Source organism: Thalassolituus hydrocarboniclasticus (assembly GCF_025345565.1).
Lineage (GTDB): Bacteria > Pseudomonadota > Gammaproteobacteria > Pseudomonadales > Oceanobacteraceae > Venatoribacter > Venatoribacter hydrocarboniclasticus.
The window spans coordinates 1,211,117-1,672,489 of record NZ_CP054475.1 but is presented as its reverse complement, the minus strand read 5'-3'; the positions used below and the strand labels follow the sequence as shown (position 1 = coordinate 1,672,489).

391 protein-coding genes, 11 tRNA genes, 1 pseudogene and 2 riboswitches (2 of these 405 only partly in view) are annotated in these 461,373 nt (G+C 53.4%); of the genes and pseudogenes, 175 read left to right on the top strand and 228 right to left on the bottom strand.

The features are described 5' to 3' along the window. A protein-coding gene (gene metE, locus HUF19_RS07370) for a 5-methyltetrahydropteroyltriglutamate--homocysteine S-methyltransferase (RefSeq protein WP_260999178.1) crosses the window boundary here: on the bottom strand, positions 1 to 1,139 show its 5' portion. The gene continues 1,186 nt to the left of window position 1, outside the view; the window shows 1,139 of its 2,325 coding nt (coding positions 1-1,139); its start codon is at positions 1,137 to 1,139; the stop codon falls past the left edge of the window. 115 nt (positions 1,140 to 1,254) lie between these two features. Continuing rightward, positions 1,255 to 1,884 carry a DUF3833 domain-containing protein gene (locus HUF19_RS07365; RefSeq protein ID WP_260999177.1) on the bottom strand — a complete coding sequence of 210 codons (630 nt, stop codon included), beginning with the start codon at positions 1,882 to 1,884 and terminating at the stop codon, positions 1,255 to 1,257. 139 nt (positions 1,885 to 2,023) lie between these two features. On the opposite strand from HUF19_RS07365, the gene HUF19_RS07360 reads away from it, so the two are divergent. Further along, a complete protein-coding gene (locus HUF19_RS07360) occupies positions 2,024 to 2,671 on the top strand; it encodes a class I SAM-dependent methyltransferase (protein WP_260999176.1) in 648 nt (215 codons plus the stop codon). Positions 2,672 to 2,737: 66 nt separating this feature from the next. Here HUF19_RS07360 and HUF19_RS07355 read toward each other — a convergent pair whose 3' ends face one another. Both HUF19_RS07355 and HUF19_RS07350 read right to left on the bottom strand, forming a co-directional pair. Next, positions 2,738 to 3,814 (bottom strand): permease, encoded by a 1,077-nt coding sequence (locus HUF19_RS07355; protein WP_260999175.1) that lies wholly within the window; start codon positions 3,812 to 3,814, stop codon positions 2,738 to 2,740. 250 nt (positions 3,815 to 4,064) lie between these two features. Then, the gene (locus HUF19_RS07350) at positions 4,065 to 4,511 is read right to left on the bottom strand and encodes a MerR family transcriptional regulator (protein WP_260999174.1); all 447 of its coding nucleotides are present in this window, start codon (positions 4,509 to 4,511) and stop codon (positions 4,065 to 4,067) included. Positions 4,512 to 4,807: 296 nt separating this feature from the next. Here HUF19_RS07350 and HUF19_RS07345 point away from each other — a divergent pair, with 296 nt between their 5' ends. Then, a complete protein-coding gene (locus HUF19_RS07345; protein WP_260999173.1) occupies positions 4,808 to 6,385 on the top strand; it encodes a sensor domain-containing diguanylate cyclase in 1,578 nt (525 codons plus the stop codon). Here HUF19_RS07345 and purT read toward each other — a convergent pair. Genes purT through HUF19_RS07325 form a run of 4 tightly spaced genes read right to left on the bottom strand, consistent with a single transcriptional unit; the run spans position 6,348 to position 8,880 of the window. After that, positions 6,348 to 7,544, bottom strand: a complete 1,197-nt coding sequence (purT, locus tag HUF19_RS07340; protein WP_260999172.1) for a formate-dependent phosphoribosylglycinamide formyltransferase — start codon at positions 7,542 to 7,544, stop codon at positions 6,348 to 6,350. The genes HUF19_RS07345 and purT overlap by 38 nt on opposite strands. A gap of 34 nt (positions 7,545 to 7,578) precedes the next feature. Then, positions 7,579 to 7,776, bottom strand: a complete 198-nt coding sequence (locus tag HUF19_RS07335; protein ID WP_145469012.1) for a DUF1289 domain-containing protein — start codon at positions 7,774 to 7,776, stop codon at positions 7,579 to 7,581. Beyond that, positions 7,773 to 8,297, bottom strand: coding sequence for a gamma carbonic anhydrase family protein (locus HUF19_RS07330; RefSeq protein ID WP_260999171.1), 525 nt, complete (start codon positions 8,295 to 8,297; stop codon positions 7,773 to 7,775). The genes HUF19_RS07335 and HUF19_RS07330 overlap by 4 nt, the downstream gene beginning before the upstream one ends. Before the next feature lie 10 nt (positions 8,298 to 8,307). Beyond that, on the bottom strand, positions 8,308 to 8,880 hold the full coding sequence (locus tag HUF19_RS07325; RefSeq protein ID WP_260999170.1) for a CoA pyrophosphatase: 573 nt from the start codon (positions 8,878 to 8,880) through the stop codon (positions 8,308 to 8,310). Positions 8,881 to 9,216: 336 nt separating this feature from the next. Between HUF19_RS07325 and HUF19_RS07320 the strand changes: the two genes are divergently transcribed. Further along, positions 9,217 to 9,552 carry a DUF3135 domain-containing protein gene (locus HUF19_RS07320; RefSeq protein WP_260999169.1) on the top strand — a complete coding sequence of 112 codons (336 nt, stop codon included), beginning with the start codon at positions 9,217 to 9,219 and terminating at the stop codon, positions 9,550 to 9,552. A gap of 39 nt (positions 9,553 to 9,591) precedes the next feature. Continuing rightward, complete coding sequence (locus HUF19_RS07315) at positions 9,592 to 10,155, top strand: NUDIX hydrolase (protein ID WP_260999168.1); 564 nt, start codon at positions 9,592 to 9,594, stop codon at positions 10,153 to 10,155. A gap of 10 nt (positions 10,156 to 10,165) precedes the next feature. On the opposite strand, the gene HUF19_RS07310 is transcribed toward HUF19_RS07315, so the two are convergent. Then, entirely contained in the window at positions 10,166 to 10,477 is a 312-nt protein-coding gene (locus tag HUF19_RS07310; protein WP_260999167.1) for a YqfO family protein, read from the bottom strand. A 94-nt stretch (positions 10,478 to 10,571) separates the two neighbouring features. Here HUF19_RS07310 and HUF19_RS07305 point away from each other — a divergent pair, with 94 nt between their 5' ends. Continuing rightward, the gene (locus HUF19_RS07305; RefSeq protein WP_260999166.1) at positions 10,572 to 12,182 is read left to right on the top strand and encodes a methyl-accepting chemotaxis protein; all 1,611 of its coding nucleotides are present in this window, start codon (positions 10,572 to 10,574) and stop codon (positions 12,180 to 12,182) included. 92 nt (positions 12,183 to 12,274) lie between these two features. On the opposite strand, the gene HUF19_RS07300 is transcribed toward HUF19_RS07305, so the two are convergent. Both HUF19_RS07300 and HUF19_RS07295 read right to left on the bottom strand, forming a co-directional pair. Then, a complete protein-coding gene (locus HUF19_RS07300) occupies positions 12,275 to 12,544 on the bottom strand; it encodes a YkgJ family cysteine cluster protein (RefSeq protein WP_260999165.1) in 270 nt (89 codons plus the stop codon). A gap of 32 nt (positions 12,545 to 12,576) precedes the next feature. Continuing rightward, positions 12,577 to 12,966, bottom strand: a complete 390-nt coding sequence (locus HUF19_RS07295) for a hypothetical protein (RefSeq protein WP_260999164.1) — start codon at positions 12,964 to 12,966, stop codon at positions 12,577 to 12,579. Between the two features lie 190 nt (positions 12,967 to 13,156). On the opposite strand from HUF19_RS07295, the gene HUF19_RS07290 reads away from it, so the two are divergent. The 7 genes from HUF19_RS07290 to HUF19_RS07260 all read left to right on the top strand — a co-directional run bounded on the left by HUF19_RS07290 (position 13,157) and on the right by HUF19_RS07260 (position 21,358). Continuing rightward, entirely contained in the window at positions 13,157 to 13,717 is a 561-nt protein-coding gene (locus HUF19_RS07290; RefSeq protein ID WP_260999163.1) for a hypothetical protein, read from the top strand. 11 nt (positions 13,718 to 13,728) lie between these two features. Then, complete coding sequence (locus HUF19_RS07285; protein ID WP_260999162.1) at positions 13,729 to 13,881, top strand: cell developmental protein SirA; 153 nt, start codon at positions 13,729 to 13,731, stop codon at positions 13,879 to 13,881. Further along, a complete protein-coding gene (locus HUF19_RS07280) occupies positions 13,881 to 14,585 on the top strand; it encodes a TIGR01621 family pseudouridine synthase (protein ID WP_260999161.1) in 705 nt (234 codons plus the stop codon). Before HUF19_RS07285 ends, HUF19_RS07280 begins: the two co-directional genes overlap by 1 nt. A gap of 212 nt (positions 14,586 to 14,797) precedes the next feature. Continuing rightward, complete coding sequence (locus tag HUF19_RS07275; RefSeq protein ID WP_260999160.1) at positions 14,798 to 15,874, top strand: efflux RND transporter periplasmic adaptor subunit; 1,077 nt, start codon at positions 14,798 to 14,800, stop codon at positions 15,872 to 15,874. Between the two features lie 2 nt (positions 15,875 to 15,876). Then, positions 15,877 to 19,068: an efflux RND transporter permease subunit gene (locus HUF19_RS07270; RefSeq protein WP_260999159.1), complete on the top strand. Its 3,192-nt coding sequence runs from the start codon at positions 15,877 to 15,879 to the stop codon at positions 19,066 to 19,068. Positions 19,069 to 19,231: 163 nt separating this feature from the next. Continuing rightward, complete coding sequence (locus tag HUF19_RS07265; protein WP_260999158.1) at positions 19,232 to 20,824, top strand: sensor histidine kinase; 1,593 nt, start codon at positions 19,232 to 19,234, stop codon at positions 20,822 to 20,824. 189 nt (positions 20,825 to 21,013) lie between these two features. Then, positions 21,014 to 21,358: a hypothetical protein gene (locus HUF19_RS07260; protein ID WP_260999157.1), complete on the top strand. Its 345-nt coding sequence runs from the start codon at positions 21,014 to 21,016 to the stop codon at positions 21,356 to 21,358. Between the two features lie 405 nt (positions 21,359 to 21,763). On the opposite strand, the gene HUF19_RS07255 is transcribed toward HUF19_RS07260, so the two are convergent. From HUF19_RS07255 to HUF19_RS07210, 10 genes are all read right to left on the bottom strand, one after another. Continuing rightward, positions 21,764 to 23,341, bottom strand: coding sequence for a SulP family inorganic anion transporter (locus HUF19_RS07255; RefSeq protein ID WP_260999156.1), 1,578 nt, complete (start codon positions 23,339 to 23,341; stop codon positions 21,764 to 21,766). A 149-nt stretch (positions 23,342 to 23,490) separates the two neighbouring features. Then, positions 23,491 to 26,610, bottom strand: a complete 3,120-nt coding sequence (locus HUF19_RS07250) for an efflux RND transporter permease subunit (protein WP_260999155.1) — start codon at positions 26,608 to 26,610, stop codon at positions 23,491 to 23,493. Beyond that, positions 26,607 to 27,809 (bottom strand): efflux RND transporter periplasmic adaptor subunit, encoded by a 1,203-nt coding sequence (locus HUF19_RS07245; RefSeq protein WP_260999154.1) that lies wholly within the window; start codon positions 27,807 to 27,809, stop codon positions 26,607 to 26,609. Before HUF19_RS07245 ends, HUF19_RS07250 begins: the two co-directional genes overlap by 4 nt. Continuing rightward, a complete protein-coding gene (locus HUF19_RS07240) occupies positions 27,806 to 29,209 on the bottom strand; it encodes an efflux transporter outer membrane subunit (RefSeq protein WP_260999153.1) in 1,404 nt (467 codons plus the stop codon). Before HUF19_RS07240 ends, HUF19_RS07245 begins: the two co-directional genes overlap by 4 nt. A 211-nt stretch (positions 29,210 to 29,420) precedes the next feature. Further along, the gene (locus tag HUF19_RS07235) at positions 29,421 to 30,713 is read right to left on the bottom strand and encodes a hypothetical protein (protein WP_260999152.1); all 1,293 of its coding nucleotides are present in this window, start codon (positions 30,711 to 30,713) and stop codon (positions 29,421 to 29,423) included. Positions 30,714 to 30,732: 19 nt separating this feature from the next. Then, positions 30,733 to 31,536 carry an outer membrane lipoprotein-sorting protein gene (locus HUF19_RS07230; protein WP_260999151.1) on the bottom strand — a complete coding sequence of 268 codons (804 nt, stop codon included), beginning with the start codon at positions 31,534 to 31,536 and terminating at the stop codon, positions 30,733 to 30,735. Next, entirely contained in the window at positions 31,533 to 33,899 is a 2,367-nt protein-coding gene (locus tag HUF19_RS07225; protein WP_260999150.1) for an efflux RND transporter permease subunit, read from the bottom strand. Before HUF19_RS07225 ends, HUF19_RS07230 begins: the two co-directional genes overlap by 4 nt. Positions 33,900 to 33,926: 27 nt before the next feature. Then, a complete protein-coding gene (locus HUF19_RS07220; RefSeq protein ID WP_260999149.1) occupies positions 33,927 to 34,898 on the bottom strand; it encodes a TetR/AcrR family transcriptional regulator in 972 nt (323 codons plus the stop codon). Between the two features lie 637 nt (positions 34,899 to 35,535). Beyond that, positions 35,536 to 36,024: a chemotaxis protein CheX gene (locus HUF19_RS07215; protein WP_260999148.1), complete on the bottom strand. Its 489-nt coding sequence runs from the start codon at positions 36,022 to 36,024 to the stop codon at positions 35,536 to 35,538. 121 nt (positions 36,025 to 36,145) lie between these two features. Continuing rightward, positions 36,146 to 36,709, bottom strand: a complete 564-nt coding sequence (locus HUF19_RS07210) for a hypoxanthine-guanine phosphoribosyltransferase (RefSeq protein ID WP_260999147.1) — start codon at positions 36,707 to 36,709, stop codon at positions 36,146 to 36,148. A 218-nt stretch (positions 36,710 to 36,927) separates the two neighbouring features. Here HUF19_RS07210 and dapE point away from each other — a divergent pair, with 218 nt between their 5' ends. The 7 genes from dapE (at position 36,928) to HUF19_RS07175 (ending at position 44,648) form a co-directional block, all read left to right on the top strand. Next, positions 36,928 to 38,055, top strand: a complete 1,128-nt coding sequence (gene dapE, locus HUF19_RS07205; RefSeq protein WP_260999146.1) for a succinyl-diaminopimelate desuccinylase — start codon at positions 36,928 to 36,930, stop codon at positions 38,053 to 38,055. A 10-nt stretch (positions 38,056 to 38,065) separates the two neighbouring features. Beyond that, entirely contained in the window at positions 38,066 to 38,911 is an 846-nt protein-coding gene (locus HUF19_RS07200) for a putative RNA methyltransferase (RefSeq protein WP_260999145.1), read from the top strand. 76 nt (positions 38,912 to 38,987) lie between these two features. Continuing rightward, positions 38,988 to 39,746 carry a TetR/AcrR family transcriptional regulator gene (locus HUF19_RS07195; protein ID WP_260999144.1) on the top strand — a complete coding sequence of 253 codons (759 nt, stop codon included), beginning with the start codon at positions 38,988 to 38,990 and terminating at the stop codon, positions 39,744 to 39,746. Continuing rightward, positions 39,743 to 40,180 (top strand): DNA polymerase III subunit chi, encoded by a 438-nt coding sequence (locus HUF19_RS07190; protein ID WP_260999143.1) that lies wholly within the window; start codon positions 39,743 to 39,745, stop codon positions 40,178 to 40,180. Before HUF19_RS07195 ends, HUF19_RS07190 begins: the two co-directional genes overlap by 4 nt. Continuing rightward, positions 40,180 to 40,962 carry a hypothetical protein gene (locus HUF19_RS07185; RefSeq protein WP_260999142.1) on the top strand — a complete coding sequence of 261 codons (783 nt, stop codon included), beginning with the start codon at positions 40,180 to 40,182 and terminating at the stop codon, positions 40,960 to 40,962. The genes HUF19_RS07190 and HUF19_RS07185 overlap by 1 nt, the downstream gene beginning before the upstream one ends. 184 nt (positions 40,963 to 41,146) lie before the next feature. After that, positions 41,147 to 44,089, top strand: a complete 2,943-nt coding sequence (locus tag HUF19_RS07180; protein WP_260999141.1) for a valine--tRNA ligase — start codon at positions 41,147 to 41,149, stop codon at positions 44,087 to 44,089. A 139-nt stretch (positions 44,090 to 44,228) separates the two neighbouring features. Further along, positions 44,229 to 44,648 (top strand): hypothetical protein, encoded by a 420-nt coding sequence (locus tag HUF19_RS07175; protein WP_260999140.1) that lies wholly within the window; start codon positions 44,229 to 44,231, stop codon positions 44,646 to 44,648. Positions 44,649 to 45,300: 652 nt separating this feature from the next. Here the strand turns inward: HUF19_RS07175 and HUF19_RS07170 are convergent. The 11 genes from HUF19_RS07170 to HUF19_RS07120 all read right to left on the bottom strand — a co-directional run bounded on the left by HUF19_RS07170 (position 45,301) and on the right by HUF19_RS07120 (position 51,329). Beyond that, positions 45,301 to 45,639 carry a DUF6678 family protein gene (locus tag HUF19_RS07170; protein ID WP_260999139.1) on the bottom strand — a complete coding sequence of 113 codons (339 nt, stop codon included), beginning with the start codon at positions 45,637 to 45,639 and terminating at the stop codon, positions 45,301 to 45,303. A 108-nt stretch (positions 45,640 to 45,747) separates the two neighbouring features. Beyond that, a complete protein-coding gene (locus HUF19_RS07165) occupies positions 45,748 to 46,446 on the bottom strand; it encodes a type II secretion system protein GspG (protein WP_260999138.1) in 699 nt (232 codons plus the stop codon). Between the two features lie 350 nt (positions 46,447 to 46,796). Then, complete coding sequence (locus HUF19_RS07160) at positions 46,797 to 47,117, bottom strand: hypothetical protein (RefSeq protein WP_260999137.1); 321 nt, start codon at positions 47,115 to 47,117, stop codon at positions 46,797 to 46,799. Positions 47,118 to 47,134: 17 nt separating this feature from the next. Further along, positions 47,135 to 47,827, bottom strand: coding sequence for an AbiV family abortive infection protein (locus HUF19_RS07155; protein WP_260999136.1), 693 nt, complete (start codon positions 47,825 to 47,827; stop codon positions 47,135 to 47,137). Between the two features lie 99 nt (positions 47,828 to 47,926). Continuing rightward, positions 47,927 to 48,154 (bottom strand): hypothetical protein, encoded by a 228-nt coding sequence (locus HUF19_RS07150; protein ID WP_260999135.1) that lies wholly within the window; start codon positions 48,152 to 48,154, stop codon positions 47,927 to 47,929. After that, on the bottom strand, positions 48,147 to 48,566 hold the full coding sequence (locus HUF19_RS07145; RefSeq protein ID WP_260999134.1) for a hypothetical protein: 420 nt from the start codon (positions 48,564 to 48,566) through the stop codon (positions 48,147 to 48,149). Before HUF19_RS07145 ends, HUF19_RS07150 begins: the two co-directional genes overlap by 8 nt. A gap of 88 nt (positions 48,567 to 48,654) precedes the next feature. After that, positions 48,655 to 48,969: a hypothetical protein gene (locus HUF19_RS07140; protein WP_260999133.1), complete on the bottom strand. Its 315-nt coding sequence runs from the start codon at positions 48,967 to 48,969 to the stop codon at positions 48,655 to 48,657. An 85-nt stretch (positions 48,970 to 49,054) separates the two neighbouring features. Further along, positions 49,055 to 49,693 carry a hypothetical protein gene (locus tag HUF19_RS07135; RefSeq protein WP_260999132.1) on the bottom strand — a complete coding sequence of 213 codons (639 nt, stop codon included), beginning with the start codon at positions 49,691 to 49,693 and terminating at the stop codon, positions 49,055 to 49,057. A gap of 132 nt (positions 49,694 to 49,825) precedes the next feature. Beyond that, the gene (locus HUF19_RS07130) at positions 49,826 to 50,188 is read right to left on the bottom strand and encodes a hypothetical protein (RefSeq protein ID WP_260999131.1); all 363 of its coding nucleotides are present in this window, start codon (positions 50,186 to 50,188) and stop codon (positions 49,826 to 49,828) included. 95 nt (positions 50,189 to 50,283) lie between these two features. Then, positions 50,284 to 50,898, bottom strand: a complete 615-nt coding sequence (locus tag HUF19_RS07125) for a hypothetical protein (RefSeq protein WP_260999130.1) — start codon at positions 50,896 to 50,898, stop codon at positions 50,284 to 50,286. Between the two features lie 92 nt (positions 50,899 to 50,990). After that, entirely contained in the window at positions 50,991 to 51,329 is a 339-nt protein-coding gene (locus HUF19_RS07120) for a hypothetical protein (protein ID WP_260999129.1), read from the bottom strand. A gap of 77 nt (positions 51,330 to 51,406) precedes the next feature. On the opposite strand from HUF19_RS07120, the gene HUF19_RS07115 reads away from it, so the two are divergent. Continuing rightward, positions 51,407 to 51,619, top strand: a complete 213-nt coding sequence (locus tag HUF19_RS07115; RefSeq protein ID WP_260999128.1) for a hypothetical protein — start codon at positions 51,407 to 51,409, stop codon at positions 51,617 to 51,619. 8 nt (positions 51,620 to 51,627) lie between these two features. After that, a complete protein-coding gene (locus HUF19_RS07110; RefSeq protein ID WP_260999127.1) occupies positions 51,628 to 51,762 on the top strand; it encodes a hypothetical protein in 135 nt (44 codons plus the stop codon). A gap of 27 nt (positions 51,763 to 51,789) precedes the next feature. Here the strand turns inward: HUF19_RS07110 and HUF19_RS07105 are convergent, their stop codons facing one another. Both HUF19_RS07105 and HUF19_RS07100 read right to left on the bottom strand, forming a co-directional pair. Further along, positions 51,790 to 52,284: a hypothetical protein gene (locus HUF19_RS07105; RefSeq protein WP_260999126.1), complete on the bottom strand. Its 495-nt coding sequence runs from the start codon at positions 52,282 to 52,284 to the stop codon at positions 51,790 to 51,792. 18 nt (positions 52,285 to 52,302) lie between these two features. Next, positions 52,303 to 52,722 (bottom strand): hypothetical protein, encoded by a 420-nt coding sequence (locus tag HUF19_RS07100; RefSeq protein WP_260999125.1) that lies wholly within the window; start codon positions 52,720 to 52,722, stop codon positions 52,303 to 52,305. Between the two features lie 341 nt (positions 52,723 to 53,063). On the opposite strand from HUF19_RS07100, the gene HUF19_RS07095 reads away from it, so the two are divergent. Both HUF19_RS07095 and HUF19_RS07090 read left to right on the top strand, forming a co-directional pair. Further along, the gene (locus HUF19_RS07095) at positions 53,064 to 54,032 is read left to right on the top strand and encodes an integron integrase (protein WP_260999124.1); all 969 of its coding nucleotides are present in this window, start codon (positions 53,064 to 53,066) and stop codon (positions 54,030 to 54,032) included. A gap of 499 nt (positions 54,033 to 54,531) precedes the next feature. Next, complete coding sequence (locus tag HUF19_RS07090) at positions 54,532 to 54,927, top strand: VOC family protein (RefSeq protein ID WP_260999123.1); 396 nt, start codon at positions 54,532 to 54,534, stop codon at positions 54,925 to 54,927. A 30-nt stretch (positions 54,928 to 54,957) separates the two neighbouring features. Here HUF19_RS07090 and HUF19_RS07085 read toward each other — a convergent pair whose 3' ends face one another. Next, entirely contained in the window at positions 54,958 to 55,737 is a 780-nt protein-coding gene (locus tag HUF19_RS07085) for a helix-turn-helix domain-containing protein (protein ID WP_260999122.1), read from the bottom strand. Between the two features lie 191 nt (positions 55,738 to 55,928). Between HUF19_RS07085 and HUF19_RS07080 the strand changes: the two genes are divergently transcribed. Further along, complete coding sequence (locus HUF19_RS07080; RefSeq protein ID WP_260999121.1) at positions 55,929 to 56,147, top strand: hypothetical protein; 219 nt, start codon at positions 55,929 to 55,931, stop codon at positions 56,145 to 56,147. Between the two features lie 118 nt (positions 56,148 to 56,265). On the opposite strand, the gene HUF19_RS07075 is transcribed toward HUF19_RS07080, so the two are convergent. From HUF19_RS07075 to HUF19_RS07065, 3 genes are all read right to left on the bottom strand, one after another. After that, the gene (locus HUF19_RS07075) at positions 56,266 to 56,829 is read right to left on the bottom strand and encodes a rod shape-determining protein (RefSeq protein WP_260999120.1); all 564 of its coding nucleotides are present in this window, start codon (positions 56,827 to 56,829) and stop codon (positions 56,266 to 56,268) included. 44 nt (positions 56,830 to 56,873) lie between these two features. Further along, positions 56,874 to 57,536, bottom strand: a complete 663-nt coding sequence (locus HUF19_RS07070; protein WP_260999119.1) for an LON peptidase substrate-binding domain-containing protein — start codon at positions 57,534 to 57,536, stop codon at positions 56,874 to 56,876. Between the two features lie 104 nt (positions 57,537 to 57,640). Further along, entirely contained in the window at positions 57,641 to 58,564 is a 924-nt protein-coding gene (locus HUF19_RS07065; protein WP_260999118.1) for a D-2-hydroxyacid dehydrogenase, read from the bottom strand. Between the two features lie 172 nt (positions 58,565 to 58,736). Between HUF19_RS07065 and HUF19_RS07060 the strand changes: the two genes are divergently transcribed. Continuing rightward, positions 58,737 to 59,813, top strand: a complete 1,077-nt coding sequence (locus HUF19_RS07060) for an alkene reductase (RefSeq protein ID WP_260999117.1) — start codon at positions 58,737 to 58,739, stop codon at positions 59,811 to 59,813. Between the two features lie 64 nt (positions 59,814 to 59,877). On the opposite strand, the gene HUF19_RS07055 is transcribed toward HUF19_RS07060, so the two are convergent. The 4 genes from HUF19_RS07055 to HUF19_RS07040 form a co-directional block, all read right to left on the bottom strand. Beyond that, positions 59,878 to 60,273, bottom strand: a complete 396-nt coding sequence (locus tag HUF19_RS07055) for a GFA family protein (RefSeq protein WP_260999116.1) — start codon at positions 60,271 to 60,273, stop codon at positions 59,878 to 59,880. A gap of 13 nt (positions 60,274 to 60,286) precedes the next feature. Continuing rightward, entirely contained in the window at positions 60,287 to 60,826 is a 540-nt protein-coding gene (locus HUF19_RS07050) for a glutathione peroxidase (protein ID WP_260999115.1), read from the bottom strand. 98 nt (positions 60,827 to 60,924) lie between these two features. Then, positions 60,925 to 61,239: a hypothetical protein gene (locus HUF19_RS07045; protein ID WP_260999114.1), complete on the bottom strand. Its 315-nt coding sequence runs from the start codon at positions 61,237 to 61,239 to the stop codon at positions 60,925 to 60,927. A 119-nt stretch (positions 61,240 to 61,358) separates the two neighbouring features. Next, entirely contained in the window at positions 61,359 to 62,075 is a 717-nt protein-coding gene (locus tag HUF19_RS07040) for a Bax inhibitor-1/YccA family protein (RefSeq protein WP_260999113.1), read from the bottom strand. Between the two features lie 103 nt (positions 62,076 to 62,178). Here HUF19_RS07040 and nhaR point away from each other — a divergent pair, with 103 nt between their 5' ends. Next, complete coding sequence (gene nhaR / locus HUF19_RS07035) at positions 62,179 to 63,084, top strand: transcriptional activator NhaR (RefSeq protein ID WP_260999112.1); 906 nt, start codon at positions 62,179 to 62,181, stop codon at positions 63,082 to 63,084. A 29-nt stretch (positions 63,085 to 63,113) separates the two neighbouring features. On the opposite strand, the gene HUF19_RS07030 is transcribed toward nhaR, so the two are convergent. Next, positions 63,114 to 64,229 carry a putative solute-binding protein gene (locus HUF19_RS07030; protein WP_260999111.1) on the bottom strand — a complete coding sequence of 372 codons (1,116 nt, stop codon included), beginning with the start codon at positions 64,227 to 64,229 and terminating at the stop codon, positions 63,114 to 63,116. Between the two features lie 394 nt (positions 64,230 to 64,623). On the opposite strand from HUF19_RS07030, the gene HUF19_RS07025 reads away from it, so the two are divergent. Then, positions 64,624 to 66,267, top strand: a complete 1,644-nt coding sequence (locus HUF19_RS07025; protein WP_260999110.1) for an AMP-binding protein — start codon at positions 64,624 to 64,626, stop codon at positions 66,265 to 66,267. A 27-nt stretch (positions 66,268 to 66,294) separates the two neighbouring features. On the opposite strand, the gene HUF19_RS07020 is transcribed toward HUF19_RS07025, so the two are convergent. From HUF19_RS07020 to queA, 6 genes are all read right to left on the bottom strand, one after another. Then, the gene (locus HUF19_RS07020) at positions 66,295 to 67,146 is read right to left on the bottom strand and encodes a 23S rRNA (adenine(2030)-N(6))-methyltransferase RlmJ (RefSeq protein ID WP_260999109.1); all 852 of its coding nucleotides are present in this window, start codon (positions 67,144 to 67,146) and stop codon (positions 66,295 to 66,297) included. Positions 67,147 to 67,234: 88 nt separating this feature from the next. Continuing rightward, complete coding sequence (gene secF / locus HUF19_RS07015; RefSeq protein ID WP_260999108.1) at positions 67,235 to 68,152, bottom strand: protein translocase subunit SecF; 918 nt, start codon at positions 68,150 to 68,152, stop codon at positions 67,235 to 67,237. Continuing rightward, positions 68,149 to 70,008 (bottom strand): protein translocase subunit SecD, encoded by a 1,860-nt coding sequence (gene secD, locus HUF19_RS07010; protein ID WP_260999107.1) that lies wholly within the window; start codon positions 70,006 to 70,008, stop codon positions 68,149 to 68,151. Before secD ends, secF begins: the two co-directional genes overlap by 4 nt. A gap of 74 nt (positions 70,009 to 70,082) precedes the next feature. Further along, on the bottom strand, positions 70,083 to 70,448 hold the full coding sequence (gene yajC / locus HUF19_RS07005) for a preprotein translocase subunit YajC (RefSeq protein ID WP_260999106.1): 366 nt from the start codon (positions 70,446 to 70,448) through the stop codon (positions 70,083 to 70,085). 91 nt (positions 70,449 to 70,539) lie between these two features. Continuing rightward, complete coding sequence (gene tgt, locus HUF19_RS07000) at positions 70,540 to 71,688, bottom strand: tRNA guanosine(34) transglycosylase Tgt (RefSeq protein ID WP_436317765.1); 1,149 nt, start codon at positions 71,686 to 71,688, stop codon at positions 70,540 to 70,542. A 23-nt stretch (positions 71,689 to 71,711) separates the two neighbouring features. Beyond that, a complete protein-coding gene (gene queA / locus HUF19_RS06995) occupies positions 71,712 to 72,764 on the bottom strand; it encodes a tRNA preQ1(34) S-adenosylmethionine ribosyltransferase-isomerase QueA (RefSeq protein ID WP_260999104.1) in 1,053 nt (350 codons plus the stop codon). A gap of 180 nt (positions 72,765 to 72,944) precedes the next feature. Here queA and HUF19_RS06990 point away from each other — a divergent pair. The 6 genes from HUF19_RS06990 to HUF19_RS06965 all read left to right on the top strand — a co-directional run bounded on the left by HUF19_RS06990 (position 72,945) and on the right by HUF19_RS06965 (position 79,340). Then, positions 72,945 to 73,031 (top strand) — tRNA-Leu (locus HUF19_RS06990). Positions 73,032 to 73,086: 55 nt separating this feature from the next. Then, positions 73,087 to 73,172 (top strand) — tRNA-Leu (locus HUF19_RS06985). A gap of 40 nt (positions 73,173 to 73,212) precedes the next feature. Next, positions 73,213 to 73,298: transfer RNA gene (locus HUF19_RS06980), tRNA-Leu, on the top strand. A 46-nt stretch (positions 73,299 to 73,344) separates the two neighbouring features. Then, a tRNA-Leu gene (locus tag HUF19_RS06975) sits at positions 73,345 to 73,430 on the top strand. 698 nt (positions 73,431 to 74,128) lie between these two features. Next, complete coding sequence (locus HUF19_RS18355; RefSeq protein WP_270049443.1) at positions 74,129 to 77,509, top strand: DUF7467 domain-containing protein; 3,381 nt, start codon at positions 74,129 to 74,131, stop codon at positions 77,507 to 77,509. 166 nt (positions 77,510 to 77,675) lie between these two features. Further along, positions 77,676 to 79,340: a methyl-accepting chemotaxis protein gene (locus tag HUF19_RS06965; protein ID WP_260999103.1), complete on the top strand. Its 1,665-nt coding sequence runs from the start codon at positions 77,676 to 77,678 to the stop codon at positions 79,338 to 79,340. Between the two features lie 83 nt (positions 79,341 to 79,423). Here the strand turns inward: HUF19_RS06965 and HUF19_RS06960 are convergent, their stop codons facing one another. After that, on the bottom strand, positions 79,424 to 81,415 hold the full coding sequence (locus HUF19_RS06960) for a sensor domain-containing diguanylate cyclase (protein ID WP_260999102.1): 1,992 nt from the start codon (positions 81,413 to 81,415) through the stop codon (positions 79,424 to 79,426). Between the two features lie 263 nt (positions 81,416 to 81,678). Between HUF19_RS06960 and HUF19_RS06955 the strand changes: the two genes are divergently transcribed. The 8 genes from HUF19_RS06955 (at position 81,679) to HUF19_RS06920 (ending at position 90,869) form a co-directional block, all read left to right on the top strand. Beyond that, complete coding sequence (locus HUF19_RS06955) at positions 81,679 to 84,039, top strand: c-type cytochrome (protein WP_260999101.1); 2,361 nt, start codon at positions 81,679 to 81,681, stop codon at positions 84,037 to 84,039. Between the two features lie 10 nt (positions 84,040 to 84,049). Then, positions 84,050 to 85,402, top strand: a complete 1,353-nt coding sequence (locus tag HUF19_RS06950; RefSeq protein WP_260999100.1) for a DUF1501 domain-containing protein — start codon at positions 84,050 to 84,052, stop codon at positions 85,400 to 85,402. Positions 85,403 to 85,417: 15 nt separating this feature from the next. Next, positions 85,418 to 85,918 (top strand): TlpA disulfide reductase family protein, encoded by a 501-nt coding sequence (locus HUF19_RS06945; protein WP_260999099.1) that lies wholly within the window; start codon positions 85,418 to 85,420, stop codon positions 85,916 to 85,918. Between the two features lie 15 nt (positions 85,919 to 85,933). Continuing rightward, entirely contained in the window at positions 85,934 to 86,146 is a 213-nt protein-coding gene (locus HUF19_RS06940) for a DUF4266 domain-containing protein (RefSeq protein ID WP_260999098.1), read from the top strand. 2 nt (positions 86,147 to 86,148) lie between these two features. Continuing rightward, a complete protein-coding gene (locus HUF19_RS06935) occupies positions 86,149 to 87,336 on the top strand; it encodes a DUF3570 domain-containing protein (protein ID WP_260999097.1) in 1,188 nt (395 codons plus the stop codon). Continuing rightward, positions 87,320 to 88,243 (top strand): FAD:protein FMN transferase, encoded by a 924-nt coding sequence (locus HUF19_RS06930; protein ID WP_260999096.1) that lies wholly within the window; start codon positions 87,320 to 87,322, stop codon positions 88,241 to 88,243. The genes HUF19_RS06935 and HUF19_RS06930 overlap by 17 nt, the downstream gene beginning before the upstream one ends. An 83-nt stretch (positions 88,244 to 88,326) precedes the next feature. Continuing rightward, positions 88,327 to 89,865, top strand: coding sequence for an amidase (locus HUF19_RS06925; RefSeq protein WP_260999095.1), 1,539 nt, complete (start codon positions 88,327 to 88,329; stop codon positions 89,863 to 89,865). Positions 89,866 to 90,017: 152 nt separating this feature from the next. Beyond that, on the top strand, positions 90,018 to 90,869 hold the full coding sequence (locus tag HUF19_RS06920; protein WP_260999094.1) for an SDR family oxidoreductase: 852 nt from the start codon (positions 90,018 to 90,020) through the stop codon (positions 90,867 to 90,869). 101 nt (positions 90,870 to 90,970) lie between these two features. Here HUF19_RS06920 and HUF19_RS06915 read toward each other — a convergent pair whose 3' ends face one another. From HUF19_RS06915 to HUF19_RS06875, 9 genes are all read right to left on the bottom strand, one after another. Beyond that, a complete protein-coding gene (locus HUF19_RS06915; RefSeq protein WP_260999093.1) occupies positions 90,971 to 92,035 on the bottom strand; it encodes a porin family protein in 1,065 nt (354 codons plus the stop codon). Between the two features lie 130 nt (positions 92,036 to 92,165). After that, entirely contained in the window at positions 92,166 to 93,332 is a 1,167-nt protein-coding gene (choV, locus tag HUF19_RS06910) for a choline ABC transporter ATP-binding protein (protein WP_260999092.1), read from the bottom strand. Position 93,333: 1 nt separating this feature from the next. Further along, positions 93,334 to 94,173: a choline ABC transporter permease subunit gene (gene choW, locus HUF19_RS06905; protein ID WP_436317758.1), complete on the bottom strand. Its 840-nt coding sequence runs from the start codon at positions 94,171 to 94,173 to the stop codon at positions 93,334 to 93,336. Between the two features lie 78 nt (positions 94,174 to 94,251). After that, positions 94,252 to 95,178, bottom strand: coding sequence for a choline ABC transporter substrate-binding protein (locus HUF19_RS06900; RefSeq protein ID WP_260999090.1), 927 nt, complete (start codon positions 95,176 to 95,178; stop codon positions 94,252 to 94,254). 25 nt (positions 95,179 to 95,203) lie between these two features. Next, positions 95,204 to 96,904, bottom strand: a complete 1,701-nt coding sequence (gene betA, locus HUF19_RS06895; RefSeq protein WP_260999089.1) for a choline dehydrogenase — start codon at positions 96,902 to 96,904, stop codon at positions 95,204 to 95,206. Between the two features lie 4 nt (positions 96,905 to 96,908). Next, positions 96,909 to 98,363 (bottom strand): betaine-aldehyde dehydrogenase, encoded by a 1,455-nt coding sequence (gene betB, locus HUF19_RS06890; RefSeq protein WP_260999088.1) that lies wholly within the window; start codon positions 98,361 to 98,363, stop codon positions 96,909 to 96,911. An 11-nt stretch (positions 98,364 to 98,374) separates the two neighbouring features. Beyond that, positions 98,375 to 99,010: a transcriptional regulator BetI gene (gene betI, locus HUF19_RS06885; protein ID WP_260999087.1), complete on the bottom strand. Its 636-nt coding sequence runs from the start codon at positions 99,008 to 99,010 to the stop codon at positions 98,375 to 98,377. 306 nt (positions 99,011 to 99,316) lie between these two features. Next, positions 99,317 to 100,432 (bottom strand): cell division protein ZapE, encoded by a 1,116-nt coding sequence (gene zapE, locus HUF19_RS06880; RefSeq protein ID WP_260999086.1) that lies wholly within the window; start codon positions 100,430 to 100,432, stop codon positions 99,317 to 99,319. Between the two features lie 179 nt (positions 100,433 to 100,611). Further along, entirely contained in the window at positions 100,612 to 101,259 is a 648-nt protein-coding gene (locus HUF19_RS06875) for an alpha/beta hydrolase (RefSeq protein WP_260999085.1), read from the bottom strand. Between the two features lie 210 nt (positions 101,260 to 101,469). Here HUF19_RS06875 and cysD point away from each other — a divergent pair, with 210 nt between their 5' ends. The 4 genes from cysD (at position 101,470) to HUF19_RS06855 (ending at position 105,123) form a co-directional block, all read left to right on the top strand. Beyond that, entirely contained in the window at positions 101,470 to 102,378 is a 909-nt protein-coding gene (cysD, locus tag HUF19_RS06870) for a sulfate adenylyltransferase subunit CysD (protein WP_260999084.1), read from the top strand. Between the two features lies 1 nt (position 102,379). After that, positions 102,380 to 103,993, top strand: a complete 1,614-nt coding sequence (gene cysN / locus HUF19_RS06865; RefSeq protein WP_260999083.1) for a sulfate adenylyltransferase subunit CysN — start codon at positions 102,380 to 102,382, stop codon at positions 103,991 to 103,993. Positions 103,994 to 104,394: 401 nt separating this feature from the next. After that, positions 104,395 to 104,471 (top strand) — tRNA-Met (locus HUF19_RS06860). 64 nt (positions 104,472 to 104,535) lie between these two features. Beyond that, positions 104,536 to 105,123, top strand: a complete 588-nt coding sequence (locus tag HUF19_RS06855) for a hypothetical protein (RefSeq protein WP_260999082.1) — start codon at positions 104,536 to 104,538, stop codon at positions 105,121 to 105,123. Positions 105,124 to 105,716: 593 nt separating this feature from the next. Here HUF19_RS06855 and HUF19_RS06850 read toward each other — a convergent pair. Further along, a complete protein-coding gene (locus tag HUF19_RS06850) occupies positions 105,717 to 106,943 on the bottom strand; it encodes an MBL fold metallo-hydrolase (protein ID WP_260999081.1) in 1,227 nt (408 codons plus the stop codon). Positions 106,944 to 107,639: 696 nt separating this feature from the next. Between HUF19_RS06850 and HUF19_RS06845 the strand changes: the two genes are divergently transcribed. Next, positions 107,640 to 108,587 carry a fructosamine kinase family protein gene (locus HUF19_RS06845; RefSeq protein WP_260999080.1) on the top strand — a complete coding sequence of 316 codons (948 nt, stop codon included), beginning with the start codon at positions 107,640 to 107,642 and terminating at the stop codon, positions 108,585 to 108,587. A gap of 75 nt (positions 108,588 to 108,662) precedes the next feature. Here HUF19_RS06845 and pdxH read toward each other — a convergent pair whose 3' ends face one another. Both pdxH and menA read right to left on the bottom strand, forming a co-directional pair. Further along, positions 108,663 to 109,301 (bottom strand): pyridoxamine 5'-phosphate oxidase, encoded by a 639-nt coding sequence (pdxH, locus tag HUF19_RS06840; protein WP_260999079.1) that lies wholly within the window; start codon positions 109,299 to 109,301, stop codon positions 108,663 to 108,665. A gap of 88 nt (positions 109,302 to 109,389) precedes the next feature. Continuing rightward, positions 109,390 to 110,244: a 1,4-dihydroxy-2-naphthoate octaprenyltransferase gene (gene menA / locus HUF19_RS06835; RefSeq protein ID WP_260999078.1), complete on the bottom strand. Its 855-nt coding sequence runs from the start codon at positions 110,242 to 110,244 to the stop codon at positions 109,390 to 109,392. Between the two features lie 145 nt (positions 110,245 to 110,389). Between menA and HUF19_RS06830 the strand changes: the two genes are divergently transcribed. Then, positions 110,390 to 110,845, top strand: coding sequence for an RDD family protein (locus HUF19_RS06830; RefSeq protein WP_260999077.1), 456 nt, complete (start codon positions 110,390 to 110,392; stop codon positions 110,843 to 110,845). A gap of 53 nt (positions 110,846 to 110,898) precedes the next feature. On the opposite strand, the gene lptG is transcribed toward HUF19_RS06830, so the two are convergent. Together lptG and lptF are read right to left on the bottom strand one after the other, a co-directional pair. Continuing rightward, positions 110,899 to 111,963 carry an LPS export ABC transporter permease LptG gene (gene lptG, locus HUF19_RS06825; RefSeq protein WP_260999076.1) on the bottom strand — a complete coding sequence of 355 codons (1,065 nt, stop codon included), beginning with the start codon at positions 111,961 to 111,963 and terminating at the stop codon, positions 110,899 to 110,901. Then, the gene (gene lptF, locus HUF19_RS06820) at positions 111,963 to 113,033 is read right to left on the bottom strand and encodes an LPS export ABC transporter permease LptF (RefSeq protein ID WP_260999075.1); all 1,071 of its coding nucleotides are present in this window, start codon (positions 113,031 to 113,033) and stop codon (positions 111,963 to 111,965) included. Before lptF ends, lptG begins: the two co-directional genes overlap by 1 nt. 120 nt (positions 113,034 to 113,153) lie before the next feature. Between lptF and HUF19_RS06815 the strand changes: the two genes are divergently transcribed. Together HUF19_RS06815 and HUF19_RS06810 are read left to right on the top strand one after the other, a co-directional pair. Then, the gene (locus tag HUF19_RS06815) at positions 113,154 to 114,620 is read left to right on the top strand and encodes a leucyl aminopeptidase (RefSeq protein WP_260999074.1); all 1,467 of its coding nucleotides are present in this window, start codon (positions 113,154 to 113,156) and stop codon (positions 114,618 to 114,620) included. Positions 114,621 to 115,060: 440 nt separating this feature from the next. After that, entirely contained in the window at positions 115,061 to 115,819 is a 759-nt protein-coding gene (locus HUF19_RS06810; RefSeq protein WP_260999073.1) for a penicillin-binding transpeptidase domain-containing protein, read from the top strand. 214 nt (positions 115,820 to 116,033) lie between these two features. Here HUF19_RS06810 and HUF19_RS06805 read toward each other — a convergent pair whose 3' ends face one another. The 5 genes from HUF19_RS06805 to HUF19_RS06785 form a co-directional block, all read right to left on the bottom strand. Beyond that, complete coding sequence (locus HUF19_RS06805; protein WP_260999072.1) at positions 116,034 to 116,237, bottom strand: hypothetical protein; 204 nt, start codon at positions 116,235 to 116,237, stop codon at positions 116,034 to 116,036. Continuing rightward, on the bottom strand, positions 116,230 to 116,478 hold the full coding sequence (gene tusA, locus HUF19_RS06800) for a sulfurtransferase TusA (protein WP_230331709.1): 249 nt from the start codon (positions 116,476 to 116,478) through the stop codon (positions 116,230 to 116,232). The genes HUF19_RS06805 and tusA overlap by 8 nt, the downstream gene beginning before the upstream one ends. Before the next feature lie 46 nt (positions 116,479 to 116,524). Beyond that, the gene (locus HUF19_RS06795) at positions 116,525 to 117,742 is read right to left on the bottom strand and encodes an MFS transporter (RefSeq protein ID WP_260999071.1); all 1,218 of its coding nucleotides are present in this window, start codon (positions 117,740 to 117,742) and stop codon (positions 116,525 to 116,527) included. A 397-nt stretch (positions 117,743 to 118,139) separates the two neighbouring features. Further along, a complete protein-coding gene (locus HUF19_RS06790) occupies positions 118,140 to 118,637 on the bottom strand; it encodes a hypothetical protein (protein WP_260999070.1) in 498 nt (165 codons plus the stop codon). Positions 118,638 to 118,874: 237 nt separating this feature from the next. Then, positions 118,875 to 120,185 carry an acetyl-CoA C-acetyltransferase gene (locus HUF19_RS06785; RefSeq protein ID WP_260999069.1) on the bottom strand — a complete coding sequence of 437 codons (1,311 nt, stop codon included), beginning with the start codon at positions 120,183 to 120,185 and terminating at the stop codon, positions 118,875 to 118,877. A 310-nt stretch (positions 120,186 to 120,495) separates the two neighbouring features. Between HUF19_RS06785 and HUF19_RS06780 the strand changes: the two genes are divergently transcribed. Continuing rightward, entirely contained in the window at positions 120,496 to 121,911 is a 1,416-nt protein-coding gene (locus tag HUF19_RS06780; protein WP_260999068.1) for a 3-oxoacyl-ACP reductase, read from the top strand. Between the two features lie 170 nt (positions 121,912 to 122,081). After that, positions 122,082 to 124,310 (top strand): putative bifunctional diguanylate cyclase/phosphodiesterase, encoded by a 2,229-nt coding sequence (locus HUF19_RS06775; RefSeq protein ID WP_260999067.1) that lies wholly within the window; start codon positions 122,082 to 122,084, stop codon positions 124,308 to 124,310. 2 nt (positions 124,311 to 124,312) lie between these two features. Here HUF19_RS06775 and HUF19_RS06770 read toward each other — a convergent pair whose 3' ends face one another. Continuing rightward, positions 124,313 to 124,510 (bottom strand): tRNA (uracil-5-)-methyltransferase, encoded by a 198-nt coding sequence (locus HUF19_RS06770; RefSeq protein ID WP_260999066.1) that lies wholly within the window; start codon positions 124,508 to 124,510, stop codon positions 124,313 to 124,315. Between the two features lie 85 nt (positions 124,511 to 124,595). Here HUF19_RS06770 and hrpB point away from each other — a divergent pair, with 85 nt between their 5' ends. The 4 genes from hrpB to HUF19_RS06750 all read left to right on the top strand — a co-directional run bounded on the left by hrpB (position 124,596) and on the right by HUF19_RS06750 (position 134,022). Further along, entirely contained in the window at positions 124,596 to 127,175 is a 2,580-nt protein-coding gene (gene hrpB, locus HUF19_RS06765; RefSeq protein WP_260999065.1) for an ATP-dependent helicase HrpB, read from the top strand. A gap of 153 nt (positions 127,176 to 127,328) precedes the next feature. Further along, positions 127,329 to 127,925 carry a hypothetical protein gene (locus HUF19_RS06760; RefSeq protein WP_260999064.1) on the top strand — a complete coding sequence of 199 codons (597 nt, stop codon included), beginning with the start codon at positions 127,329 to 127,331 and terminating at the stop codon, positions 127,923 to 127,925. An 8-nt stretch (positions 127,926 to 127,933) separates the two neighbouring features. Continuing rightward, positions 127,934 to 131,476, top strand: a complete 3,543-nt coding sequence (locus HUF19_RS06755) for a cadherin-like domain-containing protein (RefSeq protein WP_260999063.1) — start codon at positions 127,934 to 127,936, stop codon at positions 131,474 to 131,476. Between the two features lie 110 nt (positions 131,477 to 131,586). Next, the gene (locus HUF19_RS06750) at positions 131,587 to 134,022 is read left to right on the top strand and encodes a hybrid sensor histidine kinase/response regulator (protein WP_260999062.1); all 2,436 of its coding nucleotides are present in this window, start codon (positions 131,587 to 131,589) and stop codon (positions 134,020 to 134,022) included. Positions 134,023 to 134,082: 60 nt separating this feature from the next. Here HUF19_RS06750 and HUF19_RS06745 read toward each other — a convergent pair whose 3' ends face one another. Beyond that, positions 134,083 to 134,844: a sulfite exporter TauE/SafE family protein gene (locus tag HUF19_RS06745; RefSeq protein WP_260999061.1), complete on the bottom strand. Its 762-nt coding sequence runs from the start codon at positions 134,842 to 134,844 to the stop codon at positions 134,083 to 134,085. A 23-nt stretch (positions 134,845 to 134,867) separates the two neighbouring features. Here HUF19_RS06745 and HUF19_RS06740 point away from each other — a divergent pair, with 23 nt between their 5' ends. After that, the gene (locus tag HUF19_RS06740) at positions 134,868 to 135,107 is read left to right on the top strand and encodes a glutaredoxin family protein (protein WP_260999060.1); all 240 of its coding nucleotides are present in this window, start codon (positions 134,868 to 134,870) and stop codon (positions 135,105 to 135,107) included. A gap of 81 nt (positions 135,108 to 135,188) precedes the next feature. Here HUF19_RS06740 and HUF19_RS06735 read toward each other — a convergent pair whose 3' ends face one another. Next, positions 135,189 to 135,818 (bottom strand): riboflavin synthase subunit alpha, encoded by a 630-nt coding sequence (locus HUF19_RS06735; protein WP_260999059.1) that lies wholly within the window; start codon positions 135,816 to 135,818, stop codon positions 135,189 to 135,191. A gap of 146 nt (positions 135,819 to 135,964) precedes the next feature. Between HUF19_RS06735 and HUF19_RS06730 the strand changes: the two genes are divergently transcribed. The 4 genes from HUF19_RS06730 to HUF19_RS06715 all read left to right on the top strand — a co-directional run bounded on the left by HUF19_RS06730 (position 135,965) and on the right by HUF19_RS06715 (position 142,218). Further along, complete coding sequence (locus HUF19_RS06730; RefSeq protein WP_260999058.1) at positions 135,965 to 137,113, top strand: patatin-like phospholipase family protein; 1,149 nt, start codon at positions 135,965 to 135,967, stop codon at positions 137,111 to 137,113. Between the two features lies 1 nt (position 137,114). Then, on the top strand, positions 137,115 to 137,816 hold the full coding sequence (gene cobB, locus HUF19_RS06725) for a Sir2 family NAD+-dependent deacetylase (protein ID WP_260999057.1): 702 nt from the start codon (positions 137,115 to 137,117) through the stop codon (positions 137,814 to 137,816). 227 nt (positions 137,817 to 138,043) lie between these two features. Continuing rightward, a complete protein-coding gene (locus HUF19_RS06720; RefSeq protein ID WP_260999056.1) occupies positions 138,044 to 139,147 on the top strand; it encodes an efflux RND transporter periplasmic adaptor subunit in 1,104 nt (367 codons plus the stop codon). Positions 139,148 to 139,149: 2 nt separating this feature from the next. Next, the gene (locus tag HUF19_RS06715) at positions 139,150 to 142,218 is read left to right on the top strand and encodes an efflux RND transporter permease subunit (RefSeq protein ID WP_260999055.1); all 3,069 of its coding nucleotides are present in this window, start codon (positions 139,150 to 139,152) and stop codon (positions 142,216 to 142,218) included. 73 nt (positions 142,219 to 142,291) lie between these two features. Here HUF19_RS06715 and HUF19_RS06710 read toward each other — a convergent pair whose 3' ends face one another. From HUF19_RS06710 to rlmKL, 3 genes are all read right to left on the bottom strand, one after another. Next, positions 142,292 to 142,597, bottom strand: a complete 306-nt coding sequence (locus HUF19_RS06710) for a TfoX/Sxy family protein (protein WP_260999054.1) — start codon at positions 142,595 to 142,597, stop codon at positions 142,292 to 142,294. 135 nt (positions 142,598 to 142,732) lie between these two features. Beyond that, positions 142,733 to 143,911 carry an ammonium transporter gene (locus HUF19_RS06705; RefSeq protein WP_260999479.1) on the bottom strand — a complete coding sequence of 393 codons (1,179 nt, stop codon included), beginning with the start codon at positions 143,909 to 143,911 and terminating at the stop codon, positions 142,733 to 142,735. 311 nt (positions 143,912 to 144,222) lie between these two features. Further along, positions 144,223 to 146,370 carry a bifunctional 23S rRNA (guanine(2069)-N(7))-methyltransferase RlmK/23S rRNA (guanine(2445)-N(2))-methyltransferase RlmL gene (gene rlmKL, locus HUF19_RS06700; protein WP_260999053.1) on the bottom strand — a complete coding sequence of 716 codons (2,148 nt, stop codon included), beginning with the start codon at positions 146,368 to 146,370 and terminating at the stop codon, positions 144,223 to 144,225. A 169-nt stretch (positions 146,371 to 146,539) separates the two neighbouring features. Here rlmKL and rmf point away from each other — a divergent pair, with 169 nt between their 5' ends. After that, entirely contained in the window at positions 146,540 to 146,734 is a 195-nt protein-coding gene (gene rmf, locus HUF19_RS06695) for a ribosome modulation factor (protein ID WP_145469485.1), read from the top strand. Between the two features lie 108 nt (positions 146,735 to 146,842). Here rmf and HUF19_RS06690 read toward each other — a convergent pair whose 3' ends face one another. The 4 genes from HUF19_RS06690 to HUF19_RS06675 all read right to left on the bottom strand — a co-directional run bounded on the left by HUF19_RS06690 (position 146,843) and on the right by HUF19_RS06675 (position 154,245). Beyond that, the gene (locus tag HUF19_RS06690; protein WP_260999052.1) at positions 146,843 to 147,874 is read right to left on the bottom strand and encodes a quinone-dependent dihydroorotate dehydrogenase; all 1,032 of its coding nucleotides are present in this window, start codon (positions 147,872 to 147,874) and stop codon (positions 146,843 to 146,845) included. Positions 147,875 to 147,980: 106 nt separating this feature from the next. After that, positions 147,981 to 148,205, bottom strand: coding sequence for a DUF2835 domain-containing protein (locus HUF19_RS06685; RefSeq protein ID WP_260999051.1), 225 nt, complete (start codon positions 148,203 to 148,205; stop codon positions 147,981 to 147,983). After that, positions 148,205 to 149,320 (bottom strand): hypothetical protein, encoded by a 1,116-nt coding sequence (locus tag HUF19_RS06680; protein ID WP_260999050.1) that lies wholly within the window; start codon positions 149,318 to 149,320, stop codon positions 148,205 to 148,207. The genes HUF19_RS06685 and HUF19_RS06680 overlap by 1 nt, the downstream gene beginning before the upstream one ends. A 62-nt stretch (positions 149,321 to 149,382) precedes the next feature. Further along, positions 149,383 to 154,245: an NAD-glutamate dehydrogenase gene (locus HUF19_RS06675; protein WP_260999049.1), complete on the bottom strand. Its 4,863-nt coding sequence runs from the start codon at positions 154,243 to 154,245 to the stop codon at positions 149,383 to 149,385. A gap of 175 nt (positions 154,246 to 154,420) precedes the next feature. Here HUF19_RS06675 and HUF19_RS06670 point away from each other — a divergent pair, with 175 nt between their 5' ends. Genes HUF19_RS06670 through HUF19_RS06645 form a run of 6 tightly spaced genes read left to right on the top strand, consistent with a single transcriptional unit; the run spans position 154,421 to position 161,507 of the window. Then, entirely contained in the window at positions 154,421 to 155,380 is a 960-nt protein-coding gene (locus HUF19_RS06670; RefSeq protein WP_260999048.1) for an AAA family ATPase, read from the top strand. Then, complete coding sequence (locus HUF19_RS06665) at positions 155,380 to 156,330, top strand: DUF58 domain-containing protein (protein ID WP_260999047.1); 951 nt, start codon at positions 155,380 to 155,382, stop codon at positions 156,328 to 156,330. The genes HUF19_RS06670 and HUF19_RS06665 overlap by 1 nt, the downstream gene beginning before the upstream one ends. Positions 156,331 to 156,332: 2 nt before the next feature. Continuing rightward, positions 156,333 to 156,875: a DUF4381 domain-containing protein gene (locus tag HUF19_RS06660; protein WP_260999046.1), complete on the top strand. Its 543-nt coding sequence runs from the start codon at positions 156,333 to 156,335 to the stop codon at positions 156,873 to 156,875. After that, positions 156,875 to 157,879 (top strand): vWA domain-containing protein, encoded by a 1,005-nt coding sequence (locus tag HUF19_RS06655; protein WP_260999045.1) that lies wholly within the window; start codon positions 156,875 to 156,877, stop codon positions 157,877 to 157,879. Before HUF19_RS06660 ends, HUF19_RS06655 begins: the two co-directional genes overlap by 1 nt. Further along, positions 157,879 to 159,765, top strand: coding sequence for a VWA domain-containing protein (locus tag HUF19_RS06650; protein ID WP_260999044.1), 1,887 nt, complete (start codon positions 157,879 to 157,881; stop codon positions 159,763 to 159,765). Before HUF19_RS06655 ends, HUF19_RS06650 begins: the two co-directional genes overlap by 1 nt. Next, complete coding sequence (locus HUF19_RS06645) at positions 159,759 to 161,507, top strand: BatD family protein (RefSeq protein ID WP_260999043.1); 1,749 nt, start codon at positions 159,759 to 159,761, stop codon at positions 161,505 to 161,507. The genes HUF19_RS06650 and HUF19_RS06645 overlap by 7 nt, the downstream gene beginning before the upstream one ends. 48 nt (positions 161,508 to 161,555) lie before the next feature. Here HUF19_RS06645 and HUF19_RS06640 read toward each other — a convergent pair whose 3' ends face one another. From HUF19_RS06640 to HUF19_RS06615, 6 genes are all read right to left on the bottom strand, one after another. Further along, positions 161,556 to 163,337, bottom strand: coding sequence for a PAS domain S-box protein (locus HUF19_RS06640; RefSeq protein ID WP_260999042.1), 1,782 nt, complete (start codon positions 163,335 to 163,337; stop codon positions 161,556 to 161,558). A gap of 137 nt (positions 163,338 to 163,474) precedes the next feature. Then, entirely contained in the window at positions 163,475 to 164,164 is a 690-nt protein-coding gene (locus HUF19_RS06635; RefSeq protein WP_260999041.1) for a transglycosylase SLT domain-containing protein, read from the bottom strand. Between the two features lie 34 nt (positions 164,165 to 164,198). After that, the gene (gene ligA, locus HUF19_RS06630; protein WP_260999040.1) at positions 164,199 to 166,304 is read right to left on the bottom strand and encodes an NAD-dependent DNA ligase LigA; all 2,106 of its coding nucleotides are present in this window, start codon (positions 166,302 to 166,304) and stop codon (positions 164,199 to 164,201) included. A 1-nt stretch (position 166,305) separates the two neighbouring features. Then, positions 166,306 to 167,769, bottom strand: a complete 1,464-nt coding sequence (locus HUF19_RS06625; RefSeq protein WP_260999039.1) for a cell division protein ZipA C-terminal FtsZ-binding domain-containing protein — start codon at positions 167,767 to 167,769, stop codon at positions 166,306 to 166,308. A gap of 230 nt (positions 167,770 to 167,999) precedes the next feature. Further along, positions 168,000 to 171,512, bottom strand: coding sequence for a chromosome segregation protein SMC (gene smc, locus HUF19_RS06620; RefSeq protein WP_260999038.1), 3,513 nt, complete (start codon positions 171,510 to 171,512; stop codon positions 168,000 to 168,002). 2 nt (positions 171,513 to 171,514) lie between these two features. Further along, positions 171,515 to 172,174, bottom strand: coding sequence for a GntR family transcriptional regulator (locus HUF19_RS06615; protein WP_260999037.1), 660 nt, complete (start codon positions 172,172 to 172,174; stop codon positions 171,515 to 171,517). Between the two features lie 279 nt (positions 172,175 to 172,453). Here HUF19_RS06615 and HUF19_RS06610 point away from each other — a divergent pair, with 279 nt between their 5' ends. Then, positions 172,454 to 173,575 carry an alkane 1-monooxygenase gene (locus HUF19_RS06610; protein WP_260999036.1) on the top strand — a complete coding sequence of 374 codons (1,122 nt, stop codon included), beginning with the start codon at positions 172,454 to 172,456 and terminating at the stop codon, positions 173,573 to 173,575. A 27-nt stretch (positions 173,576 to 173,602) separates the two neighbouring features. Here HUF19_RS06610 and HUF19_RS06605 read toward each other — a convergent pair whose 3' ends face one another. Continuing rightward, the gene (locus tag HUF19_RS06605) at positions 173,603 to 174,460 is read right to left on the bottom strand and encodes a DMT family transporter (RefSeq protein WP_260999035.1); all 858 of its coding nucleotides are present in this window, start codon (positions 174,458 to 174,460) and stop codon (positions 173,603 to 173,605) included. 365 nt (positions 174,461 to 174,825) lie between these two features. Here HUF19_RS06605 and HUF19_RS06600 point away from each other — a divergent pair, with 365 nt between their 5' ends. Together HUF19_RS06600 and HUF19_RS06595 are read left to right on the top strand one after the other, a co-directional pair. After that, on the top strand, positions 174,826 to 175,668 hold the full coding sequence (locus HUF19_RS06600; RefSeq protein ID WP_225691748.1) for a formate/nitrite transporter family protein: 843 nt from the start codon (positions 174,826 to 174,828) through the stop codon (positions 175,666 to 175,668). A 68-nt stretch (positions 175,669 to 175,736) separates the two neighbouring features. After that, a complete protein-coding gene (locus tag HUF19_RS06595) occupies positions 175,737 to 177,485 on the top strand; it encodes a bifunctional protein-serine/threonine kinase/phosphatase (RefSeq protein WP_260999034.1) in 1,749 nt (582 codons plus the stop codon). Between the two features lie 80 nt (positions 177,486 to 177,565). Here the strand turns inward: HUF19_RS06595 and HUF19_RS06590 are convergent, their stop codons facing one another. The 3 genes from HUF19_RS06590 to fadB form a co-directional block, all read right to left on the bottom strand. Next, entirely contained in the window at positions 177,566 to 178,186 is a 621-nt protein-coding gene (locus HUF19_RS06590; RefSeq protein WP_260977877.1) for a trimeric intracellular cation channel family protein, read from the bottom strand. Positions 178,187 to 178,208: 22 nt separating this feature from the next. Next, positions 178,209 to 178,317: riboswitch (glycine riboswitch) on the bottom strand. Further along, positions 178,318 to 178,431: riboswitch (glycine riboswitch) on the bottom strand. Positions 178,432 to 179,065: 634 nt separating this feature from the next. Next, positions 179,066 to 180,241, bottom strand: coding sequence for an acetyl-CoA C-acyltransferase FadA (fadA, locus tag HUF19_RS06585; protein ID WP_145469464.1), 1,176 nt, complete (start codon positions 180,239 to 180,241; stop codon positions 179,066 to 179,068). A gap of 24 nt (positions 180,242 to 180,265) precedes the next feature. Next, positions 180,266 to 182,413 carry a fatty acid oxidation complex subunit alpha FadB gene (fadB, locus tag HUF19_RS06580; RefSeq protein ID WP_260999478.1) on the bottom strand — a complete coding sequence of 716 codons (2,148 nt, stop codon included), beginning with the start codon at positions 182,411 to 182,413 and terminating at the stop codon, positions 180,266 to 180,268. A gap of 489 nt (positions 182,414 to 182,902) precedes the next feature. Between fadB and HUF19_RS06575 the strand changes: the two genes are divergently transcribed. Continuing rightward, the gene (locus HUF19_RS06575; RefSeq protein ID WP_260999033.1) at positions 182,903 to 183,694 is read left to right on the top strand and encodes a hypothetical protein; all 792 of its coding nucleotides are present in this window, start codon (positions 182,903 to 182,905) and stop codon (positions 183,692 to 183,694) included. A 147-nt stretch (positions 183,695 to 183,841) separates the two neighbouring features. Here HUF19_RS06575 and HUF19_RS06570 read toward each other — a convergent pair whose 3' ends face one another. Further along, a complete protein-coding gene (locus HUF19_RS06570; protein ID WP_260999032.1) occupies positions 183,842 to 184,312 on the bottom strand; it encodes a hypothetical protein in 471 nt (156 codons plus the stop codon). After that, positions 184,309 to 186,213, bottom strand: a complete 1,905-nt coding sequence (locus tag HUF19_RS06565; protein ID WP_260999031.1) for an ATP-binding cassette domain-containing protein — start codon at positions 186,211 to 186,213, stop codon at positions 184,309 to 184,311. Before HUF19_RS06565 ends, HUF19_RS06570 begins: the two co-directional genes overlap by 4 nt. Before the next feature lie 222 nt (positions 186,214 to 186,435). Here HUF19_RS06565 and HUF19_RS06560 point away from each other — a divergent pair, with 222 nt between their 5' ends. The 8 genes from HUF19_RS06560 (at position 186,436) to HUF19_RS06525 (ending at position 191,517) form a co-directional block, all read left to right on the top strand. Then, entirely contained in the window at positions 186,436 to 187,575 is a 1,140-nt protein-coding gene (locus HUF19_RS06560) for an efflux RND transporter periplasmic adaptor subunit (protein WP_260999030.1), read from the top strand. A gap of 3 nt (positions 187,576 to 187,578) precedes the next feature. Beyond that, positions 187,579 to 190,728, top strand: coding sequence for an efflux RND transporter permease subunit (locus tag HUF19_RS06555; protein ID WP_260999029.1), 3,150 nt, complete (start codon positions 187,579 to 187,581; stop codon positions 190,726 to 190,728). 149 nt (positions 190,729 to 190,877) lie between these two features. Then, positions 190,878 to 190,953 (top strand) — tRNA-Val (locus HUF19_RS06550). A gap of 43 nt (positions 190,954 to 190,996) precedes the next feature. Then, a tRNA-Asp gene (locus HUF19_RS06545) sits at positions 190,997 to 191,073 on the top strand. A gap of 17 nt (positions 191,074 to 191,090) precedes the next feature. Then, positions 191,091 to 191,166 (top strand) — tRNA-Val (locus HUF19_RS06540). 25 nt (positions 191,167 to 191,191) lie between these two features. Next, positions 191,192 to 191,268 (top strand) — tRNA-Asp (locus tag HUF19_RS06535). A 59-nt stretch (positions 191,269 to 191,327) separates the two neighbouring features. Beyond that, positions 191,328 to 191,403: transfer RNA gene (locus tag HUF19_RS06530), tRNA-Val, on the top strand. Positions 191,404 to 191,440: 37 nt separating this feature from the next. After that, positions 191,441 to 191,517, top strand: a tRNA-Asp gene (locus HUF19_RS06525). 359 nt (positions 191,518 to 191,876) lie between these two features. On the opposite strand, the gene HUF19_RS06520 is transcribed toward HUF19_RS06525, so the two are convergent. The 11 genes from HUF19_RS06520 to HUF19_RS06470 form a co-directional block, all read right to left on the bottom strand. Continuing rightward, complete coding sequence (locus HUF19_RS06520) at positions 191,877 to 192,890, bottom strand: AraC family transcriptional regulator (protein ID WP_260999477.1); 1,014 nt, start codon at positions 192,888 to 192,890, stop codon at positions 191,877 to 191,879. Positions 192,891 to 193,061: 171 nt separating this feature from the next. Beyond that, complete coding sequence (locus HUF19_RS06515) at positions 193,062 to 193,847, bottom strand: hypothetical protein (protein ID WP_260999028.1); 786 nt, start codon at positions 193,845 to 193,847, stop codon at positions 193,062 to 193,064. 87 nt (positions 193,848 to 193,934) lie between these two features. After that, the gene (locus HUF19_RS06510; RefSeq protein ID WP_260999027.1) at positions 193,935 to 196,418 is read right to left on the bottom strand and encodes an efflux RND transporter permease subunit; all 2,484 of its coding nucleotides are present in this window, start codon (positions 196,416 to 196,418) and stop codon (positions 193,935 to 193,937) included. Between the two features lie 2 nt (positions 196,419 to 196,420). Further along, positions 196,421 to 197,638: a WD40/YVTN/BNR-like repeat-containing protein gene (locus HUF19_RS06505; protein WP_260999026.1), complete on the bottom strand. Its 1,218-nt coding sequence runs from the start codon at positions 197,636 to 197,638 to the stop codon at positions 196,421 to 196,423. Positions 197,639 to 197,800: 162 nt separating this feature from the next. Next, positions 197,801 to 199,168 carry a DUF1329 domain-containing protein gene (locus HUF19_RS06500; RefSeq protein WP_260999025.1) on the bottom strand — a complete coding sequence of 456 codons (1,368 nt, stop codon included), beginning with the start codon at positions 199,166 to 199,168 and terminating at the stop codon, positions 197,801 to 197,803. Positions 199,169 to 199,241: 73 nt separating this feature from the next. Further along, complete coding sequence (pepN, locus tag HUF19_RS06495; protein WP_260999024.1) at positions 199,242 to 201,866, bottom strand: aminopeptidase N; 2,625 nt, start codon at positions 201,864 to 201,866, stop codon at positions 199,242 to 199,244. 4 nt (positions 201,867 to 201,870) lie between these two features. Then, on the bottom strand, positions 201,871 to 202,716 hold the full coding sequence (locus HUF19_RS06490; protein WP_260999023.1) for a DUF2797 domain-containing protein: 846 nt from the start codon (positions 202,714 to 202,716) through the stop codon (positions 201,871 to 201,873). A gap of 3 nt (positions 202,717 to 202,719) precedes the next feature. Then, positions 202,720 to 202,974 (bottom strand): YeaC family protein, encoded by a 255-nt coding sequence (locus tag HUF19_RS06485; protein WP_145469451.1) that lies wholly within the window; start codon positions 202,972 to 202,974, stop codon positions 202,720 to 202,722. A gap of 43 nt (positions 202,975 to 203,017) precedes the next feature. Then, positions 203,018 to 203,869 (bottom strand): rhomboid family intramembrane serine protease, encoded by an 852-nt coding sequence (locus tag HUF19_RS06480; protein WP_260999022.1) that lies wholly within the window; start codon positions 203,867 to 203,869, stop codon positions 203,018 to 203,020. Further along, positions 203,869 to 204,825, bottom strand: coding sequence for a metallophosphoesterase (locus HUF19_RS06475; RefSeq protein WP_260999021.1), 957 nt, complete (start codon positions 204,823 to 204,825; stop codon positions 203,869 to 203,871). Before HUF19_RS06475 ends, HUF19_RS06480 begins: the two co-directional genes overlap by 1 nt. A gap of 2 nt (positions 204,826 to 204,827) precedes the next feature. Beyond that, entirely contained in the window at positions 204,828 to 205,712 is an 885-nt protein-coding gene (locus HUF19_RS06470) for an NAD(+) kinase (RefSeq protein WP_145469448.1), read from the bottom strand. A 97-nt stretch (positions 205,713 to 205,809) separates the two neighbouring features. On the opposite strand from HUF19_RS06470, the gene HUF19_RS06465 reads away from it, so the two are divergent. Continuing rightward, positions 205,810 to 206,706: a DUF1853 family protein gene (locus HUF19_RS06465; protein WP_260999020.1), complete on the top strand. Its 897-nt coding sequence runs from the start codon at positions 205,810 to 205,812 to the stop codon at positions 206,704 to 206,706. Between the two features lie 21 nt (positions 206,707 to 206,727). On the opposite strand, the gene HUF19_RS06460 is transcribed toward HUF19_RS06465, so the two are convergent. The 3 genes from HUF19_RS06460 to HUF19_RS06450 all read right to left on the bottom strand — a co-directional run bounded on the left by HUF19_RS06460 (position 206,728) and on the right by HUF19_RS06450 (position 209,813). Further along, entirely contained in the window at positions 206,728 to 207,666 is a 939-nt protein-coding gene (locus tag HUF19_RS06460; RefSeq protein ID WP_260999019.1) for a 1-aminocyclopropane-1-carboxylate deaminase/D-cysteine desulfhydrase, read from the bottom strand. After that, positions 207,620 to 208,819, bottom strand: coding sequence for a hypothetical protein (locus tag HUF19_RS06455; protein WP_260999018.1), 1,200 nt, complete (start codon positions 208,817 to 208,819; stop codon positions 207,620 to 207,622). Before HUF19_RS06455 ends, HUF19_RS06460 begins: the two co-directional genes overlap by 47 nt. A 280-nt stretch (positions 208,820 to 209,099) precedes the next feature. Then, positions 209,100 to 209,813 (bottom strand): hypothetical protein, encoded by a 714-nt coding sequence (locus HUF19_RS06450; protein WP_260999017.1) that lies wholly within the window; start codon positions 209,811 to 209,813, stop codon positions 209,100 to 209,102. Between the two features lie 304 nt (positions 209,814 to 210,117). Here HUF19_RS06450 and topA point away from each other — a divergent pair, with 304 nt between their 5' ends. Next, a complete protein-coding gene (gene topA, locus HUF19_RS06445; RefSeq protein WP_260999016.1) occupies positions 210,118 to 212,772 on the top strand; it encodes a type I DNA topoisomerase in 2,655 nt (884 codons plus the stop codon). Between the two features lie 107 nt (positions 212,773 to 212,879). After that, positions 212,880 to 213,173: a ComEA family DNA-binding protein gene (locus tag HUF19_RS06440; RefSeq protein ID WP_260999015.1), complete on the top strand. Its 294-nt coding sequence runs from the start codon at positions 212,880 to 212,882 to the stop codon at positions 213,171 to 213,173. A gap of 82 nt (positions 213,174 to 213,255) precedes the next feature. Here the strand turns inward: HUF19_RS06440 and HUF19_RS06435 are convergent, their stop codons facing one another. The 5 genes from HUF19_RS06435 to HUF19_RS06415 all read right to left on the bottom strand — a co-directional run bounded on the left by HUF19_RS06435 (position 213,256) and on the right by HUF19_RS06415 (position 217,012). Beyond that, positions 213,256 to 213,969, bottom strand: a complete 714-nt coding sequence (locus tag HUF19_RS06435) for a hypothetical protein (RefSeq protein WP_260999014.1) — start codon at positions 213,967 to 213,969, stop codon at positions 213,256 to 213,258. Positions 213,970 to 213,982: 13 nt separating this feature from the next. Beyond that, positions 213,983 to 214,246: a glutaredoxin family protein gene (locus tag HUF19_RS06430; protein WP_260999013.1), complete on the bottom strand. Its 264-nt coding sequence runs from the start codon at positions 214,244 to 214,246 to the stop codon at positions 213,983 to 213,985. Positions 214,247 to 214,345: 99 nt separating this feature from the next. After that, a complete protein-coding gene (locus HUF19_RS06425) occupies positions 214,346 to 215,395 on the bottom strand; it encodes a DUF5610 domain-containing protein (RefSeq protein ID WP_260999012.1) in 1,050 nt (349 codons plus the stop codon). A gap of 158 nt (positions 215,396 to 215,553) precedes the next feature. Further along, positions 215,554 to 215,841: a hypothetical protein gene (locus HUF19_RS06420; protein WP_260999011.1), complete on the bottom strand. Its 288-nt coding sequence runs from the start codon at positions 215,839 to 215,841 to the stop codon at positions 215,554 to 215,556. Between the two features lie 148 nt (positions 215,842 to 215,989). Next, positions 215,990 to 217,012: an AraC family transcriptional regulator gene (locus HUF19_RS06415; protein WP_260999010.1), complete on the bottom strand. Its 1,023-nt coding sequence runs from the start codon at positions 217,010 to 217,012 to the stop codon at positions 215,990 to 215,992. 183 nt (positions 217,013 to 217,195) lie between these two features. On the opposite strand from HUF19_RS06415, the gene HUF19_RS06410 reads away from it, so the two are divergent. Then, complete coding sequence (locus HUF19_RS06410; RefSeq protein WP_260999009.1) at positions 217,196 to 218,092, top strand: MaoC family dehydratase; 897 nt, start codon at positions 217,196 to 217,198, stop codon at positions 218,090 to 218,092. 21 nt (positions 218,093 to 218,113) lie between these two features. Here the strand turns inward: HUF19_RS06410 and HUF19_RS06405 are convergent, their stop codons facing one another. Next, the gene (locus HUF19_RS06405; RefSeq protein ID WP_260999008.1) at positions 218,114 to 218,518 is read right to left on the bottom strand and encodes a SpoIIAA family protein; all 405 of its coding nucleotides are present in this window, start codon (positions 218,516 to 218,518) and stop codon (positions 218,114 to 218,116) included. 358 nt (positions 218,519 to 218,876) lie between these two features. On the opposite strand from HUF19_RS06405, the gene HUF19_RS06400 reads away from it, so the two are divergent. Together HUF19_RS06400 and HUF19_RS06395 are read left to right on the top strand one after the other, a co-directional pair. Further along, positions 218,877 to 219,617 carry a porin family protein gene (locus tag HUF19_RS06400; RefSeq protein WP_260999007.1) on the top strand — a complete coding sequence of 247 codons (741 nt, stop codon included), beginning with the start codon at positions 218,877 to 218,879 and terminating at the stop codon, positions 219,615 to 219,617. A 299-nt stretch (positions 219,618 to 219,916) separates the two neighbouring features. Next, on the top strand, positions 219,917 to 220,966 hold the full coding sequence (locus tag HUF19_RS06395; protein WP_260999006.1) for an AraC family transcriptional regulator: 1,050 nt from the start codon (positions 219,917 to 219,919) through the stop codon (positions 220,964 to 220,966). Positions 220,967 to 221,050: 84 nt separating this feature from the next. On the opposite strand, the gene rrtA is transcribed toward HUF19_RS06395, so the two are convergent. The 6 genes from rrtA to lepB all read right to left on the bottom strand — a co-directional run bounded on the left by rrtA (position 221,051) and on the right by lepB (position 226,755). Next, on the bottom strand, positions 221,051 to 221,662 hold the full coding sequence (rrtA, locus tag HUF19_RS06390; RefSeq protein WP_260999005.1) for a rhombosortase: 612 nt from the start codon (positions 221,660 to 221,662) through the stop codon (positions 221,051 to 221,053). Positions 221,663 to 221,769: 107 nt separating this feature from the next. Beyond that, positions 221,770 to 223,914 (bottom strand): M6 family metalloprotease domain-containing protein, encoded by a 2,145-nt coding sequence (locus HUF19_RS06385; protein WP_260999004.1) that lies wholly within the window; start codon positions 223,912 to 223,914, stop codon positions 221,770 to 221,772. Between the two features lie 215 nt (positions 223,915 to 224,129). Then, on the bottom strand, positions 224,130 to 225,143 hold the full coding sequence (locus tag HUF19_RS06380) for a YheT family hydrolase (RefSeq protein WP_260999003.1): 1,014 nt from the start codon (positions 225,141 to 225,143) through the stop codon (positions 224,130 to 224,132). Between the two features lie 118 nt (positions 225,144 to 225,261). Then, a complete protein-coding gene (locus HUF19_RS06375; protein ID WP_260999002.1) occupies positions 225,262 to 225,621 on the bottom strand; it encodes a glutaredoxin family protein in 360 nt (119 codons plus the stop codon). A gap of 138 nt (positions 225,622 to 225,759) precedes the next feature. Continuing rightward, positions 225,760 to 225,885 carry a hypothetical protein gene (locus tag HUF19_RS06370; protein WP_260999001.1) on the bottom strand — a complete coding sequence of 42 codons (126 nt, stop codon included), beginning with the start codon at positions 225,883 to 225,885 and terminating at the stop codon, positions 225,760 to 225,762. Between the two features lie 39 nt (positions 225,886 to 225,924). Beyond that, positions 225,925 to 226,755: a signal peptidase I gene (lepB, locus tag HUF19_RS06365; RefSeq protein WP_260999000.1), complete on the bottom strand. Its 831-nt coding sequence runs from the start codon at positions 226,753 to 226,755 to the stop codon at positions 225,925 to 225,927. Between the two features lie 103 nt (positions 226,756 to 226,858). On the opposite strand from lepB, the gene HUF19_RS06360 reads away from it, so the two are divergent. Further along, the gene (locus HUF19_RS06360) at positions 226,859 to 227,923 is read left to right on the top strand and encodes an alpha/beta fold hydrolase (RefSeq protein ID WP_260998999.1); all 1,065 of its coding nucleotides are present in this window, start codon (positions 226,859 to 226,861) and stop codon (positions 227,921 to 227,923) included. A 3-nt stretch (positions 227,924 to 227,926) separates the two neighbouring features. On the opposite strand, the gene HUF19_RS06355 is transcribed toward HUF19_RS06360, so the two are convergent. Further along, positions 227,927 to 228,811, bottom strand: coding sequence for a LysR family transcriptional regulator (locus HUF19_RS06355; protein WP_260998998.1), 885 nt, complete (start codon positions 228,809 to 228,811; stop codon positions 227,927 to 227,929). 122 nt (positions 228,812 to 228,933) lie between these two features. On the opposite strand from HUF19_RS06355, the gene HUF19_RS06350 reads away from it, so the two are divergent. Genes HUF19_RS06350 through HUF19_RS06340 form a run of 3 tightly spaced genes read left to right on the top strand, consistent with a single transcriptional unit; the run spans position 228,934 to position 230,492 of the window. Further along, positions 228,934 to 229,659, top strand: a complete 726-nt coding sequence (locus HUF19_RS06350) for an NAD(P)H-dependent oxidoreductase (RefSeq protein WP_260998997.1) — start codon at positions 228,934 to 228,936, stop codon at positions 229,657 to 229,659. 16 nt (positions 229,660 to 229,675) lie between these two features. After that, positions 229,676 to 229,855 (top strand): hypothetical protein, encoded by a 180-nt coding sequence (locus tag HUF19_RS06345; protein ID WP_260998996.1) that lies wholly within the window; start codon positions 229,676 to 229,678, stop codon positions 229,853 to 229,855. A 52-nt stretch (positions 229,856 to 229,907) separates the two neighbouring features. Beyond that, the gene (locus tag HUF19_RS06340; protein WP_260998995.1) at positions 229,908 to 230,492 is read left to right on the top strand and encodes an NAD(P)H-dependent oxidoreductase; all 585 of its coding nucleotides are present in this window, start codon (positions 229,908 to 229,910) and stop codon (positions 230,490 to 230,492) included. Here HUF19_RS06340 and paeA read toward each other — a convergent pair whose 3' ends face one another. After that, positions 230,493 to 231,821, bottom strand: a complete 1,329-nt coding sequence (gene paeA / locus HUF19_RS06335; protein WP_260998994.1) for a polyamine export protein PaeA — start codon at positions 231,819 to 231,821, stop codon at positions 230,493 to 230,495. It lies immediately after the preceding gene. Positions 231,822 to 231,939: 118 nt separating this feature from the next. Further along, the gene (locus HUF19_RS06330; protein WP_260998993.1) at positions 231,940 to 233,316 is read right to left on the bottom strand and encodes a deoxyguanosinetriphosphate triphosphohydrolase; all 1,377 of its coding nucleotides are present in this window, start codon (positions 233,314 to 233,316) and stop codon (positions 231,940 to 231,942) included. A 175-nt stretch (positions 233,317 to 233,491) separates the two neighbouring features. Here HUF19_RS06330 and HUF19_RS06325 point away from each other — a divergent pair. Continuing rightward, positions 233,492 to 235,702: pseudogene (locus HUF19_RS06325) on the top strand (efflux RND transporter permease subunit); the annotation flags it as partial. Between the two features lie 45 nt (positions 235,703 to 235,747). Here HUF19_RS06325 and HUF19_RS06320 read toward each other — a convergent pair. Then, positions 235,748 to 236,437 carry a MarC family protein gene (locus HUF19_RS06320; RefSeq protein ID WP_260998992.1) on the bottom strand — a complete coding sequence of 230 codons (690 nt, stop codon included), beginning with the start codon at positions 236,435 to 236,437 and terminating at the stop codon, positions 235,748 to 235,750. 234 nt (positions 236,438 to 236,671) lie between these two features. Between HUF19_RS06320 and HUF19_RS06315 the strand changes: the two genes are divergently transcribed. Together HUF19_RS06315 and HUF19_RS06310 are read left to right on the top strand one after the other, a co-directional pair. Further along, on the top strand, positions 236,672 to 238,984 hold the full coding sequence (locus HUF19_RS06315; protein ID WP_260998991.1) for a hypothetical protein: 2,313 nt from the start codon (positions 236,672 to 236,674) through the stop codon (positions 238,982 to 238,984). Between the two features lie 1,229 nt (positions 238,985 to 240,213). Next, positions 240,214 to 240,612, top strand: a complete 399-nt coding sequence (locus tag HUF19_RS06310; RefSeq protein WP_260998990.1) for a hypothetical protein — start codon at positions 240,214 to 240,216, stop codon at positions 240,610 to 240,612. 347 nt (positions 240,613 to 240,959) lie between these two features. Here HUF19_RS06310 and phnX read toward each other — a convergent pair whose 3' ends face one another. Genes phnX through phnW form a run of 3 tightly spaced genes read right to left on the bottom strand, consistent with a single transcriptional unit; the run spans position 240,960 to position 243,512 of the window. Next, positions 240,960 to 241,787, bottom strand: a complete 828-nt coding sequence (gene phnX, locus HUF19_RS06305) for a phosphonoacetaldehyde hydrolase (RefSeq protein ID WP_260998989.1) — start codon at positions 241,785 to 241,787, stop codon at positions 240,960 to 240,962. Beyond that, positions 241,780 to 242,373 carry an HD domain-containing protein gene (locus HUF19_RS06300; RefSeq protein ID WP_260998988.1) on the bottom strand — a complete coding sequence of 198 codons (594 nt, stop codon included), beginning with the start codon at positions 242,371 to 242,373 and terminating at the stop codon, positions 241,780 to 241,782. Before HUF19_RS06300 ends, phnX begins: the two co-directional genes overlap by 8 nt. A 23-nt stretch (positions 242,374 to 242,396) precedes the next feature. After that, complete coding sequence (gene phnW / locus HUF19_RS06295; protein WP_260998987.1) at positions 242,397 to 243,512, bottom strand: 2-aminoethylphosphonate--pyruvate transaminase; 1,116 nt, start codon at positions 243,510 to 243,512, stop codon at positions 242,397 to 242,399. A gap of 459 nt (positions 243,513 to 243,971) precedes the next feature. Here phnW and HUF19_RS06290 point away from each other — a divergent pair, with 459 nt between their 5' ends. Next, positions 243,972 to 244,205 carry a hypothetical protein gene (locus HUF19_RS06290; RefSeq protein WP_260998986.1) on the top strand — a complete coding sequence of 78 codons (234 nt, stop codon included), beginning with the start codon at positions 243,972 to 243,974 and terminating at the stop codon, positions 244,203 to 244,205. A 338-nt stretch (positions 244,206 to 244,543) separates the two neighbouring features. Here HUF19_RS06290 and HUF19_RS06285 read toward each other — a convergent pair whose 3' ends face one another. From HUF19_RS06285 to HUF19_RS06260, 6 genes are all read right to left on the bottom strand, one after another. Beyond that, positions 244,544 to 245,245: a UTRA domain-containing protein gene (locus HUF19_RS06285; protein WP_260998985.1), complete on the bottom strand. Its 702-nt coding sequence runs from the start codon at positions 245,243 to 245,245 to the stop codon at positions 244,544 to 244,546. A 29-nt stretch (positions 245,246 to 245,274) separates the two neighbouring features. After that, entirely contained in the window at positions 245,275 to 246,636 is a 1,362-nt protein-coding gene (locus tag HUF19_RS06280) for a DUF5690 family protein (protein WP_260998984.1), read from the bottom strand. A 98-nt stretch (positions 246,637 to 246,734) separates the two neighbouring features. Further along, positions 246,735 to 247,970: an NAD(P)/FAD-dependent oxidoreductase gene (locus tag HUF19_RS06275; RefSeq protein ID WP_260998983.1), complete on the bottom strand. Its 1,236-nt coding sequence runs from the start codon at positions 247,968 to 247,970 to the stop codon at positions 246,735 to 246,737. A gap of 217 nt (positions 247,971 to 248,187) precedes the next feature. Then, positions 248,188 to 252,912 carry a fibronectin type III domain-containing protein gene (locus HUF19_RS06270; RefSeq protein ID WP_260998982.1) on the bottom strand — a complete coding sequence of 1,575 codons (4,725 nt, stop codon included), beginning with the start codon at positions 252,910 to 252,912 and terminating at the stop codon, positions 248,188 to 248,190. A 256-nt stretch (positions 252,913 to 253,168) separates the two neighbouring features. Beyond that, positions 253,169 to 255,964 (bottom strand): TonB-dependent receptor, encoded by a 2,796-nt coding sequence (locus HUF19_RS06265; protein WP_260998981.1) that lies wholly within the window; start codon positions 255,962 to 255,964, stop codon positions 253,169 to 253,171. 225 nt (positions 255,965 to 256,189) lie between these two features. After that, the gene (locus tag HUF19_RS06260; protein ID WP_260998980.1) at positions 256,190 to 256,744 is read right to left on the bottom strand and encodes a DUF2147 domain-containing protein; all 555 of its coding nucleotides are present in this window, start codon (positions 256,742 to 256,744) and stop codon (positions 256,190 to 256,192) included. A 467-nt stretch (positions 256,745 to 257,211) separates the two neighbouring features. Here HUF19_RS06260 and HUF19_RS06255 point away from each other — a divergent pair, with 467 nt between their 5' ends. Beyond that, positions 257,212 to 257,481 (top strand): DUF4212 domain-containing protein, encoded by a 270-nt coding sequence (locus tag HUF19_RS06255; RefSeq protein WP_260998979.1) that lies wholly within the window; start codon positions 257,212 to 257,214, stop codon positions 257,479 to 257,481. 14 nt (positions 257,482 to 257,495) lie between these two features. Continuing rightward, positions 257,496 to 259,271, top strand: coding sequence for a sodium:solute symporter family protein (locus HUF19_RS06250; protein WP_260998978.1), 1,776 nt, complete (start codon positions 257,496 to 257,498; stop codon positions 259,269 to 259,271). Positions 259,272 to 259,549: 278 nt separating this feature from the next. Here HUF19_RS06250 and HUF19_RS06245 read toward each other — a convergent pair whose 3' ends face one another. The 4 genes from HUF19_RS06245 to HUF19_RS06230 all read right to left on the bottom strand — a co-directional run bounded on the left by HUF19_RS06245 (position 259,550) and on the right by HUF19_RS06230 (position 264,109). Further along, entirely contained in the window at positions 259,550 to 260,164 is a 615-nt protein-coding gene (locus HUF19_RS06245; RefSeq protein WP_260998977.1) for a 3'-5' exonuclease, read from the bottom strand. Continuing rightward, positions 260,164 to 261,963 (bottom strand): DUF294 nucleotidyltransferase-like domain-containing protein, encoded by a 1,800-nt coding sequence (locus HUF19_RS06240; RefSeq protein WP_260998976.1) that lies wholly within the window; start codon positions 261,961 to 261,963, stop codon positions 260,164 to 260,166. Before HUF19_RS06240 ends, HUF19_RS06245 begins: the two co-directional genes overlap by 1 nt. Before the next feature lie 159 nt (positions 261,964 to 262,122). Next, the gene (locus HUF19_RS06235) at positions 262,123 to 263,784 is read right to left on the bottom strand and encodes a cation acetate symporter (protein WP_260998975.1); all 1,662 of its coding nucleotides are present in this window, start codon (positions 263,782 to 263,784) and stop codon (positions 262,123 to 262,125) included. Between the two features lie 10 nt (positions 263,785 to 263,794). Next, positions 263,795 to 264,109 (bottom strand): DUF485 domain-containing protein, encoded by a 315-nt coding sequence (locus HUF19_RS06230; protein WP_260998974.1) that lies wholly within the window; start codon positions 264,107 to 264,109, stop codon positions 263,795 to 263,797. A gap of 201 nt (positions 264,110 to 264,310) precedes the next feature. Here HUF19_RS06230 and HUF19_RS06225 point away from each other — a divergent pair, with 201 nt between their 5' ends. Continuing rightward, on the top strand, positions 264,311 to 267,748 hold the full coding sequence (locus HUF19_RS06225) for a PAS domain-containing hybrid sensor histidine kinase/response regulator (RefSeq protein ID WP_260998973.1): 3,438 nt from the start codon (positions 264,311 to 264,313) through the stop codon (positions 267,746 to 267,748). A 103-nt stretch (positions 267,749 to 267,851) separates the two neighbouring features. Here the strand turns inward: HUF19_RS06225 and HUF19_RS06220 are convergent, their stop codons facing one another. Beyond that, positions 267,852 to 268,526 (bottom strand): response regulator transcription factor, encoded by a 675-nt coding sequence (locus HUF19_RS06220; protein ID WP_260998972.1) that lies wholly within the window; start codon positions 268,524 to 268,526, stop codon positions 267,852 to 267,854. 168 nt (positions 268,527 to 268,694) lie between these two features. Next, positions 268,695 to 270,647 (bottom strand): acetate--CoA ligase, encoded by a 1,953-nt coding sequence (acs, locus tag HUF19_RS06215; protein WP_260998971.1) that lies wholly within the window; start codon positions 270,645 to 270,647, stop codon positions 268,695 to 268,697. Between the two features lie 642 nt (positions 270,648 to 271,289). Between acs and HUF19_RS06210 the strand changes: the two genes are divergently transcribed. The 7 genes from HUF19_RS06210 to HUF19_RS06180 all read left to right on the top strand — a co-directional run bounded on the left by HUF19_RS06210 (position 271,290) and on the right by HUF19_RS06180 (position 283,296). After that, positions 271,290 to 272,450: a DcaP family trimeric outer membrane transporter gene (locus tag HUF19_RS06210; RefSeq protein ID WP_260998970.1), complete on the top strand. Its 1,161-nt coding sequence runs from the start codon at positions 271,290 to 271,292 to the stop codon at positions 272,448 to 272,450. Positions 272,451 to 273,256: 806 nt separating this feature from the next. Then, positions 273,257 to 273,532, top strand: coding sequence for a hypothetical protein (locus HUF19_RS06205; RefSeq protein WP_260998969.1), 276 nt, complete (start codon positions 273,257 to 273,259; stop codon positions 273,530 to 273,532). A gap of 10 nt (positions 273,533 to 273,542) precedes the next feature. After that, complete coding sequence (locus HUF19_RS06200; RefSeq protein WP_260998968.1) at positions 273,543 to 274,562, top strand: hypothetical protein; 1,020 nt, start codon at positions 273,543 to 273,545, stop codon at positions 274,560 to 274,562. Between the two features lie 13 nt (positions 274,563 to 274,575). Next, positions 274,576 to 275,037: a hypothetical protein gene (locus tag HUF19_RS06195; protein WP_260998967.1), complete on the top strand. Its 462-nt coding sequence runs from the start codon at positions 274,576 to 274,578 to the stop codon at positions 275,035 to 275,037. A gap of 14 nt (positions 275,038 to 275,051) precedes the next feature. Next, positions 275,052 to 276,233, top strand: coding sequence for a hypothetical protein (locus HUF19_RS06190; RefSeq protein ID WP_260998966.1), 1,182 nt, complete (start codon positions 275,052 to 275,054; stop codon positions 276,231 to 276,233). A 2-nt stretch (positions 276,234 to 276,235) separates the two neighbouring features. Then, positions 276,236 to 282,115, top strand: a complete 5,880-nt coding sequence (locus tag HUF19_RS06185; protein WP_260998965.1) for an OmpA family protein — start codon at positions 276,236 to 276,238, stop codon at positions 282,113 to 282,115. Between the two features lie 158 nt (positions 282,116 to 282,273). Next, entirely contained in the window at positions 282,274 to 283,296 is a 1,023-nt protein-coding gene (locus HUF19_RS06180) for a DUF2804 domain-containing protein (protein ID WP_260998964.1), read from the top strand. A gap of 86 nt (positions 283,297 to 283,382) precedes the next feature. On the opposite strand, the gene ccmI is transcribed toward HUF19_RS06180, so the two are convergent. Genes ccmI through ccmA form a run of 9 tightly spaced genes read right to left on the bottom strand, consistent with a single transcriptional unit; the run spans position 283,383 to position 290,260 of the window. Then, positions 283,383 to 284,600 (bottom strand): c-type cytochrome biogenesis protein CcmI, encoded by a 1,218-nt coding sequence (gene ccmI / locus HUF19_RS06175; RefSeq protein WP_260998963.1) that lies wholly within the window; start codon positions 284,598 to 284,600, stop codon positions 283,383 to 283,385. After that, positions 284,597 to 285,058 (bottom strand): cytochrome c-type biogenesis protein, encoded by a 462-nt coding sequence (locus HUF19_RS06170; protein WP_270049442.1) that lies wholly within the window; start codon positions 285,056 to 285,058, stop codon positions 284,597 to 284,599. Before HUF19_RS06170 ends, ccmI begins: the two co-directional genes overlap by 4 nt. After that, positions 285,055 to 285,570, bottom strand: a complete 516-nt coding sequence (locus HUF19_RS06165) for a DsbE family thiol:disulfide interchange protein (RefSeq protein WP_260998962.1) — start codon at positions 285,568 to 285,570, stop codon at positions 285,055 to 285,057. Before HUF19_RS06165 ends, HUF19_RS06170 begins: the two co-directional genes overlap by 4 nt. Beyond that, positions 285,567 to 287,543, bottom strand: coding sequence for a heme lyase CcmF/NrfE family subunit (locus HUF19_RS06160; protein ID WP_260999475.1), 1,977 nt, complete (start codon positions 287,541 to 287,543; stop codon positions 285,567 to 285,569). The genes HUF19_RS06165 and HUF19_RS06160 overlap by 4 nt, the downstream gene beginning before the upstream one ends. Positions 287,544 to 287,562: 19 nt before the next feature. Further along, positions 287,563 to 288,024, bottom strand: a complete 462-nt coding sequence (gene ccmE / locus HUF19_RS06155) for a cytochrome c maturation protein CcmE (RefSeq protein ID WP_260998961.1) — start codon at positions 288,022 to 288,024, stop codon at positions 287,563 to 287,565. After that, positions 288,008 to 288,196, bottom strand: a complete 189-nt coding sequence (ccmD, locus tag HUF19_RS06150; protein ID WP_145469383.1) for a heme exporter protein CcmD — start codon at positions 288,194 to 288,196, stop codon at positions 288,008 to 288,010. The genes ccmE and ccmD overlap by 17 nt, the downstream gene beginning before the upstream one ends. Then, complete coding sequence (locus HUF19_RS06145; protein WP_260998960.1) at positions 288,196 to 288,942, bottom strand: heme ABC transporter permease; 747 nt, start codon at positions 288,940 to 288,942, stop codon at positions 288,196 to 288,198. The genes ccmD and HUF19_RS06145 overlap by 1 nt, the downstream gene beginning before the upstream one ends. Positions 288,943 to 288,947: 5 nt before the next feature. Beyond that, complete coding sequence (gene ccmB, locus HUF19_RS06140) at positions 288,948 to 289,616, bottom strand: heme exporter protein CcmB (RefSeq protein WP_145469381.1); 669 nt, start codon at positions 289,614 to 289,616, stop codon at positions 288,948 to 288,950. Beyond that, the gene (ccmA, locus tag HUF19_RS06135; protein WP_260998959.1) at positions 289,613 to 290,260 is read right to left on the bottom strand and encodes a cytochrome c biogenesis heme-transporting ATPase CcmA; all 648 of its coding nucleotides are present in this window, start codon (positions 290,258 to 290,260) and stop codon (positions 289,613 to 289,615) included. Before ccmA ends, ccmB begins: the two co-directional genes overlap by 4 nt. A gap of 201 nt (positions 290,261 to 290,461) precedes the next feature. Between ccmA and fliK the strand changes: the two genes are divergently transcribed. Both fliK and HUF19_RS06125 read left to right on the top strand, forming a co-directional pair. After that, entirely contained in the window at positions 290,462 to 292,342 is a 1,881-nt protein-coding gene (gene fliK / locus HUF19_RS06130) for a flagellar hook-length control protein FliK (RefSeq protein WP_260998958.1), read from the top strand. Positions 292,343 to 292,348: 6 nt separating this feature from the next. Further along, the gene (locus tag HUF19_RS06125; protein WP_260998957.1) at positions 292,349 to 292,639 is read left to right on the top strand and encodes an EscU/YscU/HrcU family type III secretion system export apparatus switch protein; all 291 of its coding nucleotides are present in this window, start codon (positions 292,349 to 292,351) and stop codon (positions 292,637 to 292,639) included. A 69-nt stretch (positions 292,640 to 292,708) separates the two neighbouring features. Here the strand turns inward: HUF19_RS06125 and HUF19_RS06120 are convergent, their stop codons facing one another. Then, entirely contained in the window at positions 292,709 to 293,371 is a 663-nt protein-coding gene (locus tag HUF19_RS06120; RefSeq protein ID WP_260998956.1) for a TetR/AcrR family transcriptional regulator, read from the bottom strand. Between the two features lie 231 nt (positions 293,372 to 293,602). Between HUF19_RS06120 and hemN the strand changes: the two genes are divergently transcribed. Both hemN and HUF19_RS06110 read left to right on the top strand, forming a co-directional pair. Continuing rightward, positions 293,603 to 294,982 carry an oxygen-independent coproporphyrinogen III oxidase gene (gene hemN / locus HUF19_RS06115; protein ID WP_260998955.1) on the top strand — a complete coding sequence of 460 codons (1,380 nt, stop codon included), beginning with the start codon at positions 293,603 to 293,605 and terminating at the stop codon, positions 294,980 to 294,982. Next, a complete protein-coding gene (locus HUF19_RS06110; protein WP_260998954.1) occupies positions 294,951 to 295,535 on the top strand; it encodes a TlpA family protein disulfide reductase in 585 nt (194 codons plus the stop codon). The genes hemN and HUF19_RS06110 overlap by 32 nt, the downstream gene beginning before the upstream one ends. 10 nt (positions 295,536 to 295,545) lie before the next feature. Here the strand turns inward: HUF19_RS06110 and HUF19_RS06105 are convergent, their stop codons facing one another. After that, positions 295,546 to 296,145 carry a hypothetical protein gene (locus HUF19_RS06105; RefSeq protein ID WP_260998953.1) on the bottom strand — a complete coding sequence of 200 codons (600 nt, stop codon included), beginning with the start codon at positions 296,143 to 296,145 and terminating at the stop codon, positions 295,546 to 295,548. Between the two features lie 113 nt (positions 296,146 to 296,258). On the opposite strand from HUF19_RS06105, the gene HUF19_RS06100 reads away from it, so the two are divergent. The 3 genes from HUF19_RS06100 to HUF19_RS06090 all read left to right on the top strand — a co-directional run bounded on the left by HUF19_RS06100 (position 296,259) and on the right by HUF19_RS06090 (position 298,050). Beyond that, complete coding sequence (locus HUF19_RS06100; protein ID WP_260998952.1) at positions 296,259 to 297,032, top strand: GNAT family N-acetyltransferase; 774 nt, start codon at positions 296,259 to 296,261, stop codon at positions 297,030 to 297,032. 124 nt (positions 297,033 to 297,156) lie between these two features. Continuing rightward, positions 297,157 to 297,639: a DUF4442 domain-containing protein gene (locus HUF19_RS06095; protein ID WP_260998951.1), complete on the top strand. Its 483-nt coding sequence runs from the start codon at positions 297,157 to 297,159 to the stop codon at positions 297,637 to 297,639. A gap of 78 nt (positions 297,640 to 297,717) precedes the next feature. Continuing rightward, complete coding sequence (locus HUF19_RS06090) at positions 297,718 to 298,050, top strand: hypothetical protein (protein ID WP_260998950.1); 333 nt, start codon at positions 297,718 to 297,720, stop codon at positions 298,048 to 298,050. Positions 298,051 to 298,053: 3 nt separating this feature from the next. Here the strand turns inward: HUF19_RS06090 and HUF19_RS06085 are convergent, their stop codons facing one another. Next, positions 298,054 to 298,992, bottom strand: coding sequence for a diguanylate cyclase domain-containing protein (locus tag HUF19_RS06085; protein ID WP_260998949.1), 939 nt, complete (start codon positions 298,990 to 298,992; stop codon positions 298,054 to 298,056). 274 nt (positions 298,993 to 299,266) lie between these two features. Between HUF19_RS06085 and HUF19_RS06080 the strand changes: the two genes are divergently transcribed. Genes HUF19_RS06080 through yihG form a run of 5 tightly spaced genes read left to right on the top strand, consistent with a single transcriptional unit; the run spans position 299,267 to position 304,679 of the window. Then, positions 299,267 to 300,073: a glucosaminidase domain-containing protein gene (locus HUF19_RS06080; protein WP_260998948.1), complete on the top strand. Its 807-nt coding sequence runs from the start codon at positions 299,267 to 299,269 to the stop codon at positions 300,071 to 300,073. 1 nt (position 300,074) lies between these two features. Next, on the top strand, positions 300,075 to 300,449 hold the full coding sequence (locus tag HUF19_RS06075; RefSeq protein WP_260998947.1) for a PilZ domain-containing protein: 375 nt from the start codon (positions 300,075 to 300,077) through the stop codon (positions 300,447 to 300,449). A gap of 34 nt (positions 300,450 to 300,483) precedes the next feature. Beyond that, positions 300,484 to 301,668 carry an acetate/propionate family kinase gene (locus HUF19_RS06070; RefSeq protein WP_260998946.1) on the top strand — a complete coding sequence of 395 codons (1,185 nt, stop codon included), beginning with the start codon at positions 300,484 to 300,486 and terminating at the stop codon, positions 301,666 to 301,668. A 5-nt stretch (positions 301,669 to 301,673) separates the two neighbouring features. After that, on the top strand, positions 301,674 to 303,794 hold the full coding sequence (pta, locus tag HUF19_RS06065) for a phosphate acetyltransferase (RefSeq protein ID WP_260998945.1): 2,121 nt from the start codon (positions 301,674 to 301,676) through the stop codon (positions 303,792 to 303,794). Continuing rightward, complete coding sequence (gene yihG / locus HUF19_RS06060; RefSeq protein WP_260998944.1) at positions 303,795 to 304,679, top strand: 1-acylglycerol-3-phosphate O-acyltransferase, YihG family; 885 nt, start codon at positions 303,795 to 303,797, stop codon at positions 304,677 to 304,679. 17 nt (positions 304,680 to 304,696) lie between these two features. Here yihG and HUF19_RS06055 read toward each other — a convergent pair whose 3' ends face one another. Beyond that, positions 304,697 to 305,947 (bottom strand): GGDEF domain-containing protein, encoded by a 1,251-nt coding sequence (locus HUF19_RS06055; protein ID WP_260998943.1) that lies wholly within the window; start codon positions 305,945 to 305,947, stop codon positions 304,697 to 304,699. 138 nt (positions 305,948 to 306,085) lie between these two features. On the opposite strand from HUF19_RS06055, the gene cysK reads away from it, so the two are divergent. Both cysK and HUF19_RS06045 read left to right on the top strand, forming a co-directional pair. Beyond that, complete coding sequence (cysK, locus tag HUF19_RS06050; RefSeq protein WP_260998942.1) at positions 306,086 to 307,033, top strand: cysteine synthase A; 948 nt, start codon at positions 306,086 to 306,088, stop codon at positions 307,031 to 307,033. Next, entirely contained in the window at positions 307,023 to 307,652 is a 630-nt protein-coding gene (locus tag HUF19_RS06045) for an alpha-ketoglutarate-dependent dioxygenase AlkB family protein (protein WP_260998941.1), read from the top strand. Before cysK ends, HUF19_RS06045 begins: the two co-directional genes overlap by 11 nt. Before the next feature lie 8 nt (positions 307,653 to 307,660). Here HUF19_RS06045 and HUF19_RS06040 read toward each other — a convergent pair whose 3' ends face one another. Together HUF19_RS06040 and HUF19_RS06035 are read right to left on the bottom strand one after the other, a co-directional pair. Next, complete coding sequence (locus tag HUF19_RS06040; protein ID WP_260998940.1) at positions 307,661 to 308,641, bottom strand: hypothetical protein; 981 nt, start codon at positions 308,639 to 308,641, stop codon at positions 307,661 to 307,663. A gap of 42 nt (positions 308,642 to 308,683) precedes the next feature. Beyond that, positions 308,684 to 309,550, bottom strand: a complete 867-nt coding sequence (locus HUF19_RS06035; RefSeq protein WP_260998939.1) for a cation diffusion facilitator family transporter — start codon at positions 309,548 to 309,550, stop codon at positions 308,684 to 308,686. Positions 309,551 to 309,728: 178 nt separating this feature from the next. Between HUF19_RS06035 and HUF19_RS06030 the strand changes: the two genes are divergently transcribed. Then, the gene (locus HUF19_RS06030) at positions 309,729 to 310,586 is read left to right on the top strand and encodes a response regulator (RefSeq protein ID WP_260998938.1); all 858 of its coding nucleotides are present in this window, start codon (positions 309,729 to 309,731) and stop codon (positions 310,584 to 310,586) included. A 150-nt stretch (positions 310,587 to 310,736) separates the two neighbouring features. Next, a complete protein-coding gene (locus tag HUF19_RS06025; protein WP_260998937.1) occupies positions 310,737 to 311,534 on the top strand; it encodes a tetratricopeptide repeat protein in 798 nt (265 codons plus the stop codon). Between the two features lie 74 nt (positions 311,535 to 311,608). Here the strand turns inward: HUF19_RS06025 and HUF19_RS06020 are convergent, their stop codons facing one another. Further along, complete coding sequence (locus HUF19_RS06020) at positions 311,609 to 312,712, bottom strand: DUF4377 domain-containing protein (protein WP_260998936.1); 1,104 nt, start codon at positions 312,710 to 312,712, stop codon at positions 311,609 to 311,611. Continuing rightward, positions 312,709 to 313,878: a 1-acyl-sn-glycerol-3-phosphate acyltransferase gene (locus tag HUF19_RS06015; protein ID WP_260998935.1), complete on the bottom strand. Its 1,170-nt coding sequence runs from the start codon at positions 313,876 to 313,878 to the stop codon at positions 312,709 to 312,711. Before HUF19_RS06015 ends, HUF19_RS06020 begins: the two co-directional genes overlap by 4 nt. 142 nt (positions 313,879 to 314,020) lie before the next feature. On the opposite strand from HUF19_RS06015, the gene HUF19_RS06010 reads away from it, so the two are divergent. Further along, on the top strand, positions 314,021 to 314,425 hold the full coding sequence (locus tag HUF19_RS06010) for a hypothetical protein (RefSeq protein ID WP_260998934.1): 405 nt from the start codon (positions 314,021 to 314,023) through the stop codon (positions 314,423 to 314,425). Here the strand turns inward: HUF19_RS06010 and HUF19_RS06005 are convergent. Beyond that, positions 314,407 to 316,455 carry a response regulator gene (locus tag HUF19_RS06005; protein ID WP_260998933.1) on the bottom strand — a complete coding sequence of 683 codons (2,049 nt, stop codon included), beginning with the start codon at positions 316,453 to 316,455 and terminating at the stop codon, positions 314,407 to 314,409. The genes HUF19_RS06010 and HUF19_RS06005 overlap by 19 nt on opposite strands. 45 nt (positions 316,456 to 316,500) lie before the next feature. Then, positions 316,501 to 317,043 carry a helix-turn-helix domain-containing protein gene (locus HUF19_RS06000; RefSeq protein WP_260998932.1) on the bottom strand — a complete coding sequence of 181 codons (543 nt, stop codon included), beginning with the start codon at positions 317,041 to 317,043 and terminating at the stop codon, positions 316,501 to 316,503. A 194-nt stretch (positions 317,044 to 317,237) separates the two neighbouring features. Between HUF19_RS06000 and HUF19_RS05995 the strand changes: the two genes are divergently transcribed. The 4 genes from HUF19_RS05995 to HUF19_RS05980 all read left to right on the top strand — a co-directional run bounded on the left by HUF19_RS05995 (position 317,238) and on the right by HUF19_RS05980 (position 323,196). Further along, the gene (locus tag HUF19_RS05995; protein WP_260998931.1) at positions 317,238 to 319,082 is read left to right on the top strand and encodes an EAL domain-containing response regulator; all 1,845 of its coding nucleotides are present in this window, start codon (positions 317,238 to 317,240) and stop codon (positions 319,080 to 319,082) included. A gap of 92 nt (positions 319,083 to 319,174) precedes the next feature. After that, complete coding sequence (locus HUF19_RS05990) at positions 319,175 to 319,435, top strand: hypothetical protein (RefSeq protein WP_260998930.1); 261 nt, start codon at positions 319,175 to 319,177, stop codon at positions 319,433 to 319,435. A 9-nt stretch (positions 319,436 to 319,444) separates the two neighbouring features. After that, complete coding sequence (locus HUF19_RS05985; protein WP_260998929.1) at positions 319,445 to 322,291, top strand: insulinase family protein; 2,847 nt, start codon at positions 319,445 to 319,447, stop codon at positions 322,289 to 322,291. A 134-nt stretch (positions 322,292 to 322,425) separates the two neighbouring features. Next, on the top strand, positions 322,426 to 323,196 hold the full coding sequence (locus tag HUF19_RS05980; RefSeq protein ID WP_260998928.1) for an SDR family oxidoreductase: 771 nt from the start codon (positions 322,426 to 322,428) through the stop codon (positions 323,194 to 323,196). 60 nt (positions 323,197 to 323,256) lie between these two features. On the opposite strand, the gene HUF19_RS05975 is transcribed toward HUF19_RS05980, so the two are convergent. Beyond that, on the bottom strand, positions 323,257 to 323,871 hold the full coding sequence (locus HUF19_RS05975) for a flavin reductase family protein (protein ID WP_260998927.1): 615 nt from the start codon (positions 323,869 to 323,871) through the stop codon (positions 323,257 to 323,259). A gap of 158 nt (positions 323,872 to 324,029) precedes the next feature. Here HUF19_RS05975 and HUF19_RS05970 point away from each other — a divergent pair, with 158 nt between their 5' ends. Further along, complete coding sequence (locus HUF19_RS05970) at positions 324,030 to 324,983, top strand: bile acid:sodium symporter family protein (protein ID WP_260998926.1); 954 nt, start codon at positions 324,030 to 324,032, stop codon at positions 324,981 to 324,983. After that, entirely contained in the window at positions 324,980 to 325,507 is a 528-nt protein-coding gene (locus HUF19_RS05965) for a DUF1439 domain-containing protein (RefSeq protein WP_260998925.1), read from the top strand. The genes HUF19_RS05970 and HUF19_RS05965 overlap by 4 nt, the downstream gene beginning before the upstream one ends. Before the next feature lie 164 nt (positions 325,508 to 325,671). Here HUF19_RS05965 and HUF19_RS05960 read toward each other — a convergent pair whose 3' ends face one another. Beyond that, on the bottom strand, positions 325,672 to 325,902 hold the full coding sequence (locus HUF19_RS05960) for a hypothetical protein (protein ID WP_260974842.1): 231 nt from the start codon (positions 325,900 to 325,902) through the stop codon (positions 325,672 to 325,674). A gap of 357 nt (positions 325,903 to 326,259) precedes the next feature. Then, a complete protein-coding gene (locus tag HUF19_RS05955; RefSeq protein ID WP_260998924.1) occupies positions 326,260 to 328,953 on the bottom strand; it encodes a ricin-type beta-trefoil lectin domain protein in 2,694 nt (897 codons plus the stop codon). 313 nt (positions 328,954 to 329,266) lie between these two features. On the opposite strand from HUF19_RS05955, the gene HUF19_RS05950 reads away from it, so the two are divergent. After that, complete coding sequence (locus HUF19_RS05950) at positions 329,267 to 331,144, top strand: methyl-accepting chemotaxis protein (protein WP_260998923.1); 1,878 nt, start codon at positions 329,267 to 329,269, stop codon at positions 331,142 to 331,144. A 109-nt stretch (positions 331,145 to 331,253) separates the two neighbouring features. Here the strand turns inward: HUF19_RS05950 and HUF19_RS05945 are convergent, their stop codons facing one another. From HUF19_RS05945 to HUF19_RS05930, 4 genes are all read right to left on the bottom strand, one after another. Next, positions 331,254 to 332,375 (bottom strand): ATP-NAD kinase family protein, encoded by a 1,122-nt coding sequence (locus HUF19_RS05945; RefSeq protein WP_366516543.1) that lies wholly within the window; start codon positions 332,373 to 332,375, stop codon positions 331,254 to 331,256. A 56-nt stretch (positions 332,376 to 332,431) separates the two neighbouring features. Next, positions 332,432 to 333,505: a phospholipase A gene (locus tag HUF19_RS05940; protein ID WP_260998922.1), complete on the bottom strand. Its 1,074-nt coding sequence runs from the start codon at positions 333,503 to 333,505 to the stop codon at positions 332,432 to 332,434. A 144-nt stretch (positions 333,506 to 333,649) separates the two neighbouring features. Continuing rightward, complete coding sequence (locus HUF19_RS05935; RefSeq protein ID WP_260998921.1) at positions 333,650 to 334,099, bottom strand: hypothetical protein; 450 nt, start codon at positions 334,097 to 334,099, stop codon at positions 333,650 to 333,652. A 92-nt stretch (positions 334,100 to 334,191) separates the two neighbouring features. Then, entirely contained in the window at positions 334,192 to 335,082 is an 891-nt protein-coding gene (locus HUF19_RS05930) for a DMT family transporter (RefSeq protein ID WP_260998920.1), read from the bottom strand. A 161-nt stretch (positions 335,083 to 335,243) separates the two neighbouring features. On the opposite strand from HUF19_RS05930, the gene HUF19_RS05925 reads away from it, so the two are divergent. Then, positions 335,244 to 335,744 (top strand): MarR family winged helix-turn-helix transcriptional regulator, encoded by a 501-nt coding sequence (locus tag HUF19_RS05925; protein WP_260998919.1) that lies wholly within the window; start codon positions 335,244 to 335,246, stop codon positions 335,742 to 335,744. A gap of 449 nt (positions 335,745 to 336,193) precedes the next feature. On the opposite strand, the gene HUF19_RS05920 is transcribed toward HUF19_RS05925, so the two are convergent. Next, complete coding sequence (locus tag HUF19_RS05920) at positions 336,194 to 336,967, bottom strand: ferredoxin--NADP reductase (RefSeq protein ID WP_145469338.1); 774 nt, start codon at positions 336,965 to 336,967, stop codon at positions 336,194 to 336,196. Between the two features lie 143 nt (positions 336,968 to 337,110). Here HUF19_RS05920 and HUF19_RS05915 point away from each other — a divergent pair, with 143 nt between their 5' ends. From HUF19_RS05915 to HUF19_RS05905, 3 genes are all read left to right on the top strand, one after another. Next, a complete protein-coding gene (locus HUF19_RS05915) occupies positions 337,111 to 338,013 on the top strand; it encodes a LysR family transcriptional regulator (RefSeq protein WP_260998918.1) in 903 nt (300 codons plus the stop codon). Between the two features lie 30 nt (positions 338,014 to 338,043). Next, complete coding sequence (locus tag HUF19_RS05910; RefSeq protein WP_145469336.1) at positions 338,044 to 338,553, top strand: YgjP-like metallopeptidase domain-containing protein; 510 nt, start codon at positions 338,044 to 338,046, stop codon at positions 338,551 to 338,553. Positions 338,554 to 338,690: 137 nt separating this feature from the next. Then, on the top strand, positions 338,691 to 339,299 hold the full coding sequence (locus HUF19_RS05905; protein WP_260998917.1) for a response regulator: 609 nt from the start codon (positions 338,691 to 338,693) through the stop codon (positions 339,297 to 339,299). Here HUF19_RS05905 and HUF19_RS05900 read toward each other — a convergent pair. The 5 genes from HUF19_RS05900 to HUF19_RS05880 all read right to left on the bottom strand — a co-directional run bounded on the left by HUF19_RS05900 (position 339,282) and on the right by HUF19_RS05880 (position 345,521). Next, complete coding sequence (locus HUF19_RS05900; protein ID WP_260998916.1) at positions 339,282 to 341,039, bottom strand: hybrid sensor histidine kinase/response regulator; 1,758 nt, start codon at positions 341,037 to 341,039, stop codon at positions 339,282 to 339,284. The genes HUF19_RS05905 and HUF19_RS05900 overlap by 18 nt on opposite strands. Before the next feature lie 266 nt (positions 341,040 to 341,305). Then, positions 341,306 to 342,553, bottom strand: coding sequence for a ribosomal protein L7/L12 (locus HUF19_RS05895; protein WP_260998915.1), 1,248 nt, complete (start codon positions 342,551 to 342,553; stop codon positions 341,306 to 341,308). Between the two features lie 78 nt (positions 342,554 to 342,631). Then, the gene (locus HUF19_RS05890; protein ID WP_260998914.1) at positions 342,632 to 343,426 is read right to left on the bottom strand and encodes a sulfite exporter TauE/SafE family protein; all 795 of its coding nucleotides are present in this window, start codon (positions 343,424 to 343,426) and stop codon (positions 342,632 to 342,634) included. Further along, on the bottom strand, positions 343,427 to 344,905 hold the full coding sequence (locus tag HUF19_RS05885; RefSeq protein ID WP_260998913.1) for an amidase: 1,479 nt from the start codon (positions 344,903 to 344,905) through the stop codon (positions 343,427 to 343,429). It abuts the gene before it with no gap. Positions 344,906 to 344,972: 67 nt separating this feature from the next. Beyond that, a complete protein-coding gene (locus HUF19_RS05880) occupies positions 344,973 to 345,521 on the bottom strand; it encodes an SLATT domain-containing protein (RefSeq protein WP_260998912.1) in 549 nt (182 codons plus the stop codon). A 208-nt stretch (positions 345,522 to 345,729) separates the two neighbouring features. Between HUF19_RS05880 and HUF19_RS05875 the strand changes: the two genes are divergently transcribed. Then, positions 345,730 to 346,605, top strand: a complete 876-nt coding sequence (locus tag HUF19_RS05875; protein ID WP_260998911.1) for a substrate-binding periplasmic protein — start codon at positions 345,730 to 345,732, stop codon at positions 346,603 to 346,605. On the opposite strand, the gene HUF19_RS18410 is transcribed toward HUF19_RS05875, so the two are convergent. After that, positions 346,530 to 346,808, bottom strand: a complete 279-nt coding sequence (locus tag HUF19_RS18410) for a cysteine-rich CWC family protein (RefSeq protein WP_366516542.1) — start codon at positions 346,806 to 346,808, stop codon at positions 346,530 to 346,532. The genes HUF19_RS05875 and HUF19_RS18410 overlap by 76 nt on opposite strands. Before the next feature lie 64 nt (positions 346,809 to 346,872). Here HUF19_RS18410 and HUF19_RS05870 point away from each other — a divergent pair, with 64 nt between their 5' ends. Further along, positions 346,873 to 347,928, top strand: a complete 1,056-nt coding sequence (locus HUF19_RS05870; protein ID WP_260998910.1) for an FUSC family protein — start codon at positions 346,873 to 346,875, stop codon at positions 347,926 to 347,928. 407 nt (positions 347,929 to 348,335) lie between these two features. On the opposite strand, the gene HUF19_RS05865 is transcribed toward HUF19_RS05870, so the two are convergent. Both HUF19_RS05865 and HUF19_RS05860 read right to left on the bottom strand, forming a co-directional pair. Further along, positions 348,336 to 349,556, bottom strand: a complete 1,221-nt coding sequence (locus tag HUF19_RS05865) for an argininosuccinate synthase (RefSeq protein WP_260998909.1) — start codon at positions 349,554 to 349,556, stop codon at positions 348,336 to 348,338. A 160-nt stretch (positions 349,557 to 349,716) separates the two neighbouring features. Continuing rightward, positions 349,717 to 350,649: a flagellar protein MotY gene (locus HUF19_RS05860; protein WP_260998908.1), complete on the bottom strand. Its 933-nt coding sequence runs from the start codon at positions 350,647 to 350,649 to the stop codon at positions 349,717 to 349,719. 127 nt (positions 350,650 to 350,776) lie between these two features. On the opposite strand from HUF19_RS05860, the gene pyrC reads away from it, so the two are divergent. From pyrC to katG, 4 genes are all read left to right on the top strand, one after another. Further along, a complete protein-coding gene (pyrC, locus tag HUF19_RS05855) occupies positions 350,777 to 351,814 on the top strand; it encodes a dihydroorotase (protein WP_260998907.1) in 1,038 nt (345 codons plus the stop codon). 32 nt (positions 351,815 to 351,846) lie between these two features. After that, complete coding sequence (gene rnt / locus HUF19_RS05850; RefSeq protein WP_222428575.1) at positions 351,847 to 352,479, top strand: ribonuclease T; 633 nt, start codon at positions 351,847 to 351,849, stop codon at positions 352,477 to 352,479. Positions 352,480 to 352,496: 17 nt separating this feature from the next. Then, a complete protein-coding gene (locus tag HUF19_RS05845; RefSeq protein WP_260998906.1) occupies positions 352,497 to 352,868 on the top strand; it encodes a YacL family protein in 372 nt (123 codons plus the stop codon). A 276-nt stretch (positions 352,869 to 353,144) separates the two neighbouring features. Further along, the gene (katG, locus tag HUF19_RS05840) at positions 353,145 to 355,337 is read left to right on the top strand and encodes a catalase/peroxidase HPI (protein WP_260998905.1); all 2,193 of its coding nucleotides are present in this window, start codon (positions 353,145 to 353,147) and stop codon (positions 355,335 to 355,337) included. A gap of 541 nt (positions 355,338 to 355,878) precedes the next feature. Here the strand turns inward: katG and HUF19_RS05835 are convergent. Further along, positions 355,879 to 356,181, bottom strand: a complete 303-nt coding sequence (locus tag HUF19_RS05835) for a hypothetical protein (RefSeq protein ID WP_260998904.1) — start codon at positions 356,179 to 356,181, stop codon at positions 355,879 to 355,881. A 555-nt stretch (positions 356,182 to 356,736) separates the two neighbouring features. Between HUF19_RS05835 and HUF19_RS05830 the strand changes: the two genes are divergently transcribed. From HUF19_RS05830 to HUF19_RS05810, 5 genes are all read left to right on the top strand, one after another. Further along, on the top strand, positions 356,737 to 358,350 hold the full coding sequence (locus HUF19_RS05830) for a tetratricopeptide repeat protein (RefSeq protein WP_260998903.1): 1,614 nt from the start codon (positions 356,737 to 356,739) through the stop codon (positions 358,348 to 358,350). A gap of 626 nt (positions 358,351 to 358,976) precedes the next feature. After that, positions 358,977 to 359,213: a helix-hairpin-helix domain-containing protein gene (locus HUF19_RS05825; RefSeq protein WP_260998902.1), complete on the top strand. Its 237-nt coding sequence runs from the start codon at positions 358,977 to 358,979 to the stop codon at positions 359,211 to 359,213. A gap of 15 nt (positions 359,214 to 359,228) precedes the next feature. Then, positions 359,229 to 359,636, top strand: a complete 408-nt coding sequence (locus HUF19_RS05820) for a hypothetical protein (RefSeq protein WP_260998901.1) — start codon at positions 359,229 to 359,231, stop codon at positions 359,634 to 359,636. Positions 359,637 to 359,708: 72 nt separating this feature from the next. Next, the gene (locus HUF19_RS05815) at positions 359,709 to 360,203 is read left to right on the top strand and encodes an N-acetyltransferase (protein WP_260998900.1); all 495 of its coding nucleotides are present in this window, start codon (positions 359,709 to 359,711) and stop codon (positions 360,201 to 360,203) included. 28 nt (positions 360,204 to 360,231) lie between these two features. Then, positions 360,232 to 360,846, top strand: a complete 615-nt coding sequence (locus HUF19_RS05810; protein WP_260998899.1) for a class I SAM-dependent methyltransferase — start codon at positions 360,232 to 360,234, stop codon at positions 360,844 to 360,846. A gap of 12 nt (positions 360,847 to 360,858) precedes the next feature. On the opposite strand, the gene HUF19_RS05805 is transcribed toward HUF19_RS05810, so the two are convergent. Then, a complete protein-coding gene (locus HUF19_RS05805; RefSeq protein WP_260998898.1) occupies positions 360,859 to 361,536 on the bottom strand; it encodes a phosphatase PAP2 family protein in 678 nt (225 codons plus the stop codon). 209 nt (positions 361,537 to 361,745) lie between these two features. Here HUF19_RS05805 and zigA point away from each other — a divergent pair, with 209 nt between their 5' ends. Next, complete coding sequence (zigA, locus tag HUF19_RS05800; RefSeq protein ID WP_270049440.1) at positions 361,746 to 362,984, top strand: zinc metallochaperone GTPase ZigA; 1,239 nt, start codon at positions 361,746 to 361,748, stop codon at positions 362,982 to 362,984. 22 nt (positions 362,985 to 363,006) lie between these two features. Here the strand turns inward: zigA and HUF19_RS05795 are convergent, their stop codons facing one another. Then, complete coding sequence (locus tag HUF19_RS05795) at positions 363,007 to 363,600, bottom strand: DUF3299 domain-containing protein (protein WP_260998897.1); 594 nt, start codon at positions 363,598 to 363,600, stop codon at positions 363,007 to 363,009. A gap of 121 nt (positions 363,601 to 363,721) precedes the next feature. Here HUF19_RS05795 and HUF19_RS05790 point away from each other — a divergent pair, with 121 nt between their 5' ends. The 5 genes from HUF19_RS05790 (at position 363,722) to HUF19_RS05770 (ending at position 371,596) form a co-directional block, all read left to right on the top strand. Then, positions 363,722 to 365,179 (top strand): hypothetical protein, encoded by a 1,458-nt coding sequence (locus HUF19_RS05790; protein WP_260998896.1) that lies wholly within the window; start codon positions 363,722 to 363,724, stop codon positions 365,177 to 365,179. A 72-nt stretch (positions 365,180 to 365,251) separates the two neighbouring features. After that, positions 365,252 to 367,378: a TonB-dependent receptor gene (locus tag HUF19_RS05785; RefSeq protein ID WP_260998895.1), complete on the top strand. Its 2,127-nt coding sequence runs from the start codon at positions 365,252 to 365,254 to the stop codon at positions 367,376 to 367,378. 5 nt (positions 367,379 to 367,383) lie between these two features. Next, positions 367,384 to 368,136 (top strand): ABC transporter ATP-binding protein, encoded by a 753-nt coding sequence (locus HUF19_RS05780; protein ID WP_260998894.1) that lies wholly within the window; start codon positions 367,384 to 367,386, stop codon positions 368,134 to 368,136. Next, entirely contained in the window at positions 368,130 to 369,377 is a 1,248-nt protein-coding gene (locus HUF19_RS05775) for an ABC transporter permease (RefSeq protein WP_260998893.1), read from the top strand. The genes HUF19_RS05780 and HUF19_RS05775 overlap by 7 nt, the downstream gene beginning before the upstream one ends. Before the next feature lie 155 nt (positions 369,378 to 369,532). After that, positions 369,533 to 371,596 carry an alkyl/aryl-sulfatase gene (locus HUF19_RS05770; protein WP_260998892.1) on the top strand — a complete coding sequence of 688 codons (2,064 nt, stop codon included), beginning with the start codon at positions 369,533 to 369,535 and terminating at the stop codon, positions 371,594 to 371,596. A gap of 395 nt (positions 371,597 to 371,991) precedes the next feature. Here the strand turns inward: HUF19_RS05770 and HUF19_RS05765 are convergent, their stop codons facing one another. The 3 genes from HUF19_RS05765 to HUF19_RS05755 all read right to left on the bottom strand — a co-directional run bounded on the left by HUF19_RS05765 (position 371,992) and on the right by HUF19_RS05755 (position 374,852). Then, positions 371,992 to 373,017, bottom strand: a complete 1,026-nt coding sequence (locus HUF19_RS05765) for an AraC family transcriptional regulator (RefSeq protein ID WP_260998891.1) — start codon at positions 373,015 to 373,017, stop codon at positions 371,992 to 371,994. A 21-nt stretch (positions 373,018 to 373,038) separates the two neighbouring features. Beyond that, a complete protein-coding gene (locus HUF19_RS05760; protein ID WP_260998890.1) occupies positions 373,039 to 373,947 on the bottom strand; it encodes an alpha/beta fold hydrolase in 909 nt (302 codons plus the stop codon). A 137-nt stretch (positions 373,948 to 374,084) separates the two neighbouring features. After that, the gene (locus HUF19_RS05755) at positions 374,085 to 374,852 is read right to left on the bottom strand and encodes a class II aldolase/adducin family protein (RefSeq protein ID WP_260998889.1); all 768 of its coding nucleotides are present in this window, start codon (positions 374,850 to 374,852) and stop codon (positions 374,085 to 374,087) included. An 80-nt stretch (positions 374,853 to 374,932) separates the two neighbouring features. Here HUF19_RS05755 and HUF19_RS05750 point away from each other — a divergent pair, with 80 nt between their 5' ends. Next, a complete protein-coding gene (locus HUF19_RS05750) occupies positions 374,933 to 375,646 on the top strand; it encodes a Crp/Fnr family transcriptional regulator (protein ID WP_260998888.1) in 714 nt (237 codons plus the stop codon). A gap of 39 nt (positions 375,647 to 375,685) precedes the next feature. On the opposite strand, the gene HUF19_RS05745 is transcribed toward HUF19_RS05750, so the two are convergent. From HUF19_RS05745 to HUF19_RS05735, 3 genes are all read right to left on the bottom strand, one after another. Further along, positions 375,686 to 376,150 carry a YbaN family protein gene (locus HUF19_RS05745; protein ID WP_260998887.1) on the bottom strand — a complete coding sequence of 155 codons (465 nt, stop codon included), beginning with the start codon at positions 376,148 to 376,150 and terminating at the stop codon, positions 375,686 to 375,688. Positions 376,151 to 376,176: 26 nt separating this feature from the next. Next, the gene (locus tag HUF19_RS05740; RefSeq protein WP_260998886.1) at positions 376,177 to 378,537 is read right to left on the bottom strand and encodes a CCXG family PEP-CTERM protein; all 2,361 of its coding nucleotides are present in this window, start codon (positions 378,535 to 378,537) and stop codon (positions 376,177 to 376,179) included. A gap of 147 nt (positions 378,538 to 378,684) precedes the next feature. After that, positions 378,685 to 379,665 carry a GlxA family transcriptional regulator gene (locus HUF19_RS05735; RefSeq protein WP_260998885.1) on the bottom strand — a complete coding sequence of 327 codons (981 nt, stop codon included), beginning with the start codon at positions 379,663 to 379,665 and terminating at the stop codon, positions 378,685 to 378,687. Between the two features lie 191 nt (positions 379,666 to 379,856). Between HUF19_RS05735 and HUF19_RS05730 the strand changes: the two genes are divergently transcribed. The 4 genes from HUF19_RS05730 (at position 379,857) to HUF19_RS05715 (ending at position 386,097) form a co-directional block, all read left to right on the top strand. Continuing rightward, positions 379,857 to 381,647 carry an acyl-CoA dehydrogenase gene (locus HUF19_RS05730; RefSeq protein WP_260998884.1) on the top strand — a complete coding sequence of 597 codons (1,791 nt, stop codon included), beginning with the start codon at positions 379,857 to 379,859 and terminating at the stop codon, positions 381,645 to 381,647. A 26-nt stretch (positions 381,648 to 381,673) separates the two neighbouring features. After that, complete coding sequence (locus HUF19_RS05725; RefSeq protein WP_260998883.1) at positions 381,674 to 382,456, top strand: crotonase/enoyl-CoA hydratase family protein; 783 nt, start codon at positions 381,674 to 381,676, stop codon at positions 382,454 to 382,456. Positions 382,457 to 382,641: 185 nt separating this feature from the next. Beyond that, positions 382,642 to 384,762 (top strand): methyl-accepting chemotaxis protein, encoded by a 2,121-nt coding sequence (locus HUF19_RS05720; RefSeq protein WP_260998882.1) that lies wholly within the window; start codon positions 382,642 to 382,644, stop codon positions 384,760 to 384,762. A gap of 204 nt (positions 384,763 to 384,966) precedes the next feature. Then, positions 384,967 to 386,097 carry a CvfB family protein gene (locus HUF19_RS05715; RefSeq protein WP_260998881.1) on the top strand — a complete coding sequence of 377 codons (1,131 nt, stop codon included), beginning with the start codon at positions 384,967 to 384,969 and terminating at the stop codon, positions 386,095 to 386,097. Between the two features lie 83 nt (positions 386,098 to 386,180). Here HUF19_RS05715 and HUF19_RS05710 read toward each other — a convergent pair whose 3' ends face one another. From HUF19_RS05710 to HUF19_RS05700, 3 genes are read right to left on the bottom strand one after another with little or no spacing between them, the layout of a single operon-like run. Then, complete coding sequence (locus HUF19_RS05710) at positions 386,181 to 386,612, bottom strand: hypothetical protein (protein ID WP_260998880.1); 432 nt, start codon at positions 386,610 to 386,612, stop codon at positions 386,181 to 386,183. 11 nt (positions 386,613 to 386,623) lie between these two features. Then, complete coding sequence (locus HUF19_RS05705) at positions 386,624 to 387,088, bottom strand: YbjN domain-containing protein (protein ID WP_260998879.1); 465 nt, start codon at positions 387,086 to 387,088, stop codon at positions 386,624 to 386,626. A gap of 11 nt (positions 387,089 to 387,099) precedes the next feature. Further along, the gene (locus tag HUF19_RS05700; protein WP_260998878.1) at positions 387,100 to 388,308 is read right to left on the bottom strand and encodes a M48 family metallopeptidase; all 1,209 of its coding nucleotides are present in this window, start codon (positions 388,306 to 388,308) and stop codon (positions 387,100 to 387,102) included. 514 nt (positions 388,309 to 388,822) lie between these two features. On the opposite strand from HUF19_RS05700, the gene HUF19_RS05695 reads away from it, so the two are divergent. From HUF19_RS05695 to HUF19_RS05680, 4 genes are all read left to right on the top strand, one after another. After that, the gene (locus HUF19_RS05695; protein WP_260998877.1) at positions 388,823 to 389,113 is read left to right on the top strand and encodes a hypothetical protein; all 291 of its coding nucleotides are present in this window, start codon (positions 388,823 to 388,825) and stop codon (positions 389,111 to 389,113) included. A gap of 73 nt (positions 389,114 to 389,186) precedes the next feature. Further along, positions 389,187 to 390,359, top strand: coding sequence for a putative porin (locus HUF19_RS05690; protein ID WP_260998876.1), 1,173 nt, complete (start codon positions 389,187 to 389,189; stop codon positions 390,357 to 390,359). Between the two features lie 10 nt (positions 390,360 to 390,369). Further along, positions 390,370 to 391,293, top strand: a complete 924-nt coding sequence (locus HUF19_RS05685; RefSeq protein ID WP_260998875.1) for a metal ABC transporter substrate-binding protein — start codon at positions 390,370 to 390,372, stop codon at positions 391,291 to 391,293. Then, on the top strand, positions 391,290 to 392,099 hold the full coding sequence (locus HUF19_RS05680; RefSeq protein WP_260998874.1) for a metal ABC transporter permease: 810 nt from the start codon (positions 391,290 to 391,292) through the stop codon (positions 392,097 to 392,099). The genes HUF19_RS05685 and HUF19_RS05680 overlap by 4 nt, the downstream gene beginning before the upstream one ends. Before the next feature lie 54 nt (positions 392,100 to 392,153). Here HUF19_RS05680 and def read toward each other — a convergent pair whose 3' ends face one another. Beyond that, a complete protein-coding gene (def, locus tag HUF19_RS05675) occupies positions 392,154 to 392,663 on the bottom strand; it encodes a peptide deformylase (RefSeq protein WP_260998873.1) in 510 nt (169 codons plus the stop codon). A 235-nt stretch (positions 392,664 to 392,898) separates the two neighbouring features. Continuing rightward, positions 392,899 to 393,453, bottom strand: a complete 555-nt coding sequence (locus HUF19_RS05670; RefSeq protein ID WP_260998872.1) for a DUF924 family protein — start codon at positions 393,451 to 393,453, stop codon at positions 392,899 to 392,901. A gap of 180 nt (positions 393,454 to 393,633) precedes the next feature. On the opposite strand from HUF19_RS05670, the gene HUF19_RS05665 reads away from it, so the two are divergent. After that, positions 393,634 to 395,229 (top strand): ABC-F family ATPase, encoded by a 1,596-nt coding sequence (locus HUF19_RS05665; RefSeq protein ID WP_230330814.1) that lies wholly within the window; start codon positions 393,634 to 393,636, stop codon positions 395,227 to 395,229. A 273-nt stretch (positions 395,230 to 395,502) separates the two neighbouring features. Further along, positions 395,503 to 396,665, top strand: a protein-coding gene (locus tag HUF19_RS05660) for an IS3 family transposase (RefSeq protein ID WP_260996778.1) whose coding sequence is annotated in 2 segments (ribosomal slippage) — positions 395,503 to 395,758 and positions 395,758 to 396,665 — 1,164 coding nt in all. Because the reading frame shifts where the segments join, the coding sequence is not laid out codon by codon here. A gap of 532 nt (positions 396,666 to 397,197) precedes the next feature. On the opposite strand, the gene HUF19_RS05655 is transcribed toward HUF19_RS05660, so the two are convergent. From HUF19_RS05655 to ffh, 5 genes are all read right to left on the bottom strand, one after another. Further along, positions 397,198 to 398,127 carry a bestrophin family protein gene (locus tag HUF19_RS05655; protein WP_260998871.1) on the bottom strand — a complete coding sequence of 310 codons (930 nt, stop codon included), beginning with the start codon at positions 398,125 to 398,127 and terminating at the stop codon, positions 397,198 to 397,200. Positions 398,128 to 398,151: 24 nt separating this feature from the next. Further along, positions 398,152 to 399,459, bottom strand: a complete 1,308-nt coding sequence (locus HUF19_RS05650) for a Na+/H+ antiporter NhaC family protein (protein ID WP_260999472.1) — start codon at positions 399,457 to 399,459, stop codon at positions 398,152 to 398,154. Between the two features lie 195 nt (positions 399,460 to 399,654). After that, complete coding sequence (locus HUF19_RS05645) at positions 399,655 to 400,074, bottom strand: secondary thiamine-phosphate synthase enzyme YjbQ (RefSeq protein WP_145469524.1); 420 nt, start codon at positions 400,072 to 400,074, stop codon at positions 399,655 to 399,657. A gap of 258 nt (positions 400,075 to 400,332) precedes the next feature. Beyond that, positions 400,333 to 401,685 (bottom strand): HEPN-associated N-terminal domain-containing protein, encoded by a 1,353-nt coding sequence (locus HUF19_RS05640; RefSeq protein WP_260998870.1) that lies wholly within the window; start codon positions 401,683 to 401,685, stop codon positions 400,333 to 400,335. 1,180 nt (positions 401,686 to 402,865) lie between these two features. Then, positions 402,866 to 404,284 (bottom strand): signal recognition particle protein, encoded by a 1,419-nt coding sequence (ffh, locus tag HUF19_RS05635; RefSeq protein WP_260998869.1) that lies wholly within the window; start codon positions 404,282 to 404,284, stop codon positions 402,866 to 402,868. 183 nt (positions 404,285 to 404,467) lie between these two features. On the opposite strand from ffh, the gene HUF19_RS05630 reads away from it, so the two are divergent. The 6 genes from HUF19_RS05630 to nhaD all read left to right on the top strand — a co-directional run bounded on the left by HUF19_RS05630 (position 404,468) and on the right by nhaD (position 410,121). Further along, a complete protein-coding gene (locus tag HUF19_RS05630; protein ID WP_260998868.1) occupies positions 404,468 to 405,265 on the top strand; it encodes a cytochrome C assembly family protein in 798 nt (265 codons plus the stop codon). Positions 405,266 to 405,362: 97 nt separating this feature from the next. Beyond that, on the top strand, positions 405,363 to 406,649 hold the full coding sequence (locus HUF19_RS05625) for an HlyC/CorC family transporter (protein ID WP_260998867.1): 1,287 nt from the start codon (positions 405,363 to 405,365) through the stop codon (positions 406,647 to 406,649). Between the two features lie 230 nt (positions 406,650 to 406,879). After that, the gene (locus HUF19_RS05620) at positions 406,880 to 407,092 is read left to right on the top strand and encodes a ParD-like family protein (RefSeq protein WP_260998866.1); all 213 of its coding nucleotides are present in this window, start codon (positions 406,880 to 406,882) and stop codon (positions 407,090 to 407,092) included. Then, positions 407,082 to 407,861 carry a type I methionyl aminopeptidase gene (gene map, locus HUF19_RS05615; RefSeq protein ID WP_260998865.1) on the top strand — a complete coding sequence of 260 codons (780 nt, stop codon included), beginning with the start codon at positions 407,082 to 407,084 and terminating at the stop codon, positions 407,859 to 407,861. Before HUF19_RS05620 ends, map begins: the two co-directional genes overlap by 11 nt. Positions 407,862 to 407,970: 109 nt before the next feature. After that, positions 407,971 to 408,618 carry a cyclic nucleotide-binding domain-containing protein gene (locus HUF19_RS05610; protein WP_260998864.1) on the top strand — a complete coding sequence of 216 codons (648 nt, stop codon included), beginning with the start codon at positions 407,971 to 407,973 and terminating at the stop codon, positions 408,616 to 408,618. A gap of 249 nt (positions 408,619 to 408,867) precedes the next feature. Next, positions 408,868 to 410,121, top strand: coding sequence for a sodium:proton antiporter NhaD (nhaD, locus tag HUF19_RS05605; RefSeq protein ID WP_260998863.1), 1,254 nt, complete (start codon positions 408,868 to 408,870; stop codon positions 410,119 to 410,121). Between the two features lie 76 nt (positions 410,122 to 410,197). Here nhaD and HUF19_RS05600 read toward each other — a convergent pair whose 3' ends face one another. The 3 genes from HUF19_RS05600 to tilS form a co-directional block, all read right to left on the bottom strand. After that, the gene (locus HUF19_RS05600) at positions 410,198 to 410,932 is read right to left on the bottom strand and encodes a glutathione S-transferase family protein (protein WP_260999471.1); all 735 of its coding nucleotides are present in this window, start codon (positions 410,930 to 410,932) and stop codon (positions 410,198 to 410,200) included. A gap of 131 nt (positions 410,933 to 411,063) precedes the next feature. Then, positions 411,064 to 411,495 carry a hypothetical protein gene (locus tag HUF19_RS05595; protein WP_260998862.1) on the bottom strand — a complete coding sequence of 144 codons (432 nt, stop codon included), beginning with the start codon at positions 411,493 to 411,495 and terminating at the stop codon, positions 411,064 to 411,066. A gap of 110 nt (positions 411,496 to 411,605) precedes the next feature. After that, positions 411,606 to 412,997: a tRNA lysidine(34) synthetase TilS gene (gene tilS, locus HUF19_RS05590; protein ID WP_260998861.1), complete on the bottom strand. Its 1,392-nt coding sequence runs from the start codon at positions 412,995 to 412,997 to the stop codon at positions 411,606 to 411,608. 129 nt (positions 412,998 to 413,126) lie between these two features. Between tilS and HUF19_RS05585 the strand changes: the two genes are divergently transcribed. Then, the gene (locus tag HUF19_RS05585) at positions 413,127 to 413,891 is read left to right on the top strand and encodes an EAL domain-containing protein (RefSeq protein WP_260998860.1); all 765 of its coding nucleotides are present in this window, start codon (positions 413,127 to 413,129) and stop codon (positions 413,889 to 413,891) included. 66 nt (positions 413,892 to 413,957) lie between these two features. Here HUF19_RS05585 and dnaE read toward each other — a convergent pair whose 3' ends face one another. Then, positions 413,958 to 417,452 (bottom strand): DNA polymerase III subunit alpha, encoded by a 3,495-nt coding sequence (dnaE, locus tag HUF19_RS05580; protein WP_260998859.1) that lies wholly within the window; start codon positions 417,450 to 417,452, stop codon positions 413,958 to 413,960. Positions 417,453 to 417,553: 101 nt separating this feature from the next. Further along, positions 417,554 to 418,405 carry an ATP-grasp domain-containing protein gene (locus HUF19_RS05575; RefSeq protein WP_260998858.1) on the bottom strand — a complete coding sequence of 284 codons (852 nt, stop codon included), beginning with the start codon at positions 418,403 to 418,405 and terminating at the stop codon, positions 417,554 to 417,556. A 196-nt stretch (positions 418,406 to 418,601) separates the two neighbouring features. On the opposite strand from HUF19_RS05575, the gene HUF19_RS05570 reads away from it, so the two are divergent. The 3 genes from HUF19_RS05570 to HUF19_RS05560 all read left to right on the top strand — a co-directional run bounded on the left by HUF19_RS05570 (position 418,602) and on the right by HUF19_RS05560 (position 419,937). Beyond that, positions 418,602 to 418,949, top strand: a complete 348-nt coding sequence (locus tag HUF19_RS05570; RefSeq protein WP_260998857.1) for a YceK/YidQ family lipoprotein — start codon at positions 418,602 to 418,604, stop codon at positions 418,947 to 418,949. A gap of 75 nt (positions 418,950 to 419,024) precedes the next feature. Then, positions 419,025 to 419,420: a GFA family protein gene (locus HUF19_RS05565; RefSeq protein WP_145469215.1), complete on the top strand. Its 396-nt coding sequence runs from the start codon at positions 419,025 to 419,027 to the stop codon at positions 419,418 to 419,420. Between the two features lie 70 nt (positions 419,421 to 419,490). Beyond that, positions 419,491 to 419,937 (top strand): GNAT family N-acetyltransferase, encoded by a 447-nt coding sequence (locus tag HUF19_RS05560; RefSeq protein ID WP_260998856.1) that lies wholly within the window; start codon positions 419,491 to 419,493, stop codon positions 419,935 to 419,937. Positions 419,938 to 420,019: 82 nt separating this feature from the next. Here the strand turns inward: HUF19_RS05560 and der are convergent, their stop codons facing one another. From der to HUF19_RS05500, 12 genes are all read right to left on the bottom strand, one after another. Further along, positions 420,020 to 421,504, bottom strand: a complete 1,485-nt coding sequence (der, locus tag HUF19_RS05555) for a ribosome biogenesis GTPase Der (protein ID WP_260998855.1) — start codon at positions 421,502 to 421,504, stop codon at positions 420,020 to 420,022. A gap of 81 nt (positions 421,505 to 421,585) precedes the next feature. After that, the gene (gene bamB / locus HUF19_RS05550) at positions 421,586 to 422,824 is read right to left on the bottom strand and encodes an outer membrane protein assembly factor BamB (RefSeq protein ID WP_260998854.1); all 1,239 of its coding nucleotides are present in this window, start codon (positions 422,822 to 422,824) and stop codon (positions 421,586 to 421,588) included. Next, positions 422,824 to 423,486: a YfgM family protein gene (locus HUF19_RS05545; protein WP_260998853.1), complete on the bottom strand. Its 663-nt coding sequence runs from the start codon at positions 423,484 to 423,486 to the stop codon at positions 422,824 to 422,826. The genes bamB and HUF19_RS05545 overlap by 1 nt, the downstream gene beginning before the upstream one ends. 44 nt (positions 423,487 to 423,530) lie before the next feature. Next, positions 423,531 to 424,811 (bottom strand): histidine--tRNA ligase, encoded by a 1,281-nt coding sequence (gene hisS, locus HUF19_RS05540; protein ID WP_260998852.1) that lies wholly within the window; start codon positions 424,809 to 424,811, stop codon positions 423,531 to 423,533. 27 nt (positions 424,812 to 424,838) lie between these two features. Further along, the gene (ispG, locus tag HUF19_RS05535) at positions 424,839 to 425,951 is read right to left on the bottom strand and encodes a flavodoxin-dependent (E)-4-hydroxy-3-methylbut-2-enyl-diphosphate synthase (RefSeq protein ID WP_145469523.1); all 1,113 of its coding nucleotides are present in this window, start codon (positions 425,949 to 425,951) and stop codon (positions 424,839 to 424,841) included. A gap of 6 nt (positions 425,952 to 425,957) precedes the next feature. Next, complete coding sequence (locus HUF19_RS05530) at positions 425,958 to 426,758, bottom strand: tetratricopeptide repeat protein (RefSeq protein ID WP_260998851.1); 801 nt, start codon at positions 426,756 to 426,758, stop codon at positions 425,958 to 425,960. Positions 426,759 to 426,773: 15 nt separating this feature from the next. Next, positions 426,774 to 427,904 carry a dual-specificity RNA methyltransferase RlmN gene (rlmN, locus tag HUF19_RS05525; RefSeq protein ID WP_145469208.1) on the bottom strand — a complete coding sequence of 377 codons (1,131 nt, stop codon included), beginning with the start codon at positions 427,902 to 427,904 and terminating at the stop codon, positions 426,774 to 426,776. An 83-nt stretch (positions 427,905 to 427,987) separates the two neighbouring features. Further along, positions 427,988 to 428,413, bottom strand: coding sequence for a nucleoside-diphosphate kinase (ndk, locus tag HUF19_RS05520; protein ID WP_145469207.1), 426 nt, complete (start codon positions 428,411 to 428,413; stop codon positions 427,988 to 427,990). Positions 428,414 to 428,557: 144 nt separating this feature from the next. Then, positions 428,558 to 429,718: an aminotransferase class V-fold PLP-dependent enzyme gene (locus tag HUF19_RS05515; RefSeq protein ID WP_260998850.1), complete on the bottom strand. Its 1,161-nt coding sequence runs from the start codon at positions 429,716 to 429,718 to the stop codon at positions 428,558 to 428,560. A gap of 123 nt (positions 429,719 to 429,841) precedes the next feature. Then, a complete protein-coding gene (gene iscR / locus HUF19_RS05510) occupies positions 429,842 to 430,327 on the bottom strand; it encodes a Fe-S cluster assembly transcriptional regulator IscR (protein ID WP_260998849.1) in 486 nt (161 codons plus the stop codon). 104 nt (positions 430,328 to 430,431) lie between these two features. After that, complete coding sequence (cysE, locus tag HUF19_RS05505; protein WP_260998848.1) at positions 430,432 to 431,247, bottom strand: serine O-acetyltransferase; 816 nt, start codon at positions 431,245 to 431,247, stop codon at positions 430,432 to 430,434. Then, on the bottom strand, positions 431,244 to 432,029 hold the full coding sequence (locus HUF19_RS05500; protein WP_260998847.1) for an RNA methyltransferase: 786 nt from the start codon (positions 432,027 to 432,029) through the stop codon (positions 431,244 to 431,246). Before HUF19_RS05500 ends, cysE begins: the two co-directional genes overlap by 4 nt. A 222-nt stretch (positions 432,030 to 432,251) precedes the next feature. Between HUF19_RS05500 and HUF19_RS05495 the strand changes: the two genes are divergently transcribed. Both HUF19_RS05495 and HUF19_RS05490 read left to right on the top strand, forming a co-directional pair. Further along, the gene (locus HUF19_RS05495) at positions 432,252 to 433,025 is read left to right on the top strand and encodes an inositol monophosphatase family protein (RefSeq protein ID WP_366516541.1); all 774 of its coding nucleotides are present in this window, start codon (positions 432,252 to 432,254) and stop codon (positions 433,023 to 433,025) included. Between the two features lie 69 nt (positions 433,026 to 433,094). Continuing rightward, the gene (locus HUF19_RS05490) at positions 433,095 to 433,223 is read left to right on the top strand and encodes a hypothetical protein (protein WP_255449035.1); all 129 of its coding nucleotides are present in this window, start codon (positions 433,095 to 433,097) and stop codon (positions 433,221 to 433,223) included. A gap of 66 nt (positions 433,224 to 433,289) precedes the next feature. Here the strand turns inward: HUF19_RS05490 and HUF19_RS18350 are convergent, their stop codons facing one another. Then, on the bottom strand, positions 433,290 to 433,781 hold the full coding sequence (locus tag HUF19_RS18350) for a cold-shock protein (RefSeq protein WP_270049439.1): 492 nt from the start codon (positions 433,779 to 433,781) through the stop codon (positions 433,290 to 433,292). 133 nt (positions 433,782 to 433,914) lie between these two features. Here HUF19_RS18350 and HUF19_RS05480 point away from each other — a divergent pair, with 133 nt between their 5' ends. After that, positions 433,915 to 434,142: a SlyX family protein gene (locus HUF19_RS05480; RefSeq protein WP_260998845.1), complete on the top strand. Its 228-nt coding sequence runs from the start codon at positions 433,915 to 433,917 to the stop codon at positions 434,140 to 434,142. Between the two features lie 83 nt (positions 434,143 to 434,225). Here HUF19_RS05480 and HUF19_RS05475 read toward each other — a convergent pair whose 3' ends face one another. Genes HUF19_RS05475 through HUF19_RS05465 form a run of 3 tightly spaced genes read right to left on the bottom strand, consistent with a single transcriptional unit; the run spans position 434,226 to position 437,837 of the window. Continuing rightward, positions 434,226 to 436,160, bottom strand: a complete 1,935-nt coding sequence (locus HUF19_RS05475; RefSeq protein WP_260998844.1) for a GldG family protein — start codon at positions 436,158 to 436,160, stop codon at positions 434,226 to 434,228. A gap of 18 nt (positions 436,161 to 436,178) precedes the next feature. Then, positions 436,179 to 436,913, bottom strand: a complete 735-nt coding sequence (locus tag HUF19_RS05470; protein ID WP_260998843.1) for an ABC transporter permease subunit — start codon at positions 436,911 to 436,913, stop codon at positions 436,179 to 436,181. A gap of 6 nt (positions 436,914 to 436,919) precedes the next feature. Then, a complete protein-coding gene (locus tag HUF19_RS05465; RefSeq protein ID WP_260998842.1) occupies positions 436,920 to 437,837 on the bottom strand; it encodes an ABC transporter ATP-binding protein in 918 nt (305 codons plus the stop codon). Between the two features lie 360 nt (positions 437,838 to 438,197). Between HUF19_RS05465 and plsB the strand changes: the two genes are divergently transcribed. Beyond that, complete coding sequence (plsB, locus tag HUF19_RS05460) at positions 438,198 to 440,651, top strand: glycerol-3-phosphate 1-O-acyltransferase PlsB (protein ID WP_260998841.1); 2,454 nt, start codon at positions 438,198 to 438,200, stop codon at positions 440,649 to 440,651. A gap of 69 nt (positions 440,652 to 440,720) precedes the next feature. Here plsB and HUF19_RS05455 read toward each other — a convergent pair whose 3' ends face one another. The 6 genes from HUF19_RS05455 to ppc all read right to left on the bottom strand — a co-directional run bounded on the left by HUF19_RS05455 (position 440,721) and on the right by ppc (position 448,366). After that, entirely contained in the window at positions 440,721 to 441,524 is an 804-nt protein-coding gene (locus tag HUF19_RS05455; protein WP_260998840.1) for a class I SAM-dependent methyltransferase, read from the bottom strand. Between the two features lie 13 nt (positions 441,525 to 441,537). Continuing rightward, positions 441,538 to 442,335, bottom strand: coding sequence for an undecaprenyl-diphosphate phosphatase (locus HUF19_RS05450; protein WP_260998839.1), 798 nt, complete (start codon positions 442,333 to 442,335; stop codon positions 441,538 to 441,540). A 92-nt stretch (positions 442,336 to 442,427) separates the two neighbouring features. Continuing rightward, a complete protein-coding gene (gene tsaB / locus HUF19_RS05445) occupies positions 442,428 to 443,123 on the bottom strand; it encodes a tRNA (adenosine(37)-N6)-threonylcarbamoyltransferase complex dimerization subunit type 1 TsaB (RefSeq protein WP_260998838.1) in 696 nt (231 codons plus the stop codon). Positions 443,124 to 443,273: 150 nt separating this feature from the next. Continuing rightward, positions 443,274 to 444,134, bottom strand: a complete 861-nt coding sequence (locus HUF19_RS05440) for a hypothetical protein (protein WP_260998837.1) — start codon at positions 444,132 to 444,134, stop codon at positions 443,274 to 443,276. Between the two features lie 725 nt (positions 444,135 to 444,859). After that, positions 444,860 to 445,516 carry an adenylate kinase gene (gene adk / locus HUF19_RS05435; protein ID WP_260998836.1) on the bottom strand — a complete coding sequence of 219 codons (657 nt, stop codon included), beginning with the start codon at positions 445,514 to 445,516 and terminating at the stop codon, positions 444,860 to 444,862. 195 nt (positions 445,517 to 445,711) lie between these two features. Next, the gene (gene ppc, locus HUF19_RS05430) at positions 445,712 to 448,366 is read right to left on the bottom strand and encodes a phosphoenolpyruvate carboxylase (protein WP_260998835.1); all 2,655 of its coding nucleotides are present in this window, start codon (positions 448,364 to 448,366) and stop codon (positions 445,712 to 445,714) included. A gap of 168 nt (positions 448,367 to 448,534) precedes the next feature. On the opposite strand from ppc, the gene HUF19_RS05425 reads away from it, so the two are divergent. Then, a complete protein-coding gene (locus tag HUF19_RS05425; RefSeq protein WP_225691535.1) occupies positions 448,535 to 448,867 on the top strand; it encodes a type 1 pili tip component in 333 nt (110 codons plus the stop codon). Between the two features lie 11 nt (positions 448,868 to 448,878). On the opposite strand, the gene mazG is transcribed toward HUF19_RS05425, so the two are convergent. From mazG to cysM, 4 genes are all read right to left on the bottom strand, one after another. Then, positions 448,879 to 449,703: a nucleoside triphosphate pyrophosphohydrolase gene (gene mazG / locus HUF19_RS05420; protein ID WP_260998834.1), complete on the bottom strand. Its 825-nt coding sequence runs from the start codon at positions 449,701 to 449,703 to the stop codon at positions 448,879 to 448,881. Beyond that, positions 449,700 to 451,949: a GTP diphosphokinase gene (relA, locus tag HUF19_RS05415; RefSeq protein ID WP_260998833.1), complete on the bottom strand. Its 2,250-nt coding sequence runs from the start codon at positions 451,947 to 451,949 to the stop codon at positions 449,700 to 449,702. The genes mazG and relA overlap by 4 nt, the downstream gene beginning before the upstream one ends. Further along, positions 451,942 to 453,273: a 23S rRNA (uracil(1939)-C(5))-methyltransferase RlmD gene (rlmD, locus tag HUF19_RS05410; RefSeq protein WP_260998832.1), complete on the bottom strand. Its 1,332-nt coding sequence runs from the start codon at positions 453,271 to 453,273 to the stop codon at positions 451,942 to 451,944. The genes relA and rlmD overlap by 8 nt, the downstream gene beginning before the upstream one ends. 211 nt (positions 453,274 to 453,484) lie before the next feature. Next, the gene (gene cysM / locus HUF19_RS05405) at positions 453,485 to 454,378 is read right to left on the bottom strand and encodes a cysteine synthase CysM (protein ID WP_260999469.1); all 894 of its coding nucleotides are present in this window, start codon (positions 454,376 to 454,378) and stop codon (positions 453,485 to 453,487) included. 189 nt (positions 454,379 to 454,567) lie between these two features. Here cysM and HUF19_RS05400 point away from each other — a divergent pair, with 189 nt between their 5' ends. After that, the gene (locus HUF19_RS05400) at positions 454,568 to 457,399 is read left to right on the top strand and encodes a response regulator (RefSeq protein ID WP_260998831.1); all 2,832 of its coding nucleotides are present in this window, start codon (positions 454,568 to 454,570) and stop codon (positions 457,397 to 457,399) included. A gap of 8 nt (positions 457,400 to 457,407) precedes the next feature. Here the strand turns inward: HUF19_RS05400 and acpS are convergent, their stop codons facing one another. The 7 genes in view from acpS to lepA are tightly spaced (at most 59 nt apart) and all read right to left on the bottom strand, a layout consistent with a single transcriptional unit that may run on beyond the window. Next, entirely contained in the window at positions 457,408 to 457,815 is a 408-nt protein-coding gene (gene acpS / locus HUF19_RS05395; RefSeq protein ID WP_260998830.1) for a holo-ACP synthase, read from the bottom strand. An 11-nt stretch (positions 457,816 to 457,826) separates the two neighbouring features. Next, complete coding sequence (gene pdxJ, locus HUF19_RS05390; protein ID WP_225691531.1) at positions 457,827 to 458,573, bottom strand: pyridoxine 5'-phosphate synthase; 747 nt, start codon at positions 458,571 to 458,573, stop codon at positions 457,827 to 457,829. Between the two features lie 59 nt (positions 458,574 to 458,632). Next, complete coding sequence (gene recO / locus HUF19_RS05385) at positions 458,633 to 459,304, bottom strand: DNA repair protein RecO (protein ID WP_260998829.1); 672 nt, start codon at positions 459,302 to 459,304, stop codon at positions 458,633 to 458,635. A gap of 3 nt (positions 459,305 to 459,307) precedes the next feature. Then, the gene (era, locus tag HUF19_RS05380) at positions 459,308 to 460,204 is read right to left on the bottom strand and encodes a GTPase Era (protein ID WP_260998828.1); all 897 of its coding nucleotides are present in this window, start codon (positions 460,202 to 460,204) and stop codon (positions 459,308 to 459,310) included. After that, on the bottom strand, positions 460,204 to 460,920 hold the full coding sequence (rnc, locus tag HUF19_RS05375) for a ribonuclease III (protein WP_260998827.1): 717 nt from the start codon (positions 460,918 to 460,920) through the stop codon (positions 460,204 to 460,206). Before rnc ends, era begins: the two co-directional genes overlap by 1 nt. Then, a complete protein-coding gene (locus HUF19_RS05370) occupies positions 460,917 to 461,279 on the bottom strand; it encodes a DUF4845 domain-containing protein (protein ID WP_260998826.1) in 363 nt (120 codons plus the stop codon). Before HUF19_RS05370 ends, rnc begins: the two co-directional genes overlap by 4 nt. A gap of 1 nt (position 461,280) precedes the next feature. Beyond that, a protein-coding gene (lepA, locus tag HUF19_RS05365) for a translation elongation factor 4 (protein ID WP_225691527.1) crosses the window boundary here: on the bottom strand, positions 461,281 to 461,373 show its 3' portion. It continues 1,707 nt past the right edge of the window; only the last 93 of its 1,800 coding nucleotides appear in the window; its start codon lies beyond the right edge, outside the window; the stop codon is at positions 461,281 to 461,283.

The following is a 461,373-nucleotide window of genomic DNA, read 5'->3' as shown; positions in this document are numbered from 1 at the left end:
ATGGCATCGGCCTGTGCCTGCCAGGCGGCAGAGCTGAGCACGTCACTGTTATTTAATGCATTGCGCAGCAATACACCCTCTTCCAGTTTTTGCTGAGCAAACGCCAGCCACTGGCCAACGCCATCCGGCAGCTGATGTTCACCGGCGGCGTCATAGGGTACATGCAGCAATGAACAGGAAGTGCCCAGCCATAAACGTTCGCCCAGTTGCTGCCTGGCTTCCAGCAAAGATTCACGGATCGCATTTAAATCGGAACGCCAGATATTGCGCCCATCAATAACGCCCAGCGACAGCACTTTATAAGGCCCGATACGATCAAGCGCCGGTGTCAGCTGTTCCGGTGCACTGACCAGATCCAGATGCACACCCTGCACCGGCAGATTCAGTGCCAGGCTGAGGTTGTCTTCCAGACCATTAAAATAGGTGGTCAGCAGCAGATTCAGGCCATTATTACGCAGGGTGTGATACGCCGGTTCAAACGCCTGCGCCCAGTCCGACGGTAAATCGAGCGCTAAAATCGGCTCATCCAATTGCAGCCAGTCAATGCCTTCAGCTTTTAACAGGGCGAATAATTCGGAATACAGCGGCAGTAATTTAGGCAGCAGATTCAGGCGATTACTGTTATCCAGACTTTTGCCCAGATACAGATAACTCAGAGGCCCCAGTACCACGGCTTTTACTTTCGGATACACCGCCCGCGCGGCGCGGATTTCTTCCAGCAGTAATTCCGGCTGCAGGCGGAATTCATCCTCTGCCCGGCACTCCGGCACCAGATAGTGATAGTTGGTATCGAACCACTTGGTCATTTCGCTGGCATGGCTGGTACAGCCACAAGGGGTACGGCCACGGGCCGCCAGAAACAGCTGGTTCAGCGCATCGTCGCCATGGCGCGCACGCTCCGGCAGATGGCCAAACAGATAGCTGGTATTCAGCACATGGTCATAAAGGGCAAAGTCACCGGCGGTAATAAAATCGGCACCCGCCTGCAGCTGACGTTGCCAGTTGGCCAGACGCTGGGTATGTGCAACATCCAGCAGTTCCTGCTGTGTGCTGTTACCGGCCCAGAACGATTCCAGCGCCCATTTGAGTTCGCGTTGCTGACCGACGCGCGGAAAGCCAAGAGTATGAAAAAGTGTCATCGTAATATCTCAATGATTGAATGATTTTCACATTCTGGCCAAATTCAATCATGAGATAAAACGATGATTTCTAATACAAAGTTGAATTTATTTAATAGATAAACTCATCAGTGTCTCAGTCGCGCGCGCTCAAACACTGATAGCCGTCCGGCACTTTACGCATCACCAGCAGCACCTGACCGACATGAATCCCCCATTTGCTCATGCGGGTTTCGTTAATCACCACGCCGTCGGCAACCTGAAACATCCAGTCGTCCATATCCAGGTCGATGGTATCGCCGGGCTTGCCATAACGCAGGGTATAGGCCATCTGAATGCTGTTACCGGCATGCTTCATGGTGGTCGGCTGCGGCACATCCGTGGCGCTGGCGTGATACCCGCCGCTGCCATTGGGCGTCAGCGTCCAGACGCGGGTTTCCTCAACGGCGGAGGCACCGGGTTCATCATAAAAATAAAAAACTTCATCAAGGGTGCCGGTTTCAGAACCGTTACCCTGATCTTCCCAGCTGGCAAGAATACGGGCATTAAACTGGCGGATCTGCTTGCCGGAGCGGTCACGCACCACCCCGTCGGCACAGATGGTGCCATCAAAAAAGGTGCGCGGATCAAGCAGCGGAGCACGCCCGGCGTACTCATCGACCTGCACGCCGGCACAGCCTGTTAACAGCGCACTGGCGGCCAGCAGCAGAGCGGCGGGAAACAGTCCACGAACGGCCGCAACGGAGCGAAAAGTCGGTAAATTCATAAAGCCTCCTAAAAACCTATACAAATTACTGTACAGAATTATACAAAGAAGCATTGGTAGCAATAGCTCAATTCTGTTGCGGCCAATAAAAAACCCAGTAGACTGGCGCTCAACATAGTTTGTCAAAGCGCTTTCTATCATGCCCCGCCTCGAAATCTTCGCCGAAGATCATATGCAGTACGCCTATGGCATTTACCTTTTTACCGCGAAACACCCTCTGGTCCGCAAACTGAAAAAAGTGGCTAAGCCGAGCGTCCATGGCCATAAAACCTGGTCGTCCAGCTTTCTTTTAATGGACTGGCTGAGCAGCAATCCGCTGGCGAAAAACAGCCGTGTGCTGGAGCTTGGCTGTGGCTGGGGGCCGGCGGCGGTCTATTGTGCCAGCCAGCAACAGGCCAAAGTGACCGGTCTGGATGTCGATGACAGCGTATTTCCGTATCTGGATATGGTTGCCGCCGCAAACGATGCCAAAGTGCGCCCGCTGCACGCATCCTTTAACGATATGAAAGGTCAGAATCTGGCGAAATTCGATTGTATTATCGGTGCGGATATCTGCTTCTGGGATGAAATGGTCAGCGATTTACTGCGCCTGTTTAAACGCGCCAAAAAAGCCGGCGTTAAGCAGATTATTCTGGCCGACCCGGGACGTTCAACCTTCGATGAACTCTCCAACCGTTGTGAAAAACTCTGGCCTGCGGCCTTTACCTACGAGCATTGGTTTGCCCTTGAGCCGAACCGTTTTGAAGGACGGTTGATGATTCTGGATTTCACCAAGCTTCCGGTATAAAAATCTGCTTTAAAAAAACGCCGCACTAACGAAGTTAATGCGGCGTTTTTATTTACTGCAGAATAATTACACGCCAGCGGTATTCATCAGCCAGCCAATCAGCAGCACCTGCGGCACGGTAATCAGCGGTAAAAACAGCGCGATTTTCCAGCTTCTGGTCGTGTTCTGCAGCGCCATTATTTCAGTGTAATCTGTGGCGGCTCCGGCCATCAGGAAAGTAAACGCATTACCCGGTGCCGCCGCACGGTTAAATAAATCGGCGGCAATCGGACTGGAGCCTTCAGAGCAGACTTCAATAATGGTCGTGACCAGCAGTGTCATCAGCAGCCCGGTAAAGCTGGCACCAAACCAGATGCCGAAGCTGTCTTCCGGCACAAAAGCACGCACCAGTGCAATTAACACCACACCAAAGAATACCCAGCGCAACACCATTTTGGATTCTTTAAAGCCCTGCCAGAACATTCTTAATAGTGACGGTACTGACCAGTCATTGTCTTTCCAGGTACTTTTCAGCGTTGGCATAAAAGCCACCTGCTGAAATTCGCCCTGATTCGGATTGGCCGGCAAGGTACCGCGCTCAACCAGCCGATCAAAAATCCAGCCGCTGACCCAGGCAATCAATAACGATGCCACGATAAACAGCAGCGTCCATTTAAGGCCTATCAGGCCAACCAGAATCAGAGTCAGGGTCAGCGAATTCCACGGGCTGGCAATCAGGAAAGCCATCACCTGACCAATACTGGCACCACGCTCATACAGCTTCATCGCCACCATTAAGATGCCGTGGTTACACAGGTCGAGCATTAAACCGGCCAGCGTTGCGCGGAATAACCCGCGCTTGGTACCGCCTTTGCCCAGTACCGACATCACCAGCTCACGCGGAATACGCCCCAGCAAGCCAACAAAGAACGAGGCAGTCAGAATCCCCCACCACATGGCGTTAACCATTTCATACGAGGTATGCAGCATCACGCCCAGCCAGGGCAGACTACTGTCAGGCTGATGACCCAGCAATAAAAAGCCGATATAGCCGAGCACCACAAAACTGCCGCAGCCCCATAAGATCCAGTCGATGCGGCCCTTTTCTGCCGGCGGACAGCAACCGCCTGATTCACCGCTTTCGGTACCACAGGAAGCTGCCACTGCGGATGTTTTCGTAGTGCCGCAACAGGAACTCTCCGTTGCTTTCGCTGCAGCGTCCTTTATTTCAGGAGCACAACACGAGGCAGGCTTTGCCGGTGCTGATGCTTTCGCACTGCCGCAGCACGAACTCTCAACCGCTTTCGTGTCAGTTGCTTTCGTGTCAGTTTCTTTCGTTTCAGTAGCGCAGCATGAGCCCTGCTCAGCTTGCTTTGATTCCTTCTCACTGCCGCAGCAGCCTTTGTGTTCTGTATCAGTCATGCTGAGATTCTCCCCGACTTCCACAACCTTCGCTCAGGTGCACATCGGCACCTTCAATCAAATGACAGATATGTTCACCACAGGGGACACAGTCAGGTTGCTCTGCCCACAGCTCAACCGCCCGTTCCATCCTCTCCACCAGCGCCTGCATTGCCGCCAGCTTTTCCCGTGCTTCAAGCAGCCGCGGTTCAATCAGTTGGCGTACCGTCGGACAAGGCGACTCCCCCTGCTCTGCCGCCTGCAGCATGGTCTGGATATCTTCCAGAGTGAAGCCCAGATCCCGCGCCTGCAGAATAAAGCGCAGGCGCTTGTGCTCTGCCGCCGTAAAGTGATGATAACCACTGTCATCTTTGCCCGGTTTCAGCAACCCAATCCGCACATAATGGCGGATGGTGTTGGCATTTACCTGCTCGCGCCTGGCCAGTTCAAGTACCCGCATCGTCTTCTCCTGCCTGCACACACTTCAGTATTAGCGCAGCTTAAACCTTTGAGTAACTCACAGGTCAAGGGACGTTTTCAGCCGCTTTCCGTGAATTATCACCTGCTAACCGGATGCAGGTCAGAAAACGGGCTGAAAATAGCAAGCTCAGGGCTTTTTATGCCATTCCTTCGGCTATGCTTTGGTTACTGAGAAGACAATCTTGCTCATGCACGCGACACACGCGACAACGGACCCAACTGTCAGCAAGCTGCATGATACTGTCCATACCGGCCGGACAACCAGACAGAGACCTTATGTTATCGATCCGTCAGCTGTTTCTTTATCTTTCCGCTGCCTTTATTTTCCTGCTGTTTGCCGGGCTGATTCTGGTTCGCTGGCTTTGGTTTTATCCGGAAGAAATGAGTACCGCTCTGAGCGCTCAGCAGAATGAAGTCTTCAGCCTTAATGGTGTTCTGGAATTAAAGAAAGAAAATCTGGAAACCTTTGTTACCGATTATTCCAATTGGGATGACACCTGGAATTATGTTCAGCAGCCGTATGACGAATACGTCACCACGAATTTTACCACGACCACCTTTGAGTCTCTGAAATTATCCGGCGCCCTGCTGCTCAATAATCAGCGTCAACCGGTGTTTAATCTTGAATACAATGATCAGGCTGCGATCATCACCAGTAACAGCAACCGTCTGCTGCACTGGCTGCAACAGGGAGGCATAAACCACCTGCACAATCAGCCGGAAACGCTGTTCCAGCGAATTGAAGGACAGCCCTATGTGCTTGCTATAAGTCCTGTCGTCCGCTCTGACAATTCCGGTCCTCAGCAGGGCTGGCTTATTTTTTTTCAGCTGCTGGATAACAGTGTGCTGTCAGTTTGGGAACAGATCACACGCATCCCCCTTACCCGCACCGATATACCACAGAACCCTGTTGATCTGCTCAGCAACCTGAATACTGCCCGTCCTTATCGCGACCGCTGCCTGATGTCACCCGAACAGCAGCCGGTCTACTGCTTCCGTATCCATCACCTGCAGGCGATGCCGCAATTTCTCAATCTCAGTATCATCACCACCTTCCTGCTGATCGCCCTGATTCCCGGCAGTATTTTTATCCTGATGCTGTACCTGCTGATAACTCCGATCCGTAAAGCGACCGAACTGCTGCAGCTGAACAGCCAGGACGGTATTCTGCGTCCGGTATTATTCACCACGCCGATCCGTATCCGTGAATTGCGTCAGCTACGCGATACCTATAATCAGCTGGTGTATACCGCCCGTCAGCAACAGGCGCGCCTTGAACAGTTGTCCAACACCGACCGCTTAACCAATATCCCCAACCGCCGGGCTTTCGATGAAGCACTGGAAACGACCTGGAGACGGCTTAAGCGTCATCAGCAATCTGTGGCTCTTATTCTGGTGGATATCGATTATTTTAAGCGCTTTAACGATCACTATGGCCACCAGGCCGGTGATGATGCCCTGCACCGTGTTGCTCAGGCCTTACAGAGCTGCGCCAAGCGTACCGACGAAATGGCAGCGCGTTTTGGCGGCGAGGAGTTTGCGCTGATTTTGTATATTGAAGATGCTAACAGTCTGGATGCCACCAGACATCGCATCAGAGAATGCATCCGCGAACTGAACATTCTTCACGGCTATTCGTCGGTCAGCCACCTGCTGACCATCAGTTTTGGTATTGCCTGGATCCGGGAGTCCGGACAATGGCTCGACAGAATGTCTAAAGAAGAGTGGCTGAGAGCGGCAGACGCCGCTCTCTACGAAGCCAAAGCCTCCGGGCGCAACTGCAATATGCTGCAGATGATCACCCCGGATGTTCCTTTTACAGAGTCACCTGTATGGCAGCAATCACCCGATTAGCCTTGTCTTTCGCCGCCTGAATACTTTCATCACGGGCCAGCGCCACGCCTAAACGGCGCTTACCGGATACCTCAGGCTTACCGAATAAACGCAGCTGGGTATGAATTTCAGCCAGCGCCTTATCCAGACCGGAGTACTGCATGGTGGTGGATTCACCCGCCACCAGCAGTACCGAGGATGCCGATGGGCCATGCTGCTGAATATTCGGAATCGGCAGCCCCAGAATCGCCCGCGCATGCAGGGCAAATTCGGATAAATCCTGTGAAATAAGGGTAACCAGCCCGGTATCATGCGGGCGTGGTGAAACTTCACTGAAAATCACCTCATCGCCTTTGACGAACAGCTCAACGCCAAACAGCCCCAGACCGCCCAGATCATCAGTCACCACTTTGGCAATATGCTGCGCTTTCGCCAGTGCGGCGTCCGTCATTGCCTGCGGCTGCCAGGATTCCTGATAATCACCGTCTTCCTGACGATGGCCAATAGGCTCACAGAAACTGGTCACCGTATTACCGTTGCTGTCTTTATGACGAATGGTCAGCAAGGTGATTTCAAAATCAAAATCGACAAAACCTTCAACAATCACTTTGCCCTTACCGGCGCGACCGCCTTCCTGCGCATAGGCCCAGGCGCGGGCCAGCTCACTTTGCTCACGCACAAAGCTCTGTCCTTTGCCGGAGGAACTCATGATCGGCTTCACCAGACACGGCAGACCAATGGCTTCTGCCGCTTTAAAGAAATCTTCTTCGTTATCGGCAAACTGATAACTTGAGGTCGGGACTTTAAGGGTTTCCGCCGCCAGACGACGGATGCCTTCGCGATTCATGGTCAGCTGAGTAGCACGCGCGGTCGGGATAATCCGCACACCTTCCTGCTCCAGCTCGGCCAGGGTGGCAGTGGCAATGGCTTCGATTTCAGGCACCACCAGATGCGGTTTTTCCTGTTCGATGACCGCACGCAGCGCTGCGCCATCGAGCATATTCACCACATGGCTGCGGTCAGCCACCTGCATCGCCGGCGCGTTAGCGTAGCGGTCAGCGGCAATCACTTCACAGCCCAGACGCTGCAGTTCAATTACAACTTCTTTGCCCAGCTCGCCGGCACCGCACAGCAGCACCCGGGTGGCTGTCGGAGAAAAAGGGGTTCCCAGTGTTGTCATGGTGTTGTCCATCAGAAAGAAAAGAAGTGGCCGGTCAGTCGGCCTTTACGGGGGTAAAATTCATCGCATCCTGCTCGCGCGCTGCCACTTTTTGCAGTACAGCCCTGCGCTCGTCATCGCTGTAGCGCCCCCAGCGGCTGATTTCTTCGCCGCTGCGGTAACAGCCGACACAGACATCATTTTCATCCAGCGCGCAGATACTGACGCACGGGGAGCGGACCGGAGTCGTCACAGTTCAATCTCCTGCAGTTGTTCGCGGTAGCGTTTGGCATTGTGTACGTAGTGCGCGGCACTGCCTTCCAGCATTTTGCATTGCATCTCGTTCAGCTGGCGCTTAATCACCGCAGGCGACCCAACCACCAGCGAACCATCCGGAATTTCCATGTTTTCCGGAATCAGCGCATTCGCACCAATAATGCAGTGCTTGCCGATTTTCGCGCCGTTCAGCACCACCGCATTAATACCGATCAGCGAATAATCGCCAACCGTACAACCGTGCAGCATGGCGTTATGACCCACCGTCACGCCCTTACCCAGGGTCAGCGGGATACCGGAGTCGGTATGCAGCACCGCGTTATCCTGAATATTGGAATGCTCACCAATGGTGATCAGATCGTTATCACCGCGGATCACCACACCAAACCAGATGCTGCTGTTGTCGCCCAGAACAACACTGCCGATCACTCTGGCGCCATCGGCAACAAAGACATCCTGTCCACGGGTCGGGCGACGTTCGCCCAGCTGATAAAACATAACGTTCTTCCTATACCTTGTACGGAATATCACAATCCCAGAGATGGTTCATCATCTCCGCAATCATCATGGCGGTCAGTCCCCAGATGTGAAAACCGTCGAAATCATAACTGGGAATACGGATCTGGCCGCGCTCAAAATAACGGCTGGGCGGCAACTGAAAATGACTTAACGGAACTTTAAATACCGCATCCAGTTCACCCGGATTGGCAATCAGCGGCTCTTCTGGGGGAATCAGCCCTAACACCGGCGTTACCAGATAGCCGAAGCGCGACACCACCTGATCCAGCTCCCCCAGAACCCTGACGCGGTTACGTGCCAGCGCCACTTCTTCTTCGGCTTCACGCAACGCCGTAATAATAATGTTCTGATCTTCCGGATCCCGTTTGCCACCAGGAAAGGCAACCTCTCCCTGATGCGTCGATAAATGCACCGCCCGGCGGGTTAATACCACCTGCGGCTGCTCTTCGTCAGTGAGGGCAACCAGAACGCCGGCTTCAGCCAGATCGGGCTGCTGCACTTTTCGTGGCTGATGTTGCTGCAGACGCAACTGCAGATAGTCGAAGAGCGGAGATGAATTCATAGGACCATTGTAATGTCTGGATGAAAAGCGAGCCAGCACCGCTCCGGTTCGGGTAACAAATAAGGTGCTTTTTTATATTTTTTTGTCATTAAAAAAACTGCTATTCGCAGAAAAGAATGTAATTTCCGCATCAGACTACCCCTAAGATCGTTTACTTAACACTCTGTTTTTAAACGTTTTTACTTTTAAAGCCCAATCTGAAAAACGTCTTTTTATTAAGTAATTCAGCGATTTAGAGCACATTTACCGGGGGTTCGGCAGGATTCTGTCACAGAATGTAATCCGGTAGACTAAAAATCAGGAATTGCAAATCAAAACCTGTACGGAGTGCCCATCGTGCAACTGCCGCCCTTTGATGAACTGAAACAGCTGGCTGACAGCAACCCGGAGGCATTGGAAACACTGCGCCGGCAACTGATCGAGCAAACCATTAACAGCGCCGGTGACCACGTCCGCCGCCGTCTGCGCGGCCTGCAGTTTCAGATCGATATGGAGCGCCAGCGTGCCAGCAATCCATTATCGGCCTGCCTGCGTATGTCGCGCATGATGCACGAACGTCTGCATACCCTGACTGAAAGCCTGCATACCGGCGGCAGCCACCAGAAGCAGCCTGTTCCTGCTGAAGTCGCCACCGCCGACGTCATCCCTTTTCCATTCCGGGCACAGTTCTGAGTCGGTTATAATCACATCTTTCGATGCCCGGAATTTCCTATGAAATACTGCAGCCACTGCGCCAGTGAACTGACCTATATCATCCCTGATGGCGATAACCGCCCGCGCTTTGTCTGCCCCGCCTGCCAGGCCATTTTTTACCAGAATCCACGTATCGTCGCCGGTACACTCCCCGTACATAACGGGCAGATACTGCTCTGTCGCCGCGCCATCGAACCGCGCCGGGGATTCTGGACCCTGCCTGCGGGCTTTATGGAAAACGGCGAAAGTACCGAGCAGGCCGCTTTACGTGAAACCTGGGAGGAAGCACAGGCCGTGGTCCAGCTGCAGTCCCTGTTCAGTATGATCACCGTGCCGCATATCGATCAGGTGCATATATTCTTTCTTGCCGAACTGGAAAAAGCCGAATTTGCTGCCGGTGACGAAAGTCTGGAAGTCGCGTTGTTTAATGAAGAGGATATTCCCTGGAACGAGCTGGCCTTCCCCACCGTAAGTCAGACCCTGAAACGTTATTTCGCCGATTCGTCCGCCCAACAGGCCGCTCACGTATTTGATATCGGTATATCCCAGGCACTGGCGAAAGGGCTGAAGTCATCCGGCTGATCAGCCGGGTTTACAGCACGGCCAGCTGCCAGACATCGTAAGCCGGCTCTTCATAAGGATGTGCGGCCTTCAGCGCCTGCACAGCAGCACGGATGCAGGCATCCTCACACACCATCTCAACGCGGTATTCCTCAACACTCTCCAGCTTACCGGCCTGACCGATAAAAGGATTGGCCGCCGCCGAAGGCCGGAACTGACCAGCCCCCAGCACCTGCCAGCAACATTCCTGGTATTCACCGATGTTTCCGGCTCCGGCAGCAAATACCGCCGTCTTCACCGATTCCAGTTCAGCCACCGGTACATAGAACACCAATTTGTACATTATTCTTCTTCCTCTCAATAATTTAGTCAGTTTCCGGTAATGGTCTAGGCTTGAATGTAACGTCCGTCATGCCGCCATCTACTAAGGAAAATTCATGAAGGGTAATAACCTGTCCATCCAGCACAAAGTGTACTTTGCTTTGGGCAGTATCTTTTTGCTGGTCCTCGTGGTTGTCATCAGTGTTGCAGTATCCGCTGAACGGAAAATGAGCTCAGATATGGTTCATGATCAGCTGCGTGATAAGGCATCCGGTTATCTCGATACCATGAATATGCTGATGATATCCGGCGCGATATCAAACCGCGAACTGGTTCGTACCAAGCTGTTGTCTGACAGTAATATCGTTGAAGCCAGAATGCTGCGCAGCCCGAAAATTGATGCCCTGTATGGTAAGGGGTTTGATCACGAGTACCCCCTTGATGAACTCGACCGGCGGGCACTGGCCGGTGAGGAAATCCTGATTGAAGACGACGGTAAAAATGGTCATACCCTGACCTACCTGACCCCGGTTCTGGCCCATGAGGATTACCGCGGTACGAATTGCCTTGGCTGTCATCAGGCCAAGGAAGGCGATGTTCTTGGCGCTATCCGCATCAGCTATTCACTGGAAGAACTTGATGGGCATATTTTCAGTAACATGCTGACCATGGGGCTTATTCAGGCCGCCATGTTTATTGCCGCATTGATTATTCTTTCGCTGCTGCTGCGCAAAGTGATTATTTCACCGGTACGCCGGATGCACCGCACACTGGATAAGATGGAACGCGAATCCGACCTGACGCAACTGGTAAAAGTTGACAGTGACGATGAGGTTGGCCGTACCGCGATGGCACTGAATAAAATGATTGAGCGCTTTTCCGATTCTCTGCGCCAGGTGGTGAGTTCTTCAGGAGAACTTGAAAGCGCGGCGGAAAACATCAATGTATCTTCCAGTAAATCGTTACAGGCAGCCCAGTCACAAAAAGCGGAAACCACGCAGATTCAGCGTGCCATTGAAGAACTGCATGAAAGCATTCAGCTGGTAATGGCGAATGCGGAGCAAAGCAGCCAGGCCTCAGCCGAAGCCAAGGTCGTAGCCCGCAACGGTGTCAGCAAAACCGATCAGGCATCCGCCAGTATCAGCAATATGAACACCGCCATTCAGTCAACCGCGGCAGTCATCGCCTCTCTTGATCAGCGCAGTAATAATGTCGGCGGCGTGCTGGGTGTTATTAAAGGCATTGCCGAGCAGACCAACCTGCTGGCACTGAACGCCGCTATCGAAGCTGCCCGGGCCGGGGAGTCCGGTCGCGGCTTTGCCGTGGTTGCCGATGAGGTCCGTACCCTGTCGCAGCGCACACACGAGTCGACTCAGGAAATTGAAAGCATGATCGAACAACTGCAGTCAGAGGCACGTCATGCGGTCGATTCCATGCATAACGCACAGAGCATTGCCGAAGAAGGCATGGAACGGGTAAACGAGGCAGCCAAAGCCCTGCACAGCATGACTGAGCACGTTGACCGCATGAGTAGCCTGAACGACGAAACCCTGAAGCGTATGCATATGCAGGTCGAGGTCGGCCGTAATGTGAGTCAGGGTATTGAAAGCATCAGCAGCCATTCCCTCAACACCTCACAGAGCGCCGAGCAGACCACCGATATTGCCAAGCGCCTGGTGAATATGGCCAATCACCTCAGCACTCTGGTGAAGAAATTCCGCCTCTGACCGGGCGGACTTCGCCCGGCAAGCAACAACGCCGAAACAAAAAAGCAGCCAATGGCTGCTTTTTTGTTTCTTATTGTGGAGGGCAAATACGCTCAGTGCGAACGGACAATAATCGCCGTTGAATCTTCCAGCAGAGTCAGGTTATCCAGCGCTGTCTGATTGTCATTACCGCACACTTCCTCATCGGCTTTAAAGTCACCACATACCGCAGGCCGGCGCGGATCACCAAACAGCAGACACAGATTATGCTCATCCAGCTGCACGCAGCGCTCACCGGCGGCTTTACCGCCGGGCATACCGGGAATGGGAGAAGAGATAGAGGGGGCAATGCAACAGGCACCACAACCGAGTCGGCAATCCACAAACACCTCATACAAATTGAGGCGGTTCGGCCTCAGTAACGGTAACGGGTGGCGTCCTGCAATGCTTTTTTCTGCAACAGACGCCACATGGTCAGATTAAAACGCAGAGCATACTGACGCAGTCGTGCCAGTTTAGCCGGGTCATCTTCGACATTGGCAAAGGTTTCCCAGCGCTTATTCAGTGGCCGGATACGGTAGTCGCGTCGCACCTTATCCGCTTCGGCTTCTTTAAGGCCGGGCAATTCTACGCCATCTGCCAGCTGAATTCCGACAAATTCATATTGCCCGGTGCGAAAGGTATCACGGGCATCCTGCACCGGATAAGCCAGCAGGTTCTGATCATCAGCCGCCCAGAGCGCAGAAGCGCTCATCAACAACAGACAAACAGATACCCCGGATAACCAACGGCGTAAACACAACATCAACTGATCCATCCTCTAATTATAAAGAGTATCAGTATAGACCGTTGCGGAGTGCCCGCCCGGCTCCGGCTTGCCATCCCCCAAGGGCTGGGATAGCCTTGGCGCCATTGCGAATAGCCGTCTTGCCGGCCTGGTATTTCACGTATGCCAAAATCCGGCCAAAGCAACCCGAACAACCAAGGACAATCCGATGCACAGTGCTCTGCGAGCCCCACTGCTGTCTTCTTTACTGATGTTGTGCGCAGCCCCGGCTCTTGCCGACGACAGTCGCAAGCCGACCAACTTCCGCGTTGGTGCCGGCGTCTTTCAGGCTGACATCGGTAATGCTCCTTCTTATCTGCCCAACGCTGAACAGCAGGGCTTCAGCCTGTTTGCCGAATTCCCGCAAAGCAATCATACCGCTTCACGCTTTATTCTTTACCGCCTTAATGGTGAAGATGACATTCAGCTGCAGGGCGGTGAAACCCAGCTGATGTGGGGCTGGGGACTGGCTGAACCCGGCTTGCGTATCTATAGCGGGCCGGCCTGGCACTATGAAAAAATGCTGGTACAACGTGCCGCCGGCGATCATTACCGCGTGTTTAACGGCTGGGGCTGGCAGTTTGGTATCGGCGCCCAGTTTGATGCCATCACCCTTGATCTCGCAGCCACCCTGCGTGACCCCAAAGATTACAACAGCGAAAATCTTCAGGCCGGCGCCAGCAAAGGTGACGTCTGGACCCACAACCTGCTGCTCAGTTATCGCTTTTAAGGAATTCAGAAATGACCACCCCGGTTACCGTACGCTATATGTCACGCGCCGAAATCGAACGCCTGATGTACAGCCTCAGCGCCGACAGCAGCAACGAACAGGCACAACTGTTTGAAGCCCTGGTTCGTCGCCTGCTGGAAATCATGGAGCAGGAAAACCGCTAGTGCCGGATACCTTTCCTCCCGCCGTTACACCACCCTACTCACAGCCATTTTCTGTCATTGACCAGACTGAAGACTGGCTCGCCATCCACAAACCTGCCGGCATTGGCATGCACAGCGAAGACGGCGAAGCAGGTCTGGTGGTGCTGGCCGAACAGCAGTTTGCCTGTCCGTTATGGCCGGTTCACCGCCTCGACAAAGTCACCTCCGGTATTATTCTGCTGGCCAAAAATGCCACGGCGGCCGCCCGTCTGAGTGCCCTGTTCGCTGAGCATAAAATCCAGAAATACTATCTGGCGCAGAGCGCGCAAAAACCGAAAAAGAAACAGGGCTGGGTTAAAGGTGATATGAGCAAAGGCCGTAATGGCAGCTGGCTGTTACAGCGCAGCAGCCACAACCCTGCCATTACCCGTTTTATCAGCCACTACGATGAGCAACAGCAGAAGCGGCTGTTTCTGCTCAAGCCCCTGACCGGCCGAACCCACCAGCTGCGGGTTGCCCTGAAGAGTCTCGGTGCCGCCATTGACGGCGACGACCGCTATGGCGGCGAGCCCGCCGACCGCACCTATCTGCATGCCTTTATGCTCTGCTTCCGCGATGAAGTCAGCGGTGCTGACCCGCAGGATATAGTGCTGACCTGCCTGCCACAGCATGGCGACTGGGCAACCCTGCCCGACAACTGGCTGACCCCCTGGCAACTTCTGTAGCCTTTTCCCTTCTTTGTCATAACCCCGCTGCATTATCAGCGGACAATCCGCAGCATCTGCGAACACTCCCTATACTGTGCACAGTTAAAGCGTCATCCGGACGGTTGCAATTATTATATTAGTATATTCTAATGTAGTAATATTGATATTAACCCGAGCCAATCGCATTCCATACCGATTGGTCTGACGCTGAATTCAGAGAGGAATTTTTCATGCCGACCACACAGCCTTCGTCCCGTCGTCTGCTGCGCAGCCTGAGCCTGGCTCTGCTGGCCCTGCCTGTATTCGCGGCAGCCACACAGGCCGCCGATCAGACCAGCGCTACCAACAGCCAGATTCTGCAGGCCACCACCGTGCCGGTGTACTTTGATCTGGAAGCCACACTGGAAGCCGTGCACGAAAGCACGATCTCAGCACAGACCAGCGGTGCCATCAAGGCCGTACACTACGATGTCAACGACCGCGTGGAGCAAGGCGCCCTGCTGCTGGAAATCGTTGATACCCAACAACAGGCTCAGCTGGAACAGGCACGCGCCAACCTGGCTCAGGCCAAAGCCCAGAACGAAGACGCTCAGGTACTGCTGACCCGCAACAGCCGTCTGTTCAAACAGGGCACGCTGTCACAGGGTGAGTTTGACAGCAGTAATGCCCGCGCCAAAAGCGCTGCTGCCGCAGTCAAAGCCGCCGCAGCAGCGCTGAAACAAGCCGAAGAGCAGCTGGCCTACACCCAGGTAAAAGCGCCTTACGCCGGTCTGGTTAAAACCCGTTATGTGGAAGTAGGCGAGCTGGTCAGCCCGGGACAACCGCTGATGACCGGCGTGTCACTCGAACAACTGCGTGCCGTTGCCGACGCTCCGCAACGTATCGCCAGCCAGTACCAGGAAGCCAGCCAGATTCAGGTGCGCGTGGGCGAACACAGCATCAACCCGGACAGCGTTGTGCTGTTCCCTTACGCCGATGCCACCCATCACAGCGTGCGTCTGCGCGCCAATCTGCCAGCCAACAGTCTGGATGCCAGCGGTCGCGCACTCTATCCCGGCCAGTGGAGCATCATTCGTGTACAGACCGGCGAGCGTAACGCCCTGCTGATTCCGGCCAGCGCCCTGCTGCAGCGTTCAGAGCTGACCTCCGTTTATGTGCTGGATAACGGTCAGCCGGAGCTGCGTCAGGTTCGCGCCGGCAACCGTCATAACGGCATGGTAGAAATTCTGTCCGGTCTCAGCGCCGGTGATGAAATCGTCAGCGATGCACTGGCCCAGCTGGCCGCAATCGGTTCACAGGGAGAATAATCATGGCGCTCGGAATTTCCGGAAAAACCGCACAGGCTTTCCAGAACTCGGCCATCACCCCGCTGCTGGCCCTGCTCGGCCTGCTGCTGGGCTTCTTCGCCATCATGGTGACGCCGAAAGAAGAAGAACCGCAGATTGACGTTACTTTCGCCAACGTGTTTATCGGCTTTCCCGGTGCCAGTGCACGTGAAGTGGAGCAGCTGGTCGCCATTCCGGCCGAACAGGTGCTGTCTGAAATCAAAGGCGTGGACGATATTTTCTCCATCAGCCAGCCGGGTCAGGCCATTCTGACCGTGGCCTTTGAAGTCGGTATTCCACGCGAAGAAGCCATCCTCAACCTCTACAACCAGGTCTACAGCAATAACGACTGGTTCCCGCAAAATCTTGGTGTGATGCAACCGGTGATCAAACCCATGGGCATCGACGATGTGCCTATTATGGGCATTACCCTCTGGTCGGAATCCGCCGAAGTCACCGCATCGCAGCTCACCCAGGTGGCCCATGCGCTGGAAACCGAACTTAAGCGTATTCCCGGCACCCGTGATATTTACTCCATTGGTGGCCACAACAATGTGGTGAAAGTTGAGCTTGATCCGGCGCGTATGAACGGCCATGGCCTGGCCTTCGATGACGTGCGCAACGCCCTGCTCAGCGCCAATGCCGGTGGCTACCACCAGCCGCTGGTGCAGAATAATCAGGTGATCCAGATTCAGGCCGGCAGTTTCCTGAAAACCCGCGACGAGCTGGGCCAGCTGATCGTCGGCAAAGACCAGAGCGGTCTGGTGTATCTGGCCGACGTTGCCACCATTCAGCAGCAACCGGATACCCCGGAGCAGGCAGTCTTTACCCGTAAACTCGGGCAGGACAGCTCACGCCCTGCCGTTACCCTGGCCATTGCCAAGCAGCCGGGCATGAACGCCATTGATATCACTCAGGCGATTGAACAGCGCCTCGATGATCTGCATAACCGTCTGATTCCGGCCAACATCACCGCCGAAGTCACCCGCGATTACGGCATTACCGCCAAAGATAAATCCGACAAACTGATCACCAAACTGCTGTTTGCCACTGCGGCCGTGGTGGTGCTGGTACTGGCGACCATGAGCTGGCGCGAGGCTGTGATCGTCGGCGGTGCAATCTTTATTACCCTGGCAATCACCCTGTTTGCCAGCTGGGTGTGGGGCTTTACCCTCAACCGCGTATCGCTGTTCGCGCTGATCTTCTCCATTGGTATTCTGGTCGACGACGCCATCGTGGTGGTGGAAAACATCCACCGTCATCTGCATATGGGCGGCAAGAAATTGCTGGAAGTGATTCCGGTGGCCGTTGATGAAGTCGGTGGCCCGACCATTCTGGCGACCTTCACCGTCATCGCCGCGCTGATGCCAATGGCGTTTGTGTCCGGCCTGATGGGCCCTTATATGAGCCCGATTCCGATCAACGCTTCAACCGGTATGCTGATCTCTCTGGTGGTGGCTTTTGTCGTCACCCCATGGCTGTCTTACAAGCTGCTGCAGCGTCATATGCCGGACAGTGCTCACAGCAGTGATGAAGCCGATCCGAAACAGGGCAAGCTGTACGACGGCTTTAACCGTCTGATGCGTCCTTTCATCGAAGGGGCTGACGCCGGACGTAAACGCATCGTGCTGTTTGCCGGTGTGACCGCGCTGATTATGCTGGCGGTTGCCTTGCCGGTGTTCAAACTGGTGGTGCTGAAAATGCTGCCGTTTGATAACAAGTCTGAATTCCAGATCATCGTCGATATGCCCGAAGGCACACCGGTAGAACAAACCCTGCGCGTGCTGGAAGAGCTGTCCGACGAGCTGATGACCGTGCCGGAAATCAAAGACGTACAGCTTTACGCCGGCACCGCAGCCCCCATTAATTTCAACGGTCTGGTGCGCCAGTATTACCTGCGTGCTCTGCCGCATCAGGGCGATATTCAGGTCAATCTGGTCGATAAACACCAGCGTGAACGCCAGAGCCATGAGATTGCCCTGTCGGTGCGCGAGCCGCTGCAGGCGATCGGTAAAACACTGAACGCCAACGTTAAAATTGTTGAGGTTCCACCCGGTCCGCCGGTGATGGCACCGATTGTGGCGGAAGTGTACGGTCCGGATTATGAGCGCCAGATTGCGGCCGCCAAACAACTGCGCAGCCTGTTTGAAAACACACCGGACATCGTTGATACCGACGACTGGGTGGAAGCCGATCAGGAGCAATGGCTGCTGGAAATCGACCGTCAGCGCGCGGCCATGCTCGGCGTTGCCCAGAGCAGCATCGTGCAGGCGATCAATACCGCCTTAGGAGGCGAAGACGTCAGCTATCTGCATACCGGCAACAATAAATACCCGCTGCCGATCCGGCTGGAGCTGAATGAAGGCGATAAAGTCGATCTCAACCAGCTGCTGGTAATGAAAGTCCGCGCCGCCGATGGCCGCTTTATTGCCCTGTCTGATCTGGTACATGTGCGCAAAGGCGTCGCGGAGAAAACCATCTACCACAAAAACCTGCAGCCAGTGGTGTTTGTTACCGCCGATATGGCCGGTGAGCTCGACAGCCCGCTCTACGGTCTGTTCAGCATGGCCTTTGGCATGGCTGACGCCGGTATGAACTGGCAGCAGATGTACATTCAGCAACCGCCACTGACCGATGACATCAGTATGAAATGGGATGGCGAATGGCAGATTACCTATGAAACCTTCCGCGACATGGGTATCGCCTATGGTGTCGGCATGATCCTGATTTATCTGCTGGTTGTCGGTCAGTTCCGCTCATATCTGGTGCCGCTGATCATTATGGCGCCGATTCCGCTGACCATTATCGGCGTCATGCCCGGCCATGCACTGTTTGGCGCACAATTCACCGCCACCTCGATGATCGGCATGATCGCGCTGGCCGGTATCATCGTGCGCAACTCCATTCTGCTGGTCGATTTTATCAACCAGAAAACCGCCGAAGGTATGCGTTTTGAAGACGCGGTGATCGTCTCGGCGGCTGTGCGTTCACGGCCGATTGTACTGACCGCAGTGGCTGCCATGATCGGCGCGTTCTTTATTCTCGACGACCCGATCTTTAACGGTCTGGCGATCTCACTGATCTTCGGCATTCTGGTCTCTACCCTGCTGACGCTGGTGATTATCCCACTGCTGTACTTCGCGGCCTTCCGCAAAACCTTCAGCACCCGCACCTGAGTCGTCAGAGCGGTTGCTTATCTGAAACGGAAAAGCCTGCCTTGCGCAGGCTTTTTTATTGCCTGATAAGCCCAGTCGCCGGTATAACCTTCTGCTAAACTGACGTTATTCTTCCAGAAGCGCAGCGACACTCCAGATACTCAGGTCTTATTTCGGAATGATCATGGAAACCAGTACTCAAAGCCCGGAGAGAAAAACCATCGAAAACCGGCGGCACTCTATTTTATGGCGGGTCATCCTCTACTTCGCTGTCGCTTCCATTGCCTTATCCGTCTGCGTATCCGCCGCCATCGTGGTCTGGAATTACCAGCAACAGACTGAAGCATTCCAGCGCAAACTCGAAGACATCCGTGCCGGTTACTCTGAATCTCTGGGTTCCAGCCTGTGGTTTTATGACGAAATTCAGATCCGCAGCCAGGTAAAAGGCATCATGAACCTTGAGGCCATCAGCTATGTGCGGGTAACCGACAACCTGAATATGAACATTGAAGAAGGCCGGCGGCCACATCATAAAGATGTGGAAAAAATGCCGATTGCCTTCAATGGCAAAGACATCGGTTTTCTCGAAATCGCCTTTGACCGTGATGCAGTGTTTGCCCAGGCCTCCCGTGCGGCTATTTCTAATATGGTCGCTCAGCTGGTCAGCCTGCTGCTGCTCGCCAGTCTGCTTGGTTTCGTCGTTCACAGCCTGATTAACCGCCGTATCAGCCTGATGGCGGAAGAAGTTAATGAACGCCTGAACAGCAACAGCTTTGAGCCGCTGTCGACCCGCTCCGGCAATAACCTCGACGAAATTGACGTGCTGATCCGCGCCTTTAATGCTCTGTCAGAACAAATGAATGATGAGCTGCAGCAGAAAACCCTGGCACAGCAGCAACTGAAAACCATCAACCTCGAACTCGAAGACCGGGTCAAAGAACGCACCAACAACCTGCAGTGTACGGTTGATGAGCTGAACCAGACTCTGGCCGAACTGCACACCACACAAAGCAAGTTAATTGAATCTGAAAAACTGTCATCGCTGGGTGGAATGGTAGCGGGTATCGCCCATGAAATTAATACTCCGCTGGGCCTGTGCATTACCATTCACTCCTATATTTCAGATCATTATCTGAAAATGAAAAATGCCTTTGAACAGGGAGAAATGCGTAAGCAGGATTTTGTCGAATTTACCGGCATGATGGATGAAAGCCTGACCATTCTTGATAAAAACCTGCAGCGTGCCGCCCATCTGATTAAAAGCTTTAAGCAGGTATCCGAAGATCAGACCGGCGAGCATATCCGTAAATTTTCACTGCATGATTATCTGCACGAAATTCTCGAAACCCTGTCGCCGAAATTCAAACAGAATCAACATCAGGTGGAAATCGATTGTTCCGAACAGCTATGGATGCAGACCTATGCCGGCTCGATCAGCCAGGTGCTGACTAACTTAATTATGAACTCGCTGCTGCACGGTTTTGAGCATAAAAAAGACGGCCATATCCGCATTCAGGCAGCCGAAGAGCGTGGCAATATTGTTATCCGTTACTGCGATGATGGTATTGGCCTGAATGACGAAGCAAAAGCGAAAATCTTTGAGCCTTTCTACACCACCAAGCGTGGTCATGGTGGTACCGGTCTGGGTATGCATCTGGTCTACAACATCGTGCATCAGCGCTTAAAAGGCGATATTCAGATTGAAGACAGCGAACAAGGCGCTGCCTTCCGGCTGGTTATTCCGAAGGTAACGGAAGAGCACAGTACGCAGATATAAAGGTTCCTGTATAAACGTCCTTATAAAAGACATAAAAAGCCCGCATCAGCGGCACTACTATCCCGCCGTTTTTAATCAGCACCGTAGCTGACAAAAACAGCATTTTTTAACATAAAGGCCTGCTGCCTCCCAGGGGAACTTATCCCCTTGCCGGCGGGGCTTTATACCTGACCGCCATGGATGGCGGAAATGCATGTTTTGCAGGAGCAAAAACAGGCCCAGCTTCGCGCTTTCTGGGCCGTTACCCTTGAACCCTTGATATTTACTGGCCGCGCGCCTCATCGGGAGACTTCAGGCGTCCTGCCCTTCGCCCTACGGGCCAGCCTGCGGCTGTTCAATTTTGTTCCCGACAAATTGTCCATGGCCGGGCCGCTTTCGCATCTGACCGCCAGGGATGGCAGAAATGTCGGTTTGGCAGGAGCATTAACCGACCCTGCGGACAGACCAGAAATATCATCGGTTTCTGCGGCGGCCCCAGAGGCGCAGAAAACCATCACCGCGATTCCGCTTTTCAGATCAAACGTTTTCTTTTAAATATCATGTCTCAAACACGGCTTCCTTTGAAATGCGGCTGAGCGGATTAGTTAAACCGGCGATCGTGCGGCGCCAGACAACCAGATGATTCTGCGGCCTTCAGAGCAAAACCCTGCCCCGGAACGATACAAATTGCTGGTGTTTTAAAGTGTCGTTCCGGGGCGAATTGTTTTGCGTGCCGCACAATCATTGCCGTTGGCTGGATGAAGCCGGACGCGCCGAAAAGAGAGGATCGTAAGGAGATACCTCTCCTTACAGGGGGCCAGGGGCTTGCCCCGGAAAGGCGTTTCAGATTGAAAAACAGTGTCGATTAATACTGCAGTTTGGAGTGAAACTATGTCACTCCAAACTGTGAGACAGCAGTGCACATCAGCAGGCTTTTGATGGTTTTAAACCAGCCTGATATCAGGCCAGTTCATCCACCGCTACACGGTAATTCGGATCTTCGATCACGTTAACATCACACAGATTACCGGCTTTTTTCAGCATACTGCGACACTCTTCACTTAAATGACGCAGATGCAATTCTTTGCCCAGTGCCAGATAACGCTCGGCAATACTGTCGATGGCTTCCAGCGCCGAGTGGTCGGCAACACGGGAGCTACGGAATTCAATAATGACCACATCAGGGTCATTTTCCGGCTCAAATAATTCTTTGAAGTTTGCCACTGAGCCAAAGAATAACGGGCCAAATAATTCATATACTTTGGCACCATTTTCCTGAATACGGGTACGGGCGCTGATGTGTTTGGCATGTTCCCAGGCAAACACCAGAGCCGCGACAATCACACCCACCACGACGGCAATGGCAAGATCGGTCACCACGGTTACGGCAGACACCAGAATCAGTACAAAGGCATCGTGCTTCGGGACTTTGCGCAGTATGCGGAAGCTCGACCACTCGAAGGTGCCGATCACCACCATAAACATCACACCAATTAACGCCGCAATCGGAATCTGTTCAATCAGCGGGCTGGCAAACAGAATAAAGCTGAGCAGGAACAGCGCCGCAGCAATGCCGGATAAACGGCCACGGCCACCGGAGCTGACGTTAATCATGCTCTGGCCGATCATGGCGCAACCACCCATGCCACCAAAGAAACCGGTGACCACGTTGGCGGTTCCCTGCGCCACACATTCTTTATTGCCACGGCCACGGGTATTGGTCATTTCGTCGATAACGGTGACGGTCAGCAAGGATTCAATCAGACCAATAGCCGCAAAAATCACCGAATACGGCAGGATAAACCACAGGGTATCAAGGGTCATCGGCACCACAGGCACGGCGAATTCAGGTAATCCGCCGGCAATACTGGCCAGATCGCCCACGGTTTTGGTATCCAGCTGCAGACCCCAGGCGGCGAGGCTGACCACCAGAATACCGGCCAGGGCCGATGGAATCGCTTTGGTCATTTTCGGCAGATAATGGGTAATAAACATGGTTGCCAGAATCAGGCCCAGCATCAGATACAGTTCCGTTCCCTGCAGCCATACCCCTTCGGTCCAGCCCCACTTGCCTTCCGGTGTGAAGGATTGCAGCTGTGGTAACTGCGCCAGAAAGATCACCAGCGCCAGACCATTCACAAAGCCCAGCATCACCGGGTACGGCACGATACGGATAAATTTACCCAGTTTCAGCGCCCCGGCGGCGACCTGAATCACGCCCATCAGCACCACGGCAGCAAACAGATACTGCGGCCCCGAACCCGAGCCGAAATCACGCTCGGCCTCGGCCACCAGCGACACCATCACCACCGCCAGTGCACCGGTAGCACCGGAAATCATGCCCGGACGGCCACCGATTAATGCGGTAATCAGGCCCACCATAAAGGCTGCATACAGACCGGTCAGAGGATGAACACCCGCCACAAAAGCAAAAGCCACTGCTTCCGGTACCAGTGCCAGAGCAACGGTCAGGCCAGATAAGGTGTCATTTTTGATATTGGGGGAAAAGGTCTGCATAAACTCGCGCAGCAACAACATAATGCGGGTTTCTCCGGGCTGGGTTCAGAAAGCCGCGCACTATACCAGCCCATCAGGACATTTTCAGGTTTTCGCTTATTTTTTGTGCGTTTGCCGGGTTGGCTGTCTCCCTGACGGGGATTTCCGTCAGGGAGACCGCTGGCAAAGACTCAGGCTGCCGAAGCCGTGCTGTGTACCGGCTTGATCCCCAGTACCAGCAGGATTTTGTCCAGCAGCACATAGAGTGAAGGCAGTATCAGCAGACAGATAAAGGTGGTGAACAGAATACCGAAGCCCAGCGACACCGCCATCGGCGTAATAAACTGCGCCTGACGGGAGGTTTCAAACACCATCGGCGAAAGCCCGCCAAAGGTGGTGAGTGTGGTCAGCAGAATCGGCCGGAAACGGCGGACACCCGCTTCCCGGACGGCTTCCAGCGCACTCAGTCCGGCCTCCTGCCGACGGCGGTTAGCGTAGTCAATCAGAATCAGACTGTCGTTCACCACCACCCCGGCCAGCGCCACGATGCCCATCACCGACATAATCGACATGCTGTAACCGAGCAGCAAATGGCCAATAATCGCCCCTACAGCGCCGAAAGGAATCACCACCATAATCAGCAATGGCTGGCTGTAGCTGCGGAACGGAATCGCCAGCAGTACGTAAATCAGCAGCATGGCGAAAAAGCCGTATAACTGCAGCGAACTCATGCTCTCCTGGGTATCGGCCTGACGACCACGGAAATCAAAATCCAGCGTCGGGTATTTTGCCCGCAGATCAGCAAAGGCTTCTTCGCGCAACACTCCCATCACCGCCGGAATCTGCTCACGCGGCTCCACTTCGGCCGTCACCGTCACCACCTGACGGCCATCACGACGGGAGATGCTGGCCGGTGACAGCTCTTTATGCAGAATGGCGATATCTGCCAGCGGTACATACCCGCCCTGCGGAGTCAGAATCATCAGCCGCTCGATATCGGCACTGAACGCCCGCTCCTCCTGCGGCAGACGTACCAGCACGGTCACTTCATTACGTTCGCGCTGCTGGCGCAAAGCACGGGCACCATATAAGGCCGCGCGAATCTGCTGCGCCACCACATCGGCTTCCAGCCCCAGACTGCGCCCGCGCTCATTCAGCTCGATATCCCACTGCGGCTTACCGTTGGTAAAGCTGGATGCCACATCCTTAACGCCGCCAAGCTGCTGCATAAAGTCGCCCAGTTCAGCACTGGCGGTGGCCAGCAGTTCGGTATTACTGCCGCGCAGTTCAACGGTTAAACCGGCACCGCCGGACGGGCCGCCACCACGCTCGGCATCAAAGGTCAGACTGCGGATGCCCGGAATCTCACCAATGGCCGCACGCCAGCGTTTTACCACTTCGTTGGCCGATACCGGACGCACTTCGGTGTCCACCAGTTTGGCCTGAATCTCAATGGTGGCGTTTTCGATATCGCCTTCCACACTGACCAGCAGCGGTTTGCCCTGTGCTTCAATCGGATCAACCACTTCTTTCAGTCGCGCTTCGAGCAGGTCACGTACCTGCTGCATCTCGTGGAGTGGTGCATTCGGCGGCATTTCGACTTTGGCCACCGCAAACTCGCCTTCCAGGCGCGGGAACATACTGAAACCCATACGTCCGCTCATCGGCCAGGCCAGTACGATCAGGGCAATGGCCACCGCAATCGCCAGAGTCAGCCCCGGCGCGCGTAAACTGCCGTCCAGCACTGGCAGATAGCGTGTCTGAATAAAACGGTGCAGGCCTTTATCCACGCGTTGCTGCAAACGATCGAGCCAGTGCGGATCATGCTGTACATCACGCTTCTGCAGACGCCCAAGGTGCGCCGGTAAAATAAATAAGGCCTCAAGCCAGGAAATAATAAAACAGCTGATCACCACAATAGGGATGGCAATAAAGAGTTTGCCCATCATGCCCGGCAACGCCAGTAATGGCAGAAACGCCGCGACGTTGGTGAGAATGGCAAAGGCCAGCGGCATGGCGACTTCTCTGGCGCCGAAAATAGCGGCATCCATAAACGGCATGCCCTTCTGCATATGCTCGTAGATATTTTCGCCGGCAATAATGGCATCATCGACCACGATGCCCAGCGCGACGATAAAGGCGAACATGGAGATCATGTTGATCGACATATCCCAGCCCGGCAGCAGCAGCATGGCGCCCATAAAGGCGGTCGGGATACCCATGGTGACCCAGAAGGCCAGACGGTATTCGAGGAACAGACTGAGCAGCACCATCACCAGCACCAGCCCCACCACCGCGTTTTTCAGCAGCAGACCGACCCGTTGTTTATAGGTTTCGCCATCGTCGTCGGTGATGATCAGCGACATACCCGGTGGTAATTGCGGGCGGATGTCATCGAGTTTTTTGTACACCGCCTCCACCACGGTCAGCGGCGTCTGGCTTTCCGCACGATAAATTTTAAAACTCATCGACGTCTGGCCGTTGTAGGTAATTTCGCGGTTGCTGTCGCTGAAACCATCACGCACTTTGGCGACGTCACCAAGGCGTAACTGCACACCGGAAACATCACTGATCAGCGGAATCTGACGGAATTCTTCCGCCCAGTACAGGCGGTCATCGAGGGTAACCAGAATATCGCCGCCGTCGGTTTTTACACTGCCGGCACTCTGCTCAATGGCGTTATTACCGATAATGGCGGCTACATCGCTCAGCTTAAGGCCATAGCGCTGCAGATCGTTCTGGCTGATTTCAACGTGAATTTCTTCATCGTTGATACCGCGTAATTCCACCTTGGTAATGTCCGGCGATTCCAGCAGCTGGTCTTTAATCTGCTCGCCCAGACGCTTTAACCCAAACTGATCGAGCGGGCCGAATAACGCCAGCTCAATCACATCAATTGAACGGCTGGCGATTCTCACCAGCGGCCGCTCCATCTGCGCCGGGAACGTAGAAATACGGTTAACCGCCTGCTGAATATCCTGATAGGCCTGCTGGCGATCGACGCCGTTCTCCAGCTCGGCGCTGATCTGGGCCGAGCCCTGGGTCGCGGTAGAAACCACTTCTTTCAGACCATCAATACCCGCCAGCTCGTTTTCAATCGGCAGGATAACGCCCTGCTCCATTTCCGACGGTGTAGCTCCGGCATAACCAACCGAGACAATCACCATGTCGGCTTCGTAGCTGGGAATAAATTCTTTACGGATATTCAGCGACATTAAAAAGCCGCCAATAATCAGAAACGCCATCAGCAGGTTCGGCGCCACCCCATGGCGTGCCATCCACGCCACCGGTCCGGTATAACGCAGACTCATGGACGTGCTCCGTCAGCCTGTGGGCGTACTTCGTTCTGGATACGTACCGGCATGCCTTCGGTAGCACTGTCGATACGACTGAGCAGCAGCTGATCACCAGGCTGAAGACCGCTTTTCCCATCTTTGCTCTTATCACCCGCCGCGCTCAGCCAGGCCTGTTCCCGGCCACGGTACAGCACATTCACTTTGCGCTTATACAGTGCGTTGTTGTTGACGACCCACAGGGTGTCATCGTCATTCAGATGGCGAACATCAATGGTAACCGCACCATGCAATAAACGGCCGGGCAGCTGTACATCAATAAAATCATTCACCAGCACCAGCGGCTGCCCTTCCGCTAAGGGCTGATCCAGCTCCAGCACCACCTTCGCCTGACGGTCGCTGCTGTCGACATCCGGCAGCACATTAAGCACACGGGCGCTGCGGGTTTGCCCCTGCCAGCCACTCATGCTCAGCGTGGCGTCGGCGCTGCTGTCGAGCAGGCTCAGGAAGGCGCGTGGCACTTTGACCTCAATCCAGTAGCGTTCGGTACTGACCAGATCAAACAGCACCGTATTGCTGCTCACCTGACTGCCGGTGCTGACATGACGCGCCATAATCTGACCGGCAAACGGCATACGCACCTCGGTACGGGCCAGATTAAGCCGCGCCTGATTCAGGCTGGCCCGGGCCGTACTCAGTGCGGCTTTGGCTTTGGCCAGCTGTGGTTCACGCAGTACCAATGCGCGTTCTTCGGCGCTGAGTTTTTCGGCGGCCAGTGCATATTCTTCCCGTGCCAGAGCGGCCTGTCCCTGTTCAATATCGAGATCGGCCTGAGCCTGAGTCAGCGCCGCCAGACTCTGCTGCACCTGCAGTTCAAAATCGGTTTTTTCCAGCGTGGCCAGCAAACTGCCTTTGGCCAGATACGCACCCGGCAGCGCATCCTTACTGATGTCCGCCACCCGAGCACTGACCTGAGCGGTCAGGGTTACGCTGTCGGCCGCCATCACCTTGCCACCGGCGGGCCAGAATGGCCGGGCATCTTTGCTTTCCAGCGCGGTCACTTCCACCAGCCGTGGCTGAACTTCGGGTTTTACCCGCTGGGGTTTTGGCGCAGACATCAGGACGTACCAGGCCAAAGCCCCGCCTATCAATAAAACCAGCGCGACCAGCAGAGCATTGCCTGAAGCCGGACGACGATGACGGCGTGCACTCATCATGACGGTGTTTCCTCTTTACTGAAGTCGCCATGACTGACGGCTTTGTATAACTGAATACGGTTCTGCAGCTGGTTCCAGCGGGCATTTAACAACTGCTTCTCCAGACTGATCACATCCTGTTGGGCGTTTAACAGGGCCAGAAAATCCCCCACGCCTTTGCGATAGCGGTTGTTCTGGAAGGCTTCGGTTTTGCCGGCCAGTTCCAGCTGTCGCTCCAGGCTGACCACCAGCGCCTGACTCTGACGTTCGTCGGTCAGCGCCTGCTGTACTTCCTGCGCGGCGTCCAGCAATGTCTGCTGATACAACGCCAGATTCTCATCGACCGCGGCACGCTGCTGTGCAACTGCAGCACGGCGGTTGCCACCATCAATTAAGGGCAACACCAACCCACCGGCCAGATTCGTCAGCCAGTTATCAAATACTTTGCTCAGGTCTTCGTCACTGCCGCTGTAAGAGGCGCTGAGGGTAAAACGCGGGTAACGGTTAGCAACGGCCGCGGCAAGGCTGGCATTGGCACTTTGCAGCTTAAAGAAAGCCTGCTGCACATCGGGGCGTTGCTGTAAGGCACTGACCGGTACGGTTAACGGTGTGGTGTCGAGCTGCGGTAAGGATTGCGTCTGATAAGCGCGCAATTCGCTGTTTTCCAGCGCCGCCGCCGACAGCCATTCGCTGTGACCCATCCACACAGCCAGCTGCTGGCGGTAACTGTCACGCAGGCCCTCGGCACTGATCAGATCAGCATTGATGGATTCCAGTAATTGCTCCTGCTGCCAGACATCGGAAACCGCCGCCTGTCCGCGCTGAAAACGCCCGCGGATTACCTGCAACGCCGACTGCACCCGCGCCTGCTGCTGTTGCAGCAATGCCAGGTTCTGCCCTTCTTTAATCAGACCAAACCAGTTAAGGGCAATTTGCCCGGCAACGGTATTGGCCTGAGTAAGTGTTGCGGCATGGGTCGACAGCGCGGTTAAGCGGCCGGCCTCATCCAAAGCGGACACCCGTCCCCAAAAGTCGAGTTCATATTCAGTGGAAATGCCCGCCGACCATAAGTCACTGGTTGTGCTTTCACGCCAGCTGCGGGATTTACTCAGAGAGACGTTAACATCGGGATACTGGCCGCTGGCATTCTGCTGCCAGAGCGCACGGCTCTGAGCAAGACGGGCCCAGGCCGCCTGCAGGCTGTAATTCTGTTCCAGCCCCTGAGCAATAAACTGATCAAGCAGAGAGTCGTTGAAGGATTGCCACCAGCGATTGCTGCTGATGTTGTGCTGTTCATTACCGGCGTTATTATTCTGGCCGGTAAAGATATCCGGTAATGCTGTTTCGGGTGGTTCAACCGGTGTAACGCTGGCGCATCCGGCCAGTGCTAAAACCGCCAGCGCCGTAAAAACCGCTGACACAGCAGAACCACGCCACGGAACTCTGATGATAAAACGCAAAGAGACGTCTCCGCAGTAAAACGCGCTCCATAAAAGCGCACAGGATAAAAAGCGTAAGTGAAGAGTCGCATAATAGGCGCGCGGCGGAAAAGATGAAAATGGTGTTTACCCATCTTTACCCCTTCCGCCGCGCATTGGCAGTGCGTTAGCTGCCGTTCCCTGTACTGATTACTCAGTAAAAAATATTCAGACTGACTTCGATATAGTCATCCTGACGCAGGCTGTAAGCCAGCGTATCTTCCTGATCATCGGCCATAAACATCCAGCCATTCACTTTTAAGGTAGTGAAATCGGTCAGACGTGTGCTGGCTTCGAGCATCACCCCGCGGCTGCCACTGTAATCCAGATCCTGAGTAATACCGGCCAGAATTTCACTGGAGTCGGCATCGTTAAATGCCAGACGGGTAGCCGCAAACACATCGTTCTGTGCCATCGCCGCGTCGTTGCCGCGCTGGTCGTACTGGTATTCAAGCAGCAAGCCAACATCCAGCGCGCTGTCCCAGCGCTCAGCAAACGGCCCGACCAGGGTGTATTCAAAACCACCTACCGCGGCACTGTAATCCTTTATGCCGGCTACTCCCAGTGTCTTCAGGTCAGCGGCCACATGGTCATCAAAATCACGACGCAGAACTTCCAGCTTCCATAACCAGGCATCCACCGTTGCCTGGGCGGTGATACCCAACTGACGCTGCAGCGGATAATACGGTGTTAATCCGGTGATCTGCGGCCCACCACCAGTCAGGGTAATCTCCGGGGTCAGGAAAGGATCACGGGCGGTACCCTGAAACCAGGCCGCACTTAAATCCAGCGGTGCCTCCGCCACTTCAAACGAGCGGCTCCAGCGCAGCGCCCAGTCGACGTGTTCTTTTTCTTCCGCTGCCTGATAGGCGGCCTCGTCACTGACCAGCAAAGCAGAACGCAGGCGCCCTTTTTCGCCGGCAAAGGTACGTTCGCGAAAGCCCGGTAAAATAAAGGCTTCCAGCGTGCCGATTTCATGCAACCAGGTCGCATGCACCATTGGCTGGCCGAGTTTTTCTTCGCCGTCCGGCGCTTCCACCAGATCGGTCTGGTTAATAACATCGACCAGATGCTGCGACTCAGTTACGCCCCAAAACACTTTGCCGATACCGGCACGCACTTCCCAGCTGGAGCCGTAGGTCAGCCACATCAGCTCACGGATATCACCATGACTGCGCTCATCATCGGCACTGTCATAACGATAAAAAGGCTTAAAGGTCAGGCGCTGGGTATCGCCCCACTCCCACACCAGCTCAGGCTCTGCCCAGACTGACAGCACGCTGTCTTCCTGTTGCGGAAATTGCGCTTCCTGCAAAAACTGGCGCCCTTCAACGGCGCCCTGCAGGGCCAGGTCGGGCATAAGCCCGGCGCTGGCACTGGTACTGGCATTTACACTCAGCGCAATCAGGGCGCTGCTCTGTAACGTGATGGTTATCAGCCGTTTCATACGATGTGCGCCCTCCTGTTCAGCGTACGCGGGAAAGCGTGGCATCGTTAAAGTCGGCATCCGTCAGGCCGGTATCAAAACGCAGCTCGGCGGTATTCAGCACGGTGCTTTTACCGTTCTGATGATTCACCATGGTCAGTACATCGGCGCGCCAGAATTTATCTTTATACAGTTTATAACCAGAGAAATTCAGGGTTTTCAGCAGGCTCTTTTTACGGTCATAAAACTCAACCTGTTGTGCACGCAGGTGTTCGGTATCCAGCCAGACAATCTGCTTGGTATAACCGGAATATTCATCTGCCGGAATCTGCTCAATCACATGGCAGACCACACCGTTCAGCGTTTCTTCACGCAGGTAGGTAAAGCTGTATTTTTCCAGTTCAAACGAACTCATATCTTCGTACGCAAATTCACTGCCCATAAACGGACCGGATTTATTGCGTGAAGCAATACGTTTAACGCGCTTTAACGCCGGCAGGTACAGCCACTGTTCATCCGGTTTGCCGGTGTGCGAGAAATTCAGAAACGCAGTACCTTTCACATCACGCGGCTCATCAAAAATGGTCAGGCCTTTATCACCGTCATCCACCACTTCGAGCGATTTAAGGCGCATTTCACGCACACTTTCTTCACCCTGAGAATTACGCAGGGTCATTGTCATGCGCGCTTCACTGTCGCCCCAGCCCAGGTCACGTTGTTTGCGCTCTTTGGCAATGGCCAGACCTTTCGCGGCCGCATCGGCAGCAGGTTGTGCCGCATCAGCCTGCGCAACCAGCGGGCTGGCCAGTGTAAAGGCCGTAATAAGGCTCAGAAAAATCTTCATAATGTTTCTCCTGTAAGAGTCGGTGCAGAATGAGCTTCCGGTTTCAGTTCTTGTTGTTCTGTGTGGCAGTGTGCCTGATTATTTTTATCAAGGCGCAATAAAAAGGCCGGCAGGAAGAAGAAGTCGACCAACAAGGCAATAAAAATAATCAGCGCTGTGGCCAGCCCCATATCGGAATTCAGGCGGAACGCCGAAAACGCCAGCATAGAGAATCCGGCCACCAGCACCACGGTAGTAATCAGCAAGGCACGGCCAACACTGGAAAAGGCGTAGCGTACCGCGGCCTCTGCGTCTTTACCGTCATCACGGGCACGTTTGTATTTGGCGAGGAAATGCACGGTATCATCAACGATAATCCCCAGTGTCATCGAGGCCACAATCGACAGCCCCAGATTAATCTCACCGGAAATCAGTCCCCAGATACCAAAGCCCACCAGCGCCGGGCCAAGGTTCGGAATCAGACTGATCGCTCCCAGACGCAGCGAGCGTAATGCCACCACCAGCAGTGCCGAAATTAGGATCAATGCCGCAATCATGCTGATGATCATGCTGTCCATATTGGTTTCGCCAATATGCGAGAACATCAGTCCCGGACTGGCCGCCGCCAGACGGATACCGGCTGCGTTTTCCGCAAACCAGGCACGGGCACGGTCTTCCAGCGCGACAATTTCTTTACTGCCCAGATTTTTCAGGGTCGAGGTCAGGCGGGTCGAGGATTTATCCACGTTCAGCTGATTATTCAGATCCAGCCCGTAAGGCAACGACATTTCGTACAGCAGCAGATATTGCGCCGCCAGCTCACGATCCTGTGGGATACGGTAATAGCTTTCGTCATCACCGTGCATATTTTTATTCAGGCGTTTAAAAGTGTCCGACAGTGTTGTCACATGATCCACTTCCGGCTGCTGGCGTAACCATTCTGCAAAAGCCTCGGTCTTAGCGATAAAAGCCGGATCATTCACGCCCTGAGCTTCATCAGAGTACAAGCCCCAGTCGATGGTCTGGGTGCCCGAAAGATACGCTTCCTGAGTATCCACCGAGTCACGGAAGTCAGTGCCTTTGGCAAAATATTTGGTGGCCTCATCGTTCACCACATTCAGCGTGACCAGCGAGCCGAAAATCAGCATCAGCAGTGCCGTAACCGGCAGCAGCGTGCGCTGATGGCGCACTACCCAGCCACCGAATTTTTCCATCCCGCCATGATGCTCAGGCGATACTTTTACCTGCACAGGCAAAATCAGCAGCAATACCGGTAACAGGGTGACTGCCAGAGCAAACGCCACCATCACACCAATGGCGCTGAGAATACCGAAATCGGCCAGTACCGGAGACTCAGAAAGCACCAGCGTCAGGAAACCCACTGCAGTGGTTGCACTGGTAATAAAGACCGGCATTAAATTCAGATCGAGGGCAAAACGAATGGCTTCGCTGCGTGAACGTCCTTCACGCATCGCAAATTGTGCCGAGGCAATTAAATGTACGCAGTCAGCCACCGCCAGCGTCATCACCACAATCGGCACGTTAATGGTACCGGTCGACAGGAAAAAGCCGAGCCATCCCCCCAGCCCCATGGTTACACTGATGGTCAGCACCAGTACGACCACAGTAGCCAGCATCGCCAGCACACTGCGCAGCATAACGGCCAGCATTAAGACAATAAGACCCAGCATGGCCGGCACCAGAGTCGCCATATCTTTCTGGCCTTCGGTGGCAAAGCTGTAATTCATCGGAATAACACCGGTGTGATAGAACGCTGCTTGCGGATAACGGCTGCTCAGTTCGGTCGTCATCGCCTTAACAAAATCCACCACTTCAATCACTTCAGCGGTGTTATCGTTGGTTTCGGTAGCATCCGGAATCTGCACCGTGATATTAACGATCGCCGCACGGCCATCCGCCGCCACCAGGCCGCCATTCAGGTTCGGCTCATTAATGGCAATATTGCGGATACGCTGTAACTCAGCGGGGGTTAAACCCTGTGGATTCTGCACCAGATCCTCAACGATCATATCGTCGTATTCGGACCAGGTATGCTGAAAATTCACCACCGAATCGACACGGCTGGAAAATGGCGTCTGCCAGGCCTGTTCCGTCAGCTCTGCTAATAACGTGAGGTTTTCGTTGGTAAATACATCGCCGTTCTGCGGTACGACCAATACCGAAATATTGTCGTTTTTATTAAAGATGCGCTGCATCTCCTCAAAGTCCTGCAGCGGCCCATAATCCTGTGAAAAGAAGACTTTATAATCACCGCGGAAATACAGATTTTTACCTCCGTATGACGCTGCAAAAGCCAGTGCCAGCAGTAACAGCAGCAACAGCCACGGATACCGCAGAATTGTATTTACCCAAAGTGTTTTCATACTCGTTCCCTGTAGTGCTGTTATTAATTATTTCATGGCCGCCAGCTGCGCCATTTCCGGCGCAAATACATCGCGTTCGACCCGCTCCCAGCTGGCCTGATAATCCCATTCGGAAGACAGCGGCTTAAAGCCCATGCCATCCAGCAACAGATTGCAGCTGATTAATGCCACATTGGTACCCATCGCGCGGCTGACCGCGGTGATATCGCAGGCCGTTGTCATCAGCGCATTCAGACCAAACGCCTGCGCCCAGCTGATAAAGGCCATCAATTCCACGGTTAATTCCGGGCTGTCCTGCAGGTCGCCCTGTTCAATAGCGTTGCGGTAAATATCATCCACGATGCGGGTAATACGCAGATCACGCTCATCGATTAATTCGCTGCGTGCTGCGGATGTTTTTTCCGTAAACGAGGGGGTTTTGGCCGACAAAACCGCCAGCGACAACGTTGGCTGCAGGTTGGCATACAGATAATACGCAACGTTCATTGCCAGTATTTTCTCGCGCGGAGTACCATCAAAGGCTGCGGCACGGCTGAACATATCTTCCATCATGGCCATACCGCGCAAACAAAGACCGGACAGGCAATCTTCTTTACTGGAAAAATGGTTGTACAGTGTGCCTTTCGAATAGCCGCTGGCACGCACCAGTTTATCCATGGAAAAATCGGCAAAGCCATCGCGGTTCACCAACTCATGGGCTATATCCAGTAATAACTGCTCACGTTCGGCAATTTTTTCCGCCTTGCTTTTACGCAGCCCCAGAGGACAATCCGCTTTAACAGCCCCCAACTTGCCGGAAAACAACGGGAACAGCGGCTTACTACCGCCTTCAGGGTCTGACTCACTGGCCATCCACAATGGCTTATCGGCCATCAACGGCGCAGCAGAATTACCCGCCTGACACAGAGCCGGAGTACTGCCGGCACGCAGCATTTGCCGGATCTGATGCAACAGACACTGCTGACGTGCGGGAGAAATATACTTTAACAACCACTTCATTTTGACGATCCGTCGAAAACTGACGAACCGTCATATTATTCTCTTTTGCTTAAACAACAACCACCAAATGCTGGACATTTCAGGCCAGAATCAGCAACGTCCAGGCATAAAAAACCGGCATAACGCCGGTTTTTCTCGTTCCTACACTCTGCGTGGGAATGCAACTGTACCAGCAAAGACTACCACGCAGAGCGTGGGAGCCAGGTGAGAGCAAAACCCTGCCCTTTTTCTCGTTCCTACGCTCTGCGTAGGAATGCAACTGTGCCAGCAAGGGCTACCACGCAAAGCGTGAGAGCCAGGTAAGAGCAAAACCCTGCCCCTTTTCTCGTTCCTACGCTCTGCGTAGGAATGCAACTGTGCCAGCAAGGGCTACCACGCAGAGCGTGGGAGCCAGGTAAGAGCAAAACCCTGCCCTTTTTCTCGTTCCTACGCTCTGCGTAGGAATGCAACTGCGCCAGCAAGGGCTACCACGCAGAGCGTGGGAGCCAGGTGGCACCGTAGCTGACAAAACAGCATTTTTTCTCGTTCCTACGCTCTGCGTGGGAATGCAACTGTGCCAGCAAGGGCTACCACGCAGAGCGTGGGAGCCAGGTGATAAAAAAACCGGCATAACGCCGGTTTGTTAAGACAGCCCCACTCAGGCATTCAGCACGGCACGCTTCAGACTGGAGGACAGTGCCACCTCAATAAAAAATGGCCCGGCACTGGTTTCAAACGGAATCACCAGCACCGGGCCGGTGACGTCATGGGGAATATCGGCAGCGCCACTCAACACTCCCGGCTTGGCCATTTCAAAGTCATAACCTTTTTCCCACAGCAGTTTACGCGCCCCACCCGACAGCATATTGGTCAGCTCACCGGTCAGGTCATGGCAGGTTTCATCCACCTCAGCGATGGCTTCGCCCAGCATACTGCTGCTGATTCTGGTAATGGCGCCGGCAGAAAAACTGATGGCCAGTGAGCCACGCACGCTGTCTCCCGACATCGGAATAATGCCGGTGACCACACCTAAAGGCTGACGTCCTTCTTTCAGATAAGGCTTGCCGTATTCGCAGCTCATGGAGGCCATGGTGGCCAGAATGTTATTGATTGTTTCAACGAACGGATTAATAAACTCAACATTCATACGCAGGTTCACCTCTGCAACACAGTGTAGCGAAACCAGCCGGGAAGCCCATTTGCGGGATAGACAAAAAAGGCGCCAAAAGGCGCCTTTTATAACCAACCGTTCAGCAAACGCTGACGAATTACAATCCTTTCACCGCGTAGATGCCCGGCGCATTACGCCAGTAACCGCGGTAATCCATGCCACAGCCAAATACGTAACGGTCTTCAACATCCATGCCGATAAAGTCGATTTTCAGATCGGTATTTTTACGGTCATGTACTTTATTCACCAGCACCGCGGTCAGGACTTCTTTTGCGCCCTGCTGCTGACAGGATTTCACCACTTCGGCCAGGGTGTTTCCTTCATCGAAAATGTCATCCAGGATCAGTACGGTACGGCCTTCCATTGGTACAGAAGGCGGTGCCTGCCATTGCAGATCGGTTTGGCCTGAAGTTTCACCACGGTAACGGGTAGCATGCATATAGCCCTGCTCCAGTGGGAATTGCAGTTTGGTCAGCAGACGACCGGCCATCACCAGACCACCGTTCATGATGCTGTATACCACCGGCAGGCTGCTGTTCAGGCGTGCTGAAATATCCGTAGCCAGCTGATTCAGCGCGGCTTCTACATCAGCTTCGGATTTCAGCAGATCAGCTTCTGCCATCACTTGGTTCAGTTCTTCAAGAGTCAGGGGCTGGCTCATGTTATCTACCTTAAATAGTGCTGGTCAGCCGGAAAATCCGGCGGGTAAAAAGCCGGCTATGGTATCACCGCCACCGGACGGCGCAACGGCTTATTGGGTCAGCCGCTTTAGCTACCCCGGCCAGCGCGCAAAACAGCCGCAGTTTTGCTATGATGCGCGCCATTTTAAATTCTGCGGTCCGGCGCACTCCGGCCCGCCTTTGCCGATCAGGAAACAGCATGACCCCCACTCTGCAACTGGCCTTTGATTTAATCGCCCGCCGCTCAGTCACCCCGGATGATGATGGCTGTCAGGCCCTGATGATGGAGCGCCTGGCCGCCGCCGGTTTCAATAACGAAGAACTGCGTTTTGAAGAAGTAGAAAACTTCTGGTCACGCCGTGGCACAGAGGGCCCGCTGGTGTGCTTCGCCGGCCATACCGATGTGGTACCTACCGGCCCGGAAGGCCGCTGGAGCCACCCGCCGTTTACCCCAACCATCGTTGATGGACTGCTGTACGGCCGTGGTGCCGCCGACATGAAAGGCTCGCTGGCCGCTATGGTGGTTGCCTGTGAGAACTTCGTGCGCAAACACCCAGATCACAAAGGCTCCATCGCCTTTCTGATCACCTCCGATGAAGAAGGCCCGGCGAAAAACGGCACGGTAAAAGTGGTCGAAACCCTCGAAGCGCGTAACGAAAAGATCGATATGTGCATCGTCGGCGAGCCATCCTCCACCAACGCCGTCGGTGATGTGGTGAAAAACGGTCGCCGTGGTTCACTGGGCGCCGTACTGCGCGTGCATGGCATTCAGGGCCATGTGGCTTACCCGCATCTGGCGAAAAACCCGGTACACATTGCCGCCCCGGCACTGGCTGAACTGGCCGCCGAGCACTGGGACGAAGGCAATGAATTCTTCCCGGCTACCAGCTTCCAGATTTCCAACATTAATGCCGGTACCGGTGCCACCAACGTGATTCCTGGTGAACTGGAAGTGGTGTTCAACTTCCGCTTCTCCACCGAACTGACCGCCGACATCCTGAAAGAGCGCACCCACGCCATTCTCGATAAACACGGCCTCAGCTACGACATCGACTGGAACCTGAGCGGCGAGCCTTTCCTGACCGCGCGCGGCCCACTGGTCGAAGCCAGCGTACAGGCGATTAAAGAAGTCACCGGCCGCGACACCGAACTGTCAACCGCCGGCGGCACCTCCGATGGCCGCTTTATTGCACCAACCGGTGCTCAGGTGCTGGAACTCGGCCCCTGCAATGCCACCATCCATAAGCTGGATGAGCACATTGTCGCCGAAGATCTCGACACCCTGACCGTGATCTACGAACGCATCCTCGAATTACTGCTGGCCTGAGAGACAACGCGTGAACAAAGTGATTGCCTGCCCGGTATGCGGGCTGCAACTGCAGGCCGCCGATAAACGCTGGTGCTGCAGTGCCGGCCATACCTATGATGAAGCCCGTCAGGGCTACCTCAACCTGCTGCTGGCCCAGCATAAAAAATCGAAAGCGCCGGGCGACACGCTGGAAATGGTCGACGCCCGCCAGCGCCTGCTCGACAGCCAGGCCTACCGGCCGATTTCCGATATGCTCAATCAGTGGGTACTGGAACTGGCCCTGAACCACAACGGCGGCATGCAGATTGCCGATGTTGGTTGTGGCGAAGGTTATTACACCCAGCGCCTGCAGGAAGTGCTCGACGATCATCAGCTGCCGCATTGCTTATACGGCGTCGATATTTCCAAAGACGCCGTCCGCCGTGCCGCCCGCCGCAGTAAACAGATTGACTGGCTGGTTGCCTCCGGCGGCCAGCTGCCTTTTACGGCGCACAGCCTGGATCTGATCACCTGCCTGTTTACCAACCTGATGCCGCAGGGGTTTGCCCGCGCACTGCGCCCAGAGGGGCAGATTGTGCTGCTCAATACCGGCCTGCATCATCTGGTCGAACTGCGCGAAATCATCTACGACGAAGTCAACCTCGCTGCCCTCGATCCGCGTCCGGCCATGGCCGAACACGGCTTTGACTGCAAAGGCGAGCAGACCCTGAAATACCGCGTCAGCCTGACCAGCAACCAGCAGATCATGGACCTGCTGATGATGACCCCACACCGCTGGAAAGTGCGCAACGAAGCGCTGCAACGCCTGGAAGCACTGAACGAACTGGAGGTCACCATCGACGTGGTTCTGCATCAGTTCGGACAATCGGTGTGACGCAGCGCAAAGAGCCTGACAGCAGCATTTGCCTTGCCCTGAGGCCAGAGGTAGCATTCTGGCCTCAGTTACCAACATGGCAGCCCTTGTCCGACCGGCCCTGGCCGGCACAGACCAGTCCGACCTCATGACCTGTATCCGCCAGCGGGCAAAAAGCCCGGAACAAAAAGCCCTGCGCCGCCAGCAGATTCTGGATGCCGCCGCCGGCTATTTTGCTGAAGCCCCCTTCGAACAGGTGAGCCTGCACGATATTGCCCAGCGGGTCGGCATTACCAAAGCTGCCCTGTACCGCTACTTCCGCAACAAAGAGGCCCTTTTTCTGGCGCTCTACCATCAGCAGCTGGAACGTCTGGTCGGGCACGGCGAGCAGCTGAATATAGATGGCGATGCCGCTATCGTCTGTGCTCAGGCACTGGCAGAAGAACCGCTGTTCTGTCGCCTGAACGCCATTCTGCATACCGTGCTGGAACGCAATCTGACTGAAGAAGAAGCGCGCAACTTTAAGCTTGGCCTGCTGCCACTGTTGCAGCGTTTTGCCATGCTGATCAGCCGCTGGCTCAGTATCTCGGCCGCCGAAGCGGTAGAGCTGCTGCTGCATATTCAGCAGGCGATGATCGGCTGCTGGCACATCTGTTACCCGAGTAAAACCGTGGCTGCTGCCATTGCCGAACCGCCGCTGACCCTGTTCCGGCTTGAATTCAGCACGACCCTGCAACAGCATCTGAGCTGGCTGTTTGCCGGCTATAAAGCCAGCCATATACACCATACAACCGGTAACGCTCCCGATAGCGGAACGGCTCATAACAGCCCCGACAGCACGGCAGACACTCTATGACTCAGGTTGATTTTTACATCCTCGCAGCCCAGACCCGCGCCGAACAGCTGCTGTTTGCCTGCCGCGTGGTGGAAAAAGCCTTCAGCAGAGGCAACCGCGTACTGATTCAGGTCGATGATGAAAGCACCGCACGCCAGCTTGACGAGCAACTCTGGCAATTCCGCGACGATGCCTTTGTGCCGCACACCCTGCTGACCGCCAGCGACGCTCCGGCCGACTGCCCGGTCAGCATCAGCTGGCACAACGACCCCGGCCATCACCATGATGTAATGGTCAATCTCAGCAGCCAGCTACCGGCGTTTTTCAGTCGCTTTCAGCGATTTATTGCCGTCGTAGTACAGGAAGATCAGGTGCTGGACTACACTCGTAGTCACTACAAATTCCTCAAAGACCGGGGCTACCCGATCAACAATATCGACATGAGATTGCGTTAATGAACCAACGTAACGATCAGGATGAACCCAGCAATCTGCTGCGTGAACTGGAAAACCTGCAACGTGTACTCGATGACGCCGCGAGTGATCAGGTCGATCACAGCCGCGACATCCCCACACTGGATCCGGTCGATGACATTCCGCTGCTGGACGAGCTGTTCAGCGACAATGACATACCGGTATTAAAAGCGGTAACCAACAAACCGGCCGCCGTTCCTCTGCGCCCGGTTGCTCCCCTGAGCCCGGCCACGCCAATGAGCACAGACCAGCAAAGCGCCAATAAGGCCGATGCCGGCAAACCAGACACCGCCGCCAAAGCTCCGCGTCCGGTTCTGCGTGCCCAGCCCCTGCCCGATGTGGTGATTCAGCGCCCACAGGGAGACATGCCAGCCCGGCCTGCTCAGGTATCGGCTGCGCCGCGGGCCGAGACAGAAGCAACCACAGAAGCAACACCGGCCGCCTCCTCGACAGCAACACCGGCCGCAGACAACGCCGCTGCTCCGGCACGGGTATCGGTAAACCCTTTCCTGCCTCAGGCTATTCTTGACCGCCTGACCCAGGAGCGTGAAGCCGCCCAGCACAGCGCTCAGGAAGCACACCGCACCATGCAACGGGTGATGGAGCAAAAGCAGGCACGTGCCAGCGAACAGGCCGTGCAGCAACATCTGCAACAACTGACGCCGCTGCAGAAAGAACACTTGATCGACCAGCTGGTTGCCGAAATGCTGCCGCAACTGACCGAACGCCTGCGTGAAAAACTGCGTGAAAAGCTGAATCACTGACCTCCCCGCCACGGCGCTTCCGGCAGCTACCGGAATCGCCGCGCAAACAGCGAAACGCTGCAAAACCCTGCCCCTGAACCGCAGTTTCCGTTATAATCGGCGCCATTTTTCTGAACCCGAAACCAGCCAGCCTCTGCCCCGCCGGGACTGGCTGCGATAACGACGAGACGAGCAGCAGCGAACCATGGATAAAACGTACAAGCCCAGCGCCCTTGAACAAACCTGGTACCAAGAGTGGGAAGAAAAAGGCTACTTCAAGCCTTATCAGGACGGACTGACCGGCGAAGGTTACTCCATCATGATCCCGCCGCCGAACGTCACCGGCTCGCTGCACATGGGTCACGCCTTCCAGCACACCATTCAGGATGCCCTCACCCGCTACAAGCGCATGCAGGGTAAAAAAGCCCTGTGGCAGGTAGGTACCGACCACGCCGGTATCGCCACGCAGATGGTGGTTGAGCGTAAACTGGCGGCCGAAGGCCAGCCGGATCGTCACGAATTGGGCCGCGAAAAATTCCTCGAAAAAGTCTGGGAATGGAAAGAACAATCCGGCGGTACGATTACGGGCCAGATGCGTCGTCTGGGTAACTCGGTCGACTGGGACACCGAACGCTTCACCATGGATGACGGTTTCTACAAAGCCGTACAGGAAGTGTTTATCCGCCTGCATAAAGACGGCCTGATTTACCGTGGCAAGCGCCTGGTCAACTGGGACCCGAAACTGCACACCGCCATTTCTGATCTGGAAGTGGAAAATAAAGAATCCAAAGGCTTTATGTGGCACCTGCGCTATCCGCTGGCGGATGGCCTGAAAACCGCAGAAGGCAAAGACTACATCGTGGTGGCCACCACCCGTCCGGAAACCATGCTCGGTGATACCGGTGTAGCGGTTAACCCGGAAGATCCGCGTTATAAAGATTTAATCGGCAAAGACATTATTCTGCCATTAGTGGGCCGCCGCATTCCGATCGTGGGCGATGAGCACGCCGATATGGAAAAAGGCACCGGCGCGGTAAAAGTAACCCCGGCGCACGATTTTAACGACTACGAAGTGGGCAAGCGTTGCGGCCTGCCGATGATCAATATTTTCACCTTTAATGCTGACGTGCGCGAAACCGCGCAGGTATTTAATACCGACGGCAGCGTGAATAACGACATCGACGCCAGCATCCCGGAAAAATACCGTGGCATGGAGCGCTTTGCTGCGCGTAAAGCCATTGTTGCCGATTTTGAAGCCGCAGGCCTGCTGCAGGAAATTAAAGACCACGATTTAACCGTACCTTACGGCGACCGTGGCGGCGTGGTGATTGAGCCAATGCTCACCGATCAGTGGTATGTGGATGCCAAGACCCTGGCCAAACCGGCGATTGAAGCCGTCGAAAACGGCGATATTCAGTTTGTGCCGAAATCTTACGAAAATATGTACTTCAGCTGGATGCGCGATATTCAGGACTGGTGTATTTCCCGTCAGCTGTGGTGGGGTCACCGCATTCCGGCCTGGTACGACGAAGAAGGTAACGTCTACGTTGCCCACGACGAAGCCGAAGTACGCGCGCAGAATCATCTGGCCGACGACGTTGAACTGCGTCAGGACAACGACGTACTCGACACCTGGTTCTCCTCTGCCCTGTGGACGTTCGGTACGCTCGGCTGGCCAAATCTGGACGACCCGGAAGTGGCTAAGCGCATGGCCGATTTCCATCCAACCGACGTACTGGTTACCGGTTTCGATATTATTTTCTTCTGGGTAGCGCGCATGATCATGATGACCATGCACTTCTGCAAAGATGAAGATGGCAAACCGCAGGTGCCGTTTAAAACCGTATACGTTACCGGTTTGATCCGCGACGAAGTCGGACAGAAAATGTCGAAATCCAAGGGCAACGTTCTTGACCCGCTGGATATGATCGACGGTATTTCGCTGGAAGAACTGCTGGAAAAACGCACCGGCAATATGATGCAGCCGCAGCTGGCGGAAAAAATCGGCAAGCGCACCAAAAAAGAATTCCCGGAAGGTATTGCCCCACACGGCACCGATGCTTTGCGCTTTACCCTTGCCGCCATGGCCTCAACCGGCCGTGATATTAACTGGGATATGAAGCGCCTCGAGGGCTACCGTAATTTCTGTAATAAATTATGGAACGCGTCACGCTACGTGATGCTCAGCGTGGCGGGCGAAGAAGCCGTGGAAAACGCTGCCGCAGCCGGTACCAATATCGCCATTACCGACGATATGAAAGTTGCCTGTGGTGCCAATGGTGAACCAGCCGTACTGTCACTGGCCGACCGCTGGATTATTTCGCGCCTGCAGAATGCCGAAAAAGAAGTAACCCGCCATATGGACCAGTATCGTTTCGATATGGCCGCACAGGCGCTGTACGAATTTATCTGGAACGAATACTGCGACTGGTATCTGGAACTGTCCAAGCCGGTGCTGTGGGATGCCAACGCGCCAGAAGAAGCCAAGCGCGGCACCCGTGGCACCCTGGTACGCGTACTGGAAGCCACCTTGCGTCTGGCGCACCCGATTATTCCATTTATTACGGAATCGATCTGGCATCAGGTAAAAGATCTTGCCGGAAAAACCGGTGACACGATTATGCTGGCGCAATATCCGCAGGCACAGGACGCCTTTATTGATGCCCAGGCCGAAGCCGATATCGAATGGCTGCAGGGTGTGATCACCGCCGTGCGTAATATCCGTGCAGAAATGAATATTGCACCGGGTAAAGAACTGGAGCTGCTGTTTAAAAACGGCGACGACGAAGACTTCCGCCGCGCAGAAGAAAACCAGACCTTCCTGATGAAACTGGCCAAGCTGGAAAAACTCACCTGGCTGAACGACGGCGACGAAGAGCCGATGTCGGTCACCCAGCTGGTTGGCGATATGGAAGTGCTGATTCCGATGGCCGGCTTTATCGATAAAGACGCCGAAGTCGCCCGCTTAGGCAAATCCATCGAGAAGCTGGAAAAAGAACTGGAGCGCGTAACCAACAAACTCGCCAACCCGGGCTTTACCGAAAAAGCACCGGCTGCGGTTCTGGAAAAAGAGAAAGAAAAAGCCGCAGGCTTTGAGCGCGACATTGTTAAGCTCAAAGAGCAGATCGAGAAAATTAAGGCGCTGTAAGCGCTGACTTACCTGCTCTGCAATAAAAACCGCCCACTTGATAAGAGTCGGCGGTTTTTTTATTTATGCCTGCCAGAAATACCGTAACATCCGCAAGTCGTCAGCCAGTGAAAAATCTAAGCACACGCCGGATAGAATAATGACACCCTTCCGTCTCCTGACAGCAACAGGCACCCTCGGGCTGATTATCTGGGTACTGATAACACCTCAGATTCCTCTTGCTGCCCTCTTACTGCTGATTCCGCTTATTCCGCTGCAGATAGTAATTTCGCAATCCGCCAGCCAGTGCACAGAATGCGGTATCAGCGTATCCGACCCGGCATTCAATAACCCGGAACGTGAACTGCCGTTTAAATTTGACTACAGCAAAATAGGAAATGACTGGGCATCCGGAAACTATCGCCGCAAGCTGGGAGGCTGCCGCTGTGTGCGGCTTGTAAGAAGCAGATCAGGGAAAGTGGCGGGTGATACTCATGATACTTACTCTGCTGTTCGAAAATCAGTATTTCTTCAAATATTGATATACCATCAAAGAAACGTATACTCGAAATTCGAATAAAATAATACACCCATAGTCTGAGAAGAAGCATATGCGGGCAGCAATAGCTCTTGTTATTTTTCTATGTGCATATGCACATTCCAATGAACATGCAAACAAGGCTATCAGCACATCGTCTAAACACTACCCCTTTAGCGTGTACTGTGAGGATGGCGATCAGAAAACTCTTGTTGAGAATGAAATAAGAAAAATTGACAAGATATCAACATACATCCGGACAGCGCTTCGAAAACGTCTAAACCAGTATTACTTCCTGGAAATTGGTATATCAAAGAATCAGCAGGAATATGACCTAATCGTTAAAAGTTCGACCGGTGATGAACAAACAAATAAGAAAATAATCCTGAAAATTGAAAAATCAGATATTTTCGACAAGACCCCATCCACATTCAAGACAACATGCACTATCACCTACAGTTAAGACCACATTTAATGATAAGGCACCCTTCAATAATCAACGAATGATCAGTGAGCGTATTGCCAACTACCTGCGCCCTTCAATCAGTCTCTGCTGAACCGTTTTAACCTTGAACTCGCTTGAATACTACCAGGTCTTTCTTGGCTGAGTATATTTTGGCATTGGACACCTCGTCAGTTTGACTTTGGTGTCCGTTAAAGCGGGGGAAGATCATTTGTTCGGTGCAGCCGCTTGTTATACGAAATCTATATGCTGTCCAGGAGCTATGTATCCCCAAACACGAATATTACCTTCTTCAAATGAATATGGTATAGACTTATCTTTTAGTTTTTTTATGAGTTCGGCGCGAATATCAGTTTTTCTATCCTTAACCAAAGCTCCAATGCGCCCACTTTTATACGGTTGTATGTCTAGCCACAGTACACTTTCAGATATCGCTGCAAACTGATCCCAGTGAATTGTTGAGAATCCATAAGTGGTCTCTTCGTCAAACACCTCATAATTAACTGATGGCTCAAAATCACCAAAAGACTGTACAACCTCACCTAGCTTCAACCATTTAGTACGGTTCATAACTGATGTTAGCTGCCGCTTCACAATAATCTCACGCGTATTCTTATGCATATATACTCGTATAACGCCGCCTTCTTGGGTTCATCCCAAGCAAGGCTTTGTTATAAATTATCTTGAGTAATCTACCACCAGCCCAATATTATCCATTGGAGTAGGTAATACATCGTCTTCAGTATTAAAAACACCATCTCTTCCAAGAGCTCTTATATGGTATTTACTGTCACCTAGAAGCTCATAGAAATAGTACACACCTTCAGTCGCATCAATTTGCGTTGGGTCAAACAAAAATACAAAGGAGTTTTCTGGTAGCGATTCTTGTAGTATTTTCAGTGATTCTGGGTAGCTGCCATTTTGAACCTTATAAAATTCAATAGCTTGAATCGCACTATTAAGTTGTGATTTTGCCATTTTTTGACGAAGCTCGTCGTAGACACCGTCCTCTTGAACAAATCCAAAATAGCCTAGCGAGCTATACAGAATAATTGTAAAGGCAATACCCAAACTACCCACTACTTTAAGTGTCGTATTTTTAACAGCGAACCCCCATACAATTGCAATTATTCCAAAAATAACCCCAATTAGTGGAATGAAAGACAAACCACCAATTACAAACCCAAGACAGCCAGGAGATTTATCTTCTTTAGCATATGTTTCACGCAAAGCTACAGCTTCAGCCGAATCTTTTCGCTCATCAATTAGTTTTGCAATTATTTCTTTTCGTTCTGGGTATTTTTCCCCATTAATAACTCGGTAGGCGGAAAGCAAGTTTTCGTATGAGTACTCTTCAAAATTTGGTTCTTTATTCATTACATCTACTTCTTAATTTATAACGCCTACCAGCAGGGGCGTTAACGTCCCTCTGGCTGGCTTTGTTAACCTAAAACATTGGTGGTGGAGGTGGAGGTGGTGTGTGATGCATAATTTGATGAGACGCTGCATTAGATGCGGCAGTCGCAGCGTTAGCAGCAGCACTTGCTGCCGCTGATGAGTTCGCGGCATCACTCGCCGATTGAGCGCTATTGTGAGCTGTACCACCTGATGCACAGCCTGCTAAAAGCAGGATCGATATTATTCCAATTATTTTCATTTCTACTCCTTTCTAATCGGATGAAGGTTAACGCTTAAAGCATGGGCGCGAGTTTTCGCGTCCAATGCCTTTATTTGTTAGAGTCTTTTGGCGCTAGGCTCATCATTACCTGAGACCACCTAACCAATAAGGCTCTATAAATTGTTTCAACACACTCACCATTCTCATGGTCATAAACAGTAGAAACACCCTGATCATCAAAACAGCCCATGCGTCCAAGGCCACAAGAACTACGAAAATGCTCATATACTTTATAAGCTAAATCTTCTCTGTCTTTTTCAAGCTCAGACAAACAATCAGCAATAATATCTACGCATTTTTCATTTGGATGTTTATGCTCCCGTAAAAATTTAACAAGAGTCCTAGTTAAGTGAAGCCTATCGTAATACATAGTTGACCTCTAACGCCTCAAGAAGAGGCGCGCTTTTGCGCGTCCTTCTTGCTTGATTTGTTAGTTGCTGCTTGGCTGAACCACGTTTTGCTCCAACGCCGTGATTTTAGGCCTGTTTTATATGGCCATTTCTCTAGCTTCGATTTCACATCTGGGGACATAATTTCATCCATTCCCTCTACATCAAAGAACCATTCCTGAATTTCAATGAGCTTGATAATTTCAAGATACTCATTATTAATAAGGGATATGAGTTGCTGAGCATCTTTCTCTTTGATTCTAGTTGGGAGAGAGACCCGGCTCGAAGCATCAACTTTTCCTTTTGAGCGGGACAGGCCAACATAAGTGGCATTCTGCTTTTTCTCTTCCAGACCTCTACCTTTAATAAATTCAGCGAATTTTGGCGAATAATCCCATATTTCTCGCGCCATGAATGCCCATTGTTTTTCAGGATGCTGGTAAAGAAGCTTTAACCACTTTTGTTCAAAGGCCGCATCTGGATAGCCATCATTTGTTAAGGATGACCATATATAGTGCTCAACCCACTTGGCCTTGGCAAATTCTTCGAGCGACAAAACTGAAAGCTGGAAGGCAGATGGATATGATTCATTCTCAAATAGCAGAACAGCATCAAAATGAAGCCTCAATGAATTCCTTAAGGACTCCACTGCGATTTTGACCAATTTATAATGCGAAACCCCTTCCTTCATCTCAACCCTTGGTATGCAACTAACGCCGCAAGCAAAGGCGCGCGGTAGCGCGTCCAGTGGAGCGAAGCGGAACGATTTTGCCTTGCCTTGTTAAAACTTTCACTTGAATAAGTTTTTTAACTTTGATTTAAGATCTTTCTCTAGTTCATTTTTGATCAACTCTATACCTTGTTCTTTAGCGACTTCTAGCACAGAGTCATAGTCATTAAGCTCACCACATTCCGAGCACTTAATCATATCGCCAGACTGATGCTCCAGACCTTCTCCTGTCTTTAGTGTGGCGTCACAAAATAAACATTTAACTTCAATTGAGTAGCTCTTATCCATTACCGGAACCCTTTGCTAGAAAGCTAATTATTAAGCCTGCTAAGGCAATACAAGAGCCTAGAAGCACAAACAAGCCTTTGTGGTCTTCGATGTAGTCAGAAACCTTTTTCGGTAATGGGCGGTTTTTTCGCAACTCTTCGGATTTCCGTTTTGAAGTGGCAACGCCCATGCCTTTTGAGGTTAGCTTGAGGCCATTATGGCGACCGCTTCCAAGATAGGCATGCTCTAACCATTCTCTCGCATAACAGCGATCAACAATCTGCTTTAGCTCGTCTATTGATGGTTGCACCCCATAGCGATCATAAAGCTCTTCTACAAGCTTATGGTCCACATCAAAGTGAACATTATTGTGCCTGCTCCCGTTTTCTTCGCAAAACTCAAGAACATGTATCAATAGTTTGTATTCGTCCATAAACCTCTACTTTGTATTAGTTTTAACGCCTCAATAACCGACGCGCTTTAGCGCGTCCGGCGCCGAAGGCGCGTAGTTGATTGACTTGTTAAGTGTTGACCGCATATACATGCAACTCAGGCTGATTTCCATATTGCCAAAATTCCCTGCTTTGTATTCTTTCAAGCGCATAGTCAATTGAAACATCGCTAAACTTTTTAGTTGCGCAATCAATCTCGTAAAAAGCAACCTCATGAAGCTTTACTTTTAATTCTAATCGCTCAATCAAAAACTGTTTTAGCACATCTTCGCTCTCGCTATCACCGAAACGCTGAACGAGCTCACAAAGAATTTCTTCTAAGTGTGATTCCTCGTGGATGTTGATATCGACGATACCCTCTTTAGTTTTCGGTGAAATATCCATAGACACTTAACGCCTCAATAATGGGCCGGAGCACGCAGTGCGGAGGTCCAGCCCTGAAAGGGCGTCATTGATTGACTTGTTATATTCATCTCGCCACATCAAAACTTGGCAGCTCTATATTCTTCTTAGAAGCTATCTTTTGCATATTATCAAATACCGAATAGAAGCTTTCTGCATTAGAGATAGCTCTATAATCAGCTCTTAGACGGATAATTTCGCTACTTGTTAATTCTGGCGACAGAATTTCTATCGAGCGCTCGATAAAAACTACGGCTTCATTGTTATATTCTTGGGTAATTATCCGAGAGATCATAATGGGAAATGCAATAACTGCATAAATGATTGTGAAAATAAAAATAAGGCGCGACTTTTTTTGTACTGAAAATATTGATTTATCAATATCTTCCTCTTCTTTCTTTTTCCTATCTTTGATGCTCGCTGCTCTTTTATAGGTTTTGTGCGCTAGAAAAGGAAGCACCAATACGGCAGATGCCAATACATAACTGAAAAGAAGCCTAAAGAAAATTCCACTTTCCTCATGAAGTCCCTTACCAATATTAATATGTAGCAAGTCGTAATAACCGGCATTCAATATCTGGGCTATTGATATAAAGGCATCTACGCACCATTTAAATGCAGGCTCCCCAGCAAGAGACCAGATTCCACTGCCAACTGCACCTAGCAATAAGGCTGTTGTAATATTTTTTATTGTTTCCGTTTTCACGATATCTCTCTATGAATATAACGCCGCCAGCAACGGCAGGCAAAGCTGGCGCTTGTTTTGCCGGGTTTATGGCAAAACGAGTGACAGGTTTGACTGTCCGATTGCCTGGCCTTGTTATGCATTTATACTTGCTTACCTAGCCAGGCGGCCATCAGATTTAGTACCGTCCCAATCTCGCGTATAGAACGCATTTTTTTGTTCGTTGAAGTGAAGCAGCATTTTATGGGCGCCACCTTCAAGGATTACGTCTTCCTTGCCTGCCACTACCCATTTCACATTACTCCAACCATCTAAAATTCCTATACTTCCATTTTCATTAAATCGAAACTCGTAGTCTCTATCTCTCCAGTGATAAATCCACTTAGAGCCCGCCAAACGATCCGCAAATGCGATAGTTTCGACTATTTCTTCTGGCTCAAATCTTTCTTTTGGGTCAGCCTGAAGTAGTGACGGAACAATTGCTAATGATAAAATTACATGCTTAATTGTTTTCACGATATTGAATCCTTTCGATGCATAACGCCCCAAGCAGGGGAAAATTTTGTGTTTTGAGCGCAGCGAAGCAAAGTTTTTCCCGCTGCCTTGGCTTGTTAAGTTTCCTTTCTAACTATCTCTTCGAGTATCGAATTCCGTCTTTTTTCGACCCGCTCATCAAGATCTTTACAGTACTCATTGTAATGCTTACTGGATTGATCGATTTTCGGTGCCGGAATTTCCTCCAGAAGGGCTTTGATATGAGCGAACTGTTTGACTCTACTTGCCCTAACTTGCCGAAAATGGGTGATTCTCGACGTTACTTCTATGTACGTTGTCAAAACAGCAAATGATAAAATCGAGCAGGAGCTAGAATCAACATCTTCTTTCTCCGTGACGGATGCTCGCTGCTCTTTAGACATTGCTGCAATCAGTTCGGAATCTCTAAATGGCTTTACTTTAAGGTCGAACTCATGGGCATAGGAATTTCTTATCTTTGATAGCTTTATAACGATTCCTTTGAAATCATGTGGAAACACACCAAGCCCGATTGCCAAATCAACTTTAAAACTGGGGGACAGCCTCTGAGTCTCTACTTTGTGCGCACTAGGAAGTGCCTCCTGAATTAGCTGCTCTAGCGCTTCTTCTATTGCAGAAAACCCCAATACAGAAATCTTGAATGGATCTTCTGTTTTAATTAGAAGCGCTATATCTTCATTTGAGGATTTCATCGTTTTCCCTTGGAAACTTAACGCCGCGCTCTGCGGAAAATTTGAAGCGCAGCGGAAAATTTGTCCGGCAGCAGCGCCTTGTTATAAGTCGCTTACTCAGAAGCCAGTTCGCTAATGAGCTTTGATATTTTTACCATACCACGCTCCATGCCTTCACTTAGTACATCACTTCTTCGGTATATAGGGACAATAATATCCAGTTTCTTAAATTCATTATGCTGCACAATGAGATCTAGATAGGATTGCAACACATCAGGCCTTGTGCTTTGTCGTGAAAGGTCTTTTTTCGCCTTTTCTTCATAGCGACTAATTTCAACAGAGTCATCGTCATCATGTTTAGCATAATAAAATTCACGGCCAAGCCTTTTTTGCGACCACTTTAACTTGCCTAGCAACCTTTTAATCTCTTCCTGAAGCTCCGCTGTCCCCATTTGTCTCTTATACCTCTGTTACCTTTAATTTGCTGTCCCAGCGGGGACAGTAATTTTAAATTCAATTGGAGTAAATTATGCCTAAAAACTCAATGTCAAAAGCCGCTGCTGCTCGAATTCAGTCAGCGACAGCAAAAGCAAATGGTGGAGCTGTCCCTAAAGGATCATTTGCCGCAAGAGCGCAATCCGCAGCAAGTCAATCGGGATCAACACCACCGTCTAATGGACCAAGTAAAACCGGCAATCCTTCTGGTGGTGGTCGAGGCAACAATCCACCAAAAAGTAAATAGGAGGATTTATGCCTGATACCTCTACAATGTCTGATGATGAGTTAGATCTTTGGTCAGACATCAACAATCCGAATAATGATGCGGATATGGATGACTGGGCCGATGCTCATAATCCAAACAACGACGATTATTTGGGGGATTAACCCAAAAGTAGCTTGGGCTTGCCCAAGCTACTTACATGACTTTGCATTCTGCTCAAAGGCTTTCAAAAAACTTTCTTCATTTATCTTATATCGTATATACGAAATTTCGTTCATCGTGTCTTCTAGGGCACAAAGACACAATTTCTTCTTAGAGCCATAACTGCTATACGATAATGGCTCCTCATATGAGCTAGAGCACGCTTCTAAAACTGCGTATTCGACGGCCAGCGGATAACGATTATCGGTGATTGCGTAGTCTATAAATTGACTTCCACCATAAGCTAGTATGGCGGCTATACCAGCTGCTTTAAGTGGTTTCTTAACAGTAAATTTATCTATAACATTTCCACAGGTCTTACATTGAAATTCGACTGTTGCACCGACTTCAGCTTTATCACCGCAACTACATGTTTCTGTCATTTTTGCTCCATGCTGATTAAGACTTATAACGCCCAGCACAGCGGCTTGCAAAATTGGCGCTGGTTTTGCCGGGTTTTGGCAAAACGAGTGACAATTTTGCAAGTCCGTTGCTGCTGCTTGTTATGTTTTTGATGCTGATAATCCATTTAGCTTAATTTGAATGACTAATGGAGATACAAAATATACTGATAGAATGGCCATTACTACTGAATTTGGTAGCTTAGCCCCAAGACCTTTTAATTTATCTGAAATTTTAAATACAGACCAAAAATATAGAGTTGTAAGAGATAGACCGAAGATAAAGCATGGGATAAAAAACAAGAAGCTACTATCTTTCCCTGAAATTGCCAGAATAACGCATATGACATAGGTGACGATTGCTCCTCCGTAATAATATGGGAGATTTTTACGAATCTTAGTACTATTAGGAAACACTGAATTATCCAGGTCGTTAATTTCAGTTGAAATTGAAACTAACCAGTAAGGAAGAAATAGACCACCAGTGAAAATAGTTAAGAGAAAGTAGATTGTATTTTTCATTGAATATTCACATTCTCGAGGAAAACATAACAGCTTATTAGTGTGCGTGCGCATTAATTCGGGGAGACTCTTTCGAGTATTCCCACGTAACACGTTGACCTGCCTGAAAAATCTTCCATAACTAAAAAATCCCCTCCAGAAAAACGCGCATGCCTGTTAATTCCAACTTCCAGCGCACATAAACTTGTCAACCAAGGTTGTAAGTTATTGATTCACTTGGCGTTTAAGTTACTACCCTCTGGAAAAACGAGCAAGCACGAATGTAAAGCGTGCCAAATTTCTTGAAAATCTTAAAATACACTGTATACATAAACAGTACATCTTTACATACGGAGGTCAGGATGGCGAAGAGTATATTCCTGACAGAGGTCCGTGAATTCATGCGGCTGCATGGCTACAGCATCCGCACAGAGCATACCTATATCTACTGGATCAGGTTCTATATCCGGTTTCACCGCTTACAGCACCCCGCCAGCCTCAGTCCAGATCACGTCGTGATGTTTCTGAGCTTTCTGGCCAACCGTAGGGATGTTGCCATTAACACCCAAAAGATTGCCTTAAATGCTCTGGCATTTTTATATAATAAGTACCTGAACCAGCCCCTTGGTGATATCGGTTTTACCTTTGCTACCCGACCGCGTCACTTACCTACGGTATTATCATCCGCCGAAGTAGGAAGGATTCTGAGTGTCTGCGATAACCGCGATCGGCTCATTTTCTCGCTGTTATTCGGTTCTGGCTTACGAATTTCAGAATGTTTACGTTTGCGAATAAAAGACTTCGACTTCAACAAGGGGTCGCTGACCGTCTTCGATGGCAAGGGCGCTAAAGATCGTGTCACTATCTTGCCGCACAGCCTGAAGCCCTTATGTAATGAGTTTTTTGATAAAGCGATTACATTACAACAAAGTGATAATCAACAAGGTTTGGGTCCATCCCTACCCGGTGTACTGGGTAAAAAGTACCCTTCCGCTCACCGGCAACCCGCCTGGATGTTTGTGTTTCCATCGACAAATGTTTGTATTCACCCCCATACGAAAATTCTCTGCCGCCATCACCTCCATGATTCTGTGCCTCGAAAGGCATTAAAGCAGGCAGTACAGGACGCAAACTTATCCTCTAAGCGAATTACCTGCCATACCTTTCGTCATAGTTTTGCCACTGAGCTTTTACGCTCCGGGCGAGATATCAGAACCGTGCAAGAATTATTAGGCCATAGCGATGTGGCAACCACTCAAATCTACACCCATGTGATTGGTCAGCATTTTGCTGGTACTACAAGCCCTCTGGATGCCATTGCATCGTTCTGAATTCAGGCACGCTGCCGCCCTTCCTTGTTCACGCCACAACAGGACCGGCAATATTTGATTTATGCATATCGTTCTCAGGGACTATCAGCATCCGTTCCGCTGCTCAGACGAGCGGGTAGGTTCAGCAATCCCTGCTTTTTCATTAGACTATCGGACTTTATCGGCCCCCTCAACTGATAATTTACTGATCAATTGATACTGGCTCTTGCCAACAACACTTCCAGCAACGTTCCCAGCAACGCTTCCGGCCACGTATCCCAAAACGTTGTGAAGCAGCACTTCCCATAGCACTTCCTGCAGAACATCCCAACGCGCTTGCGGTATCGCATTCCGCAGATTTCCTAACCTTGCTTAGCCTCCTCTTCTTCAGACCACTCTTCTTCAGGCCTTTATTTTTCAGCTCCTTCTTTTTCAGGATCTGTGACATTGGCCGAATTATTCAAAACAGCGGAGACTATTTGCGCTGTACTGGCCGGGCTTTGAATACAACGGAGGTTTTATGAAGATTGAATCGGCAAGCATGACGGTGGTGACGGCACAGCTGGCGGAGGCCCGTCGCTTTTATCAGCAGTATTTTGCTGCCCGGCCGCTGTTTGATTGTGGCTGGTATGTGGTGCTGCGCCTCAGTAACGGGCAGGAGCTGTGTCTGATGGAGCCACAGGAGGGGATGGTGCCTTTCAACGGCGGTATTTTTCTGAATATCCGCGTGGAAGATGCCGACGCCCTGCACAAAAGCTTAACGGCTGCAGGGCTGGCGGTGGCAATTCCGCTGGATGATCATCCCTGGGGGGACCGTGGTTTTGGTGTGGTCGATCCGGCCGGAGTGATGGTGTATTGCCATCATACCATTGCGCCTGCGGCGGAATTTGAGCCGTTCTTTCTGCCGCAGGATTAAGACGCAGAATCAGCCATCGCGGCCACCGGATTAAATCAGGGTAAAGGCATCCGGCGCACTCAGCCGGGCCAGATTGTTGGCCCGCCGATCGTTGCCGTTATTGTCTGCCCGTAACATAGCCGGGGTGCATCCCAGCCAGCGGCGGATATCGCGGCTCATATGGGCCTGATCGGCAAAGTGGTATTCTGCTGCCAGTGCAGCCAGTGGTTCATCGCTGCCGGCAATGGCCCGTGCTGTTGCACGGATTCGCGCCAGTTGTTGCCAATAACGCGGTGGCCTGCCGGTGTATTCCACCAGCAGGCGGCGCATGTTGCGCTCGCTGCGCGGCCGGTGCACAGAAGCGCCTGGCGGCCGGTAATCGCCGTCCTGTTCAGCCAATTCCAGCAGGTAAGCGTTGATCCATTCCGGTGGTGTTATGGCGTGGTTATCAATCTGTTGCTGCAGATAACGCAGCAGGTTGTCTGTACTGGTGCTGCTGTTTTGTGCCTCAGAGTGCTGGTCAGTCAGCTGCAGCAGCGGCGCTGACCAGCGCTGCAGATAACGGTCACTCAGCAGCATGGCTGGAGCTTTCCTCTCCCACGCGAACCTCACTCCCGGCGCCAGCCTGATGCCCATAAATCGCGTGGCAGTCTGGCATTGTATGTGACGCGCGCTTTCGTCCAGTGCGCTGCACAGCAAGGCTGCAGGCTGTCCGGCCGGCATAATGGCAATTACATCGCGGCAACCATCGGGCCATATAACCTCTGTTCCCGCAGGCAGTTCGGCTGACCAGGTACAAATAACCGGGTTCATCGGCTCATCCTCGTTCATGGGATGCACTCCGCCGGCGTGGAGGCTTACGCGCTTAGCTCATCCCTGCTGCTGATTTACGGCAAAACCCGCAAAAGCGGCTACACTTGAATGCAGAGTTTCAACTAAAAAACCTGCGCTATCAATGAGCTGAAGCAGGTTTGCTATGGCAGTCGCCATATGTGCAGCATACACACGGAGGTAATATCACCATGACCGACCTGATGGAAAACACCAACGAACTCACTCGCCTGGCCGCCGAAGTGGAACGTCTGGAAGACGAAATTCATCGCATCGATAACAAACTGAACAACGATGGTTTTATCTCCCGCGTACCGGCGGCGATGATTGAAAAAGAACAGAAAAAGAAAGCCTGCTTTGAGCGCGACCAGGCCAGACTGAAGGAAAAAATTGCGACAATTGGCAGCTGAGCAATGATTATTCTGCGCTCTGTTTGCGCAGGCCTTTTGCCAGTCCGGAACCGGCTTCACGCCGCTTATCTGCCTGATCAGGCCTGAGCCCCTGCCGCAGAGGTTTCAGGCCTGTTGTTTATTTATCAGCGATTATCCGCTTCAGATCAGTATCTTCAGCCCTCAGCGGATGAGCAAGAGGGGCTCCATCGTGCACATATACTTTACGCGCTCCGGCACCCAGCCCAAGCTCGGTGTACATGCGCCGCTCGATCTCATTAATGCCGCCTTCTGTTTTTTCCATCGGCTGAATAATCAGCACGGGCGAACGTGGCAGAACACTTTTTTCATACACGCGGTAAATAGCGTAACGCAGCAGTTTTTCCGCATAAGCAAAATCGGCAATTAACAACCGTGGATGATCGAAAGGATTAACCAGTGTTAAATCTGGCTCTGGCTTTTCATTGGGTTGTTCATTCCGCTGTTCGCTGCGCTGTTTTTGTAATTGCTCTTGCTGATACAACTGCGCAGCATGACGGCCAACGGCCATCACAATTTTCTTACTTTTTCCGCTACGAATAATCAATAACGGCTGGTCGTCAAATACCCTGGCCGATTGCGTGCAGCTGATCCGGATACGGTCGCTCCACAGTTGCGCATAGCAGGTGCCGGACGGCAGTGAGCGGATAAAAGCAGACAGCATGTTATTCCCTTAATCATCGGTCATTTGGTATGCAGAAAATTTCGCTACACGTCGTTCAGCAGTGCCAGCGTATAGTTCAGGCGCTCGTTGGCAGAATCCATTTCCAGAATTTCCTGCAGAATATCGGCATCGAAAGCGATCATTCCAAACAGTTCAAAGCTGAATGCCTGCGCACTTTTTGTTTGCCACTCTTGTGATTCCATTAAATATTCAATACTGCGTTTTACATCCTCGTCGCCCTGCCCCAAAGCGTAAAGACGGTGCAGGATTTTATCTTTTAATAAAGCATTATCGGCCTCATCCTGCCCGGCTTCTGCGGCGGATAATTCGCGGTCGGGAAAGGGCTCACATTCGTAGATCTGATAGGGCAAGAGCTGCACCGCTTCTCCCAAACGGTAACGCTGTTCGATGTGCACATTGAGGTACATGCGGCCGTCTTCGCTGGTATCGACCAGCTCGCAACGCCCGGCGCTGACAACCGGGTATGGCCGGTAGGTTGCCTGATTGCTGTTCAGCGCTTCTTTCAGGTTATCGGTGGGTTTGCCGGGACTGATCATTTTTTCGGTATGACAGATGGCCACCGGCATACCGGTGTCGAGACAATGCTGAATCATGGCGCGATAGCGCGGCTCAAATACGTGCAGCGGGAACACGGTACCGGGAAAGGTAACGCAGCCCGGAATCGGGAAAATACACAGCTTGCTCATACAGCCTCCGCACATGCATGCACTCAAACACTATAACGCGATTTACAGAGGCGGCAGAACCCGAATCGAAGGGAAACACATACGACAGTGCCCGACTGCCACTGTTATCCCAGTGCGCGGATATTATCGGCGGTCAGGTTAATAATATTCTGCCGCGCCTGCGGGCTGATCCAGGCGTTATGCGGAGTAACAATCAGATTAAGATTGCCCTGCTTAAGCGCAGACAGCAGCGGGTGCCCTTCGCTCGGTGGTTCGACCGGTAATACATCGACCGCCAGCCCACCCAGATGCCCAGACTGTAACGCCCAGAGTGCGGCCATTTCGTCGATGATGCCACCGCGTGCACAGTTCACCACCAGACAGCCGCGTTTCAGGCGGTCGATATTGTCGCGATTGAGCAGGTGCCGGGTGTGTTCATTGAGCGGGCAATGAAAACTGAGCACATCAGCCTGCTCGATCGCCTGCTCAAACGATAACCGCCTGTCATCTTCTGCTCCGGGGCGGGCACAGAATATGACCGTCATGCCAAAAGCTTCAGCCAGTTTAGCCACGGCACTGCCCAGCGTGCCCTGACCAACAATCACCAGGGTTTTGCCCGCCAGCTCAGTCGTATTGTGATTCAGCAAACAAAAGAACGGGCTTTGCTGCCAGCTTCCGCCACGGACATCGTGCTGATAACGCGGCAAACGCGCGGCTAAAGCCAGCATCAGCATTAAGGTATGCTGAGCCACCGAGTGCGTACCGTAGTTGCTGACATTACGCACGGGGACACCCTGCGCCCGGGCAGCATCCATATCAATATTATTGGTGCCGGTAGCCAGCACCAGAATGCCCTTACGGCCCTGCATAGCCCAGTCGGGGATCTGCACTTTATTGGTAATGATCAGTTCGGCATCGGCCAGATGCTCCTGCAGCTGCTCCGGGCTGGTGCGGGCAAATACCCGCAGCTCACTGACCACGGCGCGGATTGGCTCTAAATCGACACCCGAACCCAGTGTGTCGGCATCCAGTAATACGGCTTTCATCATGTTCGCTGTTCCTGTTCAGGATGTGTGGGTCAGACCCTGCTTATTCCGGCCATTGTTGGTAACTGTGCCAGACAATACAACAGTCTGTTGCACAGCAGGCGGATGAAATCCGACATTGCGGCCCTATATAGTTATCGCAATAAGTAAATTATTCATTCATCCCGGAGAATGTATGTCCACCAATACCCAGATTCTGTTCAACGCCATCAACGTTGGCGATATTTCCCTGCCTAACCGCTTTGTGATGGCGCCTCTTACCCGCTGCCGCGCCGTTGATCATCAGCCCAACGCCCTGATGGCCGAATATTATGCTCAGCGTGCCAGTGCCGGCCTGCTGATTACTGAATGCACCATGGTTACACCGAACACGTCGGCATTTGGTAATGACCCGGGTATTTACTCTGCTGAGCAGGTTGAAGGCTGGAAGCTGACCACCGATGCCGTACATAAGGCCGGTGGCCGTATTTTTATGCAGATCTGGCACGCCGGTCGTGCAGCCCACCCGCTGCTGAATAACGGCACCGAAGCGGTTGGCCCAAGCGCTATTGCCATTAATGACGAAGTGCACACCTCCGAAGGCAAAAAACCTTACAGCGTGCCACGCGCTCTGAGCAAAACTGAAATTGCCGCTATTGTTGATGACTTCCGCAAAGCCGCAGCCAATGCCATTGCCGCAGGTTTTGATGGTGTGGAAATTCACGGCGCTAATGGTTATTTAATTGACCAGTTCCTGCGCGACGGAGCAAACCAGCGCACCGATGAATACGGTGGTTCGCTGGAAAACCGCGCCCGTTTTCTGACCGAAATTCTCGACGCCGTTACTGCTGAAATCGGCAGTGGCCGCGTGGGTCTGCGCTTGTCGCCACTGAACAGCTTTAACGATATGCGTGACAGCGATCCATTAGCCTGGACCGAGCATCTGGCCAAACACCTGAACCGCTTTAATCTGGCTTATCTGCATTTAATGCGTGCCGATTTCTTTGGCGTACAGCAGGCGGATGTGGTGAGCATTGCGCGTGAACATTATCAGGGCCATCTGATGCTGAATATGGGTTACAGCGCTGATGAAGCGGCTCAGGTGATCAGCAACAAACAGGCTGACTCAGTTGCCTTTGGCACCGGTTTTCTCGCCAATCCGGACTTGCCTGCACGGGTTCAGGCCAGAGCGGAACTGAATACTCCGGATCAGAATACCTTCTACAGCGCGGGGGCAGAAGGTTATACCGATTATCCGTTTATGACGGCCTGAACATAAAAAAAATCCTGCACCGGGTTTCGTCCGGTGCAGGATTTTTTTATTTCCGCCAGTCTGATCAGGGACGCTCGTCGTACTGAGGAATATCGTCATGCGGCTGATCCCAGGAGGCTTTTGAGCCCATATAAATATGCGCTACGGGTTTTACCTCGGCATCAGTATCGAGGGTGCCGATACGCAGCCGGTAAATATCCGGCATCGATGGCCGCCGGCTGTACAGCGGCGAGCCGCAGTTTTTACAAAAGGTGCGGAATACCCCCGGCGTGGATTCAAACTCTCCCACCAGTTCCTGCCCTTTCAGCAGACGGAATTCATCGACCTTAATCGCCGCATTAACCGCAAAGGCGCTGCCGTTGGATTTACGGCATTTTCCGCAGTGACACACCATGGCCTGACCCAGTTCGCCATCAATCTGATACTGAATGCCACCACACAAGCAGCTGCCTGTCAGCATAGTGCGCTCCTTATCAGGCCTGCAGTGCACGCTGGATGGCATCAGCCACTACTTCATCACTGACCTGCAGATCAGGAGCAAAACGAGCCAGAACCGTACCGTCTTTACCGATCAGGAATTTTTCAAAATTCCACATGATGTCGCTGTCATTGGCTGGCAGCAGATCTTTGGCGGCCAGCTTTTCTTTCAGCGCACCACCGGCAACAGCTTTTGGCTGAGCTGCGATTAACTGCTGATACAGCGGATGACGGCCAGCGCCGTTTACCTCAATTTTGGCAAACATCGGAAAGGTAACGTCGTAGGTGAGACTACAGAACTGCTGAATCTCTTCTTCACTGCCCGGCTCCTGCCCAAGGAACTGATTGCAGGGAAAGCCTAAAACTTCCAACCCCTTGGCCTCTTCAGCCTTGTACAAAGCTTCAAGGCCTTCATATTGCGGCGTCAGGCCACACTTGGATGCCACATTCACAACCAGCAGCACCTTACCGCGGTAGGCCGCCAGTGTGGTTTGGTCACCCTGCAGGGTTTTTACTTCGATATCGTAAATGCTCATACCTGATCTCCGTAGTAGGTTTTTCAGACCACAGGCTGAAGGAATAAACGCAGCCGGTCAACGACCGGATAGAGAAACAATGCTTGCAGATTTGAGGCTTAATCGCCCTGGCGGGTGCGCTTGATAAAATGCGCCTTACAATCCTCGTTCACCAGCGTGAAAATACTGTAGTGTTTTTTACCGGTTTTGACGTAACTGGCCACCTCTTTCTGGCGGCTGGGATGGTGCACTTTCAGCACCCGGGCGGGGTGAAAAATTTCGGCCGTTTTGAAGTAACTTTTGGCTTTATCATCGCTGGCGGCTTTGGCGTCGCGATCACTGCAGGCGGCATGGGTCACTGACGCCAGAAACAATGATCCTGCCGTCAGAATTACCAATAACCGTCTGAAAAAAGTGACCCAATAAACGCGCATAAACCTCTCCGGATATCAGGGAAGTGTAGACGCATCAGCAAGAGGAGCGTTGGCTGACAGACAAAAAAAAGCCGCAGACCAAAGGTGCTGCGGCGAGCTTCTCGAGCACAGAGAAATCGTTAGTCGTCGGAGCCCATCACACCCAGAATCTGCAGCAGACTCAGGAACAGGTTGTAGATGGCAACGTACAGGGTAACGGTTGCAGAGATGTAGTTCGTCTCACCACCGTGAATAATGGCACTGGTCTGGTAAGCAATCAGGCCGCTCATCAGCATGATAAACATGGCGGATACCGCCAGAGAGATCATTGGCAGTCCCAGGAACAGGTTACCGATAGACAGAGCGAAGGCGACCAGAATACCCACCATCAGGGTTTTGCCCATACCGCTCAGGTCTTTACCGGTGCTCAGCACCCAGCCAGACATAGTCAGGAAAATCAGGCCAGTTGTACCCAGTGCCATAGCGATCATATCGGTGCCGCCCGGCAGTTTGGCGTACATAGAGACAATTGGTCCCAGCGTCAGGCCCATAAAACCGGTCAGTGCGAATACCGAGACAATACCCATCGCGCTGTTCTTGGTTTTCTCAACCAGAAACAACAGGCCAAAATAGCCCACCAGCGTCAGGATGATACCCGGATGCGGCCAGTTAAAGGCCATCGACAGACCTGCCACTGCGGCACTGAAAATCAGTGTCATGGACAGCAGCATATAAGTGTTACGCAGTACTTTACGGCCATCCACGGCCTGCGTTTCATACGCCTGATTCTGTTCAGCCGGTACAACCACCGGCTCAGCGGATGCAGACTTCATGTTCAGATAATCGGGACGATTCATTGCCAACTCCTGTTTGTAAGAGATTGCGCCATTGTAGGCAGCGCGAATACAAAATAATATTCGAATTATCTTGCACTAATACATCGGTTTTTACGAATAGTTTATGAAGCGTCTTAATTATAAGCACCTGCTCTACTTCCATACAGTGGCCGCCGAAGGCAGTGTTCTTGCTGCCGCTAAACGGCTGAATGTGACACCGCAAACCATCAGTGGTCAGCTGCGGCTGCTGGAAGAAGACCTCGGCAATGCCCTGTTTGCCAAAGCCGGGCGCGGACTGGAGCTGACCGATGCCGGCCGGGTGGCGCTGGATTACACCCGCGAGATGTTCCGTCTTGGTGATGAACTGCAGGAAGTGATGCACCAGGGAGCAACTGAGCGACCACTCGAATTCCGCGTGGGCATTGTCGACGCACTGCCCAAGTCGATTGCGCACCGCTTACTGACTCCGGCACTGAGAATGCCCGGACGTATGCGTATCGTCTGCCACGAAGAGCAGATGCCGATACTGCTGGGCGAGCTGGCCGTACACCGCCTCGATCTGGTGCTGGCCGACAGCCCCATTCCTTCCGGGATGAATATTCGCTGCTTTAACCATCTGCTCGGACGCAGCACGCTGGCCTGCTTTGCCGCTCCGGCGCTGCGCGCACGCCATCCCGGTGAATTCCCTGAATGTCTGCGTGATGCACCGTTGCTGCTGCCAACCGATACCGCCTCTGGCCTGCGTACCGAGTTACTGAGCTGGCTCGACCGCCTCGGGATGCCGGTACAGATTGCCGGTGAATTTGACGATTCCGCCCTGCTGGAAGCCTTCGGCAACGAAGGCCACGGGTTTTTCTTTGCTCCCGCAGTAATCCGCGATGAAATCTGCCGCAAGTATCAGGTGGAATGCGTCGGGGAAGTGGATGATCTGATGCAGGAGTTCTATGCCATCTCGGCCGAACGCCGTATAAGCCATAACGCGGTCAGACTCATTACTGACCGCGCCAAGGATGGTTTTCTGACCCGCTAAAGCTCAGAGCAGAACAGCCAAGGCAGAGCTTACTCAACCGGTTTCAGACACTCGTTGCGGGTTGAGTCTACTTTGCAGCGGATTTTACGCTGCAGTTTAAGCATCAGCGGGTCGTACACGCCTTTATCACGCAGGGCAATGCGCAGCTCGCGCAAACGGGCCTGTTCTCTGGCCTGCTCATCCGCCGGCACATCAATCCAGAACGATGCGGCGATATTGGCACGCTCCTTCTCGACCCGTTTTACGTAATTGTCGAATTTGAACAGAAAATCTTCGCGCAGAATCTGCGCCAGACCAATGGGAAAACGCTCACTGCGACCAATCAGCTGTATGGTCGACTGCGACACCGGCATCTTCATAATTCCCATACCCGCCTGAGCTTTTCCTGCCCCGGCCACATGATAGGCAACCAGTGGCGCCAGCATGGCTTCGGCCTGCCCCGTCACAAACTGATCAACACTGCTGAGCAAACCGCCACTACGCGCATTGGCTTTAAGCTGCCCTGCCAGCGCCTGCAGTGACACATCATTGTCTGGTACCACCAGATCTTTGCCGGCCATCCCGGCGAAGGTATTCAGCGCCGGGTTACCGGAATAGGCGTAATTTTCCCCCAGAGAGGCCACCCCCAACACTACATAATCGCCCTGCTGGAGTTTATCGGCCATTTTCGGACTGGCGACCACCTGCATCAGCATCTGCAGGTGCTGCACATCGGGGATACCGCCCAGTGCTTCAAGCGTACCGGCAAAACGGTTAAAACTCAGGGCACGGCTGCCACTGATCAGGGCCGCATCACACTGCCCGGATGTGAGAGCATCAACCAGACTGTCTTCGTCTTTGTAGGCAACCAGCGTCAGGTTGAGTCCATAATGCAGCGAGCGCAGCCGCTGATCATCCACCGCCGCAAATACCGGACCGGCTTTGCCCAGCATGTCCCAGACGCAGAAACTGCGATTGATTTTGCCGTTCTCCAGCTGATCGGCGTACAGCTTTTTCAGGGCTCTGATACGCTTCTCCAGGGGCAGGTTCTGACTCATTACCGTCGCCTGCAGCTTATCCTGCTGTTTGCTGTCGAGATCCGCTGCATTGGCGTTAGGCACGCCAAATAAGACAAGCAGAAAGACACTCCATAAGCCTTTAATCATCCGAATATCCTGCTGAGTGGTGTTTACGGTTATTGTTATTTTTTATTGTTGGCACAATGAAAGTCAGCCGAACAAGGCTTATTCCTTCAGGCCTTATAATATTCATCAGTAGTGCATTAAACCGAAATCCCCGTCCAATCTCTATGTCGTAACAGGCCGTTATTCGACCTGTTTTTGCCGGAGATAACCGTGACAGCCACTTATCGTAAAGGGCAGAATATGAAATAGTGTGCAGAGTAAAGACGCGGATACAATCCGCTGCGAAAGACAAAGGAATGCTTATTACTGTCCGGCTGTTCAGCAATTTACCATTCTTAACAGAACAAAAATGGGTTAGTTATTAATGTTGTAAACAGACCGAAAAATCAGCCATAAAAATAACAAGGATTTACGCATGTCAGTCAAAACACCTCTGGAAATGCTTTATCACTGGGAAAAAACCACTCCGGATGCCGTCTATCTGCGTCAGCCAATTGATGGGGTTTTTCATGAATTTACCTGGGCACAGGTGGGCGATCAGGTGCGCAGGGTTGCTAATGCACTGATTGCGCAAAATTACGAGCAGGGCTCACACATCGCCATCCTGTCGAAAAACTGCGCCGAGTGGTTTATTACCGATCTGGCAATCATGATGGCCGGACATGTTTCCGTACCCATTTATTTTACCGCCGGACAGGAAACCATCCGCTACGTCCTTAACCACAGTAATTGCAAGGCCATATTTATCGGCAAACTGGATGATACCGAGCATCAGTGCGCCGCTATCGACAGTCATATCACCCGTTTCGCCATGCCATATGGCACCATTCCGGCCACTTATCAGTGGCCTGAGTTGCTGCAGCAGCAACCACTTTCCAGCTCACCTGTACCAGCCGCGTCTGACACCATGACCATTATTTACACCTCTGGCAGTACCGGTAATCCGAAGGGTGTGGTCAATACTTTTGGTTCTTACGGCTGGAGCTGTCAGGCTCTGGCTCAGGCACTGAAGGTCGGCACCAAAGAGCGCATGCTCAGCTACCTGCCGCTGGCCCATATTACAGAGCGTGTCTACGTTGAAGGCGCCAGCCTGTATAACGGCTTCTGCGTTTCTTTTGTTGAGTCACTCGATACCTTTGCCGAGAATCTGAAAGCCGTATCGCCGACGTTATTTATTTCTGTGCCGCGCCTCTGGACACGTTTTCAGATGGGCGTACTGGCCAAAATCCCACCGAAAAAACTCAATCGCCTGCTCAGCATTCCGATCCTGAAAGGCATCGTCGCGAAAAAAATCCGTCAACAACTGGGACTCGACAGCGCACGCCTGTTTGGTTCCGGCTCTGCGCCTATTTCTCCGGCGACTCTGCACTGGTATGAGCGCATTGGTATTAATATCAGTGAAGGCTGGGGCATGTCAGAAAACAATGGTCTGGGCACGCTGAGCTATCCGTTCCGCCGCGATAAAATCGGTTGTATCGGTCATCCGTATGACGGCGTTGATCTGCGCATTGCTGAAGATGGCGAAATTCAGCTGAAAGGCCCCTGCGTAATGAAAGAATATTATCTGGAGCCGGAAAAAACCGCCGAAGCCTTCACCAGTGATGGTTATCTGCGCACCGGCGATAAAGGCACCATTGATGCCGACGGTTATGTGCGTATTACCGGCCGTCTGAAAGAAATTTTCAAAACAGCCAAAGGGAAATACGTCGCGCCGGTGCCGATTGAATCCTTATTAATGGAAAATTCTCTGATCGAACAGATCTGCGTAACCGGCAGCAATCTGAAGCAGCCGATTGCCCTGGTGGTTCTTACCCCGGAAGCTCAGGTGCATGATGCGGAGCACTTACGCCATAGCCTGAAACACACTCTGGAACACACCAATAAAAAGCTGGAAAGCCATGCCCGTCTGGATGCCATGGTCGTCGTGGATGACAGCTGGAGTGTGGAAAATGGCCTGCTGACGCCAACGTTAAAAATCAAACGCCATTTGATTGAGAGTAAATATCACGATCTGATTCAGCGGGAGCATAGCCAGAGCGTTGTCTGGCAACAAGCCTGATAAAGGCAGCACCAAAGAGAGCGGGCGTTATTCGCCCGCCAGTTCCTCACAACGCCAGACGCCCTGCTCTCCGCCCAGATGCTGACTCAGCTTTGGTAACAGGTTCTGCATTTTATCTTTCAGCGTCCATGGCGGGTTAATCACAATCATGCCGGATGATGTCATTCCCCGCCCTTCGGTGTCCGCGCTTAATCCCAGCTCAAATAACTGAATACGGGCAATACCACTGGCTTTCAGTTGTTGTTCCAGCTTATTAATGCGGCTGCGTTCCACCACCGGATACCAGAGCGCATAAATACCGGTGGCAAAACGCCGGTGGGCTTTTATCAGAGTTTCCACCACCAGTTCATAGTCGCTTTTAATTTCATACGGCGGGTCAATTAATACCAGTCCACGGCGCTCGCGTGGTGGCAATGCGGCAATTAATCCTTTAAAACCATCGCTCTGTTCAACCCTGATCCGGCGGTCGGTTGCCATTAATTCATCCAGCAAACGGAAGTCCTGCGGATGCAGTTCAAATAACTGCGCGCGGTCCTGTTCCCGCAGAAATAACTGCCCAAGCCGTGGCGATCCCGGATAAAACTGACTGGCAGCCAGGCCACTCTGATCATGAGCCGGACGACTGCTGGCTACCGCTTCAAGGTAGCTCTGTAATTCTGGCCAATCACTGTTCTGCAGACGGCCGATACCGGTTTCGAATTCAGCATTTTTTTCTGCTTCCGCTGATTGCAGCGAATACAGACCAGCACCTGAGTGCGTGTCGATATAAACAAAAGGTTTTTCTTTCTGCTGCAGGTATTGCAGGATTTCAACCTGAATCAGATGTTTCAGTACATCGGCAAAATTGCCGGCATGAAAAGCGTGGCGGTAGCTCAGCATAGAATATCCGCAGTGTTCAGATGAAAGGTTATAAAAAGATAAAAAAAACGCATCGCCAGGCGATGCGTTTTTTACTGACCAGTAACGATTATGGCCGGTCGTCCACTTCTTCCTCTTCCGGCGGCATCAGATCTTCGCGGCTGATCTTCATCATCAGCAGCAGACTGGAAGCAACGAATACCGACGAATAAGTACCGACCAGTACACCGATCATCAGTGCCACGGCAAAGTTATGAATCAGATCGCCACCCACCACCATCAGCGCAAATAATACCAGCGCCGTGGTTAAGGAGGTCATGATGGTACGACCCAGCGTCTGATTGATCGAGTAGTTGATCACCTCTTCGGCATCACCGCGACGCAGCATGCGGAAGTTTTCACGGATATGGTCAGACACCACGATAGTATCGTTGAGCGAGTAACCGATGACCGCCAGCAGCGCGGCCATTACCGTCAGGTCAAATTCCCACTGGAACAGAGCAAACAGACCGATAATGATGATTACGTCGTGGAATAACGCCACCACAGCACCGACCGAGAATTTAAACTGGAAGCGTGCGGCAACGTAAATCATCACCACAAACAGCGCCAGTAATAACGCAAGGCCACCCTGATCGCGTAATTCTTCACCCACCTGTGCACCAACAAACTCGCTGCGCATCAGCGTCAGTGTGTTATCGGCACTCTGGGTTTGCAGAATATTCAGAACTTCTGCGCCAAGGTTGTCGCGGAAGGCTTCTGACATGCGTACCAATACATCGGTTTCTGCGCCAAAGTGCTGAACCGTTACATCACGATAGCCGGCACTTTCCAGCGCGGTTGAAATACGATCAATGGATTCCGGTGTTTCATACTGAACTTCCAGCAGCGTACCGCCGGTAAAATCCAGCCCCAGATTCAGACCACGTGCTGCGATGGCACCAATGGAGATAACAATCAGAATAATCGACAGAATGCTGGCTGCATGACGCAGACGCATAAAGTTAAAATTGGTCGCCCCAATCATGACTGACCTCCGATAGACAGTGTTTCAATACGGCGGCCACCGTAAATCCAGTTGATAATGGCACGGGTCAGAACGATCGCTGTAAACATCGAGGTGATAATACCGAACGACAGTGTTACCGCGAATCCTTTTACCGGACCGGTTCCGACGGCAAACAGAATGACCGCAACAATCAGCGTGGTCAGGTTGGCGTCGAAAATGGTAATAAAGGCGCGGTTATAACCTTCATGGATCGCCTGTTGTGGCGAACGGCCATTGCCCAGTTCTTCGCGTATGCGGGCAAAAATCAGCACGTTGGCATCCACCGCCATACCCACGGTTAATACGATACCGGCAATACCCGGCAGCGTTAATGTGGCGCCGATAATCGACATCAGGGCAATCAGAATCACCAGGTTAGCCAGCAGCGCAACGTTGGCAACCAGACCAAATAAGCGGTAGTAAACCGCCATCAGAATCAGCACCAGCGCCAGACCCAGAATGACCGAGTTAATACCCATCTCGATGTTTTCTTTACCCAGGCTTGGTCCGACCGTCCGTTCCTCAACGAAGTACATAGGCGCTGCCAGTGCACCGGCACGTAACAACAGTGCCAGCTCTGAGGCTTCAGCTGATTCCAGACCGGTAATACGGAAACTGTTGCCTAATACACTCTGAATGGTTGCCAGCGAGATAATGGATTTTTCCACGATCTGAATGGTTTTCGGTGTTTCCACACCATCGACCAGTTCATAGGTGGTTTTTGGCTTACGCTCAACAAAGAGTACCGCCATGCGGCGCTTAACGGCCTTGCGCGTTACCTGGGTCATCATCGCGCCGCCTTTGGCGTCGAGATCAATATTTACCTGCGGGAAGCCATTTTCATCGAACGATGGCTGTGCGTTGGTTACGCTGTCACCGGTGGTAATAATGGCTTTTTCCAGACGTGCGGTCCGGAACTGCTCATTACGGAACGCGTATTCATCAGTCTGGAAACGGCTGGCACCCGGCTCGGCTTCAAGACGGAACTCCAGATTCGCGGCCTTACCCAGAATTTTCTTGGCTTCAGCCGTGTCCTGTACACCTGGCAGTTCAACCACGATACGGTTACGGCCCTGACGCTGCACCAGAGGTTCAGCCACACCCAGCTCATTCACCCGGTTACGCAGGGTCGTGAGGTTTTGCTTGATGGCGTAGTCTTCAAATTCTTTGATTTTGGCTTCGGTAATCGCCAGTACAACGTCGGCGTACTCACCTTTATCTTCATTTTCCTGCAGGAATTCAGGATAGGTGCGGGAAATAAAGCTGTTAGCCTGCGCCCGGACTTCAGCATCGACGAAGCTGATACGCAGCTTATGATCTTCAATCTGAATACGGCGGTACTTCAGCTGTTCTTCACGCAGACGGTTACGGAATTCTTCACGGTAGTTGGCGATTTTGCTTTTAACGTAGTCATCCATATCCACTTCCATCAGGAAGTGCACACCACCGCTCAGATCCAGACCCAGGGTCATAGGACCCGCGCCCATATTGAGCAGCCAGTCGGGTGTGGTTGGCGCCAGGTTCAGTGCGACAATGAATTCATCACCCAGCAAACGCTGTACAGCGTCTTTTGCCGGCAACTGATTTTCGTTGCTGGTCAGGCGAAACAGTGCCGTACTGCCGGTCACTTCTTCGCCAAAAAATTCGATATTGCGTTCCTGCAGAGCAGAACGGACTTTGCTCAGCACCGCTTCTGACATTTGCGCACCGGAACGGGCCGGTGTTACCTGAATAGCGGCATCGGGCGGATAGAGGTTAGGGGCGGCGTACAGGCAGGAAAACACCAGCGCCAGTACAATGAGAAGGTTTTTCCACAACGGGTATTTATTGAGCATACAACTGCCCTTATTCCTTATTCAGAAAACAAAGACGGCCTCCTGAGAGACCGTCCTGAGCCCGGAGACGGGGCTTAAGCTTTAACGTCTTTGATGGTGCCTTTTGGCAGAGCCGCAGTAACGGCCACTTTCTGCACCGGCAGCTGAACACCGTCAGCCACTTCAATCACCACAAAGTCATCAGTCACTTTGGTGATTTTGCCCAGCATACCGCCGGCAGTAACAACTTCATCACCTTTGCTCAGACCACCGATCAGGTTGCGGTGTTCTTTCTGACGCTTGCTCTGTGGACGCCACAGCAGGAAGTAGAAAATCAGCAGAAAACCGCCGAGGAATACCAGCTGACCGGTAATGCCCATCGGCTGTTGTGCAGCCGCTGCACCGTCGGCCATGGCCAGACCGGAGGTAGTTAAGGCCAGAGCTGCCAGAATTGCTTTCATGTAGAGAGTCTCCCAATTACTTACCGCGAGTGTGTCACGGCTGAACGACAAAATGTTTACAGACGGCACCACAAAAAGTGCCGCGTGTTATTTATTCCCTGGCTCCGGAGTCCTGATCCAGTGGCGGGGTCTTCATGCCCCGTTTGGCATAGAACTCATCGACAAACCCGGCAAATGTACCTTCTTCCAGTGAGCGGCGCAAACCGGCCATCAGGGTCTGGTAATAATGGAGGTTATGAATGCTATTTAAAGTAGCCCCCAGAATTTCTTTGCATTTGTCCAGATGGTGCAGGTATGCACGGCTGAAGTTTTTGCAGGTATAGCAGTCGCACTCATCATCCACCGGGCCGTTGTAGGTACGGTTGGCGGCATTACGGATTTTCAGCACCCCTTTCGAGGTGAACAGGTGCGAGTTACGCGCGTTACGGGTTGGCATCACACAGTCAAACATATCCACCCCGCGACGCACACCTTCCACCAGATCTTCCGGCTTACCCACGCCCATCAGATAACGCGGCTTGTCCTGCGGCATTTTCGGCGCCACATGACGCAACACGCGCATCATGTCCGGCTTCGGTTCGCCCACACTCAGACCACCGATGGCATAACCGTCAAAACCGATTTCCAGCAGACCGGCGAGGGATTCATCACGCAGGTCTTCATACATACCGCCCTGAATAATGCCGAACAGAGCCGATGGGTTATCGCCATGGGCGTCTTTTGAGCGTTTGGCCCAGCGCAATGACATGCGCATCGAATCAGCGGCCTGCTTTTCAGTCGCCGGATACGGAGTGCATTCGTCAAAAATCATTACGATGTCAGAGCCCAGATCGCGCTGTACCTGCATCGAGCTTTCCGGCGTCATCATGACCTTGTCGCCATTGACCGGCGAGCGGAAAGCCACCCCTTCTTCGGTAATTTTGCGCATATCACCGAGGCTGAACACCTGAAAACCGCCGGAGTCGGTCAGGATTGGCTTATCCCAGCCGATAAAATCGTGCAGATCACCGTGCTGTTTAATTACCTCAGTTCCGGGGCGCAGCATCAGATGGAAGGTATTGCCGAGAATAATCTCAGCGCCCAGCGCCTCAACCTGATCCGGGTTCAGGCCTTTCACCGAGCCATAAGTTCCCACCGGCATAAAGGCCGGGGTCTGAATTTTGCCGCGCGGAAAGGTAATGGTGCCGCGGCGCGCGTGGCTTGAGCCATCAGTAATTTCGGAATGCAGTTCAAACTGCATAAAACATTCACGGGTCATGGACATTATTCCGGTTGAGCGTCGTTCAGCACTGGCTGCGGACGGGATAAAAACATGGCATCGCCATAACTGTAAAAACGATAACGCTGGGCAACAGCCTCGGCATAGGCTGCCATGGTGTTATCACGGCCGGCGAAAGCAGACACCAGCATAATTAAGGTTGATTCCGGCAGATGGAAGTTGGTGATCATCGCATCCACACTACGGAAACGGTAGCCGGGGTAAATAAAGATGCGGCTTTCATCATAGAAAGGCGCAATCTGACCACTCTGGCTGGCACTTTCCAGACTGCGCACCGAGGTAGTACCCACCGCCACGACACGCTTACCGGCAGCACGGGTGGCGTTCACCGCATCAACCACGTCCTGGCTGACTTCAATGTACTCAGCGTGCATCTCATGATCGTGGATATTATCCACCTTGACCGGCTGGAAGGTGCCCGCGCCCACATGCAGGGTAACGTAGGCAAAATTAACGCCCTTCTCTTTAAGCACCTGCAGCAGCGGTTCATCAAAATGCAGCCCGGCGGTTGGTGCCGCCACTGCACCCGGTTTCTCGGCATACACCGTCTGATAACGCTCGCGGTCTTCCTCGGCATCATCGCGCTCCATATAAGGAGGCAGAGGCATATGACCGACCGCATCGAGAATGCTCAGTAATGGACGCTGATCAAGGAAGCGTAACTGAAACAGCGCCCCTTCACGGCCCACCACTTCGACCTCAACACCACCCAGCAGAATCCGGCTGCCGGGTTTCGGCGAACGGGAGGAGCGCAGATGAGCTAATGCTTCATGCTCACCGGTCACTCTTTCTATTAAGGCTTCCAGTTTGCCGCCACTGAGCTTTTCGCCAAACAGGCGCGCCGGAATCACTTTGGTATTGTTGAACACCAACAGGTCACCGGGCTCCAGCATGGAGGCAAGGTCTTTAAAGGTATGATGCGCACGCTCACCGGTTGCGCCATTCAGGCACAACAAACGTGAGGCACTGCGCTCTGCCATCGGATAACGGGCAATCAGCTCGTCCGGCAGATCAAAGTGAAAATCGCTGGTCTTCATCTCGTTCTTGGCGGGCTCTGAGACTGCAAAACTCGGCTTGCAGCCCCGGCCGGTGCAGTAATGACTGGAGGGCTGCAAGATTACCGGAGATAAGCCGGTAAGTTAAGGAAATCATTAGAGAAATTGTTGACAGCGCATTTTTTTCGAGTACTATGCGCGCCACTGACACGCTACTGATGCGCCAGAGTGGCGAAATTGGTAGACGCAGGGGATTCAAAATCCCCCGCCTTTGCGGGTGTGCCGGTTCGAGTCCGGCCTCTGGTACCAAGCAAAAATAGTACTGTCAGTGTGATGTGCGAAGTGGTAACATGCCGCGCCTCAAGCCCAGGTGGTGAAATTGGTAGACACGCAGTGTTCAGGTCGCTGTGAGCTATGCTCGTGAGAGTTCGAGTCTCTCCCTGGGCACCATTAGTTAGAAACTGATAAGTCGTCAGACTTACAGACCCACGCCGAAGTGGTGAAATTGGTAGACACGCAGTGTTCAGGTCGCTGTGAGCTATGCTCGTGAGAGTTCGAGTCTCTCCTTCGGCACCATTCTTAAAGAATGGTGACAATTTGAAAGGTTAACAGCCTTACCCCTGCCCAGGTGGTGAAATTGGTAGACACGCAGTGTTCAGGTCGCTGTGAGCTATGCTCGTGAGAGTTCGAGTCTCTCCCTGGGCACCATTCTTCTGACGAAGATGGTGATTAAAAATATCCCCTCCCCAAAATAAAATCCCATCCAAATAAGCTAATTTTTTCAGTCTGGCTGAATCTGCATCTGTTGCAACGACCTCGGCATCTGTTCCTTTAACCCTATCCGTCTGCACTGCGTCACCGATACCCATCAGAGCAATCTGTCCGACTTATCATTACTGCATTTTCTTATTTACAAAAAACTAAACAGACAACCGGTAACAGCCAGTTTTAAATTACAAATAAAACAATCAGAAGTAATTGATTATCGGCCACTGGCAATAGAATAATCATTAATATAAAACCAGCAATTTCCAAAAGCCGGGTGAAAAAACTCTGCCCATCATTTTCCGTACAGATAGACAGGAATTCGCCAAAAATCCGCCCCAAACACTCACTCTGTAACGAGATTTTTCAAACAAATTAAAACGAAATATTTTTTTGTAGCCAACTGTTAACTTCGTGTTTCATTTCTTTATTTCCTGATTGCAATTCCGTAACCGACTTAATTCATTCTGTCGCATTTGGTTAACTTTTTATCCAGATTCCGTCTAATGAAATACCACTACTTTCATTGTTTACCCCGGAACTTCCTTCTAGTGTTTTGACTGATCATTCCCTTCTTACCCTCAACAGCTGACGACTATTGAGATGCTGAATGAGCCTGAATCAGGCTCGAGGAACCGGACATGATAAAAACACTTCGCCTCATGCTTATGCTGCTATTCCCCATAGCAGCGACCGTGCAGGCCGCGACAAAAATCCACGAAGTTCAGGTCGAACCACCACAAACGCCAGAATATCTGGTGATCTGGGGGACTGAATTCTGGGTTGGAGACCCGGCCCCTGACCCCGCAATTTATTTCGGGACTGAACCTGCCCCGCTACCTCTTTCCTCTGACCAATCTTCCTGCGATTTACTTCCGGCACCACCGCTGGACGTAACCGACAGTTTTGACTGTGTTGTCGTCGACCTGCCTCAGGCCGCCAACTTCTATGGTCCGGGAAAAGTACCGGCGGGTGATTACCTGCTTAAAATTGTCACCACCCGACCCTTTGCCAGTTGCGACAATGGCAAACCGGATTCACTCACTTTTGAATATCAGCCCAGTCTGTGTCAGTACCCACTGCCACAGGAAGACGCCGTGTGTAACGATCTGGGAGCATTAAGTGGGCCGATCTCTGTTACCACCTCTGGTAAATACGGTGACCGCTGGGATGTAACCCCAAGCAGCGGCATACAACCAGGTGAACAGTTTATCGTTACCTCTAACTACGACCGCTGGAATAACAGCCTCGACTTTGTAGTAACGGATGGCAGCAGTACCCAGACATTGTCTGTTCATACTTCGTGCTCTCAGCCACTGAATGTCGGTGATGTCTACGGCAGCCTGGTGCTGTCGGATTTCGGTGGCTATGAAGGTGGTACCAGCACCCAACACGATTTATATGACCTGACCATCGGCGCCGAAGGCCCACAGGGACTTCAGGGCGACACTGGTCCTATGGGTCCTATGGGTCTGACTGGCCCCGTTGGTCCTCAAGGTCCGCAAGGCGAAATCGGTGCTACTGGCCCTGTCGGTCCTCAGGGTCCGCAAGGCGAAACCGGTGCTACCGGACCTAAAGGCGATCAGGGTGATGTCGGTCCTGTCGGCCCTCAGGGTCCGCAAGGTGAGATCGGCCTGACTGGTCCTATCGGTCCGCAGGGTCCGCAAGGCGATCAGGGTCCACAGGGTAACGTCGGTGAAGTTGGTCCTGTTGGCCCACAAGGTCCTCAGGGCGAGATCGGCCTGACTGGTCCTGTCGGTCCTCAGGGTCCGCAAGGTGAAACCGGTGCTACCGGACCTAAAGGCGATCAGGGCGAGATCGGCTTGACTGGTCCTGTCGGTCCTCAGGGTCCGCAAGGTGAGATCGGTCTGACTGGTCCTGTAGGCCCTCAGGGTCCGCAAGGCGAAACCGGTGCTACCGGACCTAAAGGCGATCAGGGTGAAGTTGGTCCTGTCGGCCCACAAGGTCCTCAGGGTGAGATCGGCCTGACTGGTCCTGTCGGTCCTCAGGGTCCGCAAGGTGAAACCGGTGCTACCGGACCTAAAGGCGATCAGGGTGATGTCGGCCCTGTCGGTCCACAAGGTCCTCAGGGTGAAATCGGCTTGACCGGTCCTGTCGGTCCTCAGGGTCCGCAAGGTGAAACCGGTGCTACCGGACCTAAAGGCGATCAGGGTGATGTCGGCCCTGTCGGTCCACAAGGTCCTCAGGGTGAAATCGGCTTGACCGGTCCTGTCGGTCCTCAGGGTCCTCAAGGCGAGATCGGTTTAACCGGTCCTGTCGGTCCACAAGGTCCTCAGGGCGAGATCGGCTTGACCGGCCCCGTTGGCCCGCAGGGTGAAACCGGTGCTAAAGGCGACCAGGGCGATGTCGGCCCACAAGGTCCTCAGGGTGAGATCGGCCTGACTGGTCCTGTCGGCCCTCAGGGTCCGCAAGGCGATCAGGGTCCACAGGGTAACGTCGGTGAAGTTGGTCCTGTTGGCCCACAAGGTCCTCAGGGCGAGATCGGCCTGACTGGTCCTGTCGGCCCTCAGGGTCCGCAAGGTGAGACCGGTCCTACTGGCCCTAAAGGCGATCAGGGTGATGTCGGCCCTGTCGGTCCACAAGGTCCTCAGGGTGAGATCGGCCTGACTGGTCCTGTCGGTCCTCAGGGTCCGCAAGGCGAAACCGGTGCTACCGGACCTAAAGGCGATCAGGGTGATGCCGGTCCTGTCGGCCCTCAGGGTCCGCAAGGTGAGATCGGCCTGACTGGTCCTATCGGTCCGCAGGGTCCGCAAGGCGATCAGGGTCCACAGGGTAACGTCGGTGAAGTTGGTCCTGTTGGCCCACAAGGTCCTCAGGGCGAGATCGGCCTGACTGGTCCTGTCGGCCCTCAGGGTCCGCAAGGTGAGACCGGTCCTACTGGCCCTAAAGGCGATCAGGGTGATGTCGGCCCTGTCGGCCCTCAGGGTCCGCAAGGCGATCAGGGTCCACAGGGTAACGTCGGTGAAGTTGGTCCTGTTGGCCCACAAGGTCCTCAGGGCGAGATCGGCCTGACTGGTCCTGTCGGTCCTCAGGGTCCGCAAGGTGAGAGCGGTGCTACTGGCCCTAAAGGCGACCAGGGCGATGTCGGTCCACAAGGTCCTCAGGGTGAGATCGGTCTGACTGGTCCTGTAGGCCCTCAGGGTCCGCAAGGCGAAACCGGTGCTACTGGCCCTAAAGGCGATCAGGGTGAGATCGGCCTGACCGGTCCTGTCGGTCCGCAGGGTCCGCAAGGCGAAACCGGTGCCACTGGCCCTAAAGGCGATCAGGGTGATGTCGGCCCACAAGGGCCTCAGGGTGAGATCGGCCTGACCGGTCCTGTCGGTCCGCAAGGTGAGACCGGTGCTACTGGCCCTAAAGGCGATCAGGGCGATGTCGGTCCTGTTGGTCCAATGGGCCCTATGGGTCTGACTGGTCCGATCGGTCCACAAGGTCCTAAAGGCGACCAAGGCGATCAGGGGGAAACCGGTGCTACCGGTCCTCAGGGTCCTGAAGGCCCTCAGGGGCCAGCGGGTCCGGAAGGTCCGTTTGACCGTGTGAACCTGCCTTTCAGCTCTGACCAGACCGTGGGTTCCGGTGGTATCAAGTTCATTGGTTTGGGTGATACCTCCAATGAGCATGAGGTCGTGGCCCTGCCATTGGCTTACTCAGGTTATGTAACCAATCTGGTCGTTCGTACCTCCGCCGCTTTCCAGGCTAACAACGAGAAGATCCGCTTCGAAGTCTGGCTGGAAAAAACCGACGGCAGCGCTCCGTACTTCTCTGAGCTATTCTGCGAGATCACAAAAGATACGTATGACGGTAAAGGCTGCTCCGTCCGTATTGATCCCGGCAGTAACTCACTGATGGCAGTGCACTCTATGTACTCGATCAGTATCAGGGTCATCAACGGACCTGATCAGATCGACAACGGCAGCATTGACTGGTCCGGTATCCAGACCTCGGTATCTGCTCTGGTCGGTATCGCGACAGGCGATGTAGAAGAGGAGGAGGTACCGCAATAACCTTCCCCTCCTCCTAACCACAGCCCCAAAGGAATCCGGTTCCTGCGGGGCTTTTCTCATTCAGTGCTGCGGCAAATGCGCAAAATTGCGCGGACTACGACCAATGCCCCCTACCCTAAATGGCTGCTTTGGCTAAGCTTTGCAGATGGAGACTCCGGAGTCCGTTATGTCAAAGCAAGGCATCAGAATACTGCTAACGACCATTGTCAGTGCGCTGCTCAGCCTGCTGGCTGTGCAGGTAATGAATCTCCCCGACCTGCTGACCCTGAAAGAAGCTGCAGCTGTATTGTTTACCTGCATTGTCACGCTCGCGCTGCTATACCGCGCAGTAATAAAGCCGCAAATCGTGTTCAGCCACCAGATCGCGCACCGGCTGACGCACAATAGTGAAGAACATGATCGGGGTCGCCACCCCTTGCCCGATTATCTGCAGGCAGAAATGCAGCGCATTGATGAGCAGCTCGCAGTCTATGCACAACTGAAAGCGCGCCTGTCAGAACATGGTGGCCGTATTGCAATTGCCGCAGCAGAGATGTCCTATGCCGCCGACCAGATGAAAACCAAGATTCATGATGAGGTCGCTGACACAAACCAGATTGTCGCATCAGCTAATCAGATTCACGACACCGTTGAGCATATGGTTAACCAGACTCAGGAGGCCTCCCGCGCAGCCAGTGAAGCCAAAACCATTAACTCCCATGGTAAAAAAGCCGTTGATGAAACCATTCCTCAAATGGAAGGTACCCGGCAGCAGGTCAACACCAACGCTGAGCTTATTGCTCAACTGGAAGCCAAATCAGAAGAGATTAAAGCCGTTACCGGCGTCATCAGTGATATTGCTGAACAAACGAACCTGCTGGCTCTGAACGCCGCCATCGAGGCCGCACGGGCCGGTGAACAGGGACGGGGATTTGCGGTCGTGGCCGATGAAGTACGCGCTCTGGCGGCCAAAACCTCCGGCGCCACGCAGCAGATCGGCGAAACCGTCAATCAGATTAATCTGGAAATTAAAAATGCCGTCAACAACAGCCAGCAATTAACGGTCACCATTGATCATGGTGTGCAGATGACGCAAAAAATAAGTACACACCTTAATGATATTTATGATCGCTCTGAGGAAATCGAACACAGCATCAACACTATTGCATCCAGCGTTCAGGAAAACAGTCAGAATATCCGCCATATTTCCTCCATCGTGCAGGAAACCAGTAAACGGCTGCAACTGACCGAATACGAAATTGCCTCCATTGCCGAACGTTCCCTCAGCCTTTCCGAGACGGCCGAAAAAATTTACGAGGCGTTTGGCAACAGTGAACTGGGAGAGCTTCATGACAAGGCAAAAAAAGAAGCAACTGATGCAGCAGCAGCCATTGGCCACCTGCTGAGTGAAGCGATAAAGAAAGGGATGCTGAGCGAAGATCAGGTATTTGATAAAAACTATCAGCCAATTAAAGGCACCAGCCCTACCAAGTATTCAACCAGCTATGACACCTTCAGCGACCAGAATTTTCCGGCTATTCAGGAACCGATTCTTGAGCGTAACAGCGATTTTGCCTATGCCGGTGCCGTTGACGTTAACGGTTACTTCCCCACCCATAACAAACGTTTCTGCCAGCCGCTGAGCGGGGACTATGCCAAAGACCTGCTGCAGAACCGGACTAAACGTATTTTTAATGACCGAACCGGAGCACGCTGCGGAGCAAACACCCAACCCTTCTTACTGCAAACCTATAAGCGGGATACCGGTGAAGTAATGCACGATTTATCTGTGCCTGTTTATGTAAACGGCCGCCACTGGGGAGGCTTCAGGATTGGTTACCGAAGCCAATAAGGAATAATAAACGACAGGGTAAAATGAAAGACCATAAAAAAGAAAGGTTGCCGGGCAGCCTTTCTTTTTTATTTTTCAGAAGCTTAACTGCGGTAATGCGTTACCTGATTACGGCCATTGGCTTTGGCATAATAAAGTGCTTCATCGGCACAACGGACCCAATATTCAGGCCCATCCTGATATTTCGGCACATCACCATGAACACCAATACTGACCGTCACTTTCAGCCCCTCTGCCAGACGATCAAAGCTCAGGTTTGCAATGGTTTTGCGCAGACACTCGGCGACCAGCATAGCGCCCGACAGTTCGGTATTGGGTAAAATAAGAATAAACTCTTCACCACCATAACGCGCAATCAGATCCGTATTGCGGTGCACGGTCTGGCGAATAGCCTGGGCGACAACGCGCAGAATTTCATCCCCTGCCTGATGCCCGTGTACATCATTAACCTTTTTAAAATAATCCACATCGAGCATTAACAGACTGAGAGGTTCTCGTTCACGGATTGCCCGCGCCATTTCCCGCTGCATTATCTGATCAAAGAAACGACGATTGCGAACATTGGTCAGCGGATCGGTAATGCTCATAAGCTCCAGCTTACGGTTAGCATCTTCCAGTTCAAGCGTGCGCTCTTTAACGCGTAACTCCAGAGTTTCTGTTGCCTTACGCTGAACCTCAAGTGCTTTGGCCTGGGCTTCCCGTGCAGCCCGCTCGTGCTCCAGTGCTTTTTCCTGGGCAAGCCGCGCATTACGCTCCTGTTCAAGCGCATCTTCCTGAGCGATACGGGCGATTTTTTCATGTTCAAAGGCAGTGATCTGCGCTTCAAAACGTTCACGTTTTTCCTGATTCAGCCGGTCGGCCAGAGCAAAAGAAAGCAAAATCACTTCTAACGCCGAGCCAAACTGAATGATATTTTCAGTAAAGACATTACGCGGGATAATATTGAACTTATTCATCGCCAGTATCGCCCCACCCACCAGCATCGACGACCAGGCCACGGTATAATACCGGGCCGAGGAATAACCCTGACTCCAGCGCAATATGCCACTATAAATAGCAAGTCCAATGCCCAGTACCGCCGTAGCAATCAAAATCCGGATCATGGTGTGGTAAGGAATGATGTTGCTCAGAACAACAATGGCCAGCGCGGCAAAAACAATCACCAGAAAAGAGCGGTTAAGCCAGTTCACATCCTGAAGATTGAGAAAATTACGGGTAAAAATCGCAGCAAAAACGACAACGCCACTGAGAAAAACAATGATGCTCTGATCGTTCCATCTTGTGGATTCAGGCCAAAGATACTGAAAGTTAATTCCCTGCAGGCTTCCAAGGAATGCAGCCATGCTGCCAACGTAAAAAACGTAATACAGATAGTTAGCTTCGCGCACAGCCAGAAAAATAAACAGGTTGTACAACACCATAATCAACATGATGCCGTAGTACAGCCCCATGCCCAGAACCTGATGCTGATCGTGAATAAAAAAATCACGCTCTTGCCAGATACTTAATGGGAACTGCATAGAGCTGGATGTCTCTACGCGAAATATCCACTCATCAGCCTGCCCAGCCTGCAGCGTCAGTGGTATTACAAAATAACGGTGAATAACCGGCCGCTGATGGAATGCTTGCTTATCCCCCAATTCCAGCGTTTGCCACTCACCGTCTTTGTGCCGGTGATAAACACGCACATGATCAAGAACCGGATAGGTCAGACTGAGAAAGCGCTGCTCAACCTGATCGCCCGGATTACTCAACGCCAGACGGAACCAGTACACCGAATCGGTATAACCAAAAGCCATATTATGGTGCTGATTGCGTTGCCAACCCAGAGTTACCGGAGGTAACCCCTGAATATCTGCTTTTGCATCCTCATAGTACTGCAGCACAGGGTCAAGCTCCTGCCCCGACGCCAGTGTGCGGATATCAACATATTCCTCTACCGATGCAGCGCTGACGGATAATTGGTCGGCATTAGGTTCATCACCGGTAATATCAGCGCCAGCTGCCAGAACATCCGAACATGAAAGAACCACCAACCAGATTAAAACGAAGGGCGAAAATAATCGCTGGGACATAGCAAACCCATCCATATGATGAATTCAGTCTAGCAGCCGTAAACTATCACGCCGGAATAGCGGACGATCACCCCAAAAAAGAACTCCCGTGCAAAATTAAAAGATAATTTTATTAATTATAAAATATCCAGGCCGGCTGGTGCTTAACAAAAAATTACCTTTACGAACTACAAAAAAATCACAATTCAGGTCGTGCCATATCATCAGAGTTGCGCACTATTCACCGTTTTTTCACTGCCAGCCTGTTATAAAAGGCGATCACAATGAAAATGCCCACAGAAGGCATCAGGCAATGCGGTGAGGTAAGGATGAAACGCGCACTCTGGCTCGTATTAATACTGACACTGGGTACTGTCCTCAGTGGCTGTAAAAGTGAATATTCCGGTGATGTTGGCGGCGCTTCGAATGGCGGCAATGGCAGCCTGATTGGTAATTACAACCCTGAAGGCCAGCGTCAGTACGAACGCCAGTGCGCTTCCTGCCACGGTGTCGATGGCAATGGCACGCCCATAGGCTCGTCACTGGTTGCCTGCTCAACCTGCACAACCCTGAGTGTTCTGGCCGATGAAATCAGCCGCACCATGCCCATCGGTAATGTTGGCAACTGCAGCGGCAGCTGTGCCAGTGACACCGCCGAATACATTCTGTACGCCTTTAACGGGTATAACCTCGCCGCGGCAACCACCACACTGGAAGGCGTGGTCAATCACGAACTCAGCGCAACATTGCGCAGTGCTGCGCTGCAACTGGCCGGCCGCCTGCCCACCGCCAGTGAAATTGCTATGGTGGAAAAAAACGGCGAAGCCGGCCTGAGCCTTGCGCTCAATCAGCTGATGAATGAAGAGAACTTTTATCAGTGGCTGATGGAAGCCTTCAACGAACAGCTGCTGACCGATAAATACCTCACCAGCAACCAGTTCGAAGGTGGGGTTAACCTGCTCGATCCGGACGATTACCCGCAACGTAAGTGGTACAACGACGCTTACCCGGCGGATGAACAAAGCAGCATCCGGGGCTGTGTGCGTACACTCACCAACGATGCCGTGGCCCGCGAACCTCTTGAGCTGGTGCGCTACGCCGCCCAAAACGGTCTGCCTCATACGCTCTACATGAACGCCGATTACATGATGGTGAACTGGTACAGCCAGCAGGTCTATGAAGCAACATTAGTTGATCCCGGCACATCTTTTAAGCAGCTGGCCGAGCCGGTCTGTGATGCCAATGGTGTTAAAGTTTATTACGACCCGAACGACTTCCGCCCGGCGCGGGTAACCAAAAATCTCGAATATGAAATGGGTGGCCTTTATCACGCCGGTGTACTGACCTCGCCGATGTTTCTGAACCGCTACCCGACCACCTTCACCAACCGCAACCGCCATCGTTCACGGATTGTGTTCGATTACTTCCTCGACACCGATATTCTGAAAATCGAGGGCGATCGTCCGGGGGACGGCATAGGCACCGGTACGGCCAACCCGACATTACTTGATCCGGCCTGCTATGCCTGCCATCAGGTGATGGACCCGGTGTCTTCTGCGTTCCAGCACTTTACCGAACGGGGCCAGTTTATCGTTACCGGCAGCACCTCACCCAACCGCTGGGACAGCTCCGATATTGAGCCTGCTGGTCTGGCAGGAAAAACCATTCCACTGTCCGGCAGCAGCGGCTACTTCCGCAATATGCTGCAGTGGCTGGGCAATGAAATCGCCAACGATCCGCGTTTTATCCGCGCCACCATGCGAACGCTCTACAGCGCCATCATCGGCCAGGAGCCGCTCGAAGCGCCCGGTGAAAGCGGCAGCGATGCGGATAAGGTCGCTTATAACAGCCAGCGCGCGGTAATCAACACCATCGGCCAGGCCATGGCGGCCGACGGCTGGAACATCAAAACCGGGGTGAAAGGCATCATCATGAGCCCTTACTACCGCGCTAAAGCCGTGGACGCCGGCAAGCTGGTCAGCAACCAGCATATCGGTGCCAGCCAGTTCCTCAGCCCGGAGCAGATGCAACGCAAGCTGCAGGCCACTCTGGGCTTTGGCTGGGATGAATTCCGCAACGAAAACAACCGCATCATGTACGGCGGCATCGATTCCGACAGCATTACCGAGCGCATCCGCGAGCCCAGCGGGCTGACCATCGCCATTCAGCAACGCATGGCCTCAGAAATGGCCTGCCGCGCCAGCGCACTGGATTTCACCCGCAGTGCGGCCGAGCGCAAGCTGTTCCGCTTTGTTGAGCCAACCACCACGCCTGAAGACGCTAGCGGTACGATTAATGCTCAGGCTGTCAGCATGATCAAACACAACCTGCAGCATCTGCACTGGGTACTGCTGGGCGAACAGCTTGATATCAACAGCAGTGAGCTGCAGGCCAGCTACGATCTGTTCTATCAGGTCTGGTCACAGGGACAGCAGCTACTGGCCAACAGCGGCAACTACGACCCCAATCCGGGCGCTTCACTGGAGTGGGAATGCCGTGGTCGCTGGTACCGGCTGGCCGATGGCCGCACAGGTGACACCCTGCCGACCGAACTGCGCATAGAACGGGATGATCATTACAGTATCCGTGCCTGGATGGCGGTGATGACCTATCTGCTGTCCGACTACCGCTTTGCCTACGAATAAGGAGAACGCCATGAAACGTCGTCATTTTCTGCAACTCATGGCTGCCACCGGCATGACCGCCCATATGCCGCTGTGGACTCCCAAAGCCCATGCCGCCGTTCCCCAACAGTTTTTGGTGGTGGTTAACGCCAGTGGCGGCTGGGATCCAACGTCTCTGTGCGACCCCAAAGGCCTGAACGGTGCTTATGAAGCTCAGTCGGATCGTCATCTGGGATCGACCAACTCCGTCGATCTGGACCCGGCCAAAGCCTTTGGTGATATTCGCTGGAGTGCCATTCCATCATTTGTCTCCGCTGATGATACGGTGCTGCAGCGCATCGAAAGCCAGTTTGATCAGTTTTTCAACACCTATGGCAATCGCCTGACCATCATCAATGGCATCGACACCGGTACCAATAACCACGACACCGGCAACCGCGTGGTATGGTCAGGTCAGCAGGAAATCGGCTATCCGAGTCTGGCAGCCTACTTTGCTGCAGCCACCAGCCCAACCCTGCCGATGGCATTTATCAGCAACGGAGGCTACGACTTTACCGACTCGCTGGTTGCCCGCGCCCGCGCCAGTAACGCCGATTTTATTAACGAACTGGCCGACCCCAATCATTACAGCAACGGCCGGGGTTTCCTGTACCGCAGCAGCGACCGCAGTATCGACCAGTACAGCGCCGTGCTCGCCGCCCAGCAAGCCCGCATTCAGCGCCAGCAGCTGCAGGAAGCCCTGCCTTTACGTCGCCAGCAACTGGGACAGTTATTCGGCGTGCGCAGTGAAGACAGCAACCTCGGCCAGCTGAGCGTATCGCTGGCTGATATCAAAGCCAACGTCAGCCGTGACAGCAACTGGAACCCCAACCGCTCCAATAACCTGAAAAGCCAGGCAGAGGTGGTTACGGCTGCTTTCCACAGTGGCCTGGCCGCTTCGGCCAACCTGAATATCGGGGGCTTCGATACCCACGGCAACCATGACTCCAGTGCCTATCCGCAACTGGGGGATCTGCTCGAAGGTATTCATTTTCTGCAGGCCGCCCTGCAGTTCGCGGGTATTGCCGACCGCACAACCGTGGTCGTCGGTTCTGACTTCGGCCGAACGCCCTACTACAATTCCGGTAATGGTAAGGATCACTGGCCGGTAACCAGTATGATGGTGCTGCATCCCGGCAGCACCGGCGGCAAAGTATTCGGCGCCTCCAGCAGCGACTTCCGCGCCCAGACGCTGAACCGCAGCACCGGCTTAGCCGACGCCGGCGGCGATAAACTGACTCCGGCCCATGTAAATCAGGCTCTGCGCAAACTGCTCGGAGTTGATCAAAGCGTCCTGAACAGCAATTATCCGCTGCGGGTTAACGATTTTGATATTTTCGCTTAATAAGGAGATAAGCCTGTGCGCTTACTGATGACCGCTGTACTGTTACTGACCACCCTGCTGACTTCGTCTCTGAGTCTGGCACTGGAGACCGGCGATAAAGCACCGGGTTTTAAACTGCCGCTGTTAACGCAGAAAGGTCAGCTGTCGCTGGCCAGCTATAAAGGCAAAGTGGTGTATGTCGATTTCTGGGCCTCCTGGTGTGGTCCGTGCCGTAAATCCCTGCCACTGCTGAACGAGCTGCGCGCTGAGTTGAAAGGTCAGGGCTTTGAGGTGCTGGCCATCAATCTGGATGAAGACATCAAAGATGCCCGCGCCTTTCTGAAAGAGTTCCCGGTCAGCTACCCGACGCTGTACGACGGCGAAGGCAAAACCCCAACCGCCTTTGGTCTGCGTGGTATGCCAACCTCTTACCTGATTGACCGTCAGGGACGGATTCAGAGCGTGCATCAGGGCTTCAAACCCTCCGATATCAGTAAAATCCGCGCTGAAGTCATCCAGCAACTGAAACAGAAATAACGGAGCACAGACATCATGCACAGCCGAGTCGTGCTCGTTATTGCCATACTGCTGCTCAGCACTGGCTGCACCACAGTCAAACCCTGGGAAAGGGGCAATCTGGCTCAGGACATCATGGCCTGGCAGCCCGACCCGCTGAAAGCCTCGCTCGACAATCATATTCACTTTTCCAAGGAAGGCTCGTCCGGCGGTGGTCAGGCCGCCGGGGGCGGATGCGGCTGTAATTAACAATGAGCAAACAAACACTCAATTCTCTGGCCGCTCTGGCAGCGGCGGCTGCAACCCTGCCGGTTCAGGCGGAAAGCGCGCCAACGGATCAGATCATGGCGTATCGTTTCAGCCAGTATCAGGAAGCCGATGCACCGCGAGAGCGTACCTTCACGCCGACCACTGAACGTTACAGTATCGATATTCATCAGTTCAGATACGGCAAACCATTAGGTGATGACTGGTATCTGAACAGCGAGTTTCAGTACGAGACCCTGAGCGGCGCTTCTCCTATGCAGACTTATCAGAATGCCAATGGCCAGAGCGTGTTGCTGATGAGTGGCGCCAGCATTTCCGAAACCCGCTACGACCTGAAAGTTGCTCCCAAACGCTATTTCAGTGGTGCGCTGAACGGCCAGCTCGACGGCACTCTGGGAACCAATCTGGCGCTGTCGCTGGAGAACGATTACCGCTCGGTTGCCCTTGGCGCCGACGGCTCGCTGGAATTGTTTAACAAACACACCACCCTGCTTGGCTCGGTCAGTATGTCGCTGGATGAACTGTCACCCAGCGATGCCTCAATCTCCGCTGACCGGCAACGCGCCGATGGTCGTGGCAAGCGCAGCGTTTCCATTTACGAAGGTGTATCGCAGGTGATCGATAAAAACCGCGTGGTACAGATTGGGATTGGTTATACCCAGCTATCCGGCTACCTGTCCGACCCGTATAAATTTGAAGACCGCCGCCCCGACCGGCGCGGACAGCTGACTATCAGTGGCCAGTACCGGCACTTTTTTCCGTTATGGGATGGCGCCGCCCTGCATGGCGATTACCGCTACTACAGCGATGACTGGGGCATTCGCTCGCATACCCTGACAGCCCGCTGGGCACAGAGCGTCAGCCTGGCGCCGTTTTCGTTCCGCTTTATCCCGATGATGCGCTATTACCGCCAGACCCAGGCCGATTTTTACAGTCTGGAGCAGAATCCGCCGGATGATCAGCTCAACAGCTCCGATGCACGGTTATCGTCTTATGGAGCCTTCAGCTACGGCCTGGAAAGCCGCATTCTGTACCAGCAGTGGACACTCAGTATCGACTGGCAGCAATACCTGTCATCGGAAGAGTTTGCCCTGGTGCAAACCACCAATAACGAAACCCCGGCACTGGTCGATTACAGCGTTCTGAGTCTTGGCATTGAATACCGTTACTGAAGCACAGCCTCTGCACCGCCATGAGTTTACCGCCATGGCGTCGCCCTGCTGTTTTCATCTGCCCGACCTGCCCGGCATTCATAATCTGGCGCAACAGATGGAAGAGGAAGTGCGCCGTATCGAGCAGAAATACAGTCGTTACCGCCACGACAGTGTGCTCTCCCGCCTCAATGCACACGCCGGGCAAACCAGCGTGATTGATGCCGAAACCGCCTGGCTGCTGAATTACGCCAAGGTGTGCTTTGAGCAGAGCGACGGCCTGTTTGATATCAGCTCCGGCATTCTGCGCAGCGTCTGGAATTTCCGTACCCCCACCCTGCCCGACAACACCGATCTGCAACGCCTGTTGCCACGCATCGGCCTTGGCCGGCTCACCCTGAACGCTAACGAACTGTGGATGCCCGCCGATATGGAGCTGGATTTCGGCGGCATCGGCAAGGAGTACGCCGCCGATTGCGCCGCCGCCATTGCCCGCAATGCCGGTGTGCATCAGGGCATTGTTGACCTTGGCGGCGACCTGCACATTCTCGGCCCGAAAATCACCACACAGGGCGAAGAGCCCTGGCTGCTGGGGGTGCGCCATCCACGCAAGCCGCAGCAGGCCATTGCCCAACTTCCGGTTTATCGCGGCGGCATGGCCACCAGTGGCGATTACGAGCGCTATTTTGAGCTGGATGGCCGCCGTTACTGCCACCTGTTAAACCCACAATCCGGCTGGCCGGTCAGCCACTGGGCATCGGTGACGGTGCTGGCGCCGTCCTGCCTGCTGGCCGGTACCTTATCCAGCATTGCCATGCTGCGTGAAGCCGCTGCCGTCGACTGGCTTAAGGAACAGGACGTTCATGCCCTGCTGATCGACCCTGCCCTGCAACTTCTGCCACTGACGCCTGACATTCAACAGCCATAACCTGGCACCGGCGGCATTGGCCGTGACCGCCAAGGGCTGATATAAAGAGGCCCTCAATAAGAAAAACATCAGCAGGTCAGACTATGGAAACGCCAAGCGCCGCCCCCGTCAGTACGCCATCCACTGCGCAGGAAGGCTCAGTCCCAATTGATTACCGTAATCACGATGCCATGGGCCTGGCCGATCTGGTACGGCGAGGTGAGACTTCCGCAGGCGAGCTGCTGGATCTGGCCATTGCCCGGGCTGAAGCGGTCAACCCCAAAATCAACGCCATTATTACCCCGCTGTACGATTACGGCCGCGCCCAGATTAACGCCGGTTTACCCGATGGTCCCTTTTCCGGAGTGCCTTTCTTACTGAAGGACCTGCTTTGTGCAGTTGAAGGTACACCGCTGAGCAACGGCAGCAATGCATTAAAAGGCCGTATTTCACCACGCGACAGCGAACTGGCCAGCCGTTTCAGACGCAGCGGACTGGTGTTTTTTGGTAAAACCAACACGCCGGAACTGGGGCTGATGGGTGTCACCGAACCCAAGGCCTTTGGCCCGGCGCGCAATCCCTGGAATCTGAATCACACCCCCGGCGGCTCCAGCGGTGGTTCGGCCGCAGCGATTGCCGCCGGTATTGTGCCGATGGCGTCTGGTGGCGATGGCGGCGGTTCTATCCGTATTCCTGCGGCCTGCTGTGGTCTGTTTGGTCTGAAACCCAGCCGTGGCCGGGTACCGACCGGTCCCTATGCGCAGGAATTCTGGGACGGTGCGGCGACAGAGCATGTACTCACCCGCAGTGTGCGTGACAGCGCCGCCATGTTGGATGTGATCGCTGGCCCCGATGGCTCCAGCCCCTATCCGCTGCGCAGCCGTAATAATTATCTCGAATGCCTCAGTCAGCCCCTGCGCAAACTGCGAATCGGTTATACCAGCACCTCCTTTATCGGCCGCCCGGTCAGTGCCGATGCCGTTGCCGCCGTTGAGCACAGCGCAAAATTGCTGGAGCAACTCGGCCACGAGGTTGAAGCGGTTGAGATTCGTCTGGATGGCGAAGCGCTGGCCGACAGTTACCTGACCATGTATTTCGGCCATGTCGCGGCCGACCTTGAATTTATGGCGCAGCAGTTAGGCAGCCGCATCAGTAATCTGGATGTGGAAGACGCCACCAAAGTGCTGGGCTTTCTCGGTAAAACCATCTCCGCCGGAGATTTCGTGCAGGCCAAGCGCCGCTGGAATGACTTTGCCCAGACCATGCACCTGTTTCATCAGCGCTACGATTTACTGTTAACCCCAACACTGGGCTCTGAGCCGGTGCCGACTGGCAGCTTTGAGCCACCGGCATGGGAAGCAGTCGCCATGAAAGTGATCAATGCCTTTGGCCTGCACAAACTTCTGCTGAAAAGTGGCATGGTGAAACAGATGGCGCTGGATAATCTGGAAAAACTGCCCTTTACCCAGCTCGCCAACCTGACCGGCCTGCCGGCGATGTCGGTGCCGTTATACTGGACAGCCAATAACCTGCCTCTGGGCTCGCAGTTTATTGCGCCAATGGGCGATGAGAACACTCTGCTGCAGCTGGCCCAACAGCTGGAACAGGCGCAGCCCTGGATGCGGCGCATCCCGGATTTATAAGGTGCAACGCATCCCGGACTTATAAGATGCGGTGCATCCCGGATTGATAAGATGCAACAAACACACTACAGAAAATGAAAAGAAAAAGGCCATCCACAATCCTGTCACAGAATTGTGGCACCCTGACCAATAACAATTAAAAGATTGCCAATATGTCCATGAATAATAAAACCGTTCTGATTACCGGCTGCTCCTCAGGTATTGGCCGCGCCCTGACCGAAGAATTTCTGCGTCATGGTTATCTGGTGTATGCCGCGGCGCGCAATACCGACAGCCTGAATAACCTGACCAGCACTCATTTGATTCCTCTGCAGATGGATGTGAACAATACGGCGGATATTCAGCAGGCGGCTGAACTTATCCGTGAACGCTCAGGCCACCTGAACTGCCTGATTAATAATGCTGGTTACGCCGCGATGGGACCGGTGGCCGAGCTCAGCAGCGAATCGCTGCAACAGCAGTTTGCCACCAACGTATTTGCGCCCATAGCGCTCACCAAAGCCTTATTGCCGTTATTACAGGCCGGGCAGAATGAAAAACATCCGGCTCAGGTGGTCAACATTGGTTCGGTTTCCGGCATCCTGACCACGCCGTTTTCCGGCGCCTACTGCGCCACCAAAGCCGCTCTGCATGCCCTATCCGATGCTCTGCGTATGGAGCTGGCACCCTTTAATATTCAGGTCATTACCGTTCAGCCCGGTGCAATTCAATCAAAATTCGGTGATAACTCACTCGCTAATCTGGGCGATCTGATTCAGCCTGATTCACTCTACGCACCACTGAAAAAACAGATACAGGCTCGGGCAACAGCCTCACAGGACAACCCGACTCCGGCAACGGATTTTGCCCGCGAATTAATGGCACAGTTATTAAGCCAGCCGGACCCGGTAATCCGTATCGGCAATGGCAGCCGCACACTGCCCTTTATGAAACGCTGGATTCCACTGCCTCTGCTCGACAAAATTCTGAGCAAAAAATTCGGCCTGCTGGCGTTAAAACGCTGAGGCCGAGAACACAACGTGGTCTCATAAAACATAACCTGACGCCATAAAAAAACCGCAGCCTGAGCTGCGGTTTTTTTTATGGTCTTATTACGTCTGTTTAATCAGAAATAATAATCCATGGTCAGGTACAGTGCATCGTAGTCGCCATCAACGACTTCGCCGTCTTCACCGATATCACCATCATTGGATACATATTCAAGGTAGAACCAGCCCGGACCATAGTTATAGCTCACACCCGGCGCCCAGCTGTCGGCAGAGCCAACGGTATTACCCTTGGTATTCGCTTCAGCATTGGTGTAATCCACATAAAACAGGTAATCACCCATGCTGTAAGTCAGCGTAACCGCTTTACGGTCGTTTTTAATTTTAGGAGCACCACTAAAGCCACCAATATCAGTCAGATCACGTTCGGTGATCATATACTGGGCTTTAACGCCTAAGTTGTTGAACTCACCTTCGTAATACACAACCGCGGCATTATGCTCGCCAACATACGGACGATCAGCATTGGCACCGCTCAGATCACGCAATTTACCGTTCTGGTAAGAAGCACCCACTTTCTGCTTTTCGGCCAGATCGTACGCACCGTTCAGCACAAAAGTCTGCGTTTTCTGGTAAGTGGTTGTGCTACCCCAGTGACCGCCGTCATCCATGGTTTCGGTGCTTGAACCAAAGTCATCAACGTGGAAGTAAGCAACGTCATAGTTAACCGCCCCCAGATCGGCACTCCATTTAACACCGACATCCATCTGGTCGGCATAACCACCCAGCAACTCATCGCCAGGCCAGAAGTTAACAGTTGCCCAACCAAAAGGGACCTGAGATTTACCGATTTTCAGCTCACCCTTGCCAAAGGTTTTACCCACCCAGGCTTTATGGAAACCGAAATGAGCACCGGTATTGTTATTTGCCGGATCGGTGAAAGCACCGGTGCCATAACGCATTTCTGAGGAGAACTGCCAGCCGGTTTTTTCATCGGTTTTATCGATATACAGAATCAGCGCTTCGTAGTTGGTATCACCATATGACACTTCATCAACACTTTCATTTTGAGCATCAATAGCATGATTAAGCCAGAAGCCACCGCTGATCGATTCCGATGCAACAGCAGGCACCGCACTTGCACTGATGGCCGCAATGGCCAGGGATAAGTGTACTTTTTTCAAAAGACTCTCTCCTTCCTTATTATGAATGAATCCCGGAAATCTCAGGGATTTCCGTGGATATCTGGCCAGAACAGACGGAGATTACCGCCTGTTTATACGGCCAAATTACGGCATCAACCTAATGTTGATACTAGTCGTCGGACATCATTTTGCCCAACAGCGTGTGATACAGCTCGCGGTCACCGACAACGCCCTGCACCCCCTGTTCATCACCTACCAGCACCGAGTGCCCTGTGTGGTAACGGATTTCCATCACATCACGCATGGCTGTGCGCGGCCCCACACGGGTGGGGATTTGCTGCAGCGCGCTGATATCATCACCCTGCTGCCAACACTGTACAGCATAGACCTGATCTTTTACCTGTACCTGATTACCATCGGGGCTAAGCCAATAATCATGGCGTTTGCTCAGACAATAGCCCCGTTCCTGCTGCGCCATATCACTCAGCTCACGCATTATTGATACCGCACGCAATACATTCAGCGGATTGGTATGGGCAACAAAATCACGCACATAATCGTTCGCCGGATTGAGCACAATGCTTTCCGGTTTACCATGCTGCACAATTTCACCGTCTTTCATAATGGCGATATGGCTGCCGAGTTTCAGCGCTTCATCAAGATCGTGGCTGACAAAAATAATGGTCTTCTTCAGCTTTTCCTGCAGCTGCAAAAGCTCGTCCTGCAACTGAGTACGGATCAGCGGGTCCAGTGCGGAAAACGGCTCATCCATTAATAAAATATCAGATTCAATCGCCAGCGCCCGGGCCAGACCAACCCGCTGCTGCATACCACCGGATAACTTACCCGGTTTAAGCTTGCGCCATTCGGATAAGCCCACGACATCAAGCTGCTCACTGACCCGGCGTTTAATTTCAGCTTTCGGCAAGCCCTGTAACTCCAGCGGCATCGCAACATTTTCTTCAACGGTCAGCCAGGGCATTAATGCGAATTTCTGGAATACCATAGAAATCCGGCGCATACGGATATCCCGTTTGGTCTGCTCATCGGCACCGACAAAGTCGAGCATTTCACCATTGTGCTCAATATTGACCGATCCACGGGCCACCGGGTTAAGACCGTTAATGCAACGCAGCAGGCTGGATTTACCGGAACCGGACAGCCCCATCAATACACAGATTTCACCGCGCTTTACCGTTAACGATGCGTCTTTAACAGCAACCAGAGAACCACTCTGTGCACGTACCTGTTCACGCTCCAGGCCCTGATCAAGTAATGCCAGCGCCTGCTGGGGTTGTGGACCGAAGACCACATCAAGATGTTTAATTTCGATCATATCAGCTCACCTGCTCCCGTTGTTTGCACAGGCGATCGAGTAAAATCGCCAGCAGAACAATGGCCAGTCCCGCTTCAAAACCGCTGGCAATATCTACCGTGTTCAGCGCCCGGACCACAGGTTTACCTAAGCCATCAGCACCAACCAGCGCCGCAATCACCACCATCGACAGCGACAACATAATGCACTGGGTTACACCGGCGGCAATGTTGGAGGCCGCCGCCGGTAATTCAATCCGCCATAATAATTGTGAGCGGGTCGCACCAAAGGATTGGCCTGCCTCAACCATTTCTTTCGGCACTTCAGAAATCCCCAGATAGGTCAGACGTACCGGTGCGGCAATAGCAAAAATAATGGTGGAAATCAGCCCGGGAACAACACCAAGACCAAACAATGTCAGGGTTGGAATTAAATATACAAAGGGCGGAACGGTTTGCATCAGATCAAGCACCGGGCGCAACAAAGTATATAAACGCGGGTTATGAGCAGCATAAATACCGATCGGTAAACCCAGTAAAATGCAGAACAGAGTGGCATACAGAACCAGAGACAGGGTCTGCATGGTTTCGATCCAATAACCCATATTCCAGATCAGTAACAGTGATAGAACCGCATAAGCGACCAACCCGAAAGAGCGGTGCAGCCAGAATGCAAACAGCGCCAGAACCGCAATAAAAATACCGGGATGCATCCAGGTCAGCGCATCAGTGCTGGAATTAATCAGCCATTCCAGTGATTCGGCCATGGCATCAAAGAAACCGGAGGTGTTGTCCACCAACCAGTCGAAAAACAGCTCGATATATTCACCGAGTGGAATTTTAAAACTATCCATAAGACTCACGTAGTTGTAAAAAACAGAACAGAAATCTGAGCAGAGGTCAGTGCACAGAATGCACTGCCCACCTGCCTTTATGGATACTTAGCGGAAAGCAGCCTGAGCCTTGCTTAAAGCCGGCGTACCATCAGCGGCTTTAACGTCTTTCAGCCAGACACTCAGTACGTCAGGATTATTCTTCAGCCACTGTGTGGCTGCGGCTTTGGGTTTTTTACCCTCATCAAGAATGGCCGCCATCACCTGATTTTCCATTTCCAGGGTAAAGCTCAGGTTATTGAGGAATTTACCGATTTCCGCACACTGGCCAACATAACCTTTACGGGTATTGGTAAATACTGAGGCGCCACCCAGATCCGGGCCAAAGAACTCATCACCGCCTTCCAGATACGCCAGATCGAAGTTGCTGTTCATCGGGTGTGGTTCCCAGCCAAGGAAAACAATCCACTTATCACGGCGGGTTTTGCGCTTAACCTGTGACAACATACCCGCTTCGCTTGATTCCACCACTTCAAAACCTTTCAGGCCAAAAGCATTCTGATCAATCATGTCCTGAATCAGACGATTACCATCGTTACCAGGCTCAATACCGTAGATTTTTTTATCGAACTTATCGGCAAATTTAGCGATATCCGCAAAGGTTTTTACTCCGGCATCATAAACGTACTGAGGAACTGCCAGTGTGTACTTGGCGCCACTCAGGTTTTTACGCACGGTATCGACCGTACCACGTTCACGGTAGGCTTTAATGTCGCCTTCCATAGTTGGCATCCAGTTACCCAGAAATACATCAATATCGCCATTTTCCAGCGACTTATAGGTCACTGGTACCGACAGTAACTGCGTACTGGTCTGATAACCTGCACTTTCCAGCACCACAGAAGCCAGAGCGGTGGTGGCGGTAATATCTGTCCAGCCAACATCAGAAAAGCGTACGCTATCGCACTGCTCTGCCTGGGCGGCAGAACCCGCCGCCAGTACCATGGATAATAAAATCGTTCGTAAAGTCATCATGTATCTCCTGCATTTTTTTGCCGGATCATGCCGGCGGATTAGTCCGTTGTTTTTCTTTCCAGTCGGCTTCCATACCAACCTCTGCGTTACCGGGAGGTAATATCTGTGAGCGGCCTGTCAGACTGCTGCGGATAAAATCCGCCGCACGCTCGGCCACCATGATCGTGGGGGCATTTAAATTGCCGTTGGGAATCGTCGGGAAAACGGAGGAATCCACCACCCTGAGTCCCTGCACACCATGAACGCGGGTTTCAGGATCCACCACGGCCAGTTCATCGGTGCCCATTTTGCAGGAGCAGGATGGGTGATAAGCGCTTTCGACATTGCTGCGCACAAATTCATCGATCTGTTCATCCGTCTGTACCTGCTCGCCCGGTTGAATTTCACCATCGCGATAGGCATCAAATGCCGGCTGACCAATAATTTCCCGGGTCAGCTTTACGCAATCGCGGAAACCTTCACGGTCATCTTCGTGCTGCAGATAATTAAACAGAATACGTGGTGCACTGTGCGGATCAGCGCTGACAGCGCGGATATAACCACGGCTTTTCGGTTTGTTATGACCGATATGCACCTGAAAACCATGACCATCAAACGCTGTTCGGCCGTCATAACGCATTGCTGCCGGTAAAAAATGGTATTGCAGGTCGGGCCATTCAACCCCGGCTTTTGAGCGGATAAAGCCACAGGACTCGAAATGGTTGGTCGCGCCCAGACCTTTGCGGGTAAGCAGCCAGCGACTGCCGATTAAAAACTTACTCCACAACCCCAGTTTGCTGTTCAGGGTAATGGGCTGTTTGCATTTAAACTGAAAATAAAACTCCAGATGATCCTGCAAATTTTCACCGACACCGGGTAAGTGATGATTTACTTCAATACCGGCTTTCTCCAGTACCTCACGCGGGCCAATACCGGATAACTGCAGAATATGCGGTGAACCAACGGAACCGGCCGACAAAATAACTTCTTTACGCGCCCGCAGGTTTTCAATTTTGCCTTTACGCTCATAGCGCACACCGGTTGCACGCAATGCATCCGGCTGTTTGTCCAAAAGAACCTTATGCACCAGCGCATGGGTAATCACAGTTAAATTATTGCGTTTCATCGCCGGACGCAGATAGGCATTGGCGGTTGACCAGCGCAGGCCATTTTTAACCGTCATATGCATCGGGCCGAAACCTTCCTGCTGCTTACCGTTATAGTCGGCGGTAAAGTCATAGCCAGCCTGCTGCCCGGCTTTAATAAAAGCGCCGTACAGCGGATTCTGCATATTGTTGCCGTTATTAACGCCTAACGGCCCGCTGTCACCACGGTACTCATCACCACCAAAGGCCCAGGTTTCGGCCTTTTTAAAATAGGGTAAACAATGGGCGTAATCCCATTCGGTCGCGCCAGCTTCTGCCCACTCATCAAAATCACGGGCATGTCCACGCACATACACCATGCCGTTAATCGATGATGAGCCACCCAGCACCTTACCGCGCGGGCAATGCATACGGCGGTGATTGAGATACGGCTCCGGCTCGGTTTCAAACTGCCAGGCGTATTTTTTGGTATTCATCGGAATGGATAATGCGGTTGGCATCTGAATAAAAATACTTCTGTCCGAGCCACCGGTTTCCAGCAGCAATACCGATACCCGGGGATCTTCGCTCAGACGATTCGCCAGCACACAACCGGCTGAGCCGGCACCGACAATGATGTAATCAAATTCGTTCATGGGCATTTCCTCAGAATGGGCTTTCCAGTGGATTCATACCCACGTACACCGCTTTCAACTGGGTGTAGTGTTTAATGGTTTCGACGCCGTTTTCACGACCGATACCGGATAATTTGTAACCACCCACCGGCATTTCCGCCGGTGAGGCACCGTAGGCATTAATCCAGCAGATACCGGCCTGCATCTGATGAATTACCCGGTGCGCACGGCGGATATCGCGGGTAAAGACACCAGCTGCCAGCCCCAGACGGGTATCGTTGGCGCGACGAATCACTTCATCTTCATCGCGGAAAATCAGCACCGACATCACCGGGCCAAAAATTTCTTCGCGCACGATGGTCATATCATCACGGCAATCGGTAAAAATGGTGGGCGCAACAAAATAGCCGTTAGGCGCACTGTCCGGCGCCAGCGCGAAACCACCACTGGCCAGAGTCGCACCTTCGGCTTTGCCTTTGTCGATATAACTCAGAACCAGTTGCTGGTGTTTAGCGGAAATTAAAGCGCCGAAATTCACGTCCGGGTCCATCGGATGACCCGCCACAATATTATTTTCGGTACGTTTCAGCAGACGCTGCATAAAATCGTCATATACCGCTTCGTGCACAAATACCCGTGTGCCATTGGTGCAGATTTCACCCTGGGTATAAAAATTCGCCAGCATGGCCGCCGAGACCGCATCATCAAGATCAGCATCGTCAAAAATAATCAGCGGCGATTTACCACCCAGTTCCATGGTTACGTCTTTTAAACTGCCTGCCGCAGCAGCCATTACTTTTTTGCCAGTGCCTACCTCACCAGTAAAAGATACTTTGGCAATGCGCTCTTCCGCCGTCAGCCAGGCACCTACTTCGGCCGCACCGTGAACAACGTTAAACACACCGGCAGGCACACCGGCTTCAATAAATATTTCCGCCAGTTTTACTGCGCCGTAAGGCGTTTCTTCTGACGGTTTAAAAATCATCGCATTGCCGCAGGCCAGTGCCGGGGCAGATTTCCAGCAGGCAATCTGCAGCGGATAATTCCACGCACCAATACCGGCGCAGATACCCAGTGGTTCGCGGCGGGTGTAATAAAAATCACCGCCCAAATCCTGCTGATTACCTTCAATGGCTGGTGCGATACCGGCAAAAAATTCAATTGAATCGGCACCGGTAACCACATCCACTACGGAGGCTTCCTGCCAGGGTTTACCGGTATCCCGTACTTCACCGGCAGCCAGTTCATCGTTGCGCTCACGCAGCAGCGCCACCGCTTTTAATAAAATACGGCTGCGCTCCATCGCCGGGGTTGCTGACCATTTTTCAAAACCACGCTGGGCACTGGCCAGCGCAGCGGCTTTAATGCTGTCGTCGGCAACCTCCACCTGATAAGCCACTTCGGCAGTTGCCGGATTGATCACATCGAAGGTTTCACCGCTTTGGTTGGCCATTAACTGGCCATCAATAAAATTCATCAGTCGCATGGATTCAGATCTCATCGGGAATCGGAGCGACCCCTGGTCGCTATCAGTGAATCTATAAAGGCTTTGCACAGACGCTCGGCTTCGTTAAAAGCCTCATCGGTTGCCGGTGTCAGATTGAGCGTGCTGCGCAGCCACATGCCGTCAATCATGGCGGCGGTCATCGCCGCGGCATCACGGGCGTCGGCGGGATCAGCCATTAGCTGGCGGAAGGAATACAGCAGGTTGCTGTTCAGACGCTGGCTGTTTACCCGCTGTAAACGGGCCAGAGCCGGGTCGTGCATGGCTTTCGCCCAGAACGCCAGCCAGGTAACGGTGGCCGAAGACGAGCGCTGAAAACCGGCAAAGTTGGTTTCGACAATCATCATCAGGCGCTCACGTGGTGATACCTGACGCGCCTGACCGGCCTGCAGTTGTTGCAACAAGCCCTGCTTCAGCTGCTCCAGCAGATGTCGCACAGCGGCTTCGATAACACCCTGCTTGCCACCGAAATAGTGGCTGATGATGCCGGATGACATCCCCGCCAGCTTGCTGATGGTAACGATGGTCGTGCCCTGAAACCCATACAACTCAATGGATTTCAGAGTGGCGTCAATCAGCTGCTGACGCCGTAAACCCTCGATATTTGCTCTGTTTAAACCGTTACTCAACTGCTTTCCCGCCATTGATTGAACGTTCAATCAATACGAGTCTAAAGTTTAGTTCTCTATGGATCAACCCATCAGCGCAGGACAAAGCACACAGCGGAGAAGCAGCAAAAAGGCCGCAGGCCAGCCACCATGCGCCCTGGGCAGGGGTAAAAATTAATTAGATATCTATGGAATTTTTATACTGAACAGCGGCAAAAATACTCATTTCCCGGACAGCAGGTATAAAAAAACGCAGCCCCGGCAATGCGGCAGCTGCGTTTTTGTCTGACTTATACGTGACAGCAAGGCCGCGGGCGCGGCCAGTGATTATTCGGCGCGGTGTTCGCGTGCCAGGTATTCGTGTGATTGCATCTCCAGCATACGCGAGGTGGTACGCTGAAATTCAAACTCCAGCTTACCCTGACCGTAAATCGCCGGAATCGCCGCATCGGCCGACATAATCACCTTCACGCCACGATCATAAAATTCATCGATCAGGTTGATATAACGGCGCGCCAGATCGTCGTTTTTAATGCCCATAACCGGCACATTCGAAATCAGAATGGCGTGGAACTGTTTACCCAGCTCAATGTAATCGTTCTGCGAACGCGGGCCATCGCACAGCGCGGTAAATTCAAACCAGGCAATGTCATCACACAGCGCCTTAACCGGAATTTTACGCCCAAGAATTTCCACTGTGCAGTTGGTTTTAACATGACGCGGGTCGGCGATCAGGCTGTCGAAACTTTTCTGCAGACTGGCTTCTGCACCGTCATCCAGCGGGTAATGGTAAAGCTCAGCCTGCTCCAGTGTGCGCAGGCGGTAATCTACACCCGAATCCACATTCACCACTTCGGTGTATTTATTCAGCAGTTTAATCGCCGGAATAAAGCGGTCACGCTGCAGACCGTCTTTGTACAGACCGTCAGGCACGATGTTGGACGTGGCCACCAGGGTAACACCGCGATTGAACAGTTCCTGCATCAGGCCACCGAGAATCATCGCATCACCGATATCGGAGACGAAAAACTCGTCGAAGCAGATCACTGCAGCCTCATCGGCAATGCGGTCAGCAACAATATTCAGCGGGTTCTTTTCGCCGGCCAGCGCCGTCAGATCGCGGTGTACGCGCTGCATAAAGCGGTGAAAGTGAGTACGCATTTTGCGTTTGAACGGCAGCGCATCGTAGAAGGTATCGACCAGATAGGTCTTACCGCGACCGACGCCGCCCCAGAAGTAGATCCCTTTTTCCGGTTCCGGCTTTTTCTTGCTCAGCTTGCCAGCCAGCTTACCGAACAGCCCCTGTTGCGCACGGCGGTTTTCCGCGGCGACCAGGTCGTCAAACAGACGTTGCAGATGCTTAACCGCCATTTCCTGCGCGGCATCATAAGAAAAGTCATCGCGTTGCAGATCGGCTTGATAGAGTTCCCAGGGCGTAGACACAGACAGTCTCCCTTATAGAAGTGGGATATCGGGAAGAAATTCAGGGCGCGCAATTTAACCAAGCAGGGGCAAAAGTGCAAATCCTGACCAAGGTCGGACGGCAGGAAATGCCTGCCAAACCGGCCTCTTCCACTGACTCAGCCCTGCTCTCTCAGCCCTGCTCTCTCAACTCAACCCTCTCAGCTCAGCCCGGCCGCCTTAAGCAGCGGCGCCCAGTCTTCCTGCAGACTGGCCTTAAGATCGGTCAGGCGACCATGAAAGAAATGACTGCCCTCACAGAACACCTGATAGTGTGGCGTTGGCACGACACGCTCAGCCCAGTCACTGACTTCATCAAAAGGCACCACTTCGTCGGCATCGCCCATATAGACGAAGGTTTCAAACTCATAAGGCAACTGGTTAGGTGCATCAAAGTGATGCACCGCCGGCGCCAGCAGCACCAGCGCAGCAATGCCTTCCGGTTCACGACAGGCGCTTAAGCAGGCCATACCGGCACCGAAAGAGAATCCGGCCAGAATAACCTTTTGCCAGCCCAGCTCGTTACGCGCATAGTTCAGCGCCGCCAGCACATCGTCCTGTTCGCCCACACCCTTATCGTGCACACCTTCACTGTTACCAACCCCGCGAAAATTAAAGCGCAGGGTCGGCAACCCCAGACCGGCCGCCGTACGTGTTACGGTGGTAACCACTTTATTGTCCATCGTGCCGTGAAACAGCGGATGCGGATGACACATCAGCAAGCCCAGCTGCGTCTGCTCTGCTGCTTGCCAGCGTGCGTCCAGCGCTCCGGCTGTACCTGCAATCGTGATTTTCTGTTCCTGCGCCATAGCGTCTTTTCCTCATCTGTCCGGCAACTGTATGACAACAGCTGAAGCCTGCCGTGGCGGGCGCCGGGTGGCCCGAACCAAAGCATCTTCTTCACCATATGCATATAGCTAAATGTTATTGAATATACCTTCTTATATATCAGGCAACTTGGTATATTTCGCGCAATTTACATTGCCCCACACCTACCTTTTGGGAGCCATCAGACCAAAATGACTGACTACAACCTGACGCACTTAAAGCAGCTGGAAGCGGAGAGTATTCATATCATCCGCGAAGTCGCCGCTGAATTCGACAATCCGGTGATGATGTACTCCATCGGCAAAGACTCTGCCGTGATGCTGCATCTGGCCCGTAAAGCCTTTTATCCGGGTAAACCGCCATTTCCGCTGCTGCACGTGGATACCACGTGGAAGTTTAAGGAGATGATTGAGTTCCGCGACAAGATGGCCAAAGAAGTAGGCATGGATCTGATCGTACACATCAATCAGGAAGGTGTGGAACAGGGCGTTGGCCCGTTCACCCACGGCTCATCCAAGCATACCGACATCATGAAAACCCAGGCGCTGAAGCAGGCACTGGACAAGTACGGTTTTGATGCCGCCTTTGGTGGTGCCCGCCGCGACGAAGAAAAATCCCGCGCCAAAGAGCGTGTGTATTCTTTCCGTGACAGCAAACACCGCTGGGACCCGAAAAACCAGCGTCCTGAGCTGTGGAATATCTACAACGGCAAAGTCAACAAAGGCGAGAGCATCCGTGTTTTCCCTCTGTCTAACTGGACCGAGCTGGATATCTGGCAATACATCTACCTCGAAAATATCAACATCGTACCGCTGTACTATTCCGCCAAGCGTCCGGTGGTTGAGCGTGACGGCATGCTGATCATGGTTGATGACGAGCGTATGCCATTAAAAGAAGGCGAAGTGCCGGAAATGAAATCCGTACGCTTCCGTACCCTGGGCTGCTATCCGCTGACCGGCGCCGTCGAATCTGAGGCAGAAACCCTGCCGGAAATTATTCAGGAAATGCTGCTGACCACGACATCTGAGCGTCAGGGCCGTGCCATTGACCACGATTCATCCGGTTCGATGGAGAAGAAGAAACAAGAGGGGTACTTCTGATATGTCACACCAATCCGATCTGATCGCTGCCGATATTCTTGAGTACCTGAAGCAGCACGAAAATAAAGAACTGCTGCGTTTTTTAACCTGCGGCAACGTTGACGATGGCAAATCCACCCTGATCGGCCGTCTGCTGCATGACTCAAAAATGATCTATGAAGATCAGCTGGCCGCCATCGAAAAAGACAGCGCCAAATCCGGCACCACTGGCGAGAAAATCGACCTCGCCCTGCTGGTTGACGGCCTGCAGGCAGAACGTGAGCAAGGCATCACCATTGACGTAGCCTACCGCTACTTCAGTACCGCCAAGCGCAAGTTCATCATCGCCGATACTCCGGGACACGAGCAGTACACACGCAACATGGCCACCGGTGCTTCCACCTGTGATCTGGCGATTATTCTGATCGACGCCCGCTACGGCGTGCAGACCCAGACCAAACGTCACAGCTTTATTGCCTCCCTGCTGGGCATCAAGCACGTGGTGGTGGCGATTAACAAAATGGACCTGCTCGACTTCAGCGAAGAGCGCTTTAACCAGATCCGTGAAGACTACCTCGCCTTCGCCAAAAACCTGAATCTGGAACTGAGCGATATTCACTTTGTGCCGATGTCCGCCCTCGACGGCGACAACGTGGTAGAACGCAGCGCGCGTGCTGCCTGGTACACCGGCCAGACGCTGATGGAAATTCTGGAAAGCGTGGAAATTGCCAAGGACAAAAACCTGGAAAACTTCCGCCTGCCGGTACAGTACGTTAACCGTCCGAACCTCGACTTCCGTGGCTTCTGCGGCACCATCGCCTCCGGTATTGTTAAGCCGGGCGACACCATCATGGCGCTGCCATCGCAGAAAACCAGCAAGGTTGAAAGCATCGTAACCTACGACGGCAAGCTCGAAGAAGCCTTCGCCGGTCAGGCCGTAACCCTGACCCTTGAAGACGAAATCGACATCAGCCGTGGCGACGTTATTGTGAAGCTCGACGACCTGCCAACCGTGGGTAAAAAGCTGAATGCCGACATCGTCTGGATGACCGAGAACCCGTTGATTCCGGGTAAGCCATACGACCTGAAATTCGCCTCCAGCTCAACCGCCGGTACCGTGAGCAAAATCCACCATCTGGTGGACGTAAACACACTGGAACAGAGTCTGGCCGATCAGGTAAACCTGAACGAAATCGCCCTGGTGGAAGTGTCGCTGGATAAAGCCGTACCTTTTGACTGCTACAGCAAAATTCCGGGCACCGGCGCCTTTATCATCATCGACCGCCTGAGCAACGTGACCATTGGTGCCGGTATGATCGTTGGCGCCGCCAGCGCATCGGACGATAACACGCCGGTAACCGCCGCAGAGAAAGCCCGTCGCTTCAACCAGAAGCCAGCCATCGTTGCCGTTAACGCCGTGAATGCTGAGCAGGTTGTACAGAGCCTCGACCGTCGTCTGTTCGAAATGGGACGCGTAGCTGCCATTGCCAGCAACGAACACGCCCAGCTGTTGAAAGACGCAGGCCTGGTAGTACTGGTAGCCGGTGGTGCCGATGGTGCCGATATCAGCCTCGCCGCTGATCAGGAAAGCCTCGACTCTCTGATCGCCGACCTGCAGGAACAAGGGATCATCTGATCCCTGCCCCTGCCCGTTCGCAAGCCGCTGAGCAAAAAACAAAAGCCCCGCCGGAAACGCCAGGGCTTTTTTTATGCCCGGAGCTTTTATGCGCCAAAGCGGCAGACACGTGAATGCTTGCCCTTCCCGTACCTGACGTCATCCCAGACCCGCACCGCCTGAACACATATCAGAAGCCCTCAGACGCAGATAAAGCCCGATTCAGCGCCATCTCAACAATCGCGACAGCAATCCCTGACTGCAGCAGCACAGGGCCTCTGCCCGGACTTTCGCACGGTTTAGTAACTCTTTGAAAAATATCAGAAAAAAATGTTTGACAGGCAAAAGAATGCTGGCATAATACGCGCCACTTGAACGGAGCAATGCAGCGAGCATTAACCACTTCTTTCAGGTAACAATGTGGCTATGTAGCTCAGCTGGTTAGAGCACAGCATTCATAATGCTGGGGTCACTGGTTCAAGTCCAGTCATAGCTACCACGAATTCTAAGGCCTGCGAGGTAAGTTATTACTTCGCAGGCTTTTTCGTTTTGGAATGGATTCTATGCTGCATCTTAAAGATATCTTCGATATTGATGAAGATAAAACCTCTGGGAAACATTTATTCCTCTTAGCTCTAGCTACCGGCACTGGCTCATACCTAGCGTATTTCATAACAACCGAAACAGACGCTATGAGGCTAATCAATAGTGATGCGATATATACATTTATCCTAGTCACAATATTTTTTACAGGATTTACAGTTGGAGCTCTTATCGCAAGGCTATTTATAAACACACTAACACTAATTTGCGACATAGTAGAATGGTTAATCAAAAAATATAACCAAGTTTCAAAGAACAAAAAGGAAAAGCTATCACAGCTAGAAAAAGGAGTTATAATCCTAGAGAACTTTTCTCGAGCTCTACCGCATTTGACGGATGTGGAAAAAGAAGTCGTACTCCACATGGCCACAGAAGGAGACATTAGACTCCCTGACTACGACCCGGATGTAAAAGGAATGCTTCATGCGAAACTTATTGCAAGAAAGTTTCAATTGAACAGCAATGAATCATTATACGGACTACCTAGCCCATCACATTCAGAAATTGTTAATAAATATTTTCAAGAAGAAGGCATAGTAATAAAATAAACACCGAAACGAAGAAAAAATACTCGATATCCTAGCCCCATTCAAAGAATGGCAGCACAGCAACGCAGAGGCCATTAAAAAATCTACAACATTAATCTATATAGCTATACAACAATCGAAAATAAGACAACAATTACAATCAATCCATTTACATACTAACATCTAGACAAACATCACAACATAAAAATCAAACCACACACATACATCAATGACATAAAAGCTTCTATACAAACTTAGACCTCATTGCAAATACTTATCCAAAACAGCCCACCCAACAACGTTTTTTATCAGATACATAATTTAAATATCAGAGAGAGCAGGTAAATTCCGCCCTCCTATTTGAGCACTGAATACTTTCATAATCCCACTCATCATTAAGTAAGTTAACGAAAACGTGCTGAAATATATGGACAATCAATTCATGATTAAGCATGCGACAGCAAACTAAACGCCATCCAGTATCGATTAAAAAAATCTTATGACTTGCTTGTTTATAGTGAGTGTAACTTCACAAGGGAATTGGAGTTAGCAATATACAATCTCGCCAGGCCGCTGCTCCATAAAGTAGACCCGAAAACCATACAGTCTCCTCGTTATTCTCCCACAGCTTTCACCTGCGCCAACCGCTTATTATCTCCGCCCTCCTCCGCAACGGTTTCTATTTTCCGCACAGTATTTTCCTGACCAGCAACGTCCTGCTCAATTAACGGCTGCCACCAGTAACTGAAGCGCTGTTCGCTGCCGATAATCACGCCTTCGCCAATGGTCGGTGTAAGCAACGCAATATCGCGTTGTTCGGCCTGTTGCCGTACCTGTTCCAGCGGGTCGTACCAGGCATGAATAGAAAGATCAAAGGTGCTGTTATGAATGGGCAGCATCTGTTTGCCGCGCAGGTCGATATGCGCCTGTACACTTTGCTCCGGCATCATATGCACATGCGCCCAGCGCGGGTTGTAGGCACCGTTTTCAATCATGGTTAAATCAAACGGGCCGTAGCGTTCGCCAATGGTTTTAAAGCCGTCAAAATAGCCGCCGTCACCGCTGAAAAAATAGCGTTTATCATCACGGATAATCACCCAGGATGCCCACAGGGTTTCGTCGCCATCCAGAACACCACGGCCAGAAAAATGCTGCGCCGGAGTGGCGGCGACTAAGGTGTCACCAACCTGAGTCTCCTGCCACCAGTCGTGTTCGTGAATACGCTCTTCGCTTACGCCCCAGTCACGCAAATATTGGCCTAAGCCCAGTGGTACATAAAAACCCTCGGCGCGATCAGCCAGCGCGCGGATGCTGGCTTCATCCAGATGGTCGTAATGGTTGTGGGAAATAATAATGCCGGTCAGCGCGGGTAATTCGTCCAAACCAATAGGCGGCTGATGAAAGCGTTTAGGGCCGGCCCACTGCACCGGAGAGGCACGTTCGGAGAATACCGGGTCCAGCAGCCAGAGTTCACCGTTAAGCGCCAGCAACAGCGTTGAGTGGCCAATGCGGTATACGCGGTGTTCCCCGGCAGGCAGCTGTTGCAGCTCGTCGGCATTGAATGAGCGCACCGGAATAGCCTGCGATGGCACCGAGCGCGGATGCTTGCCGGTCGCCAGCTCCCAGAAAATTCCGGCCACCTCTTTCAGCCCCTGCGATGGGCGTGGTACCGGATTAGCAAACTGCTTTTCCGCGGTCACGTATTGTGGTGATTGCTGCAGGCGCTGGTTCTCGGCGCTGCTCTGTGCACGGTTACTGGCACAGCTGCTCAGCAGCACGGGGATCACCACCAGTAAAATCAGAATCGTTACTGCTCCAACGGCCAGAATGGGATCTTTCATCTGCTCCTCCGCCCACAAGGGCATGTTGATCGCTCCATATTAAGTAACCAGCGGTTATTAATAAACCGTTTCTGCCGACTACTCTGTTCGCTGCCGCGGATCAATCGTCCTTCTTTGCCTCTGTCTGGCTTCTGTATCCTGTACCCGGACAAAGGCTGGCCCGCTGACATCGATAACATAGCGTTCGGGACAGAGGGAATGCTTAAATTTATGGCGAGAAAATGTTATGGCAACCTGGGTTATAACAACCTTTATTATGACAACCAGGGCATCAGCCTAAGCGCCTGAACAGAATGTTTACCGCCATGAAGCACTGCGTCACCGGTCAGTACAGCCGCACCTTTTACTCGTGCCAGAAATATTGCATTTCCAAATGACAGAGAACCCGTAATTAAGCTTCCGCCAACACGGCCGTTATTTATCTGCGTATTACTGACGATGCCCGGCCACCGGACGCCCTTTACTACAGACTGATGCATGCCAAAAAATTATCAGGTTACAGAGTTTTTATTCATTACTGATAAGTCGCGTAACGCAAATAATCACTCTGTAAACATCGCGTAACCAGAGTGTAATTCCCGGGTAAAAGGCGCGAAAAGGCCTAAGTCTGCAGTATGAAAGTGTTAACTGCTCTGCATTATTCCCCGGTTCATAGCCATACACTGTACAACTGTTTAAGTGTCAGAGTGTTGCGCTATGAACCATGCGTTTGCCATTGATGAGCAAGTATCCGGTTATCAGGATGACCATACAGCCCAGCCATTACTGAGCGATATTCTTGCGGATGCCGTGAGTAATCGCCTGCTGTTTCCTTCGGCTGCGGAGCTGCGTGGTTTCAGTCGCCACCAACACAAACATCAGCTGCAGTTCAGTGTGCAGACCGCCGCCGGCGCTTTTTTTATTAAATGCCAGGAACTGGCTTATCTGCCGCGTTTTGCGGCTGAACAGGAATGTCTGTTGCGGATGATGGCTACGCAAACCATGGCTGCCTGCGCCCCGCTGGCAATGGGTTCTGTCAAACGTGCTGACATCCAACCGATGTCTTACCTGATCCTGCAGCATATTCCTCTGGCTGTACACGGCGACTGGTTCAGTGCCGGTCAGCAGCTGGCGCAAATGCACCATCACATCACTGACAAAGGCTATGGTTTTGAACGCATGACCTGGTGTGGCGAAACCCCACAGGACAACCGCTGGCAGGAAAACTGGCGTGAGTTTTTTATCAACCAGCGCCTGCAGCCATTACTCACTCAATTACTTGATCGCGGTATCCGTATTGCGCACAGCCAGAAAGCGCTGCAGCGGGCAAGTGAGATTCTCGCTAATCATCAGCCCGATGCATCATTACTGCACGGTGATTTATGGTCGGGTAATATTGGTTTTAACCCGGACAGGCACTTGTCTTACCCGGTTCTGTTTGATCCGGCGAGTTATTATGGCGACGCTGAGACCGATCTGGCGATGACCGAATTATTCGGCCGCTTCCCGAAAAAATTCTACGACGGCTATGACAGTGTTAACCAGCTGTCTGCAGACTATGAAAAACGCCGCCCGGTGTATCAGCTCTATCATCTGTTAAATCATGCCCTGCTGTTTGGCGGCAGCTACATTGCTCAGGCCGAAGCGTTAATGGCGAAGCTCTGATTTTTCGTGGCATTTAAAATCTGAACGTAAAAAAGCCCGGAATTTCCGGGCTTTTTTATTTCAGGCATTTTTATCTTAAGGATTCAGGCGCTGTTTTTTCCATTCACCGGCGGCCATAGAATATTCCAGCCGGTCATGCAGGCGATGCTCACCACCCTGCCAGAATTCCATACGCGCAGGTTTTAACCGATAACCGCCCCAGTAATCCGGCAGTGGTACGTCCTGCCCGGCGTACTGCTCAGATACCTCTGCAAACTTAGCTTCCAGCGTGGCGCGGTCAGCCAGAGGACGGCTTTGCGCTGATGCCCAGGCACCGAGCTGGCTTTCCCGTGGACGGGAGTGAAAATACGCTTCCGCTTCGGCACGGCTGATCTTTTCCACCAGCCCCTGCACCTGTACCTGACGCTCCAGATTAATCCAGAAAAAATGCAGGCTGGCATGAGCATTAGCCGCAAAATGCTGGCCTTTATTGCTGTCGTAATTGGTGAAGAAAACGAAGCCGTTTTCGTCATACGCTTTCAGCAGCAGAATACGCTGCCAGGGCTGGCCTGCGGCATCCACCGAAGCAACCGTCATAATGGTTGGCTCCAGCGGATCGGTGCCACGGTATTGTTCAAACCAGGCATGAAACTGGGTCATAGGGTCCGCTGCTGCGGTTTGTTCGTCTAACCGGCCCTGAGTATATTGCCGGCGGATATCACCTAAATTAACCATTTAACTCTCCTGCCTGTGTTCATAATATCGATACTGAAAGTCTAACCTTTGCAATCGTTCTGAATATTGATCTGTCGCCCTGGGCGGTTTAAAACGCGAGAAAATCAAACGCACGCAGCAATGCAAACAGTAAACAAAACAGCGCGGTCTGCGCCAGCTGCCGGTTCAGCTTTATGCCATAACGCCGCCAGATACGCAGCACCAGCCACAGTGCAGCCGGTAACGCACACCAGACAAAGCTCAGAATATCCGTCGGTAACAACACAAAAGGGAACAGAATAAGCGCGGCATACATCAGCCGGGTGGCACGTTCACCCAACCATAACGCCAGCGTGGTTTTACCGGCCAGCGCGTCGCTGTCGCGGTCACGCAGGTTATTCACCAGCATAATGGCGGCGGTCAGCAAGCCCATCTGTACCGCTGCCAGCCACACTTCCGGCGGCAATGTCTGGCGCTGCAGATAATAACTGCCGCACACTGCCAGCAAACCGAAGAACAGGAAGACCGTGACCTCCCCCAGACCATGGGACGCCAGCGGCACCGGGCCGGCACTGTAAGCCAGCACCCCCAGCACCGAGGCCAGCCCCAGTAGCGCAAAGGGCCAGCCGCCCTGCAGCACCAGCCAGCCACCACTGATCAGCGCCAGCAATAAACTCAGAATCAGCCCGCCCTGCAGCTCCCGGATACTGAGCCAGCCCGATTGCGCTGCCCGCGGCGGACCAAGGCGCACGCCGTCATCGATGCCACGCTGAAAATCGAACAGGTCATTGGCAATATTCACCGCCACCTGCAGTGCCAGTGCACACAGCAGAATCACCAGCGCCAGCGACCAGGAAAAACCTCCGGCCGCCGCTGCCATGCTCTGGCTGAGCAATACCGGTGCCAGTGCTGCCGGTAAGGTTTTGGGCCGTGCGGCCAGAACCCAGGCCTGTTGTTTGTTCACAGAGAATCCTTATTCATCGTGCCGGCAGCGGACCCGGAAGGCTGCTGACGCTTTCTTACCCGTCCGGCAACGGCCCGGGCAGTCAGGACGCAGCTCTTTTGCTATGATGCGCGCCTGTTCTTTGCCGACCGTTACAGGTGTTGTTATGTCTGATCAGAATTACCCAACCGCTCCGCTCTCCCGCCGTCTTGCGGCGCTGACTTACGATGCGCTGGTTCTGATTGCTCTTTATATTATGCTCGGCGGCCTGCTGGTCACCGCTGTATCGAAAATCATCGGCAGTGAGGAGTTTGTGCGTCTCAGCCCGGCGATGTCGATGTCTGTCATGTTTACTATCTGCTTTTTGTATTACAGCCATTCCTGGCGCCGCGGTGGTCAGACCATCGGCATGAAAGCCTGGGGACTGAAACTGCTGAACGACAACAAGAAAGGCACTGGCATTCAGCTCAGCCAGTGTATGTTACGGACCGGGGTTGGTTTTTTCTCGCTGTTGTTTATGGGCCTCGGCTTCTGGTGGATGCTGTTTGATAAACAACAACGCAGCTGGCACGACATCGCCTCTCTGACGCGTATGGTTTATATCCCGAAAAACATGAAATAAACGCCCTTCCGGCACCGCCCACCCCCCGCGCTACTCCGAACTGGGCGGGGCGCTTACCCCGCCTTACGCATCAGCAGCACACCCAGCAAGAAGCAGCCGGCAATCGGAATAATGCTCGCCCAGATGGGCGCAAAGCCGAACACAATGCTGGCCGGTGCCAATAATTCTTCCGCGTATTTGTACACCAGCCCGACCAGAATACCGGAGAAGATCCGGTAACCCGGTGTCACTGCGCGCAACGGCCCGAAAATAAAAGAAATACCCAGAATCACCAGCGCAAAGGTACCTAAAGGCTGCGTGACCTTACGCCAGAAGGATAATAAATAATTGTCGGCGTTCAGCCCCTGCTTGGCCAGATAACGGGTATAGCTGAACAGGTTGGAAATCGACATATCACGCGGCTGCACCATCACCACGCTGAGGCTTTCCGGGGTTAACTCGGTATCCCATGAAGAAGTCGGAAAACGCCGTACTTCGGTACGGTCACCCAGCAACAATACATCCTGCACGTCTTCCATCTGCCAGTGCGAACGCTGATAAATCGCCCGCTGCGCCGTGCGTACCCGCTGCAGCTCGCGGTCGACATCAAATTCATACAGGGTTACGCCGTGCAGTACGCCACCGGGTTCAACCGCGGTAAAACGCATAAAATCATGGCCTTCACGGTGCCAGTAGCCTTTGCCTTTATTCGACAACACATCACCCTTGCCCTGGGCTACGGCTTTCTGCGACTGGGCAATACGCTCCAGCGTCGGAATAGCAAACTCAGCCAGCAGCAGGCTGAAAACCATCAGCACCGCCATTGGCTTGAGTACCGAAATACTGATACGCGCCACCGAAATACCGGCAGCACGCATTACCGTTAATTCGCTGTTAGCGGCCATACTGCCAAGACCGGCCAGACAACCGATCAGACAGGCCATCGGCATATATTCATAGGCACGGCGTGGCAGACGCAGACCCATAAATTCCAGCGCCTGCACAAACTGATAATCGCCTTTCAGCTGATCGAGCTCGTCGACTAAGGTAAAAATCGCATCCAGGCCAACAATCACAATAATGACCACCAGCGTGGCCATAAACACATTACGTGCGACGTAGGAATCCAGCTGATTCATTACAGGCCCTTAATCTTGCGCCGGCGAATCCACTCCGGCAGTAACAACAAACCCGCCGCAATCAGCAGATAAACAATATGCAGACTCCACAGGCCGATGGCCGGATTGAGCGTACGCTTTTCAATCATGCCGGTCATGGCAATCAGCAGCGAGATATACACCATAAACAACACAATGGCGGGAAACAGCCGGGCAAAACGCCCCTGACGCGGATTCACTTTCGATAACGGGAAAGCAATCAGGGTGACAATAGGCACCATTAAAATTAATGAAATACGCCACTGCAGCTGCGCCTGATGCTTAGGTTCGGCCGAGCCGATCAGTTCCAGCGTTGGTACCGCTTCTTTGCGCAGCTTGCGCCGCTCTTCCGGCTCGTCGGCGATTTTTACGCCGTATAAATCAAAATCCAGCACCTGCAGCTGAGCACTGCCCGGAGTCAGGTCGTAACGGCGGCCTTTATGCAATTCCAGAAAGCGTGAGCCGGTTTCATCGCTGACATACTGAGTGCCACGCTCAGCCAGAAGCAGCGTGTTGCCGTCGGCAATAAAGACCTGGTGCATCTGGGTTTTGTCATTGGACAGCGCTTCGGTATAGGTCACACGGGAGCCTGTAGCGGTACTCTGAAAACGCCCCGGCGCCAGTAATTCAAATTCGGTTAATTTCGATTGTTTTTCATACAGGTTTTCCATTTTCTGCGCCCCCCAGGGGCTCAGCACCAGAGTAAAACTGGCCACCAGCAGGGTCAGAAACAGCGCCGGTATCATGGTGTAACCGAGTAATTTTTTATCCGAAAAACCGGTAGCGGTAAGTACCGTCATCTCGCTTTCGGCGTACAGACGGCCATACGTCAGCAGGATGGAAATAAACAGCGCCAAAGGCAAAATCATTTCCAGAAAAGATGGCAGGCGCAGCAACAGGGTAAAAAACACAATATCCAGCGACACCTCACCGGCCGCCGCCGCTGCCAGCTGCTGAATCAGACGACCACTCATCAGGATCATCAGCAGCACAGTGGTCACTGCCACCAGTGAGCCGGCCAGTTCCCGGGCCAGATAACGGAAAAGAATCAAAATACTTACCTTATTGCTAACAAACGGCTGTGTTCCGCCCTTGATTTTCGTACACTTGAACGCATCTTTGAGTCAAACGGGCAGGCAACACCGCCCTTTCTTTTCCCGTCAGGAGCCATCATGCAATATCAGATTTCCACGAATTCTGCCGCCGATGTTCAAGCCAGCTGTATTGTGGTCACTCTCGACCAGTCAGGCAAGCTGTCTGACGCCGCCGCTGCCATCAATAATGCCAGTAACGGTTTTATTCAGGCCCGCATCGATGACAAAGACATCAGCGGCAAACTGGCCCAGACCCTGTTACTGCCGGCCGTTGCCGGGGTAAAGGCCAGCCGCGTATTACTGGTTGGCACCGGTAAAGACGCCCTGACCCGCAGCAGCGCGGTTAAAGTGCTGAACGCCATCGCCAGCGCCTGTAGCGGTTTTTCCGGCAGCATTGCGCTGGCCCTGAACGGACTGGCGAATGATAACCTGAGCGAAGAATGGCTGGCAGAACAAAGCGCCATGGCCTTCGGCAACGCGCTGTACCGTTTTACCGAAACCAAAAGCAAGCAGGATGACGACGTTCGCCAACCCGACAGCATTATCTGGCTGGGCAGCGATGTCAGCGCCGCGCTGAACAAAGGCGAAGCCGTGGCTCAGGGCGTGGCTTACGCCAAAACCCTCGGCAATATGCCACCGAATATCTGTACCCCAAGCTATCTGGCCGAACAGGCACTGGAGCTGGCCGCCAATGGCGCGCTGGACGTGACCATTCTGGATGAAGACCAGCTGGAAGAAATGGGCGCCGGCGCCTTTGTTTCCGTTGCCAAAGGTTCGTCTGAGCCGGGCAAAATGATCATTATGAAATACAACGGTGCCGCCGATAAAAACGCCGCGCCGCATATGATTCTGGGTAAAGGCATCACCTTTGATACCGGCGGCATCAGCCTCAAGCCGGGTCTGGGTATGGACGAAATGAAATACGATATGTGTGGCGCCGCTTCCGTGCTCGGCACCATGCAGGCCTTGCTGGCATTAAAACCCGCCATCAATGTGATTGGCATGATCACCAGCGCCGAAAATATGCCCGCCGGTCATGCCAGCAAGCCCGGTGACGTCGTCGCCAGTTTGTCTGGCAAAACCATCGAAATTCTCAACACCGACGCCGAAGGCCGCTTAGTACTGTGCGATGCCCTGACCTACGGTATCGACAACTTTAAACCAGCCTCCATCGTGGATATCGCCACCTTAACCGGTGCCTGCATGGCCGCTCTGGGTCGCGTTAATTCCGGTTTATTCACCACCGACGAAGCCCTGGCCGGTGAACTGCAGAATGCCGCCAGCCACAGCGGTGACAAAGTATGGCGTCTGCCACTGGAAGACGACTATCAGGAACTGCTGGATTCCAACTTTGCCGACATCGCCAATATCGGCGGCCCGCTGGCCGGTGCCACCACCGCCGCCTGCTTCCTGTCGCGTTTTACCGAAGGCACGCCATGGGCGCACCTCGATATTGCCGGCACCGCATGGAATACCGGTGGTAAAACCAAAGGCGCGACCGGACGTCCGGTGCCTTTATTGGTGAATTATTTGCTGGCGAAGTAAGCGGTAGCGAGCATAAAAACCGGCCAACCCCAGTGTTGGCCACTGCTTTCCTATAGCCTGGAGTGGCATCGTGGCTCTTCAGGCTGTGCATTGTGGGAGCGGCTTTCAGCCGCGATATCTGGTTTATTTTGTGGCCGTTCGCCTCGTTGGTTCTGATCTCGTCTAAAGGTTTGATGCCGCTGCGCGGGCTGGCTTTTCTGGCTGAAGCCAGGCCCTATGACCTCTTTGAGGGGTCTTACCCCTCACGCCGGTCGGGCGCTTACTCCTGACCGCCATGGATGGCGGAAATGCAGATTGTGCAGGAGCACACAATCGGCCCGCTTCGCGCTGTGCAGGACTTAACCCGCGTTGAATAATCCTGCCATCCCGGTAACTAGGACGGGCAAAAGCCCGCCCCTTAACCAAACGTTATGCGACTACACATTAAAATCAGGATAGACATGAAGTATTTGGGACTACTAGCTATATGGGCTTTATCAGCCGACATATATGCTTTAGAGAATGAGATAGAAAGACTTTACAAGGCTAACAATGTTGAAGGGGCGATACTCATTGAATCTGCTGATGGTAAACTAAAGTATCAATATAATGTTAATAACAAAGAAAGCTTCATCCCTGCTTCAACATTTAAAATACCTAATACACTAATCATACTAGAGGAAGGTTTGATTAAAGATTCCTCTGAAGTCATTGCTTGGGATGGCGTAGAGCGCGAATACGCTCCATGGAATAAAGATCAAACACTTAAAACAGCCTTTAAATACTCATGTGTATGGTGTTATCAACGCTATGCAAAAAAAGTAGGCGACTTAAAGTATCATAAGTACCTTAAAGATTTTGACTACGGAAACCAATTAACTGGCAGAGAGATCACAAGATTTTGGCTTGATGGTGATCTAAGGGTCTCTGTGAAAGATCAAATTAGTTTTTTGCGTAAGCTGTATGTGGAGAATCTACCAATACAGAAACAACATATTAAAACACTGAAGAATATTATGCTGTCAGAGAGCAACAGCCAGATAAAGATCTGGTCAAAAACAGGTTGGTCTGGCAAAGACGGATGGTATGTGGGTTATCTTGTTATTAACAATCAAACATGGTTTTTTGCAAACCACATTGAGATAAAGCAAAGTTCAGATTTGGCGTTGAGGAAAAAACTTACATTGGAAGCGTTTAGGATCCTCAATATTGTTCAGTAGTACTTGGCATAACAAGCGCATGTTGTCGGACTGGTGATCTTCCCCCGCTTTAACGGACACCAAAGTCAAACTGACGAGCTGTCCAATGCCAAAATATACTCAGCCAGGAAAGACCTGGCAGTATCCAAATGATTTAACGCGAAAGCAGTTCAGCTGAGTCTGATTGAAGGGATTCTGGTTCAGGAAGTCGTCGATTCTCGTTATTTTTAGTCATTCAGTCCGCGCTTTCCTGGTTTTGAGGTTTGGCTTTGGCATCCGCGGTAGCCAGCATCTCTTCCATTTCCGCCTTCTGTTTTAACGCACAGGCATGGAGTTTTTGCTGGCGCATACGGCGGATCGCTTCCAGCGGGTTTTCTTCAGGTTCGCTCTGCGATTCCCTTTTCCTGTCAAATGACCCGCTGATATCAGACTCACTCATCGTCACTCGCCTTTTTAATCAGAAACCGGAATACGCCATCAACCTCTTCCTGCAGCAATAATTCATGCTCAAGGAAATTGCAGAATTTTAAAAAATCGCGCCGGGTCGAAGGGTCGGTGGCGAGAATTTCCACCACCTGACCAATCTGCATATCGCGGATCTGGTTGTGCAGCATCATCACCGGTTCCGGGCAGAACAGCCCTTTGGTGTCGAGGTGAAAATCAATGGCTGTGTCGTTCATAACTCTCTTCTTACCTGTTCGTTTTGCCTGCAGAGCCTGCGCCCGCTCAGACCAGCGCCTTGCGTGACGGCAGTAAACCGCGCTGTACCAGCGTCCAGACCGCACTCATCGCCGCCACACACAAAATGGCTGACAGCACAAAGTGGCCATCATACCCCAGAGTTTTGGCGCTGAAACCGGAAAGTGCACCGGCCAGCATACCGGCAATAATCACCAGACAGCTTTGCAGGGCATAGTCGGCGGCGGCACAGTGCTCGCGGCAGCGGTCCATCATCACGGTAAATAACGCCGCCGTCGCCATACCACCAGCAATGTGCTCAACGATCACCGCCAGATAAATATGCAGCCAGTCCGGCGCCTGCCCTGTCGCCGGCTGCAGGCCGAGATACGACAGCAGCGCCAGTGCTTCGAGCAATAAAAATCCGAGCAATGCGCTTTGCCGTCCGAGCTTACCGACCAGCCAGCCACCACCCAGTGCACCAAGCAGACCGGCCAGAAAACCCACGGTTCCCAGAATCAGACCCATCTGCTCCAGCGTCACTCCGGCATCGCTCAGCATCGGCCGGATCATCGGTGTGCCAAAGGCATCACCGAATTTATACACCAGCAGAAACAGCAGCCAGAAGGCGGCGTATTTCAGGCGGAAAAAGCCCAGCCACAAAGGCCACAACGGCTGGCGGTCAACCACATGCGGCTGCGGCTTAAACCACCACAACGGCAGCGAGCCCAATAGCATTAACAACGCCAGCAGCAACAATGAATTCTGCCAGCCCAGCAGCGGATACAGCGACACCAGCGCGCCACCAGCCAGAATCATCCCGACCCGATAACCGGCGACCTGAATTCCATTACCGATACCGCGCTGCTCCGGCGGCAGGTTTTCTACGGCCATGGCATCGGTGGCGATATCCTGCGTCGCCATCAGGGTATTCAGCATTAACAGCAGGCCGACAAACACCGCCATCGCCTGCCCGGTCCATAAATCCAGAGGCTGACTGGCAATCACAACCAGCACTGCCACCGCACTGTAATTCATGGTCAGAATCCAGCTGCGGCGGAATTCCTGTTTACGCAGGGAAATACGGTCGAGCCAGGGCGCCCAGATAAATTTCAGCGCCCAGGGCAGCGCCAATAAAGACAACAGACCAATAATGGTCAGGTCCATGCCCTGCTTACGCATCAGCGCCGGCATCGCCTGCCCGAAAAAGCCGTGGGGCAACCCCTGCACAATATAAAGCCCGCTTAAGGCCAGCCATTTATTCATTCTGTTTCTTCTTTTGTTGTTCTGCTTTTTATTTGCTGCCGTCAGCTCGCAAAACTGACGCGGCTGACTTTACACATTGCGCTGCGGCTGCGCCAGCTACACAGGCCTGTTATTCAGTGCATAAAAAAAACGCAAAAGCGTAATGTTGTTCACTTAAGCAACCAGCCAGCGCTGACTGCATTTGAACAGCCTTTGCGGGGCAAGCCCCTGCGCCCCCTGTAAGGAGAGGTATCTCCTTACGATCCTCTCTTTTCGGCGCGTCCGGCCTGACTTAGAAAAAAGAGGGCAGCCAACTGTGATTATGCGGCACGCAAAACAATTCGCCCCGGAACGACGTTTTAAAATACCAATAATTTGTATCGTTCCGGGGCAGGGTTTTGCTCTGAAGGCCGCAGAATCATCTGGTTGTCTGGCGCCGCACGATCGCCGGTTTAAGCAATCCGCTCAGCCGTATTTCAAAGGAAAGCGTGTTTGCGACACACCTGGCTCCCACGCTCTGCGTGGTAGCCCTTGCTGGCACAGTTGCATTCCCACGCAGAGCGTAGGAACGAGAAAAGAATACGTTTGATCTGAAACGCGGCAGTGCGGTGATGGTTTTCTGCGCCTCTGGGGCCGCCGCCGAAACCGCAGATATATCTGGTTTGTCCGCAGGGTCGGTTAATGCTCCTGCCAAACCGACATTTCTGCCATCCCTAGCGGTCAGATGCGAAAGCGGCCCAGCCATGGACAATTTGTCGGGAACAAAATTGAACAGCCGCAGGCTGGCCCGTAGGGCGAAGGGCAGGACGCCTGAAGTCTCCCGATGAGGCGCGCGGGCAGTAAAGATCAAGGTTTCAAGGGTGACGGCCCAGAAGGCGCGAAGTTGGGCCTGTTTTTGCTCCTGCAAAACATGCATTTCCGCCATCCATGGCGGTCAGGTATAAAGCCACGCCGGCAAGGGGATAAGTTCCCCTGGGAGGCATTGGGCGTTTCAAAATGATTTAAAACGCTTAATGAACAGCATTACCTCAAGAGCGGGATTAAATCGGCCCATAAAAAAACCCCGCAAAAGCGGGGTTAAATTTATAAGTATTATGAGGTGAGAGTGTAGTTATTGTCTCGTTGGTGCGTTGTTGTTTCGCTGCGGAACGGCTCAGCGTTCCAGAATAGCCACAACGCCCTGGCCGCCAGCGGCACAGATCGAAATCAGACCACGGCCTGAACCTTTCTCTTCCAGCATTTTCGCCAGCGAGGCGACAATACGGCCACCGGTGGCGGCAAACGGATGGCCGGTCGCAATGGAAGAACCGTTCACGTTCAGTTTGCTGCGGTCGATGCTGCCCAGCGGCTTATCCAGACCGAGTTTTTCTTTGCAGAATTTCTCGTCTTCCCAGGCTTTCAGAGTGGAAGCGACAACGCCCGCAAAAGCTTCGTGGATTTCGTAGAAATCAAAGTCCTGCAGGGTCAGACCAGCGCGTTCCAGCATACGTGGTACGGCATAAGCCGGTGCCAGCAGCAGACCTTCTTTATCTTTGTTGCCGTCTTTACCGAAGAAGTCGACAGACGCGGTTTCGTGGAAGCTCAGGTAAGCCTTAACCGGCAGGTTGTGTGCTTTCGCCCACTCTTCAGACGCCAGCAGCACCACAGAAGCACCGTCGGTCAGCGCCGACGAGTTACCGGCGGTCAGCGTACCTTTACCGGATTTCTTGTCGAAAGCCGGTTTCAGGCTGGCCAGTTTTTCCATGTTTGGCGTGCGCGCCAGGTTGTCTTTTTCCAGACCCAGATACGGGCTGACCAGATCATCGAAGAAACCACGCTCATAAGCGGCCAGCAGATTGGTGTGGCTGTTGAAGGCGATTTCGTCCTGCTCTTCACGCGAGATGCCCCACTCTTTTACCGTCAGCTCAGTGTGCTCACCCATCGACAGGTTGGTGCGCGGCTCGCCGTTACGTGGCACCAGCGGCGCCAGATGCTTAGGACGGATTTTTGCCAGCAGCTTGAGTTTTTCACCGGTAGTTTTGGCACGGTTTACGTCCAGCAGGATTTTACGCAGGCCTTCGTTCACACCGATCGGCGCATCGGACGTGGTATCGGAACCACCGGCAATGGCGCTGTCGATCTGGCCCAGAGCAATTTTATTTGCCGCCATGATAATGGCCTGCAGACCGGTACCACAGGCCTGCTGAATATCAACACCCGGAGTACGCGGGTCGAGGGCGGTGCTGAGCAGGGTTTCACGCGCAAGGTTAAAGTCACGGCTGTGCTTGATTACCGCACCGGCGATAAACTCACCAATCTGTTCACCCTGCAGGTTATAACGGTTCACCAGGCCATTCAGTGCTGCGGTCAGCATGTCCTGGTTTGAGGCATAGGAATACGCGGTGTTGGAACGCGCAAAAGGAACACGGTTACCGCCAATGATGGCTACGCGGCGGATGGTCTGTTTAGCACTGCTCTTGGTCATGCCGGAAATCCTGTATTGATTCTGATTGTTAATTCTTGGACAAACACACATATCACAACGGCAGGCGCTGCATACTCTGCCATAAACGCTGCCCAGTTTAGCGCCCGGGCTATGGCTGGCATTGGCTGAAGTGACAGTTTTCCCCTCTTATCTGGTCAATTTCACTCCTGATGATTGCTGCTGTAATCTGCTACCGTCCGGCGCTGTACCATTATTTTGTTTTCGCTGTGGTTTACAGCGCCTCTGTGAACCATTTTTAACCGTTAACCGGCCTTGTTTAATCTGCATGAACAGGCCTCAGGACCCAACCATGAGCAATTTTATTGAATCTGTACTCGACAGCAGTATGGGCCGCAGTCTGATGAAGTCAGTTCTGCCAAAATCGATCGAACTGAAGCGCTACAACCCGAATCAGGCAACTTACTTTGAAGGCCGTGTGCTGATCGGCGCCTGCGACAACGCCGCGCTGCTGAGCGACATCATGCGCAACCTGAAAGATGCCAGCGCCAGCGTATTCTTCCCGGCAGCAGCAAAAACCGCTGCCGCCATCGTTGCCGCCGCCGGCGAGCACGGTGTTAAGGCCGTTGGCATCGAGTGCAGTGCCGATATGACCGACAAATTCGATGCCTTTGTATTCGATGCCTCCGGTTTTGCCGACACCGCTGACCTGAACCAGCTCTATTACTTCTTTAACCCGGTAATGCGTAAGCTGAACAGCAATGGCCGTGTGATCGTATTGGGTCGTCCGCATATGAAAGCCGCCACCGGCGAACAGGCTGCCGCCATGCGTGCACTGGAAGGTTTCTCACGCTCTGTGGCGAAAGAAATCGGCAAGAAAAGTGCCACCGCTCAGGCGATTTATGTTGAAACCGGTGCCGAGAAAAACCTCGATGCCGCGTTCCGTTTTGTGATCTCCGCCAAGTCCGCTTATGTCGATGGTCAGGTGCTGACCGTGCGTAAAGCGCAGGACGTTGCCTACCCGGACTGGCACAAGCCGCTGGCCGGTAAAGTTGCACTGGTGACCGGTGCTTCCCGTGGTATCGGTGAGTCCATCGCCCGTACCCTGGCGCGCGACGGCGCGACCGTTCTGGGTCTGGATATTCCGCCAGCGGAAGGCGATCTGCGCCGCGTAATGGCCGAAATCGGTGGTGAAACCCTGCTGGGCGATATTTCCTCCGCCGAGGCACCACAACAGATTTCCGACAAGCTGAAAGAAATGGGCGGTGGCGACATCATCGTGCATAACGCCGGTATCACCCGTGACAAAACCCTGGCCAATATGCCGGAGCACTGGTGGAACATGACCATCGACATCAACCTGTCGGCGGAAGAGCGCATCAACCACGTGCTGTTTGAACAGGGTACGCTGAACAACGGCGGCCGCATTATCTGCGTATCGTCGATGAACGGTATCGCCGGACAGACCGGTCAGACCAACTACGCGGCCTCCAAAGCCGGTGTGATCGGTTATGTGCAGTACATGGCCGATGAGCTGATGGCCAAAGACATCACCATCAATGCCGTGGCTCCGGGCTTTATCGAAACCGCCATGACCGATGCCATCCCACTGATGACCCGTGAAATCGGCCGTCGCCTGAACTCCCTGTCACAGGGTGGTAAGCCGGTCGACGTGGCGGAAACCATCGCGTTCTTTGCCAATCCGGCGGCTTCCGGTGTCAGTGGTAATATTGTGCGCGTCTGCGGCCAGTCGCTGGTCGGCGCGTAACCACTGCCCTGCAGGAAAAGTATCGGGGCCGCTCTGACCCCGGTGCTTTTCCTGATCCAGCTCAACAGCCGGGCTGATCCTCTCCCGCACAAGCCCTATTCCTGTCTGCATTGTTTCAAATCCGGCATATCCCGCTACACTTGGATGCAGTAATTGTCTGAATGCAGTGTATGCCCCAAAATTCTATCCAGCATGGCCTGAGTGACGTTTCCCGTCTCGGTATTGGCCGTTACAACCATTTTCTGGAAATGCTGCTCAGTGGCCGTCCGCTGGAAATGCTGCTGAATGAGCTGGTCCTGCTGATTCAGGAGAAGCAACCCGACTGTGTTGCCTCCATCCTGCTGCTCAGCGATGACGGCAAACGTCTGCTTCCGGGTGCAGCCCCGGGCCTTCCGGATTTCTATATCGACGCTATTAATAATCTCGAAGTGGGAGAAGGCGTGGGCTCCTGTGGTACAGCGGCGGCCACTGCGCGTCTGGTCATCGTTGAAGATATTCAGCGTCATCCTTACTGGCAGGATTACCGCGAACTGGCCGCGCGTGCTGGCTTACATGCCTGCTGGTCACAACCCATTGTCGGCTCCAAAGGCACAGTGCTCGGCGTGTTTGGCCTTTACTACCGTGAAGTGCGCCACCCGACCGGCATGGATCTGCTGCTGATTCACGAAGCCGCGCGTCTGGCGCAGGCCAGCATCGAGTTCCGCCGTGCCCAGAATCACCGCCAGCTGACCGAGACCATCACCCAGCACCTGCCACTGGGACTGATCATCACCGATAAAGAATTCAACATTATCGAGGTTAATCCGGCGTTTTCACACATTACCGGTTATCCCGATGCTGAAGTGCTGGGCCGTAAACCCGGCTTTTTTTCAACCGATCCTAAATCGTTACAGCAGTATCAGGACATCCTCGACAAGCTGCCGGCCTGGCGCAGCTGGACGACCGAAATCCTGATCAGCCGCCGTAACGGTGAACGCTTTAATGCCGAACTGTGCTTTTCGGTAGTACGCGATGAACAAAACGATATCCAGCGCTATGTGGCCCTGATCAGCGACATCAGCGAACGTAAACGTTCGGAAGAAACCATTCAGTATCAGGCCAGTTACGATCTGCTTACCAGCCTGCCCAACCGCAACCTGTTTTACGAGCGCCTGAACTGGACCCTGGAACAGGGTCGGCGCAAGCAACGCGCGTTTTCTGTGCTGCTGATGGACCTCGATTATTTTAAAGAAATCAACGATACCCTCGGCCACGATGCCGGTGACGAATTACTGGTGAAAGTCGGCACGCGGTTACAGCAAAGCATGCGTCCGCAGGACACCGTTGCCCGCCTCGGCGGCGACGAGTTCGGTTTTATTATTACCGGTGAACATGATGAGCAGGCACTGCGGGAATTAGCCGACCAGTTACTGAAAAATGTCAGCCGCAGCCTGACCATCCGCCAGATGCGCGACTGCCGGATTTCTTCCAGTATCGGTATCAGCTGTTATCCCAGCGATGGCAGTACGCTGGAACAATTACTCAAAGCTGCCGAACAGGCGGTTTATGCGGCGAAAAATGCCGGCCGTAATGGCTACGCTTTTTTTACTCCGGCCATGTTCGAAGCGGCAAAAACCCAGGCATTACTGCATCAGGAAATGCATTTTGCCGTCAGCCGTAATCAGCTCGAATTGCATTATCAGCCGATTAAGCGCCTCACCGATGACCGTATTGTGCAGCTGGAAGCACTGGTGCGCTGGAATCATCCGGAGCGTGGTCTGATCCGCCCTGACCTGTTTATTCCGCTGGCAGAAAAAACCGGCATGATCCGCGAAATCGGCCAATGGGTCAGGCAGGAATCTCTGGCCATGATCGGCCGTCTGCAAGAGCAGGGATTTAATGTCCCGATTGCGGTTAACGTGTCCACCGCTGAATTTTATGACCACGGCCTGGCCGACAAAATTATTGCTCAGGTACAGGAATCCGGCGTGCAGGGCGGCAGCCTGCTGGTTGAAATTACCGAAAGCCTGCTGATCCGCAACCAGCAGGAAACGCTGACCTTTCTGCAAAAACTGCAACAGGCCAATATTCAGGTTGCACTGGATGACTTCGGTACCGGCTTTTCTTCACTGTCATATCTGGCGGCGTTTCCCGCTGACAAACTGAAAATTGACCGCAGTTTTATTCATCAGATGACCGCCAATCCACGCAAGCAGTCGCTGGTTGATACCATTATTAACCTCGGCCACAGCCTGAATATGACGGTCATTGCCGAAGGGGTTGAAACCGAAGAGGAAGAAGCCCTGCTGCGCAGTAAAGGCTGTGATAAAACCCAGGGCTATTTACTGGCAAAGCCACTGCCTGAAACAGAGCTGATGGAATTTCTGCGAGGCTATAACGCCGGTACCGGGCGCGACTGATCTCAGCGCTTTTTCTTTGCCCGCTTTTTCTTCAGATAATCTTTAACCGGTGTTTTTTTATCCGGCAATGCCGCCGCAAAGCGCTCACGCATGGCTTCCACTTTGGCTTCTTTTTCATCATGCATACGGGCATGACGATGCTTTTCACCAGCCTGGCGAAAATCCACCACGGTATTTCCGGATTCTTTAGGCTCTGACATTATTGCTCCTGTTGCTGATAGCAGGACACCGCCATAGTCTGGCCATGTTAGCATAAGTCTTTTCTGACGGAACAAAGCTGCTGTTGTGACCACATCGCCTCACTCGCCATCATCGCCTCCTGCCCTGCCCATTGATTCGCTTCTGCCTGACCTGCGCGCGCAGCTGAACACGCATATGAATGTGCTGCTGAGTGCCGAACCCGGCGCTGGCAAAACCACCCGCGTACCGCTGGCCCTGCTGCATGAAGACTGGCTTGGCGGGCAGAAGATCATCATGCTGGAGCCACGCCGTCTGGCGGCGCGTAATGCCGCCCGCTTTATGGCGCAGCAGCTGCATGAAGCGGTTGGAGAAACCGTCGGCTACCGCATCCGGCTGGAGCAAAAGGTATCAGCCGCCACCCGGATTGAAGTAGTAACCGAAGGCATTCTTACCCGCATGCTGCAGGATGACCCTGAACTTAACGGCGTCGGGCTGATTATTTTCGATGAATTCCACGAGCGTAACCTGCATTCCGATCTGGCGCTGGCGTTGGCACATCAGTGTCAGCAGCTGTTGCGGCCGGAGCTGCGTCTGCTGGTGATGTCCGCCACCCTTGATGCCGACAGCCTCAGCGAAAAACTGCAGGCGCCGCTGTTGCACAGCCCCGGCCGGGGCTTTGCGGTCAGTCATTTTTACCGGCCTCTGCCAAACAGTAATGTCCGTCTGGCCGAGCACTGCGCCGGCGTTATCCGTGAAGCTCTCAACGCTCATAAAGACGGCGATGTACTGGCGTTTTTACCCGGGGTCGCCGATATCAGCCGCGTGCAGGCACTGCTGCAGGAGACGCTGAGCGGAGTGCTGGTCGCTCCCCTTCATGGCCAGCTGAGCGACAGTGAGCAGAAAACCGCACTGAGCCCTGCGCCCGCAGGCCTGCGCAAAGTCATTCTGGCCACCAACATTGCCGAAAGCTCGCTGACCATAGATGGCGTGCGCATTGTGGTGGATTCCGGTCTTGAACGACGGATGAGCTTCTCCCCGGCCAGTGGTATCAGCCAGCTGCAGACCCGGACTATTTCGCAGGCATCCAGTGTCCAGCGTGCAGGCCGCGCCGGACGTCAGGCTGAAGGTTTCTGCTACCGCCTGTGGCGCGAAGAAGAACAAAGCCGGCGCGAGCCCCATATCCGCGCCGAAATTCTCGATGCCGATCTGGCGCCGCTGCTGCTGGAATTACTGCACTGGGGCGCCGATCTTAACGACCTGCTATGGCTTACACCTCCGCCTGCGGCCAGCCTCAGTCAGGCCCGACAGGTGCTGACGCAGCTGGGTATGCTGCAACCGGATGCGCCGCTGCGCCTGAACGAACATGGCCAGCGCTGCGCTGCCCTCGGCCTTGAGCCACGCTGGGCCCATGCCCTGCTCTGCGCACAACAGTTGGGTATGGCGGCAGAAGCCTGTGAACTGGTTGCCGTGCTGCAGGAATGGCCCCACCAGCAGCGTCACAGCGATGACGCCGAACGTCTGCTGAGTCAGGCTCGCCGCCAGCAGGGCTTATGGAATAACCGTGTACGCCCGCTGGCACAGCGCTGGCAGCGGCAACTGCAGGCAACATCTTCGCCCAATACTCACGATGACAGCCCTGCTCCGGATAGCGGCCCCGCTCTGGATTGCAGTTTAGTCATCGCCCTCGCCTTTCCCGACCGCATCGCGCAGAAACGCAGCGCTAATGCTCAGGCATTTCGCCTGAGCGGCGGCAGCGGCGCCGAACTGCAACATAACAGCGATCTGCACAACGCCGATTACCTGGCCATTGCCGACATCAGCGGCGGCCAGCCGGACCGTATCCGTCTGGCGGCAACGCTGCACCGTAACAGCCTGGCGTCTTTACAGGAAATCGCCCCACAACTGTTCAGCGAACGCACCGAGATTGGCTGGAACGACAGCGGCCAGCTGAAAGCCCTGCGCCATCAGTGTCTGGGACAGCTGATCCTGAACAGCAAGCCGCTGCCTGCGCTGTCTGCCGCAGAATGGCAGCAAGCCTGGCGGGATTACTTTATCCAGCGTGGCCTGAGCGATCTGCCCTGGCAGGATGACACCAACACAGTGCGCAGCCGCATGGCGCTGGCGGCTCAGTATCTGAATCGTAACGGCGCTGAAGCCGAACAATGGCCGGATGTCAGCGATCAGGGCCTGCTGCAACGGCTGGATGACTGGCTGCTGCCGTTCTGTGATAACGCCCGAAACCTGCGCGATCTGAATAAAATCGCGCTGACCGATGCTCTGCTCAGTCTGCTCAGCTGGGAACAGCAGCAACAGCTCGCACAGCTCTTGCCGACACACTGGCAGGTTGCCAGTGGCTCGCGCATTGAACTGCAATACAACAATGATCCGAACCGTCAGGACGACCCGGAGCAGCCGCCGGTACTGGCCGTAAAACTGCAGGAAATGTTTGGCTACGAGGGCCAGCCCGCCGTTCTTAACGGCCGCCTGCCCTTGCTGATTCATCTGCTGTCACCGGCGCGCCGGCCACTGCAGGTCACCCGCGATCTGCCACATTTCTGGCGTAACACCTATGCCGAGGTGCGCAAAGACATGCGCGGCCGCTATCCGAAACATCCGTGGCCGGAAGACCCGCTCAGCGCCGAAGCCACGGCACTGACAAAGCGCGCACTGAGCAGGCGGCAATAATCTGGATTTTCAGGAGTGTGACTGAGAGCCTTGTGGCAAAAAAATAATATAAAAATCAACAGTACATGGTGTAACCAATCATTACCTGGTGCAGTGGTTATCTGCCGATAACCCACTAGCCTTTTCTGACACATACTATGTTCAGACCGGGTTATGCCTGTGAAACACGCGCCATCCGCTAAGAAAGTAGCTGTATTGCTGGGATTTTCTGTACTCACACTGGCTGTCATTATTGGCAGCCAGATAAGCCGTCAGTCTCTGGTAGAGGTCGTGGACCAGAACCGTCAGCCCGCTACTGCAGATTCCGATCCGCTACAGGCCAGTGCATCCGCAACATCGCCAGTAAGCCCGGCTGCGCCGGCAAACTCCCCCGAGTCCCGGCCTCCGGTCTCACAGCCGGATCTGACACTGGGAGCCACAGGCCCATTGCATACCCACCCTCAGGATGAGGGACAGTATTCCCTGCCACCGGCGTTAGCCGCCGACATCGAACGGCGCCGGATTCCACAAAGCCAGTTACTGCTGACACCCAATCGCTCAGGCGGCTACTCCATGGATGCCAAAGGCCAGTATCACACGGTCATTGTGGCTTTTATCGATGAGAACGGTCAGCTGCGCACCGAAGAGCGCATCGTTTATCCCATCGCAGATCAGCCAGCGCCAGCCCTGCAGGCACCACAAGCCCTGCAAGCCCCACAAGCACGATCAGCCCCGATAACTTCTGCCACAACCGAACCCGCTAAGCCATGAGGCCTGTTATGCATTGTCTGAAAATTCCTTTTTCTGCTTTGGCGTTGTTCGCAGCCGCGCAGTCCTATGCGTCCGGCATTCAGATTGTTAATGCTGATGGCGCTGGTGAAGGCTTTAACGATACCACTGCCGTCAGCGCGACCGGCGGTAACACAGCCACCACTTTAGGCGCGCAACGTCTGGCGGTGTTTAACCGCGCTGCCGATATTCTTAACGCCACCTTCGACATTGCTGTCACCGTTAACGTCAACTCATCCTTCGATCTGCTCTACTGCGATACCAACAGCGCCACACTGGGCAGCGCCGGGGCTGCCGACTATGAGTTTATTTATGATGGCAGTGAGTGGACGGTCTACGCCGACGGGCTGGCCAATCAGCTGCAGGGCAGTGACGTAACGCCTGGAGTTGCCGAAATCACCGCTCAGTTCAACAGCGGCATTGGCAATCCGGGCTGCCTGCAAAGCTCTGGCTGGTATCTGGGGTTTGATGATCCGGCTGGCAGCGGTACCTCGCTACTGTCGGTGGTGCTGCATGAAATCATGCACGGTATGGGCTTTCTGTCGTTTCTGAACCCTGACGGCAGCACAGGAGCAACGATCAACGGTAATTATGTTTATGACCCTTACAGCAAATTACTTTACGACGGCACGCAAAACGCCCGGGTGACAACGCTGAACCAGTCTCAGCGAGCGGCCTCAACGATTAACAATGGCAACCTGCTCTGGGATGGTGCCCAGACCAATGCACAACTCGGTAGCTTCAGTGCCGGAGTTAACAATGGCCGCATGCAGATGTATGCGCCTTCCGGCTATATTCCCGGCTCCTCTGTCAGCCATTTCGATACCGCGGCCACCCCCAATGAAATTATGGAGCCGCAGTACACTGAGTTTCTGGATGACACCGGTCTGGCCAAATATCTGCTGGCGGACATCGGCTGGACACTGGCTGTAGCGGCCAACAGCGCGCCGGTGATGGGGACGATTAGCGCAAAAACCCTGAATGAAGACGGCACGCTGAATGTAACACTGAGCGCAACCGATGCTGATGGGGATAGCCTGACGTACAGCATTACCTCGGCCACCACCGAGCTTGGCGCCAGCATCAGCGGCACCACCTTAACCATTGCACCGCAAGCCAACTACAACGGCTCCGGCAGCATCACCGTGCAGGTATCCGATGGTGATCTGAGCGACAGCACCAGCTTTAATGTCACCGTCGATGCGGTGAACGATGCGCCGGTCATTGGTGCGATTACGGCCAAAACGCTCAATGAAGACACAACGCTGGATGTGATCCTGAGTGCCACCGACGTCGACAGCGGTGCTTTAACCTACAGCATCACCTCGGCCACCACTGAGCTTGGCGCCAGCATCAGCGGCACCACTTTAACCATTGCACCGCAAGCCAATTACAACGGCTCCGGCAGCATCACCGTGCAGGTATCCGATGGTGATCTGAGCGACAGCACCAGCTTTAATGTCACCGTCGATGCGGTGAACGATGCGCCGGTCATTGGTGCGATTACGGCCAAAACGCTCAATGAAGACACAACGCTGGATGTGATCCTGAGTGCCACCGACGTCGACAGCGGTGCTTTAACCTACAGCATCACCTCGGCCACCACTGAGCTTGGCGCCAGCATCAGCGGCACCACTTTAACCATTGCACCGCAAGCCAATTACAACGGCTCCGGCAGCATCACCGTGCAGGTATCCGATGGTGATCTGAGCGACAGCACCAGCTTTAATGTCACCGTCGATGCGGTGAACGATGCGCCGCTGTTTACCTCGGCTGACAGCTTTAATATTGCCAATGACGCTGTACTGACCATCACCCTGACCGCCAGCGATGTTGATACAGCTGCTGGCTCTCTGACTTTCGGGCTGGTGAATTTTGACAGCAGCAAGATCGATGGCAGTCTGAGCGGCAGCACGCTGACCCTGACCCCGGTTGCCGGCATTAGTGGTGCCACTATGGTTGAAGTCTCCGTCGACGATGGTGATATCACAACATCGCAAAGCATCAGCGTAAATGTGCTGTCAGCCAGCAATCAGGCACCGGTATTTACTCCTCCGGCAGCGCTTACTCTGCTGCAGGAAACCAGCGCCAGTGTCACGCTGAACGCAACCGATGCCGATAACAACAGCCTGACCTACAGTATCCTCAGCAGCAGTGCTGGAATCTCCGCCAGCATCAGTGCCGATCAGCTCAGTATCAGTGCCGATAGTGGCTTTACCGGTACCGCCAGTATCAGTCTCAGTGTCAGCGACGGTCTGTTAACCGACAGCGCGGTACTGGCCATTACGGTGCTGCCGAAGTTCGAACTGCAGCAGGATGAAACAACACTGGGGAATGGTGGCACTCTGAATGCCGGGCTGAATTCAATCGCCCTCGCCCTCAGTGGTGGCGATGGCGAGCTTACGACCTCCCTGTTCTTTGATGGCAGCCAGCAGGACAGCCTGCTCAGCTACGATGCCGTCAGCCAGAGCTACACTCTGGCCATGCCTGCCAGCGGTGCCTTTGCCGGAACTTACACCCTGACCGTCAGCGACGGCAGCGGTTTCAGTGCGACCTATTACATTGAGCGTCCGTTACGGGTCGCCACTAATGTAACGCCGACACTGGCGCTGTCAGCCAGCCAGACCATCACCATCGAGGGGGCGCCGGCCGGCACCCTGCTGTCGCTGTCGAGCAGCTCAGCAGAGGTAGCCTTCAGTGATATTAACGGGATGGCCCTGACCAGCATCAGTGCGCCCGATGATGCTGAAAACTTCAATGCCGCCAGTGCGGTACTGACCTTTAACAGCGTCAGTGGCAGCAGCCAGCCGGTCATTACGGCATCCGGCAGCAATCTGCCCGATGGCGAGCTGCAACTGGCACTGCAGCCAGGCAGAACTCTGATCATCAGTGTCAGCGATCAGAATATGCAGCCCGTTACCACAGCGGTCGCCGCGCTGGCCGACAGCCGCTTTGAACTCTGGAACCTCCCTTCTGCAGCCAATGCCGACAGTCATGGCGAAATAAGCCTGCAGTTGCCACAGGAAAACCTGCAACTGAGCATCAGTGCCGACAATTATCTGAGCGCCACGCTGAATCTGGACAGCGAACAAAGCACTGCCGCCGTAACGCTGACCGCACTGGATAACCCTTTCAGCCTCAGCGGCATCGTGCAGGCCAGTGGTTTTGACTTCAGTAACGAGGCGCCGCAACTGACCCTGCTGTTCGATGACGACAGTGAGGAAACCCTGGTACTTAACAGTATCAGCAGCACTTCGGTCAGCTATAACTGGACCGGAGATCTGAGCGTAAAAACTCCGCAACAGTTGCAGGTATTGCACAGTCAAACCGATCGTCTTACGCTAGCTGTTGACACCTCTAACAGCAGCCAGAACATTAACGTCACCCTGCTTGCCAGTGTTCCGCAACCTGTCACCGGCATCGTGGTTGTCAGCTCAGGAGGTTCTGCAGGTGGCGGTGCGCTATGGTATTTGTTGTTGCTTTGTCCAATAATCACAACCTGCAGAAGACAGTTTCAGGTGGACAGTCAGTAATCGTGATGACAATCCACCATTCAATCACAGACCGCAAAGCGGTTGCAGATAGCAAGGATGCTTACGCAGGCTGTCTGTAATCAGGGAAGCGGCATAATAAAGATAACCATATGCTGCGTACGGATTTTTTTACGCTATTACTGGCAGGTTTCCTGACACTGATAACAGTGGCTTTGCCGGTTGCTGCTGAAAATACAATCGCCCCCCGTACCGGCATTCTTTATCTGACCGACAACGCCAATCAGATAAGCAGCTCCGGTGCTTTGTACTATCTGGAAGATCCTCTGGCGCAGCTGTCATTGCCTTATATTCTTGAACAGAATATTCCTTTCCGCCCTTACCCAAAAGCCGCTTTTAATGAAGGTTTTACCGAATCCGCTTATTGGCTGAAGCTGACGATCGATGCGGGCCAAAGTGAAAAATCCCGCTGGTTGCTGGAAATTAATTACCCCTTACTTGATGTGGTTAATGCCACCATATTAAGCCAGGATGGCTCTCAGCTCAGCTATTTCGAACTGGGTGATCTGCATGAATTTGCGCAGCGCCCGGTCTCTCATCGCAACTTTGTTATTCCGCTCAATTTCAGTACAGATAAGCGCCAGGTGGTGTATCTGAATATACAGACGACCAGTTCAATGCAGGTGCCCATCAGTCTGTGGGACAGTACAAGTTTCGTTGAAAAACGCAGTAATGAGCAGTACGGACTTGGTCTGTATTACGGCATGATGCTGGTGATGTTTCTCTACAATTTATTTTTGTGGATGAGCATCCGGGACAGCAATTATTTACTCTACATCGGCTACATCGCGTCTTTTTCTACACTGCAGCTGGCCACCAGCGGCCTCGGGTATCAGTTTATCTGGCCCGAGTGGATCTGGCTTGAGCAGATGGCAGTACCACTGACGATTGGGCTGGTCGGTGTTTTCGGCAGTGCTTTTACCAGAGGGTTTCTGCAGACCAATATTCATAACCGCCCGGCAGACATTGCACTGCGCGCCTGCCTGCTGCTGTCCGCGCTGATTTGTCTCAGCTCTCTGGTCTTTGATATCGCCACGGTAATGAGCACCGGTAAGTTTGTGGTGGTGATATTTCTGGTAACGGTGTTCTGCTCATCGGTCGCGTCATTAATCAAAGGGCAACATCAGGCCCGTTATTTTCTGTTTGCCTGGGTGTCGCTGATTGTCGGCGGCATGATCACCATCTCTATGATGCTGGGGTATTTGCCGAATAATGTATGGACGACCCACGCCAGTAAAATCGGCAGTGCACTGGAAATCGTTTTACTGTCTTTTGCCCTGGCTGACCGCATCAAAATCCTTGAGCGGGCGAAAAATAATGCAGAGGCGCAGGTTAAAAAAGAACTCGAGGAACGTGCTATCCGTCTGGCGGAGTCGAACCGTCTGAAAAATGATTTTCTGGCGACGATCAGTCATGAATTCCGTACACCACTGAACGGCATTCTGGGATCACTGGAACTGGCCACCGATGAACAGGGCACCCCACAACCGGAGACATTGCAGGACGCACGACGCAGTGCCAGGGATATGCTGGATCTGGTTGATAACGTTCTGACCTATACCGAGCTGCAGGCCGGTAACCGCATCCTGTCACCGGAGACCATCGAGCTGGCACCGATGATCCGCACCGCAGCTGACACCATACGTAAGCAGTGTCAGGACAAGCATCTGAATTTTGAGCTTATTCTGCAACCGGGCCTGCCTAATCATATCCGCGCTGACATTAAGTGCATCCGTCATGCGCTCAAGGCGCTGCTGGAAAACGCCGTTAAGTTTACCCAGCAAGGTACTATCTGTGTGGAAGTGGGCATCAGTCAGCGCAATAACATCAGCTTTCTCGACGTGAGTATCGGTGATACCGGTATCGGTATGACTCCTGCTGAGCTGGGCCGGGTGCAGGACTATTTCTGTCAGGTAGATGCGTCCGATCAGCGCCGCTTTCAGGGACTGGGGATTGGTTTATCGCTGGTACGCGCCGTTTGTCATTGCATGAAAGGCAGCCTGGAAATCGACAGTGAAAAACACCACGGCACCCGGGTACATTTGCATTTACCGGTACAGGCGCTGGGCGGCAGCGAAGTTCGCATGGTTCACAATCAGGTAGAAGCTGTTGATACCATACCCATTGAAAGTATCCGCGGCCGCGCTCTGGTGGTCGAAGACAACACCATCAACCAGCGGGTGCTGAGTTCCATGCTCAGCCGCTTACAACTGAAAGTCGATGTTGCCGACAACGGCGAAAAAGCACTGGAATTACTCCGCGCAGAACGCCCATACCGCTACGATCTGATTTTTATGGATTGCCAGATGCCGGTTATGGACGGCTTTGAAGCCACCCGGATTCTGCGCGCCAGTCACCTCGGTGAGCGCTACTCACCAGTGATTGCCGTTACTGCCAATGCCATGTCCGGTGATCAGCAACGCTGTCTGGACGCCGGCATGAACGATTACCTGAGTAAGCCAATCAGTCTTGAACAAATACGCCTGATGGTGCAGAAATGGCTGCCGGCCAATGCCGGCCGCGACTAATCTGCAGCTCAGGCACAGTTGCAGCCCCCAACGATCGCAGCAGAACAACGCGGCTGATCATCAAAGCGGGCCAAGCAACAGCTTCAGCCCCACAATCAGGGTGACCAGTTCATAAAGGCGTTTAATGGTCAGGTTACCCGCCTGAATCGATGTATGAGCCCCCAGATATCCGCCCACTAAGGAGCCGGCGACCAGTGCCGGAATCCAGCTCCACTGTACTTCCGCCAGCGCACTCATCGTCAGCGCGCCCGTACCGTTCCAGCCCAGACCGACCGCCACCAGCGTCTGCGCCACCGCAGTTTTGTAATCCAGCCCGAACCAGTACACCAGCCACAGAGTGACAAACAAACCACTGCCGGCCGACAGCGCACCATTGGCAAAACCAATCAGTAACAGCACCAGCGCACCCACCGCAAAGCCTGCTGCACTGCGGTTACGTCCGTCTTTATGCAGACCCAGTTGCGGCTTGAACCAGGAGTACAATGCCAGCGATAAAGTCAGTAGCCCCAGGGCAATCTCAGCCTGACGGGCCGGCACATCCAGAATAAACAAGGCGCCACCTATCACGCCGGGCACACCGGCGGCGACGATCAGCAGCAAAATCCGGCGATCAAGGTGCTGCTCTCGCAGATGACGGGCAGTGGCACCAACGCCCAGCGCAACCGTCGCCACTTTGTGGGTAGCCAGCGCCAGCGGGAATGGCAGCCCCATAAAAATGAGAATCGGCAGCTGAATCAGGCCGGCACCACCACCAGCCAGTGCAGAAAACCAATTCGCTACAATTGCAATCAGAAAAAGTGCGGTTTGTTCGATATAATCCATGCAGAGTTCATCTGGGGAAACTTATGAAATACGCTTTGTACTACTACGACGCCTGTCCATTCTGCCAGCGTGTGCTGCGTGCACTGCCCGGCGTCAAGGTCGAGGTCGAAAAACGCAATGTGCTGACCAATCAGGAATTCCGTAAACAACAATATGCAGCAACCGGCCGCACCACGGTGCCCTGCCTGCTGATTTCTGATAACGGCAAAGAGACCTGGATGTTCGAATCCGCCGATATTATCCGCTTTTTACAAAGCCGCTGAACAAAGCAATCAGTCAAACCTGAGCGCTCAGCACAACCGGCCGCTGACAATAACGCGCGGCCGGTCACTACTCTTCTGTCCTTAACGGGACAGCAGAGCACTCATCTGCGGATCAGCCAACAGGCGACGCACGGTTTCCACCACCGCCTGGGTTTGGGCATCCACCTCCACATTAATGCGGTCGCCCACCTGTACCATGCCAAAGGTTGTGACATCACGGGTTTCAGGAATCAGGTGTACGCAAAAACGATCGTCTGTTACTTCAGCAATGGTCAGACTGCAGCCATTCAGTGCGACATAGCCTTTATCCAGCAGATAAGGCGAAAGATGTGCCGGGCGTTCCATCCATACCACCCGGTTATTGGCAGAATCTTCAACCGCCAGCACCGCGACCTGATCCATAATATGGCCGGACAACACGTGACCACCGATCTCATCACCAAAGCGCGCTGCCCGTTCAATATTCACGATACTTCCCGGCTGCAGATCGCCGAGGTTGGTGACCTTAAGTGTCTGCCCTATTGCATCAAAGCTGACCCGTCCCTGCTCCAGCGTACGTACGGTAAGGCAGGTGCCGTTAATAGCGACAGACGCGCCAATCTGCAGTCCGGCACTTAATTTTTCCGGGAATTCAAAAGTGAATGTGGCAAAATCTTCTTTGCGTTCCAGCCCTGCCACAGGCAATCTGGTTTGCACAATACCGGTGAACATCAGTCTCTCCAGCCAACTCAGAAAAGCGCATTATGCACTATACTCGCAGCAGAAGAAGGCATGAGATTGCCAGAGCGCCTTGCAGCCGCCCGTAAAGACTCATGCAGAGTGACTGAAAGGCTCCCCAGATACAGCAGGACACGGATTTGGACGTTAAAAAAACAGGATTAATTCTCTCCGGCGGTGGTGCCCGGGCGGCCTATCAGGTGGGCGTGTTAAAAGCGATTCACAAAATTCTCCCCAAAGGCCACTACAATCCTTTTGATATTATTTCCGGAACATCCGCAGGCGCCATTAATGGTGTCGCGCTGGCCAGTTACGCCGAAAATTACCGCATTGGTATCAAGCATCTTGAACGCATCTGGATGCACTTCAGCTGCGATCAGATTTATCGTACCGATTTCTGGGGCGTATCGGCCTCACTGGCGCGCCTTACCCGCAGTCTGGTGATTGGTCGTGGCTATAAAAACGATCCGGTATCACTGCTCAATAACCAGCCTCTGCGTGAGTTGCTGAACGAAGTCGTTAAATTCGACAGTATTCAGGGTGCCATCGACAGCGGTGCCCTGCATGCCATTGCGGTGAACTGCTCGGGGCTGGAAAGCGGTGAATCCGTGAGTTTTTTTCAGGGCCACTACAGCATCAATAACTGGCAGCGCCAGCGTCGTGTCGGTATCCGCAGCCGTATTACCCTCGATCACCTGATGGCCTCATCGGCCATTCCGATGATTTTCCCGTCGGTCAAAATTCATCGCGAATATTTTGCCGATGGCGCCGTACGTCAGCTGGCGCCACTCAGCCCGGCACTGCATCTGGGTGCAGAAAAAGTTATGGTCATCGGTGTCAGCGGTATCGCCCATAAGCGCAAAGAGCGCCCGCAAAGCAGCTCTTATCCATCGCCGGCCAAAATTATGGGGCATATGCTCAATGCCGCCTTCCTCGACAGTATGGAAACGGATGTCGAACGCTTACGCCGCATTAACCGCACCGTCGACAAAATTCCGGAGTCGGTACGGAAAAAAGAAGGCGTTGAACTGAAAAAAATCGAGCTGCTGGAAATTAATCCCAGCCAATCCATTGATGAAATAGCCGGACAGCACGCCGACGAAATTCCCCGCGCATTAAAACTCGCCCTTGGCGGCAGTGGTAATGCCAGCCAGAACGGCTCCGGTATTCTCAGTTATCTGCTGTTTTCCCGTGGTTTCTGTAAGAGCCTGATTGACCTTGGCTTTCAGGATGCCAGTGCCCGGGAAGACGAAATCCGCGCATTCTTCGCTGACCATTTTCATAACTGATATGAAAGCATCCACCTATAAACGCATTGTTGTTCTCACCGGCGCCGGCATCTCCGCCGAGTCCGGTATCCGCACCTTCCGTGATGCCGACGGGCTGTGGGAAAACCACCGCCTGGAGGACGTTGCCACACCGGAGGCCTTTGCCCGTGATCCACAGCTGGTGCAGCGTTTTTACAATGATCGCCGGCGTCAGCTGAGCGAGGTTGAGCCAAATCCTGCTCATCGGGCTCTGGCCGACTTCGAACAGCGCTTTCATGGCGAATTTCTGCTGGTTACTCAAAATGTGGATGATCTGCATGAGCGTGCCGGCAGTCAGAAGCTTCTGCATATGCACGGCGAGCTAAACAAGGCACGCTGCCTGCTGAGTGGCAGGGTCATCGAACATAAAGGCGATATCAGCGCCGATGTTCTCTGCCCTTGCTGCCAGCGCCCGACTCTGCGTCCGCATATTGTCTGGTTTGGTGAAATGCCACTGTATATGGATAAGATCTGCGCCACGCTGGAGCAGTGCGATTTATTCCTGAGTATTGGTACGTCAGGCCACGTCTACCCGGCTGCGGGCTTTGTCGATATTGCCCGTCAGGCCGGTGCCCATACGGTAGAAATTAATCTGGAACCATCCAATACCGAGGATGCCTTTGCCGAACACCTGTACGGCCAGGCTGGCCTGACACTGCCGCATTTTCTGCAACAACTGCTGTAATTCACGCGCCGTAATTGCCTCTCTTTTTAATACAAAGCCAGAAATAAAAGCATTAACTATCGGGTTAAAGCCTGAACTGTCTCGTATTCAGGACGATTGGTTTCGTATTCAGCGTCTGCTGACAGTGGCGGAATTGACCTAAAATCCTGTTCCAAACTGGCCAAACTGTAATGAACGGCCATGCTTATTAGCAAGTTATCCCGCCAGCCCGCTAACAGGAATGACGCATGATCCACGTATCCCGCCCTCTGTGGTTGCTGCCCGTTGCAGCATTAACACTGCTGCTGACCAGCGGCTGCTCTGAACAGCAGCCCGCTGCCACAGCGACTGTCGTACACCCGGCCAAGGTTTTTCAGATCAGCCCGGTGAGCCAGAGCATGCTCAGACGTTTTCCGGCTCAGGTACAGGCAGCAGAGCGTGCAGCGCTGGCTTTCCGCGTTAACGGCGAATTACAGGCCCTGCCTGCACAGGCTGGTAAAGAAGTGCGTCAGGGAGAGATTCTCGCCCGCCTCGACCCTTCCGACTATCAGCTGCGGGTTGATGACCGCAAAGCCCGCTATGAACTGGCGCTGTCACAGTTTCAGCGGGTCCAGAATTTATTCGAGCTCGGACAGATTTCCAAATCACAGTTTGATCAGGCCAAAGCCGAACTGGATATCAGCAAAGCGGCGCTTGCCAGCGCCCGTACCGATTTGTCTTACACCATTTTAAAAGCACCTTTTTCCGGCGTTATCGCTGAAGTCTATGCCGACAATCATCAGCCGGTCGCGGCCGGTAAAACCCTGGTAATGCTGCAGGCCAAAGATCAGCTGGAAGTGCGTCTGCAGGTGCCGGAAAACCTGATGGCGCATATCGCCAAAAAAGAAAATCCGGACTACCAGCCAGATGTTGAATTCGAAGCCCTGCCCGGTAAACGTTTCCGCGCCAGCTATAAAGAACATACCGCCCAGGCCGATCCGGCAACCGGCAGTTTTACCGTGACCCTGACCCTGCCACGCCCGCAGGAACTGAATCTGTTGCCCGGCATGACCGCCAGTGTGCATGTGGATCTGAACCAGGTATTAAGCCAGACCAGCCAGAACCTGATTGTGCCGCCGCAGGCCGTTTTTCAGGGCGAACAGCAGAACGATGGCAGCTCTCAGGCCATGGTATGGATTGTTACTGCGGATATGACGCTGCAGCCCCGGGCTGTTGAAATCGGACAGCTATCAACCGCAGGACTGGAGATTACCCGGGGATTACAGCCGGGCGATACCATTCTCGCCGCTGGTGTTCATCTGGCCCACGAAGGGATGCGTATCCGTCCCTGGGTGAAAGAGCGGGGCCTGTAAGCATGAGTCAGCCACAAAACTCGGCCACTTATTTTATTAAGCACAGCACCACCAGCTGGATGATGCTGGCGATTCTGCTGGTTGGCGGTGCCATCAGCTATCTGGGTCTGGGGCGCCTTGAAGACCCGCAGTTCACCATTAAAGAAGCCATGGTCATTACCTACTACCCCGGCGCCAGCGCGTTGCAGGTGGAGGAAGAAGTAACCGCCCCGCTGGAAAATGCCATTCAGGCGCTGCCCTATATCAAGCATGTTGATTCGATTTCCAAGGCCGGCTTTTCCCAGGTACATCTGGTGATTAAACCGACCTATAAATCCCATCAGCTGGCACAGATCTGGGATGAGTTACGGCGTAAAGTGCACGATAAAATCCCGTCTCTGCCACCCGGTGCCAATGCTCCGGTCGTGATGGATGATTTTGGTGATGTATACGGTGTTTTACTGGCGTTATCGGGTAACGATTACAGCTACGAAGAGCTGAATGATTATGCCGATTATCTCAAGCGTGAATTATCCACTCTTAATGGCATCGCCAAGGTCACCATATCCGGCACTCAGCAGGAACAGGTATTTATTGATATTTCCCGCGAGCGCATGACTAACCTCGGCATTCCGCTATCGCGTCTGTATCAGTTATTACAAACGCAGAATACCGTACAGGATGCCGGTCATATCCGTATCGGTAACGAATATATCCGCATTCACCCAACCGGAGAGTTCCGCTCGGTACAGGAACTTGGCGACTTAGTGGTCAGTCAGGCCGGGTCCGACAAGCTGATTTATTTACGCGATATTGCCAATATTTCCGAAGGTATTGCTGAAGTTCCGGGCCATCTCACCAACTACAATCATATGCCGTCATTACGCCTCGGCATTGCCTTTAACAGCGGCGTTAATGTGGTCGCCGTGGGTGAGCAACTGCGGCAGAAAATGGCCGAACTGGATGCCAACCGTCCATTAGGCATAGAACTGCATACCCTGTACGATCAGCCTGCCGAAGTAGATGCGTCCTCCACCGGATTCGTACTTAATCTGCTGGCGTCCATCCTGATTGTTATCGTTGTTCTGCTGCTGTTTATGGGTATGCGCGCCGGTATTATCATCGGCATTATTCTGCTGCTGACCATTCTCGGCACCTTTATCGCCATGAAGGTCATGGATATTGAGCTGCACCGGATTTCTCTGGGCGCGTTAATTATTGCGCTGGGTATGCTGGTCGATAACGCACTGGTGGTGACCGAAGGTATTATGGTCGGCATAAAAAAGGGCTTATCACGAACCCGTGCCGCTTACGATATTGTGCAGCAGACCCAGTGGCCATTACTGGGGGCGACTGTGATTGCTGTTACCGCCTTTGCACCTATCGGTTTATCACCGGATTCAACCGGTGAATTTGTTGGCTCGTTATTTTATGTGTTGCTGATTTCCCTGTTATTCAGCTGGATTACCGCCATCACCCTGACGCCTTTTCTCTGTCATCTGCTGTTTGATAAAGAAGAACAGCCGGATGCGGAAAGCGATCCTTATCACGGCTTTCTGTACGATCTTTACCGCACCAGCCTGAGCCTGATGCTGGCCCGCCGCGGAACCACGATGCTGGTAATGGTGGTGGCTATGTTTATCGCCATTTACGGCTACAGTTTTGTTAAACAAAGCTTTTTCCCACCATCCAACACGCCAATGTTTCTGGTTGATATCTGGCTGCCTGAAGGTTCTGATATCCGCGCAACACAACAGCAGGCGCTGGCACTGGAAAATTATTTTCAGCAAAAAGAAGAAGTGGAATTTACCTCCTCCACGGTCGGTCAGGGCGAGCTGCGTTTTATGCTGACCTACGCACCGGAGCGTCAGTACCGGGCTTACGCTCAGGTGATGGTACGCACCACTGAACGGGATCAGATTCCGGCATTAATTGACGACGCCCGCCTGTGGGCGCAAAAAGAAATGCCGGATGCGTTTGTAAAATTCAAACGCCTGCAGATTGGTCCGGGCAGTGCTGCAAAAATTGAAGCACGCTTTGCAGGCCCCGATCAGGAACAGCTGCGTATTCTGGCCGAGCAGGCCAAACAGATTATGCGCGCCGACCCCGACACCGATAATATCCGCCATGACTGGCGTGAGCGGGAGAAAGTAATTCGTCCGGTCTTTAATGAAGAAAATGCCCGCCGTGCCGGCATATCCAAACAGGATCTGGACGATCTTCTGCAGCTGAGTTTTTCCGGTAAAAGCATTGGCCTGTACCGCGAAGGCACCACGTTAAAACCGATCATTATGCGTCCGCCAGCCTATGAACGGCTGAATATCGACGGCCTCACCGATCTGCAGATCTGGAGCCCGGTATTTAACCGTTATATTCCGATCGGCCAGGTAGTTGAACGCTTTGATGTGGTGTTTGAAGATCCGATCATCGCCCGCCGTGACCGTAAGCGCACCATCCGTGTCTTTGCCGACCCGGATCTGGACGCCGAGATAACCGCCGATGGTTTATTTAAGCGCCTGCAACCACAGATTGAAGCCATCTCCCTGCCACCCGGCTATGAACTGAGCTGGGGCGGCGAATATGAATCGTCCAGCGAAGCCAAGCAGAGTCTGTTTGCCTCACTGCCGCTGGGCTACCTGCTGATGTTTATTATTACTGTGCTGCTCTTTAATGAAATGCGCAGTGCGCTGGTGATCTGGGCCTGTGTACCACTGGCAATTATCGGCGTCAGCGCCGGTATGCTGTTACTCGGCGCTGAGTTTGGCTTTATGGCGCTGCTTGGTTTTCTCAGCCTGTCGGGCATGATTATTAAAAACGGTATCGTGCTGGTTGATCAGATCCGGCTGGAACTGAGCGAAGGCCGGGAACCATACGATGCGGTTTTTCATGCCTCGGTCAGCCGTCTGCGGCCGGTAACCATGGCAGCGCTGACCACCATCCTCGGCATGTTACCGCTGTTGTTTGATCCGTTTTTCAGCGCGATGGCAGTGGTTATCAGCTTTGGCCTTGGCTTTGCCACCATCCTGACTCTGGGCGTAGTGCCGGTGCTGTACGCCATGAGCCATGGCATTAAGGCTCCCATTAAAAACTGATTAACCAACACCCATAAAAAAACCTCCGTATGGAGGTTTTTTTATGGGTACTACACCGTGCAATGCGATGACATCATTCACTGTCAGCCTGAAACATACGCTCCATTTCGGAGATTCCCTCTAGCTCCATTAACAGCTGTTCCCGTTCACTCTGGGCAACGGCCAACCAGCTGCGGTTGCTAAGGCCACCGACAAGCGCATAGAGAAAATTCAGACTGGGTTTAGCCCGCCCTTCAGCGACGGCCAGCTGCTGTAAGCGATAAAAAGCCATCACCGCACCACAGCTGCGTAATTGTTCAACATCGGTAATGCCAACCCGTGTCAGTGACTGTTCACTTTTCTCGCCCAGGCCGGGTAAATCCCGGATACGTTCTGCCATATCAACCTCCCTGTCTGTAATCCAGGGCAGCGCTGAATAATTCAGAAGAGCCCCGGGCCTGCCTGTAGTTAAACAAAAAAAGCCGCAGGTTTCCCTGCGGCTTTTTTGTTGTGCGAAGCAATGAAAACGGCGTAATCAGTCTTCGCTGGTCGACACAATTTTATGGATCGACAGGTCGGCACCATTAAATTCTTCTTCTTCATCCAGACGGATGCCAGAGATGGCTTTAACAATACCGTAGACCACAAAACCGCCAATCGTTGCCACCAGAATACCGGCAACGGTTCCCAGCAGCTGTGACATAAAGCTTACGCCCCCCAGACCACCAAAGGTTTCTGCGCCGAAAATACCAGCCGCAATACCACCCCAGGCACCACACAGACCATGCAGTGGCCACACACCCAATACGTCATCGAATTTAGGGAATTTATTCTGCGCCAGAGTAAACATAAAGACGAACAACGCACCGGCCACGCCACCAACGATCAGCGCACCGATCGGATGCATCAGGTCAGAACCGGCACACACCGCTACCAGACCTGCCAGCGGACCATTGTGAATAAAGCCCGGGTCTTTTTTACCGACAATCATGGCAACCACCGTACCGCCAACCATCGCCATCAGGCTGTTAACCGCCACCAGACCGGAGATGCCATCCAGAGTCTGGGCAGACATCACGTTAAAGCCGAACCAGCCCACGGCCAGAATCCACGCGCCCAGCGCCAGAAACGGAATGTTGGACGGTGCAAAAGCCACCACCCGGCCATCACGGTAACGGCCACGACGGGAGCCCAGCAGAACAACCGCGGCAAAGGCAATCCAGCCACCAACGGCGTGCACCACAACGGAACCGGCGAAGTCGTGGAACGGAGCACCAAAACTGCTTTCCAGCCAGGCCTGAAAGCCATAGTTACCGTTCCAGATCATGCCTTCAAAGAACGGATAGACAAACGCCACCGTCAGGGCAGAGGCAATCAGAATCGGGTAGAACTTAGCACGCTCAGCAATACCACCAGACACGATGGCCGGAATCGCCGCCGCAAAGGTCAGCAGAAAGAAGAACTTAACCAGGTCGTAACCGTTGTTCGCTACCAGTTCACTGGCGCCACTGAAGAAATTCACCCCGTAGGCAATCTGATAACCAATAAAGAAATACGCCAGTGTCGACACACCAAAGTCGGTGATGATTTTTACCAGGGCGTTAACCTGGTTTTTATGGCGCACCGTACCGACTTCCAGAAAGGCAAAGCCGGCGTGCATTGCCAGTACCATAATGGCACCGAGCAGAATAAACATGGTGTTGGCGCTTTGCATCAAAGTCTCAACGGCGCTGTTGATGCTGTTAACGTCAATAGTTTCCACGTTGTGTCCTCACTTTAATTCGCTGGATTCTCGCTGATAAAAACGGCTCGCCCAGATCAGTTGATCAACAACCACAGTTGTGATGCTTCATGAGAGTGCCGACTGGAAAAATGAACACCAGTGTGGTGCGCCACCATCCAATAAGTCAGGGTTTTAGCAGGTTCTGTACCAACTTTGTCAGGATTGCCTGACAAAGCCGGAACAAAGTGTGAGGAGTGCGCACGCATTCAGTTCCCACGCGCCCTGAATGCGTGCAAACAGATTCAGGCAGGATGCGTAATATGGAAGCAATGGTGAATATTAGGGCGACGTCCGTAATCGAACGGCACCGATTTTGCGCTCACATCCTTTATCGTGAACTCTTTTAGTGCATCCATATCCAGATCAAAGCGTCGCAGGTTATTGGAGAAAATCAGCAATCCACCCGGATTCAGACAGCGCATGGCCTGTTCTACCAACATTACGTGATCGCGCTGAATATCCAGTACGCCTTCCATGCGCTTGGAATTAGAGAACGTTGGCGGGTCCATAAAGATCAGGTCATAGCGTTCATTACAATCACGCAGCCACTGTATACAGTCGGCCTGAATAAATTCGTGCTGTTCCGGTTTGATACCGTTCAGCAGGAAGTTCTCTTTGCCCCAGTTAAGGTAGGTACGCGACATATCAACGCTGGTGCAATGCGCTCCGGCTACCGCTGCGTGCACACTGGCGGTGGCGGTATAACAGAACAGGTTCAGGAAGCGCTTACCGGAAGCCAGCCCGGCAATCTGCAGACGGGTCGGACGGTGATCAAGGAACAGGCCGGTATCCAGGTAATCTTTCAGATTCACCAGAACCTGCACATTACCTTCACGTACCGGCATAAAACGCTGTTCGGTGTTCTGCTTCTCGTACTGACGTTTGCCCGCCTGACGCTCGCGGCGCTTGAGTACGATCTGCTGGGCCGGAATACCGGTTACTTCAGGCAACACGGCCAGCACATCCAGCAGACGACGCTCTGCTTTGGCTTCGTCGATGGATTTCGGCGGTACATATTCCTGCACATGCAGCCAGTCGCCATACAGATCAACCGCCACCGCGTATTCCGGCAGATCGGCATCGTACAGGCGATAACATTCAACGTTTTCGCGCCTGGCCCACTTCTGCAGTGGCTTCATATTCTTTTTCAGACGGTTGGCAAAGGCTTCAACCGGGCCGCGGATCATACTGCCCTGTGGCTGTGCTGAGCGTTCATCAGCAGCACCGAATACCAGCAGACGGGTCGCGATCTGCCCATTCATCAGGCGATATTGCTTATCCAGCGGACGGCGGATGCTCTTGGCCAGATCGGTATTACCGGTAAACACCGCCAGCTGCCATTGTGGCAGGCGCATGGTGGCATCGTGGAATTGCTGATACAGCGGCGCCAGCTGTGGCAGTTCGCTCAGACGCTCACCATAAGGCGGGTTACAGACCACCAGACCGCCCTCTTCAATCACTTCGTTCTGCACCCGCAGCTGCTCAATCGCACGGCGTTCCAGATGAATCTTACCGGCCAGCGGAGAGCGGCTCAGGTTCTGATGGGCGGCCGCCAGCTGATCGGCATCAATATCAAAACCGTACAGGCGGCTGTGCATGGCGTTAAGCCCCGCGGTACGGCGCAAACGCGCCTGTTCGACCTCGGCCAGCCACAGCTGCCGGGTATGGCCCAGCCAACCTTCAAAGCCCCACTTCTGGCGGTTCAGACCCGGCGCGATGTCGGCGGCCATCATCCCCGCTTCAATCAGCAAGGTGCCGGAACCACACATAGGATCGATCAGATGCTTACCTTCGGCCGCCAGTGCAGGCCAGCCGGCGCGGATCAGTACCGCAGCCGCCAGGTTTTCTTTCAGCGGCGCTTTACCCGGCTGCAGACGGTAACCACGACGGTGCAGACTGTCGCCACTGAAGTTGTAATACAGATTAAGTTTGCCTTTGCGCAGCTGCGCTTCAATACGGACATCGCCGTCTTTATCCACCGACGGGCGGGCGCCGGTGTCCTCACGGAAACGGTCAACAATGGCGTCTTTGATCTTTTGCGCGCCAAACTGCGTATTGTTGAGGTAATCAGTACGGCCGTGAAAATCGATGCGGAAGGTCGCCCCCACAGCAAAGATGGCTGGCCATTCGACAGAACGGGCCGCTTCGTACATTTCGTCGACATTGTCTACCTGACTTTCATTCAGAGGCAGCAGCAGGCGGCTCGCCAGACGGCTCCATAAACAAAAGCGATAGGCCAGCGTCAGGTCGCCGCGCCAGATCACACCAAGGTGTGTTTCACGTTCAACTTCACCGCCCAAGTGCCTGATTTCATCCGCCAACAGGGATTCGATACCTTTCGGGCAGGCCGCCAGCCAGGTCATGGTTGTTGCTGTTGTTTCATTTTGCATGATGAGAAAACCCGTTTCGTCAAATAGCCTGTGGCTGTAAGAATAGTGACGCTTAGAAGTAATAAATAATTAACATTCCTCACCAGCCTGAGGTACAACAGGGGTTCGGTCAGTGATTCAACCAGTTGTTCTGGCCGTCGAGCAAATAACTTTAGCGAGGAAGCTTTCTATGAAAAAACAGAAACGCGACATGCAGGAAAGAGCTTTTGCACGTGGTTATCGCGCTGGCGTTGAGCGCCGTTCAAAAGATCTTGCACCCATAGGACCACAACGAGACTCCTGGCTTGCAGGTTGGCGTTCCGGTCGTGCCGACCACTGGGATGGTTACACCGGCGTTTCTGGCATTCATAAAATGGCCGTATGACGTTCTCCAGGGCTTAATGCCCGTTGTGCACGCTTCCTCTTCAGGGAAGCAAAGCCCTGCGATAAGCAGGGCTTTTTTTTGCTTAAACGCCGTACCCACCGGGCAAACTCAGCCCTGTGTACGTAAATCGGCCAGTGCATCCACCGCTTCGCGGATCAGCTCCGGACCACGGTAAATAAAGCCGGAGTAAATCTGCACCAGCGACGCACCGGCTTTGATCTTTTCTGCAGCACCTTCACCGTCGAGAATGCCGCCCACACCAATCACCGGCAGTTTACCGGCCAGCGCCTGACACAGATGTTCAACGGTCTCGGTCGCCAGATCTTCCAGTGGCGCGCCACTCAGGCCACCGGCTTCATTGCCGTAACGCAGGCCCTGAACACCTTCACGCGACAGTGTGGTATTGGTGGCGATCACACCATCGATGCCGCTGTTAACAAAGGTTTCCGCCACCAGCGCCACGTCGTCTTCTTCCATATCCGGGGCGATTTTGACGAACACCGGCTTGTAGCCGAATTCTTTGGCCAGCTCCAGCTGACGGGCTTTGATCGGCTCCAGCAGCTGCTTCAGCGAATCACCAAACTGCAGGGTACGCAGCCCCGGTGTATTCGGTGAGGAAATATTCACGGTGATATAGGTCGCATGCTGATACACCTTATCGAGGCAGATCAGGTAATCAGAGGTCGCGTCTTCGACGGCCGTATCAAAGTTTTTACCGATATTAATACCCAGCACGCCACGGTATTTTGCCGCTTTTACCCGCTCAACCAGATGATCAACGCCTTTGTTGTTGAAGCCCATACGGTTGATGATGGCCTGACGTTCAGGAATACGGAACAGACGCGGCTTAGGATTACCCGGCTGCGGGCGCGGAGTGACGGTACCGATTTCGATAAAACCAAAACCCAGACGGGCAAAAGCATCGATATAATCGCCGTTTTTATCCAGACCCGCGGCTAAACCAACCGGATTCGGGAACTCAATACCGGCAACGGTGGTTGGCAGTGCTGCCACCTGAGGCGCCAGAAACTGCAACAGTCCAAGGCGTTCGCTTGCCCCCATCATATCCAGTCCCAGTTCGTGGGAAGTTTCACCATTCAGACGAAACATCAGAGCGCGACTCAGAGCATACCAATCCATAACAGACCTCAGTTGATAAAGCGGGTGGCAAAACGGCCGGCATTATATGCCAGTCCGTCCGCGCTGTAGACGATTGAGCGCAAAAAAACCTGTTATACGCTGAAAGTCAGGCTCCCAGACGCACAATACGCTGGAACTTGCCCTGATCATCAAATTCGATGGCATAACGGCCATAAATGCCTTCATGCTGTACAACCTGCTGCAGCACGCTGGCAGGAAAACGGACATTGCGCCCATCCAGCGCCCGTGCCACGACCTGTTTTATCTGGCCGCGATAAAAGCGCTGATATTCCTGAGCGGAAATGGCCAGATCCAGTACGATGCGCTGCATTATGGCTCCTGTTGCTGATGATCGTGAAAAGAGTCTGCCAATGGCGGGGATTGCTGGCGCCAGATATCAAGCTGCAAACGTAATTCCCGGATACGCTCCAGAACACCTTCGGGCAGACGAACTTCCCGCATAAAAGCACGTTGTGCCAGAATCACCTCAGGCTGCAGATAATCAGGCAATACCTGCAAACCGGCATGGTTCAGCACCCGATCCTGCCAGCGGCCATACTTATGTTGCGGTAACGCTTGCGGGGTACAACGCGGCTGATAATGCAGTACCTGCTCAAGCATACCGAGGTTACGGAAGGCGGAGCAGTTAACGCTTTCATTCCAGGCCGTGTCGATATAACCGCTGAAATGAAATGTATCAACCAGTTGCCAGCGCTGCTGTTCACAGCGGATATAAGGCGTAACCTCACGCCCCGATAACGGGTCTGGATGATGCGCCAGAATACGGTTCCAGAAACGCAGACCGTTCAGATTGGCGGCCAGATCAGCAAAAGAAAATACCCCCGTGGTCTGAGCGCCGAAGTACAGAGATTCCGACCACTCGCCGAACAACATGCCCTCTTCAACCGAATCCTGCAGCCGCTCAGTCACTTCAAAATAGCTATAGCCTTCGGTAAAAAAATGGCCGAGTTTATCGCTGCCGATTTCCACGTCGCCAACGCGGATAACGGCGGCAACACGTTCACTCAATACCAGCGATGGGGATTGCTGCCAGATAAAATTACGGTATACCGAATCGCGGAAAGCTACCCGGTGCCGGCTGATCTGCGGGTGTTCTTCGGCAAAGGTTTCAAGCTGGCCAATCACCGGCCGCGCCAGCTCCCAGGCCAGCGCATCGTACAGCCGTTCTTCTTCACAGGCAGGATACTGTAACGCCGGGCGTGTGCGCAGCTGGGGTGGTTTGGTTACCGGACGGTTAGCCATATCCACCGCCAGTTGCAGGCGGCGGTTAACCTCTGCATCCAGCAAAGGCGCAGAATCCGTCAGCGTAAGCGCGCCACGCCCGCTGAACTGATCAACCTCCGCCGCCTGCAGTGGTAACGTCAGCAGGCCTGACAACAGGCACACACCGGAAAAAATAAAACGCTTTGGCCAAACGGCAGACAATGACTTCACCCTGAAGCAGAAATAACGGCGGAATCATAAAGCTTTCTGCCGCCGCTCACTACTCAGGCACTGATACTGATGTCCTCATCACCGGCACAGGGACGCTGATGGCGACTGGCCTGGGCCAGATCCAGCAACTCCCGCAATGCAACCGACAGCATGGTAAATTCCAGCGTATCGGCGGCTTTTAATTCATTCAGCATATTCGCCCAGCGGGCAACCAGCGGGGCATATTCTTCCTCCCACTGAGCAACAGAATCGGCAAGGCTCACACCGTCTTCCTGTGTCCCCAGAATGCCAACCGTTAATGCTCTCTGCTGCCAGTCGAGATCATCGCGCAGCGTCTCGCGTGCCAGCGCCTCCCAGTGGCTGTTGGATGGCAATGCATTCACCTGCTGCACAAACCAGTTCAGCGACAGATGCTCGCCCATTTCAAAATAGGCTTCCGCTACCGCATGAATATCACGACCTGTCTGAGCGGCGGCTTCAATAATGCCGAGAGCCGAATACAGATTGGCAGCACCGGCGGTTAATGCCGCCAGCGCCTCCGGCACTCCGGCTTCAACGCGGCTGCTGTACACCTCCTGCCAGCGCTCCAGTGCCGAGCCTTTCAGCGTACGGCCCAGCCCGGCAGCAATACCCTGTACCGCCGGTTTAAAGCGTGCGACTTCGGCGGCGATATCAATTTTTGCGCGGCGGTTGCGTAAAAACCAGCGGCTGGCACGGCGTACCAGACGCATCAGGTCAGCCATCATATCTTCCTGAATATCGGTGCTGATGTGGTAATCCAGCGCAGTGATCGCCAGCCAGTGTTCCGGCAATGAAAAAATATCACGCGCTGCCACATAAGAGCGGGCAATATCACTCATATTGGCGCCGGTTGAGTCATGCAGACGGTTAACAAAGGTAATGCCCATATAATTGACCATATCGTTGGCCAGTTGTGTGGCAATGATTTCACGGCGCAGACGATGCTGACTTAAAGGTGCTGGAAAGCGCTCGCAGAAAGCCTGTGGAAACGCCGTGTGCAGAATACTGGCAACGTATTCATCATCATGAATATCCGGATGATTCAGCTGCTCTTTCAGATCAGCCTTGGTGTAAGAAATCAGTACCGCAAGTTCCGGCCGGGTTAACCCCAGACTCGCTGCCCGGCGCTCCATCAGAACATCTTCGTTAGGCAAAAACTCCAGCGCCCGGTTGAGCTTGCCATGACTTTCGTACTCACGCATCAGACGCACATATTCATCCAACCGGAGTTTACAATCGCGGTATGCCAGAGCGATGGCCTGAGTCTGACGATAATTATTATTCAGCACCAGCCGCGCCACGTCGTCGGTCTGTTGCATAAAGATCTCATTGCGCTGTTTACGCGTCAGATCACCACTGTCGAGCACTTCGTTCAGCATGATCTTGATATTCACTTCATGGTCGGAGCAATCCACGCCACCGGCATTATCAATAAAATCGGTATAGGAGGCGCCGCCTTTCAGGGCGTATTCAACCCGGCCCAGCTGGGTCATGCCCAGGTTGCCGCCCTCGCCGATTACTTTGGCGCGGACTTCTTTACCATTAATCCGCAAACCATCATTGGCTTTATCGCCAACATGAGAGTGACGTTCTGCAGACGATTTAATATAGGTACCGATACCACCATTCCAGATCAGATCAACCGGTGCGCGCAGCAGCGCTTTGATTAAATCGTTCGGCGGCAGACGATCTTCGACGATGCCGAAGCGCTGTTTCATTTCCAGAGAAACCGGCACACTTTTCGCCGAGCGTAAAAAAATACCGCCGCCTTTGGAAATCAGCTCTCTGTTGTAATCTTCCCAGCTGGAACGCGGCAGCTCAAATAAACGTTTTCGCTCAGCAAAACTGCGTGCGGCATCCGGATTGGGGTCAACAAAGATATGCATATGGTTAAAGGCTGCCACCAGGCAGATATGTTCAGACAACAGCATGCCATTACCAAACACATCGCCGGCCATATCACCGATACCCACCACACTGAAATCTGTCTCCTGAATATTAACGCCCTGCTCACGGAAGTGTCGCTGCACCGACACCCAGGCACCGCGTGCGGTAATGCCCATTTTTTTATGGTCATAGCCGATGGAACCACCGGAGGCAAAAGCATCGCCCATCCAGAAACCACGGTTAACTGCAATTTCATTGGCAATATCAGAAAAGGTTGCCGTACCTTTATCGGCCGCGACCACCAGATAGGGATCGTCATCATCATGACGCACCACATTCTGTGGCGGCACTACCTGCCCTTCGACCAGATTATCGGTAACGTCCAGCAAGGCGCTGATAAAGGTCTGATAACTGGCAATACCTTCCGCCATAAAGGCATCCCGGCCACCTTCTTTCGGCAGGCATTTGGCGATAAAACCACCCTTTGCACCGACAGGAACAATGACCGCGTTTTTAACCTGCTGCGCCTTAACCAGCCCCAGCACTTCGGTACGGAAATCATCGCTGCGGTCTGACCAGCGCAGCCCACCACGGGCAACCCGGCCACCACGCAGGTGCACCCCCTCTACCCGCGGTGAATAAACAAAGATTTCAAACATCGGCCGTGGCAATGGCATATCGCTGATCGCCGCCGGGTTCATTTTCAAAGCGAGGTAAGACTTACTCTGGCCTTTTTCATCCTGCTGAAAAAAGTTGGTGCGCAGTGTCGCTTTGATCAGTTCTATATAGCGGCGGATGGTACGGTCTTCGTTCAGCTGATCCACACCTTCCAGAGCATCAATCAGTTGCTGTTCGCACTGATTAACCTCTTCGTCACGCTGTTCAGGTGTACATTCTTTAAGGCCAAACCGCAGATGAAAAAGATGCACCAGCCTGGCACTGATATCGATATAACGGCACAAAGCTTCAGCTATGTAATTTTCCGAAATACCAAAGCGGATCTGCTTCATATAGCGGGCATATGCACGCAGGATAGAAATATCCTTCCAGCTTAACTGACCTCCCAACACCAGCCGGTTAAAGCCGTCATTTTCCGCCTGGCCTTCCCAGACGGCACGGAATGAATCCTGAAATAAGCCTTTAACCTCGGCGATATTAATACTTTCTGACAGGGTATAACGCAGCAGAAAATTATGAATCCAGATACGCTGCCCATCGGCGCAGATAATCTCGTAAGGATGTTCGCCCATCACGCGTAAGCCGAGATTTTCCAGCACCGGAATCACATCCGACAGTGGCAGAATGGTATCGCGGTTAAACAGTTTAAAACGTAATTCATTGTCGCCTTCCTCCAGCTCACGGTAAAAACTCATCGCCAGCTGACCTGTACTCTGAGCGCACAGATGCTCCATATGCTGTACATCCACTACCGCCGTACGGGCGGTAAAGTTTTCGCGGTAACCCGCAGGAAAAGCATCGCGATAGCGGTGAAACTGATGATTTCCGCGTTCCTCCCCGGCCTGTTCTATCAGGGCATCGTGCAGATCATCCTGCCATGAACGGGCAACCTGACAGATTTTTTTCGCCACCGCCTGCTCATCAAACACCACAGGGTTATCAGGGTTCAGTCGCAGTGTGTACTGAGTGCGCGCCAGAATGGATTCAGAAAAGTAGGTATTAAATTCAATATCCAGTGGTGAAAACTCGGCCGCCAACACCCCTTCAATACGCTGGCGCAGTTCGGTGTTGTAAATATCACGCGGTACATAGGCCAGACAGGATATAAATTTACTGTATGAATCTTTGCGCAGATACACCCGGGTCTGACGACGCTCCTGAATATTCAGAATACTTAATGCGGTACGATGCAGTTGCTCTGCCGTGGACTGGAATAATTCATCGCGCGGATAGACTTCAAGAATGCGGTTCAGCTCTTTACCGCTGTGACTGGCCGGATTAAAGTCGGCCATGTCCCGTACTTTTTTCAGTTTTTCCCGCACCAGCGGAATGTTGTCCGGCGTTTCGATATAAACAATGGAGGTGTAAAGCCCCATAAAGCGTATACCGCCGGTCACTTCGCCATCTTTATTAAAGAATTTCACCACCACGTAATCCGGATAAGCGGGCCGGTGAACCCGGCTGCGGCTGCCGGATTTCATAAAGCTTACGACCTGCTGATTGGTGATAAAATCACGTACTTCATCTTCCAGATCGCGCAGCAATAAGCGGTTACGGCTCGCTTTATTGTAATTGAACAATCCCAGATCCTGCGAGCTGTCACGAACGACATACTGCTCCTTTCCTTCATGCTCGATATTGAAAACATCACAGGCCAGAAAGGTAAAATGGTTATTAATCAGCCAGCGCAGAAATTCCTGTGCTTCTTTATAGTGAGCAGTGCGATCTTTATGGTGTGGTTTATCCAGCCGGGCCAGGGTAGCTTCAGCTTTTTCGATAATCGCCGGAAAATCATTCACACAGGCATTAACTTCAGCGATCACATCCAGCAGTTCTTTGGTCAGCGACTGCAGAAGATCACGATCTGAATGATGATCAAATTCAATATAAATAATGGCTTCGGCCGTACTGCCATTATCATTTTTATGCCAGTCATTTTCCGTTTTCAGCTGGTGTTTTTTATCACGCTGGGCATGCAATACGCAGTAATGAATCGAATGCAGTGATAACTGTCGCGCATTAAGCTGCATCCGCACCGAGTCGACCAGAAAAGGCATATCGTCACAAACGATTTCAACCACCGTATGAATCGATTGCCAGCCGTGATTCTCATAATCCGGATTAAATACACGTACTTTGGGCTGGTGTGGTTTACGCTGCTGAATAAATTGCCAGCAGGACAGTGTCGCGCCATACACATCTTCCACCGAGCGTGCCATCAGTTCATCGGCTGGCGCACCGGAAAAATACAGATCGGCAAAGCGTTGCAGGATGGCAGCCTGCTCGTTATGGTTACGGTCCTTAATAAGGGTGTGCAAAGCAGTCAGCATAGTGTTATCCGTCCAGATCCCTGATAACACCTAAGCTTAGATCATTTCGCCACCAGCGCAGCGCTCATCCGGCACGCCCGGTGAACTTTATCTGCGGCAACCAATCAGAGCCATTGACCAAATGCTTTGAGTCTCTAAAATCCGAATTAAATCAACGCTCTGGGATAAAAAGAAGATGACTGAACAACAGGGTTTTGCACGCTTGAAAGAAGCACTGCAACAACAGATTATTGGCCAGCCCCATCTCGTTGAACGCTTGTTAATTTGTTTATTAAGCGATGGCCATTTACTGGTTGAAGGTGCCCCCGGTCTGGCAAAAACCAAAGCCATCAACGCCCTGGCCGAACGCATTGAAGGGGATTTCAAACGCATTCAGTTCACCCCCGATCTGCTGCCGGGTGATATTACCGGTACCGAAATTTACCGCCCGCAACAGCAGACCTTCGATTTTCAGGCCGGGCCGATTTTCCATAACCTGATTCTGGCCGACGAAATTAACCGCGCACCGGCCAAAGTGCAGAGCGCCCTGCTCGAAGCCATGGCCGAACGTCAGGTGACCGTCGGTGGTGTTACCCGCCCGCTGTCGTCGCTGTTTATGGTGATGGCTACCCAGAACCCGATCGAACAGGAAGGCACCTACCCGCTGCCGGAAGCCCAGCTCGACCGTTTTGTTATGCATGTGGTGATTGATTACCCGGACAGCGAAGCCGAGCAGAAAATTCTGCGTCTGGCGCGTGGGGAAGCCATGCAGCAACAAAACAGCGACGATACCAAGCTGTCGCAGGAGATGGTGTTCTCCGCCCGCCAGCAGGTACTGAATCTGCACATGAGCGATGCCGTTGAGCAGTATCTGGTACAGCTGGTGATGGCCAGCCGCCGCCCGGAGCCTTACGGCAAAGACCTCGCCAGCTGGATTGAATACGGTGCCAGCCCGCGTGGCACCATCGCCCTCGACCGCTGTGCCCGCGCCCATGCCTGGCTGAACGGACGTGATTACGTCAGCCCGGATGATGTGCAGGCAGTCGCCCACGATGTACTGCGCCACCGTCTGTTGCTCAGCTTTGAAGCCGAAGCCTCTGGCATGACGGTGAATAAGGTGATTAACGAACTGCTGCAACGGGTACCGGTTGTCTGATGCGCCAGGACGGACATTTCTCTGCAGGGGCCGAAATTCTGCCGGCCAATCTGGTGCAGCTGCGCGCACTGGCGCGTCAGCTACCGCTGCATAAGCAGAAAAAAGTGCTGAACGATCTGGCCGGCAGCCATGCTTCCGCCATCCGTGGCCGCGGTCTGGACTACGCCGAAGTGCGTGAATATCAGGCCGGCGATGATATCCGCGCGATGGACTGGCGGGTTACCGCGCGCACCGGCGACGCGCACATCAAAGTTTTCCGTGAAGAAAAAGAACGGCCGATCCTGCTGGTCTGTGATTTGCGCGCCAACATGCGCTTTGGCAGCCGCCGCGCGTTAAAACAGGTGCTGGCCGCTGATCTCACCGCGTTATTTGCCTGGGCTGCACTGGAACACGGCGACCGTATCGGTGCCCTGCTGTTTAACGATGAGCAGGAAACCGACCTGCGACCTAAAACCGGCCGCAAACAGGTGCTGCAGTTGCTGAATGAACTGACCACAATAGCACCATCAGCCAGTGCCGATCCGCAACAGCGTATGCAACAGATTTGCCGCCATCTGCGCCGCATTGCCCGCCCCGGCAGTGCCGTTTACTTTATCAGTGACTGGACCGGATTTGATGCCGACTGCGAGCAGCAGCTGCACGCGGTGACCCGTCATTGCGATCTGGTTGCTGTTCATATTTCCGATCCGCTGGAAGCCGAACTGCCGCCGCCGGGTCTTTACAGCCTCAGCGATGGCCAGCAACGCTTGGCCCTCGACAGCACCACCAGCCGTCAGCGCGAGGAATACCAGCAGGCGTTCAGCCTGCGCATGAACAGCCTGCAACAGCAACTGCAGCGTCTTAAAGTGCCGCTGATTGCCCTGAGCACCAGCAATGCCGATCCGCTGCCGGCCCTGCGTCAGGGGCTCGGACTCGGCATGCTCAGCCGCGTACGGGCGGAGGAAAGCTGACCATGCAGCCGCAGAACGATACCCTGCAAATATACGATATTCATCTGCCTGACCCGGTCAGTGCCTGGCCGCCGGCACCAGGATGGTGGCTGCTGCTTATCGTTATTCTGCTGGCCGCGGTTGCCGCCTTTTTTGTCTGGCGCAAACTCCGGCAGCGCTGGCAGCGACGCAGCGATTGCCTGCAGCAATTGCAGAACCTGCGCTCGCATTTCGATAAAACCGATGCCCAGGCCTGCGCCCAGATTAATGAAATTCTGAAACTCTATTGCCAGCAGTATTTTCCACAGGCGGTTGCCCTGCACGGTCAGGCCTGGGTGGATTTTCTTAATCAGAACAGTCCGGTGCCATTATTCAATAATCAAAGTGCACGGGCTTTGGCAGAAGCACCTTATGCGCCGCCACGCGCCGACTGGCGCCAGCATTATGGTGAGCTGGATGATCTGCTCGCTCTGGCACAGCGCTGGCTGAAAAACGCCCGCACAGACCTAGAAAAAACAGGCCCACAGCCAGCCGTACGGCCAAGCGCAAAAACGGAGGCCAATTAATGGAATTTCACTGGCCCTGGGCGTTTTTTCTGTTGCCACTGCCGTGGATTATCCGCGCTTTTTTACCGCCATTAAAAGTTGAGCAGGCAGCGCTTAAAGTCCCTTCACTCAGCCCCTGGCGGCTGCAGAACAGCAAAGGTGGCGAACGTCAGACACAACAGAATCTGAGTGGCTGGTTACTGCCACTGGCGCTATGGATTGCTCTTGTTGGCGCCTTATCCCGCCCTTACCACAGCGGTGAAATTGTGCAGATGCCGGTCTCCGGCCGTGACCTGATGCTGGCGGTGGATATTTCCCAGAGTATGGAAATTGAAGACATGCGCCTGAATAACAGGCCCGCTAACCGTCTCGCGGTGGTCAAGCAGGTGGTCAGTGATTTTATTGAGCAGCGCAGTGGCGACCGCATGGGCCTGATTCTGTTTGGCAGCAATGCCTATCTGCAGGCACCGCTGACCTTTGATGCCCGTACCGTCAGCACCTTTTTAAATGAAGCGCAGATCGGCCTGGCCGGTAAAAAAACCGCCATCGGCGACGCTATCGGTTTAACCATTAAACGTCTGCAGGATAATCCGGAACAAAGCCGGGTGATGATTCTGCTCACCGACGGTGCCAATACCGCCGGCGAAATTGAGCCAGTAAAAGCCGCCGAACTGGCCGCCAGTAATGGCGTAAAAATTTACACCATCGGCCTTGGTGCCGATGTGATGGAAGTCTCCAGTTTCTTCGGCACGCGTAAGGTTAATCCGTCACGGGATCTGGACGAAAATGCCCTGCGTGAAATTGCCCGCCAGACCGGCGGTGCTTTTTTCCGCGCCCGCGATACCGAAGAGCTGCAACAGATTTATCAGTTTATTGATGATCTGGAGCCCACCGAAAAAGACCCGGAAATTTATCGTCCGCAGCAGAGTCTGTTCCACTGGCCGTTAGCCGTTGCCTTTGTTATCAGCCTGCTGATTGCGCTGCAACAACGTTTTAACCGGATACCCGGCGGAGGTCGACACTGATGGAATGGCTCAGTCAGTTTCATTTTTTACGGCCGCTGTGGCTGCTGGCGGCACTGCCTGCCCTGCTGGCTTTTTCATTGCTGCTGCAGCGCGCTTTAAGCGCCGGCCAGTGGGCCAGTGTAATTGATGCCCACCTGCAGCCTTATATGCTGGAGCAGCAACTCAGCGGCCGCCGTAAAGCGGGCTTATGGTGGCTGCTCGCCGCCTGGCTGATCGCCTGTATTGCGCTGGCCGGACCAAGCGTTGAAAAACTGCCGCAACCGTTGCAAAAAAATCAGGATGCGCTGGTCATTATGCTCGACATGTCCGCATCCATGGGCGCCCAGGATCTGAAGCCGTCACGGGCAGTGCGCGCCATTCAGAAAGTCACCGATATTGTGCGCAGTCGCGCCGACGGCCTGACCGCACTGGTCGCCTATGCCGGCGACGCCCATACCGTGACGCCTTTAACCGATGACCGCGACACCATCGAAAACCTGCTGCCGTCGTTGTCCCCGTTTATTATGCCGAGCCCTGGCAGCCGTCCGGATAAAGCCATCAGCCTGGCGCAGCAGCTGGTCAGCGATGCCGGTATCCAGCAGGCCCGCCTGCTGTTACTGACCGACGGCATTATCAGCAAAGATATTGAACGTATCCGTAACAGCCTCGACGGTCAGCGCTTTCAGCTTAAGGTACTCGCCATCGGCACCGCCGAAGGTGCGCCGGTGCCAATGCCCGGCGCCGGCTTTCTGCGCGACGGCAGCGGCACCATCGTATTGCCACAGCTGGATCTGGGGCCGATCCGCGATCTCAGCCGCGAGCTGAATATCCCCTGGCAGACACTGAGCATTAACGACAGCGACTGGCAAAGCCTGTTACCCGCACAGCCGCAAAGCTTTGACCCGCAGGAAACCGACAGCGGCTTTGCCCGTTTTGATCAGTGGCACGACGCCGGCTACTGGCTGATCTTTGCTTTGCTGCCCGTTGCCCTGCTGCTGTTCCGCCGTGGCGTACTGTTCAGCCTGCTGTTAGTGCCGCTGTGCTGGCCCGATAACAGCTATGCGCTGGAGTGGAAAGATTTATGGCAAACCCCGGACCAGCAAGGCTCAGAGCTGTTTGAACAGGATCCTGCCAAAGCCGCTGACGCCTTCGAAGATCCCGCCTGGCGTGGCAGCGCCGCTTACCGTGCCGGCGATTATGAAAGCGCCGCCAAAGCCTTTGCCGAAGGCCCGCAAACCGCCATCAGCCATTACAACCGTGGTAATGCCCTGCTGCAGGCCGGAAAGCCGGACGAAGCCATCGCCGCCTACGATGAAGCCCTGAAGCTCAACCCGGAAATGAAAGAAGCTGCGGCCAACCGCGAGACCGCCGAAAAACTCAAACAGCAGCAAGAACAACAAAAAGAGCAGCAAGACGGTCAGCAACAGGACGGTCAGCAACAGGACGGTCAGCAACAAGACGGTCAGCAGCAGGACGGACAGCAGCAGGACGGACAGCAGCAGGACGGACAGCAGCAGGACGGTCAGCAGCAGGACGGTCAGCAGCAGAATCAGAGTGAAGACGATGCCTTTGCCCGGCAGCAGGCTGATAAGCTGGCCGAACAACAGCAGAATGAATCAGCCTCTCAGGCGGCACAGAATCAGGAGCCTGAGACTGACGAAGAGAAACAGGGCATAGCAGCCGCTGACGAAGATCAGGAAGAGCCGCAGGAAGAATCCGCACAACAGCTGCGCCGCCAGTCTGGCGAACCGGAAACAGAAATCAACGGCCTCAGCCGTGAAGAACAGGCCGCCATGCAACAATGGCTGAACCGGGTACCGGACAACCCCGGTAACCTGTTACAGCGCAAATTTTTATACCAGTACCGGCAACAGGCCGATCAGGAAAGTGAGGATGTTTTATGGTGATGCGTGACCTGCTGTTTAACCGCATTCACTGGCTGCAGGGGTTGCTGCTGGCGTTGCTGCTGGCCGCCACTCAGGTGCAGGCTGCTACCTTCAGCGCCAGCGTTGACCGCAAAGAAGTCGCCGAACGCGATACCTTTACACTGATGCTGCGCTACAGCGAACAGGTGGGATTTGGCTCACCGGATTTAACTCCGCTGCAGAACGATTTTCAGGTGCTGAACCAGCAGCGCTCCAACCAGTTCCGCTCCATCAACGGTAAGACCGAGTCCTTTACCGAGTGGACCCTGACGCTGACACCCAGACGCAACGGCAAACTGACCATTCCCCCGATCCGTTTTGAAAATCAGCAGACACAACCCATTACCATCAACGTGCGCGAGCTGTCAGACGACGTAAAGGCGCAGATCGCCAAAGAATTTTTCTTCGATACCGAGATCAGCCAGCAGGATAACTATTACGTTCAGGGGCAGATTCTTTACACCGAAAAGCTGTATTACAGCGTCAGCCACGAAGACGCCACCCTGTCAGAATTTAAAGTGACCGATGCTCTGGTACAGCCGCTGGGGGATGTGCGCCAGTACACCACCGTTGTTGATGGCCAGCGTCTGGGCGTGTACGAACGGCGCTTTGCGATTTTCCCCGAAGAAAGCGGCGAGCTGGTGATTCCCGGCCAGCGCTTCAGCGCCCGTATCAGCAATCCTTACGACCGCTGGAGCCGTGGCCGTCAGGGCTCTGCGGTCAGCAAGCCGATTACCCTGCAGGTGAAACCCATTCCGCAGGATTATCCGCAGGCGCCGTGGATTCCGGCTGAAAACCTGAGCATCAGCGAAACCTTCAGCACGCCACCCCAGCAATGGGTGGCCGGCGAGCCGGTTACCCGCACCCTGATCATGACCGCCAAAGGTTTACCCGGCAGTCAGCTGCCGGCCATTGCTCTGCCGGTGGTTGATAATCTGCGCTACTACCCGGATCAGACCCAGCAAAATGAACAAAGCAGCGACGATGGCCTGAGCGGTACCTCGGAACAATCCATCGCTCTGGTACCGGGCAGCAGCGGCCGTATTCTGCTGCCGGAAATCCGCATCCCCTGGTGGAACACCAGAAGCGCTACTCTGGAATACGCCGTATTACCGGCCCACAGTATTCAGATTAAGCCCGCCAAAGGGACTGCGGCATCATCACAAACAGCCGAGCCGGTTAAAAACAACAGCGCGGACAGTGCCGCAGATGCGACGGCGCAGCCTGCCGCTGGCGAAACCAGCAGCACCGCTGAGCTGCTCGTCTGGCAACTGGCTGTGGCCGTTCTGGTGCTGAGTAATGGGCTGTTTTTACTGCTGTGGTGGCATGTACGACGCACGACACCAGCCCGTCCGGCCGCGTCTGAAAGTGCGCAACAGGATCATCCGCAAAAGACGCTGAAGCAGCACTGGCAGGCATTGAATAAGGCCTGCCAACAGGGAGACGCCGCAGCCATCCGCAGCCACCTGCTGGACTGGGCTAATGCCGGTGGCTTAAACCTCCGGAACGTGAATAACCAGCAACCACTGGTCAGCCTCAGCCAGCTTGGAGAACGGTTGCCCGAGCCCAGATTGCAGGCGGCGCTGGCGGAACTTGATGCCCGGCTCTATTCGCCACAGCAGAATTCCGCCTATAACGGCCAGAATCTGCTGGCGTTGTTAAAAGAGCTGCAACGTCAGAGTGGCAAAACAGAGACCCAACGCGCCGTGCTTTATCCACACTGAAGTAACGGGGGATTACAGAAACAGGCCGGGTTATTCAGTACGGTGCGGCTATTCGCCCGGAAACTGATCCGGCCCGGCACCAGAAGAGGCAGGCAACTTATTCGCCCCGGCATGGGCTGACTTATCCAGATACATCGCCTGATCGGCCACTTCAATCCAGCTGCTGGCATCGGCAACATCAGGGTAACCGACATAAGCCAGACCAATACTGAAGTGCACCGGAAACTCGCCGGTCGGGGTCTGATGGCGCAACACGTTATTACGCAGGTTCCGCAATGCCAGCGACGCTTCCCGCACATTACTCTGTGGCAATACCACCACAAACTCATCACCGGCATAGCGCGCCAGAATATCCGTGGCGCGGATATGCTGACGGATATGCTCCGCCAGCGCCTGTAAGGCCTCGTCACCGGCAATATGGCCGAAGGTATCGTTAATCTGTTTAAAGTCGTTCAGGTCGATAAACAGCAGCGAGCACGGTGTCTGATAGCGGCGATACAGCTCCAGCTGATGTTCCAGCTCTTCATACAGAGCCTGACGGTTCAGACAACCGGTCAGCGGGTCGGTACGGATTAACAGATTAAGCCGTTCGGTCGCCTGATGCGCCTGCTCCAGGGCATGAGCCATATCCGCTTTGGCTTTCACCTGATCGCTGATGTCCGTTGCCAGACCAATCAGGTACTCCAGCTGACCACTGCTGTTCAGCACCCCTGTCCCGGTGTCGAAGATATAACGCAGGCCCCGCTCCGGATGCTCTACCCGATATTCGATTTCCCAGCGCCCTTGCCGGTGGCGTTCTATTTCAGCACGCACCCGCGCCCGGTCATCTTCGTAAATCCCTTGCAGAAAGCTGTGCGCATCATCGTACAGGCTGGCACAACTGCGCCCCCAAACCCGCTCATAAGCCGGGTTAACAAACAGCATCTGCTCTATTCCCGGCGTCGACATCCACACCACCGACTGAATGGTTTCGGCAATGGTGCGGAATTTAACCTCGGACTGCTGCAGCAATAACTCAGACTGCTTGCGGTCACTGATGTCTTCAATCACGGAAATAAAATAATCGGGGAAATTCTGCTCATCACGGATCAGGGTCACCGTAAGGTTCGCCCAGAAATAGCGGCCATCTTCATGGCGGTAGCGTTTTTCAATGCTGTAAGAACAATGACTGCTGCTCAGCAGCTCATTCACTTTGCTGACATCCAGTTCAAGGTCATCGGGGTGGGTAATATCCTGAAAGCAACGTTCCAGCAGCTCTTCACTGCTGTAGCCCAGCAGGTCGCACAGGCGGCGGTTTACCCGAAGAAAGCGTCCACCAAGGCTGACGCAACAGATTCCTACGGCCGAATGCTCAAACAACTCATCGTAAGCCTTGTACTGTTCGCGCAGCTTACGCTCAGAAATCCACAGCGTGCTGGTATCCAGAATGGTGGCGATCGCCATCTGCTCGCCGTCGTAATCGACCAGTGCCAGATGAATCTCAGCATTGATTTTCTGCCCCTGAGCATCGTTGATCCAGATGCGGTTATTCATCCGCCGTTCGCCGATGGAGGAGAAAAACAAAGCAATCAGATGCTGGTGCTGGCTGCGGATATCCTCAGGTACCAGAATATCCACCGGCTGCCCGACCATCAGTCCGGGGCCGTAGCTCAGCAGATGATGCGCAGCCCGGTTGGCCATGCGGATGATGCCTCTGGAATCAACCAGAAGCACCGGGTCCGGGCTCAGCTCAAACAGGGTGTCGGTAGGTAAAACGCGAAAACGCCGTTGCTGCAACACAATGGCGATAATGATAACAACGGCCAACAACAGCCATGGAAGTACTTCCATGCATACTCCGATACAGAAAACCTATCCTGCCAGGAAAATGCGTACAACCTTACCGCATGGCAACAGTCCGCTCCGGGACTGTCTTTAAGACTAGCAGGAAAGCGTCAGAGCGCCGTCTTTAACAAGCTTTTTATCAATCAGCCACGCTCAGGTCTGCCCTGAGCTGATTGTCCTAAATGAATAACCGGGCGACGATTGATGGTTTCCTGTCCAAACAGCGTGCGCCAGAACCAGTTACTGTCGAGGTCTTCCTGACAGCGCACCAGCTGCTGCTGATACTGTTTGGCCCGGCGTTCAACCTTTCTTGCCACCTGCATCAGCCAGGGCTTTTTCTTATAGGTACCACGCAGATAACCGCCGGCCCCGTCGTGATAGGCCAGGTACAGGCTGTAAGCATCATGCGGGCGAATGCCGGTGCGTTTAATGGTACGGGTGTTGTACCAGCCGATAAAATCGACCGCATCTTCAAAATCATCGCGGTCTGCGCCCCAGTTATTGGTGAGGCGCATATACTCTTCCCAGGTTGCGTCCAGCGCCTGAGCATAGCCATAGGCCGTCGACGGCCGCGGGCCGGGAATGATCCACAGATACCACTTACGCGGCGGACGGTTATCGTCGATAAACTTCGATTCCTGATGAATAAACGCCATGGTCACCGACTCCGGAATCCCATACTTTTTCTTCACCGCTTTAGAGGCGTTATACCAGTCGTAATATTCGTCATAGATTTCGCAGACGTTATTAATATTTTTCGGCTGCGGGGTGGAGCAACCTGCCAGTACCAGCAATACAGCCAGAAGTGAAAAGCGGATACCTTTACGGGTCATGCCTGTTCCTTATTTCCTGCTCCACAACCCCGCGTCAGGGCTGTATACCGTGTTCATTCAGCAGCGCCAGAAATGCATTTTCATCCAGCACCTCAACATTCAGCGCCTGCGCTTTAGTGAGTTTTGAGCCTGCTTTTTCACCGGCCACCAGAAAATCGGTTTTCGCCGACACACTGCCGGCCACTTTCACACCCAGCTGTTCCAGTAAGGCTTTGGCATCATCACGGCTCATACCACTCTGGGCCAGAGTGCCGGTAATAACGGCGGTTTTACCGCTTAATGGTAAATCGGCACTCTGTTGCGGCTCTTTTTCTTGCCAGTGCACACCGGCACGCTGCAGCTGTTCAATGACCGTGCGGTTATGCTCTTCGGCAAAGAAATTATGCACATGGGCAGCAACCACGGTACCGACATCAGCAACCTCCAGCAAAGCCTCTGCATCGGCATCCATAATGCGCTGCAGAAAACCAAAATGTGAGGCCAGATTATTAGCCGTGACGGTGCCCACTTCGCGGATACCCAGTGCGTATAAAAAACGTCCCAGCGTGGTTTGCTTCGCCGTATTCAGCGCGTCCAGAATATTCTGTGCCGACTTTTCCGCCATACGCTCAAGGCCTGCCAGCTGCTCCAGGGTTAAATGAAATAAATCATCCACGGAGTCAATTAATCCGGCATCCACCAGCTGATCAATTAATTTATCGCCCAGACCTTCAATATCCAGAGCCTTACGCGAAGCAAAATGTTTAATCGCTTCTTTGCGCTGCGCGGAACACACCAGCCCGCCGGTACAACGGGCAACGGCCTCACCTTCGACTTTTTCGACCAGCGAATCACACACAGGGCAATTCGCCGGAATCTGAATGTCACGGGCATCGGCCGGACGCTTTTCAGCAACCACAGAGACAATTTGCGGAATCACATCACCGGCGCGGCGGATAATCACGGTATCGCCAATTTTTACGCCCAGACGGGCAATTTCATCCATATTATGCAGCGTGGCATTGGAAACGGTGACACCGGCAACATGTACCGGTTTTAACCGCGCCACCGGTGTTACGGCACCGGTTCGGCCAACCTGAAAATCGACACCCAGCAGCTCGGTCATTTCTTCTACCGCCGGGAATTTATAGGCAATGGCCCAGCGCGGTGCACGGGCAACAAATCCCAGCTGTTCCTGCAGCGCCAGGTCATCGACCTTAAACACCGTGCCATCAATTTCATACGCCAGACGATGACGTTTTTCTCCCAGTTGCTCAAAAAAAGCCTGGGCTTCAGCCACGCCATTCACGACCCGCATCTCTTCATTAATGCGGATACCCCAGCGTTTTATTCTTTGCAGAATAGCGCTGTGCGTTGCCGGTAAAACCGCGTCATCACTGACCACACCAATGCTGTAGGCACAGAATTCCAGCGGACGTTTCGCCGTAATAGTCGGGTCGAGCTGACGCAGAGAACCGGCGGCGGCATTACGCGGGTTAGCAAAGACTTTTTCATCGTTAGCGCGGGCGTTATCGTTATAGGCTTCAAAGCCCGCCTTCGGCATATAGACTTCACCACGCACTTCCAGGCGTGCAGGAAAATCATCGCCCTGTAAGCGCAGAGGAACATTTTTAATAGTGCGCACATTCTGCGTAATGTCTTCGCCGGTCTGGCCATCACCACGGGTAGCAGCACGCACCAGCACGCCCTGCTCGTACAGAATGCTGACGGCCAGACCATCCAGTTTTGGTTCACAGGCCAGTGCGATATCGTCTGTGGTTTTTAACCGTTCCTGCAGACGTTGGTAGAAAGCCGAAAACTCTTCCGCGTTCATCGCATTATCCAGCGACAACATTGGCCGCTCATGGGTTACGCTGACAAATTGGCTGAGCGGTGTTGCTCCGACACGCTGGGTCGGGGAATCTGCGCTGATTAATTGTGGATGCTCAGCTTCCAGCTGCTGTAATTCACGTAATAAGCGGTCGTACTCAGCATCCGGAATACTGGGTTCATCCAGCACATAGTAGCGGTGATTGTGCAGATTAATTTCGTTGCGCAGCTGCTCAATCCGCTGTTCAGCAGCGCCGGCCGGAATAGCACTGTCAGAAGAAAAAGAGGAGCCCGTTGGCTCCTCTGCAAAAAGATCATTTTGTGTATTCATATTACTTAGCTTGTTTTTTCAGGGTCAGACGCTGGCGCCGTTCAAAATCCATAATCTGCTGGCGGTCATGTTCCATGGTTTGCGGTGTTAACGCACTGCGGGCACCGTCGTACACATCGGCACGTAATTTGCGCGCTACGACCAAAGCCATTTCTGACATGGCTTCATAAGCTTCCAGCGGTTTTTTCGCCCCCGGCAGACTCATAAAGAAACTCAGGCCACGGAAATGCTGCTGCGCCATCGCCGCCGGAACAAAAATGCCGGGCTCATAACTTTGTGCCACCGAGAACTGAATACAGCCTTCGCCGTCAGCCTGCTCAAAGCGGTGGAAAATATCTTTTTCGCCAAAACGCAGATCGCAACTGTTAAACAGAAACAGAACATCTTTACCGGAAAATCCGGCCGGATCACGGGCAATAGCATGAATTTCCAGCACCAGCTCCGGAATACCACGGCTGGCCAGGGATTCGGCATTGGCACCGGCAAAATTGACCGGCTGCAGCGGCAGCTCCGATGGCAGTTTTTCGACTTCCTGTTCAAGATGCGGATCGACAATATGCTCAGGATCTTCAAGCTCCGGCAGATTGTCTTCCTGCATGTCAGAGGCTTCAGCAACCACCGGATCAGCGCTCACTTCCGCTTCATCGGGCTGCGGGTTATTAGCTGCAGGCTCACTTGCCGCAGATGCTACATCCGCACTGTCATCTTCGATCTGCGGTTTGATATCGTCATCACCCAGCTCTTCGACATCCAGCAGCACCGGAAACTGCTCATCCAGATTGACCGGACGGGCTTTGGGAATCAGCGGTGATGGCGGTATTTCCAGGTCTTCAACCCGGTGCCCGGCACGGGCCTGTGCCGCTTCAGCCTGAATTTCTTCGCTGTGCAGTAAAGGCTCGGGTTGAGGCTCAGGGTGGGTGATGGCGTCCACCTCCTGACTGACACTGACTGGCTGTACGGCAGGCTCGGGCTGTAGCGCAGGCGCAGTGACTTCTGCAGTCGCCGCTTCTGCATCGGATTCAGGCTCAGCGCTTTTGACCACGGGCCTGGTAACCACTGCAGATTTAACCACCCGTGATGGCCCTAATTCGTCTTCCCAGGGAATCACCGGCTCTTCTTCGGTCGAAAAATTGCCTTCAAGCTCGGTAAATACCGGCTCCTGTGCCGGCTGGCGCGGGCGTTCCTGCTCTGCGGCACGCTGCTGTGCACGACGGAAGCCAAGCAAGGCATCGCTTTCATCGTCCACTGAAGATTTTGCTGTCTCAGCCGGGGCTTTATGAACCACCCGTGCGCCACCAGGCAATTCCGGGTTGTGACCGTCGTCCGGAAAGCGGAAGTCATGGCTGACATCCAGACGCAGAGCTTCCGCACGCGCACGGCGCATACGGCGGAAACCATCAATTAATATTGCTACCATCACTAATAATCCGATCAGGATCAGGACGGTTCGCCAACTCCATTCCATAGTTGCCTCAGACTTTCATTCACTGTTTTGCCGCTCCGGAAAAGCGCTCGATGGGACATCAGAACGGCAGGGTTTATCCGGGTTCAAAGTGTTACACAACGATTCACGCGAAAACAGACCCCGGACGGCGCTTTTGGCCTCTTTTTTGCGCTCAGCGATTCCGCATTTCTGACTTTCTGCCATCAACCAGCCGAACGGCTGAAGGCGATACTCCCCCAGCCACGACAGCCTCAGGCGTCGATCATTTCCGCAGCCTCTTCCACATCCACCGACACCAGACGGGAAACCCCCGGTTCGTGCATGGTCACACCCATCAACTGAGACGCCATCTCCATGGCAATTTTATTGTGGGTGATATAAATAAACTGCACTTTCTCCGACATGGCTTTTACCAGCCGTGCATAGCGACCAACGTTGGCATCGTCCAGCGGCGCATCCACCTCATCCAGCATACAGAACGGCGCCGGATTGAGCTGAAAGATAGAGAACACCAGTGCAATCGCGGTGAGGGCTTTTTCACCACCGGACAGCAGATGAATGGTGCTGTTTTTCTTACCCGGCGGGCGCGCCATAATGGCGACCCCGGTGGTCAGCAGATCTTCGTCGGTCAGCTCCAGACAGGCGTGGCCGCCACCAAAGACTTTCGGGAACAGCTCAGCCAGACCGGCATTCATTTTGTCGAAGGTTTCCTGGAAGCGGGTGCGGGTTTCACGGTCGATTTTCTGAATCGCGCCTTCAAGCGTGTTCAGCGCTTTTTCCAGATCTTCGTTCTGCGCATCCAGATAGACTTTACGCTCGGACTGAATACGGTATTCATCAATCGCGGCAAGGTTAATGGCCCCCAGACGCTGGATACGTTCAGCGATACGCGCCAGTTCTTCCTGCCAGCTGTTGGCATCCGCCTCTTCCGGCATATTGTCGAGTACGTCTTTTAACGTGAGCTTTTCTTCCTGCAGGTTTTCCACCAGCGCCTGACGACGGATATCCAGCGCCTGACATTCCATGCGCACTTTTTCCAGTTCGTTACGCACATCCAGCGCTTTCTTTTCAGCATCGGCGCGGGCCTGTTCCAGCTCACGCAGGCGGGCATCCACCGCTTCCAGTGCATGGCGCGCAGCCGACATAATCTGCTCGGCGTTCAGACGACGCTCCAGCAGTTCTTCCATTTCCGCTTTCAGTTCGTCGAGATCGGCGCTGTGATCGCGGTTCTGGTTATCCAGAATCTGTTGCTTACGTTCACGCAGGCGCTGCATCTGTGCGGCCAGTCGTTCAATCGCCTGCTGCAGGCCCTGCTCACGGCTCTTCAGGGTCTGCACTTTCAGCTGCAGCTGATGGGATTTGTCCTGATGCTGACGCGACTCCATGCGCGCCCGCTCCAGCAGTTGCTGCACGCGGTTACGCTCGGCCTGCAGACGTTCACGCTCATCACTGTCGTCGTCGATGGCGCTCATCGCTTCCTGCCAGCTCAGGCGCAGTTCTTCCAGCGCTTCGCGCTCCAGCGCCTGTAATTCACGCGCTTCTGCAATGTCCTGATTGAGTTTATCGGTGCGCAGGGCAAACTGCTCGGCACGCGCCTGTTTGCCGGACAGCTGGGATTTCAGGGTGATCAGTTTCTGGCTGACCTGCTGCTGTTCGCGCTGAGCGGTTTCACGCTGCTGCTCCAGTGAGCGCAGCTTGAGCTGGTCAGCATCCAGATCGGCATCCCACTCTTCGACCTGAATATCCAGTTCTTCAATCTGGTCTTCCAGAACCTCAAGTTCCTGCTGGCGCGCCAGTACGCCGCCCTCACCGTCAGCGGCGCGGGCAACCCGCAGCCAGTTCGGGCCAAGCCAGATACCGTCGGCGGTGATAATGGATTCATGGGCGGCCAGATTACCGCGCGCGGCCAGCGCCGAGGCCAGATCATCGGCCACTTTAATACCGGCCAGCAGGCCGCTGACATCCTGACGGCTCTGCACTTTGGCGGCCAGCGTACCAGCAGCGCCCGTGTTAACCGCAGTAGCACCCTGCCCCTGTTGCCATAAACTGAGGTGTCCTTCTTTAAAACTGCCGAGCCAGTGCTGTGCCGGATCAAGCTGATCAATCATTACCGCCTGCAGGTAATCGCCCAATACGGTTTCAACCGCCCGCTCCCAGCCGCTTTCGACCTGCAGCTGTTCAGCAAGACGCGGTTTGCGCGCCAGCTGATGGCTTTCCAGCCAGTGGCTGACGGCTTCAGAGCCCTGCCCTAAGGCGGCTTTCTGCAAGGCATCGAGGGTGGCTTTGCGGTTCAGCATCTGCTGTAACTGCACCTTGCCTTCATCCAGCTGACGGCGTTGTTGCTCCAGCTGTTCACGTCCGGCGGTTACCTGCTCCTGCAGGCTGTCGAGGCGTTCCTGCTGGCTTTCTGCGGCCAGTTCCTGCTCGCTAACTTCTTCGGCCAGCAGCTGGATTTCTTCCAGCTCCGGGTTGTCTTTCAGTTGCTGCAGTTCGTCTTCCAGACGACGAATCTGCTGGTCGAGACGGGTAAGCTGCTGCTCGCTGTTCTGAATGCGGGTCTGCGCCACTTCGGCCTGACGGGTCGGCTCACTGGCACGCTGGGTAAAGCTGTCCCAGGCGTCCTGCCAGCGGCTCTGGGCTTCTTCGGCCTCCAGCAGCATGGCGGCGGCTTCTTCTTCACCGGCCAGCAGCATTTCCAGCTCCGGTTCCAGCAGCATCAGTTCTTCACCGACGGCTTCGCGCGCCAGCTGGTCTTCTTCCAGCGATTTTTCGGTTTCAAGGATGGCCTTTTCGGCTTCGGCCATATCCTGATCAAGCTGCAGCGCCATCTGCGCCTGATGCTCGAGCTTCTGCTCATGGCGGGCAATGTGAGCACCTACTTCGTAGAATTTGCTCTGCGCGCTGTTGAACAGATCACCTTTTTCCTGGTGTTCCAGACGCAGGCCTTCGATTTCGGCATCGGCGGCACGCTGTTCGGCCATATGGGCTTCAAACTGGGTCTGGTGCTCGGCGATTCTCAGCTCGCGCACGCGGTAATCAGCATCCAGTGCCTGCCACTTCAAAGCCTGCAGCTGTGCCTTTTTCTCGCGTTCCTGGGTTTTTAATTCTTTGTATTTTTCTGCCGCCTGCGCCTGACGCTGCAGATGGGATAACTGGCGCTCCAGTTCCTGACGGATATCCTGCAGACGCTCAAGGTTTTCATGGGTGCGGCGCATGCGGTTTTCAGTTTCGCGGCGGCGCTCTTTGTATTTGGAAATACCGGCGGCTTCTTCGACGTACACCCGCAGCTCTTCCGGTTTGGCTTCGATCAGACGCGAGATCATACCCTGTTCGATAATGGCGTAAGAGCGCGGGCCCAGACCGGTGCCGAGGAAAATATCGGTAATGTCTTTACGGCGGCATTTGCTGCCGTTGAGGAAATAGGTTGATTGCCCGTCGCGGGTTACCTGACGACGCAGACTGACTTCGGCATAACCGGCGTACTCACCACGCAGGGTACCGTCGCTGTTATCGAATATCAGATCAACACTGGCTTTGCTGACCGGTTTACGCTCGGACGAACCGTTAAAAATAACGTCGGTCATGGCATCGCCACGCAGGTATTTGGCTGAGCTTTCGCCCATTACCCAGCGCACCGCATCGATGGTGTTGGATTTACCGCAACCATTAGGACCAACGATGCCGGTCATATTGGTGCTGAAAGGCACAGTGGTTGGGTCGACAAAGGATTTAAAGCCCGCCAGTTTGATGGCTTTCAAGCGCATGTTCAGGCCTCCTCAGCCATCGCTGCCAGTACCAGCTCGCGCTGGTGCTGGCCATAGTTCTGTAATAATCCCGGCAGGGCCGGCAGATTGCGTTTCACCACCGCCTCCATTAATTCGGCAAAAAAGCGTGCAGCGTACTCCGTTTCCTGCGGCGAGCGGCGGATGGCCAGCGCATAAGTGCGATGCAGTGCCGGTTGCAAGTCTTCCAGCACTTCTGCCAGATACTGATTACCTGCGATAGCAAATGCCATACGCATCAGGGCAAAACCGGATTCAACAAAGGCGACTTTATCGTCACTCTGACGCAGTGCCTGGATGGCGCTTACCTGTACCATCAGCGGCCGGATATTATCATCGCTCCAGTTTTCTGCGACCCGCTGCGCCAGCATGGTCAGCAGATTGATGTACAGGTCGTACAGACTTTTAACTCCCTGCGCGGTGAGGGTAGCGACCACGGCTCCGCGACGGGGAAGAATATCAATCAGATGGCGACGTTCGAGTATCAGCAGGGCTTCGCGCACGGAGCCGCGGCTCACTTCCAGCTCACTGACCACCCGGGTCTCCTGAATACGCTCACCGGATACCAGCTGCCCCTGAATAATGCGCTGTGCCAGATAGCGGGCAATCTGTTCGGCAAGGCTCTCAGGCGCTGAAAAACTCATTAAAGGTCCGTTCCATTCTGATAAAAAAAACCGCCGCCGATAGTAGCACAGAATGCGGCATAATCAGGCTATAGCATCCGCTTCAGAGCGGCTTGGCGCGCAGCCCGGCGGCCGTCTTACCGAAATTCACGCCGTCCGTCAGAAAATGACGCAACTGCCTGAATAACACAGGCCATACGCCTTTCTGACCGCAAATGACCAGAGAAGAAAACGGACTTCTTCGAAACATTGTCCGACAATCCTACAAACAATAACAACAAAATCCATGAGGAGATGTCGATGTCAGAGCAAGCATCATCGTCACGCATGCTGACGTTTAAAAAATACGCCTATCTGCTGGTCGTGGTTCCGCCATTGCTGCTGCCGCTGTCGCAATGGCTGTGGCAAAACATCGGCTACGCCAATCTGCTCGCCTTCTTTCCGCTGCTGTTTGTTTACGGCATTGTCCCCATCCTTGACCACATTATTGGCCAGGACCCGGTGAACCCGGATGAAACACGGGAAGTGCCGAAACTATCGGAAGAGCGTTTTTACCGCCTGCTGACGCTGCTGTGCCTGCCGATGCAGCTGGCGGTTCTGTTTTATGCCGGACACGTTTTTGTAAGCGCAGAGCTGAACTGGGCCGGACAACTCGGCTGGTTACTTTCGCTCGGCACCGTGGGCGCCATTGTCGCCATTAATGTCGGCCATGAACTGATTCATAAAGACCCCAGACTTGAGCAATGGGCCGGTGGTCTGTTACTGGCCTGCGTTTCTTATGGTGGTTTTAAGGTTGAGCACGTACGCGGCCATCATGTGCATGTTTCAACACCGGCCGATGCTTCTTCTTCACGCTACGGTCAGAGCCTGTATCAGTTTTTGCCCCATGCTTATCTGCACAACTTTCTCAATGCCTGGAAACTGGAAGCCAAACGTCTGCGTCATAAAGGCCACTCGCCGTTCAGCTGGCGTAATGAACTGACCTGGTGGTATGGCTTCAGCCTTTTACTGGCAGCGGTATGCGGTGCGCTATGGGGCTGGATGGGAGTGTTTTTCTTTGTTGCCCAGAGCTTCTTTGCCTTCAGCCTGCTGGAAGTGATCAACTACGTTGAACACTACGGCCTGCACCGCCGCAAGCTGGACAATGGCCGTTACGAGCGTCCGGATATCGAACATTCCTGGAACAGCAACTACCTGTTAACCAATCTGTTCCTGTTCCAGCTGCAGCGTCATTCCGATCACCACGCGTATCCGAAGCGTCGCTATCAGGTACTGCGCCATCACGATGTCAGCCCGCAACTGCCCAGTGGTTACGCCACCATGGTGGTGCTGGCCCTGATTCCGCCACTGTGGTTTAAGGTGATGAATCCGCGCGTTGAACGCTATTACAAAGGCGAGGAACACCAGCTGCAAAGCAGCTGACAAAAAGCCGCTGGGCCAGACACCGGCTCAGTACAGCGCCAGACCCGCCGTGGCAACAATGATCAGCAGCATCAGCAGCAGTTGCCACGGTTTTACTTTCTCACCGAACAACCACACGCCCCAGCACGCCGCACCGATAATGCCGACGCCACGCTTAACGGTTTCAACAATGCCCGGATGAATCTCCGTTACTGCCAGCCACTGGCCGCTGACCGCCAACACAAACACCAGTAAAGCCAGCGCCATTAATCCCCACGGACCGGAATAACGCGGCACAGACAAAGGATCACGGCGGCGTAATGAATCAACGCTATAGGCCAGCAATAACACCAGACACATACCGGCACTCTGAATCAGGCCGTGAAAAAAGACCGTGGCCGATGTCAGTGCCATCTTGTCAAAGACAATGCCCGTGCCCCAGCACAGAGCGACGACCAGCATCAACCCCAAACCCGCACCGGCTTCTTTTGGCCTGAGCAATAAATTCCAACCGGAATGCAGCAGAAAAATCGCCAGCACAATGCTCAGCATCGCCAGTAACTGCACCCCGCTTAGCCGCTCCCCCAGCAAACCCGCGCTGAGCACTGCGGCCACAACCGGTGTAAACGACAGCACCGGCACCAGCAAGGCAATACGGCCGACACTGAGTGCTTTGATATAGCAGACACTGGCCAATGCTGATACCAACAGCGACACCAACCCCGGAAGCCAGTAACCCGCCTCCGGCAGTGACGCCCCCTGAGACAACCACAACAACAGATACAGCGGAGTAACGCCGGCACTGAGCCAGATAGCCAGAGTCAGCGGCTGTGCATGAGCCGTCAGTTTTTTGCGCGCCAGATCGAACAGCGACCAGGCCAGCGCAGATAACAACATAAACGACATAGCAGTCCCGGTGATGATAAATAAAACCATCTTACGTGTTCACCGGACCGACGTCAGCGTCCTGCTGAAAATGAATCAGGACGATGCACCCTGTTTTTTTATTGCGCAAAAAAGGGGCAATAAAAAAAGATAACAACCCGGCCAGACGCTGAAAACCCGGATAATTCCCTGCGCACAGCGAAAAAGTAAAACTGGCACGTCTTCTGCTGAACCTATTGCATTCCACATCAACGGCGATATGGAACACAACCTGAATTTCCGGATAACGGCGTCCACTCCGCTTGCATACTGCAGGCGGATGGGACGCCGTTTTTTATTTCCGGGAAGCTGTTGAGCAATTTCTTAAACGTTAATGAGGTAATGCCATGTCTTATCTGATGCCTGCCGAGTTTGCCACCAAAATGGTAGATGCCGGTGAAGCAAAAATTTATATGTCGACCCGCGATACTCTGGTACGCGCTTTTATGGCCGGTGCCATTCTCGCTCTGGCGGCGGTTTTTGCCGTCAGCGTTGCCGTGGCAACCGGTTCACATCTGATTGGTTCCATTCTGTTTCCCGTTGGTTTCTGCATGCTTTATCTGATGGGCTTTGATCTGCTCACCGGTGTATTTATGCTGACGCCGCTGGCCTGGCTGGATCGTCGCCCCGGTGTTACCTGGGGACAGATTCTGCGTAACTGGGGACTGGTTTTTCTCGGTAATTTCGGTGGCGCTTTAACCGTTGCTTTCCTGATGTCATTTATTTTCACCTACGGCTACAACACCGATGGCGGCGCTATTGCGGAAAAAGTGGCTCATATCGGTGAAGCCCGTACCCTGGGTTACGCTCAATACGGTGCAGCCGGCTGGTTTACCATTTTTATCCGCGGCATGCTGTGTAACTGGATGGTTTCTATGGGTGTTGTCGGCGCCATGATTTCCACCAATGTCAGCGGTAAAGTGATCGCCATGTGGATGCCGATTATGCTGTTCTTTTTTATGGGTTTTGAACATTCCGTCGTTAATATGTTTCTGTTTCCGTTCGGCCTGATTATGGGCGGTGAATTTTCGGTAATGGATTATTTTATCTGGAATGAAATCCCGACCGCATTGGGTAATCTGGTGGGTGGTCTGGCCTTTACCGGCTTAACCCTGTACGCCACCCACGTCCGTACTGCAAAAAAACGTGCGCTGATGTCAGCACAGACTCAGGCTCAGCCACAGATGTAAGCAGCGAATGCAATAAAACCCCGGACGATATTTCCGGGGTTTTATTGCAGATTACCCATGGCAACCCAATGACTTCTTCTCTTAATATCCGTCTTGGTCAGTATTCAACGGCCGGATGCAAAGCCGTTAATCAGGATTTTCACGGCGCCTGTCTTGCCGATAATCTGCAGAAAGAGCGCAAAGGTATTGCCATTGCTCTGGCCGATGGCATCAGCAGCAGCAATGTCAGCCAAATTGCCAGCGCCGCTGCCGTTAAAAGTTTTCTTGACGATTATTACTGCACCCCTGATGTATGGAGTGTGCGTAAATCGGCGCAGCGGGTTATTCAGGCCAGTAATTCCTGGCTTTACAGTCAGACGCGGCGCAGTCAGTACGCCTGGGAACGGGATAAAGGTTATATCTGTACTTTTTCGGCGCTGATTCTGAAATCCACCCAGGCGCATATTTTTCATTGCGGTGACTGCCGCGTTTATCATCTGCAGGGACACTCGCTGGAGCAATTAACCCAGGATCACCGGGTACAGATTTCTGCCGACCAAAGCTATTTAGCCCGCGCGCTGGGCATGGACCAGCAGCTGGATATTGATTACCACAACATGCCACTGACTGCCGGCGATGTTTTTATTCTCGCCACCGATGGCCTGTATGAGTTTGTCAGCCACGGACAAATCACAGCAGCCATTGCACAGGCGCTGGAAATTAACAGCGAAAACAGTCTCGAACTCTGTGCACAGCAACTGGCGGAGCTGGCTCTGAGTCAGGGCAGCGACGACAATATCAGCATTCAGCTGGTTTATATTACCTCACTGCCCGATACCAACATTAATGAATGGCAGCAGCAATTACAGCAGCTGACGTTACCACCGGCACTGGATGAAGGTACGGAATTCGATGGTTTTACCCTGTTGCGCCGTTTGCATATCAGCGGCCGCAGTCATGTGTATCTGGCCCGCGATCAGCACAGTGGCGAAAACGTCGTTTTAAAATTTCCGGCTTCAGATATTCAGGCCGACAAAGCCGGCCTTGAACGTTTTCTGCTGGAAGACTGGATTGCCCGGCGCATTCACAGCTCCGCTGTTTTACGTGCGGCCGCAACTAACCGACAAAAACAGTATTTGTACAACGCCACGGAATGGGTTGAAGGCCAGACACTGCGCCAGTGGATGCTGGATAACCCGCAACCCGGTTTAACCAAAGTACGGGACATCGTCACCCAGATAGCAAAAGGCTTAAGAGCGTTTCACCGGCTGGAAATGCTGCATCAGGATTTAAAGCCCGACAATATTATGATTGATGCTGACGGCTGCATAAAAATCATCGATTTTGGCGCCGTGCAGGTCGCAGGTCTGGCAGAAACGCATCAGTCTCCGGCGGAAAATCCTTTCCCGGGCACCGTGCAATATATGGCGCCGGAGTATTTCTGCGACGGTCATACCGGCACGCATTCGGATCTTTTTTCTCTCGCCGTCATCACCTATCAGATGCTCAGCGGTGGCGAACTGCCTTACGGTTTAAACGTCGCGAAAGCGCGGACGGTGCATGCGCAGCGACGCCTGCAATACCGTCCGCTGGCCATATCTGGCCGTAACATACCGCCGTGGATCGACACCGCTCTGGAAAAAGCATTGCAGCCTCTGCCACATAAGCGCAGTGCGGAGTTATCAGAATTTATTTTTAATCTTAATCAGCCCGCTGAGGATTATTTGCGTCAACAGAAGCCGCCGTTAATGGAACGCGATCCTCTGCTGTTCTGGCAATCAACCACCGTCATACTGCTGCTGACGGTGGTCTGGCTGAGCTGGAAGCTGTTGCGCTAATACGGCGCTAATACAGCACTAGCACGGCGCTAAAACACAGCACTGGCAAGGCAATACCGCAGCAATAACGCCGGCCTGTTTCAGCTCTGCCAGCGCTCAGGGGCATAGGAAAATACCGGTAACGACCAGCGCCAGCGAATGGCCGCCAAACGCATCGCCAAACCAACCGAAAAAGCCGCCAGCATGGTGACGCTTTCGTTCACACCAAAATGCAGCAAGGTTAAATACAGCAGCGCGACCAGCAACGACACACTGGCGTATAACTCGTGGCACAACACCTGTGGGGTCTGATTACAGAGAATATCGCGCAGAATACCGCCAAAAATACCGGTAATAATGCCCGCCATAACCACCACCGGCAGACTGTAATCCAGCTTCAGCGCAACATTGCAGCCGATAATGGTAAAGGCCACTAAGCCCATGGCATCAAGAATTAAAAACAAACGCTGTAAACGATGCATAAAACGCGCAACCACCATGGTCAGCAAACCGGCGGATACCGTGAGATAAATATAAGGGGGATGCTGAGTCCAGGTCACCGGGAAATTACCCAGCAGGACATCACGCACAGTGCCGCCACCCAGCGCCGTTAAAAAGGCGATTAAGGCAACACCAAACATATCCATATTACGACGACCGGCGGCGAGCGCCCCGGACATGGCTTCAGCAGTAATAGCAATTAAATAGACAGTGGTCAGCACACAGAACTCCTGCGTAACCTGTGCCCCTCCCCCTGTCCTGTGTACCTGAGAGTTTAACCGTGCGGAATGGTCCGCCGGCTTGCTCCTTCGGTGGACTGCATCGGGTGCAGCCTCTCTCCAGATGGCCTGTCAATGAACCCGCAGTCCGGTAGCCTGAGCGTTTATGGGAGTTTGCGCCTTCGGCGGGTGTACGGCTGAATGCCAGCTTAGTGACAAACAAAACACCACTCTCCTGCGGGGTCGCCATTGTAGACAATCGGGCCACAGAACACCAGATGCTGAACAAATGATCAGTTTTATATCCCCGCCAGCCTGAATCGCAGACACAAAAAAACCGGCCGAAGCCGGTTTTTTATGTAACTACCTGACCGTAGTCAGGTGCCGTGTGCGCTGGTAAGACAAGGCGAAAGTGGTTGAGGAAACGGAGTGTAGTTACCTACATGAGGCAGATTTTTGCTCCTGCAAAATCTGCATTTCCGCCATCCATGGCGGTCATATTCCGAAACCCTGCAGATACAAAAAAACCGGCCGAAGCCGGTTTTTTTGTATCTGGAAAGCAATGCTTTCTGGGCGTTGCGAGCGACGGTCAGCCGCGGCGGAAGTTTCTGAGAAAGCGCAATGTAGATGTCCTACCTGAGGCAGATTTTTGCTCCTGCAAAATCTGCATTTCCGCCATCCATGGCGGTCACATTCCGAAACCCTGCAGGCATAAAAAAACCGGCCGAAGCCGGTTTTTTATGTAACTACCTGACCGTAGTCAGGTGCCGTGTGCGCTGGTAAGACAAGGCGAAAGTGGTTGAGGAAACGGAGTGTAGTTACCTACATGAGTATTCCGAAACCACTTTCAACGCAGTATTACCAAGCACACAAGCCGGGAAGTTACATACGTTCCCAAACGGTCGCGATACCCTGACCCAGACCAATACACATGGTCGACACACCGTACTTACCACCTTCCTGCTCAAGCACGTTGATCAGAGTGGTAGAAATACGCGCACCGGAACAACCCAGTGGGTGACCCAGAGCGATGGCACCGCCATGAATATTTACACGGCTGTCAGCGATTTCGGTCAGTTTCAGGTCCTTGATGCAAGGCAGAGACTGAGCACCGAAAGCTTCGTTCAGCTCCCAGTAATCGATATCGGTAACGTCCAGACCAGCGCGCTTCAGTGCTTTCTTGGTCGCAGGAACCGGGCCGTAACCCATGATCGCTGCATCAACACCGGCAACCGCCATACCAATGATACGGGCACGTGGCTTGAGGCCCAGTTCCATTGCTTTCTCGTAGCTCATCAGCAGCATGGCTGATGCACCATCGGTGATCTGAGAAGAAGTACCGGCAGTTACGGTACCGCTCTTAGGATCGAAAGCAGGACGCAGGTTACCCAGGCTTTCAACAGTGGTTTCCGGACGGATAGTTTCGTCTTCGGTTACCAGAATCTGTTTGCCTTCAGCATCGTGGCCGTACATCGGAACGATTTCGTTCTTGAACTTGCCTTCCAGAGTCGCTTTGTGAGCCAGACGGTGAGAACGCGCAGCGAACTCATCCTGCTGCTGACGGGTAATACCGTGCATTTTGCCCAGCATTTCCGCAGTCAGACCCATCATGTTGGATGCTTTAGCGAAGTGCTTGGAAGACTCAGGGTTGTGGTCGAAACCGTGCTGCATGTTCACGTGACCCATGTGTTCAACACCACCAACAACGAATACATCGCCGTTACCGGTCTGAATAGCCTGAGCCGCAGTGTGGATAGCAGACATTGCAGAACCACACAGACGGTTAACAGTCTGAGCGCCCGCTTCTTTAGGCACAACAGTCAGCAGACCGATCTGACGTGCAACGTTGAAGCCCTGTTCCAGAGTCTGGTTTACACAGCCCCAGATAACGTCTTCAACCAGAGCAGGGTTAACGCCCGGGTTACGTTCGAACAATGCGTTGATCAGATTTGCAGAAATGGTTTCCGCACGTACGTTGCGGAATACGCCACCTTTGGAACGACCCATAGGTGAGCGCACTGCATCAACAACAACAACGTCTTTTGGATTGTAAGACATGGTTTAAATCTCCTAGTGCGCCTATTAACCGAAGTAGCTTTCGCCGTTCGCAGCCATTTCACGCATACGAGCGGTTGGTTTGTACAGATTGCCCAGGTCGGCGTACTTGTCGCACAGAGCAACAAACTCAGCCATACCAACGGAATCCATGTAACGGCACGCACCACCACGGAATGGAGGGAAACCAATACCGAAGATCAGACCCATATCGGCTTCTGCCGGAGTATCAACGATACCTTCTTCCAGACAGCGGGCGATCTCGATGCACATTGGGATCATGCAGCGTGCGATGATGTCTTCAGCTTCGAAGTCTTTCGCTTCAGCAACCACTGGCTTGATCAGATCGTAAGTAGTCTGATCAACAACTTTCTTCGGCTTGCCTTTCTTATCGGTTTCGTAAACGTAGAAACCTTTACCGTTCTTCTGGCCGTAACGCTCGTTTTCGAACATCACTTCCATAGAAGTTTTGAAGTCAGCCTTCATACGATCCGGGAAGCCTTCCGCCATCACTTCGTTGGCGTGAACACCGGTATCGATACCAACAACGTCCAGCAGGTATGCTGGACCCATTGGGAAACCGAATTTCTCCATTACTTTGTCGACTTTCTGGAAGTCAGCACCGTCGCGCACCAGACCAGCGAAACCAGCGAAGTAAGGGAACAGTACACGGTTAACCAGGAAGCCCGGGCAATCGTTTACAACGATCGGGGTTTTACCCATTTTCTTCGCGTAAGCAACCACAGTGGCCACAGCTTCAGGAGAAGTCTTGGCACCACGGATAACTTCAACCAGTGGCATCATGTGCACAGGGTTAAAGAAGTGCATACCCAGGAAGTTTTCAGGACGCTTCAGGTCAGCAGCCAGCAGGTCGATAGAAATGGTAGAAGTGTTAGACGTGATGATCGCATCTTCGCGAACTTTGTCTTCCAGCTCAGCCAGAACCATTTTCTTGACTTTAGGGTTCTCAACAACCGCTTCCACGATAGTGTCAACGTCGCCGAATTCTGCATAAGACAGAGTCGGACGGATGCGGTTCAGGGTTTCACCCATCTGCAGCGGCTTCATTTTCTTACGCTCTACGCGCTTGGCCAGCAGCTTGTTCGCTTCGTTCAGGCCCAGCTCGATACCCGCTTCATTGATGTCTTTCATCATGATCGGGGTGCCTTTCAGCGCAGACTGGAAAGCGATACCGCCACCCATGATGCCAGCGCCCAGCACAGCTGCTTTATTGGTTGGTTTAGCAGCCTTGTCGAATTCTTTTGCTTTCTTCTTCAGCAGCTGGTCGTTCATGAACAGACCGATCAGAGCGTTGCTTTCAGAAGTTTTTGCCAGTTGTGCAAAGCCTTTGGCTTCCACTTCCAGTGCTTTATCACGACCCATGTTGGCCGCTTTCTGCATGGATTTGATGGCAACGATTGGCGCCGGGTACTGACCTTTGGTCTGACCAGCAACGAAACCTTTAGCGGTTTCGAAAACCATCATCTGTTCCATCGTGTTCAGCTTCAGCTTGGAAGTTTTCTCTTCACGACGGGCCTGCCAGTTGATTTCGCCAGCGATGGCGGCTTTCAGCATGGCAACAGACTGTTCTTTCAGTTTGTCAGCAGCAACAACGGCATCAACGGCGCCGTCTTTCAGTGCTTTCTCAGGCTTGTTCTCAGCGCCCATGCAGATCCATTCGATCGCATTGTCAGCACCGATAACACGTGGCAGACGGACAGTACCGCCGAAACCAGGCATCAGACCCAGTTTAACTTCTGGCAGACCGATCTTGGCCTTGTCAGACATTACGCGCAGGTCGGTAGACAGACACATTTCGAAGCCGCCACCCAGAGCGATGCCATTAATAGCAGTCAGGGTAGGAACGGACAGATCTTCGATAGCGCAGAAGATTTTGTTGGCTTCGAGGCCCCAGGCCACGATTTCTTCTTCGCTTTGCTTGAAGGCTTCACCGAATTCGGTGATATCCGCGCCGACGATAAATACGTCTTTACCAGATGTAACTAAAACGCCTTTAACGTCGCTGTTGCCTTGAATCGCTTCAACTGCTGCCTTCAGGTCTTCCAAAGTAACGCGGTTAAACTTGTTAACAGAGTCGCCTTGCAGATCGAATTTCAATTCGGCGATGCCGTCTTCGATCAAATTTACCGTGATGGCTTTACCTTCGTAAATCATCAACTGATCTCCACATGGTGGTTAGCTATTGACTGATCTGCCCGGAGGCGAATCAGCATTCTGCCTGTTGGTGAAACAACCCTCGCCGATGTTCATAAAATAAACAATTCATACGAGCGTTTGAATCTGAGTGGCACACATTCGGGGAAAGCGGTTGGAAAGTCAATAGAGAAGCAGGAATTGACGGGCATGCTGCTTATTTTCTGCACAAACCACGATCCTGAACGGCGCTATTTTAGCAGGTAAAGAGCCATTCGTGTTGAAAGGCGATCACCTGACAGGTGGAAGTTATTCAACCATGCAGGAACCCGGTCACGGGTACGAGACAACAGAATGCCAGCGCACCGGCCTGGCGCATTAAGCTACTTTTTGTTCATTTTTGTTACAGTTTGTAATGTCCTATAGGGATAAAATGACCTATCTCATACACTGCCTGAGGAAAGAATGTCATTCTTTCACGACAACTATCTAAAACAAAAAGAAGAAAACATGATGCGTCTAGCCTTCAACACCGCACGACTGGTGGTTCTGTTGTTACTGAGCCAGGCCGCACTGGCGACCCCACAACAATTACTGACCGATTTACAACACATGCGCCTTGCCGCGACCAACGCCGTCACCAACTTTTATATGTTTTCTGGTTTGGATGCCGACAGCAAATACGAGCGCCGCATTGACCAGAGCATGAAGAGGTTCGAAGAAAGCCTGACCAGCGCACTCCAGCTCGCCTCTATCAATGGTATGGGCGACAGCATTGCCAGTATCAATGTCGACTGGAAAAAGCTGTCAGAACTGATGACCATCAACCGTAACGATATGCTGAAGCAGGGCTATCCCAATGTGCGCCTGGTCGATGAAATGGGCCGTAAGAGCATGGAGATCGTGAACAAGGCATCGGCAGCCTACAGCACACTGGAACAAAGCAGTGGTATCAAACCTAGTCCGATCGTACAGAAAGCCCGCGACCTTGCTTTACTGATGGAAGAAATCACCTCCCAGTATGCCGCCCGCGGTACAACCAATCTGGGTCAGGTATTTATGGGTAACTACTCCCGCACCCTGACAGAAATGGCCGAAGACTTTCAGCAACAGCTGACTGAGCTTGAGGGCATGGTCAAATCTCAGAAGACCGAAGTCCTGATGGGCAGTGTTAAAAGCAAATGGCGTTTTATGGAAGAACGCATCAAGAATTACAACGAGAACACCGTGCCGTTTCTGGTTGTCAGTTATAACGACCGGATCATCGAGCATCTGGAAGAACTGGAGTCGATGTTCCAATAACAGACACAGCACATAAAAAAAGCCCGCGGAATGCGGGCTTTTTTTTATTTCTCGTTCACACGCTCCGCGTGGGAGTGCAACGCTAACGGCAAAGGCTGCCACACAGAGCGTGGGAGCCAGATATGCGGGCTTTTTGTGCCGAAGCGCTTAAAAAAACGCTTCCATAAAATGCTGATAGGCCGCCGCACTGGCCGTTTGGTTTTCCGAAGCCATCAGCGTCACACGGTTTTCGTACACCTCAAGCATCAGCAGATTGTCCTGCAGCTGTGGCAGCATACGGCTGATCAGCTCAGCATCGGCGGCACTGCCCTGGTTATGCCAGCTCAGACCTTCGGGCAAGCCTTCAGTGTCCCAGCCGGCCTGGCCAACCACGCGGAATTTCAGCTCCCCGCCCTGCTGCTTACCCAGACGCAGCAGTGTGTAACTGGTGCCCGGAATGTCATTGCGGATACCGGTTTTCGCCGCATCCGGTTTAAAAGTAAAGCTGCGCACCTGCAGGCCATTACGGATAGCATCAAAGCGCAATGCTGCCAGACGGGTATCGCGCGGACTTGGTCTCAGCATCATCACTGAGCCGATAATGGCCATAACACCCACACTTACAATCAACCAGATCATGAGGTCATTTCCTCCAGCTCCAGCCAGCGTTCTTCCAGAGCTTCGAGAGCGGCCTCCGCATCGGCCAGCTGGGCCAGCACATCCTGCACCTGTGCCGCATCACCACCATAAAAGTTGGCATCGGCGGTCTGAGCGGCCAGCGCATCGCGCTTCGCTTCCGCTGCGGCAATCTGTTCAGGCAGCAGATCCAGTTCGCGCTGCAGTTTGTACGACAGCTTTTTCTTGGGTTCGGCAGCCGTAACGGCCGGGGCTGGCTCGTCTTTTTTAACAGCCTTATCACTGGCGCCAGCCGATGCACTGCTGGCCTGTGCGGCACGGGCTTTCATCCGTTCCTGCCAGTCGGAATAACCACCCACCTGCTCGTCGATCACGCCGTTTTCACCGAACACCCACAGCTGCGTAACAACGTTATCAATAAAGGCACGGTCGTGACTGACCAGCAGCAGCGTGGCCTTATATTCCATCAGACGCTCTTCCAGTAATTCCAGGGTTTCCACGTCCAGATCGTTGGTCGGCTCATCCATCACCAGCAGGTTGCAGGGTTTCAGGAATAACTTGGCCAACAATACGCGGTTACGCTCACCACCGGACAGCGCTTTAACCGGCGTACGTGCCCGTGCCGGAGCAAACAGGAAGTCGCCCAGATAACCGATGATATGGCGGCTCTGGCCATTCACTTCGACCTGATCCTTGCCGTCGGCGACGTTATCGGCAATGGATTTTTCTTCATCCAGCTGATGTCGGGCCTGATCAAAATAGGCAACTTCAAGTCGTGTACCGCATTTAATGGTGCCGGATTGTGGTTCAAGCTTGCCCAGCAATAATTTCAGCAGCGTACTCTTACCCACCCCGTTAGGGCCGATCAGACCGATACGGTCGCCACGCATGACCGTGGTGGAGAAGTCGTTAACCTGCATCACGTCTTTCCAGGCGTAGGTCAGATGTTCGATTTCAAACACCTGCTTACCGGAAGATTCGGCCGCATTCATGCTGATATTGGCACTGCCCTGCACTTCACGGCGCGCCTTGCGCTCTTTGCGCATTTCTTTCAGCCGTTCGACCCGGCCTTCGTTACGGGTACGACGGGCTTTAACGCCCTGACGGATCCACTTTTCTTCTTCACTCAGGCGCTTATCGAATAAGGCATTCTGGGTGGCTTCGTCTTCCAGACGCTTTTCGCGGTATTCAACAAAGCTCAGGTAATCGCCCTGCCACTGGTAAAGGTTACCGCGGTCAAGCTCAACGATCCGGGTCGCCAGATTCTGCACAAACGCCCGGTCGTGGCTGATAAAGACCAGTGCGCCGTTAAACTGCTTCAGCTGCTCTTCCAGCCATTCGATGGTGGCAACATCCATATGGTTGGTTGGCTCATCGAGAATCAGCAGGTCGGGTTCCACCACTAACGCACGCGCCAGCATCACCCGGCGCTGCCAGCCACCGGACAACTCTGAAAACATCGCCTCGCCGGGCAGGTTCAGCTTCTGGATAATGGCTTCCACTTTCTGCTGCCAGCGCCAGCCATCGGCGGCTTCAATGCGGGTTTGCAGCTGCTCCAGCTTTTTCAGGTCAGCATCCGCGCCTTTGGCGCTTTCATCGTGGTACTGGGCAATGGCCTGACCAACCTCCCCCAGACCTTCGGCAATAACGTCATAGACCGGGGTATGAGTGGTCTGCGGCAATTCCTGCTGCAGTGCACTGACACGCAACAGATCGCGGTATTCCACCCGGCCATCATCCGGCTGTACCTGACGGTTAAGAATCTTCAGCAGCGTCGATTTACCTTCGCCATTGCGGCCAACCACACACAGACGCTCGCCGCTCTGAATATCAAGATCGACCTTATCGAGCAGAACGTGATCGCCAAACGCCAGCTCAGCCTGTTTCAAACGCACTAATACCATGGAGCCTTAACCTTACCGCCGGAGAAAAGGCCGACAGTATACAGAGGAAGCGTCATCACCGCGCGGCCAGAACCAGCATCACGCCAAACCGCCATTTGTCCTAAATAAAAGACAGTCTGTTTTAAATAGATTTGCAAAAAAGACTATTGCATCTGCTATCGGCAACCGTTAAACAGCTCCGTTGCCTTTTGCGCATTCCGTTCTCTTAACCGGTACATAATAATGACAATACATCTGAATCAGGGACACATTGCCGCTCTGATCATCGCTCTGGCTTTGTTTATCTGGATGGGAGCCGGCTCCCTCAGCAGCGATACTGAGTTTGAAAACCCACGCCCGCTGGTAATGGACAGTGGCCTGACCCGGGTACAGGTTGAGCGCATGCAGGGTGAACTGGTCAACCGCAATATCACCATTTCGGCCCACACCGCGGCCAACCGCCGGGTTGAACTGAAATCGGAAATCCGCGGCAAAGTGATCGCCATCCATAAAGATAAAGGTGCCGCGGTTAAAAAAGGTGAACTGCTGCTGGAACTCGATGCCCGCGACTGGCCGGCTCGGGTAAAGCAGGCGGAAGCCAATCTGAAGCAACGCCAGCTTGAGGCCCGCAGCGCCCGTCAGCTGAGTGAACGCGGCCTGGCTAATGAATCACAACTGGCACAGGCAGCTACTGCGCTGGCCAATGCCGAAGCCGAACTGACCAACGCCCGCATCCAGCTCAATGCCACCAAAATCCGCGCCCCCTTTACCGGTATTGTTGACCAGCGCATGGTTGAGATTGGCGATTTCGTTAAAGACAGTTCGCCTTTACTGACCGTACTCGATTTCTCTCCGTTTCTGGTTAAAGGCCAGGTGTCCGAACGTGACGCCGCCGACATTAATATCGGCGATGCGGGCTATGCCGAGCTGATCAATGGCGACCGCGTCGATGGCCGGGTACGTTTTATCGCCGCCGAAGCCGATGCCAAGACCCGCACCTTTCCACTCGAGCTGGAAATCAGCAACCCGGGCGGCAGTATGACCAGCGGCCTGACCGCCAAACTGCATATTCCGCAGCCGGCGACCTACGCCTACTTTATTTCTCCAGCACTGCTGATTCTGGACGATGAAGGCCAACTGGGGCTTAAAGGCATTGATGAACAGAATCGCGTGGTCTTCCGCAGCGTCAACCTGCTGAAAGCCGACAACAAAGGCATCTGGGTCTACGGTCTGGGGTCTGAGGCCAACATCATCACCGTTGGTCAGGGCTTTGTTGAATACGGTCAGCAGGTTGAGCCTGTCTATATGCAGGACAGCGAAATCAGTGCCCAGCCGGAAGCGCCGAAAGACGACGCTGACGCCACTGCATTAAGCGCGGGGTAAGATATGAACTCGCTGATTGATGCATCCCTGCAGCGTTCGCGCACGGTACTGATGCTGTTCTGCCTGATCGCCCTGATAGGCATCAGCACACTGATCAATATCCCGAAAGAAAGTAATCCGGACATCACCGTACCCTTTGTATACGTCTCGGTGACCCATGACGGTATCTCGCCGGAAGATGCCGACGCCCTGATTTACAAACCACTGGAAAAAGAGCTGCGCTCCCTCGACGGCATGAAAGAAATGGTGTCTACCGCCACCAGTGGCCATCTGTCGATCACGCTGGAATTTTATACCGACGTCGATATCGATCAGGCGCTGCTGGATGTTCGCCAGAAAGTGGATGACGCCAAAGGCGAGCTGCCCACCGACAGCAAAGAACCCAAGGTAAAAGAAATTAACGTCGCCCTGTTCCCGGTGATGGTGGTGACGCTGTCCGGCGAAGTGAATGAATCGGCGCTTTATGCCGTCGCTGAAGACCTGCAGGATCGTCTCGAAGCCCTGCCCGGCGTACTCGAAGCCACGATTCAGGGTAAGCGTGACGAAATCGCCGAGATTATCGTCGACCCGGCGCGTATGGATAACTACAACCTGTCGTTTAACGATCTGGCACGTCTGGTGGGCAATAATAACCAGCTGGTCGCCAGCGAGGATCTGGATACCGGCGCCGGACGTTTTGGCGTTAAAGTGCCCGGCCTGATTGAAAACATCCCCGATATTCTCAAGCTGCCGGTCAAAGCCGATGGCGATACCGTGGTGCTGTTTCAGGATATTGCGGTCGGCCGCCTGGCTTACAAAGACCGTAAAAATGCCGCGCGGGTAAATGGTAAGCCCGCGGTCACGCTGGAGATCAAAAAGCGCATCGGCTCCAACATTATTGATACCCTTGATCAGGTCAAAAGCATCATCAATGAGGTGAAACCCTACTGGCCGGCGGGTATTGATGTTGGCATCACTCAGGACGAATCGGTACAGATCAAAGAAATGCTCAACGATCTGTTCAATAACGTTCTGGTAGCAACATTACTGGTAATGATTCTGGTGCTCGGCAGCCTCGGCCTGCGAAGCTCACTGATGGTCGGCATGGCCATTCCCGGCGCGTTTCTGATGGCGCTGATTGTACTCAGCATGATGGGCTACACCCTGAATATGGTGGTGCTGTTCTCGCTGATCCTGTCCGTCGGCATGTTGGTTGACGGTGCTATTGTTGTGACCGAGTACGCTGACCGCCGCCTGGCCGAAGGCGCGACCAAACTGCAGGCTTACAGCGAAGCGGCCAAGCGCATGGCCTGGCCAATTATCGCCTCGACAGCCACGACTCTGGCTGTCTTTCTGCCGCTGCTGTTCTGGCCCGGCACCACCGGCGAATTTATGAAATTCCTGCCGCTGACCCTGCTTTACACCCTGAGTGCTTCGCTGATTATGGCGTTGATTGTGGTGCCGACCATCGGCGCAGTAATGGGCCGTGACGGCCACCACAACAGCGGCGCCCTCAGTGCAATTGAAGCCGCCGAACAGGGCCGCTTTGACGAACTGAAAGGCTTTACCGGCGGTTATGTGCGCCTGCTGGCGAAAGCCCTGAAACACCCGCTGCAGGTACTGGGCATGGCCATCGCCGCCCTGATCGGCTCTTTTGTGCTCTACGCCGCACTGGGAAATGGCGTCGAGTTTTTCCCTGATGTAGACGCCGACATCGGCATGGTCGATGTCCGCGCACGCGGCAACCTGTCGCTGCTTGAACGTGAACAGCTGGTGCAGCAGGTAGAAAAACGTATTTTCGATATGGCTGAAATTCAGTCGCTGTACACCGCCACTTTCGTTAAAGCCCCTTCTGATTCCGCCGCCGATGTCATTGGCCGTATTCAGATCGAGCTGGTGAACTGGGAACACCGCCGCTCAGCCAACCGCATTCTGGCCGACATTGAACACCGCACGGCCGATATTGCCGGCATCATCATTGAAACGCAGAAGAAAAAAGGCGGGCCGGCAGCCGGTGCCGATATTCAGCTGCAGTTTACCGCCGCCAGCAATGAAGCCATGGTGCCGCTGCTGGAAGAGGTCAAAACCATCTTCGAAGCCGACCCGGAACTGAAAGACGTACGCGACGACCGGCCGCTGGAAGGCATTGAATGGCAACTGCAGATTGACCGCGAGGAAGCCACCCGCTACGGCACCGATATCGCCAGTACCGGCGCCATGATCCGTATGATTACCGGTGGCCAGAAAGTCGGCACCTTCCAGCCGGATTTCAGTGATGACGAAGTTGAGATTCTGCTGCGCTATCCGCTGCAGACCCGCAGCATTGATCAGTTTGAAGCCTTTAATATCAGCACGCCTTATGGTCTGGTGCCGGTCAGCAACTTTATGCAGCGTAATGCCGTGCCTAAATCGGGCGATATTGTGCGCATCGATGGCAAGCGCCGCTATCGCTTAACCGCCAACGTCACCGAAGGCGTGAACGCCACCGATAAGATCAAACAGCTGGGGGAAAAGATCAAAGACCTCGACTGGCGCAGTGCCGGTGTTGAACCGCGTTTCCGTGGTGATTTCGAGAAAATGGCCGAAACCGGCGACTTCCTCGGCAAAGCCTTTGGTATCGCCCTGTTCCTGATGGCCACCATTCTGGTGACCCAGTTCAACAGCTTCTACCAGGCCGGTCTGATTATGAGTGCGATCATCCTGTCCATTGTTGGCGTACTGTTTGGCCTGATGATCCGTGGCGAGCCGTTTGGCATCGTCATGAGCGGCGTTGGTGTGATTGCCCTCGCCGGTATTGTGGTGAACAACAATATCGTTCTGATCGATACCTATAACCAGCTGATACATCAGGGGCTCGACCCGGTTGATGCCGCCCTGCGTACCGGCGCCCAGCGCCTGCGTCCGGTTTTGCTGACCGCCATTACCACCGTGGTCGGCCTGCTGCCAATGGTGATGCAGTGGAACATCGACATCCTCAATCAGCACTTTAGCGTGGGCGCGCCGTCCTCGCAGTGGTGGACACAGCTATCGACCGCCATTGCCGGCGGCCTGACCTTCGCCACCGTACTGACGCTGATTCTGACCCCCTGTTTATTGGTTTTAGGTGAGAAACGTCACCTGCAGACCCGGCAAATGCCTGTTGTCGGTGAAAACAGCACTCAACCCTCAGCCTGATCAGGCTTTATACAATCGGCCGGTGTCTTTCCGGACAGCGGCCGATTTTTTGAAGAATTTCCGCAAGTTACTGAAAAAAATCAAAAAAATCTCAGAAATAGCGTTGACATAAAGATCCGCGTGAGTAGAATGCCCACTCACTTTGCAGGGGGTGATTAGCTCAGCTGGGAGAGCATCTGCCTTACAAGCAGAGGGTCGGCGGTTCGATCCCGTCATCACCCACCAAAGCTGCACAAGTGAATGATCCGTAAGGGTCGTATGAAAATATGGACTGGTAGTTCAGTTGGTTAGAATACCGGCCTGTCACGCCGGGGGTCGCGGGTTCGAGTCCCGTCCAGTCCGCCATTTTTCATACAGAATTTGGGTGATTAGCTCAGCTGGGAGAGCATCTGCCTTACAAGCAGAGGGTCGGCGGTTCGATCCCGTCATCACCCACCATCATTCCTTGTGAATGATACAGAGTGGACTGGTAGTTCAGTTGGTTAGAATACCGGCCTGTCACGCCGGGGGTCGCGGGTTCGAGTCCCGTCCAGTCCGCCATTTCATTACCCTGACAGGTAATGATTGCAGTTAAGTGACAAAATTTAGTGACACATTTTGGGTGATTAGCTCAGCTGGGAGAGCATCTGCCTTACAAGCAGAGGGTCGGCGGTTCGATCCCGTCATCACCCACCATCATTCTTAAAGAACGATCTTTAAGATTGGTATCAGCGGACTGGTAGTTCAGTTGGTTAGAATACCGGCCTGTCACGCCGGGGGTCGCGGGTTCGAGTCCCGTCCAGTCCGCCATTTTAAAAACGTTTTACTTTAGCTGTACCAACCAACTGTTCGCTCTGGCGCACTCTTGGTATTGAAAGATCCTCCGATTTCCTCTGTCCGATTCGCACGTATCCTCTCTGATCTGCCTTTCCTAGTAATCATCGGTTTTCATCTTGCTGTAACAGTACAGAATTAACTTACGCCTGCCTTAGCGCTGAATGATCTGAACACAGGAACTTTAAGAGAGATTCATGCTCTGAAGAAGCGCTTGCAGTTGTACGTTCTGGCACAGGGTGTGCTTAACGTAAAACAACCACAACAATAATCCTGAACATGGAGGTAGTTATGTCTGACTACATCGAAGATCTTCTGGAAGTCGGTTTTGACGACTACGAAGACGACGTGGACGACGCGGTAGAGATGTAAGCTCTGCCCGACCGTTCGCGGAAACGCCCTGGCGCCTCGCCAGTCCAGCGTTTGAATGCCCGCTGAAATGCCGTCGCTGATCCGAAGCCTAATACATAGGCTATTTCACCCAGAGTCAGCGACGTATCCCGCACATAGCTCACCGCAAGATCCCGCCGCGTATCATTTAATACCTGCTGAAAGCTGCACCCCTCATCGGTTAAACGCCGCCTGACCGTCCAGGGCGCCATATTCAGCCGCTGTGCGACTTGCTCAAGGGTTGGCGTCTGACCGTTTAACAGCGGGCCAATGGCGCGCTCTGTCAGTTCACGGAAAGTTAAACCGAGGCGCACCCGCTCCAGCTCGCGGTCCGCCAGTTGCTTTAATGCCGAATACGTCGATGCACAACGCTGCTGAACCGGCAGATCCAGCGCCCAGTCATGCAGCACAACCGCATTACGCTCTGCACCAAAATGAACCTCGCACTGAAAGATTTCGCTGTAACGCTCCCGATAAGCCGGTGCCGAAAATTCAAATTCAACCCTTGCCAGCAGGTCATTACGGCCACTGAGCAACTGCATAAAGCGGTTCCAGCCTGACAATACCGAATCAACGACAAACAGGTTGTATTCGTTATACGGACTAATGGAATAAAACTGCGCAACGCCCCTGCCCTTTTCCAGCAGAAACTGCGAACGGCCACGGGCATTAAAGCTCGACAATAATTCATATTCCGTTAATGCACGGCAGGCACTGCGGATATCAGCAGCACTCTGTGCCAGCAAACCCGCCAGGCCCATCGCCGGAGGTGAGGTCAGACGGCCCATCTCCAGTCCCAGCCAGGGCATTGAAAATTCCTGAATACAGGCATGGCCCATACGCATAAAACGCGGAATGCTGATACGTGCATCCGGTGATGCCAGCTTTATCTCATCCAGCTGATACTGAGCCAATACAGCCTGAGGCCGGGCACCACGTTCTTCTACTGCACGGGCCATCAATTCCACATAAGCTACTGAAATATCGCCGAGTCTCATGAGCACTGTCTGTTGTTAAATGAATGGGCATTATTGCCGGCTCAGCGGTTACACGCAAAGCCTGCCAGAGAATTAAAAAAATCCATAAAAAAACCTGCATAAGCAGGTTTTAATCAGAGCGCAACATGCAACTCAGGCATCAAAGTCTGAGCTTCCCGGCTGATCGGCAGCTTCAGATTCAGATACTGCGGTTTGCGGCTCGTAAAAATCCAGCAAAAAGCGATAAGACAGCGACAGCATCACCAGCGAAATCAGACTGGTAATATAAGTGCCAAAAGCCGCCAGATAACGCAGCGCTGAATGATCGAGCATAAACAGCATCAAAAACGGCGACGCCATAGCTACCGGTACAATAAACACCACCAGAACCAGGCGCGTGCCATTCCCTTCGCTTAACAACCAGGCCCGCTTAAGGTCGGTCTTCTGCCCCAGCGCCAGCTCCGGCAGGGTTACCGACAGCCGTGACCAGATATAAAGCGCTGGTAACACGCCAATAACCGCACCCAACCAGGCATCATCCTTGCCCAACAGCAGCATGGCAATCAGCATGGTGCAGAAAAAAATCACCATCGCAATCACGCCCAGCAACAATCCGCGCAGCAAATAACGAAACTCTTCACGGCGCATACCATGCAATGCATTGGCATCCCATTTCTCTTGTGGCAACAGCGTAAAACGATGGCAGGAGGTAGCAAAAACAACACTCAGCAGAAGCGATATAATCAGAAAACCAAACTGATTAATGTAATCATCCTCTGCCAGAAAAACGGAACTGCTCCAGTCGACCAGCGCCAGAATCAGCATGGCCGGCAAAAACATTCTGATCACAGCAGTACGCTTTAACCACAGCAGCGAAACAGCTTCGCTGACCAGATCAGCGACTGGCAAATCGGCGCTTAATCCCAGAGGACTTTTCATTTCGGTATCCTTCTTTTCATTTCTGTTTCCCTGAAAGAAAAAGACAAAAAAAACGGTGGCAGCGCCACCGTTTTAATTCTCTGTCATTCAGCCTGCCGGAGGAATATCCCCGTGGCGTGCTTTATGACGGGCAATAATGCGTTGCGGGCTGAGCAGATAATGCGCCAGAGCCGGCAGCAGAATCAAGGCACCCAGCATGTTCCACAGGAACATAAAGGTCAGCAGAATACCCATGTCGGCCTGGAATTTAATTGGTGACAGAATCCAGGTTGCCACACCAATTGCCAGGGTAACACCGGTGAAACTTACCGCTTTACCGGTTGATTTCAGCGTCTCCAGGAAAGCTTCCTGCAGCGTTTTACCGGCAATAATCATCACTTCCAGACGACTGTAGATATAAATACCGTAGTCAACACCGATACCCACACCCAGCGCGATCACAGGCAATGTCGCAACCTTCACACCAATGCCCAGATAGGTCATCAGCGCCTGGCTCAGCACTGAAGTCAGTGCCAGCGGAATCAGGATACAGGCCACCGCAGTGAACGAGCGGAAGGTCATAAAACACAGCACAAAGACCACAACGTAAACGAAGATCAGCATCGTATCCTGCGCATCCGCGATTACCTGGTTCGTGGCCGCTTCGATACCGGCGTTACCGGATGCCAGCTGGAAGCGCACAGGTACAGAGTCGATTTCTTTATCGGCAATTGCCTGCTCGATTTCGGCAATGGTGTAGCCGAAATACTTCTCGTCAATATTGTCGTCGTACTGCGCCTTAAATTCCTCTACGGCCGCAACGGCGGTTTCCAGAGTCTCGGCTTTATGGTCATTCAGGTAAACAATCACCGGCGCCATAGAACAGTTAGGGTTCAGCAGGCTGCTTGGTGCACGCTGAATTGAAGTATTCAGAATGGTCTGGTTACGCGACAGCGCAGACCAGTTCAGGTTGCCCTCGTTCATCGCCTTGGTAACCAGCTTGGAGACGGTTACCAGTGAAGTTGTGGACTGCACACCCGGAACGTTTTCCATGTACCACATAAAGCGGTCAACGGCGTCCATTACCTTGAAGCTGTTGCACTGCTCTTTAGCGGTTTCAACCATCACCACCAGAACATCAGAACTGGTTGAATAGTTGGATACCATAAAATCGTTATCGAGGTTGTAGCGGGAATCAGCACGTAATTCCGGCGCACCTTTATCCAGGTCACCGATTTTCAGATCCTGACTCATCTGATAACCGAAGATGGCCATAACAATTGCAATCACAATCGGGAATGGCGCCACTTTCGGGTTGGCAAAGTAAGACATTGCCTTCCACAGTTTTGGCTCAGACTTTTCGGTTTTCTTCGCATGGCGAACACCGGCTTCGCTGATACCAATAAAGGACATCACGATTGGCAGCAGCACCAGGTTGGTCACGATAATCATCGCCACACCAATACTCGCAGCAATCGCCAGTTCCTGAATTACGCCGATATCAATAAACAGCAGCGTCAGGAAGCCCATGGCGTCAGACAACAGAGCCAGCATACCCGGCACATACAGACCACGGAATGCCTGACGTGCGGCCTGCAGTTTGTCAGCACCTTTACCGGACTCGATAGCGATACCGTTAATAATCTGTACCGCGTGACTGATACCGATCGCGAATACCAGGAAAGGTACCAATACGGAGTACAGGTCAATGGTATAACCCAGCAGTGCCAGCGCACCCAGCTGCCAGACAACGGCAATCAGTGACGCGACGATAGGCACCAGAGTGCCTTTCGGGCAGCGGGAATACAGGTACAGCAGGATGGCGGTCATCACCATCGCCGCGAGGAAGAAATAGGCAATGGATTTTGCGCCATCCAGCAGATCACCCAGTTTTTTCGGCGTACCGGTGATGTAAATACGGTACTTATCATTGCCGTATTTGGCGCGGATTTTATCTTCCAGATCCTGAGAGAACTTCTGATAACTCAGTTTCTCACCCGTTTCCGGATCGTACTCAACCAGTGGCACATCGATAATGGATGAGCGGAAATCGTTGGATACCAGACGACCAACCTGACCGGATTTCAGCACGTTCTGACGTACCTGTTCCAGACTTTCCGGACCACCGTCGTAGGTGCTCGGAATCACCGGGCCGCCCTGAAAACCTTCTTCCGTTACTTCCGTCCAGCGGGTATTCGGCGTCCACAGAGACTGCATACCGGAACGGTCAACGCCTTTAACGAAGAATACTTCATCGTTAATCTGGCTCAGGGTTTCCATATAGTCTTTGGTGAAAATATCGCCTTCCATTGCTTCGATCGAAATCTTCACATTGGCGACACCGCTCTTCATATCATCTTTATGCACCAGATAATTCTGGATAAAGGTGTGATTCAGCGGAATGTACTTCTCGATGCTGGAGTCCAGTTTTACCTTGGTCAGGCCATAGGCAAACAGCAGAGTCAGCAGACCCAGGACGATCATAACCAGCATACGGTTATTAAACAGAATGCGCTCTAACGCCGGCTCTGTCTCTTTCGACAGAATGTAATGTTCCGGCTCGGTAGAAAAATGATGCTTTTGTTCGGCCATGATTAAAAGTCTCCCGCCGCCATGCTAATGCTCTGATCAATCAACTCGCCGGCCGCATTCAGGCGCTTAACCCCCGCCTCGCCAACAATGATAAAGTTTCCATCGGATGTTTCTGCCACAGCAGCAAAAGCCTTACGCCCTTCAAGAATCGATGCCCGAGGATTCTGTAACTGAGCATCAAACATGACTAACGCGCCGCCATTACCCACCAGCAGCGTATGCTTACGGCCAACAATACCGGCCAGCAGAGTCTGTTCACTGCCGGTCAGCTTTTCATCCCAGCTGATACCACCATCGACGGAGCTGAACACATGACCACGCAGACCGAACATAATCTGCTTGTCGCCGGCTGCAATCAGACCAAACAAAGAGCCTTCATACGGCGAATCCATGGTGTGCCAGCTCTGGCCCAGATCATCGGATCGCAGAATCATGCCCATCTCGCCAACCATGGCCAGTGAGCGTGGGCCAACCATAGCAATCGCATTCAGGTGAAGGCGATCCGGGTTCGGCAAGCGTGAAGACACGTCTTCCCAGGTGGTACCGCCATCCTGGGTATAAAAGAACATGCCATAAGCACCAACCGCATAACCGCGCTTGGCATCGTAGAACCACACATCCAGGAAAGGTTTGGTTGAGCCGGTGCTCTGATCGTACTGAGCATCCTGCAGGGCATAAGTCGCCGTTTCCAGAGCCATTTCAGCTTCTTCGATAGCAACGTCATCACCGGCAGCCTCAGCGGCTTCAAGCTGATCCTGAGCGCGCTCTTTGGATTTGGTTGCAGCGGCAACAATGGCATCGTTTGCCAGATAGCCATCAAACTGCTTAACCCAGGTTTTACCAGCGTCAGAGGAGTAAAGAATGACACCATCATGACCAACCGCCCAGCCGTAATCACCGGACGGGAAATAAACAGCGGTAAGAGTCACCGACACCGGTACCTTAGCCTGCGCCCAGGTCAAACCGTCGTCGTCAGAGTAGACAATGTGGCCGTGAGAGCCCACTGCAATCAGGCGACTGTCGGCACGGACAACATCCAGCAGCAGTGTCTGGTGAGCACGCTGAGTCTGTAATGCCGGAGTATTAAGGGGGTCTTGCCAGGCAGCCTGAGCTGAAACAGCGCTGAGTATAACGCCAAGAATCAACCCAATACGGGTAAAGCCTATCGCCAGCGCTCTTCCCGTAGCACGAGCGGAAGACTGAACCAAATCAGAAAACATAAGGAGCTCCGTTTTTATAGTAATGTCGGAAGGCGGCTAGTCTAGCCGACTGATTTATCATTGACTAACGTCCAGTTGTTACAGAATGTAAGGGAAAAATCCTCTGTTTTGACCCTTAAATGCAAGAACGGATGAGTAAAACTCATCCGTTCGTTTATCCGATCAGCGCTTACCGCGACGGCGCAATTCTGCCGGAGTGAAATAACGATCTCCCGGAGGTTCATTGGTATAGTCAATGGTCCCCGCTTCTTCATTATCCAGCCCCTGCACATGGTAACGTTTGGCTTTCAGATCATGGAACACATCCATGGTGGTCCAGGTTACCGGTAATTCGTAATAGGTCTTCATGTACGCCATGTTCACACGCCAGAGATCACCGGCGGAATCGTACTGATCGGCCACAGCAACCCCCCAGGTATCTTCATCCAGGTAGAACACACGCTTGTGGTACACATGACGCATACCTTCTTTCAGGGTTGCTTCAACAACCCACACGCGGTGTTTTTCATAGCGGGTGTAATCAGGATTCAGATGGCCCGGCTTGATCAGATCTTTATAGCTGACTTTATTCGAGCTGAGCTTGTAGCTGTTATAAGGAATATAGATTTCCTTTTTACCCAACAGCTTCCAGTTGTAACGATCCGGAGCACCGTTATACATATCAGTATCATCGGCGTAACGCAGACCATCAGCCGCGGCAATCGGGGTATCGTAAGCCAGGTTAGGTGCACGGCGTACACGACGCTGACCTGCGTTATAACCCCAGGCCTGACGGGCTTCATCCACCTGGTTCAGGGTTTCATGAACCAATACCGCACCACCCGCCAGACGCGCCGGGGCTTTGGTAAATGACAGGTAATAGAACAGAATATTGTTCAGGTCTTCGATGCTTTTATCGCGGCGGTAGAAATTGAATTCAACCTCCTGCTGCACCGTTACCAGCGAGAAATCACCATCAACATGTACGGCAATTTCAGAAGCGCGGCGGGTTAAATAAATACCACGCCAGCGGGTCACGTGGTTCCAGATGGCTTCCAGACCGTTTTTGGCAATAGGGAAAGGAATGCCGCCATAAGCGTACATAAGACCGTTGCCGTCTTTATTCAGCTCAGCGCGGATAGCGTTTTTATAGGTGTTTTCGTACACCCACTCAGGCGCAGCTGCCGTACGACGGGTCTCATAGACCGGCATTTTAAAAGTATCCGGATACACCTTAAACAATTCTTTCTGACCCGGCGTCAGGTATTCCGCATACTGCTTCATATTGGCCGCAGTAATAACAAACAGCGGTTTATCTTTAGCGTACGGATCAATATGGTGCTGGCCAGGCTTGCTGTAGCCCACCGGTGGCAGACTCAGACCACCACGCCAGGGCGGAATATCACTGCCATTACCACTTCGTTCAGCTCCCAGCGGTGTCAGTTCCCCTTTCAGGCGATCCGCTTCTTTGACGGATACTGCCGCCATTGCCGCCGGCATTACAAACGCCAACGCCAATGCACCAGCCGCTATCCACTTATTTTTTTTCATTATGCGACCTCAACTACACCGCAGAGTGCGGCAATCTTCCCCGAAGCAAGAATAAAGAAACTTGCAGCGATGCTCAAATCAAACTCTTGCTGACAACCTCATACACGTCTTTGGACAAAGCGCCATGCTGCATAATGCGTTGCAACTCGGCTTTCATCAACTCCGATAATGAGGGTACCAGACGGCGCCACTTGGTCAGCGGTGTCAACAGACGTGCGGCGATCTGCGGATTACTGTCATTCAGACGCAATACCGCATCGGCCAGTAAACGGTAGCCGGCACCATCTTCACGATGAAAATGACAGAGAGCCTGATTGGCAAATGCCCCCAATACCGAGCGTACCTTATTCGGGTTACGCCAATCGAAGGCGGTATGTGCCAGAAGCTGCTGAATAAATTCCACCTTACCCAGCTCCGCCGAACCGGCCTGCACCGACAGCCACTGATTCACCACCAGCGCATCCTGTGACCACTGCTGATAAAAATCCGCCAGCAACTGTTCAGCCTGTGCGGCATCACCACTGTTGACCACCGCCACCAGCGCGGCCATCTGATCGGTCATATTATCGGCGCTGCGATACTGGCTGACGGCCTGCTGCAGACCTGCGGCACTGCCTTTCACCCAATACGCCAGCGCCAGGTTTTTCAGACTGCGCGCCGACATCTGTGCCGGTTCTGGTGCATAAGGCGCAGTTGACTGCAGACGCTGATAACAGGCGGCAAATTCTTCACTCAGCGATTCAGCAATCGCCTGCTGCACCTGTTTACGCGCCGCATGAATCGCCAGCGGATCGACCTCGGCAGAGAACTCAGCCACATAGGCTTCCGATGGCAGTGTCAGCAGACAGCTGACCATCGCCGGATCGAGTGATTCATCAGCCAGCAGACGGGCAAAAACTTCACGTACCTCCGGGCGTAATTCAAAATTGCCCTGTTGGGCAGCATTAATCCAGCTCAACAGCAGACGCTGTCCGGCATCCCAGCGGTTAAAGCCATCGCTGTCATGCTGCAGTAAAAACAGCAGATCGTCGGCGGATTGTTCGAACTCCACTTTCACCGGTGCGGAGAAATCACGGAACAGCGATAAGCGTGGTTGTTCTGCAACACCACTGAAAACAAAGGTTTGTTCAGCTTCGGTCAGATGCAGCACCTGACTGCTTTCTGTCCAGGCGGACGCCGGCTCAACCTGAATCACCAAATCCTTGCCATCAGCACCAATCAGACCCAGCTGCACCGGAATCCATTGCGGCAGTTTGTTACTTTGCCCCGGTGTATCCGGGCAGTGCTGAGTCAGAGTCAGACGCAACTGCTGAGCGTCCGCATCGTATTCACTGTTCACCGTCACAACCGGCGTACCCGCCTGTTTATACCAGCGTTTGAACAGGGTCAGATCAACGCCGTTAGCGTCTTCCATCGCCTGCACAAAATCATAAATGGTAACGGCCTGGCCATCGTGGCGGTCAAAATACAGATCGGAGCCTTTACGGAAACCGTCTTTACCGAGAATTTTGTGCAGCATACCGACCACTTCTGCACCTTTTTCATAAATGGTCACGGTGTAGAAGTTGGAAATTTCGATAAAAGAATCCGGCTGCACCGGGTGCGCCATCGGCCCACCGTCTTCGGCAAACTGTACGGTGCGCATAATGTTTGCGTCTTCAATACGCTTAACCGTGGCGGAATTCATATCGGCCGAGAAGCAGGCGTCACGGAATACTGTAAAACCTTCTTTCAGACTCAGCTGAAACCAGTCACGACAGGTGACGCGGTTACCTGACCAGTTATGGAAATATTCGTGCGCAACAATGGCTTCAATACGCTGGTAGGCCGCATCGGTGGCGGTCGCCGGGTTAGCCAGCACACAGGATGAATTAAAAATATTCAGCCCTTTATTTTCCATTGCCCCCATATTGAAGTCATCGACGGCAACGATCATAAAAATATCCAGATCGTATTCACGGCCATACACTTCTTCATCCCAGCGCATGGAACGTTTTAACGCGTCGAGGGCATAATCGGTTTTATCGATATTCTGTGGCTCAACAAAAATTTTCAGCACCACATCACGCCCGCTCATGGTGGTAAAGCGGTCTTCTTTAACGCGTAAATCACCGGCTACCAGTGCAAACAGATAGGCGGGTTTTTTATGCGGGTCCTGCCAGGTCACTTTATGCAGACCATTATCAACGCTGTCAGCAATCAGATTGCCGTTAGATAACAGCACCGGAAATTGCGCCGCATCGGCAATAATGTGCGTGGTAAAAACCGACATCACATCCGGACGGTCGAGATAATAGGTAATGCGGCGGAAACCTTCGGCTTCACACTGGGTGCAATACATACCACCGGAACGGTACAAACCTTCGAGGGCGGTATTTTTTGCCGGATAAATCCGGGTTTTGATTTCCAGTTGCGAGCGCTGCTGTACGCCTTTCACGGTCAGGCTTTCATCACCCAGCTCATATTGTCCGGTGGTCAGAGTCTGACCATCCAGTACCAGACTGATCAGTTCCAGATCCTGACCGGCAAGCAGCAAATCAGCGCCATCCGCTGCCTGATCATTGCGCACCAGATCCAGCAGCGCGGTGACCAGGGTATATTCATCCTGCAACTCAAAGGTCAGCTCTGTGCGTTCAATCCAGTAATCCGGCTGCTGATAGTCTTTCAGATAAATGGCTGTTGGCTGTGCATCACGCATAGACTTAATCCTTTAACGCAAATGAAATATGGTATGAGCTGAATTTACGTAAATTAATCACACCACCATCCAGTATTAAATACTGCCCCTTAAGGCCCAGCAGACGACCGCTGACCTGAGGGTTTTTATCAAAATTAAAACTGCTGATTTTGTTTGGATACTGACTGACCGGATATTCAAACTGCCAGACATCAGCGTCGTTCAGAAGCTGCACACTGCCCACTCCTTCGCGCTGTTCGATTTCCGCCAGCGGCTGGGCAAATTCGCTCAGCAGGCGGTCGCGCTCTGCTGCTAAATCCAGAGCAGCGGCCGGGCCTTTCAGCAAGGTGCGCCAGTTGGTTTTATCCGCTACCTGCGAACGCAGTAAATCTTCAATCAAACCAGACAAGCGGCGATTTTTAACCCGCGCAATCGGTAACGCCTGTGCTGCGCCCTGATCCAGCCAGCGCACCGGCATTTGTGTGGCCCGGGTAATGCCCACTTTTAATCCGGAAGAATTCGCCAGATAGACAATATGATCGTTAAAGCACACCTGCTCCGCCCACGAAGGCTCGCGACAGGTACCCGCCGAAAAATGGCATTTTTCCGGACTCATCATGCAGGAATCACATTGCGCCAGCGAGGTAAAACAAGGATAACAATAGCCCTGACTGAAGCTGGTTTTAGTGCGTCGACCGCAATGGCTGCAATGAATGGCACCGCTGTAGGTCATTTCAATATGACGGCCAATCAGCGGATTTAAATCCAGCCGCTGATCGTCCAGCACCAGTTGATACTTCACCACATCGTCGTGTTCGCCGGCCTGCAGGGCCATTTTACTGATAAGGCCACTGGCCAGAATCTGAGTCATAAATTACTGCAGGGTCAGCGTCTGAACATCGTCGTGATCATCTTTACCTGAGGATTTACAGGCATCTTCCATATAACCCACGCGCTGCTCCGCCGGCAGGTCGTGAATCTGTTCATAATGAATGATGGCTTCCATGCACAGCTCCCGCTGCTGAGGCTCCAGCTTACGGCCATCAGGCCAGCGTCCCAGCTCTACCGCATTACGCAGATTCTGGTAGATCTCAGGCGTCAGGGATTTAATAAGTTGTTCAAGTGTCATAGCAACCTCATCACAGACCTGCACACAGCGGCAGCGTCTTTTCTTACTTAAATTCAGTATCACGGCTGACGGTTTTAACCGGCCACAGCATAGCCAGAATAAAACCACTGATCAGTCCGCCTAAATGCGCTCCATGCGCGGTACCGGATAATCCCGGCACTAGGGTATCGGCACTGATGGTGAGCAACAACCAGCCCACCATGACCGGTAATAACATACGCGGAATGCGGTAATCGATATTGCGCCGGCGCTGACGAAAACCAACCCAGCCAAGCAATCCCAGAGTGACGCCGGAAATCCCGCCAAAGGCCGGCCCGGCATACCACCACTGCACCATATTGCCAATAAGACCGCAAACCAGCAGCAAAACCAGCAGAGGCATAACCCCCTCATGTTGCTCTACCCTTCTGGCCAGAATCCACCACCAGAGGGAATTAAACAGCAGGTGCAAAACGGAAAAATGCAGCAAGGTTGGCCGCCATAATTCCCAGACACCTAATTGCCAGTACACAGCAAGGCTGAAACGCTGCTCAGGCCAGTATTCTGCCCCGGCACTCAGCCAGTGCTGCCAGTCGGCAGAAAAATGCATCCAGATAAAAACGGCCGGTAACAGCAATAAAATGAAGGTGCTCAGCGGTGTTGCCAGCAACTGCAGCAATCCCTGCCAGAGTTTAGGTTCAACCGCTTCAGCAGGCAGCGGAGTAATCTGCCCGGCCTGCCATTCTTCCAGCCACTGCTTAACCTGCGGCGCATGACGGCCATCGGCCAGGTATAAACACTGCTGACCATCCGCCTGATCAATAACTCTGTGCGCTATTCGTTCGGCCCAGAGACGCTGAGTCAGCGGCGATAAATCCACACCAGCCGGTGCAACCAATACCAGCACAGGCTCCATCAGCGCTCGCTCTTTTCTACCCGCACCCAGGTAAATTTACCCGGCTGCAAACTGCGTTCGGTATCCATACGGTACGCGGCAAGACGTCCGTATTTAACCGCACTGTAATCAAGACAGGCGATATTAGGCACAATGGGCGCAGGTAAACCCTGCATCCAGTAGTGGCCAATAAACAGCGGTTTTTCCTGCGGGCCGTAAAACAACAACTGGTCGCGTTCTTCACCGCTTAATAAAGCGTGTTCAATATCATCCGGCAGCGGATCAGGCTGGAACACCACATCGCTGTAACGCTCCGGGTCACCTTCCCAGAATTTGGTGCGGAAAAACTGCCGCACCATGCCATCTTTGGCCGTCATAGAACGGCCATCGGGTAATTTCAGTGATGTGCCACGCAGCATACGGTCGAGAAATTTATAAATAAACGAGCTGGTATTCACCGATTCAGCGAGCATATTGCGGTGCAGTTTATTGTCGCCATAACGGCGCAGATATTCGTCAATCATGGCCTGATCCCAGCAGGCGTGAACCACGCGGAAGTGCTCATAATCGAGGAACAGCGGCAGATCGATAAACCAGTCGAGGAATTCATTAAACTCGTGCGGATAATTTGCAAACTGCTCCAGCGTCTGTTCAACAATAAAGCTGTTGCGCTTAGTGTGCGGACGCAGAAAAGGCTGGCGCATGCCCGGCGGTGCTTCGGTGCAATAGGTCACCACATTGTATTCGTGATTTCCCATTACAATGTCGGCATGACCGGCATCCACCATGTCACGCACAACGTGACAGGCAAGGCGGATATGCGGTCCGCGATCGACGATATCACCGAGAAAAACAACCTTACGCTTCGGGTGCTGGTACACGCCGCCGCGCTTGCTGTAGCCCATTTGCTCCAGCAATTCGATCAGCGTTTCGCCACAGCCGTGAATATCACCGATTAAATCGTAACCCTGGTGCATACTTAATCCCCCAGGTTGCTACTCCAGCCCAGTTTAGTCCGGCAAATTTCATAGAAATTGTGACCTTTGGGGTGAATCAGCTTCAGTTTATGGGCTTTTTTGCGGATGGTAATACTGTCGCCTGGCGCACAGGGAATATGCGTCTGGCCGTCGCAACTGATGGTCGGGTAAATACCCAGATCAGAATCAATCACGATTTTAATTTCACTCTTGCCGTCAACCACAATCGGCCGGCTGGAAAGCGTGTGCGGGAACATCGGCACCAGCACCAGCGCATCCAGTTTCGGGTGCATGATCGGGCCACCACCGGAGAGCGAATACGCGGTCGAACCGGTTGGTGTCGACACAATCAGGCCATCGGAGCGCTGGTTATAAACGTACTGGCCTTCGATCCACAGATCAAAAGCAATCATCCGTGCTGACTTACCCGGGTGCAGCACCACATCGTTCAGCGCCGCGGCGGTGGCTATCGGATTGCCATCACGCTTTACCTCAGCGTCGAGCAGGAAGCGCATCTCGCTGACGTATTCGCCATTAAGCACATCCTGCACCGCATCGAACATGGTTTCGTCCGGGCTGATATCGGTCAGGAATCCCAGACGGCCGCGGTTAATGCCCAGCACCGGCGTATTAAAACGCGCCAGTGCGCGCGCCGCGCCCAGCAAGCTGCCGTCACCGCCCACCACAATCACCAGATCGCAGATCTCACCGAGCAGATTAACATTGCTGACCTGCATGCCATGACCCGGCATCACTTCAGCAATACGGTCATCAAGAATAACGTGATAGCCTTCATCGATCAGATAACGGGACAGACGCTTAACCGTCTCAATCACTTTATTGCTGTTCAGACGGCCGATCATGCCGATGTTACGAAATTCTTCCATTACTGCGACCTGGCATTTAAGTGGGCGATAGGCAGAACGGCTGGCTGCAGCCCTGCGAATAATGGCCCGATTTATACCACAGAGGAGTTAAAAACGCTTGTTTGCCGCTGATCATTCCTACTTCGCCCTGCCCGGCCAGCATCAGCGCGACCTGATCTGGAGCCTGTTCGGCCCGCCACTGCTCGACTGTGACTGGAGCCCGGCTGAGCAACCCTGGCTGCCTGATCACTGGCAACCTCTGGCTGCCCAACTGAGCCATCTGGCGCCGGACTTCAGCAGTCCGCGTCTGGGATTAATCTTTGAGCAGCTGTGGCAGGAATATCTGCAACTCAGTGGCATCCGTTTTCAGGCCAATGTGCAGATTATTGATCAGGGCAAAACCCTCGGTGAGCTGGACCTGCTGCTGGATAACGGCCGCCAGCAATGGCATCTGGAGCTGGCGCTGAAATTCTATCTTGGCTACGGCAATGAGCAGGGCCAGCACTGGATCGGCCCCAACCGCGCCGATCTGCTGGCACGCAAGATCCGCCATACCCACGAACATCAGCTGCCCATGCGCCAGAATCCGCAGGCACAGCAACAACTGGCAGCACTGAACTGGCAGCCGCAGGCCAGTCTGGCGGTGATGCGCGGCTGCCTGTTTTATCCGGCCAACCCGCAATATCAGGCCAGCCTGCCAGCGGAAGTGTCGGCCCGGCACTGGCGCGGACACTGGTGCCATGCCCGGCAGGCCGCTGATTATCTGCCACCGGGGCGCTGGTATGTATTGGCCAAACCACAGTGGCTGAGCCCGGCGCTGGCGGCTTTCAGCATCGGCCGGGAGGAGTTACTTGAGTATCTGCGCACGCATTTCCGTCACCTGACCTATCCCTGCTGCGTGATACAGACAGAGGAAGGTCCATACGGCTGGGCCGAACAGCAGCGCTGGCTGATTATGCCGGATGACTGGCCACAGAACGGCACCCATAAGAATCTGCCGGTGAAGCTGGGCTGAAGCAGGTAAAAGCGAGAATGATCAGAGCGAATAACCACGCCGGCCCTGCAAGCCGCCGCTGTGGATCAGTAAAACCCGGGCGTTCAAAGGTTCAGTCACCAACTCCCGCTCAAAAGCCAGCAGCAGTTTGGCGGTATACACCGGGTCCAGTGGCAGATGCTGATGATCATAGCGTTCAATCAGCGCCAGCAGCTCCGGCGAAGTACGTCCGAACGCCCCCAGATGCGCATCATCCAGCAGGCGCCAGCGTATATCCGCCGGCATCGCCTGCTGCCAGGCGCGCTGGCGTTCGCCCTGATCGGCAACCGCATTCACCCCGACCAGTTCACAATCAATCCGTTGTTCCTGCAGCCCTTTCGCCAGCCCCAGTGCCGTTGTCCCACTGCCAACCGCCAGCCAGACCTGATCGTAGTCTGCGCACAATGGCGCCAGTTGCCGGCACTCCTGCTCTCCGGCATCACCTGCGCCGCCCTCAGGAATCACAAAGGCATCGTAGTGCTGAGCCAGTTCCTGCTGCCATTGCGGATCATAACGCTGGGCGTAAGTTTTTTTATCGGCGAAAACCAGTTCAGTACCCCAGCTCTGGCAATCCTGCAGGGTTGCCGTCAGCGGCAAATGCGCATAACCGCGCACCAGCGCAATCACCGGAATATTCAGTGCCTGTCCGAGAGCCGCAAGGGCATGCAGATGATTGGAGTACGGGCCGCCGAAACTCAGCAGCGCACGGCGGCCGGATGCTCTGAAGCGCGGCAGAAATCCGGCCAGCTTAAAGGCTTTGTTACCGGAGATATGAGGATGCAGACGATCAAGCCGCAGGATATCGACATGGCCGCGGGACGGCAGGCCAGGCACAGGCTCAATCAGGGCGGCCAGCTCAGCCGGATCAATCCCGGACCAGCCAGCCCCGGTGTCGTCAGCTGCCGGCAAGGTGCAACTGGCGGTGCAGTTTACAGTAGGCATTCAGATCGTGATCGAACTCACGCGGGTGTTCTATACGGGGGATTTCAGCGTTGCATTGCTGACAGCGCGGATCGTCATAATGATCCAGCCAGCGGCGGTAAACCTCTTCGCTGACAAAACACTTCTGTGCCGCGTAGGCCAGGGGGTTATCGGCATAACGCAGCATGTTGGCCGGCGTAATGGTCAGATGACCAACGCCCGGATGAAATGCCACCAGCACCGCTTCCAGACCATCCAGACGATTAACAAAACGTTCAGCGCTCTGCTCTTCTGCCTGTTCCAGATACTGGCGCAGGGTTGCTGCTTCTTCTTTTAAGCGTGCAGCCTCTTCATCACTGACCACAGGCTCTGCCGCTGGCTGGTTATCGTTCAGCGCCTGACGTAAACGCTCAGCCTCCTGACGCTCCTGCTCCAGCGCCAGGGTCAGGCTTTCGACTTCGGCTGCATGAGCAGCCATTTCATTACGGTGCACCTGACGCAGTTCTTCAAGTTCAGCTTCGCCGGAGGCATCCGCCTGACGTCCCAGCTTTTCATTCAGGCTCTTCTGCCGCTCAATTTCCTGCTGCAGCTGTTGCAGCTGACGGCGGTAAGCTTCCATCTCGTTGCGCAGCGTGCGCTTAAGGTCTTCGACTTCCGGGTCGCTGTGCTTTTTAGCCAGCAGACTGCCGGCACCAGCGCCGCCGGTTACCCGCTCCACCGCAGAAATACGCTCCTGCGGCCACAGATCACGTTCCGTTAACGGTGCCTGATCGCGCAAGGTGTTGCCACGCAATGCTTTGCGAATCGCCATAAAATCGGATGTCACCGGCTCCCACAGAGATTCTGCATGCCAGCTGATGGAACACTGACTGCGACAGGCCAGCCGGATACGGCCGGCGCCCATATTAGGACCACGCCCGGCACTGTCAGCCAGACGACGCAGCGGCATATACCAGCGCGCATCAATCACGGAATGTTTAACCGGTGCCTCAAACAGCACCAGCGCTTCGGCCGAACGGTGATTGCCGATCTGCAGATAAGCGGCCTGTATTTTGTGTTCAGCAGCATGCTGCAGAGGTGTTTGCTGACGAACCAGACGTTCAAAATCTGCCAGCCAGTACGCTTCGACCACCTCATGGTCATGCAGAATCAAAACGGCTTCCTGAATACTCATGCTTGCATCTCTGCTTATGGTGCCGGACAGACAAAAGCCATCATCAGCGGGTAGTAACAAAGTAAGATTGTCAGACACACTAATGAAAACTCATGAACCCGAACAGGTCAGTTTCCGCCACCAAAATTGGTTTTTACATTATGTGACAAACTTCACATTTGATTTTTCTCTTTAGTATCAACAACTTAAATCAATACCAAATCATGGGCATGTGACATTTTACGACCGGGAAAAAGGCCAGTCAGGATAACCGGCGGAATCTTCAGTAATCAGGAGCCACTCAGAATTTGCGTTTTTCTGAAGTGGCCGGATTACTGGGAATACCAAAGGGGTCATGCTCTTCTTTCGCTTCTTTCGATAAGGCCTGCGCCAGATTGTCTTCCTTCTTGGCTCCACCGTTATATAAAGAAGCAGTACGCTGAGTCAGATCGCGGATGCGCTGGTTTTTTTCCGGATACTGCAGATCAAACTCAATCAGAAGTTTTTTCGCGGCTTTATAGTAATTGGTTGCGGTGATCACATCACCACGCCCTGCCGCAACATCCCCCTGTGCAGTGTAAGTATCGACTTCTTTCTCCAGCAGTGTCAGACGCAGATAACGGCGATACTCCATCATCGCCGTTTCTGAAATCAGGCGCTTGCGCGCCATCACATTCAGCGCTTTAAGAATGCGGCCAAACTGGCGTCTGGCAAACCGGATCTCACGGTCGCTTTTCAGCACCCGGCGATTACCTTTGCCCTCATCAATCTTGCGGCGATAAGGCGCTGCATCAAACAGCTCCTGTGCCGAGCCGCTGTTATCTTTCTTGGGTAAAGCTTCCTGATAAACAACATACAACTGCTCAACCCGCTCAAGAATCGCCAGCTGCACTTCTTTGAAGTTATCAACCAGAATCAGAAATTCCAGCGCCTCCAGCAGATCATCTGCCCCCTGCTTAATTGCACGGGCCTGCAGTCGCTGGGCCTGTTGCGTCTGTTCTCTGCGCCCAGCCATAACCAGTCCGAACAGGATCAACGCAACCGGCAGTGCGATAGCCACCACTAACCCAATCGCTGACATAAAAAACGCTTCCCCTCAATTTATGCTATTCCTAAACGACGGCCTTGTTTTACGGCCATTTATGGCACTCATATCGCCATATACTGGTGACAAGTTTAGCAACATTTCACCACCCTGCCGGGCCCCATTGCAGAACTCAGGTAACGAGAGAAGCTTGACCACCCCCCCCGGTGTACCTATAAAGTGTCGCCTTCTGTGTGCCTGGCTATATCAACGAGAAAGGGTTAATCAAAGGAATATGGGCAAATCGCTGGTTATCGTGGAGTCGCCTGCAAAGGCCAAAACCATCAATAAATACCTCGGCAAGGACTTTATTGTTAAGTCCAGCGTGGGCCACGTTCGCGACCTGCCAACCTCTGGTTCAGGCCAGCCCAGCGACCCTAAAGAGCGCGCCAAACAGGCGGCTCTCACCCGTAAAATGTCGCCCGAAGCCAAGGCCGAATACAAAAAGAAAAAGTCCCGCGAGCAGTTAATTGGCCGCATGGGCGTTAACCCGGAAAAACACTGGGAAGCCAACTATCAGGTGCTGCCGGGCAAAGAAAAAGTGGTCGAAGAACTGCAGCGATTGGCCAAAGATGCCGACCAGATCTATCTCGCAACGGATTTGGACCGCGAGGGAGAAGCCATCGCCTGGCACCTTCGTGAGATTATTGGCGACAGTAAAAAAGAATACCGCCGTGTGGTCTTTAACGAGATTACCAAAAAAGCCATTCAGAGCGCGTTCGAACAGCCATCTGAGCTGAATATGAACCGTGTTAACGCCCAGCAGGCACGCCGTTTCCTCGACCGGGTTGTCGGTTTTATGGTGTCACCACTGCTGTGGAGCAAGGTCGCGCGTGGTTTATCCGCCGGCCGGGTACAGTCGGTTGCTGTTCGTCTGATTGTTGAGCGCGAGCGGGAAATCCGTGCCTTTATTCCACAGGAATACTGGGAAACCTTCGCCGACCTGAGCACCCCGGCCGGTGAAGCTTTGCGCGCCCAGGTAATGCGCCAGAACGGTAACGAATTCCGTCCGGTTAACGAGCAGGACACCATGTCCGCCGTCGCCGCGCTGCGTGGCCACCGCTATGAAGTATTAAAGCGCGAAGACAAGCCGACCAGTTCCAAACCGGCTGCGCCTTTTATCACCTCCACGCTGCAGCAGGCTGCCAGTACACGTCTGAGTTTCAGTGTTAAGAAAACCATGACGCTGGCGCAGCGCCTGTACGAAGCCGGTTACATCACTTATATGCGTACCGACTCGACCAATCTGAGTCAGGAAGCCGTCAGCAATGTGCGTGATTACATCAGCGATAAACTGGGCGAGCAGTATCTGCCGGATGAACCACGCAGCTACAGCAGCAAAGAAGGTGCACAGGAAGCGCACGAAGCGATCCGCCCTTCCGATGTCCGCCTGCGTGCAACCGATCTCAGCGCTATGGAACCGGATGCACAGCGTTTATACGATCTGATCTGGCGCCGTTTTGTTGCCTGTCAGATTAAAGACGCGCAATTCACCAGCACCAGCATTACGGTCAAAGCCGGCGAGTTTGAACTGAAAACCCGCGGTCGCGTTATGCGCTTTGACGGCCACCTGAAAGTATTGGCCGCGATGGGCAAAGGCGAAGATGACGTACTGCTGCCGGATGTCAGCGAAGGCGATACCCTGCAGTTGGTCGAACTTGAGCCGAAGCAACACTTCACCAAACCGGCGCCGCGCTTTTCGGAAGCCGCACTGGTTAAAGAGCTGGAAAAACGCGGTATCGGCCGTCCTTCAACCTATGCATCAATTATTTCCACCATCCAGGAGCGTGGTTACGTCAGCCTGAAAGGCCGTCGTTTTTACGCGGAAAAAATGGGGGATATTGTCACCAGCCGTCTGGTTGAGAACTTCGACGACCTGATGGACTTCGGCTTTACCGCCAGCATGGAAGAAAAACTCGACCATATTGCCGAGGGTGATATGAACTGGACCGATGTTCTGGACGAGTTTTATCAGGGCTTTCAGCAAAAGCTTGAGGCTGCTGAAGGTGAAGATGGCATGCGTCCGAATGACCCGGTCGACACCGATATTCCATGCCCTACCTGTGGCCGCCATATGCAGATACGCACGGGTTCTACCGGTGTATTCCTCGGTTGTTCCGGCTACAGCCTGCCGCCAAAAGAACGCTGCACTCAAACGCTCAATCTGGTACCGGGCGATGAAGCCATCTCCGCCGATGAAGACGAAGAGGCAGAAAGCCGCCGCCTGATGGATAAGCGCCGTTGCAGCATCTGCGACAGTGCCATGGAAAGCTATCTGCTGGACGAAACCCGTAAAGTGCACATCTGTGGTAATAACCCGGACTGCAGCGGCTTCGCCGTAGAAACCGGCCAGTTCAAGATTAAAGGCTATGACGGTCCAACACTTGAATGCGATAAATGCGGCAGTGAAATGCAGCTGAAATCCGGTCGCTTCGGCAAATACTTTGGCTGTACCAACAGCGAATGTAAGAACACCCGCAAATTATTGAAGAGCGGCGAAGCAGCACCTCCGAAAATGGAGCCTATTGCGATGCCGGAACTGAAATGTCAGAAAGTAGACGACACCTACGTTCTGCGTGACGGCGCAACGGGCTTGTTCCTCGCTGCCAGCCAGTTCCCGAAAAAACGCGAAACCCGTGCTCCACTGGTTGAAGAATTACTTCCTCATCAGGCCGAGCTGCCGCAGAAATACCATTTCCTGCTGGATGCTCCGCGCCAGGATCCGGAAGGTAATCCTGCCATCATCCGTTACAGCCGCAAAACCAAAGAGCAGTATGTAATGAGTGAAAAAGACGGCAAAGCCACCAGCTGGTCGGCCTATTACGTCGATAATAAATGGGTTGAGCACGACAAGAAAAAAGCACCCGCCAAAAAGGCCGACAAAGCCTGACTCACACCAATGTCTGGGGAAAGTATCGGTTAATTTGATACTTTTCCCGGATTTTTCCGCGAATTATTCATTGCTATGTTCAGATTTCCACTCAAGGAGAGATGACTATGCAATGGATAAAGCACGCACTACTTTCTTTCTGCCTGATTCTGGGCACACTCAGCGTACAGGCTGCGGAAACCAGCAAGCCGGCTGAAAATACGGTAAAAGCCGTTAATATCAATACCGCCACCGCAGAGCAACTCAGCCAGCTTGATGGTATTGGCAAAACAAAAGCGGAAGCCATTATTTTATACCGCGAGCAACATGGTCAGTTTAAATCACTGGACGACATCACCCAGGTTAAAGGAATCGGCAAGGCCATCCTTGATAAAAACCGCTCCATGCTGGCACTGGAATAAAATATAAAACAGCGCATAAAAAGCGCGCACAAAAAAAGAGCCGCTATGCGGCTCTTTTTTTCAGGTATTTTCTGTTTATCGGTCAGTCTGTTACCAGGCAATTTCCCCATTCACAGCGTACCAGCAAATAGCTGTTATCCGGACAACGGGCATCGTAAACCTCATGCGGCCAGGCATTTTTCAGCAGATGTACTTCTGCCCCGGAACAACCGTTACGCTTCGCCATTTTTTCTACGACATAAAAAGAGCGGCCATACACCTTGCCGGCTTTTTGCTCAACGGCTGCGCGCTTCAGATTCAGGTCCGTGCCATCACGCTGTGAGCGGCGCTGTAAATTGACCAGTGACTCGTACACTTTATCCTGGCTGCGCAGGTCACGTTCGCCCTGATTATATTGTGATAATACGCGCAAACAGAGATCTTCTTTATCACCACTGGCGCTCAGCAATTCCTGCACTTCGGCCTCGGCCGTTTCAACTACCTGCCAGGTCAGGGCCATCGCCATGCGGGCACCGGTTTCAGTACGGTCATCGGTCACATGAATAATATCGTAGGCCAGTCCAAAATCGGCGCTCTCGACAAAGGCACCATTACGCTGCCACCAGTTTTGCTTGGCGGTATAGGCCGCCTGTTTGGCTTTGGCGCTGACATCATCACAGGCATCAACCCAGGTACGCAGCGTGGTATCGGTCTGCAGCGCGTAATAAACCGCCTCACCGGTAGGTGACAGCTGAGTGCTGGAGCAGCCTTGTAACAGCGCCAGCGAAGCCAGGATCAGTCCGGAAAAAATCCGCATGGTAATCGTCCTTTTATTCAGAAATGGGTTCAGGTTGAGCGCTGCTCTGCAGCCAGTTAAGCAATTGTGCCTCATCGAAGGGCCAGTCAAGTTCAGCCCCGCTTTGTTCATTCAGCAGCACCGGAATCCGCAAACCATAGCGTTCTGCCAGAGCTTCTGTTTCAGCAATATCTTCGATATAAACATCGAGGGTTATCTGGCTGGCGACATTCACAATTACCGCTTGTGCCAGTTCACACAGATGACAGGCCTCTGTGCCAAATAAAACCAGTGCCATCTGGTTATTCCAGTTAAAAACAGACAGGGGAAGTATAGCGGTTAGCACCGGGGCAGACAAAAAGTCTGCCGCCGAGAGAAGGAGAAAAAGAAATTACGCTCAGGCTTTATTAGCGAGCAGTGAATTCAACCCCTCATGGAAAGAATTCCAGACCGGTAAGCGTTCTTCTTCCGGCAACAATTGATTCACCAGATCCTGCAAGGTCTGCGGCGCATCAGCCAGCGGTCTGGCCTTTTCCAGCGCAGCCATATAAGCATCCACATAAGACGCCAGCGGCGCTTTCAGCGATTCCAGCTCTGGTGTAGGCAACTGTGGCTGAACACTGGCATAGGCTTTGGTTGAGGTCGCAACTGTTTGTTGCGTCAGATTAAGACTCATCGCCGCCAGTTGGCTGCCATCAAAGCCAAGGTCCATTGCCTGTCCCAAAGCCGCACCAATATCACCGGCAAAAAAACGCTCACTCAGCGCCTGCACATCATCAAACAGGCCCGCCAGCGCGGTGCGCTCGGCATCACTCAGACTGCCATTTACTTCCATACTCCAGTTTTGCTGAGCCGATGCCTGCAAACTGAAAGCCGAATTACCCTGCCCATCCTGGCTGATTGACGTGCTGAGACTGCTGCCCTGGGAGAAACGCACCGTCACCCGATCGCCTTCCTGGGTCAGAACCTGCAGAGACAACTCATTGGCCACACTGAGTGAGCTTTTGCTGGCAAGCAATGCACGACTCTGATCTGCCGGGCGGGCGAGCTGATCCAGACCGTCATCGACCAGCTGACGTCCGGCAGCAATCTGCCCTTTTAACTCGTCATCCAGCAGTCCCATACCGTCGAGCATCTCTGTTGCCTGGGCATAACCTTTGGCAATGCCTTCGCGGGCAGCCTGCAGGCGCTGATCGATACGACTCTGATCCGCCCCCTGAGAACGCAGCTGGTTAATACCATTTTGTACATGGCGCAGGATGGCTGAAGCGGTTTCTTCAGGGCTCTGCTTTTTATCCAGCTGTACAACGCCGGGAAGTGCCTTAGCCAGGGATTCGGCTGCCGCCCCCTGCTTTACATCACTGGCAGAAGCTGCGGTCTTCTTACTGCCCTCAGGATTCTGCATACCGTAATTCCGGTATTGCGAGGGGGTAATTGTGATTGCCATATAGCCTCCGCTCAGACTGTGTTGCTGTTCTTTGGGTTATCGGCCGGCGCCGCCGGAAATTGAACCCTGTGACAGTTTAGTCAGTAGATAAAAAAAGCCCGCACTGGCGGGCTTTTTCTGTTTGCGCTAACAGGCTGATAAAAGTACAGGCCTGCAGGTCAGTAGCAGACCGCTCCCTGATGATAGTCGTAGCCGAAATCCAGCTTCCAGCAGACTTTATTACGCTCAATTTCGTTCATGATGTGATCCGGATGCTCATTCAGCAGCTGCATGGTTTTTAACGTTTTGTACGCCGCATGCAATGCCTTCTGGTCCAGCGCGATCACCTCTTCTTTGCTCATGATTCCCTGATCCAGCAAGGCCTGACGCCACTCGGCTACATCCTGAGTCTGCATAATATGTTCAACCAGCGGCTGAATCAGCGATAGTTTTTGCGTCTGGCTCATAACAAATCCTCCGAATAAAAACCCGATTACAATGGCTCAGGCACACGAAGAAAACCAGATCAAAAAATGAACACTATTATGAAAGGAACTCAAAGATTGCCCGAAAGCAGCCAGAACAGGGCTGCTTTCGGCCTGTAATCAATGCCGCTCAGGACTGTTTGCGCTGATTGCGGTATTCAACCGGCGTCTGACTGGTCCAACGCTTGAAAGCCCGGTAGAAGGTACTCGGCTCGGAAAAACCGGTGAGGTAAACAATTTCGTCGATACTCTCATCGGTACCGGACAGTAAACGCTTGGCAAGGTTACAGCGGTAATCGGCCAGCAACTGGTTGAAGTTAGTACCCGCTTCCGCCAGACGGGTGCGCAGAGTGCGGGATTTGATTCCCAGACGCTCAGCCACATCCTCAAGACTGACCTGCCCTGTCTCCAGAATTTCACCGAACACTTTATACACGCGGGTGACGATGTCCTGACGCTCCAGCTTGGCAACATGTTCTATTGCCAGTTTTTCGTGCAGCTGCAACAACTCAGGCTCAGCATGGGAGGAAGGCAGGTCCAGCAACTGGGTATTGAAGTAAATGCGGTTATCTTCCTGCTCAAACAGAACCGGGCAGGCAAAAATCCGTTCATGTTCTGTGCTGTCAGCCGGTTTTTCATGGCTGAAGTGCACGCAGGATGGCACAAAGGCGTCATCGGTTACATAACGGAAGAAACGAATCAGGCCGAGTGCCATACACTCATTCAGATGACGCAGGCCGGCCACACGGTCACTGGCGCTCTCTACCAGAATATAAGCCTGATCATCTTCAATACCGGTACTGGCCTGGGATGCATCGCTGAGCAGGCGCTGATAATTCAGGGCTCGTTTCAGCCCTTCGCCAAAGGTTGGACTGGAAAGAAACAGGTACTGCAGCACCTGCCCCTTGTATACGGGCATATGTTCGCCAAGATGCAGGCCGATATCAGCATCCCGACTGACCTCTTCGAGCACATGCCAGAAAATCAGCTGAGCTTCATGCGGGGTACGGATATTCCGGTCTGCCAGCAGTTCGGGAGTGACGCCCAGACGCGCAAACACCGCATCCACATCCAGCCCCATCTTCAGCATGGCCTGATGAGCCAGCTGGATCATAACGCCAGAGTCACGCAGTTCTGTCATTCCACCGGACATAAGTCGTTGAAATTCCTGATGAGTGTTGGCGAATTCTGCCAGATAAACAGGCCGCTGCAAGTCCTATTGACCAAACTGACGCCGGGCACCAACAGGCTGCGCCAATGGCCCCCCGTAAGCCGGCTCTATACTCACCAGTCTCACCCTTGTCTGATCAGAATATTAATTAAGGACGCCGTGGTTATGACTCAAGCTATACGCATGCAATTCAGTGCGACTCCGGGCACTCTGGGGCAATATCTGCGGGCACTGCTGGCCCGCGGATCCGGCCAGCGCGATATTACAATGCCGGACATTGAAGCCTTACAGGTGGGCGTCAAAGCCCGGCCTGAGCGTGTGGCAGCCTACGCCGGTGTTTGCGGCTTCCGCAGTCAGTCTTCGCTGTTGCCACTGACCTACCCGCACGTACTGGCCTTTCCGCTGCATATGGAACTGATGCTGCACAAACACTTTCCCCTAGCGCTGATGGGACTGGTTCATATCCGCAACGACATTACCCAGTACCGGGCCATCCGTCAGGAAGAAAAACTGGATATCCGCTGCCACTTTTCCGGAAGTAAGCAGACCGACAAGGGACTGGAGTTTGATATTCATACCGAAATTACCATCGGCGGAGAAAAAGTATGGGAGTCTGTCAGTACCAACCTGGCAAGAATGCGCAGCTCTGCAACAAAGGGCCCGCGTAAAGAACGCACAGAACTGCCAGCATTCGCCACCGCCGAACGCTGGACCCTGAACAGCGATCTGGGTCGCCGCTATGCCAGAGTATCAGGTGATTCCAACCCGATTCACCTATACGCCCTGTCAGCCAGACTGTTTGGTTTCAAAAGCCACATTGCCCATGGTATGTGGAGCAAAGCCCGTACAGCTGCAGCGCTGCAGCCGCTGCTGGGCAGTGATGCCTGCCGCCTGCAGGTCGAGTTCAAACTGCCGGTATTCCTGCCCTCGACAGTAGAGCTGAACTACAACCTGCACGAAACCCTGAATCCGGAAACCGTGACAAGCAGCGGTATCGACTTTGAATTACGTAATACCCAGGGCGACAAAGTGCACATGAAAGGCCGCATAGAAAAGATCTGAACGATCAAAAACCGCCCGGAGTCAGCCGTTCTGAGTCCGGGCGGCAATGCCGCCAAGCCATGACTCCGCCTCGTCACGCCGGTCAAAGCGCTGAACCGGATAGGCCGGGGCATGGTAACTGAGAAACATAGACGTCAGATGGCGCAGCATAAAAGAGTCGCCGACAATCGCCATGGCACTGGTTGTGCGCAGCAAATCCGGGTGTGAGGCAAAAATCTGAACTTCGAAATCAACCGTAAGAATATCCTGCCCAAGCAGCAGTACCGGCCGCTTTTGCCGCCCGGCAATGCGCGCATGGGCGTTGTGCATAAAGCGTACAAGATTGGTGGTCAGATGACTGAAACCATGAAGGTCATGGTAGACAATGCCGTTTTCTCCCAGCCAGGTTCGTGGCTTATGTGGAGAACTCAAACCTCGAATTGTCATATTAACCATATTTTTAATAATTGATTTTCATAAACGATAGCAAAACTCATCGGAAAATAAAGTCCATTATTGCCAAATTTTCCGCTATCCGGGTACAAGCAAGCAGACTTATTGACAAATCTGCCTATATTGGCTGAGATCCGCCAGCTCACAAAAAGCAGCGGACACATAAAAACTTCCGGGACGAATCATCGTGGTGCTCTGTAAATAGCCTGAAGAGTAGCTTTATATTGAAGCGCTGACTGGTATCATGCCTGACATAAGGTGGCGCAGGCGGAAGCTTCTGTACCTGCCGGAAAATAACAAGACAATGTCTGCATCGCAGATCAGAACAACTATAAAAATGGATCTCCTCACTATGGCTTCATCTTCCTGCTCGCCCATGCGTGGCGGCATACTGACTTCCCTGGCATTAAGCTCTCTGCTTGGTCTTTCTCTGGTTTCTCCTGCAGCCCTGGCTGAAGGCGGATTCGTTGGCCTGCAGGGCGGCATTACCGACTCACAGGATATGGATTCCTTCGGTAACACCATCAAACTGACGTTTGGCCCGAATATTACCGACCGCCTGGCACTGGAATTCGGCATTATGGATATTGGTGAAGCCAGCTACGATGACCCTGAAGCCGACTTTACCGATGTCGGCGATGACACTCCGCCAAGGTTCACCAATACCAAACACGGCACGGTCTCGCGCACCAATGCCATTACCGATGCTACCGACCCGGCCGATAACCGCCAGTCCTTTGCTACCTACACCGGTTTTGCCAGTGCGCGTCCACAAAGCTTTCTTATCACTTTCCGCTATCGCTTCCCGCTAACGGACAGTATCGACTTTTTCCTGAAGACCGGCGCTAACCTCTGGGTCGCTGATTACGACATCGTTGAAATCAAAGCCTTTCAGGATCAGACCATCAGCCGCCGGGTCGTCAATACCAAGCAAACCTCCGCCATTGACCAGATTAGCGGTGGCGGATTCTTCTGGCGCGCCCACCCCAATCTGGCATTACGCGCCGAATTAGAGACAACGGCGCTGGATAGCAAAGAATTCAGCCGGGTTCGCTTCCAATTAATTACATTGGGTGCCCAGTACGAATTCTGAAAAAGCGAATCATCCCCCCACCTTCACCACCTGCCCGGACAAGAAAACACCAAGAAAACCTTATTCCGGGTAGGTTTATGCCAATAATTGTTAGTTTCGTCACAATATAACCTTTCTCATTAGACCAGAATGGGGGCCCGGGTAGATAAGTGCCAGCCTCTTGTTACCTAAGGTAACACATGACAAATTTGGTCACATTCATTTACCATAATGCCTGCTCTTTTTACCAACCTGTCAGTGGCATACCGCTTGCTATTGAGTATGGTTAAAAAACAAAAACCGAATCAGATTAGACGCCTATGAACATGGAACAAGGTTACGTATCCACCGCATTGGTTCGTCCTCTGCTGGAAGCCGCAGGCCCTGCATTTTTTGATCAGCTGCCGGACAATGGCTCCGGGGCGATTCAGCGTGTACTTAAACAAATGAAGGATCCGGACAGCCGGATCAATGCAGAAGATGCCGATGAACTGATCAGTCAGCTGGTGAAGCGTACAAATGACGAATCACTGTGTGTACAGTCATCTCACAAATTCAACGTTCACAGCAGCTGTCAGCTGCAGCATCTGTTTTTGTGCTGCAACACCCTGCGCGAAGCACTGTATTACCTGGAAAAGTTTTCCTCACTGCTGAGTGACCAGCTGGAAATCCAGGTAACCCGTACCCGCGACAATATCATCAAGGTAAAACTGCCCGTTGAAGAAAACTTTATCGTTTCAACCCAGCGCCGCCGTACCGAGATTATTATCAGCACCTTACTGAGCTGGTTGCGCCAGCTGTGTGGTCCGGAGCTGAACATCAGCACCATTGCACTGCCCTTCCCGGCGACGCAATACAATGACCAGTATTCTTCGCAGTGGCGCAGCGAGGTGCAGTTTAACGCTGACGAATGTTCGATTCAGTTCCACAGCAAATGGCTGGATGAGGGTCTGCACAACACCAACCCGCACATTCTGAATATGATGAAGCGCGAAGTGGAAGAGCAGTACCGTAAACTGGCACGCTCCGGCTCACTGGCAGAGCGTATCCGCAAAGCTTTCCTGCAGAACAAAATCCGCCTGAATGCCAATCAGCAGGAAGTTGCTGATTACTTCCACATCAGTGCCCGCACCCTGAACCGCCACCTGCACCGCGAAGAAACCTCGCTGAAGCAGATCGTAACCAGTGTGCGCCTGGAAACAGCCAAACGTCTGCTGGTTAATACCGATGAGAGTATTGAACAGATTGCGCTGAATATCGGCCTTTCCGGTCGTCGTACCCTGGATCGGATTTTTATCAAAGAAATCGATCAGAGCCCGGCTCAGTACCGTCAGTCGCATAAGCAGATGCCGGTTGCCGCCAACGGTTAACGTCGTCACCGCAGCGTATAAAGAGCAATAAAAAAGGCAGCCTGGCTGCCTTTTTTGTTACGTCCGTGCGCCGCCAGGCGCGCCTTAATCTGCCGGAGCCAATCGCAGCAGACGGCGCCAGTAGATTTGCAGCAGAAAAAACATCCCTGCCAGAGTTCCCAGCAGATGTGAGCGCGTCTCCACCCGTCCGCCAATCACATCTGCCAGCGCCATATCGTTATACCAGGAGGTTTGTTCCCAGATCACCTTGGCCACAATCACCACAAAGAACAGCCAGGCAATACGACGGCTGTAAAAAGGCGAAACAAAGGGCGCAACCAGCAACAGGCCATGCAGAGCGCCGGACAAACCGGCATATCCGTAGAGATCAGTGGCGAACCAATACAAGCCACAACCCACGACGGCCACACACCAGCTCAACAACAACAGTCCACGCCAGGAATTCAGCGACGGCCCGGCGATATAAGCAAACAGCGCAATACCAGCCATATTCCCCAGTGCATGCTGCCAGGACAGGTGCACCCAACTGGCTGACAGCAAACGCCACCACTGCCCATCCACCAGCGCCATACGATCGAAACGCAGCCACTGGCCACTTAAAGGCTCAGCCAGAGCAAGCAATACAACCGCAGTCATCATCAGCAGGTACAGACTGTAACCGCGCCACAAGGTTCTGATTTGTAATAGAAAAGACAAAGCCCATCCCCGGTTTGCCGGAAGTTACACGGCCGCAGCCGGATCGAGTTGGGATTATTCACTCTGCGCCGCCATATGGCTATGACTTAGCGTAACAAACAGAGGATTCAGGCAGTACGGCGACGTCGTCCGGCACAAGCCAGTAACGGCAACAGCACTATAAGAGCACCGCCTGCGGCTGAAGAAGACTGCGCATCCATGCTTTTGCCCGGATCAGCAATCTGCGGTGGAATGACTTCAGCCTGAGCCTCAACACTCACCAGCAGACGCGCACTGGCATCAAAATGTGCGGACTGATAAGTATCCGTGCTCTGCTGGCGCACCCAGGTCTGGCCACTCAGCCCGCCCTGCTCATCGGTTACCAGTGGCGCCAGTCCCGACAGAGACTCAACACGGATCTCAAGAACCACGCTGTTCATACCGGCGGCAGCTACAGGCTCCGCCAGCAGCAAACGGTTCCAGCCGCTCTGCAGGATAAAATTACTGTCCTGCCACAACAGATCCTGCCCTTCGCCAGCGACAAAGCTGCGATATAACGCAAGATCCGCACGGCCACTGCCGAGCGCAAACAGGTCGGCACCATCAAATGACAATACACCATCATTCACTGCCAGAGTCATCAGCACCTGAGCAGAACCACCGGCCTCTCCCCAGACTGCATTCGGCGGCAATTCATCCAGCCCTAGGTTATCTCCCACGGTCGCCGCAGAAAGATTCACGTCCAGTTCAGCCACCAAACCGGCCTGCAACTGCAGCAACTGCACCGCACCACTGCTGCTGTCCTGCCCTTGCACGGCCGAATACAGCGTCTGCCCGGATACCGAACTGAACAGATCAGACGCTTCACCCAGGTTGTTGTTACTGAGCAGGTCATCACGGCCATCAGCTTCTTCAATAACCAATAAGCGGCCTTCCTGCTGCGCCACATTCAGGGTGCCGAAGCCAGCGCGGTCATTGATACGGCTGACCAGTACGCCAGCCCCCGGCAAGCCCTGATCATAGCCAGACTGACGGCGATGTTCGAGCATCAGACGCTCACCATGACGGTATTTATCCAGATCAATACTCAGTGCATCATCACCATCACTGACGGCCCGTAATGCAACCCGGTTAACACCGGCAACGGCGATCTGCGGACGGATAAATCCGGCTTGCTCCTTACTCCAGGACAGCATATGCGCCGGCGTCTCACCGGCCGCCCCTGCTGTACGGTTCCAGCCGCCGAGCCCCATCAACCCCCAGCGGCCGATTCCCATACCAGCACCGCTGTTGTCATACAGATCCGGCAGATCAAACAGCAGGTGTCCAAGCTCATGGCAGATCACGCCAATGGTTGCCAGATGGGTCTGATGGCGTTCGCCAAACATGGCGTACTCTGCCAGATAAAAATCCCCCAGGCGGCCCTGATAGAGCGTTGATTTATGCGCCCAGATGCGCGGACGGCTACTGGCAGCACCGGCATAAGCCTGCTCATAACCGGCAATCAGAAACACCACCCCAAGCTCGTTCGGATCCAGCCACTGATCGCCGTTGCGGTCGTATTCATTCAGATCCAGCTGTGTTCCCAGTTGCGCCAGCACGTCATGCACCAGCGCCTGACTATTGCTGCCGTAACCGTTACCGAAATCCGGGTGATTGCTGTTCAGGGTAATACTGACGATACCGTCATCGGCCACGCCGTTTTGTTCACGGGCAGGCTGAATGTCAAAACGCTGGTAGGAATTTTCACGGTAGTAATTCTGCACACTGCCTTCGCTGCCAAAAAAGCGGGCAGCGACTTCTGCATCACTGGCAATAAAGGCCTGATCGGCAAAAGCAACGCGCACCACCAGCAATGGCTGACGGTAATAGGATGCGCTGACATCGTAGCGAAAAGGTTTGCGTTGCGGAGCGGCAACAGAAGTGCTGAAGGCAGAGATTCCGGAGGTGGATAAGCGGGAGGCCGGAGCTGAAAACGTATGAAATGCTGAGTGAACCACAGATTCTGGCGCCGGGCTGCCACTGACCAGTGGTTCACCGGCGCTCAGCAGACCGTCATCACTGCTGATGGCGTAGTACCAGTAGCCATTTACTTCCAGCAGGGCTTCGCCGTCACGGGTTTCAACCCACAACTGATGCTGGTCAGCCCGTGGCATCACTTCAATTACGCGGTCATCGCTGAGCCGGATCTGCTGCCACTGCAGCGCAGGCAGCAAAGCTGCGCGGGAGACAGCGCTGCACAACAGCAGAAGTAAGAATGACCAACGGATCATGGCTTGAGGCTCGCAGAATGCTTACCTCAAACCATAGTCAACTTACGTTCAGTAAATGGTTGTTTTAACAACTCAACACAACATAACGGAAATATGACGTCTGATTTTTCAGAATTTCGTCAAATATCCGAACAGATAACCGATCACACTGACTCACAGTAACCGTCAGAAATCTTTGGCTACGTCCGTCACAGCCGCTTACAACGGACTTTTACTCAGGAAGTCAGGCTTTCCGCTACAGCATCCGTCTGCTCAGGCTCCAGCTGACCAGCCGCCTCTGCAATAAAGGCCATGGCCCGCTGTTCCATCCAGTAGGTCTGATCAGCCGTGCGCTGGATAAAACCAACATGACCACCACTGGCGGGCATTTCCAGATGCAGGTAATCGTGTCCGGCAGCCAGTTGTTCAGGGAAGCATTCAGGCGACAGAAACGGATCGTTACGCGCGTTTACCAGCAACGTCGGAATCTGCAACCCGGGCAGATAACGCAAACTGCTGGACTGCGTCCAGTAATCCTCAGCGTCACGGAAACCGTGCAGCGGTGCGGTATAACGATCGTCAAACTGCTTGAAGGTACGGATATCATCAAATCCATCCACACTGACCAGATGCGGAAAACGCTGCGACTTTACCGTCATTTTTTCTTTCAGGTCGCGCAGGAATTTCCACATAAAAACACGGTTCTGCCACTTAGCCAGCTGATACGCGCTGCTGCGCAGATCGCAGGGCACAGAAAAAGCCACCACCGAACGCACTTGTGGCGGCACCTGCTCCGCCTCCCGCCCGGCATACACCAGACTCAGATTGCCGCCCATCGAATAGCCCACCAGATGAACCTGCTCATAACCCTGAGCCAGCGCATGACGCACCACGCGGTGCAGGTCATCGGTTGCGCCACTGTGATACATGCGTGGCAACAAATTAGTGTCACCACTGCAGGAGCGGAAATTCCAGGCCAGCGCATCCCAGCCCTGACGGTTGGCTTCACGTACCGTACCCAATACATAAGGCCGGCGTGAATGGCCTTCCAGCCCGTGGGAAACAATGACCAGGGTACGCGAACCGACACGGCTCCAGTCGAGATCAAGAAAATCTCCGTCATCGGTGGCAATACGCTCACGCAACAGATGATCGTCATCCAGCTTACGGAAAAAAGTCGGAAAAATGCTCTGAACATAACCATTGGCCAGCAGCCAGGGCGGACAGTACGAAGACGTTAAAACGGGCATAGCCACTTCCTGAGGCAAAACAATGCCCGCATTCTAACGTCAGCCTGCCCTCAGGGCGAAGGCCGTTCACGCCACAGAACAGGATAAGAAGCAGCAGAAAGACTGGCGATATAACAGATCAGAAGCGGTTTTGCAGATAGTCGAGAATGGCATCCGGGCTGTACAGCCATTTGCCGCCCTGTTCATCATCAACACGTAAACAGGGAACTTTAGGAGCGCCACCGCCATTGAGCAGTTCATTACGGTAGGCATTAACACGCAGGACGTCTTTTTCCACCACCCGTAAACCGAGACGTTCACAGTGGCGTTTGATGGTGACAGAGGAGGGACAACTACGACAGTAATACAGGTGCATACGGCGTGATTCACGGTCCAGCAGCATTTGCTCGTTGGCGCTGCGCATCACCGGTCGCACGGGGATCAGCCGGTAAAGGATATCCAGTGCCTTGCCTTTGAGTTGTCTCGTCAGATAATTCACAGAATTGCCGTACATCAACCTATCAAGGGGCGGCATTGTATGCCCTTGGCAGTAAATATCCAGTCCTTAAATCGTAAAAATATTCCCGCCCGGATACGACTTTAGTGACAGTATCATAATCAGGAAAATAAACAGGGCTCAGTGGCCGAGATTCAGAAGAACAATGCTGAAAAGCACCACCAGAATGGTGATGGTCATCAGCCAGCGTGAACGCTGGCAGAATTTGCAGGGAGCTTTTTTCGTTGTCGGAGTATGGGATGGCATAAGGCGATACCTGTTTATAACGTATCGCCTAAGTGTAGATCAGTCGATCCACTTATTGCGGCTGAATGATGGGATATCGCCCCAGCTTTCCCAGTGCATCCATACCGCTACCGCTTTACCGACAATATTTTCCTCCGGTACAAAGCCCCAGCTGCGGCTGTCAGAACTGTTACCGCGGTTGTCACCCATCATAAAATAACTGCCCTGCGGTACGCGCCACTCGCCCTCCGGACCAGCGAGAACCGTCAGCTGCTGAGTGACCGGGTGACGCCCGACAACCCATTGCACGGTGGCATCAGCCGAATCCAGTTGCTCCTGCGCCAGATATTTCAGCGGACGGTATGGCGGCTCGCCGCCCAGCTCATGGGTTTCAATCACGTTGCCGTTCACCTTCAGCTGGCGGTTACGGTATTCAATATGATCACCCGGCAGACCGATTACCCGTTTAATAAAGTAACGTGGGTCATCGGGCGGGAAAAACACCATCACATCGCCGCGCTGTGGTTCACCGAGGGGGACCAGATTGGTACCGAATACCGGTAAACGCAGACCATAATGAAATTTGCTGACCAGAATAAAATCCCCTGTCACCAGTCCGGGCTCCATTGAGCTCGACGGAATCTGGAAAGGCTCAGCAATAAAAGAACGCAGAACAAACACCAGCGCCAACACCGGGAAAAAGGATTTCGATTGTTCGATAATAAAAGGCTCGGTTTCCGCCTCATGAATATCGTCCGGGTGCGCACGTTCGGCGATAAGAGCCTCCGCACGTGCTTTACGGCGTTTGGCCAGCCAGAATTTATCGACGCCGGCAATCACACCGGTGCCCAGGGTAAGCACCATCAGAATCAGGGGGAAATCGATATTCATAGCTCTACACTTATAACTACAATCTATAAAGTACCGCATTCTAACCGTCGCGCGGTCACAAGGCGAGCGAGTATCAAAGACCCTGATATGGAGATAAGGTTGCATGTCGCACATCCGCACCCCCGATGGCATTGAGCTGGCCTATGAAAGAATGGGCAACCCGGCCGACCCCGCTGTGATTCTGATTATGGGTTTAGGCGCACAGATGCGGATCTGGCCAGATAGCCTGTGTCAGGCGCTGGTTGATAAAGGCTATCAGGTCGTACGTTTTGATAACCGTGACGTTGGCCGCTCATCGCAGATGGATCATCACGGCAACCCCAGCCTGCTCGCCACCTGGCTGGTCACCAAACTCAAACGCAAAGCCCGGGTGCCGTACACGCTGAAAGATATGGCCCGCGATGTACTGGCGTTAATGGATGAACTGCAGATCGACAGCGCGCACCTGGTCGGCGCCTCTATGGGCGGTATGATTGCCCAGATTCTCGCCGCCAAACATAAAAAGCGGGTGCGCAGCCTGACCTCCATTATGTCGTCAGCGACCAGCCCCGGCCTGCCCGATGCCAAACTGAAAGTGCTGCTGCAGCTGGCCAAGCGCCCGACACCGTTTAACCGCGAAGCGTCTATCCGCTACACCATGCGTATGAACCGTTTAATCGGCAGCCCGGCCTACCCGATGGATGAAATGGAGCTGCGCGCACTGGCCGAAACCAGCTTTGAACGCACCACCAATCCCACCGGTTTTAAACGCCAGCTGGTTGCCATTACCGCCGCCGGTGACCGCAGCCACCTGCTGCGTAAAATCAAACTGCCGACGCTGGTGATTCACGGTACCGACGACCCGTTAATTCCGGTGCGTATGGGCGAAGATACCGCCGCCGCCATCCGTAAAGCCAAACTGAAAGTCATTCAGGGCATGGGCCATGATCTGCCGCCGGCACTGGTGCCGCAGCTGGCCAAAATGATGGGCAAACACCTGAAAAAGGCTGAAAAACGCTGGAAGAAAAAACTGGAAAAAGAACGCCTGCGGGCCATGGAAGAAGCGGCTGCCGGAACGTCCGAAAACAGCCCTGCGGCAAACAACCCGGCAGCAGATAGCGCAACGCAAAGCACGACTCCTCTGCCGCCTGCGGCCGAAGTTATCGAATTACGCGCCGGAAGCAGCTGAACTTCAGTTGCGCACCCGCGCCTTCATAAAGTCGATAAAACACCGTACCGCCGGGCGCAGATATTCGCGCTCGGCATACACCAGATACAGCGGCGCATCCTGCCAGTAATCCGGTAACACCACCTGCAGCCGTCCGGCCTGCACATCCGCGGCGATATCGAGCTGCGATTTGTAGGCAATCCCCAGACCGGCCAACGCCCATTCGCGCACCAGTGCCCCATCGCTGGCACTGCGGTTACCACTGACCGTCAGATCGCTCTGATTGCCCTGCCCGTCACGGAAATGCCAGTGATCATAACGCTCACCGCGCAGGAAAAAGGTCAGACAATTATGCTGTTTTAACGCCTCCAGCTGCTGCGGCATTCCCGCCCGTTGCAGATATGCCGGTGCGGCACAAAGTAAGCGGCGGTTATCCAACAGGCGTGTGGCAATCAGCCCGGAGTCACTCAGCTGGCCGTAACGCAGTGCCACATCCACCGGATCACGGTAAAAATTACTCAGCTCATCGCTCAGACTCAGCTGCAGCTGTACCTGCGGGTACAGTGCCTGAAAATCATCCAGCGCCGGTTGCAGCCAGTGCCGCCCCAGATCAGAAGGCGCCGAAATACTCAGCTGCCCGGCCACATGATGCAGCTCACCATCCAGCAAACCACGACCTTCCTGCAGCAGACTGAGCGCCTTGCGCGCATAGGCCAGAAACAACGTCCCTTCCCGCGTCAGCCGTAATGAGCGGGTTGAACGGCTGAACAGACGCGCCCCCAGCTGCAGCTCAAGCCGCTTTAATGCCGCACTGGCCACCGCCGGGCTGCAGTCCAGCACCCGCGCAGCGGCCGATAAACTGCCGGCATCGGCCACCTGAATAAACAGCTCCAGATCGGCGAGATTCATGAATACCTCCATTTGACAGCCACTATCAAAATATTTTTGAAAGTAACTCAAACGTTATCGTCTTTTTCAATCTCAAACAATAAATAGACTGGGCATATTCCACTCCATCCGAGGAACACGATATGTCCGCCCACGAAGCAACAACCCAAAGCGCTCCTAATAATCACACCAATACCGTGCAGGAAGCCCTGCGCCAGCAGATTCTGCAGGCATTCCGCTTCCGCCATGCCTGCAAAACCTTTGATCCGACCCGAAAAATCAGCAGCGAAGACTTTGCCACCATTATCGAAGCCGGACGCCTGTCACCCAGCTCTTTTGGCTTCGAGCCCTGGCAGTTTCTGTTAATTCAGAATCCGCAATTACGCGCGCAGCTGAGTGAAAACAGCTGGGGCGGTAAACGCCAGTTTACCAGCGCCAGCCACGTATTAATTGGCATGGTGCGTTGCGCTCCGGGCGTGCGTCATGACTCTGATTACATCCGCCATATGATGACCGAGGTGCAGCAACTGCCTGCGGAAGTGGTGAGTGCCAAAGGCGGCTTCTTCCGCACCTTTCAGGAACAGGATTTCAACCTGCTGGAATCCGAGCGCAGTCTGACCGACTGGGCCACCCATCAGACCTACCTGCCACTGGCCAACATGATGACAGTGGCCGCGCTGCTGGGTATCGACTCCTGCCCGATTGAAGGTTTTGTGCAGGAAATCTGGCAGCAACAATTACAGGAGCTTACCGGTATTGATAACACCCTGTTCAAACCGGTCTGGGCACTGGCGCTGGGCTATCGCCTGACAGAACCGGGTGAGAAAACCCGCCGTCCACTGGGCGATGTATTACACCGTTTTGATTAGCCGGACAGGAGACCCTATGAGCACAGCCGTTTACTGCATTTCCGTACGCACAATGTTCCGCCATATCCGTACCTGCCGCCGCCACAACAAAGACTGGCAACTGAGTCTGGATTGCAATTTTTTATTGCTGCGCACTCACGCAGACAGCAGCGACCAGGCCTGCGCCTACCGCTCCCGTCTGCCCTATTTATTGTGACGACAACCTATTGTGAACCGCAAAACAACGCCGCTGACCGGCAGAGGTATCAATGAATATTCTGATTCTGACCACCAACCCCAAACTGTACGCCGCCAAAGGCGAATTAAATGCCACCCTTTCAGCATTAACCGAGGGCTTCGCACGGCGTCAGGGGCATTCCGTTCAGGTGCGTAATCTGGCAGTCATTAAAGCCGCAGGCGGCTGGAACATCGAAGAAGAAATAGAACATCTGCACTGGGCCGATGCCATCGTTTACCATTTTCCGATCTGGTGGTTTGGTGCACCGGCGCTGTTAAAAGAATACTTTGATGAAGTATTGCAGCACCGTAAAACCTTTTTAATCACCGATATGTATGGCGAAGGCGGACAGCTGGGCGGCAAGGCTTTTATGCTGGTTGTTACTTCCAATATGAAAGCCAGCGATCTGGGCGCCTGTCCGGTGCTGGAACAGTATCAGCATATTGATGATGTTCTGGTGCAGCCCATTCTCACCAACCGTTATCTGGGTCTGCGCGAGCAGTGGCCAACCTTCCATGCCGACAATGTGATTGCCGGCGATACCAGCCATCTGGAACAGGATTTTATTGCCCATCTGCAGCAGGTTATTCCCGCTGCAACACAGGCAATAAAATGATTATAACGGTCCGCTGATCTGGTTGGTCGGCGGGCTGTCGTTTTCTTTAATACGTGACACCATCAGCTGATCAACGCGCAGGTTATCGATATCCATCGCCTCAAATTTAAAACCGGCAAAGGTAATAAAATCGGTGCGCTTCGGAATACGTTTCAGGCGGTAAATTAAAAATCCGGCGACGGTTTCATACTGGCTGTTATCCGGAAAATCATCGATATCCAGCTCCAGCACCCGTGCCAGATCGACCACCGGGGTGCTGCCATCCACCAGCCAGGAGCTGGCATCACGGCGGACAATCTGTTCGTCCCCACTGGACGCGACCAGATCGCCCATAAAACTGTTCATTAAATCTTTTACCGTCAGAATACCCACCACCAGCGCATATTCATTCAGTACCACGGCAAACGGCTGGGCGGTGGTTTTAAAGGCGTTCAGGCCTTCGGCCAGGGTCAGGGTGTCGGGTAAATACAGCAGCTCGCGTTCGATCATATCGTCGCCAATCTGCGCCTGTTCCCCTTTTAAGACCTTGCGCAGAATTTCTTTCGACTCAACCGCACCCACCAGCTTATCCAGCGAACCATCACAGATTAAAAACCAGTTGTGCGGATGCTCGATAATTTTGGCGCTGATATCTGCACTGCTGTCGTTAATATCGAAATAGACAATCTGCTCACGCATGGTCATTGCCGTTGGCAGCGTGCGCCCTTCCAGCTCAAACACATTACCAATCAGATGGTATTCCTGCTGCTGCAGACTGCCGTGCTCGGCACCGGCATCCATCATTGCAACAATATCATCGGTGGTGACCGTATCTTCCCGCTGCATCGGCAAGCCAAACAGGCGCAGCAACAGGTTGGTCAGGCTGTTAAATAACATCACCAGAGGCTTAAGTAACTGCGTCACCCAGCGCATCGGCGTGACGACTTTCATCGCCATGGTTTCCGGAATAATCATGCCCAGACGCTTCGGCAGCAGATCGGCAAACAGAATAAACAGCGAGGTAACCGTGGTAAACGACAGCACAAAGCTGATCTGTTCCAGCATCGGCCCCTGATAAAACAGCTGCAGCAGATTCTGAAAATACGGCGTCAGGGTCTGCTCACCAACAATACCGCCCATGATGGCAATGGCATTCAGGGCAATCTGTATCATGGCAAAAAAAGCACCGGGCTCTTCCTGCAAACGCAGTACCGCTTCAGCCCGTTCGTTGCCTTCATCGGCCAGTACCCGTAATTTGATTTTACGGGCCGCAGCGATAGAAATTTCCGACACCGCAAACAAGCCGCTGAGTACAATCAGCAGCGCTATCAGTAATAATTCGTGAATCATCAGAGCACCTCACCGGCGCAAAAAAAAGAAGAAAAAAATACGGCGCTGATTATCAGCCGCCCGTCCTGCAACAGCAACAGCAACAGCAACGATAAAACAACAGCATAACCCGGCGTTGTTAAAAACCCCGCCCCGGTGGCTGGTAACCGGAAAACTGCCGCGCAATCTGTGCCGCATAGCTGTCAGTCATACCGGAAATAAAATCCAGCGCGCGCATATAGGCCTCATACAACCCCCAATCGGCCTGTGGCGCCGAACGCCCCATTAATTCCAGCACACGCTGATTACGGAAAGTCGCCTGACCGTCCAGTACGCGCTCACGCACCGCACTTAAAAAGGCCTCAAGCAATACTCCCAGAGTGGAATACGAACCGATCTCCACCGCCAGTTTACGGCTGTCTTTAAAAATCCGTTCGCGCGCCATGTCTTTTGCGCCCTGCACAACACTCTTGACCACCGGCGGACAATAATCGATCAGATCGCCCTGCAGCGTACCGCACAGTAACGCCTGCTCGTTACGGATAAAGGCCTGACTGGCAGCGGTAACCAGCACTTCCATTGCCATACCGCGTAATACCTGTAAACGCCGGCGCAGGTTATCGGCCTGCTCCAGTTCGGCCTGAGCCATATCCCAGTGATTGGCCAGCAACGGCTTCAGCAGCGCTTCCACTTCATCGTAGCGCAGCAGATCCATTTCGATACCGTCTTCCAGATCAATCAGGCCGTAACAGATATCGTCCGCCGCTTCGAGCAGATACACCAGCGGATGACGCGCCCAGTAATCCGGTTTTAATTCCAGCAAACCAAGACGCCCGGCAATCTCACGTAACAGCGGTAATTCAGTCTGATAACAGCCGAACTTTTTCGCCTCGCCGCGCTGCACATAATCCACCGTCCAGGGGTATTTGAGAAAAGCACCCAGCGTGCCATAGGTTAAACGCATACCGCCCTGAAAACGGTGCGACTCAACCTGCGTGACAATGCGGAAACCCTGCGCATTACCTTCAAACGTCTGTAAATCCGCACGCTGAAGTGGCGTCAGTTCCTGCAGAAAATGAGCATTTTCCTCAGCGCGGAACCAGTGGCGGATGGCATCTTCGCCGGTATGGCCATAGGGCGGATTACCAATATCGTGGGCCAGACAAGCCGCCTGCACCAGCGCGCCGACATCGCTGGCATCGATGCCGGGCGGTAAGCGCTCACCCAGCGCCTGACCAACCCGTGTGCCCAGCGAACGGCCAACACAGCCCACTTCCAGACTGTGGGTCAGACGACTGTGTACGTGGTCATTTTCCGATAACGGATGCACCTGGGTTTTACGATCAAGGCGACGGAATGCCGAGGAAAAAATAATGCGGTCATAATCTTTATGAAACGGCGTACGCCCCGGCTCCAGCGCAAAACCCAGTGACCCCTGACGCTCACCGGAACGGGCGGCCGATAATAATTGCTGCCAGTTCATACTGCGTACTCCCTGATCGTTACTGCGGTTCATGCTGCTCTTCCTGTTTGCTGCGGTATCTGCCTGAAAGTCAGGCTCAGTATAGCGATGGCGGCCGTTCCCGCCCACCGGATAAAAGCACGGAATGGCGGAATTCCCCCTTGTGGGCAGGCCTGACCGGCCTACAATCGGCCGACAATAATAATTTCTGCCTGCAGGCATTTTCACCATGATCCAAAGCTACCTCCAGTGGGTTATCAGCCACCCGCGCCGCGTTGTGTTTTTTACCCTGTTAATCGTCGGTCTGCTTGCCAGCGGCGTACTGAAGCTGAGCTTTACCAGCGATTTCCGCACCTATTTCAGTCCGCAGAATCCGCAATTGCAGGCCTTTGAAGCCATGGAGCGCACGTATTCCAATCAGGATAATATTTATTTTCTGGTGCAGAACCCCAACGGCAGTCTGTTTACCCCACAGGGGCTGACCCTGATCGAACAGCTGACAGAACGCGGCTGGCAGCTGCCCTATTCGCAGCGGGTCGACTCGCTGCAGAATTATCAGCACACCCAGGTTGATGGCGATGATCTGCTGATCAACGATTTTTACCGCACGGATGAATTAACGGAAGATTTATCCGGCCTGCAGCAACTGGCTGTTTCATTACCCGAGCTGCTGCATAACCTAATCTCCGCCGATGGCGGCACCTCCGGCGTTAATGTGCGCTTTTTATTACCGGAAGGAAAAAGCGCCGAAAAATCCCCGGAGGTGGTATACGCCGCCCGCGCTCTGGCCGATGAATTCCGCGCCCGCTACCCGGATTTCAGAATTATGCTCAGCGGTTCGCTGGTTTCCAATGTCACCATGGGCGAAGCCATTCATCAGGATATCCAATCATTATTACTGGTGTCTTACCTGGTAATGATCAGCATTATGCTGCTGACCCTGCGTACGCTTTCAGGCACCCTGCTGATTCTCGGCATTATCAGTTTCTCGGTGGTGTCCACCATGGGCCTGTTCGGCTGGCTGGGTTATACCCTGACACCGCCCACCGGTTTTGTACCCACCGCCATCATGACCATTGCCGTCGCCGATACCGTGCATATTCTGGTGTCGTATTATTTTGCCCTGCGCCACGGCCAGCCGCGGCAGCAGGCACTGCTTAACAGTATGAGGCTGAATTTCTCCCCGGTTTTAATCACCAGTATTACCACCATGGTCGGCGTACTCTGCCTGAATACCAGCGACTCTCCGCCTTACCGCGATATGGGTAATATGATTGCCGCCGGGGTATTTTTTGCCTGGGCCTTTACCCTCACCTTTCTGCCCGCCGTGCTGGCGTTACTGCCGGTGCCGGAAAAATTACGTGCCGAAAATAACCACCAGTGGATTGACCGTCTGGCCGACCTGATTGTGCGTCATCATAAAGGCCTGCTGCTCAGCATGGTGCTGATTGTTGCCGCCTGCGCCAGCCAGATCAGCCGCAACGAAATTACCGAACGCTGGCATGAATTTTTTGACGAGAGTTTTGAAGTGCGCCAGACCAACGACATGATCGACCGCGAACTGGGCGGCCTGCATCTGCTCTTTATGATTGCCGACAGCCAGCAGGCGGAGGGCATTAATAATGTTGACTATCTGCAGCAGCTGGAAGCCTTCAGCCAGTGGCTGCGCGCTCAGCCCGAGGTCGTACACGTCAGCAGCCTGACCGACATCATTAAACGCCTGAATCAGAATTTACACGGCGGTGATCCGGCTTTTTACCGCGTGCCCGACTCCGCCGAAGCGGCGGCACAGTATTTATTGCTGTACGAACTGTCGTTACCGCTGGGGCTGGGTCTGGACGATACGGTCAATAATGACCGCTCATCTTCACGTCTGCAGGTGCGTTTATACCGCTCCGATTCGGTCAATATTATTCGGGTGGAACAGGCCGCCGTTGCCTGGGCACAGCAACATGCACCGCTGTTGCATCTGAGCGAAGCCACCGGCCTCGATGTGGTGTTCGCCAACCTGACCTTCCGCAATATTCATGGCATGTTGCAGGGCACCGGCTTCGCGCTGGTATTAATTTCGCTGCTGCTGATTGCCGCCCTGCGGTCGTGGAAAATGGGCTTAATCAGCATGATTCCGAATATTCTGCCGGCGGCGATGGCCTACGGTTTATGGGGCATGATCAGCGGCCTGGTCGATACCGCCACCTCGGTGGTGGTCTGTCTCAGCCTTGGCATTGTGGTGGATGACACCGTGCATTTTCTCAGTAAATACCAGCACGCACGCAAAGCGCTGGCGATGCAGGCGGCCGATGCTATCCGCTATGCGTTCCACACCGTCGGCGTCGCGCTGCTGATTACCTCCGCCATTCTGGTCGGCGGTTTCGCCGTGCTGGAATTTTCACACTTTAATCCGAGCACCAATATGGGCAATCTGCTGGCGCTGTCGATCGCGGTGGCACTGCTGATTGATTTCCTGCTGCTGCCGCCGCTGTTATTACTGCTCGACCGTGGTGATGCCGGGCGCAACAGAAGCGGCCGCGGCGGCGTCAGCACTGTGGCTGAGCAGACCACTCCCGGCGATACCATCAAACACGAACTGGACCGCCAGAGCGCATAATAAAACGCCCATCACGCGGGTAATGACCTGCATGCCGGTTACGCCCAGCAGCTGAGTTAACCGGCTGGCCGCCAGCAGGCATAACAGCGAGATCAGCATAACGCTTAACAACGCGGCCAGTACCGATAACTGCGCCGTCAGTTCATCGCTGGCCTGCGCCATCAGCAACATCACCGCGCCCATGGTGCCGGGCCCGGCAATTAACGGCAGCGCCAGCGGAAACACCGCCACATCACCGCGCCGGCGGGCTTCGGCTTCCTCCAGCGGCGTAGTACTGATGGCACCGGAATTACGTGCAAACACCATATCCAGACCAATCAGCAGCAGCATAATGCCACCGGCGGTACGCAGTGCTGCCAGCGAAATTCCCAGCGTATGCAGCACCAGATCGCCGACCAGCGCAAACAGCAGCAGTACGCTGCTGGCAATCAGCACACCGCGCCAGGCCATACGCCGTTTCTCCTGCTGGCTGGCATGCAGAGTGATAGCCGCATAAATCGCCGCCACATCCACCGGGCCGACGGTGGCAAATAAGGTTGCCAGTGCCAGCAAAAAGCTGTCGTCCATCCTTCTCTCTCCACTTGGTTTAATCGTCAGCTCTGTGGCCACTATCGGGCGGATAAAATACGCCACCCTGAGTTTTTAGCACAAACGTACTAGCGTAGTTCAGGCCAACCCCTTCAGCGCTCCATCATAGGCTTGTCGGCCTCTGCGGCAAGGCCTAGCGTGATATTGCCGCTGCCTGCTTCCGCCGGCCGCGGCGCATTCTTACCAACAATAATAATCAGGGGCCTAGCCACCATGACAATCAGATACCCAATCCGCGGAGGGCTGGCATTGCTGGCCGTACCGCTGCTGCTCAGCGGCTGCATTACCGAACTGCCCGGTGAATTTCCCGATCAGGAAACGCTCTGTACCTTTGACGCCAGCCGCGAAGCACAGCGTGCGGCCTCGGCGGCCAGCTTTCCACAACCGCAGATTCAGCAATTACTGGTGAATGGCGAACTGCGCTGGAGTGCCGGTTCCGCCAATGCCCCACAACTGAATGCCGGTGACGAAGTTACCTTAAAAGGCAGCGGTTTTGGTGGCGGTACCGACATCGACTTCTCAAAAATCATGCTCGGCAATACCCGTATTCTGGAAACCGACCTGCGCATGTTCACCCAATACCTGGCCATTAACGATCAGGTGAATTTTGAAAGCGACGAACAGTTCGACAGCTGGGATAAAAACATTCTCAGCTGGAACGACAGTGAAATCCGCTTCCGTGTACCCGACCACGCCAGCAGCGGGCCGTTAATTGTGCAGGTGCAAAAGCGCACCGGGTTTAATGAATCATTAAAACATCCGGGCCAGGCGCATAACGTGATTGATGCACAAACCTCGCGCATTATTTCCGACACCTTCGAGCACGACTGCGATGTGGTCTCGACCCTGAGCGATGCCAAATCCACCACGCCGATAGCCGTCAGCGTGAATAACCCCGGCTTTGAGCAACTGGTGGAAAAAGGCCGCCAGGTATTCTGGTCTTACGATTACAACATCGGTGTCGCGCACAGCGTACGTAAACTCGACTGGACGGCGATTTTTAATTACAAAGCCAACGACCCGATTGCCGGTGGAAAAGCCGATCCGGCGAAACTCTTTGGTGCGGTAAAAACCGTACGCGGTGAAGTACCGGACGAAGCCATCGACGATGTGTATTTTAATTCCTACCCGATGGCGACACCGATTCCCGGCTTTTTAACCACACAACCGGCAAAATTCAAAGGCAATACCCGCGACAGCGGCTGGGTGGGTTACCGCTACGCCGAAGCCAACGAGCCGTATAAAGGCAATGGCGAATGGATTGGATTTAACTGTGCCTCCTGCCACGGCTATAAAGTCAGTTATGAAAAAGCACCGGGCCAGGCCATCAGCAAAGTGATTCCGGGTTTACCTAACCCGAACTGGTCGATGAAATGGACAGTGCTGCAAACCCTTACCAACACCTTCGATGGTATTTATACCAGCGAAGAAGGCCCGGTCTGGAATAGCGGTAAAAAAGACATCGCCAAAGATATGCTGCTTTACCACATGCCTGCCGGTGCCGGTGAACACAATATGGTGCGCGTGGTTGGCGAAGGCAGCCATACCGACAACGACTACCAGTTCTCACCCATTGCCATTCCGAACGTGACCAATTACATGGCCATCCGCCGTTCGTTATCGCACACCGAATCCTATGTGGGTTTTGAAGGTTCTTATATTCACTCCGAAGAACCGGACGGCGCGCAGGGTGCGATGAGCAAAGAATGGCTCGAAGCCCTGACCGCCTATATGACCACCCTTGATCAGGATGACGATGACCTGCGCAACGTCGGTTTATACCGCTGGCTGAAATACAGCAATAAACTCAGCGCGCAAACCGGCAATGCTCAGTTAAGCGAAGGGGAATTTGTACAGAGTGGCTGGCAACAATACGCCGATGTCAGCGCCGCGGTTAACCGTGGCAAGGCCACTTATGAGCGCGACTGCAGCAGCTGCCACAGCGACGGCGTAGGTGCCAATACCAACGAGAAAATGGTAAGGCTGGATGAAGTCGGCCGCTTCTTTACCCCGACCATTTATCAGAAAGAAACCGAATCGGTGCGTGCGACTTTCCTGCGCGATCTGTACTGGACTCAGCACCGTGGTTTATTGTCGGACGGCCATGTGCGCAACCTCGAAGATCTGGTCAGCCCGCAACGCTGCACACCGGGCAGCAACCTGTATAACAACTACTACACCCTGCACGCACCGGTACGCCCGAATGCCGGCGGCCCGGATCATGTCACGCCCTTCCCCGACCTGAACCGCAAAGGCGACGTGTTCCGTGTACCTAAATCGAAATATTTAACCAAGCTGGATAAAGGCTACAAACGTAACCTCTTTATCGAGCGGCATAAATATTTTGTCAGCGTACCCTGGGATAAAGACCACTATTACTGGGATTACCAGAAAATGCGTGCCGAATACGGTCCGGATGAAATGGGCACTGCCGAGCCGATTGGCATGCCAGCGGCACCGCATCCGTGGTGTGCGCAGAACAGCGCTGAGGTGGATGATTTAGTGCAGTATTTGCTGACGCTGTGATTGTTTCGCGCAATTGCGCGGGAGTATATAAGCAGAGCTGTCTGCACTGAGATGTAATAAAACCGGAGTGTCTGCTGTTGAGTGCAGCAGAGGCTCCGGTTTTTTTATGGCTGTGATTTGCAGCCGGGCGGCGCGGTTTGGGCTGAGTGTTTGTGGGGAGTGTTTTTTGGGAATGGCTTTGTAGGAGCGGATTTTAGCCGCGATACTGTTTCTGTGGCCGCTGCGCGGGTTGGCTTTTTGGGCTGCCGCCCGGCCCTATGACCTCTTTGAGGGGTCTTACCCCTCACGCCGGTCGGGCGCTTACTCCTGACCGCCATGGATGGCGGAAATGCAGATTGTGCAGGAGCACACAATCGGCCCGCTTCGCGCTGTGCAGGACTTAATCCGCTTTGAATAATCCTGCGATCTCGGTACCACGAATAATGGGCGAGACTTCAGGCGTCCTGCCTTTCGCCCTGCGGGTCAGCCTGCGGCTGCTCAATTTTGTTCCAGACAAAATTGTCCATGGCCCTATTCGTTCGCCCGGCATCCATGCCGGGACGTACCGGCGCAGAATGATTCAAACCGGCGTCCTGCAGGCGCATAAAACCATAACGCGAAGCCACTCTTCAGAACGAATATCTGCTTTCTTTGAAAAGCTGCCTATCAGATCAGGCGCAGCATTGTAGGAACGGGCCATGCCCGCGATGCCGCCGAGAAGCCTACTAGCGGTCAATCGGATACAAGGAGCGGATCTTATCCGCGACAGGGCCAGCCATACGCTCACGCCGAAATGTAGGGTGGGCACTGCCCACCAAAGCTATTGTCGTCATTTTCCACTTGCAACCAAATTTATCAACAGATTGAACCTCCTCCCAAACTTCAGTACTCTCAAACCACAGCAGGGAGGCAGCGATACAAACAACGGACAGATACCCAATCCGGTTCCCTCCCCGCCTGAAATCCCGACACCAAACATGCGCCATTCCTGCCCTGCGCTTATAAGGATCGGCGGTAGCGTGTCTGGAATAAAATAGCAAATATGCGCTGTTTCTGCCGGAAGTTGATAACGCAAAAAGTGTGAATAAAAATTCAGGGAAAAACTCGAATACGCGTTTACAATCTGACAAAAAAAGAATAACGATGACTTTCACAGCCCGGACAACGGGTTAGGCTGGGAATCTGAATTAGGTCTTAGGTGTGTAAACGAGCACGCCTACGAATAAGCTAATTTTTCATCAGAGTAAAAAATGGAACTTGATTTAACAAGTGAAGAAATAATAGTCCTCACAGGATTACTGAAGCGCTATTCAGAGAGTGGTGTTTTCGCTATTGAAGACCAAGCGGAGCAGCGTGCTCTATGGAACCTTGAATGTGTCCTCGAAAAGGTAGTTGGTAACCTCTACGAAGGAGAATGGAGCGAAGTACTTAATTCTGCTCAGAATAGTTTACGAGACGAAACTGGAACAAGCGCAGCCTTTGAGAAAGAAAATGGGCGAATTGCACTTTGGCTGGAGCTGAGCGATATACAATTTATATTGTCGGAATGGCGTAAAGTTTCAGAGAATGAACCTGAATCAACTAAAGAGAATTGGGGTAAATTATCATTTCGGTGCAATTCTGCCCTGTACAAAGCAGGTTTAAAATAAAGTTGCCGAAGCAAAAAAAGCTGCACTCGGATACATATTGCTACGCTAGATTCTGTGTATTTCGCGGTGCTCCATTTTTACACAAAAACGCTCTCTGCAATATGTACCGACGAGCTTTTCGTTATGCCCTTGAGGAGAGATCGTGCTTCTAATCGAACAAAGTAGGAATGATATACTAGACGCACTGGAGTCGTGGGATTGGATTGACTTCTCGAATAAGACCCCTTTTGCCACCACAGCATTTGGAGATGTTGATATTCCCCCGCTTTAACGGACACCACCAAGAGCATCCGTTAAAGCATCACCCCACTCTTTCTGAACTCCAAAAGTCCTGCCCTGAACTCAGTTCAGGGCTTTTCTCCCCGCGCCAGGCGCGCATTAATATCGGCAATCACGCCCGGTAAATCCGCGACCGAATCAATCACGTAATGTGCTCCGGCATCGTTAAAGCGCTGGGTTGCTTTGCTGCGGCGCTGTGCCTGTTCGCTGGCGGAAAGCGCCTGCCAGTCAGCAAGATTCAGGCCGACTTCGTTGCCGCTGATGCTGACACCGACGGTCCACATACCGGCACGCAGGCCTTCTTCAATACCGGGTAAGGTATCGTCCACTTTAATGCAGGCGTGTACGTGGTTAACGCTCAGTTGCAGCGCTAACGCCAGCGCCATATCGGCGTATGGGCGGCCACGCAATACATCGGTGGCGAATACACAGGCATCCGGTTCGTAACCCTGATCTTTGGCGGCGATTAATGCCGGTTCCATCATGCCGGGGCCGTAGCCGGTATTACCGCCGATTTTTAACCCCTGCTCACGCAGCTGGTCGTAAGCGGCTTTCCAGCCCGGAATTAATTGCGCACGTTCGCCAACGATACGCGTCTGAATCGGCGCAAAGGCATGGTACAGGCGGTCGATTTCGGTGCTGTCGGCTTCCTGTCCTTTCACTTCCAGCCAGCGTGCATGAATACGCGGATTGGCCAGCATACGGGTAATGTGTTCGCGCTTTTCGGTGCCCATGGGTTCACGCGCTTCGGCCTGCGTAACCTCAATACCCTCGGCGGCGAATAATTCCATAAAGGCGTAAACCGGTGCCAGCGAGCCAAAATCAATGGTGGTGCCCGCCCAGTCGAGAATAACGGCTTCTGTTGGCCCGGCAAAAAAACGTTGCGATTTAAACATGGGTATTGCGCTCCTGCACCACACGGGTGTGCTGAATTAATAGTTCGTAATAATGGTCAATGCCCGGCACCTGTAAGGCCGGTTGTTTTCCCTGCTCGTCGTATTTACGCAGCCGTAAAGCGTCGACAAACCAGGGCGAAGATTCAAAGGCACGGCAGGTGCTTTCATCCATCCAGCCGCCCTGCAGTTCCAGGCTCTGCTGCGATGCTGCCGACAGCGAGTCGCGGTATGCGGCATCGGTGGAATATAAATAACGCTTGGCCGCGACATGCAGACGAATGGGTTTGGTCACGTCATCGGCAAAATACTCACTTAAAAAAGCCGCGCCGACTTTTTCGTGGTAGCCGTTATCGCCACCGGCTTCCGGATGCAGCCCCTGCTCCTGCCAGGTAATTAAATGGCCAACATCATGCAGCAGAGCGGCAATAACCAGATGCGCTGGCGCATTATCCTGTTCGGCAAACCAGGCACATTGCAGAGCATGCCGGGTCTGGGAAATATCTTCCCCCAATGGCATATGGCCGTAATCGGCAAAGGGTTGCCAGACCTGATCAACGGCTTTGCGCGCCAGCGTGCGTAAGCGCATGATGATTCCTCCGTTGTCGGCTGTCAGAGCCAGAAGCGGTGTTTTTCCAGCGCCTGCAGCAAACGCTGCATGTCCTGCGGAAAAACATCACCGATATGGCCAATGCGGAAACACGGCGTTGCCGTGACCTTGCCCGGATAAATCACAAAGCCTTCCTGCTTTAAACGCTGATACAGCTGGTTAAAATCGAACGCCGGATTATCGGGATATTTAAAGGTCGAAATAAAAGGCGATTGTTTATCGCGGCTGACCACACATTCGAAACCCAGCGCCTGCATACCATCGACCAGGGTACGGTGATTGTCGGCATAACGCTGTGCCCGCGCGCTGATGCCACCCTCTTCTGCCAATTCCGCCAGCGCCTGCTGAAAAGCGCGTACCACATGGGTTGGCGAGGTAAAACGCCATTTACCATGGCCCTGCTCCATGCACTGCCACTGGTCAAATAAATCCAGACTTAATGTGCGCGCACGACCGGCACATTTGGCCAGCGCATCGCGTTTTGCTATCACAAAGCCCATACCGGGCACGCCCTGAATGCATTTATTGGCCGAGCTGATCAGAAAATCGATACCCAGTGCGGCCAGCGGAATTTCGATACCACCAAACGAGCTCATGGCATCGACAATCAGGGTTTTGCCGGCGGCTTTAATCACTTCGGCATAGGCCGCCAGCGGATTCAGAATACCGGAGGTGGTTTCACAATGAACCAGCGCTACATGGGTAATGGCCGGATCATCGTGCAAAGCCTGATTCAGTTCTTTCAGACTCACCCACTCATGTTCGGCGGCGGTTAACAGCCCGTAATTAATACGGTGTACACGCGCCATATCGGCAATACGCTGACCGTAAGCGCCATTAGCTAAAATCAGTAATTTATCGTCGGCCGAAAAGGCACTGCTGATGACACTCTCTACCGCAAAGCTGCCACTGCCCTGCAACAGCACCGCACTGTATTCCTCTGCAGCGCACTCTTTTTCACCACAGAGCGCCAGCTCTACCAACTGTTCACGGATAGGCTGCACCACCCCCAGGTTGTAATCGTCATCCCAGGTACACCAGTCACGCAGCATGGTCTGCTTTACACTGGCCGTGGTACTCAGGGGGCCGGGAGTGAGTAATAAATAAGGGTTATTCATAAGTCCGTCACGTTTGCGCCGAGTTCGTTTTGTATTTTCTTAATTCTGGTCTAGACCAGAATGCGCAAACTATAAAAGCTAACGGAGTGAGCGGCAACGGCAGTTTAATGAAGTTTTTGTGACAGTAATGAAGAGTGTTGGGCTGGGGGTTCCTGAGGGCGTTATTGAGTTTTGTGGCCGCTGCGCGGGATGGCTTTTGTAATTAGATTTACGCTAATGCGCAGGAATACTCCAATAGTCCCATATTTATGAATTAGCGCTGCGCGGATGACTTTTGGGCTCCCGCCCGGCCCTATGACCTCTTTGAGGGGTCTTACCCCTCACGCCGGTCGGGCGCTTACTCCTGACCGCCATGGATGGCGGAAATGCAGATTGTGCAGGAGCACACAATCGGCCCGCTTCGCGCTGTGCAGGACTTAATCCGTTCTGAATAATCCTGCGGTCGCGGTAACGCGAATAATGGGCGAGACTTCAGGCATCCTGCCTTTCGCCCTGCGGGTCAGCCTGCGGCTGCTCAATTTTGTTCCCGACAAAATTGTCCATGGTCCTATTCGCTCGCCCGGCATCCATGCCGGGACGTACCGGCGCAGAATGATTCAAACCGGCGTCCTGCAGGCGCATAAAACCATAACGAGAAACCGCTTTTCAATTCCTGCTTTGTTTGTTTTGAAAAACTGCGTTGCGTCTGAATAAACGCGGCATTTGTGCGGTGCCAGTCAACCAGGCAGACAATCCGGTGGAAAGCACAGTACAGCCCGGAGCCCATTCATTTCAATTATCAAACGGTAAAAGGCTCCGGGCGAATTGCTGTGCGGGCCGGATTGGCCACGCAGTTGACTGAACAGCACCGGACAGCCGCAAGAGAGGATCGGAAGGAGATACTTCTCCTTACATGGGGGCGCAGGGGGCGGAGCACCCGCAAAGACTTCGATATGATTACAAAAGCCAACCCGGCAGCGGCCACTGAAACAGTATCGCGGCTAAAAGCCGCTCCTACCAAGCCCCTCCCACAAAACAGCTGAAAAAGAAAATCAGTGACTGGGAATCCGCAGTTCTATCGCACTGTGAACCCAGTGCTCAATATCAAACTCCACCGCTTTGCGCTCCCCTTCATAACGGATACGGCGAATCTCCAGACAGGGCGCGCCGTTAATATGCGACAGCGCGTCGGCCACCTGATCGTACACCGCTGACACGCAGATGCGGTTATCTTCGTGCGTAATTTCGACGTTGTAATCGCGCTGCATCAGGGTGGTAAGTGAGCCTTCCAGATCTTTTTTCATCAGTTCCGGAAAACGGCTTTCCGGCAGGTAGATAAATTCGTACAGCACCGGGCGGCCATCGAGGGAACGCAGACGTACCAGTTCAATCAGTTTTTCGTCAGCGGCAACGGCCAGTGCCGTGCGCGCTGTCTGTGGGCCTTTAATGCGCTTTTGTGAAATTAATTCGGTGGCCGGAGTGCGTTGTTGCTGCTCCGCCAGCAGGTAGAAATTCACCCGCGAAGACGGGTCATATTCCAGCCGTGGTGGCGAGACAAACCAGCCGCGGCGGTTGGAGCGGTAAATCAGCCCTTCCGATTCCAGCTTTGACAACGCATCGCGCACGGTAATACGTGTGCTTTTAAACTGCTCCACCAGTTCGCGTTCGGATGGCAGACGTTCGTTCTGTTTCAGCCGTGACTGTTTGATCAGTCCGGCCAGGTAGTCGCGTATTTCGATATTGGCTGGCAGCATTTTTTTGAGTCCAGAATCGGTATGCATGGCTATTTTAGCCGTGTCGATGCAACAGAAGCCAGCAGCTGTTCCTTAGGCTCTTCCTGAAACTGCTGCCCATTGCGGATAAAACGCCAGCGGAAATACAACCATGACATCGTCACCAGCAAACCACCAACGATTGCGGTGCTGTAAACGGCACTGACAAAGAAATTCAGCCAGCTGATGTCGGCTGCATAAAAATGCTTAACCAACAGCAACCCGACACTGCCGGTATAACCGGCGCTGTCGGCCAGATAAATCAGAAATCCGGCATTGGCCACGCCACCGGCCAGCGCGACAAAACGGTCAAACAAAAAGCAGTTAAACGGAATATAGGCCAGATACAACCCCGTACCTAAGGCGACCATCCAGATTTTACTGTCGAGCCAGTGTTGCTGATGCAGCCAGGTGCTGTAACCCAAAATAAAGCAGCCCAGCACAATGGCAATATGATTGGCGGTAAAGGCGCGGAAGTTATCGCGGATAAACATTAATAACGCCAGCGCCACCAGCACCATACCGGCAATGCGCACCCCGGCGTAGGTAAAAATCGCGGGTTCATTGCCATAGCCCAGCGCCTGCCAGATTTCGGCAGAAAAGTTATCGCGAAAATCGCGCAGGCCGGTAAACAGTAAAAACGCCAGAATCAGCAGACTCAGGCCAAACCAGTACTGGCCGAATAACTGCCAGCGGTCGGCGGCGGTCATCGGCTGGCGTTTCAGTCGCAGTTCTTCGTCAGTGGCATCCGGTTCCGGAATCATCGACAGTGCATAGACCGAAATCAGCAGCAGCGGCATAAAAATCAGGCCGGTTAAAAACGGCATCCAGAATTCCGGCACATCGGCATAAACGATTAACGCTTTGCCCACACTGCGTACCATGCCAGAGGCGACAATAAAGGTGGCGCTTAACCCTGCCCCGAGTAATTCCGAGGTTTTACGCCCTTCCAGATAGCTGAATACCAGCCCCCAGATCATGCCCAGTGGCAGACCATTAAAAAACATCGCCAGCGGTTTTAATGGCGCCGGTAATACCGCAAATAAAAACAATGCCAGTTGCGCACTGGCGACCAGTAAGACAATGGCCAGCGCGCGGCGATCGTGCATCATGCCCGACACCACACGGATACCGATAAACTTCGACAACAGATAACCCAGCACCTGCGCAAAAATCAGGATGACTTTGTAATCCATGCCAAACAGGGTCTGGCCATCGTACATCGCCACCGAGAAAGGCTTGCGGAAGGCGTACATCGAAAAGTACGTCATAAAAGCGGCACTGATGGCGAACACCACAAACCAGACAGCAGGCGCCTGCTGTAAACGTTGCTGAACCTGCTGATGAAAACGCTGAAACGGCATAATTAACATTAAAATACTCCCGCTGCGGCACCTGTGCCTGCAGCGCAATCAGTTCTTATAAACAGGAAATACCCGAGGGATATGTCGGCTGTATGAAAATGCTGCATTCAGCCGGTACTCTTGCCGCTGCGCGCGCGGGCACAGTGCAGGCGGAATTCAGGGCTCATCGGATCAGCCTTGGGTTGCATCGTGGCAAAGCGTGCCGGCGAGAATTCTTCCGGGTTAACAAAGGTCGGTTGTTCAAGAATCTGCTCACTGAGCAGGCGGCCAATACCGGCACTGAAGGCAATACCGGCACCGGAGCAGCCGGTGGCGACAAAGGCATTGCTGTACTGCTCCAGACGCCCGAGCAGGGGTTTGCCATCCGGCGTGTAAGACGACACACCGCTTAAGTAATGCGCCAGTTGCGCCTGCTCCAGCAGCGGGCACAGAGTCAGCAGGCTATGCCAGTGCTCTTCCAGTGCCAGCCAGCCATTGGCGTCTTCGGCAAAATGAAAACTGTGAATATCGTGCGGTAATGCACGCGGGTCGGCGACACAACACTGGCTGTCGCGCACACCGAATAACAGCGCCGATTGTTCGCTGCGGAAATAGGCTTTGGCCGAAGGAATAATCGCCATCGGCTGCTTGGCATCAACCTGCGGCTGGTTGTTGGTTATCCAGTAATGGCTGCGCACCGGTGCCATCGCCAGTGCGATATCGTAGTCACAGGCCAGCGCCGCACTCCAGGGGCCGGCCGCCAGCACCACAGTGTCGGCACGGATAAATTCACCGCTGGCGATGTGTACGCCGGTCAGTTTATTGCTCTGCAACTCCAGCCGGTTAACCGCACAATGGGAAATAATCTGCGCACCGGCGGCGCGGGCCGAACGGGCATACAGCTGTGCCAGGGTATAAGGGTCGGCGTGGCCGTCATCGGGGTAATACAACGCACTGCTGTCTGCAGGAAGCGTCAGCCAGGGCAGCAGGCGCTGAATATCGCTGCTGGCCAGCCATTGTGTGCCAACATCCAACTGCTGCGCCTGCTGAAAATACCGTTGTTGTTGCTGACGTTCGTTATCGTTAACGGCGATGTGCAAACAACCGCTGCGTTGCGCAAAGGGCAGATTAAAACGCTGCTCCAGCATACGCAGGGTGCTGTGAGTTTCGTGCACCATTAATGCCGCACTGTCGCTGCTGCGCGCGCGGGTTAATAAGGCTGCCGCCTGACTGGTAGTGCCTGCGCCTAATTCGCCGCGTTCAAACAGCGTTACCTGTGCCTCACCGCTGCTCTGCAGATAATGGGCGATGGCGAGGCCAAGAATACCGCCGCCAATAATAACCACCTGCTGTTTTACTGCCATCCTGATACTTCTTTTGGTCTAGTCCAGATGGTAGTATTTAAAAGACAGCGGATGACAAAACGATGACAGGCAGGTTCAGAGCTGAACCTGGAAAAGGGAGAGTTTCTGATACGCCAGACAAAACCGCAGATTCAGAAACAACAGCCTCAGAAAAACAAAGCCCGGAGTGACTGAAGTCACACCGGGCTGTGTTGTTGCCGCTTTTAAACCGTGATGGTTAACGCACAGAGAGTGCCTGGATTTCGGCTTCGCTCAGGGCCTTATGATAAATTTTCACATCATCAAATGCCTGTCCTGCCGCCAGCTCGCATACCTTTGCATTCCCTTCACCACTGCAGTTCAGGTGCGCATGCCCACCAACCCGGAACGGCGAACCACCACCATAACCGGAGGAGTTCATCGCCGCCATAATGGGCCCGGCTCCCTGAGGTAAGGGAACCGGTTCTGCAATCGCCACACCGTTCAGATAACCGCGCAGTTCACCGCTTTCACTACCACCGTCACGGTCAATAACCATCACCAGATGCTGCCAGACGCCATTGCTCAGCGCATTGTCTGCACGGATAACCGCCTGATTATTCACCATCAGACGATCACGGAAATTAACCTGCATTTCCACGGCAGTGCCGTTACTGCGGATTTCCCAACCACCGTATTCCATATTATTCGGGCCATTGGAGGATTTACCCATCAATAAGCGCGCCCCACTGATCTCGTTATATTTGACCCACATTGAGGCGGTAAAACTTTTATGACCCGGATCGAGTTTATGCGGCAATAAACTATGCCCCAGCGCATCATCTGCTTTAGCTGCCGAAGCCATCAGGGCCATCGTCATCGCATGATTGCTGTTGCTGGCTTCACGCACATCCGCCAGCGCCAGACCGCTGCTTAAGGCGGATAATTCCGGCGCGGTCAGGTGATTATTATCGCCGCTGGCGTCAGTAACGTTATGGTCAGAGGTTATAGCCTCCATATTCCAGTCGCCGGTTAAGCCATTACGTAAAACCTGAATCTGCACCGGCCCGACAGTACGCAAAGAACCATCGGTTACGGTGTAGGTAAACTGATCCACACCGATATAACCTGCAGGCGGTGTGTAGCGTAAAACATTGCCCTGCTGTGTTACCTGTCCACCCTGTGCCGTGGTTGCATCAAAGGCGGCAATGCTCAGTTCCTCACCATTGGCATCATAGTCATTAGCCAATACAGCAACGCTTGCAGACTCATCCTGATAAACACTCAGATAATCTTTAAAGGCTGCTGGTGGCATCGCATCGGTCAATGTTCTGGCCGGTTTGAATTTACTGCCAGCCTGCAAACGCCGCGTGGTTTTACGCGCCTGCATGTTCGACATATGAGTGCCGGGTTCCTGCAGCTGGTTATTATTGTCGGTCTGTTCACCATGGCCTAAGCCCATGTTATGACCGATTTCATGGGTATAGCCCCAGTTCATAGTGTAGTTGGCAACACACCCGACCCAGTCACCACCGCCCCAGCAATGACCACCATTAAACGGATCCTGAAAATCAATGCTGAAATTCGTGGCATCGGTTCCCGCCGGTCTTGGCTGGTTATTGCCAGCGGTTGAATCGCCATGCACTTCGATTAATGCGCGACCCACATCCCAGCGTAAACCGGTTTTCTGTGCCCAGACATAATCTGTTTCGTTGATATGGTTTTCCATTTGCGCAATGGAGTTAATCACACTGCCACCGGCCTGATTCATAAACTGGTTGTATTCGTGTTTAAACGATACGCGGACCAGATTGTTATGGAAATCAGCACCTGGCTGCGGCACGTAATAACGGTTATTTTCCGCGGCCGGAACACTCACCTGAATCTGCAGTTCTTCGGTCTGGGTTTCACTGTTACCCAGCGCCTGCTCATCAATCAGATCAGACACATCAACAACTTTACCCCAGGCCCGTCCGTCGCCGCGCCAGGCGGAAATATGCATACGGCCCATCGCATCAATTACCCCGGTAACCACCTGATACGGGTCATTCGTCACCCGGCCACGATAGGTGCGCGGTTCCGGCATAGGCACCAGCGCCTGATATTGCTGCTGGCGACGGTTATCGAAGGTTAATAACTGATAATTCGGCGAGCGCACACTGTGCTTATAAAAACTCAGTTGCTTGGTATTACCGTCTACCTCGACACTCAGGTCGATGCTTTGTGGTAAGGCTTCACCGGCCTGTTTACCTGCGGGAATAATCTGGGTGGATACAGGCACCACAGAACTCCAGCTGCTGCCGGCCGGGCCACGTACTTCCACACGGATAAAATAGTTCTCACCCGGAACGATACCCGGCAGAAAAATCTGCTGATTACCGGCCGCTAATGCGCCCGGAGAAAACATTTTCTGCCATCCGGAAATCTGATCACCGGCATCGGTGGTGCCGTAATAAATAAACACCTGCAGACCATCAGCATCGTCAGGAATATTAAGGCTCAGTGTTAACTGTTCACCATTTTTATCAAAGCCGGACTGCACCAGTTTATTCACCGTCGGCGCAGATGGGTACAGCGCACTGTATGGCATCAGATAATCGCCGGTTAATTGCGTTTTCGCAGCGCCCCCTGCGCCCTGCCAGGCAACCGACATATGGTCACCACCGCCACCTTCTTTATGCAAGGCTTCGATGTAATACAGCTGTCCGGCTAACAGCTCAATATTGGTTTTCAGCTGATTATTGTTAATCCAGCTGTCCTGATTGGTGTAACCAGTTACCCGTGCAACCACTTCGGCCTTGGCCGGATCGATATCACTGGACAGGCGCAGCTCACTGCTGTCATCGGACGCAATCCAGAAACTGTAGCTGCCCGTTACCGGTACTTTTAAGAATCCCCGCACACGCTGACCATAGTTGTCACCCATGCCCGATGGGCTGGATAAGTTCTGCAGACGGTTTTGCTCAGCCGGCATAGCACTTAACGGAATATCAGCAACCTGACCTCCGGAAACATTGGTCCATATCTGCTGATTAACCCCCTGCTGCGCCAAGCGGGATGACTCCAGCACCATCACCGTCAGCTGCATACTGGCTGAGCTGCTGCCATTACTGGCACTGATGGTTAAGGTATGACTGAAAGCTGCATTCTGAGCGCTGGCGGCCAGAGTCAGTTCGCCACTTGCCGATAACGAAAATAACCCGGCGTCATTACCAGCCGTAATCTGATAATTCAGCGGGGCATTGCCGTCAATATAACCGCGAGCCTGGAAAATACCCTGTCCGGCGGTCGCATCCCGTGACACCAGCGCAGAAAAATGTTCTGCCGTGAAATACGGTTCGGCAGTATTGATAGCAACGGTGGTAATTGTTTTGGCAGCACTTCGGGCTGACTGATTGCCGGCGGCATCGACACTGAATACCTGAACAGTATAATTCTGACCCGGCTTCAGGTTGCGGAGTGTGTACTCTGCCGCCGCACTGGTAGTAATTAACTGATCGTCAATAAAAATACGGTACAGCAGGCCGTTTTCCGGTTCAGACCAGCGGATGTTTGCTGAATAGGTCGTAACATCACTTACTGCTAAATTACCGGGAGCAGCCGGCGGGGTGTAATCACTGATCATCACCGAGGCAATATTACCCGCGACCGAACGGTTACCGGCAGCATCGAATGCCACAATATAAAAGTCGTAGCGCTGACCACCATCAAGATTATTAATTTCGATATTGGTTTCTGATAAATCGGCAGCATTAAGTGTCGACAGTAATGTACCGCTTTTCCAGACTTCATAGCCGGCAACAGCGTTATTATCCGCAGGCTTACTCCATTCAAGAATCACGCTGGCTTCGTCTGTTCTGACCAGAGATAAGTCGGTTATGGCTTCAGGGGGCTGGCGATCAAGCGGCTGACTGAGGTACTGACCACTGATAAGCTGACGCTCTCCGCCGGGAATTGTCCAGGCTACCGACAGGTGATCACCACCTGACTGCTCTACCATTAACGCTTCGATAAAATACGGCTTACCGCCTTGCAGCGTTACAGATTGTGATTTTTGTTCTGGCCTGGCTCCCCAGTTATCTTCTCCAACCCAACTGGTAACTTCAGCTATTTTCTGTTTGTTGTCTGCACTGAAATCCGTACTTAAAAACAACTGAGAAGCATCGTCCGCTGCAACCCAGAAAGTATATTCACCAGTCACCGGCGGCAACAGGAACCCCGACATGCGCTGCCCATAGTTATTACCTACACCGGATGGTGATTTAAACTGCGGCTCAACACTGCTTGAGCTTGGGCTGTTCGGATACTGATTAAAAGCCAGCAGCGAATCTACAGTGCCATCAAAGGTATGACCGGTATATACCTGACGCAGCAATCCGCGCTGCCCCGCAGAATTTCCCATATCAATAAAACCGACACCGACAGAGGTGCTGGTAACACTGAAACCGTCACTGACATCGATGACCAGCGAATAGACCTTGCCACCCAGATTGGCTGCACTCTGTTTAAGAGTAAGTACTCCATCGGCTGATATTGAAAAAGGCGCATTCAGTGGCTGGGCAATGCTCCAGCTCAGCTTGTGTCCGTCCGCGTCGGTGGCAGAGAAGCTATGCAGTGACTGGCCAGTGCTTTGGCTGCTGGTCAGCGTCAGGAATTCCGGTACGGCTGCAATAACAGGAGCCTGATTGTTAAACGCTGTCGCGCTGACAGAAACAGGCTGGGAGCGTTGTCCGGATGCGTTGAGTGCAACAACCTGATATTGATACGATTGCCCGGCAATCAGATTGTTATCCTGATACGAGGTCAGATTGCCGTTAATGACGGCTAACAGATTGCCATCACGGTAAACCTCAAACTGTGCAACACCGGCAGGATGTCCCCAGCGCAACAAAATACTGTCAGCGCGGCTCTCAACGACCTGCAAGCGGGTAACGGCCGGTACTTCTGTTTCCGGATGGGTGGGTTTTCCCGGTTCAGCATCCACTTTTACACCTGATCCACCACCCCCACAGGCGGTTAACATCCCAAAAAGTATAAAAGCCGATAGCTGTCTCATAATATCTCTCATGCATTTAATCAGATCACGCATGCTAATCACTGCACCGACGCTGTTAAAGCACTCAAAAACAAATATGGATAAATCAGGTCTTTTTCGTATAGATTTGTGATATCAGTCTCATATGCAAAAAAAAAGCCTCACGGGTTTGTCCCGTGAGGCTGATTAAAAAGTCACCTGCACATCAGAAGAAGCTGTATTTCACACCCAGATTGGCGCGGTAACCGTAGTATTCCACCTGCAGTGGGCGGCTTTCGCTGCCGAGGTAGTACTTCATCGGTTCGTTGGTGATGTTATTCACATCGGCATACACCATCAGATCGCTGGTTGCCTGATAAGACGCACTCAGGTCAACACTGGTGTAATCACCGTAGTAGCTGTCTTCGTCACTGCTGTCACCGTGTTCCTGAATATAAGCGCCTTTATGGTTAACCGCGATGCGCACAGCAAAGGTGCTGTCATCGTAGAATAACGCGGCGTTATACAGCGAGTCGGCCTGACGCGGAATATCGGCTTTGCGGCCATTGGTTAATTCCATCACCGAACGCATACGGGTGTAGTTGGCCTGTACGCCCACATTTTCCAGCGCATCGGCTATAAAATCGAGGCGACGGCTGAAAGCAAACTCGGCACCGGCCAGCCAGGCATTATCACCGTTCACCGAATCCACACGGTCAACGGTTTCACCTTTAAAGGTTACTTCAGAACGCTTGCTGAAAATCGGATCACTGATCTGCTTATAGAACAGGCCGCCGGAAATCACACCGACATTGTCGTAATAACGCTCGAATAACACATCCAGATTATTGGAATAGGTCGGGTTCAGTCCCGGATTACCCACCACCAGTTCACCATCGGCTTCAGAATAGGCCTGACCCGGCGCCAGCGAACCAAAGTCCGGACGGGCAAAGGTACGGCTGAAGGCAGCACGCAGGTTGCTGTCGTCGGTCAGGGCGTAGGTCATATGTACAGACGGCAGTACCGAGGTGTAAGACTTGGTCTTTTTAACCGGCACAATCACCAGCGTGCCGGCATTGTCTTCGGCACTGTAACCGGATACTTCGGTCTCGGTGCGTTCAATGCGCACGCCACCGACCAGGCTGACATCATCGTTCAGCTGATAAGTCGCCATCCCGTAACCGGCCATCTGGGTTTCGTTTACATCAAAGTTACGGCCCAGCGCGCCACCGTTGGCTACGGTATAGGATTCGTCATCAATCAGCTCGAACTGATCGCGGTTGTTATTCCAGAAATTTTCCAGATCCGACATATCCGCCACCTGACTGAAATCATCGGCGTAACCGGCGTTAATTTCTTCCAGATAATCGTTACGGCCCGGCTGATCACTTAAGTCAAAGTCGCTCAAAAGCGGCGTTGTCGCACTGTCTTTCCACTGATAAAACTCATCGGAAAAACGTGCAACCCGTTCTTTTTCACGGTATTTGGTACCGAATTTTAATTGCAGGTCGTAATTCATATCCTGGGTAAAATCGAGCTGGGCCACGACTTTATCTTTTTCCCGCACATCGACCTTATAAAGCTCGATGGAGGACAGCGCCATCTGTGTCGGGTCCATGCTGAAGCCATCCGGTAAATGCGTGGATGGTTCACTGGCCGGGCTGTTACCACCGTCAATAATGTTGTACGACAGGTTTTTACCGCTACGGTTGTCCAGCCCGACAAAGCCTACGTTTTTCTGATCAAAACGGGCAACAAAATAGCTCTTGTCTTTGCTGTTCGGCACATCACCGTAATAGAAGTGGTTATCGTAGGTTGAGGCTTTCCATTCCAGTAAACCACCCTCTCCGACCCAGTGCTCGCCACCCAGCTGATGCCCGCTGAGTTCGGTGGTCAGAATATTGTGAATATGCTGCAGCTCGATCCGGTCTTTATCAAAACGGTAGCGGTGTTTGTAATGGGTTTCATCGTCGATCAGGGTGCCGTACAGGGTACGGGCATAGACGGTATCGCCATTATCGAATTTATATTCCACGGCACCGTTAAAACCACGGGTATCGCGCTCACCGGTATAATCGCGCAATTCAAGACGTTTAATCCCTTCGCCACTGCGGCGTGGTTCGAAGTTATCGGTCGCCCAGTTACGCACATACTGGCTGGCATTAACGATATAACCCCACTTACCATCGTTACTGCGGTCACCGGCCAGAATATTCAGGTTATAACCACTCTCTTCCGCTTTATCGTTGTAGTTGGTACCAACGGTGACATCCAGTGTGGTTTCCTGCGGTGCGCGGCGGGTAATAAAATTCACATTACCGCCAATGGCATCGCCTTCCATATCCGGCGTGACCGCTTTGCTGACTTCCACGCTTTCGATCATTTCGGTCGGGAAAAAATCGAATGCTGTCGCACGCGAGGTGGTTTCTTCTTCGGCAGTCGGAATGCGGTCACCATTCAGCGAGGCAGAACTCCACTGTGCCGGTAAACCACGCACGGCAACAAAGCGGCCTTCGCCCTGATCGCGCTCGATAGATACGCCAGGAATACGCTGTACCGCTTCGGCGGCGTTGCGGTCCGGTAATTTACCGATACCGTCAGCCGAAATAGCATTGAGAATACGGTTGGAATTTTTCTGCGTGTTCAGCGCTTTCATTTCGCCCTGGAAAATATGGCCAACGGCGACCACTTCTTCGATGCCTGCACCGGTAAATACCACTTTCAGTGCGCCCAGATCTTTACGCTCATCAGCCATTACAGTAACCGTTGTCTGCAACGGTTCATAACCGACGTAGGTAATTTTCAGATTGTAAGTGCCGGCCTGCAGGCCTTTGAGAATAAACTGACCGCGCTCATCGCTCTGAACACGGGCACCGGTTTCCACAACGGTCACCGTTGCACCGGGTAAGATTGAGCTTTGATCAATCACCGAACCCATCAGGCTGGCATCGGCCAGTGCCAGCTGGCTGCCCAGTAACAGTGTCGCCAGCAGTGGCAGTTTTGCAGTTTTAAACGTCTTCATCCTAATCCCCATAGTTTCCAGTAAGCCGCAATCACGCCCCTTGTGCCGGCGGCATCCGAATCTGGTCTAATCCAGTTAGCCAGTGCAGATTAGGAAGAAAATATGACGGGGTTATGACTGTGGCGTTCAACAACGGGCAGAAATCACATTGCCGATATGAGCAGATTACAGACACAAAAAAGCCCGCGGTTAAGCGGGCTTCAGCAGAATAAAAAACCTAATACGTTATTCTGCGGCAGCGGTTTCGGCTGCTGTTTCAACCGGCGCGGCTTCAGCAGTCGCTGCTTCGGTTGTTTCTGCACTGCTGTCTGCGCTTGCAGTTTCTGCAGCTGTTTCTGCAGCTGGGGCTTCGTAACGTAACCATTTCTGGCTGCGGCCAATCCAGGATACGCCGATATAACCGCGAACGCTCAGGCTCTGACCATCTTCGGCAACTTCCAGCTGGGACTTATAAATGCTGCCGGATTTAGGGTCGAGAATACGGCCGCTTTCCCACTCGCCTTCACCGTCATTTTCCAGATCCCACATAAAGGTCAGACCTTCTACTGGCTGATCTTTAAAATCGTCCGGGCATTTTTCACAGGATTTGCCCTGATCTTTTTCACGCAGCAGTTTTACGATAGTACCCTGCAGCTTGCCTTCTTCGTTAATGCTGATGTCGACAACACTGGCCTGACTGCCATCTTCATCGTCGATGGTAACCCACTGGCCTACAGCCGGATCTGCCAGAGTAACGGATGACAGCAGGGTAAACGCTAAAGCGGATAAGGATTTTTTCACAAAGGGACTCTCCAGAGCTGGTGCAATTCCGGACGCAGGCAATGCCCGTATAACAACGAGCCGCAGCACGGCCGGACCCCGGCCAGTTGCGTTATCTGTTATTGGTAGGCCAGGTGAGCGGATCATAAAATATATTGCGGGAAAAATCCGCCATCTGTCGCTTTCAATGGCTCTGTCAGACCCGGCAAATCGGGCCAATTATTCATAATCAGCCGTCGCCGGAGCGCTTTTATACCGGACTAAAGGCGTACGTATTAGCACCAAAGCACGCCATTTTTGCCACCTGCGACCATGGTCACCCAAGCCTTTAAAAGGTGCACAAAAGTAACGCTAAGTTACTGTTTTAGCTATAGAAAACACAAATTGAACAGAGCTGTTCAAAATTGGTACTACCAAGGTCTAGCTGTCGTGTTCTGACGCTATGCTGCTAGGTTGATTCTGCATTCAAATAAAAACTAGGAGGGGTTATGGCTTTCAAGTCAGAAGACGATAAGAACGCGTACTGGCGCAAAAACCTGAGATTAATGTTCGTATTACTGGTTATTTGGGCAGTGACGTCGTATGGCTTCGGCATCCTGTTCCGCCCGGTACTCGATATGATTCCGGTAGGCGGCGTTGGTCTGGGTTTCTGGTTTGCACAGCAGGGTTCGATTTATGTGTTCCTGGCAATTGTTGCAATTTACGCCAAAAAAATGCGCGAACTCGATCGTGAGTTCGGTGTTGATGACGATGAATAAGTGAGGAGTTGAGCATGGATTTACAGACCTTAACTTACATCGTAGTAGGCCTGAGCTTCGGCCTCTATTTTGGGATCGCTATCTGGGCCCGTGCCGGAACGACCGGTGAATATTATGCGGCTGGCCGCGGTGTTCACCCGGTTGCCAACGGTATGGCAACAGCAGCCGACTGGATGTCTGCCGCTTCCTTTATCTCCATGGCGGGCCTGATCGCCTTCCAGGGTTATGATGCTTCTATCTTCCTGATGGGCTGGACCGGTGGTTATGTACTGCTGGCACTCTGCCTGGCTCCTTACCTGCGTAAATTCGGCAAGTTTACTGTGCCTGATTTTATCGGTGACCGTTACTACTCCCGTACTGCCCGTATTGTGGCCGTTGTCTGTCTGATCGTAGCGTCTCTGACTTACGTAATCGGCCAGATGAAAGGTATTGGTGTGGCGTTCTCCCGTTTCCTCGACGTGGATTATGCAACCGGTCTGTATGCCGGTATGGGTATCGTATTCTTCTACGCCGTACTCGGCGGTATGAAAGGCGTAACCTACACTCAGATCGCGCAATACTGTGTACTGATTTTTGCTTACACCGTACCGGCGATCTTTATCTCTCTGAACCTGACCAACAACCCGATTCCACAACTGGGTTTCCTCAGTGACACCGCTGACGGTACCCCGCTGCTGGTAAAACTGGATCAGACGCTGGTTGACCTTGGTTTTGCTGAATATACCGCGCAGAAAGGCGGTACCTTCAACATGCTGATGTACACCCTGTCGCTGATGATGGGTACTGCTGGTCTGCCACACGTGATCATCCGCTTCTTCACCGTACCTAAGGTGTCTGATGCGCGTTCATCCGCAGGCTGGGCTCTGCTGTTCATCGCCATTCTGTACACCACTGCCCCGGCTGTGGGTTCTATGGCCCGTCTGAACCTGACCAATACCATTCAGCCTGGCCCGGTTGGCAGTGCCGAAGGTAACCTGGCTTATGCTGATCGTCCGGACTGGTTCAAGAAGTGGGAAACCACAGGTCTGCTGGCGTTCGAAGATAAGAATGGCGATGGCCGTATCCAGTACTACAACGACAAGAACCCTGAGTTTGCCGCCAAAGCTGAATCTTTCGGCTGGAAAGGTAACGAAATGGTGAAAGTCGACCGTGACATCATGGTACTGGCTAACCCGGAAATCGCTAACCTGCCAAACTGGGTAATCGCTCTGGTAGCGGCCGGTGGTCTGGCGGCGGCACTGTCCACTGCAGCAGGTCTGCTGCTGGCGATGTCGACGGCGATCTCTCACGACCTGCTGAAGCGTACCTTTATGCCGGATATCGGTGAGAAACAGGAACTCATGGCTGCACGTATCGCCATGGCCGGTGCCATTCTGGTAGCAGGTTACCTGGGTCTGAACCCACCGGGCTTTGCCGCACAGGTGGTGGCGCTGGCCTTCGGTCTTGCAGCCTCCTCGATCTTCCCTGCACTGATGATGGGTATCTTCAGCAGTAAAGTGAATAACAGTGGTGCGGTTGCCGGTATGCTGGTTGGTCTGGTGTCTACCCTGGTATACATCTTTACCTACAAAGGCTGGTTCTTTGTAACCGGTACTGAAATGCTGGCGAATACTCCGGACAACTGGTTCCTGGGCATTTCTCCGGAAGCCTTCGGTGCTCTGGGTGCGCTGCTGAACTTCGCTACCGCATTCATCGTGTCGAATATGACCGCTCCGGTACCGGATGATATCCGCCACATGGTTGAAGACATCCGCTTCCCTAAAGGAGCTGGTGAGGCGCACGATCACTGAGATCTGGTGCTGACCCAACCATAAAAAAACCGGCTTCGGCCGGTTTTTTTTATGGTCTGAGGTCTGAGGTCTGAGGTCTGAGGTCTGAGGTCTGAGGTCTGAGGTCTGAGGTCTGAGGTCTGAGGTCGGAGGTCGGGAGCATCTGTCGTCTGACTTCTGTCGTCTGACTTCTGTCGTCTGTCATCTGACTTCTGTCGTCTGTCGTCTGTCGTCTGACTTCTGTCGTCTGTCATCTGACTTCTGTCGTCTGACGCCAGAAGCGCCTGACATTCGCTCTGTTATTTACGCGGGAAGTGGGTCAGTTTGATATACATCAGTGCGGTGGAAATAACATCGCCCATCGCGGTATGACGTTCAATAATGGGGACTTTCAGATCTTTCGCCAGCCCTTCAAAGGTCAGATCGAGCTGCAGCTCCGGAATGTATTTGCGTTTCTGGCGCACATACAACTCCGATACTTCGATAAAGCGGTTCGGCAGCTGAAAGTTATGCAGCTGTTTAATATAACGATTCAGAATCGCCCGGTCGTATTCGATATAAAAGCCACAAATCGGCCGGTTACCAACAAAATCCAGTACCTTTTCAATCGCTTCTGAAACGGCAACGCCCTGACGCCGGTCTTCACGCCGCAGATAATGCACCCGCACTGCGTTCGGGTCGGTTACCGCATTAGAATTAATGGTCAGATCCAGGGCTTCGGACAAACGGATTTCTCCGCCTTTTACCCGTACCGCAGCCACACTCAGCAGCTCGCCTTTTTTCTTATCAAAGCAGCTGGTTTCACAATCCAGAACCACCACTTCATCGCCATCATAAGGCTCCGCCAGGTGACGCCAGCGCCCTTGTGGCGGCATATAGCCCGGTAGTTTTTTCAGCAACCAGAAAGGTGCCATCAGAAACTCTCCAGATGGTAATGGTTAATCAGCAATTGTTTGAATTTTTTAACCCGGTGCAGTGCATGACGTAATAAACTGCGGTCCACACTGCGCAGGCTGTCGAGTTGCAGCTGCTGAGACAGCCCGGGGTTATCCGCTTCGCTTTCCAGCTGCTGGCGCAGGCGGATACGTAAAAAGAACAGTAAGGCATCTTTAAGGCCCTGAGTGGTTTCGTCATCAAGCACGTTCAGTGCCTGTAATTTATCCAGCCGCTCAAGGGTATTGCAGTCGCTGATGGCATATTCAAATGCCAGCGCGCGCACGCCATGTACCAGCGGAAAAATTCCGCCTTTTTTAATATCAATAGTGCCGTGGTCTTCGCGGATTTTACCGAGGAAGGTCAGCGGCGTTTCGAATTTGAGTGCCGGTTTGGCAAACCAGGCAGAGGTCATACTCGAACGCAGTGATTCACTCTGCCAGCTGGCTTTTACCGGTGTAAATAATTCACGGTTGCCACATACCGGCTCGGCATCCATAAAGATAGCCATATTCATCATCGGCTCAGGACTGCCGGAACGCATCCAGCGCTGCACTTTACCGACCCAGCCTTCTACAGTATTAATCCAGCTGTCGTTAATAAACATAACGCCACCCGGACAAGGCGGATAACCGAAATCAAGCAAGGCCTGATGCAGATTATGCAGCAGTGGCAACACCGCTTCGCGGTCATGCTCGTTCTGCAGAATAATGGCGTTATCCTGATCGGTTTTCATGATCTGTTCGCCGCGACCTTCACTGCCCAGAACCAGAATGCACACACTGTTTTGCAAACGCTTGGGAAAAATCAGCTCAAATGCCCGCTCCATTAAACGACGGTTCAGGGTGGTGATCAGTTCCATAATGGCCACCACCTTCACACCCTGACCACTCAGGCTGTCAATCAGCACCTCCAGACGCCGGGCAGCCACCACCAGCTCTTTCATGGTTTTGGCCTGTTCAATACGCATGGCAATCACATGAGAGTGCGTCGAGAACACACTGAGCATATCCATCAGCTCCAGCATGCCGACAATGTCACCGTCACGGGTGACAATAACCCGTTCAATATGGTGCTGCGTCATCTTCAGTAATGCGCTGAACAGGAAGTCGCCGTATTTCACTTCGATCAGATCGAACTGGGCAATATCGGCCACTTTACTTTGCTTGGTTTTATCGCCCAGTAATGTGGCGCGCAGTAAATCGGTACCGGTGACGATGCCAATCTGACGCGCGGTGCGTACCAGCACCGCGTCGTACTTCTGCTCTTCCATAATGGCCGCCACCCGCGCCAGACTGGTCTGGCCGGTGACATAAACCGGTGGTCGTACGCTGTCTTCATCGATACGCGCGAGAATAAATTCGGATACGTCGTTGCTGCGCTGATCGACCAGTTCTTCCTGGGTGCCGAGGTCGGTTTTGAAATAGATGGAAAAATCACTGGATTCATCCAGCAACTGGATAAAGTCTTTGGCGCGCAGTAAATAACAGAGGGTTTCTTCGATCGCGGTATAACGGTGCTTACAGGAAGATTCCAGCACTGCGCGCACATCAAAAATATCTTCCTTACCGTACTGGGAGAAAACCTGTTTTCCACTTTTATCGGTTTCTTCGACCACACCTTTATAAACGATGTACACCCCGGGAGAGACATCGCCTTCATCGAGAATCACAGCTCCGGCCGCGAAGAAAACCAGGTCCAGGCGCCTGGTTAACCATTCCAGCTGCTGCTCAGATAAAAAACTGAACGGCGGTTGGTTAAGGTTTATCTGAATCGTCATACCCAGTCTCCTTCCTGCGACGCGGCCGCTTTCCGTCAGTATAAAATAAAAAAGACACCGTCACAGGACGGTGCCAAGGGGAGCCCCAGCTCGAGGCAATCGTGCAGACCGGATATGCCGGTCAATATTCTCAGGCCTGTTCTGTTTCGTATAACAGGCTCAGTGATCTGCTGCCTGTGCCGCACCCAACCCGGTATGCGAGCGCACAAACTGCTGATCAAATTTCTCCCGTTCCTGCGCTCCGGCGGCCGATTTATCGCTGACCGAGAAATACCAGATACCGGCGAAGGCAACAATGACCGAGAACAGGGCCGGATATTTGTATGGGAAAACCGCGCTTTCGTTGCCCAGAATATCCACCCAGACAATCGGCCCCAGAATCACCAGTGAAACGGCCGTCAACAGCCCCAGCCAGCCACCGATCATGGCGCCACGGGTCGTCAGACGCTGCCAGTACATCGACAGAAACAGCACGGGGAAATTGGTACTGGCAGCAATCGCAAACGCCAGGCCCACCATAAAGGCAATATTCTGTTCTTCAAACAGGATTCCCAGACCGATAGCAATCACGCCCAGCAGCAGCGTGGTCACTTTTGATACCCGCACCTCGTCTTCATCGCTGGCATCCGGGCGGAAAACGTTGGCATAAAGATCATGGGAGACCGCAGAAGCCCCCGCCAATGCCAGACCTGATACCACCGCCAGAATGGTGGCGAAGGCAACGGCTGAAATAAAACCGAGGAACCAGTCGCCGCCGACGGCTTTCGACAGGTGAATAGCGGCCATATTGTTACCGCCAATCAAAGCACCGGCCTCGTTCAGGAACTCGCTGTTGGTCGACACCAGAACAATGGCACCGAAACCAATAATAAAGGTCAGGATATAGAAATAGCCGATAAAACCCGTGGCATAAAAAACCGATTTGCGCGCTTCGCGGGCGTCGGCCACGGTAAAGAAACGCATCAGAATATGCGGCAAACCGGCGGTGCCGAACATCAGGGCAATGCCCAGACTGATGGCCGATACCGGGTCAGAAATCAGACCACCGGGCGCCATAATCGCAATGCCTTTTTCGTGAACTTCGGTTGCCTGCAGGAATAAATTCCCCATGTCGAAACCAACGTGCACCAGCACCATCAACGCCATAAAGCTGGCACCAGACAACAGCAGCACCGCTTTAATAATCTGTACCCAGGTAGTGGCCAGCATGCCGCCCATGGTGACGTACAGCACCATTAAAATACCCACCAGCACGACGGCATAGTCGTATGGCAGCCCGAACAGCAGCTGAATCAGCTTACCGGAACCCACCATCTGCGCGATCAGATACAGCGATACGACACAGAGTGAGCCAACCGCCGACAACGTGCGGATCTGGGTCTGCCCCAGACGATACGAGGCCACATCGGCAAAGGTAAATTTACCCAGATTACGTAAACGCTCGGCGATCATAAACAGAATCAGCGGCCAGCCGACCAGAAAGCCGATGGAATAAATCAGGCCATCAAAACCGGATAGATACACCAGCCCCGAAATACCGAGAAACGATGCTGCCGACATGTAATCGCCGGCAATGGCCAGACCATTCTGAAAACCGGTAATACCACCACCAGCCGCATAATAATCGGCGGCAGAACGGGTACGGCGACTGGACCAGACGGTGATCCCAAGGGTAAAAGCCACAAAAATAAGAAACATAATAATGGCCGACCAGTTGGTCGCCTGCTGCTCCACGGCACCACCGATGGCATCAGCCCCCAATGACAGGCTGCTCAGCGATAAAAACGGCAGCAATACCAGCAGGTGTAAACGCTTTAACATATCTGCTTCCTTAACCCTTCAGACATTCAGCAACAATGCGCTGATTTTCTTCATCAAATTCAGTATTGGCGCGTTTGACATAAATCCCGGTTAACAGAAACGAAGAGATAATAATGAATACGCCGATCGGGATTCCCCAGGTGGTCACGCTGTTCTGGGCAACCGGCTCAGCCAGAACGCCGGGCGCAAAAGCAACCAGCATAATAAAAGAAAAGTACATCACCAGAACGATGGCGGAGAGCTTCAGAGCAAAGGCTTTACGCTTGGCTACCAGACTCTGAAAATCCGGGTGATCTTTGATTTTTTGGTAGACATCGGACTGCATGCCTGACTCCTGCAAATAAATAACTCATTGGCATTCTACTCAACGGGCACCTCCCCCCCAGCCCGACCATAGTCTCAGGATGAGGACTGTCCGGGCTTCCGCCATCTACGACCTTGGTCTAAGATCAGGGCAGCAGCAAAGAGTGAACAGCAGGCTCGTGTTAAGCTCCCCGAAGGCAGAAAAAATACAACAAGGAAAACTATGATTCCGGCCTGGCAGCTCATTTCCATTTCCGTGTTATACATCAGCACCCTGTTTGCCATTGCCTGGTACGGCGACCGGCGCGCCCACAGCGGCAGGCCAGTACACAACACCGGCATGATTTACAGCCTGTCACTGGCGGTTTATTGCACATCCTGGACCTTTTACGGTGCAGTAGGCATGGCCGCCACCAGTGGCTGGATGTTCCTCAGTATTTATATCGGTCCGATTATCTTTCTGCTGTTTTTCTGGCGTATGCTGGGAAAAATTATCCGCATCGCTAAAGAAAAGCGCCTCACATCCATTGCCGACTTTATCGCTACCCGTTACGGCCGTGACCACACGCTGGCCATTCTGGTAACCATCGTCGCAGTGCTGGGGGTTGTGCCTTACATCGCACTGCAACTCAAAGCCATTGCCACCACCTTCGAGCTGGTCACGCAGCCTTTGGGAGCAGAGACCGGCGGGCCGGTTTTTTTCTGGCAGGACACGGCCTTTCATATCAGCTGGGCAATGGCGCTGTTTGTGATTGTCTTCGGTACCCGCGACATTGACGCCAGCGAACAGCATCCGGGGATGATTCTGGCGGTTGCCTTTGAATCCATGGTGAAACTGCTGGCGATTCTTGCCGTTGGCATCTGGGTTATGACCTCCCTGTTCGACTCGCCGCTGGATCTGCTCAGCCTGTCAAAAACGGTGATGCCTGAACACGCCCTGTTCAACAGTGATGTGATTTCACTCGCTTTTATTCTGCAAAGCCTGCTGGCCGGCTTTGCCATTCTTTGCCTGCCGCGCCAGTTTCAGGTGGCGGTGATTGAGAATGAATCCGTACGCCATATTCACACCGCACGCTGGATGTTTCCGCTGTACCTGGTGCTGATGCTGCTGTTTGTCGTGCCTATCGCCTTAACCGGGCATTTATTTATGCGTGATCTGGGGTTTACCCCGGATACCTACGTGCTCAGCCTGCCGGTGTCCCTCGGCCAGGATGTGCTCGCTATTATTGCCTTTATCGGCGGCGGCAGCGCGGCCACCGGTATGATTATTGTTGCGACGATTGCCATCAGCACTATGGTGTCGAACGAACTGGTATTGCCGGCCTTTTTCCGCAATACCCAGCAGCAGAGTGATATTCAGCAATCATCCAGTGTGCGCACTCTGGTATTGACCGTGCGCCGCATGGTGATTGTGGTGATGATTCTGGGTTCTTACCTTTTTTATCGCATGGTCGGCGAATTTGAATCGCTGGCAGCTATCGGCCTGTTATCTTTTGCCGCCGTCGCACAATTTGCACCGCCATTAATTGGCGGTCTGATCTGGCAGGGAGGAAACCGTCAGGGGGCTATCGCCGGATTACTGAGTGGCACCTTTATCTGGATTTATACCCTGCTATGGCCAGTACTTTCACAGGGCATTGATCAGAACGGTACAACACCATCGCAGATGCTGGGACTGAACCTGGATGATTTCAGCTTCGGCGTAATACTGAGTCTGTCGGTCAATGTATCCTTTTATATTTTCTTTTCCGTGGTCACCAACGCATCCGTACGTGAGCGGATGCTGGCCTCCGACTTTACCAGCACTAAGGCGCTCAATCCGGGCAATCAGGTCGCCCCCTCTTTTACCTGCAAAGTGGATGATGTGCGCGTAGTGCTGGAGCGGATTCTGGGCTACAAAAAAGCCGAATCCTTTTTTGCTGATTATCAGGCTCATCATGGCATTCAGTACGATCATGCCATGGCCTCCAGTGAACTGCTGCACGATGCCGAGAAATTACTGGCCTCGGTGGTAGGTTCATCCTCGGCGCGGGTGATTTTTTCCACCCTGCTCGGTGGCGAGCAGATTCAGATCCGCGATCTTGCCTTCCTCGCCAGCGAAGCCAGCCAGGCCTTTGCTATGAGCCGCGAGCAATTGCAGGCTGCGGTAGAGAATCTGCATCAGGGCGTCAGTGTGGTTGACCGCAATCTCAATCTGGTGGCCTGGAACCGCCGCTATCTGGAACTGTTTAATTATCCGCCGGGCTTTATTCAGGTGGGTAAACCCGTGGCCGATATTATTGCCTTTAATGCCGAGCGTGGTTTCTGCGGCCCGGGCAGCATAGAGCAGCAGGTTGCACGCCGGATGCGTTTTTTAAGTGCCGGTTCGGCCCATCAGTTTGAACGCCTGCTGCCGAATGGCGTGGTAATTTCCATGCAGGGCCATCCGATGCCGGATGGTGGTTTCGTCACCAGTTTCACTGACATTACCGTGCACAGAAAAGCTGAACAGGCATTAAAAGAAGCCAATATCACTCTTGAACGCCGGGTCGAAAAAAGTACCCAGCAACTGGATGATCTGACCTCACAGCTGATCGAAGCCAACACCAGTAAAACCCGCTTCCTCGCGGCGGCCGGACATGATCTGATGCAGCCATTAAATGCTGCCAAATTATTCGCTTCGACACTGGCACAACACAATTTATCGGTGGAGCAACGCCACCTGCTGACCCATCTCGAAGGCTCTCTGCAGTCAGCCGAAGATGTACTGTCGGTACTGGTTGAAATATCCAAGCTGGATGCCGGCGCCATTGAGCCCAGCCTGCGACCGATTCAGTTAAGCGCCGTATTAAAACCCCTGCGTGATGAGTTTACCGCGCTGGCCGCAGAGAAAGGCCTGGTACTGCGTTTCCGGCCCTGCAATTACTGGGTATTGAGTGACGCCCACTGGCTGCGCCGTATCGTGCAGAACCTGCTCAGTAACGCCGTACGCTATACCCATAAAGGCGGCCTGCTGCTTGGTTGCCGTAAGCGTGGACAGAATCTGGTTATTGAGGTCTGGGATACCGGCCCGGGTATTCCCCGCTCTAAACTCGGTGAAATTTTTGGTGAGTTCAAACGCCTGAATCAGGGCAAGCAGGACAGCAAAGGGCTGGGATTAGGGCTGGCCATTGTTGATCGCATGGCCAAGCGCATGGGGCACAGCGTGGAAGTCGATTCCTGGGTAGGAAACGGCACGCGTTTCCGCATCACCCTGCCCCTGACCGAAGCGGATGTGGTCAAGGAGGATAACCGCGATCAGCAGGTGCGCGTCTCCGGCAGCTTTGAAGGACTGCAGACCTTCTGCATCGACAATGATGCCGAAGTACTGGCCGGCATGAATGCCCTGCTCAGTAGCTGGCAATGTGAAGTATTCAGCTGCAGTGACGAGCACGAAGCCGAACAGGTGCCATTCAAGCCGCAGATTATGCTGGCTGATTATCAACTCGACAGCGACGTTACCGGTCTGCAGGTCATGTCGATGCTGCGCCGTCATTTCAATGAAGATATTCCGGGTGTACTGATCTCGGCAGACCCAAGACCCTCGGTAGCGGAAGAAGCCAAATCCCTCGGCTTCTATTTCCTGAAAAAACCGGTACGGCCAGCGGCACTGCGCGCACTGATTCGGCGCCTTATCCGCTGAGTTCTGTCTGCCGGAAATAAACCAATAGCCGCAATAAAAAAACAGGAGCCATGCTCCTGTTTTTTTTATCATGTTTATCCGTTTTTAGCGGACCTCTGAATGATCAGACCTGAGTCGCCATTAAGGCATCCGGCTTTTCAAAATCCAGACTCTGTACCGAAATAACCGCCTGAGTCCGGGTGCGCACACCCAGTTTGCGGAAAATCGCAGTTACGTGTGCCTTGATGGTGGCTTCGCTGACGTCCAGATCATAGGCGATCTGTTTATTCAGCATACCCTCAGACATCATGGTCAGTACGCGGAACTGCTGTGGTGTCAGACTGGCCAGACGTTCGGCCAGATCCAGCGCATTCTGGTTTGGCTGATGCTGATGACGACGGGCGGCATCGGGCAGATAAATATCGCCCTGCAGCACCATTTCTATCGCTTTGGCGATATGTTCCAGCGGTGAGGATTTAGAGATATATCCCGAGGCTTCGTGGTCGATCGCCTGACACATAATGGCCGGATCTTCACAGGCCGACACAACAATCACCGGAATTTCCGGATAATGTGAGCGCAGAAAGACCAGTCCGGAATAACCGTGTGCTCCCGGCATCTGCAGATCCAGCAGAATCAGATCGGCATCTTTATGCTGCTCCACGACCTGCTGCAATTCCGGCAGAGATTCTGCCTGTTCAATTGTGACATCAGGCACCAGCTGTTTAACCGCCTGCTGCATTGCGGTACGGAATAATGGGTGGTCATCGGCAATGATGATTTTTTGTGCGAGCTGCATAGTCCCCTCCGGAGAATCCTGCTGAGCGGTTTTACCGCCGTCTTTTGTTATTGTGCGACATTTTATCAGCAGATGCTTGTGTCCACCGTAAAAATGCAAAAAACTGCCCAGAGAAATCTCTGGGCAGCTCTGTCAGACACCTGATGATGACTTGCTCATCCGTGCTGATTATCCCCGATTCAGACGCTTATCAATCAGGGAGTCCACTACCGACGGATCAGCCAGTGTGGAAATATCACCGAGAGAGTCATGCTCGTTGGCGGCAATCTTGCGCAGGATACGGCGCATGATTTTACCGGAACGGGTCTTTGGCAGTCCCGGGGTAATCTGAATCAGATCAGGTGCCGCAATCGGGCCGATTTCTGAACGAACCCAGTTACGCAGCTCTTTTACCAGCTCTTCGCTCGATTCTTCGCCGGCATTCAGGGTGACGTAGACGTAGATACCCTGACCTTTGATATCGTGCGGATAACCCACCACCGCAGCCTCAGCCACTTTCGGGTGTGCAACCAGCGCACTTTCCACTTCAGCGGTACCCATGCGGTGACCGGATACGTTGATCACGTCATCCACACGACCGGTAATCCAGTAGTAACCATCTTCGTCACGACGGGCACCGTCACCGGTAAAGTACATGCCACGGAACGTAGAGAAGTAAGTCTGCACAAAACGCTCATGATCGCCGTATACCGTACGGGCCTGACCCGGCCAGCTGTCGATCATCACCAGATTACCCTCAACCGCACCTTCCAGCAGCATACCGGAGTTATCCACCAGTGCAGGCTGTACACCAAAGAACGGACGGGTTGCTGAGCCTGGTTTAGCATCGGTAGCACCCGGTAACGGCGTAATCATGATGCCGCCGGTTTCGGTCTGCCACCAGGTATCAACAATCGGGCAGCGCTCTTCACCGATGGTACGGTAATACCATTCCCAGGCTTCCGGGTTAATCGGTTCACCCACAGAACCCAGCAGACGCAGGGATTCACGGTGCGTGCCTTCAACAGCTTTCGCGCCTTCGGCCATCAGCGAGCGGATCGCGGTTGGAGCGGTATAAAGAATATTGACCTGATGTTTATCCACAATCTGCGAGAAACGGTTGATGTCCGGATAATTCGGCACACCTTCGCACATCAGGGTTGTACCACCATTAGCCAGCGGTCCGTACAGCAGATAGGTATGACCGGTGATCCAGCCCACATCGGCGGTACACCAGTAAATATCGCCATCGTGATAATCAAAAACGTACTGATGAGTAATAGAGGCCCACACCATATAACCACCGGTGGTATGCAACACACCTTTAGGCTTACCGGTAGAACCGGAGGTATAAAGAATAAAGAGCGGATCTTCAGCGCCCATCTCTTCTGCCGGGCAATGCGGAGAAGCCAGGCTCACCAGATCGTGATACCAGACATCACGATGCGCATGCCAGGCGACATCAGAGCCGGTACGCTTAACCACAATCACTTTTTCCAGTGAGCGGATCGCCGGATTGGTCAGCGCTTCATCCACGTTGGCTTTCAGTGGCACTTTCTTGCCACCACGCACACCTTCATCGGAGGTGATAACGATTTTGGCATTACTGTCTTCAATACGGCCGGCCAGAGCATCCGGCGAGAAACCACCAAATACTACCGAGTGGACGGCACCGATACGGGTACAGGCCAGCATGGCCACCGCCGCTTCCGGAATCATCGGCATATAAATGCAGACGATATCGCCCTTGCGTACGCCCTGACCACGCAGCGCGTTGGCAAAGCGGGAAACTTCTTCATGCAACTCTTTATAGGTGATGTGACGATCCTGACCCGGATCATCGCCTTCCCAGATAATGGCAGTCTGATCGCCGCGGGTTTCCAGATGACGATCCAGACAGTTGGCTGACGCATTCAGCGTACCGTCTTCAAACCATTTGATATCAACGTTGTGATCGTCGAAGGATACGTTGCGCACACGGGTGAAAGGTTTTATCCAGTCAATACGCTGTTCTGCCTGCTCACGCCAGAACCCTTCCGGATTAATGACGGACTGCTGGTACATCTGCAGATATTTTTCGTTGTTGATCCAGGCGGAATCAGCAAATTCCGGTTTGACTGGATAAACCTTCTGGTCGCTCATAGCGTTCTCCCTAAGTGATTATTTTTAAAGCTCGCTAGTGCTCGGCGGCAATGTCTATCTTGAACTCATATTGAGTGACCGGTTGCTCTTCCCCAAATTAGACAATGGTCTATCGCTGGAAAAAACAGCCACTGGCCGGGATTTACAGGCTATCTGCCGTCGCTGCTCATACCTGCTTTGCGGCTTACTGCCAGAGACCGGTCAAAACCCGGTATCCGCTTTCCCGAAAATGGCCGGGATAAAAATACCGGTATCTGTTTAATACCCCCGAACGGAATCCTGAACCAGTGTTTCTTGTTTGGTTATCTTGCTGATATCTAAAGAAAAACTGCTCAATCTGAATATCAGCCCGGATATACACCTGTGCCTGTCCCGAATGAATAACGTAATGCCATGGCAGAATGATCATTGGAGTTAACGGTATAAATCACATTGGAAGATTCTTCTCCCGCCAGTCTGTATACGCCCCGGAACTGTAGCTCCCGCTGCTGCTGTAAAGCGCTGATGCTGATCCGTAGTTCAGCAGAGAGTTAGTAAGTACTTCTACTTAACGCCTCGCAGCTTCGACCTTTGGCTAATTTCGTCGCACAGAAACTGTGCACCATAGTGAGCAGGCACAACTATGATAATAAGGAGAGCGACATGCGTAAGACTTCTGCAATTCTGTTGGCCGCGGCCCTGCCGATGGCTGTTCAGGCAGCAAATACCGAGTTCAGCTATGGCGGCTATATCAAGATGGACGCCATGATGAGCACCTATTCCGATGGTGATATTGGCGCAGCGAGTCTGGGCCGTGATTTCTATGTACCGTCAGCCACACCAACCAGCGGCGGCACCGGCGAAGAAACCAGCAGTGTCGACTTCAGCGCCAAATCTTCCCGAATTAACTTCAAAACCGTAACCACCACCGACAGCGGTGACAAGGTAACCGGTTTTGTAGAAATGGACTTTCTTGGTTCAGCTCAGGGTAACGAAGTTGTTTCCAACTCCTACAGCCCACGTCTGCGTCATGCGTTCTTTACCCATAATAATCTGACCGTTGGTCAGACCTGGTCCACCTTTATGAACGTCGGCGCTCTGCCGGAAACCGTGGACTTCCTCGGTGTCAGTGACGGTACCGTATTTAACCGTCAGGCACAGATCCGCTACACCATGGGTGACTTCCAGTTTGCTCTGGAAAACCCGGAAACCACCCTTGTCACAGCACCTGCCGCTCCAGGAGCACCGGGCACACTGACTACCGATGATTCCGGCCTGCCTGATATCGTTGCCCGTTACAACCTGAAGACCGGTGATCATGCCTTTACCGTTGCCGCAATTGCCCGTCAGTTTGCAGTACAGGATGGTTTACAGAATGGCGTAGATGAAACAGCTAATGGGTTCGGTGTAAGCCTGTCCGGTATGGTCAAGCTCGGCGCCGATGATCTGAAGTTCAGCTACACCACCGGTGATGTTGCCCGCTACGTAGGTCTTGCAGCAGCTCAGGATGCCATCGTCGATGCTAGTGGCGACATTAAAGCAACCACAGTTAACGCAGCCTTTGTTGCTTATCGCCACTTCTGGAACGATAAGATGCGCAGCACCATCGCCTATTCCATGCTGGACGCTGACTACGATGATGATGCTATCGCTGCAGGACGTGTTGAATCATCAAGCAGCACCCGTCTGAACCTGATGTACTCCCCAACCAAAGAAGTAACCTATGGTGTGGAATACAGCATGGCAACGCTGGAAAAGGTATCTACTACCAAAAATGAAGGCGATCTGAACCGCCTGCACTTTACCGCCAAATACAGCTTCTGATCTGTATCTGAGGTAATAAAAAAACCCGGCTCTTGCCGGGTTTTTTTATGCCTGAACTGAATCCAATCAAAGTGCAGCTCCTTCTCTGCAGCTCCTTCTCTGCAGCTCCTTCTCTGCAGCTCCTTCTCTGCAGCTCCTTCTCTGCGGCCACTGGCGGCCGGGGATCAGAACGCCTGGCTGACCAGAGATGGCACTGCCAAGCCTGAGGGATTGTGAGATTGAGAGGCTGAGAGGCTGAGAGGCTGAGAGGCTGAGAGGCTGAGAGGCTGAGAGGCTGAGACAGAATCATTCCGGCACATAAAGCACTGCGCAATTTTAAAACCACGGCGCCACCCAGCATTCAGCATTTCCGGATCTGCGGATATTTATAGTTACAGAAGATAGCGATTTACTTACCAATCCGCTGCAAACAAAAATTTTCTGACGAATTAACAGACCTATTCACAAGAAAATTGACACTCAGCTATAAATATTTATATCAATGTCACAAAAATACTCTTTTTGTTACAAATGGTTACGGCCAACTGAAGGGGTGAGTGCGGGTGACAATTTCTGTCACATTCCACTCATAAACGACAGTTATGAGTAGTATTTTTTTAATATTCTTTCCTGCAATGCAGGCAAACATGAAGAAAAATGTCACTTTTTAAGTAAACGAAAATTATTCTCTAAAAACAGTGTGTTACATCACAGTTTTAAAGCCCGTCTGGTGCCTGCCGGCAAATTGACTCAACCATATGCCCTACCTAAGATGCCTCCGTGAAACATAAGGCAGAACGTTTTAAGACAAAGGTACGGATTACACTTTGAGCAAACAGGCTTTGTTTAATTTTACAACGATTAACAAGTTCCGGAATTTTTGCCGTACGGGAAGCATTCCGCACGCCTTTTTTTCCGCAATTTGCCACCAGGCACAGCCTGCCAGATCCCTGACGAAAATATCTGCAGCCCTCTCCGGCCTGAAGCCGGCCGTTCTTAAAAGCACAGCCCTTCCTTTTTCTGGCGTCGCAAGTCAGGCGGAAAACGCCTCTGGCACCCGCCAGCCGGAATTCAAATTTCGCTACAAAGTAAAGGTCCAATAAGGAGCATTCCATGCAGACCATTAAACGCACGTCCCTGCTTCTCGCAGGTATGCTTGCCTCGGCAAGTGGCTGGGCGGCGACCTCTGTCGGCACCCAGATTAAAAACACCGCAACAGCAACGTACTACGCACCAGCCGATGCAACTTCACAGCTGAGCGTCAGCAGCACGACGGAATTTGTTGTGCAGGAAAAAATCGACGTTGCAGTGACCAGCAGCGTTACCAATGCACTGGAAGTTCAGGCTGGCAGCACTGCTCAGGTTATTGAATACACCATCACAAATACCGGTAACGGTGATGAATCATTCGACCTGGCCGTCAGCAACGGTACCGGCGATGCGTTCGATGTTACCAACGTTAAGATTTATCTGGATGACGATGTACCAGGATTTCAGGGCACTGAAAGTGAAGTCACCAATATTAACCTGACTCCGGAACAGGCCACCAAAGTCTTTGTTGTGGTTGATATTCCGGCTGCCCAGGGAATCGACGATACCGCTAATATCGCCTTTAACGTTACCTCTGCGACCCCAGGTGCCTCGACGGGGATACAGGGTCAGGTACTTGCAGGTCAGGGCGATGGCGGTACCGATGCGGTACTGGCCAATGATGCTGGCGGTGCAATCAAAGCCAGCAGCTATAAAGTAACCTCAACCGCCGGTCTGGTTGTTATCACCAAAAGCATTCTGTCGACCGAGCACCCAACTCTGGGCAGCGTAAAAGTGCCAGGCAGTGTGGTGACCTATCAGATTCTGGTTCAGGTAACCGCTGCGGTTAATAACCTGCGCATCGTCGATGAGCTGCCAGCGAACCTGACTTACAACACAGGCTCCCTGCTGCTGGCAAACAGCAACCTGGCCGGTACCCTGCTGACAACCACCAATGCCTCAGCCAACACCGATTCTGCAGCCGATCCGGATGCGGGCCGTTATGACGCCAATGCTGGCAACAACGGCCGTGTGACCTTTGTTTTGGGTAATCAGGCAGCAGCCGGCGATTACACCATCCAGTTCACCGCCACCATCGATTAATAACGAGGTATTTATGCGCACTCTTCTGCTCGCATTTGCTTTTCTTCCTGCTCTGGCAATGGCCGAAGTAAGCCTGACCACCGAGGCTTTTAAAATCGTTGCGGTGCAACAGGCCGACGGCAGCGTTGTGGAAGAGTGGCAAACACCTGAGAAAGTAGTACCCGGCGATAAAGTCGGTTACCGCATCTCTTACAACAATAACGGCAAGGAAGCCGCTGAAGGCGTTGTAATCAATAACCCGGTTCCTGCCGAAACGATCTACATCGCCAACAGTGCAACCGGTGCCAACAGCACCATTACCTATTCCGTTGACGGTGGTCAGAACTTTGGCAAAGCCAGCGAACTGACCGTCACTGCACAGGGCACTACCCGTGCGGCAAAAGCGGAAGACTACAGCCACATCCGCTGGATGCTGACTCAGCCGGTCGAAGCCGGAGCCAGCGGTAAAGTGGAATTTAAAGTTCGTATTAAATAACCCGGAGAATCTGTATGAACATACAAAAACTGATTCTGCCTGCTGCTATGTCCTTCGCCGGCCTCGTAAGTTTTGGGGCTCAGGCGGCGACACAAGCCGGTATTGAAATCGTAAATACTGCGACGCTTAACTACAAAGTTAATAACGTCTCCCAAACTGAAGTAAAAGCTGAGAAAAAACTGCAGGTCGACGTAAAAATCGACTTTAACCTGGCACGTGCTGATATTGCAGCGCCAAATGCATCAGCTGAAATTGATGTTGCTGGCAGCAAATACTACGTGATGGGTAAATTTAATCTGGCCAACACCACCAACGCGCCAACTACTTTCGCCCTTACACCGGTAAATGGTGACGGCACCAGTGCTGCGACCTTGGGTTTTACCGGTACAGATTACACCTCGCTGGCTGATACCAAAGATCCGGTAAGCAACCTTTTTAAACTGTACAGCAGTGCTGCTGGTGCTGCCGCTCCGGCAACCGAACTGACTGGTAATATCTCTCTGAATGAAGACGGAAATGCCAGCAACACCACAGCACTGGTCTGGGTTCTGATTCCAACCAGTGAAATCAAAGGTGTGGATCAAGATGTTTTCGCCGTACAGTTAACAGCAACCGCAAGCGAAGTGACTGTTGTTGGTGAAACCGACCCTGTTGCTGTTACTGACAATGTTGGTCAGGCCGACACGGATACCGTTCAGTTTGTATTTGCTGACGACGCACAAGCGGGTGATAACGAATCTGAAATCGGTAATGCTACCGAATCGGCATGGGACGCCCTGTTCCTGGCCTTCCCGGATTTCGAAGTCACTGATCCGACTGATCCTACCAATCCAAACAAAAATGGTTTCCTTAAAGAATCCAAAGTGATCTGGGATCCGATTAACGAAGCGGCAAGTCCGAAAGCCATTCCCGGCGCAACCGTTCAGTACACCATTCACCTGACCAACCTGGGCAGTGAGAACGCTACTGACGTTAATATTGCCGATGCCATCCCGGCCAACACTACTTACTGCAACAACACTGCATTCGCATGCTTTGACGCGAAAGCAGTAGTGCGTGACGGTATCGATGCGGCGTTGACCTACAAGGATCCGGAAACCTTGCCATTCAACGACGGCGGTGTAATTAAAGCGACCTACACCACCTTCCCGGCGAAATATACCAGCACTATCACCTTTACTGTGACGGTCGACTGATCATGCAGAACAGCCTGCAACGCATTCGCACTCAACTGTTGAACCGCGGTCGTAAGACCGCCGTTCGCGGCTGTCTGGCGTTTGCCGTTGCCGGCTGTTTGCTGCTCAGTCAGCAGGTATTGGCCGCGGTTACCCCGGCCAATACTCCCATTACTAATACCGCTGTTGCTTCTTTTGAACGCAGCAATGGTTTAACCGACAGTGTCAGCAGTTCTGCAACACTGGTTACTGAAGAAATTAATCCGGCGGCCGTCGCTCCGACTCCGGCCGAGATGCTGCTACTGCACAACGGCGGATCATCCGCTTCCGGCACCATTATTAATGGCAGTGAATGTGCCGACAGCAGCGGTAATTTTTCTGCATTAACCGCTTTTACCGATTTATCCGGCAATGCACAGTCTTTGCCTGGCAGCTACCAGCTGAATGCCGTCGAATACGGTTTTAAAATTGGTGAGCCTTTAATTATTCAGGTGGTGGAGCTGGATAAAAATCTGAATTCAGCCCGCCCCGACCAGATTGAAATCGATGTCCGCAACAGCAATGGTTCAGACACCGAACATTTACGCTTAACCGAAACCGGCGACAATACCGGTATCTTTGTTGGCGTTTTGCCGACACGTTTAAGCGACAACAATAACGTGAATTACGATTGTGCCCTGTCATTATCCTATGGTCAGAACGCCACCATCAGTTATCAGGACAGCAGCGACGTAACCGATACAGTAACGCTGAATACCCGCTTTGACCCATACAGCCGCATCTTTGATGCACAAACCGGCGCACCGGTTAATGGCGTAACCGTTACCTTAATTAATGCCGATACCGGTAATCCTGCCACCGTGTTTGACGATGATGGCGTTACCCCATGGCCTGCCAGTGTTGTCACCGGCCCTAAAGTTCAGCGCCAGTCGATAGGCATTGCCGCTCTGGCCCGCGATGCCAACAGCTTCCCCGATGGCAGCTTCCGTTTCCCTTATGTGCCGGCCGGAAATTACCAGCTGCAGTTTGAAGCACCGGCAAAATACCGCGTACCATCGCAGCTGGACAGTAACGATCTGAATAATGTGCCGAATGGTCCGTTCGAACTGAATACCATTTCCCGCGGCGAAGTGTTCAGTCTGGCGGGCGGCCGGGTATTTATTTCCGACATCGCCGCCGACCCGCTTGAAGGTGGTGTATTACTGAGTAAGACCGCCAGTAAAAACGAAGCCGGCATTGGTGATTTTGTACAGTTCAGCATTCGCCTGAATAATGCTCAGGTGGCCGTCAAAGGCGCCAATATTATTGACCAGTTGCCATTGGGAATGCGTCTGCGCAATGGCTCTGTGCGTATTAACGATGAAAAAATTGCCGACCCGGTGATCAGCAGCAACGGCCGCCAGCTGACTTTTGCCCTGCCCGATATCGATGCGAACGGCTCACTGCTGCTGACGTACGTCACCCAGATTACCGCCCAGGCACAAGGCGCATTAATCAACAAAGCCTGGCTGGTTGATGATGAAGTGCAGAGTAATATTGCCCAGGCTCAGGTACAGATCGCCGACGAATTTTTTAAAGACAGTGCGCGTTTGTTTGGCCGCGTCTACCTCGACGACTGTAACGGTAATCTCGATGCCGAAGCCGTCTCCAATGTGCGTCTGTTTATGGAAGACGGCACCTATGTCGTCACCGATGCCAATGGTGAATGGCATATCGAAAACGTCCGTCCGGGCACCCACGTGGTGCAGCTGGATACCGCCACCATTCCACCTTATATGGAAGTGGTCAGCTGCGATGAGCGCGGTTTCCACGCCGGCCGTGCATTCAGTCAGTTCGTCGATGTGCAGGGTGGCAGTTTCTGGCGCGTTGATTTTGCGCTGAAAATGAAAACTCCGGAAAGCGGCGAAATCCGTCAGCGTTTAAGTCATCAGCTGGTGCCGCTGGCGGCCATGCAAAATGGTCAGCTGCCTTACAACTCGCCGGTACCGGAAAAACTGCGCTTCACCGTTGACGTCGAAGGTAACGGTCTGGAAGTGAATAACGTTATCCAGATGATCGCCCTGCCCGACGGTGTTATTTACGAACCCGGCAGCAGCGTACTGGATAATGTCCCATGGGAAGATCCGCAGATTTCTTATGGCACCCTGATTTATAAACTCGGCGACAAACCGGCCGACTGGACACACCAGCTGCAGTTTTCTGCCATCATCAGCGATAAAGCCGACAGTGGTGATTTAACCACACGTTCGATTACCCGTTTCCAGATCGAAGGGCAACCGAAACAACAGCTGAAACCGGCCAGCACCACCGCGGTGTTGCAGCTGCCGCCGGATGATGGTCAGGTAAAACCGATTAATCCGCCGAAATTCGATAATTTTTCTGATGTTTTAACACCGGAAGATAAATCGAATCTGAAAAACGTAATCGACCGTCTGGCCGGCCTGCGTAATTTAACCGTTGAGGTGGTTGGCCATACCGACAGCACACCGATTGCCCGCCGGAATAAACATATTTATGCCGATAACCAGGCACTTTCTGAAGCCCGTGCATCGTCTGTAGCCCGTTATCTGGCCGAACAGCTGGGCGTTGAGCCGCAGAATATCCGCGCCGTGGGTAAAGGCTCTTCTGTGCCGGTGGCCAGCAATGCCAGCCGTGACGGCCGCGCCTTAAACCGTCGCGTGGAAGTCAAAGTACTCAGCGGTGATCCGGATATCCGTCTGGCGACCGTTGCCAGCGATATGCAGATTGCTTCAGTACAGGCCAGCCTGCCCGGCTTTATCCGCAATCTGCCAGCGACCGCCGCCGGTAATCCGGCTGCTCTTATCGCTGAGCAACCAATGCCGGAATTTGATGAGCACTGGTTTAAAACCGCCGCCGATCAGGCCCAGTGGCTGTGGCCACCGCTCGATCGCAGTCCGGCCATTGGCTCGGTAAAAATTGCCATCTCCCACGGCGCCGGTGAGCGCGTTAAATTATTGCTGGATGATCAGCCGGTCAGCCCGCTGAACTTTGATGGCACGACACGTAACAGCAAACGCGATCTGGCGGTCAGTATCTGGCGCGGTGTGGATATTCAGCCCGGCCCTAACCGCTTCAGCGTGTTTGTGATTAATAAAGACGGTGACATCGTCGATCAGTTTGAGCGCACCGTGCAGTACGCTCAGGAACCGGCCAAAGCAGAGCTGATTGAAAGCCAGAGCAATGCCGTGGCTGACGGTCTGACTCCGGCCACGATTGCTGTGCGTCTGACCGATAAAGACGGCTTCCCGATCCGCGCCAATATTCTTGGCGATGTTGAAGTTCAGGCACCTTATACCCTGTACGATGAAAGCCGTCAGATTGAAGGCAACCCGCTGGGCAATATTCAGCAGCCACAATACCGCGTAGGTGATAACGGTGTGGCGCTGATCCGCCTGACCCCAACCAACCAGGCTGGCGAAGCGGTACTGACCTTCCGTCATGCCAATGGCCAGAAAGATGAACTGCGTGTGTGGCTGAAGCCTGCTCCGCGCGACTGGATTCTGGTCGGTCTGGGCGATCTGGCGGTCGGTTATAACAGCGGCAATGGTGACCACAACAGCCGTCAGGCCGCTGGCGTCGACGACAATCTCTGGCACGATGGCCGGGTTGCCTTCTTTGCTCAGGGTCAGGTGCTGGGTGAATGGTTACTGACCGCCGCCTATGACTCCGGCAAGCCGGAAGCCGAAGCTTTTGCCAGCGTAATCGAGCCCGACCGGTATTACACCCTGTACGGTGATGCCAGCCAGCAACAGCTGGACGCCAGCTCAGCACGCAAGCTGTATGTACGTCTGGAGCGTGAGCGCTTCTACGCGATGTTCGGTGACATCAACACCGATCTGAACAACAGCACTCTGGGCCGTTACAGCCGTAAGCTGACCGGTGCTCAGGCCGTCTACCATGGCGATGTGGTTGAACTGTCGGCCTTTACCAGCCAGACCAGCAATGGCTTTGTGCGTGATGAAATTCAGGGCGACGGCACCTCCGGTCTGTATCGTCTGCGCAATAAAAATATTGTGCTGAACAGTGAAAAAATCCGCATTGAAACCCGCGACCGTTATCGCAGCGAAGTCATTATCAGCAGCGAAGACCTGAACCGTGATGCCGATTACGTTATCGACTATCAGGACGGCACCCTGTACTTCAAAGGGCCGGTAAGCAGCACCGATGAAAACTTTAATCCGCGCTATATCGTGGTTGAGTACGAAACCGAAGCCGGTGATGACCTCGGTTATATCAGCGGCGGGCGGGCCGGAGTCAAACTGCTGGATGAGCGCATCAAAGCCGGCGTGACCGCCATTACCCAGAATCAGAGCGGTGATGACCGTCACCTGACCGCCGCCGATGCGCGCATCACTCTGGGTGATACCGAAATCAAAGCCGAAATTGCGCAAAGCGAAGAAGTGGTGAACTCCGCCGCCGCAACCGCTAACGCGCATTTAGTAGAAATTACACACCGTACCGAACAGCTGCAGGCTACTGCCTATGTACGCAGTCAGGACGAGAACTTCGGCCTTGATCAGACCGCACAGGGTGAAAATGACTACCGTAAAGAAGGCGTACAGGGCAGCTACTACTTAAGCGACCGCGACCGTCTGCAGCTGGAAGGTTTCCACCATCAGCAGCTGAGCACCGGCTTCGATAAATACCAGACTCAGCTCGACTGGGTACACCGTCTGGATAACGACCAGCAGATCTCCTTCGGCCTGCTCAGCGCACAGGAAGAAAACGAAACTGAAGACCAGTACACCGACCAGTTGACCGCCGGCTTCAGTACCCGCGTACTGAACGATCGCCTGACACTGAACAGTATGCTCCTGGCCAATGCCAGCGCCCGCAGCGATGCCTTCGACCAGCTGCGCCTTGGTGCCGATTACCGCCTGACCAATGATCTCAGCCTGTTCGCTGAGCATGAAACCGGGTTTGAATCGGCAGCACCGGAACGCACTGTGCTGGGTATGCGTGCCACCCCATGGAGCGGCGCCAAAGCTCAGCAAAGCATCGAACAGGTTGAGCAGGATGATGCCTACCGTCTGTTTGCCGTGTCTGGCCTGACTCAGGAAATCGCCCTCACCGACGCCCTGAGCGTCAGCCTCGGCTTTGATCAGGCGCGTAATCTGGAAGCCAATGCACCGGGCGAAACCTCAGACAGTACCGAAGACTTCCACGCCACCCACGCCGGTATGTCGTACCGCACCAGCCTGTGGCAATGGAATAACCGTGTGGAATACCGCGACGGCAGCGACAGCGATAAATGGGTAGCCCGCACCAGCCTGTACCATCCGCTTAACGATGCGCTGGCCACCGGTGGCAGCCTGAATTATTTCAAAGAAGACGGCAGCAGCAGTTACAGCAATCAGCTGGAAGCGAGCTTCGATCTGGCCATCCGCCCGCGCCGCCACCCTTATGCCCTGCTTTGGCAAACCCGTTGGGTGCAGCAGGCTGAAGGCGGCGAAGGCACGCCAAGCCGCTCACGCAAACTGATTAACAATGTACACGGCAACTGGCTGTTCACGCCTGCCAACCAGCTGGCCGCCCAGTACGGTATCAAGCGCGTGCTCGATCAGTACAACAGCGATGATTACGCCTCCACCACCGACTTTATGGCGGCTGAATGGCGTCATCACCTGAATCCGACCTGGGATATCGGTGCCCACGGCCGTCGTCTGCACAGCTACGAAGCTGGTCAGACCGCGCACGGTACCGGTGTATCGGTTGGCTGGATTCCGCAGACCAACGTCTGGCTCGGACTGGGTTATAACTTTACCGGCTTTATCGATACCGATTTCTCCGCCGCTAATTTCACCGCCAAAGGCGTGTACCTGAAAATGCGCTTCAAAGCGGATCAGGAAACCCTCGCCACCCTGCGCGCGGCGTTCTACTGAGCGCCGCACGCTGCAATACTGCCCCCGCGGAATATCAGAACTGTCACTAACTGACTGGACGCAACCGTTGCAAACGCTGACAATACGCCATCATTCTCAAATAAAAGTGCCGGCTTTTTATCCGGTTGCTTGATAACAAAAACCGATAAGGAACTGGCATGACTTCCCGTGACCAACTGATCAACGCTCAGGGCCAACCGGCATTTGGCATTTTTCCTGATGGCGTCAGCGAGCTGAACTATCTCGATTATGATCTGCGCTCTCCCATGGACCGTAAGCGCAGTGCGCTGGCCAAACGTTTTGGCTTTAATCAGTTTCAGTTTGTCAGTTTTATCAGCCCACAGTTAATTGTCGGTCTTGCCATTGTCGATCTGAAACTGGTGAGTAACGCTTTTCTGTATTTATACGATCCGGAAACGGAAGCCTTCGAAGAATTCAGTTTTCTGCAACCGCTGGGCAAAAACACTCATATCGAACCACGGCCGAATGACGGCAATGCTGAATTCCGCAAAGGCGGTAATACATTCAGCATCAAAGCCAGCCGTACTCCGGGTGTGCGCAAGGTATCGGTGTCACTGGCCAAGGGCGTACACATTGATGCCACCATCGACGAAAGCACTTCCTATAACCCGCTCGCGATCTGTACCCGCGCCGGTTACCAGGGCTGGGTATTTACCCAGAAAAGCACCGCTCAGGTCTGTAATGGTGTGGTCGACTGGCACGGGAAAAAATACGATCTGCAGGCCATTGGCGCGCTGGCTGGCGTCGACTGGACCGGCGGTTTTATGCGCCACGAAACGTTCTGGAACTGGGGCAGCCTGTCCTGCCTCCTGAGCGATGGCCGTCGTCTGGGCTTTAACCTCGCCGCCGGGGTAAACGAAACCGGCTTCAGCGAAAATGCCATCTGGTTAGACGGCAAGATGATTAAAGTGGATATGGTGGATTTCCGTTTTGACCGTTATCACCCGGATCATTCCTGGGCGCTGCGCTCCGCCGATGGCAGCATTGATCTGCACTTTGAGCCTAAAGGCCGCCGTCAGGAAAAAACCAATGCGCTGATTATGGCATCCAATTTTAATCAGTACTTTGGCCAGTACCACGGCGATATTCATCTGCCGGATGAAAGCATTCATCTCGAAGGCGCCTGGGGTCTGGTCGAAGACCACTACGCCCGCTGGTAAGTAACTTTCTGCTGTTACGACATAAAAAAACCGGGCATGGCCCGGTTTTTTATTTTTGGCTGTTACTGCTCTGATCAGGCTTTTTGTCAGGGTACAAGGCTGCCGATCATCAGCTTAACCAGCTCTTTTTCCTGATTACTGACCGGCGACTGCTCAGCCTGCCAGTCACCGCTTTGTGGCATTGGCTGACCGGATTTGGAAATGCGCGCCACCAGAGTCACCTGCTCATGACTGCTCAGGTTCATACCCGGGGCCATCGCCTGGGCATCGCTCAGGGTAATCACCTGTGGTAACTGAGCAACGGTCAGCTTCTGTACGGCTAATGGCATCGGTGGGCCACTGACAGCACGGGCCAGAACAAACACGGTATCCGCCGGATCAACAGCCGCTTTCGCTTCTGCAGAAAGATCGACCAGCACTTTAATTTCAGCGCGTTTCATCCAGCTTAAATCGACCTCGCCGCCCTGCTCACGCACATGCTCAACCGCACGTAAAATGCCTTGCGCCAGCATCTGCGCTTCCGGGGTGTCACCCATGCTCAGCCACAGCTGACGCCAGTAATTAACCGCACCCTGATAATCTTTTAATTCAAACGCGAGCATGCCGGCCATACCTAACGCCTGCGGATTGCCCGGGACCAGCTCAAGCGAATCTTTCAACAGCTGATACATGCCGTTATCCGCTTTCTGATCAGCAGCAAAAAAACGTGCCTGGGCCAGAAGACTCATGGTGGCAGCACGATCGGCAGTAGCTTCTTCCGGTAATACCACCAGAATGTCAGCAAAAACCTCTGCGGCTTCAGCAAAGTTGCCATTAGCATTCAGCAAGCGGCCGCGCAGATAATTCCATTCAATATTGCCCGGCTGCTTTTGTCCGGCAGCGGCAAGACGCTCGATTAATTCACTGCGTTCCGGCGGTGTCAGTTCAGCCTGACTGGCTTTTTCCAGCAACTCAGTGGCGCGCATTTCGTTGGCTGCTCCCCACTGCTGGTACAACAACACCGTCGCACCAACAGACACAACAAACAAAGCGGCAGCAACCGGCCAGCGGTAGCGTGCTGAAGCCTTTGTCTGAGCGCTTACAACAGTGCTGTTCGCGGCCAGAAATTCACGGTCCAGCTCCAGCTGCAAAGCCTGCTTCTGCTCTTCGTCCAGATCACTGGCGGCCAGCTCATCGGTACGCTCCTGATACAGACGCAGATTTTCTTCACTCTGATAACGGTCATCGGCTTTTTCCCGGTGCCAGACCGGCACCAGCAAAAACATCAGCAGTAACAGACTCAGTAATAACAGTGCCCAGATCATGAAGATTTCGCCTTATTTTTTAATGCCTGCAGACGTGCCTGTTCTTCTGCACTCAGTGGTTTCGGTGGTTGTTTCTGACCACGACGGATCAGCACCAGTAACAACAGACCAAAAATGAAAACCAGCGCCGGGCCAAACCACAGCAACACGGTTTCTGCGCGGAACGGCGGGTTATAGCGTACAAAATCGCCGTAACGGTCAACCAGATAGCCGACAATTTCTTCGTCACTCTGACCTTCCTGCATCAGCTCATACACTTTATCGCGCAGATCAACCGCGACCGGTGCATTGGAATCCGCCAGGTTCTGGTTCTGACATTTCGGGCAGCGTAAATCCTGCGCCAGCTGCTCGAAGCGCGCGGCATCCTCAGGATCGTCAAAGGGGTATTTATAACCATCGACCGTTGCCAGCGCTGACAGTGGCAGCAACAGGCAGAGAAACAGAAACATTTGCTTCATTGCATCGCCTCAAATTGCGGCTGCAGTTTGGCCCAGACCGCAGTATTCAGATCGCCGATATGCTTAGCGCGGATAATCCCTTTGCTGTCGACCAGAAAGGTTTCCGGTGCGCCATAAACGCCCAGCTCCAGACCTAATTTTCCGTCCGGATCAGCGATATTAAACAGATAAGGATTGCCGTACGCGCTGAGCCACTGACGGGCTTTAAAATCATCGTCTTTGTAATTAATGCCGACGATTTTAACGCCTTCTTTTGCCAGCTCATTTAAAAAAGCATGCTCAGCTTTACAGGTTGGGCACCAGGTGGCCCAGACGTTCACCAACACCGGTTCCTGCGGCAAATGATTGGTGCTTTCGCCGGACTCAACGGTATTAAGAATAAAGGTCGGAAACGGCTTACCGATTAAGGGTGACGGCAGCGAGGTTTTATCCTCCTGACCCAGACCAATCCAGAACAGAATGCCCATGGCAATAAAACCGACCAATGGGATAAACAGGAACGCGCGGTTCATGCGGTCACCTCCTGTGCAGTGTTTGCCTGAGCATTATTCTGTGGTGCATTTTTACGCTGGCGGTAACGTTTATCCAGCATGGCCAGCAAGCCACCCAGCGACATAAAGATCGCCCCCAGCCATACCCAGCGCATAAAAGGTTTTACCTGCAGACGCATACCCCAGGCACCATCGGCCAGAGGTTCACCCATAGAGACATACAGATCGCGGAACAACGATACATCAATCGCCGCTTCAGTCATGATCGAACCGCTGGCGTTGTAACGGCGTTTCTCCGGTTGCAGCAGAGCAATCTCGCGCTCACCGTCATACACGCGGAAACGAACAGCATCAGACACGTAGTTCGGTCCTTCTACATGGCCGGCATCAACAAATTCAAAGCGGTAATCGCCGAGCATTTCTGAATCGCCTTTGGCCATACGAACCGATACTTCAGTGCTGTAATTCGCCACCATAGTGACGCCGATAATGGTAATCGCCACACCCAGGTGCGCCAGTACCATGCCCTGATAGCTCAGACCCAGCTGCGGAATGCGGCTTAAACGGCCACGGGCTTTTTTCCACACATCCACCAGCGTGGCACCAATCAGCCAGAAGCTGACGCCCATACCCAGCAGCACTTTCCAGTTCATTGTGCCGTCAGCCAGCAGAGGCACGGCAAAGCCCAACAGCACAGCGGCAACCATAGCCGCCACGGTTTCAGAGCCCAGACGCTTGAGGTCATCGGCTTTCCAGCGCGCCATAGCACCCAGCGCAATCACCAGCCCCAGTACCACACTGATCGGCACAAACATAAAGTTGAACCAGGACGCACCCACCGACAGCTTGCCCATGCCCATAAAGTCGATAATCAGCGGATACAGGGTGCCCAGCAGAATGGCAAAGGCCGCCACCAGCAACAGCAGGTTATTAAGCAGCAGGAAGCTTTCCCGCGACACCCAGCTGTAACGGCCCACCGACGCCACGGTCGGCGCTTTAATGGCATACAGCAACAAAGAGCCACCGACACAGATACCCAGCAGCGCCAGAATAAACACCCCGCGCTCAGGGTCAGAGGCAAAGGCGTGTACCGAGGTCAGTACACCGGAGCGCACGAGGAAAGTCCCCAGCAGACTCAGAGAGAAGGCAAAAATAGCCAGCAGTACAGTCCAGCTTTTGAACAGACCGCGTTTTTCCGTCACCGCCAGCGAATGCAGCAACGCAGTGGCCACCAGCCACGGCATTAATGAAGCATTCTCAACCGGGTCCCAGAACCACCAGCCGCCCCAGCCAAGCTCGTAATAAGCCCACCAGCTGCCCAGAGCAATGCCCAGGGTCAGAAAGATCCAGGCGGCCATAGTCCACGGACGTGACCAGCGTGCCCAGGCGGCATCCAGACGCCCGCCCAGTAACGCCGCCAGAGCAAAAGCAAAGGCCACCGACAAACCGACGTAGCCCATATACAGCGTTGGCGGGTGCACGATCAGACCAAAATCCTGCAGCAGCGGATTCAGGTCAGCGCCTTCGTGCGGCATGCTTGGCAGGTTACGTTCAAAGGGGTTGGAAGTTTCCAAGGTGAACAGGATAAAGCCCACCGACACCATCCCCATAATCGACAGCACCCGTGCCACCATATCCAGCGGCAGCGATTTGCTGAACCAGGCAACCGCCAGTCCCCAGCAGCCCAGCATGGTTACCCACAGCAACAGCGAGCCTTCATGAGCGCCCCACACAGCACTGATCTTGTAAGCCGTTGGCAGAGCGGTATTGGAGTTTTTGGCAACATAAGCCACCGAGAAATCATCCACCACAAAGCAGTAAGCCAGAATCACCAGACTGATTAGCAGAAACACAGCCTGCGCACTGGCCAGCGGGCGGGCATAAGCCATCAGCCAGCCCTGACCACGGCGCACACCAATCAGCGGCAGCACACTCTGTATAGCAGCCACCAGCAGGGCAAAAATCAGTGCCAGCTGGCCAAATTCGGGCAGCATTCCGGACAGGTTACCCATATCAGTATCTCGCTTCTTCCAAGGCCCGTTTACCGTCCTGATGCGCTTTTTCCAGCGCATCCTGTACTTCTGGCGGCATGTAGTTTTCATCGTGTTTTGCCAGTACTTCGGAGGCGACGAACACACCGTCTTCACCAAGCTGGCCAAGGGCGACAATGCCCTGCCCCTCACGGAACAGATCCGGCAGGATACCTTCGTAGGCAATGGTCACTTCCGAGCGGCCATCACTGACCACAAAGCGCACACCCAGGCCGCTGTTATCGCGTACCACGGTGCCCGGCTCAACCAGACCACCGGCGCGGATAGTACGACCAACCGGCGCTTCACCGCTGGCAATCTGGGTCGGGGTCATAAACAGATTGATATTCTGGCTGAGTGAATACATCAGCAGACCAACGGCGCTGCTCACACCGAGAACCATAAACAGAATCAGAGTCAGACGTTTTTTACGCTTGGGGTGCATGCTTTTTCTCCCGGCGCAGACGCTGGGCCTGCTCTTTCAGTAAACGACGACGGCGCAGCAACGGCTGAGCCACATTTAAAGCAATAATCACAGCGGTCAGACCATAGGACAGCCAGACATACAGGCCGTGGTGGCCCATGGCCAGAAACTCGCTAACACTGTTGAATTCCATCAGGACTCCAGAATCTGTTTGACCCAGCTGCGCTTACGTTCATGCCATAAGATTTCATTGCGCGTACGCAGAATCACCAGCAGAGCGAAGAACACATAGGTGGTAACAATCATAATCAGCAGCGGTATCAGCATGTCCGGATGCATGCTGGGTTTTTCCGTCAGCTTCAGCGTGGCCGGCTGATGCAGGGTGTTCCACCACTCCACTGAGTATTTGATAATCGGAATATTCACCAGACCGACCAGCGACAGAATGGCGCCGGCGCGGTAAGAGCTGTCTTCAGACTCCATCGCCTGCTGCAGCGCCATCACGCCAAAATACAGAAACAGCAGCAACAGCATGGACGTTAAACGCGCATCCCATACCCACCAGGTACCCCAGGTTGGCTTGCCCCAGATCGCTCCGGTCAGCAGTGCAATCAGGCAAAAACTGGCACCGATAGGCGCAATCACCTTCGCCACCCAGGCCGCCATTTTCATGCGCCAGATCAGGTACACCGCACCGGCCACCGCCATCATCATAAAAGCGCTTTGCGCCAGCAGTGCAGCCGGTACATGGATATAAATAATGCGGAAGCTGTTGCCCTGCAGATAATCCGCGGGCGCATACAGCAGCCCCAGAACCAGACCGACGACTGTGCCGATCACCGACAGAACGGCCAGCCAGGGAATCCAGCCGGTGGTAATTTCATAAAACCATTTGGGTGAACCCAGACGGTGATACAGCTGTTTAAGCCACTGCCACATAACAACTACCGCGATAAGTTGAGTTTTAACGCCGCTGCCGAAGCAAAGGGCGTCAGACATAACGCCAGCGCCAGCATGGCGCCGAGAAAACCAATCTGGCCGTTCCAGGCCATACCAATGCCCGCATGGTACACCGCACTGGCAGCAAAAATCAGAACCGGAATATACAGCGGCAGAATCAGCAGGCTGAGCAGCAAGCCACCGCTGCGAACACCCGCCGTCAGTGCCGCACCGACGGCACCGAGCAGACTGAGTACCGGAGTGCCCACTGCCAGACTCAGAATCAGTGCCCAGAAAGCATCATCCGGCAGCGCCAGCATCAACCCCAGCACCGGCGCCATCAGGGTTAACGGCAGGCCACTGATACACCAGTGCACCAGCGCCTTGCCCAGCGACATGGCATATAACGACTCGCCGGAGGCCAGCCATTGCTCCAGCGAGCCATCTTCCACATCGGCTTTATACAGAGCATCCAGCGACAATAAAGTTGCCAGCAACGCGGCCACCCAGATCACGCCGCCGGCAATCTTGCTTAAAAACTTAGGGTCCGGATCAACCGCCAGCGGGAACAGCGCCGCCACCATTAAGAAAAACATCAGCGGATTGAGCCACTCGCCGGGATTGCGCGCCGCCAGCAGCAGATCACGCTTGATGGTTGCCGTTACCAGGCTCATGCGCGTGCACTCCCCAGCTCCAGCTGTCGCAGGCTGGCGATATTCTCCAGCGCATGGTGGCTGGTAATAATCACCGCGCCGCCACTTTCAACCTGCCGCTGCAGGCGGCCTTCGAGCCAGCGCACCCCGGCTTTATCGAGTGCAGTAAAGGGTTCATCAAGAATCCACAACGGGGTTGGCGCCACACATAAACGCGCCAGGGCCACACGCCGCTGCTGGCCGGCCGACAATTGCTGACAGGCGGTTTCTTCATAACCGCCCAGCTCAACCTCATCCAGTGCCGCCCACAGCTGATCTTCGCTGACGCTCCAGCTGCTGACCAGCCAGCGCAGGTTCTCCAGTGGCGTCAGCGCTTTTTTCACCGCCGCCAGATGGCCCTGATATAAACGCTGTGACGCATACGCAGAAAAGTCATCGGTCAGAGGTTCACCGCACCACAGCAGCTCGCCTTCATAGTCACGGTTCAGTCCGGCCAGCAGACGCAGCAGCGTGGTTTTACCGGCGCCGTTCGGCCCCGCCAGCTGCAGCAGATCACCGTTGCCAACCGCAACATCCAGCTGCTCAAACAGCACCCGGTCGTCGCGTTCACACAGCAACTGCCGGGCCTGCAAGTCGATAATGGTGGAGCCTGACGTGGCGGTCATGATGAACCTTATTCGAAAAAATCCGCGGCATTATATACAAAATCCCTCTGTCGGGACGGAAGCCGCCGAACTAAGATGGGTAAAGATGCGTAAACCTTGGCCGATATCAACGTTATGCTGCCCGATTCCGTCCCGCTCGTCTCATCTGCCACCCTGAAAGCCGCCGCTCTGAACAAGGTTCAGGCTGACGCGGACCGGGCTGTGGACGCCTCTGCCCAGAGCAAAACATCAGGCAGCGCAACAGCGGCTAGCGGAACAGACGCAAAAGCCACACGCCAGTCAGCCACGCAGAGTTTTAATGCCAGAGTCATCAGCAGCATCGCCACCGATGACGGTTACCGCCTGACCCTCGAAGGCCAGGACAACTCCGGCAAAGCTCAAACCCTGCAGGTCAACAGTCAGTCCCCATTGCCGCGCAATACCGTCTTAACCCTGCAACTGAGCGAAGATGCAGACGGCCAGATGCGCCTGAGCGTAACGGACATAAAACTCCCGCCGCAGACCAGCCCGTTACCGGAAACCTCAGCCAGCACTCTGAAACTGGCCGCCGAGGCGCTGCTGGCCAGCCTGAAAAACAATGACAAAACCGCGGCGCAAATACCTGTACCGCCAACACCTGTACCGCCAACAACAGGCGCCACAAGCAACAATCCCGGTGTCTCACAGACAGGACAACCGGCAGCGCCTCTGCCCGCTCTGATCAGCCAGTTTCTGGCCAGCCGCCTGCCCTTGCTGAACACAACAGCCACAACCTCTGCGCCGCTCAGCAGCATATTGCCGGCCGGAGTCAATTCAGCCGGTATCTATACCAACCCGGCCAGAGCACCAGCGGGCAACAGTACTGCACCAATGACAGGTTCAGCAGCCGGATTGCCCGGCACGGTCAGCACGCCATCCGGCGCAACTCAGATGGGAACAGCAACGGATAGTGCACGGCTCTTACCGGGCTCAGCTTCAGCTTTGCAGCAACTGTTACAGCAACCCGGACTGCCAGCCAGTGTACGCCAGCCGCTGCAGCAGTGGCTGAACCATTTGCCGCAAATACCGCAGCTGCAACAGCCCGCAGCCCTGCGTGAAAGTGTGCTGAACAGTGGCCTTATGTACGAAAACAAAGTAATGACCCTGCTGCAAAGCGCACTCACACAGCCAGCTCCGGGTATGTCTGGCCAAGGTATGTCTGGCCCAGGTATTTCTGGCGCAGCAACACCAGACTCCGCAATAACCTCAGACAGCAGCTCGCTGTTCCGTACCCTCTGGGCCAAAGCCGGAATGGCGCAAGCGGCGGAACATCTGCAAACACTCAAAACGGCATTACAGGCTGCAGGCAATACTTCAAATACCCCTTCCGGAGCGGCACCAGCCAGTCCAGCAGATGCCTTAACAGCAGCCCTGCAAACGACGCGCGAGCGACTTGAAACAGCAACAGAAACGCCCGCTCCTGCAATCAGCAACAGCCTGCTGCAAAAGATTGAGCACCTTCTGCACAGCGACAGTAAAGCCGCCATGGGCAAAGCGCTGCTTGCCTGGTTGCAGATTATTGCCCAGCACCGTGGCAGAGATGGGCAGGTCTCCGCACCGCGGGAGCTGCCACTGTCGTTGCCAGCCGGTCTGCGTGACAACCTGCCGGAAGGCTTTCGCCTGCTGCACAGCACTCTGGCCCAACTTGAAGTGGATCAGGCCCAGCGTCTGCAGAATGGCGGCGACAACAGCCTCAGTATTCCGCTGTATTTCCGTGATGATCAGCAGCCCAGAGAAATCCGCCTGCAACTGCAGAAAGAAGAAACCGGCGGCAACGATAGCGAGCAGAAAAAAACCATCCGCTGGCGTCTGAAACTGCATTTCGAACTGCAGCAACTGGGTCCACTGGACGTGGAGCTGGACATGACCCTGCCGCAGGTCGCCGCAACCTTCTGGTCAGAACAGCAGGACACACTGGCACAGCTGCAACGCAGCCTGCAGCCGTTACGCAGCCGCCTGCAGCAGATGGGAGTCGACGTCAGCGAGTTACGCGCCCGCCACGGCCGGCTGCCGGAAACCAGCCGCAACAGCATCAGACAGAGTCTGGTGGATGTGCACAGTTAAGGAGGCATGATGAGTATTCCGCAATCCCTGCTTGAAGCCAGCGCAGCCATTGCCCTGAGTTATGACGGTGTCAGCGCCCCCAAAGTCAGTGCCAAAGGACAGGATGAGCTGGCTCAGGCTATTATTCAGCTGGCACTGCAGCATCAGGTGCCGGTGTATGAAAATGCCTCACTCATGCGCTGGCTCGGACAGCTCGATCTGGGTGATGAAATCCCGCAGCAGCTGTATCAGGTGATTGCCGAGATTCTGGCCTTTGTGTATGCGCTGGAAGGTAAGACTCCGGGGCAAGTGTCTTAACGCCTGACGGCAACAGAGCATAAAAAAACGCCGGTTAAACCGGCGTTTTTTATTTAAGCATCAGACAGCTCAAACAATACGTTCTGCCTGACGCTCCAGCGTCGACAGTAACCAGCTGATATGCGCCTGCACCACCTCATCCGGAATCAGATCCACGCCGGCCAGTAACATCGGCAATGCGCGGTAGCGGTAGGAATCAATCAGACCGTGAATAGAAGCAACGAAGAACAGCGCCAGCTGTTGTTGCGCAGCTTCGCTGCGCTCTGCCATCGACGGCACGGCATCGCTGAGTAACGACAGCAAATGGCGCTGCCACTCCTCAACCAGACGTCCGACCTGCAGCTGAATATCCTGATCAACGGCTTCGGTCTCATCCAGACTGAGCAGCGGCGGCTGAAACATCAGCTGATAATAGCCGGGAAAGCGCTGGGCAAAGGCAATCAGCTGTCCGGCAAAAGCATAGAGAGAGTCCGTGGGACTGCTGCTGTTCGACATCTGCTCGTTGATATCAGCGAAGGCCAGATCAAAGCCGCGGCGGCGGGTATGAATGAATAACGATTCTTTGTTCGGGAAGTAGTTGTAAATATTGCTCGCAGTCATTCCCAACTGCGACGCCAGCTTGCGCATGGACAGGTGATGAAAGCCAACTTCAGCCATCACGCTGGAAGCACTGTCCATAATTCGTTCACGCTGCGCCGCAATTTCTTCCGCTGTAAACGGCTTCTTTGGCATGTCCCCACCCCTTTCAAGTCTCTGCTTCTGCAGATGTCATTATTTAGCAAAGCTTCACAGACCTATAAAACGTCCGTTCTTTTGCAAAATCAAGACTGTTAGCGGCCAAAGTCGTAAAAAGTTGAATACATGTCAATTAAATGTCGCGACCAGCATCTTGATATGGCGCAAGGCCCGGTGAGCACTAAGTCCTACAATGACGGCTGATTTTTTACTGCCTGTGACGACACCATGACTGAACAACTCCTGTGGGACCCGCTGCTGATTCAGCGTTACAACAAACCCGGTCCGCGTTACACCTCCTATCCAACCGCCGTTGAATTCCGTCCGGCAAGCAACGATCTGGATGAACGGGCAGCGTTCTGTCAGCGCGATAACAGCAAGCCATTATCGCTTTATATTCATATCCCGTTCTGCCGCCATGTCTGCTACTACTGTGGCTGCAATAAAATTGTGACCAAGCACACCGAGCGCGCCGCTCCCTATCTTGAGCAGCTGAAAAAAGAGATTCTGCTGAAGCGGGCCCTTTTGGATAAAAGCGCCGTGGTTGAACAGCTGCATCTGGGTGGCGGTACGCCGACCTTCCTCAGTGACGATGAGCTGAGTGATCTGATGCACTTCCTGCGCGAGCATTTTAACTTCAGCAGTGCCGACAGCGCCGATTACTCCATTGAAATCGACCCGCGCGAACTGCGCCCGGACACCCTGAAAGTACTGCGTTCGCTCGGCTTTAACCGTCTGAGTTTCGGCGTACAGGATCTGGAGCAAAAAGTGCAGGAAGCGGTTAACCGTATTCAGCCGGAGTCCATGATCCGTGCCGTGATGAATGAAGCCCGCGCGCTGGGTTTCCGCTCCATCAATATGGATCTGATCTACGGCCTGCCCTTCCAGACGCTGGAAAGCTTCGACCGCACTCTCGACAGCATTATTGAGATGTCGCCCGACCGCCTGTCGGTGTTTAACTACGCCCACCTGCCGGAGCGTTTCAAACCACAACGCCGTATCTGTGCCGACGACCTGCCTGGCGCCGATGAAAAGCTGACCATCCTCGGCCACTGCATCACCAAACTGTCAGCCGCCAACTACCACTATGTTGGCATGGATCACTTTGCCAAACCTGATGATGAACTCGCCCGCGCTCAGGCTGCTGGTAAGTTACACCGTAATTTTCAGGGCTATACCACCCACGGCGATTGTGACCTGATCGGTTTTGGCGTGTCATCCATCAGTCAGATCGGTGACTATTACCTGCAGAATCAGGCCACTCAGGAAACCTGGGAACAGGCGCTGAACGATGACCGTCTGCCAACCATGAAACAGCTGGTCACCAGCAGTGAAGACAAACTGCGGCGTACCGTGATCGCCGAACTGTTGTGCCACCTGAAATGTGAATTTGCCATGCTGGACGGGCAGTTCGGCATCGACAGCCGCCAACATCTGCAAAGCAGCCTTGATGAACTGCAGCCGATGGTGAATGATGGCCTGGTGATCATTGATCCACACGCCATCCGTATCACCGACAAAGGACGCTTATTGGTGCGCAATGCCTGCATGGCATTCGATACCTATCTGCAGCAACATGAGCAACAACGATTCTCCAAAGCCATCTGATTCTTCTCTCCGCAGCGTGCGCAGCAAATGGCTGCGCCGCGGCGCCGAACTCCTTCTCTTTGTTGTATTGTTCAGCGCCCTGAGCCACTGGCTCAGCCGCCATATGCTGGATTCCGGCAGCTTTGCGCCATCGCTGCATTTGCCCCTGCTGCAAAGCAAGCCGACGGCCGCGGCCAGCAGCGACCTGAGTTCCGCCACTCATCAGACCGCCGATCTGAGCTGGCCTGCCCCACAGTCGCGTACTCTGGTGTATTTTTTCGCGCCCTGGTGCAGCGTTTGCCGGGTCAGCATGCCCGGACTCAATCTGCTTGGCTCTGAAGACCTGCGTATTGTCGCCGTCGCACTGGATTGGGAAAGCCCGCAGGAAGTTACCGACTTTGTCAGTTCGGTGGGGTTCAGCGGCGAAGTTCTGCTCGGCGACAGAAACACCGCTGAGCAATATCAGGTACAGGGTTACCCGAGCTATTACGTGATGGATAAAAACGGTGAAATCCTGCATCAGGATCGTGGCCTGAGTACGCCGCCAGGGCTTTGGCTGCGTACTCAGTTATGACTGGCCAGGATCAGAGCAAACCGGGCTGACCACTCCAGAAGCCCCAGCTATCCCCGTCGTACTGCAGATAAACGCGTTTCTCAAAGGGCTTATCAAACGACTCAAGGCTGCGGCGCAAAGTACGCGCCGTACGGAAAGCCGGGTCTTTGACCCAATCCTGCAGATCATCGACATACCACTGAATGTAGGCTTCAGCGTAGTAATAATCGCCAACCAGATAGGCGCTGGATAATTCAACAATCTGCTTCAGTTTGCCGGTGCCATAATAGAAGCCTTCCTGAGTTCCCTGTTCCCGGTGTGCCAGCGGATAATCGTATATCCATGTCGCCAGCACTTTGCGTTTACGCCGGCCATCTTCTTCGACTTCCGCCATCTTCATTTGCTTATCGCGCTGTAACAGCCCATGACGGAACAGCGCATCCAGTAAACCGGCGTCTTTATCTTTGCTGCTGCGCTCAATTTCGTAAGGCATGGGAAAAGGCAGCCACAAGAGTGGTTCGGCCTGTAAAGCCCGGGATACCAGCGCAGCGGCGGCATTCTCGCCGATCACCGGTTGTGCAGATACAGCGCCACAGAACAGCAACAGGGTAGTAATAAATAATGCTTTCATAGTACCTCCTGCCTTTCAGCATAGCTTTCCTGCCGATGAATGTCGGGCCTGTCATGGAAATGTCACAGGCCTGTCTTAGAGTCGCGCTGATCAATAAGCAAACAGGACTGACTATGCAGCAAGCCACTGCACGCCAACAGACCGCTCCTCTGGAGTCACCTCTGGATTCTCCGCTGGTTGCCCGTATTACACAGGACCCGAAGGAAATTCGTCAGGCTCTCGAACTGCGCTATCGTGTTTTTGCCGAAGGCATGGGAGCAAGCTTACCGACCGCCAGCGAAGGCATTGATAAAGATAATTTCGACGATCTGTGTCTGCACCTGATCGTCAAAGACGTCATCAGTGATCAGGTGGTGGGTTACAGCCGCATCCTGACCAATGAACTGGCACAACGCGCCGGTGGATTCTACTCCGCCACCGAGTTTGACCTCAGCAATATCGTGCGGCCGGGAAAAACCTATATGGAAATCGGCCGTACCTGCGTTGACCCGGATTTCCGCAGCGGCGCTGTTATTGGTCTGCTGTGGTCGGGCATCGCTCAATTTATGTCAGCGCACAATATTGATTACCTGATGGGCTGCGCCAGCATCCCGCTGAACGAAGGTTACGCGCGCACGATTGCGATTGTGAATCATCTGCGTGATAAGCATTTCACCGCCGAAGACATGCGCGCCGAACCTAAGGTTCATATGCCGCGCATTGAGGTCGATATTGACGGTAAATCACTGGTGCCATCATTGCTGAAAGCTTATCTGCGTATTGGCGTCAAAGTCTGCGGCGAGCCCTGCCTCGATAAAGATTTTAATGTCGCTGACGCGCTGATTCTGCTCGCCCGCGAAGACATCAACCAGCGCTACCTGCGTCATTTCACCAAAAGCGATCTCTGACGCAGAGCGGACATCTGCTGTTTAAAAATAATCAGGAGCCTGCGGGCTCCTTTTTATTTCTGCCTTTTCCGCATCAGCCACAACCGCTAGACTGCGCGCCCGCTTCTGTTCCTGCGAGAGCTTTATGTTTAAGAAATTTAACCAGTGGCTGAGTTCGGCTTCCGGCCTGCGCCGCATCCTGAACATCTACGGGCCTTATCTGGGCGCTGGTGTAAAAGTCCGCTATCTGGCCAAAGATTTCCGCGAAGCCAGAGTGGAAATGAAACTGCGCTGGTTTAACCGTAACTATGTCGGCACGCATTTTGGCGGCAGTCTTTTCTCGATGATCGACCCGTTTTATATGCTGCTGCTGATGAACAGTCTCGGCCGCGATTACATTGTCTGGGACGCCAGCGCCGAAATTGATTTTGTTAAACCCGGCCGTGGCGTCGTCAGTGCCCACTTTATGGTTACCGATGCCATGCTGGCCGAAATCCGCGACCAAACCGCAAACGGCGAAAAATTTCTGCCGACCTATGAGGTTAATATCCTTGATGCCGATGGCGAACTGGTCGCCCGCGCACGCAAAACCCTGTATATCCGCCGCAAGCCCGCCCGGAGTCATTAATCAGCCGCTCCTGTACGGCATGATATCGACGGTCTGCTACGCTTAAAGCAGTCACCATCGATGTTGTACAGGAGCCTTATGTCCACCATGACCATCAGTCAGGCCAGCGAACTGATCTGGGACCTGATTCAGACACTGGAAGATGCCTACTGGGAAGCCAGCAACTGTGAAGAGAAAGATCAGGTGTTCAACCTGATGCAGTTGTTAAATGCAGAATATATGGAGTTACTGAAAGTCAGCATTCAGGATCACCATTACGAATACGAAGTGATCAGCACCGGGCTGGTATCGCTGCAGCAGGCACTGGAAGATTTCCAGATTATTGCCCTGAAGAAAACCCGGCGCCTGAGTACTTCTTCGCGTCTCGGCGCTCTGCTGAACAAACTGAGTGCCACATTAAGTAAGCACTGAATCTCAGTGCTCCAGCAGCTGGCGCACCAGCGCCAGATTCACGGTCTCACTGCACTGATTCCGCCCCGCCGATTTGGCAGCGTACAGAGCTTCATCGGCGGCTGTCAGTAACAGCTCATAGCGTTCATCAGCCTGCGGCTCACACCAGGCCAGGCCGATACTCACCGTCACACAAGGACTCACCGGCGAAGCCGCATGAGCAATGGCCAGCCCCGCGATGGCCTCCTGCAGGCGCTGAGCCACCACCGCCATTCCTTCGAAATGAATGGAAGGCAATACCAGTGCAAACTCCTCTCCACCATAACGGGCGACCAGATCCCGTGGCCGCTGTACCGTTTTGGCCAGACACTGTGCCACCAGAATAAGGCAACGATCACCCTGCGGATGACCATAGTGATCGTTAAAACGCTTGAAGTGATCAATATCCACCATCATCAGGCCGATATTGCCACCTTCGCGTTGCGCCCGGCGCCACTCGGCGCCGAGGAATTCATCCAGATAACGGCGGTTAGCGATCTGTGTCAGCCCATCCGTGACCGACAACGCTTCCAGCCGTTTGCATTGTGCCCGGTGCGCCAGCTGCTTTTTGATACGCGCCAGCGCCAGTAAAGGGCTCAGCGGTTTACGCAGATAATCCGCAACCCCTGCCATCAGGGCCTCGGTTTCCAGTCTGTCATCAGCTGCGCCCAGTACCAGAATGTCGCAATGACGGGTTTGCGGATGACTCTGCCAGCGGCGACAGAACGTACCGAGTTCTTCGTTCAGCAACCCCTGTTCAAGAATCAGTAAATCCGGTGTCTGCGACGGCTCATCCAGCCAGTCATACAGCTGAGCACGGTTAATCACACCACTGATACTGACTTCCGCGGCCAGCAGATCGCCCAGCTGCGCCTGCAGAGCAAGGGTTTCAGCGGCAATGATGACCAATGGCTGACTGGACATAGAATCGGCTTCCTGAATATTCCGTCGGAGACACACTCTGGCGCAGCCGGTGTGCCTTTATTGCTTTATCGGCAAGAATACACCAAAGCGCATAACCGTTAACAAAAAATCACTGGACTGAGCATATAAGACAAATTTCTGACTTTTATGCCGCTTTATTACGTCATTTAAAAGAACAGCCCATTACCGACGTTTCTTCACGCTCCGGTACTGGGGGGAATGCGTTAAATTCGCTAAACTTAGAGCATCTTTCTTAAAAAAATCAGTTTCTTACATGCTAAAGTACTTTGTCTTTATCATCATTGCCGGACTCAGTGGCTGCAGCCGCGAAGACGTTCCGCCAAACGACACCCAGGCCAGTGTGGCAGCGGTCGCGGTACAACCGTTGCCGGATTTCACGGTCTATCAGGATGTTACAGAAAAGAAAAAAGCTTTTTTCACCTACCTTATGCCCCTGATCGAAGAAGCCAATACCCGCATTCTGGCCGAACGTCAGGTGGTCGAAAAATGGTTTCTGGCTCCCGAAGAACTGACCGAGCGTGACCGCGCGACGCTGCAGGAACTGCTGGTCAAATATCGTGTGAATACCGATGACGAAGATGAGCAGAAAGAACTGCTGTTACTGCGGGTCAATACCATTCCGCCATCGCTGGTGCTGGCCCAGGCCGCCAATGAGTCCGCCTGGGGTACTTCACGCTTTGCTCAGGAAGGCAATAACCTGTTCGGTCAGTGGTGTTTCCGCGAAGGCTGCGGTCTGGTGCCTGAAGCCCGTGGTGGCAGCTCACGCCATGAGGTGCGGACGTTTGAGTCGCCACTGGAGTCGGTGGAAAGCTATATGCGTAACCTGAACAGCCATCCGCGCTACCGCGAATTGCGTGAACTGCGTGAAAATGAGATCGAACAACAGGGCTACGCCAGTGGCAAAACCCTGAGCGAAGGTCTGCAGGGTTACTCGATCCGTGGCCAGGAGTATATTGACGAAATTCGTAATATGATCGAACACAACAAACTGAACCGTTATGATCAGCAGCCTCTGCAGGAAAACCTTCCCGCCGGGCAGCAACCAGTCCCCAGGGGGTAATGTGCAAGCCAATGAACGACGTTTCCGTCAACGCTACGATGCCTCACCGCTGAAGCTGGAAATCCGCAAACTGAGCCTGTTTGGCCGGCCGAAAAAAGCGCATATGGCCATTGCCCGTGACTTTGCCATCGGCGGCATTGCCATTATCTCGCCACTGAAAATGAAGGTTGGCAAGCGCCTGCTGCTCAGCATCGAAAGCCGCGATCACCGCCTGCAATCCATTCCCGCAGTCATTATCCGTGCGGAAGCCTGTGAAGGTGACTATCTCTATGCGCTGAAATTCAGCCTGGGGCAGCTTCCGGAAGTTGCCAGCCGTGGCGCTTACACCGTTCTGCAACGTCTGGAAGTTAGCCTGAAATCTGCCAGCCCGGCCTGAGCCGGGCACACCCCGTCAAAGCAAGGAATCTGCTGTGAACCAATCTGTACTCGTCATTAACTGTGGCAGCTCATCCATCAAATTTGCCCTTTACGCCAACCCCGCTGAGCCAGCGCCTCTGCTGACGGCACTGGCCGAACGGCTTAATGAACATCAGCCCAGTCTGCGTATTAAGGGCGCCATTGAATATCAGGGCGATCTGCCTGCCGATTCCGGCCATAAAGCCGCACTGCTGAGCTTTATCGATCGCTGTGGTTCTGTGCTGCAGAACCTGCAGGGTATCGGCCATCGGGTGGTGCACGGTGGCGAACTGTTCCACGCCAGCACCCTTATTGATGATGAACAGCTGCAGCGTCTGGCGACTCTGTCCCCTCTTGCTCCCCTGCACAATCCGATCAACCTGCTTGGGCTTGAACTGTGCCGCGAGCTGTTTACCGGCGTGCCGCAGGTCGCCGTGTTTGACACCGCCTTCCATCAGACCCTGAGTGAGTCTGCTTATCTGTATGGCGTACCTTATGAGTGGTATGAGCAGGATGCAGTACGTCGCTATGGTTTCCATGGCACCAGCTACCGCTACGTGGTACAGGAAACCGCCCGCCGCCTGAATAAAGCCGCGGAAGACTGTAATCTGCTGATCGCTCACCTTGGTAACGGTTGCAGCGCCAGCGCTGTACTGTGTGGCCGCTCGGTCGACAGTTCGATGGGCCTGACACCGCTGGAAGGTCTGGTGATGGGCTCACGCTGTGGCGATATCGACCCCGGTTTAATTGAGCATATGCAGCGCAGCCGTGGCCTGACACTGGAGCAGACCATGAGCGAGCTTAACCGCAACAGCGGCCTTAAAGGTCTGTCGGGCCTGAGCAACGATATGCGCACCCTGCTCGCCGCCGAAGCCGAAGGCCATGAAGGCGCGCGCCGCGCCATTCAGGTGTTCTGCTTCCGTGTTGCGCGTCAGTTCTCTGCACTGGCAACCTCATTACCGACCATTGATGCGGTGGTGTTTACCGGCGGTATCGGCGAACACGCCGCACCGGTACGCCAGCGCATTCTGGCCGCCTGGCGCCTGATGAATTTCCGCCTCGACAGCGAGCTTAATAACCGGCACGGTGATGAACAGGGCCGCATCAGCCAGCCCGGCTCACCGCTGGTGATGGTGGTACCGACCTCAGAAGAGCGCATGATTGCCCTCGACACTTACCAACTGATTGCTGCGAACTGATACTGATGATCAATATTTTTATTGCCCCAACCGGTCTGGAAAGCGGACTGACTACCATCAGCCTCGGCCTGATCCGCGCACTGGATGCTCAGGGTCTGAAGGTTGGCTTTGTTAAACCCATCGCTCCGGGCTATGCCGCCAGCGAGCGCTCAAGCCATCTGGTGCGCACCGTGCTGCACCTGACAACCCCCGATCCGATGCACCTGAATCTGGTACAGCAACGTATCAGCGACGGCATGCTCGACCGTGTGCTTGAGGATGTTATTGCCCTGCACGATGAAGTCAGCCGCGACTGTGACGTGGTGCTCATCGAAGGTCTGGTGCCCGACCGCAGCGAGCCCTACACCGCCAAGCTGAATGCCGAAATGGCCAAAGCCCTGAACGCAGAAGTGATTCTGGTCGCCAATGGCCGTAACCGCAGCCCGGCGCAGATTCAGTCTGAACTGAAGCTGCAGGTCGGTATCTTTGGCGGCGCCCAGGCCAACCTGATGGGCTGCATCATTAACAAAGCCGGTAAAGCACCCGCCCAACACATCATTCCATCCGGCGAACTGGTAACCCAGGACGCTGCACTCAGCCAGCAGGAGCAGGATGCCTACTGGCAGATCAACATGAAGCAATGCCCGGTGCTGGGTGTTATTCCCTGGAAAGCAGAACTGGTCAGTCCGCGTATCCTCGACATTGCCCGCGCTCTGGATACTCAGACCCTGCACGAAGGCGAGCCTGACCGGCGCGTACTGCGCATCGCCCTCTGCGCCCGCACGCTGGGCAATATGATTGATGTACTGCGCCCCGGCACGCTGATCGTCACCCCCGGTGACCGCGACGACATTATTGTCGCGGCGGCTATGGCCGCCAGCAGTGGTATTCCGCTGGCCGGCCTGTTACTGACCAGCGGCCTGAAGCCCGGTGAGCAGGTGATCAACCTTTGCCGCCCGGCCCTGCAGACCGGCATCCCGGTTCTTCAGACCAGCATGGATACCTTTACCACGGCGCAGCAGCTGACGCAGATGGATACCCATGTCTCTATTGATGATGTCGACCGCGTACAGCACATCATGACCACCGTAGCCGAACATCTGAACATTCCGGTATTGATGGAACGTCTGGGTCAACCTCATGCCTCCCGTCTGAGTCCGGCCGCGTTCCGTTATCAGATCGTAGCCAAGGCCCGGGCAGCACAAAAACGCATCGTTCTGCCGGAAGGTGAAGAGCCGCGCACCATTCAGGCTGCCGTCATCTGTCAGCAGCGTGGCATTGCCCAGTGTGTGCTGCTCGGTGATCCGGAGCGCATTCGCCAGATTGCTCAGGCCAACGAGGTGGAGCTGCCGGAAGGACTGCAGATCATTGAGCCGTCCAGTGTGCGTGCCCATTACGTGCCCGGCATGGTCGAGTTACGTAAACACAAGCAGCTGACCGAACCTATGGCACTGGCTCAGCTGGAAGACAACGTGGTACTCGGCACCATGATGCTGGCGCAGGATGAGGTCGATGGTCTGGTGTCCGGTGCCATTCATACCACCGCCAACACCATCCGCCCGGCACTGCAGCTGATTAAAACCGCCCCCGGCGCCAAGCTGGTATCGTCGGTCTTTTTTATGGGCCTGCCGGATCAGGTGCTGGTGTACGGTGACTGCGCGGTAAACCCGGACCCGAATGCCGAAGAGCTGGCCGATATCGCCATGCAGAGTGCCGATTCCGCGATCGCCATGGGCATTCCGGCACGCATTGCCATGCTCAGCTACAGCACCGGTAAATCCGGCAGCGGCGCTGATGTGGAAAAAGTGCGCGCTGCCACCGAACTGGTGCGTCAGCAGCGTCCTGAATTGCTGATCGACGGTCCTTTACAATACGATGCGGCGACCACCGCCAGCGTAGCCCGCAGTAAAGCACCGGACAGCCCGGTCGCCGGTCAGGCAACGGTGCTGGTATTCCCGGACCTGAACACCGGTAATACCACCTATAAAGCCGTACAGCGCAGCGCCAATGTGATCAGTATTGGTCCCATGCTGCAGGGTCTGGCCAAGCCAGTTAATGACTTGTCGCGTGGCGCGCTGATTGAAGATATTGTTTACACCATCGCTCTCACCGCGATTCAGTCACAACAAAATAAAGGAAAAGAATAAATGCCTGCGGTTATTACCGGTGTTATTGCCAGCCTGCTGCTGTTTATCAATATCGTGGTCTGGTGCTCACTGCTGTTTATCTTCACGTTTGTGAAAATCATCATTCCCATTCCACTGGTACGCAAAGGGGTTACAGCAATCCTGACCAGCATCGCCAATGCCTGGGTCAGCTGTAATTCCGGCTGGATGATGCTGACCCAGAAGATGAACTGGAACATTCAGCGGCCAGCCAATCTGGACAAAAAAGGCTGGTATTTTGTCGTCAGCAATCACCAGAGCTGGGTCGATATTATTGTGCTGCAGCACGCCCTGAATGGCCGCATTCCGCTGCTGAAGTTTTTTCTGAAACAGGAACTGATCCGGGTGCCGGTGATGGGCGCCGCCTGGTGGGCACTGGATTTTCCGTTTATGAAACGCTACAGCAAAGCCTATCTGGAAAAGCATCCGGAAAAACGCGGACAGGATCTGGCCACCACCCGTAAAGCCTGTGCAAAATTCCGCGAAATGCCAACCAGCGTGATGAATTTTCTTGAAGGAACGCGTTTCACCCAGCGCAAACACGACGATCAGGATTCTCCTTTCCGTCATCTGCTCAAGCCGAAAGCGGGCGGTATGGCCTTTGCGATGAACGCAATGGGCAACCAGTTCCGCTCAATCCTTGATGTCACTATTCACTATCCGGATGGCATTCCGACGTTCTGGGATTTTTTACAGGGAAAAATGCAGCGTTGTACCGTTATTATTAACGAGAAGCCTATCCCGGAAGAACTGCTTGATGGTGACTATGAAAACGATGACACCTATCGTCTGCATTTTCAGCAGTGGGTACAACAGCTGTGGGAAGAAAAAGACCAGCAACTGAACGCCCTGCATAACGCTGTCTGAGTGACTGCGAATAAAATTCAGGCCGCAACCACGCAGTTGCGGCCCTTTTCCTTGGCCTGATACAACATACGATCCGCAATGCGCAGTAAATCATCGCTGCTGTTTTCTGCCGTCGGAACCATACTGACAACCCCCGCACTGATGGTCGCCACCGCTGGCGGCGAGGCCTCGTGAGGAATAGCCAGCGCCACGATGCTTTCACGGATTTTCTCCGCCATATAAGCCGCCTCGCCCTGGGTGGTATCCGGCAGAATAATAATAAACTCCTCTCCACCATAACGCGCACACAGATCACCGGGCCGCTGGCAGAATGAAGCCATATTACGCGCAATACTCTGCAGACAATGATCGCCCTGCTGATGTCCGTAGTAGTCGTTATAATCTTTAAAATTATCGATATCGACCATGATCAGCGCCAGCGGCCGTTGCGTACGCAGGCAGCGGCGCCACTCTTTATCGAGACATTCTTCCAGATAACGGCGATTGGCAATGCCGGTCAGACTGTCTGTGGTCGACAGCAGATGCAGGCGACGGGTCAGGTATTGCAGACGTTCCGCTTCCAGAGCCAGCAAGCGGTTTTTCATATAATCGCTGCGGGCGGATGATTCGATGGCGTACGACAAATAGCCGCCCATACAGATCAGCAACAGCCAGAACAGGACAAACAGAGGCATAAATGCATTAACGATTGCACTGAGCTCAGGACTGAGTGCCGGAGCCTCAAACATCAGCAGCATCATCACATAACAGCTGATCAGCGCGATTGATACGATCAGCATCAGACGGTAACTCAGCCGTAATGCCACCAGGGTGAAGACCTGAATCGGAACCAGCCCCAGATGATAGGCATATTGCAATGCATCAGGAATCAGCTGAATAAAAAAGAGAACGGATAAACCAACAATAAAAATGCCTGCTGCTGCCACCGTCATCATATGTGTAGCAAAACGGGTCCGTGGCACTGACCACAACAGCGCAAACATCACGACAGCGATCAGCAGCCGTGAAATAAAAATAAGCCGGGCATTATCACCGCCCAGATAAAAGTCGGACCAGGAAAAGCCCAGATAAAATAACAGACCACCGATAATGATTTTCTGGTCAATTTCCAGAAAACGCTGATTACGGAATTTCAGATAGCGTTGCTCAAGACGGCCGGGGAAGCGTAAATGGTGACGTCCCTGATCAAGTATGCCGGAGAGGATATTGATCTGCTCCTCTACTCGCTTTAAGGTGTCACTGTCTTGTTGACTGCTGATGTTTGGCACCGGTTCTCTCGCACCCGCATACTGATGTTGACAGAATCAACCATAACACGGCAAAGCTGAAGTTATTTTTTGTGACATAAGACACTCAATTCCCATTTTATACAATATCCCGACACGCCCATGTTCATGCGAGGTTCTATGAAGGTTTTTGACGATATCAGCCAATCCATCGGTAACACACCGCTGGTACGCATCCGCCACCTGACCGATCACCCGGCTATTTATGCGAAACTGGAAAACCGTAATCCGGCGCATTCGGTGAAATGTCGCATTGGCGCCAACATGATCTGGCAAGCCGAGCAGGATGGAAAACTTAAACCCGGCATGGAGATTGTCGAACCGACCAGCGGCAATACCGGTATTGCCCTGGCATTTGTCGGTGCCGCCCGCGGCTACAAAGTTACCCTGACCATGCCGGAAACCATGAGTGTTGAGCGCCGTAAGGTGATGATGGCACTGGGCGCGAATCTGGTTCTGACAGAAGGCGCAAAAGGCATGAAAGGCGCCGTCGAAGCAGCAGAAAAGCTGCTGGCCGAGGCTCCGGAGCAGCGCATTATGCTGCAACAGTTCAATAACCCGGCAAACCCTGCCATTCACGAAAAAACCACCGGCCCGGAAATCTGGAACGACACCGACGGTCAGGTTGACGTTGTAGTGGCAGGTGTCGGTACCGGCGGCACCATCAGTGGTATTTCACGCTTTATCAAACAGCACAAAGCCATTACTTCGGTGGCGGTAGAGCCCTCCGCATCTCCGATCATTACCCAGACACTGGCCGGTGAAGCCATCAGTCCGGGACCTCATAAAATTCAGGGGATTGGTGCCAACTTTATTCCTGGTAACCTCGATCTGAGCATGATTGACCGTGTTGAGCAGGTGGATAACGACGCGGCCATGGCCATGGCCCATGAGCTGATGTCAAAAGAAGGCATTCTGGCCGGTATTTCCTGTGGCGCTGCGATGGTTGCAGCGCTGCGTCTGGCGCAGGAAGATGCGTTCAAAGATAAAAAAATCGTCGTGATCTTACCCGATTCCGGCGAGCGCTATCTCACGTCACCACTGTTTGAAGGTTTCTTTGACAAGTAATACCTCAGACATTTCTGCCTGGCGGTTCCGGCCGGAACCGCCAGAAAGTCTGCTCGACGGCCTGCTGCATTATTATCCCGCCCTGCTGGAGCCGCAGCAGGCCGCTCTTCTTTATCAGCTGCTGTTACAGGAAATTCCCTGGCAACAGGGCCGTGTGGTTATTTACGGACGCGAGCATATTATTCCGCGCTTACAGGCCTGGCACGGCGACCCCGGTATTTGTTACACCTATTCCGGAAAAACCCTGCACGCAGATCCCTGGACACCAACACTGCAGATTATTTGCCAGCAACTGAATCAGCTAACAGGATTACAGCTGAATGCGGTGCTGTGCAATCTGTACCGTGATGGTCAGGATTGCATGGGCTGGCACGCCGATGATGAACGGGAGCTGGGCGAAAATCCGCGGATTTTATCTCTCAGTCTGGGCGCTGAGCGGGACTTTGCTTTACGCCGTAAAGGCAGCAGCCGGCAGTCCGGACTTCTGCCACTGGCCAGCGGCAGTCTGCTCGATATGCAACCGGGAATGCAGCATCAGTGGCAGCACAGCCTGCCCAAACGGGCACGGGTACTGCAACCACGTATCAACCTTACCTTCCGCACAATTTATCCGCTGTAACCGCTGGCTTAGTCACGGGCAATCACCGACTCAAGACGGAACATAATCACCGGCGTGGTATCGTAATTTTTATCCCGGTCCCAGATAAACTCCGGCGCAACCTCCGCAAATACCCAGTTACTGTATACCTGCCGGCGATAACGGACACCGGCATAATAACTGTAAAAAGTGGCATCGACCTCCGTATCACCACTGGCTCCGGCAACAAAACCCAGTGCCGCTTTGCTGCTCAGTTCATGATAGAGCCCGGCATCATAGGAGAGCTTGAAGTATTCATCGTTCAGCAGATAGCCCGCCTTGGCATTGATACGGAATAACTTCTCGGTATTTAACGGGTAATCCATCTGCAGGCGGGTTTCTTCCCCCCAGCCATCCAGAGAAAAATAAAAAAGCGTTTGCGTTGCTTTCAGTTCCCATTCTGACAGATAGGCGTAGCGACGGGCACGGAAACGTATAAAGGGATTCGGTGGTACTCCCCAGCGGATACCGGCATCGACGTTGGTTTTCCACTGATCGGTTTCACGAACGATAAAACGCAATGCAGCGGTATAGTTAACGTTTTCCACACTCTCGATCGGGTCGGCTTCACGGTTGTCTTCATCTTCCGAATCAAGCAATAAATTCAGCCGTTCATTGGTATGAGGTAAAACCAGTTTCACACTCAGGCCGAACTTATAATCCACCGGATCACCAAGCACGCGGCGTGTGTAGAGCGATAATTTGGCACGACTGCCTTTGACGTCGTCGTCGGTGATTTCTTCACTGAAAAACGAATCAACAAAAAAGGAATCGATATTACCGGATAAACGGTTCAGATAGCCCGCCAGCCAGTCTTTGGAACGATCCAGAAGAGCCGGATCGATATCGGTCTGCGAAGTATAAGGGGTATCGTCAGCAAATGGGGTGGCCGGCAGAGGGGCAATCAGCTGTTCGCGATCCCCCTGCAAGCTGGGCTCAGGGCTGAGTGCCAGCGCAGAAGCTGACGTCATCAACCCCCACAATGTCAGCCATCCCTGCCGCTTCATAGATAGTCAGACCGGGTCGTGATGAATAATAATTTCAGCACGGGGAAAACGTTCCAGAATGCGTTTTTCAACCCGGTCCCCGATGGCATGGGCAGACTTCAGCGGCTGCAGAGCATCCAGCTCCAGATGAAACTGAATAAACTGCACTGCTCCTGCCTGGCGGGTGCGTAAATCATGAAAACCCCGCACCCCTTCACAACTGCCGATTAATTCTTTCAGATCGGCCTCATCTTCATCCGGCATTGCCTGATCCATCAGCACCTGCAATGCTTCTTTGACAATGCCGTACACGCTGTAAAACAACACACCGGCAATAGCCAGTGCCACAACCGGGTCAAACCAGTATTGCTGCCAGTAAGCTGCGATCAGAGCCAGAATAACCGCGATGTTCGTCAGAATATCGCCATAATAGTGCGCAGAATCCGCTTTAATCGCCAGCGATCCGGTCTGGCGGAAAACCCAGCGCTGATACAGCACAAGACCGATGGTAGCGAACATTGAAAACGTCATAACACCGATACTCTCGCCCAAAGCAGTCAGCGGCTGAGGATTAAGCAGACGGTCAAATACATGTAATAACAGCACCACCGCCGAGCCAAGAATAAAGGCCGACTGAATCAGTGCCGCCAAACCTTCCGCTTTGCTGTGGCCAAAAGGGTGATCATCATCCGCTGGCATCAGCGCATAACGCACCGCAAAAAAATTCACCAGCGATGCCGCAATATCCATCAGGGAATCCAGCAGTGATGACAGGACACTGGCAGAATCACTGATGACCCAGGCAAAGACTTTGGCCAGTAACAGGGTTACTGCAACCAGAACCGAAGCACTGGAGGCACGTTTAATTAAATCGGCATGAGAAGTCACAGTCATCACAAATCAGTCAACAATAGACCGGCAATTATGCCAGATTGGCCTGGGCAGAGCAGACTTTTTAGCCCGAAAAACGGTAATTTGCCACAAAGCGCAACAAGATACCGCCTGCGACTATTGACCAGCCACAGGCATCTTGGTCTTATAAAAGGCCGGACTGTCCAGAACGAGCCAAATCATGACCATAAAAAATGCTCTTGTAGTCGATGACTCCAAATCCGCCCGTATGATGCTGCAGCGTCTGCTGAGCAAAATTAATGTACAGGCTGAGGCCGTTGACAGTGCTGAGGCAGCCCTGACTTTTCTCGAAAGCAGCCAGCCTGATGTCATTTTCATGGATCATATGATGCCGGGAATGGATGGTCTGGCAGCCACACAACTCATTAAATCCAATCCCCGTACCGCTACCATTCCGACCATTATGTACACCTCCAAAGAAGGACGGGAGTATCAGGAAATGGCGTTGTCTCACGGCGCACATGCCGTGCTGGCGAAACCCGCCAGTCATGAAGCCGTAATGGCCGTTATTCAGGCGCTGGATGAACCGGCCGCCAATGACGAACAAAAAAGCCAGCCTCCGGAAATTACACAGTCTGAAGTTGAGGCTCTGGTGCAGAAGCATCTGCGCAATGCCATTGCCGAAGCCAAAGCGGAGATCAGTGCCGGTCTGGATGCCACCACCCAGCAGTTACAGACCCACCAGACGCATCAGCTGGATGTCATTCAGGCACGCATGCATCAGCAACAGGAACGCTGGCAGCTGGAGGTTAATAAAACCCTGACAGAACAGGCGTTATTCCAGAAAACCCGGATGATGAATCAGCGTCTTGCGGTTTCCGTTGCGGACAAATTAATTAAGAAAAATGCCGATGATCTGATCGCCATTATGAATACCAGACAAAAAGAGCTGGAAGCCACTCTGGCGGCAACGCGCAGTGAACTACAGAAAGCACTGCAGAAAACGGCTGTTCAGGCAGCTTCCGCTGGTGCAGCTGTTGGTGCATTAGCCGGCATTGCGGCGGCATTTTTCCTGTAATTATCTTCCCTATGAGCCTGTTCAGCAGGCTCATAGCCCACCTGTCATAAATAACCAGTATATGGCCTGACTATACCTTTCCATTCCTCTGGGCGCTGATTACACTAGCCGCTCTCACCAGACTCTAAAAATGTGATCAGGGATACGATAATGATCAAAGCCATACTGACAGCGGCAATGGTTGCCATTCTGACCGGCTGTGCAGCAGCAACACCTCTGCTTATCGCAGAAGCAGGCGGGCATCAGATTGCCCGTTACGATGAAAACATCAAAGTCCGTGCGGCAGCAGCCCTGCAGGAAGAGCCGGACCTGCTGACCTTTTCCGTACAGGCAATCAGCCGCGGAAAAACCGAGCAGGCAGCCGCGACGTACATGAAAGGCTACAGCGATCCGGATTACAGCAGCAACATGAAGTCGCTGGCCATTTATCAGGTCGCACTGCTGTACATGAACCGCTACAACGATCAGCGTGACGATAAAAAAGCTCTGGCCTACCTCAAGCAGCACCGGGTTGAGTTTCCTGATTCACGCCTGAAAGAAAAAGTCCTCAAACGTATTGAGATTATCGAAGCGCGCCAGAATGAGCCTGTGCAGCTCTCCGCCACACAGTTGCTGAAACAGGTTGATCGCAGCAAACTGTTAAAAACAGATCGTACCCCATTCGACGCAGAGCTGACGCCAATGAGTGAGCGTGCAATCACCGAAGCACGTGTTGAAGATGCCGAAGCGGTTTACCTGATTCTGTACGATAACAAAGCATCTTCTGCCGAAATGCGTGCCAAATCGTTATATCAGCTCGGTCTGATTTATATGAGTCCATACAATCAGATGGGCAACAACCAGAAAGCTCTGGCGTATTTCCGCAAAATTGTGCAGGAATTCCCGCATGTATCTGTTGCCCCACGTGCTAACCAGCGCATCAGCGAACTGATTAACCGCCAGGATTAATGGCGATTTTTCAGCAATAAAAAAAGGCCTTTACGGCCTTTTTTTATTGCTGCTATCGGCATGATTTATCTGTATCAGAATGACCAGGTAACATCATCTTCATCTTTAACACAGGTATTAAAGTCGGCCAGCACGTCATCGTGGCAAATGACTTCCTGCAGCATAACCTGCTCACCGTCAATATAACCTTTCAGCAGTAACCACTGATCATCGCTGATGTAGTTATTCAGATTGGTGCACAGCGAATTAGTGCTGCAGTTCATAGCCGGAGCATTGTCATAACCGGCAATAACACCCGAATTATCTGTAGCCAGCGCACTGCCGCGCACAATAAATTTAAACGGATAGGTGCTGTTGGCTTTATCGTCCGGGTTGCTGTCGTTTTCTTTCAGCACCGCTTTACTGATACTGCCGCCAGAAGACAGGGTTTTCACCACGGTCAGGTCGTATTGCTTACCCCAGACCGGAGTAAAATCGCTGATATCGCCACTCAGCTGTAACAGCGACCAGTCATCTGAGCTGTTCACCCGATAAAGCAGGCACATCGCCGCATCCGCCAATCCGCATTCCGACTGAAAATGTGCGACTGTCCATTTGCTGGTGCTTTCTCCGGAACACTCACTGTTAAAATCATTTTCACTGGCACTGCACAACAGAGAGTTCAGCGTCACAGATCCGGCACTGGCGGTGAATTCCAGCTTCAGCACAAACTGTGCGTCGACAGCATTTTTAATCTCGCCACAGAAAGCACCACAGGCAAATGCCACGTCCCCTCCCAGAGACCAGTTAGCGTCATCCAGCGGCGTCAGAACTCCCGCCCGGGTATACAGAGTCAGGGCAAAGGCCTGATCGGCAGAACTGACTGCGGTTGTACTGTCCACGGAGCGGAACTCGTAAGCGCTGTCTTTACCATTGCTGTTAAAGCTGGTGTTCACCGTAACGCTGTAGCGATTGCCCCAGGCGAAAGTGCTGAAGCCCGTAAACGGAAGATTAGCGGTTTTCCAGCTTTCAGTGCTCTTGTCACGAACACGGAAACACAGGTTACTGTCATCCTTATCGCACTGCACTTTGTAGTAATCCACCAGCAGGGTTTCTTCCTTATCCGTCCATTCCCGCCCAAGTTCCGGGCAGCCGGTCAGGGTCAGACAGACCAGAACCGGGATCCATAATGTTCTCATTCCAAACTTCCTGATTGGGCGCGATCTGTCGCGGCCAGTTGCTGTAATAACGGTGCTGCATAGGTTTGCAGAAGACGCTGACGTACCGGCGGCTCCAGTCCTTCCATGCGTTGCAGTAGCTTTGCATGACTGGCAGAGTCGAACTCTCCGGCATCCGCTCCCACGGCCTGAGAAAACTCCTGCTGCAATAATGACAATGCAGCCCGCTGCACCGGCAGAATCTCATACATTTGTTGCAATTGCAGGTCAACGGCCTGTGCCATGCTGTCAGCCGATGTCAGTTCGGCTGCACTCAGCGGCCGGCCAAAATCAACATAGATACGCCCTTTCGCACCGGTCAGGCCCAGCAAGATACTGCGGGTATCTTCATCATCGCTTTTTTCATAACGGCCGGTTTCTGCACGGGTAAGCAGCTCCTGTGCTTTCTGCACATCGCAGGGATCCCACTCGTACTGAATCGACACCGGTACCGGGCACATCGCAGTCATCGTCGCGGTAAAATCTTCCCCCCGCTCACGGCCATTCAGCGCCAGCATTTTCAGCACCGCGGTATCGGTACGGTCAATTCCGTCTTTGGCCCGTCCTTCGCGCTGGGCGATCCAGACAGAATGACCACTTTCCAGTGAGCTGCGGATATAAGCCGATAATTTCTGCAGTTCGCGCAGTTTTTCACGTTTATTGGCAATACTGCGTTTAACCACAAAACTTTTGTTAAGGCGCATGATGTCAGCCACATCCGGATGCCCGAGCAGATTATCGCCAATCGCAATCCGGCTGGTTGGCCAGCCGGCATGGTGCAGGCTGTAATTAATCAGGGTCGGATCCATAGCAATGTCTTTGTGATTGGAAATCCACAGATAGCTTTTATCGGCGGATAAATGTTCCAGCCCGCGCACCACAATATCATCCGTTGAAGCTTGCAGAAGCCGTTCGATCCATGGTGCCAGCCAGCGCTGGAATGCTTCGACCGTTTCAATCTGTGCTGTACGGCGACGCAAATACCAGCCTGCCAGAGGTAATACTGTCTGTCTCAGCCAGGAAGGCAGTGCAGGAAAGCGGTATTTAACCAGTGCATGCTGTAAGGTTCGGGCGCGGCTGAGTCGCTGAATAACGTCTCTGACTTCATCATCGTGATAAGGGCGGATATCGGAATATTGGTCCTGCATGCTGTCTCACTGTTATGGGCAAAAAACGTAAATCATCCACCAGCTGACCGAAGCCTGCACCATGCAGAGGCTCCTTAAGAATCCGGGCGGATTAGTATATCCTATCGCTCCCTGCGCAAGATAACGACCAAGGTTAAAGCAAATGATTGATGAATGGGTGCCACCGGGCGGAGGAGCGGCCAGTATTAACGCTCCGATGCTACAGCAATGCCTGGCCGTCACCGGCCTGATGGCCGACAATAGCGAACAGGCTGCACAGCAATTAGGTGAAGAGCGGCTTAAAACACTGCGTTCCGCGACACAGCTTGGTGAAGAACAGTGGCTGCCGCTTCTGGCAACGTTCAGCGCAGAAGAACTGTTTCAGCTGGCAACGTTTTTTACTCTGGCAGAAATGAAATTCAGCGGCTGGCAGTGCGGCGCAAAAAATCCTGCTATCTGGATATTCCGCAGTCTGAAAAAGAACGGCCAGCTGCCGGAAAAAGGCGCAATCCGTCAGCTGAAAAGTCTGACCGATAACCGCTACATTCCTTACGGCAGCGCGCTCTGATCCGGAAACAGAAATCCGCACAGCGCCAGGCGCAGTTCTTCAAGACGGATAGGTTTTGATAAATAACCGTTCATACCGGCCTGTTTACAGGCCGTTTTCTGTTCAGCCATAACATCCGCCGATAATGCAATAACAGGAATCTGCCGGCGTTCAGTCAGGCTGCGAATCTGCCTGGTCGCCTCCAGACCATCCATCACCGGCATATGGCAATCCATCAGCACCAGATCAAACTCTTTTTGACGAAACTGCGTAACCGCCTCCTGTCCGTTGGCAGCAAGGGTTACCTCACAGCCGAGACGTACCAGCATCTGTGTCGCCACTTTCTGATTAACCCGGTTATCTTCCGCAAGCAACACACGAACGCCCTGCAGCAATTCTTTGCCTGACGGTCGCTCCTGGAACTGACGCCCATAGCGGGTAATCAGTCGTTGCCCGTGCTCTTCATTTAATAGCCGCAGTAATAATTGCTGCAGATGCTCCTGACTGATTGGCCAGTCCCAGAAAGCCTGAATTCCCTGTGCCAGCAGATCCGCTTCCGCGGGGGAGACATTATCTGTCGCAGTGGCGGCCAGACGGGTCGCCCCTCCGGCCAGAGCGTCCGCCAGCGCCCCCCGGTAGTCGTCAAAGAGACGATAAGGCAGAACCAGAATATCCGGACGGGACTCCTGCAGAGCCTCAAGCAGATCTTCCGCAACGGAAAACTCTCTGACACTGATACCCAACCGGCGCACAACGGATAGCAGTAAGGCACGGTTAATCTGCACCTCATCACAGACCCAGATGCTGGCATCGCGTGCCATGACGGACTGAGAGTGGCTGAGCGGCAGATCGCAGGCGGCAACGGTGAGATTCAGATCCAGCCAGAAGTTTGAACCCAGCCCGGGCGAGCTGATAACCCCGACCTTGCCATGCATCAGCGTTGCCAGACGCCGACATATACTCAGCCCAAGCCCGGTTCCGCCAGCCAGAGTGGATAATCGGCCATGGGCCACGCTGTACTCATCAAACAACTGCAGGGCACGGTCTGCAGCGATGCCAATACCGGAATCTTCTACCGAAAAACGCAGCAGCACCTGACTGAACTGACGCCGGACCACAACCAGCCGCAGCAGCACGTGCCCCTGTTCGGTAAACTTCAGCGCATTAGTGAGGTAATTCATCAGGATCTGGCGGATTCTGATGGCGTCACCAATGACATACTGCGGCACCGAATCTTCCACAAAAAACTGCAGACTCAGATTTTTTTCCCGCGCTCTGGCGCTCATCATGGCAATCAGACTGTCGATCATGTCGCGGATATTGAAGCTTTCTTCTTCGATGGTGAGCTTGTCAGCATCGATTTTGGAAATATCGAGAATATCGTTAACAATGGTCAGTAAGTGTTCTGACGATGACTGAATAATACGCAGAAAACTCATTTGCTCCGCATTCAGCGGGGTTTGTTCAAGTAAAGAAACCATGCCCAGCAGCCCGGTCATCGGCGTACGGATCTCATGACTCATGCTGGCCAGAAAGCGGCTTTTGGCCACATTCGCTTCTTCCGCCTGTTCTTTTTCTGCAGTCAGAATATCCCGCGCCAGCTTCTGCTCGGTAATATCGGTACTGATCACCAGCAGGCTTTGTATCTCACGGTACGAACTCAGTGGAATCAGCTGATTCCTGAGATAGTTGATATGACCCTGCTGATCACGCAGGGTTATTTCAAACGATTGGGAGGTATGTTTTCTGACCGCCGTTTTAAGGCACTGGGTAAACTGTAAAGCCTGATCCTGCGGCAGGAAATCGACCGATGATTTGCCGGCAACATCTTCCAGAGTAAAGCCATCAAACAGATGATTCACATCCAGAATACGGCCTTCACGGTCAATTTCGGTGATAACGTCAGGCAGGTGTTGCCAGAGAATGCGGAAGCGCTGTGCCGCGGCAAGATTTTCTTTTAAATCCCGCTGCAGCCGCCAGCAATAACTGGCCAGCCAGAGAGCCAGTAAAACCAGTAGCAGCGTCAGTCCGAGCAACGCAGAAAAAGTCATAGCTCCCTCTCATCTCAGGCCGTGATCCCTTACGACCCGGCCTGACTATGCGGCAGCATCCCCCGTCAAAAATGCTAACAGAGCCTGCTGATCCCTGGGCCACTGGTAACTGAGCCAGCCATCCCTTACAGGCTTATCCGGTTCATTGCGACTGATGAGCAGATACAGGGTTTCACGCGACTCACTGTCACGCATCAGGCGCGCAACCGAATCCTGAGCCGCAACAGAGTTCACCGCAATAGCCCCCGGCTGATGCTCCGCAATCAGAAAGCCAAATTGTATCGGGTCGGTGGTTACCAGCGGCTCCCACCCCGCCCGCCGCACAAATGAGGCTACATCGGCGGAAAAATCTTCTGCATCTGCCAATAACACCAGTGTTCTTACGCCCAGCGATAAATCACCGGGCACCGGCATGTTATTGTCCTGCAGAAACGTAATAAAACTGCTCACCGGAATACGGTTATCTCCGCGCCCCGGCAGCTTGTAAGCATCCAGGTGACCGCGTTCAATCCAGCGAATAACAGTGCGGAAGTTCACGCCGCAATATTTCGCTACTTCTCCGGTTGTTAAGGCCTGTTTTTCCCTCACAGCATTATCTCAAGTCGGCAACTACACTGGTTTCAGTATAGATAGCCTTTCGCCAATGCAAGGAGAAATGAACAAATTGCGACATTCCTACGCGTCGCCCCGCGTGCAGCCATACATAATGCAAAGCCAGAATGCTACAGTAGTCCTGACTCAGGACTGTAATCAGAGCCACGTAAACTGCCAGGAGGAAAAGGATGCAAAGGAACGTTCTAGTCGTCGATGACGAGGCCGGCATTATTCAGGCTATCCGCCGCATGTTGCGGGCAGAACCATTTCATATCCATGAAGCCAGCAGTGGCGACGAAGCGCTGGCCATCCTGCAGCGCCATGATATCGAACTTATGATCACCGATTACAAAATGCCGGGAATGGATGGCCTGACTCTGTGCCAGAAGGCAAGGGATCTGTCTCCGGCTACTTATCGCCTGCTATTGTCCGGGCAGGTCGATTACAGCGCTCTGCGCAGTGCCTGGCAGCAGGGCGATGTTCACCGCTTTGTCGCCAAACCCTGGGATAACCTGCTGCTGAGCATGGATATCAAAGAAGGCCTGAAACAACACGACCTGCTGAAAAACCTGCAACAGGTCAGCCGGGCGATACATACCGAACAGGCCATGCTGCTGACGGACGCGAACTGGATTGTCCGTATGGCCAGCCCCTTACTGTGCGAAGCCCTGCAATGTGAAGAAAGCGACCTGCTCGGTGTTAACCTCTTCGCCCACGCCCTGTCGTCCATGCCCGTTACTCTGGAAACCGATGTCACCCGTCAGGTCGAGCAACAGCAGACCTGGCTTGGCTATTTTAATCTGACCGGACCACAGCAGCTGAATCTGCCGGCCTGGATGGCGATTACGCCTTTAGGCAGTCAGTATCGGCTGTGCTCCTGTAATTTTGTGGCTTCCGATCAGTCTCCGCAGCGTGACCTTAAAGACGAATTACAGCGTTACTCCGGCGAGCACCATCTGCAACGCTTGCAGAAAGCCGCTGGCGATGCGCGCAGCGAACCGCAACTGATGGTGGTCGCACTGCCAGAAGAAGTAAGCCATAAAGATCTGTCATCCATCTGTTACGAGCGCCTGCAGGCTGCAACAGACGATCTTTACGAAATATATTCACCACAGCCACACACCTTTCTCATTCTGCTGCCGGCCTCGGTATCGGCAGAACAGATTGAACGGCTGAGCCAGAATATTCAGCAGGATTTTAATGAAAGCGTCAGTTTTCAGGGACAACCTCTCCTGCTGCAGCCGCAGATCAGTATCGAGCAGAAGCCCGCGAACATTACTCACTGGGATGACTGGCTGCGTCATCGTCTGGGCCTGCCCGCGACCAGCCAGAAAGAACAGCCACACAGCACTGCTGCCGCACCGGTCAGTGGCCACCAGCACGCCAGCAGCCAGTACCGGGCGCTGCCGGTCTTTGATCAGCAGGGTACGCTGAGCGCACTGCAGGCACCGCAAGCCAATACTTATGATGAGTCCGGCTGGTCAGCCTGGTTCAATGCCATAGGCAGCGTCTGGCAGCAGTATTTTGAGCGCGAACTGCACATTATTATGCCCGCCGTAAACCAGCCGGCGGCCAGCGTTCGCGGGTTCATCAGAGCCCTGGGAGAAGCCCGTCAGCACTTACCACTCGAGTGCAGCATTATTCTCGGTGAAGACTGTATCCTCAGCCAGGAAGAAACCGACCTTAACTGGCGTGACGAACTGCGTTCGCAGCAATGCCGGCTGTTTATTGCCAACTTCGGCCGCAGTTTCCTCAACTCCCGCCAGATTCTGTCCTTGCCGATTCAGGGCGTCAGTCTGGCGCCGGAATTCCTGATTCATATGCGCAACAGCAAGTCTCTGCCACAGAGCCGCCGTCTGCTGCAGCGTATTCACGATCATGAGCTGACCATTTACGCTCCGGGAATGGACAACACGGAAGCTCTGGCTTCGGCTCATCAGAGCAATGTCGACTGGTTATCCGGCTCGGTATTGTCACGTGAACTGAGTGCCGACCAGCTGCAATGGTTCTCACCCAGCGCCGAACTGGGCTGAATCAGGCAGAACTTTTCTGCAATCGCCGGCCGCTGGCAGGTTATTCAGAGGCTCCTTGGGTTATGATAGGCTCCTGTTAAAAGGAGCCCGTTGTGAATAAAGATCAAGCCTACCATCAGATTGCCCTCGCCTGCCTGAAAGCCCTGCGTACCCCAGCCGGTGCCAGCGCCGAAGACCCGGTCAAAGAGCTGTATTCTGTTATCGATAACGCCTTCGAAAGTCAGTTTGCCCTGTTGGTTGCGGAACTCGAAGACAGCAAGCACCGTCTCAACCAGATTCAACAGCTGGATCCGCAACGCCATACCCTGGCGGATGCGCAGGCCATCATTAATTACAACGGAACTGCACACTAGGGAGCAGGCATGTTATCGCCACGTTATTGGACGTTTTTATTCATCGTACTGGGCGCAATCGTATTTTCTATGATTAAGTTTTCCGCCGGACCCGAACTGATCGTCAGCCCGGCTGACACTTTTAACTACCGCTATCTGACTCTGGATAACGGTATGAAAGTGCTGCTGGTCAATACCCCCAATGCCGACAAAGCCGCTGCCGCCGTCAGCGTCGACGCCGGCAGTGGCGATGACCCCAAAGGCCGTGAAGGCCTTGCTCACTTCCTTGAGCACATGCTGTTCCTCGGCACCGAGCCTTACCCGGAAGCCGGCGAATATCAGGCTTATATCAGCCGTCACGGCGGCAGCCATAACGCTTTTACCGCCCATAGCCAGACCACGTATTTTTTCGACATCGATAACAAAGCCTTAAGCGGTGCGCTGGATCGTTTCGCGCCGTTTTTTATCTCGCCAACCTTCGATGAAGCCTACGTTGAGCGTGAGAAAAACGCCGTTCATGCCGAATACAGCTCCAAGCTGAAAGACGATTTCCGCCGTATTTATTCGGCTGAAAAGCAGGCGATGAATCCGGATCACCCATACGCATCCTTTGCCACCGGTAATCTCGATACCCTGTCCGACCGTGCCGACAGCAAAATCCGCGACGAGTTACTGGCCTTCTACAACAGCCACTACTCTGCCGATCGCATGACTCTGGTGCTAGCCGGTAAGTACGAGCTGGATCAGCTGGAAGCCTGGGCAAAAAGTCATTTTTCGGCGGTGCCAAAGCGTCAGACCGTAGCTCATGTTGCTAACCCACCGCTGTTTGTTCCGAGCCAGTTGCCACTGGATATGAACATTGAGCCGGTAAAAGAAATCCGCCGCCTGCAGTTCACCTTCCCGATGCCGGAAACCCGGTCGCTGTATGCCTATAAACCGGTACAGATTCTGTCAAACCTGATCGGCCACGAAGGTGAAGGCAGCCTGCTGGCGTTCCTGAAAGAGAAAGGCTGGGCCGAAGGTCTGAGCGCCGGTCGCTCACTAAGCACTCAGGACGAAACCACACTGGTGGTACAGATTCAGCTGACCAAACTGGGCCTGCTGTATACCGAAAACATTACCCAGGCGCTGATGCATTACATCGACCTGCTGAAGCAACAGCCGCTGCCGCAATACCTGCTTACCGAGCAGCAGCAACTGAGCGACCTGTCATTCCGCTTCCAGGAACAGAGCCGCATCAGTGATTACGTGGTACGTCTGAGCAGCAACATGCTGGTGTATCCTGCAGAAGACATTATCTACGGTGATTACCGCTGGCAGCCAATCAGCCAGCAACAGCTGCAGCCTTATCTGGATGCGTTATCCGCCAGCAACATGCTGCGCACCCTGATCGCTCCGCAGATTGCCACCGAAACCATCGACCCGTGGTACGGCACCGCGATCCGTATCCGTCCAGGCGATTACCGCGCCGATGCGGTGACCACTGAAGGTCTGGCCAGTCTGACCCTGCCGGCGCCGAACCCGTTTATTCCGACCGACTTCACCCTGCACGCTGATACCACTCAGGCCACTCCGGAAAAACTGATCGACGAGCCCGGCCGCATCCTGTGGTATTACCCTGAGCATGAATTTGCCATGCCAAAAGCGCGGGTGATGGTGCAGCTGCAACAGGCCAGCGTGCAGAATTCCGCGCGTCAGCGGGTACTGGCGCAGCTCTACAGCCGCACCGTTAACGAAGCGCTGAACACCTACAGCTATCCGGCCTATCTGGCGGGGCTGAATTACAGCCTCAATGCTTCAGGCCGTGGTCTGGAACTGGCGCTGGGTGGTTATCAGCACAAGCTGCCGGAACTGCTGAAGCGCGTTCTCAGCGAAATGAACAGCATCAACCTGAGTGAAGAAGACTTCGGCCGCTACAAAGCTTCACTGCAGCGTACTCTGGAAAATCAGCTGAAGAACAAACCGTTTGAACGTGAACTGGCAGTGCTGAAAAACTGGCTGTACGAACCAAGCTTCGATCAGGCCGATCTGCTGCAGGCACTGGCCGCAGTCAGCCGTGAAGACGTTATGCAATATGGCGCCACCTTCAGCAACGAACTGGCCGTGCAGATGTATGTGCATGGCCAGCTGAGCAAAACTCAGGCACAGGAACTGGCCGCCATTGTCGACGCTCAGTATCCGGCCAAAGCCGCACAGGTCGCTCTGCCACAATTGCTGCAGATTCCGGAAGGCCAGTATCAGAAAAACCTGACACTGGATCATCAGGATACCGCCATCGTGCTCTATGTGCAGGGCCAGGAAGGCAGCGACCGCAACCGTGCGCGCTACGCCCTGCTGGGTCAGATTCTCAGTGCGCCTTACTACCAGACCATGCGCACCGAACAGCAGCTGGGTTATATCGTGTTCGCCACGCCATTCCCGCAGCAGACCATTCCGGGTCTGGCCTTTATCGTGCAGTCACCTGAGGCTTCACCACAGGCGATTCTCGACAGCAGCCTGAGCTTTTTCAGCAATTTCGAACAGCAGCTGGGCAGCATGTCGGAGGAAGAATTTAACTCCTACCGTCAGGGCCTGAGCACTCTGTTGCTGGAAAAACCGAAAAATATGGCGGAAAAAGTCGCCCGCTTCTGGCGTGATATTGAAGTGCAGCGCTACAGCTTCGACACCAACGAAGCCATCGCCGCCGAGGTGAAAACCCTGAGCCAGGACGAAATCCGTGCACTCTACCAGAATGCCATTCTGGAACGCGGCAAGCCCTGGCTGCTGCTGACCCAGGGCGGCGCGGTACAGGACTGGCCAGCACTCGATGGTCTGCAACGCGAACAGCTGCAGCGCTTTGAAGTACAGCCTGCTGGTCTGGCAGACAACGCTGAGTAAGCCCTGACCGATTTAAAAGCCCGCCATGATCTGTGACATTGCGGGCTTTTTTATGTCTGGCGTACTTTACCCTTTACCTGTCAGGCAATAATCGCGAGTCTGACGCTCTGGTTCTTTTTACTGAGTAAAGCCACATGATGAAAAATGCCTTTATTACCGGTGCCGCCTCCGGCATTGGCCGCGCCACAGCCGAAACCCTGTACGCTCAGGGCTGGAATCTGGGTCTGGCGGATATTAACGAACAGGCATTAAAGGAAATGACACTGGGCTGGGATGAGCAGCGCGTGCACTGCTACGCCCTCGATGTGACCAAACCAGAGCAGTGTGCTGCGGTGATCGGTGAATTTGCCGCACAGCATGACAAACAGCTGCGCCTGCTGTTCAACTCCGCCGGTATTCTGCAGATTGACCGTTTTGAAGACGTCAGCAGCCAGCGCCACCAGCAGATTTTCGATATCAACGTGATGGGCACTATCCACTGCTGTCAGGCAGCCTTCCCCTACCTGCGTCATACCAGCGGCGCGCAGGTGATCAACATGAGTTCCGCCTCTGCGACCTATGGCATTCCGCGGCTGGCCAGTTATTCCGCCTCAAAATTTGCCATCAGCGGCCTGACCGAAGCGCTGGAGCTGGAATGGGAAGAGTACGGCATCCGCGTCTGTGATGTGATGCCGCCTTTTGTCAGCACACCCATGCTGAATGAACAGGCCTCCGGCGCCCCGGTTCTGGATAAACTCGGTGTGCATCTGAACGCCGAGGATGTCGCCCGGACCATTCTGCAGCAGATAGAACAACCTAAGACCCACCGCGCCGTCAGTCTGCAATTTGCCCTGACTTACGCTGCCAGCCAGTTGCTGCCACGGGCGGTTACCCGCGCCATTATCCGCTTTCTGAATAAAGGCTGAGTTGCTGCGCCCGGGATTTCCGGGCGCTTTTTATTACGACGCTGTTTTGTGCCAGCGTATTTATTCCGGCCGCGGCAGATTAAACAACTCACCCAGCGCGGCATATTCACTACCGCCCAGACGCGCCAGCGGGTTCAGCTCCGCAGCCCCGACCTGCAGGCGCGGCTCTTTGCTGAGTACAATGTCGTCCGCCAGATACGCCGCCCCGGCCTGTAAAAACAGCACATGCTGCCCACCCGGTCCGACGTCCACCTGCTGTTGCAGAGTACAGGCAAAAGCAACCGGCGCCTGACTGAGGCGCGGCAGTTCTGAACCCGCAAAAGCTTCCAGCGCCAGAGCTGAACGCTCGACCTCACTGTCGCCATAGGCCAGCGTTGCTGAGCTGGCGTTCAGTGCCTGTAATTGTTCAACCGATGCGATGTGCAGCACACAACGGCCATCACGGGCCAGATTGGTAAAGGTATCTTTTTCGTCGCCGCCGGGCTTTTTACCCACAGAAACCACAAAGGTCGGCGGGTTGGCACAGACCGGAGCAAAGAACGAAAAAGGCGCCAGGTTATAGGATGAGCCATCGTCATTTGCGCTCAGAATCCAGGCGATCGGCCGCGGCAGAACGGTCTGAATCAGCAGGTGATAACTCTCAACAGGGTTAAGGTCGGCAAAACGTAATTCCATGATGACTCCGTTATTGATCGGATTTACAACCGGGTGAATTATTCCCGCCAGCGGCGTGAAATACCAGACAACGGATAAGCACTGACGATACACCAACGCCCGGCACTGCGCCGCAGGCGTCACTGAGGTAACATAGCGCTCTGCTTCCGGAGGCTCCTATGTTTTCTGTTAACCGTTATTTTCCCCTGCTGGCCATCGCCGTCAGCGCCCTCGCCTGGTATGAACCGCAGCCATTGCTGGGACTGAAAGACGCCATTGTGCCGCTGCTGACCATCGTTATGTTCTGTATGGGCCTGACCCTGCGCTGGGCGGATTTTCGCCGCGTCTGGAATAAACCACAGCCTATCGCTCTGGGAGTGTTGCTGCAGTTTACCTTAATGCCATTGATCGCCTGGCTGTTGGTACAGCTGCTGCAACTGCCGCCAGAGCTGGCGATTGGCCTGATCATTGTCGGCGCCTGTGCCGGCGGCACCGCCTCCAACGTGATGACCTATCTGGCCGGCGGCGATGTGGCGCTGTCGGTTAGTATGACGCTGATCTCCACCCTGTGGGGCGTGGTACTGACGCCATGGCTGGTTGCCTTTTATTCGTCCGCAGAAATTACCGTGGATACCCAGGCAATGATCATCAGCATCGCTCAGATTGTCTTACTGCCGATTGCCGGTGGCCTGTTGTGCAACCGCTTTCTTCCCCAGGTCGGACGCAGCCTGAACAGCCACCTGCCGGATATTGCCAGTGCCTTTATTCTCGCCATTATTGCCATCATCGTTGCCCTCAATGCCGATGAAATTGCGACCATGGGAGCACTCGCCGTTGTGGCGGTGATGCTGCATAACCTGCTGGGTCTGGCCGCGGCATATGGCATCGCGCGCTGGAATGGTCATACCGAAGTGGAAGCACGCACCATTGCGCTGGAAGTCGGGATGCAGAATTCCGGTCTGGGCGTCGCGCTTGCACTGAAATTTTACGGCCCGATGGCTGCCCTGCCCGGCGCACTGTTCAGCGTCTGGCACAACATCAGCGGTTCTCTGCTGGCCGCTTTCTGGAAGTGGCAGACCAATAAAAAAATCCGCAATCTGAGTCAGCAGAAGGCGGTTAAGGAGCATCTGTGAAAGTATTTACCACACTCTGCACCAGCAGCCTGCTGCTGTTCAGTCTTGCCGCACAGGCCTATGAGGTGCGCCTCACGGAACAGCAACTGCAGCAACAATTAAACAGCCAGATGCCCCTGACACAAAGTCAGGGCATGGTGACGTTAACGCTGAGTAATCCAAAACTTGATCTGCTGCCCAGCGGTAACCGCCTGAGTCTGCAGACCAATGCCATGATTGCCACCAGCATCGGTTTGCAAAGCAGTGGCCAGCTGACCGTGGAAGGAAAAATCCGCTACGACAAAGCCAGCTACAGCTTTTTTATTGAAGAACCGGTTATCCGCCAGCTTGATATTGATGGCCTGGCTCCGGCGCTGCAGCCACAGCTGATATCACTGGCGCAGAAGGCACTGACCCCGGCGCTGACCAAGCAGCCGGTTTACACCCTGAGCGATCAGGATATGACGGAAGCCATGGCGCGCATGATGCTGAAATCCCTGACCATCAGCGATGCCGATGTGGTACTGGTGATGAGCCCGTTCTGAGCTGGCTCGGTCAGATCTGGATGGGCACAAAAAAACCGGCGTAATGGCCGGTTTTTTTTGTGTTGCAGTGATTGGGTTATATTCTTATAAACATCAGAAATAATAAAAATAAACTAAGCGAAATCAGCACAGCGTTTTTAGCATCAACGCAACCCTGACGAGAATTACCAGATTTCAATTTCCTCCATCACCGGTTTGCGCGCGTTCATTTCAATCTGCACCAGATCGTGAAGCTCGCTCAGTTCGGTTTCATTCAGCTGGCGTAAATTCAGCGTCTTGAACACCCGCTGTTCGATCAGATGACGTTCATAACAGGATTCGTGTGCAATGCCGATACCGGAAACCGTTATCGGCTTTCCGGCTAATGCCGACTGATGGCAAAACTCACACTTCATGAAGAATCTATTCCCGTAAAAAATTAGTGGTGATTCTATCCCTACATTAAAGAAGAGGATCAACAGAAATGTTATCAATCCTGATGAGTTTCGTAATTGCTGTGTAATAAAATCACGGGCATGAGTACAGAAAATAACATCTCACCGCTCAGCCTTTTTTGAAGAGACGGTCAGTAGGTAAAAATACCAATATAAAACGCAGATTCCGTAATTTCTCGCTACGTCAGCCGCTCATTCGATATGGAAAATCAACGCTGAGATTCCTCACACTCTCAGATGCAACGGCAAATCAGACTCGGCGGCAGCCCCGCTCATAACGGGATTGCCGCTGAATATTTTTTCACCATAAATGGAATATTAAAACTGCATTTTCCAGCGTTGTTGTGCCCCCTGATGACGCGACCAGAGACCCACATCAGAGCTGTCCTCTGTGCCATAGGCATCCAGGGCATAAGCAGCCGATGAACGCGGGATCAGCTGATAGCCCTGCGCGTCCGGCTGAAGGTTCCAGCGCAGGTTATCGCTGTTTACGCAATCCCAGATCACAGCCTTGCCGTTATCACGCAGCTGACCACCATGATCTAAACACTTATTGCCCAGTGCCGATTTCAGATAGCCGGTATTTTTATCGTAAAACCAGCGCTGGGCATTGCTGCCGTTACAACGATAAGACTGCACATTGGTGCCGTTCCAGCTGCGTGCCCCGGCAACATCCAGACACAACCCCGAGCGGGCATTAATCAGCGAAAAACCGTTGGCCGCAGTTCCTTTGTCAGCGCTATAACCGGAATGGGTCATGCTGCCGGTGAGGTACACCGGGCTTTTTCCCAGCGCTAACTGATAGCGGATTCCCGCCTGTAAATCCGCCAGTTCTCCGCTACTGAGTCCGGCATCGCCATTAATTAATAACGCAAAATGCAGGCTGTCAGAATCCTCATCGGCGCTGACATCATCCCACACCAATACCCGCTGGCCGCTATCAGCACCACGGTCAGGTATCATAACCACTTCATTCGCATGCTGTGTCGGCACTCCTGATAATGTTCCGGGCAGGAAAACAGCGGCATCGGTAATCACCGTCAGCTGCTCTTTGGCTAAATGCCGTGGCCAGTAAATTTCCGTCGGCGCATCACTTAAACGTCCGCGCCAGGCAGCAAAAGAAAATTCGGTATTACGCAGAAATTCACGTTCAGAAAATAACGGCGGTAAGGAAACACGGATACTGTGGTAGTTCATCCGCTCATCGGCACGATCCGGCACCCGGCCTTCATAGCTGAAATGCAGAAGCTCGCCCTGCAACGCCCGCGGATAAGCCCGCTGTACCAGTTCGGCATTAATATTGTAGTTCTGGCCATAGTCACGGATGACGGAAAAATTCTCGCCATTCCAGGCATCATCTTCTGTCAGCAGCCGCTGAGGATTACCATTCTGTAATTCCATATGGTTGTCGTAATAATAATCCCATTGCCACTGAGTACCACTGACCAGCGGTGTGTAAAAATCGACATAGCGGTCTTTACCGGAAACACGGTCTGAGCTTTCCATGCCCTGATAGGTGGCATTCACCACCCGCTCGGTATCGGTATGTCCCCAGCCATCCAGCCACATGCCAAACTCCGATAAAAACGGCGTAATATTCAGATAGCGGGCTTCATCGCGAATCAGGTCAATATTGGCAAAATAGCTGCCATTACGCGCAACGGTTAAATCATTAACGCCCATACGGGCCTGATCATAAAAATGGCTGTTAAACACAAAGCCATCACCCGGCTGGTAACGTAAATAATGGCCACCGGTTGCCGGTGCCACAGCGCCGGCAATGGAACTCCAGAACACCATAGGCTCAGCAAACACCGGCGTATTATTCCAGCCGCGCTGATCCATTTCTGCACGCACACGCTGATAAAATGGCCACAAAACCTCATTATCCCAGTCGGCATAACTCATATTGCCAATACCGCCGTCGAAGGGCTCATTGATCGGGTCCACACCAATGACCATAGCTCGCTGTGCCGGTGTTAAATGCGCCTGTAAGTAGCTCAGCATTTCACCCAGTTGCCAGACAAACTGGCTCTGAACAAAATCCAGCTGTGGCATCAGAGAAGAGTGAGTAGCAGCATCACGCAGCATAAACTGCTGATGGCTTCCCACCACCTGGCTGGCTGCCAGACACTCCGCCAACTGCACATTGCCGTTGTTCAGGCTCAGACATTTGTTCAGATCCAGTACGCTGTGTATCCGGCCATGCACGTCGGGCATAAACTGCTGCGCACGGCTGCCATTGCATTGATACACCTGAATATCCGTACCCGCTGCGGTTTTGGCACCGGCTACATCCAGGCACTGCTCCGTATCGGCAAGACTGCGTAACGTGCCATCCTGCCGGTAATGCCAGCGCTGATTAGCACCACCATGACAAGCCCAGCCGCCCACGCTGACAGAGTTTTCCGCCTGACCACCGCGGATATCCGCACACTGCTGCGATGCCGGCAAATAAAGTTCAATATCGGCTAAATCTTTATTCAAAACCCAGTGATCAGCCCAGAAGCCACGGATAGCATTACGTACAGCAGAATCAGAAAGTTTGTGTGCCGACCAGGTCAGCTGACAAGGCAGACCACAATCATCCTTGCCATAAACATCACTCACAGCCCAGCGCGGGGCACCATTACCGGTAGCTGCAGAATCTGCGGTGAAGGTATGGCGACTGTACAGATCCGAGTGATAATCCAGCAGCACATACAATCCGAGGTCCGCTGCAATGGCAATCTGCTGACTGATCGCTGCCAGATAACCTTCATCCACCTGCCCCGGCTGCGGTTGCACGCCTTCCCAGGCCAGTGTGTAGCGAATCAGGTTGGCGCCGGTTTTTTCCTTCAGCAAACTCAGACTGGCCTGCGCATCCTCATTGTTTTTAAAGGCTTTAAAGCCCGATTCTGCCAGTTTCACTTCACCCGATACGTTGAAACCACGGAATCCAAGCTCGCGGCCAGAAGTTCCGGCAAACACTTTATCCTGCTGAGCAGCAAAGGTTTTTTCTCTGATAAGCACCTCATCTGCAGCAGGAATACTGTGCTGAGCAGCTGCCTTAAACGGCAACAGAACTGTAAGCGCCAAAAGATAAACGCTGGCATGCCGGTATCGACCGGCAAAAGAGAGGTATGTCATGGTAAGGCCCTGTTTGATTATTATTTTGGTACTATCGTTTTAACTTATCAGCTACCGCCCAGCGATCTCTAGGACTTGCCAAGCCAATGGCTCCTGACCTCAGCTCCAGCCCCCTGAGCCTTCCAAAACAGGGACGGACTGGCAGCCTGCGCCAATTGTTCTAATCTTCTGACATGGTTTTATAAAGGTTTTCACCATGGTTATTGACAACTTCAGCATTAAAAGCAAACACAGTCTGATCCTGGTTCTGGTCATTTTCGGGCTTATATTTACTTCAGCTCTGAGCGTGCAACAGTTCTCCCGCCTTGGCGAACTCTCTGATGTGCTGTACCAGCAACAGACGCTGAACAATGATATTCTGTTACTGCGCCGTAATGAGAAGGATTTTCTTGCACGTAAAGACATGAAATACGTTGAACAATTTGACGTGACGGCCGAAAAAACCCTGGAAGATATCTCTCACCTGACAGACCATATGCAGGAGCTTGGTCTGAGCACGACCAGCCTGCTGCAACAGCTGAAAACTCAGGTGGCCAACTACCGTACTATCTTCGATAGTCTGGCGCAGGCGCAGCAGGAAATTGGTCTTGATCCCAAAAGCGGCCTTTATGGTGGTCTGCGTCAGGCAGTGCATGACATCGAAACATCAGCAAAATCCTCTGACGACTACGAGCTGCTTTATTACATGCTGATGCTGCGCCGTCATGAAAAGGATTTTATGTTACGCAGTGACCCTTCTTATATGGAGAAATTCAAAGCGGGGATTAACGATTTCAGTCAGGCACTGGAGCGCAGCAGTCTTGCTGGTGACAATAAAGTACGGCAGGAACTTAACAACTATCTGGATCGCTTTACGCAACTGTTCGATAAAGAACAGCTGATGGGATTAAACGAAAAAGAAGGTCTGCGCGGCGAGATGCGCACAACCATTCATAAAACAGAAAGTATTTTCGCCGAGCTGACAACCTATATTTCGGCAGAAATGGAAGTGATGAGTCAGCGGGTATACACAACCCTCACGCTGAGTATTCTGTTAACTTTCGCCGTCGTCGCGACCCTGACCTTTCTGGTATCCCGTGCGATTTACCAGCCTGTACAGAATATTACCGGAAAAATTCAGCGCATTGCCCGCGACCTCGATCTGACCCAATTAATCGGTCACCGCTCTGGTGATGAAATCGGTATCTTATCTCATGCTTTTGACGCGCTGATCTCTACGCTGCGCGAAACCGTTGAGCAGGTAAAGTCCGGTGCAACCGAAGTGGCGTCAGCTTCAGAAGAAATGTCAGCTATTACCCGTGAAGTCGGCGATGCCAGCAATCAGCAACAGGAAGAAGTTGCCCAGGCAGTAACCGCCATGACCGAAATGACCTCCACCATTCAGAATATTGCCGGTAATGCTAATCAGGCAGCCAGTGCGGTTAATGAGGTACACCGTGAAGTCAGTCGCGGAAAAACTATTTCCGATGAAGCACGCCACGAAATTGAAACCCTCAACAGTGAAATTCTGGAGGCCACCAAAGCCATCGAAAAACTGCAGAAAGACAGTGAAAGCATCGGTGCGATTCTGGGCGAAATCAGTGCCATTGCCGAACAAACCAACCTGCTGGCACTGAACGCAGCCATTGAAGCCGCCCGTGCCGGCGAGCAGGGACGTGGTTTTGCCGTGGTTGCCGATGAGGTGCGTACATTAGCCAGCCGTACACAGGAATCGACAGAATCCATTCGTTCAACCATAAACGAATTTAATAAAGGGACGGCAGAAGTGGTTAATACTGTACTGAAATCCCGCGATCGCGCCGAAACCGGTATCGCCCGCGTGAGTGAGGCCAGTGATGCGCTTCAGGTGATTTACAGTAACATCAGCAGCATCAACGACCTGAATACCCAGATTGCTACTGCGGCCGAAGAGCAAAGCTATGCCGCCGAAGAAATTAACCGCAACGTCGTACGTGTTAATGAACTGGCCAGCACCAGCCATGAGCAGGCCTCTCAGGCGGCCTTAGCCAGTGCGGCACTGGCTGAACTGGCAGCGCGTCTGAATCAAACGGTGGAGAAATTTGTCGTCAACTGATGACTCAATCCTATCCCCCGAAAGAAACAATAAAAAACCGGCAATGATCAGCCGGTTTTTTTATTCTCTGATATTCTTCAGATCATTATGAGAGCCTGTTTAATGATCTCTAAACCAGCGTGTGTACAATCTGATCACGATAACCTGTGGTAATTTCAATCGTTCCCGCCCAGTCTTTATCCAATTGAGGATCGCCACTGTCCATAATTAATGGCCGGCCATTCAATGCACTGATTTTTGTTTTGGTTGAAATCAGACGGATATTTTTCTTACCCAGTAAACGCAAAATCTCCGGGCTGAACTGCTGATTACCCCGGCCGAAAATATGTCCCTGACCGCCCATCACACTGACAATCGCCTGAGCCTGCGGATATTCTGCCAACAGCCTGAGTATGTCAGCCGCGGTTAAATCCTTACCAATCTGTTCCCGGTTATAAACAGCATCCACACCCAGCAAAGTATTCTCTAGCCCCAGTTCATCCATCACCGCTTGCGTGGTTTTACCCGAGCCAACCAGATACAACACATCATCATCCATATCGGCACAGATAAAGGCCGCAATATCCGCCAGCACCAGCTCTTCCACCTCAACGCCGCCCTGCTTTACCGCCTGCACAAAATGCCCGGCCTGTGGCACACGCATTTCACCGTAATGCCGTGCACGTACCTGATTATTGCGGAAAGCTTCTTCATCCAGATCACGCACTTCGGCTTCTTTAATATCCACCAGCCCGCCTTCAAGCAGACTGCGCACCACTTCACCGGATGCCGTCGGTGTAATGCCATAAACCGCTGAATGAATTTTCACGCCGGCCGGAATCCCCAATACAGGAAGGGCATCGCCAACCACGGCACAGATATCACGTGCCGTGCCATCACCACCGGCAAACAACAGCAAATCAACATTATTTTCCAGCATCGCTGCGGCAGCCAGACGGGTGTGTTCCGCATTGGTATTGCATGGCGGAATATCAGCCTCAATCAGGCGAAATGAAAACCCCAGATCTGTGAGCAGATCGGCCCCCATTTCTCCGGGACAGGTGAGAAAATGGCAGCGCTCTTTTAATGCCGTCAAAACATCCAGAGCCTGACGGGCACGTAATGCCGCTTTGCGCTCTGCGCCACGGGCCATTGCTTCAGCAACAATATCAGCACCATCGCTGCCTTTAAGGCCAACGGCGCCACCGATACCGGCATAAGGATTAATAATAAGTCCGAGGGTTAACATCATAGAAATTCCGGCCTGAATGCGCGGCGATTATACCGCGCTATTGTTATACGGCCAGCTCAGAACCAGTCACTGAGTTTAATGCCGACGCCAATACGTTCCTGATAGCGGTTGTAATCAATCAGGCTTTCACCATAACCATTAAAATACTGCACGAATCCTTTGAGTTTACGATTCAGGGGAAAGGTCCAGCCAATCTCAATGGCACCGCGGTTTTTATCCGGATTCAGGTTATTGCGCAACATAGTGCTGATATTGTGGTTGCCCATGACATGGATATAGGTGAATTCACCATTACCCATGTAATCGTCAATATCCGGATTATCATTATCCGCCGGATCAAAAGGGTCAGCTTTACTTTCTTCCGGCAGGCGCCACCAGATCCGGGTGGAATAGATGCCGGTAGACGAAACCGATGCAACCTGGGCAATCACCCGGTTCCAGCTGCGCGACATTGAGCTGGTCTGACCATTGGACTGGTGATTGATGGCTAATGAAAAATAATCGACCCACTTATTTTGTGGCTGCCAGGAAAATATCAGCTCGGGCTCGTGGTTGGTTTCACGGAATGGCCGGGAAATATCACCGTTGTACGCCTGCCAGAATGAACGGTTGGTGTAGGCCACATCAACACTGCTGAATTTACCCAGCAGACCTTCGGACAAACGGTATTTAATGCTGAGCTGAAATACCGCCTCCAGATGATCATTGCCGGCTTCGCGCTCAGCATCAGGATCTCCGGTGTAGTGTTTTAAAACCCGGTTCTGCTCCCGATCACTGGGGCGGCCCTGATAAGACAAAGGCAACACATAATTGGGCCGGTGCGGAAGCATCACGTAAGGGCTGTCGGATGCCAGACGCTCAACCTGAATTTTTTCGACCAATTGCGGCAGGTTATCGCGCAGTGCTGGTTTGAACTCGTCATCTGCAATCATATCAACCGGTTGCTGCTTGGTTTTCAGCGGCCCGGTGGCAGGTAATAATTCTTTCAGCACCGTCGGTGCGTCATCGGCTCCGCCATCAGCCTCTGTTTCTTCGGCGTTGACCATAGCAGCAGGACACAACACCGAGACCAGAACTGAGAGCAGTAACGATACCTTTAAAATCAGGACAGCAGGATTAAGCAGCTTCATACGGATTCCATCGCCAGAGATTGCGCGGCCAATATAGCCGCGCCCTGAGCGAAGTGCGAGAGCAGCCTCTGCTGATCCGGGCATTTTCCCGTAAAACAGCGCAGACATTCTGCCTCTCAGCTGCAACGATCGCCGTGCGCTGACTTAAACCGTCATGCCGTCCGCTTCAAGGTACGGTGTGCGGATGGCCTGATACTCATTCTTGCAGCCCGGACAAATACGGATATCTTTACTCAGAATCCGGCTGTGCAGATGCAGCAGTTGCTGTTTGCTTTCCCAGCAGTAGGAACAGTAAGGCTGACCATAAGGGCGCCCATCCAGCGTTTTGTAGTAGCCATCACCACGGCGGCGCAGATTGCCTTTGTACACCAGTGCTTCATGTAAGCGGATCAGCTCTTCATCACGGGCTTCACACACCCCCTGCAGCAAAGCCAGCTCCATTTTGCTGGAGGCCACCGCCGAGGTAAGTTCAGCCAGCAAGCGCTTCAGCTCTGTTTTATCCAGCACATAACCGGCATCGCGTATCTGCTTACCGACCTCCTGAGCAAAGTTCAGACTGCGCAATACATCTTCTACGGTACCTTGTCCGGGCATTGTCATTCTCCTGTCACACAACCATTCAAATAACGCCGGAAATCCGACGATTTATTGAGCTAACCGGAGACACTGCAGCTTCAGTGCCAGTTTTAACTGGCCCTGGCTGCAGACAAATGCCGCTGTGCCGCCGGATGCTGAGCCAGCAACACACAGAACAGCACCAACGCGATGGCAAAAGCCTGACTGGTATTCATCAGTTCGCCCATCACCAGAACACCGGCCAGTACCGCCACCACCGGATTAATCAGTCCCATAAAGGCCAGCTTATCAACGGCAATCAGGGTAATAGCGCGGAACCACAGGTAATAACCCAGCCCCATACCAACCGGTCCGAGCCAGACCAGCGCCAACACGCCCTGAGTATCCAGTTCAGGAAATGGCCTGCCCCAGAGCAGCATCAGCAGCAATAACACAACACCGGCACTGAACAACTGCGCACTGGCCAATACCAGCGGTTTGATACCGCGCCCCAGAACCGGCATCAGCAACACGCCCAGCGCCATGCAGAACGCCGCTGCCAGAGCCAGCGCGACTCCCGTCCAGTCAGGTTCAGCCGGAGCCTGCCAGACCAAAAGCCCAACCCCTGCCATCCCGCCCACCGCAGCCAGCAACTGCAAAGGGGCCGGCAGCCTGCCCTGCAACGCGCGCAACAGCAGTAACTGCAGCGGCATACTGGCCGTCAGGGTCGCCGCCATGCCGCCAGGTAAGCGCTGAATAGCGCCAAACAGCAATACCGTGAAGATGCCGATATTCAGCGCACTGAGCACCACGATGTTCAGCCAATGCCGGCGCCACACCGCCAGCGGCACCAGCCATACCATCATCACGCCGGGCACCACAATGCGCAGCGTCGCCAGCCAGAATGGATCAGCTCCGGCGAGAAAAGCCTGCGTCACTGCGTAGGTTGTTCCCCACAACAAAGGGGCTGCCACGGCCATCAGCCATAGCGGCAAACCAACGGGGGTATCTTTACTGTTCACTGTCATTCTGCTCGCTGTCATTTCTGCCCATCAGTTATCTTTACATCAAGATATTTTAAGTAAAGATATATTTAATGACGGCACCGGTCAAATATCTTTACGTAAAGATATTTCCCGGGCACACTGAACAGATCCCGTTTACACAGAGAAAGCGACACCTTATGGCTCAGGACCACGTGGATTTTATTGCCGCCCAGTGGCAGCAGGAGCGCCCGGATCTGGACATATGGCCGATGGAAGCCATTGGCCGGATATCCCGTCTGGCAAACCATATACGTCAGGAAATCAACGAGCTGCATAAGGAATTCGGACTGGCCGGTGGCGAGTTTGATGTGCTGGCCACCCTGCTGCGCAGCGGCCCGCCCTACCGCTTAACCCCCACGGTTTTGTTTAAATCCGCCATGCTGACCTCCGGTGCCATGACCAATCGACTGAACCGGCTGGAAGAGCGCGGACTGATTGAACGACTGCCTGACCCCGATGACCGCCGCAGTTTATTAGTGCAACTGAGCAGCAGCGGACACGAGCTGATCAGTAACGCCGTTACCCGCCATGTGCAGTTGCAGGCATGTCTGCTCAAAGCATTAGAGCCTGAACAACAACAGCAACTGAACAATCTGCTGCGTCAGTTGCTGCTCAGTTTTGAGCACGCAGAGGAATAACACTAGGGCCTGTCGACACTCATTGAATAGGTCCTGCTGAGAGCCGGTTTTTCTCAGAACAAGGAGAGAGGAGTGATATTAGCGGGCTAAATGAATGACGAACGACGATGTTAATGGGGAAAACCGGCCTCAGCCCGAAGGGTTATGGCTAAAAATCCCTCATCCTGCGTTGCTGTTCGCTCGCTTAAGCCGTTACCAATCTGTCTGGAACAAATTGGCGTGCTAACCCCGAAGGGGTGAAGCACAGGGATGTGCTGAACATCCCACACTCTCAGCGCCTTGTTTGAAAAATTTTTAGTCAATAACAGGCCTGTTTAATGAGTGTCGACAGGCCCTAATAAAAAAGCCCACCCGTTCTCTGTTCTGACGGGCCAAGATTCCGGCAGAACAGAGAACGGGCGGGCTTACCCGCTTGCCGCTATAACGGCGAATTTATTGGCAACAGCGCCTTACTTTTCGACGAAGGCGCGCTCGATCACATAATGCCCCGGCTTACCGCCACGCGCTTCTTCAAAGCCCATGTCATCGAGAATTCTGGTCAGGTCATCCAGCATCGCCGGGCTGCCGCACAGCATAAAACGGTCGGTTTCCGGATTCAGATCGGCCAGACCGATATCACGGGTCAGCTTGCCACTGGTCAGCGCATCGGTCAGGCGACCGTTATTACGGAACGGCTCGCGGGTAACCGTTGGGTAATAAATCAGTTTTTCGCGCACCACATCGCCAAAATATTCGTTGTTCGGCAGTTCGTGCTCAATACGCTGCTGATACGCCAGCTCGGATACCCAACGCACGCCGTGGGTCAGAATCACTTTGTCGTACTGCTCGTACACATCCAGATCTTTGATGATGCTCATAAAAGGCGCTAACCCTGTGCCGGTACTCAGCAGATAGAGGTTTTTGCCTGGCAGCAGGTTATCGGTAATCAGTGTGCCCACCGGTTTGGTACCCACCAGAATTTCATCGCCAACCTGCAGCTTTTGCAGGTGAGAGGTCAGCGGGCCGTCCTGCACTTTGATCGAGAAAAACTCCATCTCTTCTTCATAGTTGGCACTGGCAATGCTGTAAGCACGCAGCAGTGGTTTATCTTCCACTTCCAGACCAATCATCGTGAAATGACCATTCTTGAAACGCAGCCCCTGATTACGGGTGGTGGTAAAGCTGAACAGGGTTTCATTCCAGTGATGCACACTGGTAACAGTTTCGCGGATCAGATTGCTCATAATGGCTGGTTCCTGGCGGCCAATTTAACTTGTCAGGCAGAGTAACCCACGGCAGACTATCGGCAAATCAAGTTATCTGAATAACTTTATTCGGTTTTACCGAATAACAACCCGATGCCGGCGCCGGCATCACCGAGGCCGCCATGCGTTACACCCTGCGTCAGCTGCAAGTCTTCATCGCCATTGCCCACCACCAGAACCTGACCCGCGCCGCCGATGAACTGGCCATGTCGCAGAGTGCTGCCAGCAGCGCGTTAAAAGACTTTGAGCATCAGTTTGCCGTGCAGCTGTTTGACCGTGTCGGCAAACGCCTGCAGCTGAACGAACAGGGCCGGCTGGTGCGCCCACGCGCCGAAGCGCTGCTGGCTCAGGCGCAGGATTTCGAACAGATTCTGCTGCGTCATGCCGAAGCCGGACCATTAAATGTTGGCGCAACCCTGTCCATCGGTAATTATCTGGCGGTGGGGTTAATGGCGAAATATATGGCCGAACACCCGGATGCCCCGGTGCGGCTGGATGTGGCCAACACCCGCCAGATTGCCGACAAAGTGCTGAACTACGAGCTGGACATCGGCCTGATTGAAGGCGAGCTGAATCATCCGGAACTGGAAATGATTCCCTGGCACAACGACGAACTGGCGGTGTTCTGCCACCCCGACGATGAGCTGGCGCGCAAGCAACAACAGCAGGGCCATATCGACGACAGCGACTTACTCGCCGCCCGCTGGATTCTGCGCGAAAGCGGCTCCGGCACCCGTCAGGCCTTTGACCGCGCCCTGCACGGCCTGTTGCCCGACCTCAACATCACCCTTGAGTTACAGCACACCGAAGCCATTAAACGCGCAGTGGAAGCGCGGCTCGGCATCGGCTGTTTGTCGCAGATTACTCTCACCGATGCTTTCCGCCGTGGCAGCCTGGTGCATTTAACCGTCCCGCAACGCGACTTCAGCCGCCAGTTGTATATGATTGTGCACCGCCAGAAATACCGCAGCGCCGGTATTCAGGCCTGGATTGAACTGTGCCGTAACCATGCACTGACCCCCTGAAACATCGTTAACCATGCGTAAGCCAAACCAATGAAACAACGCCAGATAAACTATCTCAACGGCTACAGCCCCGATCTGCAACGCCAGGCCGCCGAGTTACTGGAGGCCGGTAAACTCGGTCCGTTGCTGCAGAAAAAATATCCGCACAGTCACAGCCTGAATAACGAACGTGCGCTGTACGATTACACCATGGCGTTAAAAAACGACCACCTGCGCAGTTCTCCACCGCTGAGCAAAGTAATTTATGACGATAAAATTCACGTCATTAATCACGCTCTCGGACTGCACACCTTTGTCTCGCGGGTGCAGGGCAGCAAGCTGAAAGCCAAGCACGAAATCCGTGTGTCGACCCTGTTCCGTCAGGTGCCGGAAGCTTTCTTACGCATGATTCTGGTTCACGAACTGGCGCACCTGCGAGAGAAAGAACACAACAAGGCCTTCTACAAACTGTGCTGTTATATGGAACCGGATTACCACCAGCTGGAGTTTGATCTGCGCTTATATTTAAGCCACCGCGAACGCTTCGGTGATCTCTGGTAAGACAGCATAAATACACTGACTAAGTGCAGATTTTTGCAGGAAAGCAGTGCTCCAGAGCAGTGAAATATCCGGACAAAAAATTGACTCACCAACCACAGGCCGATAGTCTTTCTGGCTGATGCGGACTACGGATTTTTATGCTTATTTATCTTATCGATGACCACAAGATGTTTGCTGAAGCCATGAAAACGGTCATCGCCGAATGCATTCCGCACAGCCGCAGCGAGGTATTTACCTCAGCAGATGACGCGCTGAAAGCACTCTGCACCAGCTCTCCCGACCTGATTATTCTCGACCTGGAAATGAACAGCATTAACGGTCTTATGCTGCTCGATATTCTTGCCCAGAGTGGTAAACAACTGCCGGTGCTGGTTTGTTCCGGTAATCTGACAGAAAGCAATAAACAACGGGTAATGTCTGCCGGTGCCAATGGTTTTCTGAGCAAAGCTCAGGGTAGCGGCGAAATCAGGGAAGCAATTACTAATATTCTTGAGGGTAATCCTTACCCTGCTAATGCCGACAGCTACCGGCAGGAATCTGAGCAGGCCGTGCTGTCCAATCGTCAGCGGGTTATTCTCACCCTGATGCAATCAGGTATGGCCAATGCAGACATTGCCGATACATTATTTCTCAGTACCAACACCATCAAGACGCACATCCGTCTTATGTACAACACGCTGGATGTGAACAGCCGCATCGAATGCCTGAATAAAGCCCGCGAACTGGGTTTACTCGACTCCCTCTGACAACTCATAAACAGCCGCCAGAAGCTTTTCCCCCGACATGGGTTTAAATAAGACGTTTAACCGGCTGTCCTGCAGTATTTTCAGACGTTCCGGTGAAGTATTGCCGGTAATAACAAAGGCCGGCAACTGTGGATACACCTGCTGCACAGCATGAATAATATCCAGCGCATTTTTACCATCAGGCAGGCGATCATCGCTGATCAGAATATCCGGCTGCCATGCATTTTTCAGTTGCTGCAGCGCCTGCTGCAGACTGTGACAAACCGCCACGTCATGACCTGCGCCCACCAGAACAGCAGATATTGCATCCGCCACCTGCTCTTCGTCTTCGACCAGTAATACCCGCAACCCAGCCCGGTTGGAGGACGAAGAAACCGGCACGGCTGCTATTTCAGGTTTTTCTGCCGCCGGCCAGCTTAATGTCACCGTCGTGCCTTTGCCCGGCCGTGAAATCACGGCCAGCTGAATACCATGCAGCTGACACAGACGCTTCACAATAGGCAAGCCGAGTCCCATGCCCTGACGGCTTGCCTCTTTGTTATCCCCCAGCTGCACAAACTCCTCAAAGGCATCCTGCAGTTCAGCTTCAGACATACCGATACCGCTATCTTCAATATCAACAGTAATCATTCCCTGCTGATTACGGGCGCGTAATGTAACACTGCCTTTTTCAGTATAACGGATGGCATTAGCCAGCAAATTATCGAGAATTTCACTGACAATACCACCATCCATATCCGTCCACAGCGGCTGACTTTCCAGAGAAAAACGTAGTGACTTTTCCTGCGCATGGATCGCATGGATTGCCGCTATACGATTCAGGGTATCATCCAGCCGCTGGCGCTTTTTCTCGACCTTAACCACACCGGCATCAATGCGGGAAATATCCAGAAGTCTGTCCAGCATCTGGCTGGCAGAATGCAGGCTGGCGGTTAATTTATTGATCGTATCATCGTTGCGCAGCTGCTCATTTCCCTGCATTGCCTCAGCATACAACCTTGCAGCCTGTACCGGCTGGCGCAGATCATGACTGGCCACCGCAATAAAGCGTGTTTTTGCCTGATTACGCCGCTGCGCCAGTTTTTCGGAGTCGCGGTGTTCGAGGCGCAGAATAATGGCCTCCATATGGGTGCGGTGAATCATCACACTGAACACCACCAGCGATATCCAGGTAAAAGGCGCGATAATTACCGGCAGCCATTCACCGCCAAAATCGACGTCCAGTAAATGCCAGCCAAAACTGAAGAATACCGGTGTCAGAAACGTAATATAAATATCCGGATAACAGCCCATGGTGACCGAAGGCGTCGAGACCAGTACAACCACCAACATCAGCACTGATAATATCTGAACCTGCGATGCCTCCGGAAAAAACAGAAAGGGGGTCAGCCCCCATAAAATCCCCCAGATCACCGCCAGATACAGATTCAGCCAGTGCCAGCGGCGGACATAACCAATGTTTTCCTGCGACTGATTCTGTACCGGATGACGGTAATGATGGCGGATAATCAGCCAGGAATTGAGTGCGACAAAAGCAATGGCAACGAACCATATTGCTAACGCCGTGAAGGGGGCTGATGAATAGAACATCAACCCGACGAGGCCAGCACCGATCACCGAAGTAACCATCCTTGAACCGACTTCACTCATGAACAGATTGTGTCGTTCCCACTGAATTGCAGTCGCCAGCGGGTGATCCCGGAAGGTTGAAAGATACTTTTTGTACAATGTGCTCAGCATGAATCTGTGCCCTTCCCCTGCCACTCGTTCAATCATTCTGTCCGGTTATATCGCGTTATATACGGGCAAACAATTTGCGGAAATATCCTGAGGCTCTGCACAGATAGTGCTCTGTGCGATAGTGCTCTGTGCGATAGTGCTCTGTGCGATAGTGCTCTGTATGACAGCTCCCTGTGAAAAGGGGCCGGTATCACTTGCCTGTACGGCACTATACAAACTTAAAAGCCCGGTATAACCGGGCTTTTAAACCTGGGACAAAGAGTTAATTATTTAACTTCAACTTCCGCACCTGCGCCTTCCAGTTCTGCCTTGATCTGCTCAGCTTCTTCTTTGCTCGCTTTACTTACAAAGCGCTGACTGACGGCAACGACTACTGGTGCTTGCGACTGCGGTACATCTGGTGCTGTGAATTCTATCAGCTTACCTTCATCCGTCGAATCGTGACACCACAAGGTCGTTCCATTTACGGCCAGCTGATCAACACAGCGGGTGAAATCACCGCCGCTCAGCAGCGTATAAGCTTCGCCAGTGAAATCCGCACCAAGCAGACCCGAATCCGCTGAAACGGCCAGTAAATTATCGCCGCTGAATGCAAGATCCAGAATAATCGCACCTTCACTGGTATCTGCGGTAAATGGATTACCATCTGCTGATAAGACAGGGGTTCGTGTTACAAGATCATCCAACAGGTACGTATCACCCTCGGCACTGAGGGCTACAAAATAGTCATCCTCAGGATCAGCTTCGACAGCCGAGAAGAAAAAGCCCAGGGAGGATGCCTCATAGATTTCTGCGTTTGTGATCGCATTCTGCGTATAGTCATAATCCACAGTAACTTCAAACAGTCCGAAACCACCATCGGCTTTCTGGCCGGACACATAGAAAGTAACGTTGTAAGAAGAGCCACCTTTTGACGCAGTATCAAACACCTGCAGCCCACCCATAGAATGGCAATCGATGAGTACTTCACCCACATCATCAAAATCTGCACTGTGGGTCACATTCAGGCCTGGCAGATAGATTTCCAGCGTAGCCGGTGCAGCAGCCGGAGCTACCGCCATTGCTGATGCACCGCTACCAGGCGCTGTACCACCCTCCAGCAGTGAAGCTTCTGCGTAGCCACAGGTCGCGACCAGTACGGTGCTGACGTCGGTGCCGTCAACAGTACCGGATACCGGCAGCGCCAGCACATCACGGTAATAATTGCTGGCCAGGGTCAGACCATCAACCGGCGTGAATTCTTTCGTGGTGCTATCTGCCAGCATCAGAGTATGAGTCACACGGTTATCACTTGCCGTGGAACGCTTCAGCGCCACCAGCGGGCCATCCTCTGCACCTTGCGGATAGGTCAGCCCCACCAGTTCGTCACTGCCGACAGACCAGCCCGTATCGGTATACGTGGTGTTCTGTGACGAACCATTACCGCCTGAGGAGCTGCCACCACCGCAACCGGTCAGTGCAACCGTTGAGACGCCGGCGAGTAAAACAGCAAGAGGGAGTTTATTCGTTAACATAAGTCATCCTGATAGTTCCGTGTATCCGCGGAAGTTAATCAGGACTGCCTGTCAGGATCTTCACCCCGAAAGGTGAAATTACCAGCCGGCACTCAGGAATTGCCAGATCAGCCTTAACGCCAACAGCGTCAGCAGCCAACGGAACAAGGTGCGGAACAGCGCTTCCGGAATCCTGCCCATCAGTTTCAGACCGGCACGGGTACCCAGATAACCGGCCAGCACCATCAGCAGCAGTAATGGCAGCCACTGGCTGAAGGCGAATCCGGCAAAGCCAAAGACCACGATTTTTAATAAATGCTGCACGCTCATGCAGGTGGAAAAATTGGCCGTGTACTGCCAGCGGTCAGCAGCGCTGCGCCCCAGCCAGGCCGACACCAAAGGCCCTGTAGCACCGACCAGCATGGTCGCCAGCGTCGTCAGCCAGCCTCCTGTAAACAGCCCCAGAGGATGCTCCCCCAGCCCAACCGGCGGCACTTTTCCCCAGCTCAGCCAGAGAATAAACAGAGCGATAAACAGCGGGATAACACCAGGGTCCATGCGTCCGCTCAGCCAGTGCAGAGCCAGTACAGATAACACCACGGCCAGTAAAGCACCGGCTGAAAACCAACCGACCTTAGGCCATTGCGTATGCCGCCGCGCCAGCCAGGCGCGGGAACCGTTAGAACCCAGCTGCACCATGCCATGCAGCGGAATCAGTGCCAGCGGTGGCACAATACCGGCCATTACCGTAATCAGAAATGCTCCGCCACCAACACCCAGTGCCGCCGTCAGCAATGAGCCGAGAAAGCTGCATAACAGCAATATCAGCAGCGCAGTCCCGGACAAACCGGCAAAGAGCGTCGTCAGCAGGCCACCGTCCTCTCCTGTCGGCATTCAGCTCAGCCCCGGCGGTGCACGGAACTTCATACCGGCCTGTTCCAGCAGCCGCGCAAACTCAATGGTCGTACGGTCATCGTAGCGGCGCCCCAGAATCTGAATACCAACCGGCAGACCAGCGGCGGTCTGACCGATCGGAGCGCTGGTCGCGGGCAGCCCCATCAGGGTGGCCGGTGCAATCCACATAAACATATCGGAGTAGTTACGCCGTTCACCATTCACATCCAGTTTGCGCACCTGAATCGGGACATCCTGTAAATGGCGGAAAGCCGCCGTCATCGCCACCGGCGTCAGCACCACATCGTAGTCGTCAAACAGCTTGCTGAAAGAGTCGGTCAGGCGATGACGCTCTTCACTGCGTCTTACCCAGTCGGCATGGCTCTGGCCCATACCCAGCAAAAACTCATCACCATAAGCGCCGCTTTTCAGCCAGCGGCCAAAACGTTTGGCCATGCCGCCCATCAGGCGCATCATGCGCCGCTGGCCGGGCTTCATGCCGGAGCCCAGCACCGAGCCCAGCAGGCTCATATACACCGGAAAGAAGCGGCTCAGTGAGATTCCTTCAGGAGCGCCGTACGTCACTTTCGCGCCCGCTTGCTGCAGCTGCTGATACAGGCCGTCATACACCGGCTTCAGGGTTTCATCCAGCGGACAGAGCGGATCATCCAGCCACAGCAACACGCGACAATCCTGCAGTTGCGTTGCCCGTGGTGCCGGCAATGTGAGTGACCAGTGCTCCGACATCAGAGGGCCGGGGGCGGCCACCACCTGCAGTGCCAGATCCAGATCTTCGGCACTGCGCGCCAGCGGACCGGGAACCGCCAGATCCGGTTCACTCAGCATGCCCGGCGGCCCCGGAATATGGCCACGACTGGAGACAATGCCGTAGGTCACTTTATGACCGAACACACCACAGAAGTGTGCCGGTGTACGGATCGAGCCACCGATATCCGAGCCCAGCTCCAGTGCGGTAAAGCCCGCGGCCAGTGCTGCGGCGGCACCGCCGGACGAGCCACCCGGCGTGCGGCTTTTATCCCAGGGATTATTGGTCGAGCCGTACACCTTGTTGTAGCTCTGAATATCGCCGGCATAGAGCGGCACATTGGTTTTACCGAAAATAATGGCGCCGGCATCCAGCAGGCGCTGCACCGCAAAGGCATTACTGCCCGGCCGGTGTCCAGCCAGTGCCGGTGCGCCGGCCACACAGGGCATCCCCTGCACTTCGAAGGTATCTTTAATGGTGATCGGCAGACCGTGCAGCGGTCCCCAGGACACACCTTCACGGCGCGCATTGTCGGCCTCATCGGCGCGGCGGAACGCGGCATCAAACGCGGTAGCCACCACCGCATTAAGCTGCGGGTTATGGCGTTCAATCCGCTGGCGGTAATATTCGAGCAAGTCGCGGCTGCTTAACTGTCCGGCGGCCATTGCCGCCAGTAAGCGGGTGGCACTCTGATAAGCCCAATCGGTTGGCATGCTGTCGTCCTTATTATTATGTAGTTTCAGACTCCGGCAGCAGAGCAGCTGCCGGGATGGCTCCGCGCTATTGTGTCCGTGCCTGTAAGCGCTGACGGGCGTATTCATACTCACGCGGTGACACAATAAACATCTCGGCCCGTTCGTTAATCTCGGCGTATTCCTTATTCAGCCGGCGCAGCTCCACCGCCAGCTGCTGCAGATTCATCAGCTCATCATCGTACAGTGCCAGCAGGCGCTCACACTCACGCGCCAGCTCCAGATAATCGTTACCAACTTCGCGATGACCGGCACAGTTTTTCTTAAAATCAAAAAAGGTCTGCACACCACCCAGAGCGGCTGCCAGTAATGCCAGACCAGCACTGAGCCATTTGCCCCAGTCCGGTAACTCCGCCTGCAACAGAGCAAAAAATACCGACCCCAGAATCAGGTTAATAATCACCACCGGGACACCACAGAGAATGTGCAGGTTACGGCGCTTCAGCGAGGCGTAAAAGTGGCTGTTCTTACCCAGCTGGGCATTAAGGCGCAAACTGTCAATCAACCTGAGGGTCGACGGTAATTCCGCCGCCTGATCGGCATGTGGATAAAGCGTCTGCGGAGATGAGTCGGTCATACCAGGCATCCTGCGTAGGCATCAGAACAAGGAATCTGAGCAATAAGTTGCAACAATGAGGCCGGACTATAACAGCGCTCAGAGCCGCCCCCAAGCCGGGCCCGTTAAATTAGTGTGAACAGCTCCGGAGCCTGATGAGTAAAATCTTTTCAAGCTCAGGACACAGGACTACTCTGTATACAATGCTTATACAAAAGAGGCCAAGGACTTGGTTAAGCAATCTTACAAAGTAACATCCCCCTTCCGACAGATCAGTGCCAGCCGCCGCATCATGCTTTGGCTGGCCCTGTGTTTACTGTCTCCGCAGCTGCTTGCCTCAGCACAGCCGGAAGCTCAGGTTAAAGTGGGGATCTACCCGTATCCGCCTTACGTCGAACAAAACGAAGAAGGCGAATACTATGGCATTGCCATCAGCCTGATTGATTTGCTGAACGCGCACCAGCAACAGTATAGGTTTGTGCCTGTACCCATTTCGCCCAAGCGCCGTTATCAGGCCTTTGTCATGGGCGATTACGACATTATCTTTTTTGAGAATCCGGCCTGGGGCTGGCAGGGGATTCCGGTCGAAATTTCCCGTCCCTATCAGACCGATGGCGAAGTCTATGTTGCACTGGCAGAGAAAAACCGCGATCAGCAGTACTTTGACGATCTCAGCAACAAACGCATGATTGGCATCCTTGGTTTTCATTACGGCTTCGCCGGTTTTAATGCCGACGAGCAGTTTCTGCGGCAGAATTTTCAGATGATTCTGTCCTGGACCAACGAAAAAAATCTGTCATTACTGCGAGAGCGCCACGGTGATATTGCCGTGATGAGCAAAGCATTTCTGCATCGTTTTTTTAACGAAAATCCACAGGCCCGTGATGAATTCCTGATATCCGAACGCTACGACCAGCGTTATCAGCATTCCGCTTTAATCCGCCCCGGCTTTAATCCCGGCACGCAGGAAATTAATCGCTTTATGGATGAGTTAAAAAGCAACGGTAAACTGCTGGAGCTGTTCCGCCCTTATGGTATACACGCCTGCTCCGACATAAGCCGGGAAACGCAGGCCGAACAGATGCAGGATGTTTGTCTGGAGTAATGCTCCTCCAGATCCGGCCGCTGACGCAGCAATTCACGGATACTCACCCCGCTGCTGAAACACCAGCAAGCCGACGGCTCGGTACCTGCAGCAACCGCACACTGGTTTTGTCCACCGCATAACGGACAACACTGTTCATCACCAGCACCTGAAGACTTTTCAGCATTCGGAACGCTGGCATGATTGTCCACTGAAGACGACATAAAACCTCTGTAAGCCAATAACTCATCGCCGTATCATAGACCTTTGCATGCTCAGGTTGAATCTATGCCGCCCTCGCCACAGCCTTCCTCGCGCTGGCCCATCATAAAACAGGAAATACGTGCCCTGCTGCACCTTAATCCGACCACCCGGCCGTGGCATTTACCCTTACTGGTGGCGTGCTGTTCGGCACTGCCGGCATTAGCCGGTGTACTGTATGGCGATATAAAATCCGGCATTCTCGGCTGTGTTGGTGCGCTGGTTATTCTGTACTTACCCGCCGCCGGATTACGCCGGCGTTTACTGACTCTGCTGGCCTGCACACTTGGCTTCCAGCTCAGTTTTCTGCTTGCCAGCCTCGGCAGTGCAGGCCCCCTGAGCGCCGCCCTGATGCTGTTGATCATCACCACCGTCAGTACTTATGTAACACGCCGCCTGAATATGCCACCGCCGGGCAGTTTCTTTTTTATTCTGGTTGCCGCACTGGCAAGCGTCCTGCCCCATGAACCGGAACAGATTCCACAAAGGCTGATGTTCGTTGGCCTTGGCAGTGCAGGCGCCTGCATACTGGCCCTGCTGTACAGCCTGCTGCTGCCAGCAGAAACAACAGCACCAACCCGCAACACAACTCCGGCCCGTCAGATACTGGCCGAAGCCAGCCTTATTGCTGTTTTTGTCGCGGCGGCATCGTTATTAGCCAGCGCACTGCAATTACATAATCCGTACTGGGTGCCCATCTCCTGCGCCGCGATTATGCAGGGTGCCAGCTTTCGTTTGGTATGGCAGCGGAAAATACACCGCGTCGTCGGCACCGCACTGGGATTAGGTATCGCCTGGCTGATTTTTGCCCTGCAGCCCAACAGTTGGATGCTGGTGCTGATTATTGGTTTGCTGAGTTTTGCGATTGAGGTTCTGGTAGTGCGTAATTACGGCATTGCCATGTTATTTATTACACCACTAACACTGCTTTTTGCCGAAGTTACCGCATTGCAAAGTCCACTGAGTACGCTGATGCTGGCACGCTTCAGTGATATTTTACTGGGTAGTCTGATTGGTCTTATTGGTGGCTGGCTGATTCATCATCCCCGTTATCTGGGTCGTATCAGCCCATCCCGTGATTAGGGCTGACGATCCTGTTTCAGCCTCACCTCCGGTTGCACCAAGTAGATGTCTTCCGGCGGGTGAAAATACACATTGGCGGTGCAGCCACTCAGCCACAACAGCATCAGCGCCAGAAATATCCGCTGCAGAAAATTATAAATACCCGGCAGAAAAAAAGACGGCCGTAACTGTGCTATCCCGCTGAAAAATACCGACATTGTTATCCTTAACAAACAGCCATTTCATGACATGCAGCGCCATCATCAATAAGACACCACGCTAAAAACAAACCTATCAGCCTGATCGTCAGCAAACAAGGGATTTATTACCACATAAAATCGCCAGCAACAGGCCGGGCGGTTCTGAAACAGGTATAAAAAAACCCGCCGTAGCGGGTTCTTTTTGTGCGAAAAACAACAGCGCCGGAATTAATCCAGGAAGCTGCGGCCTTTTTTCGCAGCAGTGCGCAGACGCAGAGCGTTCAGCTTAATAAAGCCGGCCGCATCTTTCTGGTCGTAAGCACCTGCATCGTCTTCGAAAGTGGCGATTTTCTCATCGAACAGAGTATCTTCTGAACGACGGCCAACCACAATCACGTTGCCTTTATACAGTTTTACGCGCACATCGCCGTTAACAACTTTCTGGGTTTCGTCGATAGCCGCCTGCAGCATTTTGCGCTCCGGGCTCCACCAGTAACCGTTGTAGATCAGCTTGGCGTAACGTGGCATCAGTTCGTCTTTCAGGTGCGCCGCTTCACGATCCAGAGTGATGGATTCGATCGCACGGTGTGCTTTCAGCAGTACAGTACCGGCCGGAGTTTCGTAACAGCCACGGGCTTTCATGCCAACGTAACGGTTTTCTACGATATCCACACGACCCACGCCGTGAGCACCGGCCAGCTTGTTCAGCTCTTCCATAATGGTGGCCGGAGATTTTTCCACGCCATCGATGGCAACCGGGTCACCGTTTTTGAAGCTGATGGTGATGTAAGCCGCTTCGTCCGGAGCATTTTCCGGAGACACAGACCACAGCCACATATCTTCTTCCGGCTCATTCCATGGGTCTTCCAGGATGTCGCCTTCGTAAGAGATGTGCAGCAGGTTCGCGTCCATAGAATACGGAGATTTCTTACCGGCTTTTTTCTCAACTTTAATGTCGTGCTTGTCGCAGTACGCCATCAGGGTTTCACGGGAGGTCAGATCCCATTCACGCCATGGAGCAATTACTTTTACGCCTGGCTTCAGGGCGTAGGCACCCAGTTCGAAACGCACCTGGTCGTTACCTTTACCGGTCGCACCGTGAGCAATGGCATCAGCGCCGGTAGCGTTGGCAATTTCAATCAGACGCTTGGCGATCAGCGGACGGGCAATCGAGGTGCCCAGCAGGTATTCGCCTTCGTAAATGGTGTTGGCGCGGAACATCGGGAATACGAAGTCACGGGCAAACTCTTCACGCAGGTCATCGATAAAGATTTCTTTGATGCCCAGTGCTTCTGCTTTAGCGCGCGCTGGTTCAACTTCTTCGCCCTGGCCCAGGTCAGCAGTAAAGGTTACGACTTCACATTTGTATTCTTCTTGCAGCCATTTGGCGATCACGGACGTATCCAGACCACCTGAATAGGCCAGCACCACTTTCTTGATGTCTGACATGGGTATTCTCCAGGATGATGATTGGCCGCACAGGGGGCAAACAGCCCGCTCCGGCGGATAGCAATAATGAAAGGGGCGGTATTGTACTGATTGTGCACGGGATAGCCAACAGGCGTACCCAAAGGACAAAAAAAGAGCAGTAAAGAAAGCGCGGCGGGTATCAGTCGCCGCTGGCGGTGGTCTGGGTGCGGACTTTAGGCTTAAACAGCAGATTATCCGGTATCGGCATATCTTCCCGCTGTTCGATGCGGATGGTCACACGGCGGTTTTCGGCGCGTCCGGCGGCGGTTTTATTGCTGGCAACCGGATAACGGTCACCATGAAAACGGGTGGTCACCATCTCAGGATCGATGCCCTGCTTGATAAAGTAACGCTCCACATCTTCAACCCGTGCCTTCGAGGTCTGGCGGTTATCGTAACGGCGGCCAATGTTGTCGGAATGGCCATCCAGATACACCGCAAAAATGCGCGGATCGTTTTTGATATAGAAAATAATGCGATCGAGCACTTTGATATCGGTGGCGTCAATCTGATCTTCACCACTGGCAAACAGCACCTTCGAGCGTGCCACCTGCCGGTAATTTACCGGTAACAGCTGCTTCACACACTCCAGATAATCCTGATAAAACTGCGGGAACGACACCGCCGACAGATGCACTTTTACAAAGCGGTTTTTGTCGTAATAGGTTTTATGGCTGATGGCCGGCCATTTACCTTCCAGCAATGCATGTAAAAACTGATTGGTGCGGGTAGCATCCAGGCTCAGGTTCGGCGTGTCTTTTACAATCCGCGCCACACCCAGATTTTCGCTTTTGGCCCCCGGCTGCCAGGGCGGCGGCAAAATACTGACCTGTGCCTGACTGTACGACATCAGGTTCTTCAGGGTTTCGAGCTGAAAGGTAACGTCTTCGCCGGCCTCGTGATAGAACACCGCGCGGCCATAACCGGCCAGCGTCTGCTCAAAACGGCACTCAAATACCGAACCACTGACCGACCAGTCGGTGGTTTCAATGTCACCGCCGTAGTCCAGCGCCGCATCCGCCTGGCAGAAAGCGCTGAGCAACATGCAGCTTAAGGCTATTAGTTTGTGCATAGACATCCGGTTGAGGCTGTTAAATTCGGGGCTTTAGTGAGTTATCGGCCAATTCCGAGAAAAATTAAGCGGTTAAAGGCCGCTTTCGGTACAATGCCCCATCAATTTTAGCTGAAGGTTGAAGAGCATGACTGACCGTTTGACCATTACCCGCCCCGACGACTGGCACCTGCACGTACGCGATGGCGCCGTGCTGCAACATACAGTGCCTGCCACCGCCCGGGTGATGGGCCGCGCCATCATCATGCCCAACCTGCAGCCACCGGTAATGAATGCCGAACAGGCGCTGGAATACCGCGACCGTATTCTGTCGCGCGTGCCGCAGGGCCTGAACTTCAACCCGCTGATGGTGCTGTACTTAACCGACAATACCACCCCGGAAATGATTGCTGAAGCCAAGGCAGCCGGTAACATTGTAGCCGTTAAGCTGTATCCGGCCGGAGCGACCACTAACTCCGCTTCCGGTGTTACCGATCTAGGCAAGCTCGATGATATCGCCGCTGCACTGGCCGAAAACGGCATGCCGCTGCTGGTGCATGGTGAAGTCACCCAGAACCACATCGACATCTTTGACCGCGAAAAAGAATTCCTCGACACCATTCTGGCACCGCTGGTCAGCCGTCATCCAACCCTGAAAGTAGTGGTCGAGCACATCACCACCAAAGACGCTGCCGAGTTTGTACAAAGCCAGGGCGAAAACGTTGCCGCCACCATCACCGTGCAGCATCTGGCCTACAACCGTAACCACATGCTGGTTGGCGGAATTAAGCCGCACTTCTACTGCCTGCCGATTCTGAAGCGCAATATCCACCAGCAGGCGCTGCAGGATGTGGTCGCCAGCGGCAACAGCAAATTCTTCCTCGGCACCGACAGTGCGCCACACGCCAAAGGCGCCAAAGAAAACGCCTGTGGTTGTGCCGGCTGTTTTACCGCCTACGCCGCCATTGAGCTGTATGCCGAAATCTTCGAAGACCTCGGCGCGCTGGATAAGCTGGAAGGCTTTGCCAGCCATTACGGCCCGGACTTCTACGGTCTGGCGCGTAACAGCGACGAAATTACCCTGATCAAACAAGACTGGCAGGCGCCGGCCGAACTGCCGTTTGGCAAAGATGTTATTGTGCCGCTGCGTGCCGGCGAAACCCTGCGCTGGAAACTGGAGTACTGAGGGTGAGTGAAGAGAAACAGGAAAAAACCATGATGGCACAGCGCTTCCGCGGATTTTTACCCGTGGTTGTCGATGTTGAAACCGGCGGCTTCGATGCCGAAACCGACGCCTTGCTGGAAATCGCCATGGTCACACTGCGCATGGATGAGGATGGCTATCTGCATCCGAATGAAACCCTGAGCGCCAATATTCACCCCTTTGATGGCGCCAACCTGCAGCAGGAAGCCCTCGATTTTACCGGCATCGATCCGTTCGACCCCGAGCGCGATGCCGAATTTGAGATCGACGCCCTGACCGCCATGTTCCAGACCGTACGCCGTGAGATCAAAGCCAACGGCTGCAACCGCGCCGTGCTGGTCGGCCATAACGCCCACTTCGATCATGGTTTTCTGCGTGCCGCGGTTGCCCGCAACGATATCAAGCGCGATCCGTTCCACCCGTTTTCGTCGTTCGATACCGCCTCCATTGCCGCGCTGGCCCTCGGTCATACCGTGCTGGCCAAGTCGTGCAAAATGGCCGGTATCGATTTTGACAACAGTGCTGCGCATAGTGCCGCTTACGACACCTACAAAACCGCCGAACTGTTCTGCTTTATTATCAATCGTTACAAAGATCTGGGCGGCTGGCCGCTGGCTGGCGCCGACCTGAGTGACGACAACGACTGACCACACGAAGACCCTTTATGGATTACCGTTTTTTCTACAATGAACGCCAGCTGCCCTGCGCACGCCTGTCGATGGACCACGAAGCCTTTGGCCTCTGGCTCACCGACGAACTGGGTGCCGATACCGAGCAGCTGAGCCGTCTGTTGCAGGCTGTCAGCAGTCTGGAACAGGGCCAACAGACTGAATTTCAGTGGCAGGGGCGCGACTTCTTACTGCGCCTGACCCGTGACGACGCCGAGGTAATTGCTTTAGTGCTGCTGCAGGATCACTCGCTGGAAGAACTGGAAGGCGAAGATCTGGAGTTTTACGACGCCGAATCCTTTGCCGCCTGTGGCCTCGACGACTTTAAAGAACTGCTCAGCGAATGGCAGGAGTTCCTGCTCGACTGAGCGTTATCGGCCTGCCCCATCCGGGGCAGGTGCCAGCACGGCGCCCAATCTGCAGTACCATGCCTCCCACCTCACCTGCTGCCGCTTAACGATAGTCAGTCATCCTTATTTTAAAAAGTTCGATAGCTTTTAGCTAAGAAACGTATTGCCACAACTAATTCGGCAAGCGTGCGCTTCTCCCCTAGTCTGTATCTGTACTGTCACTATTCAACGACACACTCACTACCGGCTTCCGCTTCCTCCGTATGGAACAACCGGTCAATCAAGGAGATACCTATGAGTAACAGCAATCAGGGAAAGCCAGCAGGCACCTGCCCGGTCATGCATGGTGGTAACACCACCTCCGGCAACGACAATATGGCCTGGTGGCCCAACGCACTGAATCTCGACATCCTCCATCAGCACGACAGCAAGACCAATCCTCTGGGCGACGATTTCAACTACGCCGAAGAATTCAAAAAGCTCGATCTCGAAGCACTGAAAAGCGACCTGAAAGCCCTGATGACCGACAGCAAGGACTGGTGGCCAGCCGACTGGGGCCATTACGGCGGCCTGATGATCCGCATGGCCTGGCACAGCGCCGGTTCTTACCGCACAACCGATGGCCGTGGTGGTTCCAACACCGGTAACCAGCGTTTTGCACCGCTGAACAGCTGGCCGGATAACGGCAACCTCGACAAAGCCCGTCGTCTGTTATGGCCGATCAAGAAAAAATACGGCAACAAAATTTCCTGGGCCGACCTGATGATTCTTGCCGGCAATATGGCCTATGAATCCATGGGCTTTAAAACCTTTGGTTTTGCCGGTGGCCGTGAAGATATCTGGCACCCGGAAAAAGACACCTACTGGGGTTCAGAAAAAGAATGGCTGGCGCCAAGCGGCAGCGAAGGAACAAGGTACAGCGGTCAGCGTGATTTAGAGAACCCACTCGCCGCCGTGATGATGGGCCTGATCTACGTGAATCCGGAAGGCGTGGACGGCAACCCCGACCCGCTGAAAACCGCTCAGGATATGCGCGTTACCTTCGAGCGTATGGCCATGAACGACGAAGAAACCGTTGCCTTAACCGCCGGTGGCCACACCGTGGGTAAAGCACACGGCAATGGCGATGCTGCCAACCTTGGACCTGCCCCGGAAGGCGCCGACGTTGACGAACAGGGCCTCGGCTGGAACAACCACAAAGGCCGCGGTATTGGCCGCGACACCGTCACCAGCGGTATCGAAGGTGCCTGGACCAGCAAGCCCACCCAGTGGGATAACGGCTACTTCGACCTGCTGTTTAAATACGACTGGGAACTGACCAAAAGCCCGGCCGGTGCGCACCAGTATCAGCCGGTGAACATTGCCGCAGAAGATATGCCAGTGGATGTGGAAGATCCGTCTATCCGCTGCATGCCGATGATGACTGACGCCGATATGGCACTGAAGGTCGATCCGGAATACCGCAAGATAGCCGAGCGTTTCCGTAACGATCAGGCCTACTTCGAAGACGTCTTTGCCCGCGCCTGGTTCAAACTGACCCACCGCGATTTAGGCCCGAAAAGCCGCTATCTCGGCGCCGACGTACCGGCCGAAGACCTGATCTGGCAAGACCCGGTACCGGCGGTGAACTACACGCTGAGCGACGCCGAAGTAGCCGACATTAAAGCCAGAATTCTGGCCTCTGGTCTGAGCGTATCCGAGCTGGTTGCCACCGCCTGGGACAGTGCCCGCACCTTCCGTGGTTCCGATTACCGTGGTGGGGCTAACGGCGGCCGCATCCGCCTGGCGCCGCAAAAAGACTGGGAAGGCAACGAACCTGCGCGCCTGCAGAAAGTACTCAAAGTGCTGGAAAGCATTCAGGCCGGTTTAAGCAAACCCGTCAGCATGGCCGACCTGATTGTACTGGGCGGCAGCGCCGCGGTTGAAAAAGCCGCCAAAGACGGAGGCGTGAATATCGTTGTGCCGTTCGCAGCGGGCCGTGGTGATACCACCGACGCGATGACCGACGCAGCATCCTTTGAACCGCTGGAACCGATCCACGATGGCTTCCGCAACTGGGTGAAAAAAGACTACACAGTAATGCCGGAAGAACTGATGCTCGACCGCGCACAACTGATGGGACTTACCGCCGTAGAAATGACCGCACTGGTCGGCGGTATGCGCGTACTCGGTACCAACCACGGTGGCAGCAAACACGGTGTGTTCACCAATAAAGAAGGCGTATTAAGCAACGACTTCTTTGTGAACCTCACCGACATGGCCTACAGCTGGAAGCCGACGGGTAAAAACTCCTACAACATCGTTGAGCGTAAAAGCGGCGATGTAAAATGGACCGCGACCCGTGTCGACCTGGTGTTTGGTTCTAACTCCATCCTGCGTTCTTACGCCGAGGTGTACGCACAGGACGATAACAAAGAGAAGTTTGTAAAAGACTTTGTTAAAGCCTGGGTGAAGGTCATGAATGCAGATCGTTATGATCTGAAATAATGACCGCCGCCTTTGCTGGCGGCTCTAACTGAAATCAGGTGGTGTTGAAACCAGGTTCAGTCAGCTGCTGGCAATAATAAAAAACTCCGGGTTTTGCCCGGAGTTTTTTTATGGCTGTTTATTGTGATGGAGAGTACGGCGACTACAGGGTCAACGGCAGTAGGAGCTATTTTCAGCAGGAGCGACTTTCAGTCGCGATATCCGGTTTGTTTTTGGCCGCTGCGCGGGCTGGTTTTTTTAGTCTCTTTGAGGCCTTTTCGGGGCCGGTTGAGTAGCCGCTACGCGGGGTGGTTTTTTTAATCTCGTTTAGGCCTTTGCGGGTGCTCCGCCCCCTGCGCCCCCATGCAAGGAGAAGTATCTCCTTCCGATCCTCTCTTGCGGCTGTGCGGTGCTGTTCAGCCAACTGCGTGGCCAATCCGGCCCGCACAACAATTCGCCCGGAGCTTAGAGCCTAAAACCCTTAGTAGAAGAAGCTCCGGGCCGGGTCGTGCTTTCCACCGGATTGGCTGCCTGGTTGGCTGGCAACGCACAAATGCCGCGTTTATTCAGACGCAACGCGGCTTTTCAGGGCAGACAGGGTATTTTCTGAAAGGAAACTTCGCACAGTGATATAAGCGCCTTTGGCCCAACGCAGGCGCACAAACCATGATGCAAAGCCACATTTCAAAGCAGGCAATGTATTGTGGGAGCGGATCTTATCCGTGACAGAAGCTGCCATACGTTCGTATTGATATGTAGGGTGGGCACTGCCCACCAGATCACAGCTTTCATTATCAAGAAGAGCCAAAGCAATACCTGTCGTCATTTGCCACTTGTAACCAGTTTTATCAATTATTGAACCCAACCCCGAATTTCAGTACTCTCGAACCACAGCAGGGATGCCGCCATATCGTACGAACACACCGTCCGGACACACGCCCTCCCCGCTTCAATCCCGAATGATAAACCACGCCATTCCTGCCCTGCGTATATAAGGACGGGCGGCAGCGTGTCTGGAATACAAGCAGACCAGAACGATTTTCACTGCCGGAAAAGCACTGAAAATGACCAGAGAAAGATCATGTACAAACAACCCGTATATTTTACTTTTTGTACAATCTGATGCGCGTTTACGCTCCGGCAGCAAAACGCGCATGCGCGGATTGACGCCTTCGGCCCAGAATGAATGGAAGAAAATCAATCATTTAGGCTTTTACGAAAAGTGATAACGCGCAAAGTGTAAAGAGCGACTCAGGGTAAAAGCGCGCATGCACGTTTATATCCTGACAAGAAAGAAAATAACGATGATTTCTACAGCCCGGACAATAGGTTAGGCTGGAAATCTGAATAAGGGCTTAGGTGTGTTAATGAGCATGCCTACTAAGAAACTGTTAGGCTTACAAGGTGATAAATATAATTCATGTCTGACACACCAAATACCGCACTAGAAATAACGCAGATAATAACTGGATTTTTATCTGAAAATATGGTCAGCCTTTTGTTTTTAGTGCTATTAATAATTTGCAGAGATGCTATCTCTGATTTTATTTCTAGGCTAACTTCTTTTTCTTTCAGGAACGGCGATTCCGAGATTGGGATGAACGCTGTCGCGCCAATAAATGGAAGCGACGAGAAAGTAGTTAAGTTATCGAATGCTGATGAAAAGCCGATAGACCATGATGAAGAGACGGAAAAAGAAGAAAAGGCCAAGGAGGAAGGCTGGTTTTCAGAGATGCACACTGCATTTGAAAATGGGGATTTAGACGCAGCCGAAAAGGTTTTTAAAAAGTATGCATTGGAAGAAAAAGATGAAGTTAAGTTAGAGGAAAATAAGGCGATTTATCTTTTCTTTAAGTTTGAGAAAGGTAAGGACAACGCGGCAATTCTTGAGCTAGAAGAGTTGGCGCGTACAGCAAAGACCGAGGAATCAAAGCTAAATAGCTTAACATGGCTTTCATTCTGTTTAAGTGACAGTATGCAATACAATAAGGAAGTCCAGATTTGGGAAAAAGCAGCAAACGAATTTAAATCAGAGCCTTTGATTACAGAAGCTAAAGTAAACTTAGCCCATGCAATGAATAAAGATAATGATCCAGTTCAAGCACGAGAGTTATTAATTAGTCGTTTGTTAAAGGTTGAAGAGGAAAATCAAAAGGCAAAAATTTATGAAGCCCTTTCTAAAATTGAAGAATCTCTAGGTAACAAAACCATTTCTATCTATTGCAAAGATAAATCTTTGGAATTTGATCCCAATAATCGAGACGAGTTATTTAATTCTGCTTATGCAGCAAGCAATGAAGATATCGATGATATATCAATAAGCAACTACCTAAGACTAATTAGAATTGATAGTGAAAATTCTACAGCATTAAACAATCTGGGTGTGCGTGCTCAAGAAGCTGGCTTGAAAATTAAAGCTATTGATAACTATAAGAAAGCTGCCAGTTATGAAAATACTTTAGCAATGGCCAATCAAGGGTATTTGCTATTAGATGCAGGTTTTACCGAAGAGGCAGAAGAAATTGCCAAAAAGGCATTAGAGTCAGATGATACGCATAAAAATGTATATAGATTAATCACTGCCATTAATGAAAAGAAAGAAGAGCAGAGAGAAAAGTGGGAAAAATTGAGTAAAAAATCACTCAGCCGTCAGAAACTAATTCGTTCTTATATTGAGCAATATTATCTGGGTAATCCTAAAGAGCTTGAGGGAGAATGGTTTGTTAAGGGCGTAACTCAGACAAAAGTTGTAGTAAGTAACCATAAGTTAGAGGCGTCTTGGGAAGAGCCAGCTTCAGCGCTTGGAGTAAGCAAGTATTCTGTTAAGTTGATTGGCAGCGTTTCTGGCTCTTCATTCTCGGGCCAATATACAAAAAAATTGATTGGAGATAGCCCAAATACCCTGCTTGGATTGGCTGGAAACACCAGCAATACATGCATAGGTTTTGTTTCTGATGGCGGAAGTAAATTAACTTTGATGGCGTCAAAGGTAAATGATGATTTTTCATTGTTTCTATCAAGAAAAAATGCCTAACAAGTGCATCTTGCCGGATTTGGGTAAACTGTCACCTGTTTTGCAAAAAAATGCAAAACAGCCGCCATTTCACCCAAACCGCAAATGCAGGCGTTAGGCGGAAAGAGGAAAAAAGAGAAGGGATTTGATAATTAGTATTTAATCAAAGAATGGAAAATACAATTTCAGGAAAACCTGATAAACCCAAGATTAAAAGCAGCTCGCTGAAGCGAGCAATGAAGATTGGTCATGTTCTTTGTGCAAGTGGTTTTAATAAAACAAAGGTAGTTAAATGTTGTTGCATTGGGCCCTGATTAAAAATCATAAAACATTATTCCAGTTCAAGTCTTTAATTTGGCAAAGTGCTATGATTCAAAATCCGTTAATTAAACAAAAAGCACCTAACAAGCGCAGGCGTGTTCGCCCTGAGCTTCCCCCGCTTTAACGGACACCAAAGTCAAACTGACGAGGTGTCCAATGCCAAAATATATTCAGCCAAGAAAGACCTTGATCTTTCCCCGCTTTAACGGACACCAAATTTAAACCGACGAGGTGTCCAATCCCAAAAATAACTCAGCTAAGAAAGACTTTGATTTTTACCGAGAAAACTACCAAGTCCGAATGCCCCCCTTAAAATAAAGCAATCTATGAAATTTTCTGAATCTGAAAAAGAAGCCCTGCTGGCAGTAAAAGGCGTCGGCCCAACCGTGATCAAACGCTTTGAGGAAATTGGTATCAGTTCGCTGGTTGAGCTGGCCGCTTACAACGCTGAAGATATCGCCGAGAGAGTAGCTCAGATGCTGAGAACCACCTGCTGGAAAAACAGCCCACAAGCGAAAGCGGCGATCAATGCCGCGATTGAACGGGCCAAAGCCGGTTTATAAGCGGAAAGTGATGCGATGAAACGTACAGCACTGGTTATTACTGTTTTCCTGCTGGGAACGGCCACTGGCTTATTCAGCGCCTGGGTCTGTTCCTATCACCAAAGTCCGGTGGCGGCAGACCAACAGCCATTACTGGAAAATGTGATGCGCTATGCCAGCACGGAAATTGCCGCAGAGCATTACGCCTGCGAAGGCAGCCCGGTTACCACAGTGGGAGCTGTTATTGCCTCGCTGCTGGAAATGAATAATACAACCAGCAGAAACCGCCTGATTTACGGTTGTTATAACGGAGTCTGTACGCTGTCGGTTTCCAGCTGCAAACCCTGGCAGAATCAGGAATGTTCCACACGATTTTTAAAATTTGAGCGCGATAATCAGCAGCAGATTCTGCCAGACAGCTTCAGTTGCCTTGATATGCCCTGAACCCTCTTTGTTGTTAAAACTATCTTTGTTGTTAAAACTATCTTTGTTGTTAAAATTTAGCCCCGGATAATTATGATCAGACCCGCTGCCGGTATCCGTCTGAATACCACAACCTCCCCCGCTACGCTGCCCCCACCCGGCGCAGACACACAGACTGCCCGCAGTGATATCGACGCAATACTGACAGTCTGGCTGGATGCGTCCGTTAAAGCCCATGATTTTATTGAGCCATCATTCTGGCAGTCTCAGCTGGATAATATGCGCGATGTGTATTTACCCAACTCCGATGTCTGGGTATTTGAGCTGAATGCACAGGCTGTCGGTTTTTATGCTCTGCATAACAACACGCTGGCTGCCATCTTTGTTGCTCCGCAGCATCAGGGTCGGGGCATTGGTAAACAATTATTAAATCACGCCAAACAGCAGCGCAATGAGCTGCATCTTACGGTATATAAAGCCAACGAACCCAGCTGTCGTTTTTACCGGAGTCAGGGCTTTACACTGGTCCGGGAACAAACCGACAGTCATACCGGACACACTGAATTACTGCTGCACTTTACGGCGTAATCCGCACAGGTAAGCAAAGGAGATGGCGATGAAGGATTCAAAGACATTCTGGGATAACAGTGCACAGCGCTATGCCAAAAGCCGGATTCAGGATGAAGCGGCCTACCGTAAGAAGCTGGATATCACCGAAAAATATCTGCAACCCGACTGGTCGGTGCTGGAGTTTGGCTGCGGTACCGGCAGCACCGCGATGGTTCATGCGCCGTATGTTAAAGAGGTTCTGGCAACGGATATTTCCGACAATATGCTGGCCATTGCGGCACAAAAAGCCAAAGACGCGGGCATCGGTAATATCCGTTTTCAGCAGGGAACGCTGGAAAGTATTAATCCACCATCGGCCAGCTTTGACGCCGTGCTGGGGCTGAATATCCTGCACCTGCTGGAAGATCCGGATTCCGCCATCGCTATCAGTTATAAGGCGTTAAAGCCAGGCGGTGTATTTATTACCAGCACAGCGCTGGTGAAGGAAATGAACCCCTTCGTGCGTATGCTGATTCCGCTGATGCAGATGCTGAGTCTGGCGCCCTTTGTACATCGTTTTAATAAAACGGAGTTAGTGGAAAAACTGAATCAGGCAGGCTTCAGTATCGATCATCTCTGGCAACCGGCAGCACAGTCTGTGTTTATTGTTGCCAGAAAATAATCAGAAGTTTTCTCAGGCTTTTTTATCGTCCTGAATCCGGCTGTAACCCAGAATCCAGTAGCTCATCAGCCGGTAGGTAAAATAGCAGACAAAACCGGCAAAAATCGTATCACTTAAAAAGTGTCCGCCCTGCACAATACGTCCGGCGCTGACCACAATTCCCACCGCCATACCAGCCCAGAACCAGCTGCGGCGACGGAAAACCCAGGCGAACGCCATCAGCCAGAACCCCATCGCCGCATGTCCGCTAACGAAAGATTTACATTTTTTTGCACACTGGTCTGAAATCACAAAGGCCGGTGTAAAACCACTGTGGCCACCAAATTCCTGCACCTGCTTTGGCCGCGCCCGCTCAAAACCTTCTTTAAATACGGTATGCACCAGAATGCCGGGGCCCGCCAGCAACGACACCAGAATAAATACCCAGGCTTTACGCTGCGCCTGCGCAATGCCGCCTTTTACAAAGGTCAGCGCCACGGCAATCAGTAAAACCGGCACCAGCACATAGGGAACATAACGGAATAACGCATACACCGACTCGCTGATCGGGTGGTTGGCCAGCGGCCAGCGGCCTTGTTCTGCGTCGTAAAACCAGCGGCTGACGCTCAGATCAATCTGCGGAAACGCGATAAACACTGCGGCCAGAAGAATAAATAAAATCCAATCTATGTGCTGTTTTACAAAAGCCATGTGGGTTAAATCCGCGTTAAACATAAAGAACGCAAGGATAACGGTTTTAATGCCAACAGCCCAGTGACCTCAGAGCGGCAACCTGTGCGGATTTTCCCCTCCTCTTCCGGCCTGCAACAGCTGCGCAGACTTGTCCCCATTCTTGCTTCTGTCTCACCTTAAGTGTTATGTTATAACAATTCAATACAAACCAGCCACGAGAGGATTTTATGAACGCTCCTGCAAGCAGCCCTGAAAGGGCAACTCCGGCGATGGCCGATACCCGCCTGCCGGTTACCGTGCTGTCTGGCTTTCTCGGTGCCGGTAAAACCACCCTGCTCAATCATATTCTGCATAACCGCGATAACCGTCGGGTGGCGGTGATTGTGAATGATATGAGCGAGGTGAATATCGATGCTGCCTTCGTAAAAGACGAAGTTGAGCTGAAGCGCGGTGAAGAAAAACTGGTGGAAATGAGCAACGGCTGCATTTGCTGCACCCTGCGCGAAGACCTGTTAATTGAGGTACGCCAACTGGCGGAAGCCGGGCGCTTTGATTATCTGGTGATTGAATCCACCGGCATCGCCGAGCCGCTGCCGGTGGCTGAAACCTTTACCTTCGCCGATGAAGATGGCGTCAGCCTGTCGGATATTGCCCGTCTGGATACGATGGTCACGGTGGTGGATGCGGTGAATTTTCTGCAGGATTTTGACGCTGCCCGTTCCTTGCAGGAAAGCGGTGAATCCTTGGGTGAGGACGACCAGCGCAGTGTCAGCGACCTGCTGATTGATCAGATTGAATTCTGCGACAAGCTGTTGATCAGCAAAACCGATCTGGTCAGCGCGGAGCAGCTGCAGCGCCTGCAGGCCATTCTGCACAGCCTGAATCCACGCGCTGAACAGATCCCGATGGTTAAAGGCAATGCGCCGCTGGATAAAGTACTGAGCACCGGCAGTTTTGATTTTGATCAGGCCGCTCAGGCACCGGGCTGGCTGCAGGAATTACGCGGCGAGCATCATCCGGAAACCGAGGAATACGGTATCGGCAGTTTTGTGTACCGTGCGCGCAAACCCTTTCATCCGCAAAAATTCTGGGATTTTCTGCATCAGAACTGGCCAGACGGCAAGCTGCTGCGCTCCAAAGGCTATTTCTGGCTGGCCAGCCGCCCGCAATTTGCCGGTCAATGGAGTCAGGCTGGCGGAATTGCCCACCATGGTTTTGCCGGCATGTTCTGGAAAGCCGTACCCGATGAGCGCTGGCCACAGGATGAAGAATCCCTCGCCTATATCCGCGAAAAATGGGTGGAGCCTTTTGGTGATATGCGCCAGGAGCTGGTGTTTATTGGTCAGGGCCTCAACCAACAGGACGTCCACCAGCAGCTGGACGCCTGCCTGCTGAACGACGACGAACTGCTGGCCGGGCAAGAGCTCTGGCAACAACTGCCCGACCCATTCCCGGTCTGGGAGTAACCCCGCTTACGACGGCTCAGGCTTACTGCATTTTATACGGAATAATCTGATCAACCGTCATGCGGTAGGCCGAAGTCGCCACGTCATTTTTATTCACTTCCGTCAGCAGCGTCCCTTCAATCCAGAACGGATCGTAGATGGTTTCCAGCATTACCCCATCGCTGCTTTTGCCCAGAATCAGCTGATTCGGTGGCGGCGGCGGCAGATGAATACAGGCGCCGTAGTAAGGCACCAGAAAGAACTCGGTAACTACCTGCTGGTCATCAAACTCCAGCGGCACTATGTAGCCCGGAATACGGACTTTCTGGCCGTTAAATTCAGCGCGGATATTGGTTGATTGCAACGCCCGGTGCCAGTCAGTCTGCGGCTGATCCGGGTTTTTCCCCACTTCGCCCTGCCCCAGCGCCGCATCAATCTGATCTTCTTCTGAACCATCGGCAATCGCCGCCAGCTCGGCCGGTGGATTCGACAGCGCTTTGAAATCCTCATCCGGCAGCAAATCGGCAAATTCAATTTCGCGGTAGACCGGGTCTGCGGCCAGCACAGCCGGTGTGATACCCACACAGCTAAGCGCCAGCAAGCAGCCACCCGACAACAGAAAACGAAAAACAGCCATCTCAGGGTTTCCTATTCTAAAAGTTATAATATAACATATCATTTCTTTGGCGCGCCGCACCTTGCCAAGCCCGGCAGCGCCAACGTTACTGACACAAGACGCAGACTATAAGGAATTCAGCATGAACCTACGAGCACAACCCCAGGTACGCTTCCGTCACCGCCATTTGCTTAAACCGGTAACGACCACCGCGTTAACCACCTTGCTGGCCCTGACCCTGAGCGCCTGCGGCGGATCATCTTCAAATGATGGCGATGATGATCACGATCATGACCATGTTCACGCCGAAGGTGGTCGTTTGATTTACTCACTGTCCGGCTCTGCTGACACCCTGAAAATGTTTGATCAGACGGTTACAAGCGAGCAGTTCACCTCCACCACCGTAGCCACAGGTGCCGATGCTCAGCTGGTTCTGTCTAACGATGGTGTCACCCTCGCCATGCTGAATGGCAGTGATCTGAGCATTGTCAGCTCGGGTCTGGAGCATATGCACGGTGAAGATGCTCACGCTCATGCTGTTGCAACATTAACCGCAGCCCCCATTACCGATGTTGCTCAGGTAGTCGCCACAACAGACCACTTCTCTGTGCTGAAAAATGATGGCAGCGGCCTGTTGCTGGAAGCCGCCGATGGCGAAGCAGTTAGCGGACTGACCCTACCCAATAACCTGGTCTATCCGGCTCTGGCTTTACAGGGCGGTCAGTTCATGACCTTTACGCCTAACGCGGTAACCCCAACCAATACCGACATCACTGTGGTTAATGCTGACGGCACAACCGGTAGCGATGGTCTGATTTGGGTACGCCCGAATACCGATGGCTACTTTGCAGAATCCATGACCTGCGCCGATGGCGTAGAACAAACCGCTCAGACTGATAACTTCACGCTTATTTTATGCGGTGATGGCACCTTGCGCTGGCTGATCAGCGGCTATGTAACCGTTGACGGCCATCCGGCAGGCGCCGGTGAAACCCTCCACGTCACCCAGCGCTACCCTGAAGCCGCCCCACGCCGTGAAGGTGCCATCGGTGAAGTCACAACAGGCAGCACCGGCTTTATCGAAAACATTACCGGTTTAACCAAAACGAACCATGAACACAGTGTTATTGCGGCCTGGTCGGCCGATCAGCTGTGGCTGGTTAATGCCCACAGCGACCATCCGCACCGTGGCGATTTAGTCTCCATTACCGGTGAAAACTTCGGTGACATTATCGCGGTGACAACAACAACCGAAGACGATGCCATCGCTCTTCTGAGTAACAGCGGCAAACTGGCCGTGAGCCGCTTTGATGTGAATGAAAGCAGCAACCCGGTAGCCAGCGGAGAAACTGCACGGGAGCAACTGGGAGCCGCTGCAGCCATCTGGAGCACAGCGAATGCTCAGCTGCTGGCCGGTGCTTATGAGTTTCTGGTTGTAAACAGTGCAACAAGCACGTTGTACGAAGTCGATGCCCATAGTGCTGAAGACGATTATCACCTGCACTCAACGACTGCCAACAGCAACCTGAACAATGCCTTCAGCGCTGTATTCGCTCATGCAGCAGAGGAAGAGCACGCGGATGATGATCACGATCATTAATTGCTCTGCGTAACCCCTGCTCAGATAACCCGGGCCAGCATCTGCTGGCCCTTACGCTTCAGGTTCTTTTTTATGCCTCGTCTGTTTCCCGTTATTACAAGTCTTACCTCCGCTTGCCTGTCCGTTGAGGTACTCGCTCATTCCGCCGAACTTGATACCGTTGTTGTCAGCAGTGCCGGACAGAATTCAATCTACGATGTTGCCCAGCCTGCGACCGTTCTTGATAAAGACGCGATCAACGGCAACCCGGGTGACACTCTCGGTACATTACTCGACAGCACACCAGGTATTGCCAACGCCTCCTTTGGGCCCGGCGTTGGCAGGCCGGTTATTCGCGGTATGAGCGGCAGCCGGGTAAAAATTTTGCAGAATGGCAGTGACAGCGCCGACTTATCCGCCATGAGCTCCGACCACTCGCCGATGGCAGAAGCCAGCTCCGCAGAACAGATTGAAGTGATCTACGGTCCGGCCACCCTGATGTACGGTGGTGGTGCCATTGGCGGCGTGGTTAACCTGATTGACCGCCGCATCCATGAACAACCAGGCTCAGCCCTGAGTGGCGGGCTGAATATTAAAGGCAGCAGCAACGACAGCGGTTACAGCACCGATGGCTTAATGGATACAAGCCGTGGCAACTGGACACTGCACCTCGACGGTTTTCAGCGCAGTGCCGCTGATTACCACAGCGGCGAGCGCGGCGACATTCCAGCCGCCAACAACAGTGGCCGCATTGCCAACAGCGACAGCGAAGGCTCAGGTGGTGCTGTTGCCCTGAGCTGGGCGGACGGTCAACGGGGCTTTATCGGTGGCAGCATCAGCACTCTGGAATATGACTACGGCGTGCCCAATACCGATGGCGAGCCTTTCCGGGTTAAGCCCACGCAAGTCCGTTATGACCTGAAAGGTGCCTGGCGTCCTGACCCATCCAGCGCTTTCAGCTGGCTGGATGAATGGCGCACCGAGCTGTCATTCAACGATTATGAACACGCAGAAACCGGGGCCAGAAATGATATTCCCGGTGCCGCCACGGTGGATATCGGCCTGTTTGATCAGGAAAGCTGGGAGCTGCAAAGCCGTATGCGCCATGCGGCATTCGGCCAATGGCAGGGAACCTTTGGCCTGCAGATGAAATATCAGAAACTGGCCTTATGCCATAATCACAGCGGCTGCAGCGGCATCCCTTCGTTTGCGGCAACCGCCTGGGACGGAGAAACCGGATTCAACCTGTTAAACCGTGAACTTGGCGGCTTTCTGCATTCCCACTCAACGCCAATGCCCCTGAACGAAACCACGCAAACCGGTGTGTTTCTGGTTGAGCAACGCGATTGGGCACAGGGCACGCTGGAACTTGGCGCACGCCTTGATTCTGTCAGTATCAGCTCAGACCCGGACCCGATTGACCCCAACTATCGCCAGCAACGCAGCTACTACAACGACAAAAATTTCAATCCGGCGACCTTGTCGGCAGCCGGCACCTGGGTGCTGGATGAGCAACAGCGTCTGGGACTGAATCTGGCACGGGTACAACGCGCACCGGATGCCGCCGAGCTGTTCTGGAATGGTGATCACCATGCGACCTTCTCATTCCAGCTCGATAATCCCGACCTGAGCGTGGAAACCGCCTGGACAGTGGATATTAACTGGCTGCGTGAAAGCGAACATGACCGCGTAAAAATCGCCCTGTTCCACTACCGTTTTCAGGATTACATCTACAACGAGCTGAAAGATTTCACCGATCCCTTCCACGATAATCATGTGTATCGCCATGAGCAGGACGATGCCCGTTTTCTCGGTGCGGAGTTCAGCTGGCAGCACAACATTGACGAACTCTGGCATCTGGATATCAATGCCGATGTGGTTCAGGCGCGTCTGCGTAACGGTGATCATCTGCCACGAACGCCACCGGCCAGTGCCCTGTTTGCCATCAACCGGGAAAGCGGGCATCTGCTGATGCGCCTGGAAGGACAGGCAACAGCCAGCCAGAAGCGCACCGCCGCCAACGAAGACCCCAGCGACGGCTATACGCTGCTGAACGCCAGCCTCAGTTACCGCCAATTGTTCGCGCACAGCGAATTGCTCTGGCGCCTCGCCGCCAGTAACCTGACCGACCAATACGCCGTTAACCATGTGTCCTACCTGAAACATGCGGCCCCGCTTGCCGGGCGCAATGTGCAGTTAGGGCTGAACTGGAGCTTCTGATCAACATGATCACAGCCGATCTTTCCGCAGATCAACCTGTCGCCGTACAGCCGGTGCTGGAAATCCGCCATCTGCTGCACGCCTGGCCGGATGCCCAATCCGGACAGGCAGAAACCCTGCTGGATATCCGCCATTTTCAATTACAGGCCGGCGAGCGCTGTTTTCTGCATGGCCCGTCGGGCAGCGGTAAATCGACCCTGCTGAATATTATTGCCGGGCTCTGTCAGCCCAGTACCGGCGAGATTTGGCTGGCCGGTAAATCGCTGTGGCAACTGAGCGCGCGTCAGCGCGACCACCTGCGTGCCAGCAAAACCGGAGTGATCAGCCAGACCTTTAACCTGCTGCCCTATCTGACGGTGAGCGAAAATCTGCAGCTGATGCAGAACTTTGCCGGGCAGCACAACGACCGCCACTGGCAGGGGTATCTGCTGCAACAACTGAATCTGAGCAAACAGGCTAACCAGACCGTGGCGCGGCTGAGCGTTGGCCAGCAACAGCGCGCTGCTATTGCCCGCGCACTGGTACACCGTCCGGCGCTGATCATCGCCGACGAGCCGACCTCGGCACTGGATAACGACAACAAAAATGCCTTTATGCGCCTGCTGCTGCAGGAGTGTTCCGCCAGCGGTGCCAGCCTGTTACTGGTCAGCCACGACCTCAGCCTGCAGCCGCATTTTGACCGGGTGCTGGATATCGCCAGCTGCAAGCCCGGTCAGCGCGCCACTCCGGAATCAGATAAGGAGCCACTGCCATGCTGATGCGTCTGGCCGTTAAAAGTCTGCTGCAGCGTAAACTGGCGGTGGCGCTGATTGTGCTGGCGATGAGCCTGAGCCTCGCCACCCTGTTACTGACCCGCAGCTTAAGCAGCGAGTTACGCAGCAGCTTCAGCAACAGCATCAGCGGCACCGACCTGATTGTGGCCGCCCGCAGCCATCCACTGCAGGTGTTACTGTATTCAGTATTCCGCATGGGCACGCCAACTCAGGCGATGTCGGCAGAGCGCTGGCATGAAATCGAACAACGGCCGCAAACCGCCTGGGCCTTTCCCATCGTGCTCGGCGACTCCCATCAGGGCTATGCGGTGATCGGCACCAACGATGATTACTTCCGCCATTTCCGTTACGGCCGCCAGCAGGCGCTGCAATTAAGCAGCGCCCTGCCGGCGATCAATCTGCAGCAACCACACTTTGCCGCACCGCTGCAGGTATTTATTGGTGCCACCGTGGCACGCGAGCGTGGCTATACCGTGGGCGATCATCTGCACCTCAGCCACGGCAGCCATGGCCACAGTTTTATGCAACACAAAGAGGTGGATTTTGTGGTTGCCGGTATCCTGCAGCCAACCGGCACGCCGGTTGACCGCTCGCTGCATGTGCATCTGCAAACGCTGGAAGCGCTGCACGATCCGCAACAGGCTCTGCGTCTAACAACGGCCGGCTGGCAGGATCTGCCTGAGGCTGATGCCATCTCCGCCCTCTTTGTTGGGCTGACCTCACGGCCGCTGTTATTTCAGCTGCAGAACGTTTTAAACCAGCCCCATCAGGAACCGCTAACCGCGGTCATTCCCGGCGTTGCCCTGAGCGAATTCTGGCAATTGCTGGGTAATGCCGAACAACTGCTGCAGGCACTGAGCCTGCTGATGTTAATCACCAGCCTGCTCGGCTCGGTGGCTATGCTGCAGGTCACCGTGGCCGGACGACGTCAGGAAATTGCCCTGCTGCGTATTATTGGCGCCCGCCCGCTGTACCTCTTTGTGCTGCTGGAAACCGAGGTATTACTGCTGACGCTGCTCAGCTGGCTGCTGGCCCTGAGCATCGCAGCGGCTACGCAATGGCTGGCACAACCGCTGCTGGCCGAACACTATGGCTTGCTGATTGAACCTTTGCTGAACCTCGACGGCAGTGGGCTTTATGCAGGGCTGAGCATTGCTCTGGCTTTACTCGCCGGCCTGTTACCGGCACTGTCGGCCTACCGCTTGTCGTTAACGACTCAACATTAAACCGCCAGCATTAAACCGGGCAGTATCAGCAGACTGGCCACTTCACTTCAGACTGGCCACTTAAGAGTGGTCAGTAAAGACAAGTGACTGACCGGTGCGAACCGGCAACGCCGCAGTCAGGCTCCTACACTGAGAGATCAGCACAGGAGCTTATAATGACAATCAAACTTCCTTTCCCTGCTTTGCGCTTGCGCAAAATCCGTGGTCAGCAAAGCCTGCATGCCGGGCTGCTGCTCAGCGCCGGTCTGTTACTGAGCGCCTGCGGTCAGTCCGATAACCAGATCAGCGTCAGCAGCGACGAACGCGCGGCTACCGCCACCACCATTGCGGCAAACCGTCAGGTGGCAGAGCAACTGAACCTGAATGATCAGCAGGATTTTAACGATGCCCGCCGTGGCCTGATCGCCAGCCCGGAAAACCTGCAGGTTGCTTCGCTGGCCGACCCGGCCAAAAACGTCTGGGATATGCCGGCCTACGGTTTTGTTCAGGGTGATGCACCCAACAGCGTCAACCCCAGCCTGTGGCGTCAGGCACAGCTGAATAATATTCACGGTTTATTTGAAGTCACGCCGGGCATTTATCAGCTGCGTGGTTTTGATTTATCCAACATGACGCTGATTAAAGGCGACAGCGGCTGGATTGTGATCGACCCGATCACCGCTAAAGAAACATCACGCACCGCCTTTAATTTCGCCATGCAGCAACTGGCAGAGCGCTACCCAGACACACGGAATATCAGCGCCATTTTATTTACCCACAGCCATATCGACCATTTTGGCGGCGTGCTCGGCATTATCAGCCAGCAGGAAATTGAGCAGCGGAATATTCCGGTGATTGCACCGGCCGGATTTATGGAAGAAGCCACCAGCGAAAATATTATTGCCGGTACCGCCATGAGCCGCCGTGCGGTGTATATGTACGGTAAAAATCTGGCGCGGGACGAATTCGGCCATGTGGATTCCGGCCTGGGTAAAGGCCCGGCGTTTGGTGAGTTCAGCATTATTGAACCCAACCAGCTAGTCAGTAAAACCCCAACCGAGCTGACCATTGACGGTGTTCAGTTTCAGTTCCAGTACACCCCGGAATCCGAAGCACCGGCCGAGTTCACCTTTTATTTACCACAATATAAAGCCTTCTGCGGTGGTGAAGTGGTTTCGCGCAATATGCACAACCTCTACACCCTGCGCGGTGCCAAAGTACGCGACGCCATGAAATGGAGTGCTTATATTGAAGAAGCACGTAATCTGTTTGCCGATGCCGATATTTATTTCGCCAGCCACCACTGGCCGATGTGGGGCAAAGAACGTATTCAGACCTTCCTGAAACAACAGCGCGATACCTATAAATTTATTCACGACCAGACCGTACGCCGTATGAACCAGGGCATGACACCGGGTGAAATTGCCGAAGATCTGGCCCTGCCCGACTCCCTCGCTCAGGCCTTTTCCAGCCGGGGTTATTACGGCACGGTCAAACACAATGCACGTGCGGTTTATCAGGGCTATTTAGGCTGGTACGACGCCAACCCGGCCCACCTTGATCCGCTGCCCGATCCGCAACGTGCCGCCGGTTATGTTGCTCTCGCCGGTGGCGCCGGTGCCCTGCTGGAAAAAGCACAGAGTGCGTTTGATGCCGGTAATTACCGCTGGAGTGCCGAGCTGCTGAATCATCTGGTGTTTGCCGAACCGGATAATAGTGCGGCACGTAAACTGCTGGCACGTAATTATGATCAGCTGGGTTATCAGGCTGAGTCCGGCCCGTGGCGTGATGTGTATTTAACAGCAGCACTGGAATTACGTACCGGCACACCGGAAACCGGCATTAATATCGCCACCATGAAAGATATGCTGCTGCAGACGCCGGTTGCCAACTTCTTCGATACTCTGGCCGTGCGCTTAAAAGCCGAAGATGCCGCCGATAAAAACTGGCGCATTAAAATTAATTTCACCGATCTGAATGAAAGCCATCTGCTATGGGTTGAAAATGCGGTACTGCATCATCGTCAGCTGAGCAAAGACACGCCGGAAGAAGGTGAAATCAACGCCAGCCTGAACCTGACTCACCCGCTGTTTATCAGCATGCTGATTGGTGAAGTCGGCTTAAAAGACACGCTGTTTTCCGATGACCTGAACATTGATGGCAGCAAGATTGATCTGGTGCGTTTTTTCAGCCTGTTTGAAAAACCTGCAACTTCGTTTGCGATTGTTTTGCCGGATTAAATTTTCTTCTCGTTCTTCTCGTTCTTCTCGTTCCCAGGCTCCGCGTGGGAATGCCCTGCTTAGTGTGTACAGACAAGGGCTACCACGCAGAGCGTGGGAGCCAGATGGATATTCTCGTTCCCATGCTCTGCTCTTCTCGTTCCCACGCTCCGCGTGGGAATGCCCTGCTTAGTGTGTACAGGCAAGGGCTACCACGCAGAGCGTGGGAGCCAGATGGAAAGAGACTTTCTGTTTCTTCTCGTTCTTCTCGTTCCCATGCTCCGCGTGGGAATGCTCCGCGTGGGAACGCTCCGCTCCGTGTGGAAATGCAACAGTACCGGCAAGGGATACGCAGAACATGGGAGCCAGATGAGCGTGGGAGCCAGATGGCAAGAGACTTTCTGCGAGGGTGCTTTTTAAGCTCCGGCGCTTTTCTTTTCCTTACGGTATTGCCCCGGCGTCTGCTCAAACCAGCGCTGAAACGCGCGGTTAAAATTACTGCTGTCACTGAACCCCAGCCGTAACGCGATATCCGTTACCGGCACCGCTGTCTGTAGCAGGTAATGTACCGCCATTTCACGCCGCACTTCTTCCAGTACCTGACGGAAACTGGTGCCTTCCTGTTGCAGATAACGCCGCAGCGTCCGTTCGCTCAGATTAAAGACCTGTGCGGTATCGGCCAGCGTCGGTTCGCCCTGTTCCAGCACCGCCTGAATGCTGTTTTTTATCCGCTCGTGCCAGTTAAGAGCATTCATTTTTTGCAGGTATTGTTCAACCAGAGCTTCGTTGGCAGCAGCCAGTTGTGAGTCACCGGGCAATGCCATTTTTATCAGCTGTGCGCGTTCAAACCACAGGCAGTTGGTCGCCTGCTGAAAGTTGACCGGGCACTGAAAAAACGTACTCCAGCGCTCGCCACCTGTTACAGGTAAAGACCGCATTAATTCTACATTCTGTACCAGCAGATTCTGCCCGGTTAACTGCCGGGCAAAGGTAACGATGGTGGCAAAAAAACCGTCAACAGCGAGGGCGCTGATCGGCACTCCCGCCAGAGGATCAATTGCAAAACCAATGCGGTGTGGCTGATGAATAACGCGGATATTAACGGTATTGGAAATCATGGCGTGATAGCGCCCGATTTTATCAATGACCTGCTGCATATTCTGGCAGCTGAGCATCAGCAGACCGAGGGCGCGAAAATGCATCGGCTGCACATAACGGGAGACTTCCAGGCCAAAAGCCGGATTAGCAGTAGCCTGTTCTACCCTGTCCCAGAACGCGGTCATAGTGGCAATGGCAACACGGCTGTCGGGATGCTGCTCCAGCTCCTGCAGATTCAGGCCGACATCCTGCAGCAAAGGCACAGGATCGCGGCCAGATTCCTGCAAGGCTTTGCAGATAGCCAGTGCCCAGGCAGCAATAGTGGAATAAGAAGGCTGATTCATGCGAACCCTGTTGTGAATATTTTATCCGCCAGAGCGAATCACCGTGGTCAGAAAAGACGTTACGGCTGAGAGAACAATCTGGCTGTCTTCCAGCTGAGGATAATGACCAATACCCGGCAATTGCACAATGTTTTCCCCGCCTACCAGCTCACGGTAACGGGCCACCATATGCTCACCGGAAATAGGATCGGCGGAGCCATTAATTAACGCCAGCGGCACGTGGGTATTCTGCAAGGCACCAACCCAACGCTCACGGAATTGCCGCCGTTCACTCATATAACGGATCAGTTTATGAAAAACCCGCAGCCCCTGTTGCTGTGAAATTAATGTCCAGAAGCCCTGCAGTTCTTCATCGCTGAGTGGTTTCGCACAGATATGGGCAAAGGTTTTCTGCAGTTTTTTATAAGAATACAAACGGGCAAACAGTGGTCCCAGCGGACTGATCAGTAATTTCTGTACCAGCACCGGTTTGTGGGTTTCGGGAAACAGCCCGCCATTTAATAAAATACAGGCGCTTATGCTGCTGTTTTTGCTACCGTTACTGGCGCCGTGCTGATCAAGATCACGGGCCAGTAATTCCTGTGCCACGGTATCGCCATAATCGTGTGCCAGAATGCTGTACTGCTGAATATTCAGATGTTTAAGCAGCGCCTGCTGTAAATCCGCCTGAAAGGCGATACGGTAATCGCCATTCTGCGGTTTGGCACTGAAACCAAAACCCAGCATATCCATCGTAATAACAAAATAATCTTCACTCAGCGCCTGCCACTGGTAACGCCAGTCCCAGGAGGCGGTAGGAAAACCATGAATCAGCAGCAGTGCCGGTTTTGTTTCATCGCCGGCGGTGCAGTAGAAAATATCCTGCCCCAGCAGAGAAATACGTTTTCCCTGTTGCTGCCACTGGTTTAACGACGGTGCGTTGGCGCTCATAAAAACCCTTTTTTATTCTTATAAAAACAGAGCAGGGCTTAACTTCGCCCTGCTCTGTGTTTCATGACCTGTTAACACCAATTAAACAGACTCTGGCGATTAAACAGACCCTGACGATAACCTTTCAGCGCACAAATTTACTGCGCATAAGGTGCCTGAATACGCTCCAGTTTACGCAATAATCCGGGCCACGCCAGCTTGCCACCGGCATTGCGGGTTACCTGCTGTGCTGCCTGTTTAATACCGGCCACAATGGCATCCGGCACCATAATTAATTCACTGCCACCGGACTGCGCCAGTAACTGCACTTCGCAGGCACGCTGCAGAATAAACATATTCAGGAAGGCATCGGCAACGTTATCGGCACAGGTCAGTAAACCGTGATTACGCAGGATCATAAACTGGGTTTCACCCAGATCCGCGACCAAGCGGACTTTTTCTTCCGGATTTAACGCCACGCCTTCGTATTCGTGGTAGCTCAGGCCGGACAGCGGAAACAGCGATTGCTGGGAAATTGCCAGCAGGCCGTCTTTCTGTGCCGAAACCGCCACTCCTTCTTTGGTGTGTAAATGAATCACGCACTTAGCATCATCACGGGCTTCGTGCACCGCACTGTGAATGGTAAAACCGGCCGGGTTAATTTCATATTCCGACGGCATTACTTTATTGCCCTGCAGATCCACCTTAACCAGACTAGACGCCGATACTTCATCAAACATCAAACCATAAGGGTTAATCAGAAAATGGTGCTCCGGGCCGGGCACGCGGGCAGAAATATGGGTAAAAATCAGATCGTCCCAGCCATAATGGGCGACCAGGTTATAACAGGCGGCCAGATCAACCCGCATTTGCCATTCTTCGGCGGATACCTGTTCACGGACGCTGACGGCGTTTTGCTTGGTCATCTTAAACTCCTCTGGTTATTATTCTCACCAGCAACATACCCCGCCTGAGCGGCAAACTCTGTAAATTTTTGGACAATCCTGTGCCTGACAATCCGCCGTTATCCGCACCCGCCGAACCCTCCGTACAGCAGCGTCTGCAACTGCTGCGGCAAAGCTGGCTGGCCGAATTGCCGGACGCGGAGCTGGAACAACTGGCCCGTGCCAGCACCATTCTGCGCCTGAACACAGGCCAGCAGGTACATGCCCGTGGCGATCTGGCGAAAGGTTATATGGGGGTTATCAGCGGACGGCTGGGCGTCAGCACCCTGACCGATGACGGTAAAGTGCTGACACTGGCCTATTTTTTACCCGGCGACTGGTTTGGTGAAATCTCATTGGTCGACGGGCTGCCACGCACCCACGACATCAGTGCGATGGAAGACAGCGAATTATTACTGATCGCCGCAACGGATTTTCAGTCATTGCTGCAGCGTTATCCGCAATTATGGCCGACGCTGGCAAAACACTTATGCCAGCGTTTGCGCCTGCTGATGGATGCGGTGGAAGAAGCCACCCTGCTGCCGATGCCGGCACGCCTGGCACGTAAATTATTGCAGTTGCAGCGTATGGATACCCGCCACTCGATGTCGCAGCAGGCACTGGCAGAAATGATGGGCGTGTCGCGGCAGTCGGTGGCGCGGGTACTGGCACAGTGGGTCAGCGAGGGCTGGATCAGCACACACTATAACCGCATTGATATTCTCGACCGTCAGGCGCTGGAAGTGGTTGCCGGCCATACCGGTGTACCGCGCTGAACATTTTTCGTCAGGAATGGCGGAAATAACTCCGTGCAGTTAACGCCGTCCGTCCCCGTTACTGTCCGTTAATACCAGCGTTGGCTGACGCAGAATATAAATGCTTACCAGCACACCAATGGCAGGCAGAATAATTTTAACCGGCAAGCGATCCACCAGCACAAAAGCCGTCAGCAGCATGGTGCTCCACAGCAGTAACAGCGTATAAACCTTGGCCCGCAGCGGAATGCCTTTACCGTCGAGATAATAAATCACATAACGGCCCAGCTTCGGATGCCGGATCAGCCACACATAAAAGCGCGGTGATGTGCGCAGAAAGCAGGCGGCGGCCAACAACAGGAAAGGCGTTGTCGGCAGCAACGGCAGGAAAATCCCCAGCACTCCCAGAACAACACTGAGCCAGCCGCAGCCAAGCACCAGCGCCCGCAGCAGCGGCTGACGTATCGCTTTTTTTTCTGCCAGTTGCGAATGCAGTTCTGTATCCTGTCCGGCCTGATCCTGCATGTTTTTCCTGTATCAGTAGTGGCGTATCAGTGTAAACGTACCCGGTATTGATAGTCGAAGTATGGCTGAAGATTGCCCAGAGAGGGATTCATACTGCCATCCAGACGCAGACGGAAATGAGTAATCGCAGGATCAAAACCATCAGCACCTGCACCAGGTTGATAGCCAAAGGTGTTACCACCATCACTGGAAAATTCCAGACTGTCTGTTGTACTGGTCAGACTGTCAAAAGTAAACGTCAGTCCGGTACGGTTATTGCCGCTGCCATTAACAAAAGTTACCGGACTGATGGAGCTATCGGTACCGACATAAAACTCAGAGTCGGCAGCAATTGCCTGCACCAACATAGTGCTGTTCAGATCAGAACTGAGCGTACCGGTATTACTGGCACGTACCGAGTAATCAATCACGGCACCAGGAATGGCTTTCGGGTTGCTGCTGCCATTAACCGGATCAGAAATCACCAGTGCCGTACTATTCAGCTGCAGGTCATACACGCCATTACACTGCGAGAAATTGGCTGCCGGAATAATCTGGTAGGCAGCAGAATTATTGGAGGTTGTACTCCAATACGCCGCGTAAGAATCACCACCTGTATATTCCTGATGGCGGAACTCAAATTTATGATAACCGCGGGCCAGACCCAGGCGTACAGCATTACTGGTATTTGCTCCGCCAAGAGCACCGTGCCCGTCATACCAGCTGACACGCACTGTATCGTTCAGCCGCATTTCAACCGCATCATCACCATCCAGCGCCAGCCACCAGTCACCGTCGGTCGGAACATATAAATAACCATCAAAAATCGTCAGATAATACTCATCACTGCGATTATCAAACGGGTTGCCTGAGCCATTAACCTGACTGAATATGGTTTGCCCATCCAGATAGGTTTCGTTGGCAAACGTATCCACCATCGCCTGAAACTGGCTGGCATTAGCCGCGTAATCAATGCTACTGCTCTGTGTATTAAAAAAACGTGTCCACAATCCGGACGAAGCTGTACAGCTGCGCCCCGCTGGCAGAATCAGCGTACGTACCGCAACAGAACCTGAGACCTGGTTATTATTCAGATTGCTGTCGTATTGCGGGCCGGAAACCTGTGCGCTGTAACTGAACGTCTGACCATCACTTCCCGCAGGCGGTAACGCCGACAACGTCAGGGGGTTAAACGCCTCACCAGAAGCAACGGCAGCAGAATAGGTACAGCTCGCACCGCCGCTGCTGAGAGAACAATTCCAGGGCGCACTGCCCAGCTGATTCAGCTGAAAACTGCCGCCTAAAGCGACAGACAATACAGTGTCGGGCTGTGTCGCGTCCGGGCCATTATTAAATACATTCAGGCTTATATCGCGGGCATTGCCACTGACCCATAAAGCCGGTGGCGTCGCACTCAGGCTGAGTTCTGCACTGCAGCTCTGATGCATACCAAAGGTAACGGTCGGTTCGGAAATCGGACAGCTATAGGAGCGGATATCAATATTTGAGGTACTGAAAGCATTCCAACTTTGACGCCACTCTCTTCTATCCGTACAACGTCCATTCGGGCGACAGAACTCGGCAGTAATACCGCCATCATTGCCGCCTTCTGAACCAATGATTTCAATTTTGTGATAGCCGACAGATAACACTCTGGAACCATAAAGCACGTCAGGGTTTTGCCAGTCAGTTTCCCACCACAGATCGCTGCGCCAATCTTCTTCCACTGGCTGGCCATCAATATAAAGACCGCCACCCCGACCGAAATCAGCGCCATAGCGGAAAAACCATTCTCCACCCTCGCCCGGCCTTACCTCAAAGTAACTTTGTGAATAAGCAACGATATTAGTCCGGCTGCCATTAGCAAACGTCTGGTGATTGCTGACATTGGTAAAATTGGTTACGAAAGTACAACCGTACCCGCTGTTGTTATCATTACTGTTATTAAAGGCAGCAAAACCTTCTGCTTTATTCTGCGGATCCACAGTAGAGTAGCGGGTATGAAAACGGATACCGGGTTTATCAAATACCGGCGGAACCTGTGCCAATGGAGAAGCTTCCGATTTACCGTAATAAAGATAAATTTTACGGCTGCTGTTGGCAGGCAGACTGGCTAATTTAATCCAGACTTCTGCGTTTTTTGTCTGGGCATTCCAGTTATCAATGTAATAAGGGATTTCGGTAGTGTCATCCTGATCAAAAATACGCAGATCGTTACCTGCAGATGTCCAGTCATAGGACGGATGAAGTTCATTACCGTTAAGACGTAACAGAATCTGATAGTTGGTCAGCGTGGAACCGGAATTTTCACTCAGGGTAACTTCTGTACGATATGGCCAGTCGCATAAAAGTCCTGCGTAAGAGCTGTTCGCAATGATCAAAAAACACCAGAGCAGCAAGCGCATCATATTGTCCTCCATTGATATGCGCGCATTGTACTGCAAAAGACCGGTCGCGACTGCTGCCGCATTTTGTCACTCCGGGCTTTTATTTGTCAGAATCCCCTCCGCGGGCGTAACCAGTTGTAACCTCCGGCACATACAGGCGTTCAGGCATCAGAAACGCCTGCTGAAACGGCGGCGATATTCGGTTGGTGTTAAGCCGGTTTTTTTACGGAATAAGCGGCGGAATGAACTGGCATCTTCATAACCGACATCATTCATCACCACATCCACAGTACGCTCGGTTTCTTCCAGTAATTTCTGTGCGGCTTCAATACGGATGGATTGCACATAGGTATTGGGCGGCATATCCAGCGCGGCGTTAAAGCGACGGATAAGCGTACGCTTGGACACACTGAAGCGTTCTGCCAGTTCATCGACGGTAAAGTTACCGGCGTAATGTTCTTCCAGCCAGGCCTGAACCTGTTTTACCAGATCGTCTTTATGCGGTTTTGATAAACGCATTAATGAATACGACAACTGGCTGTCGCGGCGGTAATCGATCACAAAGGCTTTGGCGGTCTGAATGGCCGTTTCAAAACCGAAATTGCGTTCAATAATATGCAGCCCAAGATCAAACCAGGCCAGCCCACCACCGGCACAATAAATATGGTCATGGCGGGTAATCAGCTGATCGGCTTTCAGTTCGACCTGCGGGTAACGCTGTTCAAACAGATCTTTAAAGCCCCAGTGGGTGGTTGCGGTTTTACCGTTGAGAATCCCGGCTTCGGCCAGCAAAAAATTACCGGTACAGTTACCGGCAATGGTCCAGCCGTGAGCATCCGCGCGGCGCAACAAAGCCAGTAACTGTGGATTAACATCAATCACATCCTCAACCGGACCGCCGATGGTCGGCACCACAATCACATCCACATCCTGCACATCGTCGTAGCTCATATGGGCCAGCAGATGAATACCGTTAATACAGCGGATAGGGCCGCCATCCGGGCTGGCAATACGCACATTGAACAGGCGTTCCAGCTCCTGTCCCTGAATACGGTTCCAGGTAACGCCAGCCAGACCAAACAGATCGGCGACACCGGTCATGGCCGAAGACAGGGCTTTATCAAAACCCGCAATCACTACATTAAGCATGGATGCTCCCGGTAAAAATCATTGCCATGCTGAAAGTGACATCGGTACCGCCTGATCTGGGCATCAACGTGTCACTATTAGCATCAAGTGTGGCTATATTGACGATTATCTTACAGCATGACAAGCCTGATACTGGTGAAATACGTCATAGCAGTTATGACTCAGCTTTTAAATCCTGAAGGAGCCGCGCCGTGTCGAAACTTATTAATCAGAAAGATCTGGAATTTCTGCTGTATCAGGTATTTCAGGCTGAGCAGCTGACCGAACTGCCCCATTACAGCGAGCACGACCGCACCACCTTCGATGGCATTCTGAATACCTCAGGCCGCATTGCCGAAGATTACTTTGCCCCGCATAACGCCAAAGCGGACGAACACGAGCCGCAATTCGACGGTGAAAAAGTCAGCACCATCCCGGAAGTAAAAGAAGCCTGGCAACACTTTGCCGACTCCGGCCTGCTGTGCGCCCGCCATAGTTATGAAGACGGTGGCATGCAGCTGCCCTCGCTGCTGCATATGGCCGCCAACGCTTATTTTATGTCGGCCAACCCTTCCACCGCCGGCTATCCGTTTTTAACCAGCGCCGCCGCCAATGTGATCCACGCCTTTGGCAGCGACGAACAGAAAGCCACCTTTGTGCCGCACATGTTCAGCGGTCGTTTTTCCGGCACCATGGCGCTGACCGAACCGGATGTTGGCTCATCACTGGGCGATCTGACCACCCGCGCCCTGCCGGCCGATGACGGCAGCTACCGCATTAAAGGCCAGAAGATGTATATCTCCGGCGGCGATCAGGACATCACCGAAAATATCGTGCACTTAGTGCTGGCCCGTATTCAGGGCGCACCACAGGGTGTTAAAGGCATTTCGCTGTTTATCGTGCCGAAGTTTCACACCAACGCCGATGGTTCACTGGGCGCACGCAACGATGTGCAGCTGGCCGGTCTGCTGCACAAAATGGGCTACCGTGGCACCACCTCCACCGTTTTAAGCTTTGGCGAAAAAGACGACTGCCACGGCTACCTGATCGGTGAAGCCGGTAAGGGCCTGATGTACATGTTCAAAATGATGAACGAAGCCCGCATCGGTGTTGGCCTGGGGGCTGCCATGATCGGTTACCGTGGTTATCTGGAATCCCTCGACTACGCCCGTAACCGTCCGCAGGGCCGTTCTCCGGTTGAGAAAGATCCGCTCAGCAAACCGCTGAATATCGTTGAACATGCCGATGTAAAACGCATGCTGCTGGCGCAGAAATCCTACGTCGAAGGGTCGCTGGCGCTGTGCCTGCTGGCTGCCCGCTTAGTGGATGAACAGGAAGCCGGACAGAACGCCGACAGCGGCATCCTGCTCGATTTATTAACCCCGGTGGTGAAATCTTTCCCGTCGTATTACGGCCCGCGCGCCAACGACCTGGCCATTCAGGTGCTGGGTGGCGCCGGTTATACCCGTGAATATCCGGTCGAGCAGTGCTACCGCGACAACCGCTTAAATCCGATTCACGAAGGCACCCACGGCATTCAGTCGCTGGATTTACTCGGCCGTAAACTGTGGCAGCACAATGGCAAAGGCCAGCAGCTGTTAATGGCACGGGTGCAGGCCACACTGAAATCCGCCGCCACCAAAGAACAGCTCGCCGACCTGACCACCAGCTATCAGAAGCATCTTAACACCCTGCTGCAAACCACCATGACACTGGGCAAAGCCCTGCAGAGCGGCCAGGTCAGTGATGCTCTGGGCAACTCGGCGCTGTATCTCGACATGATGGGCAAGATGGTGATCGGCTGGTTGTGGCTGGAAATGGCCGACAAGGCTATCGACACCTTTGGCGCTTCGGCGGCAGAAGACGACCAGCAGTTCCTCGCCGGTAAACTGCAGGCTGCACGCTACTTTATCCGCTGGGAACTGCCGGAAATTGAGCATCAGGCCAAATTGTTAACCGGGTTTGACGACACTTGCACCGCCATGAATCCGGACTGGTTTTAATCAGTCCCCCGTATAAGGATCACACCATGACTGCCAAAGTACTCGTTGAAGCCAGTGAGCATATCCTCACCATCACCTTTAACCGTGCCGACAAACTGAACGCCCTCGACCCGGAGAGTTACCACCTGCTGGCTCAGGCGCTGTACCGCCTGCAACACGACGATGACTTACGCGTCGGTGTGATTCAGGCCGATGGCAAACACTTCACCGCCGGTCTGGAGCTGGATAAATGGGCCCCGATCTTTGCTCAGGGCGGCGCCCCGCAGATGGCCGCAGGCGAAATTGACCCCTACGGAATTTCCGGTGAAACCCTGAGTAAGCCGCTGATCATTGCCGTCCATGGTCTGTGCTACACCTCCGGTCTGGAGTTGTTGCTCAATACTGATATCCGCCTCGGCACCGCCGATACCCGCTTTGCCCAGCTGGAAGTACAGCGTGGCATCTACCCCTGCGGCGGCGGTACGGTGCGCCTGCCGGAAGAAATCGGCTGGGCACGGGCCCAGCGCTACCTGCTGACCGGCGATGAATTCAGCGGCCAGCAGGCCTACGACTGGGGCATGCTGACCGAACTCTGTGAATTCGGCCAGCTGCACAGCCGTGCCCGTGAACTGGCGCAGAAAGTGGCCGCCGCCGCTCCGCTGGGTGTGCGCGCCGCGCTGAAATCGTCAAAAACCGCGCGCCTGCACGGTGATACCGCCGCTCTGAGCACCGTCTTCGCTGATATGGGCAAGGTGCTGAAGAGTGACGATGCCGCCGAAGGCGTACGCTCATTTATGGAACGCCGCGCAGCAAAGTTCAGCGGTCGCTGAGCGCACAAAGAACATCCCACGGATAACACCCGACGAGCAAACGCCAGGAAAACCGTTATAACGGCGGTTTTTCCTGTTTTTTCATAAACTTAAGCGGCCCAAGAGGACAAATCGGGCAAACCGGGAGCAGACCTCAGATCAGAAACTATACTGATTTGGTATGACCACGTATTCCGGAGCCTTGCATGAAATCCTTACCCCTTAAAACCAAGCTGTTTGTCATCACGCTGTCAGCCATTCTGTTACTGGCTGCTGCTCTGACCTGGCGCAGCTATCAGGGAATCAGTTCGCTCAGCGAACAACTGCAGGAGCACAGCGAAAAAAACCTTACCTCAGCCGTTATCACCCAGCTACAGACCAAAACCCAGGCTTACGGCGAACAGATCAGTAACTACATCAATGCCGCCTACCGCATTCCGGTAACCATGGCCGCTGCGATTAAAACCGCGATTGAAAATGGTGATGGCAGTCGCGCTCAGATCAGCGAAATGATGGGCGCCGCCCTCGCGGCTAATAAGGACATCAGCTCCACATATGCCCAGTTTGAGCGCAACGGCTTTGATGGCCGTGACAGCGAGTTCGTCGACTCAGGTTTAATTTACAACGCCGAAAGCACCGGCTCACTGGAAATTTACTGGATCCGCAATCAGTCCGGTCAGGTTGAACAGCAGAAAGTCGATGACCCGGACGAAAAATACCTCAATGCCCGCAATGAATTCGGTATCCGCCAATCCGAATGGTATCTCTGCGGTCGCGATAAAAAAGCGCCCTGTCTGATGGAGCCCTACCTGTATGAAATCAGCCCCGGCTATGAAGAACTGATGACCAGCCTCACCGCGCCGGTGGTGGTTAACGGCACCTTCCGCGGTATTGCCGGCGCCGACCTTAATCTGCCTATTTTCCAGAAACTGATGGATGAGCTGAGCCAATCACTTTACAACGGTAAAGCACGGGTAACCCTGCTCAGTGAAATGGGTCTGGTGGTGGCATCAAGCCATTACAAAGACAAACTCATGCGTCCGCTGAAAGAAGCACTGCCCGAGCGAGGCGAAGCGCTGAGCAAACTGCACAAGGGCGAAGGCCTGCTGCAAGGAAAAGATAACCTGTACGTTGCCCGTGGTCTTAAAATTCCGGCCTCCAACAGTGAGTGGTCACTGCTGATTGAGCTGCCGCTCGACGTTGCACTGGCCGATCTCGAAACCCTGAAAGCACTGGTCGCCGAAGAAAAAACCACAGTTCTCGGCAGTCAGCTGTTACTTGCGCTGGTGCTGGCCGGGGCCGCTCTGGTCGCCATCACCATACTGATTCAGTCCATTACCAAACCGCTGGCGGTACTGAATAAACAGGTCGAGCAATTGTCCAGCGCCGATGGCGATCTTTCCCAGCGCCTGCATCTGGATACCCACGCCGAACTCATCAGCCTCAGTGGCGGCTTTAACCGCTTCCTCAGCAAGCTGCGCGATCTGGTACTGGCGCTGAAAGAAGTCAGTCACGAGGTGCGCAGCGAATCGGCCGAGAACCTGAAAATCAGCCAGAAAACCCGTAAAGCCACCGACCAGCAACAGAGCGAAATGGATAACGTCGTCGCTGCAACCCAGGAGATGTCGGCCACCGCACAGGAAGTGTCGCGCATCGCCTCCGATGTGGCAGTACGTGCTAACGACATCCACTCCACCGTGACCGGCTCACAGCGTAACCTGTCTTCCGCAGTAGATACGGTGCTGGAGCTGAGCGAAAACATGCACACCGCCAGCGAATCGATTTCCAAGGTATCGGCGCGTTCAGATGATATTAACCGCATTCTGGTGGTTATTGGCTCCATTGCAGAACAAACCAACCTGCTGGCTCTGAACGCCGCCATCGAAGCCGCCCGTGCCGGTGAACAGGGGCGTGGCTTTGCCGTGGTCGCCGACGAAGTACGCACCCTGGCCTCCAAAACCCAGGAATCGACTGAAGAAATTAACAATATGATTGGCAGCCTGCAGGGCGAGGTAAAAGCAGCGGTTAATATCATCGACAGTGGCAGTCAGAAAGCCGGGCTGGCGATGGAATCGACCCGCGAAGCTCATGGCTCTTTGCAAGAAGTGGTACAGGCGATCAGCGAAATTGCCGACCATATCCGTCAGGTAGCGACCGCCGCCGAAGAACAAAGCTCGGTGAGCGGCGAAATTACCCGCAACCTGACCGTTATCGGCGATGCCACCACCATGCTGGCCGAGCTGGCACAGGAAGCCAACCAGAGCAGCCATAACGTTACTGAACAGCTCGACCGTCTGGATAAACAACTGGGCGCATTGCGCACCTGACCCCGGACACGCAACAACCAGCCCCGCCAATGCATATTGGCGGGGCTTTTTTATGGCAACGCCAGACCTCAGAAAGCCTGAACCCGGACTCTGCCTCCGCCAGTGGCTGTGATAAACTGCGCGCCGCCGGCCACAAGCCGGCCTATCCTGATACAGACTGCAGCACAATGCTGCCCACGAAACACCTTGCCGCGGAATACCATCATGGCCGAACTCGGACGCTACAACACCCTGACCGTACTCGATGAACAGCCCCACGGCCTGTATCTGGATGACAACGACGGCGGCAAAATTCTGCTGCCGCGCAAACAGATTCCTGCCGGCACCAAAATCGGTGACAGTCTTAAGGTGTTTGTTTACCTCGATTCCGACGACCGCCCGATTGCCACCTGCCTGCGCCCTAAAGCGCAGTTGCACCAGGTCGCCTGGCTCGAAGCCGTGGATGTGAATCAAACCGGCGCCTTCCTCGACTGGGGTCTGGCCAAAGACGTGTTTGTGCCCTTCGCTGAACAAACCCACCGTATGGAAGCCGGTAAATCCTACGCGGTCTACCTGTACCTCGATAACACCGACCGCATCGTTGCCAGCGCACGCTTAAACCGCTTTATCAAAGACGAAGTCAAAGCCAACTGGCCCGGCGCTCCGGTGCCGCTGGCCACCGGCGATAAAGTGAAATTACTGATCGCCCAGCGCACCGACATCGGCTACAAAGCCGTAGTCAACGACACCTACTGGGGTTTGCTGCACAACGACGATATCCGCAAAGCCATTCGTACCGGTCAGCGGGTTGAAGGCTATATCAAACGTCTGCGTGACGATCATAAACTCGATCTGATGCTGGAGCCGGTAGGCCATACCAAAGCCGATCCGCTGGCGAAAAAAATTCTGCAGAAAATGGAAGATAACCACGGCCTCTTAGGCCTCAGCGACCACTCTCCGGCAGAACTGATCGAACTGCAGTTCGGGGTCAGCAAACGTACCTTTAAAATGGCCATCGGCAAACTGTATAAAGAACGCAAAATTGTGATCGAAGACAGTGGTATCCGCCTGGCAACAGAAGCTGACCAGAAAGCTGTGGTCAATAAAGACCTGAAAAAAGAAGCGAAAAAAGAGTCAGGTAAAGACGCCAGAAAACCGGCTAAAGAACAAAATGCATCTGCCCCAAAAACGCAGAAAGCAGAAAAACCAGACACGAAGAAAACAGGTACAAAGAAAAAAGAAAGGAATCAGGATCAGGCGGATAAAAAGCCAGCTGAGAAAAAATCAGCGCCTAAAGTGTACCGTAACCCAAAGACGAAAACGGAAAAAACACTGAGTCTGAAAAAGAAATCCTGATCAGGGAATCATCCTGACCAATACAGAAGAATAAAAAACGGCCGCGTATAACTCTGTTATCCGCGGCCGTTTTCGTTACAGCATCAGAAGTTATCAACCCCGAGCTGCTGTTCCAGATTATCCGCCATCGCGGCTACGCCATACAGCGTGGTACCGAATTCATCGGTATCCATTTCATCCAGCCACCAATTGCCCATCGCCACCAGGTGACAACCGCCAACCTTGTCGATAGCCCAGGCAGCGCAAAGCGTACTGTCGTTTTCACGCAATAACTTCAGCGCCATATTGGTACCCAGTTGCTGATCCGGCATACCACTTAAATCCAGTACCGCAGAGGCAATTTCAACAATGTCTTTAGTGCCATCTTCGCTTGGGTGATACAGCACCAGAACACGCTGTGAACGGCCTTCGCCCATATCAAACATCGCGCTGATCATGCGCTCATTATCAATTTTCAGATTAATGCCAAGTTTGTCGGCGTGACCTGCAATGATTTCATGAAATTTGTTCGACATTTTAATCTCCTTTAAAACTCGTCCACGCCAAAACGACTTTCCATACGGTCTGCAACGGTTGATACGGCAGATACCGCCATCGCCATTTCTTTCAGATCCATAGTATCCAGCAGCATATCGACAACAGCGATCAGCAGCTCATCTTCTTCACTGATACGGGTAAACGCCCAGCGATAGTTAGCGGAGCGGCCATTCAGCTCCAGCAGTTCGTTGAAGAAAGCTTTCTGATCGATATCAGATTGCTGGATGGTGCTCAGGCGAACAACCGGCGAAGAAATACATACAACCTCTTGGCCGTTACCGGTTTGCTGACGGTTAAAAAAGACCAGCTGCGAACGCCCGTCATCTTCAACAAACAGCATTTTAACCGAGGTTTCAGAGCGGACTTCAAAATTCCAGCCAATCTCTTCACAGTAAGCAACAATCTTACTGGTGAACGGGTTTGGATATGGATTTGTGCTTCCATTCGATGTCATCAAGATTCTCCTTATTCGAGAAACATTAAAATTTGCTGAACAAAAGAAGGTTCAACATTCATAATTTTTGCCATTTCCGTGAGGGCATCCAGTTCGCGATCATCAATATTCTGATCGGCTCTGGCGACCACAACCAGGCGCTGAATAAAGGCGCAGCGGTTTGAAGCCCCCTGGGATAACAGCGGTTTCGAACTCTCAATAAACTGTTCACGGGCAAGACCGACAGGATCTTCAGCCTGTTGCAGCAGCTGAATACCTTCGCGGTATATTTCTTCACCAGCCTGTTCGATCAGGTTTTCTGCTTCAGCATCGGCCAGATGCCCGTCGGCATAAGCTACCCAGGCACCGCCCCAGAACATGGCCCGGTTGTGCAGGGCCTGTTTCTCTTCATCGCTGACCGGCTCCATATACTCGAGCACTTTATGAATACCGTCATCGACATCGGCCAGAGTCTTATTCCCTGCACCTTGTCCGGTTAAACGCTGAAACTCATCCGACTGGCTGTATAAATCAACGGCCATAATACGGATAGGGTTAAACGGATGGCTGGAATAACAATGGGATGTGTCTTCTGTGTTTTTTGATAACTCAGATAAATCCTGAATCTGCGCCGAATATTCTTTCAGATCAAATTCAATAATCGGATGAGCAACACCACAGGACAGCTTCAGGAAAGAACTGATGGCCGCTTCCGGGCTTTTACAGACAAACAGACCAGCACGGTCAGCGGAGATTTCTGCGCGGCGGCTCCAGGACATCAGCTTCATGGCATCGCTGGCATTCAGCGTGCCTTCTTCCAGAATGGCATGGGTTGGTAAGGCATAGTGGCTGAATAAAGCATGGCCAAGTTCATGGCCAACAACGAAGTTAATCTCGTCTTCATTCATTGAGGTTAACAGACCGGAACTGAAGGTCAGAATAATGTCATCGCCACCGGAATAACTGCAGCTGGCATTAGGCTCAGGGCTGTTATAGATGTAGACCTCAACATTTTTATCGCCCAGATTGAGGGCTTCCTGTGCATTACGCACATATTTAAAAAGATCGGGCGCCAGTCTGGCCGTAACCCTCAGGCTGTGGCCAAGAAGACTGCGGCGATAGGAATCACGGCGGGCCTCTTTAATTCGTTTTTCAGCCAGCACCTGAATTTTTTTATCAGCCAGCAGTTCATTAAAAAAACTGAGGTCAGACTGAAAGCGGATCGCATCCTCGACGTTCACTGATTGCACCTGCTTAACGTTCCAAGTTGTCAGAAAATCAGCCTGCAAAACTCACATCAACAACAAAATATTATTCCCGGCCGCTAACAACACGCTGATAACCCAGAAAAACAAGCCGTTAATTGATGACACAATTACATACAGGCTGAGCAGTAAACGGCCATTCTAGACAGCCGTCCCCCGCACTTCAATTGATAAAGCAATTAGAAACAATCTGTTTTATTACCAGAATCAGACTTCCATCTCAGAACAGGCACGCGATATTTGCCGGTGGAATCCGCAGAAAAATACGCCGCAAGCCTGATCGGCCAGCTTCCTTTGCCCGGTTTTATCACAGCAGAACCTGCTCATATCCGCTCCTGTATCATCCGGAAGGATGGGACAGCACCCGCAAAATGGCGCAAATCAACATGCCTCGTTCCTGTCACAAATCCAACCAGACTGGCTCCGATTACCGGTTGACCCATATCAACGGCGTGTTAGTCTGAGCGCGCCTGTCTCTGGTACCAATGCTGTGAAACGAACCCTGATTTCTCTGAACCATGCCCTGTTGCTGACGATGCTGTTGCTTATCGGTCAGTCGGCTGCACTCTGGCATCAGACTCACTCAGAACAGCACCCAGCCGGCGAGCTGTGCAGCTATTGTTTGCAGGCATCCGACCTGAGTACGCCGGCCCTTTCCGGCAGCAGCCCTCAGGCACCTTATATTCCGCTATCGCACAATGTGCTCAGTACAGCAGAAACCGCGACCATCGCGGCCACTACGGCCACGCACCAGGCCCGCGCTCCACCCCGTTTTTCCTGAATCCGTTAAACCCAGAATCGTTACCGGTGTGTTAGCGCATACCGGTGATAGCTATATTTTTCAGGAGAACACCATGTCTGTATCCCGCACCGGCATTTTGCCTTGCTGTGCCCTGCTTAGCCTGTCCGCTATTCTGCCCGCGCCACTGTGGGCCGCCGATGCTGCCAATGCATTTAATCCGGCTATTGGCCTGATTCTGAACGGCACACTCGGCCATTTTTCCCGTGAACCCGATGACTACGCCATCGCCGGTCTGCCCTTAGGCGGAGAAAGCGAACCCGGCAGCCAGGGCTTTGCGCTGGGCGAATCCGAATTAAACATCAGCGCCAATATTGACCCCGACTGGTTCGGCGCCATTACCGTCGCACTGGGCGATGAAACCGAAGTAGAAAACGCCTACGTACAGACCAGCCCGGCAGAGGGCCTGACCTTCCGCGGCGGACGCTTCTTCTCTGGTATCGGTTACCTCAATGAGCAGCACGCCCACACCTGGGATTTTGCCGATACTGCGCTGGCCTATCGCGCATTACTCGGCACGCAATATAAAGACGACGGCGTGCAGCTGCGCTGGCTGGCACCAACCGAGCTGTACACCGAAGTCGGCGCGGAATGGTTTAATGGCAGCGCCTATCCGGCCGGCGGCAGTGCCAGCAAGGGCCAGGGGGCCTGGTCGGTGTTTGTGCACAGCGGCGGCGATATTGGCCAGAGCAGCAGCTGGCGCGCCGGTCTGTCGTACCTGAATGCCAATGCCGATGCACGCGAAAGCGGCGACGAAGATAACCCGGATCTGTTCAGCGGCAGCAGTAAAGTCGCCATTGCTGATTTTGTGTGGAAATGGTCACCCGGCGGCAACGCCTATAACCGCAGCGTTAAAGTGCAGGGTGAGTATCTGCTGAGTAAAAACGACGGTGACTTTATCCCCGCAGGTGGCAGCGAACTGCCCTACTCGGCCACACCCAAAGGCTGGTATCTGCAGACAATTTATCAGTTTGCCCACGGCTGGCGTGCCGGTGTGCGCCACGACCAGCTCGACGCCGGCCAGAATGATGCAACCTTTGCCGGCAGCGTGCTCGACGCGCAAAACCATACCCCGCAACGCAACAGCCTGATGCTGGATTACAGCAACAGCGAGTTCAGCCGTCTGCGTCTGCAGTACAACCGCGATGAGTCGCAGCCACAGATCGATCACCAGTGGCTGCTGCAATACACCATGAGCCTCGGCGCCCACGGTGCACACCGGTTTTAAGGAGAGCGGGATGAAAACAATATTACGCAAAGCACGCGCTGTTCTGCTGCCGTTACTGCTTGTTGGTGGCTGCACCACTGCACAGGCGGCCACACTGAATATCTTCGCCTGCGAGCCGGAATGGGGCGCTCTGGCACAGGAGCTGGGCGGTGATAACGTTGACGTATTTACCGCCACCACCGCCTTACAGGACCCGCATCATATTCAGGCGCGGCCGAGCCTGATTGCGAAAATGCGCAAAGCCGATCTGCTGATCTGCACCGGTGCCGGTCTGGAGAGCGGCTGGCTGCCCCTGCTGCTGCGCCAGTCCGGCAACAGCAAGGTACAACCGGGCAAACCCGGTTATTTTGAAGCTACCCGCTATGTGGAAACGCTGGATAAACCCCAGTCCGTCGATCGTTCACACGGAGATGTACACCCCGGCGGCAATCCGCATATCCAGACCAGCCCGCACAATATCAGTAAGGTTGCCGCAGCCCTGCTGCCGCTGTTGCAACAGCTGGATGCTGACAACAGCGCCGCCTATCAGCAGCGCGCCGATGATTTCAGCCAGCGCTGGCAGGCCGCCATGCAGCGCTGGGAAACAAAAGCAGCACCCTTGCGTGGTGTTGCTGTTGTGGTTCACCACCGCAGCTGGAGTTACCTGCAGCAGTGGCTGGGGCTGAAGGAAGTAGCCACGCTGGAGCCAAAACCCGGCGTGCCCGCCAGTGCCGGGCATCTGGCGGAGGTACTGCAACAGCTGGATGCCCAACCGGCCAGAATGATCATCCGCGCGGCTTATCAGGATGGCCGTGCTGACGAATGGCTGGCGGATAAAACCGGCCTTCCGGCCATTGCCCTGCCCTTTACCGTGGGTGGCAGTGAACAGGCGCAGGATCTGTTCAGCCTCTACGACGACACCATTTCACGCCTGTTAGACGGACTCGCACCATGAGTCTGTTCAGCAATCTGGAGTTATCCATCATTGCCCCGGCGTTTCTCGCCGGGCTGCTGGTGCTGACCACCCACGTGCCGCTGGGGCGGCAGGTTCTCAGCCGCGGTATTATTTTTCTCGATCTGGCCATTGCCCAGATCGCCGGGCTGGGCGTCATTATTGCCTACAGTCTGGGCTGGGAAGCCGGTGGCTGGCAGGTACAGCTGATTGCTCTGGGCGCGGCCTTAAGCGGCGCGCTGTTGTTGTATGCCAGTGAGAGGCTGTGGGAAGACAATCAGGAAGCCATTATCGGCTGCGTATTTATACTCGCCGCCAGTGCCGGACTGCTGGTATTGAGCAGTAACCCACACGGCGGTGAAGCGTTAAAAGACCTGCTCGCCGGACAGATTCTGTGGGTCACCTACAGCCAGCTGATCCCGGTGGGCATTATTTATGCGGCGGTACTGGCGCTGTGGTTCGGGCTTGGGGCTGGCCTGAGAGTTGGGCGTGGCAAACAACAGAGCCCGCTGCTGTTTTATTCCCTGTTTGCCATCAGTGTGACCACCTCGGTGCAACTGGTTGGTGTCTATCTGGTGTTTGCCAGCCTGATTATGCCGGCACTTGCCGTGCAGAAAGTCCGCCAGCATCCGCTGCTGCGTGCCTACATTACCGGCGCGGGCGCTTATGCCGCCGGGCTGATGCTGTCGGCGCTGTGGGATCTGCCGTCAGGTGCAACCATTGTCTGCACCATGGCACTGATCTGCGGACTGAGCTTTATTATGTTTTCTGCAGCCTATAAACAGGCGCCAGCAACAACACAGCCATAAAAAAAGAAGAATAATACCGATAAAAAAGCCGGCGAACGGGCCGGCATTTTTCATTCAACCGCGAACACTTTCCCGCTGCTGTTTTTTCACCTTTTTCAGCGCCATCTGCTGTTTAACCGGCGACAGATAATCAATAAATAATTTGCCTTTTAAATGATCCATTTCGTGTTGCATTACAATGGCCAGAAAATCATCGCTCTCAATGGTGATGGCCTTACCATCACGATCCAGCGCCGACACCGTTACCGAGGTAAAACGCTCAACATCGGCATAATAGCCAGGCACCGATAAACACCCTTCCTGACCGGCTTCTTTATGTTCGCCGCGGATAATTTCCGGATTAATCAGCACCAGCGGATCATTACGTTCTTCAGAAAGATCAATCACCAGCAAGGCTTCACGACGGCCCACCTGAGTCGCGGCCAGACCAATGCCATCGTCGGTGGCGTACAGAGTATCGAACATATCGTCGATCAGCGTCTGTACGCTGCGGATATCGGTTACCGGACGGGCAACTTCCCGCAGGCGGGGGTCAGGTGCTTGTAATACGGTTAAAACAGCCATAAAAAATTGGGGTTCCTGTCAGGTTTCAGCGGCCGTTAAGACCAGCCATTGCACGGATTGTATCCCGTAGACCGTATGATCCACTACCCGGCCATTAAGGTTTTCACTGTTGCGGATAATGCCTTCAAGGTCATATGCAAATGTCAGCACTATGCAGAATGACGGAGTCATCAATATCAGGCGTAACATAACGATTCTCTGAACCTGTAGCCTGAACCTGTAGCCTGAACAGATCCTAAAACGACGATCCCGGCTGCTGTAAAAATTCCAGCTCTTCTGCCGTCGATTCGCGCCCCAGCAAGGCATTGCGGTGCGGATAGCGGCCAAAGCGCGCAATAATATCGCGGTGGCGGTGTTCAAAGTTAAGGTTATCTTCCAGCCCCGGACGGGCAAACAGACGCAGCGCTTCATCGTGAATCAGCAGCGATTCGCTGTGCATATAAGGCATATACAAAAACAGGCATTCGCTCACCGCCAGACTGGCATCAGCGTCTGCCGCCACCGCTTCCTGTGCCAGCACCAGTGCTAACGGATCAGCGGCAAAGGCACGCCCGCTGTCGCGGTAGATATTGCGTGAAAACTGGTCGAGCACAATGATTTCCGCCAGCCGTCCGCGCGCACTGACACGCCAGTGATACAGCTCCCCGGCACAGGCAGCTGCGTGTACTGCGCCAAAGCGGCGCTCAATCTCCCGGTCCAGCTGCGGGTCTTTCACCCACCACTGTTTAGGGGTCAGTTCGCTGAACCAGAAGTCCAGTACGGTCTGTTCATTGATATTGTCTGTATCCATGATTTTTCTCCTGAATGTCCGGGCGGCTGGCGGACTCGCTCCTGGCTTTCACCCAGCCTCAAAGCAGACGGTGAAATCATCCCAATGCGGCGCAAAAACGCCTCAGATGCTCGTTTTTTGCACGAAAAACACGTATAGTCGCGCCCTTTCGTAAAACCCTTCTTCTATCAGGATTGACCCGTGATCTCCACCGCTAATATCACCATGCAGTTTGGTGCCAAGCCTCTGTTTGAAAACATCTCCGTCAAGTTTGGTGACGGTAATCGCTATGGCCTGATCGGCGCCAACGGCTGCGGTAAATCCACCTTTATGAAAATTCTGGACGGTTCTCTGGAGCCGACCGCCGGTAATGTCAGCATTACGCCGAACGAGCGTCTGGGTAAGCTGAGCCAGGATCAGTTCGCCTTTGAACAGTATCGCGTTATCGATACCGTGATGATGGGTAACAAAGAGTTGTGGGCTGTTAAGGAAGAGCGTGATGCCATTTACGCCAACCTGGAAGCGACCGAAGACGACTACATGCGTGCCGCCGAGCTGGAAGGTGAGTTCGCTGAGATGGGTGGCTACACCGCCGAATCCCGCGCCGGTGAGCTGCTGCTGGGCGCCGGTATCGCAACCGAACTGCATGAAGGCCCGATGAGCGAAGTGGCTCCGGGCTGGAAGCTGCGCGTATTGCTGGCTCAGGCGCTGTTCTCTAACCCGGACATCCTGCTGCTCGACGAACCGACCAACAACCTGGATATCAATACCATCCGCTGGCTGGAAGGTATCCTCAATGACATGAAGTGCACCATCATCATCATCTCGCACGACCGTCACTTCCTGAACTCCGTCTGTACCCATATGGCCGACATCGACTACGGCGATATCCGCATTTATCCGGGTAACTACGATGACTTTATGATTGCCTCCACCGCCGCGCGCGAGCGTATGCAATCAGAAAACGCCAAGAAGAAAGCCCAGATTGCTGAACTGCAGCAGTTCGTATCGCGCTTCTCGGCCAACGCCTCCAAAGCCAAGCAGGCCACCAGCCGTGCCAAGCAGATGGACAAGATCAAGCTGGACGATATCAAACCGTCTACCCGTCAGAACCCGTTTATCCGCTTTACTCAGGAAAAGAAACTGCACCGTCTGGCGCTGGAAGTGGAAGGCCTGAGCCACGGTTATGAAGGTGATGAGCTGCTGTTCAAAAACACCAACCTGATGGTTGAAGCCGGCGAGAAGATTGCGGTTATCGGTGCTAACGGCGCGGGTAAAACCACTTTCCTTAAGTGTCTGGTGAACGATCTGACACCGAAGTCCGGCACCATTAAGTGGGCGGAAAACGCGAATCTGGGTTACTACGCTCAGGATCACGAATACGAATTCGCCGAAAACATGGATCTGTTTGCCTGGATGGAACGCTGGAAGACCACCGAGCATGATGATCAGGCAGTACGTGCAACTCTGGGTCGTCTGCTGTTTAACCAGGACGACATCAAGAAATCAGTGAAAGTCTGTTCCGGTGGTGAAAAAGGCCGTCTGCTGTTCGGTAAGCTGATGATGCACAACCACAACGTGCTGATCATGGACGAACCGACCAACCACATGGACATGGAATCCATCGAGTCGCTGAATGCGGCGCTGGAAATGTTCGAAGGTACGCTGATTTTCGTGTCCCACGACCGTGAGTTCGTATCCTCACTGGCAACCCGCATTATCGAAATCCGCGATCATGAGATCGTCGACTTCCACGGTACTTATGATGAGTACCTGAAGTCTCAGGGCGTGGAATAAACGCCGGGTTTATCACACGATACGCTGCATCAGCTCTGATGCAGCGAGTACAAAAAATTCAGGAAATAACCGCTCTGGTGCTTTCCTGAATGTTCCCGCCAGACGCAGTTCTTCCCGACAAGCCTCAATAATTTACAGCCATCAGCGTAATGCTGTTCAATTAACGTTTTAAATCATTTTAAAACGCCCAATGCCTCACAGGGGAACTTTGTAGTGGTCTAATCAATCCGGACACCCGCTTAGGTGATAAAATCACAACCCAAGAGGTGTCCAATGAAAAAACAACGTCGTATTTTTACTGCAGAGTTCAAGCAAGAAGCTGCCAGCATGGTGCTCGATCAGCAGCGCGCTGTTTCCGAGGTTTGTCAGGCGCTGGATATTGGCGATACCACTCTGCGACGCTGGATTGATCAGTTACAGGAAGAACGCGGCGGTGCTACGCCAAAGGGCAAAGCCCTCACGCCTGAACAGCAGAAAATTCAGGCACTTGAAGCCCGAATTAAAGAGCTGGAGGAAGACAAGGTCATTCTAAAAAAGGCTACGGCTCTCTTAATGTCAGACGCGATCAAGCCTACCCGCTGATCAACCAATTGAGAGAGCGGTATCCGGTTAAAAAGCTGTGCTCACTATTTGAGATTCACCGCTCTTGTTACTACGCCTATCGCAACAGAGTAAGCCGTATCAATAGCCAGCGGGTACGCCTTAAAGCTCACGTGGCTGAGGTCTTTAAAATCAGCCGTGGTTCACTTGGAAGCCGGGGAATTCGCGACAAGCTGAACGAAAATGGCAACCAGGTGAGTCGCTATCTGGTCGCCCGATTAATGAAAGAGCAGCGCTTAGTCAGCAAACAGCCCGGAGCACATAAATATAAACCAGCAACGGCAGAGCATCTGTCGATTCCTAATCGTCTGAACCGTAGGTTTACCGTGACAGCACCCAATCGGGTCTGGTGTGGCGACATCACTTTTATACGAGCCGGTGGACGCTGGATTTATCTGGCCGTTGTACTGGATCTGTACGCCCGCAAAGTGGTGGGCTGGGCGATCTCTGATAAAGCGCAGACAGGGCTGGTCACTAAGGCTTTGGATGATGCGTATCAGCGACGGGGAAAACCATCCGGCGTGATGTTTCATTCCGATCAGGGCGCTCAATATACAAGCCTGAAGTATCGGCAACAGCTGTGGCGTTACAGGATGCAGCAGAGTATGAGCCGTCGCGGAAACTGCTGGGATAATGCGCCGATGGAGCGTTTATTCCGAAGTCTGAAAACCGAGTGGATACCGGATAAGGGGTATCGTTCGGTGATGGAAGCAAAAATGGATGTGGGCCGGTATCTGATGCATTACTACAACGGCTACAGACCACACAGTGCTAACAATGGGCTGAGCCCATCGGCAGCCGAAGAATTACTTAAGACCGTGTCCGGAATTAGTTGACCACTACACTTATCCCCTTGCCGGCGGGCCGACCCCAGCTTCGCGCTGTGCAGGCCTTTTTCCTCCATTCAGACCACCTCGGTCACGGCAACGCGGATAATGGGCCATCCATGGCCCTATCCGCTCGCTCTGCATCCATGCAGAGGCGCGCCGGCTCAGTGCTCTTCATTCCGGCGTCCTGCAGGCGCATTCATTAATCCGCTAAGCGGCTTTTCAGAATGGGCATTATTGTTCGATAAAAACAACGTTGCGGCTGGGATAAACCGCGCCTCTGGGCCCGCCGCCATGAGCGATGTTTTTTACGATCTGTCTGGCATGGATGCCAGACAAGCGTATGTGGCCATGGATGGCCAATATACGCGTGGTCAGTAAAAACCGAGTGAATAAGGATCACGGGCCAGAAAGCGCAAAGCAGGGGCCCGGGGAGAAGTTCCCCGGATTGGGGCGCAGGGGCTTGCCCCGCAAAGGCTGTTCACATGCAGTCAGCGCTGGCTGGTTGCTTAAGTGAGCAGCAGTGGCTGATCAACCCTAATTACTGCAACACATGCTTAACCGGCTGCAGCAACGGCGGCGGGGTTTCACCCAGCGACTCAGCAATGGAGATCTCGTTAATCCGGCACAGGGCATCCAGCGGTAGGTCATTGGCGGCGCAGCCAAACGGTTCTTCCATTTCTTCCGACAGCACATCCAGACCAAAAAACGTGTAGGCCACAATGACGGTAAACAGCGCCGCATACCAACCCAGTGATGGCACCAGGCCAAAGGGCAGTAAATAACAGTACAGGTAGGCGGTACGGTGGGTCAGCAGCGTGTAGGCAAACGGCAGCGGCGTGGTGGCAATGCGCTCACTGGCGGCCTGCACCGCAGCTAAGCGGGTTAAATGCTCGTCCAGAATCCGCAGACCCACCGCATCGATATGCTGCTGGCGGTACAGTTCACCAATAATCCGCCCGGCGCGGCGCAGGCAATATTCCGCCGGATTCTGGTGGCTGAATACGCGCTCAATATCTTCATCACTTAACCAGGGTTTCAGCTCTTTGCGGCTGTCCTGCTTACGCAATGAGCCGCGCAGCGCATGGCAATGTGCAGCACACCAGTGCAGTAAATCGTGGCGCAATTGTCCGGCCGCCGAATGTTCGGCCTGCAGATCCAGCAACGTCTCGCTGGAGCGCGCCAGACTGCGGATTTCGTACACCATCGCGCCCCACTGCTTGCGTGCTTCCCACCAGCGCTCATAAGAGGCGTTATTACGGAAACCGAGAAAAATCGACAACGCCACACCGAGCAGAGTAAATGGCGCAAGAGAAAACTCAGGAACACTCAGCCAGCGCAGTTCATGCAACGCACTGACCGCGGCGGCAAATAAGCCGACCGCCAGCAGGTGCGGAAAAATGCGTGGCACAACCGAACCACGAATCACAAACAGCAGCGCAATAGCATTAGGACGTGGACGGACAATCATAAAAAACCCTTTTTAAAGCGACACTCAACGTGCCGCAGGTTTACCAATAACAACAGAGATCAGAGCAACAGCGCCCAGCGCCCAGCAATAGGTAACCGCACTGACCAGCTGCAGCGGTGATAACGCCGCCAGCGAGGCGGCCAGCAGCATCTGCGCACCGTAAGGAATAATGCCCTGCACCACACAGGAGGCAATATCCATCAGGCTGGCGCTGCGCTTTGGGTCTACGCCGTAGCGCTCGGCAATGTCTTTCGCCAGACTGCCGGAAATAATAATGGCTACCGTATTGTTGGCGGTACAGAGGTTGGCCAGCGCCACCGACGAAACAATACTGAATTCACCGGCACGGCGGTGATCTTTCGGAGCGCTGCCTTTACGGCTCAGGCGGTCAATAAACGCACCGATCCAGGCCAGACCGCCACCGGCTTTCATCAGTGCCGCCAGACCACCGATGAAAATCGACAGAATCATAATTTCCTGCATGCTGCCGTACCCGTCGTAAATATCCTTCGCCCAGTTCGCCAGGTGATAATCCTCTACCCGGACCAGGCCGATCACTCCGGCCAGAACAATACCGGCGAACAGCACCAGCAACACATTCAGACCGCTGAGCGCTAAGCCCAGCACCGCGATATAAGGCAGCACCAGCCACAGATCATAACCCTTCACCTGCTGCGCCTCACTGGCCGCGCCCTGATAAGCCAGCCATAACAGGGTGATGATCGCCGCCGGTAAGGCAATTTTAAAATTCATGCGGAATTTATCGCGCATTTCACAACCCTGGGTGCGGGTTGCGGCAATGGTGGTATCGGAAATAATCGACAGGTTATCGCCAAACATCGCCCCGCCCATCACCGTACCGATGGTCAGTACCGTCGATAATTCCGTGGCCTCGCTGATGCCCACCGCAATGGGCGCAATGGCCGCGATGGTGCCCATAGAAGTACCCATCGAAGTGGCGATAAAAGCCGTCATCACAAACAGGCCCGGCAACACCAGCGGCGGCGGAATCAGGCTGAGCCCAAAATTTACCGTCGCATCCACACCGCCGATAGCCTTGGCCACACTGGCAAAACCACCCGCCAGCAGGAAAATCAGCACCATGGTAATCAGGGTGTTATCGGCACAGCCGCGAATCAGGGCATCGACGCGCTGATTCAGCGTGCCACGCGCCAGCAACAGTGCCAGCAGAATGGCCGGCAGAATCGCCACCGGAGCCGGCACCTGATAAAAGGCGAAGTCCACCCCGGCTTGCTGATAATACAGACCGCCACCAATAAACAGCGCCAGAAACAAACCAATAGGCAACAATGCCAGCGCAGATGGGGCCACAGCAGCCGGAGAAGAGGCGGAAGAAGACGCCACAGCGCCAGATTCAGAAGAAGTGTTAAGACTCACGGGAGCAGTCCTGCCAGCAGATGAAAGCCGGGCATTGTAAAGGAAGCACTCGCTATCCCTAAGAACAAATAATTATGAAGGCATAACTGACCGGCTGCCTGCCCAGACGCCTGAGCAAATAAGGAGTGCTCAGACGCCCTGCAGAGTCACCAGTAAGCGACGCGGGCCACCATGGTCACGGTGTTCACACAAATAAATGCCCTGCCAGGTGCCTAAATTAAAAGCGCCATCAGTCACCGGCAGAGTGACTGATGGCCCTAGCAGACTGGCTTTAATATGCGCCGGCAGATCGTCGTCACCTTCCAGCGTATGGCGGTAATAAGGCTCGCCTTCCGGCACCAGACGGTTAAAGACCGCTTCAAAGTCGCTGCGTACCGTAGGATCAGCATTCTCATTCACCGTCAGCGACGCCGAGGTATGCTGAATAAAAATATGCGCGAGCCCGGTCTGAATCTGCTTAAGCTGTGGCAACTGCCGCAGGATTTCGCCGGTAATCAGGTGAAAGCCGCGCGCTTTGGCACTGAGCTGAATCTCCTGTTGCAGCCAGATCATCGTATTACTCCTGTCATCGTATTATCTCTCTGAATCAGGCTCTGGTTAAAACAGCGGTTAAAAGCGCAGGCTACTCACGCTGCTCAGGTAATCAATCATGGCGGCGGAGGGACAAAGGTGAAAGTTCTGATTCAGGGTCGTTATTGATATCGACGATCCTTGAATTTTTCGATCGTCATATAGCGCCGCCAACATGCGTGGTTTTATAGTGCAGGCGAAGCCGAAACATAGAAGCCGTCACAGTGCTTGACATTATTAGATCTTATTTTCTCGTTCAAGAATTTCTACGCAGCGAGGACAATTAACCTTTCCGACGTCAAAAGAGTAGTTAAATGGCCAAGTGCAGTGTCCGTCTTTAGTTTGCACTTTATGTACTATAGTATCAGGATCACCTGACATATTAGCTCTCGTTAAAATCCGCGAGAACGTTCTTTTCAACGCTAATAGAGATCTATCTAGGATAACGTCTCCATCATCAATGCATTGTTCTGAGTCAGCAAATACAACAATGGCCTTACCCTCTTCTCTTCTAGAACTTGGATAAATAATTCCATCTATTGATTTTCCAGATACATCTTTGAATACATGGCGAATGAACTCAGTTACGACTTGCGTCGGGACATAGTCAACATGTACACGATTCGTTCTTTCTATAGGACGAGTGAAGTCTTTTAAAAAATCGACGAGGAAAACCATGTCGTCACGAATGCGTAGCTTATGTTCATCAAACAAGCTTGGAATATAAATACCTTCAGAAAAATCAACTACTATTAATGGCCGAAGAGATTGGAATACACCACACGTTGCTTTTTTTACATAATCATCGGGCTCATATGTTTCTTTAATAGCTGTTTCAACATCAAAAGCCCCATAGAACATTGAAATACCAGCAGGACTCATTCTATTTGCCATGCTTGCAAATTCCTCAGGTGGAGAACCTAGCTCTTTGGAAGTTTTTAAAATTTCTGTAGTCTTTGTAATCCTAACTCTGTATATATTGGCATCAACATCTAATGTTTTTATCAGCCCCATTTCGTTCAGAATATCCTGCAAAGCATCGAGAATATCTACAGGATTCATTTCGTCATGCTGAGATCTATCATAATCAGAATTATTAGCTCTGTAGAACACATATCTCGATTTATTTTTGACAAAATCCGAAAAGGCAACCCAGCCATAATAGAGAGTTCTATCCTTTGATAACGAGTATGGGTTGCGTCTACACCATCCATCATTAAATAGCGATGCATAAATATACTCTTGCAATGAATCACTATTTATTTCAAGCCCCACGAAATCAAGCATTTCCCAAGAGTCGTAAACTTCACCCTGCCATCCCCCTTCTCTAGTTTCATAAGGTAATCCCTCATTATCGGGATGCCCCCATACCGTTTTTATGCACATCATTACATGAGCCAAAACATCTTCTAAACGACATGAAAATTCGCCATTAGATTCACAGAAATCACAAGGCTCTCCTGTATCATTTTCTTCAATAAAAGTTCTAACTCCGTAGTCTTCAAAGCAATCAATGCAAACACAAAGATTATCATCTACACTAAAACCTCTTTTTTGTGCTTCTTCCCATGCTCTTTTGGCGATACCCACGAAACCTCCTTGAAATCTAACAGTGTATTAGCGTGCGCGCGCATTTATCTTGAGCGACTCTTTCGAGAAACCCCGTGCAACTCATTACCCAGCGGAGAAATCGTCCATAACTCAACAATTCCTTCCGGAAAAACGGCACGCCTGTTAATTCAGGCTCAGAACGCAGCTGTATTAACCAGTCAGCTTGTAACCCCCTATTGTCACTCTGAGGGCAAGCTATTGATTTATTTGACGTTTAAGTTACTAGCCTCTGGCAATATGAGCAAGCACGAATGATCGACGTGCCTGGTTTGCGTATAACACGGAAATATACGCTATATAGTTCGGCCGTTTCCTTACATCCGAGGCTTCGTGACACATATAAAAAAGCCGCCACTCATTGCTGAGTAGCGCTTTCTTTACAGGCCATTTGGTGGGCAGCGCCCACCCTACATATCAGAGTGAATGTGGGGCTGATGCCGTCGCGGATAAGATCCGCTCCCACAATTCGGCGTTTGGTTTATATCCGGCGTTGCGGCTGAATGTATACGCCTGCGATCTGCTTAATCGAGCGCTATCGCGGGCATGGCCCGCTCCTACAACTCAGTGTTTGGTTTATATCCGGCGTTGCGGCTGAATTCATGCACCCGCGAGCTGCTCAATCAAGCGCTATCGCGGGCATGGCCCGCCCCTACAATTCAGCGTTTGGTTTATATCCGGCATTGCGGCTGAATTCATGCGCCTGCAGGACACCGGTTTGAATAATACTGCGCCGGTACGCCCCGGCATGGATGCCGGACGAGCGAATAGGGCCATGGATGGCCCATTATTCGCGTTACCGAGATCGCAGAATTATTCAGAGCGGATTAAGTCCTGCACAGCGCGAAGCGGGGAGTTTGCCCGACCGGCGTGAGGGGTAAGACCCCTCAAAGAGGTCATAGGGCCGGGCCGCAGCCCAAAAAGCCAACCCGCGCAGCGGCTACAACTCAGAACACAACGCCTTCCAACACCAACCCAAACGACTGCCGAAACAGCCGTCTTGTATCCTCTCAGGCGGCAGGCACGACTACGCAGAGCGTAGTAGCGAGTCACACCTTCCAGCCCAAAAAAACGACTGCCGAAGCAGTCGTCTTATATCCTGTCAGGCGGCAGACGCTACTATGCAGAGCGTAGTAGCGAGCCTGTCAGTACCTGACGGCACTCAGCGCATCGGCGGCATACCACCGCCGAACGGGCCACCGCCGCCACCGAATGGGCCACCAGGTCCGCCTGCTCCACCCATACCGCCCATGGCACGCATCATTTTGCGCATGCCGCCTTTGGCGGTGACTTTTTTCATCATTTTCTGCATTTGTGAATGCTGCTTCAGTACGCGGTTAACGTCCTGAATCTGGGTGCCGGAACCGGCGGCAATACGCTTTTTACGCGAGCCGTTGATTTTGTCCGGAAAACGGCGCTCTTCACGGGTCATGGAATAGATGATCGATTCCATTTGCTTGAAGTTTTTCTCCGCCGCATCAGTCTGCTTGGCCATCTGCCCCATATTGCCCATGCCCGGTAATTTATCGAGCATGGAGGTCAGGCCGCCCATGTTTTTCATCTGCTGAATCTGGTCGAGGAAATCCTCTAAATCAAAGCCTTTACCGGTTTTGATCTTTTTCGCCAGTTTTTCGGCTTTCTGTTTATCGATGGTACGTTCGGCTTCTTCCACCAGGGTGAGGATGTCACCCAGGTCGAGAATACGGGAGGCCACACGATCCGGATGGAAAGGCTCCAGCGCATCGGTCTTCTCGCCCATACCCATAAACTTGATCGGCTTACCGGTAATATGACGCACCGACAGCGCGGCACCACCACGTGCATCACCGTCTGCCTTGGTCAGAATCACACCGGTTAACGGCAGCGCTTCGTTAAAGGCTTTGGCGGTATTGGCAGCATCCTGACCGGTCATGGCGTCTACCACGAACAGGGTCTCCACCGGATTAATACCGGCGTGCAGCGCCTTGATTTCAGCCATCATCTCTTCGTCAACGGCGAGACGACCGGCGGTATCCACCAGCAGCACATCGGCATGGGCACGCTTGGCCGCATCGATAGCGCCCTGAGCAATATCCAGCGGTTTCTGATCCGGTGACGACGGGTGGAACAAGGCACCGACATCGTTAGCCAGGGTTTCCAGCTGTTTGATCGCCGCCGGACGGTAAACGTCGGCCGAAACCACCATTACCTTTTTCTTTTCGCGCTCAGCCAGAAATTTGGCCAGCTTGCCCACGGTGGTGGTTTTACCGGCACCCTGCAGACCTGCCATCAGCACGATCGCTGGCGGCTGAACCGACAGATTCAGCTTTTCGTTGGCATCGCCCATGACCTTCTGTAATTCGTCATGAACAATTTTCAGGAACACCTGGCCCGGATTCAGACTCTTAAGCACCTCGGTGCCGATGGCGCGCTCTTTTACCTGTTCGGTAAAGGCTTTGACCACCGGCAGCGCTACGTCGGCTTCCAGCAGCGCCATACGCACTTCGCGCACGGTGCTTTTAATATTTTCTTCCGTCAGCTTGGCCTGGCCGGTAATGCTTTTAAGGGCATTCCCCAGGCGGTCGGTAAGGCTCTCAAACATCGCGATGACTCGTACCCAGATACAAAACAGCCGGCAGTATACCCCGGCAAAGCGCTGGCCCCAAACTCCGCCCGCCGCCTTAGCATCAGGGCCCCGGAGCGATTCTGCCAGCGGCGTTGATAGCGCACCCTTTTACCCGTTTGCGGCATGTGCGAAACTGCCGCCCTCTGAAGAGGATTTTTCATGTCAGGATTAGTATTGGCGCTGCCCGCCGCCGGGTTTTATCTGTTTGCCGCATGGCGCCAGTGGCAGACCGTCAGCGGACAGAAAACCGCCAACCGCATGCCGGTGCTGATGAGCACTATGATCGCGGCGATGCTGCATCTGGGCTATATCGGTATTGAGATGCTGGGACGCGAGCACATTAACTTCGCCATGTTCGAAGTCGGCTCACTGATCTGCTGGGTTATCACCCTGCTGCTGCTGTTCTCCGGCTGGAAGAAACCGGTCGATAACCTGTTTATCGGCCTGCTGCCGATGGCCGCCGTCATTCTCCTGCTGGCGGCACTTTCCGGCCAGCAAATGTCCCTTGAGCAACTGAGCTATGGCCTGGCCTGGCATATCCTGCTGTCGGTACTGGCGTATGCCGTCTTTACCATCGCTGCGGTGCAGTCGGTGCTGTTGTATCTGCAGGATCTGGCACTTAAAAAACGCCAGACCCGTGGCCTGGTGCAGGCCCTGCCGCCGCTGCAGACCATGGATTTACTGCTGTTTGAGATGGTCTGGCTGGGCATGATCCTGCTGACCGCGGCCTTTGCCATCGGCTGGCCTTATGTGTTCGACCTGAAAGCCCAGCACCTGCTGCATAAAGTGGTGTTCGCCAGCCTCGGCTGGATCGTGTTCGCCATTTTACTGGTTGGCCGCTACCGTTTTGGCTGGCGCGGGGTGATTGCCAGCCGCTGGACCCTGATAGGCACCGGCTTTCTGGTGCTGTCGTATTTCGGCACCAAGTTTGTGCTGGAAATGGTGCTGCAGCGCTGATTCTGCCGCCTTCTGCGCCAACAAGCCTGCTGGTGCAGTTGACAGCCAAACATCCGCCCCTATGATGGCGGGATCTTAATATTAAAAGGATCCCGTCTTGAGTGACGTTCCCTTAAGTGTGCTCTTCGGCATACTGGTTCTGTTAATCATCTTATCTGGATTTTTCTCTAGTTCCGAAACCGGCATGATGTCGCTTAACCGTTACCGGTTACGGCATATGGCCAAAAGCAAGCATAAAGGCGCGATGCGTGCCACCAAGCTGCTGGAAAAGCCCGATCGTCTGATTGGTACCATCCTTACCGGTAATAACCTGGTCAACTTTGCCGCCGCCGCACTGGCAACCATCATCAGCCAACGCCTGTGGCCGGATAACCCCGATCTCGCCGTCTTTGTTAACACCATCCTGTTTACCCTGGTGGTGCTGATCTTTGCCGAGCTGACGCCAAAAACCCTGGCCGCCATCGCGCCGGAAAAAATTGCCTTTCCGGCCTCGCGCGCCTTGCTGGCGATTCAGTGGCTGCTGCAGCCTTTTGTCTGGTTTGTAAACACCATTGCCAACGCTTTGCTGCGCCTTGTCCGGGTGGACGTCAACAACACCACGCCGGATAACCTCAGCACCGAAGAGCTGCGCACCATTGTGCGTGAAGCCGGCTCCATGATTCCCAAGCGTCACCAGCATATGCTGATCAGTATTCTTGATCTGGAGAAGATGACGGTAAACGACATCATGGTGCCGCGCACCGAGCTGGTCGGCATCGACCTCAACGATGATCTGGAAACCGTGCTGCAACAGCTGCGCACCACTCAGCACACCCGCTTGCCGGTTTACCGTGGTGATATCAATAATGTGGTCGGCATTCTGCACACACGTAATATCAGCCGCTTTTTAACCTCCGGTGAATTCCTCAAAGAAGACCTGGAAAAAATCTGCCGCGAGCCTTACTTCATTCCGGAAAGCACTCCGCTGCATACCCAGCTGTTTAACTTCCAGAAAAACAAACGCCGTATTGCTCTGGTCGTCGATGAATACGGCGATGTGCAGGGCATCTGTACGCTGGAAGATATTCTTGAGGAAATTGTCGGCGAATTTACCACCGACGTGGTCTCAGCCGCCTCGCCCGACGTGCATCCACAGGAAGACGGCAGCTACATCGTCGATGGTGCCGCTTACGTGCGCGATGTGAACAAAGCGCTGAAATGGGATCTGCCAACCGATGGCCCGAAAACCTTCAGTGGTCTGATTGTCGAAATTCTTGAACATATTCCCGACGCGCCGGTTTGCCTGCGCATTGGCGACTACCGTATCGAGATTCTGCAGATTAAAGACAACACCATCCGCGCGGCTAAGGTCACCACCGAACGTAAAATCAGACTGCCGGATTAAAACCGACAGGCTGGCGCCCGGCGCCAGCCTGTTTTCTTTGCACTACTGCGTCCTGCCCTCCTCTTTTCCCGCTCGCAAGCTTTCTGCCGTATAGGTCGCCGCGGCGTGTTTCTGCTCATACAAAGACAAATACAGAAACAAACACAGTGTTGCAAAAATACGCCGCTGTAAGGCACTGCCTGAAATATACGAAACGTATATACTTCGTGTAATTCAACCGGGAGCCTGTTATGGGTATTGTTAAAATTTCTGACGATCTGCACGAAGAAATCCGTGATGCCAGCGCGTCGATGTCGCGTTCTATTAATGCCCAGGCCGAGTTCTGGATCAAAATCGGCATGCTGGCCGAATTCTATCCCGACCTCACTTACCCGCAGCTGACGCGCAAACTGCTGAGTTGCAAAGAACTGCCACTGAAGGAGTTGCTGCAACATGCTGGTTAAAATCAAAACTGCGGAAGAACTGGCGCTGATGCGCGAATCCGGACGCTTGCTGGCGCAGGTGTTTGCCATGCTGGATGACTACGTCAAAGCCGGTATCAGCACCATGGATATTAATAACCGGGTGGAAGACTTTATCGTCAACGATCTGCAGGCGCGCCCGGCCAGTAAAGGACAGTACGATTTTCCCTATGTACTGAATCCGTCGGTCAATCATGTGGTCTGCCACGGTATGCCCAAAGCCAGCCAGCTGCTGCGTAACGGCGATATTGTTAATCTTGATATCACCCTGGAAAAAAACGGCTTTATCGCCGATTCCAGCAAGATGTACTGCGTCGGCCAGATCAACCCGCAGGCGCGGCGTCTGGTGGATACCACCTATCAGGCGATGTGGGCCGGTATCCGTCAGGTACGTCCCGGCGCCCGCCTCGGTGATATTGGCCAGGCCGTTCAGCAGGTGGCCGAACGTGCGGGTTTCAGCGTAGTACGTGACTATACCGGTCACGGCATTGGCCGCGAGATGCACGAAGAACCGCAGGTCCTGCATTACGGTAAAGCCGGCACTGGCATGAAACTGGAAGAAGGCATGACCTTCACCATCGAACCGATGATCAATCAGGGCGACCACCGTTTAAAACATATGAAAGACGGCTGGACGGTGATCACCCGTGACAAAAAATTGTCAGCTCAATGGGAACATACCATCGCCGTTACGGCGACAGGTTATGAAGTACTTACTCTGCGCGAGGAGGAAAAAAACACCGCGGATTAAAGGCTGCCCTGAACTGACACCGGTCATGTCCGGCCGTGGTTTAGCCTTTATTCACACGGCGGGCATGCTATATTGCGCCACAGACATTCCTGGCAGTTATGGAGCAAACATGCGTCGTATCACCCGCGAAGAGTATCCCATCGACACTCTGCAACGCATTGTCAATGGCGTTACCTTCTTCAAGGATCTGATTCACAGTGACCCGAGTCAGTTTGAATTATTGATGAGTGTCACTCAGTTTGTAACTGCCGATCAGGATGAAATCATTCTGCATCACGGTGATGACGCCAACGTACTGTATTTCCTGCTCAAGGGTCAGCTGGCTGTTCTGGCCGATGATGACAGCGGTGAAGTGATCAACGAAATCAATGCCGGTGAAATGTTCGGCGTGATGGCCATGGTGCTGAACTTCAAACGCTCAGCCTCCATTAAAGTGAATGGCCGCACAGCCCTGCTGGCCGGTATTGATTACCAGCACTTCAGCGACCTGGATGATTTCACCCTGTTTACGCTGCGCACCAAAATCAGTTTCTTCCGCATGCTGACCAACAATATCCGCTGGAATCTGGAGCGCAATAAAATGCAGCTGCCCGATCACCCGCTGGTCAGCAAGCTGCGTACCCTGCCGCTCTACAGCGGTGAAAAAAACACCCTGGAAGAATTGCACGCCCTGCATCATCAGGCGCATGCCCTGTCCGAACTGCTGTGTGAGTGGAACGACGCCATGCACGATGGCGGCGACTGGAAAGAATACTGAAGCACCCAAGAGGGACTGCTTAATTTCTGTCGCGACATAGCGTTGTCAATTGCAACAGTCTGATCCGCTTCTGCACCAGAGCCTGCAGCCGCGCGATGCCGGGGACCACAGGCATCGCCCGGCTAAGGTCTTAATCCGGCGGTAAAAAAGCGCTTTGCAGCCTTCTTTTACAGTCCTACAATGCCTGCGCTTTATGACCCATGTCTTTCCCTTCCGGATACTCCGTCCGGACGACAACGAGGTTGCCTGATGCCCGATTTTTTACCCTACCTGCTGATCATCCTGGCCATTATTGGCCTGCTCGCCGTTGTACTTGAAGAAGTTATCCACGTAAACAAAGCTCAGGTTGTGCTGTTTTTAGGTGCACTGTCCTGGATTCTGCTGTTTGCGTTTTCCCCAGATACCCATACCCACGAGCTGGTCCAGGAAGGATTGCAGGAAAATATCGGAGAAATTGCCAGCCTCTGGCTGTTCCTGCTGGCCGCGATGACCTTTGTTGCCTATCTCAACAAAAAAGGGCTGATTGAAAGTCTGATTTACCGCTTTCTGCCCAGTCAGATATCGGAACGCAAGCTGCTGCTGATGACCGGCCTGTTCAGCTTTGTCTTCTCCTCTCTGGCCGACAACATTACGGCGACGTTAATTTCTGTTGCCCTGATCTTATCGCTGAATTTATCCGCCGCTAAAACCCTGCGTTTTGCCACCGTCGTGGTCTTTGCCGTTAACTCCGGCGGTGTTGCCATGATTACCGGTGACGTCACCACGCTGATGATTTTCCTTGCCGGTAAAGTCAGCATTACCAATTTACTGCTGTTATCACTGCCAGCTCTGACCGCGGTATTGCTGCTCACCACCATGCTGTCCTGGTCATTACGTGACCATGCCATGATTCAGCATAAAGAAAACGACCTGGCTCAGGTGGATCTGGCTATTGCCGCTATTTTTATCCTCACGATTCTCGCCACTATTGCCGGCAACGTAGTGTTTGATATTCCGCCCGTACTGAGTTTTCTGACCGGTCTGTCGGTCATGTTTCTGGTGGCCCGTGCTTACGGCGAAGATACCGAAAATCATCCGATTCTGAATTACATCCGCCAGATCGAGTTTGATACCTTGCTGTTCTTCCTCGGTATCCTGCTGATTGTCGGCTCGCTGAAAGAAATTCACGCCCTCGACAGCTTTGTCGCGCTGTACCAGCATATGCCAGCCTGGGCTGCTAATTACCTGATGGGACTGCTGTCAGCAGTGATTGATAACGTTCCGCTGACGGCCGCTCTGCTGAAAGCCGATGTCACCATGAGCCTGCAGGAATGGATGGCATTAACCTATGCCGTTGGTGTCGGCGGTTCATTACTGATTATCGGCTCCGCCGCTGGTATTGTGGCCATGAGCAAAATCAATGAACTGACCTTCGGCAGCTACCTGAAGTTTTTTATGGCTCTGATTATCGCCTACAGCGCCGGCTATGGCAGCGTACTGCTGTTGGGTCACTATGTGCTTTAAAGTGCGGTTGCAGGCTGTATAAAAAATGCCCGGTATTCACCGGGCATTTTTTATTGAATCCGTTTACTGTCAGACATCAGCGATATTGAGCATAACGCAACCGCAGTGGCTCAATAATATCCTGATGCTGCTCAATCCACTCACGCATCGGCACCGGGGAAGACTCAACCCCAGGCCAGGGAACCGGATACTGAAATGGCTGAAATAATGGTGCGAACAAAGCACAGGCGGTCAGGTCGGCACGGGTGAAATGCTCACCAACCAGAAAATGCGACTGGCTGTAGGCCAGACGCAAATCGGTTAATACACTTTCCATTCGCTGTTGCGCACTTGTGGCATTATCCGGTGTGATTTTCATCCAGCGGCGCATTGTGTATTCCAGCTTGGGGAAAACTGAGCGCAACAGCCAGCGATAAAAGAACGGTTTACGTGCACCCAGCAAAGGAATGACCTGCGCAGGCTGCTGCAGTAAATGATGATAACTCCAGAGGCGGACATCCGGTCCGGCTTCGGCATCCAGACGACGCTCCCAATCCAGTGCCTGCGCACGCAGCTCAGGATTTTTTGGCAACAGCGGTTTTTGCGGAAAAGCCTGATCAAGATAATCCAGAATTGCCGACGAACCATGCACTACATGTTTACCATGTTTTAACACCGGTACCGATGTCTGGCCACTGAGTTTTTTTATCAACACCATGTGGCGTCCTGGTAAAAGGTTCACCGTTTTATAGGGAATACCTTTGTAGTCCAGCGCCCAGCGGATTTTTTCACAGTAGTGAGAGATCGGGAATTGATACAGCGTAATACGCATCACAAAACCTCTTTATATTTTTTATGGGCGGACTTTAGCAGGCCTTGTTTGTTTTAAAAAGCGGCCGGCCAAATCTGGCACTATCGAACAAAAAGAAACAGGTATCCCCAAGGTACACGCACGGATACAGATCAGGGCAGTTTAAGTTGCAGCTCAACTTCAGCCCCGAGGATGGTTTCATTCAGAGGTTTGGCTTTTGCCTCTTCTGATTCATCAATATGCAACCGTCCGGACCAGTTAAGTACAGACTCCCTGCGTGATTTTCCGAACACATTGGGAAAGGTTTCAGGATTACCATAAACCTCATCTTCCCAGTCGATATCCGGTAATTTAAGGTTCAGATGAATTGGCGTTTGTCCTGCGTCAGACGAATCTGCTTTTCTGGTTACAGCATCCGGGCCCGTATTTTCGCTTATGACAGTATCCGGCCGGACAGTACCCAGCTCGGATTGCAGCGCCTGCGACGCGCTTTTACTGCCACGCAGAATACGGTTATCGGACCCATTCAGTGTGACCAGAACCAAACCGGTCACCAGGGTTGCAAACACAATCGGATAACGCATAAAAACCAAAAATGCTCCTGCAGTCTAATAATCCTGAACCGCTCGGTGATAAGAACCTGCTCAGACCCGGGCGGATGCAGAGATTGTAGCGCTTATTGCGGCAGAACCAGTTAAGTAAGATCATGTCCGGCCTGAAAAATTCCCTGCCAGTGCAGGAAAACGCCACTGTCCGGCTCCTGCCCGGCCACTGCTGATGCCTTTTCAGCCACACACAGGCCAGGCAAAGCGCACAGTTCGCCGTCACGTAATAAAGCGGGCCAGCATTCCCGCAGCCAGGGAGGAACGCCAGCCTCCTGCCAGAGATGCTTCAGCGTTTTACGTGGCCTGCCGGCTATTTTCAGCGTCATTCCCTGACAGGCATTTGCCGCGACCAGGCGGTAGTTTCCAGGCTGCAGCAGCACGCTTCCGCCGCACTCTGGCGCAGGCGCTGCAACCAGCGCACCGTCATACCATGGAATATGGCTGTCGTGTGCGATAACCACATCACAGGGTTCAGCACTGAACGGCGGCATTTCAGCCACCAGATACAACTGCTGCTGGAAACGACGTATGGTTAAATCGCCGAGCTGCAGTTGGGGCTGGCGATCCGGAGCGGCGGCAATCACTTCCTGTTCGATCCGTTGCAAAAAGTCAGCACCCGGCATACCAGTGTTCAGGCCACAGCGAGCCAGCCAGCCGCGTAACAGATAAGGCCGGTGATGCGCCGGTGCAGCCAGTAATTCAATAATTGAACAGGAAAGTGGCGCTGCAGAAGGCCAGCGGCAGGGGCGCAAACAGGCTTCGACCGCCGGCTGCAGCAATTCCGCCAACAGCTGCTGATCCTGCTGCAGTTGTGCAATGGAACGCTGCAGCGCGGACTCTCTTCCCGGCAGACGGGCAAAAATCTGCGGCAGCAGCGTCTGCCGCCACCAGTTGCGCTCAAAACGTTCATCACCGTTGGATTCATCTTCAACCCAGCTCAGCTGCTGTACTGCGGCATAGTCTTCCAGCTGTGCGCGGCGGGTGCTTAATAAAGGCCGTAGCAGCAGAATGTCAGAGTCAGGCTGCAGCTCACGCACGGCAGCCATCGCCGCCAGACCGGTCAGGCCACTGCCGCGCAACAGACGCATAAAAAAGGTTTCAGCCTGATCATCAGCATGATGGGCCAGCAGCAGCGTGTCACCGGGCAAACAGTGAGCGGCGAAGGCCTGATAGCGGGCCTCACGGGCCGCCTGCTCAATACCGGCGCCATGATTATTGACCACCACCCGCTCGCAGACGAAAGGAACCTGTAATTGCGCACACTGCTGCCCGCAGTGGGCCGCCCAGGTATCCGCATTAGCCGATAAGCCATGGTGCACATGCAGCGCCAGCAACCGGTTTTTGAGCGCTGCGTTCTGTGCCAACAGATGCAGCAACACGGTGGAGTCCAGCCCGCCACTGTAAGCAACCACAAGCCGTCCGGAGCGCCCGGACAACGATGCGATGGCCTTATCAAGGGTGCTCAATAATGCATCAGGCATAACAGGATTTCGGTTATATAAAGGACGGATTGTAGGCACCCTGTACGGCCAAGACCAGCGCGTTATGCATTGCGGCAATGCCATCTGCTGACTAGTCTTAACAGATTAATCAGAGTGCAGGAAACAGCGATGACCGATAAAACCGCAGACTGTGAGCGATTACTCTGTAGTCAGTGCGCTGATGCCGGCACTCTGGGTTTTGATTTCACCATGGCATTTCAGCCCATTGTGAATTGCAGCACACAGAGTATTTTTGGTTATGAAGCTCTGGTGCGCGGGCTGAACAACGAATCCGCTTATTCGGTGATCTCACGTATTAATGATGAAAATCGTTATATCTTTGACCAGCTCTGCCGCATCAAGGCTATCGCTCTGGCGGCCAGGCTGGGTATCGATTCCATGCTGAGCATCAATTTTTTACCCAATGCGGTTTATCAGCCCGAGCGCTGTATCCGCACCACTCTGGAAGCCGCCCGGCAATATGGCTTTCCCACCGATAAAATCATGTTCGAATTCACTGAAGCCGAAAAAATTTCTGACAGCAGTCATATTAAACGCATCGTTGAGTATTACCATGATCTGGGTTTTATAACAGCGACGGATGATTTTGGCTCCGGTTATTCCGGGCTGAATCTGCTGGCAGATTTTCATACCGATATTATTAAGCTCGATATGGAATTAATCCGTAATATTCATCAGAGCAACGCACGCCAGACGATTGTGCGCAACTGTCTGACAATGTTCCGCGAGCTGAATATCACGGCATTGGCAGAAGGGATTGAAAGCGCTGAAGAGTATGGCTGGTTACGGGATGCCGGTATTGAATTAATGCAGGGCTACCTGTTTGCCAGACCGGGCTTTGAAACCCTGCCTGACGTCAGTTTTCCCGCATAATCAGCCAATAGGATAATCGGGGGCAATCGCGGTCTCTTTTATAACTGCGCTGGCCCCACCACCGATTCAGGCAAATAATAACTCCACCGCATCATCGCCATAGGCATAACGCAGCTCCTGCAGTTGCTCATCGCTGGGATTAATGCGCCAGCTGTCACCCAGCTGAATATCACAGCGCGCTACCGAGTTATGGAAATCCAGCACTACCGGGCAACCGTTATCCATACGCTGCAGCAGGCGTTTTAAATCATTGCAGAATTCATCTTCCGAACGTTCACCATCAACACGGATACGCAGCGCTTTGGCAAAGGTCAGGCGTGCCTGACTGATTTCCATGGCCGCCCGCCCGGTAGCTTTTAAACCGCCGGAATAATCATCGTGCGACACCAGCGCTTCGACCACCAGCACGCGGTCTTTTGCCACGACTTCGCGCACCTGTTCATAAATATCCGAGAACAGCGCCACTTCAACCCGGCCGGTGCGGTCATCGAGGGTAACAAAGCACATATTATCGCCGCGTTTATTCTTCATCACGCGCATATCCACCACCAGACCGGCCAGTTTTTGCGGCGCTTTGGCCTCCTGCAGGTGTGACAGCTTATTCGGCACCAGTTTACGCACTTCGTGTTCGTATTCGTCGAACGGGTGGCCGGTAACAAATAAGCCCAGCGTATCTTTTTCGCCCTGCAGACGTTCTTTCAAAGACCAGTCGCGCAGATGACGGTAACGTTCATAAGGGTCGGCACCAACGGCTTCTTCCTCCTGCACCTCACCGAATAAATCCATCATACCGGCCGCTTCGTTAGCGGCTGTCTGGCCTGCACTCTTAATCGCATCTTCCAGGCTGGCCATTAATACAGAACGTGGTGCTGTACTTTCCAGACGGTCAAAGGCACCGCAGCGCACCAGGGCTTCCAGCACACGCTTATTAATTTTTTTGCCGTCAACACGCTGGCAGAAATCGAATAAATCTTTAAAAGGCCCTTCGCTGCGGGCAGCAATAATGGCCGCAATCGGTCCTTCACCCACGCCTTTTACCGCGCCCAGACCATAAACGATGGCACCGTCATCATTGACGGTAAAACCAAACTGGCTCTGGTTAACATCCGGCAGTACCAGCTCCAGTTCCATCTCACGGCATTCTTCGATAAAGGTCACAACCTTATCGGTGTTCTGCATATCGGAAGTCAGAACCGCAGCCATAAACGGCGCCGGGTAATGCTGTTTTAACCACAGTGTCTGATAAGACACCACCGCATAAGCGGCGGAGTGCGATTTGTTAAAACCGTAACCGGCGAATTTTTCCACCAGGTCGAAAATTTTCATCGCCAGATCAGGATCAACGCCCTGCGAAACCGCACCGTCACGGAAGGTGTCGCGCTGCTTGGCCATTTCTTCCGGCTTTTTCTTACCCATCGCACGACGCAGCATATCCGCGCCGCCGAGGGTATAACCGGCCAGGATCTGGGCGATCTGCATTACCTGTTCCTGATAAACGATAACGCCGTAGGTCGGCTCCAGCGTTTCTTTCAGGCTTTCGTGTTCAAAGTCAGGGTGCGGGTAAGCAACTTTGGCGCGACCGTGTTTACGGTTAATAAAGTCGTCCACCATGCCTGATTCCAGTGGCCCCGGACGGAACAGGGCCACCAGTGCGATCATATCTTCGATATTATCCGGCTGCAGGCGGCGGATAAGATCTTTCATGCCGCGCGATTCCAGCTGGAATACTGCGGTGGTCTGGGCGGCTTTTAATAATTTATACGACGGCTCATCGTCGAGCGGAATCTGACTGATATCGACCGGTGGCAGATTTTCTTTGGCGCGTTTGCTGTTAATGGTTTTCAGCGCCCAGTCGATAATGGTCAGGGTGCGCAGACCGAGGAAGTCGAACTTCACCAGACCCGCTTCTTCCACATCGTTTTTATCGAATTGTGTCACCAGACCGGTGCCGTCAGGCTCACAGGCGGTGGCCGAAAAATCGGTTAATTTGGTTGGCGCGATCACCACACCACCGGCGTGCTTACCGGTCTGACGGGCAATACCTTCTAGCTTGAGTGCCATTTCCCAGATTTCCTGGGCTTCTTCGTCTTCGTCGAGGAACTCTTTTAACAAAGCTTCCGACGCCAGTGCTTTTTCCAGCGTCATACCCGGATCGCCGGGAATTAATTTGGATAATTTATCGGCCAGACCGAAGGATTTACCCTGCGCCCGCGCCACATCGCGCACCACCGCTTTTGCCGCCATGGTGCCGAAGGTCACAATCTGCGATACCGCTTCACGGCCATAGGTGTCGGCTACGTAAGCAATGACCTGCTCACGGTTTTCCATACAGAAGTCGATATCGAAGTCGGGCATGGATACCCGTTCCGGGTTCAGAAATCGTTCGAACAGCAGATCGTATTCAAGCGGATCGAGGTCGGTAATTTTCTGAGCGTAGGCCACCAGCGAGCCGGCACCGGAACCACGGCCCGGACCGACCGGAATATCGTGGTCTTTGGCCCACTGAATAAAGTCCATTACGATCAGGAAGTAACCGGGGAACCCCATCTGGATAATAATATCCAGCTCGAAATTCAGACGGTCATCATAGGGTTTACGCTTTTCGGCATATTCTTCCGAGTTTTTATCCAGCCCGGCCAGAATAATATCCAGACGTTCTTCCAGACCGACCTGAGAAATCTTGCGGAAAAAATCCGCCTCGCTCATACCTTCCGGAATCGGATAATCCGGCAGGAAGTATTTGCCCAGTAACACTTCTACCGTACAGCGTTTGGCAATTTCGACGGTATTGTCGATGGCCGATGGAATATCCTTAAACAGTTCCGCCATTTCTTCTGCACTGCGGAAATACTGCTGCTCGGTATATTCGCGCGGCCGGCGTTTATCTTCCAGCGCGTAGCCCTGACCAATAGCAACACGGGTTTCGTGAGCTTCAAAATCCTCGGCGGCTAAAAAGCGCACGTCATTGGTGGCAACCAGCGGCACACCGCAGCGCGCTGACATAGCGATACCGGCGCGGATAACCGCTTCTTCACCGGGACGGCCGGTACGCTGTAATTCAACATAAAAACGGTCGGGAAAGTGCTGCAGATATTCGCGCACCAGAATTTCGGCGTCGGATACTTTGCCTTTAATAACCCGCTGGCCGACATCGCCGTCGCGCCCGCCGGATAAAATAATCAGTCCGGCATTTTTCTCGAACAGCCATTCTTTTTTAACAATGGCTTTATCGTAATGCTGGTTTTTGGCGTAAGCACGGGAGATCAGTTCGCGCAGCCCCAGATAACCATCGGGGTTCAGACAGAGTGCGGTGATGCGGAACGGCTGGGTGTTGTCATCCGGGTTTTCCAGCCACAGGTCAGCGCCCAGTACCGGCTTAACCCCGGCGTCCATGGCGCTTTTGTAGAACTTAACCAAGGCGTACATATTCGCCTGATCGGTCAGCGCGACCGCCGGCATACCCAGCTCCGCGACTTTACCAATCAGCTTTTTAACGCGGATGGTGCTGTCGTACAGCGAAAATTCGGAGTGAACCCGGAGGTGTACAAAGCCCTGTGACATGAACGGACGCCCTGACCAGCAAAAGGGAGCATTGTAACGGATTTTGCGCCCATTGGATTCAGTTGTGCGCCGGATTCAGCACAGCCCCATGGCGCTGCGGCTTACACCACCTGAGGTAAGTCCGGCCCGCCCATGCCGGGAGGCTGATCCGGGTTTTTGAAAGGGTCAGGAGAGTCCGGCTCGCCGTCGTGCCAGATGCGTCCCAGATAGTCGTGGATGGCATCATCAATCCTGCCCTGCAGGCCGCTGAGGCCCTGATTGCCGAACAGACGGTTAAACTCGAACACATAGGGATAATGGCCGACCATGGCAATATCGAACCCGCCGTGGTCAATGCCAAGCCCCAGAGCCAGCTTCTCAACCAGCGCACAGGCTTCCGGCGGCAGAATACCGGCTTCAATCTGGCCGCCCTTGGCGACATTGTTATAAAAACCACGATCGGCCTGAATCCGCCAGTAACCGCCAATAATGCGATCGCCCACCCAGACGATGCGCAGGTCACGGTCAATGGGCAGATATTCCTGCGCATAAATCACCGGTGACAGTGCCAGATAGCGCTTCCAGTCAGCCTGGGTTTCAATCAGGAATACACCATCTCCCATACTGCTTTTGGGAATTTTGGCGACGAAAGGCAAAGGTAAGGTATCCCATACCCGTTCGGCATTGGCCGGGGTATTGGCTTCGATCAGGGTCCAGGGCACATGCTGCGGCGCGATGGTCTGAAAGCAGCGTGTCATTTCGACCTTATCATGGCCGATGTAGTAACTCGCCGGGCTGGGAAATATGCGCTTTTTTAAGCCATACAGCAGCGCGTTCACCTGCCAGTATTGCGGAAACAGAATGCCATCAGCCGCGATCAGCAGATCGAGATGATGATTCATCAGTTCCGGTTTCAGATACTGGGTTTGGGCGAAATGAAGTGTGCGGTAAGGATCAAAAGAGATCAGCTGCATGGATCACACTGGCGCAGTCGGAGCCTGAGTTAAGGGGCAGCGATATTAGCAATGGCCGGATTTTGGCTCAGCGAAATTTTTTGCTGCTGACGATAAAGCTTTTACCCCGCCATTGATGCTGCACCGCGCGGAATTCGCTCTGAACAACAAAGCACTCTATGATCAGCCTTCCGCAAACTGCAGGGATATTAATTTAATGCATGTGTTCGCCACGCAAAGCGATGCTCTGCGCACCCGTGTTCTGACCATGATGATGCTTATCAGTCTGGTATTGTTAAATGGTTGCGGTACAGTCATTGCCCGCTCAGACAGCAGTCCGGTTGATGCGCGCTACTATCCGGGTACTCAGGGAAGTCTGCTGTTGCTTGGCCTGGACGGCCAGACCGGCGAAGCCAGCGGCGAAATGGTGTTTTGCTGGATGTCTGTTGTTTGCCCGCTGTTCACCCTGATTGCTCTGCCGGTTGATATAACCCTTGATACTCTCCTGCTGCCTTACGATGCCCTGCAGCCGGAAAACAGCAGCATGGCAGACAAGGCTGAATAAAGTCTCCCTGCCCCTTGCAATAAGGACTGTATATAAATACAGTACAAGCCTTATTCATAACCGAGGGATCACATTATGTTGCATGGTAGCTGCTGCTGCGGAGCCGTAAAATTCACCCTGTCCAGCCCACCGACCATGATGGGAACCTGCCACTGCACCCGCTGCCGCAAAGTCGGGGCCAGTGCTCTGGTATTTGTTAAGCGCGATGCTTTTCAGCTGACCTCCGGCGCTGATGTAATCAGCACCTACAAACCGGAAGCGCCCTATATGTACAACCGTTGCTTTTGCTCAAAATGCGGTACATCGTTGGGCGAGGTAACCTCCGACAACGAAACCTTTCCGGTATCTGCGAACTGCTTTGACGATGAACTGAATCTCAGTAACAGCTTTCATGAGTTCGTTAAAGAAAAGCCGCACTGGTATAAGATAGGCGATGAAGCAAAACAATTTCAGGAGCATCCGCACAGCTGAAAAAGCCGTGTTATTCTCCGGCATCAGGGTGACGATAAGCGCCGCCCTGTTACCACACAGCAGAAAGAAAATGGATATTCAGAAAGCAACAAGCGCCGATACCGAAACTATCCAGGCATTAATTTCAGCGATCTCCGAGATTGATGTACTGCCCTTATTCAGCGCCGACGGTCAGCGTGAATATAAACAGCGCGTTCTGCCGGATATAGCAACAACCATGGATGAAAGCCGTTTCGTCACACTGAAGGCGCTGAACGCTCATCAACTGGTTGGCTTTGCAGCCCTGCGTGATGGCAATTATCTGACCCACCTGTTCGTAGCGAAACAGGCTCAGGGCTGCGGCCTCGGAAAACAACTGCTGGACGCCGTACTGGCATCCACCAGCGCTAAAGAAATCAGCCTGCGCTCGTCACTGAATGCGGCCGGCTTCTACCGCCGCTCTGGCTTTAAGGCGACGGGCGAGGAATCAGAATTCAATGGCATCCGCTTTATACCCATGACGCTGACACGCGACTGAAAAAAGCTTTCATAAAAATCACGCAATAAAAGACACACAATAAAAAAGGAGCCGAAGCTCCTTTTTTATTGGTAAAACTTTATCAGGTCGGTTTTTTATAGCTCTTACGTAATTGCTTACGTGCTTTTTCAATCTTAATCTTACGTTTATTTTCTGTCCGTTCGACCGCATCCGCACGCTTTTTACTGCTGTGACGGATTTCTTTCTCTTTGCCGGAATACGGGTTATCGCCCTGACGGAATTCCATACGGATCGGCGTACCCTTAATTTCCAGCACGCGGCGGAAGGTATTGGCCAGATAGCGTTTGTAGTCTTCCGGCAATTCTTTCGCCAGATTACCGTGCACCACAATAATCGGTGGGTTAGAACCACCCTGGTGGGCATAGCGCAGTTTTGGCCGGCGGTTGCGTACAACCGGTGGCTGATGGCTGGCCGTGGCGTCTTCCAGAATACGGGTCAGCATATTGGTCTGCCATTTCGCCATGGATGACTGGTAAGCCTGATCAACCGAATCGTACAGATTACCCACGCCGGTGCCGTGCAATGCCGAAATAAAATGCATTTCAGCAAAGGTTAAGAAATCGAAACGGCGGTCAATTTCGGTTTTTACCCGCTCTTTGGCGTCCGCTTCCATGCCATCCCATTTATTGATGGCAATCACCAGCGCCCGGCCGGAGTTCAGTACGAAGCTGAGCATATGTAAATCCTGCTCGACGATACCGGTACGGGCATCGAGCACCAGAATACAGACATGACAGTCCTGAATGGCCTGCAGGGTTTTAATAATGGAGAATTTTTCCGCGGCTTCGGAAATATTCTTACGGCGGCGTACACCGGCGGTATCAATCAGGGTGTATTCCTGACCGTGACGCTCGTAGGGAATATAAATACTGTCGCGCGTGGTACCGGCTTCGTCGTACACCACCACCCGGTCTTCACCGAGAAAACGGTTAACCAGAGTCGATTTGCCCACATTCGGGCGGCCTACGACGGCAATTTTAATCCCTTTAACGTCGAGCTCTTCGTGTACCGGGGCTTCTTCGCCGGCCAGTTCACGGAAGTAGTCGTCATCGTCCTGCGGCAGTTCGCCCAGCACATATTCAACCAGCGCGCTGATGCCACGGTTATGCGCGGCCGCAATCGGCAGCGGTTCGCCCATGCCCAGTTCAAAGAATTCACCCAGCACCAGATCGGGGTTTTTACCGTCGATCTTGTTGGCCACCAGATAAGCGTCTTTGCCGCTGCGGCGCAGATATTCGGCAATCATACGGTCGCCATTGGTAATACCGGCGCCAACATCGACCATAAAGAAAACGATATCGGCGTCTTTAATGGCCTGAAAGCTTTGCGCGGCCATGGCCTCGTCGATGCCCTCTTCCTGGCCGCTGATACCACCGGTATCAATCACGATGAATGGCACATCACCAACCTTGCCCTCACCGTACTTACGGTCACGGGTCAGGCCGGCAATTTCAGCCACCAGCGCATCACGGCTTTTGGTCAGACGGTTAAACAGCGTGGACTTGCCCACGTTGGGACGTCCGACCAGAGCAATCACAGGGACCATGATCAGAAAACCTCATTTAAGAAATAAAACAGGCGTCGCTATACGACGCCCGGTAAAAAACATTGGCTGATGCCGCCTGCGTCAGTCGCTCTGAACGCTCAGCAGCAACAGTTCACCGGTGTTGCTGTACACCAGTAAGCCTTTATCAGTGGCGACTAACGGACTGCGGATGCCCAGATCACGGCCACGCAGCGCACGCCAGTTGGTGCTTTCACTCTGATTAGGATAGTTGACGTGCAGTGGTTTAGGGCGCAACAGTTTACGTCCTACCAGCTCGCCATCCACCTGATTCATAATGTGCAGATAACCTTCACCATCAGCGACCGCCAACCAGCTGCCATAAGCCGTGGTCTGCCCGAGACGGCGGCCCTGCAGTGCTTTCTGGGTCCACACCGGTGCGCCACTGATCATGTCATAGGACTGGATATGATCACTGTCGAGGGTCAGGTACAGGTTACCCAGCGCCAGTTCAGGACTGGTGTAGGTTGAACCCTCTTCTTCCCAGCGGGTTTCGCCATTGAGCGACACGGCAGCCAGTTTGCCGTGGTAGCTGGCCGCATAGATAATGCCGTTATCCCAGATCGGTGCGCCATCAACATCCACCAGACGCTCCAGCTCAGAGCGGCCATCCGGCGACGCCAGACGCACGTCCCAGCGCGGAATGCCGAGAGTCTTATCCAGTGCCACCAGTTTGCCGGTGGCAAAACCGGTAATCACCAGCTGATCCAGCACCAGCGGTGTGCCGGTGCCGCGCACGGTCAGTACCGGCATGGCAGTTTCGTAGGACCAGGCCTGTTTACCATCGGCACGCTCAAAGGCGGTGACACGACCATCAACGGTGTGGACAAACACCCGCTTACCATCGGTACCCGCCGGCGCAACAGACTCACTGGTCATGCGTGAACGCCAGATTTCGCTGCCGTCGGCACTGTTCAGGCAATGCAGGAAACCGTCACGGGTGGCAACAAACAACTGACCGTTGTCTTGCGCCACACCTGCCGTTACCGGCTGCTCCAGGTCCACATTCCACTGTTCGCTGCCATCGGCCAGATCGAGGGCATAGACCTCACCGGAAGTGTCAGCCATAAACACGGTATCGCCGCTCACCACCGGGCGCAGACGGGTATAAGCCGTACCAGCACCCACACCAAGCTGCTTACGCCATTCGATGGCGATGTCGGTTTTGTCGTTGTAATCCGGCAGCCCTGTCTCGTCGGCAGCATTCGCTGCTTCTGCCTGATTGTCTGGCTGACTGGCACAACCACTCAGCTGCACAGCCAGCAGAGCACTCAACAGGACGAAAACAGGACTCAGGCGCATCAGGCGTCTCCGCTCGCAGCCAGATTATCAATCTTACGCTGCAGCTGCTGGGTGTTCAGACCCAGATTGGTTGCTGCTTCCTGCGCACGGATATAAGCCGCACGGGCCTCGCTCAGCTCACCTTTACGGAACAGAGCATCGCCTTTGGCTTCTTCAAACTGCACGGCATAGGCAGCGTCCGGCACGGTGGCAACCAGCGCCAGTGCTTCATCCATTTTTTCCTGCTGAATCAGGACATTAGCCAGACGCGCCTGAGCGGTAAACTTGATCGGACCTTCGTCAGCGGTGGCAATCACACTGTTCAGTTCCGCCGCTGCGGTATCAAAGTCACCGGCATCGGCAGCAAAGCGCGCCAGGAACAGAGCACCAAACTGACCATAGCTGGTGTTACCAAAGTCTTTTTTCAGCTGGGTCGCCAGCGCTTCCATCTCGGCTTTAGCCGCTTCATCCTGCTGTGCAACCGGCTGCGCAACTTTATCAACCAGCTGTGAATACAGGGTTGATGCCGCTTCGGCAGTCGCCTGCTGATTGGCCTGCCAGCTGTTCCAGCCAAACCAGCCACCGGCAACAATCACGATGGTCGCCAGCAGGCTTTTACCGTTCTCTGCCCACCATTTTTTCAGCAGTTCTGCCTGTTCTTCATCCGTACGATATTCAGTCATGCGTCCACTTCCCCAAAAAAACGAATATTGTGAGTTATTGGTTATTAAAAAGTTTCTTGTGCCAGCCACTCGCCCACGTCGTCCAGTGCCAGCGTCTGCTGGCCACCGTCACCGCGCAGATCTTTAACGGTCACTGTACCCTTGGCGATTTCATCTTCGCCCAGCAACAGTGCCAGATGTGCACCGCTCTTGTCGGCTTTTTTCATCTGGCTCTTGAAGCTGCCACCACCGCAGTGGGTCTGAATGCGTAACCAGCTGTGCTCGTCGCGCAGACGGTCTGCCAGCAGCAGCGCCACCTGAGCACTGCCCTCACCGACCGGACAGATGTATACATCGATGGTCTGCAGCACTTCGGCCGGAATCAGCTCCAGTGTTTCCAGCAGCAGAATCAGACGCTCAACGCCCATAGCAAAACCGACCGCCGGGGTTGGCTTGCCACCCAGTTGCTCAACCAGGCCGTCGTAACGGCCACCGGCACAGACAGTGCCCTGCGAGCCGAGTTTGTCGGTGACCCACTCGAACACGGTTTTACAGTAATAATCGAGACCGCGCACCAGACGCTGGTTGATTTCGTACTTCACCCCGGCGGCATCAAGGATGCTGCGCAGCAGCGCAAAATGCTCGCGGCTTTCGTCGTCGAGGTAATCGTGCAGCTGTGGCGCATCGGCCAGCAGTGCCTGGGTGTTCTGATCTTTGCTGTCGAGCACACGCAGCGGATTGGTTTCCAGACGGCGCTGGCTGTCTTCGTCCAGCTGGTCTTTGCGCTCGCTCAGGTAGGCCACCAGGGCATCGCGGTAGTTGGCACGCGCTGCGTTGGAGCCCAGGGTGTTCAGTTGCAGGGTAACCGCATCGGTCAGGCCCAGCTGCTGCCACAGACGGGCGGTCATCAGGATAACTTCGGCATCGATATCGGCGGTGGCCATGCCAAAGGTTTCCACACCAATCTGGTAGAACTGGCGGTAACGGCCTTTCTGCGGACGCTCGTGACGGAACATCGGGCCGGTGTACCACAGACGCTGCGTCTGGTTGTACAGCAGACCGTGTTCTTCACAGGCGCGCACACAGCTGGCGGTGCCTTCCGGACGCAGGGTCAGGCTGTCACCGTTGCGATCGTCGAAGGTGTACATCTCTTTTTCGACGATGTCGGTGACTTCGCCGATAGAGCGTTTGAACAGCGCGGTCTGCTCCACAATCGGCATGCGGATTTCGTCATAACCGTAAGAAGCCAGCAGGTCTTTCACTGTGCCTTCGAGATACTGCCATACCGGGCTCTGAGCCGGCAGGATGTCGTTCATGCCACGAATGGCCTGGATTTTCGTTGCCATAATATCCGTTCTTGTCTGGGTCAGCGCTCAGCTGTCGCTGGCAATCAGATTTTTGCGTTCTTCATCGAGGCTGGCGGCGCGTTCGCGGATCATCCGCTCAAGGTCATCCACCAGAGTCTCGTTACTCAGTTTGCCGGCTGGTTTACCGTCGATATACACCAGATTCGGCTGGCCACCGGCCAGACCGATATCGGTTTCCTTGGATTCGCCGGGGCCATTCACCACACAGCCAATCACCGCCACACTCATATCAGTGCGGATATCATCAACGCGCATTTCCAGCTCGTTCATGGTTTTGATCACGTCGAAGTTCTGACGTGAGCAGCTCGGACAGGCAATAAAGTTGATGCCGCGCGAACGCAGCTTCAGCGATTTGAGCATGTCCCAGCCCACTTTTACTTCTTCAATCGGATCGGCCGCCAGCGATACGCGAATGGTGTCACCGATGCCTTCCCACAGCAGCAGGCCAAGACCAATAGACGATTTAACCGTACCACCACGCAGGCCACCGGCTTCGGTGATGCCAAGGTGCAGCGGCTGCTCAATCTGGCTGGCAATCTGCTTGTAAGCCGCCACGGTCATAAAGATGTCGGAGGCTTTCAGGCTGAGTTTGAAATCCGGGAAGTTCAGGCGATCGAGAATATCGATATGGCGCATGGCCGATTCCACCAGCGCGGCCGGGGTCGGCTCGCCGTATTTCTTCTGCAGGTCTTTTTCCAGTGATCCGGCATTCACCCCGATACGGATCGGAATGCCGTTATGACGCGCCGCATCCACCACCGCGCGCACACGGTCTTCACGGCCGATATTACCGGGGTTGATACGCAGACAGTCAACACCCAGATCAGCGACGCGCAGAGCGATTTTGTAGTCAAAGTGAATGTCTGCCACCAGCGGAATATTCACTTCTTTGCGGATTTTGCCAAAGGCTTCCGCCGCGTCCATGGTCGGTACAGAAACGCGCACGATATCGGCACCGGCATCCTGAGCGCGCTGAATCTGCGCCACAGTGGCCGCCACATCGGTGGTTTCGGTGTTGGTCATGGTCTGAATGGCAATCGGCGCATCACCGCCGACCGGCACATCACCAACCCAGATTTTGCGGCTTTGACGACGCTTGATGGGATTTTCGAAATGCATGCTCATTTATTTGGCTCCGGACAGGGAGTCCTGATACAGACGGTATTCAACCGATTCCGGGAAATTACGCTTCAGGTCGGTCGCCAGCGCAATCGCCCGCTGGGTGTTCTGCTGCAGAGTCGCCAGTTTGATGCCCAGCCACAGGGTGTGGGCGGTCTGCCGTGCCTGCTCGCGCTGCACCAGACGCTCAAAGCGGTCGTAGTATTTCAGCGACTCATCATAACGCTGCGCTTCAAACAGCAGGGTCGAGACATTCACCAGCGCATCAATATTGTACGGAGCAATGCGCAGGGTCTGGCCGTAGCGCTCGATCGCCTGCTCAGCGTTACCCTGACGATAAGCATTCAACGCCAGATCGTTGTAGGCCGAAGCACGGTTATCGTAGTAACGGTCATTGGTGACCTGCTGGAGATTGTCGTCGGCTTCGTCGTAACGCTTCATCTGCACATACAAACGCCCTAAATGGTGACGTGCCAGAGTAAAGCTGCTGTCGTTACTCAGTGCCTTCTGAAAATATTCTTCGGCCAGATCCATCTCGCCTTCGGTCTGCCAGACCAGGCCCATAGCATCGTTGGCCGGCGCGTGATCAGGGTTAATCGCCAGCGCTTTCTGCAGACGCTGACGCGCCCAGTCCGGACGGCCCTTCTGCAGGTAACCCAGGCCCAGCTGGGTGTAATTTTCCACCGCCTTTTCCGGCGATTTTTTCTTGGTAAAACGACTTTCAGTGACGGTAACGCAGGAAGCCAGTGTCAGACTCAGCAGCACTATCAACAGGCTCGCTGCGCGTGTGGTGATTAATTTTTTCATGCCCATCCCGGTCATTTATTGGTTGCCCTGTGAAGACTCGTCGATCTGCACCGCATTGATATAACGCTCACTGCGGCGCGTGCGGTCCTGAACTTTGCCCACCAGCTGACCACAGGCGGCGTCGATGTCATCGCCACGGGTCGAGCGGATGGTGACAATATGCCCCTGATTCACCAGATAATCGCGGAAGCGGTACACACGATTGTTACTCGGGCGTTTGTAGCCGGAGTTAGGGAACGGGTTAAACGGAATCAGGTTGATTTTGCACGGCACCTGTTTCATCAGCACAGACAGCTGCTCGGCGTGTTCCATCTCGTCGTTAACGCCTTCCATCATGGTGTATTCGATGGTGGCTTTACGGCGGTCCGGCAGTTTCGCCAGATAACGGTTAGTGGCCGCAATCAGCTCTTTAATCGGATATTTTTTATTGATTGGCACCAGCTGGTTACGCAGCTCGTCATTCGGTGCGTGCAGCGATACTGCCAGCGATACATCGGTAACATCGCCAAGCTTATCCATCATCGGCACGACGCCGGAGGTGCTCAGGGTGACACGACGCTTGGACAAGCCATAGGCGTTGTCGTCCATCATCAGGTTCATCGCATCGACCACGTTGTCGAAGTTCAGCAGCGGCTCGCCCATGCCCATCATCACCACATTGGTAATGCGGCGTTCGCGACGCTCGCCCGGTGCATGGAAGCTCATGGCTGCCACGTAGACCTGACCAATAATTTCCGCCACGCTGAGGTCGCGGTTAAAACCCTGTTTACCGGTGGAGCAGAAACTGCAGTCGAGGGAACAACCAATCTGCGAGCTCACACACAGGGTACCCCGGTCTTTTTCCGGGATATAAACGGTTTCGACGGCACTGCCGCCATCCATACGCATCACCCACTTACGGGTGCCGTCTTTGGAGAAATCTTCGTAAATCACTTCCGGCAGGCGGATCTCACACACTTCGGCCATGCGCGCACGCAAGGGCTTGCCCATGTTGGTCATGTTGTCGAAGTTGGCTTCGCCATATTGATGAATCCATTTCAGCATTTGCTGAGCACGGAATTTCTTCTCGCCCATATCCGCGAAGAAGGCTTCCATTTTGGCGGGCGATAAGCCCAACAGATTAATTTTTTCTGGTGTTTCGGACATCAATTGGTTACCTGAGGCCTGTTGGCACTGGTGCATCCCGGAGGATTGATCAGAGGGCATTCCTGCCCTCTGAGTTCCGCTCATTAACGTGAGCAGATTTCGTCGGCAGCGAAGAAGTAAGCGATTTCGCGCTCAGCAGAAGCTGCAGAGTCAGAACCGTGTACTGCGTTAGCATCGATGCTTTCAGCGAAGTCAGCGCGGATAGTACCGGCAGCAGCTTCTTTAGGGTTGGTAGCACCCATCAGTTCGCGGTTAGCAGCGATAGCGTTTTCGCCTTCCAGAACCTGTACAACAACAGGACCAGAAGTCATGAAAGACACCAGATCTTTGAAGAAAGGACGCTCTTTGTGCTCTGCGTAGAAACCGCCCGCTTTTTCGTCGTCCAGTTTGATCATTTTAGCGGCAACAACTTTCAGGCCAGCTTTTTCGAAACGGGTCAGGATTTCACCGATTACGTTTTTGGCCACAGCGTCTGGTTTAACGATGGACAGAGTGCGTTCAACAGCCATTTTTAGCTCCCAAGGGTAAATTATCAGGGTTACGGAAAATAAAACCCGCGGATTATACGCACCTTTTCATTAAAGTTGTACGCGTACGCGGGCGCGCTGGCGGATTATTTGACCGCCAGCGGCAGGAAATACGGAACTCAGCGATCAGCCGCGCAGCATCTGCACCACACGTGTAACTTCACTGAGGGCAAAACCGATCTCTTCAGCCGTGGTAAAACGGCCGAGACTGAAACGCAGACCGGCATGGGCCAGCGCATCACTGCGGCCAATGGCCTTCAGCACATAGGAAGGCGCCACCGTCGCCGAGTTACAGGCCGAACCGGAAGACACCGCCACCTTAGCCAGTGAGGCCAGCAGGATCTCACCATCCACACCGTCAAAACTGACGTTCAGATGATTGGCGGTACGCTGCTGCGCATGGCCATTCAGGTACACCCCACCCAAGGCCTGCAATCCACTCCACAGCTGATCACGCAATGCGCCGATACGGGCCTCATCGGCCGCCAGCTCTTCCTGCACCAGACGTGCAGCTTCGCCCAGCCCCGCCAGCTGATGGGTTGGCAGCGTGCCGGAACGCATACCGCGCTCATGGCCACCGCCGTGCATCTGCGCCGCCAGTTTGACCTGCGGTTCACGGCGCACATAGAGCGCGCCAATGCCTTTCGGGCCATAGAATTTATGCGCTGACACCGACAACAGATCGACCTGCCAGTCTTTGACGCTCACAGCAATTTTACCCAGCGCCTGAGCGGCATCCACATGCAGATACGCCGGATGATCTTTTAGCAACGCGCCGATTGCCGCGATATCAGTGATTGTGCCCAGCTCGTTATTGACCGCCATCAGGCTGACCAGACAGGTATCGTCGCGCAGTGCGTCAGCTACCTGCTGCACACCAACAAGACCATCGGCATCCGGAGTCAGATAAGTGACCTCAACCTGCTGATGAGTCTGCAACCAGGCACAGACATCCAGTACCGCCTTATGCTCAATCGCTGAGGTAATGATATGCAGCGGGCGGGCGGCATCGTCAGCACGCAGCGCTTCGACCAAACCTTTTAAGGCCAGGTTGTTGGATTCGGTGGCACCCGAGGTCCAGACGATTTCACGCGGATCGGCAGCGAGCAGGTCGGCCAGCTGACGCCGGGCATTTTCCACCATCTGCTCCGCCTGCCAGCCGTAACGGTGGGAGCGCGATGCCGGATTACCGAAGGTGCCATCCTGGGTCAGGCAAGCTGCCATCACCTGGGCAACACGGGGGTCGACCGGCGTGGTCGCTGCATAATCGAGATAGAGGGATTTCATGACTCACCGCTGAAAATTCTGAAACCTGAGGCCGCGCATTGTCCGCGCTGCAGCGCTCAGGTCAAGGGCGCTCAGATCAGGAAGAGCGCTCCGGCTAAGAGGATTACCGGGTCAGGCCGGCTATCAGCCGGCAATGTCTTCTGTACTCAGTACCGCTTCAATACGGTTGCGCACATTACTGTCCTGACGATCCGCGGTGTTGCGGATCTCTTTACGCTGAATCAGCTGCGCCAGCGTAATGCCACGCAGAAAGGCATGAATCTGATCACTCAGCTCCAGCCATAAATGATGAGTCAGGCACTCTTCGCCATCCTGACAGTCACCGCGACGATTACAGCGCGTGGCATCCATGGATTCATTCACCGCGTCCACCACTTCAGCCACATTGATTTCACTGCCATCACGGCTCAGACGATAACCACCACCCGGACCACGTACACTGGCGACCAGGCCACCGCGGCGCAACTTGGCAAACAACTGCTCCAGATAAGACAGGGAGATGCCCTGGCGACCGGAAATATCGTTCAGGCTCACCGGCCCGGTCTGCGCATGGATCGCCAGATCCAGCATGGCCGTCACCGCGTAGCGGCCTTTGGTTGTTAAACGCATGGTGTATCCCCCACATAAATCGTGGTGGCATTATGCGTATATCCGACTATTTCAGTCAACTTTAGCCTGCATGCCTTTACACAACAAAACACGCCGGACGGGTTTCAGTGCTTACCGGCATCCTGATCGGCATTGCCTGCAACTTCTGCATCCTCACTGTTGACGGTTTCACTGAGGCTGACAAAGGTTTCCGCTTCAAGCTGTGGCAGCGCCTCAGAGCAGGTGCGGTCACCCAGATCGTGCAACGCTTTGCACATGGTGTCGATTTTACGGTCCACCGCATGCATGTGATCCATCAGGTTATGGATGGAACGGGCAATCGGATCGGGCATTTCGTCGGCCATACCATAGGCATCGAAACCGATTTTCTCGGCGATTTTGCGCCGCTGCTCATCTTCAGCCGTGCTCGCTTTACGCACAATACGGCCAGGAATACCAACCACCGTTGCCCCAGCCGGAACTTCTTTGGTTACTACGGCATTGGAGCCGATACGGGCGTTCTCACCGACGATAATCGGCCCCAGCACCTTGGCGCCGGCACCGACCACCACACCATTTTGCAGGGTCGGGTGGCGCTTGCCTTTATTCCAGGTGGTACCGCCCAGCGTCACGCCGTGATACAGGGTGCAGTCATCGCCGATTTCAGCAGTCTCACCAATCACCACGCCCATGCCATGGTCAATAAAGAAACGCCGGCCAATGGTTGCCCCCGGATGAATCTCAATACCGGTCATCCAGCGACTGAAGGTCGACAGCATACGCGCCAGCCATTTAAAGCCCTTGCGCCACAGCCAGTTGGCCACCCGGTAGTGCAGCAGAGCATGCAACCCCGGATAGGTGGTGATCACCTCAAAGGTATTGCGCGCGGCCGGGTCACGTTCAAATACACTGGCAATGTCTTCACGCAGTTGTCTGATCACTCAGTATCCCCTTGTGTTTTATGGCTGGCGTCGCCCTGACGCTGTACCGCCGCCAGGATGCCACGCAAAATATTCACTTCTGTTTTGTCCGGTGCAGCGCGCTGATACAGGCGGCGCATACGGGACATCAGGTGCTTCGGAGTATTGGGGTCAAGGAAGCCGATATCAATGAGCACAGTTTCCATATGACGGAACAGTCCATCCAGCTCGCCCTGGGTTGCCAGCGGATAATCCCAGGGCACGCCCCAGGCTCCGGCCTCATCTTCCGCTTCGGCTTCGGCGCGGAAATCATCCGCCACCAGCGCCAAACGCATTTCATAGCACAGCACCTGAATGGCCTGGGCAACGTTCAGGGATGAGAAGTTTTCGTCGGTCGGAATATGCACGTGCGCGGTACACAGGTGCAGCTCTTCATTGGTCAGGCCACGGGATTCACGGCCGAACACCAGCGCCACTTCATTACCGGCGGGAATCATTTCTGCGGCTTTCGCAGCCGACTGGCGCGGCGACATCAGCGGCCAGGGAATATGGCGACTGCGGGCGCTGGTGCCAATCACCAGACCACAGTCGGCAATGGCGTCTTCCAGCGTCGGTACGATGACCGCGTTGTGCAGAATATCTTCTGCACGCGACGAACGCTGGATCGCCTCTTCGTCAATGCTGGCGATCGGGTCAACCAGCACCAGCCGGCTCAGCCCCATGTTTTTCATTGCACGGGCGGCCGCTCCGATATTGCCGGAGTGGGTGGTATTAACCATTACGATACGGATTTTATCGAGCATAACGCCTTGTCTGCGCCGCAACGGCGCTTATCAGAGAATGGCGGCCGGACTGAAATCCATGCGTTCCGCAGGTTAACCTCACAACGGAGCATCAGCGGAAACAGGCCGGTACAGAATAAGGGGCACGAAGTGTAACGCAAAACGGGCTTCGCTAACCAGTCAGGTGCTGATATAATCCCGCGCCCGAAAAATGTTCTTTAACTTTAAGAGATAGCGATCCCTATGCAACCCATGGTGAACTTGGCGTTGCGCGCTGCGCGTAATGCTGGTCAAGATCTGGTCCGTCGCCTGGACCGCTTCGATTCGTACAAAAGCACGGATCAGGAGAAAGCAAAGTTTGTGGCAGACTGCACCATTGGTCTGGAAAAAGGCATTATTTTTGAGCTGAAGAAAGCCCTGCCTGAGCACAATTTTTACGGCCGTGAAACCGGTCAGAACGGCGAACAGGCCAACCAGCCTGTGTGGCAGGTGTGCGTCATCGACGACATCTCCAACTTCCGCGTAGGTATCCCATCTTTTGCCATCATCGTCTGCTGCATGCAAAACGGCAAAGCAGAACACTCGGTGATCCTCAATCCTATCAATGGTGATGAATTCACCGCTTCCCGTGGCCGTGGTGCCCAGCTGAACAACCGCCGCATCCGCACCGGCAACGTAAACAGCCTGAGCGACGCCATCGTTGGTTACACCCAGCCAATGGGCAACAACGAAGCCGCCTTCGATCAGCTGCAGCGTTTACAGCGTCTGATGTCCAAGAGCTTTGATCTGCGCAACATCGGCTCCAACGCTCTGTCTATCTGCTACGTAGCTGCTGACCGCTTCCAGGGTGCCCTGCTGAGCAACGTTGATGAGTTTGCCCTGAACGCTGCCGGCCTGCTGGCTTCCGAAGCCGGTTGTCTGCTGTCAGAAGTGAGCGGCCAGCCATTGCTGCGCGCTCCGGCCAATCTGGTGGTCAGTAACCCACGCCTGCTGAAAGCCCTGCTCGCCAAAGACTGAGACCTCAGCCTGCTGGCAACCTCCCGCGCCCTGTCTACACTCAGATAAGACAACGCGGGAGGACTCGCTATGACACTGCTCTGGCAATATTTCACTCTGATTCTGCAATGGTTCGCCGAGCCTCAGGGCTGCGATGAGCCCGGCCTGCATCAAACCGATACCCAGCCCATCAGTCAGGCACAAAGCCACAAGGCATAGCAGAACTGAAAACTGCAGATACAAAAAAAGCGGCAACAGCCGCTTTTTTTGTATCGGTTTCAGGCTTCAGCGAACCGCTGAAACATCTTCTGCCTGCGGGCCCTTCTGACCACGCACCACAGTGAATTTCACGCGCTGACCTTCCGTCAGAGAGCGGTGCCCCTGACCGCGGATAGAACGGAAATGCACAAACACATCTTCGCCCTGATCCCAGGTAATAAAGCCAAACCCTTTTTTCACGTTGAACCACTTAACCACACCGCGCTCACGACCATCTTCCACATCGCTTTCCACCACAGTACCACTGGAACGGAAACGACGACGACGGGAAGGAACAAACTGCGCAGACAGCAAGCTGGTCACCAGTGTCAGAACAGCAACCACCAGCAGCAGTTCGGTCATACCGGCAACATTCATCAGGTTATCGGCGGTCAGCGCCGTACCATCGGTGAGTTGAAGACCAGTCACCAGCGAAGTAAACAAGCCGGCAACAATGAAAGGAACAATCGCAGCGAACACCAGCGCCACAATAATTTTACGTAATATCAATTTACCCATGCGTTCTCTCGTATCACTCGTTAATATCACAGCTGTAACAAAATCGTTGGCCCACGGGCCTTTGACAAGTGGGCTATGAAAGCCCAATTCATTAAAAAAATCAACACGATAGCTAAAGGGTATAAACACACCTATGAGCCAACCGCCACAGGCACAGCAACGCATTGATGAACTGGAAATGCGCATCGCCTTCCTGGAAGACACCATCGATGGCCTGAATGACCAGGTATCAACCCTGAGCCAGGAATTCCTGCTGGCCAAACAGGCCATGCAGCTGATGCACCGTAAGCTGGAGCAACTGCAACAGAACCCTTCTGCCGGTGAAGCAATGGCCGATGAGCCACCACCGCCGCATTACTGATAACCCATAGCGGTGCAGTAACGGGCAGACATAAAGAAGCCGGGCTTAACCCGGCTTCTTTATTGGCACTTTTGATCAAATGATCAGAGGCTCTGGCGACGCCGCTGCCAGGCTACCAGCCCCCACAACAACAGGGTAAACAGCAGCGGCAGCACAAAGATATTCAGTACTTTCAGGCGCATGCCCAGCGCTTCGATATCTTTATCCAGCTCATGCTGCACATTACGCAGTTCTTTGCGGATTTCGATTTTCTTCTGCTGAAACTGCTCCAGCGCGGCCTGCTGCTCTGCCGACAGCGTCAGCACGCCATTATCACCGTCACGCTGGTCCTGCAGAGCACTGAGCTGCTGCTCGGTTTCTTCCAGTTCCTGCTGCAGGCGCTGCTCGCTGGCCAGAAACTGCTGTTCGGCATCGCGGCGCAAAGTATTCACCCGTTCAAAGGGACGGTTGTATTGTCCACGGGCACGCAGGCTGATCAGGTCAGCACTGCCGCCCAGATGATCGGCCAGATTCACCAGCAGGGCGCCGTTATCTGCCCAGGGCGAGGCGATGCGCTGACCAAAGAAGTTCTGCACCTGCACCCATAAACGGTCAGACAGCACGTCAGTATCGGCCACCAACGTGACCGCCAGACGCTCCGTTGAGGCCAGATGAGTGTCGGCTTTAACGCCATCAACACCATCCGGGAAGGCAGAATCCGCTTTGCCCTGCACACGTATGGCCAGATTAAATTCTTCATTGGCTGGTACAAAGTCACGCTGCAGCGCCATTAAATCGCCGCCCATGCGCAGCCGGTTGGCATCAGTCAGCATTGAATCGTGACTGCTGTACAACCAGGGCTCAACGCTGCTGGTCGCATTTTCAAGTGCGGTAAAATGCCCAACACTGCTGAGGTTAATGGCTTCCAGCTGAGCGGTGACCACATCATCGGCGTTCAGGCTTTCCGGATGCAGCGCCAGCAAACCAAAGTGGCGCAGCGGCGGACGCCCCGGCCCCTGATTCACCACCAGCGCATTGGCAGCATCCAGCACCACCTGATCCGGGTTCCAGCCCACCCCCCAGTTTTGCAGGAGTTTATTAAGACTGCTGGCCGAGCCGCTGTCGCCCATTCCCATCAGGCCGCCATTCGGTGCGGTTTCAGCAACCGGATCAAGAAACGCTAATACGCGTCCGCCTTTTAACGCAAACTGGTCAATGGCATACAGCGCGCTGTCGGTCAGCTCCGGCGGCTGAATCAATAACAACAGATCAATATCGTCCTCGATATGATCCAGTCCGGCCGTCAGTGAACGTACCTCATAGGGGCCATCCAGCTGATCAACCGCCATCCAGGCTGGCGCCGGGCGGCCGGTTTGTGGATTAAAGCCACCGCGCACATCCAGTCCGCTGAGTAAGCCGATCACCACAGGCTTGCTCTGCTGTACCTGATAAATCAGCTGGGTGATTTCATACTCAAGAAAGGCTTCGCGGTCAGGCTGCAGAAAAGGCAGCTGCGCAACGTTCTCTTTGACTGCCGCTGTTGGCTCGGTTGCAGTCTGCTCTCCTGAAGCCTGCTCACCTGCTGTTTGCTCATTAGCGCCCTGACTTTCTGTGGCTTGCGGCAACTGAGTTTTGGCCACCAGACCGAAATACAGATTATCGCCACTGACCGATACCGGCACGGCCTGCAGGCCATAAGCGGTGGCCTGATCTTCTTCTTCCGAGAATGGCGCCGGGTCAATGACTTTCAGACTGAGTTTACCGCCTGCCAGCATTACATATTCATCCAGCAATTCCCGCACACGCTGCTGATAAGCGCGCACTTTTACCAGGTCGGCGCTGGCTTTCTGCGAGAAATACAACTCCAGCTCAACCGGCTGTTCCAGCTGCGCCAGAATATTCCGCGTTCCCTCTGACAGCGTGTAGAGTTTCTGTTCGGTTAAATCGAGACGTGCGCTGCTGCCCAACTGGTTCAGTAAAAACGCTCCGCCAATAAAGCCCAGCAACAGTGCCAGGAGTGAAAACAGTTTGAATTTCATATCGGTCTCCTGCCCTGTTTATACGGATTTTTTAACGGTTAAAACCTGCGTTGTCGCCAGCAGCCACACAGCAATCACCAGTACGAAATACAGCAGGTCGCGGATATCGACCACACCACGCGCCAGGGCTTCAAAGTGCGTAAGGAAACTCAGGCTGGCAATCAGATCCAGCAAGCCTTCAGAGGCCCAGCCGCGGAAAAAATCCAGCACCAGCGGAAAGCCACTCAGCATCAGCACAAAGCACACCACCACGGTCAGAATAAAGGCAACGATCTGATTACGGCTGAAAGCCGACATACAGGAACCGACCGCTATAAAAGCACCGGCCATCAGCCAGCTGCCGAGATAGCTGGCCAGAATCACACCATTATCCGGTGTGCCCAGATAATTAACGGTTATCCACAAAGGCAGGGTTAACAGCAACGCCAGACCGGCAAAAAGCCATGCGGCGAGGAATTTTCCCAGTACCGCCTGCCACAGCGTAACAGGCAGCGTCATCAGCAGTTCAATGGTGCCCAGCTGGCGCTCCTGCGACCATAACCCCATTGCCACCGCCGGCATAAAAAATAAATACAGCCAGGGGTGAAAATTGAAAAAAGGCAATAAATCGGCTTGCCCGCGCTGATAGAAGTTACCCAAATAAAAGGTAAACACGCCGGACATCACCAGAAAGATAAAAATAAAAACGTAGGCAACCGGTGTTGCAAAATAAGCAGAAAATTCGCGCTTACAAATGGTAAATAATGTGTTCATGACGTATCAGACTCCGGTCAGCTGACGGAAAACATCATCCAGGCGGCCACGCTCAATGTGCAGCGTGTCCACATCCCAACCCTGCTGTTCGATCAGGGCATTCACCGCGTGATACGGACGGGCGTCCGGCTGCGGGAATAACAGGTAGCTTTGCCCCTGCTCCAGCTCATCGACTTCATTGATTTCAGGCAATGCAGAAAAAGCGGCGGCAGCATTAACCGGCTGCTGAAAACGCACCGAAATGGCCTGATGATAACGTGAGCGGGCTTCGAGTTCGGCCGGCGTGCCATCGGCAACCTTCCTGCCTCCGGCAATAATCATGGCGCGTGAACAAACCGCTGAGACTTCTTCAAGAATATGGGTGGAAATAATCACCATTTTATCTTCGGCCAGATCAGTGATCAGCTGACGCACCTGCTGCTTCTGGTTCGGATCGAGACCGTCAGTTGGTTCGTCCAGAATCATAATGGCCGGATCGTGTAACAGCGTTTGCGCCAGACCAACGCGGCGCTTATAGCCTTTAGATAAGGTTTGTATTGCCTGTTTAAGTACTTCCTGCAGGCCAACCTGCTCAACTACACGGGCCAGACGCTGACGCAGCTCGGCACCACGATAACCGCGCACCTCACCAATAAAACGCAGAAATGCCAGCACGCTCATATCACCATAACTGGGAGCGCCTTCCGGCAGATAACCGATCTGGCGCTTTACCGCTACCGGATGCTTCGTCACGTCATAACCACCAATACAGACCGTGCCGGAGGTTGGCGGCAGAAACCCCGTCAGCATTTTCATAGTGGTTGATTTACCGGCACCATTTGGCCCGAGAAAACCCAGTACTTCACCGGGCCTGACTTCAAAAGAGAGATCGTTTACCGCAGTAAAACTGCCGAAACGCTTGGTAAGATGTTTCACTTCAATCATATCAACTCCCTATTCTGCTACGACAGAAGGCTGCAACCAGCGCTTGCTGCACCTGCCTGCCGCGCTTGACTGCCTTAATAAAGGTAAAAACCAGACCACGAAGATGGCATTTTGTTTCCGCAAATTACCAACCCGCGCTACAGACAAGTGCCATACAGCCATTCCGGCGCAATAATCCATCCAATCCGGCCAACAGATAACCAGGGCGCGACAGACAACAACCCATTCTCTGCCCATGACTGCCAATCAGGTCACAGCCCGCACGATCAGACCGTTTAAACCTGCAGACTTGCAGGGTAAACTCCGCAGGCATTTACAACGCGGGGGCGTCACGACCCGCAGACACACCAGAGACTGACTATGAATATTATTAAAAAAATCCGCAGTACCCTGTTTCGCTGGCAACAAAAACTGCTGTATGGCGTTATCAAAACCCAGATCATCGGGCCGGACATTAAAGACTTCAACCTGGATCCTGACAAGCCCATCATCTATGCCATGCTCTACCCGTCCCATGCCGAGCAACTGGTGATCGACGCTGAAGTCAGCAAGCTTGGCTGGGGCAGCCCACACCTTGACCGTATTGAACGCCGTCTGCCGGGTAAGCCGTTTTTTAATATTTATCGCCGTGCCGGAACTCCTTTCCGCAAGCAGGGCACACCCATTGTCGCCAAGCAGCTGATCCGTCAGGCCGAATGGCTGGCAGAGCAGGATGAGCGCGATATTCAGGTTGTTCCTGTGCGGGTATTCTGGGGACGGGCACCGGAAAAAGAAGGCTCTTTCCTGCGCATCTGGCTGCAGAACAGCGGTACGCTGGGTGGCCGTTTATTTACCCTGATGGCCATTTTACTCAACGGCCGTAATACCTTTGTGCATTTCAGCCGGCCGATGTCGCTGCGTGAACTGTACGAGCCGGGCAAATCGCCGGAAATGCTGGCGCGTAAAGTCGCCCGCGTATTGCGTGTGCATAACCGTCAGGTTTCCGCCTCGGTACTGGGACCGGATTTATCCCACCGCCGCACTCTGGTGCATCAGATTCCGCACAAGCCGCTGGTGCTGAAAGCCATTGAAGAAGAAGTAGCGACCCAGGGCATCAGCAAAGCCAAGGCACAGCAAAAAGCGCTGAAATATGCCGATGAGATTGCCTCCAATATTTCCTACACCAACGTACGCTTTCTGGATGTATTGCTGACCTGGGTATGGAATAAAATTTACGATGGTATTTCGCTGCACAATATCGAAAACCTGAAAGACATCAGCAAAGACAACGAAATTATCTATGTGCCCTGCCATCGCAGCCATATCGATTACCTGTTGTTGTCTTACGTTCTGTATCACCACGGTCTGCAACTGCCGCAAATTGCCGCCGGTATTAACCTTAATATGCCGGTCGTTGGCCCGATTCTGCGCCGTGGCGGTGCTTTCTTTATGCGCCGCACCTTCCGTGACAATAAACTCTATGCTGCGGTTTTTGATGAATACCTGCACTCGGTATTCTCAGGCGGTTACGCCACCGAATATTTCGTTGAAGGCGGACGCTCACGTACCGGCCGCACCCTGAGCCCGAAAGCCGGTATGCTGGCCATGACCCTGCGCAGCTATCTGCGCGATTCACGCAAGCCGATTATGTTTGTACCTGTGTACACCGGTTACGAGAAAGTATTTGAAGCCAACAGTTATCTGGGCGAATTACGTGGCCAGCAGAAGAAAAAAGAAAGCCTGCTGGGCGTGGTGGGTACACTGCGTTCTTTTAAACGTTCCTTCGGAAAAGTTAACGTTACTTTCGGCGAGCCGATTTACTTCACCGAATTCCTTAACGAGCAGCGTCCTGAATGGCGCACGGAAGACTACAGCACCTGTGATTACCGTCCGGAATGGGCACCGAAGGTGGTGGACCAGCTGGCCAAAGAAGTGGTCACCGGAATCAACAGCGCGGCCTCGGTTAACCCGATCAACCTTATTGCCCTGAGCATTCTGTCGGCACCACGTCAGGCAATGGATGAGCAGCAGCTGATTGTACAGATGGAATCCTACCGTAATCTGCTGGCACAAAACCCATACAGCAAACTGACCGCGTTACCGGACGGCAATGGTGCTGAGTGGCTGGCCTATGCCGAAAAACTGGATGCTGTATCGCGTTCCAAACACCCGCTGGGCGATCTGATTCAGACCAGCGACCGTCAGGCCGTTACCCTGACCTACTATCGCAACAACGTACTGCATTTAATTGCCCTGCCATCACTGCTGGCCTGTCTGTTCGTCAATAATCAGCGCTATAGCCGCGAGCAGGTGCAGGCGATGGTCGCCAGCTTCTATCCTTACCTGCAGGCTGAATTATTCCTGCACTGGAACAGCAGCGAACTGAGCGGTGAAGTACAGCGTTGGCTCGACGCTCTGGTTGACTGCGGTTATCTGCATCTGAACGATAAGGGTTACCACGCCACGCCGGCCAGCAGTAATGAGCATGCTCTGCTCGAAGGACTGGCGGCTAACGTGATGCAGACGCTGGAACGCTACTTCCTCACCCTGAGCGTGCTCAGCCGTAAAGGTTCAGGCGAACTCAGCGCCAAAGAACTGGAAGAACAGTGCACCCTGCTGGCACAGCGTATCAGCCTGCTGTACGGCATTAATGCGCCGGAGTTCTTTGATAAATCGCTGTTCCGCACCCTGATTCAGCAACTGGTCAGTGAAAAGCTGCTGGCGAAAAACAGCGACGATAAACTGACATTCAGCAATGAACTGGATGCGCTGACCGGCGCACTGGAAGAAGTGCTGGACGGTGCTCTGCGCCAGAGTATTCTGCGCAGCGTTTAAACCTGCTCAGAGCATAAAAAAAACCGGCATCTGCCGGTTTTTTTATATCTGTAATCTGTAGCAAAGCGCTTATTCAGCGTCAGTACCTTCTGGATTCCAGGGAGTAACTTTGGCTTTTACATAGACATCAAAGCGGTTGGATTTACCGGTTAAGGCAAAAGTGGGTTTCTTACCTGCCAAAGGCTCGGCTTTACGAGCGCGCTTCACCACCACCCGGCAACGGGCACAGGCCAGGGCACGTTCGAGCAGATCATCGGCATCGGTGTCCTGCCCCACGACATCGCGGAACGCCTGCATATCTTTTTTAACCTGCGCCGTTGCTTTCGGGTCGTGATCAAACATCGGATCGAGATACACCACATCCGGTTGCCGCTGCGGATCGGATTCAGGCACCAGCAGATCGTGACTGCTGCCAAAATGCAATTCAATACGGGCAATAATATCGGCGACTTCCGCATCGTTAGCGCCCCGCGCCAGACCATCAGCCAATAAAGCCGCGACCACAGGCTGACGCTCGTGAGCACGTACTGTGCAGCCCAGAGTCGCCAGCACAAAGCTGTCACGACCAAGACCTGCCGTGGCATCCAGCACTGAGGGTTTGTACGAACCACTCACTCCCACCGCTTTGGCAATATCCTGCCCCAGACCGCCGCCAAATTTACGCCGGTGCGCCGCAGCTCCGGCAGAAAAATCAACACGCACCGCGGTGCGCAGATTATTGCCCTGACGCAGGCTCAGTCCGTCATAGTCAAAGCACAGGTGAAAACCATCCTGCTGCAACAGAGATTTAGGTGCCAGTGTCAGGCCGTAGCGTTCACACAGTTCGCGGACTTCGCTGTCCGATTCACGCACCAGATTGATTAGTTCAGTCACAACCTATCCGTTCTCAGACAAAAAACAGCAGCAACACGCCACCCAGAACCAGGCGGTAAAGAACAAAGGGCAGCATGCCGATGCGGTTAATAAAAGCCAGGAAGTAATAAATACATACCCAGGCACTGACCGCTGACAGTGCTGCGCCCAAAGCCAGTGATGTCCAGTCAACCGGTAACAGCGACTGACTCAGCTCAATGGTTTTTAAACCACCAGCCGCCAGAATTAACGGAATTGACAACAGAAAAGAAAATCGCGCCGCATCAACCCGGTGCAGACCGAGCAATAATGCCGCCGTCATCGTGATACCTGAACGCGATGTGCCGGGTATTAATGCCAGAGCCTGGGCAACACCAATCACCAGCGCCATCGTCAGCGTCATTTTTGCCAGGCTGATGCCCTTTCCACGTTTCTGGTCAGCAATGCCCAATAAAATACCAAACCCGATCGTGGCCCAGGCAATCACTTCAACCGAACGCAGATTAGCTTCAATCCAGTCGCCCAATAATACCCCGGCCAAACCGGCAGGAATGGTTGCCAGCCCGACATACCAGGCGAGTTTTGCATCAGCACTGGGCTTTGCCGTCCAGCCACTTTTAAACCATGCACTGATCAGCCTGTGAATATCCTGGCGGAAATAAAACATGACCGCTGCCAGAGTGCCCACGTGCACGGCTACATCAAATGCCAGTCCCTGATCCTGCCAACCAAGAATCTGTGATGGCAGAATAAGATGGGCCGAGCTGGAAATAGGTAAAAACTCAGTTAACCCCTGCAGTACCGCCAGTACAATGATCTCAATCAGATCCACAATGCTCTTCCTTAAAAATAACCGGGCCTGCTGATCGTTGTTCAACAAGCCCGTAATACACAATGTTGCTCGACAACAATTCCGGGAAACGATTAATCGCGGCGTAACAGACTTGGCTGCTCATCCAGCTTTTTCCAGGCAACAGAATCACGCAGATAAACCGGCGGGTGCTGTTCGGCACTGCCAAATTCACCGCGTTGCCAGGCAGCCTCAGCCAGCGTCAGCATAATATCCGCCTGCGGCTGTACACCAGCCCACTCCTGCTCACAGGCCGAAAATGCAGGCAATGTCAGGCCATCCCCTGCAACGATACCGTCAAACGCTTTCAGCGCCTGCAGGCATTGTTCAGGGCTACCGACGTGTTCGGCTCCAATCAACCGGCAAAGTTCGCCTTCCCGCTGAAAATGTCCCCAGAAAACTTCGCCCATATGCGCATCCATAATGGCCATTACGTGATCCTGCGAAGTAGTAGTCTGTAGAGCTTTTAAAGCCACACTCTGCAAAGAGGAAATACCACAGACGGGAAGCTCCAGTGCAAAAGCGATTCCCTGCAGAACCGAAGCAGCAATCCGGATTCCGGTAAAAGAGCCCGGTCCGCGTCCGTAAGCAATTCCATCCAGTTCGGTTTTTTTTACGCCGGCCTGAGCTAATAACTCATCCACCATCGGTAATAAACGCTGCGCATGACGACGCGGCTGGTCTTCACATAACGACCAGGATTCCGAACCACGGCTAAGGGCAACGGAACACAGAGAGGATGAGGCATCAACGATCAATAAGCAGGACATAAGACTTTCCGCAACGAACAGGCGCGGCAGTATACCACAGGGCATAAAGCTGCCATCCAGTCTCATCATGGACTGCGGCCGGCAATCATCGCCAGACAAAAATGACAGGCAAAAAAAACCCGGCAATGCCGGGTTTTTTCATAACAACAATCAGCTTGCTGCTTTTGGCGGACGACCACGACGCTTAGGCGCTGTACCGGCAGCCGCTGCTGCTGGTTTAGCCTTCGCCGGGCGACCACGACGCTTAGGTGCGGCACCAGCGGCTGCAGCCGCAGCGGCTGCTTTAGCCGGACGACCGCGCTTTTTAGGAGCAGCGGTTGCAGCCGGAGCGGCCTTAGCCGGACGACCACGTTTTTTAGGTGCAGCTGAAGCTGCGGCAGTTTTCGCTTTAGCCGGACGACCACGCTTTTTAGGAGCAGCAGGGGTTGCAGCTTTGGCGGTAGCAGTTGCTTTAGCTTTAAGCTTTTTCGCAGCGGCAGACGCTTTGCCATGCTCTTTAGCGGCATGAGCTTTAACTTTTGCAGCGTCCTGTTTGCCACGGGCTTTACGCCATTTGGCTTCAAATGCCGCAACAGCTTTCGCCAGGTCAGCTTCTGCTTTAGCAACCAGAGACTCTTCAAATGCTTCAACAGCAGCAATGGCTTTTGCTGCCACTTCTTCTGCTTTAGCTTCGATCTGTGCAGCTTTAACAGCAACAGTTGCAGTACGCGCTTCAGCTTTCAGAGCCTGCAGCTTGGTATTTTCTGCTTTTACTTTAGCGTTAGCAGCAGCCACGGCACGCTTAGCAGCAGGCGTTGGTTTAGCGTTTGCTTTTTCTTTTGCAGCGGTTGCTTTAGTTGCAGCGGCATCAACTTTAGCCTGTTGAGCGGTAACCGCTGCATGGGCTTTTTCAGATGCTTTTACTGCAGAAGCAACAACCGCAGGTACTGCCGCAGCGGTTTTAGCTGCAACTGCTTTAGCAGCTGCAGGCTTACGACCGCGTTTGGCTGGAGCTTTTTTAGGTCTGGCCATGGGTGAATTCCTCTAATATTCCTGATCAGGTAGGGTAACGCTAGCACAAAATATATAAGTGCATAAGCTAACGAATGCAATAATAGTATTTTTATTATCGAAAACCAAAAAATAATGATGCATCAACAGTATTTATGACCCGTTTTTGCCTATTGAGGTCTCTATTTTGTTTTATGCAGCAATCATTTCTGTAAATAGATATGCCTTTTACATACGGATGATACTTTTGGTGGTCTGTTTAAGAAGGCATGATTTAATCTGCTGAGAATATTCAGGACGCTGAAAGGCAGTTCATCAATCAGCAGAAAGATAAGATGCTTTCAGCAAGGTGACCAACCTGCTCTGTTCAACCGGCGAGGTTTTAAATACCCCGACAGCTTTATTTCAGGGTCCAGACAAACATAACAATGCAACATCCACCATGAGACACCTGTTAATTACAAATACTCATGATCCTTTATGGTGCACACCACTGCTTTTAAGTTATTGAATCTATTAAAAAACTGTCAGGGCAATTAGTCCGCCCGGTAAGAATTAATAGCGCTGCGATAATGAAGCGCCGGAGACATTCGCAGTATCGCCGGATGCAGAACAACGCAAATACAGAGCCTTAACGAATAGAACAATACCGGAATGAGGTACTCATACCTCATATTTACCCTGCCAGAACCGAAAGACAGACACAAAAAAAGGGCCGGAGCCCTTTTTAAACTTTCAGAATAATTTCAGCCCTGCAGAGCTTCGAGTACCTGAGAAGTAATTTCCTGCAGCGAGCCAACACCCTGGATGTGGCTGTACTTAGGAGCGTTAGCACCCTTCTCGGCTTCCAGCTTTTTGTAAAAGCTCACCAGCGGCGCAGTCTGATCATGGTAAATAGCCAGACGCTTACGTACGGTTTCTTCCTGGTCATCATCACGCTGAACCAGATCTTCACCGCTGTCATCGTCTTTACCTTCCACTTTAGGTGGGTTGTAAATAACGTGATAAACGCGGCCAGAACCCGGGTGAACACGACGACCACTGAGACGCTTAACAATCTCTTCGTCAGCTACGTCAATTTCAACAACATGGTCGATATCAACGCCCGCTTCCAGCATGGCTTCTGCCTGAGGAATAGTGCGGGGGAAACCGTCAAACAGGAAACCGTTTACACAGTCGTCCTGCTGAATACGTTCTTTTACCAGACCGATAATGATTTCATCAGAAACCAGACCACCGGTTTCCATGATTTCTTTTACTTTAAGGCCAAGTTCGCTGCCAGCTTTTACCGCTGCACGCAGCATATCGCCGGTAGAGATTTGTGGAATAGCAAACTTTTCACAAATGAACTGTGCCTGTGTGCCTTTACCTGCACCGGGCGCACCCAACAGAATTACGCGCATGCGCATACCCCTTGTGGTTAATAGAAACTGTCCGGCGAGTCAAAAAATTGGTTATTTTTCAACCAGTCACGGAAAAAATAGGCCTAACCTTACTCCGAGCCGGGCTCTTGCTCAAGTGATTGTGATGAAAAAGCCGGGCAGAGAATGCCCGACTTTGGTATAGAACAGCACGCCACCTGACACTTAAGGTAGTGCTTAACCGGTGTTACGCATCCCAGCAGCAATACCAGCCATCGTAACTTTCAATGCGCGCTCCACTTCTTTACTGACCACATCCTGATCCTGTCGCTCACGGTACAGTAATTCGGCCTGCAGATAATGCAGCGGATCTGTATATGGATTACGCACACTCATCGAGTGCTGTAAGGCCAGATTATCCTGCAGCAGAGTCTGCTGATCTTTAATCGCCAGCACCAGCTCACGGATTTTCTGTAAACGGATGCGCAGCTGACTGCCAAGCGGTTGTAACTCCGCACCAACCAGACGACTTTCATAATACTGAGCAATGGCCGGATCGGCTTTCGAGATCACCATTTCCAGCATATCGATATAGGTGCGGAAAAACGGCCACTGTGCATACATCGATTGCAGCTGTGGCAGCTCGCCATTATTGACCGGCTGTGCCAGTGCCTCATCCGAACCCAGCCAGGCCGGCAGCATTAAGCGCATTTGCGTCCAGGCAAAAATCCACGGAATAGCGCGCAGTGTTTCAATACCACCACCGCTTTTACGGCGCGCAGGGCGACTGCCTAATGACAATTTACCCAGTTCCTGCTCCGGCGTTGCAGCGCGGAAATAACGCACAAAGTCCGGCGTATCGCGCACCATGGCGCGGTAAGATTTAACCCCGGCACTGGCCAGTTGCTCCATCCGCTCACGCCATTGTGGCTGTGCGGCTTCCGGCGGTAACAGATTGGCCTCCAGCACCGCAGAAACATAAACCTTAAGGTTGCGTACCGCCACTTCCGGCAAACCGAATTTAAAACGGATCATTTCGCCCTGTTCGGTTACCCGCAAGCCACCCAGTACCGACCCCGGTGGCTGCGACAGAATTGCCCGGTGGGCAGGACCGCCGCCGCGGCCAACACTGCCGCCACGACCATGAAACAAACGCAGCTTAATGCCTTTATCCTGTGCCGTTTTTGACAACGCTTCCTGTGCCCGGTACTGCGCCCAGACAGCCGCCAGCTGACCGGCATCCTTAGAGGAATCGGAATAACCAATCATCACCTGTTGATGACCTTTACAGTACTGGCGATACCAGTCCACCGACCAGAGTTTTTCCATGCGCGGCGCCGACTGTTCAAGATCGCTGAGGGTCTCAAATAATGGCACCACCGGCATATGGTCGCGCACACCACAGGCCTGTAATAACAAGGCTACTGCCAGAATATCCGATGGCTCACTGGCCATGGAAATAATGTAACAGGAGACACCATCACCGGCGCGGGTCGCCAGCACACTCATAGTATCGAGTACTTCCTGCGCCTCGGCACTGGGTGTCCAGCGCGTTGGAATTAACGGGCGGCGGGATGCGAGTTCATTCAGCAGGAACTGTTGTTTCTTTTCTTCATCCCAGGATTTGTAATCACCCCAGTTATAAAAAGCGCAGATTTCCTGCAGCACATCGGCATGACGGGTCGATTCCTGACGCACATCCAGTTTCACCAGCGCCAGTCCGAAACAGGCAACCCGGCGCAGGGTATCAAGCAACGAACCATTGGCCACCGTATCCAGCCCCTGCTCTACCAGACTGTTGTAACAGAGCATTAATGGCTGCAGTAATTCATCGTCTTCCAGCAGAGGTTCGTAATCGCTTTCCGCCCCACGGGCTTTGGCGGCTGCCCAGAGTTTGGTCTGCTCCAACCGATGGCGCAGCTGATGCATACAGGCGCGATAAGGTTCGTGCAGATTATCCGGATAAGCGCGGCGTAATTCCGCCGAGGCGGCCGTCATCGACAATTGCATGCCTAATTGTTCAATGTCACGCAGGAATAAATCCGCCGCCATCCAGCGTGCCAGAAATAAAACCTCACGGGTAACGGCAGAAGTGACATTCGGATTGCCGTCACGGTCGCCGCCCATCCACGAAGAAAACCGCACAGGAGCAGCCGTCAGCGGTAATGCACTGCTGCCACGCTCACGCAGTTCATCATCCAGATTGCGTAATAACTGTGGCACCGCATACCAGAGCGAATTTTCAATCACCGCGAAACCCCATTTGGCTTCGTCCACGGCGGTTGGCCGTACCTGACGGATTTCATCGCTGTGCCAGATTTCTTCCACCACCGACGCCAGCTGCTGCTCTATTTCCAGCAATTGCGGATGGCCGTCGCGCAGGTCATCACGCTGCTGCAACAGGCGGGCAATCAGATCGTATTTCTGGATCAGGGTACGGCGGGTAATTTCGGTCGGATGAGCGGTGAGCACCAGCTCAATATTCACATCGGCAACTTTCTGACTGAGATCCAGTCCGGCAATGCCTTTCTGTTGTAAGCGGTCGAGTAAATTACTGAACATCTGCTCGACATCATCGTGCAGAAAATCACTGCGCCGCCAGCTGGCGCCGTGCTGCTGTTCGGCAATATTAGCCAGATTAAGAAACTGATTAAAACCACGTACCACCGGCACCAGTGCATCATCCGGCATGGTTTTCAGCAGTGCCAGTAAACGGTCGCGTTCGGCCTCATCGCCATTGCGCGCTTTTTTGGCCTGCTTACGGATATCCTCAATACGTTTCAGCATACTGCTGCCGTACTGATTTTCGATGGTTTTACCCAGCAGGTTGCCCAGCAGTTTTACTTTGTCGCGTAACAAAGCATCCAATTCAAAAGCATCCGTAGCACTCATACCTACTCCTGTCAGATCGTTTTATTCAGTGTGCGGAAAAACAGACAGATAGCAAGAAGTTACGCAGGGTGACTTTCACTGCATTTTGGTAACACTTTGTTCAGTAACAGGGCAGCGGCTTTTTTTCATTCTATTCTGATAAAACAGCCAGAGAAAAAGGAACGTCCGATGAAAGCCTCTGAATTATTACGCCACTGGGAAAAAGAATTCGGTGAACCGCTGACCGCCGCCCGCTATGAATTGCCATTAAATGTAAAAGACGCAGCCCGGCTTGAAGCGCTTGCAGAAATGTTTCCCGGCAGCACAAAAGAACGCATTCTGCGCGATCTGGTCAGCGCAGCATTATCGGATCTGACCAGTGGTTTTCCTTATATTGCCGGGGATAAAGTCGTTGCTCAGGATGAAGAAGGTTATCCGGTATTTGAAGATGTCGGGCCGACACCGCAATTCCTGCAGCTGACCCGCAAGCATCTGAACAGCCTGCAAAAAGGCAAACACTGAGCGGTATGGCTTCAGTGTTTTTCCTGCTGCTTGGCAGCCTGCCAGGCGGCTTCCATTTCGGCGGCGCTGGCGTTGTCCCAGCCGCCCAGGCGTTCAACCTGCGCTTCGACCTGAGCGAAGCGCGAACAGAAACGGGCATTGGTGCCACGCAGCGCGACTTCCGCATCCACCTTTAAATGCCGGGCCAGATTACTGACGGCAAATAACAGATCGCCCACTTCGTGCTCCAGCCGCTCTGGGTCGGCTGCAGCGATTTCGGCTTCGACCTCGGCCAGCTCTTCACGGATTTTATCCAGCACGCCCTGCACATCCGGCCAGTCAAAGCCCACTTTTGAGGCTTTTTTCTGTAATTTGACCGCCCGGTTAAGGGCCGGCAGCGTGGCCGGGACATCGGCCAGTAAACCGGAAGGCATATTCTGCGCTGCGGGTTTGAGTGCTTTTTCCTGCTGTTTGATCAGATCCCAGTTGGCGTTGATCTCTGCCTCTTGCGGGCTGACCGAAGGGTCCCGCTCGCTGTGCAGTGTGCCCTGCGGAAACACGTGCGGATGACGGCGGATCAGCTTTTCCACCAGGCGGTGAATAATCGAGTTAAGGTTAAACAGCTGCCGTTCATCGCCCATCTGACCGTAAAAAATCACCTGAAACAGCAGGTCGCCCAGCTCTTCTTCCAGATGCGGCCAGTCCTGACGCTCAATCGCATCAGCCACCTCATAAGCTTCTTCCAGGGTGTGCGGCAGAATGGTGGCAAAATCCTGCTTCAGATCCCAGGGGCAGCCGGTCTGCGGATCACGCAGACGGCGCATCAGGTACAGCAGATCATCAAGGCCATAACTCATGAGCCATGGCCTCCACGTACCCGGCGGGCAGAAATCACATTTGGCAGTTGTGCAATTTTGCTCATCAGCCGGGCAAAGCGCTCAAGACTCTCTACTTCGACAGTCAGCTGCATATTGGCGGTGTTTTCACCCTGATTGGACTGGGTATTCACCGACAGTACATTGATGCGTTCATTGGCCAGTACCGAACTGACATCGCGCAGCAAACCGGTGCGGTCATAAGCCTGAATCAGCATATCCACCGGATAGGTGCTGTTCGGCTTATTCCCCCAACTGACCTGCAACAGACGCTGCGGCTCCATCGCTTCAAGATGCAGCAGGTTATCGCAGTCACTGCGGTGTACGGTCACACCACGCCCGACGGTGATATAGCCACGGATGTCGTCACCCGGCACCGGCTGACAGCACTGCGCCAGCTGTGTCAGCAGATTGCCGACACCGTCGATATAAATATCGTCGGCCTTGGCATGACGCTCACTGTGCTCCGGCTTACGCGCCAGCGGCAATTCCTGCTGGCTGTTGCCGGTATCGGCTTTTTTCAGCACGTTATGCACGATCTGGCCAACGCGCAGATCTCCGGCACCGACGGCGGCGAACATATCGTCCACCGTCTTCATATTCATGTCTTTGGCGACATCGGTCAGTGGTTCGTTCACCAGATCCAGACGATCCAGCTCACGCAAGACCAGCTGGCGGCCTTCATCGATATTCTGATCGCGCGCCTGCAGCTTGAACCAGTGCGCCACTTTGGCGCGCGCGCGGGTGGTATGAATATAACCGGATTCCGGATACAACCAGTCGCGGCTCGGATGCGCATTAGCGTTGGTCAGAATTTCGACCTGCTCGCCGTTTTTCAGCAGATAGGTCAGCGGCACAATACGGCCATTGACCTTGGCACCACGGCATTTATTACCGACTTCGGTATGCACGCGATAGGCAAAATCCACCGGCGTGGCGCGCGGCGGTAAATCCACCACATGACCTTCGGGAGTGAACACATAAATGCGGTCGGGGTTGATGTCGGCGCGCAGTTCGCCCACCAGCTCCGGCAGATCGTCCAGTTCTTCGTGCCATTCCAGCACCTGACGCAGCCAGGCAATTTTCTGCTCGTAGCCCTGATCTTTGGCGTTGAGGTCGGTGCCTTTGTACAGCCAGTGCGCACAAACCCCAAGCTCCGCATCTTCGTGCATATTGTGAGTACGGATCTGTACTTCCAGCACCTTGCCTTCCGGGCCGATCACAGCGGTATGCAGCGAGCGGTAACCGTTCTCTTTCGGGTTGGCGATATAGTCGTCGAATTCGTTCGGGATATGGCGCCAGAGGGTGTGCACTATGCCCAGTGCGGCGTAACAGTCTTTCAGTTCCGGCACCAGAATACGCACCGCGCGGATATCGTAAATCTGCGAGAAGTCGAGGTTCTTGCGGCTCATCTTCCGCCAGATGCTGTAGATATGCTTGGCGCGGCCGTAAACATCGCATTTGATGCCGGCACCGAGCAGGTCATCACGCAGGCGCTGTACCACGGTCTCGATATAGTCCTGACGGGCAAGACGTTTTTCATCCAGCAGGCCGGCAATCTTTTTATAAGCCTCCGGCTGCATATAGCGGAACGCCAGGTCCTCAAGCTCCCACTTCAGGTGACCAATACCCAGACGATGGGCCAGCGGCGCATAGATATTGAAGACTTCTTCGGCGACCTTGCGGCGCTTGTCTTCCGGGCCATCTTTCACCGCCCGGATAGCCGAGGTCCGCTCGGCCAGCTTGATCAGCGCGACACGTACATCATCGATCATTGCCACCAGCATTTTGCGCAGGTTTTCAACCTGTGCCTGACGCTGGCCCAGCACCACTTCGTCGCGCGAATTCTGGATTGCGCTGATCGCCGCCATGCGCAGCACGCCTTCAATCAGCTTGGCGACTTCGGCGCCAAAATCGCGTTCCACACGCTGCAACGCCAGACGCCCTTCACGCACCGCACGGTAGAGAATGGCAGCCACCAGCGACTCGGTATCGAGACGCAGATCCAGCAGAATCTGCGCCATTTCAATACCCATCTGCACACTGTCGATTGACCAGTAGGTGCGGTTGGCAATGGCTTCGTCTGACAGCTGTTTTGCCAGTGTCAGCGCGCGCCCGAGCGTTTCCGGGTCTTTTACATCGTACGCCTGCTGGATGCTGTCCAGCCAACGTGAAACATCGAGCGATCCATCATGTAACAACGGATGATCATCTCTGACCTTAACCATGACGCTTAGCCTTTCTTTCCAGTAATACCATGGTTTCTACATGGTGAGTCTGCGGGAACATATCCATAATCCCCGCCTGCCGGACCTGATAACCAGCCGCCGCCAGCACATTCAGATCCCGTGCCAGAGTTGCCGCATCGCAGGACACATAGAGAATGCGCGGCACCCGGCGTGCAATAAGTTCGTTCATCACTCCGGCCGCTCCGGCGCGGGGCGGATCCAGCAGCACCGCCTGCGGCTCAGGCAAATCCGCCAGACCACCGGCGCCGCTTAAATCGGCCTGAATCGCCTGCAAAGGTAAGGCCAGATTGGACGCCTGTGCGGCCAGACTGTCTACCATACTTTGCTCTACCTCCACCGCCAGTACCTGCTGCGAGCGTTTCGCCAGCGGCATACTGAAGTTGCCATGACCGGCAAACAGATCCCAGATAACTTCATCGGCACCGGGCTGCAGCCAGTCCAGCGCCTGCTGCACCATGGCACGATTGACCGCGCCATTGACCTGCACAAAGTCGCTGAGTTCCAGCCGCAGTGCCAGATCATCAACCTGATGATGCAAAGGCTCAGCCTGTTCTGGCCACAGCAGCTGCGCCGGCGCATCGCGTTCGCTTTTCAGCCACAGCTGTAACGGCAGCAGGCCATCCATATTGAGCCCTGCGGCAAAGCTGCACAGTTTTTTCTCATCGCCCGGCGATAAAGGCTTCAGAATGCGCAATACCAGTGCCAGCGCATTATCAGCAGCAATGGCTTCAATCTGGGTAATGACTGCGCGCGCATCAAGGCAGTTAATCTGTTCACGCCAGGCTGCCCAGTCGAGGGCCGGGTGTTCGGGCAACACCAGACAACGGTCAACATTGCTGATATGCGCAGACGAGGCTTCGCGGAAGCCAACAAAATTCTCACGGCTGTCTTTGCTGTAACGCACACCGAGGCGCGCTTTGCGGCGGTAATGCCAGGGTTCAGCCACAATCGGCGCCGACCACTCTGGCACCTCAACGCCCTGACGGCTCAGCTCACGCGCCACGCGCTCCTGCTTAAACGCCACCTGAGCGTCATAGGCCAGATGCTGCAGATCACAGCCGCCACAGCGCTGGTAATGCGGACAGTCGGGGGTTACGCGTTCAGGGGAGGTTTTAATCAGATTCAGCAAACGGGTCTGCCACACCTTGCGGCGGCGGCCATCGAGCACCACTTCGGCTTCTTCGCCGGGCAAAGCACCGGGAACAAAATAGACATCGCGACCCAGCCGCGCCACCCCTTCCCCTTCCGAGGTCAGGTTATCCACCGACAGCGTCAGGCGCCGTTGTTTATCTGCTGGTTTCACCAGGCACTCCTTTAATGACCAGCCAGTATCATGCACAGCAGCACGACGTGGCATCTGGCGCACAAGATTGGGGCGAAGGGGAAATATTCAAGGGTACCTCTGAATATCTCTGCAGCACTCACGCGAAGCTGTGCAGAATGATTCGGAGGTGCCCAGGGTCCGGGAGGAACAAATCGCGCAGCGGCTGACCGGATCAGCCGCTGCATAAAATTCACTCTTCAGGAGCAAAGACACCGGACGAGAGGTAACGATCACCACGGTCGCAGATGATGGCAACAATAGTGGCATTTTCCAGCGTTTGCGCCAGGCGCAGGGCACCGGCCACCGCACCACCGGAAGAGACGCCGCAGAAGATTCCTTCACGCCGCGCCAGTTCGCGCATACAGTGCTCGGCTTCCTGCTGACTGATGTCCATCACCAGATCCACCTGACGGGCATCAAAGATGGTCGGCAGATATTCCTGCGGCCAGCGACGGATGCCGGGAATAGCCGAACCGTCTTCCGGTTGCAGACCCACAATCTGCACTGCCGGGTTCTGTTCCTTCAGGTAACGTGAGGTTCCCATAATGGTTCCCGTGGTACCCATTGAGCTGACAAAGTGGGTGATGCGCCCAGCGGTCTGTGCCCAGATTTCCGGCCCGGTGCTGTGATAATGCGCCTCGGGGTTATCGCCATTACCAAACTGGTTAAGTACTTTGCCTTCGCCACGCGCTTCCATCGCCAGTGCCAGATCGCGGGCGCCTTCCATACCACTGTCGACCAGAATCAGTTCTGCGCCATAGGCTTCCATCGCCCAGCGCCGCTCCATGGTGGCACTGTCAGGCATAATCAGAATCATGCGGTAGCCCTTAATGGCAGCCGCCATCGCCAGCGCGATACCGGTATTGCCACTGGTGGCCTCAATTAAGGTGTCGCCGGGCTGAATATCACCACGCTGTTCGGCGCGTTCGATCATGGATAGCGCCGGACGATCTTTCACCGAGCCGGCCGGGTTATTACCTTCCAGCTTGAGCAGAATGGTATTGCTGCTGTCTGCCGGTAATAAACGCTGCAGGCGCACCAGCGGAGTATTGCCCACGCAGTCGGCGATGGTCGGGTACTGAATATCGGTCACGGCGATCTCTACTTATAACCAAAGAGCGCGTAGTTTACCTTTGCACCTCACCTGAACGTAATATCAATTGGTGATTTCGTTATATCTGGCTACATCCGGCGCCTTCCGCCCTGAAACCACGATTGCACCGGCCCTGCACGCCCTTTACTCTACGGCTTTACCTTTCTTTAAGTTGTGTGCATGAAAAACTGGACCATCCAGAGCCGTATTCTGTTTCTCGCCTTGCTGCCGGGCATTATTGTTTCCGTCGTATTGGGCATTTTCTTTATGACAGAGCGTGCACGCGACCTCAATGACCTGCTCGATCAGCGTGCACTGGCGATGGCCAAGCAGCTGGCCCCGACCTGTGAATACGGTGTCATGACCGGCAATGTCGGCATTCTGCAGAACATCGCCAACAACATGCTGGAAGAAAAAGACGTCCGCTCGGTGAGTATCTATAACCAGGATGTGGAAATTCTGGCTCATGCCGGACCGAAAATGCTGACCGAACGTATCGGCTCAGCCGAGCTGCAGGATAACCAGCTGCAGTTGCTGCGTACCGAAGGCTCGGTTCGGGTACGGGCGCCGATATTTGCCCAGAATCTGGTGATTCCTGACCAGCTGTCCGATCAGTTCTATGCCGAAGAAAGCCGCCAGATCAAACTGCTGGGCTGGGCCGAACTGGAACTGTCGAGCAGCAACACCCAGCTGCTTCGTTACCAGCATATTGCCTCGTCGCTCAGCGTTATTTTACTGGCGCTGCTGACCTGTACCTTTGTCGCTATCCGCTTCAGTCGTCAGGTTTCTGAGCCTATGGGGCGCATCGTCAAAGCCATTGGTGAGCTGGAAGACGGCAAACTGGAAAGCCGTATTCATATCAACAGCGGCGGCGAATTCCAGCAGCTGGCTTCCGGTATCAATGCCATGGCCAGTGCACTGCAGCGCGTGAATACCGAACATCAGCAAAACCTGGAACAGGCGACACAGGATCTGCAGGAAACGCTGGATGAAATGGAAATCCGCAACCGCGAACTGACCATCGGCCGTAAAGAAGCCCTCGAGGCCAGCCGCATGAAGTCCGAGTTCCTGGCCAACGTCAGCCATGAAATCCGTACGCCACTGAACGGCATTATCGGTTTCAGTGACCTGCTGGTACGCACTCATGTAGATGAGCGTCAGGCTGACTATCTGGATACCATCCGCAAATCCTCCGCCGATCTGCTGAACATCATTAACGATATCCTCGATCTGTCGAAAATCGATGCCGGCAAACTCATTATCGAACACACCGCATTCAATCTGCGTGATGTACTGGAAGATGTGATGACGGTACTGGCTCCGGCCGCCTTTCAGAAAGAACTGGAACTCAGCCACCTGATTTACTCAGACGTACCGCTGCTGATCGAAAGCGATCCCTTACGCCTGAAACAAATCCTGACCAACCTGATCAATAACGCCATTAAATTTACCGAGCGCGGCAGTGTCAGCGTGCGCGTATCGCTGATCAGCCAAAGCGATAAACGCGCCAGCATCAAGTTTGAAATTCAGGATTCCGGTATCGGCATGACTGAAGAGCAGATTAATAAGATCTTTAATGCTTTCACCCAGGCCGATGCCAGTACCGCACGCCAGTTTGGCGGTACCGGCCTCGGGCTGATTATTTCCCGCGCTCTGGTCGAAGCCATGCATGGTGAGATCCGGGTTAACAGCCACGAAGGCCGCGGCTCAACCTTCAGTTTTCATATTCAGGTAAGCACCCCCGACGTTGCCGCAAACAATCTGCCATTACTCAGCGGCCAGCGCGTTGCCTTGCTGGAGCCCTCACTGCTCAACCGGATGAATACCGGCGCCCTGCTGAATCAGTGGCAGATTGAACACCATGACTGCGAAAACCGTCAGCAATTACTGGAAGCGCTGAACAGCAATGAGCATGAACTGCAGGCACTGATCGTCGCCGTCAGCCGTCAGCACATCAACGACCCGCAGCAACGCCTGTTTATGCAGCAATTGACCCATTATGGCTTACCGCTGATTGCCCTGATCGACAGCGTCAGCCACGAGCATCTGGAGCAACTGAAGCAACAGGGCGCCAGCAGCAGTCTCAGTCAGCCTTTCCTGCACAAGCGTCTGCATCAGGCTCTGTGCCGGGCACTCGGGAATGACGGCGCCGAGTTCAGTGACACCCTGCCCGGCAATCACAACCAGAATATTGTCCATGAACCACCCAGCGTACTGGCTGTGGACGACAACAGCGCCAATCTGAAACTGGTGGTCACACTGCTGCAGGAGCTGGGCATCCGTGTTATTGCCGCCAGCAGCGGCCGTGATGCCATCGATATTGTGCAGCAGCAGACCGTCGATATGGTGTTTATGGATATTCAGATGCCGGGCATGAATGGTCTGGAAGCCACCGAACAGATCCGCATGCTGCCGGGCAAAGGTGCCCTGCCGGTTATCGCTCTGACCGCACACGCCATGGCCGATGAGAAAGAAGCCCTGATCAAAGCCGGCATGAATGATTATCAGACCAAACCCATCAGCCAGGAGCAGCTGGCCGCCTGCGTTGAGCGCTGGACCGGTTACCGCTCACTCAGCCCGGCTGCCGCGGCTGAGGCCTCGCCGCCATCGAAGAGCCAGTGCGAATGGATATTTGATGCCGCAACCGCCTTACGCCACGCCAACCACAAGGTCGATCTGGCGCAGGACATGTTCCGCATGCTGCTGGATTCACTGCAACAGGATATGCAGCATATTGTCGATGCCTGGGAAGAAGAAGATATGGATAATCTGCTGGAGCGTGTACACCGGGTTCACGGCGCGACCCGCTACTGCGGTGTTCCCTGCCTGCGCAGCACGCTGGAAACCTTTGAAACGGCCTTAAAAGCCAACCGTCAGCCCGAACTGCCGGCACTGATGCGGCAACTGGTGGAAGATGTCGCCAATCTGCAGCAGTGGGCACAAAGTAACGACTGGAAAACCACGCTGGCGGAGGCCTCTGCTGTACGCAGCGAACAGTTCACCAGCGCCTGACGCAGCGTTTAACTCAGCAGTGCAAAGGCCTGAATCCAGTCGCCTTCATCGGACAGGCTGACCAGCGCACGTTGCCCGCCCAGAAACTGCAAACGTTCTGCGGCAGCCGCATGCAGCAATACCTGCGGCGCCCCCAGTTCATCACGCAGTATTTCCAGCTGCTGAAACCCCACCCCTTTGGCAATGCCGGTGCCCAGCGCTTTGGCCAGCGCTTCTTTGGCGGCATATTGTTTGGCCAGAAAGTTAAGGGGATTGGCGCGCGAACGATATAACGTCTGCTCGGCCGGGGTCAGAATACGCTGCACAAAACGCTCGCCATGGCGCTCAAGCGCCTGCCCGATACGGCTGCTGTCGAGCAGGTCGGTGCCGATGGCAATCACGCCCGGCACCTGTTTCAGTTCATCAGCCTGCGCCACGCTAACAGCCTTCAGCCACGCTGCGTGGCCGCAGCCAGCAGATCACGCATTTCGCGTACCGCTTCTTTCAGACCGACAAATAATGCGCGGGCAACAATGGCATGACCGATGTTCAGCTCGTTCATGCAGGGAATCGCGGCGATGGCTTCCACATTGTGGTAATGCAGGCCGTGGCCGGCATTCACAATCAGGCCACGCTCATGGGCATAGGCGGCCGCTTCCTGAATACGCTTCAGCTCAAGCTGTTGCTCAGCTTCGGTTTTGGCATCGGCGTAACGGCCGGTATGCAGTTCAATCACCGGTGCGCCAACACGCAGCGTGGCATCGATCTGGGCAAAATCCGGATCGATAAACAGCGATACTTCACTGTTAATCGCCTGCAAACGCTCAACCGCCGCACGGATATGGGCTTCCTGACCGATCACATCCAGACCGCCTTCGGTGGTCAGCTCTTCACGCTTTTCCGGCACCAGACAGGTACAGGGCGGGCAAACTTCCTCAGCCAGTTCCAGCATGGCATCGGTAACCGCCATTTCCAGATTCATACGGGTGGAGAGGGTTTCGGCCAGCACATACACATCACGGGTCTGAATATGACGACGGTCTTCCCGCGGGTGAATGGTAATGCCGTCTGCACCGGCCTCCTCGGCCAGAAACGCCGCCTGTACCGGGTCAGGATAAATGGTGCCGCGCGCCTGACGCAGGGTGGCAACGTGGTCGATATTCACGCCCAGCAGGACGCGTTGAGCATTTTTCACAGGGACTTCCCTCTTGTCTGAACAGGCATTACTGAATGATGTTAATAATACTGATGAATTTAGCGGCCCGGCTGAAACAGTTCGCGGCTGATCAGTGGCCGCTCCAGCAGGTCTTCGAGCGCACAGCGCAGCACCTGCTTGGCCGCCGCCCAGCATTGTGGCCGCTGCGCCCGGCCTTGTCCAAGCTCGAGTAAATATTCACCGGAGAACAACGGCTGCTTCTGCGCCGGAACGACGGAAGCATCCGCACGCACAAAGCCTTCGCGGGCAATAAATCGGTAGAATTCAGCAGCATTGACCGGTCGTCCATCCCGATCCTGTTGCCAGGAGAAACCATAGCCGAGCGCCTGTAACAGCTGATATTCAAACAGGCGTAACCAGGGGTCCGGCAAACCGGGATGCTGCAGGCCTTCGAGGGTTCTGGCGTAGGTAAGAAACAGTTCCGGCTGAGGATCGTGACGTGGCAGAAGCCGCACCAGTAATTCAGCAAGATACAGACCGCAGTAGATATGCTGTCCCGGCAGAGTGTAACGCTGCAGACTGCGCAAGCCGCGTAACTGTGGCCAGTCTTCGGCACGGGCCCAGTCACCCTGATAGCGCTGATGCAGGTCGGGCTGTGGCTGACTGCGACCGGCAACCACACTCAGCCGTCCCTGCTCTGCACTGAAGATGTCCAGCAGCCATTCCTGCTCGCGCAGGGGCTGACGCTGCAGTACAAACAGCGTCTTCATGGCTTAACCGATGCGGTCGTCGTAACCCAGACTGCGCAGGGCACGCTCGTCATCGGACCAGCCGGCTTTGACTTTAACCCAGAGCTTGAGCATGACTTTGCAGTCGAACAGCTGCTCCATATCTTTACGGGCTTCCTGACCAATCTGCTTGATACGGTAACCACCATCGCCGATAACAATGGCTTTCTGCGAAGCGCGCTCCACCAGAATCAGAGCACTGATTTCGATTAACGTACCGGTGTGCACAAACTCTTCGATCTCAACCGTCATCGCATAAGGCAGCTCGTCGCCCAGCTGACGCATGATTTTTTCACGCACCAGTTCAGCCGCCAGAAAGCGTGAGCTGCGGTCAGTGATCTGATCTTCCGGAAAGAAGTATTGGTTTTCCGGCAGATAGCTTTCGATCAGGTTTTCCAGCCGTTCAACGTTATGGCCGGTTTTGGCGCTGACCGGAATAATCTGGTCAAAATTGTGGCGACTGCTGAGTTCCTGCAGCACGGGCAGCAACTCTTCTTTTTCGCGCACAAAATCGACTTTATTCACCACCAGAACCACCGGAGCGCGCTGGGATTTAATGGCCTGCAGCACCATCTCGTCTTCTTCGGTCCAGCGTGTACGGTCAACCAGCATCAGAATCAGGTCCACGTCTTTTACGGCCGTGGTTGCCGCTTTGTTCATATAGCGGTTAATCGCTTTTTCCTGATGCTTATGCATTCCCGGGGTATCGACATAAACGACCTGCACATCCCCTTCGGTTTTGATGCCTAAAATCTGGTGACGGGTAGTCTGCGGTTTACGCGAGGTAATGGATAATTTCTGCCCGAGGATGCGGTTCAGCAGTGTGGATTTGCCCACATTCGGGCGGCCAACGATGGCTACATAGCCGGTACGTTGTGTCATTATTCTTCCTCTCCTGCGTCATGCGCAGGCTCTGCTGATTCATCAATGCCCAGTATAGTCAGAACCTGAGCGGCGGCGCTTTGCTCGGCACCACGGCGGCTGCTGCCCAGGGCAACAATGGCATCAGCCAGTTCAGGAATGCGGCACTCGACGGTAAATACCTGCTCGTTGGTCGGGCCTTCAACACTCAGGACTTCATATTTCGGCAGGCTGGATTTACGCCCCTGCTGGTATTCCTGCAGACGGGTCTTCGGATCTTTAATCGGATCTTCCAGCGTTAAGGCATCCAGACGGGTAGCGTACCAGGACAGAATGCGCTCGCGGGCGACGTCCAGGCCAGAGTCCAGATACATGGCACCAATTAAGGCTTCAACGGTATCGGCCAGAATGGATTCACGACGGTGACCACCACTTTTTAATTCACCTGAGCCGAGTAACAGAAAATCACCGAGATCAAATTCACGGGCAATCACCGCCAGCGTCTCGCCTTTTACCATGCGCGCGCGCAGGCGACTCAGCTTGCCTTCTTTAGCCTGAGGAAACCGGCGGTATAAATCTTCAGCGACGACAAAATTCAGAATAGAGTCGCCGAGAAACTCCAGCCGCTCATTGTTACTGATGCCTTTACTGCGGTGTGTCAGCGCCAGCATAACCAGCGATTCATCGCGGAAGTTATAGCCCAGGCGCTGAGATAATTTAACGAGGGGATTATTCACTGAGTAAAATCTTTTTGCACTTGGAAGCGAACCACCATATCGATATTCCCGAGGTAGGTATCACGGGCTTCATAGGTCCAGTCCAGAGTGAATCCCTGGTTTCCTTTACGGATTTTCAGATCATCAAGACTGGCTTTAATATTATTGTCCTGCAGCCGCGCTTCCAGCAGTCGCTGAAAGTCTTTAGGCCGCATATCAAGACTGAATTCCCGGTCTTTCGGCACACTCTCCAGAATGGTCCCGATCAGTTTGTTATCCCAGTACATCGGGATCAGGGTAATGGCTCCTTTAACCAGAAGAATACCCACAAACAAGACAACCAGAATCGATACGATTGAGAGACCACGCTGACGACGCATATTAATCATCCACTTTCAGAACGGCTAGGAAGGCAGATTGTGGGATTTCCACACTGCCGATTTGTTTCATTCGTTTTTTACCTTCTTTCTGCTT

What these genes read in the sequence shown, in the direction of transcription:
- nhaD (WP_260998863.1), top strand. Translation starts at nt 408,868, where the DNA reads ATGCCCGATTTTTTACCCTACCTGCTGATCATCCTGGCCATTATTGGC.
- HUF19_RS05880 (WP_260998912.1), bottom strand. Translation starts at nt 345,521, where the DNA reads ATGACCGACTCATCTCCGCAGACGCTTTATCCACATGCCGATCAGGCG.
- HUF19_RS05900 (WP_260998916.1), bottom strand. Translation starts at nt 341,039, where the DNA reads ATGCTGAGCACATTGTACAAAAAGTATCTTTCAACCTTCCGGGATCAC.
- map (WP_260998865.1), top strand. Translation starts at nt 407,082, where the DNA reads ATGCTGGTTAAAATCAAAACTGCGGAAGAACTGGCGCTGATGCGCGAA.
- HUF19_RS07235 (WP_260999152.1), bottom strand. Translation starts at nt 30,713, where the DNA reads ATGAAACGGCTGATAACCATCACGTTACAGAGCAGCGCCCTGATTGCG.
- HUF19_RS06780 (WP_260999068.1), top strand. Translation starts at nt 120,496, where the DNA reads ATGAGCAATTTTATTGAATCTGTACTCGACAGCAGTATGGGCCGCAGT.
- HUF19_RS07160 (WP_260999137.1), bottom strand. Translation starts at nt 47,117, where the DNA reads ATGTATTACGATAGGCTTCACTTAACTAGGACTCTTGTTAAATTTTTA.
- HUF19_RS05910 (WP_145469336.1), top strand. Translation starts at nt 338,044, where the DNA reads ATGAAACAACGCCAGATAAACTATCTCAACGGCTACAGCCCCGATCTG.
- HUF19_RS06035 (WP_260998939.1), bottom strand. Translation starts at nt 309,550, where the DNA reads ATGACTGTGACTTCTCATGCCGATTTAATTAAACGTGCCTCCAGTGCT.
- HUF19_RS06105 (WP_260998953.1), bottom strand. Translation starts at nt 296,145, where the DNA reads ATGAAAGCATTATTTATTACTACCCTGTTGCTGTTCTGTGGCGCTGTA.
- HUF19_RS06605 (WP_260999035.1), bottom strand. Translation starts at nt 174,460, where the DNA reads ATGTCGTTTATGTTGTTATCTGCGCTGGCCTGGTCGCTGTTCGATCTG.
- HUF19_RS06705 (WP_260999479.1), bottom strand. Translation starts at nt 143,911, where the DNA reads ATGCAAAGCGCCAACACCATGTTTATTCTGCTCGGTGCCATTATGGTA.
- HUF19_RS05765 (WP_260998891.1), bottom strand. Translation starts at nt 373,017, where the DNA reads ATGAATCAGCCTTCTTATTCCACTATTGCTGCCTGGGCACTGGCTATC.
- HUF19_RS06100 (WP_260998952.1), top strand. Translation starts at nt 296,259, where the DNA reads ATGCAGCAAGCCACTGCACGCCAACAGACCGCTCCTCTGGAGTCACCT.
- ligA (WP_260999040.1), bottom strand. Translation starts at nt 166,304, where the DNA reads ATGAATACACAAAATGATCTTTTTGCAGAGGAGCCAACGGGCTCCTCT.
- HUF19_RS06370 (WP_260999001.1), bottom strand. Translation starts at nt 225,885, where the DNA reads ATGCCATCCCATACTCCGACAACGAAAAAAGCTCCCTGCAAATTCTGC.
- HUF19_RS07125 (WP_260999130.1), bottom strand. Translation starts at nt 50,898, where the DNA reads ATGAAATCCTCAAATGAAGATATAGCGCTTCTAATTAAAACAGAAGAT.
- HUF19_RS05815 (WP_260998900.1), top strand. Translation starts at nt 359,709, where the DNA reads ATGATCAGACCCGCTGCCGGTATCCGTCTGAATACCACAACCTCCCCC.
- HUF19_RS05745 (WP_260998887.1), bottom strand. Translation starts at nt 376,150, where the DNA reads ATGCAGGATCAGGCCGGACAGGATACAGAACTGCATTCGCAACTGGCA.
- fadA (WP_145469464.1), bottom strand. Translation starts at nt 180,241, where the DNA reads ATGTCTTACAATCCAAAAGACGTTGTTGTTGTTGATGCAGTGCGCTCA.
- HUF19_RS06470 (WP_145469448.1), bottom strand. Translation starts at nt 205,712, where the DNA reads ATGGAAGAATTTCGTAACATCGGCATGATCGGCCGTCTGAACAGCAAT.
- pepN (WP_260999024.1), bottom strand. Translation starts at nt 201,866, where the DNA reads ATGCGTGATGCACAGCCAACAGCCATTTATCTGAAAGACTATCAGCAG.
- HUF19_RS06285 (WP_260998985.1), bottom strand. Translation starts at nt 245,245, where the DNA reads ATGCTGCCAGCCAATATCGAAATACGCGACTACCTGGCCGGACTGATC.
- HUF19_RS05560 (WP_260998856.1), top strand. Translation starts at nt 419,491, where the DNA reads ATGGATATTCAGAAAGCAACAAGCGCCGATACCGAAACTATCCAGGCA.
- HUF19_RS07295 (WP_260999164.1), bottom strand. Translation starts at nt 12,966, where the DNA reads ATGTTGTGTTTACGCCGTTGGTTATCCGGGGTATCTGTTTGTCTGTTG.
- HUF19_RS05915 (WP_260998918.1), top strand. Translation starts at nt 337,111, where the DNA reads ATGCGTTACACCCTGCGTCAGCTGCAAGTCTTCATCGCCATTGCCCAC.
- HUF19_RS06750 (WP_260999062.1), top strand. Translation starts at nt 131,587, where the DNA reads ATGCTGCGTACGGATTTTTTTACGCTATTACTGGCAGGTTTCCTGACA.
- HUF19_RS05470 (WP_260998843.1), bottom strand. Translation starts at nt 436,913, where the DNA reads ATGAACACATTATTTACCATTTGTAAGCGCGAATTTTCTGCTTATTTT.
- HUF19_RS07115 (WP_260999128.1), top strand. Translation starts at nt 51,407, where the DNA reads ATGCCTAAAAACTCAATGTCAAAAGCCGCTGCTGCTCGAATTCAGTCA.
- HUF19_RS05475 (WP_260998844.1), bottom strand. Translation starts at nt 436,160, where the DNA reads ATGAAATTCAAACTGTTTTCACTCCTGGCACTGTTGCTGGGCTTTATT.
- acs (WP_260998971.1), bottom strand. Translation starts at nt 270,647, where the DNA reads ATGAGCGACCAGAAGGTTTATCCAGTCAAACCGGAATTTGCTGATTCC.
- HUF19_RS06355 (WP_260998998.1), bottom strand. Translation starts at nt 228,811, where the DNA reads ATGAATCTCGCCGATCTGGAGCTGTTTATTCAGGTGGCCGATGCCGGC.
- HUF19_RS06660 (WP_260999046.1), top strand. Translation starts at nt 156,333, where the DNA reads ATGCAGCCGCAGAACGATACCCTGCAAATATACGATATTCATCTGCCT.
- pta (WP_260998945.1), top strand. Translation starts at nt 301,674, where the DNA reads ATGATCAATATTTTTATTGCCCCAACCGGTCTGGAAAGCGGACTGACT.
- dapE (WP_260999146.1), top strand. Translation starts at nt 36,928, where the DNA reads ATGACCCCCACTCTGCAACTGGCCTTTGATTTAATCGCCCGCCGCTCA.
- HUF19_RS06340 (WP_260998995.1), top strand. Translation starts at nt 229,908, where the DNA reads ATGAATATTCTGATTCTGACCACCAACCCCAAACTGTACGCCGCCAAA.
- rnt (WP_222428575.1), top strand. Translation starts at nt 351,847, where the DNA reads ATGGCACAGCGCTTCCGCGGATTTTTACCCGTGGTTGTCGATGTTGAA.
- HUF19_RS06485 (WP_145469451.1), bottom strand. Translation starts at nt 202,974, where the DNA reads ATGACACTTGAACAACTTATTAAATCCCTGACGCCTGAGATCTACCAG.
- HUF19_RS07330 (WP_260999171.1), bottom strand. Translation starts at nt 8,297, where the DNA reads ATGTTTTATCAGCTGGGCGAACGTCGCCCGACCCGTGGACAGGATGTC.
- HUF19_RS06790 (WP_260999070.1), bottom strand. Translation starts at nt 118,637, where the DNA reads ATGCATGTTTTGCAGGAGCAAAAACAGGCCCAACTTCGCGCCTTCTGG.
- HUF19_RS05500 (WP_260998847.1), bottom strand. Translation starts at nt 432,029, where the DNA reads ATGCTCGATAAAATCCGTATCGTAATGGTTAATACCACCCACTCCGGC.
- HUF19_RS06715 (WP_260999055.1), top strand. Translation starts at nt 139,150, where the DNA reads ATGAGTCAGCCACAAAACTCGGCCACTTATTTTATTAAGCACAGCACC.
- HUF19_RS07315 (WP_260999168.1), top strand. Translation starts at nt 9,592, where the DNA reads ATGAAATACTGCAGCCACTGCGCCAGTGAACTGACCTATATCATCCCT.
- HUF19_RS06720 (WP_260999056.1), top strand. Translation starts at nt 138,044, where the DNA reads ATGATCCACGTATCCCGCCCTCTGTGGTTGCTGCCCGTTGCAGCATTA.
- betB (WP_260999088.1), bottom strand. Translation starts at nt 98,363, where the DNA reads ATGCGACTGATGAATTTTATTGATGGCCAGTTAATGGCCAACCAAAGC.
- HUF19_RS07165 (WP_260999138.1), bottom strand. Translation starts at nt 46,446, where the DNA reads ATGAATAAAGAACCAAATTTTGAAGAGTACTCATACGAAAACTTGCTT.
- HUF19_RS05860 (WP_260998908.1), bottom strand. Translation starts at nt 350,649, where the DNA reads ATGCACAAACTAATAGCCTTAAGCTGCATGTTGCTCAGCGCTTTCTGC.
- HUF19_RS06320 (WP_260998992.1), bottom strand. Translation starts at nt 236,437, where the DNA reads ATGGACGACAGCTTTTTGCTGGCACTGGCAACCTTATTTGCCACCGTC.
- fadB (WP_260999478.1), bottom strand. Translation starts at nt 182,413, where the DNA reads ATGATTTACGAAGGTAAAGCCATCACGGTAAATTTGATCGAAGACGGC.
- katG (WP_260998905.1), top strand. Translation starts at nt 353,145, where the DNA reads ATGAGTAACAGCAATCAGGGAAAGCCAGCAGGCACCTGCCCGGTCATG.
- bamB (WP_260998854.1), bottom strand. Translation starts at nt 422,824, where the DNA reads ATGCGCCTGAGTCCTGTTTTCGTCCTGTTGAGTGCTCTGCTGGCTGTG.
- HUF19_RS06505 (WP_260999026.1), bottom strand. Translation starts at nt 197,638, where the DNA reads ATGTTTTCTGATTTGGTTCAGTCTTCCGCTCGTGCTACGGGAAGAGCG.
- HUF19_RS07275 (WP_260999160.1), top strand. Translation starts at nt 14,798, where the DNA reads ATGCCGACCACACAGCCTTCGTCCCGTCGTCTGCTGCGCAGCCTGAGC.
- HUF19_RS07045 (WP_260999114.1), bottom strand. Translation starts at nt 61,239, where the DNA reads ATGCGCGTTTATTGGGTCACTTTTTTCAGACGGTTATTGGTAATTCTG.
- HUF19_RS05655 (WP_260998871.1), bottom strand. Translation starts at nt 398,127, where the DNA reads ATGATTGTCCGTCCACGTCCTAATGCTATTGCGCTGCTGTTTGTGATT.
- HUF19_RS06420 (WP_260999011.1), bottom strand. Translation starts at nt 215,841, where the DNA reads ATGAGCCAGACGCAAAAACTATCGCTGATTCAGCCGCTGGTTGAACAT.
- plsB (WP_260998841.1), top strand. Translation starts at nt 438,198, where the DNA reads ATGAATATTATTAAAAAAATCCGCAGTACCCTGTTTCGCTGGCAACAA.
- HUF19_RS06020 (WP_260998936.1), bottom strand. Translation starts at nt 312,712, where the DNA reads ATGAGAACATTATGGATCCCGGTTCTGGTCTGTCTGACCCTGACCGGC.
- HUF19_RS05575 (WP_260998858.1), bottom strand. Translation starts at nt 418,405, where the DNA reads ATGCAGCTGATCTCTTTTGATCCTTACCGCACACTTCATTTCGCCCAA.
- HUF19_RS05740 (WP_260998886.1), bottom strand. Translation starts at nt 378,537, where the DNA reads ATGATGCGCTTGCTGCTCTGGTGTTTTTTGATCATTGCGAACAGCTCT.
- HUF19_RS05980 (WP_260998928.1), top strand. Translation starts at nt 322,426, where the DNA reads ATGATGAAAAATGCCTTTATTACCGGTGCCGCCTCCGGCATTGGCCGC.
- HUF19_RS06735 (WP_260999059.1), bottom strand. Translation starts at nt 135,818, where the DNA reads ATGTTCACCGGTATTGTGCAAACCAGATTGCCTGTGGCAGGGCTGGAA.
- HUF19_RS07365 (WP_260999177.1), bottom strand. Translation starts at nt 1,884, where the DNA reads ATGAATTTACCGACTTTTCGCTCCGTTGCGGCCGTTCGTGGACTGTTT.
- HUF19_RS06080 (WP_260998948.1), top strand. Translation starts at nt 299,267, where the DNA reads ATGCTAAAGTACTTTGTCTTTATCATCATTGCCGGACTCAGTGGCTGC.
- pdxH (WP_260999079.1), bottom strand. Translation starts at nt 109,301, where the DNA reads ATGGTTAATTTAGGTGATATCCGCCGGCAATATACTCAGGGCCGGTTA.
- HUF19_RS05440 (WP_260998837.1), bottom strand. Translation starts at nt 444,134, where the DNA reads ATGGCCAGACCTAAAAAAGCTCCAGCCAAACGCGGTCGTAAGCCTGCA.
- HUF19_RS06770 (WP_260999066.1), bottom strand. Translation starts at nt 124,510, where the DNA reads ATGTCAGAGCCTAAAGAATCCGGAAATACCGTGGTGGATTTTCGCCAG.
- HUF19_RS07285 (WP_260999162.1), top strand. Translation starts at nt 13,729, where the DNA reads ATGACCACCCCGGTTACCGTACGCTATATGTCACGCGCCGAAATCGAA.
- HUF19_RS06400 (WP_260999007.1), top strand. Translation starts at nt 218,877, where the DNA reads ATGGCTTCATCTTCCTGCTCGCCCATGCGTGGCGGCATACTGACTTCC.
- HUF19_RS06005 (WP_260998933.1), bottom strand. Translation starts at nt 316,455, where the DNA reads ATGACTTTTTCTGCGTTGCTCGGACTGACGCTGCTACTGGTTTTACTG.
- HUF19_RS06570 (WP_260999032.1), bottom strand. Translation starts at nt 184,312, where the DNA reads ATGATCTGGTTGATTGTAAGTGTGGGTGTTATGGCCATTATCGGCTCA.
- HUF19_RS06520 (WP_260999477.1), bottom strand. Translation starts at nt 192,890, where the DNA reads ATGGCCCGTGCAGTAGAAGAACGTGGTGCCCGGCCTCAGGCTGTATTG.
- HUF19_RS06965 (WP_260999103.1), top strand. Translation starts at nt 77,676, where the DNA reads ATGTCAAAGCAAGGCATCAGAATACTGCTAACGACCATTGTCAGTGCG.
- HUF19_RS06125 (WP_260998957.1), top strand. Translation starts at nt 292,349, where the DNA reads ATGATGAGTATTCCGCAATCCCTGCTTGAAGCCAGCGCAGCCATTGCC.
- rmf (WP_145469485.1), top strand. Translation starts at nt 146,540, where the DNA reads ATGAAAAAACAGAAACGCGACATGCAGGAAAGAGCTTTTGCACGTGGT.
- secF (WP_260999108.1), bottom strand. Translation starts at nt 68,152, where the DNA reads ATGATTGGGGCGACCAATTTTAACTTTATGCGTCTGCGTCATGCAGCC.
- HUF19_RS05895 (WP_260998915.1), bottom strand. Translation starts at nt 342,553, where the DNA reads ATGTTAACGAATAAACTCCCTCTTGCTGTTTTACTCGCCGGCGTCTCA.
- ispG (WP_145469523.1), bottom strand. Translation starts at nt 425,951, where the DNA reads ATGCATTTCGAAAATCCCATCAAGCGTCGTCAAAGCCGCAAAATCTGG.
- ccmE (WP_260998961.1), bottom strand. Translation starts at nt 288,024, where the DNA reads ATGCACCCCAAGCGTAAAAAACGTCTGACTCTGATTCTGTTTATGGTT.
- HUF19_RS07170 (WP_260999139.1), bottom strand. Translation starts at nt 45,639, where the DNA reads ATGAACCGTACTAAATGGTTGAAGCTAGGTGAGGTTGTACAGTCTTTT.
- hemN (WP_260998955.1), top strand. Translation starts at nt 293,603, where the DNA reads ATGACTGAACAACTCCTGTGGGACCCGCTGCTGATTCAGCGTTACAAC.
- ffh (WP_260998869.1), bottom strand. Translation starts at nt 404,284, where the DNA reads ATGTTTGAGAGCCTTACCGACCGCCTGGGGAATGCCCTTAAAAGCATT.
- HUF19_RS07215 (WP_260999148.1), bottom strand. Translation starts at nt 36,024, where the DNA reads ATGAATGTTGAGTTTATTAATCCGTTCGTTGAAACAATCAATAACATT.
- HUF19_RS06685 (WP_260999051.1), bottom strand. Translation starts at nt 148,205, where the DNA reads ATGCAGCGCATCGTACTGGATCTGGCCATTTCCGCTCAGGAATATCAG.
- HUF19_RS07040 (WP_260999113.1), bottom strand. Translation starts at nt 62,075, where the DNA reads ATGAATCGTCCCGATTATCTGAACATGAAGTCTGCATCCGCTGAGCCG.
- HUF19_RS07195 (WP_260999144.1), top strand. Translation starts at nt 38,988, where the DNA reads ATGGCAGCCCTTGTCCGACCGGCCCTGGCCGGCACAGACCAGTCCGAC.
- HUF19_RS06940 (WP_260999098.1), top strand. Translation starts at nt 85,934, where the DNA reads ATGCACAGCCGAGTCGTGCTCGTTATTGCCATACTGCTGCTCAGCACT.
- HUF19_RS05920 (WP_145469338.1), bottom strand. Translation starts at nt 336,967, where the DNA reads ATGAGCAATCTGATCCGCGAAACTGTTACCAGTGTGCATCACTGGAAT.
- HUF19_RS07175 (WP_260999140.1), top strand. Translation starts at nt 44,229, where the DNA reads ATGACACCCTTCCGTCTCCTGACAGCAACAGGCACCCTCGGGCTGATT.
- HUF19_RS06650 (WP_260999044.1), top strand. Translation starts at nt 157,879, where the DNA reads ATGGAATGGCTCAGTCAGTTTCATTTTTTACGGCCGCTGTGGCTGCTG.
- HUF19_RS05760 (WP_260998890.1), bottom strand. Translation starts at nt 373,947, where the DNA reads ATGAGCGCCAACGCACCGTCGTTAAACCAGTGGCAGCAACAGGGAAAA.
- HUF19_RS05970 (WP_260998926.1), top strand. Translation starts at nt 324,030, where the DNA reads ATGTTTTCTGTTAACCGTTATTTTCCCCTGCTGGCCATCGCCGTCAGC.
- HUF19_RS05960 (WP_260974842.1), bottom strand. Translation starts at nt 325,902, where the DNA reads ATGAAGTGTGAGTTTTGCCATCAGTCGGCATTAGCCGGAAAGCCGATA.
- HUF19_RS06250 (WP_260998978.1), top strand. Translation starts at nt 257,496, where the DNA reads ATGGATTTACAGACCTTAACTTACATCGTAGTAGGCCTGAGCTTCGGC.
- HUF19_RS05515 (WP_260998850.1), bottom strand. Translation starts at nt 429,718, where the DNA reads ATGAAATCCCTCTATCTCGATTATGCAGCGACCACGCCGGTCGACCCC.
- HUF19_RS07095 (WP_260999124.1), top strand. Translation starts at nt 53,064, where the DNA reads ATGGCGAAGAGTATATTCCTGACAGAGGTCCGTGAATTCATGCGGCTG.
- nhaR (WP_260999112.1), top strand. Translation starts at nt 62,179, where the DNA reads ATGAAGCGTCTTAATTATAAGCACCTGCTCTACTTCCATACAGTGGCC.
- HUF19_RS06850 (WP_260999081.1), bottom strand. Translation starts at nt 106,943, where the DNA reads ATGAAAGATCCCATTCTGGCCGTTGGAGCAGTAACGATTCTGATTTTA.
- HUF19_RS07250 (WP_260999155.1), bottom strand. Translation starts at nt 26,610, where the DNA reads ATGAGTCTGCGTTATACCGGACCGGTGGCGTGGATGGCACGCCATGGG.
- tgt (WP_436317765.1), bottom strand. Translation starts at nt 71,688, where the DNA reads ATGCAGTTTGAACTGCATTCCGAAATTACTGATGGCTCAAGCCACGCG.
- HUF19_RS06950 (WP_260999100.1), top strand. Translation starts at nt 84,050, where the DNA reads ATGAAACGTCGTCATTTTCTGCAACTCATGGCTGCCACCGGCATGACC.
- HUF19_RS06810 (WP_260999073.1), top strand. Translation starts at nt 115,061, where the DNA reads ATGAAGTATTTGGGACTACTAGCTATATGGGCTTTATCAGCCGACATA.
- HUF19_RS06310 (WP_260998990.1), top strand. Translation starts at nt 240,214, where the DNA reads ATGGAACTTGATTTAACAAGTGAAGAAATAATAGTCCTCACAGGATTA.
- HUF19_RS06480 (WP_260999022.1), bottom strand. Translation starts at nt 203,869, where the DNA reads ATGGAGCCTGTGCTGGTATTGGTTGCACCGGCTGGTGTGGATTTATCG.
- era (WP_260998828.1), bottom strand. Translation starts at nt 460,204, where the DNA reads ATGACACAACGTACCGGCTATGTAGCCATCGTTGGCCGCCCGAATGTG.
- HUF19_RS06665 (WP_260999047.1), top strand. Translation starts at nt 155,380, where the DNA reads ATGCGCCAGGACGGACATTTCTCTGCAGGGGCCGAAATTCTGCCGGCC.
- HUF19_RS07150 (WP_260999135.1), bottom strand. Translation starts at nt 48,154, where the DNA reads ATGGATAAGAGCTACTCAATTGAAGTTAAATGTTTATTTTGTGACGCC.
- hisS (WP_260998852.1), bottom strand. Translation starts at nt 424,811, where the DNA reads ATGGCAACGAAAATCCAGGCCATTCGTGGCATGAACGACATCCTGCCG.
- HUF19_RS06815 (WP_260999074.1), top strand. Translation starts at nt 113,154, where the DNA reads ATGCAATATCAGATTTCCACGAATTCTGCCGCCGATGTTCAAGCCAGC.
- HUF19_RS07245 (WP_260999154.1), bottom strand. Translation starts at nt 27,809, where the DNA reads ATGATGAGTGCACGCCGTCATCGTCGTCCGGCTTCAGGCAATGCTCTG.
- def (WP_260998873.1), bottom strand. Translation starts at nt 392,663, where the DNA reads ATGGCTGTTTTAACCGTATTACAAGCACCTGACCCCCGCCTGCGGGAA.
- HUF19_RS07210 (WP_260999147.1), bottom strand. Translation starts at nt 36,709, where the DNA reads ATGAGCCAGCCCCTGACTCTTGAAGAACTGAACCAAGTGATGGCAGAA.
- HUF19_RS05975 (WP_260998927.1), bottom strand. Translation starts at nt 323,871, where the DNA reads ATGGAATTACGTTTTGCCGACCTTAACCCTGTTGAGAGTTATCACCTG.
- rlmN (WP_145469208.1), bottom strand. Translation starts at nt 427,904, where the DNA reads ATGTCCGAAACACCAGAAAAAATTAATCTGTTGGGCTTATCGCCCGCC.
- HUF19_RS07070 (WP_260999119.1), bottom strand. Translation starts at nt 57,536, where the DNA reads ATGAGCAAGCTGTGTATTTTCCCGATTCCGGGCTGCGTTACCTTTCCC.
- HUF19_RS05490 (WP_255449035.1), top strand. Translation starts at nt 433,095, where the DNA reads ATGACACTGCTCTGGCAATATTTCACTCTGATTCTGCAATGGTTCGCC.
- ccmD (WP_145469383.1), bottom strand. Translation starts at nt 288,196, where the DNA reads ATGGAATTCAACAGTGTTAGCGAGTTTCTGGCCATGGGCCACCACGGC.
- HUF19_RS06210 (WP_260998970.1), top strand. Translation starts at nt 271,290, where the DNA reads ATGCGTAAGACTTCTGCAATTCTGTTGGCCGCGGCCCTGCCGATGGCT.
- HUF19_RS05890 (WP_260998914.1), bottom strand. Translation starts at nt 343,426, where the DNA reads ATGCCGACAGGAGAGGACGGTGGCCTGCTGACGACGCTCTTTGCCGGT.
- HUF19_RS06395 (WP_260999006.1), top strand. Translation starts at nt 219,917, where the DNA reads ATGAACATGGAACAAGGTTACGTATCCACCGCATTGGTTCGTCCTCTG.
- HUF19_RS06170 (WP_270049442.1), bottom strand. Translation starts at nt 285,058, where the DNA reads ATGAAGCAAATGTTTCTGTTTCTCTGCCTGTTGCTGCCACTGTCAGCG.
- HUF19_RS06220 (WP_260998972.1), bottom strand. Translation starts at nt 268,526, where the DNA reads ATGCAGCTCGCACAAAAAATCATCATTGCCGATGACCACCCATTATTC.
- HUF19_RS07185 (WP_260999142.1), top strand. Translation starts at nt 40,180, where the DNA reads ATGAACCAACGTAACGATCAGGATGAACCCAGCAATCTGCTGCGTGAA.
- HUF19_RS06925 (WP_260999095.1), top strand. Translation starts at nt 88,327, where the DNA reads ATGGAAACGCCAAGCGCCGCCCCCGTCAGTACGCCATCCACTGCGCAG.
- recO (WP_260998829.1), bottom strand. Translation starts at nt 459,304, where the DNA reads ATGAAGACGCTGTTTGTACTGCAGCGTCAGCCCCTGCGCGAGCAGGAA.
- HUF19_RS05630 (WP_260998868.1), top strand. Translation starts at nt 404,468, where the DNA reads ATGTCAGGATTAGTATTGGCGCTGCCCGCCGCCGGGTTTTATCTGTTT.
- HUF19_RS05755 (WP_260998889.1), bottom strand. Translation starts at nt 374,852, where the DNA reads ATGACCAAGCAAAACGCCGTCAGCGTCCGTGAACAGGTATCCGCCGAA.
- HUF19_RS05400 (WP_260998831.1), top strand. Translation starts at nt 454,568, where the DNA reads ATGAAAAACTGGACCATCCAGAGCCGTATTCTGTTTCTCGCCTTGCTG.
- HUF19_RS06510 (WP_260999027.1), bottom strand. Translation starts at nt 196,418, where the DNA reads ATGGCCGAACAAAAGCATCATTTTTCTACCGAGCCGGAACATTACATT.
- HUF19_RS05710 (WP_260998880.1), bottom strand. Translation starts at nt 386,612, where the DNA reads ATGTCGAACAAATTTCATGAAATCATTGCAGGTCACGCCGACAAACTT.
- HUF19_RS06405 (WP_260999008.1), bottom strand. Translation starts at nt 218,518, where the DNA reads ATGACAATTCGAGGTTTGAGTTCTCCACATAAGCCACGAACCTGGCTG.
- HUF19_RS06635 (WP_260999041.1), bottom strand. Translation starts at nt 164,164, where the DNA reads ATGACCCGTAAAGGTATCCGCTTTTCACTTCTGGCTGTATTGCTGGTA.
- HUF19_RS07225 (WP_260999150.1), bottom strand. Translation starts at nt 33,899, where the DNA reads ATGAAAACACTTTGGGTAAATACAATTCTGCGGTATCCGTGGCTGTTG.
- HUF19_RS05905 (WP_260998917.1), top strand. Translation starts at nt 338,691, where the DNA reads ATGCTTATTTATCTTATCGATGACCACAAGATGTTTGCTGAAGCCATG.
- HUF19_RS07310 (WP_260999167.1), bottom strand. Translation starts at nt 10,477, where the DNA reads ATGTACAAATTGGTGTTCTATGTACCGGTGGCTGAACTGGAATCGGTG.
- HUF19_RS06610 (WP_260999036.1), top strand. Translation starts at nt 172,454, where the DNA reads ATGTCAGAGCAAGCATCATCGTCACGCATGCTGACGTTTAAAAAATAC.
- HUF19_RS06460 (WP_260999019.1), bottom strand. Translation starts at nt 207,666, where the DNA reads ATGCCTACTGTAAACTGCACCGCCAGTTGCACCTTGCCGGCAGCTGAC.
- ccmA (WP_260998959.1), bottom strand. Translation starts at nt 290,260, where the DNA reads ATGACCGCCACGTCAGGCTCCACCATTATCGACTTGCAGGCCCGGCAG.
- HUF19_RS05830 (WP_260998903.1), top strand. Translation starts at nt 356,737, where the DNA reads ATGTCTGACACACCAAATACCGCACTAGAAATAACGCAGATAATAACT.
- HUF19_RS07145 (WP_260999134.1), bottom strand. Translation starts at nt 48,566, where the DNA reads ATGGACGAATACAAACTATTGATACATGTTCTTGAGTTTTGCGAAGAA.
- HUF19_RS05825 (WP_260998902.1), top strand. Translation starts at nt 358,977, where the DNA reads ATGAAATTTTCTGAATCTGAAAAAGAAGCCCTGCTGGCAGTAAAAGGC.
- HUF19_RS06675 (WP_260999049.1), bottom strand. Translation starts at nt 154,245, where the DNA reads ATGCTGACTGCTTTGCACACCCTTATTAAGGACCGTAACCATAACGAG.
- yajC (WP_260999106.1), bottom strand. Translation starts at nt 70,448, where the DNA reads ATGAAAGCAATTCTGGCAGCTCTGGCCTTAACTACCTCCGGTCTGGCC.
- HUF19_RS06410 (WP_260999009.1), top strand. Translation starts at nt 217,196, where the DNA reads ATGACTCAAGCTATACGCATGCAATTCAGTGCGACTCCGGGCACTCTG.
- HUF19_RS06085 (WP_260998949.1), bottom strand. Translation starts at nt 298,992, where the DNA reads ATGTCCAGTCAGCCATTGGTCATCATTGCCGCTGAAACCCTTGCTCTG.
- HUF19_RS06330 (WP_260998993.1), bottom strand. Translation starts at nt 233,316, where the DNA reads ATGAACCGCAGTAACGATCAGGGAGTACGCAGTATGAACTGGCAGCAA.
- HUF19_RS06655 (WP_260999045.1), top strand. Translation starts at nt 156,875, where the DNA reads ATGGAATTTCACTGGCCCTGGGCGTTTTTTCTGTTGCCACTGCCGTGG.
- HUF19_RS06490 (WP_260999023.1), bottom strand. Translation starts at nt 202,716, where the DNA reads ATGACTCAGATTCTGGCCAGTGGCCTTATCAGTAAAATGGCCCTGCAG.
- HUF19_RS05370 (WP_260998826.1), bottom strand. Translation starts at nt 461,279, where the DNA reads ATGCGTCGTCAGCGTGGTCTCTCAATCGTATCGATTCTGGTTGTCTTG.
- HUF19_RS07325 (WP_260999170.1), bottom strand. Translation starts at nt 8,880, where the DNA reads ATGAATTCATCTCCGCTCTTCGACTATCTGCAGTTGCGTCTGCAGCAA.
- HUF19_RS05585 (WP_260998860.1), top strand. Translation starts at nt 413,127, where the DNA reads ATGACCGATAAAACCGCAGACTGTGAGCGATTACTCTGTAGTCAGTGC.
- HUF19_RS05690 (WP_260998876.1), top strand. Translation starts at nt 389,187, where the DNA reads ATGTCTGTATCCCGCACCGGCATTTTGCCTTGCTGTGCCCTGCTTAGC.
- HUF19_RS06110 (WP_260998954.1), top strand. Translation starts at nt 294,951, where the DNA reads ATGAGCAACAACGATTCTCCAAAGCCATCTGATTCTTCTCTCCGCAGC.
- HUF19_RS05795 (WP_260998897.1), bottom strand. Translation starts at nt 363,600, where the DNA reads ATGGCTGTTTTTCGTTTTCTGTTGTCGGGTGGCTGCTTGCTGGCGCTT.
- HUF19_RS05425 (WP_225691535.1), top strand. Translation starts at nt 448,535, where the DNA reads ATGAAAGCCTCTGAATTATTACGCCACTGGGAAAAAGAATTCGGTGAA.
- HUF19_RS06830 (WP_260999077.1), top strand. Translation starts at nt 110,390, where the DNA reads ATGTCTGATCAGAATTACCCAACCGCTCCGCTCTCCCGCCGTCTTGCG.
- HUF19_RS05480 (WP_260998845.1), top strand. Translation starts at nt 433,915, where the DNA reads ATGAGCCAACCGCCACAGGCACAGCAACGCATTGATGAACTGGAAATG.
- HUF19_RS06430 (WP_260999013.1), bottom strand. Translation starts at nt 214,246, where the DNA reads ATGGCACTGGTTTTATTTGGCACAGAGGCCTGTCATCTGTGTGAACTG.
- HUF19_RS07265 (WP_260999158.1), top strand. Translation starts at nt 19,232, where the DNA reads ATGGAAACCAGTACTCAAAGCCCGGAGAGAAAAACCATCGAAAACCGG.
- HUF19_RS06845 (WP_260999080.1), top strand. Translation starts at nt 107,640, where the DNA reads ATGAACCATGCGTTTGCCATTGATGAGCAAGTATCCGGTTATCAGGAT.
- HUF19_RS07270 (WP_260999159.1), top strand. Translation starts at nt 15,877, where the DNA reads ATGGCGCTCGGAATTTCCGGAAAAACCGCACAGGCTTTCCAGAACTCG.
- HUF19_RS06240 (WP_260998976.1), bottom strand. Translation starts at nt 261,963, where the DNA reads ATGACGATTCAGATAAACCTTAACCAACCGCCGTTCAGTTTTTTATCT.
- HUF19_RS07055 (WP_260999116.1), bottom strand. Translation starts at nt 60,273, where the DNA reads ATGCTGACAGGCAGCTGCTTGTGTGGTGGCATTCAGTATCAGATTGAT.
- HUF19_RS06935 (WP_260999097.1), top strand. Translation starts at nt 86,149, where the DNA reads ATGAGCAAACAAACACTCAATTCTCTGGCCGCTCTGGCAGCGGCGGCT.
- HUF19_RS05805 (WP_260998898.1), bottom strand. Translation starts at nt 361,536, where the DNA reads ATGGCTTTTGTAAAACAGCACATAGATTGGATTTTATTTATTCTTCTG.
- HUF19_RS06785 (WP_260999069.1), bottom strand. Translation starts at nt 120,185, where the DNA reads ATGACCAAGAGCAGTGCTAAACAGACCATCCGCCGCGTAGCCATCATT.
- HUF19_RS06805 (WP_260999072.1), bottom strand. Translation starts at nt 116,237, where the DNA reads ATGAGTGAGTCTGATATCAGCGGGTCATTTGACAGGAAAAGGGAATCG.
- HUF19_RS07100 (WP_260999125.1), bottom strand. Translation starts at nt 52,722, where the DNA reads ATGAAAAATACAATCTACTTTCTCTTAACTATTTTCACTGGTGGTCTA.
- secD (WP_260999107.1), bottom strand. Translation starts at nt 70,008, where the DNA reads ATGCTCAATAAATACCCGTTGTGGAAAAACCTTCTCATTGTACTGGCG.
- HUF19_RS05495 (WP_366516541.1), top strand. Translation starts at nt 432,252, where the DNA reads ATGCAACCCATGGTGAACTTGGCGTTGCGCGCTGCGCGTAATGCTGGT.
- cysN (WP_260999083.1), top strand. Translation starts at nt 102,380, where the DNA reads ATGTCACACCAATCCGATCTGATCGCTGCCGATATTCTTGAGTACCTG.
- HUF19_RS07020 (WP_260999109.1), bottom strand. Translation starts at nt 67,146, where the DNA reads ATGCTGAGCTACCGCCACGCTTTTCATGCCGGCAATTTTGCCGATGTA.
- HUF19_RS06955 (WP_260999101.1), top strand. Translation starts at nt 81,679, where the DNA reads ATGAAAATGCCCACAGAAGGCATCAGGCAATGCGGTGAGGTAAGGATG.
- HUF19_RS05680 (WP_260998874.1), top strand. Translation starts at nt 391,290, where the DNA reads ATGAGTCTGTTCAGCAATCTGGAGTTATCCATCATTGCCCCGGCGTTT.
- HUF19_RS06315 (WP_260998991.1), top strand. Translation starts at nt 236,672, where the DNA reads ATGACAATCAGATACCCAATCCGCGGAGGGCTGGCATTGCTGGCCGTA.
- adk (WP_260998836.1), bottom strand. Translation starts at nt 445,516, where the DNA reads ATGCGCGTAATTCTGTTGGGTGCGCCCGGTGCAGGTAAAGGCACACAG.
- HUF19_RS05705 (WP_260998879.1), bottom strand. Translation starts at nt 387,088, where the DNA reads ATGACATCGAATGGAAGCACAAATCCATATCCAAACCCGTTCACCAGT.
- tusA (WP_230331709.1), bottom strand. Translation starts at nt 116,478, where the DNA reads ATGAACGACACAGCCATTGATTTTCACCTCGACACCAAAGGGCTGTTC.
- HUF19_RS06760 (WP_260999064.1), top strand. Translation starts at nt 127,329, where the DNA reads ATGCCTGTGAAACACGCGCCATCCGCTAAGAAAGTAGCTGTATTGCTG.
- HUF19_RS06030 (WP_260998938.1), top strand. Translation starts at nt 309,729, where the DNA reads ATGACCATAAAAAATGCTCTTGTAGTCGATGACTCCAAATCCGCCCGT.
- HUF19_RS06710 (WP_260999054.1), bottom strand. Translation starts at nt 142,597, where the DNA reads ATGGCAGAACGTATCCGGGATTTACCCGGCCTGGGCGAGAAAAGTGAA.
- HUF19_RS06280 (WP_260998984.1), bottom strand. Translation starts at nt 246,636, where the DNA reads ATGTTAATTATGCCGTTTCAGCGTTTTCATCAGCAGGTTCAGCAACGT.
- HUF19_RS05465 (WP_260998842.1), bottom strand. Translation starts at nt 437,837, where the DNA reads ATGATTGAAGTGAAACATCTTACCAAGCGTTTCGGCAGTTTTACTGCG.
- HUF19_RS06095 (WP_260998951.1), top strand. Translation starts at nt 297,157, where the DNA reads ATGTTTAAGAAATTTAACCAGTGGCTGAGTTCGGCTTCCGGCCTGCGC.
- HUF19_RS07060 (WP_260999117.1), top strand. Translation starts at nt 58,737, where the DNA reads ATGTCCACCAATACCCAGATTCTGTTCAACGCCATCAACGTTGGCGAT.
- HUF19_RS06795 (WP_260999071.1), bottom strand. Translation starts at nt 117,742, where the DNA reads ATGAATAAATGGCTGGCCTTAAGCGGGCTTTATATTGTGCAGGGGTTG.
- HUF19_RS06040 (WP_260998940.1), bottom strand. Translation starts at nt 308,641, where the DNA reads ATGACGTCAGCTTCTGCGCTGGCACTCAGCCCTGAGCCCAGCTTGCAG.
- HUF19_RS05565 (WP_145469215.1), top strand. Translation starts at nt 419,025, where the DNA reads ATGTTGCATGGTAGCTGCTGCTGCGGAGCCGTAAAATTCACCCTGTCC.
- HUF19_RS18350 (WP_270049439.1), bottom strand. Translation starts at nt 433,781, where the DNA reads ATGGGTAAATTGATATTACGTAAAATTATTGTGGCGCTGGTGTTCGCT.
- HUF19_RS05865 (WP_260998909.1), bottom strand. Translation starts at nt 349,556, where the DNA reads ATGTCAGACATCAAGAAAGTGGTGCTGGCCTATTCAGGTGGTCTGGAT.
- cysK (WP_260998942.1), top strand. Translation starts at nt 306,086, where the DNA reads ATGAAGGTTTTTGACGATATCAGCCAATCCATCGGTAACACACCGCTG.
- choV (WP_260999092.1), bottom strand. Translation starts at nt 93,332, where the DNA reads ATGATCGAAATTAAACATCTTGATGTGGTCTTCGGTCCACAACCCCAG.
- cysD (WP_260999084.1), top strand. Translation starts at nt 101,470, where the DNA reads ATGACTGACTACAACCTGACGCACTTAAAGCAGCTGGAAGCGGAGAGT.
- HUF19_RS07255 (WP_260999156.1), bottom strand. Translation starts at nt 23,341, where the DNA reads ATGTTGTTGCTGCGCGAGTTTATGCAGACCTTTTCCCCCAATATCAAA.
- HUF19_RS07220 (WP_260999149.1), bottom strand. Translation starts at nt 34,898, where the DNA reads ATGAAGTGGTTGTTAAAGTATATTTCTCCCGCACGTCAGCAGTGTCTG.
- HUF19_RS05950 (WP_260998923.1), top strand. Translation starts at nt 329,267, where the DNA reads ATGGTTATTGACAACTTCAGCATTAAAAGCAAACACAGTCTGATCCTG.
- queA (WP_260999104.1), bottom strand. Translation starts at nt 72,764, where the DNA reads ATGAAGACCAGCGATTTTCACTTTGATCTGCCGGACGAGCTGATTGCC.
- paeA (WP_260998994.1), bottom strand. Translation starts at nt 231,821, where the DNA reads ATGATTCACGAATTATTACTGATAGCGCTGCTGATTGTACTCAGCGGC.
- HUF19_RS05885 (WP_260998913.1), bottom strand. Translation starts at nt 344,905, where the DNA reads ATGCCAACCGATTGGGCTTATCAGAGTGCCACCCGCTTACTGGCGGCA.
- purT (WP_260999172.1), bottom strand. Translation starts at nt 7,544, where the DNA reads ATGACAACACTGGGAACCCCTTTTTCTCCGACAGCCACCCGGGTGCTG.
- HUF19_RS07110 (WP_260999127.1), top strand. Translation starts at nt 51,628, where the DNA reads ATGCCTGATACCTCTACAATGTCTGATGATGAGTTAGATCTTTGGTCA.
- HUF19_RS06235 (WP_260998975.1), bottom strand. Translation starts at nt 263,784, where the DNA reads ATGTTAAAGCGTTTACACCTGCTGGTATTGCTGCCGTTTTTATCGCTG.
- HUF19_RS06015 (WP_260998935.1), bottom strand. Translation starts at nt 313,878, where the DNA reads ATGCAGGACCAATATTCCGATATCCGCCCTTATCACGATGATGAAGTC.
- HUF19_RS06960 (WP_260999102.1), bottom strand. Translation starts at nt 81,415, where the DNA reads ATGTCCCAGCGATTATTTTCGCCCTTCGTTTTAATCTGGTTGGTGGTT.
- tsaB (WP_260998838.1), bottom strand. Translation starts at nt 443,123, where the DNA reads ATGTCCTGCTTATTGATCGTTGATGCCTCATCCTCTCTGTGTTCCGTT.
- HUF19_RS07050 (WP_260999115.1), bottom strand. Translation starts at nt 60,826, where the DNA reads ATGAGCATTTACGATATCGAAGTAAAAACCCTGCAGGGTGACCAAACC.
- lptG (WP_260999076.1), bottom strand. Translation starts at nt 111,963, where the DNA reads ATGAATCAGCTGGATTCCTACGTCGCACGTAATGTGTTTATGGCCACG.
- HUF19_RS07155 (WP_260999136.1), bottom strand. Translation starts at nt 47,827, where the DNA reads ATGAAGGAAGGGGTTTCGCATTATAAATTGGTCAAAATCGCAGTGGAG.
- phnW (WP_260998987.1), bottom strand. Translation starts at nt 243,512, where the DNA reads ATGAATAACCCTTATTTATTACTCACTCCCGGCCCCCTGAGTACCACG.
- HUF19_RS05595 (WP_260998862.1), bottom strand. Translation starts at nt 411,495, where the DNA reads ATGCGTTATCCGATTGTGTTTGCAACCCTGGTGACCGGTTTGGTTCTG.
- HUF19_RS06025 (WP_260998937.1), top strand. Translation starts at nt 310,737, where the DNA reads ATGATCAAAGCCATACTGACAGCGGCAATGGTTGCCATTCTGACCGGC.
- HUF19_RS05845 (WP_260998906.1), top strand. Translation starts at nt 352,497, where the DNA reads ATGGATTACCGTTTTTTCTACAATGAACGCCAGCTGCCCTGCGCACGC.
- HUF19_RS06755 (WP_260999063.1), top strand. Translation starts at nt 127,934, where the DNA reads ATGCATTGTCTGAAAATTCCTTTTTCTGCTTTGGCGTTGTTCGCAGCC.
- HUF19_RS07090 (WP_260999123.1), top strand. Translation starts at nt 54,532, where the DNA reads ATGAAGATTGAATCGGCAAGCATGACGGTGGTGACGGCACAGCTGGCG.
- der (WP_260998855.1), bottom strand. Translation starts at nt 421,504, where the DNA reads ATGGTCCCTGTGATTGCTCTGGTCGGACGTCCCAACGTGGGCAAGTCC.
- HUF19_RS07080 (WP_260999121.1), top strand. Translation starts at nt 55,929, where the DNA reads ATGACCGACCTGATGGAAAACACCAACGAACTCACTCGCCTGGCCGCC.
- HUF19_RS05820 (WP_260998901.1), top strand. Translation starts at nt 359,229, where the DNA reads ATGAAACGTACAGCACTGGTTATTACTGTTTTCCTGCTGGGAACGGCC.
- HUF19_RS06225 (WP_260998973.1), top strand. Translation starts at nt 264,311, where the DNA reads ATGATTCCGGCCTGGCAGCTCATTTCCATTTCCGTGTTATACATCAGC.
- HUF19_RS06515 (WP_260999028.1), bottom strand. Translation starts at nt 193,847, where the DNA reads ATGAAAAGTCCTCTGGGATTAAGCGCCGATTTGCCAGTCGCTGATCTG.
- smc (WP_260999038.1), bottom strand. Translation starts at nt 171,512, where the DNA reads ATGCGCTTGAAAGCCATCAAACTGGCGGGCTTTAAATCCTTTGTCGAC.
- HUF19_RS05775 (WP_260998893.1), top strand. Translation starts at nt 368,130, where the DNA reads ATGCTGATGCGTCTGGCCGTTAAAAGTCTGCTGCAGCGTAAACTGGCG.
- ccmB (WP_145469381.1), bottom strand. Translation starts at nt 289,616, where the DNA reads ATGAGCCTGGTAACGGCAACCATCAAGCGTGATCTGCTGCTGGCGGCG.
- HUF19_RS06255 (WP_260998979.1), top strand. Translation starts at nt 257,212, where the DNA reads ATGGCTTTCAAGTCAGAAGACGATAAGAACGCGTACTGGCGCAAAAAC.
- HUF19_RS07030 (WP_260999111.1), bottom strand. Translation starts at nt 64,229, where the DNA reads ATGATTAAAGGCTTATGGAGTGTCTTTCTGCTTGTCTTATTTGGCGTG.
- HUF19_RS07305 (WP_260999166.1), top strand. Translation starts at nt 10,572, where the DNA reads ATGAAGGGTAATAACCTGTCCATCCAGCACAAAGTGTACTTTGCTTTG.
- pyrC (WP_260998907.1), top strand. Translation starts at nt 350,777, where the DNA reads ATGACTGACCGTTTGACCATTACCCGCCCCGACGACTGGCACCTGCAC.
- HUF19_RS05870 (WP_260998910.1), top strand. Translation starts at nt 346,873, where the DNA reads ATGCCGCCCTCGCCACAGCCTTCCTCGCGCTGGCCCATCATAAAACAG.
- HUF19_RS06300 (WP_260998988.1), bottom strand. Translation starts at nt 242,373, where the DNA reads ATGCGCTTACGCACGCTGGCGCGCAAAGCCGTTGATCAGGTCTGGCAA.
- HUF19_RS07290 (WP_260999163.1), top strand. Translation starts at nt 13,157, where the DNA reads ATGCACAGTGCTCTGCGAGCCCCACTGCTGTCTTCTTTACTGATGTTG.
- HUF19_RS05685 (WP_260998875.1), top strand. Translation starts at nt 390,370, where the DNA reads ATGAAAACAATATTACGCAAAGCACGCGCTGTTCTGCTGCCGTTACTG.
- dnaE (WP_260998859.1), bottom strand. Translation starts at nt 417,452, where the DNA reads ATGTCACAGGGCTTTGTACACCTCCGGGTTCACTCCGAATTTTCGCTG.
- HUF19_RS06200 (WP_260998968.1), top strand. Translation starts at nt 273,543, where the DNA reads ATGCAGACCATTAAACGCACGTCCCTGCTTCTCGCAGGTATGCTTGCC.
- HUF19_RS06555 (WP_260999029.1), top strand. Translation starts at nt 187,579, where the DNA reads ATGAACTCGCTGATTGATGCATCCCTGCAGCGTTCGCGCACGGTACTG.
- HUF19_RS06565 (WP_260999031.1), bottom strand. Translation starts at nt 186,213, where the DNA reads ATGGTATTAGTGCGTTTGAAACAGGCTGAGCTGGCGTTTGGCGATCAC.
- HUF19_RS06645 (WP_260999043.1), top strand. Translation starts at nt 159,759, where the DNA reads ATGGTGATGCGTGACCTGCTGTTTAACCGCATTCACTGGCTGCAGGGG.
- HUF19_RS07075 (WP_260999120.1), bottom strand. Translation starts at nt 56,829, where the DNA reads ATGCTGTCTGCTTTTATCCGCTCACTGCCGTCCGGCACCTGCTATGCG.
- HUF19_RS05790 (WP_260998896.1), top strand. Translation starts at nt 363,722, where the DNA reads ATGAACCTACGAGCACAACCCCAGGTACGCTTCCGTCACCGCCATTTG.
- HUF19_RS05600 (WP_260999471.1), bottom strand. Translation starts at nt 410,932, where the DNA reads ATGCGTATTACGCTGTATCAATTCCCGATCTCTCACTACTGTGAAAAA.
- HUF19_RS05785 (WP_260998895.1), top strand. Translation starts at nt 365,252, where the DNA reads ATGCCTCGTCTGTTTCCCGTTATTACAAGTCTTACCTCCGCTTGCCTG.
- lepB (WP_260999000.1), bottom strand. Translation starts at nt 226,755, where the DNA reads ATGAATATCGATTTCCCCCTGATTCTGATGGTGCTTACCCTGGGCACC.
- HUF19_RS06275 (WP_260998983.1), bottom strand. Translation starts at nt 247,970, where the DNA reads ATGGCAGTAAAACAGCAGGTGGTTATTATTGGCGGCGGTATTCTTGGC.
- relA (WP_260998833.1), bottom strand. Translation starts at nt 451,949, where the DNA reads ATGGTTAAGGTCAGAGATGATCATCCGTTGTTACATGATGGATCGCTC.
- HUF19_RS06415 (WP_260999010.1), bottom strand. Translation starts at nt 217,012, where the DNA reads ATGTCCGGTGGAATGACAGAACTGCGTGACTCTGGCGTTATGATCCAG.
- HUF19_RS05620 (WP_260998866.1), top strand. Translation starts at nt 406,880, where the DNA reads ATGGGTATTGTTAAAATTTCTGACGATCTGCACGAAGAAATCCGTGAT.
- HUF19_RS07360 (WP_260999176.1), top strand. Translation starts at nt 2,024, where the DNA reads ATGCCCCGCCTCGAAATCTTCGCCGAAGATCATATGCAGTACGCCTAT.
- HUF19_RS06775 (WP_260999067.1), top strand. Translation starts at nt 122,082, where the DNA reads ATGCCCCAAAATTCTATCCAGCATGGCCTGAGTGACGTTTCCCGTCTC.
- HUF19_RS07120 (WP_260999129.1), bottom strand. Translation starts at nt 51,329, where the DNA reads ATGGGGACAGCGGAGCTTCAGGAAGAGATTAAAAGGTTGCTAGGCAAG.
- HUF19_RS05735 (WP_260998885.1), bottom strand. Translation starts at nt 379,665, where the DNA reads ATGCTTAATGTAGTGATTGCGGGTTTTGATAAAGCCCTGTCTTCGGCC.
- HUF19_RS06920 (WP_260999094.1), top strand. Translation starts at nt 90,018, where the DNA reads ATGTCCATGAATAATAAAACCGTTCTGATTACCGGCTGCTCCTCAGGT.
- betA (WP_260999089.1), bottom strand. Translation starts at nt 96,904, where the DNA reads ATGCCCATGAACGAATTTGATTACATCATTGTCGGTGCCGGCTCAGCC.
- HUF19_RS05995 (WP_260998931.1), top strand. Translation starts at nt 317,238, where the DNA reads ATGCAAAGGAACGTTCTAGTCGTCGATGACGAGGCCGGCATTATTCAG.
- HUF19_RS06090 (WP_260998950.1), top strand. Translation starts at nt 297,718, where the DNA reads ATGTCCACCATGACCATCAGTCAGGCCAGCGAACTGATCTGGGACCTG.
- HUF19_RS05780 (WP_260998894.1), top strand. Translation starts at nt 367,384, where the DNA reads ATGATCACAGCCGATCTTTCCGCAGATCAACCTGTCGCCGTACAGCCG.
- HUF19_RS07230 (WP_260999151.1), bottom strand. Translation starts at nt 31,536, where the DNA reads ATGAAGATTTTTCTGAGCCTTATTACGGCCTTTACACTGGCCAGCCCG.
- HUF19_RS05925 (WP_260998919.1), top strand. Translation starts at nt 335,244, where the DNA reads ATGGCTCAGGACCACGTGGATTTTATTGCCGCCCAGTGGCAGCAGGAG.
- phnX (WP_260998989.1), bottom strand. Translation starts at nt 241,787, where the DNA reads ATGTTTAAATCGCAACGTTTTTTTGCCGGGCCAACAGAAGCCGTTATT.
- topA (WP_260999016.1), top strand. Translation starts at nt 210,118, where the DNA reads ATGGGCAAATCGCTGGTTATCGTGGAGTCGCCTGCAAAGGCCAAAACC.
- HUF19_RS06575 (WP_260999033.1), top strand. Translation starts at nt 182,903, where the DNA reads ATGATGCGTCTAGCCTTCAACACCGCACGACTGGTGGTTCTGTTGTTA.
- HUF19_RS06455 (WP_260999018.1), bottom strand. Translation starts at nt 208,819, where the DNA reads ATGAGTATTCAGGAAGCCGTTTTGATTCTGCATGACCATGAGGTGGTC.
- HUF19_RS06475 (WP_260999021.1), bottom strand. Translation starts at nt 204,825, where the DNA reads ATGCACCAGGGTTACGATTTAATCGGTGATATTCACGGCTGTGGCGAA.
- HUF19_RS06165 (WP_260998962.1), bottom strand. Translation starts at nt 285,570, where the DNA reads ATGAACCGCGCGTTCCTGTTTATCCCATTGGTCGGTTTTATTGCCATG.
- HUF19_RS06190 (WP_260998966.1), top strand. Translation starts at nt 275,052, where the DNA reads ATGAACATACAAAAACTGATTCTGCCTGCTGCTATGTCCTTCGCCGGC.
- rlmKL (WP_260999053.1), bottom strand. Translation starts at nt 146,370, where the DNA reads ATGCAAAATGAAACAACAGCAACAACCATGACCTGGCTGGCGGCCTGC.
- HUF19_RS06690 (WP_260999052.1), bottom strand. Translation starts at nt 147,874, where the DNA reads ATGGATTGGTATGCTCTGAGTCGCGCTCTGATGTTTCGTCTGAATGGT.
- HUF19_RS06245 (WP_260998977.1), bottom strand. Translation starts at nt 260,164, where the DNA reads ATGGCACCTTTCTGGTTGCTGAAAAAACTACCGGGCTATATGCCGCCA.
- HUF19_RS06595 (WP_260999034.1), top strand. Translation starts at nt 175,737, where the DNA reads ATGACTTCTTCTCTTAATATCCGTCTTGGTCAGTATTCAACGGCCGGA.
- ndk (WP_145469207.1), bottom strand. Translation starts at nt 428,413, where the DNA reads ATGGCTGTTGAACGCACTCTGTCCATCGTTAAACCAGACGCTGTGGCC.
- HUF19_RS06230 (WP_260998974.1), bottom strand. Translation starts at nt 264,109, where the DNA reads ATGCAGTCCGATGTCTACCAAAAAATCAAAGATCACCCGGATTTTCAG.
- HUF19_RS07085 (WP_260999122.1), bottom strand. Translation starts at nt 55,737, where the DNA reads ATGAACGAGGATGAGCCGATGAACCCGGTTATTTGTACCTGGTCAGCC.
- HUF19_RS05670 (WP_260998872.1), bottom strand. Translation starts at nt 393,453, where the DNA reads ATGGATACAGACAATATCAATGAACAGACCGTACTGGACTTCTGGTTC.
- HUF19_RS06435 (WP_260999014.1), bottom strand. Translation starts at nt 213,969, where the DNA reads ATGCGGATTTTTTCCGGACTGATCCTGGCTTCGCTGGCGCTGTTACAA.
- HUF19_RS07140 (WP_260999133.1), bottom strand. Translation starts at nt 48,969, where the DNA reads ATGGATATTTCACCGAAAACTAAAGAGGGTATCGTCGATATCAACATC.
- zigA (WP_270049440.1), top strand. Translation starts at nt 361,746, where the DNA reads ATGAACGCTCCTGCAAGCAGCCCTGAAAGGGCAACTCCGGCGATGGCC.
- HUF19_RS06160 (WP_260999475.1), bottom strand. Translation starts at nt 287,543, where the DNA reads ATGCTGCCCGAATTTGGCCAGCTGGCACTGATTTTTGCCCTGCTGGTG.
- HUF19_RS06560 (WP_260999030.1), top strand. Translation starts at nt 186,436, where the DNA reads ATGACAATACATCTGAATCAGGGACACATTGCCGCTCTGATCATCGCT.
- ccmI (WP_260998963.1), bottom strand. Translation starts at nt 284,600, where the DNA reads ATGATCTGGGCACTGTTATTACTGAGTCTGTTACTGCTGATGTTTTTG.
- HUF19_RS05940 (WP_260998922.1), bottom strand. Translation starts at nt 333,505, where the DNA reads ATGAAGCTGCTTAATCCTGCTGTCCTGATTTTAAAGGTATCGTTACTG.
- HUF19_RS06180 (WP_260998964.1), top strand. Translation starts at nt 282,274, where the DNA reads ATGACTTCCCGTGACCAACTGATCAACGCTCAGGGCCAACCGGCATTT.
- HUF19_RS18355 (WP_270049443.1), top strand. Translation starts at nt 74,129, where the DNA reads ATGATAAAAACACTTCGCCTCATGCTTATGCTGCTATTCCCCATAGCA.
- HUF19_RS06625 (WP_260999039.1), bottom strand. Translation starts at nt 167,769, where the DNA reads ATGGAATGGAGTTGGCGAACCGTCCTGATCCTGATCGGATTATTAGTG.
- ppc (WP_260998835.1), bottom strand. Translation starts at nt 448,366, where the DNA reads ATGAGTGCTACGGATGCTTTTGAATTGGATGCTTTGTTACGCGACAAA.
- HUF19_RS05935 (WP_260998921.1), bottom strand. Translation starts at nt 334,099, where the DNA reads ATGCCCGGACAAGGTACCGTAGAAGATGTATTGCGCAGTCTGAACTTT.
- HUF19_RS05810 (WP_260998899.1), top strand. Translation starts at nt 360,232, where the DNA reads ATGAAGGATTCAAAGACATTCTGGGATAACAGTGCACAGCGCTATGCC.
- HUF19_RS06600 (WP_225691748.1), top strand. Translation starts at nt 174,826, where the DNA reads ATGTCTTATCTGATGCCTGCCGAGTTTGCCACCAAAATGGTAGATGCC.
- HUF19_RS06450 (WP_260999017.1), bottom strand. Translation starts at nt 209,813, where the DNA reads ATGGCTGGGCGCAGAGAACAGACGCAACAGGCCCAGCGACTGCAGGCC.
- HUF19_RS07345 (WP_260999173.1), top strand. Translation starts at nt 4,808, where the DNA reads ATGTTATCGATCCGTCAGCTGTTTCTTTATCTTTCCGCTGCCTTTATT.
- HUF19_RS05530 (WP_260998851.1), bottom strand. Translation starts at nt 426,758, where the DNA reads ATGAAAAAATTAATCACCACACGCGCAGCGAGCCTGTTGATAGTGCTG.
- HUF19_RS06345 (WP_260998996.1), top strand. Translation starts at nt 229,676, where the DNA reads ATGAGCACAGCCGTTTACTGCATTTCCGTACGCACAATGTTCCGCCAT.
- HUF19_RS06425 (WP_260999012.1), bottom strand. Translation starts at nt 215,395, where the DNA reads ATGGCAATCACAATTACCCCCTCGCAATACCGGAATTACGGTATGCAG.
- HUF19_RS07180 (WP_260999141.1), top strand. Translation starts at nt 41,147, where the DNA reads ATGGATAAAACGTACAAGCCCAGCGCCCTTGAACAAACCTGGTACCAA.
- HUF19_RS06740 (WP_260999060.1), top strand. Translation starts at nt 134,868, where the DNA reads ATGAAATACGCTTTGTACTACTACGACGCCTGTCCATTCTGCCAGCGT.
- HUF19_RS05720 (WP_260998882.1), top strand. Translation starts at nt 382,642, where the DNA reads ATGAAATCCTTACCCCTTAAAACCAAGCTGTTTGTCATCACGCTGTCA.
- HUF19_RS06010 (WP_260998934.1), top strand. Translation starts at nt 314,021, where the DNA reads ATGATTGATGAATGGGTGCCACCGGGCGGAGGAGCGGCCAGTATTAAC.
- HUF19_RS06195 (WP_260998967.1), top strand. Translation starts at nt 274,576, where the DNA reads ATGCGCACTCTTCTGCTCGCATTTGCTTTTCTTCCTGCTCTGGCAATG.
- HUF19_RS06900 (WP_260999090.1), bottom strand. Translation starts at nt 95,178, where the DNA reads ATGATGACTTTACGAACGATTTTATTATCCATGGTACTGGCGGCGGGT.
- HUF19_RS05945 (WP_366516543.1), bottom strand. Translation starts at nt 332,375, where the DNA reads ATGATGTTAACCCTCGGACTTATTATTAATCCTTATGCCGGTATCGGT.
- mazG (WP_260998834.1), bottom strand. Translation starts at nt 449,703, where the DNA reads ATGAGTTATGGCCTTGATGATCTGCTGTACCTGATGCGCCGTCTGCGT.
- HUF19_RS06615 (WP_260999037.1), bottom strand. Translation starts at nt 172,174, where the DNA reads ATGAGTTTTTCAGCGCCTGAGAGCCTTGCCGAACAGATTGCCCGCTAT.
- HUF19_RS06875 (WP_260999085.1), bottom strand. Translation starts at nt 101,259, where the DNA reads ATGGCGCAGGAACAGAAAATCACGATTGCAGGTACAGCCGGAGCGCTG.
- HUF19_RS06265 (WP_260998981.1), bottom strand. Translation starts at nt 255,964, where the DNA reads ATGAAGACGTTTAAAACTGCAAAACTGCCACTGCTGGCGACACTGTTA.
- HUF19_RS05715 (WP_260998881.1), top strand. Translation starts at nt 384,967, where the DNA reads ATGGCCGAACTCGGACGCTACAACACCCTGACCGTACTCGATGAACAG.
- HUF19_RS06440 (WP_260999015.1), top strand. Translation starts at nt 212,880, where the DNA reads ATGCAATGGATAAAGCACGCACTACTTTCTTTCTGCCTGATTCTGGGC.
- HUF19_RS05725 (WP_260998883.1), top strand. Translation starts at nt 381,674, where the DNA reads ATGACTGCCAAAGTACTCGTTGAAGCCAGTGAGCATATCCTCACCATC.
- HUF19_RS07260 (WP_260999157.1), top strand. Translation starts at nt 21,014, where the DNA reads ATGCATGTTTTGCAGGAGCAAAAACAGGCCCAGCTTCGCGCTTTCTGG.
- HUF19_RS07350 (WP_260999174.1), bottom strand. Translation starts at nt 4,511, where the DNA reads ATGCGGGTACTTGAACTGGCCAGGCGCGAGCAGGTAAATGCCAACACC.
- tilS (WP_260998861.1), bottom strand. Translation starts at nt 412,997, where the DNA reads ATGCCTGATGCATTATTGAGCACCCTTGATAAGGCCATCGCATCGTTG.
- yihG (WP_260998944.1), top strand. Translation starts at nt 303,795, where the DNA reads ATGCCTGCGGTTATTACCGGTGTTATTGCCAGCCTGCTGCTGTTTATC.
- HUF19_RS07190 (WP_260999143.1), top strand. Translation starts at nt 39,743, where the DNA reads ATGACTCAGGTTGATTTTTACATCCTCGCAGCCCAGACCCGCGCCGAA.
- HUF19_RS06640 (WP_260999042.1), bottom strand. Translation starts at nt 163,337, where the DNA reads ATGGAAGTACTTCCATGGCTGTTGTTGGCCGTTGTTATCATTATCGCC.
- HUF19_RS06145 (WP_260998960.1), bottom strand. Translation starts at nt 288,942, where the DNA reads ATGTGGCAGTGGCTTAAACAGCTGTATCACCGTCTGGGTTCACCCAAA.
- HUF19_RS06385 (WP_260999004.1), bottom strand. Translation starts at nt 223,914, where the DNA reads ATGATCCGTTGGTCATTCTTACTTCTGCTGTTGTGCAGCGCTGTCTCC.
- HUF19_RS06855 (WP_260999082.1), top strand. Translation starts at nt 104,536, where the DNA reads ATGCTGCATCTTAAAGATATCTTCGATATTGATGAAGATAAAACCTCT.
- HUF19_RS18410 (WP_366516542.1), bottom strand. Translation starts at nt 346,808, where the DNA reads ATGTCGTCTTCAGTGGACAATCATGCCAGCGTTCCGAATGCTGAAAAG.
- HUF19_RS06745 (WP_260999061.1), bottom strand. Translation starts at nt 134,844, where the DNA reads ATGGATTATATCGAACAAACCGCACTTTTTCTGATTGCAATTGTAGCG.
- HUF19_RS07065 (WP_260999118.1), bottom strand. Translation starts at nt 58,564, where the DNA reads ATGATGAAAGCCGTATTACTGGATGCCGACACACTGGGTTCGGGTGTC.
- HUF19_RS06350 (WP_260998997.1), top strand. Translation starts at nt 228,934, where the DNA reads ATGTCCGCCCACGAAGCAACAACCCAAAGCGCTCCTAATAATCACACC.
- HUF19_RS06290 (WP_260998986.1), top strand. Translation starts at nt 243,972, where the DNA reads ATGGGCGAGACTTCAGGCATCCTGCCTTTCGCCCTGCGGGTCAGCCTG.
- iscR (WP_260998849.1), bottom strand. Translation starts at nt 430,327, where the DNA reads ATGCGTTTAACAACCAAAGGCCGCTACGCGGTGACGGCCATGCTGGAT.
- HUF19_RS06120 (WP_260998956.1), bottom strand. Translation starts at nt 293,371, where the DNA reads ATGCCAAAGAAGCCGTTTACAGCGGAAGAAATTGCGGCGCAGCGTGAA.
- HUF19_RS07025 (WP_260999110.1), top strand. Translation starts at nt 64,624, where the DNA reads ATGTCAGTCAAAACACCTCTGGAAATGCTTTATCACTGGGAAAAAACC.
- HUF19_RS05610 (WP_260998864.1), top strand. Translation starts at nt 407,971, where the DNA reads ATGCGTCGTATCACCCGCGAAGAGTATCCCATCGACACTCTGCAACGC.
- HUF19_RS06185 (WP_260998965.1), top strand. Translation starts at nt 276,236, where the DNA reads ATGCAGAACAGCCTGCAACGCATTCGCACTCAACTGTTGAACCGCGGT.
- cobB (WP_260999057.1), top strand. Translation starts at nt 137,115, where the DNA reads ATGAAAGCATCCACCTATAAACGCATTGTTGTTCTCACCGGCGCCGGC.
- HUF19_RS05770 (WP_260998892.1), top strand. Translation starts at nt 369,533, where the DNA reads ATGACAATCAAACTTCCTTTCCCTGCTTTGCGCTTGCGCAAAATCCGT.
- HUF19_RS06380 (WP_260999003.1), bottom strand. Translation starts at nt 225,143, where the DNA reads ATGCCCGTTTTAACGTCTTCGTACTGTCCGCCCTGGCTGCTGGCCAAT.
- HUF19_RS05545 (WP_260998853.1), bottom strand. Translation starts at nt 423,486, where the DNA reads ATGACTGAATATCGTACGGATGAAGAACAGGCAGAACTGCTGAAAAAA.
- HUF19_RS06500 (WP_260999025.1), bottom strand. Translation starts at nt 199,168, where the DNA reads ATGAAAAAAAATAAGTGGATAGCGGCTGGTGCATTGGCGTTGGCGTTT.
- HUF19_RS05985 (WP_260998929.1), top strand. Translation starts at nt 319,445, where the DNA reads ATGTTATCGCCACGTTATTGGACGTTTTTATTCATCGTACTGGGCGCA.
- HUF19_RS05570 (WP_260998857.1), top strand. Translation starts at nt 418,602, where the DNA reads ATGCATGTGTTCGCCACGCAAAGCGATGCTCTGCGCACCCGTGTTCTG.
- HUF19_RS06670 (WP_260999048.1), top strand. Translation starts at nt 154,421, where the DNA reads ATGACTGAACAACAGGGTTTTGCACGCTTGAAAGAAGCACTGCAACAA.
- HUF19_RS06360 (WP_260998999.1), top strand. Translation starts at nt 226,859, where the DNA reads ATGTCGCACATCCGCACCCCCGATGGCATTGAGCTGGCCTATGAAAGA.